The sequence below is a fragment of the Polaromonas sp. YR568 genome (assembly GCF_900116715.1).
Taxonomy (GTDB): domain Bacteria; phylum Pseudomonadota; class Gammaproteobacteria; order Burkholderiales; family Burkholderiaceae_C; genus Polaromonas.
Window position 1 is genome coordinate 56410 of the sequence record NZ_FPBM01000003.1, and the last position, 453104, is coordinate 509513.

Here is a 453104-nt window from a genome sequence, read left to right on the forward strand (position 1 = left end):
CATCACGCGGCCCTGGATAGGGTCGTTGATGAGTTCGCCCTTGCGGTCGTAATAGTGAAACAGCAGATCGCCAACCGCACCCATCTTGACGACGCGTCGGCGCAGTTCTTCGGGCATCACGGCATAACGGTAGGCCGTGCCTTCGGGCGAGACGTCACCCACGCTCACCAGCACGGCGTCCAGCGACTTGGCGTTGTCGAAGACATCGCCCAGGCCGCAATGGTCGATCAGGGTCTGCCGCGTCTGCGGCGAATCGACGACGGCGGGCGCCGTCATCAAATAACACTCGGCCTGGAACAGGCTGGAAAACCGCCAGGCGAACTCGGACGGGTTAAAGCGCCTGACCTTGGTGATGCCGCCCAATAGCGAAATCACGCCGAGGTCGGCGACCGGCGCCTCGCTCATGAAACGCAGTGACTCGTGCAGCGTGCGGCCCCAGCCCACGCCTATGCGCATGCCGGGGCTCAACAGGCCCGACATGTACTGGCCGGTGGCCGCCGCGATGGGCACTGTGGCATCGGATTCGGCATCAGACACCGGCACCACCACTGCCTCGCCGAGGCCAAAGAGTTTTTCGAGCTCGCGCTCCAGCGCGATGCACTCGGGCACGCCGGTTTCTATGCTGAACTTGATCTCATTGCGCTCGCGCAGGTCCGACAGCAGGCGCACCACGGTGACCCGGCCTATGCCCAGGCGCTGCGCGATCTCGTTTTGCGTCATTTCCTCGACGAAATACATCCAGGCCACACGCAGGCGCATACGCTTGTTGCGCTGGCTGGGCCCCGCGCCGGCGAGAGGCGCATCCAGTTCGGGGGCGGCCTGCGCCACGGCTGCGGCTTTGCCTTTGGCTGGGGTTTTCGCGGGTTTGGGCAAGGCGGCTCCTGATTCTGGGGAAGTGAGCGATTTGGGGTGCAAAATCAGGCTTTACGCCGCCCGCCTTGCCCTCCCCGTCCGGCTGTCATGCTAACGTAAACGATCGACAGGATTTTCATGACGCACAACATATTGCCCACCGCCCGCACGGCCCAGCCAACGCGCACCGCCGTGCAGCTGGCGCTCAAGGACGAGTTGCGCACTTTCGGCTTTAACCTGCAGCGCGGCGCGCACTGGCTGCTGCAGGACGTCGGCAGCAGCCTCGTCAAGCAGGTCGAGCCGCGCAACGAGGCCGGCACGCTGCACAAGCTGCACCACCTGATCGACTCGACGGCCCAGGCCACCTTCTCCACGCTGCAGGTCGCGCAGCAAGCCGCGGCCGTTGCCGTGCTGCCAGATGCCGCCTACCGCACCCTGCACTTCGAAGTGCTCCCCCTGGCCGACTACTTCGCGCAAAGCGAAGTGAAGAATCCCTCGCAGCTTTTCACCAATACCTTTTACTGGCTGCTGCGCCACGCACTGGCCGGCAAAGCCGGCACCGCGCTGATCGCGCGCCAGCAGGCCATCGACGAAGCCTTCTGGCAAGTGCTTGAGCAGCACGCAGGCCTGATCGCCCGCGCGCAGCAAACCGGCGCGGCGCCGCGCGACCACGCCGCGCTCTGCGCCGCCGTGCTGCGGGCGCTGGTCGCGGCGCGGCCGGTGCGCGACGCCAGCCTGCCGCCCTGGGCCAGCCAGCCGACGCAGCAACCGCTTGAACCGGTCACCGCGCTGCCCGAGCTCCTCGCGGTGATCGTCGCCGCCGGCCTGGCCAAAAGCGGCGACAATCCCAGCCCCGACATCGGCGAGCGACTGCGCCTGGCCGGGCAACTCGTCACCGCGCGCCTGCCGCTGCTGGAAGCCGCGCTGCAACAACCAGACGACCAGCACCTGACCGCCGAACTCGCCTTTTTATTCCGCCACGCTTGATGCCGCCAGAGTCCTTTCCTTCTTTTCTTGCCGACACACGCCGACACGCACAACACTGGCTGTTTGAGGCTGCCCTGCCCTTGTGGTGGGAGCGTGGTGCGGACCACGAAGGCGGCGGCTTCCATGAAAAGATAGGCCAGGACGGCCAGCCCATCGGCAAGCCGGTGCGCGTGCGCGTGCAGGCCCGGCAAACCTATGTCTATGCGCGCGCCGGCGCCCTCGGCTGGGCCGGCCCCTGGCAGGCCGCCATGCGGCACGGCCTGTCTTTCATGCTGTCGCGCTACCGCCGGCCTGACGGCCTGTTCCGCAGCACGCTGGACACCACCGACCAAACCATAGACCTCTACGACCAGGCCTTTGTGCTGTTTGCGCTGGCGCATGCCTATGAAGCCGAAGGCCGGCCGCAGGAATTGCTGGACATCGCGCAGGCGCTGCTGCGGCAGATCGAAGCCACGCTGGCGCATGACGAAGGCGGCTATTACGACGGTCTGCCGCATCAGCCCGTCCTCAAATCCAACCCGCTCATGCATTTGCTTGAAGCCTTGCTGGCCTGGGTGGCCAAGGGAGTTGAGGGCAATTTCCGCAGCGCGGCCCTGGCGCTGTGCGAGCTGGCCACCACGCGGCTGATCCATCCCGCCAGTGGCGCAGTGGGTGAACTCTTCACGGCCGGCTGGGCGCCGCTGGGTGCACCCAAAGAGCGGCTGTACGAGCCTGGCCACCAGTTTGAATGGGCTTACCTCCTGCTGCAAGCCGAAAGCCTGCTGGGCATCAACGCGCGCAGCCAGGCCATCGCGCTTGAGAACTTCGGGCGATCTTTCGGCATTGATGCCGCGCGGCAGGTTGCGCTCTTCGCCGTCAATGAAGCCGGCCAACCCACGGACCGCCGGGCGCGGCTGTGGGCGCAAACCGAAAGACTGCGCACCTCGCTGCTCTTCGCCACGCAAGGCCTGGGTGACGCGGCCCAAAGCCGTGCTGCCGTAGAGAACAGCTTTTCCGGCCTGACGCGTTTCCTGGCCACCGATGTGACTGGCCTCTGGCATGAATGGCAGCGCGAAGATGGCGGCTTTGACCTGGCGCCTTCACCGGCCTCCTCGCTTTACCACCTGATGACCGGCCTCGAAGGCCTGCTGGCCCTCGAGGCCTCCCCCGCGCCCGCGGCAACTCGCCCGGGTTCTGTAGAACGGACACTTACCGCATGAAGCATTTGTTGAATCTCCTGGCGGCCGTCGCCTTGCTGGTCTGGGGCACGCACCTGGTGCGCACCGGCATCCTGCGGGTGTTCGGCGCCAACCTTCGCCATGTGCTGGCTCGCAGCGTAGGCAACCGCTTTACCGCGGCACTCTCCGGCATTGGCGTCACTGCGCTCGTCCAGTCCAGCACCGCCACGGCGCTCATCACCTCCTCCTTTGTCGGCCAGGGCCTGATCAGCCTGCCCGCCGCGCTGGCCGTGATGCGCGGCGCGGACATAGGCACCGCGCTGATCGCCGTGGTTTTTTCGTTTGACCTGTCCTGGCTGTCGCCCCTACTGATTTTTGTCGGCGTAGTGATGTTCATCCCGCGCCAGGCCTCCACTTCCGGCCGCATAGGCCGCATCCTGATCGGCCTGGGCCTGATGCTGCTGGCGCTGCGGCTGGTCACGGTCTCCACCGAAGTGCTCACGCAATCGCCCGCCGTCAAGGCCTTGTTCACCTCTGTCGGCAGCGACCTGCTGCTCGAAATCACGCTGGGCATGGTGCTGGCGGTCATCTCCTATTCCAGCCTCGCCGTCGTCCTGCTCATCGCCACGCTGGCGGCATCCGGCGGAATTCCGCTCGACGTGGCCATGGGCCTTGTGCTGGGCGCCAATCTGGGCAGCGGCCTGCTGGCCGTGCTGACCACCGCCAAGTCTTCGATAGAAACCCGGCAGGTGCCCATAGGCACGCTGGCGTTCAAACTGCTCGGCGTGCTGGTGACTGCGCCCTTCGTGGGCTCGTGGCTGCTGCATGTGCGGCCGTTTCTCGGCGACCCGGCCAATGTGGTCGTGCTGTTTCACCTGAGCTTCAACGTCATAGTCGGCGTCGCCTTCATCGGCCTGACCAATCCCGTCGCCCGCCTGACGCAAAGACTCCTGCCGAAAGCCGAAAAGCCCGTCAGCGGCGAACGTCCCAACCACCTGGACCCGTCAGCTCTGTCCACGCCCTCGCTGGCCATCTCGAACGCCGCGCGTGAAGCACTGCACCAGGCCGACGTGGTCGAGAGCATGTTGCTGGGCGTGCTCGAAGTCATCCAGAAAAACGACCTCAAGCTCGCCGAAGAGCTGCGCAAGATGGACGATTCGGTCGACGAGCTGTATTCGTCGATCAAGTACTACCTGACCAAGATCTCGCGCGAAGCGCTGGCCGAGGAAGAAAGCCGCCGCTGGACCGACATCATCAGCTTCACCATCAACATGGAGCAGATCGGCGACATCATCGAGCGCGTGCTGATCGACATCGAGGACAAGAAGATCAAGCCGGGCCGCAATTTCTCGGAGGCCGGCATGGCCGAAATCGTGGAGCTGCACAACCGGCTGGTCGACAACCTGCGCCTGAGCATGAGCGTGTTCCTCAACGGCTCGGTGCGCGACGCGCAAAAACTGCTGGAAGAAAAAGCCCGTTTCCGCGACCTGGAACGCGCCTATGCCACCACCCATCTGGGACGGCTGTCGGCCAACACGGTGCAGAGCCTGGAAACAAGCTCACTGCACATCGACCTGATCAGTGATCTCAAGCGCATCAATTCGCACATCTGCTCGATTGCCTATCCGATTCTTGATTCGGCCGGTGCACTGGCCCCAAGCCGGCTGCGCGCCTCCGCGCTCACCGACTAAGGACGGGGACTACCCTCAGGCCGTCAGCCCCATGGCGTCGGCAAAAATCAGCGCGGCCTCGGTCGTGAACTCGCCGCGCTGCATGGCGTCGATCAAATCCGCGGCCTGCATCAAACGGAACTGCTCAACCTCGCCATCCTGGTTGTCGGGCGTCATGCCTTCAGGCACGGTGCACACATACCAGTCGATGTCTTCCACCACATAACCCGCGCCATTGCCGTCAGTGGCCGGCCGCCGCGTCGTCAGGCGCCCGCCGTAACGCATGCCCTGCAGTTCCGCCACATGCAGGCCGGCTTCTTCCCAGGTTTCGCGCACCAGCGCCGTTTCCACCGTATCCGCCGCCGACACCATGCCGCCCATCAGCGTGTCCCACAGCCCCGGGTCGTTGGATTTGTTGAAAGCGCGCTGCTGCACCCAAAAGCGGCCGTCAGGCGCCTGGCCCACCAGATGCACCGCCAGCGTGGTGATACCCAGCGGCCGCACGGCGGCGCGCTCCACCGTCCCCTTGCGGTGGCCGAACTGGTCAGGCACCGCGAGCTGCTCATTGCGCCACGCGCCCGCCAGCCCCGCTTCATGCAGCGCCACGGCAATCTGGTTCAGGCTGGTTGTCACATCACCCATCAGGCGCCAGCCCAGGCGTTCGGGGTGTTCTTCTTTCAGGAGAGGGTGGTGGGCGTCGGCTAGCGGCTGGAGGGCGATCTGGTGCAGAAAACCGGGTTCGACCGAACCTATGACGGATTCGCCGGCCCATAGCGGTACGCGCGGGCGTAGCGGCGGCACGATTGCTCCCGCGCGGAGGGTGCGTAGCCATTGGGGGTCGTAAGTGGGGTTTGGCATGGTTCTTGGGGCTGTTGGCGGCAGTTTACTTCGGGGGTCTCGTTGTGGGGGTGTTCTCTGCTGAGGGTTGCTGGCCGGGTCTTGCTTCCGGCGGCGCGCTCTCTGCTGAGGCTGCTGGCCGGGAGTGGCCCGGCGGCCAGTAACTTTCTTTTGCTTCGCCAAAAGAAAGTCACCAAAGAAAAGGCGACCCGCAGTCTGGGTCCCTCCGCTTCGCTGCGGGCAACCTGCGGTGCTCGAGCCAAGCGGGGTCAAAAACAACTCGCTGCGCTCAAACAAGTTTTTGCCCTGATCCGCTTGTCTCTGCGCTCCTCGGCCCAGCCAGGACGGGGCAATCGGGAGCGGGAACGGGGACAAATACCAAAGACAAATACCAACAAGGACTCGCCGTGGCGAGTCCTTGTTTCTTCAGGTATTCGGTATTGGTATTCGGCAGTTTGGTATTTGGCTGTTCGGTATTCCTGTTCCCACCCCCTTCTGTATGCGCCGAGGAGCGGAGGTCCAGACGGACAAGGGCAAAAACTTGTTTGAGCCGCAGGCGAGTTGTTTTTGACCCCGTCTGGACCGAGCACCGCAGGTTGCCCGCAGCGAAGCGGAGGGACGCAGACAGTAGGGTCGCCTTTCTTTTGCTTACTTTTCTTTGGCGAAGCAAAGAAAAGTGAGTCGCCGCCGGGCGACCCCGGCCAGCAGCTCTCAGCAGCGAGCACAAGAGGCCGGAGCAAGACCGAACCTCAATCAGGTCTTAAGAAACACCCCATCAAGCCTCTTATCCCACTTCGCCCCCGGCAACACATCCGCCAACTGCGAATCCCCAAACGCAAAAGCGCCTCTCAGCACCTGCGCCAGCACAGCGCGATAGTCATGATGCGCAGGAAGATCCCGCCCTTCATTAAGCTGCGAAAGACCACTCCACTGCCCATGCCAGCGCCCGCCGGCAACCCGGCTCCCCATCAGCCACATCGCATTGCCAAACCCATGATCCGTGCCGCGCGTGCCGTTCTCCGCGCTGGTGCGGCCGAACTCGCTCATCACCACGACCACATCGCCGAGCTCGGAAAAATCCTGGCGCAGCTGCGCAATGCCGCGCGCCAGGTTGCCCAGATTGTTGGCAAGCTGACCGGTCACAGCCCCCTGGTTGGCATGCGTGTCCCAGCCGCCAGCTGACAAAAAACCCAGGCGCAGTTTGCGGTCGTTGCGCATCAGGGTGCCCAGGTGCTGAGCATCGAGCTGCAGGCCCACCGGGTCGGCCGCGCCGTTGCTGGCTGCGAGCATTTGTGCTTTCAGGGCCTGGGCATTGGCGGGTGCGCCGTCGCGGTCCAGGCTTTTTTCGGCCATGCGCCTGGCGTCTTCCGCCATCTTTTCTGTCCTGGCGGTTCTTTGCTCGGTGAGTTCCTGAGCGCTCTGCATGCGGCTGCCGGCGCCTTGGCGGAAGGCTTCGCTGACCTTGTCGTCGCCGGCGTACAAGTCCATCAGCGCCTGGCGCGTCCTGTCGTTGGCGAGCACGCCGGTGCGCTCGGCGGACTGGCCGCGCGGGATCAGCCGCACAGCGGAGGCCTGGCCGGCCAGTATGGCGGGATTGGCTTCGCCGACGCCCAGCGCGACCGCGCTTGTTGATGCGGTCTTGCCAATACCTGCGGTGGTATTAAGCCAGCCCGGCGCGCTGCTGGTCTTGCCGCCTTGCGCAATTTCCATCTGGTACTGCGCGTCGAAGTGCGATCGGTTGGGCGCGGGCAGGCCGGCCGCCGGCACAAAGCCCAACACGCCTTGCTGCCACAGCGGCATCAGCGGAGCCAGCGCGGGATGCAGCGCAAACGTCCTGTCGAGCTTGAGAGCGGTTTGCGCCGTGCCGTCGGGCGCCGCGATCGCGATGTTGGGGCGAAGCGCGTAGTAGTCCTTGTCGGCATAGGGCACAAAGGCCGACAGGCCGTCATAAGCGCCGCGCAGGAAAACGACGATGAGGCGCCCCCCATCCAGGCCTGGGCGGCCTGCGGGCACAGCCTGCGCCCATACACCGGGCGCGGCCAGCGACAGGGCGGACAGCGCACCCAAGCCAAGCAGGCGCCGCCGTTGCGGCAAATTCAGCGATGAGAAATGGGATGAATCCATAGCAATCCTCGTACCGGTTTATTTGCGCATGAAGTCAGGGCTCGCCAACATCAAGCCCGCGCGCAGCTGCGCCGGCTCCTGCGCGATGCGCTCACGTGTCGCCACGCTGAAAAATGCATTGAGGTACGCCGGCTCGGCCATGCGCTGCGTCAGGCCCATGGCGTAGTCGGCGCGGCGCGTCAGCGCTTCGGGCGCCAGCCAGGTAGCGGCGTCGGTCTTGTAGCCGTCGGGCGTTTGCCAGCCGTGCATGGGCTGGCCGGCCTGCGCGAGAAAGCCCAGGGTCTGCACGATGTCGCGGCGCTCTTTCACGCCGCCGCTGGCCGTGAGCGCCGAGCAGGCGAAGTCCAGCGGGGTCTTGAACAGCTGGTTGTCTTTGGCCCAGAACTCCGGCGACTCGATCAGGGTGCGCATCACCGCCCGTATGTCACCCTGGGTGGAGGTGAAGGTGGCGGCCAGCCTGTCGATCAGCGCGGCCGGCGGTTTGTCGGCCACAAAAAAGCTGGCGAGCCGTGTGGACACGCGCCGCGCCGTCTCGGGCCGGCGCGCGAGGTAGCGTATAGCCTCTTCGCCCTCGGTCACGCTCTCATTGCCGAAGGTGCGGCCCAGCACGACCTTGCCCTCCTTGTCGTGCAGGCGCTCGGCAAAACGAAAGCCTTCGCCGTCCTTGAGGTTGACCGTCCAGCCGGTGAGGACGCGCGCCAGTTCGTGCACGTCTTTTTGGGTGTAGCCGCTGTTCACGCCCAGCGTGTGCAGCTCCATCAGCTCGCGCGCGTAGTTTTCATTAAGGCCGCGGCTGTTGCTTTGCGCCTGGTCCAGGTAGAACAGCATGGCCGGGTGCTTTGCGCTGGCCAGCAGCAGGTCTTCAAAGCGGCCCAGCGCGTTGGCGCGAATCACGTTGACCACATAGTGGCCGACAAAAGGGCGCACCGGGCCCTTGCCGACAAACACATTGAGGTGGTTGAACCAGAACTCGGTCATGCGCGCGAGCAGCGGGTTCTCCAGCGCCGGGTCGCTGCACGACATCAGCCGCCAGGCGGCCGCGTCCTGCGCCATGTCGCGGCTGAATTTCTCGCCGCCGGCAGCTGCGGCAGCCGGCGCGCCGGGTTTGGCCGTCTCGCGCATGGTCTTGCGCGATTCGCGTTCGGCCTGAAAGCCGCGCACGATGCTGCCCAGCGGTGCATTGATGCCGGCGAGTTCGGCGGGAAGTGCGGGAGGCCGCTTGCTGGCGGCATAGGCTACATCCAGCTGCTGCAACGCCCAGGCGCGGGGTGACGCCGCGGCGGCCTGCGCTGAATCCGGCGTGGGCGCATAGCCCAGGCGCGAGGTGGCTCGCCAGGTGGCGGCCAGATTGGCCGGGGGTTGTGCGGCATCGGTCTGGGCCTGTGCTGCCGGGCCGGCCAGGCACGCCACGAGGACGGATAAGCTCGGTAAGGCCGCCAGCCTGCGGGCCGTGGAGTTCACTGTGGGCATGGTTGTCTCCTAGCCCTTTGTAACGCATCCCTTGCGGCTTGCGTTGAATGCGGCCGGCAGCTTTACACAGCTTTAACGCCCCGGGGCAGCGCTCAAACCGTCAGAACGGTGCATCCGGTGGTCTTGCGCGCCTCCAGCGCGCGGTGCGCCTCGGCCACATCAGCCAGCGAAAAATGCTGGTCAATCGGGATGTAGAGCTTGCCGCTGGTGAGCATGCCGAACAGCTCGTCGGCCATTTCCTGGGTGGTCTCACGCGTGGCGATGTGGGTGAAAAGCGTCGGCCTTGACACATACAGCGAGCCCTTGGCGGCCAGCACCCCGATGTCCAGCGGCGGCGTTTTGCCCGAGGCATTGCCGAAATTGGCCAGCAGGCCGAAAGGCCGCAGGCAGTCCAATGACTTCATAAAGGTGTCTTTACCCACCGAGTCGTACACCACCTTGACGCCCTTGCCGCCGGTGATCTCTTTCACGCGGGCCACGAAGTCTTCTTTTGCGTAATTGATGGCGAAGGCCGCGCCCTGCGACAGGGCCAGCGCGCACTTTTCATCGGAGCCCGCCGTGCCTATGAGTTGCAGGCCCATGGCCTTGGCCCACTGGCAGGCGATCAGGCCCACGCCACCGGCCGCCGCATGAAACAGCACATGGTCACCGGGCTGCAGGCCGCCTTGCGGCTGCGTGCGGCGCAGCAGGTATTGCGCGGTCAGGCCCTTGAGCATCATGGCCGCGCCGGTCTCAAAGGAGATGACATCCGGCAGCTTGCACACGCTCTTGGCCGGCATTACGCGCAGCTCGCAATAACTGCCCGGAGGCTGGCTGGCGTAGGCGGCGCGGTCGCCCGGCTTCAGGTGCGTGACGCCCTCACCCACGGCTTCGATGACGCCCGATCCCTCCATGCCGAGCTGCAGCGGCATGGCAAACGGGTAGACGCCGCTGCGCTGGTAGATGTCGATGTAGTTCAGGCCTATGGCCTTGTGGCGGATGCGGATCTCACCGGGCCCCGGCTCGCCCACCGTCACGTCTACCAGCATGAGTTCTTCGGGGCCGCCGTGCTGGTTGATGCGGACGGCTTTGGAGGGGAAGGAGGCCATGAGTGTGTTCCTTGCAGGTTGGTGAGGGCTGTGAGTGCCCGACATGGTGCCATGAATCGCAATGGGCCGCAGGCGCTGAGGGTTGAAGCCTGCCGTGCCGCAGGAAAACGGCATCGCTTGGTAAAGTCACCGCCATGACCCAACGCCTCACGCCCGCCACCGCCTCGCTGCTGGTGATTCCGCCTATGCTCTGGGCCGGCAATGCCGTGGTCGGCCGCCTGGTCACCGGCCTGGTGCCGCCCATGACGCTCAATTTCATGCGCTGGGCGCTGGCCTTTGTGATTCTTCTGCCGCTGGCATGGCGCGTGTTGAAACCGGACAGCAGCCTGTGGCCGCTCTGGCGGCGCTTTGCGGTGCTGGGCCTGCTGGGCGTGGGCTGCTACAACGCGCTGCAATACCTGGCGCTGAAGACCTCGGCCCCGCTCAACGTCACGCTGGTGGCCTCCAGTGTGCCGATCTGGATGCTGATCGTGGGTGCGCTGTTTTTTGGCCAGCCCGTTTCGAAACGCCAGATCGCCGGCGCCGTGCTATCGATTGCCGGCGTGCTGGTGGTGCTGTCGCGCGGCCAGTGGGAGCTCTTGATGCAGGTGCACCTGGTGCCCGGCGATCTGTATGTGCTGCTGGCCACGCTGGCCTGGGCGTTTTACAGCTGGCTGCTCTCGCAACCCAAAGAGCCGAAAGAGATCCGCGGCGACTGGGCCGCCTTTTTGCTCGCGCAAATCGTGTTCGGCCTGGCCTGGTCGGGTGCGTTTGCCGCCGGTGAATGGACCTTGACGGACGCGCACATCAGCTGGGGCTGGCCGTTGGCAGCAGCCTTGCTATATGTGGCCGTCGGGCCCGCAGTGATCGCCTACCGCTGCTGGGGCATGGGCGTGCAACGCGTGGGGCCTGCGATTGCGGGCTTCTTTTCCAACCTCACGCCGCTGTTCGCCGCGCTGTTGTCGGCAGCCTTCCTCGGCGAGCTTCCGAACCTTTATCACGCGGTGGCCTTTGTGCTGATCGTGGGCGGCATCGTGGTGTCGTCACGGCGCTAAGGCAATCAACAACACCAACCGCATTGCGCGGCAATGGTTTGATTTTCACCACACCTTGCGAAAAACCATCGCATAAAACTTGCCAAGCTTGCACGGGCTCTTCAGAATCCGTTCCTTGCTTTGAGCCGCTGCGCAACGAATAACCTTGCGCAGTCAACCCTTGAAGCCACCAAGACCATGACTTTGTTCACTCACACCTGACGCACCGTCCACTGCCCCCGGCTGGATGTGGTGCCAACCATACCCAGCCCTGCGGGCAGTCGGTGCCGCGCCTTCACGTGTGAAGCGCGCTCCGCAAACCCCAGGCTGATTTTTTCGCCGGGGTTTTTGCTTTTTCGGAGCGTGCACATGAGTGCCAAAACTTTTTCCCGTGACTTTGCCGCCGGCAAGGTCAAGCATTTGCGGCGCATGAAGCAGCCGCTGGCTTTGACCGTGCAGCTGCCAGCCCCGCGCAACCCCGTGGTGCAGGCGCTAGCTCGCCGTGCCATCACGTCCGGCGCGGGCAAACATATTCGCAGCACCGGCGCCAACCGCCGTGCTGAAACCGTGGCCTTGCACAAGGCCCTCAAAAAATTGATTGATTGACTGACATGAAGAACGATATGACAACCGAGACGGCGGCCGCGACCCGCGTGCCGCCGGAGCTCATGCGCGAACGCAGCGCCCATCTGGCTGCGGTGGCTGCGGAGCTGAAGACCGAACTGTTCGGTATTGACGACATCATCGACCGGGTGATCGAGTCGATCCGCGCCTGGTATGTGCTGCCGCATATCATCCGCCGCCCGGTGATTGTGTGCCTGTGGGGCCTGACCGGCACCGGCAAGACCCAGCTCACGCGCAGCCTGGCGCAAAAGCTGGGCTTTTACGACCGCTTTGTCGAAGTGCAGATGGACGGCTTCAGCAACGGCAGCAGCTGGCGCAGCGCCGATTCCATCAGCGCCATGCTGGCAGAATCCGGCGTCGCCGAGAGCGAGCCCGGCATTCTGGTGCTGGACGAGTTTCAGCGCTTTCGCACCGTCGACGAAAAAGGCAAGGACTTCGCCGTCAAACGCTACCAGGACGTCTGGCAACTGCTGTCCGACGGGCGCCTGCCGCCGTCGCTGTCTTTCCTGCAGGAACTGGAGTCGTCTCTGGCGTATTCGCAATACGAGCATGAACGCGAACACCCGGATGAAGACAAACCTGCCGCGGACGCCACCCAGCCCAAAAAGCTGAAGTTCAAGCTCTCACCCTATCAGGCCCAGGAGTTCAAGCAAAGCCTCAAGCTCAAGGAGCCGCTGCAGGAAGTGATGACCTGGACGCCCCAGCAACTGCAGGAGCGCATGCTGGAGTTCAGGGCATCGACCGACTCGTGGGAGACGGATTACAGCCGCCTGCTCATCATCGTTTCGGGCAACCTGGATGAGATGTACGAAGGCACCGCCAGCCGTGTGGAAGACTGCGACACCGACGCCGACATCTTTCATGCCATGACGAAGAAGCTCTCCGTCATCGACGTCAAGAAGGCACTGGGAGAGCGCTTCAAGCCCGAGCAGATTGCACGGCTGGGCAACAACCATGTGATCTACCCGTCGCTAAGCCAGGCCACGTATGAGCGGCTGATCCGCAGCACCTGCGGCAAATATGCCGATGAAATGCTGGCGAGCGCCGGTCTGGACTTTGTGCTGCATGAGTCAGTGTACGAAGGCATTTATGCCAATGCGGTGTTTCCGGCCCAGGGCACACGCCCGCTGTTCTCGTCTATCCATGCCATCCTGAGTGCGCCGCTGGTCAATGCCGCGCTGTGGGCGATTGAGCGTGGCATGCCGGAAGGCACCACGCTGCACGTCAGGCTGGATGCGGCCACGCAATCGCTGCGCGTCAGTTGCGGTGTCGACGGTGAAGGCCCCGGCATCGCCTACCCGGTGCCGCTGGACCTCAACCAGCTCAAGCAGCGCGCCAGTCCGGACTTCCGGGCGCTGCTGGCCGTGCATGAAGCCGGCCACGGTCTGGTCTATGGCCGCCTGTTTGGCCATGCGCCGCAGGAGGTCAAGATCAATGTGGCGTCTTTCGAGGGCGGCTACAACAGCTATGTGCGTATGAAGGCCGAATCACGGCAAAGCTGCCTGGACCGCATCTGCGTGGGCCTGGCCGGCCGCGCCGCCGAGGCCCTGGTGTTCGGCGACGATGCCTGCACCACCGGCAGCGAAAGCGACTTCAAGAACGCCACGGCTCTCGCGGCGCGTTTTGTGCGCCACTTCGGCTTCGGCAACCGGCTCAGCCGCACTGACGTGGCCGATGAAACGGAGGAAAACCTCAACACCGACGTCGAGCCGACCAATGCCGAGATCGAAGCCCTGCTGGCAGAGGCCTATGCACGCGCGCAGGAGATCCTTAAAGCCGATTCGGCCCTGCTGCTGCGCATCGTCGACGAACTGCTGGCGGATGGCCAGGTGAGCAAGGAAAAAATGGCCGACCTGCTGGGGGTGACCATCGCGAAAGAAGAGCAAATGCTTGCGCCTTATGCGGAGCAGCTTCAGGTCTTTGGCCTGCAGCACGAGCTGATGCGGCGGGTTGGCAACGCGCCAGTGCCTTGCGAAGAGTCGCTGGTGTAAGCCGGGTCACCGATTGCTCAGGCAAAAAAATGCACGGAGAGCAGCCCAGCTGCTTTCCGTGCCCAATTTTCCACCAACGGAAAATCTTTTCAGGCGCTTTTCAGCCTCATGTCCGGCTCGTCAGGCTTTGCCCGGGTGCTCCTTCACGCGACTCACCAGCTGCGTGGGGTTGACGAAGCGCAGCGCGATCAGCAGCCACAGCACCGTGATCGCCATGTAAATCATCGCCATCGCGTCCACCGACTGCCCGGCGCGCACGCCGGCGGCAAACACCGCGTAATAGAGCGCCACCACCAGCGTCTGCGTATCCGGCCCGGCCACCAGAAAGGTCAGCTCGAACATCGCCACCGTACGCACCAGCACCAGCAGGCCCGCCGCCAGCACACCGGGCGCCAGCAACGGCACCAGGGTGTAGAGAAACATCTGCCGTGTGTTGGCGCCGAAAACGCGCGCGGCCGACTCGATGTTGGTGTCCACCTGTTCGATGAAAGGCGTCATCACCAGGATCACGAAGGGCAGCGCAGGAATCATGTTGGCGATGATCACGCCCGGCAGCGTGCCGGCCAGGTGCAGCTGGTACATCACCGTAGCCAGCGGAATACCGTAGGTAATCGGCGGCACCATCAGCGGCAGCAGAAAGAGCAGCGTGAGCAGCTTCTTGCCGCGAAAGTCTTTGCGCGCCAGCGTGTAGGCAGCAGGCACGCCAATCAGCAGCGACAAAAACACCACCGAGAACACCACCACCACGGTGACCACCAGCACATGGCCGAGCTGGAACTCCTTCCAGGCCGAGACATACCAGCTGAGGGTGTAGGCCTCAGGCAGCCAGGTGCCCAGCCAGCGCGTGGCGACCGAGTTGGTAGCGACGGCGAGGATCATCATGCCGACGTTGACCAGGAAGAAGGCGATCAGCCCCCAGACCAGCGCGCGCCAGGCGCGGTCGCGCAGCGGGTCTTTCTCATGCATCTGTGTGTGGGTCGCGCTCATCCCTTGCCTCCCGCCACCGGGCCGCGGTAGAAGAAGGACCGCAAACCCAGCGCCGCCACGACGATGGCCAGCTGGACCAGGCCCATGATCATGGCGACGGCCGAGGCCAGCGAATAGTCGTATTGCTCAAAGGCCGCCTCATACGCGGCAATCGCGATCACCCGCGTGGTGCCGGCCGGGGAACCCAGCAGCACGGCCGAAGGAAAGACCGAGAAGGCCTGCACAAAACACAGACAGAAAGCCATGACCAGCCCCGGCGTGAGCAGCGGCAGGTAGATGTGGCGAAAGCGGTTCCAGCCGTCGGCCCCCAGCGTGGCGGCGGCGCGCGGCAGGGCCGGGTCTATGCCGGTGATGTAGGAGAGGATCAGCAGATACGCAAACGGAAAGCCGGTGATGATCAGCGAGATCAGCACGCCCCAGTAGTTGTGCGTGAGGCGTATCGAGCCCTCATACAGATGCAGCCAGCGCAGCGACTGCGCCAGCCAGCCCTGCGGGCCGAAGTAGGTCAGCATGCCTTCGGCAATCAGCACCGTGCCCAGGGTCAGCGGCACCACCAGCAGGGTCGACAGCAAACGCTGGTAAGGGCCCTTGCTGCGCGTGGCGTAGGCAATGCCGAGCGCGCAGGCGATGTTGATGACAGTGGCCGGCAGCGCCAGCTGCATGGTGTTGCCGATCGTCTTCCAGAGGTCTTGTGTCTGGAAGAAATGGATGTAGTTCTCAAACACCCCGCCCTGCTGCGGCTGGAAAGACAGCAGCAGACCGTAAGCAAAGGGGTAGACAAAGAACATCACCATCAGCGCGGCGGCAGGCGCCACCAGCATGACGGCAGGGTCAAAGGGCGGGCGCCGTGCGGCGCCTTGTGGCGGCGGCAGGGTCATGGCGCTCATTTCAGGCTTCCTCTGCGTAGACCAGCACGCGCTCGGGCGGAGCCGACAGCATGACGTGGTCGCCCGGCGTGACGACGCGTGATGAACGGACGTAAAGCAAGTCATCAAATGCCGTCTTCACTTGCAGCAACCATTCGCGGCCACCGTATTCGGCGGTTTCGACCACACCGGCAAAAGCCTGCGGGCCGTCGCCGATGATCAGCTCGTCGGGCCGTATCGCTGCCATCGCCGGGCCGGCCTGCAGCGTGTGCATGGCGGTGCCGGCCAGGTTTACGCCATCGGGACCTTCCAGTGTGAGGCCTGCGCCATTGGCCTGGGCCACCCGCACCGGCAGCACATTGCGGTAACCCATAAAGCGCGCAATATCCAGCGTTGCCGGCCGCGCAAAGACTTCCTGCGGCGTGCCGATCTGCTGCACCACACCCAGCTTCATCACCACAATGCGGTCGGCCATGGCCAGGGCTTCGTCCTGGTCATGCGTCACGTAGACGGTGGAGCAACCCTGGGCGCGGTGGATGCGGCGTATCTCGGAACGCATTTCAATGCGCAGCTTGGCGTCCAGGTTGGACAAGGGCTCGTCCATCAGGATCAGCGGCGGCTCGATCACGATGGCACGCGCAATGGCCACGCGCTGCTGCTGTCCGCCCGAGAGTTGCCCGGGTAGCTTGCCGGCATGTGCCTGCAGCTGCACGGTGTCCAGCGCAGCGGCAACGCGCTGGTCGATCTCGGACGCGGGCACGCCGCGCATCTTCAGGCCAAAACCCACATTGCGGCTGACCGACAGATGCGGAAAGAGCGCGTAGTTCTGGAACACCATGCCGAAGCCGCGCTTCTCGGGCGGCAGGGTGTCTATGCGCCGCTCGTCCAGCCAGATGCTGCCGTCCGACAGCGGCATCAGGCCGGCCATGCAGTTAAGCGCGGTCGACTTGCCGCAACCCGAGGGGCCGAGCAGCGCGATGAATTCGCCGCGCTCTATGGTCAGCGAGAGTTTTTCGAGCGCGTGGGCGCCGCCGAAGCTGCGGCTCACGCCGTCCAGGCGCAACTGCCTGAACTCGTTTTTCGCCGCGGGCCGTCCCGCGGTGTTGGGCATCACCATGTCAAAACCTTTTACGCCCGCAGCGCGGGCTTGCTTGTTATTTAGAGCGCGCTTACTTGGCTTTGCCGGAGCCGATTTCCTGATCCCACTTCTTGAAAGCGGCTACAAGAGCCTTGTCTTCCAGCGGCTGGGCGTGCGGGTTTTTGGTGATCCAGTCGGCGTACTCAGCGCGGCCGAACTCCTTGATCACGTCCTGGCTTTTCTGCGGTGCGGCAGTCAACGGCACGTCTTTCACGGCGGGGCCGGGGTAGAAGTAGCCGGCGTCATAGGTCAGCGCCTGCTGCGCGGGTTGCAGCAAAAAGGCCATCAGCTGCAGCACCACGGCCTGGCGGTTGGCGGGCAGGCCTTTGGGCATGACCATGTAGTGCGCGTCATCGACCCAGGTGAAATTGTTGAAAGCCGCCACCTTGAACTGCTTGGGCACCACGCCCAATGCGCGCGGGTTGATGTCCCAGCCGGTCATGGTCACGGTCATGTCGCGCGAGCCTTCGCCGAGCTCTTTGAACACGGCGCCGGTGCCGGTGGGGTAGTACTCGATGCAGCTGTTGAGCTCTTTCAGGTAGGCCCAGGTTTTGTCCCAACCGGCAATCGGGTCCTTGGGGTTGCTGTCGCCCAGCATATAGGGCAGGCCCATCAGAAAGGTGCGACCCGGGCCGGAGTTGGCGGGGCGCGCATAGATCAGCTTGTTGGGGTTGGCCTTGCACCAGCTGAGCAACTCGGCGGGCGTTTTCGGCGGGGTCTTGACTTTGTCTGGGTTGTACTCGAGCAGCGGACCGGCCGGCGTGTAGGTCACCATGACGCCCTGGCCGCTCGACAGATCCTGCATCTTGCGCGCGGCCGGCAGGTAGTTGTCCATCAGGTTCGGGAACTTCGCCGCATGCGCCGGCAGCAGCGGCTCCCAGAGGCTGAGTGCGATGCCCGCGGCCAGCGCATCGGTGCCGGTGAGCACCAGGTCGATGTCGGTGCGGCCGGCGGCCTGCATGGCGCGTATCTTCCCAGGCAGCTCGGGCGACGGCGCCTTGGTGAAGGTGATGCGCGAAACCAGCGTGGGGTTCTTCGCGGCGAAGGACTCCAGCGCTTCCTGCGTGAGCGCCAGGTTGCCGGCCACGTCGACGACGTTGAGCGTCACGGGCTGCGCATGCGCCGCCCCCATGAACGCGGCCAGGAATCCCGCGGCGCAGAGGCCCCGAGCCAGACGGGACATCAAATGCTCGAACTTGATCATGATCTTGTCTCCTTCATTGTTGGTGTGAAAAGCGAAAAACGGAAAGCAAACGGTGAACTGTCAAACGTGAATCCGGGGCTGCTGCCAGCTCCTTAAAAACGCGGGCTGACGCCGGAAAAATCCGGCTGGTACTTGCGCATCTGCGCGAGGTCGTTGCGGTTGCGGATACCGCAATCGAGGTATTGCTGGTGCAAGACGGCCAACCGGGCCGGGTCGAGCGTGACGCCCAGGCCGGGCACCGTCGGCACCTTGACGGTGCCCTGGTCGAACTGGATGCGGCCGCCCTTGATGACTTCTTCTTCCTGCCACGGGTAGTGCGTGTCGCAGGCATAAGTCAGGTTGGGAATCGCGGCAGCGGCGTGCGTCATCGCCATCAGGCTGATGCCCAGATGCGAATTCGAATGCATGGACATGCCCATGCCGAAGACCTCGCACATGCGCGCCAGTGATGCTGTTGCGCGCAGGCCGCCCCAGTAGTGATGGTCCGACAGCAGAATTTTCACCGCCTTGAGCGACGCATTGCGGCGGAACTCGTCCATGGTGGTGACGACCATGTTGGTGGCCAGTGGGCTGCGGCAGTGCGCGGCAAGCTGGGCCATGCCTTCCAGGCCCGGTGTCGGGTCTTCGTAGTATTCGAGCAATTCATCCAGCTCGGGCGCGGCGTCTATGCTGGTCTGCAGTGACCAGTTGGCGTTCGGGTCCAGCCGCAGCGGATGATCAGGAAAGGCTTTGCGCAAAGCCTTGATGCCGGCGATTTCTTCAGCGGGCGTGAACACGCCGCCCTTGAGCTTGATGCTTTTGAAGCCGTATTGGCTCACCATGGCCTGGGCCTGTTTGACGAGCTGCTCGGGCGTCACCGCTTCGCCCCAGGCGTCGGGCGCATAGGGTTTTTCGGCGTGCTCGGCATATTTGTAGAACAGGTAGGCGCTGTAAGGCACGGCGTCGCGCACCGCGCCGCCCAGCAGATCGCAGATGGGCAGGCCCAGCACCTGGCCCTGCAAGTCGAGCATCGCCACTTCCAGTGCGCTGATGACTTTTTCGGCGTTTTTGGCGGTGTGGGAGCCGGGCGCGAGTTCAAACTGCACGCCGCCGCCCTGCCCCGGCTTGATGCTGGCACGTACGCGCTGCTCCATGGCATTGAGGTCAAAAGGCGAAAGGCCTGTGACCAGCGGGCGTGCCTGCTCCAACGCCACCAGCATGGGCGCGTCGCCATAGGTTTCGGCAATGCCCAGCCGGCCGTCGGAGGTCTCCAGCTCGATGATGCTGCGCAGGGCCCAGGGCTCATGGATGCCGCTGGCATTGAGCAGCGGTGCGTCGCGAAACGCGATGGGCGTGACGCGGGCGTGCGTGATGCGGATGTCGTTGTTTCTCATTGTCAGCTTGCCGTGGCTCCGGATTTTTTGACCAGTTCGGCCCAGCGGGTGATTTCGGTTTTCATATGGGCGGCCAGCTCACTGGGTGTGCTGGCGATGATTTCCATGCCGAGCTGGTCGTGCAGCTTGGCGATGACGTCGGGCATCTTCAAAATCTTGGTGATCTCGGCATTGAGGCGCTGCACGATGGGCGCCGGCGTGCCCTTGGGCGCGTAGACCGCCTGCCAGGAAGACATTTCGAACTTCGCGATGCCCGACTCCATCATGGTCGGCAGCTCAGGCGCAAGCGTGATGCGCTTGGCGGTGGTCACAGCCAGCAGCTTGAGCTTGCCGGCCTGCACCAGCGAGACGGCGGCGGTCATCTGGTCGAACATGAAAGGCACCTGCCCGGCCACCACATCCATCATCGCGGGCGGTGTGCCCTTGTAGGCCACGTGCGTGAGCGGCACGCCGATCAGCTCGGCAAACATTTCGCCGGCCAGGTGGGTGGATGTGCCCGCGCCCGAGGAGGCGAAGTAGCGCTTGGACGGGTCGCGCTTGAGCAGCGCCACCAGGTCGGCCACCGAATTGAGCCCCAGCGCCGGATTGACGACGAGCACATTGGGCAGCATGGCCACCAGCGAGACGGGCTCGAAATCCTTCACCGGGTCATAAGGCAGGTTTTTGTAGAGGCTGGCATTGATGGCGTGCGTGCTGATGGTGCCGCCGAACAGCGTGTAGCCGTCGGGCTTGGCTTTGGCCACATAGGTCGCGCCCACGGCGCCGGCCGCGCCGGGCTTGTTGTCGACGACAACCGGCTGGCCCAGCACATCCTGCAGTTTTTGCGACAGGGTGCGGCCAATGACGTCAGTGGAGCCGCCGGGTGTGAAGGGCACGATGTAGGCAATGGGCTTGGCGGGCCAGCCCGGCGTGGCGATGTCGGCCGCCAGCGCGCGCAGCGGTGCAGCGGCAAGCGCCGAGAGGCCCAGGCCGCCAAGGCCGCCCAGCGCTTTGCGGCGCGTGAAATACATGCTCATTCTTTTGTCTCCTGGCATTTGCCGTTTGTCCGTTTGGGTTTGTTGTTGCTTGTTGTCGTCTGCCGCGGCCTGCCCGTTGGGCCTGCTGCGGTTTTTGATCCGGCGCTTATGTTAGCGCTAACAAATGAGAATGTTAATGAGCAAAACCAGGCCCGTCAAGTCAGGCGCTGGCTCTTTCGATTATGGAAAACCCGAGGTCGCGCACCTTGGGGCCCGGGTCCAGGCCCTCGACGCGATCGAGGATAAAACGCGCCGCCTGACGGCCTATGGAGGTGCCGTCTATGCGCACCGTGCTGAGCGCGGGATGGGTGTGCGCCGCAAACGGCATGTCGCCAAAACCCATGACGGCCACATCCTTGGGAACGGTCATACCCATGGCCTGCATTTCGGTGATCACGCCCTGCGCAATCACGTCCGAGCCGCAGAACACCACGTCGGTTTCAGGCTGGTCCGCCCACAGCTGCGCAAAGCCCGAGCGCCCATTGGCCAGCGACGAGGGTGCGGGCACCATGCAGGCCGGGATGGCGGGCACGCCCAGCGCGGCAAAACGCTGCTCAAAGCCCGAGCGCCGCAGCATGGCGCGCTGGTCGTCGGCGGTGATGAGCGCCGGCCGGCGGTAGCCCTTGCGGTAGAGGTAGTCGGCCACTTCGGCGCCGGCTTTCTCCTGTGAAAACCCCACAATCATGTCGATGGGCGTGGGCGTGATGTCCCAGGTCTCGACGATGGGAATGCCCGAGGCCAGCAGGCGCTTTCGCCCTTCGGGTGAATGCATGATGCCGGTCAGGACAATGCCGTCGGGCCGCCGGCCCACGATGGCGTCGATGAGTGCGTCTTCGCGCGCGCCGCCATAGCCGCTCTGGCCCAAAATCAGCTGGCAGCCGGCCTCGGCCAATGCGTCGGTCAGCGCCTGTATGGTTTCCAGAAACACCGGGCCGGCAATGGTGGGCACCAGCGCCGCCACCAGGCGGCTGCGGTTGGAAGCCAGGCCGCCGGCGATGAGGTTGGGCACGTAGCCGCTGCGTGCAATTGCGCTGCGCACACGCTCCAGCGTTTCGGGCGAGACGGCTGCGGGCGTGTTGAGCGCACGAGATACCGTGATGGCAGAAACGCCAGCCAGGCTGGCCACATCGCTGAGCGTGATGCCGCCGGTTCCGGGGCGCGGGGCGCGCTTGGCTTTTCGCAGCGTCTCTGAGGGTGACTTCATGCTTGAATGTTAACGCTAACTTGTGGTTTAAAACACCTGTTCGGTACGCCGTTCAGCACGCTATTCAATCGGCGTTCAGGCCAAACTGCTGGATGAACGCCTCGCAAAACACGGGCGTTCCGCTCAGCGAGAGCGTCAATGTATGCCGCGGCTTGCCGGCCGGGCCGGCTTCCACGCTGATCTGGCGCGTGACTTCGTCATAGTGCACGGCCTCGGGCGCCGTTATCTCGCGCAGGCCGTGCAGGTCGTAATCCCAGTCAAAGCCTTCATCGAGCGGACCGCGCCGCCCGGGGAATTCGGCATGGGCCCACGTCAGCACCTTGGCGATCTCGGCGTGCACGGCCGGCGTCTGCTCCGGCCAGATGGAGGCCATCGCCTCCAGCGTGCCCGTGCCGTCGGTTCCTTCCGCGTAATCGAAATTGAGGTAGCGCAGGCTCAAGGGCAATGCGCTCAGTAGCTGCCCGGATAGGCCCCGCCGTCGGTCAGTACGTTTTGCCCTGTCATGTAGCCGGCCTGCATGCTGCACAGGAAAGCGCAGATGCCGCCAAACTCCTCGGGCGTGCCGAAGCGCTGCGCCGGAATGTTTTTGCGGCGCGCGTCCATGATGGCCTCGAGCGGCTGGCCGGTCTTTTGCGCCGCGCCGCTCATGGTGCCGCGCAGGCGGTCGGTGTCAAAGGCGCCGGGCAACAGGTTGTTGATGGTGACGCCCTGCGCCGCCAGCTTGCTGCGCGCCACGCCGGCCACAAAACCGGTGAGGCCGCTGCGCGCACCGTTGGAGAGGCCAAGGATGTCGATGGGCGCCTTGACGGCGCTGGAGGTGATGTTGACGATGCGCCCGAAGCCGCGCGCGGCCATGCCGTCGACAGTCGCCTTGATGAGCTCGATCGGGGTCAGCATGTTGGCGTCCACCGCCTTGATCCAGGCATCGCGGTCCCAGTCGCGGAAGTCGCCGGGCGGCGGGCCACCCGCATTGGTGACCACGATGTCGAAGTCCTTGCGCACCGCGAACACGGCGGCGCGGCCTTCCACGGTGGTGATGTCTGCCGCGATGAACTGCACGTTGGTGCCGGCAGGGAGGGCGCTGTCGGCCTCCAGTCTGGCGGCTGCGGCCTTCAGGGCTTCAGCGCCGCGCGCCACGATCAGCACATGAACGCCTTCGCGCACCAGCGCCTGCGCGCAACCCAGTCCCAGACCCTTGCTGGCGCCGCACACCAGCGCCCATTTGCCTGCAATACCCAAATCCATAATAATTCCTTGATGACAACCACGGGAGGAGAGCGGCTCATGATACTGAGTAAATCAAAATTTCAGGCGGGGATGGTTATCTCTGCCCTGCTGGTGTTCAGCGCCGTGGCGCAGGCCCAGCCGCAAGGCGAAGCCGCATTGATCAAACGCGAAGCTCAGCTGCGCGATGCGCCGGGCGATGCCTCGCGCAGCCTGGCACCGTTGCCGGTGCAAACACCGGTGACGCGGCTGGGCGACCGCCAGGGCGCGTGGATCAAGGTCCGCACGGCCGACGGTGCCACCGGCTGGGTGCACATGTTTGACATCACCTCCGCCAGCGCGCAAAGCTCCAGCACAGGCGCCGGTGCGCTGCGCAGCCTCTCCAGCTTTTTCAACAAGGGCAGCGCACAGGCGCCGGGCAGCACCGTCGCCACCTCCACCGTGGGCATACGCGGCCTGGGCGCCGAAGACCTCGCCAATGCGCAGCCCAATCTGGCCGCCGTGGCGCAAGCCGACGCCAACCGCGCCAATGCCGCGCAAGCCCGGCAGTTTGCCGGCAGCGCCTCGCTGAACAGCCGCCAGGTCGACCCTCTGCCCACGCCCGCACCACCGGCCGCGGCGCCCAGCGCTGCCACCGAGCAATACGGCCGCTGATAAAAGCAAGTACAAAAACACAAGACAAGAGGCACTGCCATGAATCTTCACGCCCTCCAAACGCTGGGAACGCCCGCACGCCAAGCGGTTTTTGCATTGGCTTTGCTGGCCGGCCTCAGCCCCCTCACCGCCCAGGCCCAGGACGCGGCCAAGGCGCTGGGCGGCCTGTTCCAGTCACTGATAAAGCCCAACCAGCCTGCGCAACCGGCACAACAACCCAATTCAGCCTCGGGCCTGGCAGGCGCGTTGCTGGGTGCGAGCCTGGCGCCTGCGGGCAGCCAGGCGGCGCAGGGCGGTGACCTGTTCCAGTTGCTGTCGCAATCGCTGGACCAGATCGATGAGCCGCGTGAAGTCCAGATCGGCCAGCAACTGGCCGCTGTGTTGCTGGGTAGCAAGCCGCTCTACCCCGACATGGCCATGCAGCGCTACGTCAACCAGCTGGGCCGCTGGATCAGCCTGCAATCGTCCCGCCCCGACCTGCCCTGGACCTTCGCCGTCCTCGACGACCCCGGCTTCAATGCTTTTGCCACGCCGGGCGGCTACGTGTTCGTCACCAAGGGCCTGATGGACCGCGTGGCGGACGAAGGCGAGCTGGCCGGCATCCTGGCGCATGAGATCACCCACGTCACGGCCAAGCACCACCTGATCGCCATGAACAAGGCAGCCCGTGCCGGCCTGCTGACGCAGGTGATCAGCTCACAGCTGAAGAATGACCTGGGCGGCATGGTGTCGTCGCAGCTGCTGGCGCTGGGCAAAAACATGTACACCAAGGGCCTGGACCAGCAAGACGAATTTGACGCCGACCGCACCGGCGTGGCCCTGGCTGCACGCGCGGGGTTTGACCCCTACGGCCTGGTCGCCGTGCTGCAGCAACTGCGCACCGCCGCGCCGGATGATGCGCTCTTTGCCCTGTCGCTGAGCACCCATCCCCCCGCCCAGACACGCCTGAACCAGCTCGAGCAAGCCATGGGCAACCGGCTGGACGCCTATGCGGGCCAGCCGTCCGTGACGGTGGCACAGCGCATGAGCGGGGCAAACCGCCGGCCGACGGCGCAGGCGCCTGCACGACCACCCGCCAAAAAGACGAACTGAGAAAGCAGGGAATCCGGCCCAGGTGGTGAATCCGCGTGAGGGCCGGTTCTGAGCTCGTATGGAGGCCAAAAGAGGCCTCATCCAGACAAGGCGCCCAACGGCACGGCGCCGCTTTGCGTCACGACGGCAGCGTTAACGTCCTTTGGTGAAAACGAAAATCCCGGCAATCACCAGCACCGTTCCGGCCGCCACCCAGGCCGTAAACGGCTCACCCAGAATCAGCACCCCCATCAAGATGGTCGACATCGGGCCCACCATGCCGGTCTGCGCGGCCATGCCGGCGCCTATGCGTTCAATCGCCATCATTACCATCAGCACCGGCACGGCCGTGCACAGCGTGGCATTGAGCAGCGACAGCCAGATCACCTCGGGCGCCACGGCAACGGCGGCGCTCATGGGCCGCAGCAGGACAAACTGCAGCAGGCAAAGCAGGCAGGCCACGGAGGTGGCCAGGCCCACCAGGCGCAGCGAGCCGAGCCGCCTGACCATCTCGCCGCTGTACACCAGGTAAAGCGCATAGCTGACGGCGCTGAGGAACACCAGCAGCGCGCCCCAGGCAGCGTCGGCGCCCTGCAGCGTGATCTCATGGCCGAACACCAGCACCACGCCGCAGTAGCTGATGGCCATGCCGATGATCTGCGGCGGGCTGACGCGGCGCTTGTACATCACCAGGCCCAGCAGCAACACCACGGTGGGGTTGAGGTAAAGAATCAGCCGCTCAAGGGATGCACTGATGAACGCCAGCCCCGCAAAGTCCAGGAAGCTGGAGAGGTAATAGCCGGTAAAGCCCAGCCAGAGCACGCCCAGCCAGTCCTTGCGGGTAAGCGGCGCCTTGCCGCGGCTGGCCCACCACGCCATCGCCGCGAAGATGGGCAGCGCAAACAGCATGCGGTACATGATCAGCGTGACAGCGTCGACGCCGTAGCGGTAAGCCAGCTTGACGATGATGGCCTTGCCGCTGAAAGCGATGGCGCCGAAGGTGGCTAGCAACAGGCCGGGCGCCAGGCTTTTGGTCGCCGCTTGTGCCGCTGCTTGCGCCCGTCCGTCCTGCCCTGAGGGGGCTGGTGGTTTGGGAGTATCGGTTTCGCCGGTCAAGGTGCTTGCTTAAAAACCCACGGCCTGGCCGTCGCGCCGCGCATCGCTGGCGGCCACGTAACCTTCGGTCTTGGGGTTGCCGGCGCGCCAGATGAACTGGCCGGCGCCGAAATCCTGGTAAGAGTCGTTGATCACCTCCATGCGGTGGCCGCGTTCGGCCAGGCCCTGCACGGTGCCCGCGTCCATGCCAGCTTCGACGTTGATCTCCATGCCCGCGTTGTAGCGCCAGCGCGGTGCGTCGCAGGCAACCTGCGGGCTTTGGCCGTAGTCCAGCATGCGCACCAGCGTTTGCATGTGGCCTTGCGGCTGCATGTTGGCGCCCATCACGCCATAGCTCATCACCGGCTGGCCGTCTTTGGTGAGGAAGGCCGGGATGATGGTGTGGAAAGGCCGCTTGCCCGGCGCGACCTGGTTGACGCCCGGCTGCAGGCTGAAGCCGTGGCCGCGGTTTTGCAGGCTGATGCCGAATTCTGGCTCGACACAGCCCGAGCCGAAGCCCATGTAATTGCTCTGGATAAAGCTCACCATCATGCCGTCTTCATCGGCCGCGGTGAGGTAAATCGTGCCGCCTTTGACGGGGTTGCCCGCGCCAAAGTCCTGTGCCTTTTTCATGTCTATCAGTTTGGCACGGGATGCGAGGTAGCTGTCATCGAGCATTTGCTCGGCCGTCACCTCCATTGACGAGGGCTCGGCCACGTACTTGTAAATATCGGCAAACGCCAGCTTCATGGCCTCAATCTGCAAATGCTGCGAGTCCACGCCGTCAACGGGCAAACCGGCCACATCAAATTTGTCGAGGATGCCCAGCGCGATCAGCGCGGCAATGCCTTGCCCGTTGGGCGGGATCTCATGCAGTGTGTAGCCCCGGTAATCCTTGGCGATGGGTTTGACCCACTCGGGCTGGTAGTTGGCGAAGTCTTTGGCGGTGATGCTGCCGCCGTTTTGTGCGGAGAACTTTTCAATCGCCTGGGCGATGGCGCCGCCGTAGTAAGCGTCGCCTTTTGTTTCAGCGATGGCGCGCAGCGCTCTGGCCGCGGCCTTGAACTGGAACAGCTCACCCACATTGGGCGCGCGGCCCCAGGGCAGGAAAGACTGCGCAAAGCCCGGCAGCGATTGCAGCTCTGCCGTGGCGGCCGCCCACTTTTGCTGAACCACGGGGGGCAACAGGTAGCCGCGCTCGGCGATCTCAATCGCCGGCTCCATCAGGTCGGCAAAAGGCAGCTTGCCAAAACGTTTGCTCAGCGCCACCCAGCTGGCGACCGCACCGGGCACCGTGACGGAATCCATCCCGCGCTTGGGCGGCGTCTGCGCATCGGCGCCGTATTTGCGGCTGAAATACTCGGGCGTCCAGCTTTGTGGCGCGCGGCCCGAGGCGTTGAGTCCATGCAGCTCCTTGCCGTCCCACAGGATGCAAAAGGCATCGCTACCCAGGCCGTTGCTGACGGGCTCGACGATGGTCATGGCCGCAGCGGCGGCAATCGCGGCATCCACCGCATTGCCGCCCTTGAGCATCATGCGCAGGCCGGCTTGTGCACCCAGCGGGTGCGAGGTCGACACCACATTGCGCGCAAACAGCGGCAGGCGGGTGGAGGTGTAGGGGTTGCTGTAATTGAAGTTCATGAAGTGAGTCACCTGTTAACAGTCAGGGAGATCAGGGAAAGCGGAGAAGACAAGCAGGAAGATACGCGAAGAGGCGCGCCCGCGCAGGCAGTGAAATCAGTGCAAATCGGCCGTTGGTGTTTGCTTGTCCAACCAGGTCACGCCGCGCGGCCATGACCATCGAAGGATATCAATCGGCGGTGATTTTCCGCTCTGCAATGATTTTCTTCCACTTGGCGGTGTCGGCCTTGACCATGGCCGCAAAGGCCGGCGGCGTGCTGCCCGTGGGCTCCGCGCCCAGCCGGGCGAAGCGGTCTTTCACGTCGGCATCGGCCAGGGCGGCATTGATTGCCTGGTTGACCTTGCCCACCAGCTCGGGCGGCATGCCCTTGGGGCCGTACACGCCGAACCAGGTGACCGACTCGAAGCCGGGCAAGACTTCCGACACGGTCGGCATGTCGGGCGCGAGCGCCGTGCGTTTGAGGGTGGTGACCGCCAGCGCGCGCAGCTTGCCGTCCTTCACATGCGGCATGCCGGTGACAAAGGAATCAAACAGCACGTCGATCTTGCCGCTGATCAGATCCGGCATGGCCAGCGCGGTACCGCGATAAGGAATGTGCAGGATGAAGGTTTCCGACTGCGCCTTGAAGTATTCACTCGTCAAATGAACGATGGTGCCGTTGCCGCTGGAGGCGTAGTTCAAGCGCCCCGGGTTCTTGCGCGCGTAATCAATGAACTCGCGCATGGTTTTGGAGGGCGACGAATTGGGCACCAGCACGATATTGGGCGAGCTCGCCACATAGGCAATCGGCGTGAAGTCGGTCTCAGCGTTGTACGGGATCTTCGGGTTGATGGCCGGGCCTATGCTGTGCGTGCTCGACGTGGCCAGCAGCAGCGTGTAGCCGTCTGCAGGTGACTTGGAGGCCGCATCGGCGCCAATGGTGCCGCCTGCGCCCGGACGGTTGTCGACCACCACCGTCTGGCCGATTTTCTCACCCAGCTTTTGCGACAGCGCGCGCGCCAGGATGTCGGTCGCACCGCCCGCCGGGAAGGGCACGATCATGCGGATGGGTTTGGAGGGGTAGCTCTGGGCCAGGGCAGGCCCTGCGAACACCAGAGAGAAAGCGGCGGCAAAAGACGCGGCCCAGGAAATCATATGTTTACGTTGCATTGGGTCATTGTGCAACGATTTTTGCGCGCGACTATGCGGCAAATAAGCAAAATAGGCCAAACAAAAGCCATGTAAAAGCCAAATAAAAAGGCACCCGAAGGTGCCTTTTTTATTTTGATTCACAGGGCGTCTTCGCACCTTTGTGAAATCTCTCGCGTCGTTTAATCCGCCTCGACGAAGGCCTCTTCCCGTTTGTTCTTGACCGCCGGCAACAGCACGATGACCAGCAACAGGAGAGCGGCGCCCAGCAGGCCTGCCGACAGCGGACGCGTGACAAACACGCTCCAGTCGCCACGCGACAGTAGCAGCGCACGGCGCAGGTTTTCCTCCATCATCGGGCCCAGGATGAAGCCCAGCAGCAGCGGAGCAGGCTCGGCGCCCAGCTTGATGAACAGGTAACCGATGCAGCCGAAAATCGCCACCATCCAGATGTCCCAGGTGTTGTTGTTGGTCGAGTACACGCCGATGGCGCAGAACAACACAATCGCGGGGAACAGCAGGCGGTAGGGAATCGTCAGCAGCTTGATCCAGATGCCGATCAGCGGCAGGTTCAGGATCACCAGCATCGCATTGCCGATCCACATCGAGGCGATCAGGCCCCAGAACAGTTCGGGGTTGCTGGTCATGACCTGCGGGCCGGGCTGGATGTTGTGGATGGTCATCGCTCCCACCATCAGCGCCATCACGGCGTTGGGGGGGATACCAAGTGTCAGCAGCGGAATGAAGGAGGTTTGCGAACCGGCGTTGTTGGCCGACTCAGGCGCCGCCACACCGCGGATATTGCCCTTGCCGAAAGGCACTTCGCCCGGCCGCATCTTGATTTTCTTTTCCAGTGCGTAAGCGGCAAAAGCAGCCAGAAGTGCGCCACCGCCCGGCAAAATGCCCAGCGCCGAACCCAGCAGGGTGCCGCGCAGCACGGCGGGCGTCATGTTCTTGAAGTCTTCCTTGGTGGGGAACAGGCCCGTCACCTTGGCCGTGAACACCTCGCGCTCATGCTCGGGTTGCGCCAGGTTGCTGATGATTTCACCGTAACCGAACACGCCCATGGCGATCACCACGAAGCCGATGCCGTCGGTCAGTTCAGGCACGTCGAAGCTGAAGCGTGCGACGCCGGAGTTCACGTCGGTGCCGACCAGGCCGAGCAGCAGGCCCAGCACAATCATGGCCACCGCCTTGAGCAGCGAACCCGAAGCCAGCACCACAGCGCCGATCAGGCCCAGCACCATCAGTGCGAAGTATTCGGCGGGGCCGAACTTGAAGGCCAGCTCGGTCAGAGGGGGAGCAAAGGCCGCCAGAATCAGCGTGCCGACGCAACCCGCGAAGAAAGAGCCAAGGCCCGCAGCGGCAAGCGCAGGGCCCGCTCGCCCCTTTCTCGCCATCTGGTAGCCGTCGATACAAGTGACCACCGATGAAGACTCACCCGGCAGGTTCACCAAAATGGCGGTGGTGGAGCCGCCGTACTGCGCGCCGTAGTAAATACCGGCCAGCATGATCAGCGCGGACACCGGCGGCAAGGCATAGGTGGCCGGCAGCAGCATGGCGATGGTGGCAACCGGGCCGATGCCGGGCAGCACACCGATCAGCGTGCCCAGCACGCAACCGATGAAGGCGTAAAGCAGGTTGATGGGCGTGAACGCAACGCCGAAACCCAGGGACAAGTTAGCAATGAGATCCATTTTTTATCCTTAGCCTGTGATGAATTCAGGCCAAACCGGGAATTGCAGTTTGAGCGCCACGACGAAGGCAAGGTAGCTGCCGATCGCCAGCACGGTGGCAAGAATGAAGGTGGTTTTGAACTTCCAGCCGGTTTCGGCCATGCTGGCGATGAAGGTCAGGGCGTAGATGGCGACGATCATGCCCATGGCCGGCAGCTTGATGCTGGGCAGGCCGGCCAGCAAAATGCCGAACACCACGTTGGCCAGGATGATGAAAAACAGGGGCTTCCAGGCCCATTTGCCGATTTTTCCGCCGCCTTCGGCTTCAACCACCAGCGAGGTGAAAGTGATGGCAGCCCCGATCAGGGCCAGCAAAATCCCCAGCATGAGCGGGAAGTAGCCGGGACCCATGCGGGCGCCCTCTCCCACGTTGTAGGTGGTGGCGCCCCATGCGAACGCCCCGCCGACGCCCATGAACATGAGGCCGGAGAAGAAGTCTTTTTGACTCTTGATATTCACGGCTTTGTCTCCTCTATACAAGTAAGAATGAATCGGTGGATTGTGCATTTATTCATGGGAATTCAGCATGTGGCTTTCACTTACCTTTCGTCAACTATTTTCTTACCCATCACTGACGGGAAGGCGAAGGCACCGTGAAGTTGGTAGAAACCCTTGGAGGGTTCAGGAAAGGGGCGGGGTAGATGCGAGTATTTCCTCTATCGTCGTCAGGCCTTCGGCCACTTTGAGCGCGCCCGCCAGCCGCAGTGGGCGCATACCCTCGCTGATCGACTGGCGGCGCAGTGCATCAATATTGGGCTCTTTGGAGACCTTTTCCTTGAAGCCCTCGGTCACCGTCAGCAACTCATAAAGACCCATGCGGCCACGGAAACCCGTCATGCGGCAGTCCACGCAGCCGACGGGTTTGTAGGGCCGGTAGCCCCCGTTGATCTGCCAGGGCTTGACCATTGCGGCCAGCGTTTCACGCTGCGCGGCCTCATCGGGCTCGCGGCAATTGCTGCACAGTGATCGCACCAGCCGCTGCGCCAGCACGCCCAGCACCGTGGCATTGATCAAATAAGAAGGCACGCCCAGCTCCATCAGGCGGGATACCGCCGAAGGCGCATCGTTGGTGTGCAGCGTGCTGAAGACCAGGTGGCCCGTGAGCGCAGCCTGCACGGCCATCTCGGCGGTCTGCAGGTCTCGGATTTCGCCCACCATGATGATGTCCGGGTCCTGCCGCATCAGCGCGCGCAGGCCTTCGGGGAAATCAAAGTCCAGGTGCGGCTGCACCTGCGTCTGGTTAAAGGCCGGCTCGATCATTTCGATCGGGTCTTCAATCGTGCTGACGTTGACTTCTTCCGTCGCCAGGCGCTTGAGGGTGGAATACAGCGTGGTGGTTTTGCCAGAGCCGGTCGGGCCGGTCACCAGCACAATGCCGTAAGGCCGCTTGACGAGTTGCTCCCAGCGGTCGGCGTCATGCTGTGAAAAGCCCAGCGCATCGAGATTTTTGACGGTGGTGTCCGGGTCAAAAATACGCATGACCATCTTCTCGCCGAAGGCCGTGGGCAAGGTCGACAGGCGCATTTCAATTTCGTCGCCGCGCGGGTTGCGGGTCTTGATACGGCCGTCCTGCGGGCGGCGTTTTTCCACCACGTCCATGCGGCCCAGCAGCTTGATGCGGGCCGTCATGGCGTTGTGCACGCCCATGGGTAACTGGTACACCGGGTGCAGCACGCCGTCGATGCGAAAGCGGATCACGCCCTGCTCGCGCCGGGGCTCCAGATGGATATCGCTGGCGCGCTGGTCAAAGGCGTACTGCCAGAGCCAGTCCACCACCTGCACCACGCCCTGGTCGTTGGCGTCCAGCTGTTTGTTGCTCTTGTTGAGCTCCACCAGTTGTTCAAAGCTCGCCGTCGTCGACCCGCTGCCTGACTTGACAGCTGCCTTGACGGATTTGGCCAGCGCAAAAAACTCGGCGGTGAACTTGGTGATCTCCAGCGGGCTGGCCACCACCAGGCGCACGCTGCGCTTGGCCTGCCGTTCGACTTCCTGCACCCAGTCGGTGATAAAGGGTTCGGAGGTGGCGATCACCACCTCGCTAGGCGTGACCTGCACCGGCAGCACCTTGTGCCGCTCGGCATACATGGCCGACATGGTGTCGGCAACCTTGCCCACATCGACCTTGAGCGGATCGATCCGCATATAGGCCAGGTTCGCGCGGCCGGCCAGCCACTGCGCCATGGTTTCGATGTCCAGTGGCTTGCCATCGGCCACGCGGGTCATGCCCACGCTGGCCAGACGGGTCAGCGGCGGCTGCGCGCTTTGCACCTGCGAGCAGCGCGCGATGGTGCGCTGCGCCTCGGCGGCGCTGATCACACCGTCTTCACTGAGCCACTCCACCAGCGTGCGCCAGTCCAGCGGGCCGACATGGCCTTTTTTCGGGTGCGGCTCGCGGTGGGGTTTGGGGTGGGTCACAGCGCTCATGGGTGGCACTGTACCCCATCCACCCTTAGCTTAGAACCCGTTCTTCGCCACCTTGCCGCCAAGCGTCGGCATCACACCACAGGCTTGAAAAGCCGCATCCATTTTTTGGCGGGCAGGTCCCAGCGCGATTCAATCACGCCGGCCTGCTGCAGGAGTTCGGCGCGTTCGGGCCGCGTGGGCTCGCGCTGGGCCAGCACCACGGTGTTGCCTTCGCGCGTCGGCGTGAAGGCCCACACCGCCTCGGGGCCAAAGGCCTCGGCGATTTTTGTCAGGGACTGCACATAACTCGAATCGCGGCCGAAGAGATTCACCGTCATCACCCCGTCTTCAGCCAGCAGGTCGCGGCAGTCCTCATAAAACTCCGCACTGTCCAGCACCGGCGCAGCCGCTTCGTGGTCGTACAGGTCGACGTGCAGCAAGTCCACCGTGCCCTGGTGCACCGCCTTTTTGATTTCAACGGCGGCATCGGCGTTGATCACATGCAGGCGCAAGTCGTCACGCGGCAGCTTGAACCAGAGCCGGCAGGCGCTAATCACCTGCGGGTTGATTTCAATCGCCGTGGTTTTCATGCGCAGCTTTTTGTAGCAAAACTTGGTAAGCGCCGCCGAGCCCAGGCCCAGTTGCATGGCGTGCTTCTTTGAGATGCCCGCCGCGTCCATAAACAGCAAGCCGGCCATCATGCGCTGCACATACTCCAGCTCGATGTCGTAGGGCGCATCGCGCAGCATGGAGCCCTGCACCCATTCGGTGCCTAAATGCAGAAAGCGCACATCGCCGTAGTCGGAGAAATTGACTTCCGGCAACTCGGCCACTTCTTTCGCGATCTCTTTCGCTGTTTCTTTTTTTTGCATCAAACCAGTCCATGTTTCTCAAAAACTTCCCGCCAGGCCGCGAGTTTGCGCTCAAAACTCCACGACGCATTGGCCGGGCTGGTTGACGGTAACTTGTAGACCGGCAAACCCAGCAGCAGCGTGTGCTTTGAATGTTTGAAGCTTTCCCCGCCGTTGTGCGCTATCGCCTCCAGCCTGGGGCAGGCTTGCTTCAAGCCTGCAAAATCATTCACCACCGCGTTGCGGATATTGCTGTCCAGGCTGCCTTCGCGCTCGCACGCGGCATACACGTCCCACACGCCCAGACCCCTGGCCAGCAACCACTCGCTGCGATCTTGATAGCTGCCTGCGCCCGTCTTCATTGGGCTGTCGGGCCACATCGCTTGCAAGATCTTCCAGAAGTGATTCTGCGGATGCCCGTAGTACTGCTGCGCCGCCAGCGAGGCCACACCGGGAAAGCTGCCCAGAATCAACAGCCGCGTGGCGCTGGAGACCAGGGGCGGCAAACCCGTCAACGCCGATGAGTTTGCCGTCACGGCACCAGGGCCTTCAACCCAGGCAGCGCGTGCAGCGCATTGGCCGTGGTGGCAGCGGCCAGCGCGTCCACCGTCATGCCGCGCAAGGCTGCCACCTGCTGTGCGATGCGCGGCAGCTCGCCGGGCTCATTGCGGCCTTGCGCCTGGCCGGCTTCGCGCTCGGCGGCGGTCTTGTAGATCCAGTGCGGCGGAATGTCGGGCGAATCCGTCTCCATCACCAGCGCGTCCAGCGGCAGCTCGGCCGCAAGGCGCCTGAGCTGCAGCGCCGGCTCAAACGTGACCGCGCCGCCAAAGCCCAGCTTGAAGCCGAGCTTGATGAATTCCATGGCCTGCTGATCGCTGCCATTGAAGGCGTGGCCAATGCCATGCCAGCCGCCTTCGGGCGCCAGCTCGCGCAGGTGTTTGAGCAGCTTGTCGGCCGAACGGCGCACATGCAGGATCACCGGCAGCCCGTGTTTGCGCGCCAGCTTGAGTTGTTCACGGTAAAAATATTCCTGGCGCTCGCGCATCGGGCTTTCAATCAACGCGGGCACAAAATAATCCAGCCCGATCTCGCCGACCGCCACCAGCCGCGGGTCAGACTTTCTGAGCGCCAGTTCTTCATCCAGGGCCTTCAGGTCAGCGTCTTGCGCCTGCGGCACGCACAGCGGGTGGATGCCCAGCGCATAGCTGTCTGAAAACCGGTGCGCCAGCACCCGCACCGCCTCGAAATTGAAGACCCCCACCGCCGGCAGCACGCAGTGCGCCACGCCGTTGGTCCGCGCCCGCGCACGCACGTCGGCCACATCGGCGGACAACTCTTCCGCGTCCAGGTGGCAATGCGTGTCTATCCAGAAAGTCATGCGATGAAGTTACCGGGTGTTATCGAGTGAAGCGACGGGAAAGAAGTCGAACAGAAAGGAAGAAGGAAGAGAGGGAAACCCCCTGTGCACCAGGCCGGGAGGGGCAAAAAACAAAACCGGCCAAGCCTGCTGAAGATGTTGACACAGAAATGAAATCGGGACACGCTATGCTTTTTTTGGGAAATGCTGTTTGCATTTTCGCCGCCCGTTTTCGTTTTCCCGTTTGACCCTGTTCGTTCTGGTTCGTTTTCAAACGAGCCTTCTTCTCGCCAATTCCCGTCAATCTCGTCAACCCGACAAAACAAGGAAAGCCAAATGAAATTATCCCGCCTGATGAGCCAGATTTTCGGCGCCGGTCTCGTTGCTGCAAGCCTTTCCGGCGCCGCCTGGGCGCAAGACAATAAGCTGCGCCTGATCACCTGGGCCGACTACGTGCCGGCCGATGTCGTGGCGCAGTTCAAGAAGGAAACCGGCATCGACGTCGAACTCACCCTCTCGAACAACGAAGAGATGATTTCCAAGCTGCGCGCCACCGGCGGCGCGGGTTTTGACCTGGCACAACCTTCGCAAGACCGCATCACCGGCCCGCAGCAGGAGTTCGGCATCTACAAGCCCATGGACCTGAGCAAGATCAAGTCCGAGCTCTTCATCCCCTCCATGCTGGACGCCACCAAAAAGAACACCACACTGGACGGCAAGGTCTACGGCCTGCCGCACATCTGGGGCACTGACGGCCTGGTCGTCAACACCAAGCTGGCCAAGATGGCCGATTACCCTGACCTCTGCAAGGCCGACGTGAAGGGCAAGACCGCCGTGCGCCTCAAGCGCCCCACGCTGCTGGCCTTTGCTTTCGCTTCCGGCAAAGATCCGTTTGCCCTCTACAAAGACCCGAAAGCCTATGGTGCGCTGATGGACGAAGTCGGCAAGACCATGATCGCCTGCAAGAGCAACATCAAGTTCTACTGGGATAACAAAGACCAGCTGCTCAACGGCATGCGCGCCGGTGAAGTGGTGGGCGCAATGATGTGGGACACCGGCGGCTGGAAGCTCAACGCCGAGAAACCTGAAATCCAGTTCATCGCCCCCAAATCGGGCGCACTCGGCTGGATAGACACTTTCGCCATTCCCGCCAAGGGCCGCAACGACGCCGCCGCTTACGCCTGGATCAACTTCAACATGCGCCCTGAAATCGCCGCCAAGGTCGCGGGTTCTGCCGGCAACTTCACTGCCTCCAAGGGCGCTGACCAGCTGGCTGACCCCAAGCTGAAGGCCCAGTTCGCCGCCAGCTTCCCTGAAGCTGCGTTGAAGAATGTGAAGTGGTATCCCGCAGTGCCAGCCGGCATCGAAGACATCGAAGGCCGCGTGCTCGACCGCGTCAAGGCCGCACAGTAAACGGCAACCGGCCCATCACCGGTGCACGCAGACCTTCAAGCCGAACACGTCGGTAAAACCTACGCCGGCCAGCCCGCGGTCAAGGACTTGTCCTTTTCCGTGGAGCGCGGCAGCTTCTTCTCCATCCTCGGCCCCTCGGGCTGCGGCAAGACGACGCTGCTGCGCATGATCGCCGGCTTTCTGTCGCCCGATGCGGGCCAGATCCACATAGGCGGCAAACCCATGAACGGCGTGCCGCCCAACCAGCGACCCGTCAACATGGTGTTCCAGCACCTGGCGCTGTTTCCCATGATGTCTGTCGGCGAAAACGTCGGCTACGGCCTGGCGCGGCGCGGCCTTTCGCGCGCCGACATCGCCACCAAGGTCGGCGCGATGCTCGAGCGGGTGAGCCTGCCGGGCATGCAGGACAAGCGCGTCGACCAGCTCTCGGGCGGCCAGCGCCAGCGCGTGGCCATCGCGCGCAGCCTGGTGCTGGAGCCTACCCTGCTGCTGCTCGACGAACCCCTGGGCGCGCTCGACCTGAAGCTGCGCGAGCACATGAAGGTCGAACTCAAGCAGTTGCAGGCGGCCTTCGGCACCACCTTTGTCTACATCACACACGACCAGTCTGAAGCGCTGGTGTTGTCTGACCATGTAGCGGTGATGAACGCCGGCAGCTTTGAGCAGGTCGGCACGCCGCAAGACCTTTATTACCAGCCGCAAACGCCTTTTGTGGCGGGCTTTGTGGGCGCCAACAACAAGCTGACGGGCACCACCGGTGTTGCCGCTGCGGAGGCCGGCGAAGTGGTTGCGCTCACCACCGGCCAGGGCCTGGCCATGCGCGCCCGCGCCGCCGGCCGCGTCCAGACCAACCAGGCGGTGCAGGCTTTTGTGCGGCCTGAGGCCATCAGCCTGGCGCGCGACGCCACCGAGCTGCCGGCCATGCACACCGTGTACGCCGGCCAGGTCGAAAGCCTGCTGTTTGACGGCGCCAACTCGGCCGTGCTGCTGCGCGAAAGCGCCAGCCGCACCGAGTTCCGCATCGCCCTGCCGCAGACCGGCCGCTTTGCCGACCTGCGCATCGGCGAAACCGTGGCCTTCAGTTTTGATCCGGAGCAGGCTGTCTGCTTCGGTGCGGTGTAGCGGCGCACCATGCAGGCTGCAGTCGCGCTACCCGCAACGGGCTCCGGCTCCACCTCGGCGCAGGCCCGGCTGATATTGCTTTTGCTGCTGGCGCCGGCCCTCATCTGGCTGGTCGGCCTGATCGTGCTGCCGCACATCGACCTGGCTGTGCTGTCGCTGCGCGAACGCATCGCGCCCCGGCAGTACGCGCCCAGCTTCGCGCAATACCGCACCTTTGTTGAGGAGCCGCTGTACTGGCACACCTTTGTGCGCACCGCCCTCATGTCCATCCTGGCCACCGGCATCACCTTGCTGTTGGCCTTTCCCATCGCGTGGACGATTGCCAAGCTGGTGCGCGGGCGGGCCAAGTCGCTGCTGCTGGTGATGTGCCTGATCCCGTTCTGGGTCAGCGAAACCGTGCGCACCCTGGGCTGGATGATTCTGCTGCGCGAATCCGGCGTGATGCCTGCGGTGCTGGTGCAACTGGGCATCACTGCCGCACCGGTCGAGCTGCTCTACCGCGACGCCACCATCCTGGTCGGCCTGGTCTATACCTCCATGCTGTTTATGGTGGTGCCGCTGATCAGCGCGCTCGAAAGCCTGGACGACACCCTGATAGAAGCCGCCTACGACCTGGGCGGCAACGGCCCGTCCATCCTGCGGCAAATCGTGATTCCGCACGCCGCGCCCGGCATCCTGGCCGGCTGCATCGTCGTCTTTATGCTGACGCTGGGCAACTACCTCACGCCCACTTTGCTGGGCGGCAAGAACTCGCTGTGGTTTACCGAGCAGATCTACACGCAGTTCATCACGCGCTTTAACTGGGAGCAAGGGGCAGCGTTTGGCTTCTTGCTGCTGGGTTTGTCGACCGCCATTGTGTGGATAGGCCTCAAACTAACTGGCCAGAAGTTCGGCGAAGTCATGAGGCGCTCATGAAGAAAGCAAGCGCATGATCGCCTCCCTGCCCCGCCCCGCCTGGCTGCGCGCCGGCACGGTGGTCTATGCCCTGGCCTTCTTCGCCTTCCTCTTCCTGCCGCTGGTGGTGGTGGCAGTGTTTGCCTTTAACGATGCGCCTTATCCCGCGCCGCCCTGGCGCGGCTTCACGCTGGACTGGTTCTTTGGCAGCAAGGGAGGGCGCACCGGCCTGTTTTCCGACGGGCCCATGCTGGCCAGCCTCTGGACCAGCGTGGTGGTGGCCGGCTGGGTCACCTTGCTGGCGGTGCTGGTCGGCACCACCAACGCCTTTTTGATTGAACGCGGCCGCTTCCCCGGCAAACAGGTGCTGTCCATGCTCATGCTGGCGCCGCTGGTGATTCCGGGTGTCATCCTGGGCATCTCCATCCTGGCCTTTGCCAGCCGGATGGCGCAGTTTGCCGACGACATGTGGGGGCTTGAGCTTGAGTTCCTGCGGCCCGGCCTGCCGCTGGTGGTGATAGGCCAGTTTTCTTATATCGTCTCCATTGCCACCCTCATCATCACCGCGCGCCTCAAACGTTTTGACATCACGCTGGAAGAAGCCGCCTACAACCTGGGCGCCTCGCGGGCGGCGGTCTTCACCACCATCACGTTGCCCTACCTGAAACCCGCGCTCGTAGGCGCGGGCGCCATCTCGTTTTTGATGTCGTTTGAGAACTTCAACACCACGCTGATGCTGGTCGGTTCGGACGCGCCGCTGACCGTGATGATGTACGGCCGCATGCGCGAGGGCGCCACGCCGGTGCTCAATGCCGTGAGCCTCTTCCTGATGCTGGCCTCGGCCGCATTGGCATTAACCCTGCTGCGCAAGCCCGCCGACGACGCCGGGCGCTGAGAATCCCGTGCAGGTTTTGCCCCCTCTCCCTCTGGGAGAGGGCGGGGGTGAGGGCCACGGCCCGTGCACGAAAAAGTGGCGTGGTTACCGCCGCTGGCCCTCACCCCAACCCTCTCCCAGCGGGAGAGGGAGTGAAAACCAGTACCGCTTTACAAACCGCTCCAGCCCGATACCCAAATCGCGTGCATGGAGTCAGAAATCGTGATACGGTGGCGCTGTATCAGCCCGGTTTTGACATTGACCTCACAGGTGAACGGATGCGCAGGCCAGCCCTCTACAGCAGTTCAAACCGTCCGGCGCAGGCCGCGGATGATTCCGGCGCGCAGCCGCCCGGCCAGGCCGCCGACACGGCGGACCCTTCTTCCGCACCTTCCCCCCCTTCTCGTTTCCCCCGCGCCGCCCGCCTGGCCAAACGCCTGGCCAAAAACCAGCTGTATTTGCTCTGGTCGGTCGTCGGCCTGCTGGCCCTGCTGCTGGCCATCAGCTTTTCGTCACCGCTGCGCAACCCCGCCCGCAAGCTGACGCAGGAAGACATCAACGCCGCCGTACTCAAAACGCTGGAAACGACGGTCCTGCCCTCACCCGGCACACGGGCTTACGACACCATCATCCCGTCTGTCGTGCGCATCACCGGGCTGGGCAAAGACAAGGACGGCAAGGATGACAACGAACGCACCAGCGTGGGTACCGGCGTGGTCATCGTCGACAAGGGCGTCATCCTGACCAACCTGCATGTGGTGCAGGGCGCTCAGACCATCAAGATCACCTTTGCCGACGGGCTGGAGTCCACCGCCAGCATCACCGGTGTGCAGCCTGAAAACGACCTGGCCGTGCTGCAGGCCCACAAGATTCCCGACGATCTGATCGCCGCCACCATGCGCTCCACCGCAGACCTGGCGCCCGGCGACCAGGTCATGGCCGTGGGTTACCCCTTCGGCATAGGCCCCTCGGCCTCCCAGGGCGTGATCTCCGGGCTCAAGCGCAACTTCCGCTCGCCCGAAGGCAAGCAGATGATGAGCAACCTGATCCAGTTCGACGCCGCCGCCAACCCCGGCAACTCGGGCGGCCCGCTGGTCACCATGGACGGCGAAGTGATAGGCATCGTGACCGCGATCTTCAACCCCAACCAGCAGCGCACCTTTGTCGGCATAGGTTTTGCGGTGCCGATTGAAAACGCTGCCTCGGCCGCCGGCATGCCGCCTTTCTGACACCACATCCCTTCCCAAGGAAATCGACGCATGGAACAGACCGCCTCCGCCCCCGTGAACACCAATGCCAACCAGGACACCGCGCAGCTCATGGAGCAGATCCTCTATGAGGTCAAACGTGTGGTGGTAGGGCAAGACCGCTTTCTGGAGCGCGTCATGGTCGCCATACTGGCGCAGGGCCATTTGCTGGTTGAAGGCGTGCCGGGTCTCGCCAAAACGCTGACCATCAAGACCCTGGCCAACACGGTGCAGGGCAACTTCAAGCGCATCCAGTTCACGCCCGACCTGGTGCCGGCCGACCTGGTGGGCACCCGCATCTACAACCAGAAGACCGGCGAATTCAGCACCTCGCTTGGCCCGGTCTTCACCAACCTGCTGCTGGCGGATGAAATCAACCGCGCACCGGCCAAGGTGCAGAGCGCGCTACTCGAAGTGATGCAGGAGCGCCAGGTGACGATTGCCGGCACCACGCACAAGGTGCCCGAGCCCTTCCTCGTCATGGCCACGCAGAACCCGATTGAAACCGAAGGCACCTACCCGCTGCCCGAAGCGCAGGTCGACCGCTTCATGATGAAAGTGCTGGTGGACTACCCCACCGACGAAGAAGAGTTCGTCATCGTGCAGCGCGTGACAGGCCCGGCCGTGGCCGTGAGCGCCGTGGCCACCACCGAGCAACTGGCCGCGTTGCAGGCCGAGTGCCGCCGCATTTATGTGGACCCGTCCCTTGTGCAGTACGCCGTGCGCCTGGTCTCGGCCACCCGCAACCCGACCAAACACGGGCTGAAAGACTTGCAGCGTTTCATCACCTTCGGCGCCAGCCCGCGCGCCACCATCAACCTGACCGAGGGCGCCCGCGCCCTGGCCTTGCTGCGCGGACGCAGCTATGCGCTGCCTGAAGACATGACGGACCTGGTGCCCGATGTGCTGCGCCACCGGCTGGTGCTGTCGTATGAAGCCCTGTCTGAAGGTCTCTCCGCGGATGGCCTGGTTGCGAAGATCATGGCCAAGATTCCGCCGCCCGCTAAACCACTCGAGCATGAAAAACTCGCCGCCTGAACCAGTCAAATCCGCAGCCGCCAGCGCAGAACAACTCCTGCGCCGGCTGGAGTGGACTGTCCTGCGCCGGCTCGACGGCTTGCTGCAGGGCGACTACCGCACGCTGCTGCGCGGCGCTGGCATGGATCTGGCCGACCTGCGCGAATACCAGCACCACGACGACGTGCGCCACATCGACTGGAACGTCACGGCGCGGCTGCAGCAGCCCCACGTGCGCGTCTTCACCGAAGACCGCGAAATGAGCGCCTGGTTTCTGCTCGACCTGAGCCCGTCTATGGACTTCGGCTCCAGCGAGCTGCGCAAGCGCAATGTCTCGGCAGAATTTGTCGCCGTGCTGGCGCGCATGCTGACTCGCCACGGCAACCGTGTGGGCGCCATGCTCTACGGCTCCGGAGTGGATGCCGTCATCCCGGCGCGCGGCGGCCGCCATCATGTGCTGCATTTGCTGCACACCCTGCAGGCCCGGCCCGAAACCAGCATCCTCGGCCCCACACGACTGCACGAGCTGCTCGAATCCGCCGCCAATCTGGTGCGCCGGCGTTCCACCGTGTTTGTGGTGTCCGACTTCATCACCGAGCCTGGCTGGGAAAAGCCCCTGGGCCAGCTCGCCCGCCGGCATGAAGTAGTGGCCGTGCGCCTGCTCGACCCACTGGAGCTGGACCTACCCGACCTCGGCCTCATCCCTATCCGCGACGCCGAAACCGGCGAGCAGTTGCTGGTCGACACGCACGACGCGGGCTTTCGCAAACGTTTTGCCCGCATCGCGGCCCAGCGCGAGTCCGAGCTGCGGCAGTCACTGGCGCGCGCCGGCGTCGACACGCTGGAGCTCTCGACCGACGACAATCTGGTCGACGCCATCATGCGCTTCACCGATCTGCGCAAGCGCCGCAGCCGCCTCTCCGGTGGAGCCGGCGCCTTGCCCTCCCACCTGAAGCACGCGGCCTGACGCTGCCAAGGACTTTTCACCATGAACTTCAGCTGGCTCACCACTCCGATGTCCAAACTGCCTTTGCCGACCTTTCTGTGGCCGGAATTTTTGTGGCTGCTGCTGGCCATTCCGCTGCTGGTGCTGATCTATATCTGGCTGCTGCGCCGCAAAAAGAAAAACGTGCTGCGCTACGCCAGCCTCTCCATCGTGCGCGAGGCCATGGGCCGCGGCCAGGGTTTCCGCCGGCATGTGCCGCCGCTGCTGTTTTTGCTGTCCATAGCCGCCATGCTGATAGCCGCCGCCCGCCCCTTTGCCGTGATCAGCCTGCCCTCGCAACGCGAGACCATCATCCTGGCGATGGATGTATCCGGCAGCATGCGCGCCAGCGACGTGCTGCCCAACCGCCTGGTCGCCGCGCAAAACGCCGCCAAGGCTTTTCTCGCCGATTTGCCGCGCAATGTGCGCGTGGGCATCGTCGCTTTTGCGGGCACTGCCTCCGTCGTGCAGCAGCCCACGCTGAGCCGCGAAGACCTGGTCGTCGCCATCGACAAATTCCAGCTGCAGCGCGGCACGGCGATTGGCAACGGCATTGTGGTTTCGCTGGCCGAACTCTTCCCCGACGCCGGCATTGACCTGGCCTCCATGCAATACGGCCGCGAAAAACCGCGCGGCACCTCCATCGACCAGGCCCTGAACCCCGACAAAGACGCCAAGAAAGAGTTCGTTCCCGTCGCCCCCGGCTCCTACACCTCGGGCGCCATCATCCTGCTGACCGACGGCCAGCGAACCACCGGCGTTGATTCGTTAGACGCCGCCAAAGCGGCCGCTGACCGCGGCGTGCGCGTCTACACCGTCGGCGTCGGCACGGTAGACGGCGAAACCATCGGCTTTGAAGGATGGTCCATGCGTGTCAAGCTTGACGAGGAAACCCTCAAAGGCATCGCCCGCACCACCCAGGCCGAGTACTTTTATGCCGGCACTGCAGCGGATTTGAAGAAGGTCTACGAAACGCTCAGCTCACGCCTGGCCATCGAGAAAAAAGAAACCGAAATCTCCGGCTTGCTTGCATTGGTTGCCGCAGCCTTCGCGCTGGTGTCGGCGAGCTTGTCGCTGCTGTGGTTTAACCGGATTCTTTGAAGCGCCTTCTTCGACGCTTTTTTCCGCGCCCTTGTCACGGGGCCTTGTCATCGGGCGTCTGCCCGCCAGTTTTTACCAAGGGAGTCTTATGAAAATCACGTTCGCCACCATCACCCTCGCCAGCCTGCTGGCGCTCAGTAGCGCCACTGCCGGCGCGGCAACGCCTTCGGCCGCCTGCGAGGCCAAGCGCGCCAGCATTGAAACCGAGATTACGCAGGCCAAGGCCAATGGCCATCCTGAGAAGGTGAAAGGGCTGGAGCGGGCGCTGAAAGCCAACAAGGCCGGTTGCACCGACGCTTCGCTGGCGGCCGCGCGTGACGCCGACATCCGCAAGGCCGAGCACAAAGTCAAGGCGCTGGAAAAAGACCTGGCCCGCGCCGAGAAAAAAGGCAAGGCAGACAAGATCGCTCGCCAGAAGGCCAAGCTCGAAGCCGCCAAAACTGAACTTGAAGCGGCGAAAAAACCCGTTTCCTGATGCCACGCTGCGGCCAGGCTTCCTCGGGCCCTGGCCCAAAAAGCCGCAAAATTGGGAGTCAAGTGGCTCCAAGCCAATGAGATAGAGCGGAATTAGCTACCCTTTTGATAGCAAATCAACTCCGTCATCGCCCCTCACTGCGGCGCGATTTGGCTTCTACGGTGCTTTCCTGCTTGTCCGGCACGGTGTACCTCCTTCATTTGCAGGATATTTTTGTAGGCCGCCGCCGAAGTAAGAAAAAGGTGTCTGCCGACACCGTGCCGCATGCCGGCTTTGAAGATGTATCGCATGAATACATCCATCCACATCCCCCTTGAGCTCGAGTCCACCCGCGACGAAACGCCGGCTGAATCGAGCACCCGCGAGCTGCTGCTCGGTTTGCTGCTGGGCGCAGGCGCGCTGGTGTCCGTGCACCTTGTGTGGCGCATCGTGCTGCTGGCCCTGCACTGGCTCGGCCTGCTGCCGTAGCGGGGCCTTGCCCGGCGTTCGCCCGGTGCCGGCCGGGCCGGCGGTTTGCGGCCTGCATGTTTTGCTTCAATGATGTATGATATGCATCATGCGAAACGCAGCATACACCAAAATCAATGCCAGAGCAGCCGCCAAAGAGGCCTCACACGAGCGCATCGTGTCCGTCGCCGCGCGGGCGATACGCCGCAGCGGCTACGACGGCACAGGTGTGGCCGACATCATGAAAGAAGCCGGCCTGACGCATGGCGCGTTTTACGCCCATTTCGCCTCGCGCGAGGCCATGCTGGCCGAGGCCGCGAGCCGGGCCTGCGCCGAGGCGTCTGCCGTCACGGCGGGCGTTGTGGCTCGCGCGCCCTCGGACCAGGTGCTGGAATCCATGCTCCGCGGTTACCTCTCGCGCGAGCACATTGAGCAGGTTGAGACCGGCTGCCCCCTGGTGGCGCTGGGCTCGGAAACGCCGCGCCAGGCGCCTGAAGTACGCCGGGCCACCACCCGGCACATCAAGGAAACCATTGACTTGGTCGCCCGCCAGTCGCCAGACTGGGGCCAGCCCGGCGCGCATGAAAAAGCGCTGGTGACGGTGGCCACCATGGTCGGTGCCTTGCTGCTGGCCCGCGCCGTCGACGAGCCCGCGCTGGCAGACAGCCTGTGCGAAGCGGCGGTCAAGCACCTGACGCCAGCGCCGGCGGCTCCCGCGTCTTCTACGGCCGCCTGAATTCATCGAAATACAAGCACCACTCTTGTTTTTTCCGTTCACCTCTACATATGACATACATCATACGAAATCAAAGAAAACGCAAAAATCATGAAACTGCCCGTTCCGCCTGAAATCCGCTGTTGACCCCCGTCAGCTCCATTCACCCATTTTCCCAAACCTGTTTATTTCTTCCCAACCTGGAGATCCTTATGAAAATCAAAAATGCTGTTGTCCTCGTCACCGGCGCCAATCGCGGCATCGGCCTGGCTTTTGCCCGTGAGCTGCTGGCCCGCGGCGCCAGCAAGGTCTACGCCGGCGCGCGCGACCCCGCCACCGTCAAGCTGCCCGGCGTGCAGGCCTTGAAGCTTGACGTCACCAAGCCCGAAGAAGTGGCCGCCGCCGCCAAGCTGGCGTCCGATGTCACCCTGGTCATCAACAACGCCGGCGTCGGCCAGCCCGGCGGCTTCCTCGCTGCCGACAGCGAAGCCGTCGCCCACCGCATGCTGGAGACCAATTTCTTCGGCGTGCTGCGCATGAGCAAGGCCTTCGCGCCCGTGCTCAAGGCCAACGGCGGCGGCGGTCTGCTCAATGTGCTGTCTATCGTTTCGTGGGTGAACGGCGGTGAACTGGCGGCCTACTCGGCCAGCAAGTCCGCAGCCTGGTCGCTGACCAATTCGCTGCGGCATGAACTTGCAAGCCAAAAGACGCAGGTGCTGGGCTTGCACATGGGCTATGTGGATACCGACTTGATCCGTGAGTTCGACGTGCAGAAGTCCAGCCCGGAAGACATCGTCAAGCGCGCGCTCGACGGCCTCGAAGCAGGTGCGGACGAAGTGCTGGGCGACGAACCTACCCAGCAAGTGAAGGCCGGGTTGACTGCCGCAAGGCCCAGCTACCTGCCGCAGTTGGCGTGAGCTTCAAGGGCTAGTACTGACCAGTCAAAACCAGCCAGTCAAGAAGGGAAGAAGGGCGGCCCGCGAAAGGGCCGCCCTTTTTTAATTCAGCTTACCGTTTCGGCTTGCTGATCTCATGCCCGATGACGCCGCCGGCTGCGGCGCCGCCAATGGTGCCCAGAGCGCTACCGCCCGTCAGGGCCGAGCCGGCTACGCCGCCCACACCTGCGCCGATCGCGGTGTTTCGTTCCTGCGTCGTCATGCCGCTACAACCGGCCAGGCCTGCAAAGCCCGCCACTACCACCGCATAAAGCGCGCTACGTTGGATGGTGATCATGTCAATCTCCTTAAGACAGTTGATGAAGGTGTGAAGAGCAAATGCCGCTGTATCACGCCATCCAACCCTTCTTCACGAGAATGAAATGCCACCGTTGGGAGATGAGTCCACTGTGGCGGCTTTTCATTGCTGGTGTCTTCATGCTAGGCCGCTGACTCTTCGCAGGTGTAGGACGATGGCCCGTATCGCTGAGTACTCAGTCCGATCCGCACCGCAGTGAACGCCGGATGCGAAACGCTTCTTTCCCCGGCCAGACACTCAGGAGTTTGAGTGCCTTGGTACAGTCCTCCTGTTCAAAGGGAGGAACACGAATGGAAACACCAATAGAAACGGCAACACTCAAACAAGTCAAAAAAGCCACCGTGCCAGACAACATTCGCAGCATGAGCGCGCACATCGGGCTCGGCGTTCTCTACGCTGTGATCGGTCTCGGGTTTATTGCTATTTTTGGCAGCAACTCAGCGTCCGTCATGGGGACGATTCTGTTCATCCTGATGCTCGGCATCGCCCATGGTGTGATCGCGTTTGGCGCCGCCCGCGCAGCGCCCTGGGCGCGAACGTCTTCCATGGTGATTGGCTGCTTGATGTTGCTCGGCTTTCCCATCGGAACAATCATCGGGGTCTACCTGCTCGTCAACCTCAAGTGGCCCCCACCGACCACGCAGTGACAAAAAAAACGGCCTCCAGGGGCCGTTTTTTATTTGCGGGCGAAGCGCCGCGCCCAGTCAGGGCAGCCGGAAGGCCGGTTCAGCCCTTGCGCGCAGCCTCAATCGTAGCGACGTCGATCTTCCGCATCGTCATCATCGCGTCGAACACGCGCTTGGCCACCTTGGGGTCGGGGTCCGCAATGCCATCAGTTAGCACACGCGGCGTGATCTGCCATGACACGCCCCATTTGTCTTTGCACCAGCCGCACTCGCTTTCCTGGCCGCCGTTGTTGACGATGGCGTTCCACAAGCGGTCGGTCTCGGCCTGGTCGTCCGTCGCGATCTGGAAAGAGAAGGCTTCGGTCTGCTTGAAGGCTGGGCCGCCGTTCAACCCCATGCAGGGAATACCTGCGACGGTGAACAAGACCGTCAGGACATCCCCTTGCTTGCCGGAAGGATAGTCACCCGGCGCATGGAATATCGCGCCGACCGAGCTGTCGGGAAACGTCTTGGCATAGAAGGTCGCGGCCTCAAGGGCGTCACGGTCGTACCACAGGCAAATTGTGTTCTTGCTGGTCATGTCATATCTCCTGAACGTTGGAAGCTTGCACCCGGCATCGCCGGACGCAAAAGCGCTTATCGTATTCACCAAAGCGGGGCTTGGGTGCCGAACTAACCCTCGGATGTGGACAGGTCTGCCGAACTTGAATGGGTTCGATCTTCCTTAAATTCCCCGTAGTCCATGTGATCCGCTGGACAAGAAAAATCGTAGGGCGCACTTCCGCGTTGGAGATGTAGGACAGCTTCCAGGATTGGTCGGCGCGAAGCCGACACCCGGGCTTCGGGTGCCGGCAACCCCGGCTTGTTTTATGACTTTCGCGAACGCAAGGCGTCCACACTCCAGGCGCCACCGCCGGCCACGGCAAGATAAAGAAAGACAAAGCAAAACAACACCGCCGACTCACCTCCATTAAGCATGGGGGCCAGGAAGAAGCCCTTGGACGCGTGGCCAATGAAATAAGCGCACGCCAGCAGGCCCGACAGCACAAAAGCCACAGGCTGCGTGAACAAGCCAATCAGCAACAGGGCGCCACCCGCCACCTCCAGCATGCCGGCGACACCGATCAGCGAGAAAAACTGCAGGTTGTCAAAGAACGCCACATGGGGAAACTTGAATAACTTTGCCGAGCCATGCTCCAGCAGCAAAAAAGCCGACACGATGCGCAGCACGGAAAGAACGCGTTCGTTCAGAAAGGAGTTATTGATCAGGTTCATAAGTGTTTGTAGATGTGTAGGTATGAAAAGTTAAAAAGAAATGGTCGAAATAAAAGTTTGAAATCGTCTTTGGCCCCGTATCCCATACGCCTCCCTGAAGGGGCCATAGCCCTCGCTCTGCAAGGGTTTCAGAGAGTTGGTCGCATTACAGCCCCGCCCTCCCTCTCATCACAAGCGACTTTTTTTGAACGATTTATCAGCGCCTCTTAACAGTCATCTTTCACCTATAAAACACATCTGGACCGGCCAGACCGCAAGCCACCAGACCCGTGTTGCAAACGAGTGCCAAAGCGCCTGTGCAGGCCGAGGGCATAATCGTTGTAACCATCAGTTGCGCCATTGACGCTGACGCTCCAGAGCTGTTCTGGCTGCTGGCCATTCAAGAGGTGCGCCCATGGAAGAACCTTTCGCAATCGACCTGGCCGGCATCCCGCCCGCCATCCAGCAGGTCATTGCCAATCATTTGCTGAGCGAGCGGCCTTCCCGGGCGCCGGACTACAAATCCGAGGTGGAAGCCACCTCCGAAGTCATCAAGGCGTTGAGGGAAACCCCTGGCTCCGTCCTGACCACCCTGTCGTATGCCGTCAAACGGCTCACCGGCGCCGATTCCGCCGGCGTAAGTTTGTCGGGGCGCGACGACGGTAACCGGATCCTGCTTTGGCAAGCAGCAGTGGGCCTCTTCGAAAAATACCTCGGCAGTGTCGTGCCTCACGCTGAGAGCCCCTGCGGCACGGTGCTGGAGACGGACAAGATCATCCTGATGGTGGACCCGGCGAAAGCGTATAAAACCGCCGCGCAGATTGACCCGCCCATGCGCGAAGTCTTGCTCGTGCCCTTTCACGTCGACGGACGTGTCGCGGGCACCGTCTGGCTGATTTCCCAAAGCGCCAAGACCTTCGACGCCGAAGACGCGCGGCTTGCCACCAATATCTCCGAACTCGCGGCACTGGCCTACCAGGTGCTGACCCGGCTCGGCGATATGGAGCTCCTGAGCCGCACGGTGCAGCTCGCTGCTGACAGCCATTTCATGCAACGCCCGCTGGCCACGTCGCGCCTGGCCTCCTGAGGGCCCGCGTCCGTTGCGCGAGCAAACCGTCACGCGCCAAGGCCAGTGCCGTACTTCCTGAGCCCCCATGGATAAAGCCTATTTCGCCTGGATCTTGCTGATAGCGGGCGGTGCGGTTGCAGGGCTCTTTGTCAGGCCCCGCACCCTGCTCATTTGCGCAGTCGCCGCCTTTGCCATTGCCGGCGCGGGGCTGGCAGTGGGGGCGATGCAGAACAATGAGAACCTCGTCGTGTTGTCGGGCTTAGCGCTCATGATGGTTCCGGTTGGTGGTGGGCTGATCGTGCTGGGTGCCGGGCTGACCGGCGAAGCGCGCAGGATCGTGGCCAAGCGAAAAAAGCAGCAGGAAAGTGAAGAGTAGATGTAAGGCCCAGCCGGCCTGCGGAGCCTAAGCGTCAAACTATGGGCGGCTTAAGCGCTTCATCGCCTGATCGGGTTGATACTCCAACTGACATGTTATTAACTCACCCCATGGAACCCCATCGCGTCAACATCATCAACACGTTGCAGTTGATTGCATCTGCGGCGGATCAACTTGACTACCAGCGGCAAGTACCAGCCGTCAACGTGGCGACAGAGCTGGTCAATCAATGGTTTGATGATTTTTACCATCCGGGCGATGCAAGGTTTGAGGCCGACTTTTCATCCGGCGAGCTCAAAGCCCTGGTTGAATTCAATGCGTTCTACGATGTGCGGGTATCGCAGCTTCCCGATGATCTTTCCGAGATGCTTGAATCGCCCGTGTGGCTCGAGGTCATGGCCGCGGCGGACAAGGCACTGGGGGCGAACAACTGGTACGCCGTGGATGCACGATAGAACCAGCCCCTATTTTCGACCAGTCAATAAAAACTCTGTTCCCCGTTATTCAGGTCAAACATGAAATTCCTTGCGCTGCTTTTGCTGATCTTTTCCGGTGTGTTCTACCTCTTTGGCTCTGAAGAAAAAGAGCGGATCGAAACCATGACCTCGGTTGCCAGCTCACCGGGCTTTGCTCCTGCCACCATGGACGGTATGAGCAAAATATCGAGCAAGCGCGGAGACTCATACCGGGTGCACTTCAAATATGTGGTGAACGGCGTGACGTATCGCACAAGCACTACTTCAACCAACGAAACCGGCGCCCTGCAATACGCTTCTCAACCCACTGTAGAAGTGGCTTACGACACGCGAAAACCATCAGTCGCCACGTTGCGGCGCTACTATGACTTGCGCGACAAACGCGAAACTGTGGGGCGCGCGCTGTTCGTGTCGGGCATTCTTTCGCTGGGCATCGCTTTGCCTATTGCCTTCGGCTTTGCCTGGCCCCTGGGGTGGCTGCGCCGCAAGAAGAAGGTATCCTGATCATGAAATACCGCCCATACGTGGCCTTTGCAGCCCTGCTGCTAGTTTGTTCCTCCGCCATTCACGCCACAGAGCCTGCCAGCGACGCAGTGAAGTATCTGCAAGATCGCATCTTGTGGGTTACGGCAAGCGATCTCCGGGATGGATTTTCTACGAAGTCTCTCGAGTCAAAACTCAACATCGCGTTTAGCAAGCCGGTGGAACTCAAGGGGCCTGACGGGACGATCAATTTTGCTAGTGTGGCGTCTGCTCCGCCATTTCTGGAGGCCGCGGGGGTCAAACTGATTCATACCCAAACACCAGCAGGCAAGCCACTCAGGTCGCTGCACATCATGTTCGGCAGCAAGGAGCCGTGCGTCCCTCTGCAGGCAGCTGTCTCGTCGCCGCGGTGCACATTCGCAAAGCCCTACATGGCAGCCGCCATCACCATGCCCGGAACTCCACAGACCTTCAGCCTGCAAGGAATGGTGTGCCCCAAAGAGGGAAACCGTGACGTTGTCGTCAGGCTGACCGCACCGGATCAAAAATGTATTCGCGTCGTCAGTCTGAGCGAGGACTAGCAAACACGACGGCCACGGCCTCAACTCCGCTGCGGCGCTGGTCTAAATCGCTGTCCGCAAAGCGGAGCGTCCACCCTGCGAGCCCGCACAAACGCAGTGCCGGCAACGCACAGCATGAAGGCCACCCCTCCATTCGAAGGAGAACCGTCATACACCTAAGACCCCCGACCAATTTCGGCGAAGCATTCTAGTAAAGCTCTCGGTTGTTGGCTCGCAGCATGAGAAATGCCTGACTGGCCGCATGTGTCGTCAAAAAACTTAGCACCCTATGCAATGATCGCCGCGCGCGCATTCTTCGCTGGTGCGCGCAGCAAACGCAGATGTCATACGTTTGATGTATCTGCCTGTAGCGATTTAATAATAAAGAGGGATTTGCATGAACAATTCTTACCGGGTGATCTGGAACCTGGCCCATCAATCGTGGATGGCAGTGCCCGAAACGGCGGCAGGCAGGGGCAAGAGCTCCGTCAAATTGCCCGGTCTGCAAGCGCCCTCTCATGCTCTCACATCATCACGGCGCTATCTGGCGGTCTGGCTTTCACCGTTGGCGGCGGCGCTGCTCGTCGTCTTTGCCGGCGGTGCGCTGCGCGAAGCGCGTGCGGCCACTTACACCGCGTCGACGCAGGCCGAGCTCATCACGGCCATCAACCAGGCCAATGCGGATGGTGACCCTTCGTCAACCATCAACCTGACCGGCAATCTGGCAATTGCCGCGCCTGGGCTCATCCCCGCAGTGACCAAGGCGCTGACGATTGCACCCGGCGCTTTCACGCTGTCGACCACCGGCACCGGCAACTTCAATACCTCGGCACTTCTGACCATCAATGGCAGGGTGACCAGCGCCGGCGCGTTCACCAAGGACGGCGCAGGCACCACCGTGCTGACCGGTACCGGCAGCACCGTCGCCAACAACATCAACGTCACGGCGGGCGCCTTGCGTGTGGAAGGCGGCGGCCAGATCACCTTCGGCGGCGCCGCCGGCGGGCTAACCCTGTTAGGCGACAACACGAGTGCAACCGTCACCGGCGCCGGCTCCCTGATGAACGCCATCACAGGAGCGACCTTAATTGGCTCAGTGGCGGGCAGCACCCTGAACATCGAGAACGGCGGCTTTTTCAACACCGCCGGCACCTTCAGCCTGGCGGGGGTGGCAGGCACCACAGGCACGCTCAACGTCACGGGCGCCAATTCACGGTTCACCATCACCAATCCCATTAACGTCGCCAGGGGACGTGCCTTTATCAACGTCACCAACGGCGGAAGAATACAAAGCGACAGCGCGACCCTGGGTGGCATCCCGGCGACTTCGCAGGGCGGAATAACCACGGTACTGATCTCCGGTGCGGGTTCGCGCTGGGACGTTACAGGCCTCTACGTCTTGCACGGCGGCAGCACGTCGATTCTGGACGGCGGGGTTCTGCGCGCCAACATCGTGAATATCGCGACGGCGGCCACATCAGCCTCCAGCGCGCTGGTGTCGGGTGCGGGTTCCCAGCTGATCGCCAACGTCACCCTGGCACTGGGAACGTCGGGCAACGGCGAGCTGACGATTGCCAACGGCGGCACAGTCACATCCACCACCGGCACGCTCAGCATCGCGGCCAATGCGGCCGGCAGGGGCACGCTCAGCATTGGCGGCGCCAGAGGCCAGGCGGCCACGGCAGCCGGTACGCTCAATGCAACGACGGTGCAGTTCGGCGCGGGCACAGGTATCGTCAACTTCAACCACACCGACGCGAGCTATACCTTCAACCCCGTCATCGCCGGCAACGGTTCGGTGGAGTTGAATGGCCCGGGCACCACGCTGTTTGGCGCGGTCAACACTTATACCGGCACCACCACCATCAACGGCGGCACCTTGCGGGCCAGCGGCCTGAACCGTCTTGCCGCGGCTTCCGCTCACATCGTAGGTGCAGGCGGCACGCTGGACCTGGCGGGCTTCAGCCACACGCTGCCATCACTGAACAACAGCGGCCTCGTGTCAACTGTTGGCGCCGCCCCCGGCACCAATTTGACGGTGACGGGCGCCTATGTAGGCACCGGCGGCACCGTGCGACTGGGTACGGCGCTGGGCGCGAGCAACAGCGTCAGCGACCGGCTGATCCTGAACGGTGCGGGCGCAAGCGCCACCGGCAACACCAATATCCAGATCATCAACCTCGGCGGCCTGGGCGCGCTCACCACCGGCAACGGCATTGAGGTGGTGACCGCGCAGGGCGGCGCCACCACGGCCGCCACCGCCTTCGCGCTGACCAATGGCCACGTGGACGCCGGCATTTACGAATACAACATCTTCCGGGGCACCGCCGACCAGAACTGGTACCTGCGCTCCGCAGTGGGCGCCATCCCGACCTACCGTGCCGAAGTGCCGATGGTGTCGGCCCTGCCCACACATATCCGCCTGGCCGATACCGCGATGCTGGGCAACCGCAGCATGCGCAGCGGCGACGCCGCAGCGGACCCCAGCGAGAAAGCCGCCATCGCGCGCCATGGCTGGGGCCGCGTGATCACGACCGACATCGACGTGACGCAGCAGGGCTTTGCCAGCCCAAAAAGCGCTGGCCGTTTATATGGCTTCCAGACGGGTACGGATTTGCTTGCCGATTCAAGCTGGCGTGCAGGTGTGTATGTAGGCGCGCTTGACGGCACTGTGGACGTCAGCGGTTTTGCGCGCGGCGTACAAGGCCCTGTAGGCGGCAACAAGCTGCGCGCCCGTTACCTGGGCGGCTACGCCACCTGGGATACAGGCACAGGCTTTTACGCTGATGCCGTGCTGCAGGCCGGCTACCAGGACTACACACTGCGACCCACAGGCAACGCAATTTCGGCGTCCAGGAGCGACAGCTTGCTCACGTCCGTGGAAATTGGCCAGGCCTTTGAAGTGGGCAGCGGCTGGAGCATCGAGCCGCAGCTGCAGCTGGTTCACCAGCACATCAAGCTCAACGACCTAGCCCTGCCCAACGCCGGCGTGCAGCAAGACAGCCCCGACAGCCTGACCACACGCATCGGCGTGCGTGTGAAAACCGAGATGACCACCAGCATGGGTGTGCTCAAACCCTATGGCCGGCTGAACTTTTACCGCGCCTCCAGCGGCCTGGACACCGCACGCTTCGGCAGTGGCGCTGCCATCACAGACATCACCACGCGCAACGGCGGCAGCTGGACGGAAGCAGCCGTGGGCATGACGCTGGCCATCGACAAGACCTGGAGCGTCTATGGCGAAGCCGGGCGCTACTTTGCCAATGGCGGCGATGTGAGCGTGCGCAGTGATGTAAGTGCATCGCTGGGGGTGATTGCGCGCTGGTAAGGAGGCTCCCCGGCCCCTGGAACCTTCTGGGGGCTTTGGCAGCTCTAGCCAAAGCCCAAAAAAAGGGGGGGAGAAAATTCTGTGAGCACTTCAAGCCGGATGTAGCGCCAGGCCTGGGCAAGACCGTTGTTTAATGTGGCGCAAGCGGTCACCCCTATTTGCAGGAGCCCGCAGCAATGATCGCCATCCGGCTTCGCGTGCGACACTCCGGCACATGAAATTATCCAGCGTACTTCTTAGGGAAAACAATAACCTTGACCTGTTTCGGTTGCTGGCTGCCGGGATGGTGATATACAGGCACGCCTATGGACTTGTGTCGCAGGGAGGACAGAAGGACCTTGTAGAGCGAATGCTGGTCTTTGATACGGCGGGTTCATTAGCCGTGAAGGTATTTTTCTTTTTAAGCGGACTGGTGGTGGCAAACAGCTTGCTCCAAAAGCGCGATCCAGTTGATTTCCTGGTAGCAAGGGCATTCCGGGTGTGGCCGGCCCTGATCTTTGTTGTACTTTCAACAATCCTGTTTATAGGGCCACTGGTCACCGATTTGTCACTCGGGGAATACTTCTCGAGTCCGCAGATTTATTTCTATTTTTTTGAAAATATCCGTCTTGATACGGTCTACGGATTACCGGGAGTGTTTGCCAATCTTCCACACCCTTTGGTTGTCAACGGTTCTTTGTGGACCTTGCAGTATGAGGTCGCGGCCTATTTAACTTTGCTAGCCCTCTTTATGCTGGGCGTTTTCAAATCCCGGTTGCTGGTTGTGCTCATTTTTCTTGTTGTGGCATTGGATCCACTTACGGGGAACAAGCTGCTTTTCACCTGGAGAGCCAGCAACCCGCACATTGACTTTCTGGCGCCGTGTTTTGGGATGGGGGTGCTGGCCGCAGTATTCAAGGAAGATATAGCCCTGACTTTCAGGGTAGTGGTGAGTCTTCTGGTTTTGTATCTGCTATTTCAAACCTCTATCCTCGGCCCCTACCTTTTTTATGCATTGATCTTCTCGTCAATGCTGTATTTGTCAGCTCAAAGCTGGATGATCAAATTCAAACCTGGTGCTGATGTTTCGTACGGCGTCTATCTCTGGGGATTCCCGATTCAGCAGACGATGATCTATTTCTTTCCGCACGAGGGGATTCTTTTCAATCTGATCTCTTCATTGGTGCTCGCACTTGGATTCGGCTGGTTGTCCTGGACGCTCGTTGAGAAGCGGGGCATTCTCTTCGGCCAGCGCTTGATCAGTTCGAATCTCTTCCGTGGCGGGATGGTCAAACCTTAGCGCCATTGGCCACTACGCTCGAAAAACGGATCATGCGCGTACGCAGTGATGTGAGCAGGCAAAGGGAGCAGGGACCTTGCGGTATACATTACCTTGCCCCTCACATAATGAGTCCAGAAATTCAATGAGCCGCATCGAGCAACCTCAACCCGCACCATCTTCAGAACAAGCCGGCCCGCGGCTTGAGACTGCCCGGCTGATACTGAGGAGCTGGCATCCATCAGACATCCCGGCGCTGCTTGAAGGACTGAATGACTTCAGCGTTGCAAAATGGCTTGCCTTTGTTCCGCACCCCTACACGCTTGAAGATGCCGGGCGATGGGTAGAACATTGCAAAAGCGCAGCTGGCAAACCGGGAAGCCCGGCCGGTTATGAATTCGCCATTGAACTGAAATCCGAACGCAAGGCCATCGGCGGTGTGAGCCTCAGGCAGATCAGCCCGGTTCACGGAACTGCCGGCGGAGGCATCTGGCTCAGCGCCAGGTACCACGGCCATGGGTATGGCAGTGAAGCCTTTGGCGAGAAGATCAGATTCGCCTTTGAAGACCTCCAGCTCAGGCGGCTGGATAACGGCTTTTTCAAAGGGAACGGCGCGTCTCTCGCGATGCAGCAACGGTTCGGCTACAAGGTCGAAGGCGAAAGGCGGCAAGCCTATCGCTGCGTGGCCGATGGGGAGCTGAAGGATGAAGTCCTTACCGGGCTTATCAAGGATGAGTGGAAAAAGGGATAACACCCAGTCCCTGCAAGTCCGACGGTCTCCTCAACGCCCCGACTTGCGAACCTGCACATCCGGCACGATGGTGTCAAAGAATGCCCGGATCATGCGCATCTCGCGGCGCTCGGCCAGACACACGACGTGGGCATAGGTATAGAGTTCGGCGTCACTGATCTGCACCATGTGCAGGCCCGGCCCAGGCACATATTCGACAGCCGACACAGCCGCAATGCCGATCCCCTGAATCACAGCCTCGCGGATCACTTCGCGGCTGGCGATCTCCATCACCACCTCGGGCTTGACCTTGGCCTTTTCCAGCGCTGAATCAAAGGCCTTGCGGGTGGTGGAACCCTGTTCGCGAAAGATCATGCGCTCGCCCTGCAACTCTGCCAGGCGTATGCTGCGCCGGCGCGCAAAGCGGTGGCTTGAGGGCGTGAAGATGACGATCGGATGCCTTGAAAACGGCACCGAGACAAAACGGTCGTCACGCACCAGCTGCGCCAACACGCCCACATCAGCGCTGTAGTCCAGCAGGCGGTCCAGCACGTCTTGTGAATTGCCGGTGGTGACCGACACCTTGATGCCGGGGAACTGCTGGTTGAAGTTCACCAGCACCTTGGTTACGTGGTAAGGGCCCACGGCCGCTACGCGCAGATGGCCCGAGCGCAACTCCCCCGCATCGTCCAGCAGCAGCACCGCGTCGGCCTCCAGGCTGAAGATGGGCTGGGCCAGCTGCATCAATTGTTCACCGAGCTCCGTCAGCTTGACGCTGCGGCCGCGCCGGTGAAACAGCTCGACGCCGTAACGCTCTTCCAGAAATTTGACCTGTGTCGTGATGGTGGGCTGGCTCACGTGAAGGTGCTCGGCGGCACCCGTGAAGCTGCCCATCCGGGCCACGGCATAAAAGGAACGCAGTTGTGTCAGGCGCATGGGTTAACCCTGTGGTCGTATAGATAAATTGTATAGAACACGGAAAAACTTTGAATTGGACGAATACATCGCTCCGATGATGTACTGGCGTCCAGAGCAGGAAACGTGTCATCAGAACGCGGCGCCGGCTCCCGATTCATTTTTGTCATCAGCGTTTCATACTGGTCGTGAAAACTCCTCACGGGCAGTTTCGCCCTGAAAAAAATGGAGATTTTTATGCACCACCTACATAACGGAGACAAACACATGATGAATCGCAGAAAGGTGTTGATCAGCACCGCGGCCGCTGTGGCCGGCACCGTGGCACTACCCGCGATCGCGCAGCAACAGGTCCTGACGGTGGGCCTGATTCCATCCGAAGATTCCCGCGCCATGATCGCCAACAGCCAGGCCATGATGGACATGCTGTCCAAAGCGCTGGGCATGCCGGTCAAACCCTTTGTGGCGGCCGACTATAACGGCGTGATCGAGGCGCTGCGCTCCAAACGTCTGGATGTGGCTTACCTGGGCCCCTTCTCATATGTGCTGGGCACGACCGTCGCCGAGATCGAGGCGTTTGCCGTGGCCGAGACCAAGAAGGCCGGGCGCACCTTCTATCACAGCCAGATCATTGCGCACAAAGACAGCGGCATCAAAACCGTGAACGACCTCAAGGGCAAGAACTTTGCGTTTGTGGACCCCAGCTCGACGTCCGGCCACCTGTTCCCCAAGGCAGGCCTGATGAAAATGGGCTTCAACCCTGAAAAGGATTTCGGCCGCGTCATCTTCTCCGGCTCGCACGATTCCAATGCGATTGCGGTGCAAAACAAAAAGGTAGACGCCGCCGCGATTGCCGACCGCATCCTGGACGCCGCCATTGCCAAGGGGCTTGCCAAGCGCGAAGACATCACGGTGGTCTGGCGTTCCGACCCCATCCCTGAATCCCCCACGGTGTGGCGCAAGGACTTGCCTGCGGATCTGAAAAAACGCGTGCAGGCCGCCTTCCTGGAGGTGAAAGACATTCCCTGGTCTGACCAGGGCGTGCTCAACGGCTTCAAGCCGACCACGGATGCGGACTACAACATCATCCGCGACACAGCCAAGCTGCTCAATCTTGACCTGAAGAAAATGAAATGATCAACATACGCAATCTCTCCAAGCGCTACGGCGACTTCGAAGCGCTGCACCACATCGACCTCTCCGTCAGCAAGGGGGAGTTCGTGGTCATCCTCGGCGCCTCGGGTGCGGGCAAGTCCACCTTGCTGCGCTGCATCAACCACCTGACCGAGCCGACCACCGGCGAGATCCAGGTGGACGGCGTGCAGTCGCGTGGCGACCGCGCGGGCCTGCGCCGCGTGCGGCGCGACGTGGCCATGATCTTTCAGCACTACAACGTGGTGCCCCGCCTCTCGGTGCTGAAGAACGTGCTGACCGGTCGCCTGTCGGCCATGCCGGCTGTGCTGTCGTGGTTCCAGATGTTTCCGCAGGAAGACATCAAGATTGCCCGCGAAAGCCTGCGCCGGGTGGGCCTGGAGGCCAAGGCCGATGTGCGCACCGACACGCTGTCGGGCGGGCAGAAGCAGCGTGTGGGCATTGCGCGCGCGCTGGCCCAGCGCCCCAAGGTGATTCTGGCGGACGAGCCGGTCGCCAGCCTGGACCCCAAGACCTCCCGCAGCGTACTCAGCTGCCTGCGCGAGGCCAGCCGCGAAAGCGGCATCACCGTGATCTGCAACCTGCACCAGGTCGACTACGCCCTGGAATTCGGCGAACGGATCATCGGCGTGGCGGGCGGCCGCATTGTGTTTGAGGGCCGGCCCGACGAGCTGACCGAAGAGGCCCTGCACCGCATCTACCCTGAAGGCGTTGACACGCCCGCGCAGGTCAAACAACCGGGCACTGCGCCTCACGCGGCGGTCACCGCAGCAGTAGCCACGGCCCGCCCCGCCCCGCCGCTGCTGCCTTCACAACAAGCTTTCACCCTGGAGAAATCATGATCAGCATCGGACGCTACAACTTGCTGGTGGGCGCCAGCGGCGGCAACGCCGGCTGGTGGAAATACCTGGTCGCCGCGGCCGGCGGTGTCGGCATCATCTGGTGGGCCGCCATCGGCAGCCAGGTGAGTGTCTCGGAGCTCGTCAAGGGCGCGCCGTGGATCGCCGACTTCCTAGGGCGGATGTTTCCGCCCAACTGGGAGTTCGCCAAAAAACTCGTGAACCCCGCCATCGAGACCGTGCAGATCGCCGTCTGGGGCACGCTGCTGGCCATCATCCTGGCGGTGCCGGTGTGCTTTCTGGCGGCGCGCAATATCTCGCCCAGCCTTGCGGTGTTCCATTTCACGCGCCAGCTGCTCAACATCATGCGCGGCATCAATGAGATCATCCTCGCGCTGATCTTTGTGGCGGCCGTCGGGCTGGGCCCCTTCCCGGGTGTGCTGGCGCTTGCGCTGCACGGCGCCGGCATGCTGGGCAAGTTTTTTGCCGAGTCGATCGAAGACATCGACCAGGGCCCTATCGAGGCGCTGCGCTCTACCGGCGCGGGGCCGATACAGACCATCATCTTCGGCGTGATACCGCAGGTCGTCACGGCCTGGATTGCGGTCATCCTCTACCGCTTTGAGACCAATCTGCGCCAGGCCACGGTGCTGGGCATGGTGGGCGCGGGCGGCATCGGCTTTGAACTGGTGGGCAGCATGAAGCTGTTCCAGTACCAGGACACGGCCACCTGCATTCTGGTGATCGTCGCCATGGTGATGACGGCCGACTATGTGTCCAGCAAGCTGCGCGCCTGGATCCAGCAAGGAGCACGCTAATGGACCGCAAACTGACCAGCGTGAACGCCAACGGCCGCAACTACAACATCCCGGCACGGCCGGTGGTGGTGGTCTGCGTCGATGGCTGCGAGCCGGACTACATCACCCAGGCCATCGAGGCCGGTATGGCGCCCTATATGAAGCGCATGCTGGAAAAAGGCACGTCACTGGTGGGTGACTGCGTGGTGCCCAGCTTCACCAACCCGAACAACCTCTCCATCGTGACGGGTGCGCCGCCCTCGGTGCACGGCATCTGCGGCAACTACTTCCTGGACCCGGCCACGGGCAAGGAAGTGATGATGAACGACGCCGCCTACCTGCGGGCCGGAACCATCCTGGCCGCACTGTCGGATGCCGGGCTCAAGGTGGCGGTGGTGACCGCCAAGGACAAGCTGCGCAGCCTGCTGGGCCACGGCATGACGGGCATCTGCTTTTCAGCAGAAAAGGCCGACAAGGCCACGCTGATGGACGGCGGTATTGAAGGCGTGCCGGCGCTGGTGGGCAAACCCGTGCCCTCGGTCTACAGCGCCGACCTGAGCGAGTTCGTGTTTGCGGCCGGCGTGAAGCTGCTGGAGACGGAACGGCCCGACGTGATGTACCTCTCGACCACCGACTATGTGCAGCACAAATGCGCGCCCGGCACAGACGGCGCCAATGATTTTTACGCGATGATGGACGACTACCTCGCGCAGCTTGACATGCTGGGCGCAGTGATTGCGCTCACTGCCGACCACGGCATGAGCCCCAAGACCGATGCCGCCGGCAATCCCCGCATTGTCTTTTTGCAGGAGGTGCTGGACACGCTGGCCGGCGCCGGCGAGGGCCGCGTGATCTTGCCGATTACCGACCCCTACGTGGTGCACCACGGCGCACTGGGTTCGTTTGCCACGGTGTACTTGAAGGACACCGCGTCAGCCCCCGCCATCACCGCCCAGCTGCGCGCCATCGACGGCATTGAAACGGTATTGACGCGTGGTGAGGCCGCCCAGCGTTTCGAGCTGCCGCCCGACCGCATCGGCGACCTGGTGGTGATCTCGGACCACCTGACCGTGCTGGGCACCCGCGCCTCCGAGCACGACCTGAGCGGCCTGACCGTGCCGCTGCGATCGCACGGCGGGTTGTCGGAGCAAAAGGTTCCGCTGCTCTTTAACTGCCGTCTGCAAAACCTGCCCGAGGGCCGCCGGTGGCGCAACTTCGACATCTTCGACCTGGCGCTGAACCACGCCCGCGTTACGACTTCCTAGAGAGAGATTCATGACCGTCAATTACCATAACCCCGTGCACAGCGTGTACGGGCCGGGGGCCCTGTTGTCTCTGCCTTCCTTGCTGGCCGGCCGCAAGGCAGTGCTGGTGACCTTTCCGGAGGCTCGCGACATCGGCCTGCTGGGCCGCCTGCAAGAAGTGCTGAAGGACCAGCTGGCCGGCGTGATCGACCAGGTGCGCCCCAACCCCGATGTGGTGGAGCTCGCCCCGATGTGGGAGCGCTTCTGGCGCGAACATGCCGACACGGAAGTCATCATCGCCGTCGGCGGCGGCAGCGCCATCGACACGGCCAAGGCGTTGATGGTGGGCAACAGCAACAACCGCTTTGACGAACTGCTCGCCGGCCTGGCGGGCGAGGCCGCATTTGCGCCCACGCGCTTCAAGACCCTGATTGCCGTTCCCACCACCGCCGGAACCGGCAGCGAGGTCACGCCCTGGGCCACCATCTGGGACAGGGAGCAGAAGAAAAAATACTCGCTCCACCTGCCGCAGACCTGGCCGGCCTTTGCCGTGATCGACCCCGAGCTGATGCTCTCGTTGCCGGCCGCGGTCACGCTGCAAAGCGGGCTGGATGCACTGTCGCACGCCCTCGAATCGATCTGGAACGTCAACGCCAACCCGGTCTCCGACACCTTTGCCGTGGCTGCCGTGCGCGACACGCTGGAGGTGCTGCCCAAACTCATGCAGCAGCCCACCAACCTGGCGCTGCGCGGCCGCATGGCACTGGCCGCGCTGAAAGCGGGCATGGCGTTTTCCAACACCAAGACGGCGCTGGCGCATTCGATTTCTTATGAGATGACTTTGCGCCACGGGCTTCCCCACGGCATTGCCTGCTCGTTCCCGCTGCCTATGGTGCTGGAGCTGGCGATAGGCCAGCGCGCCGACCGTGACCAGGTGCTGGAGCAGGCCCTGGGCGCACCGCTGGCCGACGCGCCGCGGCGCCTGTCGGCCTTTATCGAAAGCCTGGGCGTGAAAACCCGCTTTGCCGATTACGGCGTGGGCGAAGAAGAAGCCCGCAAGATGGTGCTGCATGCCCAGGGCGGCGCACGCGGCAAGAATTTCATTGGCACCCTGAACACGGGGATAGCCGCATGACCTCCATGTTCAACCTCAAAGCGCCTTTGCGTTCCGCGCTGCTGATCCTGGTGCTTGCGTTCGGCGTGGCCTCCTGTGGCACCGCTCCCCAGACGCAGCCGTCCAGGAACCTGGGCCACGTATTGCTTCTGGGCGACTCCATTACCCAGGCCGCCGTGGGCAACAAAGGCTATCGATACCCGCTCTGGAAGCATCTCGTCGACGGCGGCTATCAGTTCGATTTCATCGGGTCACTGACGCATAACTTCGATGCAAACAACACGGCAAGCACCACGTCAGTCTCGCCCTATCCGGATTACGCCGGCCGCAAATTTGACACCCGCAACGAAGGCCATTGGGGCTGGAAGACGACCGATATTTTGGGTAAGACCGCGCCAACACGCACACCCGGCACCGGCGCCGGCAAGCTACCCGACTGGCTGGCCGGCTACACGCCGGACACGGTGGTCATCTTGCTTGGAATCAACGACATACGCGTGGCGAGCGCACAGAGCGTTGCAGCCACAAAGGCCAACATGAAGATGATTCTTGATGCACTCAAAGCCGACAACCCGAAAGTCCTGATCTATCTCGCTTCGGTCCTTTCGACCAAGGCGGACTTCGCAGAGCCGCAAAAGATCAGGGAACTCAATGAAGCCTACAAGGAACTTGCCGGGCAGTACGCTGCTATCCGATACATCAACATCTACCCGAAATTCGACCCGGCGATCCACTCCTATGACGGTGTACACCCCAACTCCCAAGGGGAACAGGTTCTTGCCGACGCCATCTACGAGGCTATGAAGCGGTAGCAGAGAAATTCAGTCATCCCCAGCGCCCCAGCATTGAACTCCCTTCGGCGACATCAGCTCGCGGCAAAAAAACTTAATCGCCCCTCAACACGGAGATAGCAACATGACCACCAATCCATCCCTGAAAGACAGCCCCCTGTTTCGCGAAGAAGCCCTGCGCATAGGCGGCGAACGCCTGCTGCGCGAGCGCACCATCGCCATCCACAACCCCTTCAACCGCGAGCGCATAGGCACCGTGCCCATGGCCACCCTCGCCGACGTGCGGCAGGCTTATCGCATCGCGCAGGCTTACCGGCCGACGCTGTCGCGTTATGAGCGCTCCAACATCCTGAACCGCGCATCGGCGTTGTTGCGCGCCCGCGCCGACGAGGCTTCCACATTGATCACACTGGAATCGGGGCTGTGCAAGAAGGACTCGATGTATGAAATCGGCCGTGTGGCCGACGTGCTGGTCTTCGGCGCCAATGAGGCTTTGCGCGACGACGGGCAGGTGTTCTCTTGCGACCTGACACCGCACGGCAAAAAACGCAAAGTCATCACCACACGCGAACCGCTGCTGGGCGTGATCACCGCCATCACCCCCTTTAACCACCCGATGAACCAGGTGGCGCACAAGGTGGTTCCCAGCATTGCGACCAACAACCGCATGGTGCTCAAGCCGTCTGAGAAAGTGCCGCTGTCGGCCCTCTTCCTGGCCGACATCCTGTATGAGGCCGGCCTGCCGCCCGAGATGTTCCAGGTCGTCACCGGCGACCCGCGCGAGATTGCCGACGAAATGCTCACCAATGAGCATGTGGACCTGATCACCTTCACCGGCGGTGTCTCCATCGGCAAATACATCGCCGGCAAGGCCGGCTACCGCCGCATCGTGCTGGAGCTGGGCGGCAACGACCCGCTGATCGTGATGGACGACGCCGACCTCAACAAAGCGTCTGACCTGGCGGTGCAAGGCAGCTACAAAAACTCAGGCCAGCGCTGTACCGCCGTCAAACGCATGCTGGTGCATGAAAAAGTGGCCGCCGACTTTACCGACCTGGTGGTCGAGAAAACCCGCAACTGGCGCCACGGCAACCCGATGGATGCCGGCAACGACATTGGCACCGTGATCGACGAAGCGGCGGCAAGGTTGTTTGAAACCCGCGTGAACGAAGCCGTGGCTCAAGGCGCACGCCTGCTGGTGGGTAACCAGCGCGACGGCGCGTTGTACTCCCCCACCGTGCTCGACAAGGTGCGGCCCGAGATGACTCTGGTGCGCGAAGAGACCTTCGGCCCCGTCTCGCCCATCATCACCTTCAGCAACATCGACGAAGCCATCCAGATATCCAACGGCACCGCGTTTGGTTTGTCCTCAGGCATCTGCACCAACCGCATGGACGACGTGACGCGCTTCGCCAAAGAACTCGTGGTGGGCACGGTGAACCTGTGGGAGGTGCCCGGCTACCGCATCGAGCTGACGCCGTTTGGCGGCATCAAGGATTCAGGCCTGGGCTACAAGGAAGGCGTGCAGGAAGCCATGAAGTCCTTCTGCAACGGCAAGACATTTACCATGCCCTGGTAATCATCAGGTGCGCCGCCCGAACCGGTATTTCCAGGCGCGTCATGCTCCAAGGGGGAATGGCGCTGGCCATTCCGCTGCCAGGCCAGGCGGCAGAGCCCGCGGGGCTCACCCTTGGCCTCATCGCACCGACCTCTGAAGAACAGACGATCACCGGCTGGCGGCCTCTGGCCGATGCGCTGGGGCAAGAGCTCAGGATGCCCGTGAAGATGGTGGCCTCCAAGAACTATGCACAAATCTCCGACGCGCTGATGGAGGGCCGTGTACAGGTGGCCTGGCTCAACAACGTACTGGCGATCAACGCGGTGGAAAAAGACGAATCGCAGATCTTTGCGCAGATGGTTCGCCTGGACGGGCAGAACGGCTACAAATCTGTGCTGCTTGCCCGCAAGGACGGCCCGCTCCGCGCCCTGGAAGGCGTGCTCTCGAAACCGGGGGCCTACAGCCTCGGCCTTGCGGACAGGAAATCCACCTCGGGCTTTCTGGTGCCGAGCTACTACATCTTCTCAAAGAACAAGATAGACCCCGACAAACACTTTTCCCGCATCGTGCATGGCAGCCACCGCGACAACTTTCTGGCGGTAGCAGAAGGCAAAGTTGACCTGGCCATCAACAACACGGAAGACATGGCCCTGTTCCGTGCCGAGTTCCCCGAGAAGTATGCGGCGCTGCGCGTCATCTGGGAGTCGCCGCTGATTCCCGGCGACCCGCTCCTCATGCGCAAAGACCTGCCTGCAGTCACCAAAGAAAAGATCCGCAAATTCATCCTCGCCTATGGGCGTAACGACACGGAAAAGTCCACCCTCAAGGCGATCAAGATGCTTTCGGGCTTCAAGGCTTCATCCAATTACCAGCTGCGCCCCGTCGCAGACCTGGTTCTCTTTGAAAACCTCAGCAAGGCCATGGGCGCACAAAAGTCCGACCCCGAAAAGTTCGCCGCGACCATGGATGGCTTGCAAAAGCGGGCGGCTCGGCTGGATGCAGTGTTGAATGCGAGCCGGCTGGGGACGCCTTAGAGTCTGGTCTTCATGGCTGGTGTTTAGCTGAACAAGCGAGCGACTCTTAGCAAAGTGCTGTAAGTGGCCAGCCTGCCGGAGGAAGCGCCACCCACATTGCAACGCGGCGGCGACCCAGCGCGAGCGTAACTAGCCCGCATTCGAGCTATCGAGATTCACAGCTAGGCGCCACCAAACCAGTTCATAAACAGTCCATCCGCTCACTGCAGCAGCGTTGCGGAAACCACATTGAGGTTGTAACCGCAAAACGCTCCATCTATTCACTGGGCGCACAATAAGCTATGGCAATGACAATCGCACCAAATGGAATCGGTGGATACAGCATCACTCAAAAATTGGTGCGACCTGTGGTGTATCTGGATCATTGGGCCGTCCGCCTTTTTGCGGACGATGGTTCAATGCAAAAGCGATTCATTGAAGCCTTGCATCGATCACAAGGTACATGGCTGTTCTCCAACGCGAACATCATGGAGTTCATCGCCATGACCGATCTGCAACAAGCTGCGAGTGGTGAAAGGTTGCTACTTCGAGCGATGCCCGCGCTGTACGTCGCAGATACGACTCTCGATAAAGGCTTTCTTTTTGTTGAAGGAGTCGCTGAGCACCCTGATGCTCCGGATCAGCATTGGCTACTACATGATCTTGGTGCGCGAGCTGCTATTGTGGGAGGCACATGGAACACGCACAGGTTTCTTCAGGACGCTATTAACGCCAAAGAGCAACTATTACCGCTCTTCGTCGCCATGAAGGCCGGGGTATCGAAAGCGGTTATGGCCCTCACAAAGGATGAGAGGCGGCATCACAATGCGGTTCGATTCAGACCTGCGCCTGGAATGACCTTGCGCGATGCATTGAGCGCGGAGTTAATACGTGACCCTCACATTGACACTCGCTACGTCTTTGATGACAACGATGCAATGGACTTTATCCATGCGGTGCCCGCCGCCGTAGTGGCTGACTTGATATTGCTGGACGCTGGGTGGTGTCACAAGATTGAGAGGGCAACGAAGCGATTGCGGCGAGGTGGTGTAACGGGAAAGCTCGCCACTTGTTATTCAAAGAGGTCAATTGACGAATTCTTGGGTGCGCTGGAATCTTGGAAGATGCCATCTAGTGGGTGAGAGATTGAAAGGCAGTGCTTAATCAAAGGAGTAGGCGTGCTTCAAGCTTTTGTGGATGACTCGGGAAGTGCGGACGCATCGCGACTGTATTTGGCAGGGTATATACACCGCACAGAGACTTGGAGGGATTTCAGTGCAGACTGGCAGGAAGCGCTTAACGAAGCGCCTCACCTCAAGTCCTTGCACATGACTTCTTCTTTTCGCGGCTGGACGCATGACCAGCGGGAGGCGAAGTTGCTTCGGCTCGCAGCAGTTATCGGCAAGCACAAACCTCTCTCGTTGACCTGCTCGATCAACAAGAGCGACTATAAAGCGCTTGTAACCCCAAACGCGCCTTACGATCTGCGAGACCCGTACGGCGTTTGCTTTCAAGCATTCGTCGTTACGGCCGTACGATTGGCAAGTCACTTCAATATCAAGGAGCAGATAGATTTCGTTTTTGACTGCCAAGGCAGCTCTGGGAGCAATGCCGCTCTTTGGTATCCGCTAATAAAACAACTCCAAGAGACGTGGATCAAAGAAATGATGGGGGCAACCCCGATTTTTCGCTCTGACGACGATGTTCTGCCACTGCAAGCAGCAGACATGCTTGCTTGGCATAGGCGAATTCTTTTTGATCCACACTGCAACGCCTTCAATCGGAAGATTGCCAACGCAATCGTTTTCAATCATGCCGAGCTTGAGGTTCCCCTTGAGATGATGCAGTCATGGGGGAAAGCATTTGCAGCTACACCGGGAATCGAGCGGGTTAAATCCAAACGTGGGTCAGTCAAGCGTGACATTGCCAGGATCATCCAAGAGGTTCCAGAAGATCAATTAGTTCCGTACATGAATCGCATGCACGAGCGCGGTATGCGCACGCATCGACTAAAGAAATTCTTGAACAGGCTTGACCTCGAGAGTTCTAAGAAAGGGCTTCGAAAACTAGCTGCTCGACTGAGCCGGTTTCTTGGTTTTTAATAAAGGTAATAGCACCTTAACGACGCTCTAGTTTTTTCGCCCGTTGCTGCACTCAGCACCCAGGTCTTTGATAGTGAGTTTAGGGTTGCAGAGAGCCTGAACTCATTAGGCTGACCAGCGTCTGCCATCTCCAGGAATTGAGAATCGAGATGCTGATGGTGATTGTCATTTTCGATCAAAACGTTACATTCAATACATGCCTAAATATGCCCGTGATGTGAAGCTAAAGAACTTGTCGATTTCCATCGACAACCTGGAAGCACTTGGCCAGGCTGTGCAAGCGTGCGTGGCGAACTGCGCTCCTGACAGCTTGGGAACACCGAACCGCCTTTCATTCATTCTTCGAACGGAAACGCTTGGAGTTCGCTTAGATACTGTTGGTGAGTTTACTCAAGCCTTTTTAGCCGCTCCACGTGTTGACTGGATAACCGCAAACTTTGAAAGTGGGCTGCTGCAAGACACATATAAAAAGGAGGGAAGTTCGTTTGATGTGAGACTCGATAGGACAGATGCGAGCATGTGCTTCATCGCAGTGGCATCGGACAATGAGCAGTGGGCAGCCTCAACGTTCCTAATGATGCAAGAAGCGGTGAAGCCATTACGCAATCGGCACTATTTAATTCGGAACGCATTCACCCAGATGCTGATTCAAGTTGCCGGCGTAATTGCCGGCGTAGGGTTGAGCTTGTGGGGAGCCTTAAAGTTAGAACCTTGGCTAAAGTTGCCAAATGCGTTCGTTTTCGTTTTTGTAATATTTCTACTACTCTTCTCCAACATCTGGGGACCACTTAACCATCTGATACTTCGTTTGGTTGATCGAGGATTCCCGAACGTGCGATTTATCCAAAAGGGTAAGGAGCATTGGCATTGGGTCCCTCAAGCGCTGGTCGGGGGAACGATTGCTGCAATTCTCTGGGCCGCAGCGACTGCAGGTAGCTCAGTTGTCACCGAAGGCATCAAGTCCATTCTTAAAGGCGCTTGATTAGTTGGTCACAAAACTCTCTGCGCCCGCCACTCGCTCCACCGAGCAGCAATATCCGCAGCGATTTTCGCCGTCGGCTCGGTTGAATCAACAGTCATGTCGTAACGACAGAAGCCGTGCGTACGCAGATGAAACTCTGCTTCCCCCACATCCCGGTTGCCGCGGGCCAGCTCGCGGCGCTTGAGTTCTTCGACGGGTGCATGCACACCGACCCAAAACACGGCATGGCCGGCGAGCAGTTGTTGCAGTGTGTCTGCCCAGGACTGGGCCTCGACGATGTGTTCTACCAGGAGCTGGTTGCCCGCATCGGCAAAGGCCGCGATGGAACGGTGGAATCCGTCGAAGAAGCGCTCGCGCTCCCTGGGATTGCGCGCGCGGGGGCGAAAACCCGCCTCAGCCAGCTGGTCGGAAGCGTAGTAACAAAAGGGTTGGGGTAGCGCGGCGCGCAGTGCGTGTGCGATGGTGGTTTTGCCGGCGCTTGATGTGCCGTTTAAGAAGATGATGTCGCTCATCGCCTGGGTTCTCCGGAAGGGTGGAACGTCCGGCGCAGCGCTTGCCTTGCATAGGCAGAGAACTTGCGAGCAGCTACAAGAACTATTACCAGAAACCCCAACCACGCGAGTCCGATGTAAGGCCCTATCTGCTTCTGCCGTGCCGCACGACTGTCGTAGTCGTAATAGATATTCTTCGCAGAGCGAACGTCCCAGACTTCCGGATACTCTTGCATGAACAAGTCGAACTCACGTGCGGTTCGCACCTCAAGCTTTGTTCCGACCATCTTCTTGAAAATGTTGTGATCACCCACACAAGGTAAACGGAAAGAATGGTCACCGTCGGCATCACGCACTTTCACGACAAAGTCTCTGCCATTGCGGGACGTACCGGTGCAGTCACCTACTGCAATAGCCTCGCCTGAGATGAGCTGAAGGGAGTTGAAACTGGGCGTGGTTCGAAAGGCAGACCAAACGCCATGCGCGCCGAGCACTACGAAAAACGTGATGACTGCCGCTGCAGACACCATCTCGAACGCGAATAACCTGCGCATGCAACAAGAACTTCCAGTTCGTTCGAATTACACAGCGGTGAAGTTCTTCAACTCCACTCCGACAAACGCCCCGACACCAATCTGAAGCGCCGCCCGCAACGCGAGGCCAGCGTTTCATCGTGGGTGACCAGCACAAAGGCGGTGCCGAAGTCGCGTGCTAGTTGCAGCATGAGTTCAAACACACCGTCTGCCGTACTGCGATCCAGGTTACCGGTGGGCTCGTCTGCCAGCACGCAGGCTGGCTGGGTGACGAGCGCGCGTGCGATGGCCACGCGCTGGCGTTCGCCGCCTGAGAGTTCTGCGGGGCGGTGGTGGATGCGGTCTTTGAGGCCTACGGCGGCCAGCATTTTGGTGGCGATGCGGGCGCACTCCGCGGGGGATTCGCGGCGGATCCACAAAGGCATGGCTACGTTGTCGAGTGCGCTGAACTCAGGCAGCAGGTGGTGGAACTGGTAGACAAAACCCAGGTGCTGGTTGCGCAGCTCGCCTTGCTGTTGGGGCGACAGGGCCGAGAGGGTTTTGCCTTTCAGCTCGACCTGGCCGCTGGTGGGGGCGTCAAGCCCCCCCATCAAGTGCAGCAGCGTGCTTTTGCCGGAGCCTGAGGCGCCGACGATGGCCAGCGTTTCGCCGGCGTGCACTTGCAGGTCTACGCCGTGCAGCACGGTCAGGTCGATCATGCCTTCGTGGAAGCGTTTGGTGAGGCCGCTGGCTTTGAGGACGATTTCGCCGTTTGCGTTGGCGCTTTGCAGTGTTGCGGTCATGTCGTTTTTGAGTTCACTCATAGCGCAGGGCCTCCGCCGGGTTGACGCGGCTGGCGCGCCAGCTGGGGTAGATGGTGGCGAGGAAAGCCAGCACCAGCGAGATAACGGCAATCGGCATGATGTCGGCGTATTGCGGCTCGCTGGGCATGCGGCTGATGAGGTAAATGTCTTTGGGCAAGAAGCTGGCGTTGAGTGCGCGCTCAATGGCGGGCACGATGACGTCGATGTTGAAGGCGATGCCCAGGCCGAGGATCAAGCCTGAGAGCGTGCCGATGACACCGACCAGCGCGCCCTGCACCATGAAGATTTTCATGATGCTTTTGGGGCTGGCGCCCAGGGTGCGCAGGATGGCAATGTCGGCGCGCTTGTCGGTGACCGTCATCACCAGCGTGCTGACCAGGTTGAATGCGGCCACGGCGACGATGAGCGTGAGGATGATGAACATCATGCGTTTTTCAAGCTGCACGGCGGCAAACCAGGTTTTGTTCTGGCGCGTCCAGTCGCGAATGAGCAAGTCGCCGCTCAGGCTTCTGGAGAGTTCAAACGCCACTTCGCGCGCCTGGTGCAAGTCTTTGAGTTTGATGCGTATGCCGGTGGGGCCTTCGAGGCGGAAGATTTTGGCGGCATCGTCCTGGTGCATCATGATCAGGGCCGAGTCGTATTCGTAGTGGCCGGAGTCAAAGGTGCCGACCACCGTCATCTGCTTCAGGCGCGGCACCACGCCGGCCGGGGTGACCTGGCCGCTGGGTGCGATCAGGGTGACGGTGTCGCCCTCACGCACGCCCATGGCGCGGGCCAGCTCGCCGCCTAGCACCACGCCGAAGTTGCCGGGCACCAGCTTGGCCAGCGTCGGGCCGGATGTGACGGCGAGGTCGGTGACCTGGCCTTCGAGCGCCGGGTCTATGCCGCGCACCAGGGTGCCCTTCATGTCTTCACCGCGGGCCAGCAGGGCCTGGGCGGCGATAAAGGTGGCGGCGCCGGTGACTTGGGGGTTGGCCTTGATTTCGGCCAGCGTTTTGGCGGGGTCCGGCAGGGCCACGCCGCCGGGCGCGAAGACCTCGATGTGCGAGATGACGCCCAGCATGCGGTCGCGCACTTCCTTCTGGAAGCCGTTCATTACGCTCAGCACGATGATGAGCGCAGCCACACCCAGTGCAATGCCCAGCATGGACACGCCCGAAATAAAAGAGATAAAGCCGTTGCGCCGGGTGGCGCGGCCGGCGCGGGTGTAGCGCCAGCCCAAAATCAGCTCATAAGGAATTTGCATACTCAGCCTGGTAGTCGTTGCCGGCCGCTGGCGGCCAACTCAAACGGATTCTTGGAGGGTGCGGTTTGAACGCCAAATTTGAACGCCAATTGTGGCATCCCGGACAATAGCCCCATGTCAGCCAATTCCCCCACTCCTTTCAACGGCCCGCAGCTGCTGATTCCCTTTGCGGCCAGCAGCGCGGAGGCCTGGCTGCCGGCGATGAAGGCGCTGCCGGCCGGCAGCATGCGCAACCTGAACCAGTTGCTGAAAGGAATGAAGTCAGTGCGCACTGATGTGGCGGACGCCCACACGCTGTCGCCCCCGCACGAGCGCGCGCTGGCGCAGGCGCTGGGCGTCGCCAGCCCAGAGACGGCCGACGGGCTGATTCCGTGGGCGGCGCAGGATGCGGCGCAGCACCTGCCGGATACCGCGGCCGGCAAGGCCTGGGCCTGGATCACGCCCTGCCACTGGGCCATGGGCCGCGAACACGCCACGCTGACGGACCCGGCCGCGCTGAGCCTGACGGAGGACGAATCCCGCACCTTGCTGGCGGCCATGCAGCCCTACTTTGAGGACGACGGCATCACGATTCACTACCTGCCCGCGCTTGGGCCGTCGCGCTGGCTGGCTGAGGGCGAGGTGTTTCGCAGCCTGCCCACCGCCTCTCTAGATAGAGTGCTGGGCCGCAATGTGGACCCCTGGCTGCCCAAGCAGAGCAAGGATGAAGCTGGCGTCATAGCCCGCAAGATGAAGCTGCTGCAAAACGAAATGCAGATGCTGCTGTATACCCATGCGCTGAATGACGAGCGCGCGGCGCGGCGGCAGTTGCCGGTGAATTCTTTCTGGCTGAGCGGCACGGGCGCGCTGGCTTCTGCGGATTTTCTCCCTCTCCCCCTGGGAGAGGGCGGGGGTGAGGGCCTGCAGCCTCCAATCAATCCAGGACAAGTGCAAAGGCCGCCAGCCCTCACCCCAACCCTCTCCCAGGGGGAGAGGGAGCAAATTGCCGTGCCACGCAGCCTGGCGCAAGCCGTCTTCGCCGATGACTGGCAGGCCTATGCCCAGGCCTGGGCCGCACTGAATGCCGGCGAGATTGCACAACTGCTGGCGCGCCAGCGCGCAGGCGAGGCCGTGCGGCTGACGCTGTGCGGCGAGCGCGGTTTTCAAACCCTTGAAACGCACACCGCCGGCTTCATGGCCAAAATTGCAGGCCTTTTTGCGCCACAACCCGCATGGTTCGAGCGCAATCAGCTATAAAAAAGATAGTAACTATTTTTATGAAAATTCAGGTACGCGATGTTCCCCCGCGCAGCGTCTGGGCGCTGCAGCAGGCCGGCATTCACCCGCTGCTGGCGCAGCTGTATGCCGCGCGCGGCGTGCACACCGCCGATGAACTGGACGACGGGCTGGCGCGGCTGCTGCCACCCGCCTCGCTGCTGGGCGTGCAGCAGGCGGCGCAGCTGCTGGCTGACGCGATGGCCGCCGGCAAAAAGATTTGTGTGGTGGCCGACTATGACTGCGATGGCGCAACCGCCTGCGCGGTGGCGCTGCGCGGCCTGAAGCTGCTGGGTGCATCGTTCCCGGACTTAAAAGTCACCTACCTGGTGCCCGACCGCGTGACAGACGGCTACGGCCTGACGCCGCCGATTGCCGAGCGCGTCAAAGCCGGCGGCGCCGACGTGCTGGTGACGGTGGACAACGGCATTGCCAGCATAGACGGCGTGGCGCGTGCGCGCGCCCTGGGCATGCAGGTGCTGGTGACAGACCACCACCTGCCCGCGCTGAAAGACGGCGAAGTGGTGTTGCCCGAGGCGGACGTGATCGTCAACCCGAACCAGCCGGCCTGCACCTTTGAGAGCAAATCGATTGCCGGCGTGGGCGTGATGTTTTATGTGCTGCTGGCGTTGCGGGCTGAGCTGCGCACGCGCGGCGCGTTTGATGCGGCGAACCAGCCCAAGCTGGATACCTTGCTGCCGCTGGTCGCGCTGGGCACCGTGGCCGACGTGGTGAAGCTGGACGCCAACAACCGCCGCCTGGTGGCGCAGGGCCTCAAGCGCATACGCGCGGGCCATATGCCGGCGGGCGTGGCGGGTTTGTTCAAGGCGGCGGGCCGGCAGGCGCCTGCGGCCACCACCTTTGACTTTGCCTTCGCCCTGGGCCCGCGCATCAACGCCGCGGGGCGGCTGAGCGACATGACGTTGGGCATCGAATGCCTGCTGACGGACGACGCTGCACGCGCCGAAGAGCTGGCGCAGATGCTGGACGGCATCAACCGCGAGCGCCGCGACATCGAGGCCGGCATGCGCGAGCAGGCGCAGCTGGCGGCCGACGCGATGATTGACGACGATGAAGAGCCTCCCCCGGCGATCGCCATCTTTGACCCAGAGTTTCACGAAGGCGTGGTCGGCATCGTGGCCTCACGCATCAAAGACCGGCTGCACCGGCCGACCTTTGTGTTTGCCGCCAGCCAGGCTGACGGCAAAGAGCATGAGCTCAAGGGCTCGGGCCGGTCGATCCCCGGGTTTCATCTGCGCGACGCACTCGATTTGGTGACCAAGCGCCATCCCGGTGTGCTGCTGCGCTTTGGCGGCCACGCCATGGCGGCGGGCTGCACGATTGCCGAAGAGAATTTTGAGCTGTTTGAGCAGGCGCTGCAGCAGGTGGCGCACGAATGGCTGGACGCCGCCACGCTGACACGCCGCATGGACACCGACGGCCCACTGGCCCCTGAATACCGGCGCGCCGACCTGGTCGACACACTGCACAAGGAGGTCTGGGGCCAGGGCTTTGCCGCGCCTACCTTCAGTGAAGAGGTGGAAGTGGTGTCGCAGCGCCTGGTGGGTGAAAAACACCTGGCGCTCAAGCTCAAGCACCAGGGCCAGCCGGTGGACGGCATCTGGTTTGGCCATACCGAGGCCCTGCCGGCGCGGGTGAAGCTGGCCTTCCGGCTGGATGCGGACGAGTGGCAGGGGGTGAAACGGGTGCGTTTTCTGGTCGAGGGTGCGGAGCTCTGAAAAGCCCGGAAAGCCCGGAAAATCCGGCCAAAAATGCTGCCGGCCATGCATTTTCCGGAGCCAAATAGGGATTTTATCCAGCAAGCACGGGCGTAAGCAGCTCCCGAATTAATAGCAGAGCAATTTTTCCCGCTTGCCTGAAAACGGCATAAGAGCAGCACAAATCTTTATGCCAAATGAGAGCAATTCTCATTTAAGATGAGCTTTGCCCTCTTCTTTGCCCTCTTTTCTCTTTTTTCGTTCCAGCTTTCTGGAGCCACCCATGCAAGCCTGCCCATCACCGATTGCCCTGCCCGGCCTGGACCGTGAACACCGCGCGCTGCTCGCCCAATATGGCGAAATCCAGAAGCGCTGCAGCGCCGTGATTGCCGCGCAGGCCGCGGAAATCGCGCGCCTGCAAGCCCAGGCGATGCGGCTGCGCGCGGCGGCGATGGTCAGGGAAACGGCGCTGGCCTGGGAGCGTGAAGACCGGCTGGCGCTGGAAGCCGCCATCCCGGGCCTGCCGAAACGGCTGACGCTGGCGCGCCGGGTGGAATGGCTGGTGGGCCGCGTGCATGATTTGCAGGCCGCGATGCGCGAGCGGCTGGGGCGCAGCAAAACCACGGCGCCCCTCGCTCTCACAACCGCAGAAACGCTGTCAGCCGCCGTGACGGCGGCCGAGCTCACACCCGGCCTGCATGAAAAATCCGTGCTGTGCGTGGGCGAACAAGGCGACGGCACCACCGTGGCCCAGCGCGTGATTGAAATGGCGGGCGGCCACTTCATGCACCACGCGGGCGACGACCAGTTGGGCGAAGACGCCCTGGAAGCGAGCCTGATTGCCGCCGACCTGGTGATCTGCCAGACCGGCTGCGTCAGCCACGACGCCTACTGGCGTGTGCAGGACCACTGCCGGCGCACCGGCAAGCAGTGCGTGCTGGTTGGGCAGCCGCAGGCGATGCAGTTTGTACGGAGCCGGCAGGTGTTGGCCCCTGTGGCTGACTCTTGATCGCAGGCCGGCGGGGCCCCATCACTGCAGCTCAAACTCCCCGCCACGCTCAATTGCGCGCTGATAAGCGGGCCGGGCGTGGATGCGCGCAAGGAAGTCCATCAGCCTGGGCCGGCTCTCATTGAGCCCGCCGCGCGCGGCAGCGGCCTCGAGCGGAAAGCTCATCTGGATGTCGGCGCCGCTGAAGTCCGCACCGGCAAACCAGTCGCTCTGGCCCAGCGACATTTCCAGAAAGTCCAGGTGCTGGCGCAGTTGCGGCTCGATAAAGGTCTTCTTCACCTTGCCGGCAATGGCGCGGGCAATCGGCTTGGCAAAAAACGGCATGGGCGAGCTTTCGACCTTGTCAAAGACCAGCTTGAGCAGGAGCGGCGGCATGGCCGAGCCTTCGGCGTAATGCATCCAGTAGGTGTAGCGCAGGTGGGCCGGCGTGCCCACAGCGGGCGCCAGGCGGCCGGCGCCGTAGCGCGCGACCAGGTATTCAATGATGGCGCCCGACTCTGCCAATGTGAACTCGCCGTCGGTGATCACCGGCGATTTGCCCAGCGGGTGCACTGCGCGCAGCGAGGGCGGCGCCAGCATGGTTTTGGCATCGCGCTGGTAGCGCTGGATTTCGTAGGGCAGGCCAAGCTCCTCCATCAGCCAGAGGATGCGTTGCGAGCGGGAGTTGTTGAGGTGGTGCAGGGTGATCAAGGGCGGCTCCAAAAGGCTAAGCATCGAATAGTAGGTCATGGCCGGCCCTCTTAAGGACACCGCCGGGACAGGATATGTGAGTACGCACTGCAGCCGGCAGGCATAAAGCCTAAAATGGGTTCGTGACCCCGAAAAACATCCTGAATGCCGATTTGCACTGCCACTCTGTGGTGTCAGACGGCACGCTGACACCCGAGGCGCTGGCCGAACGGGCAAAGGCCAACGGGGTTGAACTGTGGGCACTGACCGACCACGACGAAATCGGCGGCCAGCACCGCGCCGCAGCGGCCGCCAAGGCCCAGGGCATGCACTACCTCACGGGCACCGAAGTCTCCGTCACCTTTGCCGGGCAAACCGTGCACATCGTGGGCCTGGGCTTTGACGCCGACAACCCCGACATGCAGCGAGGCCTGCGCAACACGCGCGGCGGCCGCGAGCAGCGCGCCATGGAAATGTCGGACTCGCTGGCCAAAGTCGGCATCAAGGGCGCGTACGAAGGCGCGCTCAAATTCGTCGGCAACCCTGAATTGATTTCGCGCACACACTTTGCCCGCTTTCTGGTCGAGACCGGCGTGTGCCGCGAAACGCCGGAAGTCTTTCGCAAATACCTGACCGAAGGCAAACCCGGCTATGTGCCGCACCGCTGGGCCAACCTGCGCGACGCGGTGACCTGGATCACCCAGGCCCAGGGCATCGCGGTCATCGCCCACCCGGGCCGCTACAAGTTCACCCCCAACGAGGAATACGCCTTGTTCACCGAGTTCAAGTCCCACGGCGGGCGCGCCGTGGAGGTTGTCACCGGCAGCCACACCCCGCAGGAATACATTAAGTACGCCGAAACGGCGAAAGAATTCGGCCTGGCCGCATCGCGCGGCAGCGACTTTCACAGCCCCGACGAAAGCCACACCGACCTGGGCACCCTGCCCTTTCTGCCCGGCGATTTGACGCCCGTGTGGGAACTGCTGGCGGACCGCATCCAGTGAAGGCCGCGTCGCTTAAAACCACGTCCCACGCTCCGACCGGCATTGCGCTTTTGGTGGCCGCCGTTGCCTGCTTTGCGGTGCTGGACACCACCACCAAGTTCATCTCGACCACCGTGCCGGTGCTGATGGCGCTGTGGTTCCGTTATGCCTTCCAGGCGATTGCCACCACATTGGCGGTGCTGCCCACGCGGGGCCTGGCGGTGCTGCGCACGGCCCACCCCAAATACCAGCTGCTGCGCGGCTTGCTGCTGCTGGGCACCAGCGTGTTTGCCTTCTTCAGCCTCAAGTACATGCCGGTGGGCGAGTTCACCGCCATCGTGATGATCACGCCGCTGGTGATCACGCTGCTGGCGTCGCTGTCGCTGGGCGAGCGGGTGTCGTGGGTGCGCTGGGCGCTGGTGGTGGGCGGCTTTACCGGCACGCTGATCATCATCCGGCCCAGCCGCGACGACTTCAACCTGACCATGCTGCTGCCGCTGGGCCTGGTGGTGTGCAATGCCTGGTTCCAGATTCTGACCAGCCGGCTGGCCCGCACCGAAGACCCGTTCACCATGCATTTCTACACCGGCTGGGTGGGCACGCTGGCCGCTTCGCTGGCCCTGCCCTTTGTCTGGGCCTCGCTGGAATCCTGGACGCTGTGGGCCGCCCTGGGCCTGATGGGCTTCATGGGCACGGTCGGCCATTTCATGATGATCCTGGCCTACGGCCGCGCGCCGGTGTCTACGCTCACGCCGTTTTTGTATGCGCAGATCGGCTTTGCCATGCTGGGCGGCTGGATTGTGTTTTCGCATGTGCCGGACCAGTTGTCGATGGTGGGCATGGTCATGATTGCCGTCTGCGGCGCGGCGGGCGCCTGGCTGGCTGTGCGTGAAAGCCGCGTGACCATTGAGCCCGTTGAATCCTGACCCCCTTGCCCGCATCTAAGCACCATGGCCCAGTTTTTTGAAGTCCACCCCGAAAACCCGCACACCCGCTTGCTGAAGCAGGCGGTGGCGCTGCTGGAGCGCGGCGGCATCGCGGCCGTGCCGACCGACTCAAGCTATGCACTGGTCTGCCACCTGGACGACAAGGCCGCGGCCGACAGCCTGCGCCGCATCCGCGGGGTGGACGACAAGCACCACCTGACGCTGCTGTGCCGCGACCTGAGCGAGCTGGCCAACTACGCGCGGGTCGACAACAAGCAGTTCCGCCTGCTGAAGGCCGCAACGCCCGGGCCCTATACCTTCATTCTTGAAGCCAGCAAGGAAGTGCCGCGCCGCGTGAGCCATCCGTCGCGCAAGACCATAGGCCTGCGCGTGCCAGAGCACAAGGTGCTGCAGGCGCTGCTGGAGCTGCACGGCGCGCCGCTGCTGGCCACCACGCTGATCCCACGCGACGGCACCGAGCCGCTGAACGACGCGCACGATATCCGTGAATTGCTGGAGCATGAACTGGCCGCCGTGATCGACGCCGGCGCCTGCCACCAGGAGCCGACCACGGTGATCGACCTGACGGCCATGGGCGAGGGCGGCGAGCCTGTCGTGGTGCGCCAGGGCCGGGGTGAGCTGGCCCTGCTGGGACTGTGAGCCGGAGCGCTCACGGGGCCTCTTGACAGGTCTGACACAATTCCCCTTATGGATATCGCCAACCTGATTCAAACCGTCGCCATTTATGCGCTGCCGGTGCTGTTTGCCATTACCGTGCACGAAGCGGCCCATGGCTACATCGCCCGCTATTTCGGTGACAACACCGCCTGGATGCTGGGCCGCGTGACACTTAACCCGGTCAAGCACATCGACCCCGTCGGCACCATCCTGATGCCGCTGCTGCTGTACTTCGCGACCTCGGGCACCTTTTTGTTCGGCTATGCCAAGCCGGTGCCGGTGCAGTTCGGCAACTTGCGCAACCCCAAGCGCGACATGATCTGGGTGGCGCTGGCCGGCCCGGGCGCCAACCTTGCGCAGGCCCTGCTCTGGGGCATCCTCTTTTACTTTCTCGCGGGTGCCGGAGTGACGGAGCCCTTCTTCATCAAGATGTGCCAGGCCGGCATTCTGGTGAACGTGGTGATGTTCGTCTTCAACCTGTTCCCCCTGCCGCCGCTGGACGGCGGCCGCGTGCTGGTCGGCCTGCTGCCCTACAAACAGGCTGTGCTGGTTTCACGCATTGAGCCCTGGGGCTTTTTCATCGTGATGGCGCTGGTGATTTCGGGCGTTATCAGCAACCTCTGGATGCGCCCCCTGATGGACGTGACCTATACCGTGATCCAAACCGTTTTAACGCCGCTGGCGATGCTGGTGAAATGATGACCCAAGACTCCAAACCTAGGGCTGCCGCAGGCGCCACCACCCGCTTCCTCACCGGCATCACCACCACCGGCACGCCCCACCTGGGCAACTATGTCGGCTCGATCCGGCCGTCGGTGCAGGCCAGCTTTCGCAGCGATGTGCGCAGCTTTTACTTCCTGGCCGACTACCACGCGCTGATCAAGTGCGATGAGCCGGCGCGCATCCAGCAGTCCACGCTGGAGATCGCCGCCAGCTGGCTGGCCGCCGGCCTGGACCCTGAGCGCGTGACCTTCTACCGCCAGTCCGACATCCCCGAGATTCCGGAGCTGACCTGGCTGCTGACCTGCGTGACGGGCAAGGGCGTGCTCAATCGCGCGCATGCCTACAAGGCCTCGGTCGACAAGAACGAGGCCGCCGGCAACGACCCGGATGCCGATGTCACGGCCGGCCTTTTTATGTACCCGGTGCTGATGGGCGCGGACATTTTGCTGTTCAAGACCCACAAGGTGCCGGTGGGGCGCGACCAGATCCAGCACCTGGAGATGGCGCGCGACATGGCCCAGCGCTACAACCACCTTTACGGCGAGCACCTGGTGCTGCCCGAGGCGGTGGTTGAAGAGTCCGTCGCCCTGCTGCCCGGCCTGGACGGCCGCAAGATGAGCAAGAGCTACGACAACACGATTCCGCTCTTCACACCGCGCGAGCAGATGCGCAAGCTGATCGCCGGCATCGTGACCGATTCGCGTGCGCCGGGCGAGCCCAAGGAAGTTGAGGGCTCGGCGCTGTTCCAGATCTACCAGGCCTTTGCCAGCGCCGACGAAACCGCCGCACTGCGCAAGGCCTACGCCGAAGGCATCGCCTGGGGCGACGCCAAACAACTGCTGTTTGAACGCATAGACCGTGAAGTCGCGCCCATGCGCGAGCGCTACCACGCCCTGATTGCCGACCCGGGCAAGATCGAAGACATCCTGCAGGCCGGCGCGCGCAAGGCCCGCGCGGAGGCCACGCCCTTTATGGCCGAGCTGCGGCATGCGGTGGGCCTGCGCAACCTGGCAAACCGCCCGGCGGCGGCCGGAAAAGCCAAGGCTACAAAAAGCGCCGCACCAGCCTTCAAGCAATACCGTGAAAAAGACGGCCGGTTCTACTTCAAGCTGCAAGACGCCGATGCCCGTGTGCTGCTGCAAAGCGAAGGATTCGATTCGCCGCGGGATGCGGCGCAGATGATTGCCGCATTGCAAAAAGACGGCCCCGTCGCGCTGGCCACATTGCAAACAAAGGTTCAAACTTTGCCGGGAATTGAGGCCGCGGAGGTGGCTGCAGCGCTTCAATTTTTCGCCGACACTACGTCCTGAGGGCTTGTTGTTTTTTTGGATCAGCGTTCTGAAAAAATACCGCAATCCAAAGTTTATTTATGCCCCAAAGTTGACATTGAGCAGTTATGCTCAATGGCTAATCGGAACAATACTTCAGACGTCAATTAATGAGTATTTTTGTAATAGATGACCATCCGTTGATGCGGGAAGCGGTGGTCATGTTGATTCGCCGCCTGAGCAGCAAAGCCACCGTGACCGAACTGGACCGGTTGGCCGCTGTCATGCCCGCCGTGGAGCTGCAAGGCGTACCCGAGCTGATCTGCCTGGACCTGAAACTGCCGGATACCAACGGTGTCTCGGGCGTGCGGGAACTCAAGCAGCAATTTCCCAACGTACCCCTGGTGGTGCTGTCTGCCGCACCGGCCCAGGACTACGAAGACCTCTCCATCGAGGCCGGCGCCGACGCCTATATCCAGAAGTCGGCAGGCGCGACCGAAATCTCCAACGTGCTGCGCGTCTTCCTCACGGAAGACCTGGACCAGGAACCCACCGCCCCGACCGAAAAGCTGTCCAAGCGGCAAAAACAGCTGCTGGTGATGCTGGACAAAGGCATGAGCAACCGCGACATCGCCGAAGAACTGCAAATCAGCGAGCACACCGTCAAAGTGCATTTGTGGCGCCTCTTCAGACGCCTGAACGTCAAAAGCCGCTCCCAGGCCAGCCACCTAGCCCGCACCCAGGGCCTGCTCTAACCCACAAAGACACGCCAAGGCGTGTTTTTGTTTTTTAGGGCACAAGGGTTCTGTATTCGGCTGTTTGGTATTCGGCTCCCTCTCCCCGCTCCCGTACCCGATTGCCCCTTCTGTCTGCGCCGAGGAGCGCAGGTCCAGACGGATAAGGGCAAAAACTTGTCTGAGCGAAGCGAGTTGTTTTTGACCCCGTCTGGACCGAGCACCGCAGGTTGCCCCGGAGCGAAGCGTAGGGGACGCAGACAGCAGGGTCGCCTTTTCTTTGCTTACTTTCTTTTGGCGAAGCAAAAGAAAGTGAGTCGCCGCCGGGCGACCCCGGCCAGCAGACCTCAGATAAGCGCAAGAGGCCGGAGCAAGACCCGGCCAAGCCTCAGGACTCCCTCAACTCAACCCAAAAAACACTACCCTTCCCACTACGAGAAGACATCCCCACCGGATGCCCCATAGCCTCACTAAGGCGGGAAACAATCGCCAACCCCAGCCCGAAGCCCTCTTCCGTGCCCTGCAGCGGCACCCGGTAAAACTCCTGAAAGATCACCTTCTGGTGCTCTTTCGCAATGCCCACGCCGGTGTCCCAGATCTCTATGCAGGGCACGCCGCCTCGCCTGCGCAAGGCGAGCAGGACGCCGCCCCGGAAGGTATTGCGCAGGGCGTTGGACAGCAGATTGCCCACCAGCCGCTGCAGCAGCACCGGGTCGGACCTGACCTTGCACGGCGCGGCGCGGGTGCGAAGCCGCAGGTTGCGCTCGCGTGCAAAGGGCGTGTACTGCGCTTCCAGATCCTGGATCAGCCCCACCAGGTCCACCTCTTGCAAATGGACCCGCAAGGTGTCGGACTCCAGCCCGGCCAGGTCAAACAGGGAGTTGAACAAGTCATTGACCGCTTTGGTGGATCGTACGATCTTGGGCGCGATCTGCTCCACAAACTCGGGCTCCGTCGCCAGCCAGTCGGCATACAGGCCCAGGGCGTGCACCGGCTGGCGCAGGTCGTGCGCGGCGCTGGCCACAAAACGGTTCTTGATTTCCACGGCCTCCAGGGCCGCGCGGTTGGTTTCGGTCAGGGACTTGATGAGTTCGGAATTGTCGAACTGCAGCTCAAGGTTGACGCGCTGCACCTCGTGAAAGCGCTGGCCGGAGATGAGGATAACGCTCCAGTAGATCAGCACCAGCGCGACCATGCCGTAGGTGTTGAAGGTGGAAGGCAACCCCCGCTCCAGGACCAGCTGGTAGACCAGCGCGGCGACGACGCTGATCCCGAGGCCGTTCACATAACCTTTGAAGCACGCAAGGGATGACGAAAACGTACCCACCGCAAAACCCGCCATGCCCACCAGCACGACCATGCAGAGGAACTGGTCGTAGACGGGCGCCTTGAGGAAATAGACGAACATCGACGAGCCCCAGACCACGGCGCTGACAGGCCACGTCCAGCTGTAGCGCGCCATGAAGGCGCGCAGCGGCGGCCCGCTCACACCCACCAGCGTGCGCTGGTAAATGCCGATGACGCGGTAGCGCGCAAGCGTCACGATCACCGCTGCTGCCGCCCACAGCCCCAGGCCCACCGGGTCGACATGCTGGTAAAGGATGAGCACCATGACCACGATCAGCACCAGCGCCGAATGCAGGGCGGGCCGGGCATAGCGCATGAAGGTGTGAGTCAGGCGCATCTCGACCCACTCCTCGCGCGACAGGTCTGGCACGCTAGGGGAAGGCCGGATCGCTGAGGGGAAAGCCATGGGGCCGAGTTTACGTCTCATCCCGCCTGGGGCAATCCCTGCCCGCCTGGGCGGGCACAGGCGGGTGTTGCGCAGGCGTGACGGCGCCGGGCGCCCCGGGGCCCGGCGATTGCGTACACTGGACGCGCTCCCCCGGAGGGTGGCGCCCAGGCTTGGCCAGACCCGCGGGTCATCGTGCAACCCGGGGCGTATGGGCATCAAAAAATGCAGGACCACACATGCAACGCAACGGACACGTTGAGACCGCCTCTGCAAACCCGGCGCCCGGGAACTGGCTGGCCCTGCCGGGGCTGAAAACCGCGCCCGCCCCCGCCCGGCTGGGCCTGACCGCCTTGCTGCTGGCCTGCGTGTATGCCCTGCTCTCCACACCGGCCGCCTACACCTCGCGCCCCGACACGCTGGCGGCCATCATCTGGCCGGCGCCCGCCGTGGCGGCCGCCCTGCTCTGGAACATGCCTTACCGCCAGTGGCCGGTCTTTCTGGTGGCGGTGTTTTTGGGCATGCTGTTTGTCGGCGACGCCGACCCGCTGTCGGTCGGCGCCGACGCGGCGTTCTCGCTGCTCAATGTGTTCGAGGTGGCGCTGTATGCCTTTTTGGGGCGCCGGCTGGTGTGCGACAACGGCAATATCGACACCACTGCCAGGCTGGCGCGCTTCATCGTCCTTTTGCCCCTGCTGGCCACCGCCCTGGTGGCCGCCCTGGGCGCCACCATCGGCGTGGTGACCAAACACACCAACTGGTTCGAGGAGTGGCGTGTCATGCTGGTGGGCAACGGCCTGGCCATCCTGGTGCTGCTGCCGGCCTTGCTGTCCTGGTGCTCCGGCCATGCCCAGGCGGCGCAATCCGCCGAAAAACCCGGCACCGCGCTGGCCGCGGCCGTGCTGTGCGCCGGCCTGCTGGCGGCCTCGGCGCTGATAGACCGCTTTCCGTCGGAAGTGCTGCGCGTGCTTTTATCGCTGGTGCTGGTGTGGGCGGCCATTCGCGGCGGGCTGCGGGCGGCGTCGCTGGGCATTCTGGCGGCGGCTGCCGTCGGTGTCGGCATGGCGATGGCTGGCTACGGGCCTTACAGTCCGGCCCGCGGCGAAGAAGGCACCTGGGAGCTGCAGGTGGACCTGGCGGGCCTGGCGGTGCTGTCCTTTTTTGTGGCCATCGCGGTGCACGAGCGGCAAAAACTCAACCTCCGGCTGGAGCGGGCGCGGCGCTTTGAAACCATGGGCTTTCTCACGGGCGGCATCGCGCACGACTTCAACAACATCCTGGGCGCCGTCGGCGGCTATGCCGAGCTGGCGGTTGAGCGCGAAAAAGCCGGCCTGCCGGTGCAGGCGGCGCTGGAGGAAGTGAGCGCCGCCGTCGGCCGCGGCAAAGACCTGACAGAGCAGATCCTGATCGCCGGGCGCCGCGGCGCGCGCACCCGCGAAGCCGCCGACCTGCGTGACCTGATTGCCGAAGCCGTGGCCACCGTCAGGCCCCTGCTTCCGCCGGGTGTCGAGCTGGCCGTGAAAGTGCCGGCAGCCCCCGTGCCGGTGCTGGCGCACCGCGGCCAGCTCACCCGCGCCATCATGAACCTGCTGCGCAACGCCTCACAGGCCGCGGCCGGCAAAGTCGAGCTGAGCCTGGGCGATGCCGATGTGCACGCTGCGGTCTATGCAAGAGAGGCCGACATCGTGGTGGGCGACGTGCTGAACGAAGATTGCGTCTGGCTGGACGTGATGGACGACGGTGCGGGCGTGCCGCCGCAGCATATCCACCAGCTGTTTGATCCCTTCTTTTCGTCCCGCACACAGCAAGGCGGCAGCAAAGGCCACGGAACGGGGCTGGGCCTGGCGATCGTCGCGGGCGTGGCGGCGGACCATGAAGGCGGCGTGGCGGTGTGGAGCGGCCACGGCCAGAAAACGCGCTTTGGCCTGACGCTGCCGCTTCTTCAGCCTGCGGAAGAAACGCCGGCAAAAGACCAGGCGGCACTGCAAACCACGCCTGGTACGCCATTAGGCAGCGGAGAAACCGCCGTGGTGATTGCCGAAGACCCCGAAGCCCGCGAACGCGCCGAAGACGCGCTGGCGCTGCTCGGTTTTGAGCCGGCGGGCTACGCGCCTTCCGGCATCACCGGCTTGCAGGAGCCGGGCAACCATACGGAGCTGCTGGTATGGATCGTCTCGCCCGGTGCGCCGGACAGCCTGCTGGCCGGCCTTCGCGAGCGTCTGCCCGGCCTGCCGCTGATCCGCTGCGTGACTGAGACTGAGCGCGATGGCGAGGCGCCGGGCATCACACAAGCCGCCGGCGTGGTTACCATAGCCGGGTCGGTTGACGGCCCGGCGTGGCGCCAGGCCGTCAAAATGGCCACCGGCCGGTCCGATTCCCCGCCAGTCCCGCATGAAGGCCCCAACGCGACCTAACACGCCATGACGCAGCCCAAACCCCAAGCCATCCTGGTCGTCGACGACGATGACGCCCTGCGCAAGCTGTTGATCGACTACCTGACGGGGCACGGCCTGAGCGTGTCCGGCGTCGGCACGGCGACCGAGGCCGTCAAGGCCGTGGCGAGCAATGCCTACAGCCTGGTTCTGCTTGACCTGAGCCTGCCCGATGGCGACGGCATAGACCTGGCCCGCAAGTGGCGCGCCGAGCAGCCGATTTCCATCATCTGCCTGACGGGCCGGCTCGAAGAGGCCGACAGGGTCATGGGCCTGGAGCTGGGTGCCGACGACTACATCACCAAACCGTTTTCATTGCGCGAAGTGCTGGCCCGCATACGCGCCGTGACACGCCGCGCCTCGGGCGCCGCCAGCAACCCCGACGCGCAGGCCCCCAGCCTGCCGCCCAACAGCAGCGTGCAGGTGCCGGTGACGCGCGGCAAGCACCCGCGCGCCTACCGCTTTGCCCTGTGGGCGCTGAACCTCAACACGCGCCGGCTCACATCACCCGAAGGCAAGCCGGTGTCGCTCACCAATGCCGAGTTCAACCTGCTGGCGGTGTTTCTGGGAACGCCCGGGCGCATCATCTCGCGTGAGCAATTGCTGGAGCGGACCCGCGCGTTTGACGACATCTACGACCGCGCGATCGATGTGCAGATCCTGCGCTTGCGCCGCAAGCTGGAAGCCGACGCCAAGAACCCCAAGCTGTTGTGTACCGAGCGCGGTGTGGGCTACTTTCTCAATGCCGAAGTGGAGGCGTTGTGGGAGTGAACATGCGCAAGCCGCTCCAGAATTAATAACAACGGTATTTGCACAGCTTCCCTGACTTTCCGGCATTTTCCGCACCCCGCACACCTTCACTGTTGACCCTATGACTACAGACCTGATTTCCGAACTCGGCAAGCAGCCCATTCCCGGGGCAGACCCCGTGGGCAGCGAGGTGCGCGAAGAGCCCGCGTTCGAGCTGCTGGAGGCCGAGCTTGCCAAGTTGTCGAGCGCGGTCAACAGCCCGACGATGGACTGGAACAAGGTCACGCAGCTTGCCGCCGAACTGCTGGGCACCAAAGGCAAGGACTTGCTGGTGGCGTGCTACCTGACGGCCGGCCTGCTGGAAACGCGGGGCCTCTACGGGCTGGCCGACGGCCTGAAGGTGGTGGGCGACCTGGTGCAGACCTACTGGGACACCCTGTACCCGCCGCTCAAGCGCATGCGGGGGCGCCGCAACGCCCTGCAGTGGCTGATAGACCGCGTCCAGCAGCGCGCCACCGAGACGGACTGGGCCTCGCTGCCGCCGCAGGAAGGCGATTTGGTGGCGCAGCTGAACGACCGCGTGCGCGCCATCGACGCCGTGGTGGCCGACAAAGACAGCGAAGCGCCTTCCGTGCGCACACTGCTCTCGCTGATCAACAGCCTGACGGTGGCCGAGGTGATCGTGGCCCCACCGGAACCGGAACCCGGCGCAGCCGCGCCGGCGCCTGCAGCGGGCGCAACAGGCGAGGCAGCCCCTCCACCCGCCACCTTGCTGCTGGACTCAGCCAGCAACGTCGAGCGCGCACTGGAAGACGCCTGCAGCCGCATGGGAAGCCTGGCCGAGTGGTTCCTGGCCAACGACAGCAGCAACCCACTGTCTTACCGGCTGAACCGCACGGCGGCCTGGTCGACGCTGGAGGCCCTGCCGCCGGCCGACGCGGGCCAGACCCGCCTTCCGCCGCCCATTTCACAAGTCACCGATGCCCTGGTGCGGCTGAAAGACAGCCAGGCGGACGCAGAGCTCGTGCAGTTTGCCGAAGCCCAGCTCGCCGTCTTTCCTTTCTGGCTGGACCTCAACGCCATCTGCGCCGCCGCATTGGGGCGCATGGGCAGCGGCTTTGCGTCCGCCCGCCAGGAGGTCTGCAATGAGACCTCGCGCCTGCTGGCGCGCCTGCCGGGCCTGGAACAACTGTCGTTTGCAGGCGGCATGCCCTTTGCCGACGGCGACACGCAAGACTGGCTCGCCACGCTGGGCATAGGCTCTTTCACCGGCTCCGGCAGGCCCGCCGCCTCCGGCCGCGAACGGGACGAAGTCACCGCCGCGATCCGCAATGCGCGCTCGCTGGCCGCCAACGACGACCTCGCAAGCGCAGCCGCCTGCCTGCAAGACCAGCTGGCCCTGCACCCGTCAGCCAGGGAGCAGCTCCTGCTGCAGATCCGCCTGTGCGAACTGCTGCTGGAGCACCGCCCAGGCGCCATGCTGAAAGCCTTTGCGCAAACCGTGGTCGAAAGCATTGACCGGCACGAACTCACGGTGTGGGACCCAGCCATGGCGCTGGACGGTCTGAAGGTGGCTTATGGGGTGATGACGCGCGACGAGGAAGACCGGAGCAAGGCGGACGCCCTGCTCGCGCGGATTGTCGGCCTGGATGCGGGTATGGCGGTCAAGCTGGTGACATGAGAAATTCAACACAGCCGGATCAGCTTGCTTATTCACGGAATAAACATTCCCTCGGAAATTTACTTCTTGAGTTTTTCTTCCACACGCGCAAGGAGCTCAACTTTTGTTTTGTAGCCAACATGTGGAATAAACCCGCCTTCCCCGGGATCAACTAGTTTCAGGATTTTTTTCGCCTCCGGAATATCTCCCGCTTCTATCAAGAGACTCGCCAAAATGATTGCGCTGCTACACAAGTAATAAGACTCGGAAAGCGTAAGGGAAAGTTGAATCTCATGTTCTAACGAGTGAATGGCTGGTTCTATTTTTTTCATTTCGGCTTGAAGCGATCCAAGCATATAAAAATCGCCCGGCGCCATTTCTGCTCGCGCTTCAATCTCAAGCCAACATTTCTCCGAGTCAACTGGCAAACTGCAATAGGAATAAATCAAGGCTGCTTTTCTAAGCTCGTCGACAGAAAAGCTCCTTTGCTTTGCTCTCGAAAGAATTTTCAGCGCAGCCGAACACCTCTTCACCTTTGAGAGTTTCAGTGAGTAGTTCAAGAGGCCTTGTGTTGAGCTAATTCTGATTGGCATCTCGTTATCTGCATCGTCAGTACTCGCCTCTCACAAGAGCGCGAGTCAAGAGTTGATAGAAAGATTGAGGCTGGATTGTTGAATTCCACATTGACTTGACCCGACTTTTCGCAGTCGCCCGGAGTCAGGCGCCGGGAAATTCAACAGCAAACCTATTGACTGCGGTTTTGTTTGGCCGCTTTGACTTTTTCTACCGCAGTCTTCAAGACTTCGTTGAGTCTGCTGTCAAACTCCGGATCCACCGGCCCGCGAGTGTTTTCCGGTAACTTCGATCTCAGATTTTCGTATTCGGCAAACCATTTCGACATCGCTGTTGAATTTCACGTCGATCTGACCCGACTTTTCGCAGTCGCTTGAGCCTATCAGAACCTCCGAAATGTGAGCCTTCAGTTCTTTATAAAAAGGACACCACTGATAGCTCAGCGCTCGATGAAAAGCCGGATCAAACAAGCACGAAATCTATATAGCCGTCAGCTCCATCACCTTTTTCAGGTTCTTTCGCGCCTTTGTGCCGATTTCATCTCGCCGTCCTTTGACCTGCAAGTAAACGCTTCCCGCTTCATCAAATCGCTTTTGATCAAACAGCGCGTTTCCGAGGTTAAGTAACACTGCAGCTTTATTACGTTCATTCATGGTTTGATCCAGTGCCAAGCGAAAGGCTCGCTCAGCCAGTTTGGGCCGCGCCAGTGCGTCATAACTATTTCCTAGCGCCCAAAGGGCCAGTGCGTCTTGCGAATTGACGCGACAGGCTTTTCGATACGCCTGCACCGCCTGCTTGAAATCTTCGAGTTTGAAATACGCGCCACCAACGCAGTACCAGGCATGATTCGCATCCCATGCAACTTCCTTACGGAGTCGACCCGTTTGGGAGTCAAGCAAGTGACGAAGAGCTTGCGTGGCTTTCCCGTCAGCCAGGAGCGAGTGAATTTTGTCGAACGCTTTTTCGTCAGTCACGGGCAATGAGATTGTTGAATTTCACGTCGATCTGATCCGACTTTTCGCAATCGCTTGACCTTATCAGTATCCTGAAATGCAGACCTTCAGTTCTGCGCAAAAGGACATTACCAATGGCTCAGCGCTCGACGGAAAAACGGATCAAACAAGCACAGAAATCCACATCGCACTACCCAACAGCAAGGCGAGGCCGTCTTTTAGCGCGCGGGAACGGCCGGCGCCGTCGTAGCTGCCGGCGTGGCCTGCAGTTGCGCCGCAGCCAGTTCCTTGAACATGGCCTGGGTGTCTTGCGGTTTGTGGGGCGTCATGCGCGTGTCCCAGCAGACACCGATCTGCTTGGGCACCGACACCTCAATCCCGGGCACGCTGGTGGCGTTGGAGAGTTTGGCCTGGATGCCGCGTTCTTCGCGTGCAAATTGCACGTCTTGCAGGCGCTGCTTTTCCGCCGTCTTTTCCTTCTCCTGGCGCTCCAGCAGCTCGAGCTGTTGCGCCGCTCTCAGGATGGCCTCATGGCCTTCAAAGTTGTAGCGCAGGCCGACCTGGCGCACGCCCAGGGCATCGAGCCGCGCGCGGGCCGACGGGAACTCGTCCACGTTGAACTGGCGCGCGCCGTCCCTGAAATCTTGCAGGAAACGCACGACACCGGTGGAGCCCGGGTACTTCTTGGTGAGCACTACGTCTTCGATCTTGATCTGCAGCGTGACCTCGCCGCACTGGCGGTCGCCCAGCGGGAAGCTGTCGGTGACGGGGAAGTTGTAGTTGTTGATGACGCGCGCGCCGGTAGCGCACTGCACCGCCAGCACGGTGACAAAAGGCTTGGCCTTGGCGCCGGGGTTGACGCTAGTGGGCTGCGCGGTGACGGTCAGTTGCAAAGCCTGGGCCTTGATGGCGTCGACCTTTTGTTTGATGTCGGCCAGCACACGCTCTACCTGGGCCAGCGCCTGCTGGGTCTGCAGTTGTTCCTTCTGGCTCGCCAGCTTGTCGGTCTGATCCTGCAGCTCGGCGCGCTGCTGCGTCACCAGCTGCTCGACGCGCTTGCCGGCTGCGTCGTTGAGCATGGGCAAGAACTGCCGCGTGAAGGGCACGCTGTAACCCAGCGTCTGCACGATCGCAAAGCGGTTGGCGTCACGCTGCAGGAAGGGCTTGGCCGGGCCGTCGGCAAAAGCCCAGACGGTGCCCTTGGCGCCGTATAGCTGGTCCACCATGGCGTTCATGTTGGGCGCGGTTTGCAGCGGCCAGTCGACCTTGGAAGCCCACTCGCCTTGCAGGCTGCAGGAAGCCTGCTCTTCGGTGTAGCCGAGCACAAAACGCAGCGGCCCGCCCATCAGCTGCCAGACGGCTTCGTCGTCGGGCGTCTGGTAACCCACCAGCCGCCGCAACTGCACCAGGCCGTCGGCCGCCGAATGCAGGACAGAAGCCTTGACGGCGGGGTCGGTGGAGAAGCTGTGAAAGTCCACCGCGGCCTGGTAGGCCTTGCCCGGCCCGGCCACCACGTCCGTGGCGACCGCGTTGAGGTCAGTGAAGAATTTTTGCAGGGTGGCGGCCGCGCCCAGGTTGTTCTTGATGGTGTCCTGGCCCTGCTTGGTGGCGCCCGAAAGAACTTCCTTCATCGCCTTGCCGCCTACATTGTTGATGGCGCCCACCACGTTGAGCGCCTCGCCGGCCGTGCCGGTCCTGACGGCCTGGCTGCGCAGGTCACCTAACTCGCGCGACAGGCGCAGCCAGCTGGGCAACTGCGCGGTGGGCTCGGCGGTGAACTCCTCGTTGATGCGGTCCATCACCCGGTAATAAGGGCTTCTTGCGCTGGTGATGAGGCCCATGGAGGCACGCCACTCGGCCTCACCGGACAAGGTGCGTTCGGTGCCTGAAAAACCGGCGGCGAATTTTTGCCAGCTCTGCAGGCGCTGCTCTTTGTACCAGGCCTCAAACTGGCTGCGCTGCGCCAGGAATTTGGGGCCGTCATCAATGCTTTTTTCCATCTCCCCGAGGAAGCTGTCGATCCCGGCCTTGCCGGCCAGGGTGAAAGCGGGGGTGACCACAGGCGGCGGCGTGCCGGTGGTTTGCGTGCGTGCGGCGCCACCCCAGAAGGTTTGCACGGTGACGGGTTTGACGAGAGGGTCGGTGTCGGGCAAGCCCGTCAGCCAGGTCAGCGCGCGGTCATGAAAGGCCAGGCGGTTGAGCATCTGCTGCTCAAAGCGCAGGCGCACCGGCACATAGGGGTCGGCCGGGGCCGACCAGGAGATGTTGGAGATATAGAGATCGTTCAGCCGGGTGTACAGCTCGGGCGTGTAGCGCGAAATATGCTGGCGCTGCGGCATGGCCAGCAGCGCGTCGCGATCTGCCCCGCGCTGGTGCGCCTGCAGGATGTTGATATAGCGAACCAGGTTGCGCACCGTGCGCGCGAATTCGTTGTTGGGATCGCTCTGCAAGATCCGCTCCGAATCCTCGGCATAGTTGGCGTCGGTGGTCGGCAGGATATAGCGGCGGAAGTTGTCGGTGTATGTGCTCTTGAGGCGGGCTTCCAGGTCGTCGATGTTGGTGCTTGTCACCATCCACTGGGTTTTCCAGTTGTCGTCGCGTTTCTCGACCAGGGAAATCGTCTCGCTCAGGCGTTCCAGCGTGGTGGCATCGGCCTCCAGCTGGCCTTCGAACTTGATGTTCAAACGGTTCTTTTCCTGCAGCAGGGAAAGCGTTTCCATGTTGTTAAGAAAACCCATCGTCATCACGATGGCGGCGGCCAGGGTCAGTAGCACCCACGAAAGCAGCCCGAGGTTTTGCGTCGCCGTGCGCCACGGATTACGCAGGGAAGCCGGCAGCGAGATGTTTTTGTCCTGCGGCAGGATGCGCCCGAAAAAGTCGTGCAGGAAAAGGCCCGCATTGGCGCTGGGGTGCGATGCCACGGGCGGCAACACCCGGCCCAGCAGGCTGGACACGGCGCCGCCCTGCTGCAAGCCGCTGCTGAAGAAAAGGCCCCGCAGGAACGGTGTTTCAAGGTAGGCGCTGTCGCCAAAGCAGGCGCGCAGAAAAACATCAAGCCCCGGTTTGAGCTGGTTCAGCTCATTGGGAAACAGCAGCAGCTCGGGCGAAACAGCATTGCCGCGCGCCACCAGCACGGTGCGCAAGACCTGGAGCCGTTCATGGATGTTGCTGAAGGCCTTGTCGAGGAACTGCCGGTCGCCGGGTTCGTTGGTGTCCGGCTCGGCCAGAAAGCCCATGGCCTGCTCCAGCGCGCTTTCGGTGAGCTGGCGGGCCCACTCTTCCATGCCGTAGAGGCGGTCGCACTGCGTGACCAGCACATACACCGGAAAGCGCTTGCCGAAAAGGCGGATCAATTGCTCGATGCGCTCGCGGATGACGCGGCCTTCTTCCATCAGGGCGTCTTTGTCGGGGGTTGCCAGGCGCTCGGTGCTGATGGCCAGCACCAGGCCGTTGAGCCCTTCCTTGCCGCGGTACTTGGCCAGCAGGTCCAGGCCCAGCTCCCACTCGGCGCGGTCCTGCTCGAGGTCGGCTGCTTCCACATAACGGCCGGCGCAATCGATGATCACGGCGCGGTCGAAGTACCACCAGTCGTAGTTGGCGGTCTGCTCGATGCGGGCGCTCTGACTGACCTTCTGGATCGACGACGACAGGCGCGTGCGCGTCAGCGCGGTGGTTTTACCCGTGCCGGAGCGGCCCACCACCATGTACCAAGGCAGCACATACAGCGGGTTGCCAAAACGTTTGAGGCTGGAGGCGCGCAGCGTGGCGGCGGCATTTTTCCAGTTGCGGATCAGCGTTGCCCGCGGGGAGGCCTGTTTGGCGGCCTTGTCCTGGTTGGCGGCCGACAGCTGGGCCATGCGGCTGCGCGATCGGAACACCTGCACCAGGCGGATGATGAAGCGCACCAGCAAGTAGAGGCCGAGCACGCCCAGGAAGATCACCACGGCGGCCCACAACGGCCATTCCATATAGAGGGCCAGGCCCCAGCTCAGCAGCGCCAGCACCACCAGCACCAGCAGCCACAAAAGGAATGTGCGCAAGGCCTTCATTTGATCTGCGCCATGATGGAGTTGACCGTCTGCCAGATGATCACGTGGTAGATGCCGTAGAGCACCACCAGCACGATCAGCGGTATCAGCAGCACGTTCAGGGTGAGGGAAGACATCTTCCAGCGCCAGCGGCCATCGGCCTGCTGGCCGCGGTCTTTGGAGCGCGCCACGGCATAGGCCTGTGGAAACATCACCTTGCCCGACTCACCAAAAATGCCGTCGCCCTCTTGCACCAGTTGGGAGAGACTCGCCTGCTTGATGTCGTCGAGCGCCTTGGGGTTGCGGTCCCGGCCATAACGGCCGACAAACCCCATGCTGAGGCAGAAGAAATACACCTCGCGGATCGCAAGCTGCTGCGCGCCCAGCGCTTCCAGGCGGGTGAAAAACTCCACACCCGCGCTGGAGGTATTGAAGTAGCGCTTTTGCAGCAGCTGGCGCTTCCATTCCTCGGCGCCCGGCCATGGGGCCGCCAGCAGGATTTCGTCGGCCCAGGCGGCCACGGCAAACAGCCCGCTCTGGATGTCGGACTCGGAGATGCCGCTTTCCTGGCCTTTGCGGCGGGCGTCGGCCAGCAATCCGTCAAGCTGCTCCTTGACCGATGCGGCGCTCCCGGAGGGTTGCTCCTGGAGATGGCGCACAAACGCCATGGAAGGGATAAAACAGTCAACGAGCCGCACGTTATCTCCGCAACACAACAATTTCGGCCTTCAGGTCGGCCGGGGCATCCATCCAGTACAGCGCAATGGTGCCTTCGCGCTCTACGACTTCCCATTGCTGGCTCATCTGCTCAATCCGGAAGTAGTAGGAGTATGACCGCCTGGGCAGGCCTTGCGGCGCCGCCACCATGTGAATCAGCTCCAGGCCCGGCAAGGCATGCGAAATCAGCCCGGGCATCTCGTCGACGGCAGCCAGCCGCGCGTCGCGCTGGACGGAGTCCACCACCCATTCCATGTCTTTTTCGGTGCGTATGACCAGGTAGAAGCGGTTTCTCTGGCCGAAGAAGTTGCGCGGCAGCTCCCCCACGTGGTAGTCGCCCCGGTGCTCGAGGATGGTGAGGAACTCGGGGCCGACGGTGATTTCATTGAGCAGGTGGCTCACCATGGTGCGCACGCGCTCGAAACACTTGCCGAGTTCGCTGTGGTCGTACGGGGGCAGCCCCGGGGTGCCGTCTTCCGCCTCGCCCAGCATGTTGAAGCGCTCCGAGAAAGAGCTCAGCTCGCCGATCAGCTGGCGCATGGCGCCGTAGGCCAGCCACGGGTGGACCTGGCGGGTTTCAGTCAGGTGAAACAGGTAGGGGCTGGCCCGGTTGAGCGAGCGCAGGGCCAGCAAAAACACCATGTAGCTCGCGTCGAATTCGGCCTTTTGCATTTCGCGCGGGCTTTTGTACTCTTGCAGTTGCCGGGCACGGCCGGTCAGCTCGTCGCGGATGTCTTTGACCAGCCGCAGCAGCACATTGGAGCCGGAAATCGCATAGCAAGGCGGGATAAAACTCTCGGACAGCTTGATGGCATCGCCGTCGCGCACCAGGCGTGCGATCGGGATCAGGCTGTAGTCCTGCAGCTTGTCGATCTCGCCCTCAAAGAACACCTTGACCACATGCAGCAGGGTGCGCACCTGGGCGGCCGGCCCTTCCGAGTAAAGATCCGCCACATCCGGCGGGTTGGCCAGCGTGGCGTAGCGAGTGGACACGCCGCCGGCTTCGGTCAGGTCGGCCGCGATGGTGACGTTGTTTTCGGTGGCGCTGAGCTTCTTCAGCCCCAGATAGACGGTGAAAGGCTTGTCGCCCTCCACCCAGTCCGCGTCGAAAGGGCGGGCCTTGATGACGGCGTTGCCCGGGTACTCGACATAGGTGCGGTCCTGAAACAGCAGGCGGGCGGTTTGCACCTCCACCGTGCGGTTGGCGGCGGCTGCGGCGACGATCTCCAGCTCGCCCACACCCCAGAAGTGCGGCAGGCCGGATTCCTGGATGGGCTTGTGCTGGAACTGGTTGTGCAGATCAGCCATCTGGAAATGCTGGGACTGCAGGAACATGCCCTGGTGCCAGTAAATGCCTTGTTTTTCATCCATGTGCTGCCTGCTGTCCTTATTTGTCCAGTTTTTTCACTGCACTGTTGACGTTCATCACATCGTTGAGCGTATCGGGTGTCAGCTTGATCTCCCGCCCCCCTCCATCGAGCGGAACCGCTTCGCTGGACTTCTTCTCCGTCGGGTCCCGGTTAAGCCGCTGTGCATTGACCAGCTCATCCGGACCCAGATTCAGGCGCACCGCCAGGGTGGCCGGCGCGGCTTTGTAGGTGGTGCTGACCATGCCCGAGCTCTCGACCGTGAGCGGCACTTCAAAGAGCCGCGCGCTCTTGGCCGCTTCTATCTGGTAATAACCGGCCGCAATGCCTACAAATTTGGCTTTTTGGGCCCGGTCCAGCTGCAGGATGGAGTGCTGGCCCGGCGTCACCACATAGCGCGCAAAGTGCACAAACCCCTCACCGCCCTTGCCGCTTTCCAGCGATTTTCCCACCAGCGCCGCGTCTGCTATCAATTTATAGAAGGCTGCGGAATCTTCCATCTGGTAAACACCGAGCACCAGCGTATGCGCCTCTCCCCCATATTGATTGAGCTTGGGATCGGCTTCGACCTCCACCAGGATGGCGTTGCGCGCGAAATCCCAGGCGATTTCTGCCACGGCTTCCTTGCGCGTGTTGCCGCCCATCAGGGAATTGGCCGTGGAACAACCCGCGAGCACCATCCCCAGCCCGGCGGCCGCCAGCCAGGCGCCCGCTTTCCACCTTGGACGCACCTCAAGAGACCTCTTTTCAACCAAGTTTTGCCTGCTCGTAATTAAAGGTAATTTTGGTGAAATCATTAGGGAATGATGATAATAAGCCATGCATATTGGAGCGGCAATTTACCCGGGGCTTATCGGCATCGCGTTGCTGCTGCCGGGCCTGTCCGCGCTGGGCCAGGGTTTGCCGCCCGCCACTGCCGCTACCACTACCACCGCTGACCCCGTGGCGGAGCTTGAGCTCCCGCCCCCGCCGGTCGTCGCGCCCGTGCTCTATGCCTACGCCACGCTGGCCAGCACCAGCAGCGTCGAATCCACCTGCTGGCAGGTGCTGATTCCCGAACGCGAATACCTGGTCCGCCAAAACAACGCCAAGCCCTGGCTGCTGCGCAATGCCGTGCCGCTGATAGGTGCGGCCATGGGCGGCATCACGGGCGGCTTCCTGCTCAAGCGCCATGCGACTGCCGCCGTCTACAAACGCTGGGCCGTGCCCGTCATCCTCGGCAGCGCCGGTGGCGGCTTTGTGCTCGGCCCCGGCGGTGTGACCGGCGCCGTCATAGGCGGCGCCATCGGCGACAAGCTGGGGAAACAGAAAATCGCCATCACCGTCGCCAGCATGGCGGGCGGCGCGCTGGCCGGCAAGGCGCTCTGGGAGATGGTGTTTCCACCCGCCGTGCCCCCGGAGCCCAGCGACGATCCCGAAGGTGACATCCCTGTCGAAGTCTTTCTGCGTGACAAAACCTGCGGCACTCGCCTGCAGACCGCGCACAGCCAGTCGGTCTACCGCGTCGGCTACCGCTTTAACGACGAAGAGCGCGTCGCCGAACTGCCCTACGACCCGGGCGAAGCCCTGCTGGTCAGCGCGGGCGGCGATATCACCGGCCCGGCCCGCAAGCGGCTGGACTGAACAGGGGAGTCCGGCAGGCTGCGTCAAGTCAGCCACACAATGTCGGCGGGCGCATCACTTTCTTCCGCGTACGGCATGAACAGGATCGCTTCAGGCGAGCCCTTCACACGCGCGAAATAGGATGCATCGGCACCCACCTCGTTGCGGACCGCCCAGGCCGTGAAATCGCGGCCGCCCACCTTGATCTGCATGCCCTCCTGGGCGAACTCCAGGCTGGTTTTGTCGGGCAGCGCGCCCTTGGGGCCCACCGCCTGAAAGTTGATCTGCACATCGGCGCCTGTCACACCAAACACCACGCCCGACCAGGCGCCGGCTACCGGGCCGATCTCAAACCACTGCCCCAGGCGCTCGTTGCCGAGGATGTCGAGCCGGAATTCGGCGGGCGCCGCCCTGGCCGGCACATTGGCCTTGGCCACGATTTTGGCGGGCCAGGTCGCCCCGGACTCCAGCAGCAGCTCAGCCTGCGCCAACAGCGGCGGCAGCGCGGCATCGGCGGGCGGCACTGAATTCCAGAGCGTCAGGATGGGGAAATTGCCGCCCCGCGCGCTGCGCAGGGCCGCGGCCATCAGCGACAGACCGTAGCGCACCGAGGGCTTTTTGATCTCGTCGCCATCGACCAGCACCAGCCAGGCGTCGGCCTTGGCCTCGACCAGAGCCTCTAGCGCCACGCGCCAGGCCAGTTTGTCGGGCTGGTCAGACCAGAAGTGGCCTTTGCATTGCAGGCCGTAGCGTTTGAGTACCGCGGTCACGGCGGCCACGCGGGGCTGGTCTTCCTTCAGGGCAGTGATCCAGACGGTTTTCATGCTTGTCCTTTGTTTTGCATTGCTTGGAGCGCTCAGCTCATGATCATGACTTTGGCCTGGCTGGGCGCGAGCACATTGCCCACCCCATTGCCATCATTCTGTTTGGTCGGGTCGCCCAGGCGGACTGCCGGGCTGCCTTCAAATTTCACCTTGGTGCTTCCCTGGATGAACTCAGTCGCGCCCATGATTTTTCCCGAAACGACACCACCCGCCGCGCCGGGCTGGTTGCCATTGCTGGTCGGGATTTTCGAGCCCTTGTTCAGTGCTGGCATGCCGGTCACCATGACCTTGAGCGTGGCCGGGTTGCCCATCATCGGCATGGCGATGTTGGGGTAAGGAACCGGAATCGGCCCTGCCGGCGGCGCCGGCGTCTTGCAGACGTCGGCAGGAGCCATGCACTGGCCGTTTTGTTTGGTGACTGCGAACATGGTGCTGCTTCCCTTCAGCCGAGGTCGATTTTTTCGCCGTCGATCTTGACCTGGCCTTCAGCGATCACGCTGGCGTGGCGTGAGGTCACATGAAAGCGGTCCTTCACCTGCATGCGCACACGGCCGGCCCGGGTTTCGTCCAGGTTCTCCACCGAACGGAAACAGTCCTGCGCTTTCTGGATCAATCGGCCCACCGTCGACTGCACGCTGAGCGCCAGCGAGGTGACCTTGCCGAAGCGCGCATTCACCTCCTGCGCGCTGGTCTGCAAATGCGTAAAGCTCATGTCACCGCTGACCGCGGTGATGCCGACCTTGGGTGCCTGCAAGGACAGCTCCTGGGCCGCCGCAAGTTCAATCCCGGCGGCGTCTATGCGCAGCCTGCCCTGCTCGGTGCACAGCGCTGCGCCACCTGGCAAGGTCACGGTCGATTTGTTCGCGTCGGCGCGCGTCAGCACCGCGAGGATAAAACTCGTCGCCGCCGTGGCGCCGCTGCAGACCAGCACCAGGTCGCCGTCGGCGGGCTCGACCAGGCAGCTGTCAGCCCGCAGCGCGCGCTCAACCGGGCCGTCGAGGAAAAACCATTTGTCGGCGCGGCCGGTGACCTGCGCGTATTCAAGGCCGGGTGCGGCAACGGCGCCGGGGCGGGAAAGCGGTACAAGAGAATTCAACATGGTCAGGTCTTTCAACAAATGGGTTTAGGCAGGCTTCAGGCAGGCTGCCAGTTTTCGGCGCGTTGCAGTGTTTCGTCAGTGAGTCTGGCGCCATCGCGCGAGTTGTTATCCCAGCGCGTGTCGCGGCGCCCTATCGCATGCAGGTTGGTGCCCTTAAAGCTGGCGAGCGAGCAATCAGCTTCCGACAGGTCGGCGTGCGAGAAATCGCAGTCGATCATCGCGGCGCCCTTCAAGCGCGTCTTGGGCAGCTTCGCCTTCGCAAAGACGCAGATGGACCAGCGCGAGGCCTCGACGTTTGCGCCAGCCAAATCCGCGCCGCTTGCATCGCTCATGCCGAACTGCGCTTCCGACAAGTCCGCCCCGGCCATTTGTGCGGCGATAAAGCAGGTGTAGTAACCAAAGACCTGCGCGAACTTCGCACCTTGCAGCTGGGCGCCCATGAAGCTGGTGCGGTCCAGCGTAAGGCCGCTGAAGTCCGCATTCTGCAGTTGTGCGTCAACAAAAGACGCCATGGTGATGTCGCAGCCCGCGAACTTCTGGCCCTGCAGGTTGCAGCCTTTGAGGTAGGTCTGCTGCATGACGGCCCCGGTGAACGAAACAGTGCGCAGGTCGGTCGCCGAGAGCATCAGCCGAGTCAGGTTGGCGCGGCTCATGTCGGTGTTGTCAAAGCGGCATTCGTGGCAGTCGGCGCGCAGCAAGGTCGCACCGCTCAAGCTCATGCCGGTGAAATTGCATTGGTTAAAGAAGGCGTGGCTGAAGTCCGCGCCGGCCGCAGCGGCCGAAGAAAAATCGCAGGCGAAGAATTCGGCGCCCTGCGCGCGCAGCGAAGCCAGCTTGGCGCCTGTGAAGCCGCATTGCTGGAATGCCGCGCCGCCAATGTCCGCGCCCGCAAACAGCGCGCCCGACAGGTCACAGCCAAGAAACCTCGCATTCAAAAGTTTGGCAGCACCGAAGTTGGCGCCGGCGAGTTTGACGTCCTGAAAGATGCAGTCAGAAAAATCCTTGCCGGACAGGTCGGCGCCCGACAGATCAACACCCGTCAACTGACGGGAGCTCTCGATCACTGCGAGGGCCTGCTGGAGGTTCATGCCGGTTTCGCTGCTCATGCTGGCGTGCGCCGGACCGGCAGCAAGGTGTTGTCGATCACCGAGCCTTCGGTGTTGGCGATGGTCGTTGTGGTGCCGTAGAAATCCGCACCGTAGAGGTTGGAGAACTTCAGCGCCGTGGTTTCCAGTTTGGCGGCGCGCAGCGAGCCCTGAAACAGGTTGACCCGCGTGAAATCGGCATTCGCCAGATCGGCCTTGTCGAACTTTGCGCCTTTGGCGGACGCCCCCGCGAACTGCGCGCCGGTGCCGGCAACGCGGCTGAAGTCGGCATCGTCCAGCACGGCCTTGTCGAACAGCGCCTTTTGAATACCCGCGCCCTCCCAGTTGGCGCGGCCCAGGTGCGCGCCGGTAAACCTGGCATCCGCAAACTGCGAGCCCTTGTCGGCGCGCGAGCCTTTGAGGTTCGCCTCGGCAAAATTCGCGCGCGCCGCCCGGGCGCCGTAGAACTCGGTTTTTTCGCAGCGCGTGCCCGTCAGCTGTGCATCTTCCAGGCAAGCCTGGCCGAAACTCGCACCCGCAAGATTGGCACGCGCAAAGTCCGCCCCCTTGAGGTCGCATTCGCTAAAGCTCGCACCGTCGGCGCGGCAATCGGCCGCGCTGAAGCCGGCCATCTTCGCGCCGTCAAAAACCGAGCGTGACAGGTTGGCGCCTGCCAGTTTGGCGCCGGCAAAATCCGCACCGCTGAAATCGCCCGCGCTGGCATCGCTGCCTTCCATGCGCGTACCGGCAAATTTTGCCGCGGCCGCGCTGGCGCCGGCCAGTGAGGCCTTGCCCAGGTCGGCGCCGCTGAAATCAACTCCGGCGAGCAAGCCGCGGCTGAAGCTCGAACCCGCGAGCTTGCTGTTGGCAAAGCTGGTTTTTTCAAGCACGGCTTCGGTGAAATTGGCGCCGGCCAGGTCCAGGCCAGAGAGGTCCAGGCCGCGCAAGTCCATTTTTTCAAAGCCGCGCCCCTGGGCGTGGCGCTCAACCACACCCTCACGGGTCAGGGGCCGCGGCGCGGCGACGGCCTGCGGCAGGGCGAAGTCGGGAGGCGGCACCGTTGGCGGCGCTGCTGCTGCGGCGGCGAGCGCCGGTGCTGCGGGCAGCCCCGCAAACAGCGTCGAGAGTTCAGGCTGCGGCGCCACCGACGAGACCACGTTCGCGAGCTCTGGGCGCGAAGCAACAAACTCCCGCAGGCTCGCTTCCGTCATGCCCTGTTTGGCCAGGGTCTGCCGCGTCTGCGCTTCCACCTGCTGCAGCAGGGACTGGAGTTCGGCCATGTTGGCAGGCGTTTCAACCATCGCCGGGGGCAAGAGCTTTTGCACGTCGACCTGCGTCATGCCGTTGCTGCGCAAGGTGTCGGCGGCCCGCTGCTCCAGTTGCTCAATCAGGCCTTCCAGCTCCACAACGGAAGCCGGCGACTCGGTGGCAGGCGGCACCAGCCGGTTCAGGTCGTTCTCCGTCAATCCGTTGCGCTTCATGATCTCAGCGGTTTTCGCCTGGAGATCCGCCTCCATGGTTTGCAGTTCCATCATGCCGGGGCTGGGGGGCTCTGGCACAGCGGCGGCAGCCGGTAGCGCGACGGCCGCAGCGGCAACGGCCGGTTTGGCTGGTGCGGCAGCCAGTGGCGGTGCACTTGCGGCTTCTGCTTCTGCCAGCGCCGCGGGAAGCTTGCTCTTGAAGAGTGCCTGGTAATGCTCGAAGGACAGAGGCGCGTCGGCCAGGTTCTCCCACTCCGCCATCATGTGCAGCACGTCGTCGGCCTCTTCATCCAGCGTGGTCTCTACCGCCCTGTACAGCACGATGCCGCATTCGAGCTCAGGAAACAGCCAGACGGTTTCGGCCCGCGCCTCGACTTCAGCAAACTCTTCGCGGCCGCCTCGCAGGCGGTTGACAAAGCAGCGCGCGCGCAGCTTGGGCAGCGCCGTCGAGATCAGCGGCTGCCCAAGGTGCATATGGCCGATGCTGATGGCTTCGTCGCCGCGAAAGAACCCCGCCATGCGCTGGTCCGGTGGTGCGGTCTGGAAAAATTCGGGCTGCGTGTCTTCGGGCAGATGCGGCCAGCTTCTTTTCACCCAGGCGTCGTCAAACTGGCCCAGCAAGCGCTGGCGCTGCGGCGAATCGACAGCCAATGCGCCGAAACCCGCGGGGGCGGGGGCATCGCCCTCATGGACTATCAAGGAGTTGGGCAGCTCGACATTGGGCAAGGGCCTGACAAGCGCACCGTCGGGCCCCGGCACTTCGGCAAAGCCTTTGCCCAGCGGGTTCACCGGGTGGCCCGGGCCGCCAAAGGCATTCGCGGCGCCCAGGGGCATGCGGGTAAAGGGCTTGGGGGCCGAGGTGCCCAGCAAAGTGAACTGCCGGTCGCCAAACACGTACAGGGTCTTTGCCACCGTGCCGACTTTGATGTTGACCGGCAGTTGTTCCACCGCACGCCCCTCCGGGCCATGGCAGGCGCCGTACACCAGAAACTCGGCGGTGGTCTTGGGCATGCCTTCGTCCAGCATCTGGTCGCTGCCCAGGGCTGCGGCCACGGCAGCCCAAAGCTCCGGCTCGGTGGCCAGCGCGTCGCGGCGGCTGCTGCCGTAATGAAACATGCCCATCAGCCCGAGCGAGAGCAGGTTCCTCCGGCCGAACCGGAGGTTGCGGTACAGCAGGGCGAGCGCGTCGGGCTTGAAAACTTTCATCGATCAACCCAGCTGGATGATGCTGCCGTCGGCCTTCAGCCCGGCGGGGCTGAAGTTCATCGATGAGGTGGTGCCGAACTTGAAGGCCAGGCCCGTGTCGTTGGCGCGCACGCCGGCGTTGCCGAACACCATTTCAGCCTTGGTCGCGTCGACCTCGAAACCGTTGTTCACGTTGCCGGCGGGCGCTGGTATCGCGGCCAGCTGGGCGACACGGTTTTGCGCCGCCAGCAAGTCTGCCTTGCGCGCCTGCAGGTTGTCGAAAAGCACACCACGCGCCTCATTTGAAAGGCGCTTGAAGCCGGGGACCCGATAGGCCGTCACTGCCGCCTGGTGGGCGGCAACGGCCGCCGCGAGTGCTGCCGTGGCGATGGGGTCCACCACCAGCGGCGGCGGCGCGCGGGTGAATCCCAGCGCGACCTTCTGGCTCACGATGCTGACCGCGTTCGGCTCCACCATCACTGCCGAATGGTTCGCCAGGAGTGTGACGCCGGTGTCATCCATGCCGATGCCGTTTCTTCCGCTGGGGATGGCGATGTTGACATCAGGCGAAGTCAGCTTGATGGCCGTGCCCGCATTCACGCTGGTGGTGCCCTTGGCGGCGCTGATGACGGACTTGTTCGCGTTGTCGGGAGGATCGGCGGCCACGTCCGCCGCGGGCAGCGTGCGCAGGCTGAAGCCCCCGGCCAGCTGCGTCATCTCGGTGAACGAATCCTGCGTCTCGGCCGTCAGCTTGGTCCCGCTTTTGCTCAGGTCCAGCTCGCCGACGTATTTGAGCTTGTCATAGTCCTCCGCATAAGCCTTGAGCAGCTTTCGCACCACGGTCAGGGCGGTCAGCGTCAGCGCCGTGTTGACGGCCGCAGCGCCTGCGGAGATTTTGGCGGCGGTATTCCAGTCGGCCAGCTTGCCGGTGAACTTGAGTTTTTGCTCTTTCTCCTGCGCAACCTGGTTGGGGTCTTTCCCTTCCGCTTCGTGGCCGCTGGAATGCGGCGCGGGGGCTGGTGCGGGCGCGGGCGCATGTTCCCCGTCCTTGGTTTTCATCAGCCAGGCCATAAAGCCCGCGGAAGCCGCAACATTCAAAGCCGTCACCGCCATGATGCCGCGGGTCGCGGTTTTGCGCAGAGCCTCGAAAGCCAGGTGCTGCGCGTGGTCGTCGGCAAAGCCGCCTTTGAGGTTGATGCCTTTGGCCGAGGTGTTGCTGTCGTGGTGCGATATCTTGTAGCTCTCTTCTTCTTCCACCACGTAAGCGCTGCCCTTGACCCACTTGACCTCGTCACTGTGCGAAAAGGCAAAAGCCCGGTTCACCTTGATCTCGTTGGCGAAGCCCGCTTCAATCTTGGTCTCGCCGCCCAGCTTGATTTCACTGGCCAGGCCCACCGAGAGTTCGTACTTGTTGCCGATGGTGACTTCCTGCTTGGCGCCGCCCGTGATAAAGGCCAGGCCACCTTCGTCCTTCTTGTCTTTGTCCTTGTCTTTATCCTTGTCTTTGTCCGAGTCGTCGTGCGTGGAGCCCATGCCAATGCTGCTATTACTGGTCGGGGAATGCAGCCAAAGCATCTGCTTGCTTTTCGCGTCACCCATGAAGATCTGGTTGCCGCCCTTGGTCGTGATCTTGTTTTCATGCGGGTTGTCGTGGTTCACGACGCTGGGGTTCTCTGAATTCGGCACCGCACCCAAAATCACCGGTTGATCCGGGTCGCCGTCCACAAAAGACAGCAAGACCTCGGCATTTTTCTGCAGCGGAAAATTCATGCCGTGGTCGCTGCCCGCATAGGGTGAAGCCATGCGCACTCGCGCCGAGCCTTTGCCGGCGTTCTTGTCGCTGTTGTCAAAGGGCAGTTGCACCTTGTACTGGCCCCAGGCATCCAGCTCCGCGTACTCGCCCAGACCCGCGCCGTCGATGATTGCGTTCATCGTGCCGATGACCTTGGGTTTTGCGGTGGTGCGCGCAGGGCGGAACTGGGTGGCGGCCGGGATGGCGCGAAAGCTCGCGCGGTAATTTGTCTCGCCCTGCGTTTCGCCACCCTCACCCGGCATGCCTTGCGTGCCGGTTAAAAGCGCCGCGGCCTGTGAGCCCTCGTGCTGCACTTCGGTAACGAGGTAGCGGCCATTGAAAGCCGAGCGGTAGTGGCGATCCATCTCCATGAAGTAGCCGCTGCGCAGGCCCACGGCCGTGGCCTCGCCACTGAAAACCCGCGCGCCGCACAGGATTTCTTCGGCGCGCAGTTTGGCGTAGCGTTTGCCCTCTTCTTCATCGCGGAAGTTTTCACCGTAGATGTTGATTTCGCCCATGCCGCCATCGGACACCGGCGCGGTGACCTTCAACTCGATATGGGCCTTGCGGTGGTTGAAGTCACGCAGCACGACCTGTTTGGGCAAGGGCTCCTGGCGGCAGACAAACTCCTGCACCGAATCGCCGGTGTTGCCGGTGTCCTGCTCATTGATGGGGCGGTACAGCACCTTGACGGCGGCAGCCGCATGCATGCTGCGGTTATCCACGATGGCCAGCTTGTCGTTGCGGCCCTCGTGCTCGAAGTAGAAGTACATGCCTTCCTTCTCCATCCAGCGCGAGAGGAAGTCGAGGTGGGTCTCCTGATACTGGCAGACATAGCTGCGCTTGCGGTAGCTGCCCGAGAGTTTGAATTCGAAGTCGGCGCTGCTGAGGCGGCTTTGCTCCAGCACATTCTTGACCGTCTCGGGGATGGGCTGGTCCTCCAGATACACCTCGGACACCTGATAAAGCGACAGTTGCCACAGGCGCGGCACCAGCACAGCCTGGTAGAACACATAACCGTCGCTCTTGTGCAGTTGCTCAAAGGCCGCAATCATGCCGTGGTAAGGCGTTGACGAAGCACCGCCAGGCGCAAAGATGCGCAGCTCAGCCGGGTTTTGCAAGACCTTGTCGAAGTCGATGTCCGGGTCATCGGAGACCAGGGTCAGCGTGAAGCGAAAGGGTTTGGAGATGGCCTCGAAACCACTCATCTTCACCACCGCGAACTTGTCGTCACCAAAAGCACGGGAGACGAATTCGAAGCGCTTGTTCGCCGCAAGTTGTTGTGCAGAGATAGCCATGGTATTTCCCGAAAGTTCTGGGCAATGAAAAAAGAGAGCTGGGCCTGGCGCCTTGGGTTTATGTCAAAAGCAGCACCCGGAACTGGGACGGCACCAGGCTGACGCCCGGGCAGTTCGTTGAGTTCTGCATGTTGATGCTGGTCAGGCGCGATGCGAACATGCAGCCCACCAGCACCTTGAAAGAACCCAGGAGGGGACGCTTGGGGCCCATGCACATGCCCGAAGCAACGCCGACACCCGTGTCGCCGGTGCTCATGGGCGACATGGTCATGAGGTTTTCCGCCGGCGCACCGCCGAACAAAACGTTGTAGACCGCAGGGATGCCCACCATATCCATGGCGGTGTTTGGAAAAGGAAGCGGCGTTGGAATCGGGCCGGCCGGCGAGGGAATCATGATGATGCAAACATCGGGAAACCCCAGGCTGATGCCGCCCATTTGTGTGTTGGCAAACATATGCTTCAGCCCATGTGAATTTGTTCGGCGTCGACCTTGACGAGCTCTTCGGCGGTCATCACGGTGTTTTTGGCGTGCAGCGAGAAGGTGTTCTTCGCCTCGTAGTACATCTGGGAGGCCTTGACCTGGTCGATCTCGTCGACGTGGCGGTAGGAGCGGCTCACGCGCTGGTAATAACGCTCCAGCACGGCGTCAAAGCTGCGGCCGACCAGCTTGATGCGGTCTATGCAGCCGCGCAGCAGGTCGCCAGTGAAGGACAGGCTGTTGACCAGCACCTCGCCCTGCACCGCGCTGACATTCAGCTGCGTTGCGAGCAAAGAGACGTCGGAGGCGGTTTCCATGCCGATGCCGTCGCGTGCGGTCAGGCGCAAGCGGCCGCCACCCGCGCGGATCTCCGTGTCGCCCGGCAACTCAAGCGTGGCCTGGTTGGCCTGGGACCTTTCCAGCACCGCCAGCACATAAGCGTCATCGTGGTCGGTGACCAGCAAGACCTTGTCGCCCGTCAGCGGCGTGAGCAGGCAACTGGCGGCGCGGCGCGCGCGCAGCACGGTTTCACCGGTGCGCACCGACAGGGCTTGCCCTGCGACCTGGGTCACTTCGCCGTACTGCTGTTGCAGCACCAGGGATTTTTCTCTGAGAGGGGTAGCGATCATTTTTTCACTCCTTGCACAAATACAAATGGTGTTGTCGGGGTTGGCCTGCGGCTCATGCCGTGGCGCCAAAATCTTCTGCCGCGGCGAGTTGGGCATCGGTGCCGCGGGCCAGTTCGCGATTGGCCCCCTGCCAGCGGGTTTTTTCTTCCTTGATGCGGTGCAGGTTCGCACCCGTCAGCGTGGTGTCCGACATGTCGGCCTCGCCCAGCTCGGCGTGCGAAAAATTGCTGTCCGTCAGGTTGGCGCCCCTGAACACCGCCGCCTTGCAGTTCGCCTTTGCGAACTGCGCCCGGGAGAGGTCACAACCTGACAGGTCGGCGCCCGACACATCGGCGGCCATGAAGATCGCCTGCTGCAAAAACGTCCCGGCCAGCGACGCACCGCAGAGTTTTGCCTCGGGAAACAAGGCGTTGGCGGCCTTTGATTTATCCAGCCGCGCACCTGAAAGGTTCGCACCCTTGAAGTTGCACTGGGTCAAGTCCGAACCCGACAGGTTGGCGCCGCTGAGGTCAGCTTCGGTGAACTGCGCGAGCGTCAGCACCAGGCCAGACAAATCCATGCCGGCCAAATTGGAGCGGAAAAATACCGGGTTAAAGCATTCGGCTTTGCCGAACTGCACGCCGGCCAGTTCAGATTCATAAAAATTGGTCTGCTTCAGCTTGGCGCCGGTGAACTGCGCTTTCTGCATCTGGTTTTTGTGAAGCAGCGCGCGGTCAAGATTGGCGCCGGAGAAGTCCGCGCCCTTCAGGTCGCAGGAGATCAGCGCGCCTATTGCCAGCTCGGTGTTCACCAGGCGTGCGCCGGCCATGGGGCACTCCACCAGCTTGACGGCCGACATTTGCGCGCCTTCCAGGTTGGCATTGGGCAACTGGCATTTGTTCAGCACGGTGCGGCACAGGCTCGCACCCGCAAAATTGGCACCCGAGAAGTCGCAGCGGTCCAGCACCGCTTCATCGAGCAAGGCGCCCGCCAGATTGGCGCCGCGAAACAGCGTTTCCTCTATCACCGCACCGCGCAGGTCAATACCGCTCAGGTCGGCGTTGGAATAGTCTTCGCCCTGGATGATGTCGCCGTCCAGCGCGCGTGCCATCAGGTCATCACGTGCCATGGCGGTCTTCCTTGAGCAGGGTGTTGTCCAAGTTCGCGCCGTCCATCAGGCTCAGCTCGTCGCGTTTGAGCTTGATCAGATCGGCCCTGAAGAAATTGCTCTTGCGCATGTCCGCGCCCGCGACATCGGCTTTTTGCAGGATCGCCTGGAAAAAATTGACGCGGTCCAGGCGGGCATTCGAGAAGTTGGCCTTCGCCGCGAGCAGGTTGCTGGCGTTGGCGCCGGTCAGCACGGCCAGCTTGAGGCTGGTGTCGCAAAAATCAGCGCTGTCCAGGGTGGCCCCGCTCAGGTCGGCCTTGTCCATCATCGCGCCGCGGAAGTTGGAGCGGCTCAGGTTCGCACCTTTAAAGACTGCGCCTTCCAGCCGGGTTCCCATCACCACACGCAGCCCCACCATGTTGGCGCCCGAAAAGTCCACACCGGCAGCGGATGCACCGAGCAGCGTCGCGCCTTCGAGGTTGGCGCCTTTGAAACAGGCGCCGTCGAGCTGGCTGTTCATGAACATCGCGCCCTTGAGGTTGGCACCCGAGAAATCAAGCCCGCGCAGGTTCATCCCGGGTTGCTCTTCCACCGGCGTGTCGGGCTGGACGTTGAACATGTCCATCAGGTGCGCACCCGGTGCCGAGATACGCAGCAGCCTGGCGCCACGCAATACGGCCGATGCCAGCTTGGCGCCGTCAAGCTTGGCGTCGCTGAGGTCTGCACCTGTGAGGTCGGCCTCGTCCAGCACCGCGCCGGTAAAGTTGGCGCCCTGCGCTTGCACACCGGTCATGACGGCTTTGCCGAGGTTGGCGTTCGAGAAATTGGCCTGTGCCAACTTGGCACCACCCAGCCTGGCATGCGCGAGCAAGGCGCCGGCCAGCTTGGCATTCGAGAGATCGGCGTTGGAGAGATTGACGTTTTCCATCAACGCGTCCGCAAAGTCGCGGTTTGACAGGTCCAGGCCATTGAGGTCGGCGCCGGTGAGGTCCTGGCCGGCAAACGAAGCGCCTTGCGCCAGGCCGGCCAGCACCTGCCCGCGCAAGGCCTGCGCCTGACCCCCCACGTCGGTAGGCGAAAAATGCTGAGCGCCTATGCGGTAGGTCTTCAGTGAAATGTCTTCCGCCTGCTGCAGGCGCTGCGCCATCTTGGGGTCGGCCAGCAGTTTGTCGAGTTCGGGGTTGGCCACGCCCATGGCCTTGTTGGCTGCGCTCACAGCCTGCAGCCTGCCCATGGCTTCAGCTGCCTTTACACGCGGTGCGGGCCCGCCCTTGGGCAGTTTTTCAAAGTCGATGCCCTGCTGCTTGCACAAGTCGCGCAGCATCTTGTCCATCTCAGCCTTCTGGGCGAGCGCGGCGGCGCGGGCGGCAGCCGTTTCTTTCTCCACCTCATCCAGAATCTGCGGCAACTGGTCGAGCCGCGTGGGGGCGGCCTTGGGCGGCAGGGTCTGCGCCAGCACTTTGTCGTAAGCGGTCAGGTCGGGCGGCGGCTGTTTGTTGATGCGGGCAATCTCCAGCAGCTGCGCACGCTGCGCGGCGGCTTCCTGCTTGCCACGCGCCAGTTCTTTTTCAGCTTTGCGCCGCTGGTTGCCTTCCAGGTGGCCCTTGAGCTGGGTCTTGCCATCGACCTCGGCAACCTCGGCCACCGGCGGCGCATCCTTCAGGCCAGGCGGCATCAACGGGTTATCGTCCATTGAGTAGGCCGCACCCTTGCGCTTGTCCAGGCGCTGCGCGAGCACTTCGCGGTAATGCGCAGTGGGTTTGGGCTGGCCCAGGTCTTCCAGGGCGGCGACGAGGTGCAGCACGCTGGTGGCGTCGTCGCTGGCGATAGGCACGGTGCCGCGGAAGATCAGCAGCATGTGCGAGGCGTTGGGAAAGAGCAGCAGTGTTTCCGCATGCATGGGCACGGCGCGGAACTCCTCGCCGGCCTGGGTCTTTTCCGTGATGAAGCAGCGTGCGGCAAAGGCCGGCAGCGTGGCGCGCTGCACCCGGTCGCGCGGGTGCATGCCGGAGACTTCGATGCTCTCGTCGCCGCGCAGGAACTCAGGCATCCACTGGTCGGGCTGCGCGGTGTTGAAGATGCTCCAGTCCATGTCGGCGGCATAACCTGGAAAGCGGGTCTTGCGCCAGGCCTCGTCATAGGTGCCGGCCTTGCTAAAGCGTTGCGGCCACATGAAGTCTATGGGCGCAAAACCAGCGGGCTCGGGCCGGTCTTCCACCGAGACGATGGGTTTTTTCGGATCGAAGATATTGGGCAGCGGATACGGCGCGTCCTCCTGCGCCGGCGGCATGCCCTTGCCCAACGGATTGCGCGGAAAATCCGTCCCGCCAAAGGCATTGGCGTAGCCCAGCTCAAGCTCAGTGAAAGGCAGTGGCTGCGAGATCTCCCATTGCTTTTTGTTCTGCACCCATTGCCGGTCGCCGACCACCATCAGGGACTTCTCATGCGCTCCGACCTTGACCTTCACCTCCATGGCCGGCACCTGTGTTCCGCCGGGGGCGTAGCACTTGCCCGCCACCACGAACTCCCCGCTTTGCTTGGGCATGGCGGCGTCCAGCATGGTGTCCTTGCCGAGCTGCTCGGCCGCGAACTTCCAGAGGGCGGGCTCCGTCACCAGCTGGCTGGGCTGTGAAAACGGCATGAGCACCATCCCGGTCACCGCGAGCACGTCGCGCTGGCCGTCTGAATACGCCTTGTACAGGACAGACAGGCGGATGGGCTTGATGACTTTCATGGATCAGACAACCGTGAACAGGCCGCACATGGTATTGGAGAGGCCGCCGGTCACGACGCTGCAGGCGGTGGCTGCAAAGGTGGTCGCGTTGTCGCTGGTCTTGAGCGTACCGGTCTCGTTTTTGAGGCCGGCCTGCAGGGTGATCTTGTTGACCAGCAGGATCTCGAGCAAGGTGGCGATGTTGATGTTGGTCACGAAGCCGTAGTTCATCGCCGTGTTGATGCCTACGTGCGCCTGCGCGCGCTGCCCCAGGAAGAACGCATTGTTGGCGCCCAGGCAGGCTGAACTCACCGTGCCCTTGTTGAAGGTCTGGGCGGCGCCAAACACGCTGGTCGTTACGTCGCCGTGTGTCGTGGTGGTCACGTTGCCGTAGTTGGTGGTCGTGGTGTTGCCGCGCACCGTCTTGGTCGTGTCGCCCTTGACTTCGGAGTCGTTGTTGCCGTTCACCACGGAGCTGGCCGCGCCCTTGGTCACCGCGCTGGAATCGCCATAGGTGATCTTGAAGGCGTTGCCTTTGGTGATCTTGTAGGCGTTGCCGCCAGCCGAGGTATATGTGCTGCCGTCGGTCTGCTGCTCGATGGCCGCGTTGTTGGCGATCACATTCAGGTCGTCGACGCTGGCCGCGGCGCTCAGGCTCTTGACGTTGGCCGTAGATACCGGCGCGCCCATGCGCATGTACGAAGAGGCATGCGGCGTCGACAGGTTCACGTGCTGGCTGCCTTCCTTGTCTTCCATCTCCAGGCGGTTGCCGCCGCCGGTGTGGATCACGTTCTGGCTGGGGTTCTCGTTGGCCACCAGGCTGGGGTTTTCCGAGTTGGGCACGGCGCTCAGGATGATGGGTTCGTCCGGGTCGCCGCCCGCAAAGGACAGCAGCACCTCGGCGTTCTTGTGCAACGGAAAGTTCATGCCGTGCTGGCTGCCCGCATAAGGCGAGGCCATGCGCACCCGGGCCGAACCCTTGTTGGCCGGCTTGTCGCTGCGGTCAAACGGCAGCTGCACCTTGTACTGGCCGTACTCGTCGAGCTCGGCGTACTGGCCGCTGCCTTCCGAATCAATCGTCGCGTTCATGGTGCCGGAGATGCGCGGCTTGACCGTCACGCGCTCTGGGCGGAACTGCACCGCCGAAGGAATCGCGCGGAAGTTGTTGTGGTAACTGGTTTCGCCGTCCTTGCCCACATACGGGCTCTTGATGCCGGCCAGCAGCACGCCGGCCTGCGAGCCCTCATGGTGAATTTCCGTGACCAGGTACTGGCCGTTGAACTGCGAACGGTAGTGATGGGCCAGCTCCATGAAATGGCCGCTGCGCAGGCCCACGGCCGTGGCTTCACCGAAGAACACCTCGCCCGAGCAGATTATTTCCTCGGCGCGCAGCTTGGCGTAGCGGTTGCCTTCGTCCTGGTTGCGGAAGTTCTCGCCGTAGATCATGACGTCGCCGATGCCGTCGTCCACCACCTGGTGCGACACCTTGAGCTCGACGTCGGCCTTGCGAAAGTTGAAGTCCTGCAGCACCACCTGGTGCGGCAGCGGTTTGCGGCGGCAGACAAAGCCCTGCACCGAGTCCGGCGCGCCGCCGGTGTCCAGTTCGTCGGAAGGCCGGTAATTGACCTTCACCGCCTGGGCCGGGTGCATGTTGCGGTCGTCCACCATCATGAGCTTGTCGACCGCGCCGTCGTGCTCGAAGAAGTAATACATGCCCTCTTTTTCCATCCAGCGCGAGAGGAAATCGAGGTGCGTCTCCTGGTACTGGCAGACAAAGCTGCGGCGGCGGTAGCTGCCGGAAAGCTTGAGCCCGTAGTCGGATGCGGTGAGGCGGCCGTCCTTGAGCACCGTTTCCAGGATGTCCGGAATGGTCTGCTCATTGAGGTAAACCTCGGAGATCCGGTACAGCGAGAGACGCCAGAGGCGGGGCACCAGCACCGCCTGGTAAAAGATGTAGCCGCCGGCCTGATGCAGTTGCTCGAACTCGGCCAGCACACCGTGGTAGGGCACCGTGGTTTTGCCGTCAGGCGAAAAGATGGTGAAGGTGACGCTGCTTTTGAGCATCTTCTTCATGTCGATGTCCGCATCGTCCGACACCAGCGTGAGCACAAAGCGGAAAGGTTTGGAAATGGCCTCATCGCCCCGCATGTTGACCACGGAAAATTTGGCGGCGTCGAATTCATCCGAGACAAACTCAAAGCGTTTATTGGCGCCTAGGCGGCTTGCTAATGAGGCCATTTGTTGATTCCCCTGTTCCTATTCCTGTGTCTATGGCTGCGTGTTCAGGCAGCCTTGTCCTGGAATTGCACGGCGAACTCGCCGTCAGCGCCGACTTCCAGGCTGACGCTGCCGGGCTGCTCGCCCGTGCTCATGCGCGACAAAATGCCTTGCGACATCAGCGGCATGATGCTGCTGCGCAAGATGAAGTCGACATTGCGCGCACCGGTTTCCACTTCGGTGCAACGCGCGGCGATCTGCTGCACCACAGCGTCGCTGTAAGTGAAGGCCATCTTGTTGTTGTGCGCCAGGCGCTGCACGATCTTGTTGAGCTTCAGGCGCACAATGCCGGCCAGCGCGTCTTGTGCCAGCGTGAAGTACGGGATCACCGTCATGCGCGCCAGCAGCGCGGGCTTGAAGTGGGCCGACAAAATGGGCCTGATGGCCGACAGCAGGGTGGCGGCATCGGGCTTGTCTTCGCCTGCGGTCATTTCAGTGATGACGTCCGTGGCGAGGTTGGAGGTCAGGAAGATGACGGTATTGGAAAAATCAATCTCCTTGCCTTCGCCGTCCGAGAGCATGCCTTTGTCAAACACCTGGTAGAACAGGTTGAGCACGTCGAGGTGGGCTTTTTCCACCTCATCGAGCAGCACCACCGAATAGGGGCGCTGGCGCACCGCCTCGGTCAGCACGCCGCCTTCGCCGTAACCCACGTAACCGGGTGGCGAGCCGATCAGGCGGCTGACGTTGTGCTTTTCCTGGAACTCGCTCATGTTGACGATGACGGTCGATTTTTCGTCGCCGAACAGAATGTCGGCCACCGACAGCGCCGTTTCGGTCTTGCCGACGCCCGAGGGGCCGGCCAGCAGGAACACGCCCAGCGGCTGCTGCGGGTCGCGCAGGCCCGACTTGGCCGTCTTGAGCACTTCGGTGATCTGGTGCATGGCGTGGTCCTGGCCGCGAATGCGCGCCGTCAGCACGGACTCCATGCGCATGACGCTTTCTGCCTGGTCGCGCAGCATCTTGCCGACCGGAATACCCGTCCAGTCCGACACCACTTTGGCCACCACGTCCGGATCCACGTCGATGCGCACCAGCGGGTTGGCGCCCTGGGCGGCTTCAAAGGCCTTGCCGGCCTCGGCTACCTTTTGCGAAAGCGCATCGAACTCGGCCGGCGTGGCGTCGGCAGCCTTGGCGGCCTGGCAGGCGGCGCGGGCGGCCAGCAGCGCATCGGCAGCGCTCTTTTGTTTGTCCCATTCGGCTTTGAGCACTGCGGCCTCAGCGGCCAGTGTGGAGACCAGGCCGGCAATGGCGCCCAGGCGTTCGGAATCGACCGGCTGGTGGTTGTCACGGTCGCGCTCCAGGCCGCGCTGCTCGCGCTCCAGCGCCTGCATCTGGCGTTCCTTGTCTTCCAGCACGTCGGGCTTGGCGCTTTGCAGCACTTTCACGCGCGCGCAGGCGGTGTCCAGCAAATCGACGGCCTTGTCGGGCAACTGACGGCCGGTGATGTAGCGGCTGGAGAGCTCGGCGGCCGCCACGATGGCGTCGTCGCGCATCACCACACGGTGCACGTCTTCGTATTTTTCTTTCAGGCCGCGCAGGATGATGACAGCCGTCGCCAGGTCAGGCTCATCCAGCTTGACCGGCTGGAAGCGGCGGGCCAGCGCCGGGTCTTTTTCAAAGTATTTTTTGTACTCAGCCCAGGTGGTGGCGGCGATGGTACGCAGTTCGCCGCGCGCCAGCGCCGGCTTCAGCAGATTGGCCGCGTCGGAAGTGCCGGCCTGGCCGCCCGCGCCTATCAGCGTGTGGGCTTCGTCGATGAACAGAATGATGGGCTTGGCCGAACCCTTGACTTCGGTGATCACGCCTTTGAGGCGATTTTCGAATTCGCCTTTGACACTGGCGCCGGCCTGCAGCAGGCCCATGTCCAGGCCCAGAATGGTCACGTCTTTCAGCGAGTCAGGCACATCGCCATCAACGATGCGCAGTGCCAGGCCTTCGACCACCGCGGTCTTGCCGACGCCGGGGTCGCCCACGCAGATGGGGTTGTTCTTGCGGCGCCGGGCCAGGATGTCCACCATCTGGCGGATTTCCTTGTCGCGGCCGAACACCGGGTCTATCTTGCCGTTGCGTGCCTTGTCGGTGAAGTTTTCGCAGAAGCGCGCAATCGCGCTGCCTTCACCGCCGCCGGCCGCCTGGCCGCCGCCCGCACCGCCGCCTTCGCCGGCGCCCGGGGTTTCTTCAATCGAGGCGCCGCAGGTGGCGCCGAAGCCGCTCAGCAGGCTTTCACGGTTGAGCGCACGCAGCGGCTCGGCGTAGTCGCCGGTGGCGTAGTAGCTGGCGCGCGCCAGGAAGGCCAGCAGGATCGCACCGGAACGGATGCGGGCCTCGCCCAAGTTGACCGAGGCAATCAGCCAGGCGTCCTGCATGAGCTCGAGCAGCAGCGGCGAGAACGCCGGCTTGCCGGCGTTGCCGGTGCGCATGTCTTCCAGGGCGCGGTCTATGCCGCGCTTGACGAGCGCCGCATCCACGCCGTTCTGGCGCAGCAGCAGCGCAACGTCGGCCTGGACGTTGTCAAAGAGCTTGGCCAGCAGGTGCTCGACCGTGATCTCGTAGTGGCTACGGGACACGCAAAGGCCGACGCCGTCCTCCAGGGCCTGTTTGGTAAAGGCATTCAGACGTCCGACCAGGGGTTTCAATTCGACCAGCAGCATGATTTTTTCTTTCTCTGTTTATGAAGAAGGGATGCCGAAACTAAAGCGTGAACTGCACTCGTGTGGGCTCGCGGACATGCTCCGGCGTCAGCCACGTGTCCAGGCCCAGGCGGGTCCAGTTGGTGGTGTCGGACTCCGGTGTGGCCTGGACGTCGCCGCCCAGCGCAAACAGGGTGCGCGCCGCCCGCGCCTCGTCATGCCGCAATTCCAGGATGACCGTGATCTCCAGCGGATCAATCAGGTAAAAGCGGGTGAGGAATTCAAGCCGCTTGTGCCCCGGCGTTCCGGGCAGCAGCTGGTGAAAAGAGTCTTCAGGCAAATCGCTGAGCGTGATGGTGATGCTGCCGCTGTAGTCGTCGACCTGGCTGCCCAGGTAGGTGTTCTCGCCCAGCTGGTTGGCCTGCAGGCCCAGGTGAAGCCGCTGGTCATCGGGGATGGGGACGTACTGAAGCGTGCAGCAGTCGACCCGAACCTTCGCGGGGTTGAACGCGTCGGCCAGCAACGTGTTGAGGCCCAGCGCCGAGCGTGGATGCAGGTTGAACAGCCCAGCGTAGCGAAGCAAACCGTCGCTGGCCGGCAGGTCGGCCCGCAGGTCGCTCGAATGAAGGCCGATGAAGGAATAGAGCTGGTCAAGAACGCCGGCGTCGCCGTCTTCGACCACACGGTCCTGCAGGCGGTGCTTCCTCCATGCATCGAACAGCAGGGGGTAGGTCGCGTGATGGATGACGTCCAGGAAATCGCGGGTGGCGTGGCGGCCTTCGCGCTCTTCTTCAAAAAGGTCTTCGGTGTAGTAGGTCGGCAGTGGTGAGGCCACGCCGTACAGGCCGAAGAAATTCGCCGTGATCCGGTAACCGCCATTGGGGAGCGGCTCAATGCTGTCGATGTCGTTTTCAGGAAAACCCAGGCTCAGCTTGGGGCGTATCCGCAAGCTGTCGGTTTTCATCCCGCGTGCTTTTCCAAACAACCGCAGCAAGCGGATGGCCTGGAAGTAGGAGTAGCGCTCGCCGTGGGCGAGCAGCTGCTCCTCTACAGCAGCGGCTGCTGACCCAATCTTGGCGGCCATTTGAAGACTGCTCCTGTGAAAGCGTCTTCAAGTTCGACGCGGGTGTATGAATTGATGCCGGCGTAGTCGCCGATAAAACGGTCAAGGACACAGCCAAACAGGTACATATCGCCAATGCTGGCGAAAAAATCAAGCCGGCATTTGATGCGGATCTGCTGGCCGCGCAGCAGGCTGCCGCGCCCCACCAGCCGGGTCTCGCGCGTTGCGGTGACCTGCTGGATGCTGTCGATGCGCCGGCGGTTGGCGGTTTCCTGGCCTTGCTCCTGCCGCTCCGAGAAAACGTACAGGCCCAGCAGCGCCCGCAGGTTTTCCGCATTGGCGATCGACAGGAAATTCAGCGACACATGCGAGACCAGGCGCCAGAGCAAGGCCTCACCTGACGGTGGGTTGAGCGGCGATGTCATGGGCCGGATGTTGCGAAAGTTCATCCGGTCGGGCGAGCTGCTGGTCGGACGGCTCAAGTCGCCGAGCTTCAGGCTTTCCGGCAACTGGCGGTTGGTGCAGGTGATCTGGACCGACAGGGTCTCTGGCAGGGGCAAATCGCCGGGAGGGTATGCCACCGACAGGAATACATCGCTGCCCCGCCCTACGGTGGCGGAACGCAAGGTGGTGCGGTAGCTCAGCGTGTTGCTTCCGTCGTGGCGCAACATGCCGAAGGGCACATAGGCACGCTCTTTGGAGGCGCCTTGCTGGTAGCCCACGACGCGGTCAACCGAATAGATCTGGTAATGCTGCCTGTTGGCCGCTTCCGGCATGAGGCGGTATTCGCTGGCGCGGTGCTCATGGTTGACGGGATCTGCCGCATGCTCAAAAAGATTGACTGCGGGCACGATGTTCATCATGAAGCTGTCGCTGCGTATCTCGGGCATCCAGTCGGGAAGCTGGTCCAGCACCAGCGAGACTTCAAACGAGGTGCCGGCGCCTTTTGCCAGGGCCTTGTCCAGGCCTTCAATATCGACAAACAGGAATTTCTCCGGCAGGACAAAAAACTCCTGCAGGGAACGGTAGCCCTGGAAGGCGTGGCTGGGGTAAGGCAGCAGTTCGCTTTCAAACCCGGAGTGCCGCACCGCTTTCGGGCCAAGCTCCACCGCCACGCCGCCGCTGCTTTTGACGCTGGCGGACTTGACATGGTTGGCCAGCAGCAGGAGCAGCTTGGATGCCTCGGTATAACCGCCGCCCAGAAACAGGCGGATCGTGGGGACCTTCCACTGCGCCACATCCAGCCCGCCTTGCAGCTCGAACTTCAGGACCAGTTTGGGCGCCTGGCCGGCGCCGCTGACCAGCCGCGCGTCCGCCAGGTTGAGCGGGTGGACCAGCAGCTCGGTGCAGGTGCGAAAGCGGCAAGGCGTTCCGTCCACAGGCACGGAGTCAATCTTGGAGCCCTCGGCAATCCGCACGGTTTCGGCCAGCATGCCTTTGGCGGCAAAGCTGACCAGCGTGCTGGCGGGAATGGGGCGCAGGTAGTGCGGAAAAAGAAGGTTGGCCAGCTCCTGGACCACCTCGGGGAATTCGTCGTCCAGCTTCTGGCGCGTAAGGCCTGTGAGGAAGGCCACGCCTTCGAGCAGGCGTTCCACATCGGGGTCGGCCGAGGCGCCCGAAAGCATGGGCGCCAGCGCGGGGTTGGCCCGCGAAAACTCGACAGCCAGTCCCTTGAGCTTGTTCAATTCATCTTCATAGTACCGATTGAACATTTGATCTTCTCTCGCTCAAGGAACAATTAAAGGGCCGTTAAAAATCAGTTGATGTTGACCTTGCCGCTTGCGCCAACCGTTGTAGAAAGTTGGAGCGGGATCTCCCGGTCATCCACCTCGAGCTTGCCCTCCAGGGCAAACCGGATGGACAGCACATCTGTCGATTCACGGCTCACCACCACGCGGGGCGATTTGATCCGTGGCTCGTACTTCATCACCATGCGGCGAATCTCTTCTTCAATATCACCCGTGGAACCCGCGGTGAGCCCGCCGGCGATATTGGTGAAGTCGGGCACGCCGAAGAGGGGATCAAGCTGCACGCTGCCTTGCCGGGTATTGAGGAGGCGGCGAAGGTGGTCGGTCACCGACCGGACAAGAATATCGACCTGCGTCTGGTTGGTGCGTTGTTCACCATCTTCCCAGGCCGCGATTCTTTCCAGCAGGCGCCGCTCCTTCACTGCTTCCTCTTCACTCAGCCAGGCTTGCTTGCCGCTTGCCCGGCATTACTTCGGAGCGAGCCAGGAGTCTTCAGCTTCGATGCCGTCCGGCTCGAACGTCCAGGTGATCTTCTCGTAGGTGAACGAGATGTCTTCCATGTGGCCCATCTGCTTGTTGTCAGGGTTCAGGCAGTTGGGCGTCCAGGAACGGGCGCTGGTCAGGATGGCCGAGGAGAGCTTGACGGTGTAGTACTTTTCTTCCGTGCCCTTTGGCGAGATGCGGTAGAACTCCAGGCTCACGCTCTTGAGCTGCTCGCCCGAGGTCAGGGCCTGGAACAGCTTGGGCGAAGCCTTGTCGATTTCCTTGGTCAGCGTCATGGGCTGGTGAACGCGCTTGCCGGTAGGCAGGCCGGTTTGCGGGCTCTTGGGGATCTCGATGACGTGGTCCACGGCTTGCACCAGGATCTTGCCTTCGTGGTTCTTGACCTTGACGGAGCCTTCGATCTTCCCTTGTTTTTCGCCTTCGACGATGAGGTAGCATGGCATTGGCATGATGAATTCCTTTAAGTTGGGTTTGTCATAAAAAACTATTTCAAATCCGGTCAAGGTCCCGTCAATCTCAATCGGCAGGGCTTTAACCTCCTCATCACCCTGCCCCTGGCTTTCCGGGGTGATCTGCACATCTCTTAAACATTTGCTCTGTGCATGTGTGTATTCTGAAAGTCCCCTGTTTCGGGTCCATGTCAGAAGCCAGGCGGCAAAGTTACAACCGAAATACAGGCGGTTTCCCTAGGGAAAAACCAGGAAGCACCGCCTGCCGGCGTCACTTTTTCTCGAGCTTGCCGACCAGTGAGAGGCTGAAGGAAGCGCCCATGTACTTGAAGTGCGGGCGAACCTTGAGGTCGACGCGGTACCAGCCTGGATCGCCTTCCACATCGGCGACGGTGATTTCCGCCTGGCGCAGGGGCCTGCGGCTGCGCACGCCTTCGCCCGGGTTGTCCATGTCGGCCACGTACTGGCGGATCCACATGTTCAACTCGCTTTCGAGGTCGGCGCGCTCTTTCCAGGTGCCGATGTTTTCGCGCTGGATCACCTTGATGTAGTGGGCCAGGCGGCTCACCACAAACATGTAAGGCAGCTGGGTGCTGAGCTTGTAGTTGAGCTCGGCTTCCTTGCCTTCCTTGCTGTTGCCGAAGAACTTGGGCTTTTGCGCAGAGTTGGCCGAGAAGAAGGCCGCGTTGTCGCTGTTCTTGCGCATGGTCAGGGCGATAAAGCCCTGCTCTGCCAGTTCAAACTCGCGGCGCTCGGAGATGAGCACTTCCGCGGGGATCTTGTTCTGCATCTCACCCATGGACTCATAGGTGTACACAGGCAGGTCCTCGACGGCGCCGCCGCCCTGGGGGCCGATGACGTTGGCGCACCAGCGGTAGTCGGCAAAGCTGCCGGTCAGCCGCGAGGCAAATGCGAAGGCCGCATTGCCCCACAGGAAGCTGTTGTTCCCGCCGGAGACGTCTTCCTTGTAGTTGAATTTTTTGGTCGGCACCGTGTCGGCGCTGTATGGCACGCGCAGCAGGAAGTGCGGCAGCGTCAGGCCCACATAGCGCGCGTCTTCGGTCTCGCGGAAGGAGTTCCACTTGACGAACTGCGGGCCCTCGAACACCGAAGCGAGGTCCTTGAGGTTGGGCAGTTGTTCATACGACTCGACGCCGAAGAACTCGGGCGCCGTGGCCGCGATGAAGGGCGCATGGCCCATGGCCGCCACGCTGGCGACGTACTGCAGCAGCTTGATGTCCTGGCCGCCGGGCCCGAACTCGTAGTTGCCGATCATGGCGCCGAAAGGCTGGCCGCCGAACTGGCCATATTCAGCCGTGTACAGGTTTTTGTAGAGGCCCGACTTGGTGATATCGGCCGCGTCCTGGAAGTCGTCCAGCAGCTTGCTCTTGCTCACGCTGAGCATCTGGATCTTGACGTTCTCGCGGAAGTTGGTGCGGTCCACCAGGAACTTCAGCGAGCGCCACGCGGACTCCAGCTTCTGGTAGTCGGGGTGGTGCAGGATGGAGTCGACCTGCGCGCAGAGCTTTTTGTCCAGGTCGGCGATCATGTCGTCGACCGTGGCCTGCGTGACGCGCTCTACCGAGCGCTGGGGTTCCAGCAGCTGCGAAACAAAAGCCTGGATGCCGTGGCGGGTGATGGAGTACGCGTCGTCGCCCTGCTTGATGCGCGCGGAATTGACCAGCTGGTCGAGCAGCGAGCCCCCGGCTTCTTCCGCCGCGCCAGGCGCCGCGTCTGCTTGTTTATTCGTTTCAGCCATGATTTCTCCTCTTGCTGCGGTTTTTTATTGATCTTTGACGCCGAGTTCAGCCATCAGCCGGGCGCGCACGCCTTCGTCCTGCACCAGCTCCTGGACCTTCTTGCGGAAGTCCGGAATATTGCCCAGCGGCCCCTTGAGCGCCTTCAGGGCATCGCGCAGCTCGATCATCTGCTTGAGTTCAGGCACCTTGTCGACGATGGCGTCCGGAGAGAAGTCATTGATCGAATCAAAGTTGATGTTCATCGCCAGCACCGCGTCCTTGTCGGCCTTGGGGTCCAGCTTGTTGGGCACCGCCATGCTCAGCGAGAGTTTTTGCGCCTTCAGGACTTCGTTGAAGTTGTCCTTGTCGATGTTGATCGGCTTCATCTCCTCGAGCGGCGTGTCGTCTTCACGCAAGGTGTAGTCCCCCATGACCAGCAGCTTGAGCGGCAGCTCAACTTCTGATTTGGCATCTCCCGTGGCGGGACGATAAACAATATTGACTCGCTCTTTTGGTGCTACTGACCCGTCGGTTGCCATGGTGAGTTCCTTGTTCAATAAGGTTGAGTAAATGCCACACGTAATACCGTGTAACAAAGTCGAAAACGATAGTACCCGATATCCCCTGATTTAAATAGCCATGTTTCAGTCGTAATAGAGGCGGGAAGAAGAGCCGTTTGAAGGGCTGCTTGAAGGGCCGCTTGGCGCGGAGAAAACGGGCCGCAATTTCCCACCTTGGTGCGCCCACTTGTCGCACAAATGTGCGACACGCTGACGACACCGGAGCAAACTTCCACGAGGGGGCATCAGTGTGCGGCGTACACCGCAGCGCAATCGATAGGTAACAACCCTAGGCCTAAAGACGGTGCCTAAAGACGGTGCCTTGAGACGCCGCCCTGACACGGCGCAAAGCAATGATGGAAATAATTGCCAATGCCGCGCCACGGCGAAGACCTGATGCCGCGCGCGGCGCAGCAGCTCAGCAACGCGCTGGGTAAGCTCAGTTGAAAGTCACGCCGGCCCAGCGCACCCGGCCGAGCACCGCGAAGTCGCGGTCGGCCGACTCATGGCCCTGGATGTCGAAAGGCTCATAGGCCGGGTTGTAGCTACTGACCCGCAGGATTTTTCCGGGCAGGCGCTGCAGCTTTTTCATCAGCAGTGCGCCGTCCAGCCGGATCAGGTGCACGCCCTCAGTCAGTGCATCACGGTCCCGCAAATCCGCCAGCACCGCATCCTTGGCATGCAGCCACGGCTCCATGGAGGCGCCCACGACGCTGAACATCGCCAGGTCGTCATGCGCAATGCCCAGGTCGTAGCGGATGAACTGCGCATCAAACGGCCGCATGGCCAGCACCGAGCCGGCGTCGTTGAAGGCCACTCCGTCGGCCTGCTCGCGCGGATCGAACAGCGGCACGTAAATCAGTTCGGCCACCTGCACCGCACGCACACCGAAAGGCACAGTCGCATGCTCCCTGGAGGCATCCCCGCCCTCACCGCCCAGCAGGCGGGCCGGAGTGGTGTTGTATTCCTTGGCCAGCACTTCCAGCTCAAACGCGTCCGGCAGGCTGTCGCCCCGCTCCATGTTCCAGATGGTGTTGCGGTGCACCCCGACCGTGGCCGCCACGTCATTGATTTCCCGGGCGCCGCGCGCCGCCTTGCAGCGCTGGCCAAACTGGCGCATGAAAACGGTTCTGGCTTCAGTCCGCACGGTTTTCAGGCCCGCCTTGTCCTCCGCCGCAGCGGCATGGTGGAGATACCAGGCCACGGGCTCTTGCGCCATGACCGGTGGCGTGCGCTCAAAAGGATAGGGCTGGACGCCCTGAATGTTGTCGCTGTTGCCGGGCGCCGGCAGCGTTGCCTCTTTTGTGTTCATGAACACTATTTTGTGTCAATGAACACAAAAATTCAAACACCGCTGCGTAGAAAGCGAGATTTAACAAAATTTAAGAGTTGTTGTTCAAATATTTCAGCATATCTAGCGACTTCTTAGGCGATATATGCTCAAAATAATATGCATGACCACAAATAAATCGACGCCTTCCCAAGAAGATATGCATCCGGCCGACGTGATCGCGGCCTTGCGCAAACGCGGCACCAGCCTTCGGAGAATCGCCATTGAAAACGGCTACAGCCACATACAGCGGGTGCTCACCAGCCCCTGGCTCGCGGCAGAGCAGCTGGTGGCGCGGGCGCTGGACAAACGGCCCCAGGACGTGTGGCCGTCGCGCTACGTGAACCCCGATGACCGGTGGCTGGCCTTCAAGCAGACCCGCCGCATCACGGTGACCAACCCATCGGCCCCGCCCGGCGACGACGGGTCACAAGCGCAGGCCGGTGGCCCGGACGCTTCCCCGCGCGCAACGCCCAGGCCGGCACAGCGACACCCGGAATAAGGCCCAGGCCTTACTCCGCGCGCAAGTCAAAACCCTTCCCCTGCGGCGCCAGCGCCGCACCTGCAACTTATTTCACAAGGACATCCACATGCTGCTTTCGAGCACCGGGATCAAACTTCGCATTTATTTGCGCACCTATGACGGCGAGGACATTTTGGTAGAGCTGGAACGCGACGACATCGAAAAAGCCGCCATGGCCAAAGCCCGGGTCAGCGAAGCAGACGTTCACCCCATCAAACTGCTGCGCTTTGAACTGGCCCAAACGCTGTCCGACCTGCACAGCGAGGTTCACCATGCCTTAATTACCCGGAAAACATCCGGAGTGTGAGCAGGCACTTACGCAGTCTGGGCACTGGCTTATAGTCAATCATCGCAAGAATGGAGGCAGGGCATGCATCACCGCACGAAATCTTTCGGGCCTTTTTTCAGGCCTTTTTTCAGAGCTTTTCTCAAGGGGGTTCTCAAGTTTTCCCTGCTGTTGTCCTTAGCCCTTGCACTGCCCGGCAAGGCGGCGTGGGCGGCCGACATTCACGTCATGACTTCGGGCGGCTTTACCGCCGCCTATAACCAGCTGGTGCCGGAGTTTGAGCGCGCCACCGGGCACAAGGTCATCACCGCCTACGGGGCCTCCATGGGCAATGCACCTGACGCGATTCCCAACCGGCTGGCACGCAAGGAGCGGGTCGATGTCGTGATCCTCGCGGCGCCGGCGCTTGAAGACCTCGTCAAACAGGGCAAGGTGGCGGCCGGCAGCCAGACCGACCTGGTGCGCTCGCTGATCGGCATGTCGGTGCGCTCGGGTGCGGCCAGGCCCGACATCGGCAGCGTCGATGCACTCAGGCGCACGCTGCTGAATGCCCAGTCCATCGCCTACTCGGCCAGCGCCAGCGGTGTCTATATTTCCACCGAGTTGTTTCAGCGCCTGGGGATTGCCGATCAGGTCTCGGGCAAGAGCAAACGAATCCTCAGCGAGCGGGTGGGAGCCGTGGTCGCACGCGGAGAAGCCGAGCTGGGCTTTCAGCAGGTCAGCGAGCTGCTTCCGGTTCCGGGTGTTGACTATGTGGGGCCCCTGCCTGCCGAGGTGCAGCGCGTGACCGTGTTTTCAGCAGGCATCGCAAGCGACGCGGCGGAGCCCGACGCCGCCAGGGCCTTGATCCGGTTTTTCACCTCTCCGGCGGCCGCACCCGCCATCACCCAAACCGGGCTTGAACCCCTAACGCGTCCCTAACCCGCCTCAGACGCCAGGCCGCATCAAGGGTAATAAAGCCGGTCCAGCCGCGAGGCCTCGATGTAGATCGACGGCAAGCTGATGCCGCGGGCGCGCAGCGCCGCCTCGCGCATGCCCACGCTGTAACGCGTGTTCTGGGTGGCCTGCGGCGGCGGGGCGGCCGGCCCGGCCTTCACCCAGGCCAGGGCGTCGGCGGCGGCAATTTCTCCCATGGCTTTGGCCGACGAGGCTACGCTGAGCCCGCCGCCGTGCTCCACATAATCAATGTCGGCGCCTATGGGCAGCGGCTTGGCATTGGTCTCAATCCATTTGATGACGTCTGGATAGGGCACCACCGCCCGCTCTGTGGGGCTGGCCGGTAGCCCGCCCGCGGATAGCAGCAGCACCGCATCGGCCTTGCCGTCCATGCCCTTGATGGCCGCCTGCCAGGCCGCAAAATCACCCAGGGTATGCACGCCCACCACGCTGTGCGGCGCCCAGTTAAAAGCCTCCACCTGCTTGACCTGCCCTTTGCCCGTGGGCCCGGCGTCGCCCAGAATCGCCAGCCGCACGGGCTGGCCCTTCTTGACGTACTGCAGCATGTCGCGGATGGCCGTCAGCGGCACCGTCTCGCCCACACCCGTCACATTGGCGGCGCCCACATAGCCATACGTTTTGGGTTCATGGTCGATGGCGGTGAATATCACCTTGGGGCGCTCCAGCCCGGCAAAGCGGCGCATCACATACTCCTGCGCCTCGTCGTCCACCGCAATCACCACATCGGGGTTGAACTGCTCTATCGTGCGCAGCCCCACCGTGGCCGCATCTTCGCGATGTTCTTCGTCGGGCATGCCGTCAATGCCCAGGTAATGCCAGCGCACAGACATGGGCTGGCGGTTCTTGTCCAGCGTCTGGTGTATGCCTTCATCCATCCGGATCACGGTGGAGGAATTGCGGTCAGAGCTGTGCAGCACCAGGATGCGCGGCTTGGCGAGGTTAAAAGCCCCCAGCAGCAGCAGCGCGACGACGAGCGCCGCGCCCGTCAGGACGGCAAGGGTTCCGCTTTTCATACCAGGCCCAACCATTCCCAATAAGGGATAGAAAGATAAGCGGCCAGCAGCCGCGACAAATTCATCCAGTGGTTATAGCGCAGGAAATCCGTGTGCTTGTAATAGCGGTCCAGCCCACTGCCCTGCACCTGCAGGTACTGCGAGCTCTGGTACGGCACGAACCAGATGTCGCTGAACATCGCCGTCAAAAACACCACCACCCAGGGGTTGATGAACTGCGCCTGCCCGATCGGAATCAGGATGACCGCCGCCACAACCATGCCGGCCGTGATCGGCAACACCAGGCGCAGCAAGAGCGTGACCACCAGCGCCACCGGGATGAACCAGATCATCCGGCCGTCGACAAAATCAAACAGGTTGCCCGCCGACTGCGCCAGCGCCGTGTCCAGCCCCAGGTAGGTGATGGCGCGGCTCAGGCCGTCCAGGCTGAGCAAAAAGAAAATCATCGGCCAGTCGATTTTTTGCTGGAAGTCTTTCTTGCTCAGCAAACCCATCACCAGCAGGCCCACCAGCAAAAACGCCGCCAGCCATGCGGGCGAAATCTGGTGCCAGCCCGCGGTGCCCGCCCCGATCAGGAAGAACAGAAAGCCCGTCAGCGCCGCTTTTTCAGGTTTGGTAACCGGCCCGAGCAGCGCCAGCTGCTTCTCAAGCCGCGCCTTGGGCAAGGCCGCCTGCACGCTGCGCCCAAAACACAGCCGCACCACCACCAGATGCGCAGCGGTCACCGTCAATGCCGCCACGCCGGCCGCCACAAACCAGAACAGCCCCTGGAACTGGTCCTGCAACTGCACGGGCAGCATGCCGAAGGCCGTCAGGTTGGACGACTTGCTGGTCAGCAGCATCGGCGAAAATAGCATGGCGCCCGAGAACGTGGCCGCCATCAGCGCGGTGGCCGACTTGCTTTGCGCCGGCAGATTCAGGCCGTCGATCATGTCGCGGTAAAACGGCAGCACCAGCGACAGGCGCGCATTGCCCGAGGGCATGATGGGCGACAGGATGTAGCCCGACAGCAGCAGCGCCGCCTGGTGCCAGAACGGCGTATCGGGCAGGCGTATCAGCAGCCACAGCATGAAGCGGTAGCTCAGGCCCGACGCGGAAATCACCGCCGCCAGCGCATACACCCCCACCAGCGTCGTGAGCGTGCGCGACGAGAACCCCGCCAGCGCAATCTCCGACGGCACCAGCCCGACGATCAGCACAGCGGTGATCGCCACCAGCGGCGGCACAAACTCGTCAGCCAGATTGAACAGCCACATCAGCACCGTGGCCGACAGAATGGCGAGGAACACCGCCGCCTCGACCACCAGGCCGTTCATGCTCGAGAGGAAATAGATTGCCGGCGGCACCAGCACCACGCCCAGCCAGCCCACCACTTCGCGGGTAGAGACTGGCTTGGCGGCCTTCTTCTTTTCTTTCTCGGCGCCGGTAGGCTTCAAAAAGGTTTCACCGCTCACATAACCCATCAGCGCCAGCAAAGCCTTGCTGCGCAGGGACGGCGTTTTGGCGGCCAGCTCGGCCAGGGCATCGCGGGGAATCTGCAGCGCCCTGACCGGCGTGGCGGCCGTGACGCTGCACAGGTAATTCGTGGTGTCGCTGGCGGCTTCTTCGCCGCAGCGCAGGCCTGTCAGCGCAACTTCACGCCCGCTGGGGGTGGTGAGCTGCAACTCGCCCGATTCAATCAGGTAGAGAAACTTGGCCGGCGTGTCTTTGGCATACAGCACATCGCCGGCGGCAAACTCCACCGTGTGCAGGTAGCCCAGCAGCCGCGCCACCTGGCTGCCGGAGAGATCGGCAAAGAGGGCATCGCGGCGCAAAAGCGCCACATTTTCAGAGTCTGATGTCACGGCATGGGGCATGAAATTCGCCATGGATGGGCCAGACAGCTTGATGAGGTTGGGCAGACATCAACACCGGCGCTTTTCATCCACTCTCCCTTGTTTTTACTTGCTATCTAATTTGTAGCTACTTACGCCCGTGCTATCTAGGCGAGAGCCATATTTGACCATCATTTAACACCGCTCCGGCCCAAAATGACAGCGCGGTAAACCAGTAGAGGCCCGGCGATGGCCACCGCATCTTCGCCACTTCATCGCTATTGCAAGCATGCTTTGGGCCACATCCATCTCGCCGCCCCGGCTAGTCGTCCCCGCCGCTGTCCAGGGCTGCTTTGTCGGATTGCCATAACTCGCCCGAATGAAAGCGCCGGCGGTACTCCGGTGGCGTCAGCTGAAGGCGCCGCCGGAAAGCGCGGCGCATGGCCTCGGGTGTCTCAAAGCCGCAATGGGCGGCGATCTCTTTCATGGACTGATCGGTCTTTTCCAGAATGCGGCGCGCCGCGTCGATGCGCGCGTCATTCAAAAAAGCCATGGGGCTCACACCGCACTCCCGCGCAAACACCCGCGACAGATTGCGCGCACTCATATGCACGCGGCTGGCAATCGAGTTCAGCGTATGCGGAAGCTGCAGGCTTTCAAGGATGTAGCGCTGCACCGTCTCCACATCGGTATCGCGCTCAGCCTGCATGTTCAGCAAGGGGCTGAACTGCGACTGCCCGCCCGAGCGGCGCAAATACACAATCAAAAACTTGGCCACGCCCAGCGCCAGCGGCCGGCCAAAGTCTTCCTCCACCATCACCAGCGATAAATCAATGCCCGCCGTGACACCGGCCGTGGTGTAGAGCTGCTTGTCCTTGATGTAGATCTGGTCCGACTGCACATGCGCGCGGGGAAACGATTTCGAAAGATGTGCCGCATCCATCCAGTGCGTGCTCACCGTCTTGCCATCCAGAAGCCCCGCAGCCCCCAACGCAAACACCCCATTGCAAATCGCAGCCAGCCGGCGGCAGCTGCGGCTCTGCGCCTTCAGCCACGCACTGAGCGCGACATCGTTCATCACCTCAAAGATGCCCAGCCCGCCAGGAACGATCACGGTGTCGAAATTGGGGCAAGGGTCAAAGATGGTCCGGTCAGGCACCACCGTCATGCCGCTGGAAGACGAGATGCTGCTGCGCGTCGAGCCGACCGTCATGATCTCGTACTGGCACTCCCCCTCACTGAGAATCTTGACCTCCGCAAACGCATCCCGCGGCCCGGCGATATCCAATAGCTGGAAGCCCGGAAAGAGCAGCATGCCCACGGAAACTTTTTTCATCGGGGGATGGTAGCAAACACCACCCGGCGGCTCAATCGCGCTGCTTCCAGGCCTGCGCCTTCATCACGCGGCGCTACCCGCTGTTGCCGCAGGGCCGGTGCCTGCGTTCTCCAGGCAACGGTTCAACTCATCGGCCGTCAGTGTTTCGCTGGACTGCAGCACATTCAGCAGCGCATCCAGAAAGCGCTCGTAGTAGTCCCACTGCGGCTGGCCCGGGCATCCGCCTTGCTCCCACTGGGCAATCGCCGTGATGAGGTTCTGGCGAAAGTCTTCCCACTCAAAGTAACCTTCTTTCGAAACCGCCAGCGCCAGGCCGTACACCTTGCGCTGCCAGTCTTGCGTGAAGAGCACCTTGCCCTGGCTGAACGGCGGCACGTCGGGCTGACCCAGCATCTGGGCGGCGGCATGGTCTTCAAACCGGGTGAACATCAGGCCGGCCTCTGCGCGCTTCGCGCCAGCGCCACGCCCATGAGTGACTCCGGCGTCACCAGCGCCACGAGCTCATCCTCGGTTAGGTCTTCGGTGCCCGCAGGCCTGTCAGGCACGACAAACCAGCGTATCTGCGCGCTGCTGTCCCACACCCTGACCTGCGTTTCGTCGGAAAGCGACACACCGAACTCGCGCAGCACGGCGCGCGGTTCGCGCACACCCCGGGCGCGAAAGACGGGGTCCTTGTACCAATAAGGAGGCAGGCCGAGAATCGGCCACGGGTAGCAGGAGCACAGCGTGCAGATCACCAGGTTGTGAACACCCGGCTCATTGGCCACCGCTTTCATATGCTCGCCCTCGGCGCCGTCCATGCCCTGCGGGAAATCCATCTCCGCGATGGCCGCCGGTGTGTCGTCGATCAGGCGCTGCTTGAAGGCCGGGTCACGCCACGCCCTGGCCACCAGCCGCGCACCATTAAAAGGCCCGGCGACCGACTCAAAATGCGACAGCACCGCATCCACCGAGTCGCTTCCGATCACGCCCTTCTCGATCAGCAGCGCCTCCAGCGCGCGGACTTTGGCGGCGCTTTTTTTCTCTCGCTCCCGGTCGTAGGCAAATAAATCACTCATGCGGCTTCTCCCTGGGCAACGCGTTCAACCGGGCCCACATAGGCCTCAAACAGGTCGGCATAAATTTCCAGATTGGGTTCGCACTTTCCGGCACCCCATATCTCATCACCCGCAAAAACCACCTGGTACACCGGCATGGCTTTGCCAATGCCGTCCGGCCCGGTGTTCACAAAATAGGCATAGGCCCCGGGATACACCAGGGTGACCGTGCCGACCTGGTTGCGCAGGTAACCCGGAAGGCGCGTGTGGTCCACCGCCTCCGGATCAGCCACCTTCACCTTCTGGCCCAACTGGTAGCGCGGCCGCGCCGGCAGCGGGCGCAGTGGTGAATCGCCTTCCTTCAAGTAGCGTGTGACCTGGGCCTTGAGTGCAAGGTTGGGTTTGTCGGGCAGCGCGGCCTCAGGCTGCCGGCTGTAAAAGCTTGATCGATCATCGAGTTCATCGGCCGTGACGTAGCCGCGGTCCACAAAAAACTGCGAGATGCCCATCAACCACTTCTCGTAATAGCGGTACTTGAAATACTCAAAGGGCTGCATGCCCTCGGCGCCGGTGCGCAAGGAGGCCCATGTCCAATCATCCTTAAAGGCCGTCGGCAGGCTTTGCACCGGGTAGCGCGGCAAGGCATCTTTCAGGTGGGCGCTTTCCGCCATCATCACGGTGTGGATGCCGAAGATCCGCTTCTCCCATGGCTGGACGAAGACGGCAGTCTCCACATTCACAGGGCCCAGGTTTTCCAGCCCGCCCAGATGGTGCTGCAGCTTCATGCCGGGCTCCCTGGCGGTGCTTCGTCACGCTGCACGGCCACGGCGCAGGCGCGGAACTGCTCTGACAATGCGCGGGCGTCCAGCGCTCGCCCAATAAACACCAGCTGTGTTTCGCGCCTTTCGCAGGGCAGCCAGCGCTTGCCGGGCGTGGTCTCCAGCAACATGTGCACGCCATGGAAGTGGTACCTGCGCGGCTCGCCGGCCAGGCTCAAGATGCCCTTCATGCGCAGCAGGTTCTTGCCGTCAGATTGAACCAGCCGATTCATCCAGGTGTTGAAGCGCGCGGCGTCCAGGCTGCCGGGGCTGGCCAGCGACCAGGCAGTGATGCTGCTGTCATGTTCATGGTCGTGCGCGCCCTCCACCAGCAAGTCCGGCTCAATGTCCAAAGCCTGGGCGATGGAGAAACGGCAAGTTCCGAACATCTGCACCTTCGATTCGCCGCGAAACGTGCGTTCGACCGTCGCCGTGGGGTTGATGGTGCGCAGTTCCCGCTCAATGCTTTCATAGGCCGCAGCCGGCAATGCCTCGCACTTGCTGACCAGCACCACATCGGCAAAGGCAATCTGCTCACGCGCCACAGGGTCATGCCAGACCTGCACGGCATGCTGGGCGTCCACCACGGTGACCACTGATTCAAGAAAGACTCGTTCCCGCAAGGCCGGGTCTGCCAGAAAGCTTTGCAACACCGGCGCCGGGTCGGCCAGGCCCGAGGTCTCGACGATCAAGCGCTCGAGCGGCGGCGAGGCGCTGTCGAGCAGGCGCAGAATGCTGCGCACCAAATCCACACGCACCGTGCAGCAGATGCAGCCGTTGTTGATCTCCACGATGGCGTCTTCGTCCGCATCGATTAAAGCGCCGTCGATGCCCAGCTCGCCGAACTCATTGACCACCACACCGAGGCGCAGGTGGCGGTTGTCGGATAGCAGGCAGTTGACAAGCGTGGTCTTGCCTGCGCCCAGAAAGCCGGTGATGACCGTGACCGGAATTTTCCCCATCAACATGTTGTGCTCCACAAGGACGCCCGCCACTGCAGCAGGCGCGCCCGCAGTATCGTGCGAGCTTTGTGCCCATGCGAGGGGCTTGTCTTGCATGGCGTGAGGGTTGGCGAGATGCCCGCCTGCTTTTGGCCGCAAGTGAACGCACACGCAAAAACGGACGCTTCCCCTGCCGGCCTGCCAGCGCCGAATTTGCTCGTATGGTGCATGTCTGCAGGCGAAGCACCAAAAGCAGGCGGCTGCCCTGTTCTGAAGCGTGGGCCGCGCTTTGCGTCGATAACTTCATCGATGGCGCAGGCAGCCAAGGTTCAACAGCAATGTCCGGTTTGACGCACGCAGACATAAATGGCCGCGGTGCACGCAGATGCGCGCCAACATGAATTGAAGTCCCGCCAATGCCGCCCAGCGGGCATGGAGATGGCTGACACCCGCCAGACAATGCATTCCCTCACCTCGTACCGGCGCCTGTGCGCCGGGGTGTGAGCGGCCTTTTCCGCAACCTGGAGTATTCAATGAACAAGCGCCCCCTGTTGTCCTCTTTGGCCTTGCTGGCAATGAACTGCCTGCTGGCCGCCGCGCCTGCGGCCTTGCATGCGCAGGCCCGTTATCCCGCCGGGCCCGTGACGCTGGTGGTGCCCTTCCCGGCAGGCGGGCCCACCGATGTGTATGCCCGCGTGATCGGCCAGAAGCTGTCGGCCAAACTGGGCCAGCCCTTCATCGTTGAAAACCGCGCCGGTGCGACAGGGCTGATCGGTGAAGTGTTTGTGCAAAAGGCCAAGCCCGACGGCTACACCCTGCTGCTGGCCAGCAACAGCAGCCATGTGCTCGCACCCTTGATGAAGACCAAACTGCCGTTTGATCCCGTCACCGACTTCGAGCCGCTGGGCATGCTGGGCAGCTACCCGCTCGCGCTGCTGGTCGGCCCCAAGGTGCCAGCCAACAACCTGGCGGAACTGATTGACCTGGCCAAGAAAAACCCGGGGCAGGTGAACATCGGCAGCATTGGCGAAGGCAGCGTCATTCACCTGGCCGGTGAAATCTTCAAGATCAAAACCGGTACCAAGATCCAGCACATCCCTTACCGCGGCACGCCGCCCCTCACCACCGCCTTGATGGCCGGCGAGATCGAGATGGAATTCAACAGCGTCTCCAGCGTCAAGACACTCGTTGACAGCGGCCGGGGCCGCGCCCTGGCCGTCACCGGCGACAAGCGCGCCGCCCTTTTGCCCGACGTGCCCAGCCTGGCCGAGTTGGGCATCGCGGGCGTCGACGTGCGCGTTTGGATAGGCGCGTTTGCCCCAAAAGGCACGCCCAAGCCGGTGCTCGCCGTGCTCGAGCGAGAGATCCACCGCCTGCTCACCGAAGACGCCGATGTCAAAAAAGCCTTTGCCGAAAGCGGCACCGACATCGTCGCCAGCAGTCCCGCCGTGTTTGCCGAAGCCATGCGCAAGGAGCGCAAGCTGTGGCAACCGCTGATCGAGTCGCTAAAGCTCGCCAAGGACTGAGCATGGGCACTGCGCTGCTGCATCCCGGCCTGAACGGCGCTTTTTTGACCGAAGGATTCGGCGACAGCCCGGCAGTGGTCGCGACCTCTTCCCGCCTGCAAGGCCTGAGCCTGGCCGCCAAAGATGTGTTTGATGTGGCTGGTTCACGCACAGGCGCCGGCAACCCTCTCTGGCTATCGCAGCAGACCGCAGCACGTACCACAGCACTGCCAATACGGTTGTTGTTGGAGGCCGGTGCGCAGTGGGTTGGGCGAACCGTGACGGACGAACTCGCGTACAGCGTGCTCGGCATCAACGCGCATTACGGCACGCCCGAGAATCCACGCAGCCCCGGCCGCATCCCCGGCGGCTCATCGTCCGGCTCTGCGGTGGCCGTGGCCGGCGGGCACGCCGACATCGCGATCGGGTCGGACTGCGGTGGCTCCATGCGCCTGCCCGCCAGTTTTTGCGGCGTGTGGGGCTTGCGGCCCACGCATGGCCGCATCGCAAAGAACGGCGGCTTCTCGCTGGCGCCCAGCTTCGACACCGTGGGCTGGTTCGCCAGGCGCGGTGAACACATGGCCGAAGTGTTCAGCCTGCTGGCTCATGCCGAGATGCCCGTACCCGCCCGCACATCCCTGATAGTGGTAGACGACGCACTGGCCTTGTGCGAGCCTGCGCTGCGCGGGCGGTTTCTGGCACTCATACAGCGGATTGAAAAGATCCGCCCCATCAAAAGCCTGCCCGTCGGCACCTTGCCGCTGGCCGCATGGCTTCAAGCCCACCGCACCTTGCAAGCCGCGGAAATCTGGCAACAACACGGCCCCTGGGTCAGCCAACACGGCGACACCCTGGGCGCCGACGTGCGCAGGCGTTTTGACATGGCCTCCCGCATTACCCCAGCACAAGTAACTGCGGCCCAGCAGGTGCGCGTGACGGCCAACGTGCAGATTACGTCGCTGCTCGGCAGCGAATGCGCCTGCTTTCTGTGGCCGACCGCCCCCTGCATTGCACCGCCGGTTACCTCCAGCCCAGAAGACTTCGAAGCCATGCGCGTCCGCGCGCAATCGCTGCTCGGCGTTGCCGGGCTCGCCGGCTTGCCCGAAATCAGCTTCCCCTGGACACAGTTCGACGGCGCGCCCGCAGGCCTGTCACTCATAGGCGCACGCGGCGCAGACGCCACCGTCATCGCCGGTGCCATGGCACTCGACGAACACCTCCAGACGCTTTAAGCTCTCATTCACACCTTGACATCACACAAAGGCCAGTCATGACAACCGCCCCTATTTCCGATGCCCTGCCCGTAAACCACGCCGCAGCCAGCCTCATGCGCCAACTGGCCGCAGCCGCCTTGCTCGGCATGGTAGTGCTTTACGGCGTGGCCTTTGCGGAAAGCCCGCTGGCGCATAACGCGGCGCACGATGTGCGGCACGTTACGGTCAAGCCTTGCCATTGAGGGGGTTGGCATGTGTTGTTTCAACGTCTGATCTGGTACGCCCTGGCCAACCCGTGTTCGGACATGGTGGAGTGACAAGCCCGCTTGCAGGCGGGCCTGCCCCCGAAAAGTCAGCTTGTCGCTTGTTGCGCTTTACTTGCCCTGGCCGCGGATGCGCATCAGCTCGTTCTGCGTCTCTATCCAGAGGTCCATGCCCACGCTGGTGCCGATCTGCGCGTAGACGCGGGTGAGCTTGTTGCGCATGCGGGAGGCTTCGCTCACGTTCAGCTCATTGATCTGCATGCCCTTGGCCTTGAGGTCGGCCAGCGCCTTGGAGGCCTCCTCGCGCGTGTCCTTGCGCTCGAAGTCGCGGCTGACTTTGGCCGCGTCCATCAGGACTTTCTGCTCGGCCTTGGACAGCTGGTCCCAGTACTTCTTGCTGACCATCACGATCCAGGGGCTGTAGACGTGGTTCGTCACTGTGAGGTACTTTTGCACCTCATAGAACTTGCTGGACAAAATCGTGTTGAACGGGTTCTCCTGGCCGTCCACCGTATTGGTTTCCAGCGCGCTGAACAGCTCGGAAAACGCCATGGGCACGGCATTGGCGCCCAGCATCTTGAAGCTGTCCAGGTAGATGTTGTTCTGCATCACGCGCAGCTTCACACCGTCCAGGTCCTCCATCTTGGCAACGGCGCGCTTGCTGTTGGTGAGGTTGCGAAAGCCGTTCTCCCAATAGACCAGGCCGACCAGGCCTTTTTCCTGCAGCTTGGCCTTGATCTTCTCGCCGATCGGGCCGTCCAGCAGGATGTCGGCCTCCTTCGCGTTGGAGATGAGAAAGGGCGTGTCCCACAGCGCCATCTCCTTGGTGATGCCGACCAGGGTGGCGGTGGAGCCCACCATCATCTCCTGCGCGCCGCCCATCAGGGCCTGCTGCATCTGCACGTCGGAGCCCAGGGCGGCGGCGCCGACGGCGCGGATCTTCATCTTGCCGCCGGAGCCCTTCTCGACCGCGTCGGCAAAGACCTTGGCGGCCCGGCCCTGGTTGCTCTGCTCGTTGAGGCCGTAGCCGAAGCGGATCAGGCGGGGTTTGATGTCCTGGGCCAGCGCGCCGAAGGAGGCGCAAAGGGCGGCCGCCGCGCAGGCGGCGGTGAAGGTGCGGCGAAGTGATGTCATGAAATGTCTCCTAACGTTTTATTGGATGGATGCACGGGGAAATACACGGGGGGAACTACACGGGGGAAAGTCAGCGCATCCACGCGACGGGCGCGGTGACGAGCTGGGGGAACACGACGAACAGCACCAGGATCAGCAGGTAGGTGACAAGGAAAGGGTTGACCCCCTTGATCACCTGGTGCATGGAAAGCCGGCCCACGCCGGCCACAACGTTGAGCACGGTGCCCACCGGCGGCGTGATCAGCCCGATCGCGCCGTTGAGCACGAACATCAGGCCGAAATACACCGGGTCGATGCCGGCCTTGACGGCGATGGGCAGCATCACCGGCGCGAAGATCAGGATGGTGGGCGTCAGGTCCAGCGCGGTGCCGATGACGACCAGCGCGACCATCATCACGGCCATCAGCAGGCGCGGGTTGTTGACCAGCGGGCCGAGCCAGGCGGTCAGCACACCGGGCAGGTCGGCCAGCGTGATCATGTAGCTGGCCACCTGCGCACCGGCGCACAGAAACATCACCACGGCGGTGGTGCGCGCGGCGCGCACCAGCACGCCTTCGATCTCGGCCAGCTTCATCTCACGGTGCACAAACAGCGCCACGGCCAGCGCGTAGAACGCCGCCACCACCGCCGCTTCGGTCGGGGTGAACACACCGCTCTTCATGCCGCCGATGATGATGAGCGGCATCAGCATGGCCCAGAAAGCGCGCGCCGTGGCCCGCAGCCGCCCGGCCATGGGAACCGGCTCACCCTTGGGCAGGTCCGTGGTGCGCAGCACCCAGCGCCAGGCCAGGATCAGGCCCACGCCCATGATGAGGCCCGGCACGATACCCGAGATGAACAGCGCCGAGATCGACGTATTGGTGGTGACGCCGTAGATCACAAACGGCATGGACGGCGGGATGATGGGCGCGATGATGCCGCCCGAAGCGATCAGCCCCGCCGAGGTGTGCATGGGGTAGCCCTGCTGCCGCATCATGGGCAGCAAGATGGTGGCCAGGGCAGCCGTATCGGCCAGGGCCGAGCCGCTCATGCTGGCCATCAGCACCGCCGCGCCAATGGCCACATAGCCGAGGCCGCCGCGAATGTGGCCGACCCAGGCCTGCGCCATCTCGATGATGCGCCGGCTGATGCCGCCGCTGTTCATCAGCTCGCCGGCGAGGATGAAGAAGGGCACGGCCAGCAAGGGGAAGCTGTCTACCCCGGCTACCAGGTTCTGGGCCAGCAGCTGCGTATCCCAAAAATCAAGCACCCAGGCCATGCCGGCGCCGGTCAGCACCAGGGCCAGCGCCATGTTCAGGCCTATGCCCATCAGCAGCAGCATGCCGCCGCAAAAGACGATGAAAGCGATTGCTTCGTTGCTCATTTTTCGTTTTTTCCTGTTCCGGTTTATTCGACGTCGCTCTCGTGGTCCAGCTGCAGCGGCGCGCGGCGCAGCAGCTCCAGCAGCGCCATCACACCGATCGCCACCGCGCAGAGAAGCACCGGCAGCGGCAGCAAGGCGCCGGAGTAGCCCATCACCACCGAGGGGCTGTCCAGCCCCACCACTACCTGCTGCCAGGCGCCCCAGGCGAGCAGGCCGCAGGCCAGCACCACCAGCGCACGGATCAGCACCGCCATGAAAGCCAGCGCGCGGGGCCGGCCCTTGAGCAGGCCAACCAGGCTGGTGAAAGCCATGTGCTCACCCGCCGGGTAAGCGGCGGTCGCGCCGATAAACACCATCCAGACGAACAGCAGGCGCGACAGCTCCTCGCTCGCGGCGATGCCGGCGCCAAAGCCGTAGCGCAGCACCACGTTGATAAAGACGGCCAGGGCCATCACACCCAGGCACGCGGCCATGGCGATGCGGGCCATCCGCAGGGCCGCTGAGGATGCGTTGAAAGTGCTCATTCGGTTTGTCCTTTTCCTTGTGTCTGTTGTGTTTGCTGTGTCTGTTGTGTTTGCGCTTGTGCTTGTGTGTGCTGTTGGGGGTGCAGCCAGTCGCAGACGCGGCGCTGCAGCTGCGCAATGGGCGCGGTGGCATCCACACGCAGCACGCCGGGCTCGCCCAGCGGCGGCTCCAGCGTGGTGAACTGGCTGTCCACCAGGGTTTGCGAAAAGAAGTGGGTCGCAGCGCGTGCGGCCACGCGGGCCCGCGCCTCTTCGCGCCCGATCTCCAGGTACACAAAGCGCAGGCCGTCAGTGCCCGCGCGCAGCTGGTCGCGGTAGGCGCGCTTGAGCGCCGAGCACGTCAACACCAGGCCCTGGGGATGGGTGCGCAACTGCTCGCCCAGCACCTCGAGCCAGCCTTTGCGGTCGGCATCCGTCAGGGCCACGCCGTTGCGCATCTTGTTCAGGCTGGCTTCGCCATGAAAGTCATCCCCCTCCACCACACCCAGGCCCTCGGCGCGCGCCACCGCGTGCCCCAGGCTGGACTTGCCGCAACCGGCCACGCCCATCATCACCAGAAAAATTCCCATTTGGATAGCGCTATCCCATGACTGTTAAAAAAATGGCTACACTGCGCTGGTGAAGTTACCAACGGTGAGCCGAATCCTCCCTGATGAATTGGCTGAGTAGCAATTCATTACGGATAGCGCTATCCTAGGCGACCACTAACCCGATTGAACTGGGACTTACCCTTATGTCAGCCTCCGTGACCAGCACCCGCTCCCGCGCCACCGGCCGCGTCACCCTGGCCGATGTGGCCCGCGCCGCCGGCGTCAGCCCCATCACCGTCTCGCGCGCGCTGCGCGGCGAGCGCGCGGTGGCCCCGTCCCTGGTCGTGCGCGTGCAGGCGGCCGCGGCCAAGCTCGGTTACGTGCCCGACCCCGCAGCCCGCGCGCTGGCCTCCAGCCACAGCAGCCATGTGGCCGTGCTCATTCCGATGCTGTCCAACGCGCTGTTTGTGGATGTGCTGGAAGCCGTGCAGCGCACGCTGCGGCCCGCCGGCTACCAGACGCTGATCGGCATCACCCACTACGACCCGGTGGAAGAAGAATCGCTGCTGCGCGAACACCTGCAGCACCGGCCCGCCGGCATGCTGGTGACCGGCTTTGAGCGCAGCGAGCCGACCCGCGCGCTCATCGCCGGCAGCGGCGTGCCCTGTGTGCACCTGATGGAAACCAGCCCCGCGCCCGACGTGTACAGCGTAGGCCTTTCACAAGCCCAGGCCGGCGCCGCCATGACGCGCCACCTGCTGCAACGCGGCCGCCAGCGCATCGCCTTCGCCGCCGCGCAGCTCGACCCGCGCACGCTGCAGCGCCTGGAAGGCTGGCGCTCCGCCCTGGCCGAGGCCGGCCTCTACGACCCGACACTGGAGTGGCTGAACCCCGCGCCCTCCTCGCTGGCGCTGGGCGGGCGCATGTTCGAACAGATCATCGGCCAGACCCCTGCCATCGACGCCATCTTTTTCTGCAACGACGACCTGGCCCAAGGCGCCCTGCTGGCCGCACTGCGCCTGGGTGTCGACGTGCCAGGCCGCATCGCGGTGGCCGGCTTCAACGACCTCACCGGCAGCGACCAGATGCAGCCGACCCTGACCACCGTACGCACCCCCCGCAACGAAATCGGCAACGCCGCAGCCACCATGCTGCTGGCGCTGATGCGCGGCCAGCCGCTGCCGACGGCCAGTGTGGATGTGGGCTATGAGCTGGTGATCAGGGCTAGTACTTGAGGGGTTCTGCGTGGGGCTTGCGGCTGACGGGCGAGTGAAAGGCCGTCCGCTTTGATGGGCCGGATTAACCCCTACGTCAACGAAAGCAGAAGCGGGGCAGGGCTCAGCTAGACTGCACGAAACAACTTTTACCTCCCCTGCAATGAAATACTTACGCTTTCTGACTTTAGGGCTAGCGATATCGGCGGTGACTGTTCTTAGCGGGTGTATGTCCATGCCCGACCCGAGGATCACCAGTCAATCAGGTATGGCAGAGCGTACGGCGGCCAAGCCCAATGTCTTGCTTGTGTTTCGGATCGCGTTGGAGAGAAGGCACTATCGAACTACAGAGCAAGCCGAGACCCTGTATCACCTTGCGGGGAAAGAGTTTGTAAAACGGGTAGAAGGGCTTGGAGGTCAAGCCTCTTACAAAATTATCAGTGATTCAAATGACCTGGAAATACCAGTTGGCTACACCCATGTGCTTGCGGAGAACATCAAGCAACTTTCCATGGACGGCAAAGGGTATCTCAAATATAGAGTTTGGGATGCCATCTTGTGGGTCACTCCTGAAAAGCGGCCTGCTAGAAAAGTGTTCACCCAAGTCTATGAATCCGACGGCATCGTTTGTTTTTCAATTAGTCAGTTCGCAAACAAGGCTGAGTGCCAGGTGAAATACATCGATCACCTTGTGGCTCAATTAGGTCCCGTTTTTCCTGCCAAATAATTGCTACCGATCGTCGCCTCCAGGGCGCACGATGTAGCGCGCTTGGGCATTCGATCACCAAGGAATAGTCTTGAATAAAAATTCATCCCTTCTGGAGCCGCTGTGTAGGTGGGCTGTTTTAATCTTGGCAGCCGCATCGCTGGTCGGCTGCGGCACTATGAGCGATCCGGTTCTTATCTCAGAGCGAGTGACGCCTGCACAAGCGGTGCCGACAAAGAAAATTATGCTCGTTATTGATATGCAGATGGAGTATGAGCCTGAAGGCACTCGACTGACTCCCGCCCGGCAAGCTCATGTCAAATCGTTTTCAGAACCTGCTGCTAAGGCGATAGTAGAGGCCGTCAAAAAGAGGGGATTCAATGCGGACTATGTGGTGGTGGAAGCTGCAGGGTCCCCCATAAAAATCGACGCTACCTACTCGCACCTCTGGACGCAAACCTTGACTGCGGCGATCAAGCGTACCGATGTAGCAGCGGCAGATTTAATTTAATTGAGCGCAAGTGGAGCGGCTATGTTCGACAGCTATCACAGACGAATCAGTTCGTCCCCGTTGTGATGTATCGAACCGAGTATCAGTCAGACGGTATTTTTTGTTTTTATCCCACGCTTGCCGTCACAAACAAAGAAGCCTGTCAGAACACGTATATAAATTTCCTGATCGCACAGTTGACTAAAGCTGGCGTCCAGCCGTAGCGTGCCGCTATTGGTGCTTGATTGATCGGCGCACTCCACCCGGCCAGCCATCCCTCTATTAAAGAACTGAGCAAGCGAGGATAGACGGGAGGCGCTGAATTTCGTAGACTGTCCCCGTTCAGGATATGCAGCCCCTGACCGTCCCAGGCTAAAAGGGCTTAAGCCACGCCTAGGCATCGCCGTTCGGAGTAATCCGCCGGTGCCCCATGATGTGCCTATATGTCATCGGGAATTTGCTTGTTAACCCAAGTGGATTTCCCTATGACTCAATCACACATTCAAAAACTCCGCCTCATTGCCTTCCACAGGCAGCACTGCCTATGCTTTTACTGTGGACTTCCCATTTGGGAAGAAGCAGTTGAACAGTTCGCCTCCGCACATGGCATTTCAAATGCCCAGGCAAACCTACTGAAATGCACTGCTGAGCATCTAATTGCCGAGAGGGATGGCGGGCAGGCCACGCCCGGCAACATCGTCGCGGCCTGCGCCTGGTGCAATCGCCGACGACACGCTGGCCGTCCGCATAAAGCACCGGACGCTCCAACTTATAGATGCCGTGTCGCCAAGCGCATGGCAATGGGTAAATGGCACCCTACGGGTTTAGCGGCGGTGTTCAAACGCAATGGGCATGCTTGCTATGCCCCAAAAATGCCTGAGTGTTAAGTCAATCTGAGTTCCCAGAAACGAAAAAGCCCCGGCAGGCGGGGCTTTCAAGGCATTTCTCAGATTCGTCGGGACTTGTCTGGATGCATGTTTGGCGGAGAGGGTGGGATTCGAACCCACGGTACCTTGCGGTACGCCTGATTTCGAGTCAGGTACATTCGGCCACTCTGCCACCTCTCCAGTGTGGAAAACGGATTCTAACAGTTGTGGGAGGCCTACTTTCCGGCCGGGGCCAGTACCTTGATACCGCCCATGTAGGGCTGCAGCGCTTCCGGCACTACGACTGAGCCGTCGGCCTGCTGGTAGTTCTCAAGTACGGCCACCAGGGTGCGGCCTACGGCCAGGCCTGAGCCGTTGAGGGTGTGGACGAATTCGTTCTTGCCCTGGGCGTTTTTGAAGCGGGCTTGCAGGCGGCGGGCCTGGAAGGCTTCGCAGTTGGAGACGGAGCTGATTTCGCGGTAGGTGTTCTGCGCGGGCAGCCAGACTTCCAGGTCATAGGTCTTTGTGGCGCCAAAGCCCATGTCGCCGGTGCACAGCAGCATGACGCGGTAAGGCAGGCCGAGCTTTTGCAGAATCGCTTCGGCGTGGCCGGTCATGGCTTCCAGGGCTTCGTAGCTTTTGTCGGGGTGGGTGATCTGCACCATCTCGACCTTGTCGAACTGGTGCTGGCGGATCATGCCGCGGGTGTCGCGGCCGTAGCTGCCGGCTTCTGAGCGGAAGCACGGCGTGTGTGCGGTGAGCTGCAGCGGCAAATCGGCTTCGGCCACAATTTCATCGCGCACGAAGTTGGTCAGTGACACTTCCGACGTGGGGATCAGGTACAGCGCCACGTTTTGGGCTTCTTCAGCGCCTTCCTGCCCGCCTTTTTTGACGGCGAATAGGTCTTCTTCAAACTTGGGCAGCTGGCCGGTGCCGCGCAGCGTGTCGCCGTTGACGATGTAGGGCGTGTAGCACTCGGTGTAGCCGTGCTCCTGCGTCTGCACGTCGAGCATGAATTGCGCAAGCGCGCGGTGCAGGCGCGCGATCTGGCCCTTCATCACGGTAAAGCGTGCGCCGGTGAGCTTGGTGCCCATCTCAAAGTCCAGGCCCAGGGGCTGGCCCACGTCGACGTGGTCTTTGACTTCAAAGGTGAGCGCAGCAGGCGAGCCGCCCAGGCCTTCAACCGGGCTCCATTTGCGCACTTCAACGTTGCCGGCCTCGCCCGCGCCCTGGGGCACGCTTTCGTGCGGCAGGTTGGGCACGGCCAGCAGCAGGCCCTGCATGTCGGCCTGGATTTGCTCCAGGCGAGCGGCGGACGATTCAAGCTCGGCTTTGGAGGCGCTCACCTGCGCCATCACGGCGCTGGCGTCTTCGCCTTTGGATTTGAGCTGGCCGATTTGTTTGGAGAGTGTGTTGCGCTGGTTCTGCAGCTCTTCGGTGCGGATCTGCAGGGCCTTGCGTTCGGCCTCCAGGCCCTGGAAGGCGGCCACGTCCAGAAAGGCTTGCGGGGTTTTGCGGGTTTCCAGGCGGGCGATGGCCGAGGGCAAATCTTTGCGGAGAAGGTTAATGTCTAGCATGGCTTGATTGTATTTTGTGAGGTCACGGGCTCAGTTCAGGCTGGCCGGGTCCAGATTGGCGCCGCAGATGATGAGGCAGACTTTTTCGTCGGCGCGCGGGATGTAGCGGCCGCTTTGCAGTGCGGCCAGCGGCAGGGCCGCGGCGGGCTCTACGGCCAGTTTGAGTTCTTTCCACAGCCATAGCTGTGCGGCGCGTATGGATTCGTCGGTCAGCAACAGCGCGTCGCGCACATGCGCCTGCGTGGCTTCCCAGGCCAGGCTGCCTATGCGTTTGGCGCCCAGCGAATCGGCGGCGATGCCGCTGACAGCCACATCGACCGGCTCGCCAGCCTCGCGGGCTTTGTACAGGGTGGGCGCCAGCTCGGGCTCCAGCGCCACGACTCTGGAGCGCCGCTCAAACCAGCCGGCGACGCCGCCAATCAGGCCGCCGCCGCCCACGCTGACGAGCACGGAGTCGGGCACGCCGCCCTGCTGTTCGATTTCTGCCGCCATGGTGCCGGCGCCGGCTAGCACTTCGGGCTGGTCATAGGCATGCGTCAGCAGCGCGCCGGTTTCCTGCTGGCGGGCGAGGCATGCCTTTAATGCATCGGCGTACGCCGCGCCCGTCACCACCACCTCGGCGCCCAGCGCAGCCAGCTTGGCGCGCTTGGCGGGTGTTGAGACTTCAGGCACAAACACTTCGCAGCGCACGCCCAGCTCACGCGCGGCAGCGGCGGTGGCAATGCCGGCGTTGCCGCCGGAGGCGACGATGACGCCGCTGGCCGGGATGGTATTGGAGAGCAGGCGGTTGAGCATGCCGCGCGCCTTGAAGCTGCCACCGGTTTGCAGGTGCTCGAGCTTGAGCCAGACTTCAGCGCAGTCCACGCCCAGCGCCTTGCCGGGCAGCTTCCACAGCGGCGTTGTGCGAATGAAGTGGCTGTAGCCCTTATCGAACGTGCGCAGGCAGCTCTCAATTTGATTGCGAGTGGTCATGGTCGAAACAACAGAAAGTCGGAAAAGAAAAGAGCCGGATCAAAGCTGGTGCAGCTGGCTGTCGTTCACTTCCAGCACATGGCCTTGCGCGTCCAGCTTCAGGCCTTTGGGCAGCGGGAACTTGATGGTTTCCTCGATGCCATCCATCTTGCGCACCGACACCGCGCCCAGCGCCTTGATGCGGTCTATCACCTGCTTGACGAGAATTTCAGGCGCCGACGCGCCGGCCGTCAGGCCCACGCGGCTCTTGCCTTCAAACCATTCTTCTTTCAGCTCGCTGGCGTCGTCGACCATATAGGCCTCGGTGCCCAGCTTGGCGGCCAGCTCGCGCAGGCGGTTGCTGTTGGAGCTGGTCGGGCTGCCGACCACGATGAGGATGTCGACCTGCGGGCTCAGCACCTTGACGGCGTCTTGCCGATTTTGCGTGGCGTAGCAGATGTCTTGCTGTTTGGGCTCGCGCACCTGCGGAAAGCGCTTTTTCACTGCCGCGCTGATCTCGGCCGCGTCGTCCACGCTCAGGGTGGTCTGCGTGACGACGGCCAGGCGCTCGGTCTGAAGGGGGCTGATGCGCCAGACGTCTTCCACGTCTTCGACCAGGTGGATGCCGCTGTCGAGCTGGCCCATGGTGCCTTCGACTTCGGGATGGCCCTTGTGGCCGATCATGATGAATTCGTAGCCCTCTTTATTGAGCTTGGCCACTTCGACGTGCACCTTGGTCACCAGCGGGCAGGTGGCATCAAAAATCTGGAAGCCGCGCCGCTCGGCCTCTTTCTGGATGGCCTGGCTCACGCCGTGGGCGCTGAAGACCAGCGTTGCACCCGGGGGCACGTCGTCCAGCTCTTCAATAAAGATCGCGCCTTTTTCTTTCAGGTCATTGACGACGTAGGTGTTGTGCACGATCTCGTGGCGCACATAAATCGGGCGGCCGAATTTCGTCAGGGCGCGCTCGACGATTTCGATCGCGCGGTCTACGCCGGCGCAGAAACCTCTGGGTTCCGCGAGAAGAATCTCCTGGGGAAGCACGGCCTTGTTCATAGAACCCCAATCACATGCACTTCAAACACCACAGGCTGGCCTGCCAGCGGGTGGTTGAAGTCAAACTGCACCGCATCGCCATCGGGCTTGATCTGCTGCACGGCCCCGGCGTACTGGCCCATGCCGTCGGGCGTGGGGAACTGCACCACATCGCCCACCTTGTACTGCTCGTCCGGGTCGCCCAGCTCATTAAGCAGCTTGCGCGCCACCCACTGCACCAGCTCGGGGTTGCGCTCGCCAAAGGCCTCGCCGGCCGGCAGCTCAAAGGTGGTGCGCGTGCCTTCGGCCAGGCCCAGCAGGCGTTGCTCGATGGCAGGCGACAGCTCGCCCGTGCCCAAGCTCAGCGTGGCGGGCTTGCCGTCAAAGGTGTTGATGATGTCGGCGCCCGGTTTGCCGCCCACGGCAGGGCCGGCCATGCGGTAGTGCAGCGTCAGGAAGGAGCCCTGCTCGACAAGCGGGGCGGCGGAGAGTTCCACGGTGGGCATAAGGCTTTCGGGGCCGGCCCCGGGGGCGGGCCGTGTTGGTCAACGGGTAAATCAACGAGTAGAGAGCCCCTATTGTAGAAAGTACGGCCTGGCCGGGCCAAAACAGGTCTTTTCGGGTCTTTCCCGGGTTTTCAAGCTCTGTGGCCGTCCCGTAGCCCTTCCGTAGCCCACCCTCCGCTACGCTGCGCCACCATGATCCTCAAAGACCTTCCCGAAGACACCCGCCCGCGCGAAAAACTGCTGGCCCACGGCCCCGCCTCCCTCACCAACGCCGAACTGCTGGCCGTGCTGCTGCGCACCGGCATGCCCGGCAAAAACGTGCTGCAGATGGGCCAGGAGCTGCTGGACACCTTCGGCGGCCTGGCCGGGCTGCTGCACGCCACGGCCGACGACCTGCGCCGCATCAACGGCCTGGGCGGCACCGCCAAGCGGGCGCAACTGGTCGCCGTGGTGGAACTGGCCCGCCGCGCGCTGGCCGAAAAGCTCAAGGAAAAAACCCTGTTCGACACCCCCCAGGCCGTGCGCGACTACCTGCAACTGCAGCTGGGCAACCGCCCGCATGAGGTTTTTGCGGTGCTGTTTCTCGACAGCCAGCACCGCCTGATCGCGCTGGAGGAGCTCTTTCGCGGCACCCTCAACCAGGCATCGGTTTACCCGCGCGAGGTCATCGTTCGCGCGCTGGCCCGCAACGCCGCCAGCGTGGTGCTGGCCCACAACCACCCCAGCGGCATCGCCCAACCCTCACGCGCCGACGAGGCGCTCACGCAGACGCTCAAGTCCGCCCTCGCGCTGGTGGACGTGCGCGTGCTGGACCATTTTGTGGTGACCAGCACCGAGGCGGTGTCGATGGCCGAGCTGGGTTTGCTTTAAAGGCCTTCCCCTTCACAGAAAGCCCGCGCCGGGAAGACTTGCCTATCATTGGCCTCATGAACACCAAGGCGGCAGGCAAAGCCAAACTCAAGGACCTCAAAGACCTCAAGGGCGTGAAGCAGGCGATCGAGGCCCGCGTCAAACTCGACAAGGAACAGGAAGCCGCGCGCATTGCAGCCGCCGCCAAAGCCAAGGCCGAGAAAGAACTGTTCTCGCGCGCCGTCGGCCCCGTCAAGGCCCTGCCCGCCAAACACCTGCCCGGCCACAAGGCTTCGCTGCCGCAGGTGCAAGCCGCGCCCATCCCGGTGCAGCAGCAGCGCGACGAACTCGCGGTAATGCGTGAAGCGATCTCCGACGAGTTCGATGCCGAAACGCTGCTGGACACTGACGAGGCGCTGAGCTTCCGGCGGCCGGGCATGGGGCCTGACGTGGTGCGCAAGCTGCGCCGCGGCGGCTGGAGCATCCAGGGCCAGCTCGACCTGCACGGCCTGCGCCGCGAAGACGCGCGCGAAGCGCTCACTCACTTCATCAAAGATGCACACAAGGTCGGCTGGCGCTGCGTGCGCGTGGTGCACGGCAAGGGCCTGGGCTCGCCGGGCAAAACGCCGGTGCTCAAGGGCAAGGTGCAGAGCTGGCTGATCCAGAAGCAGGAAGTGCTGGCTTTTGTGCAGGCGCGGCCGGCCGAGGGCGGCGCCGGGGCGCTGGTGGTGTTGCTGGCGCAGGGTTAGAGGGTGCCAGCGCCGCGGGCTTACTCGCCCCGGTTGCGCATCCAGTCCGCCGTCTGGAAGAAGGACGCATTGAGCCGCACGCGCAGGCCTTCGTCCACACCCGTCTCCCGCATGGCCTGGTCCATGCAGGCCAGCCACTGGTCGCGCTCGGCGATGCCGATGGAGCCGCCGCCGGTGGATTGCGGCATGTGGCGCATGCGCAGGCGCGGGTGGCCGAAGCGGTCGGTGTAGTACTGCGGGCCGCCCAGCCAGCCGCACAAAAACCAGAAGAGCCGCTGGCGGGCGTTCTCAAGCGTGCTGCCGTGGGCGGCGCGCAGGGCGGTGTACCCAGGCTCCAGGTCCATCAGGTCGTAAAAGCGCTCGACCAGGGCTTTGACGCGCTCTTCGCCGCCTATCCAGGCGTAGGGGGTTTCAAACGGCGGGTTTCCCGGGGGGCGTTCTTCGATCTGCATGGGCAGATTATCGAACGCAGGGGATTAAGGCCTGGCGGGAAGGGGTAATCGGGTTTCTTCTACGGGAGTGTTGCGGGCTGTGGTTTGAGCTGTGGCGGCGGCGCGGGCGGGGACGCGTTGCCCAGGCGCTGCCCGGTGGCTTCGGGCGCGGGCGCGGCAGCGCCATGGGTGAAGTGCCACTCACCGACCAGAATCTTGCCTTCAAAGTCGCGGTTCTGGCGCGAAAAGTTCGCGGTCTTGATGGCTTCGGCGTCCGACAGCGAGTGCACGCCCCGGATGCCGCCCTGCTCGGCCATCAGCAGGCCCCATTTGGTGGAGCCCGTCATCGGGTCGACAAAAATCTTCCTCAGGTGGCGCTGCACGACGGAGTGGCGCCTGTCCTGCAAAAGTTCGTCCAGGGTTTTCGGGTACTGCTTGGCCGCGCCCGGGGTTTTTTCGTAGTAGCTCTGGATGGCGCTGCGAAACTGCTCGCCGGCATAGAGCAGCTCGTTTTCTTTTTCGCGCTGGCTGGCGGTATGCCACACCGAGCCCACCGAGGCCAGCATGGCGCCCATCACGGCGATCAGCAGCAGGGCCCCCAGGTAGGTGAAGCCTGACTGAGCGTGCGCCCTGCCTCTCATCGCCTCACCATTCAGCATAGAGCGAGCCATCGCGCGCCTTCCCGGGGGCGCCGCTGTGGATGTTGTAGACAGCGCCGTTCTGCCGGTTCTCGGGCGGCACGATGATCCAGGTGGCGGTGCTGCCCGTTACCGGGTCTATGGGCACTTTGCGCAGGTATTTTTTGGTGACGAGGTCGTCCAGGGTCTCCGGGTAACGGCCGGTGTCGGCATGGAATTTGTCGAGCACGTCGCGCACGCTGAAGAGGTTTTCGCGCAGGACGGCTTCGTTGGCCTTGGCCACATTGCCCATGTAGCGCGGCACGGCAACGCTCAGCAGCACCGCGATGATGGCCATCACCACCAGCAGCTCTATCAGCGTGAAACCGCCGGCGCGGCTGTGGCGGCGCCTCCGGGCGCCGGCATGATCGGGTCGGGTCATTGCCATGCCGTCACCCCGTCACCATTGCCTGTAGGGCACACCATTGAGCCCCGAACCCGAACTCTTCACATAGACGTCATACACGTCGTCTCCCTCCACCGGGCTCTCGGCGCTGGAGGCATAACTGCGCAGGCCCCAGGTTTCTTCCGGCTTGAGCGATGCGTCGCGCACCAGAGGCTCGCGCGGGATGCGGCGCAGGAAATAAATCTTCATGCGCTTGGGGCTCTTGACGTCCTCCACACCCTCCACCAGCACGGCCAGCGTCTTCGGGTAGCCGGACTCCCCGACGTTGCGCGCGATCCGCCCTTCGTCCCCGGCCAGCTTGTAGGCGTCGATCGCATCGCGAATCTGCCGCAGCGAGCGGCGCAGGTCCTGCTCCTTGCTGCGCTGCACCGCGACTTCGGCCAGCGGCAGGGCCACCGACGCCAGCAGGGCCACGATGGCCACGGTGACGACCAGCTCCACCAGCGTGAAGCCGCGCTGCACTGCTACGGCCTGCCTTTGACGCTCCACTGCCATGGCCGTATCAGTTCCTCGAGATCGAAAACACATGCGGCTCGGGCAGCGCCATGGAGGTGCCCGATGCCGAGAGCAGCTTGAGCTCCGCCCTGGGCAAGGGCGCCAGCGCCTTGAAGGTGATGTTGACCAGCGTGCCCTCGCCTCTGGCGCCGTCCGAGTCCGGCGACGAGGTGTCGACCGTCACCTTGCCCGTCAGCGGGTCTACGCTGCTGGTGAAGTTGCCGTTGGCGCCGCCGCGCCTGAAGAAGTCGCCCTCGCGCACGTCGACCACCTCCAGGCTGCGCGGGTCATAGCCGAGCTGGAAGGGCAAGGCGCCGACGCTGCCCTCGGCCTTGACGCGCAGCGACGTCCGGAACAACTGCCCGGCCTTGACTTGCGCGGGGCTGTCCCAGGAAAACCGCGCACCCGATGCGCCTGCATTCGAGCTCATACCCGCACCGCCACCTCCACCCGTCGTGGCGGCAGTGCCGGCAGGCGCCGCCGCCATTCCCGCAGCCGCACCCTCGCCCGCCACGGCAACCACAGGCACCACACCGGACTTGCCGTTGCTGCCTTCCGGCATGGGCACCAGCGCCAGCGGGCGCGTGCGGAATGTCGCGTCGGTGCCGGACCAGAACTCCTCGGCAGCCGGGCGCTTGAGGTTGCGCACCAGGCGCGGCGTGATCGACAGCATGATCTCCGTCTTCTGACTTTCGTCGTTGTGGTTGGAAAAGAGCCGGCCCAGCACGGGCAGGTCGCCCAGCCCCGGTATCTTGCTGGCCGAGGCGCGCGCCTCGTCGCTGATCAGGCCCGCCAGTACCTGCGTTTCGCCGTCTTTAAGTCGCAGCACCGTGCTGACGTTGCGGGTGCCGATCTGGTAAGAGAGCGAGCCGCTGCTGCTGCGCAACTCGCGCACGATGGAGCTGACCTCCAGCGACACCTTGATCGCCACGTCGTCCAGCAGGTAGATGTTGGGCTCTACTTCGAGCTTGAGCCCGACGTCGACGTACTGCACGCTCTCCGAGACAAAACCGGTCGCGGTCGAGGTGGTGGTGATCACCGGCACCTTGTCGCCGATCAGGATCTTGGCTTTTTCGCGGTTGCGCGCGCGTATGCGGGGGTTGGCCAGCAGGTTGACGGTGCCGTCTTCTTTCTTGAGGTTGATCACCAGCGGTGAAATGGTCGCGCCCAGCCGGCTGGAGTTGAGGTTGCGCAAGTCCGCCAGGGTCAGCGGCCCGGTCGACGGGTTGGTCAGCGTGGTGCCGCCGGGGCCGACTATGGTCGAGTTGGTGGTGGAAGAAGGCAGCGGCGACAGCGTCAGCTGGTTCGGGTAGTTGATGCCCAGGTCCAGCAGGCGTGAGCGCTTGATCTCCAGCACCTCGACTTCCAGCATGACCTCGGGCTCGGACATGTCCTGCATGGTGATGAGTTTTTCAGCCAGGCGTATGACTTCGGGTGTATCGCGCATCACCATCAGGTTCAGGCGCTCGTCGACGTAGACGTCCTTGGTCTTGAGCATGGTCTTGATCATGTTCAGCGTCTGCTTGACGTCGGCGTTCTCCAGATAAAAACTCTTGACGATCAGGTCCTGGTACTCCTTGATCTTGGCCGGCGTGCTGGGGTAGATCAGCACGCTGTTGGCGTTGAGGACTTTCTTTTCCAGCTGGTTGGTGATGAGCAGCATGTCGACCGCGTCTTCGAGCGTGGACTTCTTCAGAAACAAGGTGGTCTTCTGGTCGGCCTTGATTTCACGGTCGAGGATGAAATTGATCTCGGTCGTGCGCGAAAGCGCCTCAAACACCATCTTGAGGTTGGCGTCGCGAAACTCCAGGCTCACCGGCTCCTTGAACGCCGCCTTCAGCGCCGGGCTCACCAGCACCTCTTTCGATTGCAGTTCGTTGACGCCGCGTTTGAGGTCGGCCAGCTCGCGGTTGTTGGCGAATTCGGGCGACACGGCCTGCAGCAGCATCTGCGCCTTTTCCGTTTCGCCCTTGCGGATGGCCTCTCTGGCCTGCGCCAGCACCTCGTTGTTACGGCCCAGCCGCGCCGCGGCGGCCACCCCCTGCTGGGCGCGTTCATTCGCCGGCTCCAGCCGCAGGATGCGCCGGTAAATCGCATCGGCGCTGTCGGGGCGCGAGGCGTCAAGCTCCACGCCGGCGTCGTTGAGCAGGCGGTTGATCGCCTCTTCGCGCCGGCTCAAGATCTGCGCCCGGTATGAGAGGTTTTTGGGATCGTCCCGCGCCAGTTGCTCGAGCTTGGCGATCGCGTCTTCATAACGCCCCGCCGCAAACAGGTCGGCCGGTTCGCGCGATGGAGGCTCGGTGGCGCAGGCGTTCAGCGCCGCCAGGAGAACCCCCAGCAAAAGCAGCAGGCCGGCCCTGCTGTACATGGATTTCGGGCGAGGTTGCATGGTCAGCTGTTTCCGAAGGTTAAGGTTTGCTTGATGGCCAGCGGCAGATAGGTCAGCACGATGTGTGCGGTATCAATGCTTTCCACGCGGTAGGTCTTGTCGATAACGTCGCCTTTTTTGACGCTGTAAGACTGCTCTCCCTGCATCAGGTGAATGGTGACCGGCCCCGTCTCGCCCTGCTGCATTTTTCCGATGTAGGTAAAGGGCAAAGGCGGCGCGCTGGGTGCGGCCGGCGGTGCCTCTGCGGCGGGTGGCGGGGGCGCCACCCAGCTGCGGCCGGCGAAGGCGTCCTGGTTCGGGCCGGCCGGCGCCCGGCGGGAGAGCCTGTCCAGCAACAGCACCGGCGTGCCATCCGCAGAAGCTTCGCGGCGGGACGCCTGAGGCGCACGCTCGGGCCTTGCCGCTGCGCTCACATCCGGCTCCGGCCCATCCCCCTCGCTCTCGCTCTGGCTGACCCACACGGTTGCAGCAAGCGTGATGCACAGCGCAAGGCCAAGCACCAGATGGCGGGGCGTGAGTGCCGTGCTCATGGCGCCTCCACCAGGAACAGGGTGAACTTGATCTGGGACTCCAGCGTGGTGTCGCCGGCCTTCTGGCGCTGGAAGGACACGCTGTCCAGCGACAGGTAGGGAATCTCGGTCAGCGCCTGCGACATGAATTTGCGAAGCTGCGAATAGTCGCCTTTGACTGGCAGCGCGATTTCGTACATCGACAATTTGCCGACCCTATCGCGCACCAAGCGGTAAGTCCCTTGGTCAAGCTGAACCTGATGGACGGCGGCCATGCCATGCAGTTTCGCCAGGTCATCCGGGGCCTGGCTGCTCTTGGGGAAGAAGCGGTAAAACTCCGCCAGCTGCCGCACCGGGTCGGAGGGCTTTTCGCGTGTGCCACCGGCGGCGGCTGTAGAGCGTGCGGCCTCGCGTGCGGCGATATCGCTTGCCAGTGCAGCAGAATCGGCAGCCACAGGCAACACCGCGACCGCATAAAACAGCAGCGAGGCAAGCAGGATGGCGGCACCAGCGGCACCGGGCAGGCCGACAGCGCGGTGCACTTCGCGCGCATGCCAGGCCAGGCGGGGCAGCATCTTGCCTTGCACGCTCATTTTGCGGACCCCAACGCCTTCTCGCGCCACACAGCCTGCACGGAAAAGCGCAGAGGCTTGTCCGGGTCTTGCTCTTGCACCTGATGGTTGATGATGTGGGTGTCGGACAGGATGGGCTCGCGCCCAAGCCGCTTCACGTAGGCCACCGCGCTGGGCATGTCTTTGGCTTCCGCCGCCAGGCTGACCATGCGTTTTTGCGCATCGGGCTGGATTGCCAGCAGAGCCACCGTCTCGTGGCTGGAACCTTCAACCGCCTCGAACAACGGGCCCCAGGGCAGGTCGAGTTGAAGAATGACTTCGTTGGCACGTTTGATCTCGGATTGCGCCTCCTGCAGGGCAGCGCCGCTCAAGGTGGTGTGGCCGGCCTGGTACTGCTGCGAACGCTCAAGCTGCCGGTGCCGCGCCTGCAGCGCTTGCTTCTGGTCTGCGTAGTGCACATAGAGGGCGGGCATTGCGGCAGCGACCAGCACCGCCAGCAGCAATATCGCCAGGCCGGCGCGTTTGGCCGCCACAGGCCTGGGGATGTAGTCAAGGTCCAGGGCGCGCATCAGGCGGCTCCGCTCATGGCCATTGAATACGCCGCATCACCCGCGGGCGAAAAACCCGCAAGCGGCGCAAGGTCCAGCGACTCAAAGGGCAGGCCTGCCGCCGTTGCCTCGCCAGGCGCATGCAGATAGATACGCGCGTCCGGCAAGCCGGCCAGCAAGAGCTCGCGCCTGAGCAGCGGCGCGAGCTCGTGCGAGAGTTCATTGCGCAGCGGCAGCGTCCGCACGGCGAACCAGCCATCCTCGCCGGCCATCAGCAGGCCGACCCTGCGCGGCTCGGCCACCACCAGGCAGGTGTTGGCTGCCGCCAGTTGCTTGCGGTACTGGTTGAACACCGACATCAGGTAAGGCTGAACAGAAAACGGCCGCACGCCCGCGCCGTGGCAGGCCTGCACGATGGCGTCAGGCAATGACATGTCTACCGCGCTGGCCAGCGATGGTTTTCCGTAGGCATCGTCACTGAGGCGCACCGCCCAGCCGCCGGCCGCGCTGCCAAACAACTTTTCAAAACTGATACGCGCCATAGCCTGCCGTTCTTCGGCGCCGGTGACCTGGTCCGACCAGGGCAGCAAGGCATAGCGCACAAAATGGTTGGACAACACGATGGTTGCATCGGCGCCCTTTGCCTCCAGTTCCCCCAGCCCTTCGGCGAGCGCGCGGACAGCGCCATGCCAGGGCTGCGTGTCTGACGGGTCGGGCTTACTGGCCCAGGCAAGCTTTTTCTCAATGGCCGGTTTGCGGCCGCGCGTCATCAGCACCGCGGCCACGGCGTCGGGTGCGAGCGAGATGCAGAGGCGCCTACGCCACAAAGGTGACACGGTTGATCTCCTGCAGTGAAGTTTCGCCGGCGCGGACCAGGTCCACCGCCGCGTCGCGAAGGTAGCGGGTGCCGTTGCGGCGGGCCGCGTCCTTGATTTTTCGTATCGGCTCCCTGGCGACGATGAGCTCGCGGATTTCGTCGTTCAGGTGCAGTATTTCGGCGATCGCCTTGCGGCCCTTGAACCCGCTGCCCCGGCACACGCCGCAGCCCAGGCCGTGCTTGAAGACAAAACCGCCCGCCTCCGCAGGGTCTATGCCGGAGTCCAGCAGCAACTGCGGCTCGGGCTGGTAGTCGGCGCTGCAGTGGGTGCAGATCACGCGCAGCAGCCGCTGCGCAACGATGCCGTTGAGCGCCGACACAAAGCTGTAGGGATCCACCCCCATGTGCATAAAACGCCCGATGACGTCGAACACATTGTTGGCATGCACGGTGGTGAACACCAGGTGGCCGGTGAGCGCGGACTGCACGGCGATCTGCGCAGTTTCGGAATCGCGGATTTCGCCGACGAGAATCTTGTCGGGGTCGTGGCGCAGGATGGATCGCAACCCCTTGGCAAAGGTCAGGCCCTTTTTTTCATTGACCGGAATCTGCAGCACGCCCGGCAATTGGTACTCGACCGGGTCTTCGATGGTGATGATCTTGTCGTGGCCGTGGTTGATCTCGGTGATGGCCGCGTAGAGCGTGGTGGTCTTGCCGCTGCCGGTGGGGCCCGTGACCAGCACCATGCCGTAAGGCTCATTCGACAGTTTGCGCATTACCGCCATGGAGCCGGCGTCAAAGCCCAGGTAGTCCAGGCGCAGGCCTTGCACCTGGTCGGCCAGCTGCTGCTTGTCGAGTATGCGCAGCACGGCGTCTTCACCAAAAATACTGGGCATGATGGACACGCGGAAATCGACTTCGCGGTCTTTGATGGACACCTTGAAGCGGCCATCTTGCGGAACGCGCTTTTCGGCGATGTCGAGTTCGGCCATGACCTTGATGCGCGAGATCACCTGCTCGGCAACCTCCAGCCCCGGCGTAGACCCCACCTTGGACAGCACGCCGTCGATGCGGTATTTGATGGACATGCCCGAGGGCGCCGTCTCCAGGTGGATGTCGCTGGCCTGCGACTTCAGTGCGTCGTAGAGCGTGGAGTTCACCAGCTTGACGACCGGGCTGGTGTCTTCACCGATCGACTTCAGCGACAGCCTTTCCAGCGAGGCGTCCAGCACAACGGATTCGGCGCCGCGGTCCAGCACACCGTCGATGGCGCGGGCGGTTTCTTCGTGCTGCGTCAGGTAGGCGGCAATGTGCGTGGCATGGACCAGGCAGCTTTCAAAAGGCCGGCGGATGAACTCTTCCGCCCATGGCGCGAGGGCGGCATTGAACGGATCGGCAAAGACCAGCAGCAGCGCGCCGTCCGCCTCGCGAAAAGCCAGGCACTCGCGCGCGATGGCGTCGTTAAAGGGCACGACATCAAACGCCGGCTGCAGGCGGTGCAGGCTTTGCATGTCTAGCACCGGGTAGCCCACGGTAATGCCGAGCCTGTGCATAAAGGTCTCGGCATCGGCGCCCAGGCGCTCCTCCAGCAGCCGGACCAGGCGCAGCGAGGTGCCCCTCACCTCGGCGCGCACCTCGGCGATGAGGGCCGCCGGAATCGCCTCGGCGCCAATATCAGGTTGCGACATATTCATTGGATATTGCCCGCCAGCTCAAAAATGGGGAGGTACATCAGCAGCACGATGAGGCCGATGACCAGTCCGATGAAGGTCATCAGCAGCGGCTCGAAGAGGCGCGTGAACCAGTCGACCCAGCGTGCCATGTCGTCGTCATAAAAGCTGGCGATGCGCTCGGTCATCTCGCCCAGCTTGCCGGTGCGCTCGCCCACGCGCAGCATGCGCAGGGCGACTTCGGTGGCCAGCCCCTGGCTGTGCATGGACTCGGACACCGACTGCCCTTCGCGGACTTTGCGGCAGGCGCCTTCCAGGTTGGCGCGCAGGCCGGGCTGCAGCAGGCCGGCCACCATCTCCAGCGCCGTTACCAGCGGAATGCCCCCGCGCAGCAGCATGCCCAGCGTGCGGTAAAACCGGGCCAGCTGGTACACCCGCATGCGCTCGCCGATGGCGGGAATCTTCCACATCGCCTGCATGACCCGCCTGCGCGTGGCGGGGCGCGTCGCCCAGAACACCGCGGCGCCCACGGCGAGGAAAAGCACCAGGCCGATGGCGGCGCCGTGGCCTTCAATCAGCCGGCCCCACTGCATCAACATGCGCGACATCCACGGCAGGTTGTCGCCCATGTCTTCATACACGCGGCTGAACTTGGGCACGACATAGGCCATCAGGAACACGATGACCAGGCTGCCCACGGCCATCAGCAGCACCGGGTAGATCGCGGCGCTGACGATGCGCTTGCGCACGATGTCGATCTGCTGCTGGTAGGCCAGGTAACGCACCAGCGCTTCGCTCAGGTCGCCGGTTTTTTCACTGGCCTGCACGGTGGCGACGTAGAGGGACGGAAAGACATCGGGGAACTGCTTCATCGCATGTGACAGCGGCTGCCCTTCCTGCAAGAGCCGGATCAACTGGCCGTAGACCTTGCGCGGGAGGTCGTGCTTTTCTTTTTCGGCGAGTGTCTCCAGGCTCTCCAGCAGGCTGAGCCCAGCGCCCAGCAGCGACAGTAGCTCCTGGCTGAACAGCGCCAGCGGAAAACGGTAGCGGCTGCGCAGGCCCCACGACACTTTGGCCCTGGATGAGATGACTTTGTAGCCCTGGCTCTCGGCCTTGCGCACGATCTCGTCCGGGCCTGTGGCGTCGTAGCTCAGCATCACCACGCCTTCCGGGTCGCGGTAGGCCTTTACCTGGTAGAGCACGGCAGCCCCTTCGCCTGTTGGAGACGTCCATCCGGAAAGCGCTTGGTCAGGGGCATCACCAGTTGCCGATATCCGCGCCGTCGCCGCTGCCGCCGGGCTGGCCGTCTTTTCCGTAAGACAGCAGATCGAACTCGCCTTTCTGGCCGGGCCGTCTGTAGACATAGGGCTTGCCCCATGGATCCATGGGCACGGCTTTCTTGAGGTAAGGCCCGCCCCATTTGGTTTCGCCGGAGGGGCTGGTCATCAAGGCGCCCAGGCCCTGTTCACTGGTCGGGTAGTGGCCGGTGTCCAGGCGGTACTGGTCGAGCGCTTTTTCAAAGGCATCGATCTGCGCGCGCGTGGTCTTGATTTCCGATTTGCCGATCTGGGCGAAATACCGCGGGCCGACGTAACCTGCGAGCAGGCCGATGATGACCATCACGACCAGCAACTCCAGCAAGGTGAACCCTGCTTCCTCTTTTCCGGGCACTGTGCGATGCATGGAGAAAATCCTCAAGGCGGGGAACATACGGTCATCGGATCGCGGACAAATTTTTCGCCTGACCAGGCAATGGCTCAATGAACTTCCACCCTGCGGATCACTGAGCCTGATCGAACTCAATATAACCTCGGCTTCGCTGGAAGCGCTGTTGTTTTTCACTCGGAAGACTAGCGTTTTCATCCTTGCATTTCGCATTTTCCAATCACCATTTCCGCATTCAATTTTTTCTCTGCGTGCTTGAATTCAGGCGCTGTTTTGCAGCACCAGAAACACTCACCCATAGCCAAGCCGGGCGACCGCAAAAAGCAGCCGCCCGGCTGGGGTGAGCGCAGTCAGTTACTTGACGATGACTACATACATATTGCTGTTTCCGTTGTTCAATGCGCCCATCGACACGGTCCCTATGGGCAGTGATTTTTTATAGAGGCTCACCGGGCGCGTGACGGTGGTGCTTTCACGCACGACCAGGTTGACGCCGGTGTCCACCCATGTCGCGTCCAGCCAGGCCGGGCGCGTGACGCGGTCGTCCAGGCCCACATACACATCGGATGCGGCAGTGAGGTTGAAGCTCACCAGCGGGCTGCCGGTGTAGGTCTTGGAGTCGTTGGCCGCCTGGAGCCAGGTGCCGCCCGCCACAATCGCCGGAACGGTGTCTATGGTGAAGGCACGGTCGCCATAGGCGATGTTGCCGGCCTGCAGGTTGGTCTGCACGGACCAGTCGACGGCATTGGCCGTGTCCAGCACTGAGAGGCTGGTCACCGCATTGCAGCCGGTCACCCGGGCGCCGGCCCAGTCGGCATGGTCTTTGGTGTTGCCGTCCGCGGCGTCGGTCACAACCAGCCGCAGCTCGTTCTTGCCCGCGACGCTGACATTGGCCAGCTTGCGAAGGTCGCTGCCGCGCACGATGCCGCTGTCGTAGACCTTCACGCCGTCCAGATAGACCTGGAAGATGACCGTGCCGGCGTCGCCCGCTTCGTCATCGATGCCGACGTCAGCAACGAAGTTGCCGCTGCAGGCGCCGCCCAGGTTGTAGCGCAATTCGGAAGGCGCATGCACGCCCAGGCCCTTGGCATAGGTGATGCCTGCCAGCGACATGGTGATGCCGTCCGCAGCGCCGGCTTCGCCATTGCTCTTGTCCTTCTCGTAAGGGCCCCAGCCGTTGACCGGCGTGCCTGTCGGCGTCATGTCGCTGAGCATCTTGCGCGGGTAGATGTCACGTATCGTGGTGTGCGTGAGGTTGCCCGAGTCCTTGACCGTCAGCGTGAAACGCAGCCAGGTGTTGCCGGCGTCCGCTTCAAAATCGGGCAGCACGAAGGAGCCGCTCTTGGCGCCGGTGGTGGCGGCCATGAAGGGGTGGCTGTGCGTGTCGTGGTGAAAGTCGACCTTCCAGGTGAAGGCGCTGGCCGGCAGCGAACCGTCCTCGGCGTCGGTTCCGGTGGCCGAGTAGACGATCTTGTCGCCGGTGGCGTAACCGCTGCCGGTGGTCGGGTTGTCTATGCGCCCCACCGGGAACTGGTTGGTCGTCACCGTCAGCACGGCGGCCGTCGACACCGTGGTGCCGGACGCATTGGTCACCGCCGCGGTGAAGGACACGCCGTTGTCAGCCGTGGCCACTGCCGGGATGGTGTAGCTGGCCGCGGTGGCGCCGGAAATATTGGCGCCGTTGCGCCGCCACTGGTAGCCGGTGGCGCCGGTGGCGACCACGCTGAAGGTCACCGGGCTGCCGACATAAATGGTCTGGCTTTGCGGATTGGTGGTGATCTGCGGCGCCTGGCTGCCGGTGTACTTGATCTTGCTGACCGTTCCCGCGCCTACGGTGGGGTTGCCGGTCTGCTGGTTGCGGGCCAGGTAGTAGAGGCTGCCGTCAGGCGCCAGGCCGATGTTGACCGGGTTGCCGATGCCCGTGGCAAAACCTGCGGGCGTGGCCGGGTTGGCCGGGTCCAGCACCTTGATGGTGCCGTTGCAGAAATCCGCGAACAAGTACTTGCCTGTGTAGGAGGCCGGGAACTGATTGGTCAGCGGGTTGTAGAAGGCGCCGCCGCTGATGGAGCAGCCGCCGCTGTGCGAATAGGCGTAGACCGGGTTGGTGAAACGCGCGTCGGTCGAGTTGCCTTCGGCGGCGGGCCAGCCGTAGTTGGCGCCTGCCAGGCCGCGGTTGATTTCTTCCCAGGTGCCCTGCCCCACGTCGTTGACATACATCAGGCCGGTGCCGGGCTGGATGTCAAAGGTAAAAGGGTTGCGAAAGCCGATGTTCCAGTTGGCGGTGTAGGCGCCGGCCGTCGTGTAGTAGGGGTTGTCGGTCGGAACGGTGCCGTCCTTGTTGATGCGCAGAATCTTGCCGAAGGGGTTGGAGAGCTTTTGCGCGTTCGAATTTTCAAAGGTCTGGACGTTGTCTTCATGGTTGCCCACGGCGACGTAGAGCTTGCCGTCCGCACCGAAGCGCAGCGCGCCGCCCATATGCCACTTGGTCGCAGCCGGTATGGTGGGGAGGTCACGAATGGTCGTCAGGCTGCCGGCCACCACGGTGTCGCTGCCTTCGGTGACACGCATGATGCGGTTGAAGCTGCTGGTGCCGTTGGTGATGGAGCAGTAGATGTAGACGTAGTGGTTGGTCGCGAAGGACGGATCGGTGACGATGCCCAGGCAGCCGCGTTCATTGGTCGAGTCCACGTTGGCGACGGTGGTGAAAGGGGTGGTCAGCATCACGTCGTTCTTGAGGATGCGGATCACGCCGTTTTGCTGCACAACCAGCACGCGGCCATCGGGCATGACGGTCATCGAGGTCGGGCTGGTGAGCCCGCTGGCCACCTGGGTGTCGGTGAAGCCCGCCGGAACGCCGGCGGCCTGCACGGGCGAGCACATGGCAAAGGAGGCAAAAACAGCGGCGGTCAATGCCGCCCTCCAGGGCACCAGTGCCGATACAAAGCCGCGAGGCCTTGCGGGTTTGGGATTTGCTGACATGAAAGTCTCCTGTTCTTTGTTTCGTTGTTTCGTTACTTCGTTGCGAAGAAATCAATTTCGAAAACAACTCCCCTGCCGCCCTGGTTCGCGGCATGTATGGGAGCCTGACTTCCCGGCGCACGCCCCTGCGTGACGCCTTATTCCGCCGCTATGGGCTTTGCGACTTTCCGTGCGGCGCGAAGTCGCGCGCCGCTGCCGCAAAAAACTGGCGCCCCTGCCGGCGGGCAAAGCCGCCTGGGTCTTGCCGGCTCGGGAATCCTGTGCGCAAGCGCATCACGCCGTGCCTCTTACTTGACGACGATGGTGTACATGCCGCCGCCTGTGCCCGAGGGGCCGAGGCTGACCGTGCCCGCCGCGAAGTTCTTGCGGTACAGCGTGAAGTTGATCGGCGTGCCTTCGTTGTTCACCAGCTTGACGGCTGTGTTGGTCCAGCCGGTCATCCAGGACTGCTGGCCGACGCGGTCGTCTATGGCCAGGTAGACATCGGCCGCCTGGTTGATCGTGAAGGTCACCACCGGGTTTGCCGTGAAGGCCTTGGAGTCGTTGGCCGTGCGTATCCATTGCGAGCCGGCCACCAGCGCGGGAACGGTGGTGAAGGTGAAGGTGCGGTCGCCGTACTGCTGGTTGCCCGCCTGCAGGTTGGTGCGCACCGACCAGTCCACCGCATTGGCCGTGTCTTTGACCGAGAAGTTGCTGATCACGGTGCTGGCAGGGACATCGCTGTCGTCGATCTGCTGCATGTAAGACACCAGCTGGTTCATCTCGGTGGCGGTGAGCGCGGCTACGTTGCCGTGCTTGCCGGTGGTCTTGGCGTTGTTCAGCACGTCCAGCAGCGTCGCGGCCGAGCCGTCGTGCAGGTAAGGTGCCGTGCTCCACACGCCTCTGAGCGTGGGGGTGTCAAAGCCGGTCAGCGTCGCGCCCATGCGTTTGCCGGACGAAGGCTTGATGGTGCCGACGTCGAACAGGGTGCCTGCCGCGCTGTTGGTGAAGTCAGCGCCGGAGTGGCAGCTGATGCACTGGGCCGTGCCCCTGAAGATCGCCTGGCCGGCGACGCCGTCGGCGGTGAGCGAGCCGTCCGGGTTGCGGAAGGGACTGCGCCCGACGGTGGACAGCGAGGTGACATAGGCCGCGAGCGCGTCCAGCTCGGGGCTGACGCCGGCCTTGTTGTCACCCAGCGGCGTGTTGCGCGTACCGGTGTTGAACGCCGCGTCGCTCATGAAGCCGGTGCCCAGGAAGCTGTTGCGGATGTCGTGCTCGAAATCCTGGATCTCGTTGAAGTTGCCTGTCCAGTGCACGCGGCCCTGGCCGGTGCCGCGGCGGCCGTTCAGCGAAATCGTCTTGCGCAGGCCTTCGCCGCGATCGGTGAAGTCCATGACACGACCGTCGGTGCTGCCGTCCTGGTGGCAGCTGGCGCAGCTGATGTACTTGTCGCGATTCATGCGGCGGTCGTCGGCGTTGTAGAAGATCTGCTTGCCTTGCAGCACGTTGGCGGGCAGGAGCTCGCTAGACACCGTGGCAATGTCGGCCAGCTTGGGCGCGCCGTTGGAGGTCGAGTTCAGGATGCCGCTGACGTCATACACCGAGACCGAGCGCGACATGAAGTTCTGCACAAACAGCCGCCCGCTTGGCGTGATCACCATGCCGCGCGGCGCACGGCCGACGTTGATGATGCCGGTGCTGATCTGCCGGGTGTAGGCGTCCAGCACCTCGATCTGGTTGGTGCCCTGCGTCGAGACGAAGGCGTAATCGCCGAGCGGACTGAAGAGCACGAGGTTGGCCATCTCGCGGTCGTTCAGGTCCAGGCGGGAGGCCAGCACTTCCGCGTTTGTCGTGAGGTCGATCTGCGACACGATGGTGCGCACGGTGCTCTCGAAGGTCAGCGGGTTACCGTCGCGGAAGGTGCCGCGCAGGGTGTTGTCCTTCTTGGACGGAATCCAGGCGCGTTTGCCGTCAGGCTGTATGGCCACCGAGTTCAGGTAGTTCGGCACACCGCGGCCCGATGCCTCGGTGTCCGGCCCGGGGTCCGTCGCCAGTGCGATGGTGCGGGTCACCGTGAAGGCTGAAGCGCTGACTTCCGTCACCTGGCCCTGGGTTGTTGGCGAGATGAAGCGGGTGACGAAGATGCGCGACGAGTCGCCGGTGATGGCGATGCCCCGTGGTGTGGGCCCCACAGAGACCGTGCCTTGCAAGGCGCCGGTGGTCGGGTTGAGCTTGACCAGGTTGCCGGTGCCCTGCAGGCTGACATAAGCAGCGCTACCGTTGCGGCTGAAAGCCACGCCGAAGGGACGCGAGCCGGCGGCCAGCGCGATGGTCTGCGCCACCGCGCCGGTGTCCGGGTTCAGGATGCTGATGGTGCCGGAGTTGGCATTGGCCACCCAGATGCGGCCGTCAGGCGCTTGCGCCAGGGTCTGCGGGTTCTCGCCGACCGGCACTTCCAGTGACTTGGTGTTGGCGGTCGAGCTGATCGCGGTGACGGTGTTGTTGTCCGAGTTCACCACCCAGATCCGGCTGCGCGACGAATCAAAGGCGATGGTGGAGGACGACGTGGGCGCAGAGGCCGTGGGCACCGTGTGGATGGTCTGGTTGGCCGAGCAGGTGCTGGTGACCGTGCCGCTGCGCACGCTCAGGATCACCGGGTAATGCCCCGGGTTCGCGTAGGTGTGGGTGGCGGTCGATGTTGACGAAAACGCCGTGGTCGTGCCGTCGCCGAAGTTCCACGAATACTGCAGGCTGCTGCCCGAGGTCGTGCCGGGATTGAAGGTGACGCTGGTGCTCACCGGCACGGCCGCGCGCGTGTTCAGGGTGCAGCTGGCGGCGGCCGAGCCGGCCGTGGTGAAGCTGGACGTGAAGGTGGTGGGCACGCCGTTGCCAGCGTCGTCTTTCATGCCGCCGGCTGAAATCACGACGTCATAGATGGTGCCCGCGACCAGCGGCGAATTCGGCGAGAAATTGACGATGCCGGACTGCGCGCTGTACTTGCCCGCCAGCGCCGAGCCGCCGCGGGGCCGTACGATGAAGGTGGTGTTGTTGACGGTGCGCAGGTCGACGTTGTCGGTGAGGGTGATGCCGATGCGGCTGGTCAGCGCCTGGTTGGTCGACGCGTTCTTCGGCGAAATCATATTGACCGAGGGGCCGGTCACATCGGGCCCGGTCTGGTGCGCCACGATGGCGCTGCCGTTGCCGTGGTCGTTGCCGATCAGCACCAGGTTGCCGAACACGGTGCCGAAGTCCTCGTCGCGGCTGGCGAGCCCCGAGGTGGCAGAGCCGGCAATCGCGCCGGTGGACAGGTTGACCTTGACGTATTTGGTGGAAAAGCCCGCATGCGCAAAACCATCCTGAATGGACACGTAACCGCCCTTGCCGCCGTTGTCGGGGGACTGCGCGGTCTGCGTAATGACGGCGGGGTTGCTGATGTCGTAGACGTGCAGGCGGTTGTCGGTGCCTGCCGTGATGAGACGCTCGCCGTTGACGATGCCGCTGTATTGGCCGGCGGCTGAACTGGTGGAAGCCAGCAGCTTGGGGTTCAGCGGGTCGCTGATGTCCATGGTCGCAATGCCCGACTGATCCATGCTGGTCATGACCAGCAGGTTGCCGACGGCAAATGTCGGGCCGACGCGGAAACCGCCCCAGGTGCTGGTCGGTATGGTCTTGACGTGGACCGGGTTAACCGGGTCTGCGGCGTTGATGATGTACAGGCCGTTGCCCGAACCGCCTATATACATATAAGGTGCCTGCCAGAACACCCACCAGTTGCCCAGCGCGTAGTCGGATTCGGCGATGCCCGGAAGCGTCATGTATTTCAGCAGCACCGGCGAAAGCGGATTGGTGAAATCCCAGAACTGCACGCCGTTGATGGCCTGCATCGCCGCGTGGCGCCCGGTGAAGCCGAAACCGTGCGGCTCGCGCAGGGTGGGAGCGTCTACCTTCTTGACCTCGACCGGCGCGCGCGGGTTGGAGATGTCCCAGAAAGCGAAACCGCCGCCGGACACACCCGAGTCCTTGCCGAAAGGCACAAAGAGGTAGCCGTCATACATCATGACGGTGCCCTCGCCCCGCTGGTTCGGGCACTGCTGCACACCGCCCGAGATGGTGCAATTGCTTTTGAGGATGGAAAGCGGCTTGAAGATCTGGTCCGTGGTGTAGGTCAGATTGCCAAGCCCCGGCCCCGCAGCGTAAGCCGCCGGCGGCAGCAGAAACGACAAGGCGAGGAGAATCATCGCCAGGGGCGACGTGCGTGCACTGCTCATGAATGTCTCCGTTATGGACACGGCATTAGTTATTTCGGGTTGTTCTGCAGCGGGACCGTGTCCCCCGCTACCCCTGTTTTCTATCGACTACTGAATCACCGAATGAAACGTGTTAGAATAATTATTCTATTTTTCACTTTCATTAGAATTTTCATTCTGACGTCGTTTATAGGGGTGTTTCAGAACGGTGTCAAGACTGTTTTCATTGAGTGGGGTTGGGGTTTTGTGGGTTTGGGTTGTGGTTATTTGGACGAATTGATGCCATTTCGGCCCAGCGGAGGCCTGCCCCTGAGAGGGGTGTTGGTGATTTGATGGGGGTGCTCTTTGCTGAGGCTTGCTGGCCGGGAGTGGCCCGGCGGCCAGTAACTTTCTTTTGCTTCGCCAAAAGAAAGTCACCAAAGAAAAGGCGACCCGCAGTCTGGGTCCCTACGCTTCGCTACGGGCAACCTGCGGTGCTCGAGTCAAGCGGGGTCAAAAACAACTCGCTTCGCTCAAACAAGTTTTTGCCCTGATCCGCTTGCCTCTGCGCTCCTCGGCCCAGCCAGGACGGGGCAATCGGGAGCGGGAACCGAATACCGAAATACCAAAGACAAATACCGACAAGGACTCGCCGTGGCGAGTCCTTGTTTCTTCAGGTATTCGGGGTTTTGTCTTCGGCTGTTGGCTGTTCGGTATTCCTTCCCCACCCCCTTCTGTCTGCGCCGAGGAGCGGAGGGCCAGACGGATCAGGGCAAAAACTTGTTTGAGCGCAGCGAGTTGTTTTTGACCCCGGCTGGACCGAGCACCGCAGGTTGCCCCGGAGCGAAGCGCAGGGGACGCAGACAGTAGGGTCGCCTTTTCTTTGCTTACTTTCTTTTGGCGAAGCAAAAGAAAGTGAGTCGCATACCGGGCGACCCCGGCCAGCCGCCCTCAGCGAAGAGAACGCCCATCAAATCAACCACAGCCCCGACCGGAGGGTCAAAGGCGTCCGTGTTACTGCGCCTTCCTAAGCGTCTCCACCACCGGTGTATTCAAAACAGACCGCAACCCCCACCACCCCGCCGCCAAAGCCAGCACCGCCCCGGCAAGGCTGCCAAAAAGCGGCACAGTCCAAGACCCAGTCCAGTTGAAGTCAAACACAAACCGCGCCAACCCCCACCCCACAGCCAGCGCAACAACGGACGCCAAAAAGCCAGCCAGCAACCCAACACCAGCCAACTCGGCCCGCTGCACCTGCCGCAGCAAGGAAGCCCGCGCCCCAACCGCCCGCATGATCGCGAACTCCTTGGCACGTTCTTCACGCGTGGCGGTGATGGCGGCAAACAGCACGACCAAACCGGCGGCCAAGGTAAAGCCGAACAAAAACTCGACAGCGCGTATCACCTGGTCCAACACCCGCTGCACCTGCGCCAGCGTGCTGCTCATGTCGACATTGGTGATGTTGGGAAAAGCCTTGACCAGACTGTTGTCAAAGCTCTGCGGGCGCGGCTGACCGGGCGTGGCTGCTGCGGGCTCGGGCGCGCGGAAGGCACTGATGAAGGACACCGGCACATCGGCAGGCAATTTGGCCACGGTGTACATCACAAAGAAGTTGACGCGCATCGAACCCCAGTCCACCTTGCGCAGGCTGGTGATTTTGGCTTCGCTGAGCTGGCCGCCTATGTCAAAGCGCAAGGTGTCGCCCAACTTCAGGCCCAGGGTTTTGGCCAGGCCGTCTTCGACGCTGACGGCATCTTTTTCGCCGGGAGTCCATTGCCCGCCGCTGACCTGGTTGTGGCCGGGCATGTCGGCGCTGTTGGACAGATTGAACTCACGGTCGACCAGGCGTTTGGCGCGGTCGTCTTCAAAGTCGTCGGGGGTGACGGGTTTGCCGTTTACCGCCACCAGGCGCCCACGGATCATGGGGTACCAGTCGAACTTTTTCACGCCGCCGTCGCGCAGTGCCTGCTGAAAGGCATCGCCCTGATCGGGCTGCACGTTGATGACAAAGCGGTTGGGCGCGTCGGGCGGCGTGGCTTTGCGCCAGCTGCTGATGAGGTCGGTGCGCAGCAGCACCAGCAGCATCAGCGCGAGCAAGCCCACGGCCAGTGCGCTGGTTTGCACCACGGCATATACCGGCCGCGCCGACAGCTGGCGTGTGGCCAGCACCAGCCAGCGCGGGGCGGTGGCTTCATTGACGCTGGCGCGCAGCAGCTTGACGGCGGCAAAACTGGCGGCGGCAAACACCAGCACCGCGCCGGCAAAACCGCCGACTGCTATCAGGCCCAGTTTCAAATCGCTGCTGGCGGCCACCAGCAAGGCCGCGAAGCCGAGCACACCCACGCCCAGCACCGCGAGCGAGGCGGGCTTGAGGTTGCCGACATCGCGGCGGATGACGCGCAGCGGCGGGACTTGCGCCAGCTGCAGCACAGGCGGCAGGCCAAAGGCCAGCAGCAAGGTGAGGCCCATGCCCATGCCAAAGGCGACGGGCCAGAAGGTGGCAGCGGGCAGCACGGTTTCGACCAGGCCGGCCAGCAGCAGCACAAAGCCGTAGTGCACCGCAAAGCCCAGCGCCACGCCGAGCGCGCTGGCAAAAAGGCCGGCCAGCACAAATTCAAACGCGTAGGCCAACGCGATGGTGCGCTGCGGCTGGCCGAGCACGCGCAGCATGGCGCAGTCGTCCAGGTGTTTGGTGGCAAAGCCGCGCGCCACGATGGCCACGGCCACGGCGCTCAGCAAGGCCGCAAGCAGCGCGACGAGGTTGAGGAATTTCTCGGCGCGGTCCAGCGTCTGGCGCATTTCGGGGCTGCCGGATTCCAGCGACTCCAGCCGCACGCCGCGTATGCCGGATTCGGCGCCGGGCTTTTTGATTTCGTCGGTGGCCCACTTCACATAGGCCTTGACGGCCTGGTCGTTTCCGGCAACGGCAAAGCGGTAGTTGGTGCGGCTGGCGGGCTGAATCAGGTTGGTGGCCTTCACGTCGGCGTCGTTGATCATGACGCGGGGCGAGAAGCTGATGAAGCCGGCGCCGCGGTCGGGCTCCTGCACGATAACGCGAGTGAGCTTGAAGCTGCTGTCACCCATGAGCAGCGTCTGGCCGAGTTTGAGGCCCAGCCCGTCGAGCAGCGAGGCGTCGGCCCAGGCGGTGCCGGGGGCTGGCACGTCGCGGGTGTCTGCGCCGGGGCCTTCCAGTGTGTCGGCCACTTTCAGGCTGCCGCGCAGCGGATAACCCTCAGGCACGGCCTTGAAGGCGACCAGCTTGCTGGCGCCGCCGTCTTCGTCGCGCGCGCGTCCCATGGTGGGAAAGGTGACGGTGGAGATGCCTTTGAGGCCCAGCGCCTGCGCCTTGGCGATAAAAGCCTCGGGCGTGACGCCGTCGCTGCGCACCACGGCATCGCCGCCCAGTAGCTGGCGTGCGTCGCGCTGCAGGCCGCCTTTGAGGCGGTCGGCAAAAAAGCCCACGGCCGTGAGCGCCGCAACGGCCAGGGTGACGGCCACGATGAGCAGGCGCAACTCGCCCGCGCGCAGGTCGCGCAGCATGGTTTTCCAGCCGAGCTTGATGAAAAGGGTGTTCATGAAGCGACCATAACGCAAAGTCCACATCCCCTGCGGGATGGCCGGGTTTATAGCCGGGTTATCGCGCCCCGGGCGGGGTCAGGGCCGGATGGCGCTGGCGGCGGGTGCGGGCGCCGGGGTAGCGGCGACGACGGGCAAGGCGTCCAGCCGCTTTTCAAGCGCGCGCAGCACCGGGCTGATACCTGCGCCGACCTGGATCTGCGGGTTGGAAAATCCGTCGTCCTTGCCGGCGTCGATCTCGCGCTGCTTGATGAGCGGCACGGCGCGGGCAAAAGCCTGCTCAAAGGAGTGCGTCTTGCGCAGCTGCTCGTCAAACATGGCGCGGCCAAAGAAGGTGAGCTCGGACAGGCGCCCGCAGCCGTAAGAGGTGTGGGTGGCGTCGGCCGCCGTCATGACCAGGGTGGTGTCGCCGGCCAGCGCGTCGACCCAGCCGCCCGAATAGCAGGCCGAGATGGCGATGACACGGTGGCGAATGCCGGCCTTGTCGAGCGCCTCACGCAACTCAGTAGGGCTGAGCGGCGGCACGCGCAGCGGCCAATGGGAGGCGGCAAGCTTGAAGTCGCTGGCGCCGTGCGAGGTCATGTAGACCACCAGCACGTCGTTGTTGCGGTCCATGCGCTGGGCAATCGCGTCAATGGCGCGCTGCAGATTCAGCGTGGTGGCCCAGGGGTGGGTTTGCGTGGTGGTGGCGTGATTGACCAGATGCACCACCCGGCCTTCGGCGTCAAAGCGCTCGGCGAGCACGCGGCTGACCATGCTGCTTTCGCGCAGGAACACGTCTTCCGCCGCGTAGGGCGCAAACACCAGGCCGTAGACATCGGTGACGCCGGGGCGCTCACGCGCGATGGCGGCCATCGTGCCTTCCCACAGCGCCTGCTGGGCTTCAAAGGTTTCCTGGCTCAGGGAAAGGCGTGGCCGGCTGTCTGCCGCGGCATCACGCTCATAGTCTTGCTGCCACGCGCGAGAGTCGAACTGCCAGGCGCCCAGGCCGGTGCAAGCCACCAGCGCGAGGGCAAATACCCCCGCGCGCGCGGTGAGCCCGGTAAAACGCACCACCAGCAAAATCGCCGCACCCAGCGACCAGCCGGTGAACACCGCATAAAGCACCCAATACAGCCAGGCCTCCTGGAACACCGGGCCCTTAAGCCAGCCGTGCGCGATGGAGGCCATCAGGCTTTGGTACACCAGCGTGTTGGGAAGGGACGCGATGACCCACAGCACAAATGCGGCGCCCACACCGACCGGGCGTTGGGGCTTTTCGCTTTCACTGCCCTGCTCAGCTATTTCCACCTTATCTGCCGTATCTGCCGGCAAGGCCCACCACGCCAGGCCAATGAAAAGCCCGGCCGACCACCAGGCCGACAGCCAGGCCTGAACGTCCAGACGCGCGGGGCCGGCAATCTCGATCCGGAACAGGGCGACCTCCATGGCCACCACCAGTGCGGTGAGGATGAGCGCCTGCAGCGGCGTCGGCGTGCGGCCGGCGACCCGGGGCATCAGGAAAACGCCAGCGCGCAGGCCTTCCACAAACCATTTGAGCAGGGAAAGACGGGGTGTGGACGCCGCAGCGCGCTCCTCTTCCATCACGGGGCCAGGCAAGGTAGGCTGGTCGTCGGCGCTGCTGATGCCGGTGTCGGTCATGGTGCGGTGGTGGATGAAGATGAGGAAGACACAGGCTTGGCACCGGCCAGCTCAGGCTGCAGCTTGAGGCGCTGCGGGTTGGCATAGCAGACAAAACGCTTGTTGGTGGCGCGGCCGATGGCGCACAGGCCCACCGTCTGCGCGACCTGGTGCCCCATCTGCGTGATGCCGCTGCGCGAGACCACGATGGGCACATTCATCTGGGCGGACTTGATGACCATTTCGCTGGTGAGGCGGCCGGTGGTGTAGAAAACCTTGCCCGCTTCAAGCACTGCCGGATTGTTCTGCATGGACATCCAGCCGGCGATAGTGTCGATGGCGTTGTGGCGGCCTACGTCCTCCACAAATAGCAGCATCTCTGGATCGCCCCCCGTCATCGCGAACAATGCACACGCATGCACAGAGCCTGCGGATTTGTACGTCGTTTCTTTCAGTCGTATGGTGTTGACCAGTGAGTACAGCTGGGCCTGCGTGATATGTGCGTCGGCGGACAGCACGATCTCATCGACCTCGTCCATCAGGCCGCCAAACACACTGCCCTGCCCGCAACCGGTGGTGACCACACGGCGCGAGGTTTTTTCTTCAATGTCTTCAATGCCGTGGCGCGTCTTGACGGCGGCCGCGCCCACATCCCAGTCGACGGTGATGGAGTCGATGTCGGCCACATCCTTGACGAGCCGCTGGTTGCGCAGGTAGCCCAGCACCAGCAATTCAGGGTTGGCGCCCAGCGTCATGAGCGTGACCAGCTCGCGCTTGTCGACATACACAGTCAGCGCGCGCTCAGCGGGGATGGCGATTTTCTGCGCTTCGCCGTATTCGTTGACGGCATCGACCTCGCAGGTCAGGGGCGCCTGGGCCGTGGTGAGGCGCGGGAGGCGGGAAAGAGTCGGTGGCTGGGCGGGCATGAGGGGGAGACTACAACAAAAAAGCCGGCCCCTTGCGGAGTCGGCTTTTCAGAAAGAAAAACGGGTCAGGATTTCTTGGCAGCAGGGTTGCCGACCGCATCGGGCTGCTTGGTGTTGGGCGGGCTGGTGGCGTTGCCCGCGGGCGAATGCGCGCCGGCGGCTTCCAGCGGCTTGGCTTCGGGCGGGGTGTAGGCAAAGGGGCCAGGGTCTGCGCAGGCTGGCGCGGGTGTGGGCGGCTTGGTTTCTTTACCCGTGGCCTTGGCGGATTTGTAATAGGCGGCCGCAACCTTGTCTTGCGATTTGCACAGCTGGTAGGCCTCAAGCTTGCCCGTCCAGGCGGCCTTGGCGGCAGTTTCGGCGGCCTTGGCCTTGGCTTCGTCGCTGAGGGCGGGGAGCTTGGCCAGCGCGGCGGCCGAGGCGACAGTCAACAAGCTCAGGATCAGGAGTTTCTTCATCGTGTGGTCCTCTTTATGCCTGCACTATCTGGGCGGGCGGATCAACAGGCTTGCTGCGCTGCGCCGGAATGTTGCCGGCCTTCACGTCGTCATACCAGTATTCGTGGTGCTCTTTGGCCCAGGTTTCATCGACATAGCCGGTGCGCATGGCCTTGTAGGCGCCCTGCATGCCGATGGTGCCGAGGTAAATATGGCCGAGGAACATGCACATCATCAGGACGGTGGCCACGGCATGCACCATGTGGGCGATCTGCATGGTGGAGCGCTCATAAATCAGGCCGGGCAGCAGCTTGTCGAGCACAAAACCCGAAGACACGACCACGATGCCGAGGAAGAACACGCCGCCCCAGAAGATGAGCTTTTCACCCGCGTTAAAGCGGTTGGAAGGCGGCTCACCGCCGGTGATCAGGCCGCCGCCTTTGGCCAGCCAGTGCAGGTCGCCCTTTTGCGGCCAGTTGTCGCGCAGGAAGGTAAAGAACACGATCACCAGCGACACCGCAAACAGTGGGCCGGCAAAGTTGTGCATGGTCTTGAGCACCCAGGTGAGCCAGCCGAAGAGCGCGCCGCCGATGATGGGCAGCAGGAAGAATTTGCCAAATGCCATGACCAGACCCGAGATTGCCAGGATGGAAAACGCAATCGCGTTGGACCAATGGGCGGCACGCTCAAACGGCGTGAAGCGCTCGATCTTGCGGCCGGTGTCAACACCGTGGGTGGTGATGGAGCCCTTGCTGAAATAAAAGATCGCGATAGCCAGCAGCACGATCACAAAGAGTGAGCCGCCGTAGGGAATGATCCAGTTGTTGCGCACCTGGCGCCAGGCTTCGCCGGCGTTGGTCAGGCGTGAGCCGGGGTACTGCACAAAGGGCTGAATCAGGTTGCCGGCTTCGGGTGCTTCGCTTTTGGGCAGGCTGCTGTATCCGGTCACGCCCTCGCCCACCTGGCGCCACATGGGCGCGTTGTTGCCGGGCTGCACCTTGGCGCGCTCACCGTTGGTCTGCTTGGCGTAGTTGGGGTCGGCGCTGGCTTCGGGTTTGACCTCAAAGATGTTCTGGCCCTGGATGCCGCCGGTGGCTGCAGCAGCAGGTACGGGCGCGGGCGCTTGCGCGGCGGCTGCCGGCTGGGCCGCAGGCGCCTGCGCGGCCGCAAGCCCTGTGACGCCTGCGAAAAGCGCTGCTGTCAAAAATGCCGCTGTTCGTGCACGAAACATAAAGCCTCCGGTCACTATTTCGAGTTACCGATCTTGTTGTACTCGTTCTGGCTGTTCTGCGCGCGGGCCTTGAGGCCCTGCTCCCAGCTGGTCTTGTCGCCGGCCTTCCAGCCGGGTGCGGCAAACTGGTTCTGCACGCCCTGGTAGGCGGCGCCGTCGGTTTTGACGCCGCTGCCCAGGGTTTGCGGTTTTTCACCGCAGGCCGACAGGGCAGACAGAGCCACCACGGAAAAAGTCAGTACAAAAAGGCGCTTCATGATTTGGCTCCTGCGGGCGGCTGGCCGGCTTGTTTGGAGCCGTAGGCCGTGCCCCAGCCCCAGACTTCGGCGCCCTTGCCGCGTTGCACCACGCGGGTACGGAAGATGTCGGCCACCACATCGCCGTCGCCGGCGATCAGGGCCTTGGTCGAGCACATCTCGGCGCAGGCCGGAAGCTTGCCTTCAGCCAGGCGGTTGCGGCCGTATTTTTCAAACTCGGCCTGGCTGCCGTTGACTTCAGGGCCGCCGGCGCAGAAGGTGCATTTGTCCATCTTGCCGCGCACACCAAAGGTGCCGGAAGCCGGGAACTGCGGCGCGCCAAACGGGCAGGCGTAGGAGCAGTAGCCGCAACCGATGCAGACGTCCTTGTCATGCAGCACCACGCCCTCTTCGGTGCGGTAAAAGCAATTGACGGGGCAGACGGCCATGCAAGGTGCGTCGCTGCAATGCATGCAGGCTACCGAGATGGATTTTTCGCCGGGCACACCGTCGTTGAGCGTGACCACACGGCGGCGGTTGACGCCCCACGGCACTTCGTTTTCGTTTTTACAGGCGGTGACGCAGCCGTTGCATTCGATGCAGCGTTCTGCGTCACAGACAAATTTCATTCTTGCCATGGTTATGCCCTTTCGACGTTGCAGATCGTCGTTTTTGTTTCTTGCATCATCGTCACGCTGTCATAGCCGTACGTTGTTGCCGTGTTGACCGCCTCGCCGCGCACCACAGGCGCAGCGCCGTTGGGGTAATAGGCCAGCATGTCGGCACCCTGCCAGCGGCCCGAGAAGTGGAACGGCATCCACACCGTATCGGGGCCGACGCGCTCGGTCACCATCGCCTGCACATTCAGGCGTGCGCCGGTCGGGCCGTTCAGCCAGACACGTTCACCGTTGCGTATGCCGCGGTCCGAAGCGGTCTTCGGATTGATCTCGACGAAGGCCTCTTGCTGCAATTCGGCCAGCCAGGGGTTGGAGCGGGTTTCTTCACCGCCGCCTTCGTATTCGACCAGCCGGCCGGAGGTCAGGATGAGCGGGTACTTTTCGCCGACCTTGTCCGCAATGTTTTTCTGCTGGATCGTTTTGTACAGGGTGGGCAGGCGCCAGAAGGCCTTCTTGTCGTCATGCGTGGGGTACTTGGCCATGAGGTCGGCCCGGGTGCCGTAGAGCGGCTCGCGGTGCTGCGGAATGGCGTCAGGGAAGTTCCACACCACGGCGCGTGCCTTGGCGTTGCCGAACACGTGGCAGCCGTGCAGCTTCATGGTGACGCGGATGATGCCGCCCGACGGATCGGTCTTCCAGTTTTTGCCTTCGGCGGCGGTTTTTTCAGCGTCGGTCAGGTCGTCCCACCAGCCCAGCTTCTTGAGCAGCAGGTGATCGAACTCGGGGTAGCCCGTCGTGATGTCGGAGCCCTTCGAATACGAGCCGTCTTCGGCCAGCAAGTTGACGCCGTCTTTTTCCACGCCGAAGTTGGCGCGGAAATTACCGCCGCCGTCCATCACGTGTTTGGAGGTGTCGTACAGATTGGGTGAGCCGGGGTGTTTAAGGTCCGGATTGCCCCAGCAAGGCCAGGGCAGGCCGAAGTAGTCGCCGGCCGTGTCGTAGCCGGTGAGCTTGTCCTTGCCGCCTTTGGACTTGAGGGTCTTGACGTCGAACAGGTGCATGTTGCGCATGTGGGCCTGCAGGCGCTCGGGGCTCTGGCCGGTATAGCCGATGGTCCAGACGCACTTGTTGATCTCGCGCAGGATGTCGTCCGGCACGGGTTCGTCCATGCCTTTGACCTTTTGCATCTTGTAGTTCTTCGACAGCTCCTTGGCAAAGCCGAGTTTTTCGGCGAACTGATGCATGATCATGTGGTCGGTGCGGCTCTCCCAGAGCGGCTCGATCACTTTTTCGCGCCACTGGAGCGACCGGTTGGAAGCCGTCACCGAGCCGCTGGTTTCAAACTGGGTGGCGGCCGGCAGCAAATACACCGCGCGCTTGGGGTTGAGGTCTTCGGCCTTGCCGGGCATGGCAGCCATGGCGGCGGTGGCCGACGGATACGGGTCCACCACCACCAGCAAGTCCAGCATGTCCATGGCCCGCTTCATCTCCAGGCCGCGGGTCTGCGAGTTGGGCGCATGGCCCCAGAAGAAGACGGCACGTAAGTTGGAGTCTTGGTCGATCAGCTCGTTTTTCTCCATCACGCCGTCTATCCAGCGCGAGACCGTGATGCCGGGCTTGCCCATCATCGCGGCCGATGCGTAGCGCCCCTTGATCCAGTCGAAGTCCACACCCCAGGTCTTGGCGAAGTGCTTCCAGGAGCCCTCTGCCAGGCCGTAGTAGCCGGGCAGAGAATCGGGGTTGGGGCCGACGTCGGTCGCGCCCTGCACGTTGTCATGGCCGCGGAAGATGTTGGCGCCGCCGCCGGAGACACCGATGTTGCCCAGCGCCAGCTGCAGGATGCAGGAGGCGCGTACCACGGCATTGCCGGTGGTGTGCTGCGTCTGGCCCATGCACCAGACGATGGTGCTGGGGCGGTTCTGGCTCATCATGGTGGCCACCTTGAGCACGGTGGCCTCGTCAACACCGCAAGCCTCCAGCACCTTGTCGGGTGTCCATTTGGCCATCACGTCGGCCTTGACCTTGTCCATGCCGTAGACACGGTCGTTGATGTATTTTTTGTCTTCCCAGCCGTTCTTGAAGATGTGATACAGCACACCAAAGAGGAAAGGAATGTCGGAGCCGGAGCGGATGCGGACGTACTCATCGGCCTTGGCCGCCGTGCGGGTAAAGCGCGGGTCGACCACGATCATCTTGCAGCCGGCCTCCTTGGAGTGCAGCATGTGCAGCAGGCTGACGGGGTGGGCTTCAGCGGCATTGGAGCCGATGTACAACGCGCACTTGCTGTTTTGCATGTCGTTGTACGAATTGGTCATGGCGCCGTAGCCCCAGGTGTTGGCGACACCGGCCACCGTGGTGGAGTGGCAGATACGGGCCTGGTGGTCGCAGTTGTTGCTGCCCCAGAAGCTCACGAACTTGCGCATCAGGTAAGCCTGCTCGTTGTTGTGCTTGGAGGAACCCACCCAGTACACCGAGTCCGGCCCGCTTTCCTTGCGCAGCTCCAGCAGCCTGGCGCTGATTTCATTGAGCGCGGTGTCCCAGCTGATGCGCTCGTACTTGCCGTTGACCAATTTCATCGGGTAGCGCAGGCGGTATTCGCCGTGACCGTGTTCGCGCAGCGCGGCGCCCTTGGCGCAGTGGGCGCCCAGGTTGATGGGGGAGTCGAACACCGGCTCCTGGCGCACCCAGACGCCGTTTTCAACAATGGCATCCACCGCGCAGCCCACCGAGCAGTGGGAACAGACGGTGCGCTTGACTTCGATCTTGCCGGTGCCGTCAGATGTGGCGCCGGGCGTGGCGGCTGCGGCTTTTTTGACCAGGGTCAGTTGTGTGGCGGCAAGGCCCACACCAACACCCAGGCCGGAGCGGCGCAGAAAGGCGCGGCGGTCCATGGTGGGCAGTGCGTTGGACAGGCCGCGCGACAGGCTTTGCACAAAACGCGCGGACCCGGTGCGGTGCACGGGATGGACATCGGAAGATTTTTTCGTGAGCAGCATGAAGCTCTCCGTAGAAGGTGAAATCGGGTCGGGCTCTAGATGAAGCCGGGCTACTTGCCTGGTTTAGAGGCGGGTGGTCTTGTAGTAGCGCTTGACGTGTTCCGAGAGGCTGTAACCGCCGCCTTTTTCAGGGGCCGGTTTGGGCTCTGCAAGCTCGGCTTGCTGCAGCGCCGGTGCGCCCGGCAGGGCCACAATGGCCGCGGCTGCCGCGCCGGTGGCGGCTGCGCCGAAAAAGAATCCCCTTCGTGAGGGTTTTGGCTGGCTGTCCTGCATGGTGATCTCCAAGGGAAGGCTTGCTGGTTATGTAACCGTTTGCATAGCACTGTACGACAGAGCGCCACGCACCACAATGGGTGGGGGCATTCATCGGCCCGGGCTAGGGAAAACGATAAGCGATCTTACGATGACGGCGGCGCGTTCTCGCGATTGGGCCCGCCCAATACTGTTTGAATTTGAGAAGAAATGTTTACTGCTGGTGACATATGGATTCAGGGATTCAGGCCAGCATGTCAAAACCTTGTGCCTCAACGCTGATGAAGGTCTGCGTGAAAGCCGCCAGCGCCGCATAAAACCGGGCCCTGGGGTGTGCGGTGATGACATCACACATCAGCGGCACCCAGGGCTGCACATGCCGGGCAAAAAATTCGCGCTGGCGCGTGAGGTTGGCCACCTCCACATCGTCACCGGCGATCAGATAACGCATGACTTCGCACAGGTAGGCCACATGGTCTTCGGTTTCGGGCATGGCCTCGTCGCGCGCCAGGCCCAGCGCGGCGATATCGGTGCGCAAGGCCGCCAGAGGCTTCTCGTTCAAAAAACCGGCCAGGTAGTGCGAACCAAAGAGGTACACCTCGGGCTTGCCGACGCCGCCGAACAGGGCGTCGTGCTCGCGGGTGACGTCGGCCAGGCTTTGCGCGCGGGCAACGGCGACGAGTTCGCTCCACGAGCTTTCAAGCAGGCCGCCGGCGGCCGGCGCTTCGGTGACGGCAATGCGCAGGTTTTCATACAGCTCTGCAGAGGGCGCCGCGTAGTAGAGCGCAGCCAGCAAGCCATAGACTTCGGCCCGCGCGGTTTCTTCGTCCAGCGTAGAGGTGGTGAGTTGGGCTTGGGTCATGGCGGCGTGTAGGGCTTCTTCAGCGGATGTCGGTGATCTTCAGTTCGTTGTCGGCGGAATAGATGTCGATGACGCGGCAGTCACCGCACATCTTGAGGCGGTCCGCGGCCGCACCCTGGAACATCGCATGCCCCGCGAGCTTGCCCAGCATGGACTCGATGGCCTTGAGTGTGCCGAAGGGTTTGCTGCAGCGTATGCACTGGTAAGGCTGGCTTTCGTTGAGCACGCGCGCCTCTTTGCGCTGCGGCGTGAGCAGCAGGCGCGGCTGCAGCGTGATCGCGTCTTCAGGGCAAGTGACGGCGCACAGGCCGCACTGCACACAGTTTTTCTCGATGAACTTGAGCTGCGGGCGATCAGGGTTGTCTTGCAGCGCGCTGGCGGGGCAGGCGCTAACGCAGCTCAGGCACAGGGTGCAGGTGTCGGCGTTGACGGTGAGGCTACCGAAGGGCGAGCCTTTGATGGGCAGCTCGATGGCTTCGGGCAAGGCGGCGGGCGCCTGGCTCATCAGGTGGTCCAGCGCCATGTCCAGCGTGCTGCGCTTTTCTTGCGCGACGGCAAAACGCGCCGCTGTGGCGGGCACCGCGGGCTTGCCGCGTGCGAGTAGCTGCAAGCTGGCGTCCAGCCCGGCGATGGCGTCAGCGCCCTCCCCGGCTTGCACCAGATGAAAGTGAGTGCCCGGGTAGCCCAGGCCATTGAGCAGGGTTTGCGCCACACGCATCTGCTCGGCCAGACCTTCAAGATAGGCAGGCGCTTCTTCACGCGTCACCAGCACCGCCACTTGCGATGCGCCAAAAGCAATGGCGCTGAGCCACAAGTCCAGGCCCACACTGGCGGTGTGCCACAGCGCCTGAGGGATCACATTGGCGGGTACGCCCCGCACGGTTTTTTGCAGCCGCGCGGCGCGGCCCAGGGCCTCGATGGCTTGCTGGCCGCTGTCTTGACTATGAAACAGCAGCACGGGCTGTGCGCCACCGGCTTTGGTATACGCCGACAGCAGTGTCTTGATGCGAACGCCCTGCTCACTGGCGCGCGGGTAAGCGTAAGTGAGCGCGCCCGTCGGGCACACCGTGGTGCAGGCGCCGCAGCCCACACAGAGGTTGGGATTGACGACGATTTGCTGCCGCTCTTTCTGGCTGCTGACGGCGCCGGCTGAGCAGATGTCTATGCAGGCATTGCAACCCACGGTTTCGTTGCGGCTGTGGGCGCAGAATTTTTGTTTGTAGGCAAAAAATTTGGGCTTTTCAAACTCACCCACCATGTCGCGCAGCTTGACTACCGTGGCCAGCAAGCCGGGCGAGGCCAGGCCGGCGGATGCATTCAGCGCAAAGTAGCCTTGCGGCGGCGCGTGCAACGCGACCAGGGGTGTGGCGCCCAGGTCCAGCACCAGGTCAAACGCCTCGGTGAGTTTTTGCGGCGCGCGGTTGAAGTCGATGGCGCCGGCCACCTTGCACACGGCCACGCAGTCGCGGTGCGATGTGCATTTGGCGGCATCGACCTGGTAGCTGAGGTCGATGGCGCCTTCGGGGCACACCGCGACGCAGGCATTGCAGCGCGTGCAAAGGTCCAGGTCGATGGCGTTGGTCTTGTCCCAGCTCGCCTCAAATGCGCCCAGCCAGCCTTTGAGCGTGAGCCGCTCGCCGCTGATGACGGGGTATTTGCGCTCTTGTGAGGGGAAGCCGCCCTGCGCCTGGGGCGAGACGCCTTGCGCGAAGATGGTCACGTCCAGCGTGTCGGCGACGAGTGCCGCGATCTGCTCAGCTTGGTCAAGCGCACCCACGATCAACAGTCGCCCCGCGCTTTTGTAAGTGACGGTGGCCACCGGCTCGGCGTCCGGCAGGTGCGCAGCAGCCAGCAGGGCGGCGATTTTGGGGGTGGCGCCGGCGGCGTCTTTACTCCAGCCACCGGTCTCGCGGATATTGACGAACTTCACCACCGAGGTGACGCCCTGGGTCTGCTCACCGACTTCGGCAAAGAGCCGCTTTTCCTGGGTGCAGGCTACGACGACATCGTCGCCGGATTGCGCGGCCTTCTGGAAGGCCCCCACCTCGCGGCGGCACAGCGCCGAATGCAGTGTCAGCGTTTCATTGAGTGCCGCGCCCAGCGCCTGGGGCTGGAGCGGCATGGTCTGGTTGCAGTCGCAAATCAGTGTGGGCATGGTCTTCTTGGCTGGCTCCGGCCGGGTCGGGCTGGGATTGGCTGGCAGGTAAAGCGCCTGGCGTTTGCGATGGGGCTATGTCCGGATTTTCATAGGACTGTGCCACGGTTTGGACTGTGGGGTTATTGGCGCTTTCCCGTGGCGGGTTGGCCGGGTCGTTTTGCTGGCCGGTGGTTTGCACCTGATCCCCACTTTTCTCTTTGTTCTCTTTGTTCTCTTTGTTCTCTTTGTTCTCTTTGTTCTCTTTGTTCTCTTTGTCCTCCTCATCATCAAAGAGCTTGAGAAACTTCGCGCTGGTCATCTGCCGCAGCATGGACTCGGGGATGGGGTCTGACTTGGAGTAGTCGTCGATGTAGGTGTCCAGCCCGTCCATCACATTGAAGTGCGGGTCGGTAAAGAGCTGCTTCATCGCGGCGTTGCGCACATCGGGTGTCACATCGCCGGCCATGAAGGGCTTGAAGTCAGAGTCTTTGGTGAGCAGCTTGGCGTCGGCCAGGGTGAGGGTCTTCTTTTCCGGCACTACCTGCGGCGGCCCCAGGGGTTCTTGCTGCGCCTGGCTTTGTGCAGCGGGCGCCTTGGCATCTGCTACGGGCGGCGCAACTGGAACCGGTTCTTCCAGCGCTTTGCCCTGCGCGATGTCGGTCTTGCGCCGGGACCATCGCCCCAGAAAACCTGCGGGCTCGTCAGCCATGCTGGCCTCCGCCGGTTTTCTTTTCGGTGCTGACCCGGGCAGGGTTGCCAAAGCGGTCTGTCAAAGGCTTGAAGCTTTGCGGGCGTTGCCGGCGTTTGACCTCCGGCACGTAATGCTGGCCGACAAACTCCTGGAGCCACTGCACGATTTGTGGCGGCGCGGGCACCTGCTCGACGGTTTCCTGCGCGTCCAGCCAGCGGCCGGCGTCGTGATAACTCAGGGTAACGATTTGCGGGATCGCGACGGGTTCTTCGGCCAGCAGGGCTTCCTCTTCCATGCGCCAGACCACCCAGAAGCAGGGCTGCGCGGTGCTGGCGTTGAGGTAATAGCCTTCGCCGTCGTCGGTAAAGAGCTCGACCTTGAAGCCGGGGTGCAGCCAGCGCTCTTCGCGATCATCTTTCAGCAGCAGGCGCGGCGCGGCGCCAAAGCCGGCTTCGTGCGGCACGATGTCGGCCAGCGACCAGCGCCAGGGCTGCCAGCGGTTGTCGATGCGCTCACGGCGCATGACAACGGCCACCACAGTGCAGGGGCGTTGCCGTGTGGCGTCTGTTTCAGGAGACTGCAGCAGGAAGTCCGACATGCCCGCAGTGTACGGCGGGCAAAAATAACCTTCTAAACCAGTAGGGACCGGTGTTCCAATGCGGCGCGGCGTACCACGTCGCTGATCCCGTCGCCGCCATTGCTCTCAATCAGTTCCAGCAGCGCCTTGCGCATACGCGGGTCCCAGAATTTCTTGAGGTGCATGGCCAGTTCCTGCAGGGCCTCCGCGCGGTCGGGCATGGTTTCAAAAAAAGCGCCGATCTGGTTGACCATGCGCACAAGGTTGTCGTTGTTCATAAGATGTACTCCAGGTTGACGCGCTCTTTGTGGCTGTACACGGAAAGGTCTTCCCCGCGCACAAAACCCAGAAGCGCCACGCCGGCGGTTTGCGCCACATCAATCGCCAGGCCGGTCACGCCCGACACAGCGGCCAGCAAGGTCACGCCGGCCATGGCGGTCTTGTGCACCATCTCATAGCTGGCGCGGCTGGTGACGACGATAAAGCCTTCATTGGCTTTCACACGGCGGCGCTGCAGCGCGCCAATCAGCTTGTCCAGCGCGTTGTGCCGGCCGACGTCTTCGCGCAGCACCACGATGTCGCCATCCGCATTGCACCAGGCGGCCGCGTGGGTGGCGCCGGTGGCGCTGAGCAGCAACTGCTGCTCACGCAGGTTGATCAGGGCGCGGGTGATGGCGCCCGCCTCAAACCCGGCGCCGCCTTGCAGGCGCGGCGGCAGGCGCACCGCATGCGCCAGGCTTTCGGTGCCGCACAGGCCGCAGCCGGTACGGCCCGTCATGCTGCGACGGCGATCTTTCAGGCGCGCAAAGCACGGCGCCGCGATGGTCAGGTGCAGTGTCTCGCCCTGCTCGCTGCTGCTCTGTTCAATGTCGTGAATCTGGGTGTAGTCGTCCACGATGCCTTCGGTGACGGAAAAGCCAAAGGCGAAGTCTTCCAGGTCGGAGGGGCTGGCCAGCATCACGGCATGCGAGATGCCGTTGTATTCCAGCGCCACAGGCACCTCTTCGGCCACCCAGTCCGAGCGGTCGAATGCCCGGCGCGCCCGCACCCCGGTGACGGGGGCTTCGCGGCAACCCTCAACCGCCTGCATGCGCTGCCTCGGCCGTGCCCGCCGGTTGTGACGCCGCATCCAGCAGCTGCAACTGCTCTTTGTTGAAGCGCGAGTAGGACTTTTGCCATTCCGACGGCTGCGCCACCGGCATGACCTGCACCGCCGTGACCTTGTACTCGGGGCAGTTGGTGGCCCAGTCGGAGCTGTCGGTGGTGATGACGTTGGCGCCCGACTCGGGGAAGTGGAAGGTGGTGTAGACCACACCCGGCTGCATGCGCTCAGTCACCACCGCGCGCAGCACGGTCTGGCCGGCGCGGCTTTCAATGCCCACCCAGTCATCATTCTTGATGCCACGGTCTTCCGCGTCGTGCGGATGGATCTCCAGCCGGTCTTCGCTGTGCCACTGGTTGTTGGCGGTGCGGCGGGTCTGCGCGCCGACGTTGTACTGCGACAGGATGCGGCCGGTGGTCAGCAGCAGCGGGAATTTGCGGGTGACTTTTTCGTCGGTGGCCACGTACTGGGTGATGATGAAGCGGCCCTTGCCGCGCACAAAACCGTCCTTGTGCATGAACTCGGTGCCGAGCTCCGCCGTGTCTTCGTTGCAAGGCCATTGCACGCTGCCGTGCTTTTCGATCTTGGCAAAGGTCACGCCGCGGAAGGTCGGCGTCAGCGCGGCGATCTCGGCCATGATGTCGCGCGGATGCACATACTTCATCGGGTAGCCCAGCGCATTGGCCAGCTTGACGGTGACTTCCCAGTCGGCCAGGCCGGCCTTGGGCGGCATGACCTTGCGCACGCGCGAAATGCGGCGCTCGGCATTGGTGAAGGTGCCGTCTTTTTCCAGGAAGGACGAGCCCGGCAGGAACACATGCGCGTACTTGGCGGTTTCGTTCAGGAAGATGTCCTGCACCACGATGCATTCCATCGACGTGAGGGCCTTGGCCACGTGCTGGGTGTCGGGGTCGGACTGCACGATGTCTTCGCCCTGGCAATACAGGCCCAGGAAGCTGCCGGCCACGGCGGCGTCAAACATGTTCGGGATGCGCAGGCCGGGCTCTTCATTCAGTGTCACGCCCCAGGCGGTTTCGAATTCGGCGCGCACCGTGCTGTCGGATACATGGCGGTAGCCCGGCAGCTCGTGCGGGAAGGAGCCCATGTCGCAGGCGCCCTGCACATTGTTCTGGCCGCGCAGTGGGTTCACGCCCACGCCTTCGCGGCCCACATTGCCGGTGGCCATGGCCAGGTTGGCAATGCCCATGACCATGGTCGAACCCTGCGCGTGTTCCGTCACGCCCAGGCCGTAGTAAATAGCAGCATTGCCGCCTGTGGCGTAGAGGCGTGCGGCGGCGCGAACGTCTGCCGCAGGCACGCCGGTGACGGCTTCCATGGCTTCGGGCGAATTGTCCGGGCGGGCCACAAACTCGCGCCATTCGCGGAAGGACTTTTCGTCGCAGCGCTCGGCGATGTAGTCGTCGGCCAGCAGGCCTTCCGTCACCACCACATGGGCCAGCGACGAAATCATGGCCACGTTGGTGCCAGGCCGCAGTTGCAGGTGGAACTCGGCCTCCACGTGCGGCGAGCGCACGATGTCGATCTGGCGCGGGTCGACCACGATCAGGCGGGCGCCTTCACGCAGGCGCTTTTTCATGCGCGAGGCAAACACCGGGTGGCCGTCGGTCGGGTTGGCACCGATGATCAGGATGACGTCGGCCTTCTCGACCGACTTGAAGGTCTGGGTGCCGGCCGATGTGCCATAGGTCTGGCTCAGGCCATAACCGGTGGGCGAGTGGCAGACGCGGGCGCAGGTGTCGACGTTGTTGTTGCCGAAAGCGGCGCGCACCAGCTTTTGCACCAGGTAGGTTTCTTCATTGGTGCAGCGCGACGAGGTGATGCCGCCAATCGAATCCTTGCCGTGTTTGGCCTGGATGCGGCGGAACTCGCTGGCGGCGTAGTTGATGGCTTCGTCCCAGCTGACTTCCTGCCATGGGTCGCTGATGTTCTTGCGGATCATGGGCTTGGTGATGCGGTCTTTGTGGGTGGCGTAGCCCCAGGCAAAACGGCCCTTGACGCAGGCATGGCCTTCGTTGGCCTTGCCGTCTTTCCACGGCACCATGCGCACCACTTCATTGCCCTTCATCTCGGCCTTGAAGGCGCAGCCCACGCCGCAGTAGGCGCAGGTGGTGATCTTGTTGTGCTCGGGCTGGCCCAGCATGATCACGGTTTTTTCCTGCAGCGTGGCGGTGGGGCAGGCTTCGACGCAGGCGCCGCAGCTCACGCATTCGGATTCCATGAAGGGTTGGTCTTGCCCCGGCGACACGCGCGACTCAAAGCCGCGGCCGCTGATGGTGAGCGCAAACGTACCCTGGGTTTCTTCGCAGGCGCGCACGCAGCGGTTGCACACGATGCACTTGGAGGCGTCGTAGCTGAAGTAGGGGTTGGAGTTGTCGATTGCAGGCTTGCTTTCGTTGCGGAAATGGTTCGCGCCTTCCATGCCATAACGCACTTCGCGCAGCCCGGTCACGCCGGCCATGTCCTGCAGTTCACAGTTGCCGTTGGCCGAGCAGGTCAGGCAGTCCAGCGGATGGTCGGAGATATAGAGCTCCATCACGCCCTTGCGCAGCTCTTGCAGGCGGGGCGACTGGGTGCGCACCTTCATGCCGGCTTCGGCCGGGGTGGTGCAGGAGGCCGGGAAGCCCTTGCGCCCGTCGATCTCAACCATGCACAGGCGGCAGGAGCCGAATGGCTCCAGGCTATCGGTGGCGCAGAGCTTGGGCACCTGGATGCCCGCATCGACCGCCGCGCGCATGAGCGAGGTGCCGGCCGGTACGGTGACACTTTCGCCGTCGATCTCCAGCGTGACTTCTTGCGTGGACTCGCGTTTGGGGGTGCCGTAATCGGTTTCTTTGAGGTGTTCGAGCATGAAAGTCTCCTGTCCGTCTTGTCTGGTCTTGTTGCGGGTGAGGCCGTGATACCGGGTTAAGCGGCCTTGCGGTCCGGCACGGTCATGCCGAAGTCCTGCGGGTAGTGGTCGAGTGCCGAAAGCACCGGGAAAGGCGTCATGCCGCCCATGGCGCACAGCGAGCCGTTCACCATGGTGTCGCAGAGGTCGCGCAGCAGCTTGATCTGCTGCGGGCGCTGCTCGCCCGGGCCGTTGGCGATGCGGTCTATGACTTCCACACCGCGTGTGGAGCCGATGCGGCAGGGCGTGCACTTGCCGCAGGACTCGATCGCGCAAAACTCCATGGCGTAGCGCGCAAGGCTGGCCATGTCGGCCGTGTCGTCATGCACCACGATGCCGCCGTGGCCCACCACCGCGCCCACGGCCGCATAGGCTTCGTAGTCGAGCGGTGTGTCCCACTGCGATTCAGGCACATAGGCGCCCAGCGGGCCACCGACCTGCACCGCCTTGATGGGCCGGCCCGAGGCCGAGCCGCCGCCGTAGTCGTACATCAGCTCGCGCAGGGTGACGCCGAAGGCTTTTTCAACCAGGCCGCCGAACTTGATGTTGCCGGCCAGTTGGATAGGCAGGGTGCCCCTGGAGCGGCCCACGCCGTAGTCTTTGTAAAACGTTGCGCCGCGCGACAGGATGATGGGCACCGAAGCGAAGGTGATGACGTTGTTAATCACGCTCGGCTTGCCGAACAGGCCCTGGATGGCGGGAATCGGCGGCTTGGCACGCACGATGCCGCGTTTGCCTTCCAGGCTTTCCAGCATGGCGGTTTCTTCACCGCACACATAGGCGCCGGCGGCCTTGCGCACATGCAGGTGAAAACTGTGGCCCGAGCCGAGAATGTTGTCGCCCAGGAAGCCGCCCGCTTCGGCCACCTTGATGGCCTCGCGCATGGTTTCCACCGCATGGGGGTATTCAGAGCGGATGTAGACATAACCCTGCGTCGCGCCGGTGGCGACCGCGGCAATCGTCATGCCTTCGATCAGCATGAAGGGGTCACCCTCCATGGTCATGCGGTCGGAGTAAGTGCCCGAGTCGCCCTCGTCAGCATTGCAAACCACATATTTCTGGCTGGCTTTGAGGCCTGCCACGGTTTTCCATTTGATGCCGGCCGGGAATGCCGCGCCGCCCCGCCCGCGCAGGCCGGAGTCCAGCACCTGCTGCACGATCTCTGTGGCCGGAAGCCCCAGGGCATGGCGCAAGCCGGCATAACCTTCATGCGCCTGGTAGTCCGCCAGAGACAGCGGGTCAGTCACGCCCATGCGCGCAAAGGTCAGGCGCTCCTGCCTTTTCAGGTACGGAATCTCTTCGGTCAGGCCCAGCTGCAACACATGCATGCCGCCCACCTGAAAGCCGGCGTCGAAAAGGCCGGCCACGTCTTCCACCTCCACCGGCCCATAGGCAATGCGGCCCGCGCCGGTCTGCACTTCGACCATGGGCTCCAGCCAGAACAAGCCGCGTGAGCCGTTGCGCACCAGTTCAATACCGATACCGCGCTTTGAAGCCTCGGCGGCGATGGCGGCCGCGACCTCGTCAGCGCCCGCGGCCAGTGCGGCGGAGTCGCGGGGAACGTAAATTTTGATGCTCATGCGGCGCTCCCGGCCCGCGCCAGCAGGCGGTCGAATTTTTCGACTCCGACGCGGGCGTGGACTTTTTCGTCCAGCGTCATCGCGGGGGATTGCGCACACAGGCCCAGGCAGTAGACCGGCTCGACCGTGAATGCGCCGTCTTTGGTGGTGCCGTGGCCGTCGCTGCCCAGCTTGCTGCAGGCGTGTGACCAGAGCTCGTCTGAACCCATGGCCTTGCAGCTCTCGGCGCGGCAGATCTGCACCACGTGCCGGCCCGGCGGCTCGGAGCGGAAGTAGTGGTAGTAGGTCACCACGCCATGCACTTCGGCCCTGGACAGGTTCAGGGCTTCGGCAATGGACGGAACGGCGGCGGGCGGGATGTAGCCGAGCGCGTCCTGAATGCCGTGCAGTATCGGCATCAAGGCGCCGGGCAGATGCCTGGTCGACGCAATGACGCGTTCGACGGCCTGGCTTGCAACTTCATTCATCGTGTGGGACCCCTATCTCTATCTATGCACAAAGTATGTGCAAGCGATAAGGTCACGTCCAATTGAATCGGGACACTGCCCCATTCAAGGATTGAATGTATGCAAAGGTTTGCCTAGGTCGAACGACTCTCCGGATGGGCGCTGTAATCGGCCGCATGGCGCAGCCAGGCCGGCTCGGCAGCCAGGGCCATGGCGGCCTCCAGCGTGCGGGAAGGCCGGTCGGTGGCCTGCATCATGAAGCCGACGGGTGTTTCCACGTCGGGTGTCAGGGGCAGGGCTTCGAGTTCACGGTAGCCCTGCACGGCGCAGACCAGGGCGCCGGCCAGCACGCTGCAGACCTCGCCGACGACTACGGTCAAGGCCAGCGTCAGCATGGAGTTGGTCTCCATCACCGGCTCAACTTTTACGCCGGCGGCGGCAAATGCGGCGTCTACCCGCGTACGGCTGTGCATATCGGGGGTGAGCAGGCACAGCGGCAGTTTGGCGGCGTCGGCCCAGGTCATGGGCTTGCCAAAGCGCAACACATCCGGGCTGGGCCTGGCGGCGCGGCGCACCAGGAAATAACGTTCTGTGTACTGCGGCAGCGTGGTCAGCCGTGTGTTGCGCGCGCTCAGCCGCTCGGTATAGCCCAACGCCATGTCCAGCGACAGGTTTTCCAGCCGGGTTTCGATGTCGTGCGAATTCAGGGACAGCACCACCGGCGTGATGCCAGGGTGCCGGGCGTGCAGCATGGCCGCAAAACGCGCGGCAATGGAGACCGCCGTGGGGACGACACCGATGGTCAGGTGCCCGCGCGGGCTCTCTACCGAGCTGTCGAGTTGCTGTTTGAGGATCTCGCGCTCATGCAGCATGCGCCGGGCGCTGGCAAGCACGCGCTCGCCCTCTTCCGTGAAGCCGACGAAACTGCGCCCGCGCACCACGATGGCGGCGCCGAACTCGTCCTCCAGCGCGCGCAGGGCGTTGGACAAGGCGGGCTGGGTGATGTTGCAGGCCTGCGCCGCGCGGCCGAAGTGCTTGTGCTCGTCAAGCGCGGCCAGGTAACGCAGTGAGGCCAGCAGATTCATGGGTTTGAAGACCTCAGGTGTTCTTCGAGATGGTGATGGTCGGGAACTTGGCTGAGAAGTCCTTGGCCTTCGCAGCCACAGTGACGGCCATCTTGCGCGCCACGGCCTTGTAGATGCCGGCGACTTCGCCGTCAGGGTCGGCCACCACGGTGGGGCGGCCGTTGTCGGCCTGCAGGCGGATCTGGATGTCCAGCGGCAGGGCGCCCAGGTAGTCCATCTTGTAGTCTTGCGCCATTTTTTTGCCGCCGCCTTCGCCGAAGATGTGCTCGGCATGGCCGCAGTTGCTGCAGATGTGCACCGCCATGTTTTCCACAATGCCCAGGATGGGCACGCCGACTTTCTCAAACATCTTGATGCCTTTTTTGGCGTCCAGCAGCGCGATGTCTTGCGGCGTGGTGACGATGACGGCGCCCGTCATGGGCACGCGCTGCGACAGCGTGAGCTGGATGTCGCCGGTGCCGGGCGGCATGTCGACGATCAGGTAGTCCAGGTCTTTCCAGTTGGTCTGGCGCAGCAACTGCTCCAGCGCCTGGGTGGCCATGGGGCCGCGCCAGATCATGGCTTCGTCCTGCGCGACCAGGAAACCGATGGACATGACCTGCAGGCCGTAGTTCTCCATCGGCTCCATGTTCTTGCCGTCCACGCTCTCGGGCCGGCCTTCGATGCCCATCATCATGGGCTGGCTGGGGCCGTAGATGTCGGCGTCGAGCAAGCCGACGCTGGCGCCCTCAGCAGCCAGAGCCAGCGCCAGGTTCACGGCGGTGGTGCTTTTGCCGACACCGCCCTTGCCCGAGGCCACGGCGATGATGTTTTTGACGTTGGGCAGCAGCTGCACGCCGCGCTGCACGCTGTGGCTGGCGATCTTGAAGCTGACGTTGACGGAGACATTGCCGACGCCCGGCACAGCCTTGACGGCGGCGATCAGGCTTTTGCGCAGGCCGGCGATCTGGCTTTTGGCGGGGTAGCCCAGCTCGACGTCAAACGAGACGTCGCTGCCGCTGATCTGCAGGTTTTTCAGGGCCTTGGTGCTGACGAAGTCTTTGCCGGTGTTGGGGTCCAGCACGGTTTGCACGGCGTTCAAGACGGCCTGTTGGTCCAGGGACATGGGGGAATACTCCGGTGAATCTCGTTGAATCTGACTGGTGGGGGTTGGCGTGAAGTCTAACGCCGCGCCGCCGGGCCTTGGGGTCATGGGGGCTTGCCGGGGCAGACGCTAGCCCGGGAGACTTAAAATCGCGGGTTACCCGTTCCCAAAGCCCTCAAGGCACAAAAGCACCCCTATGTCCCAGCGCCGCCTGTTTGTCACCACCGCCCTGCCCTATGCCAATGGCAATTTCCATATCGGCCACATCATGGAATACATCCAGGCCGACATCTGGGTGCGGTTTCAGCGCATGCAGGGCCATGCGGTGAACTTTGTGGGCGCCGACGACACCCACGGCGCGCCCATCATGATCGCGGCTGAAAAAGCCGGCAAGACGCCGCAGCAGTTCGTGGCCGACATCGCCGCGGGCCGCAAGCCCTACCTGGACGGCTTTCACATCAGCTTTGACAACTGGCATTCGACCGATGCGCCGGAAAACCACGAGCTGGCCAGGCAGATTTACCGCGACTTGCGCGACAACGCCCAAGGCTCGCTGATTGAGACCAAAACCATAGACCAGTTCTTTGACCCTGAAAAGAACATGTTCCTGCCGGACCGCTTTATCAAAGGCGAGTGCCCGAATTGCCATTCAAAAGACCAGTACGGCGACAACTGCGAAGTCTGCGGCGCGGTGTATGCGCCCACGGACCTGATCAATCCCTATTCGGCCCTGTCGGGCGCCAAGCCCGTGCTGAAAAGCTCGGAGCATTTTTTCTTCAAGCTGTCGGACGAGCGCAGCGTCAAGTTCCTGGAAGACTGGATTGACGGCAACAACGCCAAAGGCAAGCCGCGCCTGCAGCCGGAAGTGGCGAACAAGGTCAAGGAATGGTTTTCCGTGCGGACCAATGCCGACGGCACCCAGAGCGAAGGCCTGGGCGACTGGGACATCAGCCGCGACGCGCCCTACTTCGGCATCGAGATCCCCGATGCGCCGGGCAAATACTTTTATGTGTGGCTGGACGCGCCTGTCGGCTACCTGGCCTCGCTCAAGAACCTGCTGGGCAAACGCGGTGAAGACTACGACGCCTACATGGCCGACCCCGAGCTGGAGCAGATCCACTTCATCGGCAAAGACATCGTGACCTTCCACACGCTGTTCTGGCCGGCGATGCTGCACTTCAGCGGCCGCAAGACGCCGGACCACGTGTTTGTGCACGGCTTCCTCACCGTGAACAACGGCGAGAAGATGAGCAAAAGCCGCGGCACCGGGCTGGACCCGCTCAAGTACCTGAGCCTGGGCATGAACCCCGAATGGCTGCGCTACTACCTGGCCGCCAAGCTCAATGCGCGCAATGAAGACATCGACTTCAATGCGGACGACTTTATGGCGCGGGTCAATAGCGACCTGGTGGGCAAGTACATCAACATCGCCAGCCGCGCCGCGGGTTTTGTCGCCAAACGTTTTAGCGGCAAGCTGGGCGAGGTGTCGGCCGACGGCACGGCGCTGCTGAGCGCACTGCGCGCCGCGAAAGAAACCATTGAGCCGCTGTATGAAGGCCGCGAGCTTGCCAAGGCCCTGCGCGAGACCATGCTGCTGACCGACCGCGTGAATGCCTATGTGGACCAGAACAAACCCTGGGAGCTGGCCAAGCAGCAAGGCATGGACGCGCGCCTGCAGGATGTCTGCACCGTGTGTATCGAGGCCTTCCGCCTGCTCACGATTTATTTGAAGCCGGTGCTGCCGGCCCTGGCGGCGCAGGTGGAAGACTTCCTGAAGGTGGGCCCGCTGACTTTTGCCGACGCCGGCAAAAGCCTGGGCGCCGGCCACGTGATCGGCGACTACAAACACCTGATGCAGCGCGTCGACATCAAACAGCTTGAAGCCTTGTTTGAAGCTCCAGCCCAGGCGGAATCAGCGCAAGCCGCTCCTGAATCAGTAGCGGAGGCCGCCCTGCCCGGCGGCGAGGCGCTGGCGCCCGTCATCACGATTGACGACTTCGCCAAGGTCGATCTGCGCATTGCAAAAATCGTCAATTGCGAAGCAGTGGAAGGCTCAACCAAGCTGCTGCGCCTGACGCTGGATGCCGGCGAAGGCCGCATGCGCAATGTGTTCAGCGGCATTGCCTCGGCCTACAAGCCCGAAGACCTGGTCGGCAAGCTCACGGTGCTGGTGGCCAACCTGGCGCCGCGCAAGATGAAGTTCGGCATCAGCGAAGGCATGGTGCTGGCCGCGAGCCACGGAGATGAAAAAGCGCATCCAGGCATTTATGTGCTGGAGCCTTTGCCGGGTGCAACGCCCGGCATGCGCATTCACTAAGATTCACTAAGAAGGAGCAAAAGCCGCTCGCGGCCTAAACCTCGGCAGACTGCTCCTGGGCGGCGGCCGGTGCGTTGCGCGTATCGGCCCCGCTGGCGCCATTACTGCCATTACTGCCGTTAACGCCGTTGCTCCCCTGCGGGCCACTCACAAAACGCAGTGCAGTGCCCGAGCGGCCGGCCAGCTCGCCCAGCACGGCGCCCAGCGACTGGAGCAGTAGCGTGGCGTCGGCCAGCTGGAAGGGGGCTTCGGCGATCACCACCTTGAGCTGCAGCACGGTGTTGGGCGGCAAGGCCGGGCTTTCAGACAGCCCGCGTGCAATCAGGCGCTGGCCGATGTCGGTGAGTTGCTCGCGCGTGAGGTGCCCCTGCAGCACCAGCACAAAGTCCCCGTCGCGGTGCCGGGCCACGGTGTCGCCCTCTTGCGCCACGCTGGTGATGCAGGCGCCGGCCTGCACCACGGCGCTTTGTGCGGTTTCCATGCCGTAGTCCTGGCGAATCTCGATCGCGTTGCTGAGCCGCACGCGCACCACGGCGCCCGCGCCGGGGTCGCGCACCTGGCGCATCAGCAGGCTGTCCAGGCGCTGCAGCAGCACGCGGTGGTTGCCCACGCCCGTCAAGGGGTCCGCGCGGGTCAGGGCGCCGACCCGGGCCTGGTTGTCGCGCTTTTCGCGGCTGCGCAGGTACAGGGCCACCAGCAGCAGCGGAATCTCCAGCGCCGCGCCAATCTGGGCGCCGTACTGCGTGGCCACGCCCAGCGGCAGCAGGCCCTGCGTGCGCAGGATGGGGAAAATCGAGCCCACCGTCAGGCAGACCATGGCGGCCAGCACCCACGTCCCGACCATGGGGCGGCGCCAGACATACCAGCCGGCCACGCTGAGGTAGACCGCCATGCTGCCCACGTAATAAGGGGTGGCCAGGTTGAAGGAAGACTTGTTGCCAATGAACAGGAAGGCCGTCAGGATGCCCGCGCCTATCAGCGTCATCGCCAGCAGGCCGCGCGTCAGCCAGGGCGCGTCGCGATCCACCACCATTTGCCGTAAAAAAAGGTGCAGCAGCGCGGCGGTGGTCAGCGTCAGGGCAACCGGCGCGCTGTCGTTCCACCACGCGCTGCCGGGCCAGAGAAATTCGCCGCCCAGCCCGGTCAGCGCCAGCTGGCCGGCCGCCACCACCAGCACATAGAAGGCGAAAAATAGGTGGATGCTGTCGCGCCAGGACACGGCGTGCAGCGCGCTCATCATCGCGATCAGCAAAACCAGCCCGATGTACACCCCGAGCAGCAGGTGCGACTCCTTGGACTGTTCGTGAAAGCTCTGCCGGTCGGCCAGTTGCCAGGGCACGCTGATGGGGTAGTTGTGCGTCACCCGCAGGTAGGTAGGCCGGGTTTCACCGGGCTGCAGCAAGAGCTCGAAAGCCGGGGTCAGGTGGCGCACCGGCCACTGGGCCACGGCAAGCTGGTCGCCCGAACGCTCCAGTTGCCACTGGCCGGCGGCGGGGCGGTACAGGTCCACGCTGTCCATATTGGGGTGGGGAACGGTGAGCATGAGCGGTGTGGGCTCGCCGACCGCCGGCAAGGCAAGGCGGTACCAGATCGCGCTGCCGCCGCCCGTGGGCATGATGCGCTGCGGCAGGATGGGCTGGCCTTCACCGGCATCAAATTTGCTGCGCACCTGCTCAAACGTGAGGGAACCCGAAGCATCGACCAGCACGTCGCCTTCGCCCATGACGCCGCGCCCCGGCTTGAAAGAAACGACAGGGGCTGGCGCGGGCGTTGGGGCTGGGAGCTCGACTGGAAGCTCGGCCGGGATTTGCGGAGGCGGGGAAGCTGGTGTTTCCTGCGCCATCGCCATGCCGCAGGCCAGCAGCAAACCCGCCAGGCCGGCAACCAGGAATGACGGGCACCGCAAGAAGACAGCAAGCGAAAAAACAGAAAAGGCAGGCAATCACTTCCCCAGGAAAAGCACGTTTGGCACGGCTGAAAATCGTAACCACAAGGTGCCGAGGCCCACACTGACTAAACCGGCAAAACACCGGAAAAGTATCCCGTCAGTAATGCACCTCAAAAAGTAACTAATTAGACCTAACTCACGTCTTTAATGTAACGAATCATTACAAAACCAACAATGGAAAAAAGTCACGCAAAGGACTCATCACTAGAGGGCGGCCCGCGCCACAATCGAAGTCCCATGCACCTGCCGGCCTACCTCGCACCGTTTCGCCCGCGCCTCTTTTCAGCGCTGGCGGGCTACAGCCGGGAGCGGTTTTTCAAGGATGCGGGGGCAGGCGTCACGGTGGGTATTGTGGCCTTGCCGCTGGCCATGGCTTTTGCGATTGCCTCGGGGCTCAAGCCTGAGGCCGGCATCTGGACGGCCATCATCGCCGGCGCGCTGATCTCGGCGCTGGGCGGCTCGGCGGTGCAGATAGGCGGGCCGGCCGGCGCTTTTATCGTCATCGTCTACGGCATCCTGGAGCGCTACGGCCTGGCCAACCTGCTGATATCGACCGCCTGCGCCGGCGTGCTGCTCTTCCTTCTGGGCTTCTTCAAGATGGGCACGCTGGTGCGTTATGTGCCGGTGAGCATCGTGGTCGGGTTTACCAACGGCATCGCGGTGCTGATCGTGCTGTCGCAAATCAAGGACCTGCTCGGCCTGGTCGTGCCCAAGATGCCGGCGGACTTTTTCTCGCAGATCAAGGTCATCGCCGGCCATGCAGACAGCTTCAACCCTTTTGCGCTGGGGCTGGGCCTGGCCTGCCTGCTGGGCCTGTTTGTCTGGCCCAGGCTGTTTGACACGCAAACCCGCAGCGCGGGCGGCTTCACCACGCGACTGATCCGCATGATGCAGGCGGTCGAGGGCGTGCAGCTCAAGCGGGCCACGCGCATGGCTTCGCGCATGCCGGGGCCCATCGTGGCGCTGGTGACGCTCACGGCCTTCGCCTATTTCCTCAGCCTGCCGGTGGAAACCATAGGCACACGCTTTGGCGGCATCCCCCGGGCGCTGCCGGCGTTTGCGTTGCCTGACTTCTCGTGGGAAACGGTGCGCCTGCTGGTGGCGCCCACCATCACCATCGCGCTGCTGGGCGCAGTCGAGTCGCTGTTGTGCGCCCGTGTGGCCGACCAGATCTCGGGCCTGCCGCGCCACGACCCCAACCAGGAACTGATGGCCCAGGGCGCGGCCAACTTCGTCGTGCCCTTTTTCGGCGGCATGCCGGCCACCGGCACGATTGCCCGCACGGTGACCAATGTGCGTTCGGGCGCGAGCTCGCCGGTCTCGGGCCTGGTGCATGCGCTCACGCTCATCGTCATCGTGCTGGCAGCGGCGCCGCTGGCGGTGCATGTGCCGCTGGCGGCGCTCTCGGGCATCCTGCTGTATGTGGCCTGGAACATGGGCGAATGGCGCGAGTTTGCCAACCTGCGCCAGGCCAGCAGCCACTACCGGCTGATCATGCTGGGCACGTTTTTCCTCACAGTGGTTTTTGACCTGACGGTGGCTCTGCAGGTCGGGCTGATCCTGGCCTGCGTGCTGTTTGTGCGGCGCATGAGCAGCCTGTTCCAGGTGGTGGAGGTCTCGCGCAGCGCCGAGGCAGCGAGCTTTCAGCTGTATGGATCGCTCTTTTTCGGCGCGGTGGCCAAGCTGGACCCCATCCTCAACGTGGTGGAAAGCGCGCCGCAAGGGCTGGTGGTGCGGCTGGATGTGCAGTCGCTGCAGTCGCTGGACACCTCGGGCCTGGACGTGCTGGAGCAGTTGCACAAGGCCATCGTGCTGCGCGGCGGGCGGCTGGTGGTGGCGGGGCTGAACGCCCAGCCGCGGGCCGTCATGGAGCGGACGGGTTTCCTCGTCAAAATCGAGACACTATAAAAACAATAGCTGCCTGCGCCCATACTTATTGGGCAGCAAGCGCTTATTGCTCAAGTCAGGCGGCTTACGCTGCCACCCTGGCCTCAACCCGCAGCCGCGTGATGCAAGCGATTTGCGCCAGTGCTTCCTTGAGCTCGAGCTCGCTGCCTTGCGCCAGCCGGCTGCGCAGCCGCTCGAAGATTTCGGCCTTGCTGTAGCGCCGCACGGCAATGATGAAGGGAAACCCGTGGCGCTCGCGGTAACGGGCATTGAGTTCTCGCAGTTCGCCCATCTCATGCCGGCTCAGGGCGTCCAGCCCGGCGCTGGCCTGTTCGCCAACGGATTCGCGGGTCATGGTGCCGGCCTGCGCCTCCTTGCCGGCAAGTTCGGGGTGGCCGCACAGAAAGGCCAGCTGGGTGCCCCGCGGCGCGCTCTGCACCGCATCCATCATGGCCGCATGCAGGGCGTCCAGGCTGGCAAAGGGCTGCGCCGCCCACGCCGCTTCAGCCACCCAGGGAGAATTCTCGAACGTGCCGGCCAGCGCGGCGGCGAATTCCTCCCTGTCCATGGCGTTGAGGGTGTCGAGGTCCAGCGCGAATGTCGCTGCTTCAGTCATTGGGGGTCTCCGTTTTGGGGGGCTTACCGGGTTCAGCGGGCTTAGCGGGCGCTCGCCCTGGTCTTTTGCATGCGCGGGATGAAGCGCAGGATCAGCAGCGTCGCGCAGATCTCGAACGCCGCCACCACATACAGGCCGGCGGACAGCGAGCCGGTTGAGGTCTTGATAAGGCCCAGCATCCAGGGCGCGCCGAAGCCGGCCAGGTTGGCCACCGAGTTGATCAGCGCCACGCCGCCGGCCGCCGCCGCGCCCGACAGAAAGCGGTTGGGCATTTGCCAGAACACCGGAATGGCGCTCATCGTGCCGACAATGGCCAGCGTCAGCATTGCCAGGGTCAGCAGCGGGCTGGTCTTGAGCACCAGGGCAATCACCAGCAGCGAGGCAGACCCCAGCGCCGCCGCGATGCCGCAGTGGTAACGCGATTCCTGCTGCTTATCGGAATGGAATCCGTTGAGAATCATGCCCGCCGCGCCGCACAGGTAGGCGCCGGCCATGATCCAGCCAACCGCCAGAGGGCTGGTGAAGCCGACTTCCTTGACCAACGTCGGGCCGTAAAAGGTCAGCGAGGAGTTCGCCGCGACGATGCAGAAGTAGATCAGGATCATCAGCCAGATCTTCGAGTCCTTCAGCGAAGCCAGCATGCTGTGCTCACGGTGGCCCAAGGCCCTGGCGTCGCGCTCCAGGTCGGCCTGCACCAGATCGCGTTCATGCTGCGTCAGCCAGCCGGCTTGCCCGGGTTTGTCGGTCAGGTAGAACCAGGTCGCGAAGCCGGCAATCACCGACGGAACGCCTTCCAGCAGAAACACCCACTGCCAGCCCTGCCAGCCGTTGACGCCATTGAGCGAGGTCATGATGAAGCCGGCCAGCGGCCCGCCGATGACACCAGCCAGCGCCGAGGCCGACATGAACATGCCGAAAGCCTTGGCCCGGCGGTCGTTGGGAAACCAGAACGTCAGGTAAAGAATGACACCGGGGTAAAAGCCCGCCTCGAAGACGCCCAGCAGGAAACGCAAAAAGTAAAACATCTCCGGCGTCTTGACGAACATCATCGCGATGCTGGTCAGGCCCCAGCCTATGGTGATGCGCATGAGGGTTTTTTTCGCGCCTATCTTCTGCAGCAGCAGGTTGCTGGGCACCTCAAAAAAGAAGTAGCCGAGGAAGAAGATGCCCGCGCCCAGGCCGTAGACCGCCTCGCTCCATTTCAGATCGTCCAGCATGGTCAGCTTGACGAAACCGATGTTGACGCGGTCTATCCAGGCGAGGATCCACAGCACCATCAAAAACGGGATCAGCCGCAGAAAAATCTTCCTGTAAACATTGTCCAGCTCCGTCTTGGCGGGCGCTTGGGCAAGGGGTAGCGTGGCGCTTGCGGTACTCATGCTTGTCTCCTGTGTCGTTAGGGTAAACCGCAGATCAGTCGGGGGCCTGCGGCTTTCGCTTTGACGCGTCATTGGCGCGCCTTTCGGGGCATCGCCAGTCTAAGAACAAGCGGTGCGCGGCGCGCACGGGGACTGCTATAAGCGACATTGCAGAATCCGAATACTATGTACCCCTGCATATAACAAAACCACGCCATGAGCAGACCCGCCGATCCCGTCGACAGCTACCTGCTGCGCGTGCTGGTGACCCTGGTGACGGAGCGCAATGTCTCGCGTACCGCCATCCGGCTGAACCAGTCGCAGCCGGCGATCAGCATCGCGCTGAAACGGCTGCGCGAGATTTTTGACGACCCCCTGCTGGTGCGGGAAAAAGGCGGCATGGCGCCGACTGACCGGGCGCTGGCGCTGCGTGAGCATGCCCGCCGCGCGCTCGGTGAAATTGATGCGATGCGCGCCGACGCCAATCAGTTCGATCCGGCTTCCAGCACGCAAACCTTTCGTATCGGCTCACCGGATTTCATGGCGGCGCCTTTCCTGGCCGGCGCGGTCGAACGTTTCCGGCAGGAAGCGCCGCGTGCCCGGCTCATGGTGCAGCCGCTGGGCGCCGAGTACGACTATGAACGCGCGCTGGCGCAGGGCGACCTGGACGTGGTCATCGGCAACTGGCCCCAGCCCCCGCAGCAGTTGCACCTGTCGGTGCTGCTTGAGGATGACGTGGTCTGCCTGATGAGCAGCCATGACCGGCGGGCCGCCGCCGGCCTGACGCGCGAGCAGTACCTGGCGGCGCGCCATATCGTGCCCTTGCCGTACTCGCAGTCGCAGCGCGGTGTGGTCGAAACCCATCTCAGCAGCCTGCGCGTGGTGCGCGATGGCTGCGTCGTCGTGCCGTTTTTTGAGATGGCGCCCTACCTGCTGGTCAATACCGACCTGGTGTTCACCACATCGCGCCATTTCGCGACGCATTTTGCGCGCACGCTGCCGCTGACACTCTCCACACCGCCGTTTGATTTTCCGCGCATGCGCTTCTACCAGCTCTGGCATGAGCGCTCACAGCATTCGCCGCCGCACCGCTGGTTCAGAGACTTGCTGTCGCACGCCGCGCGCCGCGTGGCGCAGTCCATCCAGTGAACAGCGCCAAAACCAGCCCAACACGCTGTTTTTAGGCTGATTTCAGGCAGCTTTTGGGCTGTTCAGCGCGTCCCGCCGCTGGGGCTGATGCTTTCTTCGTCCACTGACGCCGTGCCTTTGACCTTCAGGTCGGCGTCAAACACCACCGTGAAGATGCGCGCCGTTGATGGCGGGTTCAGGTAGCGCCAGTCGTAATGGGTTTCCTGCTTGAGCGCATAGGGCGTGACTTTCATCGGCTTGCCCAGCATCTTGCGCACCTGCTCCATGCGCATGCCGGGCAGCACTTTCTCAAAATTCTGCGGCGTCAACACCTGCCTGAGCGCGCTCATCTTGCCGTCGGCGCCTATGGTGATCATGTAATTGACCTGGCCCTGCGGCTGGCGGTTGTATTCGAAGGTGCGGGCGCCGGGGGCGGCCGCTGCGCCCGGCAGGGGCGTTTCGGCCATGTCGGCGGCTTCCCAGATCTTTTCGGGTTCGCCGAAGCGGGCGCGTACATCGGCTTCGGTCGCCACGCCTTCTTCCAGCTCGGCGATGCGCTGCGGGTCGCAACCCACCAGGCCCAGGACAAATGAGAGCAGGCCCATACAGGCAATCGTCCTTATGGAGAAAAGTGGTGAAAAAAGCGGTGCGGAGCTTGGAAACAATGGGCGCAAGGCAGACCCCGGTAAAATCAGCCAACTATACGTTTCAGGCAGTTTAGACCCATGTCCCTCCTCAACTTCTTCCGCCGCTCCGACTACACCTCCGATACGACGCAGTTTATCGACCAGCTCAAGGCCAACAAGCCCACGCTGGAAGCCGAGCAGCGCGCCGGGCGCGCCCTGTTGTGGGACAAAAACCTGAACCGCGCCGAACAGGCCGAATATGGAGAGGCCCGCGTTGCCCAGCAGCCTTACGTGTACGGCACCGCTAGCCACCCCAACGGCAAATAAAGAGCCAAATCGGCCTTCCGCCCAGGCAGGACGCGCGTAAGCAGCTACTCTTTTCATAGCGAGCCGCCTAACACGCCTGCCAAGCTCCTTCGGCCCATTCCTCTTTTCATGTCCCAAACCTCCTTCCCCCCCGCACCCCAGGAACTGCCGCCGGCAGACGGCCAGGAGCTGTCGGCCGTGCTGAGCCCGGACATGCCGGCGGTGATCGACCAGGTCGCGCTGGCGCGCCTGTACGGCGAGCCGCTTTTTGCGATGCCGCACGACCTGTACATCCCGCCGGATGCGCTGCAGGTCTTCCTGGAGGCATTTGAGGGACCGCTGGACTTGCTGCTTTACCTGATCCGCAAGCAGAATTTCAACATCCTCGACATCCCGATGGCGGCGGTCACCCGCCAGTACCTCACCTATGTCGATGAAATCCGCAGCACCAACCTGGAGTTGGCGGCCGAATACCTGCTGATGGCGGCCATGCTGATCGAGATCAAGTCGCGCATGCTGCTGCCGCCGAAAAAGACGGCCGAGGGCCAGGAGCCCGAAGACCCGCGCGCCGAACTGGTGCGCCGCCTGCTCGAGTACGAGCAGATCAAGCTGGCCGCCCACAAGCTCAACGAAGTGCCGCAGTTCGGCCGCGACTTCCTGCGTGCGCAGGTCTACGTAGAGCAATCGCTGCAGCCGCGCTTTCCCGATGTCAACGTGGTCGACCTGCAGGACGCCTGGCGCGACATCGTCAAGCGGGCCCGCCTGGTGCAACACCACGTCATCAGCCGTGAAGAGCTCTCGGTGCGCGAACACATGAGCATCGTGCTGCGCACCCTGCAGGGCCGCAAGTTCCTCGAGTTCGAAGACCTTTTCGACGCCTCGCGCGGCATGCCGGTGCTGGTGGTGACTTTTATCGCGCTGCTGGAGCTCTCGAAAGAAGGCCTGCTGGAAGTGACGCAGGCCGAGGCCTTTGCGCCCATCTACGTGCGCCTCGCGTACACGCCTGCTTAGGCCCACCCCTTCTCCTCCATGACACGCTTGCCGGCCCCGCCGCAGCACGCCTTTGATGTCCTCATCATCGGCAGCGGCCTGGCGGGCCTGACGGCCGCGTTGCTGCTGGCGCCGTGCCGGCGCGTGGCGGTGGTGACCAAACGCGAACTCAACGACGGCTCCAGCGCCTGGGCGCAAGGCGGCATGGCGGCCGTGCTGGCAGAAGGCGACTCGGTGGAGCAGCACGTGAACGACACGCTGATTGCCGGTGCAGGCCTGTGCGATGTGCCCGCCACGCGCGCGGTGGTCGAAGGCGCGCCGGAGGCGATCACCTGGCTGCGCGAACTGGGTGTGGCCTTTTCAGAAGACAGTGATCACCCCGGTGAGCTGCACCTGACGCGCGAGGGCGGCCACAGCCAGCGCCGCATCGTGCACGCAGCCGACGCCACGGGCGCCGCCGTGCAGCGCACCTTGATCGAAAAAGTGCGCAGTACGCCCGGCATCACACTGTTTGAGCACCACATGCTGGTCGACGTGATCACCGACCGGCAGCTCCAACGCGCCGGCAAGCGTTGCCACGGCGCTTACGTACTCGACACCGCCAGCGGCGAGGTGCTGACCTTCAGCGCCGGCCACACGATATTGGCCACCGGCGGCGCGGGCAAGGTCTATCTCTATTCCACCAACCCCGACACCGCCACCGGCGACGGCATCGCCGCCGCCTGGCGCGCCGGTTGCAGCGTGGGCAATATGGAATTCATCCAGTTCCACCCGACCTGCCTCTACCACCCCGATGCCAAATCGTTTTTGATCAGCGAAGCCGTGCGCGGCGAAGGCGGCAAGCTGCTGTTGCCGGCCTCGGTGGGCGGTGGGCGCTTCATGCCCGCGCACGACGCGCGCGCCGAACTCGCGCCGCGCGACGTGGTGGCCCGCGCCATCGACTTCGAGATGAAAAAGCACGGCGTGGACTGCGTCTACCTGGACATCTCCCACCAGAGCCCGGCCTTTTTGCAAGAGCACTTTCCCAACATCCTCAAGCGCTGCGCCGAGCTGGGCATCGACATCACACGCCAGCCCATCCCGGTGGTGCCGGCAGCGCATTACACCTGCGGCGGCGTGATGACCGACCTGGCCGGGCGCACCGATGTGGCGGGCCTGTATGCCATCGGTGAGACCGCCTGCACCGGCCTGCACGGCGCCAACCGCCTGGCCAGCAATTCGCTGGTCGAATGTGTGGTGCTGGCGCGTGCGACGGCCCAGGCCATCGAGGCCGGCGCCCCCGCCGAAACACCGGCCTTGCCCGCCTGGGACGACAGCCAGGTCACCGATGCCGACGAAGCCGTGGTGATCTCGCACAACTGGGATGAGCTGCGCCGCTTTATGTGGAACTACGTGGGCATTGTGCGCACCAACAAACGGCTGGAGCGCGCAGCGCACCGCATCGCCTTGCTGGACGCGGAGATCCAGGAGTTTTATGCCCACTTCCGCGTTACCCGCGATTTGCTGGAGCTGCGCAACCTGGTGCAGGTGGCCGATTTGATCGTGCGCTCAGCGCATGGCCGGCATGAAAGCCGCGGCCTGCATTTCAGCCGCGACTATCCTGAGCTGGCTGCGTCTGCCGTGCCTACTGTGCTGGTGCCGCCTGCGGCCTAAGCCGGCAGTGGTGTTTCGCTTTTTCGCTGGCGCCACAGCATCAGATAGCCAGGCACAGTCTTGCTAACCTCCACGCGGATCTGCACTTCTTTCCTGCGCAGCATCTCGAAGCCGTGATTCGAAGCGATGCGGGTCAAATAGGCCAGGGAATGCGTGTAGCGGCCCGTGGTGTTCAGCCGAAAGTCGCGGGCATCCGGCAAGTCCGATCCATCCTTGCCTTCCTCGTTGGCGACGTCAAGAGACTCCACGGAAAACGCAAACAATCCCCCGGCGCGCAACAGTCTTTGCGCTTCGCCAAACAATCCGTCCAGCCTTCCGACATAGATAAAAACATCGGTGGAGATCACCACGTCATAGCGGGAGGCCGCCTCTTCTTGCATCATGGCAAGCATGTCCATGCGCTCAAGCCGGGAGTAGATGCCCCGCGCCTGGGCCTGCGCGAGCATGTTGCCGGAAAGGTCAACCCCCACCAGCTCTTTGGCATAAGGCGCAATGGCCAGGCCCGACAAGCCCGTGCCGCAACCCAGATCGAGCACAGACCACTGGCCCGCAGCCGGAGCGGACGCTTCACAGACAAGGTCAATCAGCTTTTTCGGCGCGTCATAACGCAGTGTTTGAACCAGATGCGCGTCAAAGGTAGGCGCATATTCGTCAAACAGTTGCTCAACATAGCCAGTGGGAGCACGCTCCGAGTTTTCCCCCGACAGGGCAGCTACCAGATGCGCCACCGGGCTGTCGGGTTGCAACTCGACGACTCGCCGGTAGCTGTTGATTGCCCCTTCTTTATCTCCACGCTCCAGGAGAATATTGCCAAGGAAGCGATGCGCCTCAACATGTTCAGGCTTGAGTTCAATGGCGCGCCGGTAGCATTCGATGGCTTTTTCGCCTTTGCCCGAAGCATTCATGGCGCCGCCTAGCGCGGCGTGGGCATCTGCATTTGTGGCATCTACCGAAATTGCCGTTTCATAACACTCGATGGCTTTTTTAAGGTGGTTCAGACGCCCGTGGGCGTCGCCCATGATCTTGTAAGACATCGACGCGGTAGGCTCCAGCGTCACTGCCTTGCTGTGGCAAATAATGGCGCCCAGAAAATCAGTTTCGTTGAACAGCAGGTTTCCCAGGGAAAAGTGAAATTCCGCCGACCGGGGAAAGGCAAAAATGGCTTTTTTGATGAGCGCCTTGGCATCCTCCAGCTTGCCCGACTGAAGCAAAAGACCAAAGAGATCACGATAGGCAAATTCAAAGTCCGGTTTGAGTTCCAGTGCTTTTGTGAAATGCCGGATGGCGTCAGGCAGGTCATCAAGCGCTTTTGACGCCGTGCCCAGCAAATAGTGAACATCGGCAAGGGCGGGATTTATCGACAAAGCCTGCTCGAGCGCAGGAATGGCCTCGCCGAATTTTTGCTGCTCAAGCAAAGCAAACCCCAGGCCCACATGGGCATCCACAAGGCCCGGATTGATAGCCACCGCTTCGCGGTAACAGGCCGCGGCCTTGTCAAAATCCCCCTGGTTCAGGTGTTGATCGCCCTGCTTTTTAAGCGCAAGGTCAGGGGCAAGGGCGGGCGCGCCCGATCCAAACAAGGTCTTCATTTTTTCCAGCACAACTTGCCTTTCAATCCGGTGTTCACACGAACGTGGCCTATTGTCTCCTTGTCCAGCCACATTTGCACTTGCAAGCCCGGATGAGGCCTAGGCAGGCCCAAAGTCCAGATCAGCAGGTATCCAGCCCCGCAGGCTGTTCACAAAGGCCAGCGCCCGCACGCGCGGCAGGTCTTGCACATGCACCACGGCCTCTTCCCGGATGCGGCCGTCCTGCAAGGCACGGGCGCGCCCCACGCCGGCCAGCAAGCCGCAGCGCAGCGGCGGCGTGACCCAACGGCCATCCAGCAAAAAAGCCACATTGCCGCGCGTGCATTCCGTAAGTTCGCCATCGGCGTTCCAGAGCAGCGTGTCGAATACATCGGGCAGCGTGGGCGTGAAGGCGTCGTAATGGGCACGCCTGGTGGTCTTGCAGCGAACGAATTCGCCATGCGCCTCGTCCAGCGCGCGCTGCGCCAGTTGCAGCCGCACGCGCGCAGGTGAGACCGCAAGCGCATAGGCCTCGGCACGTGCACGCCCCGTTGAATCCAGCAGCAAACGGACCCGCCACGCGCCTTGGGCATGCGCGTCGGCCACCGACTGCAATGCACCCTGCACATGCCGGGCATCCCACGCGTAGCCAAAGTGCTGTGCGGCTTGGGACATGCGCACCAGATGGGCATCGGCATCGCGCAATTCACCGTCCGCGAGTCCCAGAGTTTCCAGCAATTCGAACGGCGCACTGGCGCGCTGCACAAATGCCTGCTTCAGACCCCACTCGCGCCATTCGCCTTCGGCTGTGGCGCCGGAGGTGATCCCGCTGCCGATGCCGCAGCGCGCCGCATTGCCGCGCAGGGTCACCGTGCGGATCGGCACATTGAACGTGGCCGCGCCCCCGGGCCGCACCACACCGATCGCACCGCAGTACACACCGCGTGGGTCAGGCTCCAGCGTATGTATCGCCTGCATGGCGCGCACCTTGGGCGCACCGGTGATGGAGCCGCAAGGAAACAGCGCCGCAAAAACATCGGCCAGGCCGCAACCGGCGCGCGTGCGGGCTTCGACATCCGAGGTCATCTGCCACACCGCGGGCAGGGCCTCGGTGTGAAAGAGGCGCGGCACACGCACGCTGAAAGGCTCTGCAATGCGCGACAGGTCGTTGCGCAGCAGGTCCACAATCATCACGTTTTCGGCGCGCTCTTTGGGTGAGTTGCGCAGGGTTTCGGCTTGCGCCGCATCGTCTTGCGGGTTCGCGCCGCGGGGCGCCGTACCTTTCATGGGGCGTGCCAAAAGCAAGCCTTCACGCCAGTCAAAAAACAGCTCGGGCGACACCGACAGCAATTGTTCATTGCCTGTATCCAGAAAGGCCGCATAACCGCCGGGCTGTGCCCGCTGCAGCGCATGGAACAAAGCCAGGGCCGGGGCGCTGCCCGGCTCCCCTGCCAATACACCCTTCATCTGCGCCGTGAAGTTGGCCTGGTAGTACTCACCGTTCGCAATGGCGCGTTGCAGTTCGGCCAGCGCTGCATCAAACGCCGGGCGCGGCAACACGTCCTGCCACTGCACCTGCGGCGACGGCCCTTCCGCAGGCTGCGGCCAAGGCAAGGGTTTGTCATGCACCGCAAACCAGGCAAGCGGCCCTTCAGCCGGGTGCACGGTGAATGCGGCATCAAAAGCTGGTGCGGCCTCGTAGCGCAGATAACCCACGCACCAGGCACCTTGCCGCGCCGCGGCCTGCACGGCGTCGAGCACAGCGCGCACTTCTCCGAGCCGGTGTGCCGCCAGCACTTCACGCGGCGCACCAAAGGCATGGCGAAGGCGCGGCCCCTCCGCTTGGTGGGGGTCGGTGAAGTCGATGAGGGCTGAAACGGAGCCTGTCACGTCGCAGGCGCCCGTCAGGCGGCGCCTATGTGCGGCACCAGGCCCGTGACCGGCTGGCCCGCCTTCAGGGCCTCGGTGAAGGCCAGCATGCGGTCAATCGGCAAACGGGCGCGCAAGCCAAGCGCGGCATCGACATGGATCTCGTTGGCGCCCGTCTCCAGCACATGCGCCAGCCCTGCCAGCCCGTTCATGGCCATCCAGGGGCAGTGCGCGCAACTCTTGCAGGTGGCACTGTTGCCGGCGGTGGGCGCTTCGATAAACACCTTGCCGGGATTTAACGTGCGCAGCTTGTGCAGCATGCCGTTGTCAGTGGCGACGATGAACTCTTTCGCGTCCATCTCGCGTGCGGCTTTCAAGATGCCGGAGGTAGAGCCCACCGCATCGGCCATCGCCACCACATCGGCGGGCGACTCGGGGTGCACCAGCACGCGCGCGCCGGGGTGTTCTTTTTTCAGCGCCTGAAGTTCAAACGCCTTGAACTCGTCGTGCACGATGCAGGCGCCGTTCCAGAAGACCATGTCGGCGCCAGTCTCGCGCTGGATGTAGCCGCCCAGGTGGCGGTCAGGCGCCCAGAGGATTTTCTGGCCTTGCGCCTTGAGCGCGCGCACGATGTCGAGCGCGCAGCTGGAGGTAACCACCCAGTCGGCGCGTGCCTTCACGGCCGCGCTGGTGTTGGCATAGACCACCACCGTGCGGTCGGGGTGCGCATCGCAGAACGCGCTGAATTCATCCAGCGGGCAGCCCAGGTCCAGCGAGCAGGTCGCGTCCAGGTCGGGCATCAGCACGCGCTTTTCGGGCGAGAGGATTTTGGCCGTCTCGCCCATAAAGCGCACGCCGCAGACGACCACCGTTTTGGCCGCATGGTCGCGGCCAAAGCGTGCCATCTCCAGCGAGTCAGACACCATGCCGCCGGTTTCTTCGGCCAGGTCCTGCAGGTCGGGGTGCACGTAGTAGTGCGACACCATGACCGCGTTGCGCGCCTTGAGCAGCTCACGGATGCGGCTTTTCAGCGCCGCGCGCTCGGCCTGCGTGGGCTCGGCCGGCACACGGGCCCAGGCCTCGTGCGTGCTGCAGACGGTGGCCTCGCCCGCAATCATTGCGAGAGGTTGCTCGTATTCGACGCGGATGGTAGGCATCACGGCATTCATGGCTTAGACCCGCTTATTCAGCGGCATCAAATCGCATCGAAAAATCCACCGCCCGAACATCCTTGGTCAGCGTGCCGATGGAGATGCGGTCCACACCGGTTTCGGCCAGGGTGCGCAAGCCGTCCAGCGTCACGCCGCCGGAGATTTCGAGCACGGCACGGCCGGCGTTGATGCGCACCGCTTCTTTCAGGTCGGGCAGGCTCATGTTGTCCAGCAGCACCATGGTGGCGCCGGCGTCCAGCGCTTCCTTGAGCTCGCCCAGGTTCTCGACCTCGATCTGTACAAAGTCGGCCTGCGAGGCGACCTCTGCCGCGCGCGCCAGCACCTGGCGGATGCCGCCGGCCGCGGCGATATGGTTTTCTTTGATGAGCACGGCATCGTACAAACCCACGCGGTGGTTGGTGCCGCCGCCGGTGACAACGGCGTATTTTTGCGCCAGCCGCAGGCCCGGCAAGGTCTTGCGCGTGTCCACAATCACAGCACGTGTGCCTTTCACGATGTCGACATAGATCGCGGTTTTAGTCGCGACGGCGCTGAGCAGTTGTAAAAAATTCAGCGCCGTGCGTTCGGCCGACAGCAACGCCCGCGCCAGGCCGCGCACCTCAAACACCAATTGGTTGGCTTCGCAGCGTTCGCCATCTTTCACATGCCAGATCAGCTGGGCTCCGGGGTCCAGCTGCCGCATCGTGGCCTCTACCCAGGCGCTGCCGCACAGCACCGCGCTTTCCCGCGCTACCACCTGTGCCCGCGCCTGGCGGTCCGAGGCAATCAGCCCGGCCGTCAGGTCGCCCGCGCCCACGTCTTCCGCCAGCGCGCGCGCCGCATCCGCCTGGGCCAATGTCGCCACGGCCGCGGCAGAGAAATCAAATGACTTTTTCATAAGCAATCTAAGAAAGGAATTGCACGATACCGTGCACTAAACTATTAAATAGAGCCAAAAACTGTCGCAAATGTTACAGCGACTGGCCCGGCAGCCTTTTCACAGGGCTTGGCCCATCAAAATGGCGCTTTGCTTTCTCGCGTGATTTCTATCCTCACCCACCATGTTCAGAACCCTGCTCAAATCCAAAATCCACCGCGCGGCGGTGACGCACTGTGAACTCAATTACGAGGGCTCCTGCGCCATCGATGAAGACCTGCTGGACGCCGCCAACCTGGCCGAGAACGAACAGGTGCACATCTGGAACATCAACAACGGTGAGCGCTTCATCACCTATGCCATCCGCGCCGAACGCGGCAGCCGCATTATTTCAGTGAACGGCTCCGCGGCACGCCGCGCGGCCGTGGGCGACCTGGTGATCATCGCGGCCTTTGCGCAGGTGCATGAAGAGCACGTCGCGGGCTTCAGCCCCAAGCTGGTCTTCGTCAACCCCGACAACCGCATCAAGGAAGAGCGCTCCACCATACCGGTGCAGCAGCCCTGAGCCGTCACGGCCCCGCCGCAACGCGCGGGCTTTTTCCTCTCCCTCTCTCTCTTCACACAGGGCCTCATGGACAACGCTTCAATGACCCAGCGCAGCCTGCGCCACGTGTGGCACCCCTGCACCCAGATGAAACTGCACGAGGCGCACCCGCCCGTGCCCATCGCCCGGGCCGAAGGCGTGTGGCTGCATGACTTTGAAGGCCGGCGCTACCTGGACGGCATCAGTTCCTGGTGGGTCAACCTGTTTGGCCACGGCCACCCGCACATCAAGGCCGCGCTGCGCGACCAGTTGGATACGCTCGATCACGTCATGCTGGCCGGCTTCACGCACCAGCCGGTGGTCGAGCTCTCGGAACGGCTGGGCGCGCTGACCGGCCTGGGCCATGCGTTTTACGGCAGCGACGGCGCCAGCGCCACCGAGATCGCGCTGAAGATGAGCGCGCATTACTGGCGCAACAGCGGTAAGCCGGAAAAAAGCCGCTTTATCGGCCTGGCCGGCGGTTACCACGGCGAAACTGTGGGCGCGCTGGCCGTCACCGACATTGCGCTCTTCAGGGAAGCCTATGCGCCGCTGGTGCGGCTGGCCGCCACCGTGGCCAGCCCCGATGCACGCGGTGCGCAAGCCGGCGAGAGCGCAACGGATGTCGCCCACCGCGCCGCCGCCAGCCTGCAAGCCTGGCTGGAGCAACACCACACGCACACCGCCGCACTCATCGTCGAGCCCATGGTGCAGTGCGCCGCCGGCATGGCCATGTATGACGCGGCTTACCTGCGCGAAGCACGCGCACTGTGCGACCGCTACGAGGTGCACTTGATCGCCGATGAAATCGCCACCGGCTTTGGCCGCACCGGCACGATGTTTGCGCACCAGCAGGCGGGCATACGGCCTGACTTCATTTGTCTTTCCAAAGGGCTTACGGGCGGCACGCTGCCGCTGTCGGCCGTGCTCACGACTGACGCGGTGTACGACGCGTTTTACGACGACGATGTGGCGCGCGGATTTTTGCATTCACACTCTTACACCGGCAACCCGCTGGCCTGCCGCGCGGCGCTGGCCACGCTCGAACTGTTTGAGCAGACCGACGTACTGGCCAGCAACGCCGCATTGGCCCGCACACTGGACCAGGCGTTCGCGCCACTGACGCAGCACGCTGCCGTGCGCAACGCGCGCAGGCTGGGCATGATCTGGGCCTGGGACATTGACCCCACGGCCGCACCCCACTTTGCCCGCCGCTACACGGAACACGCCATGCACAACGGCGTACTGCTGCGCCCGATAGGCCAGACGGTCTACGCCATGCCGCCCTATGTGATGGACGAAGAAGCCGTGGACCACCTGGCGCGCGGCGCGCTGGCGGCACTGAACGCCACCCTGGCTGAACAAGGCAGCGCACATGGCTGAAGCGGCGCACAAAACCGTCTCGCTGTTCGTCACCGGCACCGACACCGGCGTGGGCAAAACGCTGGTCAGCGCCGCGCTGCTGCATGCATTGGCCAAACGGCATCTGCGTGTGGTGGGCATGAAACCTGTGGCGGCGGGCACGGAATCCATTGACGGCGTCGAGGCCAATGAAGATGTGCTCGCGCTGCGCGCCGCCTCTACCTGCCGCGTGCCGCCCGAGCTCGACAACCCGGTGCTGCTGCCCGACCCGGTGTCGCCGCACATCGCAGCGGCCCGCGCCGGTGTGCGCATTGACATCGCCCAGCTGGTGGCCTGCTACCGGCAGCTTGCACTGCTGGCCGACGCGGTGGTGGTGGAAGGCGCAGGCGGCTTTCATGTGCCGCTCTCGTCGCTGGAAACCGGCGCCGACCTGGCCGAAGCGCTGGACCTGCCGGTGGTGCTGGTCGTCGGCCTGCGGCTGGGTTGCCTGAACCATGCGCTACTCACCGCCGAGGCTATACGCTCGCGCGGCCTCACGCTGGCGGGCTGGGTCGCCAACCACATCGACCCGGACATGCTGGCGCAGGACGACAACATCGCCTTTCTGCAAAAGCAGTTGCAGGCGCCGCTGCTGGCCACCGTGCCCTGGCAGGCCGGTGTTGACGCCCGCAACATCACCATCCACCTTCCCGCCGAATGGCAATGAACATGACCTCCTCCTGGCTCGATGAATTCCCAGCGCGCGTGGCAGAGCTGGACCGCACCCACTTGCGCCGGCAGCGCCGCGTGGTGGTGCCTGAAAGCGGGGCGCGCCTCTCGATCGACGGGCGCAGCATGCTGGCTTTTTGCAGCAACGACTACCTGGGCCTGGCCACGCACCCCGCGCTGGTGCAAGCGGCCTGCGACGGCGCGCAGGCTTATGGTGTCGGATCGGGCGCGTCACCGCTGGTCAGCGGCCACAGCGCGGCCAACGAAGCGCTGGAGCGCGAACTGGCGGCCTTTGTGGGCCTGCCGCGTGCGCTGTATTTTTACGCCGGCTACGCCACCAATATCGGCATCGTGCCGGCGCTGGTGGGTGCGGGCGACGCGATTTTTTCGGACGCGCTCAACCATGCCTGCCTGATTGACGGTGCGCGCTTGTCGCGCGCCAAAATCCACCGCTACGCCCATGCCGACCTTGACGCATTGGACCGCGAACTCGCGCAAAGCGATGCGCCGCGCAAGCTGGTGCTCAGCGACGCGGTGTTCAGCATGGACGGTGACATCGCCGACATTACCGCGCTGGTGGCGCTATGCGAGCGGCACGACGCGCTGCTACTGCTCGATGACGCGCACGGCTTTGGCGTTTTGGGCCCGCAAGGGCGCGGCAGCCTGGCCGCGGCCGGCCTGCATGGCGCCAAGGCCTCGCGCCGCGTGCTCTACATGGCCACGCTGGGCAAGGCGGCCGGTGTGGCCGGTGCTTTTGTGGCGGGCGATGAAGCACTGGTCGAATGGCTGCTGCAAAAAACCCGCAGCTATATTTTTGCCACCGCGGCGCCCGCGCTGCTGGCCAGCGCGCTGCGTACCAGCCTTGAACTCATTGAGCAAGACGAATGGCGTCGCGCGCATTTGCAGAAACTGATTGCGCGGCTGCGCAGCGGGCTGACGGCGGGCCTCAAAGGCAGCCACTGGCAATTGCCGCCTTCGCAAACCGCTATCCAGCCGCTGCTGATAGGCCGCAACGACGAAGCCATGGCCGTGATGGAAGGCCTGCGCGCACGCGGCATCTGGGTGCCGGCGATTCGCCCGCCCACTGTGGCTGAAGGCACGGCACGGCTGCGCATTGCGCTGTCGGCTGCGCATACCGAAGCCGATATCGATTTGCTGGTTGAGGCCCTGTCTGCCTTAGCCCAACACGCACCAAAGCCAGAACTCGCGTCATCAATACCCGACTGAAACACGCCTCATGAAAACATTTCATGAAAACGCTTCAGCTAGACTCAAAAAAACCAGTTCCCGAAAGGAAAGAGACCATGTCCCACGTTGCAGAACAAACCATCACGCTCCACCGCCCTCGTCCTCAAGCTTCACAAGTCGAGCGGGCGGGTGAGCAGCGCTGGAGTGTGGACGCCATCGAGGCTTTGTTCAATCTGCCTTTTCCGGAACTGATGCACCGCGCGCAAACCGTGCACTGCGAAAACTTCGACCCCACGCATGTCGAGTTCGCCACGCTGCTGTCGGTCAAGACCGGCGGCTGCGCCGAAGACTGCGGCTACTGCCCACAGGCCGCGCGCTACGACACCGGCGTGGAAGCCAGCAAGCTGATGGAACCGGCCGAAGTGCTGGCCGCCGCCCAGCGCGCGCAGGCTGCGGGCGCCACGCGTTTTTGCATGGGCGCCGCCTGGCGCTCACCCAAAGACCGCGACATTGAAAAAGTCGCCGAGCTGGTGCGCACCGTGAAGGCGCTGGGCCTGGAAACCTGCGCCACGCTGGGCATGCTGGAAGACGGCCACGCGCAAACGCTGCAAAGCGCCGGCCTGGACTACTACAACCACAACCTGGACAGCGCGCCTGACTTTTACGGCGACATCATCACCACACGCGACTACCAGGACCGCCTCGATACGCTGGCGCGTGTGCGCAGCGCCGGCGTCAAGGTCTGCTGCGGCGGCATCGTCGGCATGGGCGAGACTCGCCGCCAGCGCGCCGGCCTGGTGGCCGAGCTCGCCAACCTCACGCCCTACCCCGAGTCGGTGCCTATCAACAACCTGGTGAAGGTGGAAGGCACGCCGCTGGCCAACCAGGCCGACCTGGACCCGTTTGAATTTGTGCGCACGATTGCCGTGGCGCGCATCACCATGCCGACGGCACGCGTGCGCCTGTCGGCCGGCCGCCAGCAAATGGGCGACGGCGTGCAGGCGCTGTGTTTTCTGGCCGGCGCCAATTCGATCTTTTACGGCGACAAGCTATTGACCACCGGCAACCCCGACACCGATGCCGATGTGAAGCTGCTCGAGCGCCTGGGCATGAGCCGGTCTGCACCCGAGGCACGTTAAGCCCTGTTTGGGTAGCCCCTGCCTTGTCTGGGCTCTCTAAAACATAGCCCAAAAAGCCCACTGAAGCTGGTTAGACTTTCGCTAAATTCCGGACCCGCCCATGACGACCCCTGCCAATACTTCCGTCACGCCTTACGGCACGCTGCCGCCGTCGTCTACGCCCTCCACGCCGCCGGCGCGCAAACCGGTGAGTCTGCCGCGCCTGCGCGAAATGCAGGCGCATGGCGAAAAAATCACCATGCTGACGGCCTATGACGCTACCTTTGCCGCCGTGGCCGATGCCGCCGGCGTCGAATGCATTCTGGTGGGCGACTCACTGGGCATGGTCTGCCAGGGCCTGACCAGCACCGTCGGCGTGACGCTGGAGACCATGCGCCACCACACCGAGTGCGTGGCCAACGGCCTGCGGCGTTCACAAGCCACGGCCTGGCTGATCGGCGATTTGCCGTTTGGCAGCTATCACGAGTCCAAAGAGCAGGCTTTGCGCAGCGCCACAGTGCTGATGCAGGCCGGCGCGCACATGGTCAAGCTCGAGGGCGGCGGCTGGACAGCCGAGACGGTGCGCTTTCTGGTGGAGCGCGGCATCCCTGTGTGCGCCCACCTGGGCCTGACGCCGCAGACTGTGCATGCGCTGGGCGGCTACCGCGTGCAGGGCAAGGGCGACGAAGCCGCTGCCACGATGACGCGTCACGCCCGCGAGTTGCAAGATGCCGGCGCCGCCATGCTGGTGCTGGAGATGGTGCCGGCGGCCCTGTCGGCCACGCTCACGCAGGAACTCACACATTGCGCCACCATCGGCATAGGCGCGGGTAACGGCACTGCCGGCCAGGTGCTGGTGCTGCACGACATGCTGGGCATGAACCTGGGCAAGATGCCGAAGTTTGTGCGCAACTTCATGGAAGGCCCGGACAACAAAACTGCCAGCGTGCGCGGCGCCATGGAAGCCTATGTGCGCGCCGTGAAAGACGGCAGCTTCCCGGTCAATACCACCCACGCGTGGTGAAGCGGGCCCACCACACCCGCGCCCCTTCAAGAGTCAGGAGACAAGATGCAGATCGTCCACACCATCCCGGAGCTGCGCGAGGCCCTCAGCCCGTTTAAACGCCCGTCTTTTGTGCCCACCATGGGCAACCTGCACGACGGCCACATCGCCCTCGTCAAGCAGGCCAAGCCGCTGGGCGACGTGAGTGTCTCCAGCATCTTCGTAAACCGCCTGCAGTTCGCGCCGCATGAAGACTTCGACAGCTACCCGCGCACGCTGGACGCCGACGCCGAACGATTGAAAGAAGCCGGCTGCAACGTGCTGTTTGCCCCGCTCGAAAAGCATCTCTACCCCGAGCCGCAAAGCTACAAGGTGCACCCGGCCACCGACTTGAGCGACATCCTTGAAGGCCACTTCAGGCCCGGCTTTTTTATCGGCGTGAGCACCGTGGTGCTCAAGCTCTTTTCCTGCGTGTTTGCCGGCATGCCCACGGGTGTGGCGGCTTTCGGCAAGAAGGACTACCAGCAGGTGATGGTGGTGCGCCGCATGGTGCAACAGTTCGCGCTGCCGATCGAGATCCTGGCCGGTGAAACCCAGCGCGCCGACGACGGCCTGGCACTGTCCTCACGCAACGGCTACCTCAATGCCACCCAGCGCGCCGAAGCGGTGGAGCTGTCCAAAGCCATACGCGCGCTGGGCGAAGCCGCTCGCGCCGGCGGCACGCCCGATTTGCCGGCCCTCGAAGCACAAGCGATGCAGGCGTTGGCCCGCCGCGGCTGGAAGCCCGACTACCTCACCGTGCGCCGCCGCGCCGACCTGCTGGTGCCACACGGCCCGCTGGCCGATGTGCCGCTGGTGGTGCTGGGCGCGGCCAAGCTGGGCAGCACGCGGCTGATCGACAATCTGGAAATTTGAGCGCGGGACCGGCCCGGAGCCGAATGAAGCCCATAACGGCTTGCTCCCTTTTCAGGAGCTGCTTACGTACGTTCTACGCGGCTTTCAGGCTAATTTGATCGTCAATTTATGCACCACATCAACCCTGTAGACCCTCAATCGGCCGCCGCGCTGATTGCTCAGTCAGACGCCTACATGGCAGCGCTTTACCCCGCGGAAAGCAACCACCTGGAAAGCCTCTCGGCGCTCAGCCAGCCCAATGTGCTGTTTGTGGGCGCCCATATTGACGGCGAGCTGGTGGCTTGCGGCGCCGTCAAAACACTGGACAACGACGGGCGTTACGGCGAGATCAAACGCGTCTTTGTGCTCGAACAGCACCGCGGCAAAGGCCTTTCCAAAGCCATCATGCAAACGCTGGAGGCGCACCTTCAGGCGACCGGCGTGCGCCTGGCGCGGCTGGAGACGGGCATTCACCAGCCCGAAGCGCTGGGCCTCTATGCGCGGCTGGGTTATGTACTGCGCGAGCCGTTTGGCGCGTATGCGCACGACCCCTTGAGCGTCTTTATGGAAAAGTCCCTGGCATGAGCGTCGTCTCCGTCCGCCTCGCCGGCCTGCCCGACCTGCCGGCCGTGGCCGCGCTGTTTGACGCCTACCGGCAGTTTTACGAGCAGCCGGCCGATGCGGCACTGGCGCTGCAGTTCATCGGCGAGCGCATGCGCAACCGGGAGTCGGTAATTCTGGTGGCGCAAGCCATGCAACAAGTGACAGGCGCTGAAGGCAGCCTGGTCGGTTTCTGCCAGCTATATCCCAGCTTCTGCTCGGTAATCGCCCAGCCCATCTGCACGCTCTACGACCTGTATGTCGCGCCCCAAGCCCGCAAAACCGGCGCCGGCCGTGCGCTGATGCTGGCGGCCCATGCGCACGCGCAGGCCAACGGGTTTGCGCGGCTGGACCTGAGCACCGCCAAAACCAACCATGCGGCGCAGGCGCTGTATGAGTCGCTGGGCTGGGTACGCGACGACGTCTTCCTGGTCTACAACAAGACGGCCTAGCCAACCCTGTTTCGCCAGCGCAGCCCTTGGGGTATAAAGTTTGCAGGCGGTTTTCTATCGCCACGCATGCAGGAGTCCACCATGGCCATTCCCCACGCCGCTTCCGGGCAACTCATTGACGTCCAGCCGCTGGCCGGCAAACTCTCCGAGGGCCGCACCGTCGCGCTGTTCAAAAGCGAGGAGCTCGAGGTCATGCGCCTCATCGTGCCGGCCGGCAAGACCGTGCCTTCGCACCAGGTCAAGGGCGAAATCACCGTGCAATGCCTGGAGGGCGAAGTAGCTTTCACCGCCAACGGGCAAACCCAGCCCATGAAAGCCGGCCAGCTGCTGTGGCTCGCCGGCGGCGTGCCGCACGGGCTCACCGCCGTGCAGGACGCTTCGCTGCTGGTGACGCTGCATTTGCGCAAGTAGCCGGCGCGCTACGCTGGCGTGATGCGAGGACTCAGGCGAGCTCAGCCGTCGGCCCGCGGCCCATCAGTGTCGCCACCGCCTCCACAGGGCGCAGCTTGCCGTCCAGCAAGGCCACCACGCTTTGCGCGATCGGCATCTCAACACCCAGCCCGGCGGCGCGCTGCACCACGGTGCGGGCGCAATACACACCTTCGGCCACATGGCCCAAAGAATCGACGGCCTGCGCCAGCGTTTTGCCTTCGGCCAGCAGCAGCCCCACCTTGCGGTTGCGGCTCAGATCGCCTGTGGCCGTCAGCACCAGGTCTCCCAGGCCCGACAGGCCTGTGAAGGTTTCGGCCTTGGCGCCTAGCGCCACGCCCAGGCGTGTCATTTCGGCCAGGCCGCGTGTGATGAGCGCCGCGCGGGCGTTCAGGCCCAGTTGCAGACCGTCGCACAGCCCGGTGGCAATCGCCAGCACGTTCTTGACGGCGCCGCCCACTTCCACGCCAACCACATCGTCATTGGCATAGACGCGCAGCGTGGGGCTGTGAAAGGCGGCGACAAGGGTGTCACGTACTTCGGCATGCTCGCTGGCGGCCACCAGCGCCGTCGGCTGGCCGCGGGCCACCTCCAGCGCGAAACTGGGGCCGCTGAGCACACCTGCTTTTAAATTGATAGCAGCTTGCGCCCGTATTTCGTGGACCATCAGGCCGAACGACGCGGAGGCGGCGTCCAGCGGCGCTTCAAAGCCCTTGCTCAGCCAGGCCACCGGCACGTTGACGTGCTGCAGGCTTTGCAGCATGGCGCGCGCCGCCGACACCGGTGTGGCCAGGATGATGAGGTCCTGCCCCGCGACTGCCTGCGCCAGCGGCACATCGCCGCCTTGCAGCAGCAGGCTGCCGGGCAAGACCACGCCGGGCAGGTAGCGGTGATTGGTGCGGCCGGCCTGCAGGTTTTTGACAAGGCCGGCATCGCGCGCCCACAGCGTGACCTGGTGGCGGGCCGCGCTGCTCACAGCCATGGCCGTGCCCCAGGCGCCTGCACCTATGACCAGTATTTTCATGCGCGCGTCATGAGGGAATCGCAAAGGAAGGCGGGCCGGGATGTGTACCCCGGCGCGCCATCATCAGACGATGATTTGCGGTGCGGCCGGCGCAGCGGCGGCGGCCTGTGCCTGCTGCTGCTCGTACATGGCCTGGAAGTTGATTTCCGCCATGTGCACGGGCGGGAAGCCGCCGCGCTGGATCACGTCGGCCACGTTGCCGCGCAGGTAGGGGTAAACGATCTGCGGGCAGGCGATGCCCAGGATGGCGCCCATCTGGTCAGCGGGGATGTTGCGGATTTCAAAGATGCCGGCCTGCTTGGCTTCCACCAGGAACACGGTCTTGTCGCCAATCTTGGTCTGCACGGTGGCCGTCACGGACACCTCGAACAGGCCTTCCGCCACCGGCGTGGCGTCCACACCCAGCTGGATGTCCACGGCAGGCTGCTCGGGGTTGAGCAGGATTTCGGGCGAATTGGGCTGCTCCAGCGACACGTCCTTGAGGTAGACGCGCTGGATCTGGAATACGGGGTCAAGATTGGCTTCAGCCATGGTGCTCTTTCGGATGCTGGGGAAAAGTTGGACAGAGGGTTAGATGCGCCGGCAAGCCGGTGACCAGCGGATGATTATAGGGAGCGGATATGAAGCCCCACGGTGAGACGGGCCCCCACGCTTTTCACTTCGTGTAATGCGCTGCCCCCCGAGGGGGCCGCCCGCCCTGCGGCCCGGCAAAGCCGGTTCCGCGGCTCATGCTGGCGAAGACAGGTGCCTGCGCCCAGATCTCAGGCGGGGGTATTCAATAGAGGCATCAGGCCGCCACGGCCGTCCAGAGCCATCAGGTCGTCGCAGCCACCGACGTGGGTTTCGCCGATAAAGATTTGCGGCACGGTGCGCCGGCCGGTGATTTCCATCATTTTCTGGCGTTCGCCGGGTTCCATGTCGACGCGGATTTCATCGAGTTCGGTGACGCCGCGCTGTTTGAGCAGTTGCTTGGCCTGGATGCAATAAGGGCAGGTGCCGGTGGTGTAGATCTTGACGGTTTGCATGGGGTTCTCCGGATCCGGCCGGGCATGGCAGCCCGGCACGGGAAGGCAGGTGACCTGGGGGCCAGCAGCTTTCATGCCTGCCGGGCCGGTCAGCGCCGTATTGAACAGACCTGGATCAGGCCTTCTCTAGAGGCAGGTTAGCCTCTTTCCAGGCTTTGAGCCCGCCGCCCAGCGATTGGGCCTGCTCGTAACCGAGCTTTTTGGCAACAGCGACGGCGCGGCCGGCGCGTGCACCGGTGGCGCACACCAAAATCAGGGGCAAAGCCTTGTTTTTGACGGTGGTGGGGAGTTTGCCTTCCAGCTCGCTGAAAGGCACGTTTTTGGCGCCCGTCACGTGGCCGGCGGCAAATTCGTCCGCTTCGCTGACATCGACCACCACGGCTTTTTCGCGGTTGATCAGTTGCACCGCGCCGCTGGCGGTGAGCGCGCCGGCGTTCATGGCGCCGGAAATCATGGGCCAAAGCAGCATGCCGCCCGAGGCGACTGCTATCGAAATCAGCATCCAGTTGTCGATCAGAAATTTCACGTTTTACCCTTTGTGTGTCTTGGAGCGCTTATTGAGCGAACCCATGATTTTAGAATGGAGGGCGAAAACGCCCAACCGGCGCCCCTCTCTATTCCCCTTTTTTTCACTCCCCACCCCTCCCACCATGTACAAACTCGTGCTCATCCGCCACGGCGAATCGACCTGGAACCTTGAAAACCGCTTCACCGGCTGGACGGACGTCGACCTCACGGAAACCGGCATCGCCCAGGCCAAAAACGCCGGGAAACTGCTCAAAAGCGAGGGTTATGACTTTGACGTGGCCTATACCAGCGTGCTCAAACGGGCGACCCGCACGCTCTGGCACACGCTGGACGAGATGGACCGCACCTGGCTGCCCGTGGTGCACAGCTGGCGGCTCAATGAGCGGCATTACGGCGGGCTGCAGGGCCTGAACAAGGCCGAAACCGCCAAAAAATACGGTGACGAGCAGGTGCTGGTCTGGCGCCGCAGCTACGACACCCCACCGCCGCCGCTGGACGCCGGCGACGAGCGCAGCGAACGCAGCGACCCGCGCTACGCTAAATTGGCGCCCGGGCAGGTGCCGCTGACCGAATGCCTCAAAGACACCGTGGACCGCGTCTTGCCCTTCTGGAACGAAGCCATGGCGCCCGCCATCAAGGCCGGCAAACGCATCGTCGTGGCGGCCCACGGCAATTCCATCCGCGCGCTGGTGAAATACCTGGACAACATCTCGGATGACGACATCGTCAGCCTCAATATTCCCAATGGCATTCCGCTGGTCTACGAGCTGGATGCCGACCTGAAACCGCTGCGCCACTACTACCTGGGCGACAGCGAAGCCGCCGCCAAGGCAGCGGCTGCCGTGGGGGCTCAGGGTAAAGCCTGAGGGAGCGCCACCGGGCGATCCGGCTGGCGGCGGGCGATTTCTGTAAAGGTGCTGTAAAAGCGGGTACTTTTGGCACTTTTGCTGCCAGGGAGCGCCGATTGGCGGAACTGTGGTGCCCGGCCTTTCTCCAAGGTGTATATTGCTTCACATAGGGGGAGCAGGGGTTCCCCAACAGGTTTACGAAGGTATTTTTATGGGTCAGAAGCTCAAGATAGCAGGCTGGATTTCAATCGGAGCTGTGGCAGGAGCGCTCACCACGGTGCAACTGCAAGCCGTGGCCCGCGCGGGCCTGGCGCCGTTGCCGCTGGAAGAGCTGCAACAGCTCGCCTCGGTGTTCGGCATGGTCAAGACAGACTATGTCGAGCCGGTGGACGAGAAAAAGCTGATCACCGACGCCATCTCCGGCATGGTGGCCAGCCTGGATCCGCACTCGGTTTACTTCGACAAGAAGTCCTACAAGGAATTCCGCGAAGGCACGACCGGCCGCTTTGTCGGCGTCGGCATCGAGATCAGCCAGGAAGACGGCCTCGTCAAGGTGGTCTCGCCGATTGAAGGCTCGCCCGCAGACCGTGCAGGCCTCAAGCCCAACGACCTGATCACCCGCATCGACGACACCGCCGTCAAAGGCCTCACGCTCAACGAAGCCGTCAAGAAAATGCGCGGCGAGCCCAAGACCAAGGTCTTGCTCACCATCTTCCGCAAGGACGAGAACCGCACATTCCCGGTCACCATCACGCGCGAAGAAATCCGCACGCAATCCGTCCGTAGCAAAGTGGTGGAGCCCGGCTACGCCTGGATTCGCCTGAGCCAGTTCCAGGAGCGCACCGTCGACGACTTCGTGACCAAGCTCGAGCAGATCTACAAGCAGGAACCCAACCTCAAGGGCCTGGTGCTCGACTTGCGCAATGACCCGGGCGGCCTGCTGGATGCGGCCGTCGCCGTGTCGGCCGCCTTCCTGCCGGAAAACGTCACCGTGGTGTCCACCAACGGCCAGCTGGCCGAAAGCAAGTTCACCTACAAGGCAGCCCCCGAGTTTTACCAGCGCCGCGGCGCGGACCCGCTCAAACGCCTGCCTGCGGCCATCAAGAATGTGCCGCTGGTCGTGCTGGTCAATGAAGGCTCGGCCTCGGCCAGCGAAATCGTGGCCGGTGCGCTGCAGGATTACAAACGCGCCACCATCATGGGCAACCAGACCTTCGGCAAGGGCTCGGTGCAGACCGTGCGGCCGCTGGGCCCCGATACCGGCCTGAAGCTCACCACGGCGCGTTACTACACCCCGAGCGGCAAATCCATCCAGGCGCGCGGCATCGTGCCCGATGTCATGGTGGACGAAACCGCCGAAGGCAGCCCGTTTGCCGCCCTGCGCACACGTGAAGCCGACCTGGAGAAACACCTCAACAGCGGCCAGGGCGCCGAAGTCAAAGACGCCAACCGTGAAAAGGCCCGCGAAGAAGCCCTGAAGCGCCTCGAGGAAGAGTCCAAGAAGACCCCCGAGCAACGCCGCCCGCCCGAACTGGGCAGCGACAAGGACTTCCAGCTGGCCCAAGCCATCAACAAGCTCAAGGGACGGCCCGTGCTGGTCAGCAAGACCGCCGTGGTTGAGACCAAGAACGAGAAAAAAGAAAACTAGGACGGCGATGGTGCCCAAGGCACCTGGGAGCAGCGCCCGCCTTGCGCGGCCGCCTGTTCCCACGCCCACCCCACCCCTCTTCTGTCCTGCCGGGCCTGAACGCTGACCGGCCTCCTCTTCATGAATGACGATCAGCTGCTTCGCTATTCCCGGCATATCCTGCTCGACGAAGTCGGCATCGAGGGTCAGGAAAAGCTGCTCAACTCACATGTGCTGATCATCGGTGCGGGCGGGCTCGGCTCACCCGTCGCGCTCTACCTCGGCAGCGCCGGTGTCGGCCACATCACCATCGCCGACCATGACCGGGTGGACACCACCAACCTGCAGCGGCAAATCGCCCACAACCTCGCACGCGTGAACGAGTTCAAGGCCGAATCCGCCCGGCAGGCCATCGCGGCGATCAACCCCGACGTCAAGGTCACCACGGTGACTGAACGCGCTGAAGGCGAGCTGCTGGACCGCCTGGTGCAAGGCGCCGACCTGGTGCTGGACTGCACCGACAACTTCGCCACCCGCCACGCCATCAACCGCGCCTGCGTGAAGCACCGCAAGCCGCTGGTGTCAGGCGCCGCCATCCGTTTTGACGGCCAGGTGGCCGTGTTTGACACAAGCGCAAGCGAGCAGGCGCCCTGTTATGCCTGTGTGTTTCCGGAATCAGAACTTCTGGAAGAAACACGCTGCGCCACCATGGGTGTTTTTGCGCCGCTGGTCGGCATCATCGGCAGCACGCAGGCGGCCGAAGCCCTCAAGCTGATTTGCGGCGTTGGCCAGCCCCTGACGGGGCGGCTGCTGATGCTGGAAGGCAAAAGCATGGAATGGAGCGAGATGAAGCTGATGCGCAACACCGCATGCACGGTGTGCGGCAGCGCCCATCGCTAGCGCCCTACTTCAGCGAGATGGCCGCGGCCGGAATGCGCGAACCCGCGCTGGAGCTCGTCGCCTTGGCCAGAATGGCCTTGCAGTTTTCGTCCTGGCCGGGCCCGGTTTCTATGGTGGCGGCCAGCGCCAATAGCGGATTGATCACGCCGAGCGCCAAAGCGATGCCGGCCCGGCCGGCCAGAGCGCCCTTGTCGGGCCCAGCGGAGGGCGCCGCAAACGTGCCGCCGATTTTCAACGGTGACCTGAAACTCAGAATGCTCTGATCCTTGGGCGCAGGGTCAAGAACCAGATCCAGCGTCTCGTCGGCCAGGTTGATGGTCCCGCGCCCGTTGATCACCGTGTCCGTGGTGTCCAGCACAATGGTTTTGGTCGTCATCAGGCCCTGCTTCACCTCGAAGGCCGCCGCCGCGCAGCGCAGCCGCACGTTGCGGTCGCCTCGCACCAGGAATTTGATGACCTCGCCGCCGTCCAGCCCCATGAATTCGAGCAGGATGTTGCTCATCTCGCCCTTGCCCATCAAGACGGCCACGTCGCCCGAAGAGGTGCCCAGCATCTGCGCCAGCGAATTGCCGCGCCCCTTGAGATCGAACTGGCCGCTGACCTTGCCCAGGCTGCTCTTGCTGGTTTCAACGGCGGGAAAGAGCTGGTTGAGCTGCAAGGCACGCACATCCAGCCGCGTGGTGAAGGCGGCAGGCACCAGGTTGGCATCGATGCGTATGCTGCCCGCCACGGTGCCGCCCGCAACGCCCATCGAGATTGGCTCCAGCTGCATCACACCGGCATTGATCTTCACGTGAACACTGCCCTTGTCCAGCGGCAGCACTTCCACATGGCGGATGTCGGCTGCGGAATACACCACGTCGGCATTCATGGCTTTGATACGGGTGACGTCCAGCGTCGCCACCGGCAGTACCTTGCGTGTGGCCGATGCGGTCTTCTTGAGGGGGACGGGTGCGGACTGGCTGGCGGTATTTGAAGTTGAAGCTGCCGCAGTACTTGTCTGCGTAGGCCCGACCGGAGGCGGCAGGCCGATCACCGGCGCCAGGTCGGCAAAATCCAGCAAGCGGGACTGCACCTTGCCGGTCAACAGGGGCACCGCGCCCGACTGGTCAAAGCTGAGGGCGCCGCTGAGGTCCGAGCTGCCCAGCGTTCCCTGTATCTGGCTGGCCGCCCACACCTTGCCGTGCTTGGCGAGTTTGCCGCGCAACTTGTAAGGCGGCGTCGATGGCAGCACAACGCCCAGCAGTTTGTACAGCTCTTCCAGGTTGCGGCCCTGCAGGTCGAAGGTGGCGTCGATGCCGGCAAGGTCGGCGAGATTGGCAATCGTCCCCTTGGCTTTGAGGCTGGTCTTCGCGGCCGTGGCGTTGACCTCGATCGGAAAAGGCGCTTCGCGGTCTTTGCTAAGTTGCAGCACACCGCCGGTGCGCCCGCTGGCGCTGAAGGCTTCGTTCTGCCATTTGCCGCTGGCCTTGTAGCTCAGGGGCAACTCGCCCGCGGCCTCCTGCGCGAGTGAGAACTGAACGTTGATGTTGGCGCCCTGGGCCTTGGCCTCGTAATCCAGCGTACCGCGGTCTATCAGCAAGGCGTCGATTCGCGGAACAGCGCCTTCATCGGAGGTGTCGCGCGACAGCGCCCAGGTGCGCCGGCCGTCAGGCTCTATCTGAAGCCCGATTTCCGGCTCGGTCAGTGCAATGCGGGGCAGCTCAATGCGCCCCACCAAAAGCGGGAAGAGCTTGATGTCAAATTCGGCGGCGCTCGCCTTGACGAGGTAAGGCTTGCGCGCCCACTCGGGATTGGCAAACTCGATGCCGTCCGCCCGCACGGTGACAGTCCGCCCCAGATTCACCGAGAGGTGGCGCGTGATTTCAAAACGCCTTCCAAGCTGGTCGGACACATAGCGGTTGATGGGGCCGCGCATGGCGTCCCAGGGGAAGAAGGCAATCACCAGCACCAGCACGAGCAGCAACGCAGCCACACCGGCAAGGATTCTCTTCAGAAGGACTGGCCGGGAGGAGGAGGTGTTCATGTGTTGGCGTTCTGGATGCTCCGCAAGCACCGGCGACGCGTTGGCACAACACAGGTGGCCCACGCATGCGCTTTAAATTGCAGAGCCTTCACTATCCGTCCAAACAGCCATTCAAGGCAGTCGGCAGGGGCCATGACATGCTGTGAGCATGTGCCTACAACACGACATTCGTGCGAATGTATGCACACATACCGTGCGCCGTAGGAAATATCCTACAAGGAGTGGACTTGGCCGCTGGCAGAATGGCCCTCAATGAAAAGATACATTAAGTGACAAGAGACGTTTGCGCTTTTGGGACTTTCGTAATATTTCGAGAACCACGCGGCCTCCCACCTGGACCTGAGCAGTGAGACTGAAAACGTACATCGTAGAAGACAATCCCACCATTCGCGAAAATCTGATCGGGACGCTTGAGGAATTGGCACGCATTGATGCCGTGGGAACCGCCGAAACCGAAAACGAAGGCAAAGCCTGGCTGACGGAGAACCGGGACAACTGGGATCTGGCGATTGTTGACCTGTTTTTAAAGCAGGGCAGCGGCCTCGGTGTGCTGGCTGCCTGCAGGGACCGCCCCTCGACGCAGAAGGTGGTGGTCTTGAGCAACTACGCCACAGCCGACATCCGGCAACGCTGCGCCCAGCTGGGCGTGGATGCCGTGTTTGATAAATCCAATGAGATTGACGCCCTGGTGGATTACTGCATCCAGCAGAGCGGCGCCGCCGTTTGAAATCAGTCGATCAACTTGTTCTTGAGCGCGTAGTAGGTCAGGTCGCTGTTGGACGAAAGACTCATCTTTTCCATCACGCGCGTGCGGTAGGTGCTCACCGTCTTCACGCTCAGCGAAAGCGCCTTGGCAATGTCACCCGCGGTTTCGCCCTTGGCCAGCTTCAGGAAGACCTGGAACTCCCGTTCGGACAACTGCTCGTGCGAAGCGACATCGTTGGGCCGGTTCAGCTGCTGGGCCAGCAGCTCGGCGACCGCCGGGGTGATGTAGCGTTTGCCCAGCGAGATCACGCGGATCGCGTCGACGATTTCGGACGGATCGCACTCCTTGTTGAGGTAACCGCTGGCGCCCTGGCGGATCAGGTTGACCGCGTAGTGCTCTTCAGGGTAACCGCTCAGGATGAGGATGCCGACATCGGGCGCCTTCGCGCGGATCATGGCAAGTGCATCGATGCCGCTTTGGCCGGGCATGGACAGGTCCATGACGAGGATGTCGAGCTCGACGTTGCGAACCAGGTCAATGGCTTCGCGGCCGCTGCCGGCCTCGCCGACCACACGCAAGTCCACCTGGTCGGAGAAAAACTGTTTGAGTCCCGAACGCACAATGGCGTGGTCGTCCACAATTCCGATTTTGATCATGTCGCTGTCTTTCTATAAAGCCTGCATAAGCGGAAAAAAGGCATGAGAAGCCGCGAAAAGAGATGCCCCTGTCGGGCAGCTGCTTTAATTTTCAGCACCCATTATTGTCGAATTCTTCATTGAAGTACCAGACGGAGTTTGCCGTGAAACGATTTGCGATACCCAAAATGGCCATCAGCCTGCCTTTGGCAGTGCTGGCCGCCGCATTCCTGATCTTCATCAATGAAGCGAGTTTTCGCAAGTCTACCGATGCGGCAGCGGCTATCCAGGAAGCCCAGCTGACGCGCGGCGCCATCAACAAACTGCTGCAGCACGTGCTGGATGCTGAGACCGGGCAGCGGGGCTACCTGCTGACAGGCGATGCGCGCTACCTGGAGCCGTACAACACCGCGCTGGCCGACATCGACCAGAACCTGGACATGCTGCGCCAGCTGTTCACCCCCTACCGGGAGCAACTCACCGAGTTCGGCCAGATGTCCAGGCACGTCTCGCGCAAGCTGGCTGAAATGGACCTCAGCGTGCGCATGCGAAAAGAAGGCAACGAAGACGCCTGGAAGTTTGTGCTGACCACCGACGTGGGGAAAGAGCACATGGACGCCATCCGTGAGCAGGCCGCCAAGCTCGCCGCAAGCAGCGTCAGCAAGATGGAGCAGGGGCAGCTCCAGATCAAAAACACCTTGCAGCTGTCCCGCATCGGCGTGGCCACCATGGCCCTGGCGGGCCTGCTGGCCTTTTACATGTACCTGCTGCAAACCAAGGCACTGCTGGCATCCGGGCGGCGCGAACAGGAGTCCTTGCAGCGCGAACGCGACTTTCTCGAGACGCAGGTGCGCGACCGGACCGCCAACCTGGCCGAGCTGGCCACCCACCTGCAAAACGTGCGCGAAGACGAACGCGGGCACCTGGCGCGCGAGCTGCACGATGAGCTGGGCGCCCTGCTGACGGCGGCGAAGCTGGACGTGGCGCGCCTCAAATCCCGCCTGGCCGGCAACCTGCCTGAAGCCGCCGAACGGCTGGCGCACCTGACCAACACGCTCAACAGCGGCATTGCCCTGAAGCGCCGCATCGTCGAAGACTTGCGGCCCTCATCGCTGTCGCACCTGGGCCTGGTGGCTTCGCTGGAAATCCTGGCGCATGAGTTCGAGGAGCGCTCCGGCATCGCTATCACCACTGACCTGGAGCCGGTCGAGCTGGGCGGCTCCGCGCAGCTGACCGTCTATCGCCTGGTGCAGGAGTCGCTCACCAACATGGGCAAGTACGCTGAAGCCAAACAGGCCGAGGTCAGCCTGCACAACTTCGACAGCTACATCACGGTCGAGGTCAAGGACAACGGCCGCGGCTTCAAGGTCGAAAGCGTAGGCCCGGGCAGCCATGGCCTGGCCGGCATGCGGCACCGCGTGGAGGCCGCCGGCGGGCGCCTTACCGTCACCAGCCATGAAGGCGAAGGCACGCGCATCTCCGCCGTGCTGCCCAAAGTGCTCTGAAGCGCTGCGCCGCAGGCGCCGCAAGTGCCGTACTCGCACACACCACAGGGCACACCGCTGGCCGCACCGCAGCACACGCTGCGTAACAAAATGTCGGCCCCCTCCTACAGGGCAGCGCCGCCAGAGCTGACAGTGGCACACGCTGGCAGCCGATGAGAGAAATTCGCACATCTCCTTAACCTAGCTGCAGGCGTTTCGAAAGAGAGACGCACCATCCACTGTCACAGCAAGGAGCCCGAGATGTTGCACTATTCCGTCGTTTTCCTGGTCATCGCCTTGATCGCCGCCGTGTTCGGCTTCGGCGGTATTGCAGCAGGCGCTGTCGAAATCGCCAAGATCCTCTTCTTCATCTTCGCCATCATGGCCATCGTGAGTTTTGTCGTCAGCCTGATCAGGAAGGGCTGACAGCACGGCGTTTGCACAACCCCCTGCCCTCACAGCGACAGCGCGGCCCCTTCTCCCCGGCCGCGCTTTTTATACCGCTCACTGAATCAGCCACTTCGTCCCTTTCACCCTTTTCATTCACTCCCTCTTCAAGGACTCAACATGAACACACAAACCGTCTCCAAGACCGCACGTCAGGCCTCCGACGAACTGCTCAACACCGCCGAGAAGGCCGTTGACACCACGCGCGGCTATGCCAACGATGCGCTCGACAAGGCCGAAAACAAGGTTCGCGAGCTGCGCGGCAGCGTCGACCCCGTTGTCGACATGCTGGCCTCCAAAGCCCAGCGCCTGGCCCGCCAGAGCCTGGACATCGCGTCGGAAGCCAAAGACCGTGCACAACAGTCGCTGTCCAACGCCGCCGGCGCCACCACGCGTTATGTCTCCGAGCAACCCCTGCGCTCTGTGCTGATCGCTGCGGCCGTGGGCGCAGGCATCGCACTGCTGGTGTCCTCGGCACGCCACCGCAACCAGAACCGCTATTGATTGACGGCCTGATCCATCACGCATCACGCATCAAGCGCACCCAGTTACCCGCTTTCCCCGCCACCTTCATCTTTATCCATGCTTCATCCCCTCTTCTCAACCATCGTGCAACGGCCAGACCTGGTGGTGGACCATCTGTCGGCCTATGCCGCGCTGTTCCACGACGAGGCCTCCAATGCGGGCGCTGAATTGCTGGCGCGCGCGGTGGCCTGGCTGATCGCGGTGTTGGCGGCGGTGGTGTTTCTGGGCCTGGCAGGAACGGCCGTGATGCTGGGTGCACTGCAGAACCAGTTTCACTGGGTGCTGGTGGGCGTGCCCGGCGTTGCGCTGGTGATTCTTGTCGTGGCCATCCTCAAGGCCAGAAAGCCTTTGGTGAATGAGCGCTTTCCCGAGCTGAAGGCGCAAATCGACAGCGACGCCCGCGCCCTGCGCATGGCCGCCTGAATGCCGGCCGGCACACGACTCACCTACCCAGACGCGCCATGAATTCCCTCACCGCCCCCACACCGCAAGAACGGCTGGCCAACAGCCGCAAGGCCATCGTCCGGCACATGAGCCGTGACGCCCAGCGGGATGACGACCAGGATGATGGCGCCGGCTCAGGGCACGGCGCAGAAGGCGAACAAGGCAATTCTGAAGGCGGCGCCTGGGGCATCCTCAAGCACGCACTGGGCGCCTGGTGGCATCACCACCCGGTGAGCGTGGCATTTGGCCTGGCCAAGCCGACGCTCAAACACTACGCCGAAGAAAAACCGCTGCAACTGCTCGGCATCGCCGCCGCCGCAGGCGCGGCCGCCGTGGTGCTGCGCCCATGGCGGCTGGTCTCCATAGGCAGCCTGTTGATTGCCACGCTCAAATCTTCCGAGTTGTCCGGCGCTTTACTTTCGATGTTGTCGAGTGCGCCACCTTCTTCCGAACAGAACCAGAGATCCAGATAAGCATTACCGCAGGCCGGTGGGCGTGGTGCCGCTCACCGACAGGCTTTTTTAACCACTGCACCAAAACCATTACATCAACTCAAGAGGAAAACAATATGAAATACGCTCGCGCAATTGCATTCGCAGCCCTGGCAGGCATCACCATCATCGGCAGCGGCTGCGCTGTCGGGCGTGGCCAGTCGACCGCCGGTGAATATGTCGATGACGCCGCCATCACCACCTCGGTGAAGGCCAAGTTCGTTGAAGACAAGACCGTAGGGGCGATGGCCATCAAGGTCGAAACCCTGAACGGCACGGTTCAGCTCTCCGGCTTTGCCAAATCCGCCGCTGAAAAAGCCCAGGCTGAAAACCTCGCCCGCAACACGAAGAACGTCAAGGCCGTGCGCAACGACATCATCGTTCGCCCATAAACGGTTTTTACCGTCTGGCCACTCACAAGTGGTGGCTGTAAAAGGCAGGCATGGAGTTGATCCATGGCCTGCCTTTTGTTCGCCGGTCTCAGACTGAATGAATACAAGAAGAAACGCCCCCGACTCCATTGGAATCGGGGGCGTTTAAGTTGGGACGCAGAAAAGTGGCGCGGCGCTTAGCTGGCCGCTTTCACCACCAGCTTGTTGTCGACGGAATTGACGCCCTTGACACCTTTGGCAAGGGTGGTGGCTTTGTCGCGGGCGGCCTCCGTGGGGGCCGAGCCGTTCAGGGTCACCGCGCCGTTGCGGGTGTCCACGTTGATCTTGAGCGCGCTCAGGTCCGCATCTTTGGCCAGGCCTGCGGTGACGGTCGTGGTGATGGTCAGGTCGTCGATTTTTTCACCGGCCTTGGCGGCCATGTCTTTGCCCGAAGCTTCAGCGCTTTGCGTGGCGTTTTTCATCGCGGTGCCGGCGCTGGCCATTTCGCTTTCGGCCTTGGCTTTGGCCTGGGCGGCGGCTTCTTCGGTCTTGGCGATGGCAGAGTCAAGCTGCTGGCCCGCGGTTTTGCCTTCGTCCTGTTTGCCGCAGGCGGACAAGCCCAGTGCCAGGGCGATGGCGGCAGCAAGCGCCAGAGGCCGGAAGGCCCGGCCGGCGGGCAGGAAGTGAATGGGAGTTGAGGTCATGAGAAGCTCCTTTGGCTTTGGATAAGTGTGCGAATACCCAGGGTGCCTGGGCGCACAAGGTGACGAAGATGACGAACCTGAAGCTCGTACCTGTTCACTTTATTAAAGGGGGCCCTGCCCGCCAATCGCCATCGGCTGAAATGCCCGTAGGACAAAAGACAGCGCTCGCCCGCCCCTGGGCCGCTTACTTTGGGTGGCAGGAGCCGTGCTGCTTTCGAAATTGCGCCGGATACACCGGCGCACCCTGCGCGGGTGAAAACAGCCCCAACCCCGCGGCCCTGGCGCGCCGCTGCTGCGCCGCGTAGGGCCCCGGGCTGGAACGGAAGCGGTAAGACCAGGCCAGGCCGCGCGCCACCATCCATTGGCCGGTGTCCTCGCCATTGAGTTCGATGCGGGCCAGCAGGCGGCCGTAATCGTCATGGCGTTTGCCGAGTACCTTCACGCGCTTGCCAAGCACCCGCCGCATCAGCGCGTCGCGGGAGGCCGGGCCAAAGGCCTGGCAGATTTCCGGCGCATCAATGCCATCGACCCGAATGCTGACCGGCTTGCCGCCGCCGGGCGGCCGCACGCGGACGGTGTCGCCGTCGACCACATAGGTCACCACGCCCGACCAGGTGGCTTTGGCGGGAGGCGCTGCCAAGGCCGAAGTGCACCCTGCCGCGAGCGCCCAAAACATCAAAACGGTCAATCCCAGGGTTCGCAGACGCAACATGATGAAAAAAAGCTATTGGGTTTGCAGCCAGCCAGGCCCGTACGGACTGGGCAGGGCAACATGGCAGGTAGCGAATATTACTGTATGAATAGACAGTTATTACCTGCGCAGACAGCATTACCCGTGTCGCGGGGCGCTGTGAGTCAACGTCAGGCGGTAACGATCCAGCCTTCCAGCGGATCCATCTCAACCGGCAGGCCGTAGCGCGGGGCGCCCTGCTGCAACGCCCAAGCCGCCTGCATGAGGCACAGCACGGCATCCAGGCTGTCGCCGCTGGCGTCGTCAGCAAGCAGGTCACGCTGCGCATGGCTGACCTTGAGGCGCAGCCCCAGCCGCGTCTGCCCGTTTTCCAGCGCAGTGATCAGGTCCTTGCGTGCGATCAGCCGTTCGGGCGTCTGCTTGGCCTTGTCGTCGCTTTTGTAAGAACGGCTGCCCAGCACCTCACGTGCGAGCAGGCCCGGATATCCCTCCAGCGCCACACGTTGGGTGTCGCCCTCATGCAGGCCGGGCAGGTGCACACCGGCCGCCAGCAGGCGAGGCACACCGGCATGCAGCATGTAGGCGACCGGCGGGTTGACCCATTTCATCGAGGGGCTGGAGCCGGCCGGCCCGTCGGCGGCGCGGTGGGCGAATTTGTTCCCGACTGGGCGGCCGTCGCAAAAAGCGGCAAAGGCGCTGCGGATGTCGGGGCGGCTCAGGGCTGCGTAGTGCTGCACCAGGTCGGGCCAATGGCCGGGCCAGCCGAGGTGCTCGACCAGCTCGCGCGGCAAGCCGAAAGGAAAGTCGAAGGCGCCCAGCCAGCTGCGTTCGACGCGCAGCCATTGCTCAAAGCCGTCCAGGGAATCAATGCGCTCCAGGCCTGCCAGCAGCACGCGCCCGCGCGCCGCTGAGCCGGTGGCCATCACGATGGGTTTACGGCGGCTGGGACTGCTGGAGAAATCGCAGCCGAGGAGAAGCTCCGGCGCCGGGGTCATGACGCGCTTGCCCCGTCGACAACAGAAAGGGTCAAACGCGCCCGCAGATGGACGCGGTGGCCATCAGATCTTCCAGCAGCGCGAACGAGACCTTGCCCGAGACCGAGTACGGGTCGAGCTCGGCTTTTTCGGAGTACTTGAGCAGGATGGAATGGTTGAGCTTGGACAGGTTGACCTGGCCCATGGTCCAGCCGCCAAAGCGCCGCTCGGAGATTTCCTCGAAGTGCAGCAGCACCACGTCCTTGTGGCGCGCGTCGTGCTGGATATGGCCGAAGAGCTCGCTGACCGCCATGCGGCCGCCTTCAATCGCCTGCAGGAAGATGCCGCCGCCATAGCAGAGGATGCCGGTGATGCCGGAGGACGGGTTGTGCTGGCGCGATTGCGAGAGGATGCCTTCGATGGCTTCGGGGCTGGTGTCGACCGCGCGGCTTGCATAAAGTAAACGTACCAACATCTTTAGCCCTTTTGCGGAATCAGTGCGAGGAATTCGCGGCGCAGTGTCGAGTCTTTCAGGAACACGCCGCGCATCACCGAGTTGATCATCTTGCTGTCCATGTCTTTCACACCGCGCCAGGCCATGCAGTAGTGGCTGGCTTCCATCACGATGGCCAGGCCGTCAGGCTGGGTTTTTTCCATGATGAGATCGGCCAGTTGCACCACCGCCTCTTCCTGGATCTGCGGGCGGCCCATGACCCATTCCGCCAGGCGCGCGTATTTGGACAGGCCAATCACATTGGTGTGCTCATTGGGCAGCACGCCGATCCAGATCTTGCCGATGACCGGGCAGAAATGATGTGAGCAGGCGCTGCGCACAGTGATGGGGCCGACGATCATCAGCTCATTGAGGTGCTCGGCGTTGGGAAACTCAGTGATGGTGGGCGCATGCACGTACCGGCCCTTGAACACCTCGTTGAGGTACATCTTGGCCACGCGGCGCGCGGTGTTGTGGGTGTTGTGATCAGTGGCCGTGTCGATCACCAGGCTGTCGAGCACGCCCTGCATCTTGCCGGTCACTTCGTCGAGCAGCTTTTCCAGCTCGCCCGGTTCGATGAACTTGGCGATGTTGTCGTTGGCGTTAAAACGTTTGCGTGCCTGGGCCAGGCGTTCGCGGATCTTGACGGAAACCGGTGTTCCCTCGTCGGTCGCGTCCTGCAGGGGCGTGTCTGATTTCATAAGCATGCCAGATATTACCAGCCTGACCTTAAACCGTCTTCTCCGGGGTCTGATGGGGTTTTACAGAGGTTTTGGCCTCCGGCCCTTTCTTTATGTGCGCAAGCAGCTATCAAATCTATAGCGATTTCCAGGCGCCTCAGTACCGCTGCCCCGCCACCAGCAGCGCCAGCCGCACCAGGGCATAGGCCACCCAGCCCTGCAGGCGCTGGAGGATGGGCCGGTGGCTATGGGCGGCAGGATCCATGCGCCGCCCCTGGCTCACCATGGCCTCGCGCAAAATGCCCGCCAGCCGACCGGCAAAAGCCTTATCTTCCACCACCACATTGGCCTCGCGCGCCAGCAGCAGGCTTAGCGGGTCCAGGTTGGAAGAGCCCACGGTGGCCCAATGTCCGTCGACCACCGCGACCTTGGCATGCAGAAAGCCGGCCTCGTACTCATGAATCTCCACGCCCGCTGCCAGCAACGCGCCATACACGGGCCGTGCGGCGTGGTATTGCATGAAATACTCGTAGCGCCCCTGCAGCAGCAAGGTCACGCGCACGCCTCGTTTGGCGGCTCCGATGAGGGCGCGCCGCAGCTTGCCGCCGGGAAGGAAGTAGGCGTTGGCAATGATGATTTCCTGGTGCGCCTTGCCGATGGCCTTGCGGTAGGCGCGCTCGATGCTGCTGCGATTGCGCAGGTTGTCGCGCAGGATCAGCGCCGCCTTGGGGCCGGCGGCGCCGGCGCCATTGGTCGCGGCCAGGGGCGTGGCGCCGGTGCGGCCGCCATAGCCCGCCGCCTTGAACTTCTCCCACGCGGCGGCCATGTGGCGCTGCCGCGCGCTGTAGCCGGCCTGTACGCGCCACCACAGCAGCGCCATGGCGTCGGCCGCCTCCACGGCCAGCGGGCCGGTCACCGTCACGGCAAAGTCGACGCGCGGCGCCTGCAGCTCGCCGTAGTTGGGGTCGTAAAAATCGTCGAGCACATTGATGCCGCCGCAAAACAGCGTGTGCTGGTCCACCACACAGAGCTTGCGGTGCAGCCTGCGCCAGCGTTCGGGCACCAGCAGGCCCAGGCCGGCCAGGCCCGTGCCCAGGGGTGAGTAGACGAACCAGTCGACTTTGGCGGCCTCGAATTGCTCGCGCCACTTTGCCGGCAAAGGGCTGGTGCCTATGCCGTCCACCAGCACCTGCACTGTTACGCCGCGCCCGGCGGCGCGCACCAAAGCCTCGGCCACCTCCGCACCGGCGCCGTGAAAGTCAAAAATATAGGTTTCCAGCTGAATCCAGGTGTGCGCCGCATCAAGCGCCTTGACGAGCGCCGGGAAAAAATCCCGCCCGCCCTGAAGCAACTGCAACGCACCGGACTTGTGGAGTGGAAACATGGCCGGTGGCTTTTTTCCTGGAAGTGGGGAGAGTTGGCGGGAAGGTCTATTCCATTTAAACCGACTGCCCGGTGTTTGCCAATCCAGTGAGACGCTAAACACACAAAGTGTTGCGCCTCTGCTCTGTGCCTGTGGCTCAGGTGACGAATCTTGGCAAGAGAAGAACCGCCTCGGCATTCGAGGGTGAAAAGCAGATATCGGCGGCCGCGTGGTACGGCAGCCATTGCGACGCGGTGTGTTCTCTGGGGTTGAGCTTCACGTCGCACACCTGGGGCAGGCAAAGGCTGAAGACGTGCTCGGTGTTGCGGGTGATGCCGGGCGCATAACGATGGCGCCAGACCGGGTAGATCTCGTAGACATTCGAGAGTCCCCAATCGAGGAACTGCCCGGGTGTCGCATCAATACCGGTTTCCTCCAGCACTTCGCGCACTGCCGTTTGCAGCAGGGGCTCGTCCGCTGTGTCTTTGGAGCCAGTGACGCTTTGCCAGAAACCGGGGTTATCGGCGCGCTCGATCAGCAGCACATCGAGCTGCGGTGTGTGGATGACGACCAGCACGGATTCGGGGATCTTGAAAGCTTTCAAGGTGTCCCCGTGGCTGGTGATTCCAGCGCCTGTTCAGGCGGGTTGCGGGTTGCGCAGGCGGATGTGCAGTTCGCGCAGCTGTTTCTCGTCGACCGGGCTTGGCGCATGCGTGAGCAAGTCCTGGGCGCGCTGCGTCTTGGGGAAAGCAATCACGTCGCGAATCGATTCGGCGCCCGTCATCATGGTGACGATGCGGTCCAGGCCAAAGGCCAGGCCGCCGTGCGGAGGCGCGCCGTATTGCAATGCGTCCAGCAGGAAGCCGAATTTTTGCTGGGCTTCTTCAGGCCCGATCTTCAGCGCGCTGAACACCTTGCTCTGCACTTCGGCGCGGTGGATACGAACCGAGCCGCCGCCCAGTTCCCAGCCGTTGAGCACCATGTCGTAAGCCTTGGCAATGCAGCGGCCCGGGTCGGTGTCCATCCAGTCTTCGTGCCCGTCCTTGGGCGCGGTGAAGGGGTGGTGCACGGCGCTCCAGCGCTGGCCGTCTTCGTCGAACTCGAACATCGGGAAGTCGACCACCCACAATGGCTTCCAGCCCTTGGTGAAGAGGCCGGTCTTCTTGCCGAAGTCGCTGTGGCCGATCTTCAGGCGCAATGCGCCAATGCTGTCGTTGACGATCTTGGCTTTGTCGGCGCCGAAGAAAATGATGTCGCCGTTTTGCGCGCCGGTGCGCTTGAGGATTTCAGCGATGGCCGCGTCGTGGATGTTCTTGACGATGGGGCTCTGCAGGCCGTCGCGGCCCTTGCTCACGTCGTTGACCTTGATCCAGGCCAGGCCCTTGGCGCCGTAGATCTTGACGAACTCGGTGTAGCCGTCGATCTCGCCGCGGCTCATCTCGGAGCCGCCGGGCACGCGCAGGGCGACCACACGGCCGCCAGCGGTGGTAGCCGGGGTGCTGAAGACCTTGAAGTCCACCGTCGCCATGACCTCGGTCAGCTCGGTGAACTCCAGATTCACGCGCAGGTCGGGCTTGTCGGAGCCGAAGCGGTGCATCGCGTCGGCATAGGCCATGACGGGGAACTCGCCCAGGTCGGTGTTCAGCACGGTCTTGAAGATGTTGCTGATCATGCCCTGGAACATGTCGCGGATATCCTGCTCGGCCATGAAGGACGTCTCGATATCGATCTGCGTGAATTCAGGTTGGCGGTCGGCGCGCAGGTCTTCGTCGCGGAAGCACTTGGTGATCTGGTAGTAGCGGTCAAAGCCGGCCACCATGAGCAACTGCTTGAACAGCTGCGGGCTTTGCGGCAGCGCGAAGAACATGCCTTCGTTGACGCGGCTGGGCACCAGGTAGTCGCGCGCGCCTTCGGGCGTGCTCTTGGTCAGCATCGGGGTTTCGATGTCGATGAAGCCGTTGGCGTCCAGGAACTTGCGCGTTTCCATCGCCACGCGGTAACGCAGCATCAGGTTGTTCTGCATGTAGGGGCGGCGCAGGTCCAGCACGCGGTGCGTGAGGCGCGTCGTCTCCGACAGGTTGTCGTCGTCGAGCTGGAACGGCGGCGTGACGCTGGGGTTGAGCACGATCAGCTCGTGGCACAGCACTTCGACCTTGCCGCTCTTGAGGTTGTCGTTGGTCGTGCCTTCAGGGCGGGCGCGCACCACGCCTTTGACCTGCACGCAGAATTCGTTGCGCACGCCTTCGGCGGTCTTGAACATGTCGGCGCGGTCCGGGTCGCAGACCACCTGCACATAACCTTCGCGATCGCGCAGGTCGATGAAGATGACGCCGCCGTGGTCGCGCCGGCGATTGACCCAGCCGCACAGGCTCACGGTTTGGCCCATGAGGGCCTCGGTCACCAGACCGCAATAGTTGGAACGCATTTGGGAAACGATGGCCATAAAAATACTCGGACTTTCAGCGCCTCACGCGCGGGGGGTTTGCAGTTTCGCTGTTTAAAGGGGTGGGGTCAGGGGCGGGGTGGCCGTTTTGGCGGGCACCACAACACCCATCGAAATCACATAGGTCAAGGCTTCATCGACACTCATCCGGAGTTCAATGCACTCGCTTTTCTTGAGCATGACGAAGTAGCCGCCGGTTGGGTTGGGCGTGGTCGGCACATAGACGCTCAGGTACTCACCTTGCAGATGGTTGACCACGTCGCCGCCGGGCGTGCCCGTCAGGAAGCCGATGGTCCAGACGCCTTCACGCGGCCATTGCACCAGCAGGGCCTTGCGAAAGGCGTTGCCGTTTTCCGCAAACACGGTGTCGGACACCTGCTTCACGCTCGAATAAATGGAGCGGACGATGGGAATGCGGCTCAGGAAAGAGTTGCCCCAGCGAACCAGTTTTTTGCCGAAGAAGTTGCTGGCGATGGCGCCCATCAGCATCACGATCAGCAGCGTGAGCAGCACGCCGAAGCCGGGGATATGAAAGCCCAGCAGCTTGTCGGGGTGCCAGGAGCCCGGCAGGATCAGCAGCGTCTGGTCCAGCGTGCCGACGATCCAGTCCAGCACCCACAGCGTGATCGCCAGGGGCACCAGCACCAGCAGTCCGGCCAGAAGCCATCGGCGAATGGAAGCCATCACGAGGAGGTCTTGGAAGAAGTGTCGCTGCCCGACGCCTTGGCAGGTGCGGCCGGCGCGGGGGCGGAAGCGGGGGCAGGAGAAGGGGCTGCCGCGGCCGTGCCGCTGTCGGCCGGCTTGCTGGCGCCCGATTCAGCGCCGTCGGTCTTGGGGGCGGGCACGCCTGTGCTGTTGCCGCCGCGAAAATCCGTCACATACCAGCCGGAACCCTTGAGCTGGAAGCCCGCGGCCGTGACCTGCTTTTTAAACGCGGGCTCGCCGCATTGCGGGCACACCGTGAGAGGCGCATCCGATATCTTTTGCAGAACGTCCTTGGCATGCCCGCAGGACTCGCATTTGTAGGCGTAGATTGGCATAGTGCTTAAGGGTGGGGCCGTCCCGAGACAATTTCGGGACATTCCCGGAAAAATCCCGGGGATATTTGCCTGGAAAAGGCTTCCAGATGCAAAGCCTTCAATTATAGGCCGTTGGGGGCCCTCCCCGGCGGCTTTAGAAGAGCCGGACCCGCAGCAGGATCTGCATCGCGATCAGGCCCAAAAGAAAGCCCAAACCGCCGTAAATCAGGCCCTGGAGCAGCTTGTTGGTGCGTTTTTGCTCGTGCAGCAGTTCCTCAAGCTCCCGGCGATTGATGCCGGGGGGCGATTTCAGGTACTGCGACAGCAAGCGCGGCAGGCCGGGCAGCAGTTTGGCATAGGCTGGGGCCTCGGCCTTGAGTTGGGCCATCAGCTTTTCGGGGCCCACCTGCTCCAGCATCCACTTTTCGAGGAAAGGCTTGGCGGTGCTCCAGAGGTCCAGGTCGGGGTCCAGCTCGCGGCCCAGGCCCTCGATGTTCAGCAGGGTTTTCTGCAGCAGCACCAGTTGGGGCTGGATTTCAACGTGGAAACGGCGCGAGGTCTGGAACAGGCGCATCAGCACCAGACCCAGGGAAATCTCCCTCAGAGGCCGGTCGAAATAGGGTTCGCAGCAGGCGCGGATAGCGGCTTCCAGCTCGTCGACCCGTGTTTCGGGCGGGACCCAACCGGATTCGAGGTGCAACTCGGCCACCCGCTTGTAGTCGCGCTGGAAGAAAGCGCTGAAGTTCTGCGCCAGGTATTCCTTGTCGACCTCGGTCAGGGTGCCCACGATCCCGAAATCCAGCGAGATGTAGCGGCCAAAAGTCTCCGGCGCCAGGCTGACCTGGATGTTGCCCGGGTGCATGTCGGCATGGAAGAAGCCGTCGCGGAACACCTGGGTGAAGAAGATGGTGACGCCATCGCGCGCCAGTTTCTTCATGTCGACACCGGCATCACGCAGGCGCTGCGCCTGGCTGATGGGAACGCCTTTCATGCGCTCCATCACCATGACGTCGGGCATGCAGAAGTCCCAGACCATCTCGGGAATCATCACCAGGTCGAGGTTTTGCATATTGCGGCGCAGCTGGGCAGCATTGGCCGCCTCGCGCAGCAGGTCCAGCTCGTCGTGCAGGTATTTGTCGAATTCGGCCACCACCTCACGGGGCTTGAGGCGCTTGCCGTCGGCCGAGGCGCCCTCGACCCAGCCGGCCATCATGTGCATCAGCGCCAGGTCTTTTTCGATGGCGGGCAGCATATTGGGCCGCAGCACCTTGACGGCGACTTCGCGGCCATTCGGCAAGGTGGCAAAGTGCACCTGGGCAATCGAGGCGCTGGCGACCGGCGTTTGCTCAAAGCTCGCAAAAATGCGATCCAGCGGCCGGCCGAAGGCTTTTTCGATGATGGCGACGGCGATTGCGGAATCAAATGGCGGCACGCGGTCCTGCAGGCGCGCCAGCTCGTCGGCGATATCGGGCGGCAGCAGGTCGCGCCGGGTCGACATCACCTGGCCGAACTTCACAAAAATCGGCCCCAGGCTTTCCAGCGCTTCACGCAGGCGTTCGCCGCGCGGCGCCTTCAGGTTGCGACCGACAGAAACGATGCGCGTCAGCAGGCGTATCCAGGGACGCTGGAAGCTGGAAAGCACCAGTTCGTCCAGTCCGAACCGCAGCACGGTCCAGACGATAAAAATGCCTCGAAAGAGTCGGGTCATGCAGGGGCCTTCGCAGGCGCGGCGCCCTCAGCTGTTGTCGCTGCGGGCGCCGGCGGGCTGGTCACCGCGGAGGACGAAGAGAAAGAAGAGGCCGAGGGCGCCAAGGGTGTCCGGGCCAGAAACTGCTTGAGCCCTTCAAACAGCTTGCGGCCAACGTCGGCCACCGCATGGGCGGGTGCGTCGCCGATCAGGCGGGAGAGATCTTCTTCCGCATCCCAGCGCAGGTTTTCGGCCAGCCAGCCGAGTTCGGCCGCCAGTTGCACGTCACCCTCGATCTTCACCGGTGGCGGCTTGCCTGCCAGGACGGACTGCAAGGCGACCAGTGGCGACTCGGTGGCTACGGCCAGCGAAAGGTCGGGCTTGGCGGAAGGCGATGCACGGTCTACCAGCCCAGCGGGCGTCACGACGAGGGCAATGGAGAAGAGCCCCCATTGGAGGTTCACGACGCGCCCTTTTTGCCGCAGCAGTCGGTCTTGCGCCTGCTTTTCCTGCATCAGCACATGGTTCAGGAACAGCACCAGCCGCTGCTGCCCCTCATCCACCACCCAGGCGGGCGGCTGAAAGCGGGTGGCAATGGATTCCAGGAACGCGAAGGGGGACGTGGTGGTATTCATACGTCTCCTGATTCTAGGCCCCCACAGTCGTTCACTGCGTGTAACTCCTTGCCCCCCAAGGGGGCCGCCCGCCTGCGGCCCGGCAAAGCCGGTTCCGCGGCTCATGCTGGGTTAAGAATTCAGGGCGTAACTAGCGGGAAGGGGAATTCACCAGTGGGGGCCGAGGGTCCGGCTTTGCCGGCCCCAGGCGCCGCCCCCTTTTAAGGGGGGAGCAGGCTACACGAAGTGAGCCTGAACGGGGGTGTTTATTGCAGTGCCTGTACGCCGGCCACCAGCCAGCCGCTGCCGCCGTTGCGGGGCTTGGTCATGTTCCAGACTTCGCGGAAGGGGCTGGCGCCTGCGGAGGCGTCTTCGCGGATCATGCCGGAGAACTCGACGCTGGCCATGTAGACGTCGCTCAGCTCTTCAATGCCGAGCAGCTGGGCGTTCAGCATCACGACTTCGGTCTTGTTGACCTGGCCGCCGGTGTGGGACTCGCGGTCCGCCAGCTGGGTCTTGATCTGCTCGAGCATGTCGTCGGTCATCATGGCGCGCAGGCTCTGGATGTCGGAGCGGTCCCAGGCGTCCTGCAGCGTCACGAAGTTGGCTTTGCTGGCCTTGAGGAAGCCTTCGGCGTCAAAGCCTGCCGGAACACCCCAAGACTGCGAACCCAGCAGGGCCGAGCCGATCATGGAGCCACCCGCAGGGGCGGCAGCATCGTATTTGTTGGAGTCAAACGCCATGCTGCTGCGCTCCCAGGGGCGCGCGGATGCATCGTTGCCGACGTTTTCAGGGCTGTAGTTCTTGGGGGTGGTCGCATTGCCCGCACCCTGAAAGGCAAAGGGTGTTTGCCCGGGCGCGGCGCCTTGCGCGCCAGGCGCGCCGCCCTTGAGCTTGCGCATGATGAAGCCGATCACCACCATGACCACCAGCGCCAGCAAGGCGAACATGATGATCTGGCCGAAAGCACCGCCCAGGCCCAGCGAAGAAGCCAGCCAGGCCAGGCCCAGGCCTGCGGCCAGGCCGCCCAGCATGGCGCCCCAGGGTTTCTTGGGCGCAACAGGCGCCGGCGTTGCTGCGGGCGCTGCCGGCTTGGCGGCGGAATTCGAATTGGCCGCGGAGTTGGCGCCGCCTGGCGCGGCCTCGCGTTGTGTGACGTTGGACGACTGTTTACCGAACGACTTGCCGCCACCCAGGCGCTTGGCCTCGGCCGACGTGCCTGCCAGGGCCATGGCTGTCACCAGCACAGCGGAAAGAATTGCGGACCAAATTTTCGTTTTCATATCGTCTCCTTAATCACACTCAACACTTCAATTGCTTAATTCAACAGTTAGTCGCTTCAACGCGTCAGCACTTGATTCCAACATGCAATGCCACTACGCCGCCGGTCATGTTGTGATAGTCCACATGACCGAAACCACCTTTTTGCATCAGGGCTTTAAGCTCGTCCTGGCCCGGATGCATGCGGATCGACTCCGCGAGGTATTGGTAGCTTGAGTCGTCATTGGCCACCAGCTTGCCCAGCCGGGGCAGTACCTTGAAGGAGTACCAGTCGTAAACCTTTTCCAGCGGCTTGGCCACTTTGGAGAACTCCAGCACCAGCAGCTTGCCGCCGGGCTTGAGCACGCGGTTCATTTCGCGCAGCGCGTCTTCCTTGTGCGTCATGTTGCGCAGGCCGAAGGCGACGGTCACGACGTCAAAGCTGGCATCGGGGAATGGCAGGTGTTCGGCGTCGCACACCAGGGTCGGCAGGCTGACGCCGGCATCCAGCAGGCGGTTGCGGCCTTCGCGCAGCATGGCTTCGTTGATGTCGGTGTGGACCACGCGCCCGGTGCTGCCCACCTTGGGGGCAAAGGCCAGCGCCAGGTCGCCGGTGCCGCCGGCGATGTCCAGCACCTGGTAGCCCTCTTTGACATTGGCCACCAGCACGGTGTAGGCCTTCCAGGCGCGGTGCAGGCCCATGGACATCAGGTCGTTCATCACGTCGTACTTGGGGGCGACGGAGTCGAACACCCCGCGCACGCGGCGTGCCTTGTCCTGCTCGTCGACGGATTCAAAACCGAAATGGGTGCTGCTCATGCATCAATGCTAGAGGGCAAAGACGCGATTGCTCTCGACAACCCTGAGCAGACACGGGGCATTGCGGGCTTATTGCCTGCTTTTATGCTGGAAAAACAACAGTGGCGCGATAAGGGTGAGAACGGCTTTTAACCGCGGGGAGCAAGGACTTCGCGCAGCTCGCCGAATCAGTGGTTGCCGCAGGCGTGGCCGCCGGGCGCCACCATGGGCGCGTCGCGGTCGACGCCGGCCGCCTGCAGGCGCCGCTGGTACTCGTCCCAGAGCTGGGCCTGGTCGGCGCCCAGCTTGTAGAGGTAGTCCCACGAGAAGATTCCGCTGTCGTGGCCATCGGAAAACACCGGTTTGACCGCGTAGTTGCCTATGGGCTCGAGCTCCACCACATTCACCTCGCGTTTGCCGGTTTGCAAAATTTCCTGGCCCGGGCCGTGGCCCTGCACCTCGGCAGACGGCGAGTAGATGCGCATGAGTTCAAACGGAATCCGGAACCCGGCGCCGTCGGAAAACGCGATTTCAAGGACGCGCGACTGGCTGTGGACCGTCAGCGCGGTGGGGGTGGGTGAACCGGGTTGAAGGCCTGCCATGGGGAATCGCTTTCAAAAAAAGGCTGAATGGATCAGCGCTTGAGGTTTTGGCAATAAGCCCGTTGACATCAAGACCGGAAGTTGCCTCAGACCAGCACCCGCTCGATGCCGCCATGGTTGGCCGCCTCGACATACGTTGGCAGCCACTCCTTGCCCAGGATCTGGTTGGCCATTTCCACGACGATGTAGTCCGCCTCGAGCAGGCCGTTTTGCAGGTCGTCGCCGTAGCGGGAGAGCCCTTGCAGGCAGCTCGGGCAGCTGGTCAGGATCTTGATGTTGCCGCTTTCGGCAACCGCGCCCGATGCCCGCAACACGGCCTCACCCTTGCGAAGTTCTTCTTCCTTGCGAAAGCGGATCTGCGTCGAGATATCGGGCCGGGTGACGCCCAAGGTGCCCGATTCACCGCAGCAGCGGTCGTTCTTGAGCACGTTGTCGCCCATCAGCGCCTTGACGGTCTTCATCGGCTCCTGCAGCTTCATCGGGCTGTGGCAGGGGTCGTGGTAAAGGTAGCCCGCACCCGGTTGGTCGGTGCGCAGGGTGATGCCTTTTTCGAGCAGGTATTCGTGGATGTCGATGATGCGGCAGCCCGGGAATATCTTGTCGAATTCGTAGCCCTGCAGCTGGTCGTAGCAGGTGCCGCAGCTCACCACCACCGTCTTGATGTCCAGGTAGTTCAGCGTGTTGGCCACGCGGTGGAACAGCACCCGGTTGTCGGTGATGATTTTCTCGGCCTTGTCGAACTGCCCGCTGCCGCGCTGCGGATAGCCGCAGCACAAATAGCCAGGCGGCAACACGGTCTGCACACCCGCATGCCAGAGCATGGCCTGCGTGGCCAGGCCCACCTGGCTGAACAGGCGCTCGGAGCCGCAGCCGGGGAAATAGAACACGGCCTCGGTTTCGGACGTAGTGCTCTTGGGGTTGCGGATGATGGGGACGTAGTCCTTGTCCTCGATGTCCAGCAGCGCACGCGCGGTCTTCTTGGGCAGGCCGCCCGGCATCTTCTTGTTGATGAAGTGAATGACCTGCTCTTTCACAGGCGCCCTGCCGACGGTGGCTGGCGGTAGCGCCGTCTGCTTGCGCGCCAGCCGGCGCATCAGGTCGTTGGCCAAGCGCTGGGCCTTGAAGCCCACATCCACCATGGCGCCGCGCATGAACTTGATGGTCTGGGGGCTGGTGGCGTTCAGGAAGATCATGGCCGCAGCATTGCCGGGCCGGAAGGACTTCTGCCCCATTTTGCGCAGCAGGTTGCGCATGTTCATCGAGACTTCGCCGAAGTCGATGTCCACCGGGCAAGGTGTGAGGCACTTGTGGCAGACCGTGCAGTGGTCGGCCACGTCTTCAAACTCTTCCCAGTGCTTGATGCTCACGCCGCGCCGGGTCTGCTCTTCGTAGAGGAATGCCTCCACCAGCAGCGAGGTGGCCAGGATCTTGTTACGCGGGCTGTACAGCAGGTTGGCACGCGGCACGTGGGTGGCGCACACCGGTTTGCATTTGCCGCAGCGCAGGCAGTCTTTCACGCTGTCGGCAATGGCGCCGATGTCGGACTGCTGCATGATCAGCGACTCGTGCCCCATCAGGCCGAAGCTGGGCGTGTAGGCGTTGGTCAAATCCGCCTGCAGACCGCGTCCTTCGTGCGTAAGGCGCTCCGGATTTCGGAGCAGTTTGCCCTTGTTGAAGCGCCCTTCCGGGTCGACCTTCTGCTTGTATTCGGTAAAGGGCCGCAGCTCTTCGTCGGTCAAAAACTCCAGCTTGGTGATGCCGATGCCGTGTTCGCCGGAGATCACGCCGTCCAGCGAGCGGGCCAGCACCATGATGCGGGCCACCGCCACATGCGCGGTTTGCAGCATCTCGTAGTCGTCGCTGTTGACGGGCAGGTTGGTGTGCACATTGCCGTCGCCGGCGTGCATGTGCAGCGCCGCCCAGACACGGCCCTTGAGCACGCGCTTGTGGATGGCATTGCACTCTTCCAGAATCGGCAAAAACGCGCCGCCCGAGAAAATCGCCTGGAGCCGGGCACGGATATCGGTTTTCCAGCTGGCGCGCAGCGAGTGGTCCTGCAGTTGCGGAAACAGCGTTGCCACACCCGACAGCCAGCCGACCCAGCGCGTGCGCACCTCGGCCACCAGCGCGAGCGCCTGGCCCACACGGTCTTCCAGCAGCTCGGCCGAAGGGATCTCATTGGCGTCGTCCGACTTGCCCAGAGGCAGGTTGCCTTTGAGGAAAAAAGCCTCCAGCTCGTCGCACAGCTTGATCTTGTTGGCCAGGCTGAGCTCGATGTTGATCTGCTCGATGCCGTCGGTGTACTCGGCCATGCGGGGCAGCGGAATCACCACGTCTTCATTGATCTTGAAGGCGTTGGTGTGTTTGGAAATCGCGGCGGTGCGTTTGCGGTCCAGCCAGAACTTCTTGCGGGCGTCCGGGCTGATGGCGATAAAGCCTTCGCCGTGGCGCGAGTTGGCAATGCGCACCACTTCCGACGTGGCACGCGCCACGGCATCGGCGTCGTCGCCGGCAATGTCGCCAAACAGCACCATCTTCGGCAGGCCGCCGTGCTTTTTCGACTTGGTCGCGTAGCCCACCGCCTTCAGGTAGCGGTCGTCCAGATGCTCCAGCCCCGCCAGGATGGCGCCGCCTCGCTTTTGCTCGGCGAACATGAAGTCCTTGATCTCGACGATGCTGGGCACCGCGTCCTTGGCATTGCCGAAGAACTCCAGGCAAACCGTGCGGGTGTGCGCCGGCATGCGGTGCACGATCCAGCGTGCGCTGGTGATCAGGCCGTCGCAGCCTTCTTTCTGGATGCCGGGCAAGCCGCTCAGGAACTTGTCGGTGACGTCTTTGCCCAGGCCTTCCTTGCGGAAAGTCTTGCCGGGAATATCCAGCCGCTCGGTGCGAATGGGCGTTTTGCCGTCGGCTTCGAAATACTGCAGCTCGAAGCTGGCCATCTCTGCGTCATGGATCTTGCCCAGGTTGTGGCCCACGCGCGTGACTTCCAGCCACTGCGCCTGGGGCGTGACCATGCGCCAGGAAGCGAGGTTGTCCAGCGCAGTGCCCCATAGCACGGCTTTTTTGCCGCCCGCATTCATCGCGATGTTGCCGCCTATGCAGGAGGCCTCGGCAGAGGTCGGGTCGACCGCGAAGACGAAACCGCCACGCTCGGCGGCATCGGCCACACGCTGGGTGACCACACCGGCTTCGGTCCACACGGTGGCGACGGGTTTTTCAACACCGGGCAGCGAGACCATTTCGACCTCGGTCATGGCCTCAAGTTTCTCGGTATTGATAACAGCCGACTTCCAGGTGAGCGGAATCGCCCCGCCGGTGTAGCCGGTGCCGCCGCCGCGCGGAACAATCGTCAGGCCCAGCTCGATGCAGGCCTTCACCAAACCGGCCATTTCAGCCTCGGTGTCGGGTGTGAGGACCACAAAGGGATATTCGACGCGCCAGTCGGTCGCATCGGTGACGTGCGACACCCTGGAGAGGCCGTCGAACTTGATGTTGTCCTTGAGGGTCAGCTTGCGCAATTTGCGCTCGGTCAGGCGGCGCAGGTCGTACATCTCGCTGAAGGAGGTGTAGAAACGGGCGACGGCGCCCCGGGCGGCATCGAGCAACTCGCCCACGATGGCGTCGCGCTGCTGGTCTGCATCCGGCGTGCGGCGTTTTTCCACCTCAGTCAGGCGGTGCTGCAAGGCATCAACCAGCAGCTTGCGCCGCTTGGGGTTGTCCAGCAGGTCGTCCTGCAAATAGGGGTTGCGCTGCACGACCCAGACATCGCCCAGCACTTCATACAGCATGCGCGCGGAGCGGCCGGTGCGGCGCTCGTCGCGCAGGCGGTTCAGCAGGTCCCAGGCCCGCTCGCCGAGCAGGCGGATGACCACTTCGCGGTCGGAAAACGAGGTGTAGTTGTACGGAATCTCGCGGATGCGGGCTTCGCCGGCCTTTGCGTCACCGGCAAAGACGTTGAGTTCTTGAAGTGTAGTAGGGGCGTTCATCGTGAAAAGCCAGCGGCTTCGGACCTGTGTCCAGCGCTGTTGCCCTATATTACCGCAGCGCACCATTTGGAGCGCCCCGGGGGCGTGAGTCGTAAGTGCCCTTATGGAAACCCCGCTTGTCGGCGGTGGCCCAAATCGCTTAAATCGGTCTGTCACAAACAGTTTTTAGACTGTCCCGTTTAACTTGACGCGCCACGAGCACGTCCAATTCCCAGGAGTTTTGATGAAAAACCGTCTTTCCGCGTTCGCTTTTGCGGCCCTCGGCCTGTGCGCGCCTTTGGCCAGCCAGGCCCAGACCGAGATCCAGTGGTGGCACTCCATGACGGCTGTCAACAGCGAATGGGTCAACGACCTGGCCAAGCAGTTCAACGAAAGCCAGAAGGACTACAAGATCGTCCCCGTCTACAAGGGCTCCTACGACGAATCCATGACCGCCGCCATCGCGGCCTTCCGCGCCGGCAACGCACCCCACGTCCTGCAGGTGTTTGAAGTCGGTACCGCCACGATGCAGGCCAGCAAGGGCGCGATCGTTCCGGTCGGCAAGGTCATGCAGGACGCCGGTGAAAAATTCGACCCGAAAGCCTACATCCCCGCGGTGGCCGGCTACTACACCGCACCGAACGGCCAGATGCTGAGCTTCCCGTTCAACAGCTCCACCACCGTCTTCTATTTCAACAAGGACGCGTTCAAGGCGGCCGGCCTGCCGACCGACAAGGCGCCCGTCACCTGGCCTGAAGTCGTCAACGCCGCCGCCAAACTGAAGGCCTCCGGCCACAAGTGCCCCTTCACGACGGCCTGGCAGAACTGGACGCAGGTAGAAAGCTTCTCGGCCTGGCACAACGTTGAATTCGCCACCAAGGCCAACGGCCTGCAAGGCATGGATGCGCGCCTGAAGGTGGATTCGCCGCTGCACGTGCGCCACATCGAAAACCTGGCCAACATGGCCAAGCAGGGCCTCTTTGTCTACAAAGGCCGCGGCAATGTGCCGGAAGCCAGCTTTGTGTCGGGCGAGTGCGCCATGATCAACACCTCGTCGGGCTTTTACGGCAACGTGGCCAAGAATGCCAAGTTCGCCTACGGCCTGGCTCCGCTGCCTTACTACCAGGATGTTCCCGGCGCACCGCAGAACACGGTGATCGGCGGCGCCAGCCTCTGGGTCATGTCGGGCAAAAAGCCGGAAGAATACAAGGGCGTGGCCAAGTTCTTCAGCTTCATCTCCACACCTGAAGTGCAGTCGGCCAGCCACAAGCGCACCGGCTACCTGCCTGTGACGATGGCCTCCTACGACCTGACCGAAAAATCCGGCTTCTACAAACAGAATCCGGGCACCGACGTCGCGGTCACGCAGATGATTCGCAAGGTCACCGACAAGAGCCGCGGCATCCGCCTGGGCAACTATGTCCAGATCCGTGCGATTGAGGACGAAGAACTCGAGCAGGTCTGGAACGGCAAGAAGTCGGCCAAGGAAGCCCTGGACGCCATCGTCAAGCGCGGCAACGAGCAGCTTGAGCGCTTCCAGAAAGCAAACAAGAACTGATCACGCAAGAGACAGAGCGAGCCCGCATGGCGGGCTAAACTCGGCCCGCCCCGCCCTTTCTCCTTCGCCGGGGAAGGCCGGGCGGGTTTTTAGGTTTTAGCACCCGCCAGTTTTTGGCCACTGAATTTGCCCCACTGAAGACCCTATGGAAAAACGCGTTGTCTTTCGATCCAGCTGGCTGCCCTGGCTGCTGCTGCTGCCGCAAATGGCGGTCATCCTGGTGTTCTTCTTCTGGCCGGCGGCGCAGGCCCTGCTGCAGTCGCTGCAGCAGCAAGACCCTTTCGGCACCTCCGTCGAATTTGTCGGCCTGGCCAACTTCAGGCAACTGCTGGAGGACCCGAGCTATGTGGAGTCCTTCAAGACGACCGCATTTTTCTCGGTGATGGTGGCGGGCATCGGCATCAGCCTGTCGCTGGTGCTGGCTGTGTTTGCCGATCGCATCGTGCGCGGCGGCATGTTCTACAAAACCATGCTGGTGCTGCCCTACGCCGTGGCGCCGGCTGTCGCGGCCGTGCTGTGGGTGTTCATGTTTTCGCCTTCGCTGGGCGTGGTGGCCTATGCGCTGGGCAAGATAGGCATCAACTGGAACCACCTGCTTGACTCAGGCCACGCCATGACGCTGATTGTGATGGCCTCGGTGTGGAAGCAGATTTCCTACAACTTCCTGTTCTTCCTGGCGGGCCTGCAGTCGATCCCCAAATCGCTGATCGAAGCCGCCGCGATTGACGGCGCAAGGCCATGGCGCCGGTTCTGGACCATCCAGTTCCCGCTGCTGTCGCCCACCACATTCTTCCTGCTGGTCATCAATGTGGTCTATGCCTTCTTCGATACCTTTGCCATCGTCGACGCCGCCACACAGGGCGGGCCCGGCAAGGACACGGCCATCCTGGTCTACAAGGTGTATTACGACGGCTTCAAGGCCATGGACCTGGGTGGCTCGGCTGCACAGTCGGCGGTGCTGATGGTGATCGTGGTGGCGCTGACCGTCATTCAATTTCGCTACGTCGAGAAGAAAGTCCAATACTGATGAAAACGAAAACTACGACGGGAGCCTTCCATGGTTGAGAAACGAGGAACCCACGGCATTCTTGCCCACGTGATCGTGATCCTGGGCGTCTTTATCGTCGCCTTCCCGCTTTACCTGGCCTTTGTGGCGTCTACCCACACCGCGCAGGAGATCGTGCAGGCCCCCATGCCCCTGCTGCCGGGCACCAACATGATCGACAGCTACAAGGCGGCGCTGTTTGGGCGCGAATCGGCGGCCGGCTCCAATGCACCCGTGGCGCACATGATGTGGGTCAGCTTCGTCACGGCGATGGTGATCGCCATCGGCAAGATCACCATCTCGCTGCTGTCGGCCTTTGCCATCGTGTACTTCCGCTTCCCGTTCAAGAAGACCTGCTTCTGGGCCATCTTCATCACGCTGATGCTGCCGGTGGAGGTGCGCATTTTGCCCACCTACAAGGTGCTGTCGGACCTGAACATGCTCAACACCTATGCGGGCCTGACGGTGCCGCTGATCGCCTCGGCGACGGCGACCTTTTTGTTCCGCCAGTTCTTTCTGACGGTGCCCGACGAGCTGACCGAAGCGTCACGCATGGACGGCGCCAGCCCCATGCGGTTTTTCTTTGACGTGCTGCTGCCGCTGTCCAAAACCTCGATTGCGGCGCTCTTTGTCATCCAGTTCATCTACGGCTGGAACCAGTACCTCTGGCCGCTGCTGGCCACCACCAGTGAAGACATGTACCCGGTGGTCGTGGGCATCAAACGCATGATCGCCGGCGGCGACGGCCAGAACGAATGGAATGTGGTCATGGCGACCGCGATTCTGGCCATGCTGCCGCCCGCCCTGGTGGTGGTGCTGATGCAGAAATGGTTCGTCAAGGGCCTGGTCGATACCGAGAAATGATCCTCCCCCGAAGCGCCTTCGGCGCCTCCCCCCAGAGGGCGCCACCAGCGGCCCGGCAAAGCCGGTTCTGCGGCGTCCGCTTGAATTAAATCCAACACAGGTTATCTCAATGGCTTCACTCCAATTCAACAATGTCATCAAGCGCTACGGCTCCGGCAAGGACGCGCTGCAGGTGCTGCACGGCGTGAACGCCGAAATCAACGACCACGAGTTCATCGTCATCGTCGGGCCCTCCGGTTGCGGCAAATCCACCCTGCTGCGCATGGTGGCCGGGCTGGAGGAAGTCAGCGACGGGCAGATCTCCATCGGCGGCAAGGTCGTCAATGAGCTGGAACCCTCCGAGCGCGACATTGCCATGGTGTTTCAGAACTATGCCCTTTACCCGCACATGAGCGTCTTCGACAACATGGCCTACGGCCTGAAGATCGCCAAGGTGCCCAAGGACGAGATCAAGACGCGCGTGGACAAGGCAGCGAAGATCCTGGAGCTGGGCCACCTGCTGGACCGCAAGCCCCGCGCGCTCTCGGGCGGGCAGCGCCAGCGCGTGGCCATGGGCCGCGCCATCGTGCGCCAGCCGCAGGTGTTTTTGTTTGACGAGCCGCTGTCCAACCTGGACGCCAAGCTGCGTGTGCAGACGCGCCTGGAGATCCAGAAGCTGCACCGCGAACTCGGCATCACCTCGCTTTTCGTGACCCACGACCAGGTCGAAGCCATGACGCTGGCGCAGCGCATGATGGTGATGAATGCCGGCCGCATGGAGCAGTTCGGCACGCCCGAAGAGGTCTATAACCGGCCCGCCACCACCTTTGTGGCGAGTTTTATGGGCTCGCCACCGATGAACCTGCTGAAGCAGGCGCCGAACGCCGACTTTGGTGGCAAGCCCGGCGCCATCCTCGGCATACGGCCCGAACACCTGACGGTGGGCGCCACCGGCTGGCCGGTGCAGGTCGAGACGATTGAGATGCTGGGCGCGGAGCGGCTGGTGTACTGCCGCATGGGCGGCGAAGCCATCATCGTACGCACCGACGAAAGCCTGTCGACGGCGCCCGAAATCGGCGCAACCATCCATGTCACGCCACGCGCCGATCGCCTGCACTGGTTTGACGCGGAAACAGGCAAACGTCTTTAAGTGCCCGGCCCTCCCCTCCATTGGCCCTGACAACCCATGACAAATCCCGTTACTGCCACCAATTGGCCCTACCCGCGCTGGGTGGCGCACCGCGGCGCCGGCAAGCTGGCGCCTGAAAACACCCTGGCCTCCTTCATGCTGGGCGCCAGCCACGGCTACCGCATGTTTGAGTGCGACGTGAAGCTCAGCGCCGATGGCATTCCCTTTTTGCTGCACGACGCCACGCTGGAGCGCACCAGCAACGGCAAAGGCGTGGCCGGCGAATTGAGCTGGGAGGCGCTGGCAAAGCTCGACGCGGGCGGCTGGCATTCGCCGGCTTTTGCCGCGGAAAGCCTGCCCAGCTTTGAGCGCATTGCGCGCTTTTGCCTGGACAAAGGCTACTTCCTGAACATCGAGATCAAGCCCACGCCGGGTGTAGAGACCCGCACCGGCACCGTGGTGGCCAACGAAGCGGCCCGGCTGTGGCAAGGTACGGCCATACCGCCGCTGCTCACCTCTTTTCAGCCTGCTTCGCTGGAAGCCGCCAAAAGCGCCCAGCCCCAGTTGCCGCGCGGCCTGCTGCTCGACGAACTTCATGCCAACTGGCTGGAAACAGCGGCGGGCCTGGGCTGCGTCGCCATCGTCTGCAACCACAAGCTCTGGAATGCGGATACGGTGGCCCAGGCCAAAAAAGCCGGGTTCAAACTGCTGAGTTACACGGTGAATGATGAGGTGAATGTCCAGCGGCTGCTGGCGCTCGGCACCGACGGGATCATCACGGACCGGGTCGATATCTTCAAACCCGATTAGGGCTTACCAGGGTTTCAGGCCCGCCAGGCGCCCAGCAAAACCCATTGGCAGACCGCAGCGCCCGCCACCATCGCGGCATAGGTCAGCATCTTCCCGTCATGGCCGAAGAACACCAGCCCGGCCGCCAGCACCACCACGTTCGCTACAAAAACAATAGCTGCTTGCGCATACCAGCTATAGGCTAAAGGCCTTTTTGAGCCGAAAAAACCGCCAAAAACCCGGCTGACAGCCACCAGCAGCAGCGCAAGGGCAGCGGCCGGCAGGACAAGATTGAGCAGGTGGTTGGCCAGCAGGTAGAAGGTCATGAAAAGGCCATGCGCGTGTGGGTGGTCAAAAGCTCGCCGGGCGCCAAAGGAGCCCCTGAAGAGCCCCAAAACAGGCCTCAAAAAGGGCTATGAGGGCGATTGTCAGGCCTTCTTACCGGCCCGGGCGCTTCAATTTTATAATCGGAGGATGTCAGTCTGGGCCCTTGGGCTAAACCATAACACCGCACCGCTCGATTTGCGCGGCCGGTTTGCCTACGCCCTGGACCAGGTCGAGCCCACTTTGCGTGCCCTGCGCGCGTCGCTGGCGCGCCAGCCCGAGGCCACGCTGCTGTCGACCTGCAACCGCACCGAAATCTACTGCGCCGGCGAAAAAACCGACCTGGACCACACGCTGGACTGGCTGGCGCACAGCGGCGGCGTCTCGCCTGCCCTGCTGCGCTCACATGCCTACACCTTGCAGGGCGACCAGGTGGCCCGCCACGCCTTCCGGGTGGCCAGCGGGCTGGATTCCATGGTGCTGGGCGAGCCGCAAATCCTGGGCCAGATGAAAGACGCCGTGCGTGCCGCCGAAGACGCCGGCGCGATGGGCACCACCTTGCACCAGCTCTTTCAGCGCTCTTTTGCCGTGGCCAAGGAAGTGCGCAGCAGCACCGAAATCGGCGCGCACAGCATCAGCATGGCGGCAGCCAGCGTGCGGCTGGCCGGCCAGCTGTTTGAAGATTTAAGCGACATCAAGGTGCTGTTTGTCGGCGCCGGCGAGATGATCGACCTGGCGGCTACCCACTTTGCCGCCAAAAACCCCAAGGCCATGGCGATTGCCAACCGCACCCTGGAGCGCGGCGAAAAACTGGCCGGCCGCTTCGGCGCCGAAGTGATGCGCCTGGCCGACCTGCCCAGCCGCCTGCATGAATTCGACGCGGTGATCAGTTGCACCGCCAGCACGCTGCCCATCATCGGCCTGGGCGCGGTTGAGCGTGCCGTCAAGCTGCGCAAACACCGCCCCATGTTCATGGTCGACCTGGCCGTGCCGCGCGACATCGAGCCCGAAGTCAAGGCCCTGCCCGATATCTACCTCTACACAGTCGACGATCTGGCCCACGTGGTGCAGACCGGCAAAGACAGCCGGCAGGCCGCCGTGGCGCAGGCCGAGGTCATCATCGACGCCGGCGTGCAGAACTTCATGCACTGGCTGGGCCAGCGCCGCAGCGTGCCGCTGATCCAGCAGCTCAATGCGCAGACCGACGAGTGGCGCGCCGTCGAAATCGTGCGGGCCAAGAAGCTGCTGGCCAAGGGTGAGCCCATCGACATCGTGCTGGACGCGCTGACCCGCGGCCTGACCCAGAAAATGCTGCACGGCACCCTGGCCGAATTGCATGCAGGCGACGCCAGCAGCCGCGAAGCCACGGCGCAAGCCGTTTCCCGGCTGTTTCTGCGCGGCCAGTTGCCCAAGATCCAGCCCGAAGACAAAGAGCGTTAGCGGCCGCCGCTGCGCCGTGGCTGCCTTTGCAGCCACCCCCGCTGACGTCTGGCAGCGCCTTCGCCGCCTCGCCGTCGCCTTGAATGCCTTTCGGCTCTTCCCTTTTTGCCTCCCCATTGCCATGAAACCCTTTCTCCGCCAAACCCTGGACCGCCAGCTTCTGCGCCTGCACGAGCTGGACGCCCTGCTGTCCGCCAGCGACGTGGTGAGCGACCTGGACCGCTTTCGCGCCCTGACCCGTGAGCATGCCGAGGCCAGCGTGATCGCCGAGCAGTACACGCGGCTCACCACCCGCGAAGCCGACCTGGCCGGTGCCGAGGGCATGCTGCTGGAAGCCAAAAACGACCCCGAAATGGCCGCCATGGCCGAAGAAGAGATCAGCGCGGCCAAAGCCGATATCGCGCAGATCGACGAAGCCCTGCAGCTGATGTTGATCCCCAAGGATCCGGACGATGCACGGGCGGCCTTTATCGAAATCCGCGCGGGCACGGGCGGCGACGAGTCGGCGCTGTTTGCCGGCGACCTGTGCCGCATGTACACCCGCTTTGCCGAGCGCAACCGCTGGCAGGTGGAGATCATCAGCGAGTCGCCCAGCGAGCTGGGCGGCTACAAGGAAGTGGTGCTGCGTATCGACGGGCCGCTGGATGTGATGGGTGTGGGCGTTTACGGCAAGCTGCGCTTCGAGTCGGGCGGCCACCGCGTGCAACGCGTGCCGGCTACTGAAACGCAGGGCCGCATCCACACCAGCGCCTGCACCGTGGCCGTGCTGCCCGAGCCGGACGAGACCGTCGCCATCCAGATCAACCCGGCCGACCTGCGGATCGACACCTACCGCGCCAGCGGCGCCGGCGGCCAGCACATCAACAAGACCGATTCGGCCGTGCGCATCACGCACTTGCCGACCGGCATCGTCGCCGAATGCCAGGAAGGCCGCAGCCAGCACAGCAACAAGGCCCAGGCGCTCAAGGTGCTGACCGCCCGTATCCACGAAAAAGACCGCTCCGAGCGCGCCGCCAAAGATGCCGCCATGCGCAAGGGCCTGATCGGCAGCGGCGACCGCAGCGACCGCATCCGCACCTACAACTTCCCGCAGGGGCGCCTGACCGACCACCGCATCAACCTGACGCTGTACAAGCTGCTGGCCATCATGGAAGGCGATATGGGCGATGTCGTAACAGCGCTGCAGGTGGCGCGCGGCGCGGAACTGCTGGCGGAGCTGGAGACCGCCAACAACGGGCTCTGAGCGTACTAATTTCGATGAACCCGTCCACGACTTCACCCAGCTGCGCGCAAGCCCTGGCGGCCGCCCAAACCCTGGGGCTGGACCGCCTGGACGCCCAGTTGCTGCTGCTGCATGCGCTCGGCAAGCCCGCTGATGCGCGCGCCTGGCTGCTGGCGCACGACACGGATGTGCTGCCGCCACAAACCGCCGAGGACTTTCGCGCCCTGAGCCTGCGCCGGGCCGCCGGCGAGCCGCTGGCCTATATCGTGGGCAGCAAGGAATTTTTCGGCCTGGCTTTGCAGGTGGACGCCCGCGTGCTGGTGCCGCGGCCCGACACCGAGACGCTGGTGAACTGGGCGCTGGAAGTGTTGCAAAGCCCCGGCATGCTGGCAGCGCCGGAGATTCTGGACCTGGGCACAGGCAGCGGCGCGATTGCGCTGGCCATCGCGCACAGCCTGAAAACGGCTGGCCGCCAAGGTCATGTCGTTGCCGTAGATGCCAGTGCGGGCGCCCTGGACGTAGCCCGGGACAACGCGGCCCGTTTGGGCCTTGACGTGGATTTCGTTCAAAGCCATTGGCTCCAGGAAGTTAGCGAACACTTTCACCTTATCGTCAGCAATCCGCCCTACATCGCGAGCGCAGATCCGCATCTGGACGCACTGACGCATGAGCCGCTGACCGCCTTGGCAGCCGGCCCGGATGGGCTGGACGACATCCGGGCAATCGTGCGGCAGGCACCCGCCAGCCTGCTGCCGGGCGGATGGCTGTTGCTGGAGCACGGCTACGACCAGGCGGTGGCAGTGCGCGAGTTGCTGGTCAGCGGAGGTTTTGAGCAGGTTCAAAGCCGGCAGGATCTGGCCGGCATTGAGCGCTGCTCGGGTGGCTTGTGGCCGGGCGGCTGACGCGGCAGGCCGGGAATCACGCGAAAAACCAAACGGCGGGATAATCAGCCCGTTGAATTCTGGTTTCCAGATTCCATTTAACTGAAATATGAAATGTCCCGGCTGAAAATTCTCAGCCCGGCATGGCCTTCCGGCCCACCCCAGGATTCCTAAAGGACTTCATCATGAGCAACACCGACCCTACCCAGCAACGCATCGCCGAAATCGTCAAATCCAGCGACGTTGTCCTCTTCATGAAGGGCACGGCCCAATTCCCCATGTGCGGCTTTTCAGGCCGCGCCATCCAGGTGCTCAAGGCCTGCGGTATCAACAAGCCCGCCACCGTGAACGTGCTGGAAGACGAGGAAATCCGCCACGGCATCAAGGAATTCAGCAACTGGCCGACGATTCCCCAGCTCTATGTGAAGGGCGAATTCATCGGCGGTTCGGACATCATGATGGAGATGTACCAAAGCGGTGAACTCCAGCAAGTGCTGGGCGCCACCGCCAGCTGAAGCCGCGCACCGGGCCCTGCCACAGTGCCGGTCAGCCCCGGAGCCGGTCAGTTCGTGTAGCCCGCGCAGGCGCCCGCGTTCACGCCGCCCTTGCATTCCCGCTTGAGCCGGGCGCTGCGCTGGGCGGGCGTTTCTTCGGAACCGCGGATGAATTTGACCTTGCCGCCGGTACCCGCAGCGCCGGCTTTTTCGGATTTGGCTTTGGTCTTTTTCGATTTTGGTTTGGCGGGTTTGTCGCTATCCGGCGCCGCTTGAGCCAAGGTACTGCCGCCCAGCAAAACGGCGGCCGCCAGCAGGGCCAGCACAGGCCCCTTGAAGAACTTTGCGTTCATTTTTGATCCTCCCTCTTCACTTTTCACTCATCACTCTCTTCACTCTCACATACGCCCTCGCGCCCTCACGCGATGACGCTCCCCAAGCCTGCCGGATGCGGGGACGCCGCTTGTCCGGCAAGCCAATTCTTATTGCAGTTTCGGATCTCCAAACACCTCATCGTCGGGCGGCGTATCGGCCGGCAGACGAAAGCCTTCACTGGCCCAGGCGCCCAGATCGATGTTCTTGCAGCGCTCGCTGCAGAAGGGGCGAAAGGGGTTGCTGGGTGCGTAAATGCTCTCGCCGCCGCAGCCGGGGCATACCACCAGCTTGACGGGAGAAGAGTCTTTTTTCATGACGGGCATGGCTTCAGGCGGTTCTGAATAAATCAACCAGGTCGGAAGGCGCGGTCAGGATCAGGAGCAGAGTGTCAGCTCGAACGCCGAATCCTCGGTGCTGGCGTGCAGCCGATCATCGCTTTCATGGCGCATGAGGCGCACCGAGACAATCAGCCGGTTGCCGCTGATTTCCGGAATCAGCCCCAGCGTGGGGTCAATCCGCAGGCGCAGCAGCTGAAAGGTGCGCCCCTGAGGCAGCGTCTGCTGGTATTGCCCGGCCGGCGCCACGACTTTTTGCGGCGCGCCGGAGTCGCGCAGCAAAGTCAGCAGCACACGAATCGACTCGGCCAGAGGCACCAGTGGGGTGATCCAGCGCTGCAGGTCCTGTTTGCGCGTCGCGGCATCCAGTTGCTGCCACGCAAAATACGCCGGCAAATCAAATTCACAGGTGCCCCCCGGAATACCGACGCGGCTGCGGATGCTCATCAGCCAATCGTTTTCTGTGAGCGACTGGCCGGCCTTGCCCGGCAGGCTGTTCAGGGCCGAAAAGCAGCCTTCGAGCTGGCCGGTGACCTCGTCAAGAACCGCCTCGGAAATGGCCGGGTTGCCGCGGTAGCCGTTGAGAACATGTTTTTGTTTCTCAAGATCCTTGAGCACGTCGGTTTTCAGGTCCGCCCGGGCGCCCACGTCCATGATCTCGAAAATGGTCGTGATGCCGTAATGATGATCAGTCGGCGTGTCGCGCTCCACCAGCTCGCCAAGGCGGCGAAACAGGTGCTCCAGTCGCAAATAGGTGCGTATGCGTTCGTTAAAGGGATACTCGTAAAGAATCACAGCGCTATTTTCGTCGGCTTCAATGGAGGTGTGTGTCTGTGCATCATAGCCCGAAGCGCCCGGCCAGCCGGCGGACTTCGGCATCAAGGGCGTCCAGGGAAACCCCATCGTTATAAAGGCAAATGTCTGCTGCCGCCACACGCTGGCTGCGACTGGCCTGTCCTGCCAGGATTTTCTCCACAACATCCCGGGGCCAGCCATTACGGGCCATGACACGGTCGATTTGGGTGGCTTCGCTGCAATCGACGACCAGCACCTGGTCCAGTTGCTGCCGCCAGCGCCCGGACTCCACGAGCAAAGGGATGTCAAAAACGACGCAGCGCTTGCCGGCGCCCGCGGCTTGTTCGTACTGCCGCAATGTTTCGAGACCCACCAAAGGGTGAACAATGGATTCCAGGCGGCGCCTGGCGCCCGGGTCATCAAACGCGAGCTGCCGCATACGCTCCCGGTCCATGGCGCCGTCGGCCGCGACGAGGTGTGAGCCGAATTGCGCAGCAATCTCCGGTATGGCGGCGCCACCAGCGGCGGTAACCGCCCGCGAAATCGCATCCGCATCCACCAGGGCCGCCCCACAAGCCACCAGCGTTCGGGCGACCGTGCTCTTTCCGCTCCCTATTCCGCCCGTCAGGCCGATACGCAAGGCCGTACCGCGCATGGCATCAGAGACCGGCAAACCGCAGAATCGACTGGGGCCCAAAAATCATGGCGGTAAAGCCTGCACCCGCCAGGAACGGACCAAATGGGACGTAGCCGCCCTCTCGCAGTTTGCTGGAGAACTTGAGCGCAATGCCAATCACGGCGCCTATCACCGACGCCATCAAAATGATGGGGACCAGCGCAGGCCACCCAAACCAGGCACCCAGCGCGGCGAACAATTTGAAGTCCCCGTAGCCCATACCCTCTTTGCCGGTCGCGAGCTTGAAAGCCCAGTACACCAGCCAGAGAGAGAGGTAGCCTGCAACCGCACCCCACAATGCCGTGGACAGATTGACCGCAGGGTTCCACTGCAACGCGGCGACGATCAGGCCGGCCCACAGCAAGGGCAAGGTGATGTCGTCCGGCAGCAAGGTCGTGTCCCAGTCAATCATGGCCAGCGCAAGCAGCGCCGCAGAAAAGCCGCACCATGCCAGCGCCGTCAGTGACCAACCCCAGCGCCATACGCAAAAAAAGAACAAAGCACCCGTGACGGCCTCTATGACGGGATAACGCAAGCCATAAGACGCGCCGCAAACCGAGCACTTGCCCTTGAGAAACAGGTAACTGGCGACTGGAATGTTTTCATACCAGGCAATGACATGACCGCAGCTGGAGCAGCGCGAACGCGGCACCAGTAAATTGAATTTTTCAGCGGGCTCCTGGGGAGTGTCCGTCAGTTCGGCGCATTCCTGCGCCCATTGGCGCTCCATCATCTTCGGCAGCCGGTAAATGACGACGTTCAGGAAGCTTCCGAACAACAGGCCAAAAAAACCGGCCAGCAACGCATCAAACGCCGGCCCGAAACCAGTCCCCATCAGACGACTTGACCCAGCTTGAAAATAGGCAAGTACATGGAGACCACAATCCCGCCGATCAGTGATCCCAGGATCACAATGATGATGGGCTCCATCAGGCTCGAAAGCCCGGCCACCATCTCATCGACCTCGGCCTCATAAAAGTCGGCAGCCTTGCCCAGCATGTGATCGATGGAGCCGGACTCCTCGCCGATGGCGCACATCTGAAGCACCATGGAAGGGAAGATGTTGGCATTGGTCATGGCAGCGGTCAGGCTGGTTCCGGTGGAAACCTCTTGCTGGATTTTTTCGGTGGCATCCGCAAACAGCGAGTTACCGGATGCACCGCCGACAGAGTCCAGCGCTTCGACAAGCGGCACACCGGCCGCGAACATGGTGGCCAGCGTACGCGTCCAGCGTGCAATACACGACTTCTCAATCAAGGCGCCAAACACGGGTATCTTGAGCAGGACCCGGTCCATGAACTTTTGCATTTTCTCGCTTCGCTTCCAGGCCTGGAAGAAGAAGTAGAGTCCGCCGCCGATACCGCCAAAAATCAACCACCAGTAGGCAACGAAAAATTCGCTGATCGCAATAACGACCAGCGTGGGGCCCGGCAAATCCGCGCCGAATGAAGAGAAAACCGTCTTGAACGCCGGAATCACAAAAATCATGATCACGGCAACCACCACAAATGCGACCACCATCACCGAAATGGGGTACATCAAAGCCGACTTGATCTTCGACTTGATCGCTTCGGTCTTTTCCATGTAAGTCGCAAGCCGGTCCAGCAGCGACTCCAGAATACCGGCCGCCTCACCGGCTTCGACGAGGTTGCAATACAGCGCATTGAAATACAGCGGGAACTTGCGGAAGGCTGCACTCAGGGAAGTACCGGTTTCCACGTCGGTACGCACATCATTGAGCAGTTTGGTCACGCTGGCATTGGGGTTGCCGCGGCCCACAATATCAAACGCCTGCAGAAGCGGCACACCGGCCTTCATCATCGTGGCCAGCTGGCGGGTAAAAATGGCAATGTCCTTGGGCTTGATGGACTTGCCGGCGCGCATCTTGCGCTTCTTGATCTTGGTGGGTAACACGCCCTGCCGGCGCAACGATGACTTGACCTGGTTCTCGCCGGCGGCCCGGATTTCACCGCGGACTTGCTTGCCGCCCCGGTCTTTGCCCTCCCACTCGAAAACAAATTCCTTGATGCCCTTGGATACTGCAGTTGCCATGATGCTTTCTCGTTGTATGGACAGCCTCAGCGCGCGCCGTCAGTCCGGTCGCGCCGCCATGTACCGGCTTCTGAATGCCTCGGTTTACACATTGGTGCAGCCCAGAATCTCTTCCAGCGAAGTCAGGCCGAGTTTAACTTTGGACAAACCCGACACCCGAAGGCTTTTCACGCCTTCGGCCTCCGCCTGGGCTGCAATTTCCAGGGCGCTACCGTCGCGAAGGACGATACGCTGAATCTCCTCGGAAATGGGCATGACCTGATAAACACCGACCCGGCCTTTGTAACCATTCGTACACATTGAGCAACCGACCGGCCGGTAAGGCGTCCACGAACCATCTACGTCTTCTTCCTTGAAGCCCGCGTCAAGCAGGGTCTCACGCGGGATGTCCGCTGGGGTTTTGCAGTTGACGCACAGGCGCCGCGCCAGTCGCTGGGCGGTGATCAGAATCACGCTGGAAGCGATATTAAAAGGCGCAATGCCCATGTTGCGCATACGCGTCAATGTGGTCGGCGCATCGTTGGTGTGCAGCGTCGACATGACCATATGCCCGGTTTGCGCGGCCTTGATCGCAATGTCGGCCGTTTCAAGGTCGCGAATCTCACCGACCATGATGATGTCGGGATCCTGCCGCAAAAACGCCTTGAGCGCGACCGAGAAGGTCATGCCGGCCTTGTCGTTCATGCTGACCTGGTTGACGCCCGGCAAGGTGATTTCGGCCGGGTCTTCCGCGGTAGCGATATTGACGCCCGGCTTGTTCAGAATATTCAGGCAGGTGTAAAGAGACACCGTTTTGCCCGAACCAGTCGGGCCGGTCACGAGCACCATGCCATAGGGTCGCTGGATGGCGTGCAGCAGGCGCTCTTTTTCAACGGCCTCGTAACCCAGCGCGTCAATACCGAGTTTGGCGCTGCTCGGGTCAAGAATACGGATAACGATTTTTTCGCCGTACATGGTCGGCAAGGTGCTCACCCGGAAATCGATGACCCGGTCCGGACCGATCTTGAGCTTCATCTTGCCGTCCTGCGGCACGCGCTTTTCCGAGATGTCCAGCTTTGAGATCACCTTGATGCGCGCTGCCAGCTTGTCTTTGATGGCGACGGGCGGCGACGCAATTTCCCGCAGCTCGCCGTCAACCCGGAAGCGGACGCGGTAGGTGTGCTCAAACGGTTCGAAATGCAGGTCCGACGCCCGCATGCTGAAGGCGTCAAGCAGCATTTTCTGCAGAAACTTGACGACCGGCGCGTCCTCAACCTCGGAAACGCTGGCTTCACTGTCTTCGGTCGTCTCGGTGCTGGCTTCGTCGAATTCGAAGTCGTCGCCGATGATGCTTTCCATGGCCTCCGCGGCCGTGGTGTTGGAAGCCTCCACCAGCTTGGACAGCTTGTCATATTCAGCAATGACCCAGTCCACCCCCATCTGGGTGGAAAACTTGATTTTTTCCGCCGCCTCCTGATCGGAGGGGTCTGCGGTCGCGGCGATCAGCCGGTTGTTGCGCTTGCTCAGGACAACGATGCGGTAAGTCGCGCAAATCTTGGCGTCGAGCAGGCCTTTGGGCAGGCGCTGCACATCGATGGCTTCCAGATCCAGCAAAGGGGCGGCAAAAGCCGTCGACATGGTGTGGGCCAAATCAAACGCAGACACCGCGCCGGAACCGGTCAATTCGGCAATAAAGCTGGTGCGGCTGCTTTGGGCCTTGCGGAAAATGTCCTCGGCGGCCTTCTGCTGCAATTTTCCGGCCATCACCAAAGCCCGGCCCAAGCCGGGTAGGGCCATGGACGGCGGTTGGTTAATAGCGGTATCGACAGCGGCCATGGTTCTCGGGGTTTAACTCAAATAGGTATCATCGCCTATAGATTCATAGGTGTAAATCGAAAACACCTGCGTCGCCCCTGGGGACGCTGGAACTGTGCGAAGAAACGCACATATCGGGCTGAAAACAGGCCAGCAGGACTGGTCGGGGTGAGAGGATTCGAACCTCCGGCCTCTACGTCCCGAACGTAGCGCTCTACCAGGCTAAGCTACACCCCGCCACCAGCAACCGGCTGTCAGGAACGCCTCTCCAGCAATTGGGAGGCCAGTTGCATCAAGGCATTACTGTAAATGTTTTGCGGCAGCAACTGCAAGGCGTTCAGTGCGCGCTGCGCTTCTACCGCCGCCGCATCCCGGGTCGCCTGCAGGGCCCCCGTATCGTGAACGATTGCAATGATGCGCGCCATCTGGTCGGTTCCGCCGGTTTCAATGGCCTGCTGGATGGTGGTGCGCTCTTCTTCGGTGCCCCGCTGCATGGCAATGATGAGCGGAAGGGTCGCCTTGCCCTCCCTAAGGTCGTCGCCCAGATTTTTCCCCATTTCCGACACGTCACCGTCGTAGTCCAGCACGTCATCGATCACCTGGAAGGCGGTGCCCAGCGCCTGGCCGTAATCCGCGCAACCTTGTTCGATCGCGGCCGGGGACTGCGCCAGCAACGCCGCCAGGCGGGCGCTCGCCTCAAACAACTTGGCCGTCTTCGACCGGATCACCCTGAGGTAGCCCTCTTCGGACAGGCCCGCGTCATGCATATTCATGAGCTGCAGCACCTCGCCCTCGGCAATCACGTTCGTTGCCTCGGCCAGGGTTTGCATGATGCGCATGTCCCCGGCCTCCACCATCATCTGGAAAGCGCGGGAATACAGAAAATCGCCCACCAGCACGCTGGCAGGGTTGCCAAAGGCCTCATTGGCGGTGGCACGCCCGCGGCGCAGGGTGGACTCGTCCACCACGTCGTCGTGCAAAAGGGTTGCGGTGTGGATGAACTCGACGACGGCTGCAAGGTTGTAGCGCTGCGCTTCCCTGTAGCCCAAAGCGCCGCACATCAGCAGCAGCAAGGCCGGCCGCAGACGCTTGCCGCCGGCCGCGACGATGTACCGGGAGACCTGGCTCACAAGCGGTACTTCGGACTTCAGGCGCAGCTCGATCACCGCGTCCATTCCCCGCATGTCGTCGGCAATCAGGGCGAGGGCTGCGGCGGTGCTTGAGGAATTGGCAGACAAAAGGCGGGTCCAGACGTAAGTTTGGGCAGATTATAGAAAGCACCCCGCCCGCCATGCCCGGCCCGGCCGGCTGATTTGGCCCGAAAAGGCCTCAAAACGGGGCTTCTGGCCAATTTGGGCCCGGCATGCTAGAATATTGGGCTCTGCGGAAATCCGTCTGCAGAACTCAAATTACGAGGTCTTACATGTACGCGGTCATAAAAACCGGTGGCAAACAATACAAGGTTGCTACTGGAGAAAAAATTAAAGTAGAACAGATTGCTGCGGACGTAGGCCAAGAGATCGTTATTGACCAGGTTTTGGCTGTCGGCACCGGCAGCTCGATCACGGTTGGTACGCCCTTGGTGTCCGGCGCCACTGTTACAGTCACTGTCCTTTCGCAAGGTAGGCACGACAAGGTTCGCATTTTCAAAATGCGCCGTCGCAAGCACTATCAAAAGCGCCAAGGCCACCGTCAAAACTACACGGAACTGCAAATCGGCGCTATCGCCGGCTGAGCAGGGACGTACCAGGAGTAACGAAAAATGGCACAGAAAAAAGGCGGCGGCTCTACGCGAAACGGGCGTGATTCACAGCCCAAAATGCTTGGCGTGAAGAAATTTGGCGGCGAAGTCATCAACGCAGGCAGCATCATCGTTCGCCAGCGCGGCACCAAGTTCCATCCAGGCGTCAATGTCGGCATCGGCAAGGACCACACCCTGTTTGCACTGGTTGACGGCTCGGTCTCGTTTTCGACCAAAGGCGCGCTGAACAAGCACACCGTGAATGTGACCCCGGCCTAAGCTGATCACTTCGGCAAGTCACTTCGACTGAAACGAAGCCCCGACCTGTCGGGGCTTTTTTATTTGTAAACTTGATCTCCGGCCTCTGCCGCACACGCTTTAACCGCAGCACTCCATCATGAAATTTGTTGACGAAGCCTTTATTGACATTGCCGCAGGCGATGGCGGGAGTGGCTGCGTCTCGTTCAGCCACGAAAAATACAAAGAGTTCGGCGGCCCCAATGGCGGCGACGGCGGGCGCGGCGGCCATGTGTATGCGGTGGCAGACATCAACCTGAACACCCTGGTGGATTTCCGCTTCTCGCGCCGCCATGAGGCCCGCAACGGCCAGCACGGTATGGGCTCGGACATGTTCGGCGCCAAGGGCGACGACATCATTCTCAAGATGCCGGTCGGCACCATCCTGACCGACGGCGAAACCGGGGAAGTGCTTTACGAGCTGCTGGTTCCCGGTGAACAGGTGCTGATCGCCAAAGGCGGTGACGGCGGCTTCGGCAACCTGCGCTTTAAAAGCTCCACCAACCGCGCGCCGCGCAGCAAGACACCCGGCTGGCCCGGCGAGCGCAAAAGCCTGAAGCTTGAGCTGAAAGTGCTGGCCGACGTCGGCCTGCTGGGCATGCCCAATGCCGGCAAATCCACTTTTATCTCGGCGGTGTCCAACGCCCGCCCCCGCATCGCTGACTATCCTTTCACCACACTGCACCCCAATCTGGGTGTGGTGCGCGTCGGCCCGGAGCAAAGCTTTGTGGTGGCCGACCTGCCGGGCCTGATCGAAGGCGCCTCTGAAGGCGCCGGCCTGGGCCACCTTTTCCTGCGGCATCTGCAGCGCACACGCCTGCTGCTGCACATTGTGGACCTGGCCCCTTTCGACGAGGGTGTGGACCCTGTCGCGCAAGCCAAGGCCATCGTGGGTGAACTCAAGAAATACGACGAGGCGCTCTACGAAAAACCGCGCTGGCTGGTGCTCAACAAGCTGGATATGGTGGACGCCGAAAAGCGCGCGGCCATCGTCAAGGATTTCGTCAAACGCTTCAAATTCAAGGGCCCGGTGTTCGAGATTTCGGCGCTGACGCGCGAAGGCTGCGAGCACCTGATCAAGACGATCTACCAGCACGTCAAGCAGGTTCAGAAAAGCGAGCAACCCGTGGAGGAAGTCGATCCGCGCTTCGCCCCGTTGCCCCCAGAGCCGCCCGAATCGTCCTGACGCCTTTGTTTTTGGCCAAATCCACGGGCAGGCGCACAGCGGCGCCTGCTATAGAAAAAATAGCTACTTACCCTCGTATTCATTGGGCTAGAGCCTGAAAAGTACCTCAACATGCAAGAAAAAACAGGCTCCCCCATCCTGCGCAACGCCAAACGCATTGTGGTCAAGGTGGGTTCCAGCCTGGTCACCAATGAAGGCCGCGGGCTCGATGCCGTGGCTATCGGTCAATGGTGCGAGCAGCTGGCCGCCCTCGTCAAGGACGGCCGGGAAGTCATCATGGTGAGCAGCGGCGCCATTGCCGAAGGCATGAAGCGCCTGAACTGGACCACGCGGCCCAAGGCCATTCACGAGTTGCAGGCCGCCGCTGCGGTGGGCCAAATGGGCCTGGTCCAGGTCTATGAAACCAAGCTGCGCGAGAACGGCATCGGCAGCGCCCAGGTCCTGCTGACGCACGCCGACCTGGCCGACCGCGAGCGCTACCTCAACGCGCGCTCCACCCTGTTGGCCCTGCTGCAACTCGGCGTGGTGCCCGTCATCAATGAGAACGACACGGTCGTCAACGACGAGATCAAATTCGGCGACAACGACACCCTGGGCGCGCTCGTCGCCAACCTGGTGGAGGCCGACGCGCTGGTCATTCTGACCGACCAGAAAGGCCTCTACACCGCCGACCCGCGCAAAGACCCAGCTGCGCAGTTTGTGCACGAGGCCAAAGCCGGCGACGCGGCCCTGGAGGCCATGGCAGGCGGCGCGGGCTCCAGCATCGGCAAGGGCGGCATGATCACCAAAATCCTGGCGGCCAAGCGCGCCGCGGGCTCGGGCGCCTCAACCGTCATCGCGTGGGGCCGCGAGCCGCAGGCGCTGATCCGGCTGACGCAAGGCGAGCCCATCGGCACGCTGCTGGTGGCACAGACCCAGAAAATGCAGGCCCGCAAGCAGTGGATGGCCGACCACCTGCAGATGCGCGGCGCGGTCACGGTGGACGCCGGCGCCGTGGGCAAGGTGCGGGACGAAGGCAAGAGCCTGCTGCCCATCGGCATGACGGCCGTTCAGGGCGAATTTTCCCGCGGCGACGTCATCGCCGTGCGGGGCCCTGAGGGCGTGGAAATCGCCCGCGGCCTGGCCAACTATTCGAGCGCGGAGGCCCGGCTGATTTGCCGCAAGGCGTCTTCGGAGTTCGAGAAACTGCTGGGCTACACGGGCGAGCCCGAGATGGTCCACCGCACCAACCTCGTACTGACCCGCTAGCGCCTGCACAAGCGCCCAGCCAGGCCGGCCGGCTTAGTTCTCGATCCTGAAATTCGGGTTTTTCAGCCGCCTGACCAGCACATTAACCGAAGTCGCGGGGGCCGCGCTGTCGCAGGCGCCGGCGCGGGCCAGGCGCAAGGGGTGTTTGGACGGCATGTTGTCAAACATGGAGCGCCATTGCGGATTGCTCACGTTGGTCCACTTTCCATCCGACGAATAGCGGGCGTAGGTCTTGAACTCGCCGGTCGAGCAGCGAATGCCTTCATACATGACATTGCTGGCGCCGCTGGCGTTGGAAGCCACCACGACATAGCGCACGATCCCGTCTTTCTCGGAGATGCTGATGGCTGCAGGGTCCACGCCGTAGGTCAGCTGGGAATTGGGCGAAACCTCGAACGTGATCAGCTTCTTGATGTCAAACGCCGGCGGCGGTGGCGTGTCGATTTCCTTCCAGTCGGCCGGGTCCTCGAGTGCGTAAGCCTGGGCCTGGGCCGGGCTCGAAGTGTAAAGAGCCGTCAGGAATAACGAGGCCAGCAAGGCCAGTTTGAGTTTCATGATTTTGGGGAAGTGGGATCCGCATCCAGGCTGGTTTGCGGATCAGGTTCAAAAGTGGCGCCCGGCGGCAATTCAAAAGAAGCGCCGGGCCTGATCTGGGCGTGAAGAGACTCGCCCGGGGCATGGATTCCGGCCACGCCGGGCTGTCCCGCGTGGTCGCGCTGGTGCAGGCCGCCGCGCAGGTAGCGGTTGCGATGGTCCGGCCGGGCGTCATTGCGGTTGTCCACACGCGGCACAAAGCGCGACAGCTCGGTCAACGCCATTTCATACACTCCGCGCTTGAACTCCACCACCACGTCCAGCGGCACCCAGTAGTCGTTCCAGCGCCAGGCATCGAACTCGGGGTGGTCGGTTGCGCGCAGGTTCAAGTCCCAGTCGTGGCCGACCAGTTGAAGGAGAAACCAGATCTGTTTCTGGCCTTTGTAATGTCCGCGCGCATCGCGGCGGATGAACCGGTCAGGCACCTCATAGCGCAACCAGTCTCGGGTTCGGGCCAGCACATTCACATGCTGCGGCAACAGCCCCACTTCTTCATGTAACTCGCGGTACATGGCCTGCTCGGGATTTTCGCCCCGATCAATGCCACCCTGCGGAAATTGCCACGAGTGGGTACGGATACGTTTGCCCCAAAATACCTGACTTCTCTGGTTGAGCAAGATGATGCCGACGTTGGGCCTAAAGCCGTCCCGGTCAAGCATAATCAAACCTCAAATTTTTTAAACTGAGTCCATTATGCACAGCGAAGGCCCGAGCGCCAAGCGCACAGCGGACTGCAGCACCCCCATTTGATTCGTTTTCCGTTCGTTTTTCGTTCCTTTTTTACCTCTTTTCCACCTTTTTTTCCGTCCCCGGAATTCCAGAAAACCGCCCATGAAAGCCTCCCAGTTCTTCATTTCCACCCTCAAGGAAGCGCCTGCCGACGCAGAAGTCGTGAGCCACCAGCTCATGATGCGGGCGGGCATGATCAAGAAACTGGGCGCCGGCGTTTACAACTACATGCCCATGGGCCTGCGCGTGATCCGCAAGGTCGAGGCCATCGTGCGCGAGGAAATGAACCGGGCCGGCGCCGTCGAGATGACCATGCCGGTGATCCAGCCGGCCGAGCTCTGGCAGGAAACCGGCCGCTTTGAAAAAATGGGCCCCGAGCTGCTGCGCATCAAGGACCGCCACGGCCGCGACTTTGTCGTGCAGCCGACCAGCGAAGAAGTTGTCACCGACGTGATGCGCCAGGACATCAAGAGCTACAAGCAGCTGCCCAAAAACCTGTACCAGATCCAGACAAAGTTTCGCGACGAACGCCGCCCCCGCTTCGGCCTGATGCGCGGGCGCGAGTTCATCATGAAGGACGCCTACAGCTTTGACCGCGACCAGGACAGCGCCAAGGTCAGCTACCAGGTCATGGCGGCCGCCTACCGCAAGATTTTCGACCGCTTCGGCCTCACTTACCGCGCGGTTGCGGCCGACAGCGGCGCCATAGGCGGCGACCTGAGCGAAGAGTTCCAGGTCATCGCCGCAACGGGCGAAGACGCCATCGTCTACTGCCCCGGCAGCGACTACGCCGCCAACATGGAAAAAGCCGAGGCGCTGGCGCCCCAGGGCGCGCGCAAGCCGGCCTCCAAGGCCATGGCCAAAACACCCACGCCCGGCAAGGCCACCTGCGCCGATGTGGCGGAGCTGCTGGGCGTTCCGCTGCAGACCACGGTCAAGTCGCTGGTGCTGGCCACCGACGAACTCGACGAGACGGGCAAGGTCGTCAAGTCGCAGGTCTGGCTGCTGCTGCTGCGCGGTGACCACGACATGAACGAGATCAAGGTCGGCAAGGTCGAGGGCTTGGCCAACTTCCGGTTTGCGACTCTGCCCGAAATTGAAGACCACTTCGGCTGCAAGCCGGGTTACCTCGGCCCGCTGAACCTGAAAAAACCCGTCAAGCTGGTGGCCGACCGCGAAGTCGCCGCGCTGGCCGACTGGATCTGCGGCGCCAACGAAGTCGACTTTCACCTTACCGGCGTCAACTGGGGCCGTGACCTGCCAGAGCCAACGCTGGTGGCCGACATCCGTAACGTGGTGGCGGGCGACCCCTCACCCGACGGCAAAGGCGCGCTGGTCATTGAACGCGGCATCGAAGTCGGCCATGTGTTCTACCTCGGCACCAAATACAGCAAGGCGATGAACGCCACCTTCCTCGGTGAAAACGGCAAGCCGCAATTCCTGGAAATGGGCTGCTACGGCATCGGCATCACACGCCTGCCGGCCGCCGCCATTGAGCAAAACCACGACGAGCGCGGCATCATCTGGCCCGACGCCATCGCGCCGTTCACCGTGGTGCTCTGCCCCATCAGCCCTGACCGCTTCCCCGAAGTCGAGGCGGCCGCCAACAAGCTCTACGCCGAGCTGCTCGCCGCCGGCGTTGACGTGATCCTGGATGACCGCGGCGAGCGTCCCGGCGCGATGTTTGCCGACTGGGAACTGATCGGCGTGCCGCACCGCGTCACCATCGGCGACCGCGGGCTGAAAGAAGGGCAGCTGGAATACCAGCACCGCCGCGACGCGACCTCCAGCAAGATCGATGCGGCCGGCGCCTTCGACTTCCTCAAGGGAAAGCTGGCGCTTTGACCACAGCGGGCGTTTTGGCATTCGCATGGCTTTCGCAGACTCCGTGACGGCAGCAGGGCAGCTCTCCAGAAGAAAGTGTCTGCTGGCCTTGCCACTCGTGGGCGGCCAGCTACTGCTGCCCGGGCTGGCCCAGGCCGGCGCGCAGATCGAAGAACCGCTGATCGACTCGGTGCGCACCGCGCTGAGCTCGGCCGTCGCCAACCAGGCGCCGCCCATTCCCGAGTTCAGGGATACCGAAAGCCGGCTCACCTACTTGCGCTGGCTGGGCGCCATGAGCGACCGCCTCAAGAAGAAAAAACCCGAGTGGCAGATCCGCAAGGAGTTTTTGCAGACCGTCTGGTATGAAAGCAAGCGCGCCGGGCTGGACACCACGCTGGTGCTGGGCCTGATCCAGGTCGAGAGCAACTTCCGCAAATTCGCAGTCAGCAACGTCGGCGCGCGCGGCTACATGCAGGTAATGCCCTTCTGGACACGCGTGATCGGCGACGGCGACCCCGGCAAGCTGTTTCACATGCAGACCAACCTGCGCTTTGGCTGCGTGATCCTGCGCCACTACCTGGACAGGGAGCGCGGTGACCTGTTCATGGGCCTGGGCCGCTACAACGGCTCGCGCGGAAAGTCGCCCTATCCCGACGCCGTGCTGGGGGCAAGCAAAAACTGGGTATTTGCGGGCTGAAGCGGTAAAGAAGCGGCCGCTCAGCAGGTCGTGCCCGCAAAGCCACGCTCTTCGGCAAACCAGGCCAGTACCGGCACCGTGCCCGGCAAGACCGGCTGCACGCTGACCGGCAGCGACTGCCAGGCAAAAGATTGGCCTTCGTGCATTTGCAGCTCGCCGGTCCACTCAAACACCTTGCAGAAATTCAGACGCACCAGCGCGTGAGGGTAGTCGACCATCTCGACCTTCCAGGGATGTGCGGCCGCGATGGTCACGCCGATTTCTTCTTGCAGCTCGCGGCGCAGCGCGGCTTCCACGCTTTCGCCCTGCTCGAGCTTGCCGCCCGGAAACTCCCAGTAGCCTTCGTAGACCTTGCCGGACGGGCGCGATGTGAGCAGGAACTCACCGTTGGGCCGGATCAGCACGCCAACCGCGACATCGACCACCTTGCGGTCCGCGCCGCCCTCGCGCGGGCGCTCACCGTCGGCGACCAGCACGCTCATGTCGAATGGTCTGGGGCTTGGTCAGAGGGAGCCGCAGCTGCAGCGCCCGGCCGCTCGTAAGCCGCGATGGCCGGCGCCGCCACGGGACGGCTGGCACTGTCGCGGCCGGCGTAGTCGCGGGCAAACTGGTAGGCCACGCGGCCGCTGCGCGAGCCGCGCTCCAGCGCCCAGACCAGGGAGGCCGGTTTTGCCGCCGCGATCGCGTCCGGGCCCACGCCGAAAGACGACAGCCACTGCGCGACGATGGTCAGGTATTCGTCCTGGGTGAAGGGGTAGAAACTGACCCAGAGGCCGAAGCGCTCGGACAGCGAAATCTTTTCTTCCACGACTTCACCGGGGTGCACCTCGCCGTCGTCGCTGCGCGTGTAGGTGAGGTTTTCCGTCATGTACTCGGGCAGCAGGTGGCGCCGGTTGCTGGTCGCGTAGATCAGCACATTGGGCGTGGCCGCTGCGATGGAACCATCCAGGATGGATTTGAGCGCCTTGTAGCCCGGCTCGCCTTCTTCAAAACTCAGGTCGTCGCAGAAGACGATGAATTTTTCGGGCAGGCCGGACACCACGTCGACGATGTCCGGCAGGTCGGTCAGGTCGGCCTTGTCGACCTCGATCAGCCGCAGCCCGCGCGAAGAATAGGCGTTCAGGCAGGCCTTGATCAGCGAAGACTTGCCGGTGCCGCGCGCGCCTGTCAGCAGCACGTTGTTGGCAGGCTTGCCCAGCACAAACTGCTCGGTGTTGCGCTTGATCTTTTCCTTCTGGTCCTCGATTTCCTTGAGGTCGCCCAGGCTCATGTTGCCGATGTGCCGCACCGGCTCCAGCGAGCCGTGGCCGGAGCTGCGCTTGCGATAACGGTAGGCGACGGAGGCGCTCCAGTCCGGTGCGCTCAGGGGCTGCGGCAGCACGGATTCGATCCGCGCCATCAGGGACTCGACGCGGGTGATCAGGCGTTCAAACTGCTCGTTCATTTTTTCTGCGCCGCTTAACTGCGGTAATCGGCGTTGATCTTGACGTAGTCGTAGGAGAAATCACAGGTCCAGACGGTGTCGGACACCGCGCCGCGGCCCAGCACCACACGCACCGTGATTTCGCTTTGCTTCATCACGCGCTGGCCGTCGGCCTCGACATAGCCCGGGTGCCGGCCGCCGTTTTTGGCCACCAGCACGTCGTCCAGGTACAAGTCGATTTTGGTCTGGTCCAGATCGTCAATGCCGGCATAACCCACGGCGGCCAGGATGCGGCCAAGGTTGGGGTCGCTGGCGAAGAACGCGGTTTTCACCAGTGGCGAATGGGCAATGGCATAGGCCACTTTGCGGCATTCTTCGCCGGTCTTGCCGCCTTCAACCTGGATGGTCATGAATTTGGTCGCGCCTTCGCCGTCGCGCACGATGGCCTGCGCCAGCTTCTTCGCGATGTCGAGCATGGCGGCGCGCAGGGCCTGGCCGTCGGCGCTGTCCAGCGAGGTCACGGGTGCGTGTTTGGCCTTGTTGCTGGCGACCACCACAAAGGAGTCGTTGGTCGAGGTGTCACCGTCCACCGTCACGCGGTTAAAGGATCCTTCGGCCAGCTCTTTGGCCAGTTGCGCCATAAGCGGCTGGGCCACGCAGGCATCCGTCGCCATAAAGCCCAGCATGGTGGCCATGTTGGGCCGGATCATGCCCGCGCCCTTGCTGATGCCGGTGATCGTGACTTCCGCGCCTCCAAGCTTGATGCGCTTGGAAAAAGCCTTGGCCACCGTGTCGGTGGTCATGATGGCTTCAGCCGCGTTGCCCCAGTTGTCTTCCTTCGCGGCATTCAGTGCGGCCGGCAGGCCTGCCGCGATGCGGTCGTTGGGCAGCGGCTCCATGATGACGCCGGTGGAAAACGGCAGGACCTGCTCGGGCGCGAGGTCCAGCAGGCGGGCCAGCGCGATGCAGGTGGCGTGCGCGCGGCTCAGGCCGTCGTCACCGGTGCCGGCATTGGCATTGCCGGTGTTGATCACCATGGCGCGAATGCCTGCTGTCTTGCCGTCGTTTTTGGCCAGGTGCTCGCGGCAAATCTGCACGGGCGCCGCGCAAAAGCGGTTTTGCGTGAAAACCGCGCCTACCGACGCGCCTTCATCGAGCAACAGCACGGAAAGATCCTTGCGGTTGGCTTTGCGGATACCCGCTTCGGTGATGCCCCAGTGCACGCCGGGTACAGGGTAAAGGTCCGCGGCGGGTGTGGCGACCAGATTGACGGGCATGTGGTGACTCCGGAAAACCAGTGTGGATGGAGATGCGTTCGGCTCGGGGCCGGCGCTCAGTTCAGCAGGCCGTGGCAGTTCTTGTATTTTTTACCCGAACCGCAAGGGCAGGGGTCGTTGCGGCCCACGCGGGGCACGTCGCCCACCGGCACGGCAGGAGCGCGGCGCTGGGACTCTTCGTCGACAGTCGTTTCCACTTCGCCGGTTTCCGTCGGCGCGGTGTAGGTGACGTTGGTGATGTTCTCGGCGCGGCTTTCCATTTCTTCGGCCGCTTGCTCCAGCTGTTCACCCGACTGGATCTTGACCGTCATCAGCACCTTGGTGACTTCGTTTTTCACGCTGTCGAGCAACTGGCCAAAAAGTTCAAACGCTTCGCGCTTGTATTCCTGCTTGGGTTGCTTTTGCGCATAGCCACGCAGGTGAATGCCCTGGCGCAGGTAGTCCAGCGCGCTCAGGTGTTCGCGCCAGTGGCTGTCGATGCTTTGCAGCAAGACCACGCGCTCGAACTGCGTGAAGTTTTCTTCGCCGATTTTTTCGACCTTGTCGGCAAAGGCGGCGTTGGCGGCAGCGATGACCTTTTCGACCACTTCGTCGTCGGTGATGGCCGTGGCGGCATCAAGCTCCGCGCGCAGGGGGAACTCAATCTGCCATTCGTCGCGCAGCACGTTCTCCAGGCCCGCCACATCCCATTGCTCTTCGACGCTTTCGACCGGCACGTATTGGCGTGCGAGGTCTGTGAAGCAGCCTTCGCGCAGCGAGGCGATCTGCGCCTGCAGGCTGCCGGCGTCCATAATGTCGTTGCGCTGCTGGTAGATGACCTTGCGCTGATCGTTGGAGACGTCGTCGTACTCCAGCAGTTGTTTGCGGATGTCGAAGTTGCGGGCCTCGACCTTGCGCTGGGCGGATTCGATGCTGCGGGTCACAATGCCCGCCTCGATCGCCTCGCCATCGGGCATCTTGAGCCGCTCCATGATGGACTTGACGCGGTCGCCCGCGAAAATGCGCATCAGCGGATCGTCCAGGCTCAGGTAAAAGCGCGATGAGCCGGGGTCGCCCTGGCGGCCCGAGCGGCCGCGCAACTGGTTGTCGATGCGGCGTGATTCATGGCGCTCGGTCGCGATGATGCGCAAGCCGCCCAAGCTCGTGACCTGCTCGTGCTCTTCTTTCCAGACGGCGCGCAGGCGGGTGATTTCGGCTTCCTTGGCGGCGGCGTCCAGCGCCTCGTCCGCCTCAACAGCCTCGATCAGTTTTTCCACATTGCCACCCAGCACGATGTCGGTGCCGCGGCCCGCCATGTTGGTGGCGATGGTGATCATCTTCGGCCGGCCGGCCTGCGCCACGATGTCGGCTTCGCGGGCATGCTGCTTGGCGTTGAGCACCTGGTGCGGCAGGTTTTCCTTGATCAGCAGCTGGTCGATGATTTCGGAATTTTCAATCGAGGTGGTACCGACCAGCACGGGCTGGCCGCGCACATAGCATTCGCGGATGTCCCAGATGGCGGCTTCGTATTTCTCGCGCGTGGTTTTGTAGACGCGGTCCAGCTGGTCGTCGCGGCGGCTCACGCGGTTGGGCGGTATGACCGTGGTTTCGAGGCCGTAGATTTCCTGGAACTCGTAGGCTTCGGTATCGGCGGTGCCGGTCATGCCGGCCAGCTTGCCGTACAGGCGGAAATAGTTCTGGAAGGTGATGGACGCCAGGGTCTGGTTTTCAGCCTGGATCTGCACGCCTTCCTTGGCTTCGACGGCCTGGTGCAGGCCATCACTCCAGCGCCGCCCCGACATGAGGCGGCCTGTGAATTCGTCGACGATCACGACTTCGCCTTCTTGCACCACATAGTGCTGGTCGCGGTGGTACAGCAGGTTGGCGCGCAGGGCCGCATACAGGTGGTGCATCAGCGAAATATTCGCCGGGTCGTACAGTGTGGCGCCTTCGGCGATCAGGCCCAGGTTGAACAGCAGGCGCTCGGCGCTCTCGTGGCCTTGCTCGGTCAGGAAAACCTGGTGGCTTTTCTCGTCGATGGTGAAGTCACCGGGCTTGGTGACGCCCTCGCCGGTGCGCGGGTCGGCTTCACCTTCCTGGCGCGTCAGCATGGGGACGATCTTGTTCATCGCCAGGTACATCTCGGTGTGGTCTTCAGCCTGGCCGCTGATGATGAGGGGCGTGCGCGCCTCGTCGATCAGGATGGAGTCCACTTCGTCGACGATGGCGTAGTTCAGGCCACGTTGCACGCGGTCCGCCACTTCGTAGACCATGTTGTCGCGCAGGTAGTCGAAGCCGTACTCGTTGTTGGTGCCGTAGGTGATGTCGGAGCCGTAAGCAGCCTGCTTTTCCTCGCGCGACATGTTGGGCAGGTTGATGCCGACCGTCAGGCCCAGGAAGTTGTAGAGTTTGCCCATCCAGCGCGCGTCGCGGCTGGCAAGGTAGTCATTGACCGTCACCACATGCACGCCCTTGCCGGTCAGCGCATTGAGGTAGACCGGCAGCGTGGCGGTCAGGGTCTTGCCCTCACCGGTGCGCATTTCGGAAATCTTGCCGTTGTGCAGCGACATGCCGCCCAACATCTGGACGTCGAAGTGACGCATCTTCATGACGCGCTTGCTGCCCTCGCGCACCACGGCAAAGGCTTCGGGAAGGATGCTGTCCAGTTCTTCGCCCGCGGCTACGCGGTTCTTGAATTCCTGGGTTTTGGCGCGGAGCTGGTCATCGTCCAGCTTCTCGTACTCGGTTTCCAGCGCATTGATGCGTTCTACGGTTTTGCGGTAGGTTTTGAGCAGCCGGTCGTTGCGGCTGCCGAAAATTTTGGTCAGGATGTTGGAAGCCATAAATGCGAGGCCGCCTTGACCGCTCCCCTTGAGCTGGCAATGCGGCCGAAATCCCTTATTGAGTACGGAACCTAGGTGTGGGCGCTGTCAGCGAGTTCAACTGTGCGCAAACCTCTGATTTTAACTCTGCCGGGGGGCAATCGAACGGCCGCCCCGAAACGCCGGATGGGTAAAGAAAGGAAAAGCCGCGCATTGCATCAGGCCTGCGCCGGCCGGCAAAGGGCAAATAGGCCTAATGGGGGCGCGGCAGCTGGGGCAGACCGGGAACGGCCGGCTGCGGCGGGGCCGCTGCCACCGCCGGTTTCGGCAGATTGCGCCCGGCTGTCAGGAATTTCTGCGGATCCTGGAAGACGCCTTGAACCAGCACTTCGAAATGCAGGTGCGGGCCGGTAGAGCGGCCGGTGGTGCCCACCTCGGCGATCTTCTGGCCGCGCTTGACCAAGTCGCCCTTTTTCACCAGCACGCGTGAAGCGTGGGCATAGCGCGTGACGAGCTCGTTGCCATGGTCGATTTCCACCATGTTTCCATAGGCCTGGTGGTATTCCTGTGTCACCACCACACCGCCCGCGGCGGCAAGAATGGGGGTGCCCGGCTCGGAAGGGAAGTCGAGCCCGGTATGCAGGGCCGAGCGGCCGTTCATGGGGTCGATGCGCCAGCCGAAGGCCGAACCCAGATTGCCGCCGGCGACAGGTTCCTGGGTGGGGACCATCATCTTCTTGATCTTCTGGTCGAAAAGCCGGGATTCCATGACGGTCATCAGGTCGACCCGCTGGTCGGTGAGTTTGTCCAGATCGGCCAGGGTGGCCTGGAGTTCTTCCATGGTGAGGGACGGGCCCGCCACCAGCGCCCCGCCCCGGCCGGGCGTGACCTTGATCTCATTCGGGTTGACGCCCGCCAGGCCGGAGACGCGTTCGCCGAGGGCCTCGAGCTGCATCATCTTGGCCTGCATTTCCCCCACCCGCTTGGCCATGACATCGAGGTTTTCGCGCATGAAGCGGTCGCGCTGGTCAAATTCGTCCTTGACCATGAGTTTGACCAGAGCCCCGACGACCGGCCAGCCTTCGCGCGCGCCTTTGAGGAACACCCAGTGATAAAGGCCGGCAGCCACCAGCATGAGTGCCAATGCGGCGACAAAGCCCGCAAGAACCAGTTTTGTGCCGCTTAAATAGATGGCCCGGCTTTTCGCCAGCCACGCATCCGTGATAATCAAATGCACTTGTCCACCTCTTTAAAAGCTTGGGCGCACCATGTCCGCGCACCGCACATCATGACCACCGACCGGCGCCTTCCACAGGCGCTTTCTGTATACCAGGCTGCGGGAAATTCCCCCTCCCTGGCGCGGCTGACAGAGCTCGTCCAGGAATCCAGCGACAGGCTCAAGGCCATTGAATCGCTGTTGCCTGAAGCCTTGCGCCCTGCTGTCCAGGCCGGCCCCATTGACGGCGACACCTGGTGCCTGCTGGTGAGCGGCAATGCGGCCGCTGCCAAAATCCGGCAGTTACTCCCTCTTATCCAGGCCCGCCTTCTCGGCAAAGGTTGGAAGGTTACCTCAATTCGCCTGAAGATACTAATAGTCAGAAAGTAGTAGCCGCGACAGGCTTGTAAAAGCCCTCATTCGCCTGCAACAACGTATCTGCCTCATTACCCGCTACAAAATTGGTAGCGTATGGTACCCATATGGCATGGGAAAGGCAAGAATCGGATAAATGGTGCCGCTTGTCGGAATCGAACTGACGACCTACCGCTTACAAGGCGGTTGCTCTACCAACTGAGCTAAAGCGGCACGGGAAAGCTATTTTACTTGACCCGTTTCAGGGAAGGCCGTGTACGCGGCGGCTTGGGAGGCTCCGGCGGGTCCGTGCCCTCGCCGCCCTCACCCGGTGCGCTGTCGGGCACCAGTTGCATGATCTTGCCCTCGAGGCCTTCCGCCGGATTGTGCGGATGCGCCGGCGCGGCTGCCGGGGAAACTGAAGCGCCTGCTGGGGCGGAACCGCCATCACTGCCGGCTTCAGCGCCCGGAGCCGCGCCCGTAGCGGGCGTCCCCATGGGAAAAGCCATACCCTGCCCGTTTTCGCGGGCGTAAATGGCAATCACATGGCTGATCGGAACCATGATTTCCCGGGCGCTGCCGGCAAAACGCGCCTTGAACTCGATGAAATCATTGCCCAGTTTGAGCGACGAGGTCGCGTCAAAACTGATGTTGAGCACGATTTCATTGTTCTTCACGTACTCACGCGGCACCTGCACGGTGTCGTCCACCGACACGGCCACGTAAGGCGTGAAGCCGTTGTCGGTGCACCAGTCGTACAGGGCCCGTATCAGGTAGGGCCGCGTTGACGTGGAGTCCAGTGCGTTCATGAATTCAGCCAAGCTGCTTGTCCAGGAAATCGGATTCGGTGATTACTTGCGCATCACTTTCTCGGAAGGCGTCAGCGCTTCGATATAGGCTGGGCGCGAAAAAATGCGCTCTGCATACTTGAGCAGCGGTGCGGCATTCTTCGACAGGTCGATGTCGTAGTAGTCGAGGCGCCACAGCAGCGGAGCAATCGCCACGTCCAGCATGGAGAAGTTGTCGCCCAGCATGAACTTGTTCTTCAGGAAGATGGGGGCGAGTTGCGTCAGGCGGTCGCGAATGTGCGAACGGGCTTTTTCAAGCGCCTTCTCGTTGCCCTTGGAAGCGCGCGATTCCAGCGTGCTCACGTGAACGAACAGCTCTTTTTCGAAGTTCAGCAAAAAGAGGCGAACGCGTGCGCGGTCGACCGGGTCGCCAGGCATGAGTTGCGGATGCGGGAAACGCTCGTCGATGTACTCGTTGATGATGTTCGACTCGTACAGGATCAGGTCGCGCTCAACCAGGATGGGCACCTGGCCGTACGGATTCATCACATTGATGTCTTCGGGCTTGTTGTACAGGTCGACGTCGCGGATTTCGAAGTCCATGCCTTTTTCAAACAGCACAAAACGGCAGCGGTGCGAGAAGGGGCAGGTTGTGCCTGAATAAAGGACCATCATGGTGCGGAACTCCTAAATGCAAAGGAGTGGATACATATAAAAAGCATCCACTCCAGAAGGTGCCGGGAACCAGGTCCCGGCGAAAAAATTACTTGACGTCTTTCCAGAACGCCGCATTCAGGCGCCAGGCGACGAAGGTCAAGCCGAGAAGGAAAATCAGCACCCAGACACCCACACGAATACGGGTGTTTTGCGCGGGCTCAGCCATCCACTGCAGGTAACCCACGAGGTCGCCCATGGCCTGGTCGTACTGCAAGGGTGTCATGGTGCCAGGCGTGACCTGCTTCCAGCCCTTGAAGATGGACACTTTGTGGCCGTGCTCTTCTTTTTCGTCAAACACCGGTGTGCGAACACCTTGCAGTTCCCACAGCACATGCGGCATCGCCACGCTTGGGAAAGCCAGGTTGTTCCAGCCCGTGGCCTTGGTGTCGTCCGGGTAATAGGTGCGCAGGTAGGTGTAGAGGTAGTCGGCGCCCGTGCCGTTATGGCCGGCGCGCGAACGCGCGATCACGGTCAGGTCGGGCGGGTTGCCGCCGAACCAGTCTTTCGCCTGCTTGGGATCAATCGCGGCCTTCATGGTGTCGCCCACTTTTTCAGTGGTGAACAACAGGTTGTCCTTGATTTCCTGGTCAGTCAGGCCGATGTCTTTCAGGCGGTTAAAGCGCATGAAAGCCGCCGAGTGGCAGTTCAGGCAGTAATTGACGAACAGCTTGGCGCCGTTTTGCAGGGAGCCGAGGTCGTTGGTGTTGTTGGGCGCTTTGTCCCAGGCAATGCCGCCTTCGGAGGCGTGTGCACCGGCAACCAGGCCAAAAGCCGCGATCAGGGAAAAAATCAGTTTTTTCATTGTTGTTATCTCCTGCTTAGTGACCGTGGAAAACGATACGGTCCGGCGGCGTCTTGGCAGTCCCCTGACGGCTCCACCACGGCATCAAAAGGAAGAAACCAAAATAGAACAGGGTACCGAGCTGGGACACACGCTCACCGATGGCCGACGGGGGCTGGACGCCCAGGTAGCCGAGCACCAGGAAATTGACGACAAAAATGCCGTACATGTATTTGTGCCAGTCAGGGCGATAGCGGATGGACTTGACGGGGCTGTGGTCCAGCCAGGGCAGGAAGAACAGGATGATGACCGCACCACCCATCACGACCACGCCCCAGAACTTGGCGTCAATACCCTTGATCATCATGCCCCAGAGTTCACCCAGGAAAGGCACGCCGGCCAGCGGTGCGGCCAGCGCATCCAGGCCCTTGGCGATGCCGGCGCCGGCGGCTGGAACAACCAGGCCGATCCAGTTGGCGATGGAAGGCAGCAGGCCCAGCAGCAGAGCAGCGCCGACGGCGATGACCAGCACGGCAGGCTTGAAGATGCCGGAGAGTTTGCGGGCGGCAAGCACTGCGGCGACGATGGCGATGATGCCCAGGGCACCGGCCATTTCACCGGTGATGGCGCGCAGCATCGAGTAGTAAGGCGTGAAATACCAGACCGGGGCGATGTGCGCCGGCGTCTTCAGCGGATCGGCCGGGATGAAGTTGTTGTATTCGAGGAAGTAGCCGCCGAACTCGGGCGCGAAGAAGATGATCGCCGTGAAGATCATCAGGAACATGCTCACGCCGAAAATGTCGTGCACCGTGTAATACGGGTGGAAAGGAATGCCGTCCACCGGGTGGCCTGCGGCGTCCTTGGGGGCGTTCGGGCCCTTGATTTCAACGCCGTCGGGGTTGTTCGAACCCACTTCATGCAGCGCGATGATGTGCGCGGCCACCAGGCCCAGCAGCACCAGCGGCACGGCGATCACGTGGAAGGCGAAGAAGCGGTTCAGCGTGGCGTCGCCCACCACATAGTCACCGCGGATCAGCAGTGCCAGGTCGGGGCCGATGAAAGGAATCGCGGCAAAGAGGTTGACGATCACCTGGGCGCCCCAGTAGCTCATTTGGCCCCATGGCAGCAGGTAGCCCATGAAGGCTTCGGCCATCAGGCACAGGAAAATCGCGCAACCGAAGATCCAGACCAGCTCACGTGGCTTGCGGTAGCTGCCGTAGAGCAGGCCGCGGAACATGTGCAGGTAGACCACCACAAAGAAGGCGGAAGCGCCGGTGGAGTGCATGTAGCGGATCAGCCAGCCCCAGGGCACGTCGCGCATGATGTATTCGACGGAGCCGAAGGCCAGTGCGGCATCGGGCTTGTAGTTCATCGTCAGGAAGATGCCGGTCACGATCTGGATGACGAGCACCAGCATGGCGAGCGAGCCGAAGATGTACCAGAAGTTGAAGTTCTTCGGTGCGTAGTACTCGCTCATGTGCTCTTTGTAGAGCTTGCTGGCGGGGAAGCGGTTGTCGATCCAGTTCATCGCCTTGACGGCGATCGGGGCATCGGGGGAGATTTCTTTGAATTCAGCCATAACTGATCCTGGTTCGGTGGGGTTCTTTGGCAAGCGTCAGGCGCTGGCTACAAGGTCTTTTGAAGGTGCCGGGTTAAAGGCGCCTTCAGGCCTTTTTGTCTTCACCGATCAGCAAACGGGTGTCTGACAGGTACATATGGGGCGGCACTTCGAGGTTGTCCGGTGCGGGCTTGTTCTTGTAGACGCGGCCGGCCATGTCGAAGGTCGAGCCGTGGCAGGGGCAGAGGAAGCCGCCCGCCCAGTCGTCTGGCAGCGAAGGCTGCGCGCCGGGCTGGAACTTGTCGGAAGGCGAGCAGCCCAGGTGCGAGCAGATACCGACCACCACCAGCGTTTCGGGCTTGATGGAGCGGTTTTCGTTGCGGGCGTAAACAGGGGTCAGTTCGTCGGGCTTGCGCTCAGACTTCGGGTCGGCCAGCAGGGCATCGACCTTGGGCAGCTCGGCGAGCTGCGCGGGCGTGCGCTTGACGATCCAGACGGGCTTGCCGCGCCATTCGACGGTGATCTTTTCGCCGGGCTTGACGTCGGAAATATCGACTTCGACAGCGGCGCCGGCGGCCTTGGCTTTTTCGGAGGGCTGGAACGTGCTGACAAAGGGAACGGCGGTGGCTGCAACGCCTGCGCCGCCAACGACGCAGGTGGTGACGAGCCAGTTTCTTTTATCTTTATCGACGGGGGCGCCGTGGGGCGTACCGTTCGCGCTTGCTTCGCTTGCTTGGGTCATGAGAGTCCTTCAAGAACTGGCTTGAAATAGGCTTAGTGGGGTCAACCCGCAATTGTAGCGGAGCGCGATGTCGTTTTTCAAGGCAAAGGCCGGGGTTCGGGTGCATCCGGCCCGCCTCGCGGCAGCCGGAGCGCCTGTTTTTTAAGCACCACCTGATTTGCACATACTTTGTTTCAAGCAAAAGCTTGCGTGACGCTTTCACAAACAGACCGAGCGCTGATAATGTTTTTTCCTGGTGGCGCAACAACAACGCACCGGCACCAGCACAACACTTACCAACAAGAGGAGAAACACATGGCAATGATGCAGGAATTCAAGGAATTTGCCGTCAAGGGCAACGTCATCGACCTAGCGGTCGGCGTGATCATCGGCGCGGCTTTCGGCAAGATTGTGGATTCGGTCGTCAGCGACCTGATTCTTCCGCTGGTCGGCGCGCTCTTCGGCAAGCTGGATTTTTCCAACCTGTTCATCGTGCTGGGCACGGTGCCGGCCGGCACGGCCACCACGCTGGATGCCCTGAAGAAAGCCGGTGTGCCGGTCTTTGCGTACGGCAATTTCATTACCGTCGCGGTCAACTTCGTCATCCTGGCCTTCATCATTTTCCTGATGGTCAAGCAGATCAACCGCCTCAAGCGCGACCAGCCTGCGCCCGCACCCGCCGCGACACCTGAAGACATCGTGCTGCTGCGCGAAATCCGCGACAGCCTCAAAAAGGGCTAATCTGAATTTTCAGGCGGCGGCCAGCTGACGCGCCGCGCGCACTGCCGCCAGCAGGCTGGACGCATCCGCTACGCCGCGCCCCGCAATGTCAAACGCCGTGCCGTGGTCCGGGCTGGTGCGCACCAGCGGCAGCCCCAGCGTGACGTTCACGCCCTGCTCCACCCCCAGGTATTTGACGGGAATCAGCCCCTGGTCGTGGTACATCGCCACCACCACATCAAACTCGCCGGGCCTGCCGGCCGCCTGGCGCGCCCGCATGAACACCGTGTCAGGCGCGAAGGGGCCACTCACATCCAGGCCCTCGGCGCGCGCCGCCGCGATGGCCGGCGCAATGATGGCCTGCTCTTCGCTGCCGAACAGCCCGCCCTCTCCGGCATGCGGGTTGAGCCCCGCCACCCCGATGCGGAGCGCACGCCCCAAGCCAGCGCCGACGGCCTTGTGCGTGATGCGCAAGGTCTGCAGCACGTTGTCAAAGGTGACCGCATCAATAGCTTGCCTGAGCGACATGTGAATGCTCACCAACACCGTCCTGAGCTCGTCATTGGCCAGCATCATGCGCACCGGCACATCGCTCACGGGTTTGCCCAGAAAGGCGGCGGCTTCGGCCTGCAGCATTTCGGTGTGGCCCGGAAATACCGCCGCCCAGCCCCCGGCGGCGGCCAGCGCTTCTTTGTGAATAGGCGCGGTGACCAGCGCAGCCGCCTCGCCAGCCAGCACGTTGCGGGCCGCCCAGACAATGCAGTCGGCTGCGGCCTGGCCGGCCAAACCACTCACCAGCCCATAAGGGACGGGCGTAACCAGCTCACATTTCTGTAGCACGGCAACACAGCGCGGCGGCACACCCGCCAGGTCGTCAAGGCTGCCCAGTTGCGCCACAGGCAAGGCCAGCGGGGACGCCACCAGCGCCGTAGCGCGCCGCAGCGTGGCCACATCACCCACCACGGCGCAACCGGCCATCTCGGCGGGCGCATCGCGAAAGGCTTTGGCGATGATTTCAGGGCCGATGCCGGCTGCATCGCCCATGGTGATGAGCAGGGGTTTATTCATGAAAGCGCGCAATTTGCCCGATGCAATTCGCGGCCAGACAGCCCATAATCGCGAAAAAACGGACGGCCTGCCGGCCATCAGATGCCGCAGGCGGTGAAACGGACACAGGGAGTTCGAGCAGATGCATTCTTGGGCTATTTTGGCGCAAACCCTGCCGCAGTGGCCGGCCGGCCGCCGCACAGGCCCCTGAAGCGCCATGGACGCCGTGGCCCGCCCCCTGCTCTCCAGCGCCGAAATGATGCTGTGGAGCGCCGCAGCCGGCGCGATCGGCCTGGTCGTCTTGCTGGCTTTGGCCGACACCCTCTACAGCCGCACCCGCGCCGCGTCACAGACATTGGCCTACCTGGCGCTGTGCTGGCTGGTCGTGATGCTGCTGAGCGGGCTGCCCGCCGCCATCTGGCCGGGACTGAAGGCGCCGCTGGGCGTTGCGCAAATCCTTTGCGGCCCCCTGTGCGCCGCCATGGGCAGCTTCGGCGCCAGCCAATGGTTGTCAGCCCACCAGCGCGACCGCCTGATGAAGACGAGCCTGCTCACCATCACCTTGCTATGCCTCGCAGGCGGGCCGCTGTGCCTGCTGCTGGCGCCGGCATGGCGCCTGCCGGCCTCGGGCGCTTTGGCCATCGCCAACCTGTCGGTGGTGCTCTGGCTGTCGGTGCGCGCCACGCAGCTGGGCGACAAGCTGGCCTGGGGCCTGGCGGCCGGTTGCCTCTTCACCCTGCCCGCCCAGATCGGCCTTTACAGCCTGGCGCTCAATGCCAGCCGCCCCTCGGTGGCCCTGCAGGCCGGCGTGGTGATGACGGCCTTGCTCAGCCTGGTCATCACGGCGGCCATGCTCTGGCTGCGCAACCGGCAAACCCGTCAGCTTTCGCAGGGCGACGTCTCGCGGCGCGACCCGATCACCCAGCTCTACAGCGGCGTGATGATGGTGCAAAAAATCATCCGGGCGCAGCGCCGGCGCCAGCGCACCCGGCGCGACGGCGCCCTGATGGCGGTGATGCTGTTCGAGCCCGAACGCCTCTTGCCGCAGATCGGCCAGGCGGGCCTGAACGACCTCTACTACCAATTGGCGCGGCGCATGCAGCGCCACACGGGCGCCGTCAACCCGGCCGGGCGTTACTACGACCGCTGCTTTGTGGTGCTGCTGGAGACCATGCATTCGCCGCGCTGGATACGCACGCTGGGCCTGCGTGTGGCGTCCAGCCTGCGCCGGCCCATGGAGGTGCCCTCTTTAAGCGGCGCCCGCATCCGGATCACGCCCGACATCGCCGTCGGCATTGTTCACCTGTCGGCGGCCGACAAGGATGTGGACCAGTTGCTGCACGAAGCCCAGTCGGTGGCCGAGGCTGCGCGCAATATGCGTTCCCGCGCGGCGCTGCTTGATCCGGAAACCCATGCCGCCGTGCCGGTGGAGCATGCCGAGCTGGGCTCCAGCTGGCGCGCGCTGCGAAATGCGGCGAAGGCCGCGAAGCCAGGTTCGTCTTCAGGATCGTCCCGCAGCAAGGCAAGCGCCAAGCTGCCTCGGGCCGGGCGGCACCGCCACAAACCGGCTTAAGCAACCGCCCCGTACCGCCGCGTCAGGCCGGGTTGTCGATGTCGATAAATTCGTGGGCCAGGCCCAGTTGCCCCGCGACGTGCGCCGCCACGGCCGGCGCGCCGTAGCGCTCTGACGCGTGATGCCCGCAGGCGATGAAGGCCACGCCCATCTCGCGGGCGTAGTGCGCCTGGGGCTCCGAGATTTCGCCGGTGATGAAGGCGTCGGCGCCCGCCGCGATCGCGGCCTCAAAGTAGCCTTGCGCGCCGCCGGTGCACCATGCTATGTTTTTGATAGCTGCCTGCGCCGGTCCTGCCTGGGTGACTGGCCGGTCAAGCACTTTTCCGACATGCGCAGCCAGCGCCGCGGCATCGGCAAACTGGCCGCCATCGGCGAGCGCGCCGACAAAACCCAGGTCCTGCTCGCCAAAACGGCCGCTCACTGCCAGGCCCAGTTGCACACCCAGTTGCGCGTTGTTGCCGAGCTCGGGGTGCGCGTCCAGCGGCAGGTGGTAGGCATAGAGGTTGATGTCATGCGCCAGCAGCAGGGCGAGACGCTGCTTCATCCAGCCGGTGACGCGGCCGTCCTGCCCGCGCCAGAAGAGGCCGTGGTGCACAAAGATCGCGTCAGCTCGCGCCGCGATGGCCGCCTCGATCAGCGCCCGGCTGGCGGTGACGCCCGAGACAATCTTGCCGACCTCGGCCTTGCCCTCGACCTGCAGGCCGTTGGGGCCGTAGTCCTTGAAACGCGCGGGCTGCAAAAGCGTGTCAAAGGCCTGCAGCAAGTCCTGTCGTGTGGTGCTCATGCCGCGATTGTCTCAGGGCGCTCAGCTTTTCTCGAGCCCCAGCAAGGCGTCCTTGAGCATGAAGTCGGCGGGCACGGAACCCAGCCAGATGCCCAGCACCATGCGGAAAAACTCCGCATCGCCGACCGGCGCGCCTTGCGGCTGCTCGGCGATGAAAAAGCTGGTGCCTTTGCCCGGCACAAACTCCATGGCAAACGAATCGCCGGGCATCAGCTTGCTGCGGCCCGAAAAGATGTCGATCAGGCGGTTGCTGGACACCGAATGGCGGCTGACGGCATCGCGGCTGGAGTTGTCGGCCATGCCGCGCAGAAAGAGCCTGCCCAGGTCGGTGCCGGAGACCTCGCGCAGCGCCACAAAAGCCAGGCGGATGGGCGTGCCCAGCTTCATCGCCTCATCGGCCGATGTGACCTTGCGGCTCGTGTACATGGCCATGTCGTAGACCTTAAAAATGGCCTTGAAACGGGTGCCGGCGCCGTTGAGCTGCAGCGTGGTGCCTTGCGCTACAAGGCTGGCCGGGAATTTTGTTGTCGTTGGCGCCGCCAGAACGGGCATCGCCAGCCCCGCAGAGCCGGCCGCCATGGCGGCCGCGCCGCGCGCGAGCCAGGCCCGCCGTGAATACTGATGCATCAATGTCTCCTCGTTATGGTTGTTGACCACGGGGCGGCTGCTCCTGCCGGCCCGCGCGCAGCTTTTTAGCTGCCCAAAACATGGTACCGGAGCAAACCGGCGCGCTTCCTTACAGCCGCCGGGGGCCCGAAGCGATAAACTTCATCACCCGGCGGCGCGCATCTTTACAGCCCGCGCCCCCCCGGGATTCACCCTGTTTTTTCGCATCCCGCGCGGCACAACGCCACCCACCGCTTCATGAAACGCACCTGGCTTCTTTTCTCGCAAACCGTCACTGTCCTGCTGGCAGCCTATTTTGTCGTCGCCACGCTCAAGCCCGAGTGGCTGGACCGCGGCAGGCTGCAGCAGGGGCTGTCGGTGATTGAAGCGCCGGCCGGCAGCGCACCCCGCAGTGCCGGTGCGGGCGCCGGTTTTGCCTCGGCCGCCAAGGTTGCATCCGCGGCCGTCGTCAGCATCAACACCAGCAAGGCTGCGGCCAGAAACCCGCATGCCGAAGACCCGTGGTTCAAGTTTTTCTTCGGTGACCAGAGCCCCAACGAGCCACAGGGCGGCCTGGGCAGCGGCGTCATCATCAGCGCCACCGGCTACATCCTGACCAACAACCATGTGGTCGAAGGCGCCGACGAGATCGAGGTCATCCTCAACGACACGCGCAAGGCCAAGGCGCAAGTCATAGGCACCGACCCGGACACCGACCTGGCCATCCTCAAGATCGACCTGGACAAGCTGCCTGTCATCGTGCTGGGCAACTCCGACGCGCTGCAGGTGGGTGACCCGGTGATGGCCATCGGCAACCCTTTCGGCGTCGGCCAGACCGTGACCGGCGGCATCGTGAGCGCGCTGGGGCGCAACCAGCTGGGCATCAACACTTTTGAGAACTTCATCCAGACCGACGCGGCCATCAACCCGGGCAATTCCGGCGGCGCGCTGGTCGACGTGAACGGCCACCTGATGGGCATCAACACCGCGATTTACTCGCGCTCGGGCGGCTCCATGGGCATCGGCTTTGCGATCCCGGTTTCAACCGCCAAGCAGGTGCTCGAAGGCATCGTGAAAGACGGCCAGGTCACGCGCGGCTGGATAGGTGTTGAGCCGCAGGACCTGAACCCCGAGCTGGCCGAGACTTTTGGCCTGAAGCCCGCGGCGGCCAAGGATGGCGGCGTCATCATCACCGGCGTGCTGCAAAACGGCCCGGCCGCGCAGGCCGGCATCCAGCCCGGCGACGTGATCACGGCCGTCGACGGTAAAAGCGTGCGCAATGTGAGCCAGTTGCTGACAGCCGTGGCGGCCCTCAAGCCCGGCACACCCGCACCGCTGACGGTGCTGCGCAAGGACAAGGAAACCGAGATTGCGGTGACGCCGGGCAAACGCCAGCGGCCCAAGGTGCAGCAGCGCTAGGCGGTTTTTGGCCGGGTCAAGCCTGATCTGGCCAGGCCTTGCTGCGGAACTTGCTATTTATTTGGTAGCTTCTTGCGCCCGTCTTTATTGGGCTGCAGCCCGATTTCCCTCAGAAAACGAGGCACGGGCGCCCTGATGGCGCCGCAGTTCAGATCACTCAGGGCTGGGCAGCTTCGGCCTCAGCGCCGTCTTCAGGCTTTTTGGTGTTCTTGACGAACACCTGCGCGGCAATGATGCCGACCTCATACAGGCCGCCGACCACGCCCAGCAGCATGATCATCGAGCCAGCGTCCGGCGGCGTCACCAACGCGGTGCCGACGGCTGCCGCCACCCAGAAGTAGCCGCGGTATTCGCGCAGCTGGGCCACGGTAATCACACCCATGCGCACCAGCAAAATCACCGCGATCGGCACCTCAAAGGCCAGCCCGAAGGCCAGGAACATGCCGAGCACGAAGTTGAGGTACTCCTCGATGTCAGGCGCGGCAGTGATCGACTTGGGCGCAAAGCTCTGGATGAAATGAAACACCTGGCCGAACACCACGAAATAACAGAAAGCCACGCCGACAAAAAACAGCAAGGTGCTGGAGACCACCAGCGGCATCACCAGTTTTTTCTCGTGCGAATAAAGGCCGGGCGCCACAAAAGCCCACACCTGGTAAAGCACGACCGGCAACGCAATCATGAAGGCGGCCATGAACAAAATCTTGATCGGCACCACAAAGGGCGAAATCACGTTGGTGGCAATCAGCGTGGCGCCCTTGGGCAGCGCGGCGACCAGCGGCGCGGCCAGGATGTCATAGAGAGCGCCCGGGCCGGGGAAGATCGCGAGCACGGCGGCGGCGATGCCGATGGCGATCACCGCCTTGATCATCCGGTCGCGCAGCTCCATCAGGTGCTGCACAAAGGGCTGCTCGGTGCCCGCGAGTTCGTCGGGCTTGTCGGTGTTGGGGTCGCTCATGGGGAGGGTGTGCGCTGGATGGGTTGCGCCGGTATGCGCGCCTGGCAGGAAAGATCAGTGGGGCGGCTCAAAGCGGGCGGCCCGGCTGCGGGCGGAACCGCGCCACACGGGCCGCGCCGGACTGCGCCCGGGTGCGCACGCCCGAACGGGCCTTGTACCACTGGGGCGTCGCGCCCTGCTTGAGGCGCCACTTCTTTTTCGGGTGCTTGTATTCGGGGAAGATTTCCATGCCGGGCAAAGCGCCAGAAGGCGAATCGCCGGTGGCTTCGGCCCATGATTTTTCAAAATCACTGGCGTTGGTCTGGATGGAGTTCTCCACGTCGCGGGCCGCGCCCTCGACGGTGTCCTTCATCTTCTTGAGCTCGTCCAGCTCCATGGAGCGGTTAACTTCGTTCTTGACGTCGGCCACGTAACGCTGGGCCTTGCCCAGCAAGGTGCCTACGGTGCGCGCCACGCGCGGCAGCTTCTCCGGGCCGATGACGATCAGCGCGACCGCGCCTATCAGCGCTATTTTGGAGATGCCGAGATCAATCACGAGGTGTCAGGCCGGGATCAGGACTTTTGACGCGCTTCGACGTCGATGGTGGTTTTGTCGGCGGCCTGGGCGTTGGTGACGCTGGCAGGCGGCACTGGCACGTCGGCGGGGGCCTGGCCACCGTCTTTCATGCCGTCTTTAAAGCCCTTGACGGCACTGCCGAGGTCGCTGCCCATGTTCTTGAGCTTTTTGGTGCCGAAAACCATCACCACGATCAACAGCACGATCAGCCAGTGCCAAATGGAAAATGAACCCATGATTTGCTCCTAATCTGGAAATTGCGGGGTATCAGTGCAGATAAATGCCAAAACTTGCGGAATTGCCGGTTTGCACGCAATGCGTTGATTCTAAAGGCCCGGCCTGTCAGGACCCTGAGTACACACATTGCCCTACCGGGTTAGTGTGCCTGCGGGCGCCGGGGGTTCCGTTGGGCTTTGTAACGCTCTTAGCCTTTCAGCCAGGGGCGGGGCCCGCCGATCACGTGGAAATGCAAATGGTGCACCTCTTGCCCGCCTTCCGCGCCGGTATTGGTCACGATGCGGTAGCCGCCTTCCGGGTACGGATTGCAGCCCTGCTCCATCGCCAGTTTGGGGGCCAGCGCCATCAGGCGGCCCAGCATGGCGGTGTGTTCAGGCCCCACCTGCGCCATCGACGGGATGTGCTCCCTGGGGATGATCAGGAAATGGACAGGCGCCCAGGGGTTGATGTCGTGGAAGGCGAAGAACTCATCGTCCTCATACACCTTGCGGCTGGGAATGGCGCCGGCGGCGATCTTGCAGAAAATGCAGTTGTCTGGGTGGCTCATGCGTGATCCAGTCTGAAAGAGGTATTAAGTCGGGCGATGGCTGTTAAAACGCATCCAGCCGCGCACGCAGCGGTACAGGTACCACAGCCACACAATGCCGTAAGCCACAAAGCCCGGCAGCACAAACAGCAGCCACAGCGGCGACAGCAGCACCAGCCAGCCCAGCGTCCACCAGAAGGTGCGGATCATGTAGTTGTGGTGGTCGATGTAAAGCGCGTCGGACTCGTCAGCGCGGCGGATGTAGTTGATGATCACGGCGATCACCGCGAACACACCGCCGCTGAACCAGGCCAGCGTATGCAGTGCGTAGAGCACATGCATGACGGTGCGGTCGTTGGGGCTTTTGCCTTCGAATTCGGCCAGGTCGGTTTCCATCAGGTCAGCTTCCTCAGGTCAAGTCAAATGAATGGGCGGGGTCAGGCTTACGGCCTATGGCTTTTCGGACGCATCGCGGTGCTGCGCCTTGCGCAAAGCTTTTTCCTCGATGCCGCTGGTGCCTTCGCGGCGCTCCAGTTCGGCAATCACATCGAGGGGGCTCAGGCCGTAATGCGCCAGCGCAATCAGGCTGTGAAACCACAGGTCGGCTACCTCGCCGACCAGCTTGCCTTTGAGCTCCACCGTGGGCCCGCCGCGGTCGATGTCTTTGGCCGCCATCACGGTTTCAGTGGCTTCCTCGCCGATTTTTTTCAGGAAGGCGTCGGGGCCTTTGTGCAGCAGGCGCGCCACATAGCTGGTGTCCGGGTCGCCGCCATTGGCCGCCTTGCGGCTTTCAATGATCTGCGCCAGGCGCTGGAGGGAGTCATTCGTGGTCATGTTTGCCGGGGGTCTGTTTGTACATGGTTGTCGGGTCTTTGAGCACGGGCTCGGTGACTACCCACTGGCCGTCTTTATACACACTGAAAAAACAGCTGTGACGGCCCGTGTGGCAGGCGATGCCCGGCGTGTGGCCCAGTTGCGTCACCTTGAGCAAGACTACGTCGTTGTCGCAATCCAGGCGAATCTCATGCACCGTTTGCTGATTGCCGGACTCTTCGCCCTTGTGCCACAGGCGCCCGCGCGAGCGGCTGAAATACACGGCCTGGCCGAGTTCGGCGGTTTTTTGCAGCGCCTCGCGGTTCATCCAGGCGAACATGAGCACATCGCCGCTGGAGGCTTCTTGTGCAATGACGGGGATCAGGCCCTTGTCGTCCCAGCTGACTTCATCTAACCAGTTTTTAGTCATGAGGCAATTGTCACGGATTTGGAATGACGCGCCAAAGCAAGGATATCGCGGGACCGGCTTTGCCGGACCGCAGATATCGCCCCAGCAGGGGGGAAGGCGTAGCGCAGCGAAGCCGGCGGGGGTTACGTCATTCGAACGGGGATGCCCCGTTCGGCCATATGCTGCTTGGCCTGCTGCACCGTGTATTCGCCGTAATGAAAGATGCTGGCGGCCAGCACCGCGTCGGCGCCGCCGGTTTGTATCCCGTCGGCCAGGTGTTCCAGGTTGCCGACGCCGCCCGAGGCGATCACCGGCACGCTGATGGCGTCGCTCACCGCGCGGGTCAGCGCCAGGTCAAAGCCCGACTTGGTGCCGTCGCGGTCCATGCTGGTCAGCAAAATCTCGCCCGCGCCGCGCCGCGCCATGTCGGTGGCCCAGGCTACGGCGTCCAGGCCAGTGTTCTTGCGCCCGCCGTGACTGTACACATCCCAACCCGGGCCGACCGGTTCACCGGCGGGTGTCAGGCGTTTTTCGTCTTCGGCGCTGCGGCGCTTGGCGTCAATCGCCACCACGATGCACTGCGAGCCGTATTTGGCGGATGCGTCGGCGATCACCTGCGGGTTGGCAATGGCGGCCGAGTTGAAGCTGGTCTTGTCGGCGCCGGAATTGAGAAGGCGGCGCACGTCCTCAACAGTGCGCACACCACCGCCCACCGTGAGGGGAATGAATACCTGCGATGCCACGGCTTCAATGATGGGCAGGATCAGGTCGCGGCCGTCGCTGGTCGCGGTGATATCGAGGAAAGTGAGCTCGTCAGCGCCCTGCTCGTTATAGCGCGCGGCGATTTCCACCGGGTCGCCCGCATCGCGTAGCTGGGTGAAGTTGACGCCCTTGACGACGCGGCCGCCGGTCACGTCGAGGCAGGGAATGATTCGTTTGGCAAGCATGAATAGGCTAACGGTAGGTTGCGTTGAAAGGCCGGTATTCAGGGTATTGGGCCAGAAAAGCACGGGCTTTGACCGGAAAACTGGCGACAGTCGCTACAGCCCGGCCTCTCACGTCCTTCCTTTGCTGAACGGTCAGTTTCGCCCCGGCCCCCCGGTCAACATCACCGGCACAGGCAGCCTGGTTCCGAGTAACGGGTGAGGATGGAATCTGCGCGGCGGATCGCACGCGCAAAGATGGGACATAGAGGACTTCCGGTGGCTGGTTGACCTGCAAACCGGAGCCGGTGCTGCAAAACACGTACGCGTAGAAGGCTTTGTCTGCAGGCGGAATGGCCGCGCCAAACCCATCCTCGTCCATCGACTCTTCAAGAAGGATGGCGAGCGCGAAGGCGGAACCCGCTATGACCGCGGCACGAAGCGTGGCGTGAGCTTCCCGATAATTCTGCGCACTCGCCAGCTCGACGCCACAAGCCTCCAACGCAGGCAGGTAGGTGGATTTCGCAGCATCACAAACCGGCGGAACAGTACGTTCCTGACTCAGCAAATAGGCTTTGCGGGGATCGCTGTCAGGCATTTTCCCCAAGCACTCGATCAATTGTTGTTTCTGTGTCTCGCTGCGAGGCGAGATGGCGCCGGTTGCATCAGCAGGCCCGGTACTAACGGCGTAACAGCTCTCAAAGGACTGAAGTAACTCGGCAGGTTGCGCCATGACGACGCCGGTTGTCGCGGTCAGCGTGAGCACCAGCCCTGCGGCTATGTGCATAAACATACGCATGCCTTATCCGTTCAGTTCATCGGCTCTCGCCTGGGCCTTCTCGAAGTCGAGGTCGCCGCTGTAAATCGAGCGCCCGCAGATCACGCCTTCGACGCCCTCTTCCTCGACTTCGCAGAGCTTTTCGATATCGGCCATGTTCGAGAGGCCGCCCGAGGCGATCACGGGAATGGTCAGTGCCTGGGCGAGCTTGACGGTGGCGTCGATGTTGATGCCGGTCAGCATGCCGTCGCGGCCGATGTCGGTGTAGATGATGGATTCGACGCCGTAGTCCTGGAACTTCTTGCCGAGGTCGATCACTTCGTGGCCGGTCATCTTGCTCCAGCCGTCGGTGGCGACCTTGCCGTCTTTGGCGTCCAGGCCGACGATGATGTGGCCGCCAAACGCGGTGCAGGCGTCTTGCAGGAAGCCGGGGTTCTTCACGGCCGCGGTGCCGATGATGACGTAGCGCAGGCCGGCATCGAGGTAGCGCTCTATGGTGTCCAGGTCGCGGATGCCGCCGCCCAGTTGCACGTCGATCTCGCTGCCGACTTCGGCCAGGATCTGCTTGATGGCCTGCTCGTTGCGGGGTTTGCCCGCGAAAGCGCCGTTCAAGTCCACCAGGTGCAGGCGCCGCGCGCCCTTGTCGACCCAGCTGCGCGCCATGGCGGCCGGGTCTTCGCTGAAGATGGTGGATTGATCCATGTCGCCCTGTTTGAGGCGGACGCAGTGACCGTCTTTCAGGTCAATCGCGGGGATGAGTAGCATGTGGCGGTAAAAAAGACGGTAAAAAAAGAATGCGGGTGGTCAGGGTAACAAAAAGTCCGGCGTCCCGGTACCGGGTCTGACCCAAGTCGGCTGCGGGTGTACCAAGAACCTGTTCTAAGGATTCCAGTGCAGGAAGTTGCGGTACAGGGCCAGCCCGTGGTCGGCGCTTTTCTCGGGGTGGAACTGGGTGGCAAAAATATTATCGCGTGCAATGGCCGCCGTAAAGCGCGCGCCGTAGTCGGTCTCGCCCGCGATGTGGTGCGCATCCGACGGCCGGGCGTAAAAGCTGTGCACGAAGTAAAAGTAGGAACCATCGGGTACGCCCGCCCACACCGGGTGCGCTTTGCCGGCGCCCGCCCCGTTTTGGTGAACCTGGTTCCAGCCCATCTGCGGCACCTTGTAGCGGCTTCCGTCAGGCTGCGTTTGGCCGGCGAGTTCGAATTTGATGACCTGGCCGGGGATCAGGTTCAGGCCGGCTGTTCCGGCGCCGCCGTCGCCCGGCACGCCCTCGTCGCTGTGCGTGAGCAACATTTGCATGCCTACGCAGACACCGAACAGCGGCTTGTGCGCTGCGGCGTGCAACACCGACTCCAGCATGCCGGAGTCGGCCAGCTCGCGCATGCAGTCGGCAATCGCGCCCTGGCCGGGCAGCACGATGCGCTCGGCATTCATCACGTCTTCGGCTTTGGAGGTGACCATCACCTCAAAGCCGCTGCCGGCGGCCACATGCCGCACCGCCTGTGAGACGGAGTGCAGGTTGCCCATGCCGTAGTCGACCACGGCGACAGTTTTGGGTTTTGCCATCAGGGTTTCAGAGTTGGAGGGGCGGCAGGGGCATGGCTTACAGCGAGCCCTTGGTCGAGGGAATCACGCCGGCAGCGCGCGGATCAATCTCCAGCGCCATGCGCAGCGCGCGGGCAAAAGCCTTGAACACGGTTTCAGCCTGGTGGTGGGCGTTTTCGCCTTTGAGGTTGTCGATGTGCAGCGTGACGAAGGCGTGATTGACGAAGCCCTGAAAGAATTCGTAGGCCAGCTGGCTGTCGAAGGTGCCAATCATGCCGCTCTTGAAGGGCACGTGCATCTCCAGGCCCGGGCGACCCGAAAAATCGACCACCACGCGCGACAGCGCCTCGTCGAGCGGCACATAAGCGTGGCCGTAGCGGCGCAGGCCTTTTTTGTCGCCCACGGCCTTGGCCACGGCCTGGCCCAGCGTGATGCCCACGTCTTCCACCGTGTGGTGGCCGTCGATGTGCAAATCGCCTTTGGCCTGGATGTCGAGGTCGATCAGGCCGTGACGGGCGATCTGGTCCAGCATGTGGTCGAAAAAGCCTATGCCCGTGGACAGGTTTGCTTTGCCGGTGCCGTCCAGGTTGAGCTTGACGGTGATCTGGGTTTCGGCGGTGTTGCGCGAAACCTCGGCGGTTCTTGGTGCAGAAGGAGCAAGTGTGGGGGTGGTCATAGGGATTCTTTAAGCGCCGCCAGCATTTGGGTGTTCTCGTCCGCGGTGCCGACCGTCAGGCGCAAACAATTGGCCAGCAATGGATGCATTTTAGAAACGTTTTTAATCAGGACCTTGCGCGAGCGCATACCCTCAAAGGTTTTGGCGGCATCGGGCACGCGCACCAGGATCATGTTGGCGTCGCTTTTCCAGGCTTTCACGCCGGGCATGGCCTGCAGCGCGTCAAAAATCCGTTTGCGCTGGGCCAGGATGTCTTGCGCCTGTGCGGCAAATACCTCCTGGTAGGCCAGCGCAAACAGCGCGCACTCATAGTTGAGCACGCTGATGTTGTAAGGCGGGCGCACCTTGTCGATCTCGGCGATCAGCGCTTTGGGGCCCATCATGTAGCCCAGCCGCACGCCGGCCAGGCCGAATTTGCTCATGGTGCGCATCAGCAGCACATGCTTGTGCCGGGCGATGCGGTTGATATAACTTTCGCTGGAGAAGGGCTGGTAGGCCTCGTCCATGATCACCAGGCCACCTTGCTCGCCCACGGCCTCAATGATTTTTTCGATCACCGCGGCGTCCCACAGGTTGGCCGTGGGGTTGTTCGGGTAAGCCAGGTAAATCAGCGAAGGCTTGTGCTCTTTGATGGCGGCCAGCATGGCGGCTTCGTCCAGCTCAAAGTCGGCTGTCAGCGGCACGCCGATGAATTTCAGGCCTTGCAACTGCGCGCTCATGGCGTACATCACAAAGCCGGGCAGCGGCGCCAATATCGAGCCGCCCTCCACGTCGCAAGCCATGGCCAGCAGCGAAATCAGCTCGTCTGAGCCATTGCCCAGCATGATGTCAAAGCCCTCGGGCATGCCCGCATGGGCGGCCAGCGCGCGGCGCAGGTCGTTAACGCGCCCGTCCGGGTAGCGATTCAGCGCCACCGCGCCCAGCCGCTCACCCAGCTTGGCCTGCAGCTTGGCCGGCAGGCGGTGCGGGTTCTCCATCGCGTCGAGCTTGACCATGCCGGCCGACTCCTGAACGGCGTAGGCGTGCATGGACTGCACGTCCTGGCGGATCAGTTGTTTGAACTTGGGGTCTAGCAAAGGAGTAGAAGAAGGTGCGGTCATAGGGCTTGCTCCAGCACTTCAATGCCGGTTTTAAAAGGATTGATCACCTGGACACCACCGTAGTGCTGTTCGTGCGCCAGGTCTTCGCTCAGCAGGTAGCGGCAACCCAGGTGCTGGGCGGCCGCTACAACCAGGCTGTCGCGGTAATGCAGGCCGTAGCGGCTTTCCACCGCCCAGGCGGATTCAACCGTCGCATGGTCGGTCTGCCAGGGCTGCCAGAGCTCATAACGGCGCACTTCGGCGCGGGCATCGCCGGCAGGCATGGGCGGGTTGATCTTGCGGGTAGCCAGCAGATAGAACTCATTGAGCACCTGCGTGCTGATGCGGCCCATGCCGCGCTGCCATAGCACCGTCAGCCAGGCCAAGGCGGCCTTTTGCTTGGCCGGGTCGGCCCCGTCTTCACTGTAAATAAGGATGTTGGCGTCGACAAAGACGCCGTTCGTGGTGGTGCTGCTCATGCGCCGCGCTCGTCAAGGTCGATACGGGTGGGATAAGGCTGCCCATCGGACACCCAAAGCCGCGCCTTGTTTTGCCAGTCGTGCATGGCGCGCTGGTAGGCGTCGGTGCGCTGCATCTTTTCGGTCAGCATCTCGCCCACCAGGCGCGACACGCTGGTATTGCGCTTGGCCGCTTCCACCCGCACCCATTCGAGGGCGGCGTCGTCCACGGTGATGGTGACGTTCTTCATGGGTCGAAGTTTACACGAAATTCGTGTAACACGAAGTTCGTGTTGTTTATTCGCTCTTTTTTGAGGAATGATCCGCAACCCAATGTGGCCGCAAGAGAGCAAAGCACCCCATCAAGCCTATAAAAATCCAGCTCAGCGCTGTTGCAAAAACCAATATGGCTGAGTCCGACCAGAACACGTAGAAAGATGGCATTCCTCTACCTCCAGGCCAGTAAAAGACTTTGTCTGTCCAAAAGGCTGCTGCCCCTGCATAAATCATCCCTCCGAAAAACACCATCCCGAAGACCGACCTGCCAAAGGACTTCGTAGCCTCCCAGGGATTTTCATGAGTGTGCCCAGCCGTGGCTCTTGTGGGCGAAGAAGTTTGCCGAGGCGCTCGCAAGACTGCAAACAATAAAAGCAACCAACTCAGCAGCAATACATAACCCGTGAGTTCATTCAGCAGGGAAGCCTTGCCGGGCTTGTACGAAAAAAATCCGACGACAAGAAAAACAAAAATGGCGACAGACAACGCCACCCAAAAATGACTCGTCGATGTACGAGGTGGCGCGCCCAGGTCAGTTCTTTTTTTTTCATCAACGCCAGCCAGTTTCGGGCCGTGTTTACACACTTGGGCTGACTTGTGCCCTATTTCAGGCGCATCTCGGCCGCGCGCGCATGCGCCTGCAGGCCTTCGCCGTAAGCCAGCTCGGCGGCGATCTTGCCCAGCACCTGGGCGCCGGCTTCGCTCACTTCGATCAGGCTGGAGCGTTTCTGGAAGTCGTAGACGCCCAGTGGTGAGCTGAAGCGCGCCGTGCCGCTGGTGGGCAGCACGTGGTTGGGGCCGGCGCAGTAGTCACCCAAAGATTCGCTGGTGTAGGCGCCCAGGAAGATGGCGCCGGCATGCTTGAGCAGCGGTTCCCACTTGTGCGGGTCGCGGCTGGAGACTTCCAGGTGTTCAGGGGCGATGCGGTTGCTGATTTCGCAGGCCTCTTCCATGCTGCGGGTGTGGATGAGTGCGCCGCGGCCGGTGAGGGACTTGGCGATGATCTCGGCGCGCGGCATTTCGGGCAGCAGGCGGTCGATGGCAGCCTGTACTTCGTCGATATACGCGGCGTTGGGGCACAGCAGGATGCTTTGTGCGAGTTCGTCATGCTCGGCCTGGCTGAACAAGTCCATGGCCACCCAGTCGGCGGGCGTGCTGCCGTCGGCCAGCACCAGGATTTCAGACGGGCCGGCAATCATGTCGATGCCCACGGTGCCGAACACACGCTTTTTCGCGCTGGCCACATAGGCGTTGCCGGGGCCGGTGATTTTGTCGACCTTGGGCACGGTCTGCGTGCCGTAGGCCAGCGCGGCCACGGCTTGCGCGCCGCCAATGGTGAAAGCGCGGGTGACGCCGGCCACGTAGGCGGCAGCCAGCACCAGGGCATTCTTTTCGCCCTTGGGCGTGGGCACGACCATGATGATTTCGCCGACCCCGGCCACGTGGGCGGGGATCGCATTCATCAGCACCGATGAGGGGTAGGCCGCCTTGCCGCCGGGCACATAGATGCCGACGCGGTCCAGCGGCGTGACCTTCTGGCCCAGCAGGGTGCCGTCTTCGTCGCGGTAGCTCCAGCTTTCGCCGCTGGCCTTCCTCTGGGCCTCGTGATAGCTGCGCACACGTCGCGCGGCGGCTTCAAGCGCATTGCGCTGGGCGGCCGGGATGGCGTCGAAGGCAGCTTTCAGCTCGGCCTGCGTGAGTTCGAGCTGGCCCATGGAAGAGGCGTCCAGCCCGTCAAAGCGCGCGGTGTATTCCAGCACCGCCGCATCGCCGCGCTGCTGCACATCGGCCAGGATATCGGCCACGCGCTGCTCGATGGCCGCGTCGGTGTCGGCTGACCAATGCAGCCGCGCCTTGAATTCAGCATGAAAAGTTGCTGTAGACGTTGAAAGACGCGCGGGAGCAGCTACTAATTTCATAGCGTCAGGATTTTCGGGAGGATGACGATGTGGCGGCCGTCAGGTCGTCAATCAACTTGCGGATAGGCGCCTGCTTGAGCTTCAGCGCGGTCTGGTTGACCACCAGATGCGAGCTGATGTCCATGATGCGCTCGACCTCGATCAGGTGGTTGGCCTTGAGCGTGCTGCCGGTCGACACCAGGTCGACGATTGCGTCGGCCAGGCCGGTAAGCGGCGCCAGCTCCATGCTGCCGTAGAGCTTGATCAGATCCACGTGCACGCCCTTGGTGGCGAAGAAGTCGCGGGCGATCGCCACGTACTTGGTGGCCACTTTCAGGCGCGAGCCCTGGCGCACGGCGGCGGCATAGTCAAAGCCTTCGCGCACCGCCACGCTGATGCGGCATTTGGCGATCTGCAAATCCAGCGGCTGATACAGGCCCTGGCTGCCGGATTCAAGCAAAGTGTCTTTGCCGACAACACCGAGATCCGCACCGCCGTATTGCACATAGGTCGGCACGTCGGTAGCGCGCACCAGTACCACGCGCAGGCCGGGCTGGTTGGTGTCCAGGATCAGCTTGCGGGACTTTTCCGGGTCATCGAGGACTTCAATGCCGGCGCTTCGCAGCAGCGGCAGGATGTCGTCGAAGATGCGGCCCTTGGATAAGGCTAAGGTGATCATGCTTTGACTCGCTCGATATCAGCGCCGATTCCGCGCAGCTTGGCTTCCATCTGGTCGTAGCCGCGGTCCAGGTGGTAGATGCGGTCCACCAGCGTCTCGCCTTCGGCCACCAGGCCGGCGATCACCAGGCTGGCGGAGGCGCGCAAATCGGTGGCCATCACGGTGGCGCCCGACAGCTTTTCAACGCCCTCCATCACGGCAATCTTGCCGTCGATCTGAATCTTCGCGCCCAGGCGCACCATCTCGTTGACGTGCATGAAACGGTTTTCAAAAATCGTCTCGGTCACCGTGCTGCTGCCCTGCGCAATGGCGTTCAGCGCCATGAACTGCGCCTGCATGTCGGTCGGAAAACCAGGGTACTCGGTGGTGCGGAAGGACTGAGCCTTCATGCGGCCGCTGGCCTGAATGCGAATGGAACCCTCGCTCGCCGTCACGGTCGCACCGGCTTCACGCAGCTTGTCGATCACGGCGTCGAGGTGGTCGGCGCGGCCGTGCTTCAGCACAACATCGCCACCGGCAGCCGCCACCGCGCACAAAAAGGTGCCGGTCTCAATACGGTCGGCTACCACCTGGTGGGTGCAACCGTGCAGGCGATCCACACCCTGGATGCGGATGCGGCGCGTGCCGTGGCCTTCAATCTTGGCGCCCATCTTGATGAGCATCTCGGCCAGGTCGCCGATCTCGGGCTCCTGCGCGGCGTTTTCCAGAATCGTCTCGCCCTCGGCCAGGCTGGCGGCCATGAGGAAGTTTTCCGTGCCGGTCACCGTCACCATGTCGGTGGTGATGCTGGCGCCTTTGAGACGCTTCTGGCCGGCCGGCAGCTTGGCGATCATGTAGCCGTGCTCGACCACGATCTCGGCGCCCATGGCCTGCAGACCTTTGATGTGCTGGTCGACTGGGCGCGAGCCGATGGCGCAACCACCCGGCAGCGACACCGTGGCCTCGCCAAAGCGCGCCAGCAGCGGGCCCAGGGCCAGCACGGAGGCGCGCATGGTCTTGACGAGTTCGTAAGGCGCTTCGGGCGAGCTCAGAGGGCCGGCATTGATCACCACAGTGCTGGGCGCCGCCTCGCTGCGATCGGCCTCCACGCCCATGTTGCGGATCAGCTTGAGCATGGTGGAGACGTCCTGCAGGCGCGGCACGTTCTGCAGCGTGACTGTGTCGGCCGTGAGCAGCGCGGCGCACAGCTCCGGAAGCGCGGCGTTCTTGGCGCCAGAGATTTCGACCGTGCCGGCCAGCGACTTACCGCCCTTGATGAGTAATTTGTCCATGTCGTTCTTTTAGTTCGCGTTGGCGTTATTGCTGGCCCATTCGGCCGGTGTATAGGTTTTCATCGAGAGCGCATGCACCTCGTCGGTCTGCATACGGCCGCCCAAGGTGGCGTACACCTTCTGGTGGCGCTGGATCAGGCGCTGACCCTCGAAAGCGCTGGACACCACGGTGGCGTACCAGTGACGGCCGTCGCCCGACAGCTCGATGTGCTCACAGGGCAGGCCTGCGGCGATGATGGATTGGAGTTCTTCGCTGGTCATGTTTAGTGTCGTATTTTGTAGCCGGTGCGCAGCATGTTGACGGCAATCGCGCTGACAGTCAGCAAGGCTGCCGTGACGATGCCCAGGCTCAACCAGGGGGAAACGTCGCTGACGCCGAAAAATCCATAACGGAAACCGTCGATCATGTAGAAAAACGGGTTGAGGTGGCTGACTTTCTGCCAGAAAGGCGGCAGCGAGTGAATCGAATAAAACACGCCGCTCAGGAAGGTCATCGGCATGATGACAAAGTTCTGGAAGGCCGCCATCTGGTCGAATTTTTCAGACCAGAGCCCGGCGATCACGCCCAGCGCGCCCAGCATGGCCGCGCCCAGCACGGCAAACAGCACGATCCACAACGGCGCCACAAAAGAGGGCTGGCCAAAAAACACGGTGACGGCAAACACGCCCGCCCCCACCAGGAGGCCACGCGCCACCGACGAGCCGACATACGCAAAGAACCAGTGCCAGTGCGACAGCGGCGTGAGCAGCACAAACACCAGGCTGCCCATGATCTTGCTCTGGATCAGCGAGGAAGAGCTGTTGGCGAACGCGTTTTGCAGCACACTCATCATCACCAGGCCCGGCACCAGGAAGGCGGTGTAGCTGACCTGGTTGTAAACCTTCACCTGGTCTTGCAGCACATGGCCGAAGATCAGCATGTAGAGCACGGCGGTCAGCACGGGCGCGCCCACGGTCTGAAAACCGACCTTCCAGAAGCGCAGGGACTCTTTGTAGAGCAGTGTTTGCCAGCCGTTCATGTTGCTACTTTCGCGAGGTCCACCGTCACAGCCGGAGCCTCAATGGCTGGTTTCTTGTTCATGACGTCCAGGAAGACGTCTTCCAGATCGGCTTTGCGGATTTCAACGTCTTCGGCAACCAGCCCCGCCTCGCGGATGGCTGCGAGGTATTGCTCGATGTCGTTGGCGTTGTGCGCCGGGAACTGCACGATGCGGCCCGTAATGCGGGCTTGCGCCGCCAGGTGCGTAGGCAATTCACTGTCGATTTTGAAGCGCAACACATTGGAGGACGCGGCCTTGAGCAGCTCCGAAGTCTGCGCCAGCGCCACCACCCGCCCCTGCTTGAGCATGGCGATGCGGCTGCACAACGCCTCGGCTTCTTCAAGGTAATGCGTGGTGAGCAGCACCGTACTGCCCTGCTTGTTGAGTTTGGCGATGAATTGCCACAGGGTCTGGCGCAGCTCCACATCGACGCCGGCGGTGGGTTCGTCCAGCACGATGACCTGCGGCTTGTGCACCAGCGCCTGCGCGACCAGCACGCGGCGTTTCATGCCGCCCGAGAGCTGGCGCATGTTGGCATTGGCCTTGTCGGCCAGGCCCAGGCTGACCAGCAATTCGTCGATCCAGTCGTCGTTGTGCTTGATGCCGAAATAACCGGACTGGATGCGCAGCGCCTCGCGCACGGTGAAAAAGGGGTCAAAGACCAGTTCCTGCGGCACCACGCCGAGCTTGCGCCGGGCGTTGGCGTAGTCGGTCAATACATCGCTGCCGTGGACCTTGACGGTGCCGCTGCTGGCGCGCGACAAGCCGGCCAGGATGCTGATGAGGGAGGTTTTTCCAGCGCCGTTGGGGCCTAGCAGTCCAAAAAATTCGCCCTGCTGGATATCAAAACTGACATCGTCAAGCGCTTTGACAATGGGCCCCGTCTGATTTCGCGTGGAGGAGTAGGTTTTGGAGACGGACTGGAATGAGATCGCTGGCATGAGCCCGTCATTTTAAGGGCGGATGCTGTTTTATCGGGCCTGGCGGCCAAATGCCCTGCGCCGGGACTCGCGGCCTCAGGCTGCCGGGGCGGCAGCGGCGGGTATCAGTTCCGCCACGCCATACAGGCCTGCCAGCTGGCGCAGGCGGGCCGGCAGGCCGGCAACCGAAAACGTCTTGCCGGCGGCCAGCGCTTCACGCCGGCACTCCAGCAGCACCGCCAGGGCAGAGGAGTCAAACTCCTTCAGCGCACCCGCATCGGCCACCACGCCGGCCGGCTGGGACAGCACGGCCTGCTTGAGGCCGCGGGCGAACCCGGCAGCCTCGGCATGCGTGAGAACGGGAGGAAGCGTCAGCACCGGTGGCAACCCTGCTCAGGGCTTCTTGGCGGCAGCCGCGCCGGCGCCGGCACCCGTATTGGACTGATTGCGCTGCACCAGCGATGCGATCAGGCCGTCAACGCCCTTGGCGTTGATTTCCTGGGCGAACTGGGTGCGGTAGGTTTCCACCAGCCACACGCCCAGCACGTTCAGGTCATAAATCTTCCAGCCGGTGGCGGTTTTTTCCATGCGGTAATCGAGCTGGACGGGGTCGCCCCGGCCCAGGACTTCGGTGCGAACCACGACTTCGGTGTCAGCCGGCTCTGCACGCAGCGGCTTCACATTGACGCTCTGGTCGCTGACTTGCGCCAGCGCACCGGAATAGGTGCGGATCAGCAGGGTCTTGAATTCGTCCTGCAGCTTCTTTTGCTGCTCGGGTGTGGCCTGGCGCCAGTTACGGCCCACGGCAGCGGCCGTCATGCGCGTGAAGTTCACGTTGGGCATGATTTTGCTGTCGACGAGCGCCAGCACCTTGGTCAGGTCACCGGCTTTCACGGCCTTGTCGGTCTTGATGTTGTCCAGCACTTCGGCCGACACACGTTTGATCAGGGCGTCAGGAGCCTCGACCTGTTGGGCGCGGACGAAAGGAGCGGCGCCCATCAGAGCCAGGCTAAGGGTGGCGGTCAACAAATGGCCAAGCGTTCTACGTTTCATGATGTTCCTTCTAGAGCGAAACATACGGCTGCCGGGATCGCGGCACTCCGGTCAGATACCTGGAGTGTTAATGCGCCTGAAAACCGATGGTTCTGGGGAGATTTTGCGGGATTGTGTCCGGGCTGGCGATGAAGTTATGCGGCAGTCTTGTAAATATTGTTGGAACAGTGCTTAACAAGGCCTTATTAGGGCCCCGTTCAAGCCTGTTTCATCTTTTTACTTGGCAGCCGGCGCGGCAGGGGCGGTCTGAGCGCCTTCAGGCAGGTCAAAACGCTCTTCTTTTTCGGCGGAAGCGTTGCCGATCAGGCTGTTGCGGCGCTGCTGGTAAATCTCGCGGGTAAAGCTGTATTTATCAAGCGCGGCCTGATCCAGCACATTGCCTGCGCCCAGCAGGTTGGCGCGCACATTGACAACGCGCAGCGTCGTCAGGGAGTTGCGGGCGCGGACGTTGCTGGCCTGGGTGACCAGATCGAGCTGGGAGTCCACCACCAGGCCCGCCGTATCGCGCACCGAGGAGGGGCCAAGCAAAGGCAGCACGAGGTAAGGGCCGGAGCCCACGCCCCAAACGCCCAGGGTCTGCCCGAAGTCTTCCGTGTGTTTCGGGATCTTCATTTCAGAGGCCACATCAAAAATGCCGCCCAGGCCCCAGAGGGTGTTGGTGGTGACGCGCGCCAGGCTGTCGGCAGCCGCTTCGCCCTTGCCTTGCAGCACGTTGTTGACGATGGACCAGACGTCCGAAATATTGCCGAAAAAGCTGGTGACGCCGGTGCGCACCGGCTGCGGCGTGACATCGCGGTAGGCCGTGGCCACCGGTTTGAGGACAGCCTTGTCCAGGCCCTCATTGAAATTGAACATGGTCCGGTTGAACGGCTCCAGCGGGTCGGCCGGATTGGCGCCTGGCCCGGTGGCACATCCCTGCAGCAGCGCCAAGGCCAAAACAGCGCCGGCCCACCCTGTAGATTTCTTCATCGTGTTGTTGTTTGTCATTTTTTTTCTGTCGTCGCTGGTGGCGGTGCAGACCCTGATCCGGAACTGCTGTCCGCCGCTTTACTGTATAAAAACTGGCTGATCAGATTCTCAAGCACCACGGCCGACTGCGTGTTTTTGATCACGTCGCCCGCGGCAAAATTCTTCTCGTCTCCACCGGCCTCCACGCCGATGTATTGCTCACCCAACAGGCCGCTGGTCAAAATTTTCAGCGAACTGTCTTTTGGAAAGACATAACGGCTTTCCATGGCCAGATTGACGCTGGCCTGGTAGGACTTGTCGTCGAAAGTGATATTTTCAACCCGTCCGACCACCACACCCGCACTTTTTACCGCGGCGCGCGGCTTCAGGCCGCCAATATTGTCGAACTTCGCCGTGATCTTGTAAGAACTGTCGAAATTCAGTGAAAGAAGGTTGGCGGACTTCAGCGCCAGAAACAGGATGGCCGCGCCCCCAATCAGGACAAACAGGCCAACCCAGAGATCATTTTTGGAGCGTTGCATGGTTCTTCTTTCAGTGGCCCTGGAGGGCTGCCCTGCACCATTCACTCAAGGCGAGCACTGGAACGGTGGATTTTCTCATGGGCGGATTAAAAATGTTTTAGGGTGGTTAAAGGCTGAACATGGACGCGGTCAGCAGGAAATCGAGCCCCAGCACGGCCAGCGAGGCGACAACCACCGTGCGGGTCGTGGCACGCGAGACGCCCTCTGGCGTGGGCTGCGCCTCAAAACCCTGGTGCAGAGCCACAAAAGTGACGGTTACGCCAAAGACAAAACTCTTGATAATGCCGTTGCCCACGTCGCGCCAGACGTCCACGCCGGACTGCATCTGGCTCCAGAAGGAGCCCGCATCAATGCCGATCATGACCACACCGACCAGCCAGCCGCCTATGATGCCCACGGCGCTGAAGACGGCGGCCAGCAGGGGCATGGCGATGATGCCGCCCCAGAAACGCGGCGCCAGAATGCGCCGAACCGGGTCCACCGCCATCATTTCCATGGCCGAAAGCTGCTCGCCGGCCTTCATCAGGCCGATTTCGGCCGTGAGCGCGGTGCCAGCGCGGCCGGCAAACAGCAGCGCAGTGACCACAGGCCCCAGCTCGCGCACCAGGCTGAGCGCCACCAGCAGGCCCAGCGCCTCGGCCGAGCCGTAGCGCTGCAGCGTGTAGTAGCCCTGCAGGCCCAGAACAAAGCCGACAAACAGGCCCGACACGGCAATGATGGCCAGCGAGTAATTGCCCAAAAAGAAGATCTGGTCGCGCACCAGGCCAAAGCGGGCCAGCGCGGGGCCGGTCAGGGCCACCAGCCGCGACATCAGGCGGGCGGCATAGCCCAGTTCGGCCAATTGGCCGCGCACGGCAAAGCCCAGGCTGGAAATCAGGGTGACGGGGTTGTAGCGGCTCATGCGCGCTCCCCTTTTTTGACGGCCGCGTTGCCGAAATCAGCCTCCACGCCGGGCCCGGGGTAATGGAATTTCACGGGGCCTTCGCTTTCGGCGTTAACGAACTGGTGCACCAGCGGGTCGGTCGAACGCCTGACCTCATCGGGCGTGCCCTGGGCGGCGATGCTGCCGTTGGCCAGGATGATGACTTTGTCGGCGATGCGGAAGGTTTCTTCCAGGTCGTGCGAAACGATGATGCTGGTGATGCCTAGCGTGTCGTTGAGCTGGCGTATGAGCTGCGCGGCGGTGCCGAGCGAGATAGGGTCCAGCCCGGAAAACGGCTCGTCGTACATGATGAGTTCGGGGTCCAGGACGATGGCCCGCGCCAGCGCCACGCGGCGGGCCATGCCGCCGGAAATCTCGCTGGGCATCAGGTCGCGTGCACCGCGCAGGCCCACGGCGTTGAGCTTCATCAGCACGATGTCGCGGATCAGGCTGTCCTGCAGCGCGGTGTGCTCGCGCAGCGGGAAGGCGACGTTGTCAAACACGCTCAGGTCGGTAAACAGCGCGCCAAACTGGAACAGCATGCCCATGCGCCGGCGGGCGGCATACAGCTCGGCCTGCACCAGCTTGCCGACGTCCTGCCCGTCAAACGTGACGGTGCCGCTGGTGGCTTTTTGCTGGCCGCCTATGAGGCGCAGCACGGTGGTTTTGCCGCCACCCGACGCGCCCATGAGCGCCGTGACCTTGCCGCGAGGCACAGACAGCGTGACCCGGTCCAGGATGACGCGGTCGCCCGCGGAGCCTGGGTAGGAGAAGGTCACATCCTTGAATTCAACCAGTGATGAAGCTGAGGTGTCGGCCATTGGAAAGAGGAAAAGCCAACGGTCGCGTCGGCGGTGCTAGGGGAATGCCCTAATGATACGGGGTTTGGCCCGCCCCTTCCCGGTAAGTAATACCAGCCTGTAATACCGTAGGGCCGTACCGGAACCGGGCAGCACCCGCCCAGCTTCCCATCTACAGCGGGGTCAGCCCCAATCGCCGCAGCGGGCGATTATTGGGGCCGGGCGGCGGTTAGCGAGGCAGGTCGCTGTAGCCCATCAAGAATTCGTCAACGGCGCGCGCGGCCTGGCGGCCTTCACGAATCGCCCAGACGACCAGACTCTGGCCGCGGCGGATGTCGCCGGCGGCAAATACCTTGGGCACGTTAGTGGCGTAGCCGCCGGTGAAGTCGGTGCCGGCCTTGGCATTGCCGCGGTTGTCTTTTTCGACGCCGAAGGCGTCCAGCACGGAGGCCACAGGCGAGACAAAGCCCATGGCCAGCAGCACCAGGTCGGCCTTGAGGGTTTGCTCGGAGCCGGGCACTTCCACCATCTTGCCGTCTTTCCATTCGACACGAACGGTCTTCAGACCCGTGACTTTGCCCTTTTCGCCGATCAGCTCTTTGGTGGAGATGGCGAATTCGCGCTCGCAGCCTTCTTCGTGGCTGGAAGACGTACGCAACTTGATCGGCCAGTAAGGCCAGGTCATGGGGCGGTTTTCTTCTTCGGGCGGCTGGGGCATCAGCTCAAACTGGGTGACGCTGACGGCGCCGTGGCGGTTGCTGGTGCCTACGCAGTCGGAGCCCGTATCGCCGCCGCCGATCACGATGACGTGCTTGCCGTCGGCGCGCAGCTGGCCTTTGACCTTGTCACCGGCGTTGACCTTGTTTTGCTGGGGCAGGAATTCCATGGCGAAATGCACACCGTCCAGGTCGCGGCCTGGCACGGGCAGGTCGCGCGATTGTTCGGCGCCGCCGGTCAGGATCACGGCGTCGAAGTCTTTTTGCAGTTGCTCAGGGGTGATGCTTTCCTTGGCCCAGTTGGTGACCTTGGAGTCTTTCGGCAAACTGCCCACCATCACGCCGGTGCGGAAGTTGACGCCCTCGGCCTTCATTTGCTCGACGCGGCGGTCGATGTGGACTTTTTCCATCTTGAAGTCGGGGATGCCGTAGCGCAGCAGGCCGCCGACGCGGTCGTTCTTTTCAAACAGGGTGACGTCATGGCCGGTGCGAGCGAGTTGCTGCGCGGCCGCCATGCCGGCGGGGCCGGAGCCGACGACGGCCACTTTCTTGCCGGTTTTGTGCTTGGGCATCACGGGCTTGACCCAGCCTTCGGACCAGGCGCGGTCGATGATGGCGTGCTCAATCGACTTGATGCCGACGGCGTCGTCGTTCACGTTCAGCGTGCAGGCGGCTTCGCAGGGCGCCGGGCAGATGCGGCCGGTGAACTCCGGGAAGTTGTTGGTGCTGTGCAGCGTGTCGATGGCGTTTTTCCAGTCGGCACGGAACACCATGTCGTTGAAGTCCGGAATGATGTTGTTGACCGGGCAGCCGCTGTTGCAAAACGGCGTGCCGCAGTCCATGCAGCGCGCGGCCTGCTTGTTGGCCTGCGCGTCGTCCAGCCCGATGACAAATTCGCGGTAGTTCTTCAGGCGCTCCGGCACGGGCTTGTAGCCCTCCTCGATGCGCTCGTATTCCATGAAGCCGGTGATTTTTCCCATGATGAAGTCCTGTGCAATTCTCTTAAGCGTTTTGTGCTTTCCGCCCGCACACAACGGGCGTTAGCGGCTATAAATTCGATAGCAATGCGTTAGTCGGCGCAGCCGGCTTATTTAGCCGCCACCGCTTCCTGGTTGGTAGCGACCTGGGCTTTTGTGGTCTCGGTCGCGGCTTCCAGGCGGCGTTCCTTGCGCTCGATCAGCGCCCGCTTGTACTCATTCGGGAAGACCTTCACAAACTTCAAACGTGACTCGCTCCAGTTGTCGAGCAGCGCGCGCGCGCGCTTGCTGCCGGTCCAGCGGTTGTGGTCTTGCAGCAGGCGCTTGAGCAGTTCCTCATCGCTTTCGCCCGCATGCCAGTCGGCCTTGTCATGGGTGTGTTGTTCGGCGGTGGTCACCACGCGGTCCATAGACACCATGGAGGTGTTGCAGCGCGTGGCAAACAAACCGTCTTCGTCGTACACATAGGCCACGCCGCCGCTCATGCCGGCGGCGAAGTTGCGGCCGGTCTTGCCCAGCACCGCGACGGTGCCGCCCGTCATGTACTCACAGCCGTGGTCGCCCGTGCCTTCAACGACCGCCGTGGCGCCCGAGAGGCGCACGGCAAAACGTTCGCCGGCCACGCCGCTGAAGAAGGCTTCGCCGGTGGTCGCACCGTAGAGCACGGTGTTGCCGACGATGGTGTTCTTCACCGCGTCGCCGCGGAAGTCGATGCTGGGGCGCACGACGATGCGGCCGCCCGACAGGCCCTTGCCGGTGTAGTCGTTGGCGTCGCCGATCAGGTACATGGTGATGCCCTTGGCCAGGAAGGCGCCGAAGGACTGGCCGCCCGTGCCTTCAAGCTGGATGCGCAGCGTGTCGTCGGGCAGGCCTTGTGGGTGGTGGCGTGTCAGCTCGCCCGACAGCATGGCGCCTACGGTGCGGTTGACGTTGCGCGCCACTTCGATGAACTGGACTTTTTCGCCCTTTTCGATCGCGGCTTTGGATTTTTCGATCAGGCGCACGTCCAACGCTTTTTCAAGCGCGTGGTCTTGCTCCATCACATGCAGGCGCGGCACATCGGCAGGCACATTCGGCTGGTAGAACAGGCGGCCGAAATCCAGGCCGCTGGCCTTCCAGTGTTCAATGCCTTTTTGTGTGTCGAGCAAGTCGGCGCGGCCGATCAGGTCGTCAAACTTGCGCACGCCGAGTTGCGCCATGAGCTGGCGCGCCTCTTCGGCGACGAAGAAGAAATAGTTGACGACATGCTCAGGCTTGCCGCTGAATTTCTGGCGCAGCACAGGGTCTTGTGTGGCGACACCGACCGGGCAGGTGTTGAGGTGGCACTTGCGCATCATGATGCAGCCTTCCACCACCAGCGGTGCGGTGGCGAAGCCGAACTCGTCAGCGCCCAGCAGCGCGCCGATGATGACGTCGCGGCCGGTTTTCATCTGGCCGTCGGCCTGCACACGGATGCGGCCGCGCAGGCGGTTGAGCACCAGGGTTTGCTGGGTTTCGGCGAGACCAATTTCCCAGGGCGAGCCGGCGTGCTTGATGGACGACCAGGGCGAAGCGCCCGTGCCGCCGTCATGGCCGGCAATCACCACATGGTCGGACTTGGCCTTGGCCACGCCCGCGGCAATGGTGCCGACGCCGACTTCACTCACCAGCTTGACGCTGATGCTGGCGCGCGGGTTGACGTTCTTCAGGTCGTGGATCAGTTGGGCCAGATCTTCGATCGAGTAGATGTCGTGGTGCGGCGGTGGCGAAATCAAACCGACGCCGGGCACCGAGTAGCGCAGCTGGCCGATGTATTCGCTGACCTTGCCGCCGGGCAGCTGGCCGCCTTCGCCGGGCTTGGCGCCCTGCGCCATCTTGATCTGGATCTGGTCGGCCGACACCAGGTATTCGGCCGTGACGCCGAAGCGGCCCGATGCGACCTGCTTGATGCGCGAACGCAGCGAGTCGCCGTCTTGCAGCGGCAAATCAACCTCGACCTGTTTCGGGCCGATCACACTTTTCAGCGTCTCGCCCTTTTTGATCGGGATGCCTTTGAGTTCTTGACGGTAACGGTTCGGGTCTTCACCGCCCTCGCCCGTGTTGCTCTTGCCGCCAATGCGGTTCATGGCCACAGCCAAGGTGGCGTGGGCTTCGGTGCTGATGGAGCCCAGCGACATGGCGCCGGTGGCAAAACGCTTGACGATCTCTTTGGCCGGCTCGACTTCGTCGATCGGGATGGCCTTGGATGGATCAATCTTGAACTCGAACAGGCCGCGCAGCGTCATGTGACGGCGGTTCTGGTCGTTGATCAGCTGGGCGTATTCCTTATAGGTGTTCCAGTTGTTGGAACGCGTGGAATGCTGCAGCTTGGCAATCGCATCGGGCGTCCACATGTGGTCTTCGCCGCGCACGCGCCAGGCGTATTCACCGCCGGCGTCCAGCATGTTGGCCAGCACCGGGTCGTCGCTGAAAGCCGCGCGGTGCATGCGCAGCGCTTCTTCGGCGATCTCGAACACGCCCATGCCTTCAACCTGGCTGGCCGTGCCGGTGAAGAACTTGGCCACGGTGCCCTTGTTCAGGCCGATGGCCTCGAACAGCTGCGCGCCGCAGTAGCTCATATAGGTAGACACGCCCATCTTGGACATGATCTTGGACAGGCCCTTGCCGATGGCCTTGGTGTAGTTGTAGACCGCCTTGTCGGTGCTGAGGTCGCCCGGCAGGCCTTTGGACAGCTCAGCCAGCGTTTCCATGGCGAGGTAGGGGTGCACGGCTTCAGCGCCGTAGCCTGCCAGCACGGCGAAGTGATGCACTTCGCGGGCCGAGCCGGTTTCCACCACCAGGCCGGCGGTGGTGCGCAGGCCTTCTTTCACCAGGTGCTGGTGGATGGCCGACAGGGCCAGCAGGGCCGGAATGGCAACCTGCGTGGCGCTGATGCCGCGGTCGCTGACGATCAGGATGTTTTTGCCGTCCTTGATCGCATCAACCGCCTCGGCGCACAGCGAAGCCAGCTTGGCCTCGACACCTTCGTGGCCCCAGGCCAGCGGATAGGTGATGTCAAGCGTGTAGCTCTTGAACTTGCCCTGCGTGTGCGCTTCGATGTCGCGCAGCTTTTGCATGTCGGCCACGTTGAGCACGGGCTGGCTGACTTCCAGCCGCATGGGTGGGTTGACCTGGTTGATGTCCAGCAGGTTGGGCTTGGGGCCGATAAAGGACACCAGCGACATCACGATGGCTTCGCGGATCGGGTCGATGGGCGGGTTGGTCACCTGCGCGAACAACTGCTTGAAGTAGTTGTAGAGCGGCTTGTTCTTGTTGGACAGCACGGCCAGTGGGCTGTCGTTGCCCATGGAGCCGGTAGCTTCTTCGCCGTTGGCGGCCATGGGGGACATCAGGAATTTGATGTCTTCCTGCGTATAGCCGAAGGCCTGCTGGCGATCGAGCAGTGCAATGTTCGATGCTGCGGGCACGGTGGCTGGAGCGGCCTTGGCCGCTTTGCCGGCCACGTCGTCCAGCTTGATGCGCAGGTTTTCAATCCACTGCTTGTAGGGCTTGCTGTGCGCCAGCGTGGCCTTGATTTCCTCGTCGTCGACCATGCGGCCTTGTTCCAGGTCGATCAGGAACATCTTGCCGGGCTGAAGGCGCCATTTGCGCACGATCTTGTGCTCGGGAATCGGCAGCACGCCCGATTCAGAGGCCATGATGACCAGGTCGTCGTCGGTCACGCAGTAGCGCGAGGGGCGCAGGCCGTTGCGGTCCAGCGTGGCGCCGATCTGGCGGCCGTCGGTGAAGACGATGGAGGCTGGGCCGTCCCAGGGCTCGAGCATGGCGGCGTGGTATTCATAGAAGGCCTTGCGGCGCTCGTCCATGGTGGTGTGCTGTTCCCAGGGCTCGGGGATCATCATCATCACGGCCTGGCTGATGGGGTAGCCGGCCATGGTCAGCAGTTCCAGGCAGTTGTCGAAGGTGGCGGTGTCGGACTGGCTGGCAAAGCTGATGGGATACAGCTTTTGCAGGTCGGCGCCCAGCACCGGCGATGACATCACGCCTTCGCGTGCCTTCATCCAGTTGTAGTTGCCCTTGACGGTGTTGATCTCGCCGTTGTGCGCGACATAGCGGTAAGGGTGGGCCAGCGGCCACTCGGGGAAGGTATTGGTCGAGAAACGCTGATGCACCAGACCAAGCGCCGAGACGCAGCGTGGGTCGGTCAGATCGCGGTAGTAGGTGCCAACCTGGTCGGCCAGCAGCAGGCCTTTGTAGACCACCGTGCGGCTGGACATGCTGGGCACGTAATATTCTTTGCTGTGCGTCAGGCGCAGGTTCTGGATGGCGGCGCTGGCGGTTTTGCGGATGACGTACAGCTTGCGCTCCAGCGCGTCCTGCACGATCACGTCGTTGCCGCGGCCGATGAAGATCTGGCGCAGGATGGGTTCTTTTTCGCGCACGGTGGGCGACATGGGCATGTCGCGGTTGACCGGCACATCGCGCCAGCCCAGCAGCACCTGGCCTTCGGCCTTGACGGCACGCTCGAGCGCCTGCTCGCAAGCCAGGCGGGAGGCGTGCTCTTTGGGCAGGAAGACCATGCCGACACCGTATTCGCCGGGCGGCGGCAACTGCACGCCCTGGCCGGCCATTTCTTCACGGTACAGCGCGTCCGGCAGCTGAATCAGGATACCGGCGCCGTCGCCCATCAATTTGTCAGCGCCCACTGCGCCCCGGTGGTCGAGATTTTCGAGGATCTTCAGGCCTTGCTGAACGATGGCGTGGCTTTTGTGGCCCTTGATGTGCGCCACAAAACCGACGCCGCAGGCATCGTGTTCGTTTGCACCGGAGTACAAACCGTTTTCTTCAAAATGCTTGATTTCAGCAGCCGTGGTCATGGCGGTTCCTCGTCAGTTGGGGATGAGGGCGGTGCCAAGCGGCCCCTAAAAGGCCTGGCAACGCTTCCATCCGCAAGGTTCATAATTTTTCGCAGGGAATGGGAGCATATTGCATTGCAACAACAATGCCAAGCGTTTTAAATGGGGTCAGATTCTAATTAAATGCCGATTAATTTAATCAACTTTAAAATGGGGACACATTAAATTTGATAGCAAAGTTTCCATATTTGATACGGTCTAAGCTCCGCTTTCGTCCTCCCGTTTGATTCGAACAGGCCGCCCGGGCTGATTTTTGGTGACGCGGCGCTCCGTCCGCTTTTGCAGCTCCGCGACAAAACCCTCACCGCCCAAAGCCCAGCCGCTCAGCGCGGATCGGGTCAGCTGGTCCTGCTGCTCCAGCGTGATGCCGGCGCGCACCAGTTCGGCGTAGGCCGCCTCACGGGCAAAGGGCGTGTTACCCAGCGCCCAGACCAGCGGGTGCGGCGTCAGCAGGCTGTCGACCCGCAGGCCGGCGTAGTGGCCGTAGCTGGACCAGGGGTAGTCTTTGGCCTCCGCCACCAGGCCCTCGCGGACTGGGTTGAGATCCAGGTAAGCCATGCACGGCAACAGGTGAGGCTCAGCCTCGATCACGGTGGCGCGGTAGCGCCCTTCCCACAAAGTGCCGGAGCGGCCCTGGCTGTCGTTGAAGTAGCGCACGTAGCGCCGCCCGGCGGCTTGCATCATTTGCGGCAGGCCTTCTGCCGTGGAAGGTGTTGCGAGCAGGTGGAAGTGGTTGCCCATCAGCACATAGGCATGCAGGGCAACGCCGAATTTGCGGGCGCTTTCGTCCAGCAGTCCCAGAAACATCTGGTGGTCGGCGGCCGAAGAAAAGACGGTTTGCCGGTTATTGCCCCGCTGGATGATGTGATGCGGGTAGCCGGGAAGCGTCAGACGGGGAAGACGGGCCATGGAATGCAATACCGGAAGTTTGCATCATGATATTTGAATCTGACCCCAATTTCTCAACCCACAGCGCAGCGAGTTGAGCGAAGCGGAGCGCGGTCAAGCGCTCTGGCACAACGGCTCAGCAACGCTTAGCGAACGACTTTGCCGTCGGGTGTGATGGTGACCAGGTCAATCGCACGCACCGATTCGTACTTCTTGGGGCGCAGGTTGATGCGAAAGCCGCCGACGTCGTAGTCCGTCATGGTCTCGAAGGCCTTTTGCAGGCCCGCCCGGTCGGGCTTGCCGCTGCCGGCCGAACTGCGGCGCACGCCTTCGGCAAAGGTCTTGGCGGCGATGTAGCCCTCAACGCTTTCGTAGCTGGGTGTCTGGTCGGTCTGGTTCAGCACGTCCAGGTATTCCTTGATGATGGGTGTGCCGGTGCTGCGCGGCGAAGGCACCACCTGCGAGATCACGACCCCGCCGATTTCTTTGCCCAGTGCACTGAACAGTGGATCAATCCCGACTACGGACAGGTTGAGGAACTGGCCACCGAAACCGGCCTGGCGCATCTTGCGGATAAAGGCGGCCGACGAATTGAACAGACTCACCTGAATCACGGCCTGGGGCTGGGTCTTCATGATCTGCGCCACGGCCGCATCGACCTTGTCGCTGTTGACGGGTGACAGCGCGCTGCCGACGATGGCCGGGCGCTTGAGGTCGATCAGCGCCTGGTTGACGGCGGCCAGGCCGCCCTTGCCCATGGCGTCGTCTTCGGCAAACACGGCGATGCGGTCCTGGTTCAGCGTGGCGCAGTGGCGGGCAATCTTGTAGGCCTCATCTGCCAGCGCGGGACGCACGTGGAACACATTGGTGAGGGCGGGATCATGCAGGGCATCGGATGCGGCAAAAGGCGCGAAGAACAAAGTGCCGGACGCTTTTGCCGCGGCGAAGGCGGCATCGCAGCTGGCGGTGCCGGTGAACCCGAAGAGCGCGTCAACACCTTCATCGATCAACAGCTTGGCATTGGCGGCAGCCTTGGCCGGCGTGTAGCCGTCATCAAGCGCCTTGACTTCGATCTTGTAGCCGCCCGCGCCGTTTTTGGCATTGATGGCGTCAAAGTAAATTTTTGCGCCGTTCAGGTAGGCCAGGCCAATCTGGTCTGCGGCTCCCGTCAGCGGCACGGATTGGCCGAGAAGGATTTTTTTGCCGCCCTTGCTGCTTTGCGCCCACAGCGCGGGGCTTGCGACAGCGACACCTGCGGAAACACCACCAAGAACCAATTGACGCCGATTGAAGCCCATGACAACACCTTTAGAGATACGAGTAGCCAAAGCAGGTTTGATGCCCGCAAGGCAGCATGCGCTCACTGTTCCAGAAAAATGTGACGAATTGTGCGCAGACACAGAGCGTAATCCGTGCCGCATGGAAAAAACAGCAGGGGAAATGCCAACACGTCATAAGCCTATGCCCCCGGATGTAGCCTTTTGACTGCGTTTTTTTATGTGCTGTTGCCGCTTGCACGCCGGGCAGACAAACGGTGCAGCGACACCGCCAGCAACAGGCCAAGGCCGGAGCTCACTGCGGTGACCCAACCCGTCCATTGCCAGCCCCCGGCCAACGCGGCAACCCAGGCCACCAGCGGAGGGCCGGCGAATTGGCCGAGCGCCGACCATTGCTGAATCCAGCCGACGGTGGTGGACACGGTGTCGCTGCCGGGCGCGAGCCGGATGGCCAGGCTGAACAGCGTGGCGGGAATCAGGCCGCCCACCATGGAGAACGCCAGCACGGCCGCATATTGCAGCGCCGGCGGAACATGCGCTGCGAAAGCCAGCAAGGTTCCGCCAGCCATCACCATAAAACCCGTACCCAGTAGCACAAGCGGCGCGACACCGCGGCCCAGCAGCCGCCCCGCCGTCACATTGCCCACGATATTGACGGCGGCCGCAAGCGCGGTGAGCACCGAGACCCAATGGCCACCCACTCCCGCTTGCGCGTAGATCGACGGCAGGAAACCGACCACGGCAAGCCATTGCCCCGAATACATGGCGAAGGTCACTGCCATCAGCCAGGCTGCAGGTGAGCGCAAGGTGGCGGCAATGAGTTCGCCGCTGGAAGGCTTCACCGCCGCACCGCTCGAGGGCGGCAAGCCGGGCGCTCTTTCGTCTGCAGGCACCTGCCACACAACCAGCATTGCCAGTACCCCTGCCAGTGCGGCCAGCAGCCACCACAAAATTCGCCAGCCCCAGTCAGGCGCAACCCAGCCGATGACCTGAGGCCCTGCCAGCAAGGCCAGTGCGGCGCCCAGAGGCATGTAGGCGCCCCAGACCCCCATCATGCGGCTGAGCCGCTCGGGCGGAACCAGTTGACGCACCAGGGCCGGCGCCGGCAAGACAACCCACAAAAATCCCAGCCCCTCCAGCACACGCGATGCCAGCAGCCACTCAACGCCGGGAGCGGCGCCTCCAAGCGCGCTGGCGACGGCCATTACCAGCAGGCCACACACCATGCTGCGCCTGAGGCCCGCACGCTGCACAGCCAGACCGGTGACGAGCCCCAGGGTCATGCCGGCGAGCTGTACCAGCGACAGCAGGAAGCCGGCTTGCAGCAGCGTCACACCCAGCACCTGGCCGAGTACAGGCAAGGCAGGCGGCAGCTTGCCCACATGCAGCGCGGCCACCACGCCGGCGGCCATCACGTACCAGGCAGCGCGGGGATGGGAAGTGGAATGGAGCGTCAAGCCGGACCCGCCGGGCAGGCATCAACAGACAAAAAGAAAATCACGCGGGGAACGCGGCGCGCCCTTTGAGGCGCTCGTGTTCTTTGGTGGCGAAGCGGTCCGTCATGCCGGCAATGTAGTCGGCCACCACCCGCTCGGGCTTGGCGCCCACGGCATGCGGTGCATCGACGCCGTCAAAACGGTCGATGTGCGCCTGCGGCATCTGGGTCGGATCGGCCATATAGGCATCGAACAGATCACGCACCACCTGCTTGGCGGCCTGCGTGGTTTCCACCACCTTCGGGTGGCGGTAAAGGTTTTTCAACAAGAAACGTTTGAGCGAAGCCGACTGCTGCGCCATCTCGTCCGTAAAGCAAACCAGCGGCGGATGGCGGCGGACGTCGTCCACGCCGGCCGGCGCGGCCTTGTGAATGGCCGCCGACGTCGCATCCATCACGTTGTAGACCTGCGCGCTGAGCATGCGCCGTATGGTCTCAAACAACAGCCGCCGCCCCTGCAGGCCGCGATGGGCCAGCCGGGACTCGCGGCAGTACTGGGCGAACAGCTCCACGTCTTCAAGCTGCTCCAGGCTGAGTAGGCCCGACCGCACGCCGTCGTCGATGTCATGCGCGTTGTAGGCGATTTCGTCGGCAAGGTTGGCGAGCTGCGCCTCCAGGCCGGGTTGTTGCCAGTGCGGGCCGTCACCGGCCTGCTCGACAAACCTGCGGGCCACGCCGCAGGGTTCGCGGGCCTCGATATGGCGTGCGTTGCGCCGGGAGCAGTGCTTCAGGATGCCCTCACGCGTCTCGAAGCTGAGGTTCAGGCCGTTATAGGCGGGGTAGCGCTCTTCCAGCGCGTCCACGACACGCAGGCTTTGCAGGTTGTGCTCGAAGCCCGCGCTCTCGGGGTTGTAGTCCTTCAGGCAGGCATTGAGGGCATCCTGCCCGGCATGGCCGAAGGGTGTGTGGCCCAGGTCGTGCGCCAGCGCGATGGCCTCCACCAGGTCTTCGTTGAGTTTCAAGGTGCGGGCAATGGAACGCCCGAGCTGCGCAACCTCCAGCGAGTGCGTCAGGCGCGTGCGGAACAAATCACCTTCGTGGTTCAGGAAAACCTGCGTTTTATAAACCAGGCGCCGAAAGGCCGTGGAGTGCACGATGCGGTCGCGATCACGCTGGAACTCGGACCGGGTGGGTGCGGGCAGCTCGGAAAAACGGCGGCCGCGCGACAACGCGGGATCACAGGCATAGGGCTGCAGAGTCATAATTCAGGCGTCAAAGTGGCTTTGAGTCCAATGAAATCGGGCGTAAGCAGCTACCAAATTCATAGCAACCTTATTGCGTCGGTTTTGGCGTCATCTTGACCTCGGCGCGGGCTTACGCGCAGCAAAGGTCAATCACACTGCGCACGAGAGCATCGGGCGCACTGCGAACAACCGCTTTTCCCGGTCCATCGATCACTACAAAGCGGATCTCGCCCGCTTCGGATTTTTTGTCGATGCGCATCAACTCCAGGTAGCGTCCGGCGTTGTCGCCGCCCGGCAGAATAGGCGCCCTGACAGGCAGGCCGGCCCGCAAAACAAGCCGCGTCAGGCGTTCGACAAAAAACCGGTCAACCAGCCCCAGGCGCTCCGACAGATGCGCGGCCATCACCATGCCGCAGCCCACACCTTCACCGTGCAACCATTCCCCATAGCCCAGGCCCGATTCAATCGCGTGGCCAAAGGTGTGGCCGAAATTCAGAATGGCCCGCAAGCCCGACTCGCGCTCGTCCTGGCTCACGATCCAGGCTTTGATCTCGCAGCTGCGGCGGATGGCGTGGGCCATGGCCGCGGGCTCCCTGGCCAGCAGGTCGTCCAGGTTGGCCTCGAGCCATTCCAGGAACGCCATATCGGCAATGGGTCCGTATTTGATGATCTCTGCCAGGCCCGCGCTCAGTTCGCGCGAGGGCAGCGTCGCCAGGACATCCAGGTCGCACACCACCTGCAAGGGCTGGTAGAACGCGCCTATCATGTTTTTGCCCAGCGGATGGTTAATCGCCGTCTTGCCGCCTACCGACGAGTCCACCTGGGCCAGCAGCGTCGTGGGCACCTGCACAAAGGGTACGCCGCGCATATAGCTGGCGGCGGCAAAGCCGGTCATGTCACCCACCACGCCGCCGCCCAAAGCAAACAGCACCGTCTTGCGGTCGCAGCCGTTTTCCAGCAAGGCGTCAAAAATCAGCTGCAAGGTTGGCCAGTCCTTGTGGACTTCACCGTCGGGCAGGCTCACCTGCAGCACCTTGCTGTAACGCTGGCGCAAAGCTTCGGCGAGCTGCGCCGCATACAAAGGCGCCACCGTGGTGTTTGACACCACCAATGCCGTCGCCGCTTTGGGAATATCCTGGTAGGTCAGGCTGCTGCCAAGAAGCCCGCTGCCTATGACGATGGGGTAGCTGCGTTCACCCAGGTCAATCTGTATCTGCGCTGCCGCAGGAGAGGAATTTGCTTGCATGAGGGAAGTGTAGAGGCTACGGCCCGCCCCCAGAAAGCGGGCGGAGGTTTTAGTCTTTGCCGGAGGTCAGGAATTGGGGCCTGATGCCGCGGGCGAAGTCACCACGCCGGCAAGCTCCAGCTGCATGAGGATCATGTTGACCAGCGTCGATACGGAAGGCCGGCCTGTCTCAATCACAAAGTGGGCGGTTTCCCTGTAAAGGGGATCGCGGGCGGCGTAGAGATCCCGGAGCCGGGCCAGCGGATCGGCGACTTGCAGCAAGGGTCGGTTCTGGTCATGCCGCAAGCGGCGGAATACTTCTTCGGGGATGGAGTGCAGGTAAACCACCTGCGACCGCACACGAAGATGCTCCCGGTTGGCCGGGCGCAGCACCGTCCCGCCGCCGCTGGAGAGCACGCAGGACGGCCCCAGCGTCAACTCGTCAATGACAAGCTGCTCGATATCGCGGAATGCGTTTTCGCCTTCCCGCTCAAAAAACTCGCGAATGGAGCATCCGATGCGCTGCTCTATCACCTGGTCCGAATCAATGAACCGCAAACCCATCCTTCGGGCAAGATGCCTGCCGACAGTGGATTTGCCCGAACCGGGCAAGCCCACACAGGCGATTCTCAAAGGATGTGCGTTCAATGGGATCTGGGGAGACTGTCTGGTCTGCCTCGAAGGTACAAGAAAACGAAAAGAAACCGGTTCCACAAATGCGACAGGCCCCAAAGGGCCCGTCACTACCTGCCTCTTCGGCCAAGCCGGGCCCGCCTCACGGGGGGCCCCGGCCTTGCCGGCTTAACGCAGTGCCGATCCGGTGGTCAGCATTCTGGGGGTGATAAACACCAGCAGTTCGGATTTGGTGGCAGAACGGGTTTTCTGCTTGAAGAGGTTACCGACACCGGGCAGGTCACCCAGGAACGGAACCTTGGTTTCGCTGTCGCGGTCGTTCTGTTCAAAGATCCCGCCGATCACAACCGTTCCGCCGTTTTCAACCAGAACCTGGGTCTGGATGTGCTTGGTGTCAATCGCAAAACCGTTGGACGTTTCACGGCCCACGCTGTCCTTGTTCACATCCACCTGGAGAATGATGCTGCCCTCCGGGGTGATTTGCGGAGTGACTTCAAGCTTCAGGTTGGCTTTGCGGAACGCGATGGCAGTGGCGCCGCTGGAGGTCGCCTGCTGGTACGGGAGTTCCGTACCCTGCTCGATCAACGCCTTGACCTGGTCGGCCGTGATGATGCGCGGGCTGGACACCACTTTGGTCTTGCCGTCCGCCTCGGACGCCGAGATTTCAAGATTCAACAAACGGGTCATGGACGAGTTGAAAAGTGACAAGGCAAAGGTAGACGCAGCGAAACCGTTTTGCCCCACCGCCGGCAAGTTCAGGAAGTCACCGGCATTGGTACCTATATTGAGACCGAGATTCGCCGTTTGACCTGCACCCACATTGGGCGCTATGTAGGTATTGCCGACCATGATGTTGTTGGTGGTGTTAAACGGACGGCCGCCCAGTCTCACGCCCAGGGATTTGCCGAACGAATCCGAAGCTTCCACAATCCGCGCTTCAATCAGCACCTGGCGCACGGGAATATCGAGTTTGGCAATCAGGGCCTGAACCTGCTCGAGCTTGGAGGGAATATCCGTCACGAACAACTGGTTGGTGCGCGTCTCGGAAATGACGCTGCCGCGGTTTGACAGTATTTTGGTGGCGCCTGCGCCGCTACCCAGCAATCCTGCCGCAATATCGCTCGCCTTTGCATAGTTGAGCTTGAAATCCTGTGTGCGCACCGATTCCAGGCTCTGGATGGAGTTTTTCGACTCCAGCTCCAGCTTGTCCTTGGCCGCCAATTCATCCTTGGGCGCGATCACAAGAACGTTGCCATTCTTGCGCATGCCCAAGCCCTTGGATTGCAGAATGATATCCAGCGCCTGATCCCATGGAACATCCTTGAGCCTCAAGGTAACGCTGCCCGTCACGGAATCCGAAGTCACGATATTGAAATTCGTGAAATCTGCGATGACCTGCAAAAGCGAGCGGATTTCAATGTTCTGGAAATTCAGCGACAGCTTCTCACCGGCATAACCAGGCCCTTGGGTCAGCTTGGTGGGGTCGGCTTTTTGCTGGCGCACTTCCAGGACAAACTGGTTGTCACTCTGGTAAGCACTGTGTTCCCAGGCGCCCTTTGGCTCCACCACCATGCGCACCTTGTCGCCGGCCTGAAATGTGGTGACGGTTTGTACAGGGGTGCCGAAGTCGGCGACATCCAGACGACGGCGCAAACCTTCAGGCAATGCGGTTTTCAGGAACTCGACCACGAGGGTCTGCCCTTGCTGGCGAATGTCAACGCCAACATCGCTATTGGAGAGCCCCACCACAATACGGCCGCTGCTATCGTTGCCGCGGCGGAAATCGATATCTTTCAGCGGCAGAACATCGCGGTTCCGGCTTTCGGCGAATACCTGAACGGGTGCTGGCGCCGACGCGGCTGCCGCGGAAGCATCCAGAATAATCAGCAGAGATTTACCTTGTATTTCAGCCTTGTAATTTGATGGCGCCTTCAGGTTGAGAACGACCCGGGTCCGCTCTCCGGCTTGAACGACATTGGCCGAGCGCAGGTTCCCAAGATTGAGATCCACCGCGGAGCGCCCCATGGAGTTGCTGACGCCGGGGAAATCCAGCGCAATCCGCGCCGGCGCCTGAATACTGAAACCCGTGGGGACGGCCGCAAGCGGCTCCGCCAGTTCGATCCGGATGATCTCGGTGCCGCCCTGGACGGAGCCCGACACGGACTGAATCGAATTTTCAGCCTGTGCGGCTATCGGCAGCGATGCCACCAGCAAAGCCATGCTGAATGAAGCGCCACGCAGTACACGTTCAAGCAAACGCTTCAGGCCGCCTCCCGTACCCTCTGCCTCTAATGCCCATAGTTGCTTGTTCATCTTGATCCCTCTAAAAGCTGTAATGTCGCGGTCCGCTCAATCCATTCGCCCGCAGCGTCCTGCACGATTTCACGCAGGGAAAGGCTTGTTTCATCTACTTTCGTAATGCGGCCATAGTTCTGCCCAAGATAGTTGCCGGCCCGAACCTGGTACACGAGGTTATCCACCCTGACCAATGCAACGGGTTGCCCTGTCTTGATCAGGCTGCCCACCATGACCGTCGCGTCCAGCGGATAGGCTTCCAGAGGCTCCTTGCGCCGGCTCAATTCCGGTGCGATCAAAGCCGCGTTCGACGTTGCCTGGTTCGAGTCGCGCTTGAGCGCCTGGGTCAGCTTCTGGTTGCTGAAGGGCTCTATGGAACCTTCCTGGTTATAGGACTGCGGTGAAAATTTGGTCGGTTCAGGCAAAGGATCCACTCTGGGCCGGGTCGCATTGCGCTGCTCCGTCATCCATTGCTGCAGCTCTTCCTGCTCAGACGAGCCGCAACCGGCCATTCCAAGCAATATGAGCAGAAAACCACCTGCCAATGCATACCTTTTGAATTTCATTTTTTGGCTCCCGGAGCGCTCTTGCGCTGAAGTGCCACTTCATCGGGATCAAGGTAGCGGAACGTCTTCGCCGTCGTATCCATCGTCAGATTGCCATCTTTGCCTGGTGCCAGGGAGAAATTATTCAAAGTCACGATGCGGGAAAGATTCGCGATGTCCGCAGCGAACGCCCCGATATCGTGATACCGCCCCGTCACTCGCACGGCAATTGGCAACTCCGCGTAATACTCTTTCACGCTGACCTGGCCCGGCCGGAACAGCTCAAATTGCAAGCTGCGCCCCAGACCCGCCTGGTTGATGTCGGAAAGCAGCGCATCCATTTCGGCCTTGCCCGGCAGCTGCTTTTCCAGCTGGGTGACGTACTGCTGAACCTGCTCCCGTTGCTTTTTCAGCGCGTCAAGATTGACTGCCTGCACAAGCTTCTTTTTGTAGTCCTCTTTGAGCTGAACTTCTTTTGCCTGCTCTGCCGTCAACTCTTCATCCGAAGAGCTCAGCCAGACAAACCAGAGAGCAGCGACCACAGCAATCGTCACGGCAACGCACAACAGATATCTGGGTAGTGCCGGCCAAGACGGCGGGTCATTGGGGTTAAGCCCCGTGAATTGGGACTTCAGGCTGGCCTGAAGCGCCGCAACATCGATGGAGGGTTTGGGAATTTTTGCCATGTGTCAGTCTCGTTCAACCCGTTCAGGTCTTGGCAGGAGCAGCGGAGGCCGCAGCGGCTGCAGGCTTGGCGGCCGCCCCCGGCACTGCGGGCGTGGCGCCTGCTGCAGCAGAACTGGCAGCTTTCACATCCGTGGCCCGCTTCAGGCCAACCCGCATGGAGAAATTGGACACACGGCGCTGATCGCGCGGTGTCAGGGCCAGGGTGCTGGCCGTGATCTCAATCAGTTCAGGCCGGGTCAACCAGGGGCTGTTATTGGCCAGATTACGCAGCAGCTCGGAAACCCGTTCGTTGGACTGGGCAACGCCCACCAGCAGCACCGACTGATTTTCCTGCCGCATGGTATTGATATACACACCGTCAGGAAGCTGCTTGACCAGCTCACTCAAGAGATACACAGGCATGTTGCGGTTGCCTTGCAGATCTTCCACCGCGTTCTGGCGGGCCCTGAGAGCGGCGATTTCTGCCTGCAAGGTCGCAATATCCTTGATCTGGCCTTCCAGCCGGGTGATTTCCGACTTCAGGAAGTTGTTCTTGTCTCGTTGGGTTTCAATTTGGGCGAGGTACCAAGAGTAGACCGCGCCACAAATCAGGCCGCCTATCAACGCGGCAACACCCAGGGCTGCGAAAAAGACTTCGCGCCGGCGCTTGCGCGCAGCTTCGCGGTGCGGGAGCAGATTGACCAGAATCACTGCAGGAACCTCCGCAATGCCAGACCGCAAGAGGTCAGGTAAGACGATGCCTCACGGCGCATTTTCTTTTCCCGCACGCTGTCTCCAAGCTCCATTCCTTCAAACGGATTGGCCAGAAGACAGGCAAACGAGGTCTGTTGCGTGACGGAGTCTGTCAGGCCGGGCAAGGCGGAGGAACCACCGGCCAGCATGACGTAGTCCACCTTGTTATGGGGCGTACTCGTGAAGAAGAACTGAAGCGCGCGGCCGATTTCTTGCGCCATGCTTTCCACAAACGGCTTCAGAACCCCGGAGGCATAGTCTTCCGGCAATTCGCCGCTGCGTTTTTTGCTTTCCGCTTCTTCCGGGGAAAAGCCGTACTGGCGAACAATCAGCTGCGTGAGTTGCGCGCCGCCAAATGCCTGGTCACGCTCGTACAGCACATCGTCATTCTTGATCACCTGCATGCTGGTGGTCAGGGCGCCCACCTCAAACAGGGCGACCATGGTGTCGACGCCCTTGTTAGGCAGGTTTTCGATCAGGCGGGCCGTCGCAAGGCGCGAGGCGTAGGACTCCACGTCCACCACAATGGGCTTAAGGCCGGCAGCTTCGGCCAGACCTTCCCGGTCCTGCACTTTTTCCTTGCGGGAGGCGGCGATCAGCACTTCGACGTCGCCATTGGACGTCGGGCTCGGCCCCACCACGCAGAAGTCAAGGCTGACTTCGTCCAGGGAGAAGGGAATGTACTGGTTGGCTTCCGATTCGACCTGGAGTTCCAGTTCGGCATCGGTCATGCCACCGGGCAGGATGATTTTTTTGGTGATGACCGCCGATGCGGGCAGCGCCATGGCCACGTTTTTGGTGCGTGTGCCGCTTTTTTTCACCAGGCGGCGCACAGCTTCTGCGACTTCGTCGAATTTCTCGACGTTGCCGTCCGTGATCCAGCCACGCTCCAGGGGCTCGATCGCACAGCGATCTAGCACCAGGTTGCCGGCCTTGTCACGGCTCAACTCCACCAGCTTGACGCTGGACGAACTGATATCCAAACCCAGCAAAGCGGGTTGTTGGCGGTTGAATAACGATCCCAGAGAGATCAAGGCAGTCCCCAAATGACGGCTAATATGTAGCCCTGCATACTTAAGAAATCACTTGAATAGTAGCAGTAAGCTCTTTGTGCAGTAAGGATTTTTCCTGTTTTGGACATCCGGAACGTTGTCAAAAGCAGACGGTCGTACCGGACCATGAGTTGGCAAGGTTCCCCAAAACGATGTCTGCAAACGTAAAAGTATGGCGCTTGCCCTGACACCCCGCACAACCCGCTTTCCGGGATTTTTATAATAGTGACGCGACTTTACGATTGCCTACATGCCCTCCAAGCCCACGTTTCCCGATTCAAACCCCGGCCCGGCTCAACCAGGTCCAACCAAATCCTGGCTGCCCGGCTGGCTGATCAAGCTCTTTTTGTGGAGCGGAGGCCTCTTGCTGGCCGGCGCTGTTGCGATTTTGCTGTTTGTCGCCGTCGCCCTGTCGGTCGCCTACCCCAACCTGCCGGACATTTCGGACCTGTCGGACTACCGGCCCAAGCTTCCGCTGCGCGTTTATTCGGCTGACGGCGTGGTGATCGGGGAATTCGGCGAAGAGCGGCGGAGCCTCACCCCCATCAAAGACATCCCCCAGGTCATGAAGGATGCCGTGCTGGCCATTGAGGACGCGCGCTTCTTCCAGCATGGCGGAGTGGACTACCTGGGCGTGATCCGCGCCGGTTTTGCCAACGTGGGCCGCGCCAAGAGCCAGGGCGCCTCCACCATCACCATGCAGGTGGCCCGCAATGTCTATCTGTCGGCCGAAAAAAGCTACACCCGCAAGATTTATGAAATCCTGCTGACCTTCAAGCTAGAGCACCTGCTGACCAAGGACCAGATTCTTGAGATCTATATGAACCAGATTTTCCTGGGCAACCGGGCCTACGGGTTCGCGGCAGCCTCGGAGGCCTACTTCGGCAAACCGCTCAAGAACATCTCCATCGCCGAGGCTGCCATGCTCGCCGGCCTGCCCAAAGCGCCTTCGGCCTACAACCCCATCATCAACCCCAAGCGTGCCCGTGCCCGCCAGCTCTACATCATTGAGCGCATGGAGGAAAACGGCTTTATCACGGCCGAACAGGCCAAGTCGGCCAAGGAAGAAGAGCTCAAGGTCAAAACCGGGCCTGACGCCGGCCGGGTGCATGCCGAATATGTGGCCGAAACCGTGCGCCAGCTGGTCTATAACCAGTATGGAGACGAAACCTACACCCGCGGCCTGAACGTCTACACCACCCTGCGCGCCACCGACCAGACGGTCGCCTACAAGGCGCTGCGCAAGGGCATCATGGATTACGAGCGCCGCCAGATTTACCGCGGCCCCGAGAAGTTCATCGACCTGCCGGTCAACCCGCAGGAGACCGAAGACGCGATTGACGACGCGCTGACCGACAACCCCGATAACGGCGACGTGATGTCGGCCGTGGTGCTGGAGGCCAACCCCAAGCGCATTCTGGCGATGCGCCAGAACAGCGAAACCGTTGAAATCACCGGCGACGGCCTGAAGCCCGCCCAATCGGGCCTGGCCGACAAAGCCGGCCCCAATATCAAGATCCGCCGCGGCGCCCTGATTCGCGTCGCAAAAACGCCGAAGAACACCTGGGAGATCACCCAGTTGCCTGAAGTGGAAGGCGCTTTTGTGGCGCTGGACCCGCGCGACGGCTCCATCCGCGCGCTGGTGGGCGGCTTTGATTTCGAAAAGAACAAGTTCAACCACGTGACCCAGGCCTGGCGCCAGCCGGGCTCCAGCTTCAAGCCCTTTATCTACTCGGCAGCCCTTGAAAAAGGTTTCACCCCGGCCACCGTCGTCAATGATGCCCCGCTGTTCTTTGATGCCGGCGTGACCGGCGGCCAGCCCTGGGAGCCAAAAAACTACGACGGGACCTTCGACGGCCCCATGAGCCTGCGGACCGGATTGAAGAAATCCAAGAACATGATTTCCATCCGCATCCTGCAATCCATAGGCGCGCCTTACGCGCAAGACTGGATCACGCACTTCGGCTTTGAAGCGGAAAAACACCCGGCGTATCTCACCATGGCGCTGGGCGCCGGCTCAGTGACGCCCATGCAGATGGCCACGGCTTACTCCGTCTTCGCCAATGGCGGCTACCGCGTCAACCCCTACCTGATCACCAAAATCACCGACCAGCGCGGCAAGGTCCTGCTGGAAAGCAATCCGCCCAAGCTCGACGAATCCATGCGGGGCATTGACGCACGCAATGCCTTCATCATGGACAGCCTGCTGCAGGAAGTCGCCCGGTCGGGCACAGCCGCCAGGGCGCAGGCCACACTCAAGCGCCCTGACCTTTTCGGCAAAACCGGTACGACCAACGACTCCATCGACACCTGGTTTGTGGGCTTCCAGCCGACACTGACGGCGGCCGTCTGGATGGGCTACGACACCCCCAAGAAACTGGGCGACCGCGAAACCGGCGGCGGATTGAGCCTGCCGATCTGGATCAACTTTATGGAATACGCCCTCAAAGGCGTGCCGGTGACCGAATACCCGGCGCCCGAAGGCGTTGTGAATGTGGGCGGCGAGTGGTACTACAGCGAATACGCCCGGGGCTCCGGCGTCAGCACCGTGGGCATTCAGCAGGATCCGGCCGCGGCCAATGCAGGCCAGCCCGCCAATCCGGCAACGCCTGGCGGGGCGATTCAGGTGCTGCCGCCCTCCGACGAGAAAAAGCGCATCCTGGACCTGTTCAAGAACTGACGAGAATCCGTACCGGCAAACAAAAAGGGCTCAGATGGAGCCCTTTTTTCATCCCGCCCTGGAAACCCGGCGCTTCAAGCCGCCGCCTTGAACACCAGCGGCTGGCCCGCCTGCTCACTGGCGTAGCGCGACAAGTTGGCAAAAAACTCGCTGGAATCCTTGGTGTCGGCCCAGTGCCCGCCGCTGAACTTGTAGTGAAAGCCGCCGGCCTTGGCCGCCATCCAGATTTCCTGCAGCGGCTTTTGCAGGTTGATGATGATCTGGCTGCGATTTGAGAAAGTCAGCGTGATCATGCCGCCGGTCCGCTGGTTGTCGATGTCCGCGTCGGTTTCATCATTGATCCGGTCGCACGCCGTCTCTACTGCCTTGAGTGCGCTCTCGGCCAGATCCTGGTATTCAAGGTCCGTCATTACAATCCCATCATGGTTTCTTCAGCTCAAATTCTAGGTCGCGTCCGTAATCCGGCCTCCCGGCATGGCCTTGCTGCGGTTGTGGTCGGCGCCGCCTTGCTGGCCGGTTGCGGGCAAAAAGGCCCGCTTTATCTGCCGCTTCCACCTAAAGTTCCCGGCGTGACGACTTCCGCCCCAGCCGCCCCATCCACCACCCTTCCCGAAGCGCCACCTGCGGCAGTGACGCCAGCCCTGCCGGCTTCTGCCGCCCGTTAACCCTGCCTGCAAGGCTCTGGCACGCCGGCACTGAGAAGGTTCAGGCCATTTCCCGCCTGAACCTTCAAATCCAAGGCCAAGGCAGAAAGTCACCTTGAATCGGTCATGGCGCGCACGCCACGCGCTCTTTAAGATACCTCGAACAATCCGCACGGTTGAAAGCCTCCACTACCCATGACTCGTCCAACTCTTCCCGGCCATCCGCATTTTGCTTACCGCGAGGGCGAGCTGTTCGTAGAAAACGTGCGCTTGCGCGACCTCGCCGCCGCGCACGGCACGCCTCTTTTTGTTTACTCCAAGGCGGCCATGCTGTCGGCGCTCGCCGCCTACCAGCGCGGCTTTGCGGGGCGCCATGCGCAAATCTGCTATGCCATGAAGGCCAACTCCTCGCTGGGCGTGCTGCAGGTGTTTGCCCGTGCCGGCTGCGGTTTTGACATCGTCTCGGGCGGTGAACTGAGCCGCGTACTGGCCGCGGGCGGCGAGGCCGGCAAGATCATCTTCTCGGGCGTGGGTAAAACGCGCGCCGAAATGCGGCAAGCCCTCACGGCCGGCATTGGCTGCTTCAACGTCGAGAGCGAAGCCGAGCTCGACGTGCTGTCTGAAGTGGCGCTGGCCATGAAACTGCGCGCGCCCGTCAGCATCCGCGTCAATCCCAATGTGGACCCCAAGACGCACCCTTATATTTCCACGGGCCTTAAAGACAACAAGTTCGGCGTGGCGCATGAACACGCCTTGCGCATCTACCGGCATGCGGCGTCGCTCAAGGGCCTGCAGGTCGTGGGCATCGACTGCCACATCGGCTCGCAGATCACCGACACCACGCCCTACCTCGACGCCATGGACCGGGTGCTCGACCTGGTGGCGGCCATTGAGGGCGCGGGCATTCCGCTGGAACACATCGATTTCGGCGGCGGCCTGGGCATCAACTACAACAACGACACGCCGCCCGAGGCCGACGCACTGTGGCACCAGCTGCTTGCCCGCCTCGATGCACGCGGCTACGGCGGCAAGAAGCTGATGATCGAGCCCGGCCGCTCACTGGTGGGCAATGCCGGCGTGTGCCTCACGGAGGTGCTGTATGTGAAGCCCGGCGAGCACAAGAATTTTTGCATCATCGACGCGGCCATGAACGACCTGCCCCGCCCCGCCATGTACCAGGCGTTTCACGCCATCGTGCCGCTGTCGGCGCCCGGCAACGACACGGCGGCGGTGACTTACGACGTGGTCGGCCCGGTCTGCGAAAGCGGCGACTGGATTGGCCGCGACCGCTCCCTGGCGGTGGCGGCAGGCGACCAGCTGGCGGTGATGTCGGCAGGCGCTTATTGCATGAGCATGGCCAGCAACTACAACACCCGCGCCCGCGCGGCCGAACTGCTGGTGGATGGCGACAAAGTGCACCTGATCCGCCAGAGGGAAACCGTGGACGACCAGATGCGCCAGGAACTGCTGGTCAAGGGCTGAGGCAAGAGCCTCGCTGGCCGGCTGCTGCAGTCAGGACAGCTTGCCGCGCACGCCGTAAGCCGGCTGCAGTTTTCTTTTCTTGATGAACTGCTGCACACGCCAGCCCAGCAGCACCGCAATGATGCCGGCGTAGACAAACACTTCCGCAAAGTTGTTTTTGCCGGCACGCATCCAGAAGAAGTGCAGCAGCCCCAGGCCGGCGATCAGATAGACCAGCTTGTGCAGCCACTGCCAGCGCTTGGCGCCCATGGCCTTGATGGCGGCATTGAACGAGGTGGCCGCCAAAGGCGTCAGCAGCACAAATGCTGAAAAACCCACCAGGATGAACGGCCGCTTGGCGATGTCTTTGGCGATATCGGCAAAGTCAAAGCCCATGTCAAACCAGCTGTAGCTCAGCAGGTGCACAACCACGTAAAAATACGTGAACAGCCCCAGCATGCGGCGAAAACGCGCCAGCGCCGGCGTGCCGCTGATAACCCGCAGCGGCGTGACCGCCAGAACGATGCAGATAAAGCGCAGCGTCCAGTCGCCAGTGGCGCGTATCAGCGCTTCGGCCGGGTTGGCGCCCAGCTGGTTGGTGAAGGCGCCGTAGAAAAGCCAGGCAAACGGCAGAAGGCACAGCACAAACACCAGCGGCTTGGCCACCGGATGCAGCAACCACTTTTGCCGCGCTGCCATGAACGCCGCCATCAGAAGTTCTTCTTGAGATCCATGCCAGCGTAGAGCTGGCCCACCTGCGCTTCGTAGCCGTTGAACATCAGCGTTTTTCGCTTCTTGGCAAACAGGCCGTCTTCACCGATGCGGCGTTCGGTTTCCTGGCTCCATCGCGGGTGGTCCACGTTGGGGTTCACATTTGAATAAAAGCCATATTCCTGCGCAGCGGCCTTGTTCCAGGCGGTGCGCGGCTCCTTGTCGGTGAAGCGGATCTTGACGATGCTCTTGCCGCTTTTGAAGCCGTACTTCCAGGGCAGCACCATGCGCACCGGCGCGCCGTTCTGGTTGGGCAGCACTTCGCCGTACATGCCGAAGGCCAGCAGGGCCAGCGGATGCATGGCTTCGTCCATGCGCAGGGCTTCCACATAAGGCCAGTCCAGAATGCGCGTACCCACGAAAGGCATGGTTTTGGGGTCTGCCAGGGTGATGAACTCAACATATTTGGCGTTGCCCAGCGGCTCGACTTTCTTGATCAGCTCGGACAGCGAATAACCGACCCAGGGAATCACCATGGACCAGCCTTCCACGCAGCGCAGGCGGTAAATACGCTCTTCCTGCGGGGCCAGCTTGATCAGGTCTTCCAGTGTGAAAGTCTTGGGCTGCTTGACCAGGCCCTCAACGGCCACCGACCAGGGCTTGGTGACCAGTGTGTGGGCGTTCTTGGCCGGCTCGGCCTTGTCGACGCCGAACTCGTAGTAGTTGTTGTAGGTGGTGACGTCTTTGTAGTCGGTGATCTTTTCCATGGTCACCGCGCCGGCCACCGCCGACTTGCCGCCGGCCATTGCTGCCAGCTTGCCGGGCTTTTGCACCGTTTGCGCCATCGCCTGCCGCCCGGCCCAGCTGGCCATGGCGGCGCCCGCTGCACCTGTGGCCATGAGTTTGATCAGGTCGCGGCGGCCGTGATAAATGCCCTGCGGCGTAATTTCACTGGGAACGGGGTGGTTAAAGCCGCTGGCGTGGGTCTTGATGAGCATGAAGGCGTCCTTGAAAATCCGTTATGGCTTAGTCTGAATACGCAGCAAGTTCTTACAGGGATTCAGCCTGGGGCTTCTACAAAGACTCGCCGCTGGCTACAAGGTTCCGTAGCTGTGCAGTCCTGACAGGAACATATTGACGCCCAGGAAGGCAAATGAAGTGACTGCCAGACCCACCAGCGCCCACCAGGCGGCAACCGTGCCGCGCAGGCCCTTCATCAGCCGCATGTGCAGCCAGGCGGCGTAATTGAGCCAGACGATCAGCGCCCAGGTTTCCTTCGGGTCCCAGCTCCAGTAACCACCCCATGCCTCGGCGGCCCACAGGGCGCCCAGCACCGTGGCGATGGTGAAGAAAGCAAAACCGACGGCGATGGCCTTGTACATCACGTCGTCCAGCACTTCAAAGCTGGGCAGGCGCGCGGCGATGCGCTTGCGGCCCAGCAAGATGCCGGCGGCGATCAGCCCCGACACGGCGAGATAACCCACCCAGTAGTAGCTGCCGCCGACTTCGGCCGGCGACTTGCTGCGAAACACAATGGGCACAAAGCACAGCACCACGCCCAGCAGCCACAGCGGCGTGAGCCGGTGCCAGCGCGTTTCGTCGGCCTGCTGCTTGATCAGGTAAGACAGCGACACCATGGCGGCGAGCGAGAACATGCCGTAGCCGATAAAGTTGGCCGGCACATGCAGCTTCATCCACCAGCTCTTGAGCGCAGGCACCAGCGGCTGGATTTCGTGCGCCTCGCGCACCACCGTGTACCAGAGCAAAAAGCCGACCGCGGCGCTGACCACCAGCATCACAAAAGCGCCCAGCGCGCGGGTGTTGTACTGCGATTCAAAATAAAGGTAGAACGCCGCCGTCATCCAGCAAAACAGCACGAACACTTCGTACAGGTTGCTGACCGGGATGTGGCCCACATCGGCGCCAATCAGGTAGCTTTCATACCAGCGCACCAGCGTGCCGATCAGCGCCATGCCGATGGCGACCCAGGCGATTTTGGAACCCAGCGATTCCAGTGTGCTGCTCTGGCTCCTGGCGAACATGCCCAGCCAGTAAAAAATCGTGCTCATGAAAAAGAGCACGCTCATCCACAAAATGGCCGACTGGCTGGAGAGGAAGTACTTGAGCCAGAACACCTGCTCGGAACGCGCCAGGCTGCCGGCGCCGTCCACCTGGTAAGAGGCGATGGCCAGCAGCGCGAAGGCGCTCACCACCACCATCAGCACACGCAGCGGCCGCCAGAACCAGCCCATGGCGATGGCCGATGGAATGGCCGCGAGCAGGATGCCTTTTTCATAGACGTCCATGAATGCGCCGTAGCGGAAGAAGGCATACAAAAAGCCGCCGGCCACCAAGGCCGCAAAAACCCAGTCCAGCACATTGCGGCGGGCGAAGTAGCCTTCGTTCAGGCTGAGCGTGGTGTCGCCGCCGGCTTTGAGCGTGGTGGTGTTGACGGCAGTCGTGTTGATCGTGGAGGTATTCATAAAGGCGCCTGCAACAGTTTTGTTTTCAACATCTCGAACTCTTTGTCCCCGTCCATGGTCTTGCGGTTGGTCGACAAAGCCATGGTGGCCTGGCTGCTCCCAGCAGATTCTGTCACTGAAGCGCCCTCAACGGGAGCCCCCTGTGCCAAAGATCGCGGCGCCAGCCAGACCCAGACGCGGCGCTCGCGCACATACAGCATGGCGAACACGCCCAGGATCAGGAAAGCGCAACCCAGGTAGACGATAGTTTTGCCCGGCGCGCGCGCCACCTGGAACACGCTGGCCTGCACCTGCGTGAAATCTTTCAGCTCAAAGGCCATGGGAGCCGGGTAGAAATGAGCGTCCGACAGGCTCAGCACCATTTGCGACATAAAGCCCAGCGTCTTGTCGTCCTGGCCCAGCGGCTTGAGGCCGGCCTGCTCGCGCGTCATCTGGGCCAGCTCAAACAGCACGCCGTTAAGGATGCGCACCAGCACTTCGCCGGCGCGGCTGCGTTCGGCCTCGGGTACGTTGGCTTCCATGAAGTCGGAAATGGCCTGCAGGCCGGCGGTGGACTTCACGCCGCCCGGCGTGGCGTCGGCAGCGCTGCCGGCAAACAAGGCCAGCGCGCGCGAGGCCGAGGCCGCCAGTTGCTGCGCCAGCTCGGGCCGGTCCCGGCCTATGGCCAGGCTGGCATAACGCCTGACGGCCAGCTCGCGCTGCGCCGGATTGGCCAGCGCCGCACGCAAACGCAAAAAGGTTTCCATGCTGCCTTCCGGGTCCACCGGAATGCGCAGGTACTGAAAGGGCGCCGATGGTGTCTCGCGCACGCCCAGGAGGTAGACCGCCGGGGTGTTTTCGTTCTGGTCGGTTTTGACCGGCAGCATGTAATTGTGAAACTCGCGGGCCTGCCCGGCCGAGTCGCGCAGCTTGTAGCTCACGCTGGGGCCGACGTTGCGCAACTCCTTTTGTGTCACCGTCTTGTTGGCCGCCCCCAGCCGCGTGTCGATGGCCTGGTGCAGGTCAACCTTGCGCACGTCGGCGCCGGAGTCCATGCTGCCGCCGGTGGCGAAATTCTCGACATTGATGACGCGCAGCGCGGTGTACTCGAGTGTGAGTTTTTCAGCGCCTTCGCCCTGCCCGTTGGTCAGCTGGCTTGTGCCGCCTATGGTGCCCTGGATCTCAAACGGCTTGCTGGCCGCGGCCATCGGAATCGCCTTGAGCGTGACGCTGGAGCCGCCGTCGTCAAAGCTGGACTGGTAAATCTCGATGCCGCGGTGGTTGGCCGGGTGGTTGACTTCGACACGGGCCGGGATTTGTTCGCCGGTTTCCTTGTCGTGAATGATGATGTCGCTGGCAAAGAGCTTGGGCATGCCGGTGGAGTAGTACTCCACGATGAATTTCTTGAGCTCGATGGAAAACGGCAGCTCTTGCAGCAGCACGCCGCCGGGCTGGTTCAGGATGGCCGTGCCCGACTGCGTGCCTTCGGCGACCAGCAAGTTGGCGCGAAAGGTCGGGTTGCTGTCGCTCAGGCGGTGCTGCGCCGGCACATCGGCAATCAGCCCGCCGCCGGTATAGGTGGATTTGCCATGCAGCCACATCTGCGCGCGCACAATCATGTCGCCGTCAAGCAGGCCGCCAATGCACACCAGCACGATGGCGCTGTGCGCCGCGATATAGCCCAGCTTGTTGGCCGCACCCTTTTTGGCGGCCACCATCCAGCCATTGCCACCGGGCGTCTGGCGCTGCTGCAGTTTGACCTTCCAGCCGCTTTGCACCAGCGTCTGGCCGATGCGGCGGGCAGCAATTTCGGGGGATTCGGGCAGCGCGGCTTCGGCGCGATGGCCGAAGGCCTTGAGGCTTTGCTCGCGGACGTTTTCCTTGAGCTGGTTCAGGTCCGCGAAGATTTTGGGGGCATTGCGCGCGATGCACAGCGAGGTCGAGACAACCAGGAAAGCCAGGATCAGCAAGAACCACCAGGCGCTGTACACCGTGTTGAGGCTGAGCAGGCTGAACACCTGCGCCCAGAACGGGCCGAACTGGTTCACGTAGTTGACCAGCGGCTCCGCCTGCTTGAGCACCGTTCCGATGATGGAGGCGATGCAGATCACCGTCAGCAGCGAAATCGAAAACCGCATGGACGACAGCAGCTCCACCGACGCCCGCAGACTGCGGGAGCCCCAATTGACTTTCATACCCTGGGTGGAAACTGTCATGCTTGAAATGGAACCTGAGGCTGGCTTACCCCGGGAGGGGCAAAGAGAAAGCGGGAAAGACGGAAAAAAGAAAAAGGCGGGCTTTCATCAGAAAGACCCGCCTTGGTGTGATTGGTTTTGGAGGCTTGGGTTCAATACTGCAGGCGTTCTGCGTGTACTTTCAGCAAAAAAGCCTGCCTCCCGGCAAGCCCCTTGTCTAGCGAAGGCCGGCAATGTAGTCGGCCAGCGCACGGATTTCGCGGTCATTGAGCTTGGCGGCGACCTGGTTCATGGGCAGGCTGTTCTTGCGTGTGCCGTCGCGGAAAGCCGTCAGCTGGGCCACGGTGTATTGGGCATGCTGGCCGCTCAGGCGGGGGTATTGCGAAGGAATGCCGGCGCCAGTCGGGCTGTGGCAGCCTGCGCAGGCGGCGATCTGGCGGTCCTGCACGCCGCCGCGGTAGATGCGCTCACCCAGGGCGACCAGTTCCTTGTCTTTGGCAAAACCGGTTTTGGCCTTGTTGGCCGTCACCCAGTAGGAGATGTTTTTCATGTCGTCGTCGGAGAGCGTCGAGGCGAAGCCCTGCATGACGGCGCTTTTGCGCTTGCCGGATTTGAACTCCTGCAATTGCTTGACCAGGTATTCAGGGTGCTGCTGCGCCAGCTTGGGGTTTTCAGGCGTGCCGGAATTTCCGTCGGCGCCGTGGCAGGCTGCGCACACAGCGGCGAAGCTGCTACCGCCCTTGACGAGGTCGGGCTTGGCAACCTTGGCCGGCGCTGCCGCGGCGGGGGCGGATGCGGCACCGTGCGCGGGTGCGGCTTCGCCGGCGGCAAACGACGACATGGCAGGCACGGCCAGCAGGGCGGCCAAGAGGGAAGTAACGAACAGCTTCATATCGGGGGTTTTAATTGGTTGGCGCACAAAACTTATAACTTTCTGATTTTACAATGGCTTCAGGCCATCCCCGATTATTCGGGTCTTGCCGCGGCAGCAGGCCACTGGCGCCCTCACTGATTCGCGCACTGATTCGCTCCCAAGCCACGCCCGTGGGGCCCCGTGGGGCATTTGCTCCCTTTCACGCACTTCTTGCCGGCCCTGCATTCGCGCGCATGCCGGTGGCGTACAACCGACTTTCAGGGACCGCCCGACCAATGACCTCAGCCTCCAAACCCAAACCTCCTGCCGCCGCCACTGCACCCGGCGCACCCGATTCCAAGATCGCCATGGGCTGGCTGCACACGGCCAAATTCCTGACCACAGCCCCTGAACTCCAGCATCTGCCCCGCATCGACGTCCCGGAAATCGCTTTTGTGGGCCGCTCCAACGCAGGCAAATCCACCTGCATCAACACCCTGACGCAGCAGCACCGGCTGGCTTTTGCCTCCAAAACGCCGGGCCGCACGCAAAGCATCAACCTCTTCAGCCTGGGCAAGCAGGGCGTGACGGATGCTGTACTGGCCGATTTGCCGGGCTATGGCTATGCAGCTGTGCCCAAGGAAGCCAAGTACCGCTGGCAGAAGGTGATGGGCAACTATTTGCAGACCCGCGACAACCTCAAGGCGGTGGTGCTGCTGTGCGACCCGCGCCTGGGACTCACCGAACTCGACGAAATCCTGCTGGACGTGATCCGGCCGCGGGTGGAAGAGGGCCTTAAATTTCTGGTGCTGCTGACCAAGTCCGACAAGCTCAACAAGACCGAGGCGGCCAAGGCGCTGTCCATTGTGCGACTGCAAGCCGGGGGCGGAGACGTCAAACTGTTTTCTTCGCTGAAGCGCCGCGGCGTTGAGGAAGTTGCCCAACATTTGTGGGACTGGGCGCATCCGGCGGAAAAGCCGGCCAAACCCGCAAAACTCACCAAGGCCGCGCCTGAAGAGCCGCCTGAAATCAACGACTGAGGGCTGGCGGCGCTTTCAGCCTCAACCAGAAAGCGTAGCCATGATTGAAACCAGTTTGCAGGCCCTGCCGCACGGCATCACCCTGTCGTGCCGCAGCAGCGGCGCCAAAGGCCGGCCGGTGCTGATGTTTCTGCACGGCTTTCCGGAAGCCGCTTTTGTGTGGGACGGCCTGCTCGAACATTTCGCCAGGCCCGAGAACGGCGGCTACCGCTGCGTGGCGCCCAATCTGCGCGGCTTTGAGCAGTCCAGCGCACCCGCCGAAGCCGCGGCCTACCGGCCCAAACACCTGGTGCAGGACATCGCCGCACTGATTGCGCTGGAGGGCGGCCACCTCGAATGCCTCATCGCGCACGACTGGGGCGGCGCCGTGGCCTGGAACCTGGCTGCCGGCCAGCCCGCGCTGATGAACAAGCTGGCGATCATCAATTCGCCACACCCCGGCACCTTTTTGCGCGAGCTGCAACATTCGCCCGAGCAGCAGGCCGCCAGCGCCTACATGAACTTTTTGATCCGCCCCGACGCCGAAGCCCTGCTGGCCGAAGACGACTTCCGGCGCCTCTGGGAGTTTTTTACCAAGATGGGTGCTGCCGACGGCCCGCACGCCTGGCTGACGGATTCCGTGCGGGAGCAATACCGCGGCATCTGGCGGCAAGGCCTCACGGGCCCCTGCAACTACTACCGTGCCTCTCCGCTGCGCCCTCCCCGGCCCGGCCCGCCGCACAACGACCCGGCCGCGGCGGCCGTGACGATCCCGCGCGAGATGCTGGAAGTCCATCTGCCCACACTGGTGCTGTGGGCCATGGACGACATTGCGCTGCCGGCGTCCCTGCTGGATGGACTGGATGATTACGTGCCGCGCATGGACTTGCGGCGCATTGAAGGCGCCACCCACTGGCTGGTGCATGAACAACCCGCCCTGGTGGCGTCGCATTTGCAGCAGTTTCTGGCCAAACCAGCCTGAAACAAGCCAAAGCCGGGCAACGGGATTGCTATCAATAAAGTAGCTGCTTACACCCGTCTTTAATGGGCCAGAGGCCTAATCAGGCAAGAAAAGCTTGAAATAATCGCTGCTTCGATCCGGGCAATCCGGCTCAATACAGCGACGGCTCGCCCTCGGGCCGCGTCTTGAAGCGTTTGTGCACCCAGTAGTACTGCGCGGGCATGGTGTCGATATAGCCCTGCAAGCGCTCGTTCATGAGCGCGGTGTCGACCACCGGGTCTTCGGTCGGAAAGTCCGCCCATGCCGGGAGCACCTGCACCTCGTAACCCGTGGGCGTGATGCGCGGCACCAGCGGCAACACCTTGGCGCGGCCCAGCTTTGCAAAGCGCGAGAGCGAAGGCACTGTCGCAGTCTGCAAGCCATAGAAAGGCACGAAAACCGAATCGTCGGGACCGAAATCCATGTCGGGCAGCAAATACAGCGGCTGACCCTCGCGCAGCGCCGCCACGATGGGCTTGACGCCGGCGGCCCGGCCAAAAAGGCGCAGGTTGCCAAAGCGGCGGCGGCCGCGCAGTATCCAGCGGTCCACCAGCTTGTTGGACTGGTCGGTGTAGATGGTGGTCGAGGGCCGGGGCATCTGCAGCGCCACGCCCGCCCATGCCGCATCCAGGCCGAAGAAGTGCGGCAGAAAAATCACCGTCGGGTCCGTGCCCTCGAGCTCCTCCACCGCACCGGTCACCCGCACGCGCCGCTGCACCCAGGCCTTGGGCGCATGCCAGAGCCAGGCGCGGTCCAGCCAGGCCTGGGCGAAATAGACGAAGGTCTGCAGCGTGAGCTTGCGCCGCTCATCCGCCGAAAGCTGCGGAAAACAGAGCGCGAAGTTGGTGTTCACCACACGCCGGCGCGAGCCCACTACCCCATACAAGACCCAGCCGAGCACCACGCCCAGGCCGCGCGTCAGGGGCAGCGGCACCAAGGCCAGCACCTGCATGAAGGCAATGCCGCCGCGGGTCACAAGCCGGCTGGCCATCTGGCGAAAAGTCTTCAAAGGGGTGCTTCCTTGCGTGGTGTCTTGTAGCGGGCGTAGCCCCACAGGTATTGGCCCGGCTGGCTCAGCACGATGGCTTCAATCGCCCGGTTGATCTGCGTCACGCCCTGCAGCAGGTCGGCGCGGGGCCTGCCCGAGTCCGAAGGCTCCAGGCCCTCCACAGGCGGCCAGATCTTCAGAAAATAGCCCCGCCCGTGCGGCAGGCGCTCGCAGCTCACCGGCAGCAGCACCGCGCCGCTTTGCAGCGCCAGCCGCGCCGCCAATGTCATGGTGTAGGCCGGCTTGCCGAAAAATGGCGCCCACACGCCCAACCCGTCAGGCGGCACCTGGTCAGTCAGCAGCGCCACCGCCTGGTTGGCTTTGAGGGTTTTGTGCATCAGGCGGATGCCGCTCAGCGACGCCGGCACGACGGTGAGTTGGGCGCGGTCGCGGGCAAGGCGCTCCAGCCGGGCCAGCCAGGCCTTGCGCGCGGGCCGGTAGATGGCGGTGATGGGCCCGTACAGCTCGGCCAGGGCCTGGGGGCCCAGCTCAAAACTGCCGCAGTGAGGGCCAAAGAAAATCACGCCGCGGCCCTGCGCAAAGGCGCTCTCGGCATGGGCCTGGCCTTCCACCCTCACATTGCCCAGGCAGGATTCATCTGCCGGCCGCATCCACAGCTTGGGCAGCTCGGCAATAAATCGCCCGGCTTCGGCAATGGCCGGGCGGGCCACCTCAAACGGCAGCCCGGCCTGCGCCACATGCGCCTTGAACTGTGCGCGGTAGCGCGGGCTCAAAGCCCAGACCAGCCAGCCCAGCGCGCCGCCCGCCGCATGCAGGGCGGCCAGCGGCCAGAGGGACAAAAATCGGAACAACCAGAGCATCAGCGAAATCAAAGGGGTATTGAGGGGCCAATCCGGCCCCAAAGAGGCCGTCTTATAATGAGCGCTGTCGCCGAGTTCCTGAACAACTTGCAGGGCGACATTAAACCAAACTGCTAAAGCGTTCGCCGAAGCATTCCAGCCGGCAACGCGCCGACAAACTTCATGGAGTGTACGCAATGGCGAACGATTTTCTCTTTACATCCGAATCCGTCTCTGAAGGCCATCCCGACAAGGTCGCCGACCAGATTTCCGACGCGATTCTCGATGCGATCTTCAAGCAGGACCCGCGCAGCCGCGTCGCCGCCGAAACCCTGACCAACACCGGCCTGGTCGTGCTGGCCGGCGAGATCACCACCAACGCGCATGTCGACTACATCCAGGTCGCGCGCGACACCATCAAGCGCATCGGCTACGACAACACCGAGTACGGCATCGACTACAAGGGCTGCGCCGTCATGGTCTGCTATGACAAGCAGTCCAACGACATCGCCCAGGGCGTGGACCACGCCTCCGACGACCACCTGAACATCGGCGCCGGCGACCAGGGCCTGATGTTCGGCTACGCCTGCGACGAAACGCCCGAGCTGATGCCCGCGCCCATCTATTACGCGCACCGCCTCGTTGAGCGCCAGGCCCAGCTGCGCAAGGACGGCCGCCTGCCTTTCCTGCGCCCCGACGCCAAGAGCCAGGTGACCATGCGCTACGTGGACGGCAAGCCCCACAGCATCGACACCGTGGTGCTGTCGACCCAGCACAGCCCCGACCAGAGCGAAACCGCCCACAAGATGAAGGCCTCGTTCACCGAAGCCATCATTGAAGAAATCATCAAGCCCGTGCTGCCCAAAGAGTGGCTCAAGGACACCAAGTACCTGATCAACCCGACCGGCCGCTTCGTCATCGGCGGTCCGCAAGGCGATTGCGGCCTGACCGGCCGCAAGATCATCGTCGACACCTACGGCGGCGCCTGCCCGCACGGCGGCGGCGCCTTCAGCGGCAAGGACCCCAGCAAGGTGGACCGTTCCGCAGCCTACGCCGCCCGCTATGTGGCCAAGAACATCGTGGCCGCGGGCCTGGCCCGCCAGTGCCAGATCCAGGTGGCATACGCCATCGGCGTGGCCCGCCCCATGAACGTCACGGTGTACACCGAAGGCACGGGCGTGCTGTCCGACGAGAAACTCTCGGCACTGGTCAACGAACACTTCGACCTGCGCCCCAAGGGCATCATCCAGATGCTGGACCTGCTGCGCCCCATCTACGAAAAGACGGCAGCCTACGGCCACTTCGGCCGCGATGAGCCGGAGTTCACCTGGGAGAAGACAGACAAGGCTGCCACGCTCCGCGCGGCTGCAGGCCTGTAAGGCCGCGAGCAAAGCTCGCTTGTCTGACTTTCAGCGCAGGCTAACTTCGCACCGCGAAGTTAAGGGCCGAAAGGCCCGGTGCCGAAGCTAGACGACGACTCCCCCAAGCGCAGCGTCCTACGCCACAGCCCGCCAAACACCTGCAACACAAAGCCACCTTTGGGTGGCTTTTTTCATGCGTGTTTCAGAAGGTGGCAACTACAATTTTGGGCAGGCTCCCCACCGGGCGGCGGCGCCCCTTTCGCCAACTTTCACGAAAGCTCCCATGCCACGCACTCCTCCCAAAATGGCTGTCAATCTGGCCTGTGCATTGTTTGCCGTGCTCGCCATGATCGGCATCAGCGAGCTGTCGTATGACAAATCCGTGGACGCGATGGACGACATCGCCGAGGCCCACCTGGCGCGCAGCCACGTGCAGCGGCTGCTGCGCGATGTGCTGGACGCCGAAAGCGGCCAGCGGGGCTATCTGCTGTCGGACAACACGGCCTACCTGGAGCCGTACAAGGCGGCTGTTGCCGATATCGGCCAGACACAGGACCAGTTGCGCGATCTGTACATCGTCCGGCCTGAGCAGGTGGGCACCCTGGCAAAGCTGGGGCGTACCGTGCAGCGCAAGCTCGCGGAAATGGATCTGTCCATCCGCATGAAAAATGAAGGCAAGGAAGACGCCTGGCGCTTTGTACTGACCACCGAAGTGGGCAAGGAACAGATGGACGCCATACGCACCGTTGCCGGCGAACTGGTCGAAAACAGCAACCAGCAAACCGCCCACGGCTACGCGGAAGTCCGCCGCTCACTGCTGCTGTCACGCATCGGTATCACGCTGGTGGCAGCCGTGGCGTTTCTGGCCTTCTGGCTGTACCTGCGCCAGACCGCCGCGCTGGGCCAGGCGGGCCAGCGCCAGCAACTGGCTTTGCAGGCCGAGCGCGACTTGCTGGACGCCCAAGTCAGGGACCGCACCGCGCGCCTGACGGAGCTTGCCACCCACCTGCAGCAGATCCGGGAAGAAGAGCGCGCCCACCTGGCGCGCGAGCTGCACGACGAACTGGGCTCGCTGCTCACCGCCGCCAAGCTCGACGTGGCCCGCATCAAGGCAAAACTGGCGGGCGATACAGGCGACCTGCCCTCGCGCATCGAGCACCTGATCAACACGCTGAACAGCGGCATCGCGCTGAAGCGGCGCATCATTGAGGACCTCCGCCCCTCAACCCTCTCCAACCTCGGGCTGGTGCCCACCCTGGAGATACTGACAGGCGAGTTTGGCCAGCGTTCGGGCCTGGAGATCACGGCGAACCTGGAGCCCGCCGAACTGGACGAAACCATTCAGCTGACGATTTACCGGATGATCCAGGAGGCCTTGACCAACATCGCCAAATACGCCGAAGCACGCAACGTGGAGATCAACCTGCTGGGCTACAAGGACCACGTCACCGTGTCGGTACGCGACGACGGCAAGGGCTTTGACCCGCAGGCGGTGGAGCTGTCGGCGCACGGCCTGCAAGGCATGCGCCATCGGGTGGAGGCAGCCGGCGGCCGCCTGGACATCAATACGGCCAGCGGCACCACCATCACGGCCACATTGCCCTTGACCGTGCTTCGCAAGGCGGCGCCGCAGCCCTGACCCGGGCTTGCGCCCGAGACGCGCCGTGCTGGCTCAGCCGCGTGCCTCAGCCGCGTGTGTAAGGGCTCTTCCCGACGTGTGGGGTATTGCCCAGCTCTTCAGAAGGCGCGTTGTCGGCCTTGGGCTGGGCAATGGTCTTGTTCGTTCCCTCTTTGCCGTATTTTTCGGAAGATTCCCCGGAAAATGCCGTCTCTGATGGAGGGGCCGGCGCTTTCTTGCGGCCACTCCCATCATTCCCGCTATTTCCATTGCCCTTAAGGTCAAGACGTTTTTTTGCGCTCATTTGTGTGTCCCCGGCGCCTTCAACCATCAGGTGACGAAGCTGCTGCCGCCCGGGGCGGCAAATGCAGGCAGCGAATCCCGCGAAGCACCCGGTGCGCGGGGGCCCTCGTCAACCACGATAAAAGGCCAGACACCACGAGACTTTGCTGTTTCCACAACAGGCTCGCGCACAGGGCGCGAGGATCGAATATCTTGCAGGTGCGGGGGAAAGCTGTCTAAAAACATGGCGGCGCCGAATTTGAGTGACCGGGTTTTGACTGTAGGGTTGCGCCCAGACGCCAGGCGTCAGCCGGATAGGAAAGGCGTGTAGGACAAGCCCGAATCAGACCGGTATTTCCCGGATTTCCGCGCTTTTTGCCTGTCAGGCGGCAAGGCAGGCCATCAGGCTCTCGTAATCCACGGGCTTGACCAGGTGGTGGTTGAACCCCGCCAGGCTGGCGAGGGTTTTGTCCGTCGTCTGGCCCCAGCCCGTGAGGGCGATGAGCACCATCTTTTCACTGGCCGGCTGCTGCCGGATGAGGCGCGCTGCGTCGTATCCGTTCATGCCGGGCATCCCGATATCCATGACGACGACATCCGGCCTGTGGGCCATGGCGGCGGCAACTGCCGCCACGCCGTCGTACGCCGTCGTCACGGCAAACCCGTCCATGCCCAGCAAAGCCCCCAGCGTATTGGCCGCATCCACGTTGTCGTCCACCACCAGGATTTTTTTGGCATTGACAGTGGGCGCCGGGCCGCCCGCCTGCACAGGCGGCGCCAGTTGCCCATCCTTCAGGACTACCGGTAGCGCCAGGACAAACTCGCTCCCATGGCCCAGGCCTTCGCTGCTGGCATGAAGCGTGCCGCCGTGCATCTCGGCAAACTGCCTGGCCAGGCTGAGGCCAATCCCCAGGCCGGTCGGCGCCTCGCCAGGCACAGGCGTCTGGGCAAACAGATCAAAAATCTTCGCCAGCGAAGACGGTTCCAGCCCGATGCCGTTATCGGCCACACGGAAAGTCACCATCGGCCCCATGACTTCCGCGCTCAGCACGATATGCCCTCCCGGGGGCGTGAACTTGGCGGCATTGACCAGCAGATTGGCCACGCTTTGCACCAGGCGTGCGTGATCGGCATCGAGCAGGTAGGGCGCGTCCGGCTCATGCACATCCAGCCGGTGCTGCTTGCTCTCCATGGCGGAGCCTGAAATCTCCACGGCGTGGTTGACCACCGATTGCAGCGTGATCTGCCCCTTTTTGAGGGTGACTTTGCCGCTGGTAATGCGCGCTACGTCCAGCAAGTCGTCCACCAGCCGCGTCAGGTGGGCCACCTGGCGATCCACCACATTGCGCACCTGGGTGATCTGGTCGGCATCCGGGTAAAGGTGCTTGAGGATGCCCATGGACGTGCGGATAGGCGCCAGCGGGTTGCGCAGCTCATGCGCCAGCGTGGCGAGGAATTCATCTTTGCGCTTGTCGGCATCGCGAACCTGGTATTGCCTCTCGCGCGCCCGCACGGCCGAGCGGGTGGCGGTGATCAGCGCAATGGTGCGCACCGGCCGCTCCACCAGCGTCACATTGCCCAGGTGCTCAACCGCCCGCTGCACATCCAGCGAATCGGCGCCGCTGCGCGTCAGCAGCAGGATGGGGATGTCCGACCAGGTGGGTTGGGAGGCCACGTATTCGGCCAGCGGCCGCATGTCCTTGCCGCTGACCACCTCTTCCACCAGCAGCAGGGCGCCGGCGCCCAGCGGCAATTGCCTCATGAGTTCGTCGCTGTCAGCGCACACAATGCTGTGGATGCCCACCGACTGCAGCACTTTGGCAGTCAGCGCCCCATCACGCCCAGTGGGCGCGCAAATGACGATTCGCCGCTCCACCTATTTCGCTCCGCGGGAGGCGCTCAGTTCGGGGTCACTGCCGATATAGACGGGCACGCCTGTCAGGATGCCGCGGAAGCCGCGCAGCGGCGCGCCCACGTGAATGCCCTTGCGGGACATCGAAAACTCTCGAATGGTGCGCTCATGCAGGCTGCCGCGCTTTTTAAACACCGACACCGCCTGCTTGACCTCGCCGTCGTGCTCGAAGTAGCGCAGCATGAGCACGTTGTCAGCCAGGTAGCTGGCATCCACCGAGGTGGACATGTTGCCGCCCAGCATGCCCTGCTGGACGCCCACCAGGATGGTCACCACACCGCGCTGGCCAAGGTAGGTAAGCAACTCGTGCAAGTGGGTTGCCAGAAAGCGCTCATCCGGCATGGCGTTGAGGTAGCCGTTGATGCTGTCGATGACGATGACCTTGCAGCCCCGGTCGGCCGCCCGACACACCACGGAGGCAAATTCCCCGGGCGACAACTCGGCCGGGTCAATCTGCTGGATGCTCAGCACGCCGGTTTCATAGGGTTCGCGGATTTTCATGCCCAGGCCGTCCGCGCGGTTCAGCAAATTGTTGGCGGCCTCTTCAAACAAAAACATCGCGCTGGACTGCCCGCGCTCTGCGGCGGCGGTGACGAACTGGGCGGCCAGCGAGGACTTGCCGGTGCCCGGAGGTCCGGCAATCAGCGTGCTGGTGCCCTCTTCCAGGCCGCCGCCCAGCAGCGTGTCGAGTTCGCCGAGGCCGCTTTTGAGTTGCACCCGTTTACCCATCACCCGCGACTCGGCCGCCACCAGGCGCGGGTACACGCACAGGCCGCCGTACTGGATGTCGTAGTCGTGCATGCCGCCGCGAAAGGCGATACCGCGGTACTTCACCACGCGCACACGCCGCCGCTCGGCGCCGTAGTCCTTCACGGACTGGTCCAGCGTGATCACACCATGGGCAATCGAGCGCACCTGAAGGTCGATGCCGGCGGCCGTGCGGTCGTCCAGCAGCATCACGGTGCAAGAGCGGCTGGCGAAGAACTGCTTGAGCGCCAGCACCTGGCGGCGATAGCGCAGCGGCGTGTCGGCCAGCAGTTGCAGCTCCGACAGGGAGTCAATCACCACCCGGGTGGGTTTGTGCTTTTCGATCACCGACAGGATCATTTGTGTGGTGGTGCCCATTTCCACTTCCGACGGGTGGAACATGGTGTATTCCGCCTCGGGCATCAGCAGGTTTTCAGAAGGAAGCACTTCATGGATGTGAATCCCCTCCATCTCCCAGCCGTGGGATTTGGCGACGCCGGTCAGCTCAGCGGCCGTTTCGGCCAGCGTGATGTAGACGACGGACTCGCCTTGCCTGGCCCCTTCCAGCAGAAACTGCAGGCCGGTGGTGGTCTTGCCGGTGCCCGGCTCACCTTCGATCAGGTAGATGCGGTCCTTGATGAGGCCGCCGCCCAGGATGTTGTCCAGGCCTGAAATACCGGTTGAAAGAAAAAGGAGCTCGGTTGTTGTCTTGGAGGTCATGGTTACAGGGATGCGGTTGTGAGCCAACATGGCCGGGAAAGAACAACCCGCAACACCCCGTTAAAGAACGAAGCGGCTTGTAACACCTGGATAAATAGTAGCCAGCGCGCCCCAAATTTCCTGGTTTGCGACGCCTGCGTTGTGCGTAGGACAAGACGCCGTCTGGAAGTCCACAAGCGGTGGGGCCGGCCCCCAGATCCCTTCAAAACAGCCGGGAAAAGCACCAAAACAGGGGTTTCAGCCAGGCCACCTTGAAAACAGGCCTGATTGCCTCTATGATTAGCACTCGATGGTATTGAGTGCTAACAAGCCTTCATCAATCCACCAAAGTTAACAAGCACCCACTTTTACGCGGGTGCTTTTTGATTCCCAAAACCCAGTGTTCTCAAACAAGGAGCTCTCATGAAACTTCGTCCTTTGCACGACCGCGTGATCGTCAAACGCGTGGAAAACGAAACCAAAACCGCTTCCGGCATCGTCATTCCTGACAGCGCCGCCGAAAAGCCTGATCAAGGCGAAGTGCTGGCCGTTGGCCCCGGCAAGAAGAACGACAAGGGCGAACTCAGCCCCGTGGGCGTGAAAGTGGGCGACCGCGTGCTGTTCGGCAAATACAGCGGCCAGACCGTCAAGGTCGACGGCGACGAACTGCTCGTCATGAAAGAAGAAGACCTGTTTGCCGTGGTCGAGAAGTAATTCTTCACCGCCTCAAACCCCTCATTAACTGAATCTGGAGAATTAAACATGGCAGCAAAAGACGTCATTTTCGGCGGCGAAGCCCGCGCACGCATGGTCGAGGGTGTGAACATCCTGGCCAACGCCGTCAAGGTAACCCTGGGCCCCAAAGGCCGTAACGTGGTTCTGGAGCGCTCGTTCGGCGCCCCCACGGTGACCAAGGACGGTGTGTCCGTCGCCAAGGAAATCGAACTGAAGGACAAGCTGCAGAACATGGGCGCGCAGATGGTCAAGGAAGTCGCTTCCAAGACCTCCGACAACGCCGGCGACGGCACCACCACCGCCACCGTTCTGGCTCAAGCCATCGTCCGTGAAGGCATGAAGTACGTGGCCGCCGGCATGAACCCGATGGACCTGAAGCGCGGTATCGACAAGGCCGTGCTGGCCCTGACCGAAGAGCTGAAGAAGGCTTCCAAGCCCACCACCACGTCCAAGGAAATCGCCCAGGTCGGCTCGATCTCGGCCAACTCCGACGAATCCATCGGCAAGATCATTGCCGACGCGATGGACAAGGTTGGTAAAGAAGGCGTGATCACCGTGGAAGACGGCAAGTCCCTGCAAAACGAACTCGACGTCGTTGAAGGCATGCAGTTCGACCGCGGCTACCTCTCCCCTTACTTCATCAACAACCCTGAAAAGCAGTCCGCACTGCTGGACAACCCCTTTGTTCTGCTCTACGACAAGAAGATCAGCAACATCCGTGACCTGCTGCCTACCCTGGAGCAAGTCGCCAAGGCCGGCCGTCCGCTGCTGATCATTGCCGAAGAAGTCGAAGGCGAAGCCCTGGCAACTCTGGTGGTGAACACCCTGCGCGGCATCCTGAAGGTTGTGGCTGTGAAGGCTCCTGGCTTCGGCGACCGCCGCAAGGCCATGCTGGAAGACATCGCCACCCTGACCGGCGGCAAGGTCATCGCTGAAGAAGTCGGCATGTCGCTCGAAAAAGTGACGCTGGCCGACCTCGGCCAGGCCAAGCGTATCGAAGTGGGCAAGGAAAACACCATCATCATCGACGGCTCCGGCGCCGCTGCCGACATCGAAGCCCGCGTCAAGCAAGTGCGCGTGCAGATCGAAGAAGCAACCAGCGACTACGACCGTGAAAAACTGCAAGAGCGCGTGGCCAAGCTGGCCGGCGGTGTTGCCGTGATCAAGGTTGGCGCTGCCACCGAAGTCGAAATGAAGGAAAAGAAAGCCCGCGTGGAAGACGCACTGCACGCCACCCGCGCTGCCGTGGAAGAAGGCATTGTGGCCGGCGGCGGCGTCGCCCTGCTGCGCGCCAAGCAGGCTGCCGGCACCATCAAGGGTGACAACCCTGACCAGGATGCCGGTATCAAGCTGGTGCTGCGCGCCATTGAAGCCCCCCTGCGCGAAATCGTTTACAACGCAGGCGGCGAAGCCTCTGTGGTGGTCAACGCGGTTCTCGGCGGCAAGGGCAACTACGGCTTCAATGCAGCCAACGACACCTACGGCGACATGATCGAAATGGGTATCCTGGATCCCACGAAGGTCACCCGCACCGCACTGCAGAACGCAGCCTCCGTCGCATCCCTGATGCTGACGACCGAAGCCATGATTGCTGAAGCTCCGAAGGACGAAGCAGCTGGCGGCGGCGGCATGCCAGGCGGCATGGGTGGTATGGGCGGCATGGGCGACATGGGCATGTAATCAGCCCCTGGCGCAGCCCGGAACTCCGGGCTCCCAACAAAAACCCCGCAAGGCGCAAGCCCTGCGGGGTTTTATTTTTAGGCCGGGGGCATTGCGGCGGGCGTCAGATTCCGAAGTCCAGAAAGTCGCGTTGATGGACCAGGCCGCGTGCAAGTTGCCTGATGAGCTCCACCATCATTTCGTCTTCAGTTTTCGGCAAAGGCCCGGAAGAAGCGGGCGCGAAAAATTCGATCATGCCGTCGATGTCCAGGTCGCCCGCGAAATACAGGCGGCGGACCATGCTGCACAGCGCAAACGGCAGAAAATCCTGCTGCCGTCCATCGATGGTGGTGGCCGTCAGGCCGTCCAGGCGCGGCGTGGCCAGGAAAGGAACCACCACACGCGCGTCCAGCGCTTTGCTTTCGATCAGGTTGCGAAAAAGAATGTCCAGCGTGCCCGGCGGCCCCCTGTCCAGCGTCTGCTGCAGTATGGGGCCGAGTTTTTCTTTTCCCCGGGGTGTCACGAGGTAGGCTGACGCGCCCCAGCAATAGGCGCCGGATGCTTCCCCAAGGCCAACCTGCGGAGCGTGGCGCTGCTGCGATTCAGGATTGCCGGCGGAACGCGGATTCGGCATTCCGCGCTTGACCTCCCAATAACGCAGAAGCAGATCGTTGAAATTGATATACAGCTGACAGTCAAAAAAAACCAGGTCGAGTTCTGCGAGGATTTTCAGATTCTCCGGCGACAACATACCGGCAAGGCTGTCGCTGACCTGCATGTCGTCTTCAAAGATCAGGGTAACGCTGTCGGGAGGCGTCTGCGTGATGAGCATCTGGTGCGACAGAAATGCGCCATAGGCCGCCATGGGAATCTTGCAAGCGGGTGGCTGGCTGAGCGTGCGCGCATCCACCGCCGCAAAGCGCTCCACAAAACCAAGTTTGCGGGCGTCCAGCTCGGCGCGCATCTGTTTGGCACGTTCAGGGCTTCTGTCCAGGTTGATGAAGAAGCCGTTGAGCGTATGCATACTGAAAAAGTATACCGGCCTGGAGGGGGCGGTCGAATCGCAGGGAGTGCATGTGCCCACCTTGCGCCCCTGCGCGCGTTCGAGACGCCATAAAAAAACCCGCAAAGCGCGAGCCATGCGGGGTCTTTCGAAGCGGCTTGAATTAAGCGGCAGGCGCCTTGTCGTGCTGGTTGCTGCCTTCGGCCGAGGGCTGCGCCCACCAGTAAATCAGCACCAGCAGGCCAATCACCGTGATCACAATAAGTTGCCACCAGCCGCTCTTGCCGATGTCGTGGAGGCGGCGGGCGCCAACTGCCAGCGCGGGCAACAGCAGGGCCAGGCTGACCAGCGAGCTGACCATGTCGCCCAGGAAGGACGCCACGATGGACACCAGGATCTGGAACAGAAAGAACCACCAGAACTCAGGGCGGGCGGCACGACCGGAAAAATCTGCGTATTTGCCCAGGCAAACAGAAATGGCTTGGCCGAAATTCATATTTTCTCCTCCTCAGGATTCAGACGGGGCGGATTCCCCGCGCCATGATAATGCGTCGGCCCTACCGGGGCTACCGCAGCCACCAGACGTGCGCCCGCCCGGTCACGTCAAAAGCAATAGAAAAGCGTTACTTTTCAAGGCCAGACCTAGCCTAAAAAACCACACCATGACACGTTTGCGACGCAAGGCCACCGCAGCCGCGGCCCTTGTCGCTAATATGAAACTCCCTCGACCCTCCGGATGGTTCAGTCCCTGAAAGCACCGGCGCCCCCCGTTGCAGATCCGGCCGCGACGACCCAGCGGTGCGACGGCAAGCCGGCTTCGTTATCGTCCGCCATGACAAATTCAAAACAACTCTATGTTGCGGCCGCACTTCTTGCCCTGACCGCCCAGGCGCTTGCGCAACAGGCAGGCACCTGGTCCATCGCGGCCGGCGTCACACGCATTGCGCCGTCGGTGGACAGCGGCAGCCTTTCATCCCCCACGGGTGTGGGCGTGATACAGGATGCCAAAGTGGATGTCGCCAGCGACACCCGGCTGACGGCCGCCGTGGGCTACATGCTCACGGACCATATCAATTTGCACCTGCCGCTGGGCCTGGGCTTCCGGCACGACGTCTTCGGTGCGGGCATTCTGGCCGGTGTGGGCAAGGTGGCAGACACCCGGGCCCTGCCGATCACGCTGGTGGCCCAATACCGCTTCATGGAGGCGGGCGCCAAATTTCGGCCCTATCTGGGCGCGGGCCTGACTTATGTGCGGTTCTACAAGGAGCGCGGCAGCACCATGCTGACTGCGCTCACCAATCCAGGCGGCCCACCCACCGGCGTGTCCTTTCAGTCCAAGCTGACGCCCACTTTGCAAGTGGGTGCCGTGCTGAACCTGAATGCGAAATGGTTTCTGGAAGGCAGCTATGCCAAGACATTTTTGAAAACCCGCGGCACGCTGAGCACCGGCCAGACGATAGACGTGGGGCTGGACCCCGACTGTTTCACCCTGCAACTGGGATACAGGTTTTGATGAGCACTGCAGGTGGTACTACTTGTGTGCAACAGCCGAAGCTGGCACTAACTTGAGCGGCCCGTAGAAGGCCTGCAGCTGGCCTTCGTTCTTTTCACCTTCGGTAAAGACCGCGAAGCTCAGCAAGGCGCCCGGATCTTCGCCAAAAGCCTGGCGGTAGTCGGCGCGGATATCGCGCTCATAACTGCGCCATTCGTTGTAACCGTGGTCGCCCGAGTCGACAACGATCTTGCGGATGCGGTCGGTGCGGTCGTTGACGACGACCTCACCGGGCTGGTTGACCCGCGACCATGAATAAACCAGTGTTGCGAACGGCATTTCTTCGCCGGTGAGCAAGCGGCTCAGCTCCGACAGCATGGCATTTTTCATCGACAGCCGCGAACGGTCGCCTTCGAACGCAAGCACCACCCGCACCGGCACATCATCGAGTTGCGGCAGCGCGAGATTGGCGCCCACGCTTGGGTTAGGAACATTCCAGGAAAAGCGCACCAGACCCAGCTGATCCGGCTCGATACGGTGGCGATGGCGCAGGATGCTGCCGGAAGCCTCGGCCTTCGCGAGCACCGCATCACGGCCTTCGTGGCGCACATAGCTGTAGTTGGCCGGCTGCTTGCCCGGCACACGGAATATCTCCCACTTGAGGTCGTCGGGCTGGAGTGCTCCGGCTTTGGGCGGCGCCGACATCTCGGCCCAGGCGGTGCCGGTCACGCCTTCCGCCACACCCAGCGTGCCGCCCTGGCTGGACGGCTCTTCGGTGTCGGCATCGTCATCAACAGGTGGGCGGGTTGCGCAACCTGTGACCAGCATCAGCGCAAGAAGCCCTGCGGCGAGCGTCGAAAAACGAGGAAAAACTCGGTAAGGCGGTGCGGGTGAAGACATGATGCGAAGTCGTCGAAGAATCGGTCAGGCGGCAAGTTGATCACGGAAGCGCGCGGCCCCGCAATGGAAAAACGCACAGTTTTGCGCTAATTAGCCGGTAATTTTGCGCAGCAAGCCGGCCGTCGAGCCGTCGAGGCCGGAGGCGTCTTTGCTTTGCAGGCGCGGCTCAATGTCTTTGGCCAGCACCTTGCCGAGCTCCACGCCCCACTGGTCAAAACTGTTGATGCCCCAGATCGCGCCGCTCACAAACACGCGGTGTTCTTGCAATGCAATCAGCGCCCCCAGGCTGGCGGGTGTGAGTTGCTCCAGCAACAAGAAGGTGCTGGGCCGGTTGCCGGTGAAATGTTTGTGGCCACCCACATCTTCCTTACCCCTCATGAGAGCTTGTGCCTGAGCCAACGCGTTGGCCAGCAGCTTGTCATGGTGGTCCGGCAGCGTGTGCCCGGCCTTTTTGACGGCGACAAACTCCACGGGCACCACTGATGTGCCTTGATGCAGCATCTGGAAGTAAGCGTGCTGGCCGTTGGTGCCGGGCTCACCCCACAGCACGGGCGACGTGTCATAGGGCAAAGGCCGGCCCTGGGCATCGACGCGCTTGCCGTTGCTTTCCATTTCAAGCTGCTGCAGGTAAGCGGGCAAGCGCCGCAGCGCGCTGCTGTAAGGCGCGATGCTGCGGCTGGTAAAGCCGTAGAAGTTGCGGTACCAGACATCAAGCAGGCCCAGGCGCACCGGCAGGTTGTGCGCCAGCGGGGCCGTGCGGAAATGCTCGTCCATGGCGTGGGCGCCCGCCAGCAGTTCACGAAAAGCGTGGGCGCCTATGGCAATGGCCAGCGGCAGGCCGATGGCCGACCAGAGCGAATAGCGCCCACCCACCCAGTCCCAGAAACCGAAGGTCGTCTTGATACCAAATTCGTTGGCGGCGGCCACATTGGTGGTCAGCGCGGCAAAATGCCGGCCCACATCCGTGCCGCCTTCTGCCTCAAACCAGCGGCGCGCCGAATGCGCGTTGGTCATGGTCTCGGTGGTGGTGAAGGTCTTGGAGGCAATCAGGAACAGCGTGCCCTTCGGTTTGAGTCCCTTGAGCACGCCGGCCAACTCGCTGCCGTCGACATTGGAGACAAAGTGAATGCGCTTGCCGGTGGTGGCGAATTCATCCAGCGCCAGCACCGCCATCTGTGGCCCCAAGTCGGAGCCGCCTATGCCGATGTTGACGATGTCGGTGATGGCCGCGTCGGCGCGCACCTGCTCGGCGTAGGCCAGCATGGCGTCCAGGGTTTCGTGCACCCGAACCAAATCGCCCGCTATCTTTTCAGTAGCTGTTTGCGCTTGTCCCTTCTGGGCTGCAGCCGGATTTCGCAGTAGCCAATGCATCACGGCACGGTCTTCGGTGCCGTTGATATGCTCGCCGGCAAACATGGCGTCGCGGTGCTGCTCAAGCCGGCACTGCACGGCCAGGTCCAGCAGCAGCGCCTGGCTGGTAGTGTCGATCAGGTTTTTCGACAGGTCGGCAAAGACGTGGGGCGCGTCCTGGCTGAAGCTGGCGAAGCGGCCAGGGTCTGCGGCAAACGCCTCGCGCAGGTCAAAGGTTTTGCCATGGGTATTGAAGCAGCTCTGCAGCGCCGCCCAGGCCGGGGTTTCGTCGCAACGCAATCGGGTCATGGCGGTTGAAACCTCAGGCTGCCAGCATGAGTTGCTCAAGCTTCACCGCATCGGCCGCGAAAGCGCGAATGCCCTCAGCCAGCTTTTCAGTGGCCATGGCGTCTTCGTTGAGCGCATAACGGAAACCCGCTTCATCGAAGTTGACTGCGGGCAAATCCAGCGCGGCTGCGGCCTTGGCGTCAAGCGCACGCGACAGTGGTGCATCGGAAGCGTCCAGCTGCGCCAGCAGCTCGGGGCTGATGGTCAGCAAATCACAGCCGGCCAGCGCGGTGATCTGGCCCACATTGCGAAAGCTCGCACCCATCACTTCGGTGGCGATGCCGAAGTGTTTGTAATGGTTGTAGATCTCGCGCACCGACTTCACGCCGGGGTCGTTGGCGCCGGCCATGGCGGCTTCGTCCCAGGCCGCGCCGGCTGATTTTTTGTACCAGTCGTAGATGCGGCCCACAAAAGGCGAGATCAGCTGCACCTTGGCCTGGCCACACGCCACGGCCTGCGCGAACGAGAACAGCAAAGTGAGATTGGTGTGGATGCCGCGCAGCTCGAGCTTTTCGGCCGCCTGAATGCCTTCCCAGGTGGCAGCGACCTTGATCAGCACGCGGTCGATGTGGATGCCTTCGGCCTGGTAGAGCTCGACGATGCGTTCGCCGCGCGTGTAGGTGGCATTGGCGTCAAAGCTCAGGCGGGCGTCGACTTCAGTCGACACGCGGCCCGGGATGATGGACAGGATTTCGCAGCCGAAGCGCACCAGCAGGCGGTCCATGATTTCGTCGAGCTGCCGGCCCTTGAAGCGGGCGACCGTGTCTTTCAGCAGCGGCTGGTAGTCGGGCTTTTGCACCGCCTTGAGGATCAGCGACGGGTTGGTCGTGGCGTCCTGCGGCTTGAACTGCCCCAGTTGCTTGAAGTCGCCGGTGTCGGCGACCACGGTGGTGAACTGCTTCAGGGCGTCAAGTTGAGTCATGGCGGATGTAAAGACGTGGAGTTGGAACGCGGAGTTGTCAGGATGAAACACCTTGGGGCGCCCTGGATGCCTGCATCTCCCGGGCCGGGTATCGAGTTACCATTATGCCCATAGAATATGAAACTTAATTACCAAGACATTTTTTTACCATGAGTTTTGACCTCATCCTGTTTGGCGGTACCGGCGACCTGGTGTGGCGCAAGATCATGCCGGCCCTGTTCCAGGCCTTTCGCCATGGCTCGCTGCCGGCCGGCGGGCGCATCGTGGGCGTGGCGCGCGACGATTTGTCTGACGATCAGTACCGCGCGCTCATCAAGTCCCGGTTTGACAACGTCGAGCTGGCCAAGCGGCCGAGCGAAGAGGAGTTCTCGCGCTTTGCGGCCATGCTGGGCTACCTGCGCATGGATTTGTCCAACCCGGCCGACTACGCGGGCCTGGCCGCCAGGCTGCAGCAGCGGCCCGCCGACGTGGTAGTGATGTATGTAGCGACGGCGCCCAGCCTCTTCACCGTCGTGTGCGAGCAGATCGCCGCCGCCGGCCTCAACGGCCCGCAAACGCGCGTGGTGCTGGAAAAGCCGCTGGGCCACGACCTGGCCTCCAACCGCGCCATCAACAAAACGGTGCGCAGCGTGCTCAGCGAGCAGCAGATCTTTCGCATCGACCACTACCTGGGCAAGCCTTCGGTGCAAAACCTGTTTGCGCTGCGCTTCGGCAATTCGCTGTTTGAGCCGCTGTGGCGCCGCGAAACCATCGCGAATATCCAGATCACCATCGCCGAAGACCTGGGCGTGGAAAAACGCGGTGCGTTTTACGACAACACCGGCGCGCTACGCGACATGGTGCAAAACCACGCCCTGCAGCTGCTGTGCGCCATCGGCATGGAGCCGCCCATCAACTCGCATGCCGACGCCATCCGCGACGAAAAGCTCAAGGTGCTGCGCTCACTGAAAGCCTGGACGCCGGAAACGCTGAGCCAGCATGTGGTGCGCGGCCAGTACGCGGCCGGCAACATCGACGGCGAGGCCGTGCCCGCCTACCGCGACGAAAAAGGCGTGAACCCGGAAAGCACGACGGAGACCTTTGTGGCGCTGCGCACCGAGATCGCCAACTGGCGCTGGGCCGGCGTGCCGTTTTACATCCGCACCGGCAAGCGCCTGGCCGGCCGCGACGCGCATATCGAGGTCAACTTCCGCCCCGCGCCGCATGCGATTTTCAAGACATCGCTGGCCGGCTCCAATGTGGCCAACCGGCTGGTGATCAATCTGCAGCCCAAGGACGGCCTGGAGCTGCACCTGCTGGCACAAGGCGCCGACCAGCGCACGGGCGGCCGCAACACGCCTTCGCTGGCGCCCGTGCAGCTGGACCTGGACTTCGACAAACGCTTTGGCTCTGAGCGTGTGGGCGCTTATGAGCGGCTGCTGCTGGATGTGATTGATGGGCGGCTGAATCTTTTTGTGCGCAGCGACGAGCAGGAAGAGGCCTGGCGCTGGGTTGAACCCATTCTGGACAGCTGGAGCAGCCAGGCCAGCGCGCCGCGGCCGTATGCCGCCGGGACGTGGGGGCCAAGTGCTGCCAGCGCGATGATCGCAAGAGACGGCTACTGCTGGTCAGAAGAATGTTAGCCCCCACGCTTTTCGCTACGCGTAATGCGCTGCCCCCCGAGGGGGCCGCTGCGCCTGCGGTCTGGCAAAGCCAGTCCCGCGGCCCCTGCTGGTTGGGAGAAACGCCAGGCGCTACAGGAGACATGTCCAATGCTTGACCGAATCAAGGCTTCCCTCCCCTCTCTTGCCCCCGCCGAACAACGTGTCGGCCGCCTGGTGCTGTCCGATCCGCGCTCATTTGCGAATTTGCCGATCACGGAACTGGCAAGCCGCTCACATGTGAGCAAGCCGACTGTGGTGCGGTTTTGCCGCAGCATGGGCTATGACGGCCTGTCGGACTTCAAACTCAAGCTGGCGGGCAGTGTGAGTGAGGGCGTACCTTTCATCCATCGCAGCGTGGACGCCGATGACAAAACCGGCGACGTGATGGTCAAGGTGATCGACAACACGGTGGCGGCGTTTTTGAAGTACCGCAACGATGCGAGTTCGGTGGCTGTCGAGCGGGCCGCCGATGCGCTGCTGCACACCTACAACACCGGCAAGCGCATTGAGTTTTTCGGCGTGGGCAATTCGGGCATCGTGGCGCAGGACGCACAGCACAAGTTCTTCCGGCTGGGCATTACCAGCATTGCCTACAGCGACGGCCACATGCAGGTCATGAGCGCGTCGCTGCTGGGGCCGGGTGACTGCGTCGTGGTGATTTCCAATTCGGGCCGCACACGCGACCTGATGGACGCCTGCGACATCGCCCGCAAAAACGGCGCGACCACCATCGTGATCACCGTCACCGGCTCGCCGCTGGCCGCGGCCGGCAACATCCACCTGGCGGCCGACCACCCCGAGGGCTATGACCGCTACAGCCCCATGGTGTCGCGCCTGATGCATTTGATGATCATCGACATCCTGGCGACCTGTGTGGCGCTGCGCATCGGCAGCAAGCTGCAGCCGCTGCTCAAGGAAATGAAAAACAACCTGCGCAACAAGCGCTATGCCTGAAGTGGCGGCCGCCCCTTTGCGCGGGGCGCCCATTTCTTAACAGCACATCGGGCTGCAGCGCAATGAAGACGGGCGCAAGCAGCTACCAAATCAATAGCAAAGCTATTTTCACGCCAGAGGCAGCGAACGCTCCACAATACCCGCGAACAGTGCCGAGCCCAGCGGCAACACGCTGTCGTTGAAGTCATAGCAGCTGTTGTGCAGGAAACGGCTGCCCACACCACCGACAGTGCCGCCCTTGCCGTCGGGCAATTGCTCACCCTGGCCCAGGCGAAGGTAGGCGCCGGGTTTGACCCTGAGCATGAAGGAGAAGTCCTCCGAGCCCATGCTGGGTTCGAGGTTGCGCACCACGTTTTCCGCGCCTACCAGCTGGTCGGCCACCGCGGTGGCCAGCGTGTACTCGGCCGGTGAATTGATGGTGGCGGGGTAGATGCGTTCGTACTTCACGGTGGCCGTGGCGCCAAAACCCTGGGCAACTGCGGAGCACAACTCCTTCAGCCGCCGCTCGACGAGGTCCTGCACTTCGGGCTTGAAGGTACGCACGGTGCCCACCAGCATGGCGGTTTCGGGTACCACGCTCATGGCGCCCAGCTCGCCCGCCCGGACGGCGCAGATGCTGATCACGGCGTTGTCCATGGCCTTCACGTTGCGCGACACGATGCTTTGCACAGCGGTGATGATGTGAGCGGCCACCAGCACCGGATCCACCGTCAGGTAGGCATGCGCGCCATGGCCGCCCTTGCCAGTGATCTCGATGGTGATGCGGTCGGCCGCGGCCATCATGGGGCCGGGGTTGATGCCTATGGTGCCGGGCCGCATGGCGGGCCAGTTGTGCATGGCGTATATGGCCTCTACCGGAAAGCGCTCAAACAGCCCATCCTTGATCATCGCGTCGGCGCCGCCGCGGCCTTCTTCCGCCGGCTGAAACACCAGCACGGCATCGCCGGCAAAGTTGCGCGTCTCGGCCAGGTAGCGCGCTGCGCCTACCAGCATGGTGGTGTGGCCGTCGTGGCCGCAGCCGTGCATCAGCCCGGCCTTGGAGGACTTCCAGCCGAATTCGTTGTGCTCGGTCATGGGCAATGCATCCATGTCGGCCCTCAAGCCCACCATCGGCCTCACGCCTGAGCTGCCCATGGGTTTGCCGGGCTGCTGGCCCTTGATGACCGCGACCACGCCGGTCTTGCCAACACCGGTGTGCACCTCATCAACACCACAGAGCTTGAGCGCATGCACAACGCGGCTGGAGGTGTAGACCTCTTCAAAACCGAGTTCGGGGTGGGCGTGCAGGTCACGCCGGAAGGCGGTCAGCTCGGGGTGGAATTGCGCGATTTGCGCAAAGGCGCGGCCGGAGGCACGCAGCGGAGCCGGGTGACCAGCGCCACTGGCATTTTCTGCTTCGGCAAGTTCGGTAGATGAAGCGCCCGGAAGGCTCGAAAGGCTGGAGGTGGTGGCCGGAGCACGCATGTCAATAAAGTCCTGAGTTCAACTGATTCAGCTCAACCAAATACTAGTCCTGAAGGAATAGGGGAGCAAATTCAGGGGTCTGCAAGGCCTGCACCGAGACTGCCGTCTGGGTCTGGCTTGCGATCATCGGGTGCGGTTTTTTGATGAAGGTGACCGGGCCATACCAGGCCTTGGCCTGCTGCCGCGTGTTATCGGAGTCCGTCATGATGGCAATGCCGACGAGCGCACCCGGCGCCTCGCCGAATGCTTTTTCATAGTCGGCTCGGACATCGCGTTCGTAGTCCAGCCAGCGGCCAAGTCGCGCGGGCCCGGACTCAAGGACCAGCTTGCGGATGCGGTCAGTGCGGGGGTTGATGATCACGCTCTCAGGGACGCTGTGTGTGCCCCACACATACATGAGGGTCGCATAGGGCAAGGGCTCGCCCGTCAATGCCAGCGCCAGCTCGGACAGCATGGCATTCTTGGCAGAGAACTTCGAGCGGTCGCCCTCAAAGGCCAACACCACGCGTACTGGCGAATCGTCGCTGTCGCGCTGGGTCATGTCGGCGCCGGAAATCATCTTCGGCACTTTCCAGGAGAAGCTGAGCCTGTCGAGGCCCGCCGGCTCAATGCGAAGGGTTTGCCGCAGCATGCTGGCTGAACTGTCGGATTCGCTGAGGACGGCATCGCGTCCGTCAAGCCGCACAGCGCGGTAACGCGTGGATTTTTTACCCGGAAATGCGCAGTGCAGCCATTTGACAGCTTCTGCAGCTTCGCTTCCGGTTGAGTTCGGGTTTGGGTTGACAGGCGCAGCGGAGGCCCAGTTCACATCCTGGCCGTCCGTGCGTTCAGTCGTCTCCATGCCCGCACACCCTACAAACAGCGGCAGGCAGCAAACGGTCATCAGGGGACGCAAGGCATTCAGGGAAAAACAAAAAAAAGGCAGTTTCATCAGAAAGGCGTGGACTCGCGAGGAAGGAAAAGATGGGCGGCGGCTTTGGACACCTGAAACAATTGGCTGACACAAGGCAAGGCGCTATACAACTCAACGCATCGCGCGCCAAAAGGTTTCAGAAACCCGCTCGATCTTTGCCATAAAAAAAGCCACCCCGGGTTTCCCCGAGGCGGCTTTTGGATTCTCATAAGAAACTGGCGTTAGGCCAGCTTCAAATTAGAACGTGTGGCGAATACCAGCTGCGTACGTGGTGGTACGGGTGATGTTGCTCAGAGGAGCGAGAGCCATGGTGTTGCTAGCAACATTCTCATAGTTCTTCGTGCTCACAGCACCAACGTACAGGGTCGAACGCTTGCTCAGAGAGTACAGAGCCTGGACGCCCCAGCCAGTGCTGGAACCCAGATCGTCACCCTTGGAGCGTGCATAGCCAGCGCTCAGGGTCGTAGCGCCGAGAGGCACTGCAACGCTCAAGCTGTACTCTTTTTGTGCGCCCAGTTCGTGAGCAGCGGTAGGAACACCGTTTGCGCCGAAGGTGGTGATGACGTCCTTGAACTTGGCGCGGTTGGCACCGAAGCCGACTTTGGCAACGCCGAAGTCATAAGAAACGTTCAGCAGCGTGTTGACCAGAGCAGGCTTGGTCGTGGCGGTGCGTGCAGCGCCTTCAGATTGGTAGCCGCCGGAGATCAGCAGAGGACCATTTGCGTAACGCAGGTTAGCGGAAACCGTGTTGCTTGCGCTCACAGCTGCGGTCTTGTCTTCGCCGAAGGCGTACATGAACGAGCCGGTGAAGCCACCGAAGTTAGGCGAAACGTACTTGATGCTGTTGTTGAAACGGGTGTTGAAACCAACCCAGGTCACGTGAGCGCCAGAGCCGTTGCCGTTGTGGTTCAGCAGAACAGCGTTACCAGCCAGCGTGCCGATAGCAGCAGCTTGAGCGGTGGAGAAGCCGTTGTTGGTGTTCGAAGGATCGAACAGGGTAGCAGCCATCATGGCGTGGTCAGCAGACACGTCATCATAGGAGCTGGAGTTACGGCCGATGGTCACAGCGCCGAAGCCGCTGGAGATACCCACGTTGGCGCGACGGCCAAACAGCAGGCCGCCTTGAGCGGAAGAACCAGCGTCAAGGTTGATACCGCTTTCGAGGTTACCGATGACAGCCATGCCGCCGCCGATGTCTTCGCTGAAGCGAATGCCCCAACGCGAACCGTTCAGGCCGCCGGAGTCAATTTTGGCTTGGGAGAGGCCAGAGATCGTAGCGCCGGTGACCTGGTTGGTCTTGTAGCTACCGATGTTGGCGTCGAGCAGACCGTAGATGGTCACGGTCGACTGAGCTTGTGCTGCACCAGCCATCGCGCCGAGTGCGGCCAAAGCGATAAGGGTCTTTTTCATTGAGAGTTTCTCCAAGGTTAAACATAGGGCTCCGGCACGGGGACCACTTCGGACTTGCATCTTCGTGGTTCCACCAGAGACCCGGGCCAACCCCCTTTCGGGAAGTTGGGTCTATTGCACCAGACCCGACCGCGTTTCGCAAAGAAATCCTCCTAAAAACGCCCCATCCGTTGCACGCGTGCCACAACTCCTGGCAGGCAGTGGAAAAGAAACAACGCCCATCAAAATCCAGGACTTATTGCCCCGAAAAACCCCTTTTTCAGATCTGCTTTAGGTCGATTCCATGAAAAAAGCCGCCCGGGTTTCCCCGAGGCGGCTTTTGGATTCTGATAAGAAACTGGCGTCAGGCCAGCTTCAAATTAGAACGTGTGGCGAATACCAGCACCGTAGGTGGTGGTCTTGCGATCGGTCGCAGCGCCGGTTTCCTTGCCGGTTTGAACGCCAGCGTACAGGTTCGAACGCTTGGACAGCGCGTACAGAGCAGCCACACCGTAGCCGGTGCGCTTCAGGTCAGGCGCGCCTGCCAGCAGGGTGCTCTTGGAGCGGGCATAACCGCCGGACAGCGTCAGCGCGCTGCTCACAGGGAAGTCCAGACCGATCTGGTATTCCTTCGTCTTGTCTGCAGCCACACCGGTGATTGGGGTGACGCCATTCTTCACGTTGCCGTAGGCACCGAGCAGCTTGACCACGCCGAAATCATAGGAGCCGTTCAACTGCGTGTACTTGATGGCAGTTGCAGCGCTGGTGGCTTTTTCGCTTTGGTAAGCCAGCGAAGCGCCGATAGGACCTGCTGCGTAAGCCACGTTAAAGCTGATGATCTTGCCGGCGCCGACAGCGGCGGTTTTGTTTTCACCGAAGCTGTACATACCGGCAGCAGAGAAGCCGCTCAGGTTGGGGGTCTCGTAATAGATCGAGTTACCAGGACGGTCCTGGTAGTTGTTGCTGGCCCACACGCTGGTGGAAGGTGCAAAAATCAGCGAGTCGAAGTTGGCGGAGCCGGAACCCTTGACCATGTCATAAGGGGTCCACATCTTGCCGAGCTTCAGTTCACCGAAGCCGCCCGAAACGCCAAGCCATGACTGGCGGCCGAACACTGCCGTGGAAACCGCGGCGGTGTAGGGGTTGGTGTAGTTGTTGGCAGCGCCGGTGCTGGGGTCAAAGCCGGCTTCCAGCACGAAGTTGGCTTTCAAGCCGCCGCCGAGGTCTTCAGAACCCTTCAGGCCGAAACGGCTGGTCTGCAGACCACCACCGCTACCGGAGAAAGGGTGTGGAACGTTCACGCCGGTGCGGCTGATGTTGTTGTCCTTCACGGTACCAACCCATGCGTCCACAAGGCCGTAAATGGTCACGGTGGATTGCGCAGAGGCAACGCCGGAAACGGCCAATACGGCCAGAGCAACTAGGCTTTTCTTCATCATTAGGAATCTCCAAAAAGGTGGGAAAACAAGCACATTACGAAACACTTTTTAAAGGGCTCTCCGGTCAACCCTGATTCGATTTAACCAAACCGTCACAAATTAGACCTCACCCTTGACGCTTCATTAGCAACTTTCATACCCAAGTGTTGGCGCCCAACGACACATCCCGCTTATTGGGCCTTGCCAGCCTTGCGAACACTCATTAGGTGCATTCAAAACACACCCAAATGGCGCATTTTTCGCGCACATGCATCATCTTGGTGAATACGTTTTTATCCATACGCGCACACGCAACGCCGATGCGAACCCTCGGACCGCAGCACGAGCCAAATCTGCGCTTCTGAAGAATCCGTTGCGTTGTGGTCCGCAGGATGTGGCTCGCTTACCACGCGAGATAAAAAATAGAGCTGAAGCCCTAAGAGGCGCTCACGCACCAGCAAAGCGCTTTAAGTCGACTGCCCCATTGAAGCGCAGGCGTCATTGCCCCAGAGGGCGCAGAGAGGGAAGAGGCCGATTTATCCCGAATTTTTCGAGGGCTCGCCTCGAGACAAAAACCTCGGGTTTTCCCCTGTCGCGAAAGTGATACCCCCCGTATTCACACTCTTTACGCCTGGCAACATCACCATTAATCTTCCCTTCACAGAGATGGCCTGCAGGGTAATGACAGGCGTCCAGATGTCCTGTTTATCCAACAGCTTCCCTTTATCAATTTCAATGACAACTCCTGGAGACTCCATGAAAAAACTGACCCTCGTTGCAACTGCGATCATGGGACTTTTGTCCACCTCGGCTGCCATGGCACAAAGCACCGTGACCGTCTACGGCATTCTTGATGCAGGTTTCAACCACGTGAGTGGTCTGCGCCAAGGTTCCGTGAGCACGATCGCCAGCGGCATCATGGAAGGTTCGCGCTTCGGCCTGCGCGGCTCCGAAGACATCGGTGGCGGCTACAAAGCCATCTTCACCCTTGAAAACCGTCTCGAACTGGACACCGGCGCCGTCTCGAACCGCCCGAACTCCGGCACCCAGATGCCTGACCGCGTGGCGACCTCGGTGGCTGCCGGCGTTGCGGGCCTTCCCATTCCGGTGGCAACCCGCGATGCACTGATCACCGGCGTCAATAACACGCTCGCCACCGGCGCATTCGGCGTGAACCTGACCAACAACCTGTTTGACCGCCAGGCCTATGTCGGTCTGGTGACTCCCGTCGGCGCCATCACGCTTGGCCGTCAATACACGCCCGGCTACCTGGTCGCCGCACAGTTTGACGCTTCGCAGACCCAGTCCAGCCTGGCCGCCGGTCAGGTCGCCAGCCTGCCTGCTGCATTCGACATTCGCCTGAGCAACACGATTCAGTACGCGATCCAGACCAGCGGCGTCACGGCCTTGCTGATGTACGGCGCGGGTGAAGTCGCAGGCAACAGCTCCGCAGGCCGCTTCTGGGGTGGCATGGTCACTTACAAGGGCGACGGTTTCTCGCTGGGCTATGGCCACAACGGCAAGAACAATGAGCTCGGCCAGAAATCTCTGACCAACGACCTCATTGGCGGCACGGTCGATATCGGCCCCGGCACCTTGTACGGTCAGTACGCCACGATCAAGGACGACAATCCAAGCGGCATTTCCACGATTGGCTCTTCCGTCCAGACCACCACCGGCAGCGCAGTTATCGGTGCAGCATTCCAGAATGCCTACAACGCGGCCTTCCGTCAGGACGCCAGGCTGGCGCACATCGGCTACAGGCTCACCACCGGCCCACACACCTGGGTCGTCGCCTACAACCGCCTGGACGACAAGCGCGCTGTGAACGCCGATACCAATTCCTACGGCTTCACCTACACCTACGCACTGTCCAAGCGCACCAACCTGAACGCTGTTTTGACCCGCTTCGACAACAAGGGCCAAGGCCAGGTTGCTCCCGGCGGCAATGGCTTCCTGGGCGGCGTGACGTCGGCAGCCGGTGTTGGCTCCACCAACATCGCCCTCGGTATCCGTCACACGTTCTAAATCAGGGCATCGCCTGGATTCAACCCCGGGCCTGTTTTGCAAAAGCCCCCTTGCGGGGGCTTTTTTTATGGGCGTTCCCATGCGGCAAGTCCGGCGCTAACATGGCGTCATGACCACTGCACTGGATACCGCACTGAACGCCGCCGACGGCGCCTTGCGCACGCTCTTTGCCACCCCGCACGCCAGCCGGCCCTGCCCGACTGTCCCCAGTGAGAAAACCGAACTCGCCCTGCAAGACAAGGCGCTGTCGGGCGCACTGATGCGGGTCAATCATGTCGGGGAAGTCTGCGCGCAGGCCTTGTACGCAGCGCAGGCGCTGGGCACCCGTGACCCAGCCTTGCGCGAGCACTTCCTGGAAGCCAGCCGCGAAGAGGGCGACCACCTGGCCTGGACCAAAAACCGGCTGGACGAGCTTGGCGCACGCCCTTCCCTGCTCAACCCGCTCTGGTATGCCGGCGCCTTTGGCCTGGGCCTGGTGGCCAGCCGGCTGGGCGACCGCCTGAGCCTGGGCTTTGTGGTGGAGACGGAGCGCCAGGTCGAGGCGCATCTGGCCAGCCACCTGGAGCGCCTTCCCCTGGGTGACCATGAGTCGCGCGCCATCGTGGCCCAGATGAAAGACGACGAAGCCCTGCATGCGCGTGAAGCCGAGCAGGCCGGCGCCCTGCAGTTGCCCGAGCCCGTCAAAGCGCTCATGCGGTCGGCGGCTCGCGTCATGACGACGACGGCGCACTACATCTGAATCTGGTCCCGGCGCCTTTTCAAGGCCCCGCTTCAGCCCATTAAGCAGCCGCTATTGATTTAGCAGCTGCTTACGCTCTATTTCATTGGCCTGCGGGCCAAAAACACCCTCAAACCTCGATAACTTCAAAGGTCGTGGTGATCTCTGCCGTCTTGGCCAGCATGATGGTGGCCGAGCAATACTTGTCGTGGCTCATGTTGATGGCGCGCTCGACAACACCGACAGCCAGGCCGCGCCCCGTCACCACAAAATGCATGTGAATCTTGGTGAACACCTTGGGGTCCGTCGGCGCCCTTTCGGCGTTCAGCTTCACCGAACAGGTCCGCACATCCTGGCGGCCACGCTTGAGGATCAGCACCACGTCATACGCGGTGCAGCCGCCTGCCCCCGCCAGCACGGTTTCCATGGGCCGGGGCGCCAGGTTGGCGCCGCCGTTTTCGGGTTTGTCGGCGTCAGGCGCGCCATCCATCATCAGCGTGTGGCCGCTGCCCGTCTCGGCGAGAAAACTCATGCTGGAAGGAGACCCTGTCGTGGCACCGTTGCCCGTCCAGCTCACCGTGCATTCCATAACTTCCGCTCCTTATGCATAAAATTAATAACTAAAACCGTGAAAAATGTCGAATTTGCGCCACAGAATATTGTGCAGCGCAACATCACCACGCTATACTGAAATCATCGCATCATTACTGATTGCCTTCGAATCACAAGGTATTCAAGGACTCAAAGCAAAGTATTGATTGCACCGGTTGTCTCCTCCACCTCCTCTAAGGGTGGATTTACAGGCCCAGACTGCAAAGTCTGGGCCTTTTTTCTTGCCCGTCCCGATTTCCTGATTTTCGCGGCAGGCTTGCGCCGCACCCAGAGGGCTTCTACGGTGAATACCGGCAGATTCCGGCACCTTCGTGCGTTTTCCGTGCCCCACTATGATGTCAGGCTGCGAGAAAACCATGCCCACCCCCACCAAAACCGCCACACACCGCCCCAAAACCGCCGGCAAACCGCTGCAGCCCGCTGACTACCTGAAGAAGATTTTGACCGCGCGTGTCTACGACGTGGCAGTTGAATCCAACCTCGAGCCCGCCAAAAACTTGGGCCTGCGCCTGAAAAACACCGTGCTGCTCAAGCGCGAAGACCAGCAGCCGGTGTTCAGCTTCAAGCTGCGCGGCGCCTACAACAAGATGGCCCACCTGAGCCCAGCCCAGCTCAAGAAAGGCGTGATCTGCGCCTCGGCCGGCAACCATGCGCAAGGCGTCGCCCTCAGCGCGCAAAAGCTGGGCACACGCGCCGTCATCGTCATGCCCACCACCACGCCGCAGCTCAAGGTCGACGCAGTCCGTGCCTGGGGCGGCGAGGTCGTACTCCACGGTGACAGCTATTCAGACGCCTACGGCCATGCCGTGGTGCTGGAGAAAAAACAGGGCCTGACCTTTGTGCACCCGTTCGACGACCCCGATGTCATCGCCGGCCAGGGCACGATTGCGATGGAAATCCTCATGCAGCTGCAAAGCCTGGGCTCCAGCCGGCTCGATGCGGTGTTTGTGGCCATAGGCGGCGGCGGCTTGATCTCCGGCGTGGCCAACTACATCAAGGCCGTGCGGCCCGAGATCAAGGTCATCGGCGTGCAGATGAACGACTCCGACGCCATGATGCAGTCGGTCACCGCGAAAAAACGCGTGACCCTGAGCGACGTCGGCCTTTTTGCCGACGGCACCGCCGTCAAGCTGGTGGGCGAAGAAACCTTCCGCATCAGCCGCGAGCTGGTCGATGAATTCATCACCGTCGACACCGATGCGGTCTGCGCCGCCATCAAGGATATTTTTGTCGACACGCGCAGCATCGTCGAGCCCTCCGGCGCAATGGCCGTGGCCGCCATCAAGCAATACGTGGCCGAGCACAAAACCAAAGGCGAAACCTACGCCGCGATTTTGTGCGGCGCCAACATGAACTTCGACCGCCTGCGCTTTGTCGCCGAGCGCGCCGAGGTCGGTGAAGAGCGCGAAGCCCTGTTCGCCGTGACGATTCCCGAAGAGCGCGGCAGCTTCCGGCGTTTTTGCGAAGTGATTGGCGACCTGCCCGGCGGCACGCGCAGCGTGACCGAGTTCAACTACCGCATCAACGATGACGCCAAAGCCCATGTCTTTGTGGGCCTGACTACCTCCACCAAAGGCGAGAGCAGCAAGATCGCCGCGAATTTCTCGCGCCACGGTTTCAAGGCGCTGGACCTCACGCATGACGAGCTCGCCAAGGAGCACATCCGCCACATGGTGGGCGGGCACAGCGCGCTGTCCAAAGACGAGCGCCTCTTGCGCTTCATCTTCCCCGAGCGCCCCGGCGCGCTGATGAAGTTCCTCTCCAGCATGCGGCCGGGCTGGAATATCAGCCTCTTTCACTACCGCAACCAGGGCGCCGACTACGGCCGCATCCTGGTGGGCCTGCAGGTGCCCAAGGCCGACAACAAGGCCTTCAAGGACTTTCTCGACACGCTCGGCTACCCTCACGTCGAGGAAACTGCCAACCCGGTCTACCGGCTGTTTCTGCAAAGCTAACTGCAAAGTTAACGCCAAAGCTGAGCCGCCACACACGCCATGAGCCCACAGGCCGCAGCCCCGACTACACCCGCTCTGGCCAACACCTCGGTGTGCCCCCGCTGCGGCGCCGGCCTGCGCTGCGGCATGGTGGCGGGCGACGCCGAATGCTGGTGCGTCAAGCTGCCGCACATCATGCCCTTGCCCTCCGAACGAACCCCGCAAGCGGAAGGCAGCGCGCTGTCATGCTTCTGCCCCGCCTGCCTCAAGCAAATCACCGATGAACGCTCCCGACTTTCCGCCCGCTCGCCTGCCGGTGATTGAACCGACTGCCAACCTCCCGCTGGAGGCGAAGCTGCGGCACAAGATAGACCACAAGACCAAGCCCCTGGGTGCGCTCGGCCGCCTGGAAAGCCTGGCGCTGCAACTGGGCCTGATCCAGCAGAACGAAACCATCGCGCTGCGCGAGCCGCAAATGGTGGTGTTCGCAGCCGACCACGGCATTGCCGCCGAAGGCGTATCGGCCTTTCCGCAGGCCGTCACCGTGCAGATGGTGGGCAATATGCTGGCCGGCGGCGCGGCCATCAATGTGTTCGCGCGCCAGCACGGCTTTGCGCTGCAAGTCGTAGACGCCGGCGTGGCTGCCGACCTTGGGCCGCATCCGCAACTGCTGCAGCGCAAGATTGCCCACGGCACCCGCAATATTCGCCATGAACCCGCCATGACACCCAAGCAGGCGCAGGCCGCATTGCAGGCTGGCATGGACATCGTGAAGAACCTGCCCGGCAACGTAGTGGCCTTCGGCGAAATGGGCATCGCCAACACCTCCGCCGCAGCCCTGTTGTTTGCGCGCCTGGCCGGTGTCGGCATAGACGACGCCACCGGCCGCGGCACCGGCCTGGATGACACGCAACTCGCCCACAAGCGCCAGGTGCTGGCGGCCGCGCTGGCCCGCCATGCCGGCGCGACGCAGCCCCTGGATGTGCTGGCCGCCCTGGGCGGTTTTGAAATCGCCATGATGGCCGGCGCCATGCTGCAGGCCGCGAGTGAGCGCCGCGTGGTGCTGGTCGACGGCTTTATCGCCGGTGCGGCCGCGCTGGTGGCGCGCGCACTGTCACCGGCCGTCCACGACTACCTGGTGTTTTGCCACCAGGGCGACGAACACGGCCATCGCCTGCTGCTGGCCCACCTCAAGGCACAGCCGCTGCTGGCGCTGGATCTTCGCCTGGGCGAAGGCACGGGCGCGCTGCTGGCCTGGCCGTTGCTGCAATCGGCCGCCGGCTTCCTCCATGAGATGGCCAGTTTCGAATCCGCCGGCGTGAGCAACAAGGAAGGCACGTAAATCGCGTGACAGCCGCATGACCTCCATCACCCAGTTTGTCCGCGAGTACCTGCTCGCCGTCCAGTTCTTCACCCGCATCCCCGTCACGGGGCGGCTGGCCGAATGGGTGGGTTACAGCCCCGAGTTGCAGCGCGCCAGCGCCGGCCACTTCCCGGGGGTGGGCATCCTGGCCGGCGCCGTGGCCGCCGCCGTTTATGCGCTGGTTCAGGCCATGCTGCCCGACACCGCTTTCACACCCCTGGTGGCCGCGGCCTTTTCTACCGCCGCCACCGTGCTGCTGACGGGCGGTTTTCATGAAGACGGCCTGGCCGACGTGGCCGACGGACTGGGCGGCAGCTACGACAAGGACCACGCGCTGCAGATCATGAAAGACTCGCGTGTGGGCGCTTTCGGCGCCATGGCGCTGGTGCTGGCCGTGCTGTGCAAGGTCTCGCTGCTGGCCATCCTCGGCTCGGTCGAGGGCCTGCCCACCGGCTGGGGCGAATGGGAAGAAGCGCCTTTTGCCGCCTGGTATGTTTGCGCCGCGATGATGACCGGCCATGTCGTCTCACGTGGGCTGCCGCTGCTGCTGATTTACCTGCTGCCGCATGTGGGCGACACCGCCGTGTCCAAATCCAAGCCGCTGGCCGACCAGATCGCGCCGGGCAGCCTGCTGGTCGGGCTGGCCTGGTGCCTGGGTGTGCTGGCTCTGGCCACTCTGGCGCTCGACGCGCTGAACCTCGTCGTGGCCTGCAGTTTTGCCGTGCTCGCCCTGTTGTGGATGGGCCGGCTTTTCAAGCGGCGCCTGCAAGGATTTACCGGTGACTGCCTGGGCGCCACGCAGCAGGTCTGCGAAATCGCCTTTTATCTCGGCCTGGCCACCAGCCTGTAACCATCACTGGCGCTGCTGCAGCAGCACGTCCAGCACATGCTGCGTCGCCCGTTCCACCGGGCCCGCCCGGTGCGCAATGCCCAGTGAGCGCCACAGCACGGGGCGCAAGGGCAGCATGCGGATACGCGGATCAAGCGGCGTGGTGGACGATGCCTCGTGCGGCAGCAGCGTGGCGCCGTAGCCGGCAGCCACCAGGCTCTTGATGGCGTCGTTGTAGTTGAGCTGGATGCGCGCCTCGGGGTGTTCCCCCGCCAGCGCGAACCACTCGGCGCTCAGCCGCGACAGGCTGGTGCCCACATCGTTGAGGATCAGGGCTTGGGCCGCCAGCCACTTCGGCGTCACGCGCCGGGGTACAGCCCAGGACGACGGCACAAAGGCCATCACCGGATCCCGCCGCCAGGGCTGCACCTTCACCCCTCGCAGCGCCGCCTGCGGCAGCGCCACCAGGCCCACGTCGAGCGAGCCATTCGCCAGGCGCGCCATGGTGTCCTGCGAAGTGAGCACCGCCACCTGCACGTCGATGCCGGGATGATTCCGGCCCAGCACCTCCAGGGCCTGCGGCAGCAGGTGGGCAATCGCGCCCGTGGAGGCGCCCAGCCGCACACGGCCCGCCAGCCCCTGCACCTGCCGGTGCACGACATCCATTGCTTCGTCCGCATCGGCCAGCAGGCGCCGTGCCCGCTCGATCAGCGCCTCGCCCACGCCCGAGGGGTGTACTTCACCGCGCTTGCGCACCAGCAGGGGAGCGCCACACAGCGCCTCCAGGTCGGCTATGTGCAGGCTCACGGTGGGCGCCGCCAGGTGCAGCACGCGCGCGGCTTCGGCGAACGAGCCCCGTTGTGCGATGGTGACCAGCGTGCGCAGGCGGTCCAGGTTGAGTTCGCGCATGACGTTCAGTAAATCTGATGTTGGTGTTTGTGAAATTCAACTTTTCAAATTCTACGGTGTCCCGCAAGATTCGTCCTCCTTCTTTCTCTGGCTTGAGCCATTCATCCCTCCTGGAGCACCGCATGAGCGCACCCCTTGTTTTCATCGACGGCGATCAGGGCACCACCGGCCTGCAGATCCACGAGCGCCTGCAGGGCCGCAGCGACCTGCGCCTGCTCACGCTGCCCGGGCAGGACCGCAAGGACCCGGCGCGCCGCGCGGAGGCCATCAATGCCTGCGACATCGCCCTGCTGTGCCTTCCCGACGGGCCTGCGCGCGAAGCGGCAGCCTCCATCGTGAACCCGGCCGTGCGCGTGATCGATGCCAGCTCCGCGCACCGCACCCATCCGCAGTGGGTCTACGGGTTCCCGGAGATGGGCACGGAGCAGTCCCGGCGCATCGCCCATGCCCGGCGCGTCAGCAACCCCGGCTGCTACCCCACGGGCGCCATCGCCCTGCTGCGGCCGCTGGTGCAGGCCGGCCTCGTGCCCGCCGGCCATCCAGTGGCGATCCATGCGGTGTCGGGCTACTCCGGCGGCGGCCGCGAGCGGGTGGATGCGTATGAAGGTGCAGGTGCATCGCATGCAGCCGCATTCCAGGTGTACGGCCTGGGCCTGGCCCACAAGCACGTGCCCGAGATCGAGGAACACGCAGGCCTGACACAGCGGCCTTTCTTCCTGCCGGCTTACGGCTCGTTCCGCCAGGGCATCGTGCTCACGATCCCCTTGCTGCTGCGGCAGTTGCCGGCGGGCGTCACGGCCGATCAGCTGCACGCCTGCCTGCAACAGCACTACGAAGGCGCCGCGCACGTGGAGGTGATGGCGCAAAAGGACGTCCAGGCCACGCAGCACCTGGACCCGCAGGCGCTCAACGGCACCAACCGGCTGCGGCTGGCCGTGTTCGCCAACCCGCAGCATGGGCAGGTGCTTCTGACCGCCGTGTTCGACAACCTGGGCAAAGGCGCCTCGGGTGCGGCAGTGCAAAACCTTGACCTGATGCTGCAGTGCGCGGCTTAGTGACTTAGTGGCTCGCCAGTATGGCAAGTCCGGCAAGGGATGCCCGCGGGTGGCGGGTATCCCCAGCAGCTCAGGAGGCGCCCCCGTAGTGGGGCAGGGGCTGCCGGTGCCGCTCTAGAATAGGCCACGAGGCATGGCGAGCCTGTATCGCACGGCACGCACTCCCCCACATTCCAGCCACCACCCCTTTCCATGATCACCGCGTCACTTCCATCCGCCGCTGCCACGGCCCCCCTGCGGGAGCCGCAGATCACCTGCACCGGCCTGCGGGTGCTACTCGATCAAGGCAGCTAGCAAGCCATGAAGCTATGGCTGGCCCGCCACGCAACGCCGCTGGTTGATGCCGGCATCTGCTACGGCAGGCGGGATGTGGCGGCCGACGCCGCGGCGACCGCCGAATGCGCGCAGGTGCTGGCGCAACTGCTTCCAGCCGGCATCCGGGTCAGTCATTCCCCGCTGGGTCGGTGCGCGCAACTGGCGCAAGCCTTGTCCGAACGGCGGCCCGACCTGGCCTGCACCAGCGACCCGCGGCTGCAGGAGATGGACTTCGGCGCCTGGGAAGGCCGCGCCTGGCAGGACATTGGCCCGGCCGAGCTGCAAGCCTGGACCGACGGCTTCGCGCACCATACCGTGGGCGGCACCGGCGAAAGCACCATGCAGGTCATGGCGCGCGTGGCCTCGGCCTTTGACGAACTACAGGGCCCGGGCGACGCGCTGTGGATCACGCACGCCGGTGTCATACGCGCTGCGGAACTGATTGCACGCGGCCAGCGTCAGATCACCAGTGCAAACCAGTGGCCGATTAACGCCCCAGCCTACGGACAATGGTGCACACTGGAACTGGCATGAACACCCCCGTTGCTTATTCAAAATCCACCTGACAACAACAGCAAGGCATCAAATAATGGCAGCAACTCTGGATGGTCAGCTCGTGGTGGCGATCTCGTCACGCGCGCTGTTTGACTTTGAAGAAGAAAACCAGGTCTTTGAATCCGGCATGACCGCCGCGCCCGCGCCCGGCGCCAAAAAAGACGCGGCCTACATGAAGCTGCAGCTCGAGCGCCTGGACGTACCGGCCAAACCCGGCGTGGCGTTCTCACTCGTCAAAAAACTGCTGGCTTTCAACGAAGCCCCCGAAAGCGCCGGCGAAGCCGCCAGCCCCGCCGCACCCGCACAGCGCGTCGAAGTCGTGATCCTTTCGCGCAATGACCCGGTCTCTGGGATGCGCGTCTTCCGCTCGGCCCAGCACTACGGCCTGAAGATAGAGCGCGGCACCTTTAACCGCGGCGAGGCGCCCTGGCGTTACCTCAAGCCGCTGCATGCCAATTTGTTCTTGTCGGCCCACCTGAGCGACGTGCGCGACGCCCTGCTGGCAGGCGTGCCGGCCGCACAGGTCTACCCGCACTCGGTGCGCGCCAGCGATGCGCACCCCAACGAAGTGCGCATCGCATTCGACGGCGACGCGGTGCTGTTCTCCGACGAGGCCGAGCGTGTCTTTCAGGCCCAGGGGCTCTCCGCCTTCCAGCAGCACGAGCGCGACAAAGCCACGCAGCCGCTGCTGGCCGGCCCCTTCAAGCCCCTGCTGGAAGCCTTGCACCGCCTGCAGCAGGTGGGCACCTCCAACATGCGCATACGCACGGCGCTTGTCACCGCACGCAGCGCGCCGGCGCATGAACGAGCCATCCGCACGCTGATGGACTGGAACATTGAAGTCGACGAAGCCATGTTTCTGGGGGGTCTCGCCAAAGGCGAGTTCCTGCGCGAGTTCGAACCCGACTTCTTCTTTGACGACCAGACCGGCCACGTCCATTCCGCCGCTCAGCATGTGCCTTCGGGCCATGTGGCCAGTGGTGTTTCGAATCAACTGTCTTGAGCCGCGAAAGGGCCTTCATGAATCCGTCCCGCCTTTTTGCCAAATTCAACAATTTCTGGCGTTTTGCGGGCCGCATCGTTGCACTCGCCGCGCCCTATTTCCGGTCCGAAGAAAAATGGAAAGCCCGCCTGCTGCTGGTGGCCATCGTGCTGCTCAATCTCGGCACGGTTTACATGGCGGTGCAGTTCAACGACTGGTACCGCGTGTTTTACGACGCACTTGAAAAACGCGACCAGGTCGTCTTCTGGCAGCAGATGGGCCGGTTCAGCTATCTGGCCTTCGGCGCGATCATCATCGCCGTCTACAAGTTCTACCTGACCCAGTTGCTGCAAATGCGCTGGCGCGCCTGGATGACACGCGACTACCTGCGCCGCTGGCTGTCGCACCATGCCTTCTACAAGATGGAGCTGGCGCGCTACTCCGCCGCCACAGACATCAACGCCAGCCCCGACAACCCGGACCAGCGTATCCAGGAAGACGTGCAGTCTTTCACCACCTCCACGATCTCCTTGAGCATGGGCGTGCTCAATGCAGTCGTGACGCTGGTCAGCTTTGTCGGCCTCCTCTGGGTTCAGTCGGGTCCGCTGGCCTTCAACCTGGGCGGCAGCACCTACACCATCCCGGGTTATATGGTCTGGGTCGCGGTGGCCTACTGCCTGGTCGGCAGCGTGCTGGCACATTACATCGGCCGGCCGCTGATCAAACTCAATTTCATGCAGCAGCGCTACGAGGCCAATTTTCGCCATCACATGGTGCGGGTGCGTGAATACAGCGAATCCATTGCGCTGGATCATGGCGAGTCGGTGGAACGCAACCAGCTCGACGGCCGCTTCACGACAGTGCTGGCGAACTACCTGAACCTGATACGCGCCAACAAAAAACTCATCTGGTTCCAGAGCTTCTTCGGCCAGGCCGCCCTGATCTTTCCCTTCCTCGTTGCGGCGCCCCGTTTCTTCAGCGGCGCCATTCAACTGGGTCAGCTCCTGCAGATTTCCCAGACCTTCGGCAAGGTTCAGGATTCGCTCAGTTGGTTCGTCGACAACTACGACAACCTCGCCAGCTGGCGCGCGACCACAGATCGCCTGACCAGTTTTGAAGACAGCATGTCGACGCAGGAGAAAGACAACACCAGCCTGGCCACCAGCGAGGCCGCATCGCTCACAACCGGCGACCTCCAGCTGGCCCTGCCGACAGGCGCGGTTCTGCTCAAAGGCCTGGAGCTGCATGCCGGCGCCGGCGACTTCATCCTGCTCAAAGGCCCCTCCGGCAGCGGCAAGTCAACGCTGTTCCGCGCGCTGGCGGGCATCTGGCCGTTTGCCAGCGGCCGTGTCGCCCGTCCCGCCAATGCCATGTTTATCCCGCAGCGCCCCTATTTCCCGAACGGCTCCCTGCGTGATGCGCTGGCTTACCCGGAACCGGCCGCCAACTACAGCGACGACACGCTGAAGCAGGCCCTGCACGATGCCCTGCTGCCAGGCCTGGCGTCAAGGCTGGATGAAGAAGATGCCTGGGCCCAGAAGCTTTCAGGCGGCGAACAGCAGCGCCTGTCCATCGCCCGGGTATTGCTGAAGAAGCCCCAGTGGATTTTTGCGGACGAAGCCACCAGCGCGCTGGATGAGGCGGCGGAAAAAACGCTGTACGAACGGCTGCAGGCGCTCGTCAAAACATCGCAGGGCGCAATGCTCTCCATCGCCCACCGCCCCACCGTGACGGCCTTTCACCAGAAATTGTGGGAGTTCGAAAAACAACCCGAGGGCTCGCCGGCCCTGTACCGGCTGCAGGAGCGCCCCGCACAGGAAGCCCGCTGAATGCCCGAAGAAGCCAGCCCGTCCCCGCCACCGCCCAGCGCGGCCGACCTCGCCGCCTGGGCGCCTATCAGGCGGCCGGTGTTCCGCATGCTCTGGAGCACCTGGCTGGTCGCCAACATCTGCATGTGGATGAACGACGTGGCGGCGGCGTGGATGATGACCTCCATGACCACCTCGCCGCTCTGGGTCGCGCTGGTGCAGACAGCCTCGACTCTGCCGGTGTTTTTGCTGGGCCTGCCCAGCGGCGCGCTGGCCGACATCCTGGACCGCCGGCGCTACTTCATCATGACGCAGTTCTGGGTGGCCGGCGTGGCCACGCTGCTGTGCATTGCCGTGATCGCCGACGTCATGACGCCCGCGCTGCTGCTGGCGCTCACCTTCGCCAACGGCGTGGGCCTGGCGATGCGCTGGCCGGTGTTCTCGGCCATCGTGCCCGAGCTGGTGCCGCGCGTGCAGTTGCCGGCGGCGCTGGCGCTCAATGGCGTGTCGATGAACGCCTCGCGCATCGTCGGCCCGCTGGTGGCCGGCGCGCTGATCGCCGGCGCCGGCACTGAATACGTCTTCGTGCTCAACGCAGTGCTGTCGGTCATTTCCGGCTTTGTCATCATGCGCTGGCGGCGCGATCACGCCCCCAGCCCGCTGGGCCGCGAGCGCCTGATCAGCGCCATGCGTGTGGGCCTGCAGTACGTCAGCCAGTCGGCGCGCCTGCGTGCGGTGCTGCTGCGCATTTCCATCTTCTTTTTTCATTCCACCGCCCTGCTGGCCATGCTGCCGCTGGTGGCGCGCGGTCTGCATGGCGGCGGCGGTGACGCCGGCACCTTCACCCTGCTGCTGGCCTCCATGGGCGCGGGCGCTATCGTCGCGGCGCTGAACCTGCCGCGCCTGCGCCAGATGATGCCGCGCGACGTGCTGGTGATGCGCGCCACGCTGCTGCAATCGGCGTCCACCGCCGTCATGGCCTTTGCGCCCAATGTGTATGTGGCCGTGCCGGCCATGGTGCTCAATGGCATGGCATGGATCACCTGCGCCAATTCACTCAGCGTGTCGGCACAACTGGCGCTACCCGACTGGGTGCGGGCACGCGGCATGTCGATGTACCAGATGGCCATCATGGGCGCCAGCGCCGCAGGCGCCGCGATCTGGGGCCATGCGGCCACCTTGACCAGCGTGCCGACCGGCCTGTTGATGGCCGCCGGCAGCGGTGCGGTGGTCATGCTGGTGGCGCAATACTTTGTGTCAGATCTCAGCATCGAGGAAGACCTGACGCCCTCGCGCCAGTTCAAGGCGCCAGTGACCGACGAACCACCCGGCATCGGCCGCGTGGTGGTGACCATCCACTACCAGATCGACCCGGCCCGCGCAGACGGTTTCCGCGCCGTGATGCAGGAAAGCCGCCGCAGCCGCCTGCGCCAGGGTGCGCTCGAATGGGAATTGCTGCGCGACGTCAACAAACCCGGCCACTATGTCGAGCAGATCATTGATGAGTCATGGACAGAACACCTGCGCCGCTTTGACCGCGTAACGGCCAGCGATGTGGCGTTGCGTGAGCGCAAGCTGGCGTTTCACATCGGCGACGAGCCACCGGTGGTGACTCGTAGCGTAGTGGACAGTTTGACGCGGGCTTAGCCCGCTGCGTACCGGTCGTATCCCCGGGCCCGCAACTCACATGCCGGGCAAGTCCCGCAGCCATAACCCCAGGCATGTCGGTGCACACGATCACCCAGGTAACAGGTATGCGTATGCTCCACGATCAGGTTCACCAGCGCCTCGCCGCCATTGGACTTACCGGACTTCTCACCAATGTCATGCGCCAGCCGCCAGGTGTCGGCCTTGTCTATCCACATCAGCGGCGTCTCGATCAGGAAACGCTTGTCCATGCCCAGCGACAGCGCCAGCTGCATGGCCTTCATGGTGTCGTCGCGGCAATCCGGGTAGCCCGAGAAATCGGTTTCACATACGCCAGTCACCAGCACCTGCAAGTCGCGCCGATAAGCCAAAGCAGCGGCCAGCGTGAGGAAAAGCAGGTTGCGCCCCGGCACAAAAGTATTCGGCAGCCCTGAGCTTTCCATCTTGAAAGCCACGTCGCGCGTGAGCGAGGTGTCGCTGACCTGGCCCAGCACCGCCAGGTCCAGCAAATGGTCTTCACCGATCTTGTGGGCCCACTGCGGAAACTGCGCCTTGATTTCGCGCAGCACGTTCAGCCGCGCATCCAGCTCGACCTTGTGCCGCTGGCCGTAGTCAAAGGCCACGGTCTCGACGCGTTCGTATTTGGACAGCGCCAGCGCCAGGCAGGTGGTGGAGTCCTGGCCGCCGGAAAATAAAACAAGTGCGGAAGTGTGCATGGTCTAAACCTTCAACATGCCTTAAAGCAGTCCACGCTTGGCCAGGCTTTTCATCAGCGCCGAGATACCAAAGGTCCAGGGCGCGGCCTTGTCGGATGTCGTCACGCTATTGACCAGGCTGCCCAGCTGCGGCGTGGCCACCGTCACGATATCGCCCACCACATGGGTAAAGCCCTGGCCGGGGCCGTGGCGGTCTTGTGTGGGCGCAAACATGGTGCCCAAAAACAGCATGAAGCCGTCGGGGTACTGGTGGTTAGCGCCTATGGCCTGGGCCACCAGGTCCAGCGGGTCGCGGCTGATCTTGCTCAGCGAGCTGCCGCCCTTCATCACAAAACCCTCGGGGCCCGTTACGGTAATGCTCAGGTCGCTTTTGCGCACATCGTCGATGGTGAAGTGTTCATCGAGCAGGCGGATAAAGGGGCCGATGGCGCAAGAAGCATTGTTGTCTTTGGCCTTGCCCAGCAGCAGCGCGCTGCGCCCTTCAAAGTCGCGCAGGTTCACATCGTTGCCCAGCGCAGCGCCCACCGTCTCGCCGCGCGAGTTCACGGCCAGCACGATTTCGGGCTCGGGGTTGTTCCAGTGGCTGTGCGGGTGTATGCCGACTTCGGCGCCGGTGCCGACCGCGCTCATGGGCTGGCTCTTGGTAAAAATTTCCGCGTCGGGGCCAATGCCCACTTCCAGGTATTGCGACCACATGTCTTTGGCGATCAGCACGTCTTTGAGTTTGGCGGCTTCGGGCGAGCCCGGTTTAACGCTGCCGAGGTTCTCGCCGATCACGGCGACCACCGCCTTGCGCACGTCCTCGGCCTTGCTGGCGTCGCCGCCGGCCTGCTCTTCAATCACACGCTCCAGCATGGACTCCACAAAAGTCACGCCGGACGCTTTCAGCGCCTGCAAATCGCAGGGCGCCAGCAACCATGGCAGCGCCGGCTTGTGCGCGCCCGCTTCGGAATTGGCCAGCACCTCGGCCGTGCCCGCCAGGCGCGGCAGCGAAGGCGCGGCGGCACGAACCACCTTGGCCACGCCGGGCAATTCGAGCAACTGGCTGGCGGTGGGCGCCACCGCCGACAGGTCAAACACGCCCTCGGGCTTGACCAGCGCCAGCACAGGGCCAGTGCCCTCCACCCACACCCGGCCTATCAGCAAGGCGTTGGCGGCATCAACAGGCAAGGCGGAAGCAAGGCTCAGTGAGTTTTTCATGTGATGGAATGTGGTGAAAGAGCGCCCGCCAAGGGAGCAGAACGCACAAAATCGGGTGGAAGCCGCCAATACTACAGGGAGTGCAGAAATGCGGCCAAACCCATCGTCCGCAGCCACCCACCTACCCTTCACCACAGAATTTTTCACCATGCCCACTAGCCAGGAACAGCACATACAAGCAGCTACTGAACTCATCGCCAGGCGAAAGTCCGGCCAACAGGGCCCGCGCCTGCCCGAAGCCCTGAGGCCGCTGGACCTGGAAGCCGGCTGGCAGGTGCAGCAGGAAGTCACCCGCCAGTTGGCCCAGCCCGTGGGCGGCTGGAAGGCCTCCGTGCCCCGTACCGGCAAGCTGCCGGCCGCGCCCATCTACCTGCCCACCCTCAGCCGCGAGGCGGTCTGCGCGGTGGCCTTTCCCGCCGGCGCCGATACGGTGAAGGTCGAGCCCGAGCTGGCGTTTGTGCTGGCCAGGGATTTGCCCCCGCGCGACCAGCCGTACAGCGAAGCCGAGGTGGATGCAGCCGTGGGCGCCGTCCACGCCGCGCTGGAGATCTGCGCCAGCCGCTACACCGACCACAGCGGCCTGCCCTTTGCCGAGCTGCTGGCCGACGGTATCGTCAACAACGGCCTGTGGCTGGGGCCTGAACTGGGCGCGGCGGATGTAGCGGCGTTTGCGCTGAGCTGGCAAGTCGAGGGAAGCGACCTGCAAACGGCCGACGCACGCCACCCCGACGGCCACCCGCGCGCGCCGCTCTACTGGCTGGCCAACTTTCTTCGCGAACGCGGCATGGGCCTGAAGGCCGGGCAGGCGGTCATCACGGGCTCTTACGCCGGCTTGCTGACACTGCCCATGGGAAAGCGCACCCGGTTTGACTACGCGGGCCTGGCCCGGTTTGAGGTCGAATTCCGCAGCCAATAACCGTCAAGGCGGCTATATAGGACAGCATTGGTCCGGAAGCGGCCGGCGGCTTCAGTCCGGCTTGCTAAGCTGTGCGGCTCATCCATTTTTCAGCCTCCCCAATCCAGCCACAACAACGGAGCCGCCATGCAAACCCTTCACCACCAGCAGTTCGCCCAACTCCACCAGGCGCCGCACGGCATCCTGCTGCTGCCCAATGCCTGGGACGCCGCCAGCGCGAAGATTTTTGAAGCCTCCGGCGCCCCTGCCGTGGCCACCAGCAGCGCCTCGCTTGCCTGGGCCTGTGGTTATGCAGACGGCGGCGCCTTGCCGCCCGACGAGCTGCTGGACGCCGTCGCCCGCATCACCCGCGTTTTAAAAGTGCCGCTGACGGTCGACATGGAAGACGGCTACAGCGACAGCCCCGCCGAAGTGGGCCGCCTGGCCGCCGAGCTGGCCGCCGTGGGCGCCGCAGGCATCAACCTGGAAGACGGCAGCGCCGCTCCGGCCCTGCTGGCCGACAAGATCAAGGCCATACGCAGCGCACTCAAAAGCACACCGCTGTTTATCAATGCCCGCACCGACGTCTACCTGCGCAAGCTCAAAGTCGAGGGCACGCCCGCCCAGGCCAGCATTGCCCGCCTCAAGCTCTACCAGCAGGCCGGTGCGGACGGCGCCTTTGTGCCCGGCCTCACGGCTTTGCCTGAGGTCACCGAAATCAGCGCCGGCATGACGATGCCGCTGAACGTGATGGCCATGCCCGGGCTGCCGGCCATCGCCGCGCTGCAAGCGGCCGGCGCGCGCCGGGTCAGCGTAGGCCCCGCGCCTTTCCAGGTGGCCTATGGACATGCCCGGACCAGTATCGAGGCCTTGCTCAAGCAAGACCTGTCACCACTGCTGGGGGCCAAGCTGGACTATTCGGCGATGAACACCCTGCTGAGCGCGCCACGGTAAAACACAGCCCTCCGCAGTTACCCTGCCGTCGCCTGAATCTCCCGGGATTCAGGCGATTTTTCGTTTTATTTGCGTGTTTTTGGAGGATGGCGTCACAAACGCCAATGCTGGATCGTCAATACAGTGTGACACCCAGTTTTTCAACACTCTTTAAAGGAAACACCATGACTGCTACCGCTAGCTCCGCCAACACCGCCCCCGTCCGCATCGACCTCGCCATCCCCGAGGTCTTCCCCGCGCTGCTCAAAGTCAGCGAAACCATCGCGGCCCAGGGCCTGGACAAAAAACTTCAGCACCTGATTCACCTGCGCGCCTCACAAATCAACGGCTGCGCCTTCTGCGTGAAGATGCACCTGCGTGAAGCCCGTGAAGACGGCGAAACGCAAGACAGGCTGGACCGCATCGTCGTCTGGGCCCACGTCAGCGACTTCACCGAAGCCGAAAAAGCCGCTCTGGCCTGGACCGAAGCGCTGACCACGCTCGACCACAAGACCGATTACGCCAGCCTGCGCGGCCGTCTGCGTGCCTCGTTCACCGACAAGGAAATCGGCGCGCTGACCGCTAACGTCGGCCAGATCAACCTCTGGAACCGCATCCAGGTCTCGGCACACTAAGTCAGGTTAGGCGTACACACCATGACCACCATCGACCCCACCGCCGCATTTGAAGAAAGGCGCAGGCATTTGTTCGGCCTGGCCTACCGCATCCTCGGCTCGCGGGCCGATGCTGAAGACGCCGTGCAAGACGTCTTTATCAAATGGCTGGCCGCCGACCACGCAAGCATCGCCACACCCGCCGCCTGGCTCACCGCCATCTGCACGCGGCATTGCATAGACATGCTGCGCGACGCGCAGCGCAGCCGGGTCGACTATGTCGGCACCTGGCTGCCCGAACCGATTCACACACAGACAGAAGACACGCCCGAAACACATGCGCTGCTGGCCTCATCGCTGAGCATGGCCTTCCTGCTACTGCTCGAACGCCTCACGCCCAAAGAGCGCGCGGCCTACCTGTTGCACGAAATCTTTGAAACGCCCTACGCCGAAGTGGCCGAAATGCTGGACATGGAAGAGGCCGCCTGCCGCAAGCTGGTCTCGCGCGCCAGCACCAACATTGCCCAGGGCAAGGTGCGGCACGTGACGGCGCCCAAGGTGCAGGACGACCTGCTCATCGCCTTTCGCGAAGCCATCACCGCCGGCAGCACCGAGGCGCTGGCCAGCCTGCTCTCAGACGACATCGCCGTGTGCGCCGACAGCGGTGGCAAGGTGGCGTCCTTCGAAGGTGTGGTGCAGGGCAAGGGCAGTGTGCTCACCCTCATCGCCACCCAGCTGGCCCAATACTGGGCCGCCTACGAATGGCTACCCTGCGAGATCAACGGTGGCCGCGCCATCCAGCTGCGCACGAGCACCGGCGAGATCGCCGCGGCCATCACCTTTGCCTACAACGACGCAGGCAAGGCCACCAACATCTACGTCATGCGCAACCCCGACAAGCTCGACGGGCTGGCCTTTGGCCCGGAGGCACTGGCATGAACACCTCTTCACGCAACACTTCAAACAGCACGCCCACCGGCTGGGCAGCGCTGCTGACCGGTGTCAACGCCATCCGCACGCTGGCCCTGGTCGGCGGCGTGGCCCTGCATGCCATCAACCTCTACATCGGCACCACCATCCTGCCGTCGGTCGTGCGCGACATCGGCGGGCTGGAGTACTACGCCTGGAACACCGCGCTCTTTGTGGTCGCGTCCATCATCAGCGCCGCCATCGCCACACAGGTGCTGGGCAAACTCGGGCCGCGCTTTGCCTATGTGCTGGGCGCCGCAATCTTTGCCACGGGCTCGCTGGCCTGCGCGCTGGCGCCTTCCATGCCCGTCATGCTGGCCGGGCGCGTAGTGCAGGGCTTTGGCGGCGGCCTGCTGCTGGCCCTGCCCTACGCCATGATCCGCCTGCTGTATGACGAGGCCTTGTGGTCCCGCGCCATCGGCCTGCTGTCGGGCATGTGGGGCGTGGCCACGCTGGTTGGGCCTGCCATAGGCGGTGTGTTCGCCCAGATGGACGCCTGGCGCTGGGCCTTTGGCGCGCTGATTCCGGCAGCGGCGCTGTTCACGGTGCTGGCTGTGTGTGTGATTCCGCGTCGCAACACCGTGCAGAGTCAATCTTCACCGGTGGCGTGGGCGCAGCGGTGGCACTCAGCGCCTTGCTGGTCATCATCGACAAGCGCGCCGCCAACCGCTTGCTGCCCCGCGATGCCTTTCGCCCCGGCGCCATGGGTGCGCTCTACCTGGCGATGGGCCTGCTGGGGATGACGGTCACATCCACCGAGATTTTTTCGCCGCTGTTCTTTCAGGTCCTGCATGCGCAGACACCCCTGGTATCCGGCTACCTCGCCGCCATCATGTCGGCAGGCTGGACGCTGGGCTCACTCATCAGCTCCAGCGCGGGCGGCAACCGGGCCAGGCTGGCCATTCGCATTGCACCGGTACTGGCACTCTCAGGCCTGGTCGGTATGGCGTTTCTGATGCCCGCACCCAGCAACGGCGGCTGGCAAGTGCTGGCGCCGATCTGCATCGCCATGGTGGCCGTGGGCTTTGCCGTCGGCATCGCCTGGCCGCACCTGAGCACCCGCGTGCTGCAGATTGCGCCAGCGGGTGAAGAAGACCTGGCGGCCTCGTCCATCATGACGGTAGAGCTGTTTGCCACTGCCATGGGCGCCGCACTGGCCGGCATGCTGGCCAACCTCGGCGGCCTGACCAGCCCCGGCGGCGTACCCGGAACTTCGGGTGCAGCGCAATGGCTGTTCGCCGTGTTCGCCATAGCGCCCGCGCTGTGCCTGCTGACCTCGCGGCAAACCGCAAAGTCAGACGCCCCCGCCATCAGGCAGACGGCCAGCAACGCCGCATAAAACGTAAGGCGTGAAAAAGCCGGCGCACCCGCAAAGGGTGCACCGGCTTGAATCGACGTCTGGCTTACTTGCGCGAACGAAGCGCGTCCACGCTCCAGGCGCCGCCGCCGGCTGCGGCGAAAAACAAAAAGACAAAGCAGAACAGCACAGCCGACTCGCCGCCGTTCAGCATAGGGGAGAGGAAAAAGCCTTTGGACGCATGGCCGATGAAATAGGCAAATGCCAGCAGGCCCGACAGCACAAAAGCCACAGGGCGGGTGAACAAACCAATCAACAGCAACGCGCCGCCAAAGAGTTCCAGAATGCCGGCCGCGCCCAGCATGGACATCACCTGCAGGTTGTCGAAATAGGCCACATGGGGAAAGCCCAGCAGCTTGGCCATGCCATGCTGAATAAGCAAATAAGCAGAAACAATGCGAAGCACCGACAGTGCGCGTGAAGTCAATTGAGCATTCTGGGCAAAAGCCATGAGGTTCCCTCCGTTAAAAGGGTGTCTGAGAGGCTTGCCCTGAAAAAGTTCAGCGCGGCGGCGCAAGTTTCTGCCGGGGCTTGCCCGCGCCAAGTGCGGGGCCCGTACCGGCCGCCGCGCTGGCCGCGCTTTTTTCGGCCAGCAGCTGCACAAGGTGCTGCCGGATCACCGAGGTGATGTGCTCGCGCTTGCCCTGCTCCAGCATGCCGATGAGCCGTGTCGCGGGCCGCCCCGGCAGCGGCAGCACACGCAGCAAGGCATCGTTGGCCCAGTCGGCGTTCTTCACATGCGGCACGATGGTCACGCCGACGTTCTGGCGCACCAGGTCGATGATGGCCGAGAGCGAGCTGAGCTCCAGGAAGTCCTGCGGGGCCAGGCCCAGCTTGCGCAAGGTCTGCTCAATGCGCATGCCGCTGGGCGTGCGCCTGTCAAAGCGCAAAAAAGGTTGTTCGCGCAGCAGCTTTTTAAAGTCGCTGCCGGGCGGCGCGATGCGAGAGCTCGCCACCACCGTCAGCGGCTCCGTGTAAAGCGGCGTCCAGCGCATGCCCTTGCGCTCCCGCGGCGAATCGTCGACAAAAATCGCCGCGTCGAGCGCACCGCTCTTGACGCTGGTAGCCAGCCCGCTGGACTCCTGCATCACCAGCCGCACATTGAGGCGTGGGTACAGCGGCTTCATCCGGACCACTGTGTTGGACAGCAAGCCCATAGCCGTGACGATGGAGCCAACCGTCACCGTGCCGGCAATCTCGCCCTCGCCGTCCAGGCCTTCGCGCATCTGGTCGTAGTAGCCGACGATTTTTTCGGCATGCGCGACCAGCGCCCGCCCTGCGTCCGACAACACCACGCCGCGCCCCGAGCGCTCGAACAGTGAGCTCTTGAGCTCGTTCTCCAGCGCGCGCATCTGCAGCCCGACGGCCGCCTGCGTCAGCGCTACGCGGTCAGCCGCCGCGGCAAACGAGCCGCCTTCCGCGACCACCAGAAATGTCTTGAGAAACCGTATGGTGCTCATGCCTGCGTCCGCTTTGGTTCAGCTCTCGTTCAGCTCGATTCAAAAGAATAACTTTAGCATCTCCAAACATAATATAGATATATTTTTTAAACCGCTTGGAGAACAATCCGCTTTAACAGGGCTTGAACGGCGCTATAGCAGGGTTGTGTGACGGGCGCATGTCTCCTGTCATCGCGACACATCGCCCTTGTAGCGCGGCAATCAACAGGCCGCTTTTGAATACTTTTTTGCAGGTGACGATGTATGTCTGAAGTGCTCTCAGCAAATGCCGCAGCGGCTCCGGCCCCGTCTTTCGGCGACCAGCGCGCCGCGGCGATTTACGACCTGGGCCACAGCACGATCTTTGCGTCGCGCACCGACCCGCGCTTTTCCTACTGCACCTATGCCCCGCCGCACCTGCATGAGTCCAAGCAGCCCATGAAGCTGGTGGTCGTCGTGCATGGCACCGGCCGCGCCTTTACCGAATACCGCGACGCCTTTGCCGCCTTCGCCAAATGGAACGACTGCATCGTGCTGTGCCCGCTGTTCCCGGCCGGCCCGCAGGGCGACGGCAACCGCGACGGCTTCAAGCACCTGCGCGAAGCCGACATCCGCTACGACCAGATACTGCTGAGCATGGTCGACGAAGTGGCCGTGAAGTTCGGCTGCGATTTCTCCCAGTTCGCGCTCTTTGGGTATTCGGGCGGTGGCCAGTTTGTTAACCGCTTCGGCCTGCTGCACCCCGAGCGCCTCTGGGCCCTCTCTATCGGCGCGCCGGGCTCGGTGACTTTGATCGACAGCCAGCAGGACTGGTGGGTCGGCGTGCGCGACTTTGAAAAGCGCTTCGGCAAACCGCTGAACCTGGCCGCCCTCAAGGCCCTGCCGGTGCACATGGTGGTTGGCAAGGCCGATATGGAAACCTGGGAAATCACCCACCGCGAGGGCGGCAAATTCTTCATGGCCGGCGCGAATGACGCAGGGCGCACGCGGCCCGAGCGGCTTGAAACCCTGCGCCAGTCTTTCGAGAAGGCCGGCGTCAACGTCACCCTCGACCTGGTCGACAACGTTCCGCACGATGGCCTGGCCTGCGTCGACACGGTGCAGGACTTCCTTGCCAGCGTGCTGCGCACCCTCCGCAAAAAAGCGCCGGGCCGGGCACAGTGAAGTGAAATGATGTCACGCCAACCCCAGACCTGAAGACCGACCATGCTACGTTTTGCACTGGCCCGCCTGGTGATGGCGATACCGACCCTGCTGATTGTGGCGGTGGCGGTTTTCGTGCTGATCCGGCTCATCCCCGGCGACCCGGCGCAATTGCTGCTGGGCGACCTGGCCGATCCCATACGCCTCGCAGACCTGCGCGCCCAGCTCGGCCTCGATAAAAGCTGGCCGGTGCAGTTCGGCATCTGGAGCAGCCATGTGCTGGGCGGCGACCTCGGCGTCTCCATCACTACCGGCGAGCCGGTGCTGCAACTGGTCATGAGCCGCTTCCTCGTCAGCGCGCAGATCGTGCTGGTGGCCGTGTTCTTCGCCACACTGGTCGCCGTGCCCGCCGGCATGATCGCCGCCTGGAAGCAAAACCGCCTGCCCGACCTGATGCTGGTCGGCACGGCCACGCTGCTGGTGTCCATCCCGACCTTCTGGCTGGGCCTGTTGCTGCTGCTCTTCTTTGGCCTCAAGCTCGAATGGCTACCCGTGGTCGGTTATGTCTCGGTCATGAACGACTGGAAGTCCGGCCTGTTGTATCTCTTGATGCCCATCCTCACGCTCTTCCTGCATGAGATCGGTGTGCTGATCCGCATGGCCAGGGCCAGCACGCTGGAAGTGCTGCGGCTGGACTACATCACCCACGCACGCGCCAAGGGCCTGTCTGAGCGTGCCGTGCTGATTCATCACGCCTTCCGCAACTCCTTCGGCCCGACCTGGACGTTGATTGGCCTGGTGCTGGGCAATCTGCTGGGCGGCGTGGCGGTGGTAGAAACCGTCTTCACCATCCCCGGCCTGGGCCGCCTGTTGGTCGATGCGATTTTTGCGCGCGACTATCCGGTGATCCAGGGCTGCCTGTTGCTGGTGGCCGTGATCTATGTCGTGACCAATCTGGTGATTGACCTCTGCTATCCGATCTTCGACCCCCGGGTGCTTGCAGAATGAAAAAATTCCTCACCCCCCAGGCGCTGATCGGCCTGTTCATCGTGGGCCTGATCCTCGCAGCGGCGCTGCTGACCTTCGTCTGGACACCGCACGACCCGCTCAAGATCAACTTCATGGCGCGCCTCAAACCGCCCAGCGCCACTTACTGGCTGGGCACCGACGAGTTCGGCCGCGACGAGCTCTCGCGCCTCATGGCCGGTGCGTCCAACAGCGTGTGGATCAGCTTTCTCACCGTGCTGTTCTCCATCACCATAGGCACGGCCATCGGCGTGCTGACCGGTTTTGTGCGCGGCTGGACAGACCGCATCATCATGGCCTTCATCAACGCCCTGCTGGCCTTCCCCGGCCTGCTGCTGGCACTGGCGCTGCTGGCGGTCTTTGGCGCCAACAAGTACGGCATCATCCTGGCGCTGGGCCTGGCCTACACGCCCTCGGTTACCCGCATCGTGCGTGGCACGGTGATGTCGCTGCGTGAAAAGGAATTCATCGAATCCTCGCGCGTGCTGGGCAACTCCGAGCTCTACACCATGTTCCGCCACGTGCTGCCGAACTGCGTGGCGCCGCTCACGGTGCTGGCCACCTCGATGTTCGGCTGGGTCATTCTGGCGGAGAGCTCGCTGTCCTTCCTGGGCCTGGGCGTGCCGCCGCCCGCACCCACCTGGGGCAATATGCTGGCCGCGGCCCGGCCCTTTATGGCGCAGGCGACTTATCTTTCCATCTTCCCGGGCCTGTGCATTGCACTCACGCTGCTGGGCATCAACTTCCTGGGTGACGCGGTGCGCGACCTGCTGGATCCGCGCATGAGGGGCGTCGAATGACACATCTGGTCGACGTCTCGGCCTTAAGCCTTTCCATCGGCAAAGGCGGCCGCGAAATTGTGCGCAATGTCTCCTTCACCGTCGCGCCCGGCGAAATCGTCGGCATCGTCGGTGAATCCGGCAGCGGCAAAACCCAGGCGGCCCGCGCCATCATGGGCCTTACGCCACCGCCGCTGGTGCGCAGCGCCGGCCGCATTCTGTTTGAAGGCGAAGACATGGCGGCGGCCAGCGACGCGCGTTTGCGCCAGCTGCGCGGCGCGCGCATCGGCATGGTCTTCCAGGAGCCCATGACCTCGCTCAACCCGTCGATGACAATCGGCCGCCAGCTTGACGAAGGCCTGGCGCTGCACCGGCCTGAGCTTTCACCCGCCGCGCGCCGCGACAAAGCCCTGGCCATGCTCGCGCGCGTCGGCATCACCGACCCGCAGGCTGCATTGGCTGCGTGGCCGCATGAATTCTCGGGCGGCATGCGCCAGCGCATGATGCTGGCCTCCGTCATGCTGCTGGAGCCCGCGCTGCTGATCGCCGACGAGCCGACCACCGCGCTGGACGCGCTGGTGCAGCGCGACGTGCTTGAGCTGATGGTCGGCCTCACGCGTGAACACAACACCGCCGTGCTGCTGATCAGCCACGACCTGCCCATGGTGGCGCGCTACACCCAGCGCATGATCGTCATGCAGCAAGGCGAAGTCGTCGAGGCCGGCGACACCGCGTCTTTGCTGGCTGGCCCCAAACAGGACTACACCCGCAAGCTGCTGGAGGCCATTCCGCGCCGGCAGGCTGCGCGCACCATTGCCGACGACCAGCCCGTCATCGAAGTGCGCAACCTGGTCTTCGACTACCCCGGCAAGCGCCGCCTCTTTGCCAAGTCGGCCGCCAAACGTGTGCTGCACGGCATCGACCTGGTGGTGCGTCCGCGCGAAATCGTTGCGGTCGTGGGCGGCTCCGGTTCGGGCAAAACCACGCTGGGCCGCGCGATTGCGGGCCTGATCAAGCCGACAGAAGGCGACATCCGCTTCCGCGGTCGCTCGATTGCGCGCAGCGATGCGGGCTGGCTGGACTACCGCCTCAATTGCCAGATGGTGTTCCAGGACCCGTATTCCTCCCTCAACCCGCGCATGAGCATCGGCCAGCTGGTCGGCGAAGGGCTGCGGCTGGTGCCCGGCCTGTCTTCCGCCGACCGGCAAGCCCGCGTGGCCAAGATGCTCGACGAGGTCGGGCTGCAGCCCCAGCATGCGCAGCGCTATGCGCATGAACTCTCGGGCGGCCAGCGCCAGCGCGTGGCCATTGCTCGTGCGCTGATACGCCAGCCGGCTTTTGTGATTGCCGACGAGCCCGTCTCCGCACTTGACGTGACTGTGCGCGCCCAGGTGCTGGCGCTGCTGGCCGAGCTGCAGGAGCGCCATGGCTTTGCCTGCCTCTTTATCAGCCACGACCTCGGCGTGGTCGAGCAGGTGGCCGACCGCGTCATCGTAATGCAGGCCGGCCAGATCATCGAGCAAGGCAGCCGCGACGAAGTCTTCGATAACCCGCAGCATGCCTACACCCGCAAGCTGCTCTCGGCCATCCCCGCGCTCACACCCACCGGCCAGGGCGGCATGCAGCTGAAGTGGCGCTTTGACGAACCCGATGCGGCTGCGGGCGGTTTTCAGCCCGCTTCCGCTGTTTAATTTTTCCGACTGATTCTTAAGGAGCCTCCCATGCTTTCGATGCGACTGAAATTTTTGAGCGCCGCCGTGCTGGCGGCATGCGGTGCGGCCCAGGCGCAGACACCGCAAATCGTGGTCGCGCAGCCGGCCGACATCCGCTCGACCAACCCCGGCGTGAACCGCGACAACACCACCGACGGCGTGGTGCTCAACATCGTCGAAGGCCTGGTGGCGTACCACGAGAACGGCACCGTCGGCCCGCTGCTGGCGCGCTCCATCGTTGTCAGCCCCGACGGCCTGACCTATATCTTCAAGCTGCGCACCAACGTGAAGTTTCACAACGGCGAGCCCATGACCTCGGCCGACGTGCTGTGGAGCTGGAAGCGCTACACCGACCCCAAGACCGACTGGCGCTGCCTCAGCGAATTTGACGGCCGCTCCGGCGTCAAGGTGACCTCCGTGACAGCACCTGATGCGCAGACCGTGGTCATGCAGCTGGACAAACCCTCGGCCGTCTTCCTCGACAACCTGGCCCGCACCGACTGCGGCATGACGGCCGTGCTGAACAAAAAATCCGTCAAGGAAGACGGTAGCTGGGACAAGCCCATAGGCACCGGCCCCTTCAAGTTTGAAGAGTGGAAGCGCGGCGAATACGTCACGCTCAGCGCCTTTGCCGACTACCAGTCGCCCCCCGGCACCAAGCCTGACGGCTACCTCGGTGTGAAGAAGCCACTGGTCGAGCAGGTCAAGTTCCTGACCGTGCCCGACATGTCGACCTCCAAGGCTGGCCTGCAGTCCGGTGCCATCGATGCCGGCCAGATCACCTCCTCCGATGTGCAGGAGCTCAAGGCCAACAAAAACCTCAACGTGGTCGCCGCCGTGGATGCAGGCAAGAACACGCTGCTGATGCAGACCAACGACCCGCTGCTCAAAGACGAGCGCATCCGCCAGGCGATTGCACTGTCGCTGGACATGAACCAGCTCGTCGCGGCCTCGTCCGAAGGCCTGGCCCGCGTCAACAACTCGGCCATCCAGGACACCTCGGCCTTCTACACCGCAGCCCAGAAAAAAGGCTACCGCTACGACCCGGCCAAGGCCAAGCAGTTGCTGAAAGAAGCCGGCTACAAGGGCCAGCCCATCGTGATCCAGGCCAACAAGCGCGCCCACGTGCCCAGCTTCTCGGTCGCCGTGATGAGCCAGGCCATGATGCAGGCCGTCGGCATCAACGCGCAGATCGAAGTGCTGGAATGGGCGACGCAGCTGGACCGCTACAACAGCGGCAACTACCAGATGAGCTCCTTCACCTACTCGTCGCGCCTGGACCCGGCCCTGAGCTATGAGCAGTTCTCGGGCGTCAAAGCCAAACAGCCGCGCAAAGTGTGGGACGACCCGGCCGCGCAAAAGCTGATCGACCAGAGCTTCACTGAAGCCGACCCGAAGAAACGCCAAGCCTTGTTTGACCAGTTGCACGCCATGATGATCGCCAAGACGCCGCTGGTCATCCTCTACAACGTGACCGACTCCTGGGCGGTGCGCAAGCGCGTGTCCGGCTTCACGGTGTGGGAAGGCAAGCCCATGCTCTGGAACACCAAGCTGGCCGCCAAGTAAGCCTTACAGCGCCAGCCTCACTCACTTTCAATCGCCTTGATGCGCAGGCTGCGCACAAGGCGCGGACAGCCACGCCTTGCGGCGGCCGTCATCTCTCTTCCTGAAACGTCTTCCGGTAGCACAGCACATGGCAAACATCGAACAGTTCCCCTTTATCTCCGTCTCCGGCAGCCCGCGCGAACGCGGCCTGCAGTACGGCCGCCAGGCCGCCGGCCGGGTGCGCGGCAGCGCGCAGCTGTATGGGCAAACGCTGGTCAACCTGGGCTACGGCGACCAGGCCCGCGCGCGGCTGATTGACCACTTCGCCAAAGAGATCGGCGACTTCGCGCCCCACTACATCGACGAGATGCGCGGCATCGCCGAAGGCTCGGGCGTGGACTTCCAGGACATCGTGATGATCAACGCCCGCACCGAAGTGCTGGCCAAGGCCCGCGCCGACAAGCTGAAGGCCGCCGACCAAGAGCCCGGCGACGGCTGCACCGGCGCCATCATCCTGCGCGAGCGCTCCGCCAACGGCAACCTGCTGCACGGTCAAAACTGGGACTGGCGCGCCGAGTGCGTAGACACCTCCGTCGTGCTGCGCGTACGCAATGACAACGGCCCCGACTTTTTAACCTTTGTCGAAGCCGGCGGCCTGGCCCGCAGCGGCTTCAACAGCGCGGGCGTCTCCATCACCGCCAACTATCTCGAGTCAGACCGCGACTTCAAACAGCTAGGGGTTCCGCTCTCACTCATCCGCCGCAAGGTGCTGGAGCAAGAGATTTTTTCCCTCGCCATGAAAGCCGTCGCAGCCACACCCAAGTCCTGCTCCAACAACATCATGCTGGGCATGTCGCAAGGCTTCGGCATCGACTTTGAATGCACCACCAACGAGTCCTTCCCCATCTACCCCGGCGAAGACAATCTCATCGTGCACGCCAACCACTGGATGAGCCCCGTCGCCCTCAGCAAACTGGTTGACCTCGGCATCTCCCAATCCCCCGACAGCCACTACCGCGACTGGCGCGTACGCAAGCTGCTGAACCAGCAAGACAAACTGGGCCGCCAGGATTTGAAGAACGCATTCTTCGACGACTTCGGTCTCCCCTACTCCGTCTGCCGCCCACCCCGTATCGGGAGCCACGACAACCTTTCGGCTACCGTCGCCATGGTCATCATGGAACCGGCAGTGGGCGAAATGGAAGTCGCACCCCTGCCGGCGCTGAACAAGGTGTTTACCTGCTATAGCTTGACGCAGGAGCCGCGGATTGTTGCGTAAGGACTAAGTCCTATCCTTCCACCGCCGCATCTCCCAAGACGGCAGCCCCCGCACATCGCCAGACAGCACGCTCTGGAATTCCGTCAGGCCGGGTTTTTCGCCGAGCCGGTCGTAGGCCTGCTTGACCAGCGGCGCGGTGCGCTCAAACACGCTTTTGATCTGCGCCCAGCTCACCGGCTGGGGAATGATTTTGGCGCCCGCCATCATCTTTCCGGTGGCGAGCAGCGACAAGGCGTCGCCTTCTGTGGACCAGGACCAGCCGCGGCGGAACACGACCTCGTCGCGGACTACCTTGGCGCCGTCGGCGGGCGCGAGGCCCCAGTAGGACTTGACCAGTTGCGACACCGCTGCCGGGTCGGCCTCGCTGAGCACGCTCACGGCCTCTTGTTGCGCGAGCAGAAAGGCCAGCACCAGGTTGGGGTGCTCTTCGACGATCTTGTTGCGCACCACGCGGAAGGAGCGATGCAGGTAGTAGCCGTCTGGGTAAAAGGGCGAGTGCTTGACTGAAGGCAGCAGCAGGCCGGCGCCTTTGCCTGCGGGGCCGTCGTAATGGGCCTCGGTGTAGCCGTAGGAATTCATGATGGCGACGGTGCCCGCGCCCTGCGCTCTCAAAAAGGCCGGGTAGATGGCCAGGGTGGCGTCGACGCCGCTGGGCACTTGTGCGGCTTCGGGCAGTGTGGCCAGGTGCACCATGCGGATGTCGTGGGCGGCCGGGTCGGGGTTGCCCAGCTCGTAGCGCAGGATTTGCGTGAAGACGTTGTAGGGGTCGGCGCCCATCAGGGTGCCCACCGTTTTGCCTTTGAGGTCTTGCACATTGCGGATGGGCGAATCCTTGCGGGTGCAGAGCAGAAAGCGCAGGCGCCCCTCCGCGACGGAGACCAGGCTGAAGGGCTGCCCCGCCACCAGGGCGCGCAGCGTGGGCGTGTTGCCCCACATGGCCATATCGAGCTCGTTCTTGGCCATGGCTTCGACTTGCGGGGCGGCGGCGGGATAGGCCCGGTAGTCCACGGTGAGGTCGTAGCCGAACTGGGCGGCATGCTTTTCAAACAGCTTTTTGCCTATCATGTACTGGGTGGTCGGCGAGTTGCCGGCGGCCATGGGCACCCAGCCGTAGGAGAGCGTGATGGGCGTCAATGGCTTGCCTGCCTGCGCACGAGCAATACAGGCGCCACCTAGCGCACCGCCTGCAAGGACGGTGGCCTCGTGCAGCCAGTGCCTGCGCGTCAACATTGATCTTGCGGTCATGGAAATCTCCTTTCTGCCAGGGGGATGGGCCGGGCCACTACTAACTACAAGCCCGCCGGCGCACTCACCGTACTCGCCGTGCCCACACCTCCCGGTCGCGAAGTCTGGGCGTGCTCCAGCCGCTCGACCAGTTCATAAACTTCCTGCGGCTCTGCGTTGGGGCTCAGTGGCACGGTGGCGGCCAGCTCGAAGCGGAAATGCCGCCCCGCCGCAATTGCCACCGCGCGGCTGGCGGCAATGCTGATGCCCAGGGCATGCGCCTGCCGCGCCAGCGCGCGCGCCTGGTCCAGCGGTGTGCCCACGGCGGTAAAGGTCAGGTGGTCCCAGGTGCCGAAGTTACCGACCATGGCGCTGCCCAGGTCCAGGCCGAAATGCGGCGGCGCCACCATGGCGCCGCGCCCGCTTGCCAGAGCCTGCATGGCCTCCAGTGCGCGCAGCGCCACATCGCATGCATGCCCTGCGGGGTTCGAAAGGTTGAGCGGGGTGTTCCACAAGGCCACCGCCGTGCAGCTCTCATAGCGGTCCATCATGCCTTTGCCTTGCGCCACTTCAACAGCCAGTATCTGCAGGTACTGGTCGGCATGCGGCGACCAGGTCACGGCCGTGGCCTGCTGCTCGTCCAGCGCGGCGCACAGCACGGCAAGCTCGCGCTTTTCCGCGCCTAGCTGCGGCGTCAGGCGGTTGGCGATGAAGTGCTGTACCAGCGGCCGCGGCACGTAACGTGAGAAACCTTGCAGGGCAATCCGCGCCAGTGCCAGCGACTCTTGCAGGCGGCGCACTTCGGCGATGCCGCTGTCTTGCGGGATATCGCTGTCGAACTCGAACTGGCGGATGTGCGTGGCCGCGCGCACGAGTTTCTTCAGCGGTTTGGCCAGCAGGTTGGCCATCCAGAAGAGCATGGGCATCAGCATCAGCAAGCCCAGAACGCCTACCCCCAGCAGCATCCAGCGCATTCGCCTGACCTCCGCCAGCAACAGGTTCTGGTCAGACACCAGCGCCACATAAGCCCTGCGGCTGAAGACACCGTCCATGGGCATCACCACCGCCGCAAAGCGCTGGCCTGCTGCACCCACCACCGAATGAATCGGCGGGTCTTCCAGCGACACGCCAGCCGTCAGCGGCTGCAGTGCGGAATACAGCGGGTCGTTCAACGACGCCAGGCTGACAGGCCTGCCGGTGGACAGCAGGCGGTGCAGTTTGTCTGCCTGCGACCAGCCCCAGACACGACCCTGCTCATCAAAGAGCACCAGCTCGGCGTGGCTTTCTTCACCCCGCGCGCGCAAGAAGTCTGATAGACCCGCCACGGTGAACATCGCCGCCGCCACACCGCCCTTGGCGCCGCTCAACGGGCGCGACAGCGCCATGCCGAACTCCGCCGGCAGCTGTAAGACAAAAGGGTCGGTGGCCTGAAAGGTGCCCAGGTTCAGCTCGTTCGCGCCCTCATACCAGGGGCTGCTACGCGGGTCGTAGCGGTTGGCCCAGGGGCGGCGCTCGCTGGCGATGGCAATCATCTGCTGGTCGTAAAACACCCATTCCTCGACGCGCTTTTCATGTGCGTCGACACGGATGATCTGCTGCGCGTAGCGCGCCTCCGGCAGCGACTTGGCCCAGGCCCTGTCGCGCGCGGTGCGTAGCGCCATGCTCTGCTGGTAACTGCCGTCGGGGTAACCGAAGACCAGCGAGCCGATCTGCGGGTAACGGTGCTGCATCGACATCTGCATGCGCAATAAGGAGATGTCGTTGTCGCCTTCGAGCCCGGCGCGCGGGTCGCTGGCGGTGGCCTCCAGCCAGGCGCGGGCCGGCTCCTGAAAGCGCAGCAACTGCTCTTGCGTGCGGCGGCCCAGTTGCTCAAGCTCGCGCTGCGCGCCGTCAAACACAATGCGGCTTGCCGCCAACTCCGCCAGCGACATCAACGCGATGACCAGGACTGTGACCAACGCAGCGTAGGTCCAGAACAGGTGGGCGCGAATCGACCTTGCACGAAAGGGCAGCGTCTTCAAGCAGTCTCCCTGCAGTTGTTCTTTTCACTGCAAGATACCCTTCGCCCCCGCCTTTGACAAGCTGACTATCACCCGCTTCCCGCCGATACACCGCATCTTTTCAGCGGCGAAAAAAGCTTTGTGCTGAATGCGGCAGAACAGGTTGAGCTTTTCGTTCTAGTAATTTCTGCGCACGATTCACCTGCAGATAAAAACCGAATACAAAAGTGAACCCGCCGCCGTTACAACTATTTTTATGAACGGCCGCCCACCGCACCGCGCAGGCACCGGGCCAGTTCATCCACCACCGGCAATGCGTGCCGCTTGCCGCGATGAAGCAGCCCTATCTCGCGGTAGAAAGTGTCATCTCCGAGCGAAATAGCCCGGACTGAAGGCGGCATCGGCAGGTAAGCCTCCACCATGGGCACCAGCGCCACGCCCAGGCCTTCAGAGACCATATTCATCAGGCCCGCGATCTCGTCAAGCTCAACCGCCTCCTGCACGGTGATACGCGCATCGCGCAGAAAGCGCGACACCTGGCGCCCGCCGAAGGAGGTGCGCTCATAACGCAGGAATGGATTGGACGCCAGGATCTTGCGCCAGTCGCGCCCCTTGACGCTTTCAGGCGCCAGCAGAACGAAAGGCTCGGACACCAAGGCCTGCCAGGCCATCTCGGGCAGGATGCCAAAGGGCGGCCGGATCATGATGGCCGCATCGATCTCGCCCGCATCGAGCTGGTCCATCAGGCGCATGGAAACACCCGGCACGATGTTCACGCGCAGTCTGGGGTGCTTGCGGCGCATGGCCGCCAGCGCCTTGGGCAGCAAGGCCGACTGCGCCGAGGCGATGGCGCCTATGCGCAGCGTGCCGGCCACGTCTTCGTCAGCAGGTGGCTCGCCCAACTTGGCGTACAACGCCACGATTTCTTCGGCCCGCTCCAGGGTCTGGCTGCCGTGGGCATTGAGCACCGCGGTGCGCCGCGTGCGGTCAAACAGAGCAAAGCCCAGCGAGTCCTCCAGCCGCTTGATCTGGCTGCTCACGGCGGACTGGGTCAGGCCAATCCGCTCGCCGGCTGCGGCAAAGCTGCCGTCACGCACCACGGCAATAAAGGTTTTCAGTTCGGTGATCACGGTGGGGCCATCCTCTAATCATCAATATTATTGATACTCAGATTCAATATATATCGTTTTTCAGAATCTCTGAAAAAGCCTAGAGTACGGGTTTCTTCCCTTCTCCTCAGACATTCACCCACGAGACCCCGATGAGCACCACTGCCACCACCCCACAAGCCACCATGCCCCCGTTTCACCTCGCCTTCCCGGTCCACGACCTCGCAGCAGCCCGCAAGTTCTACGGCGAGCTGCTCGGATGTTCGGAAGGCCGCAGTTCGCCGGAATGGGTGGACTTCAACTTCTACGGCCACCAGATCGTCGCCCACCTTGCGCCCGACGAGTGCGGCCACAAAGAGACCAGCGCCGTCGACGGCCACAACGTGCCGGTGCGCCACTTCGGCGCCATCCTGTCGCTGCAGCAGTGGGACACGCTGGCCGCCCGCCTGAAAGCCGGCGGAACGAAATTTGTGATCGAACCCTATGTGCGCTTCAAGGGCGAGCCCGGCGAACAGGCCACGATGTTCTTCCTTGACCCCTCCGGCAACGCCATCGAGTTCAAGGCTTTTGCGTCGCTTGACAATCTGTTCGCCAAGTAAGCCACCTGCCGCGGCCTACGCGGCCCACCGCCCCCAGGCGCTTCGATGAGTTCGGAGCGCCTGGGGGGGGCCATCCCGCACGCTATTAAATCAGTAGCTGCTTACGCCCAAGTCTATTGGGCTGCGGGTCAACTCCCCCCTGAATTTTGCTGAAAACCGGCTCCGGGTTCGCTCACCCCTGGATGCAAGGAAAGCGTTGCATCGCACCGCCATCATCCAGCGCAATCACTTCCGCAGCGGCCTTGCGCCAGGCCGCCACCCGGGCGCAAAGCACTGTGTGATTAATGTCACAGAAATGATGAGCATACTTACTATTTCACCCTGATTTAGGCTGGTTGAACTATATTTATTGCAAACAAAATATTACAAACACGAGATATTTCTATCGAAACTGTACTTAAAAAGTAATCTTTTATGATCATTGGCGTAGAGGGCTTGTCTGCTGCCGAAGTGGGTTTGCTAAGGACGATTCTGAAGCTCAGCACCCAGTTGGTGACCAACTGGAGCCTGAGTGAAGAAGGCCCGTGCGACGTGTTGCTCACGGCGTCCGCCCTCGAGCCCGAGCGGGTCCACGCCGGCCCGCCGGCCCAGATCGTGGTGCCTGTCGTGCGGCGCGGTGAGGGCAACGGCCGCGAATGCCTTGAGCGGCCTTTCAGGGCGGAAGATTTTGTGGCCCTGCTTGGGCGCGTGGGGCCGGCATTGAGAGTCAACACCCCTGCGCCGCAGCCGCACCGTAGCGAGGCGGCCTCCGCATCAGCCACCGCACCGGCCGACAGGCGCGGCCGCCTCAAGCGCTGGCCGCCCTCCTATTTAGTGGGCTCCAGCCGTGAACGGATTCAACTGGCGACGCTACTGTCGCGGCGGTCCCGCTCGGCGCGTGAACTGAGCCTGGTGGCCGGTTACCCCGAGCCGGCATGCAACGCCTTCATGCTCGAGCTTGAAAAGCATGACCTGCTGAACTGGGAAATATCCGAACAGCCCGAACACTCCCTGCCGGCGCCGCCTGCCATGCGCGCCACCTCGGCCTCCGCAGGTGCAGGCCAGGGCGCACCGGGTCTGCTCAGCAGCATCCGCCGCCGCCTGGGCTTGCGCTGGAACAGCCGGAGCGCCGGATGAAGGAATACAAAATCGTTTTCACCGGCACCATGGGTGCGGGAAAAACCACCGCGATCGCGGCCATCAGCGAAACACCACCCGTCGTCACCGATGTGGCCAACAACGACAGCTCGCTGGCCAAAGCCAAAACAACGGTGGGGCTGGATTTCGGGCAGCTGACGCTGGATACCGGCGACAGGTTGCGCCTTTTCGGAACGCCCGGCCAGGCGCGCTTTGATTTCATGTGGCGCATCCTGGCGCAAAACGCGCTGGGCATCATCATCCTGGTCGACAACTCCAGGCCCGACCCGCTGGCCGACCTGGACGCCTACCTCCAGGGCTTTGCCGACGTGCTGGCGCATACGCCCTGCACCGTCGGCGTCGGGCGTATGGACTCACACGCAGAGCCCGGCCTGGACGCCTATTCGGTCCGGCTGGAACAACACGGGCTGGTGCTGCCGGTGCTGGCCGTCGACGTGCGCCAGCGCGAAGACGTGGCGCTGCTGATCGACACCTTGCTGTCGCAGATGGAATCCTCCATGACAGGGAATGAAACAACATGACGATGGTGAACGAAACGGTCCGCAACGCGGCCCAGGACCACGCACGCAGGATGCTTGAAGAAGTGAGCGGTGTGGTGGCGGTGGTGGTGGCCACCACCGACGGCTTTGACATCGCCAGCGCCGTGACGCGCGAGATCGACCCGGTGCGGGTAGCCGCGCTGGCAAGCTCGATCTCGGCCATCGGCGCCGTGGTCTCGCAGGAGGCCCGACTGGGCCGCAGCCGCAGCGTCACCATCAACACGGATGCGGGCTTTGCATTTCTCAGCGCGGTCAACCGCGCGGATGTGGACCTGGTTGTGAACGTCATCGCCAACGAGCACGCCATCCTCGGGCAGGTAGCCTACCGTTCGGGCGAAGTGGCCAGGGCGCTGGAGGCCGCGTGAACACCCAGCACATTTCAACGGTGCTGGCGGACATGGCCCTGACGCCGGGCGTGAAAGCCTGCGCGCTGGTGGATTCGGCCACCGGCATGGTGTATCTCTCCGCCGGCCAGCACCCGCAGATCGACGCCATCGCCGAAGCGGCGAGCGACTACTGGCGCCTGCATGAGCGCAGCGGCAGCCCTTTCGCCAAGCTCGGGCCGCTTCAGGCGATCTCGATGATCCACCGGGACGGCGTCCTGAGCCTGATGCCGTGCGGCAAGGGCATTGTGATGGCCACGCTGTCGGCGCGCATGGCGCTGGACACGGCGGACTGGTTCCGCCAGGTCGGCGAACTCGGCCGGTTGATAGGACAGGGATGAATTCAACGGGCACGGCAGGGGTGGCGCGCATGCCTCTTCCGTACCCTTTAACAGACCATGCGCGCTAGGACTTACTCAAAAATGGCAACCATCAAGCAATCTCTCGACGAACTGTTGACCCTGGACGGAGCGCAATGCGCCGCGGTCGTCGACTCCTCCAGCGGCATGATGCTGGGCTCCGCCGGCACCGGCGTGGACCTGGAAGTGGCCGCCGCAGGCAACACCGAAGTCATGCGCGCCAAGCTCAAGACCATGCGCTCGCTGGGCCTGAACGACGTGATCGAAGACATCCTCATCACGCTGGGCAAGCAATACCACCTGATCCGCCCGCTCTCGCGCAAGGAAGGCGTGTTCATCTATTACGTGCTGGACAAGGCCAAGTCCAACCTGGCCATCGCCCGGCGCAAGATGCAGGACATCGAAAAAGACCTGAGCTTCTAAGGACTCGCCGGCGGCCTGAAGGCAGCGCTTGCACCGCGAGCGATGCTTTTTGGCCCTATCAGTTAGTCACCAAAAACGTATTGCCCGTTTCCTCCTGACAGGCGCCACGGCTGCTGGTGTCTGGCTGACACGCCTAGCGGGTGAACTTCCCGTCCCGCCCCAGGATCATCATGTCGACGGAGCGGCCCGAGCTGTGCTGGGTTGGTGACAGCTCGACGACAAAGCCGCCCAGGTCCACCTTGCCCATGGATTCGAGGCCGCGCACCAGGCTCTCACGTGTGGGCTTGTTGCCGGCGCGCTTCAGGCCTTCGACCAGAAATTTGGCGGAAACAAAACCCTCCATCTGGCTGAAGGTGAAATCCTGAATGCCGGCCTTGCGGGCCAGGGCCTGGAATTCCCGCGACACGGCGATGCCCTGGTTCCACGGTGAGGGCACGACCTGCGACACGACAATGCCACGGGCCCGCTCGCCCAGCGCCGCCACCAGCTGCGCGTTGCTGATCACCGAGAGCATGTAGAAGGTGGAGCGGTGGCCGGCCTTCAGGTAGGCGTCGACAAAATCAATGCTGGGCTTGCCCGCGCTGACGACGATGATGGCTTGCGGGCTGACCTTGGCGATGGTGTCGACCGCCAGGTCTATCTTCGACCTGTCGACCTCCACCGGTGCTTTGGCCACCAGCGAGACGCCACTGGCGGCGGCGGCTTTCTCGACCGATGCCAGGCCGTCCGTGCCGAAGGGGTTGTTGAGGTAGGCCACGGCCACCTTGGTCACGCCGATGGTGGCGAGCTGCTTGACCATGGTCTCCAGCTCGGCGCTGTAACCGGCCTTGATGTTGAAGACATAGGGGCTGAATTTTTTGCGCAGGGCATCCGACCCGGTGAAGGGCGTGATGAAGGGCACGCCGGCTTCTTCGGCGATGGGCACCGCCGCCAGCGCCGGCGGCGTGCCGGCGTACTGGAACAGGGCCAGCACTTTTTCCTGTTCGATGAGCGTGCGGGTGTTCTCGGCCGCCTTCTTCGGGTCGTAGGCATCGTCCAGGGCGATGACCTTGATCTTGCGGCCGCGTATACCGCCGGCCGCGTTGACCTGGTCAAAGTAAAGGCTCGCGCCCTGGCGCACTTCGCTGGACAAGGCGGCCAGCGGCCCGGTGAGCTGGCATGACTGCCCGATCAGGATTTCCGTGTCCGTCGCGCCGGGGCCGGTTTGGGCCGATGCCAGCGAAATGCCGAAGCACAAAAACAAGGACGGGAACAGGCGGGCAAAGGGGCACCCCACCTTCTTGAAGTATGTATGCATGATGTCTCCTCTATCGTTATCGAAATCCGGCCCGGTGGTCCGGGCTCTTTGCGCCGCGCGCAGCAGCTGTGCGCGCTCTGACGGTCTCCCTCGAATCAAGGCGCGGGCAGCGCCACCAAAGGCTTGCCCTTCATCTGGTAAGAGCGGCCGCGGAAAATCGCCACGCGCTCATCCTTCTGGTTGCGGATGTCCACGTCATACACACCGGTGCGGCCGCTGCGGCTGACCTCCGCCGCGCGTGCGGTGAGCACTTCACCGCCATAGACGGGCGCGACGAAGTCGATGCTCAGCGATGAAGCCACGGTCATCTCGTTGTAGGAGTTGCAGGCAAAGGCAAAGGCCGAATCAGCCAGCACGGTGATGTAGCCGCCGTGGCAGGTGTCCAGGCCGTTGAGCATGTCGTCGCGCACGGTCATCTCAAGGTGCGCGGAGCCAGGGCTGATGTGGGTGATGCGCATGCCCAGGCCGCGCGAGGCGCGGTCCCGGGCCATCATGCCGGTGGCCACGGCTTCGGCGATTTGTTGCGGCGTCATGGCCTGGGGCGTGAGGGAGGTTGCTGTCATGTGGTCGTTTTCTTTCTACGGGTGTCCTGGGCTACATGCCTAAATAAGCCTGCCGGATCCGGTCGTCCCTGAGCAGTTCCGCTCCAGGGCCGGACATCACGATGCGGCCCAGCTCCATCACATAACCCTGGTCGGCAATAGAGAGCGCGGCGCGGGCGTTTTGCTCCACCACCAGAATCGTGATGCCCTGCTCGCGCAGCTTCTGGATCAGCTGGAAGATCTCGCGCACCATCAGCGGCGCCAGCCCCATGCTGGGCTCGTCGAGCAGCAACAGCTTGGGTGAAGCCATCAGTGCGCGCGCCATGGCCAGCATCTGCTGCTGCCCGCCAGACAGCGTGCCTGCGGGCAAGCCGCGCTTGTCTTTGAGGATGGGGAAGAGCTCGTACATCGAAACCAGGCTTTCGGCCATTTCAGCCCGGCTTCGGGTGAAGGCGCCCAGTTTCAGGTTGTCCTCCACCGTCATGGGTGCGAACACCTGTCGGCCTTCAGGCACCTGGTTGATGCCCATGCGCACGCGCTGGCTGGCGCCCATGCGGCTGATGTCTTGCTGCATGAAGCCGATGTCGCCACCGCTCACGGGCTGAACGCCAGAGATGGCGCGCAGCAGTGTTGTCTTGCCCGCACCGTTGGCGCCGACCAGTGCGACCAGCTGGCCTGCGCCCACAGACAGGTTCACACCATGCAAGGCCTGGATGCGGCCGTAGTGGCTGGTCAGCGACTTGACCGACAGCAGGGACTCCGCTTGCAGCGCTTGCTGCGTGGGCAGTTGGGTGAGGGTTGCAGTCATTATGCGAATGCCTTCTTCGGTTCGGCCTGCGTGTGTGCCGGCTCCTCTACCTCGGCGCCCAGGTAGGCGGCGATCACCTCGGGGTTGGAGCGCATTTCTTCCGGTGTGCCTTCAGCGAGTTTTTTGCCGTAGTTCAACACCGTGATGGTGTTGGAGATGCGCATCACCAGCGGCATGTCATGCTCAACCAGCAAGACCGTCAAGCCCTGGTCGGCCAGGCGCCGTATCAGTTGCCCCACTTCGGCGGTTTCAGTCGGGTTCAGCCCGGCGGCGGGTTCGTCCATCAGCACCATGCGGGGGCGTGTCATAAGGGCGCGCGCAATCTCCAGCCGCTTGAGCGCGCCATAAGGCATCTGGCTCGCATGCGCGTCCGCAAACGCTGCAATGCCCACTTGCGCCATGGCCTCCAGCGCCTCGGTGCGGCAGGCCTTGTCAGCCACGCGCAGGCCGGGCAAAGACAGCAGCCCGGCCAGCAAGCCGGTGTTTTGCCGCAGGTGCGCGCCCACCATGACGTTCTCCACCGCACTCATGTTCATGCACACCTGAAGATTCTGGAAGGTGCGTGCCATGCCGCGCCCCGGCAGCTTTTGCGGTGCGAGGCCGGTGATGTCTTTCGTCTCGAATGCCACCTGGCCCGAGGTTGGCGTGTACATGCCGGTGATGAGGTTAATCAGTGTGGTCTTGCCGGCGCCGTTGGGGCCTATCAGCGAATGGACAGTGCCCTGTTGCACCTCAAAGCTCATGTCCTGCACCGCATGCAGGCCGCCGAATACCTTGTTCAGCGATTTGACTTCCAGCAAATTCATGCGGCACCCCGGCGCAGCCTGGCGCGCAAAGTCGGCACCACACCCTTGGGCAGGAAGATCATGCTGGTCATCAGCACCAGCCCAAAGGCCACGGTCTCCCAGCCTTCGAGCGTCGAGAGAAATTGCGGCAGCAGCGTCAGCAACACGGCCCCCACGATGGAGCCGAACACGGACGCCATGCCGCCCAGCACCACCATGGTCACCAGCTCGATGGAATGGTGAAAGCCGGCAATGCCGGGTGTGATGAAGCCGACATAGTGAGCGCTCAGGCTGCCCATGACGCTGGCGATCACGGCGGACAGCACAAACACGCGTATCTTCATCGCCGTCACGTCCACACCGACGGCAAAGGCTGCGATCTCGGAGCCATGAATGGCCTGCAGCGCGCGGCCTCCGGGGGCATTGATCAGGTTGATCGCCGTCCACGCCATGAGCAGCAGCGCCAGGGCGCACACTGCATACCAGCTCTTTTCGCCGCTCACCTCCCAGCCGAACAGAACGAGCGCAGGCACGGCCATGCCGTCAGGCCCGCCGGTAAAAGCCGATTCATTGGTGAGCACGATCATGATGATGATGCCCAGCCCCAAAGTCGCCATGGCCAGGTAGTGGCCTTTGAGGCGCAGCACAGGCCGGGCCACCAGCAAGGCCAGAAGCGCCGTCGCGCCGGCGGCAGCCACCAGGGCCAGCGCGGAAGGCCAGCCGTAGCGCGACGTGAGAATGGCCGAGGCATAAGCGCCCAGGCCAAAAAAGCCCGCATGACCCAGGCTGATCTGCCCGGTGTAGCCGATCAGCAGGTTCAGGCCGATGGCGACCACGGCGTTGATGGCGATGCGGATGGCGACGTCGTAATAAAAGGTGTTGGGCAACACCAGTGGCAGGCACAGCAGCACAGCCGCCAGCGCGAGCAGGCCCAGGGTGGAAGAAGAGAGTTTGTTCATGCGATGCTTTTCAGTTCGGCTTCAAATCGGCTTCAAATCGGGTTCAAACCCGGTCCGTCGTCTTGGCGCCAAACAATCCGCTGGGCATAAAAAACAGCACCAGCAAAATCAGCACAAAAGGCATGGCGTCTTTGTAGGCAGACGAGATGTAGCCGGCCGTCATGGCCTCCAGAATGCCCAGCAGCAGGCCGCCCACCACCGCGCCCATGCCGCTGCCCAGCCCGCCCAGCGTGGCAGCGACAAAGCCTTTGAGGCCCAGCATGATGCCGACGTCATACGAGGTGTAGGTGATGGGGGCCAGCAGAATTCCGCCCACCGCACCCAGCGCGCCCGACAGCACAAAAGACAGCAGCAGAACCGATTTGGTGTTGATGCCCACCAGCTCGGCCGCCAGTGTGTTGTGCGAAGTGGCAAGCATGGCCTTGCCCAAACGGGTGTAGCCAAAAAACCAGCCCAGGGCCGCAACCACCACCGTCGCCACACCCATCACCCACAGGCTTTGCGGCAGCAAGGTGGCGCCGGCGATGACAAAAGGCTTTTCGCCCGAGAAAGCGCCCAGCGCATGCGTGCCCTTGCCCAGAAAGACCTGCACCAGGCCCCGCACTACCAGCGAGGCACCTATGGTGATGATGATGAGCGGCACCACGTCCGCCTTGCCTGCGGGCTCGATGGCGAATTTCTCGATCAGCGCAGCGACGGCGCCCGCCACCGCAATCGCCAGCACGATGGCCACCGACAGCGGAATCCCCAGGCCCGTCAGCGCCACCGCCGACATGCCGCCCAGCATGATGAACTCGCCCTGCGCGAAGTTGATCACCCGGCTGGCGTTGTAAATGATGGCAAAGCCCAGCGCCGCCAGCGCATAGGTCGCGCCGACGGTGAGGCCCGAGAACAGGAACTGGAGAAATTCAGCAAGCATGGCGGGCTTACTTCAGCAGCGACCAGCCGCCGTTTTTGACTTCCACCATCCGGAAGGCGCTCAGGTCCAGGCCCATGTGGTCGGTGGCCGACATGTTGAACTGGCCGGTCGTGCCCATAAAGCCGCGTGTTTTCTCAATCGCGTTGCGCAGCGCTTCCTTGTTGGTGCCGCCCGTGGTCTTGACGGCATGCAGGCCCAGCATCAGCGCATCCAGCGCGTAGCCGCCGAAAGTGGAGGGCTCGTCCTTGTACTGCTTCCAGTAGGTTGCGGCATAGCTGGTGACCAGCGGGCGCTGCGGGTCATTGGCGGCCAGCGAATTGGCCACCAGCAGCGCTGGCGAAGGCATGCGCACACCTTCGGCCGCCGGGCCGGCAAGCTTGAGGAATTCATTGGAGGCCACGCCGTGCGACTGGTACAGCGGCAGTTTCATACCCAGCTGGGCGGCGTTTTTGGTGACGACCGCGGGCCCCTGCCCCAGGCCGAAGACCAGCAAGGCCTGGATGCCGGGGACGCCGCGGATTTTGGTTAGCTGCGCGGTGGTGTCGGTGTCTTTGGGGCCGTAGGTTTCATCGGCCACCAGCGTGATGCCGTACTTTTGCGCGACGAGTTTGGTTTCTTTCGCGCCGGACTGGCCAAAGCCGCTGGTCTCGCTCAGCAGGCCGACTTTGGCGAAGCCGCGCTTTTTCATGTCTTCAAAGACTTTCTCGGCGGCCATGCGGTCGGTGTGGGGTGTCTTGAAGATCCATTTCTTGACCGGCTCCACCACCACCACGGCGCCCGACAGCGAGATCAGCGGAATGCCGGCTTTCTCCACCAGCGGAGCCATCGCCATGGTGGCGCCGGTGGTGGTTCCCGCGATCAGGAAGTCCACCTTGTCGTCGTCGATCAGGCGCTTGGCAAAGCCGTTGGCCTTGCCGGCTTCCGATGCGTCGTCGTAATGCACCATCTCAAGCTTGCGGCCCAACACGCCGCCCTCCTGGTTGATTTGCGCGATGTAGGTCTGCAGCGTCTTGAGCTGAGGGTCGCCCAGGTAGCCCGCCGGGCCGGTGGTGGACAACACCGCGCCGATGCGTATGGGTTCCTTGTTCTGTGCGAAGGCAGGCAGGGCCAGTGCGGCCGTCCACACGGCGGCCAGTGCAATCAGGGTACGTTTGTTCATGTTTGTCTCCTCAGGTTTTAAAAATGACGAAGCGAAAAAGGGGCGCATGGGTGACTAGTTCTTCGGGCGCTTGTCGATGACGCGGCGCGACTTGCCGGTCTGCGTGCGTTCGATGGCGTCGGGCGGAAGCACCGTGACCCGCGTGCTGATGCCCACCATGGTCTTGATGCGCTGCTGCAGCCAGCGGCTGATGTCGGCCACATCGCTGGCGGGCATGGCGGCTTCCGCGGGCTGCAGCTCCGTCAGCACTTCAACTTCGTCCAGATTGCCGTCGCGGGTGACCACCACCTGGTAGAGCGGCGACAGCTTGCCGTGCTTCAACACCAGCTCTTCAATCTGTGTGGGGAACACGTTCACACCGCGGATGATCAGCATGTCGTCCGAGCGGCCCACGATCTTGCCCATGCGGCGGAAGGCGCGCGAGGTAGGCGGCAGCAGGCGCGTGAGGTCGCGCGTGCGGTAGCGGATCACGGGGAAGGCCTCTTTGGTGAGCGAGGTGAACACCAGTTCGCCCTCTTCGCCATCGGGCAGCAGCTCGCCGGTTTCAGGGTGGATGATTTCGGGATAGAAGTGGTCTTCCCAGATCACCGGGCCGTCTTTGGACTCTATGCATTCACTGGCCACGCCCGGGCCCATCACTTCAGACAGGCCGTAGATGTCGACGGCATCGATGCCAGCGTTGGTCTCGATCTCGCGGCGCATGGCTTCCGTCCACGGCTCCGCACCAAAGATGCCGATCTTCAGCGAGGTGCTGCGCGGGTCCACGCCCTGGCGCACAAACTCCTCCACGATGACCTGCATGTAAGAAGGCGTCACCATGATGATGCGGGGCTTGAAGTCCTGGATCAGCTGCACCTGCTTTTCGGTTTGCCCGCCCGACATCGGGATCACGGTGCAGCCCAGGCGCTCGGCGCCGTAATGCGCACCCAGCCCGCCGGTGAAAAGGCCGTAGCCGTAAGCGACATGAAGGATGTCCCCGGCGCGGCCGCCCGCAGCACGGATGGAACGGGCTACCAGGTCGGCCCAGTGGCTGATGTCGTTGGCGGTGTAGCCCACCACCGTGGGCTTGCCGGTGGTGCCCGACGAGGCATGGATGCGCGAGATCTGCGACTGCGGCACGGCAAACATGCCGAAGGGGTAGTTGTCGCGCAGGTCCTTTTTGGTGGTGAAGGGAAACTTCGCCAGGTCCTTGAGTTCTTTCAGGTCATCGGGGTGCACGCCCCTGGCGTCAAAGGCCTTGCGGTAGTGCGGCACGTTCTGGTAGACGTGGTTCAGCGTGGCCTTGAGCCGCTGGAGCTGCAGCGCGGTGATCTCGTCACGGCTGGCGCGCTCAATCGGGTCAAGCAGTTCGGTGGGCGTGGTGTGGGCGGGCATCGCGGGTCTCCGTTGTATTTATGTGTTCCGTCTGGGCGGCTTCAGCGCCCGGAAAATTCAGGCGCTCGTTTTTCGGTGAAGGCGCTCACGCCTTCGGCATAGTCCTGGCTGTAACCCAGCTCGCGCTGCGCGTCGCGCTCCAGGTCTAGCTGCTGGTCCAGCGTGTGGGTGGCGGCAGCGTCTATCGCCTGCTTGGTACGGACCAGGCCTCGCGTGGGGCCGGTGGCCAGTTTGCGGGCGACGGCGTTCACTTCCGCTTCAAAGTCGGCAGCAGGCACGCACTTCCAGATCAGCCCCCAGTCAGCCGCCTGCTGCGCGCTCAAGGCATCGCCCAGCAAGGCCAGGCCCAGGGCGCGCGCGCGGCCCACCAGGTGCGGCAAGGCCCAGGTTCCACCGGCATCGGGCACCAGGCCCAGCTTGCAGAAAGGCTGCACAAAATTGGCTGTCTGCACGGCAATCACGATGTCGCAGGCCAGCGCGATGTTGGCACCCGCACCGGCGGCCACACCGTTGACCGCACAGACCACGGGCTTGGGCATGGCGCGCAGGCGTCGCACCAGCGGGGCGTAATACTTTTCAATCGACTCGCCCAGGTCGGGCCTGGCGCCCCCTGACCCGGCTGAAACGGCACGGTCGCCCAGATCCTGGCCGGCGCAAAACCCGCGGCCCGCGCCGGTGAGCACCAGGGCGCGCACCTGCGAGTCTGCCGCGGCGGCGTCCAGCGCGTGCTGCACTTCCAGGTGCATGGCGACGGTGAAGCTGTTGAGCTTGTCGGGGCGATTGAACGTCAGGCGCGCCAGCCCATCATCAACGCCGTAAATGATGTTCTGGTAGGTCATGCGAGGTTCCGTCACGTTGACGCGTCAGATATGAAAGCGCCGCTGCACGACACGAAAGCGGTTGGCCACAAAGGCCGAGTCGGTGTAGGAAGCGTTGGCCGAAGGGTTGCCGCCCGTGCCGTGGTAGTCCGAAAAGCCCGCCGACTGGTTGACGAAGATATTGCTCGTCAGATTGATCGACAGCGCGACCTTGCTGCGCCAGGTGGCCTGCACCATGGCGTCAAGCACCTCGGGGCGTGTGGAGTAGATGCCCGCCGTCAGCGCGCCGTGGTCCTGCACGATGCGCTCGGACAGCGCGATGGCCGACTTCGCGTCGGCGGCCCGCACCACAAAACTGATCGGGCCGAAGCGCTCTTCCATGTAGGCTTTTTCGTCGCTGGCATCGCACTTGAGCAAGGTGGGTGTGTGCACCTCGGCGTTGGGGAACTCGGGGTTGCTGAGTTTGCGGGAAGGCAGCACCACATCGGCGTACTGCGGTGATTCGGCGATGCGTCTGACCGTGTCTTCCGACTGGATCGCACCCAGGACGGCGTTGGCGATCTTGGGGTCGGCCACAAAGTCGGCAATCGCCGTGCCCAGGTCGGCGGCCACTTCGTCAAAACTCTTGTGGCCTTCGTCGGTATCGATGCCACCGGCGGGAACAATGATGGCCTGCGTGGTGGTGCACATCTGGCCGGAGTACAGCGACAGGGTAAAGGCCAGGTTCTTCAGCATGGCGCGGTAAGCGTCTGTCGATTCGATCACCACGTTGTTCACACCCGCCAGCTCGGCGTAGACCTGCGCCTGTTTGCAGTTCTCCATCAGCCAGGCACCGAAATGGTTGCTGCCGGTGAAGTCGACCGACTTCACATCGGCGTGCGTGGCGAGGATCTGCGTCGCGCTGCGCTCCGGCGTTACGGCCAGGGTGATGATGTTGGGGTCCATGCCGTTTTCAGCCAGCACCTGACGGATCACCGCCACCGTGATGGCGGCCGGCAGGATGGCGTTGCCGTGCGGCTTGACGATGACCGGGTTGCCGGTGGCCAGCGAGGCAAACACGCCGGGGTAAGTGTTCCAGGTCGGGAAGGTGCCGCAGCCGATCACCAGCGCAACGCCGCGCCCCACCACTTCAAAATGTTTTTGCATGCGCAGCGGTGCGTTTTTGCCTTGCGGCTTTTCCCACACCACCTCACGCGGAATGGCAGCCTGCTCGCGCCATGCGGCCGCCACCGCTTCCAGGCCGCGGTCCTGGGCATGCGGGCCACCCGCCTGGAAGGCCATCATCCAGCCCTGGCCGGTGGTCATCATGACGGCGTGGCTGATCTCAAAGCTGCGCTTGTTCAGGCGCTCGAGTGCTTCCATCAGGATGCCGGTGCGCCCGTCGGCGCCCAGCCGGCCCCAGGCGGGCATGGCCGCCAGCGCCGCGTCGACCAAAGCCTGCGGGTCGCAGACCGGATAGCTCACATTCAACGAGACGCCATAGGGTGAACGCTCGCCGCCGTACACGCCGGTCTGCCCCGGCTGGTTCAGCTCAAACACCTTGCCCAGCAGCGCATCAAAAGCCTGCTTGCCGGCCTCGGCGGCGGTTTCACCATAGACCTTGGGGCTGGGTTGCTCGCTGTAGGGGCTCCAATAACTGCGCGTCGCAAGGGCTTGCACGGCCTGGTCGAGCAGGGGCCGGTGTTTTTCAAACAGGGATTGGCTCATGGATAGTCTTCGGGAAGTTGGTGATGGTTGATCGGTTCAGATGTGTGCGTGGTCTTCGTCAAAGTCGATCACCAGCTTGTCGGTGACGGGGTAGCTCTGGCAGCACAGCACAAAGCCGCGCGCGACTTCGTAGTCTTCGAGTGCGAAGTTGATGTCCATGTCGACCTCGCCCTGGACCACTTTGGCGCGGCAGGTCGAGCAGACACCGCCCTTGCAGGAATAAGGCATCTCCAGCCCGGCCTTGAGTCCCGCATCAACCACGTTGTCCTGGTTTTTCTTCATGACAAAGCTGCGCCGCGTGCCGTCGAGCACGATCTCGACTTCACACGTGTCGTGGCCCTGGACAGGTGCGCGCGGGGCACGCTCCTTGCCGGTGTGGGTGTTGGTGCCGAAGAGCTCGACCTTGATGCGCGACTTGTCCAGGCCTTTGTCTTGCAGCGCTTTGGATGCCGCCAGCATCATGTCTTCGGGGCCGCAGATAAAGGCGGTGTCGATGCTCGCCGGGTCTATCCAGTGGGTGAGCAGCTGGCTGCATTTTTCGTAATCGATGCGGCCGCTGAACAGCGGGATCTCCTGCGACTCGCGGCTCATGATCCAGACCAGGTTGAAGCGGCCCAGGTAGCGGTCTTTGAGGTCTTCCAGCTCTTCCTTGAACATGACGCCGCTGGACGAACGGTTGCCGTAGACCAGCGTCACGCTGGTGTGCGGCTCGGCCAGCAGCGTGGTCTTGATGATGGACAGCACCGGCGTAATGCCGCTGCCCGAGGCAAAGGCCACGATATGGCGCGCCGATTGCGGCGCCAGGGGGATATGGAAGTGACCTTGCGGCGGCATCACGTCGATGCTCGTTCCGGGCAGCAGGTTCTCTGCGGCCCAGTTGGAGAAAGCACCGCCGGCGACACGCTTGATGGCCACGCGCAGGCGCTTGTCTTGCACAGCCGAGCAGATGGAGTAGGAGCGGCGCAGCTCCTGCCCGTCGATGGCGGTGCGCAGCGTCAGGTACTGGCCCTGCGTATAGGCAAACGCCTCGTGCAGATGCTCCGGCACGGCGAAGCAGACAGCCACGGCGTCCCGCGTGACGGGCTGGACCTCGCTGATGCTGAGTGAATGAAATTGGGGTGTGGCCACGGTGTAGTCAGTGCGGTTTGAAATAGTCGAAGGGCTCCAGGCAGTCGCTGCACTGGTAAAGCGCCTTGCAGGCGGTGGAGCCGAACTGGGACAGCAGGCGCGTCTTGCGCGATGCGCACCTTGGGCACGGCACGGTGCTGCGGTGTGGCATGAGCGCGGTGATGTCGATGACCTGGCTATTGGCGCCGCCGGGCGCGCGAAGGACCGGTGGCGCAATGCCGTAACCGCGCAGGGCCTCGCGGCCCTTGGGTGTCATCCAGTCGGTCGTCCAGGCGGGTGACAACTGGGTTCGCACCTGCACCTCGCCCACGCCATGGGCTTGCAGCGCCTCACGGATCGAGTCGGCAATCACTTCTGTCGCGGGGCAGCCGGAATAGGTGGGCGTCACGGTCACGACCCAACCCAGGGTTTCGGCCTGCTGCTGCACGTCGCGCACGATGCCGAGGTCCACCACCGACACCACGGGCACTTCCGGGTCCATCACCTCGCCCAGCCACTCCAGCACCATTTCGCGCGTGGCGTGCGGGGCGGCGACGTTCAGCAGCGCGGCGCTCACCACTGGGCTCCGGGGTAGGCGCGCTGCACAAATTGCAGCGAAGTCAGCAAGTGGCCCAGGTGTTCGGAATGCCTGCCCTGCTTGCCGCCGCGCTGGTGGCCGGTGTAGGCCGGCATGGCCAGTGTGGCGCGGTTCAGCACCGCCTCGACGCTGGCATGCCAGGGCGCGCTCAGGCTGGACGCCACAGGGGCAATGCCTTCAGCCGCGCATTGCGCATCGACCGCATCAGATTCAAACCATTCGTTGGTATAGGGCCAGAGCTTGTTCACCGCTTCCTGCATCCGGTCGTGGCTCAGCTCGGTGCCGTCGCCCAGGGCGATCATCAAGCCGGCGCTACGTTCGACGTGGTAGCGCACTTCTTTCACGGCCTTCTGCGCGATCTCGGCGATGCGCGGGTCGCTGGATTGGCACAGCCCCGCCAGCAGGTGCTGGTGCCAGGCGTCAAACAGGAACTGGCGCGCCACGGTGTTGCCGTAGTGGCCGTTGGGTTGCTCGACCAGCAGCAGGTTGCGAAAGTCGGGGCCGTCGCGGCCATAGGCCAGCGCATCTTCGTCGCGGCCCAGCCCCTCGACTTCACCTGCATACGTCAGCCACAGCCGGGCCTGCCCCAGCAAGTCCAGCGCCACATTGGTCAGCGCCAGGTCTTCTTCCAGGGCCGGGCCATGGCCGCACCACGCCGCCAGCTGCTGCGATAGCACCAGGCAGTTGTCGCCCAGGCGAAGCAGGTATTGAAACTTGGAGTCCATGCGCACCGGCCTCAGATGTGCTTCACGCCGTCGGGCGTCGGGTAGAAGGTCGGGTGGCGGTAGGTCTTGGTTTGCGCCGGGTCAAACAAGGCTTCTTTGTCGCCCGGGCTGCTGGCAATGATGTCGGCCGCGCGCACCACCCAGATGCTCACGCCTTCGTTGCGCCGGGTGTAGACGTCCCTCGCGTGCTGTACCGCACTGGCGCCGTCCACTGCATGGAGGCTGCCCACATGCTTGTGCGCCAGGCCGTGCTGGCTGCGGATAAAGATTTCCCACAGCGGCCACTCGTTTCGCACGGTCTGCACGGGCTGTGCTGGCTTTGCAGTCGATTCGTTGTTCTGGGCCATCTCAGGCAGCCTCTTGATGTTGGGCGGTTTCGTGTTTGGCTGCATGCGCGCTCATCGCTTCGCGAAACCAGGCGCCGTCGTTCCACGCCTTGTTGCGCGCGGCGAGCCGTTCTTCATTGCAGGGGCCTTTGCCTTTAACGACGGCAAAAAACTCTTCCCAGTCGATTTCGCTGTAGTCATAGTGGCCGCGCTCCTCGTTCCACTTCAGGTTTTCGTCTGGCAGCTCCAGCCCCAGGAATTCGATTTGCGGCACCGTCTGGTCGATAAATCTCTGGCGCAGCTCGTCATTGCTGTTTTGCTTGATCTTCCAGGCCATGGACTGCGCGCTGTTGGCGGACTGCTCGTCGGCCGGGCCGTGCATGGCCAGAGAGGGCTCCCACCAGCGGTTGAGCGCATCCTGCGCCATGGCTTTTTGCTCGGGTGTGCCCCGGCACAGCGTGAGCATGATGTCAAAACCCTGGCGCTGGTGAAACGATTCTTCCTTGCAGACCCGCACCATGGCGCGCGCATAAGGGCCGTAAGAGCAACGGCACAGCGGTATCTGGTTCACGATGGCCGAGCCGTCGACCAACCAGCCGATGGCGCCGATGTCGGCCCAGGTGAGCGTGGGGTAGTTGAAGATGCTGGAGTACTTGGCCTTGCCCGAGAGCAGGTCGAGGTAAGTCTGGTCGCGCGTCACGCCCAGCGTTTCGACCGCGCTATATAAATAGAGCCCGTGGCCGGCTTCGTCCTGCACCTTGGCCATGAGGATGGCCTTGCGCTTGAGTGTGGGCGCGCGGGTGATCCAGTTGGACTCGGGCAGCATGCCCACATATTCAGAGTGCGCGTGCTGCGATATCTGGCGCACCAGGGTTTTGCGGTAGGCCTCGGGCATCCAGTCCTTGGCTTCCGTCTTGATGCCCGCATTGATTCTTTCCTGGAATGCGCGCTCTTGCGGCTCCATCTCGTCCAGGGTCTTGACGGCTTTTGCGCCCGTATCCACCAGTTGTGCGTACATGCCAAGCTCCGTTTGTCTTGAAATTCGTCGTGAGTTCGTGAGGTTTGATGGGCGGATGTTAGTGATACAGAATGACTCATACAATCGGATTTTGTGTATCACTTCTGTTCGGGTAAACCATGCGCCGCAGAATTTCAAACGACCAGATTTCAGCCAAAATCGCCCGCGTGCGACGCGGCCTGGTGCTGCGCGCCAATTCGCTCCTCATCACGATCTACGGTGACGCCATCGCGCCGCGCAACCAGTCGGTCTGGCTGGGCAGCCTGATCACCTTGATGGAGCCTTTCGGCCTGTCGTCCAGGCTGGTGCGCACCAGCGCGTTCCGGCTGACCGCGGACGACTGGTTCACCGCTACGCGCCTGGGCCGGCGCAGCTTTTATGGCCTGTCTGACACGGGGCAGCAGCGGGTTCAGCACGCCGACAGGCGCATTTACGAATTTGACCTGCCGGCCTGGGACGGTCACTGGACGCTGGCGCTGCTGGACCTGAAGATGCGCGCCAGCGCACGGCAGCATTTGCGGCGCGAGCTGCTGTGGGAGGGCTTCGGGCAGGTCTTGCCCAATCTGTATGCGCACCCGCATGCCGACCCGCTGTCGCTCCAGGAAATCCTCAAGGCGGCCAAGGCCGAAGACCAGGTTGCCGTGCTGCAGGCGTCCAGCATTGAAGGCTATTCACGCAAGCCCCTGCAGGCCATCATGCGCGACACCTTCAAGCTGATGGAGGTGGAGCTGGCCTGGAAGCAGTTCATCGCACGGTTTGCGCCGGTGGTGGAAGACCTTCCGGACCTGAGCCAGGCCGAGGCTTTTTTTGTACGCACCCTGCTCATTCATGAATACCGCCGGGTGCTGCTGCGCGACCCTAACTTGCCTGAGGCCTTGCTGCCTGCGGACTGGCCCGGCATACAGGCGAAGGCTTTGTGCGAAACGCTTTACCGCGGTTTGCTGGGCAGCAGCGAAAGTTTTCTGCATGCGCTGGTGGAAACCTCCGACGGCGCACTCATGACAACGCCGGCATCGATTGCGCGAAGGCTGGCTTGAACCCGGCCCAAAGCGCAAGACATGGGGGTATTGATAATCCCCAGGCGACTCCCCAACCTTGAAGGCCGCATGAAATACCGCCCCAGCTCTCTTTTTGCCAATGCCGTCTTCGTTTTGTCTGTGGCATTGCTGGTGGCCCTGGGCGCGTGGTACCTGGCCGAGGATGCGCAGCCCTCTTCCGCCAGCTTGCACCTGACGCAAGCCGAGTGGCAGGTGTCGAATGCGCCGGAATACAGCGCGCCGCCGCTCACGGTGGACAGCAAAACCCTGGCGGGCAGCTGGCAGCAAGCCGGGCTGCCGCAGGCCTTGCCGGCCGCAGGCGATGCCGCCGGGGCCATCCAGACCACCTGGGTCAGGCTGTCCACACAGGGGCAGCCCCAGGCCTCCGGGCCGCTGGCGCTTTATGGCGCCCGCATCAAGGTTGAAGGCACGGTCGCGGTGTATGCCAATGGCCGGCTGGTGCACCGGGTGCAGCCGCAAGGCCAGTTGTGGAACAGCCTGTTCACCCCGTTCTGGCTGGTGCTGGACAAGCGCGCCGACGACGCGCCTCTGACCGAGATACTCCTGCGCCTCGAACACTCGCCCTCGACCCGCGTGGGTGTGTCGTCGCTATGGCTGGGCCCGCCCGAGGCCTTGCGCGGGCGCTACTACGCGCGCCAGTGGCTGCAACGCGAACTGCCCGCCACGCTGAGCGCCGCCTTTCTGGTGGTCGGCATCTTTGCGCTGTTTGTGTGGATCAAGCGCCGCCAGGAAACCGACTACCTGCTGTTTTTCAATCTCGCCGCTGTCTCGTTTGCAGGGCATCTGCACTACTACGTGGGCCTACCCATCATCGTGGACTGGTTTGCCTGGCTGACCAGCAACGCCCTGTTCTGGCTGGTGACGGTGCTTCACTTGTTCCTTCGCCAGTTGCACGGCCGCCCGCTTACCTGGCTGACGCGCGCTGTGGTCGGTGTGACGGTGCTGGTCAGCGTGCTGACGCTGCCCGCGCTGGCGGTGTTACCAGTGTTCCCGAGCACCTCTGCCCTGGTTCCGATGATGTATGCGGTGGTCGTGTTGATGGCCGCAACCGTCTGCCTGGTGGGCGGCGTCAGCGCCTGGCGCCGCTCCAGCGAAGGGCGCATGCTGGCCCTGGGGCTGGGCGTATGCACCTTGCTGGGCGTGCCCGACTGGCTGCTGCACAACAACGTCATCAGCCCCGAAGGCTGGTTTCTGGGGGCCTATACCAACGCCGTGACCTTCGCCATGTTCGGCTCGCTGATGTACTACCGGTATGTCAGCGCCATCGGCAAGGTCGAGCAGCTCAACGCCAGCCTGTCGCAACTCAACGCCGGCCTCGAGCTGCGTTTGAAGGCGCGCGAAACTGAACTGGAGATCAGTTACCAGCGGCTGCGCGAGGCCGAGACGCGGCAGACCATCAGCGACGAGCGCCAGCGCCTGATGCAGGACATGCACGACGGCCTGGGCTCTTATCTCATCAGCGCCATCCGATCCGTGGAGCGTGGCGATATGAGCGACCTGAAGGTTTCGCAAATCCTCAAGGACTGCCTGGACGACCTGAAGCTGACCATCGACTCGATGGAGCCGGTCGAAGCCGACCTGCTGCTTTTGCTGGCCACACTGCGCTTTCGGCTGGAGCCGCGGCTGGAAGGCACAGGCGTCGCCCTGCTGTGGGAAGTGAAGGAGTTGCCCACACTGGCATGGCTGGACCCGTCCAGTGCGCTGCACATTCTGCGCATCGTGCAAGAGACCATCGCCAACATCCTGCGCCACACCCGCGCCAGCGAAATCCGCGTCAGCACCGCACTGGCCAGCACCGGTGTGCAGGTGACGATTGAAGACAACGGCCAAGGGTTTGATGTCGACAAGGCTCTAGGCGCCGCCGCAGGGCGCGGCCTGCATAACCAGCAGCGCCGCGCACAGGCCGTGGACGGCAACGTGAGCTGGAAGTCGGGGCCTGCGGGCACGCAATTCATGCTGTGGCTGCCGCTAAAGCGCGTAGGCCAGCCATTTCCAGCGGGCTGAGCGCGCCAGCTGACCCGCTTTGCGCACCTGGGCGCACCCTCACCGGGTCGCAGCTTCGCCCCGCCGCTGCATTCCTTTCAGACACACCGGCAGCCCCTCAACCCGCACTTGAAGAGCGCTGTCTTTTTCAGGGCGCTCCACCCTTGCCTGCGGCAGGGCCCAACCCTGTCCCGGTCTCCTCAGAATAGAGGACGCAAGCCTCTGGGAAAGTGAGTATTGTCAAAAACAGAGCGGCACCGCACAACAAAAAGGGAATCGCGCAGCCGAACGCTGAGCGTCCCGCGAGCGGCAGTACAGATAAAAAAAACAGAAGGAGGAATCCATGGCCAGGATAAAAACAGGCACGTCCAGTAGCGACATCGACGGCGACACCGTCGACTCGCATTCCCATTCAGAATTCGGTCCGAAAACCACTGCGCCGGCGCGGCAGGGTTCTCAGCCTCATCTGCGCAAAGCTTTTACGGGAGCTCTTCTCCTGACGTTGGCGCTTGCGTCTGGATGCGCCAACAACTATCTCTACAGCTCAACGCGTGACAAACAGGGCGCGGCGGCCCAAACCGCATGGAAGGCTGTGGACCTCAAACCCCTCTTTGCGAAGGAACGCGCGAATCAGGTCAGGCTGCTGAAAGAAGAACAAGCCAACCAGGATGCGCTGGGTACCACAGAGCGGGACCTTCGGCTCCGGATTATTGCCAGCCACACGCCCTTGACGGACTCGCTTGAGAAACCCATACGCAAGGCGCTCATAGCGTCTATGGGCAGCGATAGCGATCCACCAGAAGTAGCGAGTTGGCAAGATCTTCAAGGGGAGGCGAACGACGCAGCCCTGAATAATGAACAGATAAATGCTTATGCGTTTGTAGTCATGGGTCTTGAGCCTCCAAGCTGTGAAGAGCTTATTGATGACAAAAAAGACCCCATTGAAAACAAAACGCCAGACTACATCACGGAGTGGAAGAAGGGGGCGATTGACAAGGACAAGACTCAAGCTGACTTCGCGGTGAGCCGATACAGGGATGCATGCAAGCCTCAGAAGGAATTCGAAAAGAAACTGAACAAAGCCGGAGATACTTTTAAGAACGGCCGTGTTCACCTTGCCTGGACAACGCACGAGCGTGATCGCAAGAAACTGGATGAGATGAAAATCACGGCCAGAAATGCCCAGAACGCCTATAAGTCAGCGAAAAAGGCCTATGTCGATGCCGTCGACGCCGCCGAAGGAGCAAAGAACGAGAAAGATAAAACGTCGGCTCAAGAAGGTGTGGATAAAGCCAAAGCTCTGCTGGTCGCAGCCGTCGACAAGCTCGACCACTTGCCCGACCCCATATCCCGCCTGTTCCTCAGCAAAGAAAAGGTCGCCTCCCTTCAGGAGTTCATCGCCAGCCTGACGGACTCGACGGAGACACCTACGACCAAGGCAAAAGGGAAAATCGCCGCAGCTGCTGTGCTTTTTCCGAAAATCATCGATGACGCCAATGCAGCCCTGGCCGCAGCCAGGAAGCCGATGCAAACACCACTGCTCATAGCGCGTGACGGTTTCGAGCTAAAGGCAAAGGCGGCGGCAAAGGATCTGGCGGCCCAAGAAGCGGTCGTCAAGTTATCGCGTGCCATCTTCGATACCGAACTGGCCCGAATGGAGGCGCTTCGCGCCGCCAACGCGCAGCTCCACGACACCACCAAAGTACCCGCCGCCGCACTGAAACTCCATCTCACGGCAGCTGAGACGAAGTACCCCTCGGCCGCGGAGACCATTGAGTTTTCCGTCCTGAAATACCTGGACGCCGTAGGCGCCCTGGATGCCCGCAAGCTCAAGCTCGAATACGCCCGCTGGGACGCATTCTCGGAGCGCAAGGTGGCTTATGCGGAGGATGCCGCGGCGCAATGGCAATCACTGATCAACACCACGGTTGCGCAGCTAGCCGCTTATCACGAAGAGGGTTGGACCACCGAGAAATCACTGGCTCCAATTAACTCGGCCTTGTTGCTCTTGATCGGATTAAGGGGAAATTGATGAAAGCTTTACTCGCCGTTTTGGTTGCCAGCTCAATCCTGATGGGCTGCGCAACCGACCCCCATGTGCTCGAAGAGGCCAACCTTACCGTCGGCATGATGGGCGAACTCAAAGGTGAAATTGACAACTACCGGAAGGTACAACAGCTGGAAGACAAGTACCGCAATGACTTTATTGCCGGTCAACGCAGCCGGATTTCAACCTTTAGCGAAAACCTCAAAGAGTTCACTCCGAAACTGGTCGCACCCGCCGTCAAAAACCAGGCCGAAGCGTACAAGCGCCTGCGAGAGGTTTCTGAAATTCGCGCAGCCCGCATCGCCACCGGCCCTGTGGAAGTTGAGCTCAAGCTGGTGGAGCCCTTGCCCGACGTAGGCCCTCAACTGAGCGCAGCACAGGTGGCGACCTCACCACTTGCTTCAGAGCTCGGCCGAAAAGAGCGGCTTGAAAACATCCGGAAGTTTGCAAAAGATGTCCACGATGGCATCAAAGACAACCTCAAGAAGATTGAAGACGCGAACGGCAGCGTGACGGCCGCCAAGCCACCAGTCCAGACACAAGTCAAAACACAGTAAACAAAGGAGTCAAAAAATGGCCACAAATGCTGCTGTTCCCAATCTTCCCGATGTCAGCCAACTTGATTTTGGCCCTGCTGCTCAGAATTTCGATGACATGGGCAACGAAGAATTCAAGCGATTTCTCGAAGTCTGGTTTACCCAGGGGGGCGCATTGACCAGCACGATCAGCCTGGCGCTGAAGATGCAGAACATTACGGCGGGCGCTGAAGCCGCAGCGTGGGCGGCAGAGGGCATCGCGGCAGACAAGCAAGTTGGCAGGCTTCGCCGGATGATGGATGAATTTCGCGCCAACCAATCCACCATCAAAGCCCCCACCGCGGCAACCGTTCAGAAGGTAAAAGACCTGGCCCAGATTGTCGGGAACCTGCAGGCAGCGCAGCTCCAGGCCCAGGCGATTGCAGCCGCGGTAGCGTCAGTATTTATCGCCAGCAACAAGGTATTCAGCTCTGCCGCGCCGCCTCCGGCTTGAGGCGAACGGTCAGATTGCGCCGCGGTTCACCAAGCGGCCAATCACCTGCGCCGGCTGGCCTTATTCGGGCAACTCAGCTTCAAAACGCTTCAGCTCTTCTTCGATAGTTCCGCGGCTGTCGAAGTCTTTCTGCGCCTGGCCGTACCAATACTCGGCATTGCCCAGGTCGCCTTCCTCAATGTGCAGGATGCCGTGCAGCCAGGCGCCCAGCTGCGATTCATCGCTCTGCACCACAACATGTGCTTCATTCCAGCGCCCCGCGCGCATGTGGTCCAGGGCTTGGCGAAGATCGGCCATCGGCAGTTCCTTGAATTGGGTTGGATGACTGGAATGTATCGCTTGCGCGCCATTCCTGCTCCGCTACCGGCAAAGTTCTGCCGAAACAGGGCTATGCCTCCCCAAACCTCTAGATAAGCTGCAAAACCTGCGGCAGCGGGCGCCGCGGTTTTTGCGGCCAGTTTTCCGGCATGGCCACACCCACCGCGACCAGCAGGGCGGGGACTTCATCCACCGCCAGCTTGAACTCGCGCGCCACGGCTTCAGCGTCAAAACCGATCATGGGCGCTGAGCCCAGCTTCATGGCCTGCGCGGCATACATCAAGGTGCCGGCGCCCAGCGCTGCGGAGCGGATTGCCTCATCGCGCTGCCGCTGCGGTTGCCCCGCATACAGGCTGGCGGCAGCCCCTTGCCAGCCGGGCACCATGGCCGCGGGCATGAAACCGGCATCCACTGACGGTGCGAGCCTGTCCGGCAATGTCTCGGCGTTGGGCAGCTGGCCGCACACAATAAAAGTGACCGCGGCCTCCGTGACTTTGGCCTGGTCCCACGCAAGCTTTCGCAGCCGCGCCTTGGCGTCGGCCGTGCGCACGGCGATAAATCGCCAGTTCTGCAGATTGAAAGAGGTCGGCGCCTTGGTGGCCAGGCGAATGAGCTCCTGGATTTGCGCGTCGTCGAGGGTTTGCGATGCGTCGAACAGATTGGTGGTGCGGCGCTCTTCGATGGCCTGGATGAAGGGATGCGTCATGGATATTTCCTTTTTTTGGACAAAAGAATCCCCGCCTTGCCTGGTGCGGCAAGGTTCAAGGATGAATGGGTGAACGGGTGAATGCGGCCAGTTGCCGCAGTGGGTGGACTAAGGGCTAGACCACGGTGTCGACGACACCGCCGTCGACCCGAAGCGCCGCGCCCGTCGTGGCGGACGCCTGCTCGGAACTGACATAGAGAATCATGTTGGCCACCTCTTCAACCCGGGCCGCGCGCCGGATGATGGAAGAGCTTCTGTGGGTGTTGACGAAATCGGCGGCGACCTTTTCAAGACTCTCGCCGGTGCGCTCCACATCGGCCTTGAGCATTTCGGCCACGCCCTCGGAAAGGGTGGGCCCCGGTAGCACGGCATTGACCGTCACGCCCGTTCCGGCCAGGCGCTTGGCCAGCCCGCGTGACACCGCCAGTTGCGCGGTTTTTGTGAAGCCGTAATGGATCATGTCCGAAGGGATGTTGACGCCCGACTCCGACGAGATAAAAACAATGCGCCCCCATCCGCGCCGCACCATGCCCGGCCCGTAGGCCCTGGACAGTTGCACGCCCGACATGACGTTGACCTCAAAGAATCGCCGCCATTCGCTATTGGGCGTTTCAAAAAAGTCCTGCGGCCCGAATATGCCCAGGTTGTTGATCAGGATGTCGAAGTCCGGGTATTGCGCAACCAGCCGTGCGCAGGTGGCTTCATCGCTCAGGTCGCCGGCAAAGCCCTCGACCTTGCCCGGCGCGCCGCCCAGTTGCGCGATGGCGGCGGCCAGGCTTTTTTCGCTGCGCCCGTTGATGACGACATGCGCGCCCGCCGCCAGAAAACCCTTGGCGGCGGCAAAGCCGATACCGCTGCTTGAACCGGTGATAAGAACCCGGCGCCCTGTGAAGTCAATGATCATGGTGAAAGCTCCTTGTGCATGTCCCTGTGATGGCCTCTACTGTGAATCATTTGCCGTTCATTGATAATCGCCTCGATATCAAATTCACTGTTCGATAAATTCGAAAGCTGAGGCCAGTCACATGGACCGCATCGACGCGTTGAGGATGTTCATCGAAACCGCGGAAGCCGGCAGCTTCTCGGCCGTGGCGCGGCAACGCGCGATTGCCACCTCCACCGTCACGCTGGCGATCAACCAGCTCGAAGAAGAGTTCGGCGCGCGGCTGTTGGTTCGCTCCACCCGCCGCCTGGTCTTCACGCATGAAGGCGAAAAGCTGCTGGGCGATGCGCGCCGCCTGGTGTCCGACTGGGACGTGGCGATGTCAGGGCAGAGGCTGGAAGGGCCCCTGACCGGGCCCATCCGCGTCACCGCCTCGCATGACTTTGGCCGCTCAAGGCTGCGGCCCTGCCTGGATGCGTTTCAGGCCAGCCACCCCGGCATTCATATCAGCCTGATGCTCAACGACAGCAACCTGGACCTGATGGACGAGCAGATCGACCTGGCGCTTCGCAACGGTCCCCTGCCCGACTCCAGTTTGCGCGCCCGCCTGCTGCTGCGAAACGAGCGGCTGGTGTGCGCATCGCCCGCCTACTGGGGCCGCGCCGGCAAGCCCGCACACCCCAAAGACCTGGCCGGCCACAACTGCCTGGTACTGGCGCGGCCCGGCGCGCCGCTGGTGGCATGGCCGTTTCGCGAGGGCTCAAAGCCCTTCAGCGTCAAGGTCTCCGGCGACCGGCAGGTGGACGACGGCAGCATCCTGCGTGACTGGGCACTGGCAGGAGTCGGCGTGGCCTTCAAGAACCGCCTGGACATCCAGCATGAGCTGCAGGCCGGCACGCTGGAGACGGCGCTCGACGACTATGTTGTCGGGCCCACCGATCTTTATGCGGTGCACCCCGGCGGCGCGCCCAGCCGGCGCGTGCTGGCTTTGGTGGATTTTCTGGCGCAATCGCTGGCGGAGCCCGGCGAAAGAAACGCCGTCAAAATTTAATGCGCCCAGGGCGGCACCTGCAACGCCGCCACCAGAAAGTCCACCAGCCGCCGCACTTTCAAGGGCAGCTGTTTGCGTGTGGGGTAGACGGCAAAGATGCCCAGCTCGACCGCACGAAACTCCGGCATAAGTTCCACCAGCGCGCCGCTGCGCAGGTCTTCATGAACAAGGAAATCCGGCTGCAGGATGACGCCCTGGTGCGCCAGTGCCGCAGCCCGGCAGGTATCGCCGTTGTTGGCGTGGATACGTGAGCGTGTGTTCACCGTCACTTCCCCTTTGGGCCCTTGAAAGCTCCACACATCGCCCGTCGCCCAGTAGCTGTACGACACCACCTCGTGCGAAGCGAGCTCGTGCGGATGCACGGGCGTGCCGTGCTGCGCCAGGTAAGCCGGTGAAGCGCAGAGCACCATGCGCGTGCGGGCCAGCGGGCGGCTCACCAGGCTGGAGTCGGCGAGCCGCGCAATACGCACCACCAGGTCATAGCCCTCCTCGACCAGGTCGACCACGCGGTCCGACAGCACGATCTCCAGGCTGACCTGTGGGTTCTCCGCCGCGAAGCGCCCCCACAGCGCGGCCAGGTGCAGCACGCCAAAGGTCTGCGGTGCGCCTATGCGCAAGCGGCCCTGTGCCTCGACAGCGCTGGAGCCCACTTCAGCTTCGGCCTCCTGAACCGCGAGCAACACCTCTTTGCAGCGCTGGTAGTAAGTCTGGCCTTCGCTCGTCAGCGAGAGGCGGCGCGTCGTGCGCTGCAACAGGCGCGTGCCCAGGTGCGACTCCAGCTCGTTCACATGGCGCGACACCGCGGGTTTTGACAGCCCGGTCGTGTCGATGGCGCCGACAAAGCTGCCGGCCTCAACGACCGCCGCAAAGGTTTTCATGGCTTGAAGAATGTCCATAGTCTCGAATTTCAAAACAATATATGCAGCATAAGGCTGTTTATCTCCAAATTGTTCCCCAATAAAGTTCTTCTACGCCAGCAAACCTGCCGGCGATACCGCGCCAATCCAATCCATCCCAATCCACACGGAGAGAACCATGAACAGGAAACTGACCCAAGTCGCCGCCGCCCTTGCACTGGCAGGCGCCGCCACGCTGGCCGCCGCGCAAACCCGCCCGGCCGACATCGTGAGCCCCATCACCGACAAGCCGCTGTCCGCCAAGACCAGCGCCGCAGACGCTCGCAAGGCCGGCCGCGCGGCCTATGAAAAGCCCACGCCCGACAACAGCATCATGCTGTTCATCGACCACCAGGTCGGCCTGATGGCGAGCACCCGCGACTTCGCCCAGGCGGCAGGCTACAAGGCCAACGTGGTGTCGCTGGCGCAAATGGCCAAGGCGCTGAAAATCCCGGTGCTGCTGTCGTCTTCGAATGCGCAGTGGCAAAACGGCGATCTGCTGCCGGAGCTCAAGGACACCTTCAAGGACCAACCCATCTATCGCCGCACCGGCATCATCAATGCCTACGAGGACCCGTCCTTTCGCAAGGCGCTGGAAGAGCTGGTGGCCAAAACCGGCCGCAAGCACATCATCATCTCCGGCGTCACGCTGGGCACCTGCGTCACGCTGCCGACGCTGTCCATGATCAATGACGGCTACGTGGTGCACCCGGTGGTGGACGCCTCGGGCGCCTGGAGCAAATACGAAGCCGACGCCGCGATGCAGCGCATGAGCACCGCGGGCGCGCAGCTCAACACCGTCTTCGCGCTCGGCGCTGAATTGCAGGCCGACTGGAAACTGCCGTCTGCCAACGACATGCTCGCACCCTTCGTCAACGGCCTGCCCGAGTACGGCTGGATCGTGCAGCAGTTCTGGAACAACGCCGATGCGGCCAACCGCCCGGTCAAAGACCCGTTCGGCCTCGTCAAGTAAACAAGCCCCCGCCCCATGCGCTCCCTTGGCGCGTGGGGCGGGCGCTGCCAAGGAGTATTTCCATGAAGATTCCCGCCCTGTTTGTTTCACACGGCGCACCCATGTTTGCGCTGGAGCCCGGCCAGGCCGGCCCTTTGCTGCACGCCATCGGCAAGCGCCTGCTGGCGCTGCCCGGGCTGCGCGCCATTCTCGTGATCTCGCCGCACTGGCGCACACGCGGACTGCGCGTCGGTGCGAGTGCGCGGCCGGAGACCGTTCACGACTTCGGCGGCTTTCCGGCGCCGCTCTATGCGCTGCAATACCCTGCTCCAGGCGCACCCGAAATTTCCGGCGAGGTAGCAACCTTGCTGGCCCGCGCCGGGCTTCCTGCCCAACTGATGGACGAGCAGGGGTTGGACCACGGCGCCTGGGTGCCGCTGCTGCACCTGCTGCCCGGCGCGCCGCTGCCGGTGTTCCAGCTCTCGCTGCCGATCGAGCTGCGCGCCACCGATGCGCTGGCGCTGGGCCGCGCGCTGGCGCCCTTGCGTGAGCAGGGCGTGCTCATCCTGGCCTCGGGCGGCCTGACCCACAACCTGTATGAGTTCCGCCAATCGGAGACAGAGACGCCCGAAAGCTATGTGCATGAATTTGTGCAATGGGCGCGCCGCGCCGCGCTGGCGCATGACGAGGCGGCGCTCGTCGACTTTCGCGGTGCACCGCACAGCCGGCGCGCCCACCCCTCGGACGAGCACTACCTGCCACTGCTGGTGGCTGCCGGCGCCAGCAGCGCGGGCGAGCCGGTTGAGGTCATGGAAGGCGGCGTGACTTATGGCGTGCTGTCGATGGAAGGTTATGTGTTTGGCGACCTGCCGGCCGCGCCTGCCCTTGCCTGAACTCATTCTGAATCCGCTGCATATATAGAGAGAAAGAGAAAACCATGCCCTCCCCTTTCATCATCGTCCAGCAGCCGCAAGGCCCGGCATCGCAACTCGTGCTGCTGATGCACGGCGTCGGCTCGGTGCCCGAGTCCATGCTGGGCGTTGCGCACTGGTTCGCCAGCCGCGACAGCCACGCCATGGTGGTCAGCATTGCGTCGCCCGATCCGTCCGACATCTCGACTGGGCTGCAATGGTTCTCGGTGCGCGGGGTGACTGAAGACAACCGCCAGGCGCGCGTGGATGCGGCGATGCCAAGCTTCGTGGCGACCGTGCAGCACTGGCAGCGCGTGTCAGGCGCCGACGCAGCGCACACACTCATCGCCGGCTTTTCCCAAGGCGCGATCATGGCGCTCGAATCCACCAAGCTCGCGGCCCCACCCGCGCTGAGCATCGTTGCCATCGCAGGGCGCTTCGCTACCTTGCCGGGCCATCAGTCCAATGCAGTGATCCACCTGCTGCATGGCAACGCCGACCCGGTGATGCCCGCCGCGCTGGCGCAGGCCGCGCAGACTCGGCTTGAGCAGTTGGGCACGCGCGTCACACTGGATGTGGTGCAGGGCGTGGGCCACGAGCCGCATCCGGCGCTCATGGAGCGCCTTGCCGCGCGGTTTTGATTTTTCAGCGCGCCTCTGCCGCCATTTCGAGATCGATCTTCGACACATCCATGGTGGTGAGCACGGTCTCGCGATCCACGGCCAGTTGCTCATCGCTCAGAAAGGCCGTCCCCTGCACCGGAAAGAACTGCAAGGACTTCAGCCCCACGCAGCCCAGGGCAGCGGTCAGATAAGGCGTCAGGAAGTCAGGCTGGTTGGCGCGAGCACCGGTGAAGGATCCGCCGGAGGCGATGCCGACATACACCGGCTTGTCTTGCAGCAGGCCGATCTTCTCGCCTGTGGCCGACATCCCGATCGTGCGGCCTACCCGCAGGATCTGGTCTATCCAGGCCTTGAGCACGGAGGGCACGGTGAAGTTGTTCATCGGTGTGCCGATGACCAGCACGTCGGCGGCTTCCACTTCACGGATCAAGGCTTCCGACAGGCGCAGGGCCCCTTTCGCTTCTCCGGCAGCCAATGTCGCCGGCGAAGACAGCGCCCAGGCATAGTCGGCCTCGGGATGGGCGATGGGCTCGCGGCCCAGGTCACGGTGGGTGACCTGGGCATCGGGGTCCACGGCAAGAAGCCGCTCAACGATGGCAGTCGAGACTTTCCGGCTCTGTGACTCAGCCCGGGGGCTGCAGTCGATACGCAGAATTTTCATGTGAGCTTCTCCAGTCCCTTACTGACGCATCCCGATGGCCAGGCGGTTAAAGCCGCTCATCAAAGCAATGGCAAAGCACAGGTCGGATATTTCGACATCGCTGAAATGCGCCTTGAGCGGTTCGTAATCTTCGTCAGGCGCATGCGTCTTGTCGATATGGGTCAGCGATTCCGTCCATGCCAGGGCGGCGCGCTCGCGCTCGCTGAAATGGTCACTGACGCGCCAGCCGGCCAGGCTGTCGAGCTTGGCCTCGGCCATGCCGCCGGCGCGCAGTGCCTTGGCGTGCATTTCCAGGCAAAAAGCGCAGCCGTTGATCTGCGACATGCGCAGCCAGGCCAGCTCGATCAGCGGCTTGCCGAGGGGGCTGCTCTCCAGCGCTTTTTTGGTGGCGCCAAAGCCTTGGTAGGCAGCGGGAGACAGGGTGTGATAAGGCAAACGTTTGGGCATACTCATAAAAATCTCCAATCAAATTCAGCAATAAATAAAAGGTGAGGCGCGGCTCAGGCGGTGGCCTGCAGCGCCTGGCGGAAATGCATTCCCACGGCCAGCAGGCCCTGGCGGAAATAAAAGCGCTGGCCCAGCGCATTCGCCAGCCCCGTGTCGAGAACAAAGTTGGCGCAGCCTTGCTGCCGCGCCTCTTCACGCACCGCATCAATCAAGGCAGCGCCCAGGCCGCAGCGGCGGGCCTCGGCAGTTGCCACCAGGTCATCGACATACAGGAAACGCCCGTAAATCAGGTTCTCCTGGATGCGATAGCCGGCCAGGCCTTTAACCTGGTCGCCCTGCCAGCCGGCCAGCAGCCGGTAGCCCTGGGCAGCCTGGCGGCGCACCTGTGCGGCAAATGCGGCCGCATCGGCCAGATGGGGGCGCAGCTCATGCATGACGCTGAAACACGCCTGACAGTCCTCATCGCTGTCGATCAGGCGCAATTGAAATTGGCTCATGTGATTCCTGTCTAACTTTCCTGTCTAACTTTCTTCTCGAACAGGCTCCACTGTAGGAAAATAATGTCCTATGGCATAGGTCCAAGAAATGATTAAATTCATGGGACATCCAGGACACAGGAGGCCTCACCGATGGACTTGCAACAGCTGAAACCAAGCCGGGAGCAGGACGCAGCGATCTACCTGCAGCTGTACCGCCGTTTCCGCGAGTCGATTGCCAGCGGCAAGCTGCGCCCCGGCGATCGTGTGCCCTCGGTGCGCAGCCTCGCCAGCGAGCTGAACCTGGCGCGAGGAACGGTTGAAAAGGCTTACCAGATCCTGGTGAGCGAGGGCTATTTCGTGGCGAACGGCGCCGCGGGAACCGTCGTATCCCCCCGGCTGGGAAACCTGGCTGAAGCCGGCCGCGCCAAGGTAGCCGCGCCACCTGCCGGCGCAGCAACCCGCGAGCTGGACGAGGCGGGCAAGGTCTTGCCGTTTCAAATGGGCTTTCCTGCGCTGGATGCGTTTCCGCGCAAGGTCTGGGCACGCCTGGCCGGCCGCAGCCTGCGCACGCTGGAGATCGCGACGATGAGCTATCCGGACCCATCGGGATACGGGCCCCTGCGCCGCGCCATTGCGACCTACCTGGGCATCTCCCGCGGTATCACCTGCTCGCACGAGCAGGTGTTTGTCACCGCAGGCTATCGGGGCGCGCTGGAGCTCGTGCGCCACACGCTGCTGCAAGCCGGCGACCTGGGCTGGTACGAAGACCCGGGCTACATCCTGGCCCGGCAGTTCCTCGAACATTCAGGCCTGCGCCTGGAGCCCGTGCCCGTCGACGACGAAGGCCTGAACGTAGGCATAGGCCAGCAACGCGCCGCCAATGCCCGCTTCGTGGTGGTGACGCCCACGCACCAAAGCCCCATGGGCTCGGCGCTGTCGCTGCCGCGGCGGCTGGAGCTGCTGGACTGGGCGCGGCGCAGCCAGGCGTGGATCATCGAAGACGACTACGACAGTGAGTTCCGCTACCACGGCCGGCCCCTGCCCGCGCTGAAAAGCCTGGACCGTGATGGGCGGGTGATGTACACCGGCACCTTCAGCAAGGTGCTCTTCCCCGGTTTGCGGCTGGCCTACCTGGTCGTGCCCGCATCGCAGGTCGGCAAGTTCAGGGACACGGTGAATTACCTTCCCGGCCCCGGCTCCATCCTGCCCCAGGCCATGGTCGCCGCCTTTATGGAACAGGGCCACTTTGCGCGGCACCTGAGCAAGATGCGAGCAGTCTACGCAGAGCGGCGCGCCTGGCTGGTCGATGCGCTGGCGACGACGCTCGGCGAGCAACTGAGCGTTCAGCCGCAAGCCGGCGGCATCCAGGTGCTGACCTACCTGAACACCCGCCAGAGCGACAAAGCCCTGACCACCGCCGCGGAAGCCAAAGGCCTCGCGGTGCAGGCGTTGAGCGACTGGCGGATGCGCAAGTCATCGCAGGGCGGCTTGCTCATGGGCTTCGCCAACTTTGCGACGCCCGAAGAAGCCGCGGCGGCAGTCAGGCGGTTGAAGGTGGTGATGGCGAACCCTTAAGGCCAGTTACCAGCTGGCGACGTCGGCGATCGCTTGCGCAAAAGCCTGCGGCGCCTCCTGGGGCAGGTTGTGGCCGATGCCGCCGGTGAGGGTGCGGTGCTCATACTTGCCGGTGAACTTTTTGGCGTAAGCCGCAGGCGGCAGATGCGGCGCGCCGTTCGCGTCGCCCTCCAGCGTGATGGTCGGCACCGAAATATTCGGCGCCACGCTCAGCTTGCGCTCGAGCTCGTCGTACCTGGCTTCGCCCGGCGCGAGCGCGAGCCGCCAGCGGTAGTTGTGAATGGTGATGGCCGCATGGTCGGGGTTGTCCAGCGCGGCAGCGGAGCGTTTGAAAGTGGCGTCGTCAAAGTTCCACTTCGGCGAAGCCGTCTGCCAGATGAGCCGCGCAAAGTCGTCGCGGTATTTCTCGTAGCCAAGGCGTCCGCGCTCCGTCGTCAGGTAGAACTGATACCACCACTGAACTTCCGCCGCCGGTGGCAGGGGATCCAGCGCGGTCTTCAGGTTGGACAGCAGGTAGCCGCTCACCGACACCAGCGCCTGGCAGCGCTCGGGCCACAGCATCGCCAGAATGCATGCCGTGCGCGCGCCCCAATCGCAGCCGCCGATCACGGCCTTGTCGATTTTGAGTGCGTCCATCAGGGCAATGATGTCCAGCGCCACCGCCGATTGCTGCGCATTGCGCACCGTGTCGGCGAAGAGAAAGCGCGTCGTGCCGTAACCGCGTAGATAGGGCACGATGACCCGGTAGCCGGCCGACGCCAGCAAGGGCGCCACATCCACATAGGTGTGAATGTCATACGGCCAGCCGTGGATCAGCAAGACAACCGGGCCGTCCGCAGGGCCTGCTTCGGCGTATCCCACACTGAGCACGCCCGCGTTGACTTGCTTCAAAGGGCCGAAGGATGTGTGCGTTCCAGGCTGGGTGGCAGGGATGCTCTTCACTGACCCTGCAGCTTGCGCCTGCGCAGAGAGCAAAAAGCCCGACTGCGCCGCGATGGCGCCAAGCACGGTGGAGCTGACGAAATGGCGGCGGCCAAGGCTGATGTGATGTGTCATGACGGTTCTTTCGTTGAAATGGTTGAGCCGGAGAGTCGGAGAGCCTGATGTATGGCTCTCCGGCACCACGGCCAGTAGACGAAAGAAACGTATCAGCGCTGTGTCGCGGCGGGTGCTGTTTGGTGTGTACGTGTCACTGCCGCCGCTGCGGATACGTAGCGACACAAAACACCCACGCCCGCCCCGCGCAAGGCAGCGTTAACAGGCCCTAGGCCTCCACGCGCACCACCACCTTGCCGCTGTGGCGGCCCTGCAGCAGGTCCGACAGCGCGGCGGGCGCATTCTGAAGGCCGTCCACCAGGTGCTCCCGCGCCTTGACCTGCCCGCTGTTGACCCATTCATCCATTTCACGGCGGAACGCGTCAAAGCGCTCGCCATAGTGGTCAAGAATGATGAAGCCCTGCACCCGCACCCGCTTCTGCAGGATTGCGGCCAGGAACTGCGGCAGCTGGTTGGCGCCGGGTGAGCCTGCCGTGTCGTTGTAGTGCGCGACAAAGCCGCACACCGGCATGCGGGCGCCGATATTGAACAGCGGCAGGACGGCCGACAAAACATCACCGCCGACGTTTTCAAAGTACACGTCGATGCCCGCCGGGCACGCGGCCGCAAGCTGCGCCGCGAACGAGGGCTCGTGTCTGTCGACGCAGGCGTCAAAGCCCAGTTCGTCGACAGCTTGCCTGCACTTGGCAGCGCCGCCGGCGATGCCCACCACGCGGGCGCCTTTGAGTTTTGCGATCTGGCCGACCATGGCGCCCACAGCGCCAGTGGCCGCGGCGACCACCACCGTTTCACCCGCCTTGGGCTGGCCGATGTCCAGCAGGCCGACATGCGCTGTGAAGCCCGGCATGCCGAGCGCGCCCAGTGCCAGTGAGGGCTGGGGCATGTCGCCAAGGGCCTGCAGGTCGCTCCCATCGCTCACCGCGTAGTCCTGCCAGCCCGTGTTGGCAAGCACCAGGTCACCCGCGCGCCAGGCAGGGTACCTTGAGTCGACGACACGGCTGACGGCGCCGCCCGGCATGGCGCCGCCCAGCGGAACGGGTGGTGCGTAACCGGGCCCGATTTCATCCATCAGGTTGCGCATATACGGGTCCAGCGACAGATAAAGCGTTTGCAGCAGCACCTGGCCTTCACCCGCGCGAGGTGCGGGCTCCGTCACAAGCTTGAAGTCCGACGCAACAGGCAGGCCGCGCGGGTGCGCCGCCAAGGTGATGCGCCGGTTAAGGGTTGGGTCTTGTTCTGAATTTTTCATGGTTGTCCTTATGTCTCGCTCAAGCAGGCCTGGGCCCACGCCGCCAGGCCAGCAAACCGCCCAGCGCGACAGCCACCAGGGCAAATGCAGGAGCGCCCAAGGCGCCAGTCCGGTCCACCATGAGGCCGCCTGCGATGGCGCCCGTGGCAATGGCGATCTGGAACGCGGCCACCAGCAAGCCGCCCGCGGCCTCTGCCTGGTCGGGTGCGGCACGGACTATCCAGGTCTGGAAGCCGACCGGAAACGCGCCGAACGCAAATCCCCACAGCGTCACGGCCACAGCGGCGACCACAAAAGAGCCGCCGCCCACAAGCAGCGCAGCCGCCAGCACGGCAATCATTACGCTGCCGGCGACGATCGCATGCCGTTCACTGCGCCCGGCCAGCCAGCCCCCCGCGAAGTTGCCGAAGAAACCGCCGATGCCGTAACCCAGCAGCACAGCAGAAATCGATGCCACAGACAGTTTCGTCACATCTTCAAGCACGGGCCTGATATAGGTGAAGCCCGCGAAGTGGCCGGAGATCACCAGCAGCACCGCCAGCAGCGCAATGCGCACCGGCCCCCGTGTGAGCAGATCTCGCAGTCCCTTCAGGCTGGCCTGGTCGCGTGGCGGCAAGGCCGGCAACGCGACCAGCTGCACGACGAAAGCGACCAGGCCGACGACGCCAGCCGCCACAAAAGCGCTGCGCCATCCCCACAGGTCACCCATCCACGCGCCTATGGGCGCCGCACAGACAGTGGCAACGGACACGCCGGTCAACACCAGCGACATCGCGCGCGGAAAAAGCCGTTCGGGCACCAGGCGCATGGCCAGTGCCGCCGCCATCGACCAGAAGCCACCCAGCGCGATGCCGAGCACCACGCGCGCGACCAGCAATACCGAGAGCGATGCGGCTGTCGCAGCCAGCAGATTGGAGACAAACAACAAGGCGGTGAGCGCCAGCAGCACCCGCTTGCGGTCAAAGCGCGCCGTCAGCAGCGGGATGGTGGGCGCGGCCACCGCACCGACCAGCGCCGTGGCCGTGACGGCCTGGCCCGCAGCGCCCGCCGTGACATGAAGATCGGCCGCCATGGCGGTCAGCAGGCTGGCCGGCAAAAATTCGGCTGTGACCAGGCCAAACACACCGAGTGAAAGAGACGCGACCGCCGGCCAGAGCGCAGCGGTCTCGCCGGACGGACCGTTGGCGGGCGTTACGCCGGCGGCCAGCGGATCGAGGCAGGCAGAAGAGGAAGTAGATGACATGGAATGTGAAGCCTTGTTGAGGACAGGGTTGCCAGCTTAGGCCTAGCATCGACAGCTTTCCATGGCGAAAGAGCCGAAATGCTTGACGATTCCTCCAGAACTTTCATGCCCGTCGTTCAGCCCCCTCAGGCAGCAGGAGGCCTTCCCGCCGCAGGGCCCGACCCGCTGACCAAAATCCTGCTGGGCCTGCGCCTGGACGGCATCGAGTACGGCCGCTGCCTGCTGCATGCGCCCTGGGCGATTTCCTTTGCGGCGCAACCCACCGCACGTTTTCATTTTTTTGCCAGCGGCGATGGCTGGATGCGCACACCGCAGTCCGGGTGGATGGAACTGAAAGCCGGTGACGCCGTGCTGCTGCCGCGCGGCACGGCCCACACCCTGGCCAGCTCACCTGAAGTGCCGCCGGTAGAGCTCGCGACCTTTGACCGCGAGCGCGTCGCCGACGACATCTACCTGTTGAGGGACGGTACTCAGGCAGGGCAAGCACCCTCCCACGTCATGTTCTGCGGCAGCATGAAGTTCAATCTCGATCCCCTGCACCCCTTGCTGACCATGATGCCGGAGGTGATACGCGCCGGCGACCTGGCCCAGCGCGACCCGGGCGTGCCCCTGCTGCTGGATGCGATGGAGCGTGAAGCCTCGCTCAACCGCATAGGCGCCTGCGGCATCCTGGCCCGCATGGCCGATGTGCTCGCCGCGAGCATCATCCGCGCCTGGGTGGAATGCGCCTGCAGCGATTCGACAGGCTGGATCACCGCGCTGCGCTCGCCCGGCGTCGGCAAGGTGCTGGCCGCCATTCACGCATCGCCCGAGCAGGACTGGAGCGTGCCGGAGTTGGCCAACATCATGGGTGCATCGCGATCAAGTTTTGCCCAGGCATTCAAGGAATCGGTAGGCGAAAGCCCGGCCAAGTACGTGGCCCGCATTCGCATGTTCCAGGCCCGCAGCTGGATTGCGCAAGACGGCATGCGCGTGACTACCGCCGCCGACCGGCTGGGCTTTGACTCAGAGGCTTCGTTCAGCCGGGCGTTCAAACGTGTCATCGGCCACCCGCCCAGCAAGGCACGCAGTGCCATGTGAGCAAGGCTTGTTAGTGCGCTGAAACCCGATCCGCCTGGCGAAGCGATTCGGTCAGGTACTCGCCAAAGGCCCGCGCAGAAGGCTTGGCGGCCCGCCCGGCCGGAAACACGGCGTGAAGTTCAACCGAGTCCATCGTCCAGTCGGCCAGCACCTGCACCAGTGCGCCGCTTGCCAGTTCGCTGCCGCATCCCCACAGTGATGTCGATGCGATACCCAATCCGGAAGACGCCGCGGCAATAGCCCCTTCATTGGTGGAACTCGTGAGCCGGCCGTCAATCCGGATGGATGTGGCTCGCCCGTCCTTGCGAAAAGTCCAGGCCCGACCGGAGCCCACCGGCCCGGCTATCACCGAATGATTCGCAAGCTGGGCGGGAGCATCTGGAACGCCATGACTGCGCAGGTAAGACGGTGAGGCCACCAGCAAATTGCCGATCGCGCCCAGCCGGCGCGCCATGGCAGTTGAATTCGCCAGCGTGCCAAAGCGCAGCGCCACATCGACGCCTTCGCTCACCAGTTCCTGACGCTGGTCATTCATGAGCAACTCAATGCGTAGCGCCGGATGCGCGTCCATAAATGCGGGCAGCCGTGGAATCAGCTCACGCACGGCAAAGCTCGATGACACACCGACGCGCAGCACACCCGTCAGTTCGCCCGTGCCCCGGGCGGCTTGGTCGGCCTCTTCCAGCGCGGCAAGTATCAGCTCGACCCGGGCCAGATAGTCGGTTCCCGCCTCCGTCAGCGTGACGGCTCGCGTGGTGCGCGTCAGCAGCGCCACGCCCAGTTCCTTCTCCAGCATGGAGACGATGCGCGACGCGGAAGGCTGCGTGAGGCCAAGCTCACGCCCGGCACGCGAGAAGCTCCCGGTCTGGGCGACACGGCAGAAAAGGCGCAGGGAAAGGATACGGTCACTCATTTGATTTGCAAATATATCTTATCCGCGAAGAGGCTCTAGTGCCGTATTGGCAAATAAACGATATTTCACTTCACCACGGTTTGATGCGGGCCGCCAGTCTCAGTCTGGCTACCCCCGCCGGCAACACATCGACGTCAGGCCGTGTACTTCGAGCAATAGAAACTTCAGGAAAGAAAGCAATCAGCACCATGAGCAAGTTAACTGGAAAAATCGCCGTCGTCACTGGCGGCAGCAGCGGCATCGGCCTGGCAACCGCCAAACGGTTTGTGGCCGAAGGCGCCAAGGTGGCCATTACCGGCCGCAACCAGAAGGCCCTGGACGAGGCAACCCGCGAACTGGGCCCGTCGGCCATTGGCGTTCAGGGCGATGTCTCAAGCGTTCAGGACCTTGACCGCATCTTCAAGACCGTAGGCGCCCAACTCGGCAAAGTCGATGCGCTGGTGATCAACGCAGGGGTCTACGTTCTGGGGCCGGTGGCGGAGTTCACCGAAGCGCAGTTTGACAAGGTAAGCGACATCAACTTCAAGGGCGCTTTCTTCAGCGTTCAAAAAGCCTTGCCGGTTCTCAAGGACGGCGCCTCCATCGTTCTGATCTCTTCGACCGTCAATGGCAAGGGCATTCCCAACCATGCAGCCTATTCGGCCACCAAAGCAGCCGTTCGCTCCCTGGCGCGCAGCTTCTCGGCGGATCTGTTGAGCCGGAACATCCGGGTCAACTCATTGGCCCCCGGGCCGGTCGATACGCCCGTCTTCACCACCGTGACAAGCAACGCGGATGAAGCCAAAGCCATGGCCGCCGCCATGGGCGACTTCGCGCCGGTTAAAAGGCTGGGCAGGCCGGAAGAGATTGCAGCCGCTGCGCTGTTCCTCGTATCCGACGAGTCCGCCTTCATGCTGGGAACGGAAATCCTGGTGGACGGTGGCGTGAGAGATCTTTGATTTAGATCTCTGGTGGTGGATGCACCACCAGGCTTCGCGCGCTATACAGCCCTTAGCGCCGGCAGCACACTGTTCGCAAACATCCGCATTTGTTTCAGCGCCTGCGCGTTATCAAGCAAGCCATTGCCGTTAAAAACGCAGCGCAGGTGGCCAATGCCTGTGCTTTCGCGCAGCGCCATGATCTGGGCGTGGCAGGCGTCGGGCGTGCCGGCGATGAACTGCTCGCTCAGCATGCGGCCGGTGTCTGGCGGCGGCACCTCGTGGGCAGGCACGCCGCGCCGGCCGGCGAAATAAATGCGGCGGGCATGCAGCCGCGGCCACAGATCCTGCAGTTGCCCCTCAACCTCGGCCTGCGTCGCACCTATGCACACGTAGCGTGCCAGGGAGCTGCGGGCGCGCAGACTGGTGCGCAATTGGCCGGACACGGCGCCAGCCTGCGCGTCGAGTTCGGCGAGTTGTTTGATCTCGGGCGGCTCCAGGCTTAGCAGCAGCGGCAGCGCGTGGCGTACGGCCAGGCCTATGGTCTCGGGGGTGGAGCCGGCGATGTAGAGCGGCGGGTGTTCGCCGACCAGCAGCACCTCAAGCCCCGCCTCGAAGCAGGCGCGGGTGGCATCTGCAGGAATTCCAAGCGCCTGCAGGGTGGCGGGGTCGGTGCCGCGGCCCAGGCCGGCATCGAAGCGCTTGCCGCTTTGCCAGGCCAGCTGTTGCAACTCTTCGGCCAGCAGCTGAGGCTGGTGCAGCGGCAGCACCAGCACCGCCGTACCCACGCGCAGCCGTTCAGTGCGGGCCAGCAGGGCCGAGGCGAGCAGCAAAGGCGAGGGATAGGGCCGGGCATCTGCCGTGAGGCGGAATTCACTGAACCACACACCGTCAAAGCCCAGGCGGTCTGCCTCTTCAAACAGCGCGAAGAACGCGCGTGTATCGCCGTGGGTGGCATCGCGCGTCCAGCCCGCCAGGTCTATGCGCATCGCCGGCAGGCGCTGCGGGGGCAGCGACGCTGTCATGCGTTCATCTCAGGGTCTGCTTGCCGGGCAGCGGCAAATAGGCCAGGTCTGCCGCGACCTCGCCGCGCAGCAAGTGCGACTCGATGATGCGGTTAACGCCGGCTTCGTCCACCCCGCCGTACCACGTGCCTTCGGGAAACACCTGCACCACCGGCGCGAGGTTGCACGGCCCGAGGCAGCTGGTGCGGGCGCTCATCATGCCCTCGCCGGCGTTACGCAGGTCCAGCCGCTTTTGCTCATTGCGCAGATGGCCCCATGTCTGCGCTGCGCCTGCGTGGTTGCAGGGCCCGCCCTGACAGACGAGGACGCGGCGCTTTTGCGGCGGGATCACCGAGCCGCCCGGGCTGGCTGCGGCAGGGGCGCCGATCCGGGCCGCGGGCTGGCCGAGCAGGCTTTGCACCAGGGTGTCGATGGCCAGGGTGTCGCCGGGCGGGATGCAAAGGCTCACCTCGAGGCGCTGCTCGGCATCGCGCTGCCAGCGCTGCACCGCACCGCTGATCCAGCTGCGGTAGCCCGGCTCCATCGGCACCAGCAGGGGCACGATGACGATCTCGCCAGGCACACGGCCACCCATTGCATCGCCGGAGGCCAATGCGTCCATCGCTTCGCGCAGGCTGGGGCTGCCCTGCTCGCTGAAGGCATGCACAACTGCTGCAAAGCTGCTTGCCATGGCGGCCTGGGTGCGTTGGGCCAGTTCTTCCATTTCGCGCACGGCCGCGGCCGTGATGGACGCCCTGGACAAAAGAATGGCGGCGCGCAGTGGTGAGCCGCCGTGTGAGTCATCTCGTGAGTCGTCGGTATTCATGATGAGACGCTTTCAGTGGAGCTCGCTTCAACCGGAATCACATAGGGCAACCCGCCGTCGCTGCCGATGCGCGCGCCCACGCCAAAAAGCGCCTGCACATTCGCCGGCGTGAGCACCTCATTAGGTGTGCCCGCATCCAGCAGGCGGCCGGCTTGCAGCATCAGCAGCCGGTCGCAAAAGCGTGCGGCCAGGGCCAGGTCGTGAATCGCGATGACCGCGCCCGCGCCGCGCTGGCGCGACAGATCGCGCACAGTCTGCAGCGTGGCGAGCTGGTGGCGCAGGTCCAGGTCGCTGGTGGGCTCGTCCAGAAGCAGCAGGCGGCCTTGCTGCGCCAGGGCGCGGGCCAGCAGCACACGCTGGCGTTCGCCGCCGCTGAGGTCGCTGAAGTGGCGCAGCGCCAGTGGCTCCAGCGCGAGCCGCTCGATGGCGGCCAGGGCAATGGCCTCGTCTTGCTGCGGCGAGCTGCGGCCGCGGTGCGGCAGCCTGCCGAGCAGCACCATGTCGAGCACACGCAGCGACATGCTGGGGCCGGTGTGCTGCGGCACATAGGCGATGGTGCGGGCCAGCTCCTGGCGCGCGTAGCCGGCCAGCGCACGGCCATCGAGCAGCAGGCTGCCGCCGCTGAGCGGCCGCAAACCGGCAACGCACTTGAGCAGCGAGCTCTTGCCCGAACCGTTGGGGCCGACCAGGCCCAGCACCTCACCGGGCTTCAGCGCCAGGTCGATGCCCCGGAGCACTTCGGGCGAGGCGCGCCCGCCGTAGCGGCTGCGCAGGCCGCCGGCCTCGATCAAGGGAAAAGCCGCCGCCGTGCCACTCATGACGACATCTCGTTGCGCCGCGTCAGCAGCAGGTGCAGAAAGAGCGGCACGCCCAGGAAGGCCACGACGATGCCGACGGGCACCACCACCGGCGCAAACAGCAGGCGCCCGGCCATATCCGCCAGCAGCACCAGCAGTGCGCCCACCACCGCGGCAAAAGGCAGCAGGGCCCGGTGGTCGCCACCTATCAGCAGGCGCGCGATGTGCGGCGCGACCAGCCCTACAAAACCGATCACACCGGTAAAGCTCACGATGGCCGCGCTGCTCAGCACCGCAGCCAGCGTGATGGCGACGCGGGCGCGGGCGACCGCCACACCCAGCGAAGCAGCCACGTCGTCGCCTCCGGCGCTGAATGCATTGAGCGCACCCGCATGAGCCAGCATCACCGGTGCGCACACCAGGCAGATACCGCCGGCCACCGAGACCTCGTGCCAGGTGCGGCCGTTGAGCGAGCCGAAGGTCCAGTGCACGATGGCCGCCAGCTGCTGCTCACTGGCAAAGAATTGCAGCGCCGCGGTGAGCGCGCCAAAGAGATAGGTAAACGCCACGCCCGCCAGCACCAGCACCATGGCATTGACGCCGCGCAGCGAAGCCAGGCCCAGCACGCCGGCCGCGCACACCATGGCCGAGGCAAAGGCCAGCGCCACCGTCCACCAGGCGCCGGTGGCGGGCAGGCTGTTCCAGCCCAGCAGGATGGCGATGGAGGCGCCGAAGGCCGCAGCCGGCGAAATGCCCAGCGTGTAGGGGCTGACCAGCGGGTTGCGTGTGATGCCCTGCATGGAGACACCGGCCATAGCCAGCCCGGCGCCGCAAATCAAAGCCATGACGGTGCGCGGCAGGCGCAGTTGCATCAGCACGTTGCGCTGCGGGCCGTCGATGGCCCAGACGTCAAGACCCGGCAGCAGCGACAGCAGCTGGCGCAGCACCGTGCCCACGGGCAGCGACTGCACGCCCAGGCTGAGCGAAGCGAGCACGGCCAGGGCCAGGGCGCACAAGGCCAGCACCGCAATGCGCAGCCGGCTGGCACGCAGGCGGCCCATGGCCTGCCGCAGCGCCGCGATGGCCGGCGATGCTGCGGCCGGGACCGTGACCGTGTCGGCCATGCTGCTCATGCCTGGCCCTTCACGCTGGCCAGTGAATACCAGTAGCCGCGTTGCGCCGCCACACCCTGGAAGTCTTTCAACCACGTGCCCATGACGGCCTGCGGATCAATGCCGGCCATGCGCTCGGGATGCAGCCACTGCGCGATCTGCAGCGCGCCGGTGATCTTGGAGCAGCCCGAGGCGAGGTAGTAGCTGAGGTGGTAAATCTGGCCGCGCCGCAGGGCCGGCGTGCCCTGCAGGCCGGGCCGCGCGGCCAGCTTGCCAAGCAGGTCGGCCGAGAAGGCGCGCGGGTGCGGCAGGTACTGGCCGGGCTGCAGCTTGATGACGGCATCGGGCCGGCGCGCCTGCACTTCTTCGGGGTCGACCTCAAAGTTCTGCACGTTGCCGCGCGGCGAGATACCGCCGGCAAGCTGGATGTCGCCGAAGACATTGACGCCGCCGCCGGTCTCAATCATGTCGTGCCAACCTGAGCCCTGCAGCACGGTCTTGTAGTTGCCGACTTCCTCGAAGTACACACGTTTGGGCGTGACGCCCTGCAGCCGGCTGCGCAAGGTGTCGCGCCAGTGGCGGTAAAAGGCGTTGAGGCGCGCGGCCCGCTCAGGCTGGTAAAAAAGCCGGCCGAGCAGTGTGACGTTCCACTCATGCTTGAGCAAGTCCCACCCTGTGACGATGATGACCGGAATGCCGAAAGGCTTGAGCACCTCCGCGGCTTTTTTCCAGTCGCTGTTGCGCGGCATGAAAACGGCGTCGGCCTGCATGCCGACAATGGCCTCGTAATTGAGGCTGGACTGGCCGCTGCCCGCCAGCATGCCGGGGGTGACGCCGGGCCAGTAGTCGGGGTACTTGCTGCCGTCGAAGTCCACGCCCACAACCGCCGGCATGGCGCCGATGGCGCGGATGAACTCCGTTGTGTAACGGTTAAAAACCACCACACGTTTGAGCGGCAGCGTGACTTCCACACTGCGGCCCAGATCGTCTGTGATGACCGTAGCCGCCCCGCCCTGGGCCAACGCGGGGCCAGCCAGCCAGGCGGCGCCCGCCGACCCCAGCGCCCGTAGCAGCGCCCGCCGGCCGCCGGAGCCGGCGTTCCGGTCAGAACGCATAGATGCCGGTGAGCCACACCGTGCGCGGCCGGCCCAAAATCCACTGCACGTCCGAGCCCTGCGTGGCATAACTCTTGTTCAGGAGGTTGTCTACGCGCAGGTCCAGCGTCACACCTTTTACCGCGCGCCAGTTGATGCCGGCGTTGACGACGGTGTACGACGGCAAGGAATCGGTGTTGGTGTTGTTCACAAAGCGCCGGCCGACATATTGCAGGGCGGTGCGTGCGGTCCAGTCGGGCGCGAAATCCCAAAAGACACTGAGGTTGGCGCTGCGCTTGGGCACCGTCATCGGCACCTTGCCGGCGAGCTGCTGCGTACCGGCGCCGACCTGGGCCCTGAAGTCGTCGAACTTCGGATCCAGCACCGTGCCGTTGACCTCCACGCGCCAGGCATTGAGGCGGATAGAGGCTGAGGCCTCAATGCCGCGCGAGGACTGCTGGCCGACCTGCTCCTGGATGGTCGGGTTGGCCAGGTTGGCGGTCAGCAGGTCTTTCTTGACGAGATGGTAGGCCGCAAGCGTCCAGTCGAAGCGCCCGCCCCAAAGACTTTGTTTCAGGCCGACTTCGACCTGCTTGCCCTTGGACAACCCGAAGCCCTGCTGGTTGGCGCCTATGCTGGCCAGCGACGTGACCGGGTCTTGCGCCGTGGCAACCTGGCCGTACAGCGCGAGTTCGGGCACTGGGTTAAAGACCACGCCCAGGCTGCCGCTGGTGCCGCTGACCTTATCGTTGGTGGTGATGCGCGTCTGGCGGTCTTCGCGTTCGGTGCGGTAAGTGTCGCTGCGCAAGCCGGCAACCACCGACCAGCGCTCGCTCAGCGACAGGTGGTTCTCGAAAAAGACACCGACGCGGTTGAGCGCCAGGTAATACATGGGGATCGATTCACCCTGCCAGGCCGCGCGGTACAGCCCCGGCACAGGGTTGAGCGCGCTGACGGTGGAGGTGCCGCCGCGGTTGTTGTCGTAGCGGTCGTAGAAGCTGCGCTCAACCTGGAAGCCGGCGAGGAACTCGTTCTTCATGCCGCCGATCTGGCCCTTGAACTTGGCGTAGGTGTTCACGCCCTGCTGGGTCTGCACCGAGTAAGAGATGTCGCGGTAGCTGGTGCGGCGCACCGAGGCTGTGGCCGGCACGTAGGTAAACACGGTGGCGTCGCGGTAGCGGCGGTTGTGCGTCAGGCTGTAGAGCGTGTTGTGCACGGTGACGTCGGCCGAAGGCTTCCACTCGGTGTCCAGCGTGACCCACTTGTCCTGGAAGAAGAGGTCGCTGTCGGCGATGTTGTAGTTTTTGGTCTCGGTGCCAGGCACGGGCGCACCGTTGAAGACCGGCGTGCCGAGGTAGTGCATCGGTTTCTGGCGCCCGTAGTCGGCGGCCAGGATGAAATTGAGCTGCGGCGACAGGTCGTAGCGCAAGGAGGCCGACGCGGCCAGCGTGTCGGACTGTCCGCGGTCTACCCAGTTGTCGGAGCTGCGGTGGCTCAGGTCGACGCGGTAAGAAAAGCCGTTGCCCAGCGGGCCGGTGCTGCTGATGGCTTCATGCCAGGAGTTGTCGGAGCCTATGCCCAGGCCGATCTCGTGCGACGACTGCGTCGGGTTAGGCCGCTTGCTGACCACATTGACCGCGCCGCCTATGGAGCCGGCGCCGTAAAGTACCGAGGCCGGCCCATAAAGCGCCTCGATGCGCTCGACGTTCCACGGGTCAAAGGGAAAGCTCACCACGCCGCCGGCGTTGGAGAGCTCCAGGCCGTTGTAGAGCTGCTTGACGGAGTTGACGCCGGTGAACCCACGCGCGCTGAGCACGTTGCCGCCGTTGCCGGGGCTGTTGGCCGAACTCATGCCGGGGGCCAGCGTCTTCGCATCGATGACCGAGGTGGTGCCTAGCGCGCGGATCAGCTCACCCGGCACGATGGCGACGCTGGCCGGTGTTTCGAACGGCGTGAGCTCAAGCCGGCTTCCGGCCGTGGACGGCAGCACCAGCGGCGTGGCGACGCCGCGGCCTTCGGTGATGGTGACCGGGGCCAGCGTTGGGGAGGCAGCGCTGTTGGCCGTCTGGGTTTGGGTCTGGGCGTGGACAAGGGCGCAGGGGTAAGCCGCTGCGATGGCGAACGGAAGCGCGGCAATGCGCGCACGAAGTACGGATTTCACGTGAAGGGTCAATCGCAAAAAATAACCCTGGCCGGCATCCCCGCCGGCGTCTGGGTGACACGAACGCGCCGTCTGCCTGGCAGGCATGCGGCGCGCTCACTTCGTTGGCCGGTATCCGGGCTGGCGGCACTGCATCTCTCGCCTTCCCAGGCGCTTGTTCAAGGCGCCCAGTGGCTGTATTGAGAGATGTTGAAGACACATCGGCAATGCCGGTGTGCTTCGTCCGTTTGACCGTTGCGGGGGCAGCGCAGGCGGGACAAGACGGCGGGCCGGTGCTGCATAACAGCGGCCGGTTGCCAGGGTGTCCTCCTGCTTCCCGTTGAACTGCGGCGTGTGAACCACGCCGCGAGCACCAACGCCGGGATTGTAAGACGAAGTGTTTCGGGCGGCGGAAAGGGTGCCTGGCCGCAGCCGGCTGGCGCCGCTACGCCATGCGCGTGTCGCGCGCTTCGCAGGATGGCGGGCGGGAGGTGTGCGGATGAGAGATCCGCGGAAGGGAGCTTGGTGACGAGCCCGTTTGACCAGGGGATCTCAACGGCGAGTCAACGGCAAGTCAACGGCAAGTTAATGGCAAGTCAATGGCAAGCCTCACTGCAAGTCCTCATGTTGAAACGACTGAGGAGCGCAACGCCGCATCAACCTTGCACCGGCCTCAACGCCAGCAGCTTTCGGCCGAGGTCCCGCCGGTGTTGCCGGTGACCGTGCGCCGGTCAACCTGGTTGATTTGCAAAGTGCCGCATTTATCGCGGGCCATGGGGCCCCCTGCGCGGGGCACGGCCTGCAGCACAAAGCCTGTTTGTGTGAGCGAGACAGGCGCAAAGCCGATATCGTAAGTTTGCGTGCCGGCCGCGGCGCCCTTGGGAGACACTTGCAGGGGCGCCGGCAACGCAACAGCCACGGGCGTTGCGGCGTTGGTCATGTTGTACCGGTCGTTTTGCGAATAAAACCGCTGCATGTACTGAGCCGCGTCCAGCAGTTGCGCGCGTGCCTCAGCCCGCCTGGATTTGTTCACCGAATCACGGTAGCTTGGGTAGGCAATGGCTGCCAGTATCGCCAGTATCGCCACGACAACCATCAGCTCAATCAAGGTAAATCCACATTGGCGCATCCTCCCCTCCTCCTTCATCATTTTCAAAAGCAAAACGCCTCCTTCAATTGGGCTGTGCAATCACCTGGCGCCAGTAGCGCTTTGCAACACGGCCGAATGGACTTTGTTCAATCCCCTTGCCACTCGCATCCAGGCTGGTGACCCCACCCTTCGTATTTCTGACCCAGGTCAAAGGGCCGTTATTGCTCGTCGAAGCGGCTACGGCCGTCAGCACGTCAGCTGAGGTGATGACGGTGTCGCCATTGGTGTCAAAAGTGGGCTGCTCAATCGCCTTCATGAAGGGGGCTAGCGACATTTCGTGGCGCAGCAGGCTGGGCGCAGCGCAGGTGGGCAGGCTTGGCGTGACTGTCTGCATCGATACACGGCCATTGGTCATTTCAGGCGCGTTCACCAGCCGCTGCCCCTGGCTCATGGTGAGCGGGAGACGCCAGCCGCGCTTGGTGTGGTAATCCACCGGCGTGACCGTCAAGCCGTAAAAAGTTCCTGTCGTGCCGGGCAGGGGCAGCGGCGTAAACGCCTGCGCCACCATGGTCGACGCGTCAGTGACACGATCTGTCGCAGTCGTGGACGCGGCACCCAGCAGCACCTTGTCCCACACGCCGTACAAGGCTCGCTGTCGGGTCTCTGCGGCATCGCCGGTTTCATGCAGTTTTCCGGTGCCAAACAGTATCATCACGCCCCCCGCTGGATGAAGCGCATAGGCAGGCGCCGCTGTAATGGGCTCGGGGGCCGCCGTGGCATACAGAGGGTTGCGCGCACTGCCCGTAGTGCCAAAAGCGACCGCCCAGTCCGATTGACGGTCAGAAGAAAAGTCGAACTTCCACAGGTTACCCAAGAGGTCGCCGGCGTAGGCGGCCACAATCCGGGCATTTGCATCGCGCACCACACGCACGCCCCCCAGGCCGTTGGGGCTGGATGCGGAACCTGCGCCCGTGTCCAGCTTTTTGATCAGCGCGCCTGTCAGGGCATTGATGACGAATAGCTGGGCCTTTTTGCCGGCGCTTTCATAGCCATTTCCCACAATGACCACCCAGCTGCCATCCCGCATGACGCCGTGCTGGGCTGCATGCAGCACGTACCCCAGTTCGGCATAGTCCGGGTCAGCACTGGAGATATTCCACAAGATGTCAGATGCCCCAGGCGCGGACTGGGCGCTTGTCAGTGCCGCGGGCGCGTTGGTGGCCGTGCCCGGGTAGTTGACCACCGGAACATTGATGGCAAACAGGCTTTTGGCACCGGCGCCGGTGCCCCCCAGCACCAGGTTGCGCCATTTGGACGCGGTAGTGTCGTACACGTCGGCCTCGGTCAAGGGGCCATCCACAAAATACTGGTGCCTGTAAACCGGCGACGCCAGGTTTTTAAGGTTACCCAATACAGGATCGGGTACAAAGGCGAAGGTCTCGGCGCCATTGGCGTCACTGAAGGCATGGAGCATGCCGTCGTTGGCCCCCACAAAGAGCTGGGCCTGGCGCAACTTCTTGGCGGTCAGAAACCGGCGGTAAGTGCTTTGCCCCGCAACATTGGGCGGCAGAAAATCGTATTGCCCGTCCACCTGGTCCTTGACGAGCACCGGCGTCGAATTGACGATGTCACCCAATACGGAGGCGCGCGGCCTGTAGGTGCCCGCCTCATTCGTGCGGTCACCACGCAGGTAATTGAGCAAGTCAACGCCGCCGGAAGCGGAACCAAAAACTCTGACCCGCATGGGATCCGGCAAATCAGCCCATGCAAAGGCAATGCCTTTGGCGCCCGCTGCCGCCTTGTTATAGGTGAATATGTTTCGCGACCCGTGGGCCGGCATATTGGCAGCCGCCGTCCAGGCAACATTCTGGTCTGCGCCGGTTGACGACATATTGATCGCCTTGAGATCACCACTCCAGCGCAGCGACGAAAACTCCGGCACATACTTTCTCGTGACGGAAGAGGGCGTCAGGGTTCTGCTGGAAACGGCAACGCCTGCCTCATTGCCATTCATGGCGGCAATGTCATTAATAATATTTTGAAGAGCGAGTGAGTACTCGGTGGTGTTGCTGGCGCTCAGATACCTGCCACGACTGTTCACGGCCGCATGCCACAGGTCATCGATGTTCTCTTTTCGATCGGCGTCAGGCTGTGGCCAACTCTTCGAGCCACTGGTCAGTGCAGGCAGATCTGTTTTGGGATTGAGGATGCCCGCCAGGCCAAAGGCAACGGTGTAGTTGACCATGTGCTGCCAAAAAGCCGGGTTCTCGTCAGAGGCCTTGACCTCGTTTGCCAGACCGGGATGCAGATCCCGATTCCAGTAATACATGGCCACATCAGCCAGCGTGTCCGCATGTCCGTCCCTGTAAGGCCCACTCGGTAAATAGGTATAACGCTGGGATCTTGGGCCGGTAATAACAGGACCCGCCGTGTTGTCGACATTCTCGCGAGCCGCCGGGGTCGAAGCCGGATCCTCATTCCACATACCGTCCGTCATCATTATGTGGAAAGATCGCCTGCAAGCCAGTTGAGGCGCTGTGTTGTTGCTGCCAGGCTCGCTTCCCCAGGGGCCTTTGTTATCCGTGTACGAGTAATACCGGCCCACCGCATCCATGGCACGGCGCAAGGGGGTTCCCTCTGACGGTTTCTGCTGAAACAGCCATGTATAGAAGCTGCCTTTATTCCCTGCCGCCGTATCCACAAAAGGCCGGACACCTTTTTCGATGGTGTCCACGGACAAGCCGTCAATATCGGACGACTCCATTTTGCTAAGGCGTCCATACCCAACCCTGTAGGTAGCTGGGATGACGGAAAACGCTTCCGCCGTACCCGCAATGGCCACACGCATTCTGGAGCGATGGTACGAATACCAGTTGGAAAAGTTCTGCAACTCCTCGGCGTAGGTGCACACGCCCGCCGATGTTGTGCAATCCACTCTGGCGGCCGCTTTCGGGTAAACGCCGCCTGGCTGGATTAGTACCTGGGTGTAGCTGCTGACAGCCTTGATATCAGAGCCTGTCAGATTGAAGTATTGAGCTACATAAACATTCTGGCTGTCCTCCGGGCAAGAGGACGTTGTGGGGCTTACACACCAGCGCGCACGGATCGGCCGCGAGACCGCCAGGTTTTGCACATCTGCCGAGCCAGGAATTTCGGGAAAATCTCGCGCTGCGGTGCCGGCATATGCCGGGTACCTGGAACCGTCAGACTTGAGCCAGGGTAGATAGCGAACGGCAGGGTTGTAATAAAGTGGGTTCACTGCGGCTGATCGCACCGTTCGGTTAAAAATACTCGGACTGCCTTTGTCGTAAGTGATCAACTTTCTCAATGTCGAGTAACCGCCAACCGGGTTCACCGGTGCGTTGTTGCTGAGAGGCGTGATGCTAAAACCGAAGCCTCCAGTGCACTCATCAGGCACACACTCCAAATTCATTGACCCTGAGTCATCCAGGGTAAACATGATATTTGGCGGAACTACGCCAGCCGTGACCTGAACAGGCGCCTGCAGCATTTGGGCCGCGGCCTCACCGGCCAAGAGCAAAGCAGGCATCGCCATCAGCAAAACATGAGAAATCTTTGTTGCCATCACAACTCTTTTCAGGGACGCAGAACAGACTGGAGCCAGACTTCACTACCGGCAACGGCATTGCCATTGGCGTTAGCCAGATAGTCGGGGCTGTAACCCACGGCAGTGATCAGGTAAGGGTCACTCAAGGTGGCGTCACCGTCGGGCCTGCGCAAGCGGTATTGCTCAATCATGCAGCGCGGGCGCGGCAGGGGGCGCATGCTGGCGGTGGTGATGTAGTCGGCAGGTATCAGCGTGACTTTCGCGGCGCCGGCATACCAGTTGGCGCGTGTTTTCCACTGCGTTGGCATATCGCCGCCGGCCAATCCTTCCGACGCATCATTTTTGACAACGCTTGCCGAGCCCAGCATGGCCTGCCCCGTGCGCACAGCGTCCTCGCACAAGCGCATGGCCGTCTCTGCCGACTGCATGGCCACCGCATTGGTATGGATGTTTTTGGAGACCTGCTCTCCTGTCACGGCGTCACGCACGGTATACAGCGCCACCACCGACAGCACGCTGAGAAAAATAAGCACCATGGCCAGAACCACACCCGCCTGCCGTGCCGTGTGACTTCTTCGATGCGGAAGATGCGGGTACTTCATGCTCAAGATGAACTCGCAAAGTCAGCACGGTTGCGCAGCGCAAAGACCGATGTGAATGAGCGGCGAACCAGCCCATTGGCGGAAGCCACGGAATTTCCGGCGCAATCAATGTAGTTGCCTGCGCCCTTCTGGTCGCGGCCTTCACTGCGCATCACAATGCACAGCTTGACATTGACCACACGTGACCAGCGCGATTCAACACTGCCGGCCAATGCGTCCAGTTGCGTCTGGGTTACATAACGCACCACGTTTCCGCTGAGGCCGTCATCAGCGATGCCATAGCGGATGACCATTTGCTCCACGAACTGCATGAGCGGCTGCCGGACAAACGGGGCCGCACCACCAGACCCTGCACAAAAGAGCTCAGGCGTGCCACTGCTCGGGTCGATGGCAACAGAAAACCGGGATTCGACGAGCTTGTAGTTGCTTGCGTCATAGCTTGAAACCGTATTGGCCGTGATGCCGCTGGTCAGGCAATCGCTGGGATTGCCTCCCACCGCCAGGGTGTTGACATCATCACCTTCAAAACGCACAACGAATGCCGCCTGCCCCGAGCCGGCATTCGGATTGCACGTTAGATCGTCAAACTTCGCATTGGCTGCGCTGCTGAAACCAAAATCACAGCCGCGGATGCCGGCGCCGGTGAAATGCCTGTCTGGATTGGTCACTTTGACGCCATTCACCAGTGCACCTCCGGGCGAAAAAATCGCGCGAGGCGGGCTGTAGCCGGCCATGCGGAGGTTATTGCCCAGTATGGCCATCACCATGGCGGCATCTTCACTGATGCGATTGGTGGAAGACGATTGGCGGCTGGTAGACATCGTGGCCAGGTACACCACGGAAATAGCCCCAACAACCACCAGCCCAATGACCATGCTGATCAGCAACTCGAGCAAGGTGCGGCCGCGCTGATTCACAGGCTCACCCGAAAATACATGCAGCGCGGCCTGGCGGCGGCCGCCGGCAGGCCCGCCAATGCAGGCGCCGGGCATCGATCTCCGCCGCTGGCGGATACAGACAGGCTGCTGGCGTTAAAACTTAGATCGGGTTCGTTCCAGATCACCCAGATGTCTGTCGCCAGCTTGTTGGTGGCGTCGCCGGTGACATAAGCGCCGTCGCCAGGCAATCTGCGCCGCAACGCATTGGTCCACTCGGCAACGTCAATCGCGGCCAGTTCTGCCGCCGTGCAATTTGTGGGCATTGCGCAAGGGGGTACGGCTACCGCACCCGATGCGCCTGAATAGGCCGTGACCTGGTTGTAGTTTCCGGCGCGAAATCCGGCGACATTGCCGCGGGCTCTTTCTCCGTACTCTTGTGCCAGTTGCGACCCGATGGTTTGAAACTGGGACAGTTTGGAATTCAGCAGCGCCGCGGCCGTCGCGCCGCTTAACGCCAGAAGCGCAAACGACATGACCAGCATGGCGATCAACACTTCGAGCAGGGATGAGCCTTTTTGAAAGTTGCTTTTCATCCCACACGCCGCAAGCCGGATACATGAACTCAGGGGGTGCATAGATCAACCGGGTTGTTAATCAGCCGGGTCCGTCCGGACATCGTGACGCAGACACGGCGTTGCTGGTTGGAGGAAAGTGACTGGGAATTGAAAGTGAACTGCGAAGCGCCTGACCGCATCAGGCCGGTAGGCAGGAACACCAGCTTTCGGAAGACGTTTTGCTCGATGCCACCGGTGTCGGTGACAGTGCCCTGCACACGCAGCAACACGTCGCTGGCAGTTGAACCAGAGTTCATCTGGCTATTGCCATCGCGGTCAACGAACACAATCCAGCCGGACTCCCAACCTGTTCCGCTGCCGGCACAGGTGGGCTGATTGCTGGCTGCCGCATCAACGCTGCGGCAGATCACCACCGGTGTACCCCGCTTGATGGCTTCTGAGCGCGCAAGGTTGATGGCGCTTATAAAACTGTTCAGCTGACCGGCCACCGCATTGCGCTCCAGGAAATTGCGCATCATGGGAAGTCCAATGCTGAGCAATATGGCGCCGACTGTGACGGTCACCATCAACTCGATCATGGTGAAACCACGCGAAAACGACAACCTGGACATGCAGCTAGCTATGAATTAGGAAAACACTGACGTGGAGATCTCAGAACCGGCGACGAAAAGTTTCGTGCGATCTGCGAAATGCATGAGACTGACTTTGGTGTGCGGCCCATGCATCGCTTAAGTTGATCGCGCGAGTTACTAATTACCCGGCGCCAATTCTCTCGTCCAATTCACAAGCGAATTGTCAACAATAGTCAAGTCCGCGAGACTGGTGGAGATCGGAATCACCCATCTCCACAACACACCGCGGCTAAACGTCAGCCATTGTTGGACGTTGCG

430 protein-coding genes, 3 tRNA genes, 1 pseudogene and 1 riboswitch (1 of these 435 running past the window's edge) are annotated in these 453104 nt (G+C 62.9%); of the genes and pseudogenes, 162 read left to right on the forward strand and 272 right to left on the reverse strand.

The features are described 5' to 3' along the window. Nucleotides 1-873, reverse strand: partial view of a sugar-binding transcriptional regulator gene (locus BM408_RS07740; RefSeq protein WP_254774737.1) — the 5' portion only. The gene continues 162 nt to the left of window position 1, outside the view; only the first 873 of its 1035 coding nucleotides appear in the window; the start codon lies at nt 871-873; its stop codon lies off the left edge, out of view. Between the two features lie 117 nt (nt 874-990). Here BM408_RS07740 and BM408_RS07745 point away from each other — a divergent pair, with 117 nt between their 5' ends. From BM408_RS07745 to BM408_RS07755, 3 genes are read left to right on the forward strand one after another with little or no spacing between them, the layout of a single operon-like run. Continuing rightward, nucleotides 991-1839 carry a hypothetical protein gene (locus tag BM408_RS07745; protein WP_092128676.1) on the forward strand — a complete coding sequence of 283 codons (849 nt, stop codon included), beginning with the start codon at nt 991-993 and terminating at the stop codon, nt 1837-1839. Continuing rightward, nucleotides 1839-3038 carry an AGE family epimerase/isomerase gene (locus BM408_RS07750; protein ID WP_092128678.1) on the forward strand — a complete coding sequence of 400 codons (1200 nt, stop codon included), beginning with the start codon at nt 1839-1841 and terminating at the stop codon, nt 3036-3038. Before BM408_RS07745 ends, BM408_RS07750 begins: the two co-directional genes overlap by 1 nt. Then, nucleotides 3035-4687 carry a Na/Pi cotransporter family protein gene (locus BM408_RS07755; protein WP_092128680.1) on the forward strand — a complete coding sequence of 551 codons (1653 nt, stop codon included), beginning with the start codon at nt 3035-3037 and terminating at the stop codon, nt 4685-4687. The genes BM408_RS07750 and BM408_RS07755 overlap by 4 nt, the downstream gene beginning before the upstream one ends. Nucleotides 4688-4702: 15 nt before the next feature. Here BM408_RS07755 and BM408_RS07760 read toward each other — a convergent pair whose 3' ends face one another. From BM408_RS07760 to BM408_RS07780, 4 genes are all read right to left on the reverse strand, one after another. Continuing rightward, nucleotides 4703-5524, reverse strand: coding sequence for an NUDIX hydrolase (locus BM408_RS07760; protein ID WP_092128682.1), 822 nt, complete (start codon nt 5522-5524; stop codon nt 4703-4705). A gap of 732 nt (nt 5525-6256) precedes the next feature. Next, nucleotides 6257-7627, reverse strand: a complete 1371-nt coding sequence (locus BM408_RS07770) for a DUF1501 domain-containing protein (protein ID WP_092128684.1) — start codon at nt 7625-7627, stop codon at nt 6257-6259. A gap of 18 nt (nt 7628-7645) precedes the next feature. Next, nucleotides 7646-9097, reverse strand: coding sequence for a DUF1800 domain-containing protein (locus tag BM408_RS07775; RefSeq protein ID WP_092128685.1), 1452 nt, complete (start codon nt 9095-9097; stop codon nt 7646-7648). A gap of 92 nt (nt 9098-9189) precedes the next feature. Next, the gene (locus BM408_RS07780) at nt 9190-10185 is read right to left on the reverse strand and encodes a quinone oxidoreductase family protein (protein WP_092128687.1); all 996 of its coding nucleotides are present in this window, start codon (nt 10183-10185) and stop codon (nt 9190-9192) included. A 134-nt stretch (nt 10186-10319) separates the two neighbouring features. Between BM408_RS07780 and BM408_RS07785 the strand changes: the two genes are divergently transcribed. The 3 genes from BM408_RS07785 (at nt 10320) to BM408_RS07795 (ending at nt 13813) form a co-directional block, all read left to right on the forward strand. Further along, nucleotides 10320-11219, forward strand: a complete 900-nt coding sequence (locus BM408_RS07785) for a DMT family transporter (RefSeq protein WP_092128689.1) — start codon at nt 10320-10322, stop codon at nt 11217-11219. A gap of 348 nt (nt 11220-11567) precedes the next feature. Beyond that, nucleotides 11568-11804, forward strand: coding sequence for a hypothetical protein (locus BM408_RS07790; RefSeq protein WP_092128691.1), 237 nt, complete (start codon nt 11568-11570; stop codon nt 11802-11804). A 17-nt stretch (nt 11805-11821) separates the two neighbouring features. Continuing rightward, entirely contained in the window at nt 11822-13813 is a 1992-nt protein-coding gene (locus BM408_RS07795) for an AAA family ATPase (protein ID WP_254774738.1), read from the forward strand. Between the two features lie 120 nt (nt 13814-13933). Here the strand turns inward: BM408_RS07795 and BM408_RS07800 are convergent, their stop codons facing one another. From BM408_RS07800 to BM408_RS07840, 9 genes are all read right to left on the reverse strand, one after another. Then, on the reverse strand, nt 13934-14800 hold the full coding sequence (locus tag BM408_RS07800; RefSeq protein WP_254774739.1) for an ABC transporter permease: 867 nt from the start codon (nt 14798-14800) through the stop codon (nt 13934-13936). Then, nucleotides 14797-15687 carry an ABC transporter permease gene (locus tag BM408_RS07805; protein ID WP_371326997.1) on the reverse strand — a complete coding sequence of 297 codons (891 nt, stop codon included), beginning with the start codon at nt 15685-15687 and terminating at the stop codon, nt 14797-14799. Before BM408_RS07805 ends, BM408_RS07800 begins: the two co-directional genes overlap by 4 nt. Nucleotide 15688: 1 nt before the next feature. Further along, complete coding sequence (locus BM408_RS07810; protein ID WP_092128695.1) at nt 15689-16783, reverse strand: ABC transporter ATP-binding protein; 1095 nt, start codon at nt 16781-16783, stop codon at nt 15689-15691. A gap of 52 nt (nt 16784-16835) precedes the next feature. Next, the gene (locus tag BM408_RS07815; protein WP_092129474.1) at nt 16836-17987 is read right to left on the reverse strand and encodes an extracellular solute-binding protein; all 1152 of its coding nucleotides are present in this window, start codon (nt 17985-17987) and stop codon (nt 16836-16838) included. A gap of 113 nt (nt 17988-18100) precedes the next feature. Further along, nucleotides 18101-19381, reverse strand: a complete 1281-nt coding sequence (locus BM408_RS07820; protein WP_092128698.1) for a glucarate dehydratase family protein — start codon at nt 19379-19381, stop codon at nt 18101-18103. Between the two features lie 2 nt (nt 19382-19383). Then, complete coding sequence (locus tag BM408_RS07825) at nt 19384-20397, reverse strand: Bug family tripartite tricarboxylate transporter substrate binding protein (RefSeq protein ID WP_092128700.1); 1014 nt, start codon at nt 20395-20397, stop codon at nt 19384-19386. A gap of 160 nt (nt 20398-20557) precedes the next feature. Then, nucleotides 20558-21601 carry a LacI family DNA-binding transcriptional regulator gene (locus BM408_RS07830; RefSeq protein WP_092128702.1) on the reverse strand — a complete coding sequence of 348 codons (1044 nt, stop codon included), beginning with the start codon at nt 21599-21601 and terminating at the stop codon, nt 20558-20560. A 64-nt stretch (nt 21602-21665) separates the two neighbouring features. Further along, the gene (locus tag BM408_RS07835; protein WP_092128704.1) at nt 21666-22040 is read right to left on the reverse strand and encodes a hypothetical protein; all 375 of its coding nucleotides are present in this window, start codon (nt 22038-22040) and stop codon (nt 21666-21668) included. Between the two features lie 11 nt (nt 22041-22051). Next, nucleotides 22052-22846 (reverse strand): SDR family oxidoreductase, encoded by a 795-nt coding sequence (locus BM408_RS07840; RefSeq protein ID WP_092128706.1) that lies wholly within the window; start codon nt 22844-22846, stop codon nt 22052-22054. 72 nt (nt 22847-22918) lie between these two features. Between BM408_RS07840 and BM408_RS07845 the strand changes: the two genes are divergently transcribed. Then, entirely contained in the window at nt 22919-23479 is a 561-nt protein-coding gene (locus tag BM408_RS07845; RefSeq protein WP_175541721.1) for an SH3 domain-containing protein, read from the forward strand. 39 nt (nt 23480-23518) lie between these two features. Further along, nucleotides 23519-24571 carry a M48 family metalloprotease gene (locus tag BM408_RS07850; protein ID WP_092128708.1) on the forward strand — a complete coding sequence of 351 codons (1053 nt, stop codon included), beginning with the start codon at nt 23519-23521 and terminating at the stop codon, nt 24569-24571. 132 nt (nt 24572-24703) lie between these two features. Here BM408_RS07850 and BM408_RS07855 read toward each other — a convergent pair whose 3' ends face one another. The 9 genes from BM408_RS07855 to BM408_RS07895 form a co-directional block, all read right to left on the reverse strand. Continuing rightward, a complete protein-coding gene (locus BM408_RS07855; protein ID WP_371326998.1) occupies nt 24704-25666 on the reverse strand; it encodes a DMT family transporter in 963 nt (320 codons plus the stop codon). A gap of 9 nt (nt 25667-25675) precedes the next feature. Beyond that, nucleotides 25676-27286 (reverse strand): gamma-glutamyltransferase family protein, encoded by a 1611-nt coding sequence (locus BM408_RS07860; RefSeq protein ID WP_092128709.1) that lies wholly within the window; start codon nt 27284-27286, stop codon nt 25676-25678. Between the two features lie 169 nt (nt 27287-27455). Further along, nucleotides 27456-28436 (reverse strand): Bug family tripartite tricarboxylate transporter substrate binding protein, encoded by a 981-nt coding sequence (locus tag BM408_RS07865; protein ID WP_092128711.1) that lies wholly within the window; start codon nt 28434-28436, stop codon nt 27456-27458. Nucleotides 28437-28597: 161 nt separating this feature from the next. Beyond that, nucleotides 28598-30112 (reverse strand): tripartite tricarboxylate transporter permease, encoded by a 1515-nt coding sequence (locus BM408_RS07870; RefSeq protein WP_092128713.1) that lies wholly within the window; start codon nt 30110-30112, stop codon nt 28598-28600. A gap of 9 nt (nt 30113-30121) precedes the next feature. Continuing rightward, a complete protein-coding gene (locus BM408_RS07875; RefSeq protein WP_092128715.1) occupies nt 30122-30610 on the reverse strand; it encodes a tripartite tricarboxylate transporter TctB family protein in 489 nt (162 codons plus the stop codon). 162 nt (nt 30611-30772) lie between these two features. Then, nucleotides 30773-32575: a type IV pilus assembly ATPase TfpB gene (locus tag BM408_RS07880; protein ID WP_092128717.1), complete on the reverse strand. Its 1803-nt coding sequence runs from the start codon at nt 32573-32575 to the stop codon at nt 30773-30775. A 71-nt stretch (nt 32576-32646) separates the two neighbouring features. Next, nucleotides 32647-33426 carry a spermine/spermidine synthase domain-containing protein gene (locus BM408_RS07885; protein WP_092128719.1) on the reverse strand — a complete coding sequence of 260 codons (780 nt, stop codon included), beginning with the start codon at nt 33424-33426 and terminating at the stop codon, nt 32647-32649. Next, nucleotides 33426-33941 carry a DNA-deoxyinosine glycosylase gene (locus BM408_RS07890; RefSeq protein ID WP_092128721.1) on the reverse strand — a complete coding sequence of 172 codons (516 nt, stop codon included), beginning with the start codon at nt 33939-33941 and terminating at the stop codon, nt 33426-33428. The genes BM408_RS07885 and BM408_RS07890 overlap by 1 nt, the downstream gene beginning before the upstream one ends. After that, nucleotides 33938-34783, reverse strand: a complete 846-nt coding sequence (locus BM408_RS07895; RefSeq protein ID WP_092128723.1) for a TatD family hydrolase — start codon at nt 34781-34783, stop codon at nt 33938-33940. Before BM408_RS07895 ends, BM408_RS07890 begins: the two co-directional genes overlap by 4 nt. Before the next feature lie 315 nt (nt 34784-35098). Here BM408_RS07895 and BM408_RS07900 point away from each other — a divergent pair, with 315 nt between their 5' ends. From BM408_RS07900 to BM408_RS07955, 12 genes are all read left to right on the forward strand, one after another. Continuing rightward, nucleotides 35099-36175 (forward strand): extracellular solute-binding protein, encoded by a 1077-nt coding sequence (locus tag BM408_RS07900; protein ID WP_092128726.1) that lies wholly within the window; start codon nt 35099-35101, stop codon nt 36173-36175. 21 nt (nt 36176-36196) lie between these two features. Further along, nucleotides 36197-37297 carry an ABC transporter ATP-binding protein gene (locus BM408_RS07905; protein WP_092128729.1) on the forward strand — a complete coding sequence of 367 codons (1101 nt, stop codon included), beginning with the start codon at nt 36197-36199 and terminating at the stop codon, nt 37295-37297. A gap of 9 nt (nt 37298-37306) precedes the next feature. After that, nucleotides 37307-38212 carry an ABC transporter permease gene (locus tag BM408_RS07910; protein ID WP_092128732.1) on the forward strand — a complete coding sequence of 302 codons (906 nt, stop codon included), beginning with the start codon at nt 37307-37309 and terminating at the stop codon, nt 38210-38212. Between the two features lie 13 nt (nt 38213-38225). Then, nucleotides 38226-39086: an ABC transporter permease gene (locus BM408_RS07915; protein WP_092128734.1), complete on the forward strand. Its 861-nt coding sequence runs from the start codon at nt 38226-38228 to the stop codon at nt 39084-39086. 257 nt (nt 39087-39343) lie between these two features. Then, entirely contained in the window at nt 39344-40294 is a 951-nt protein-coding gene (locus BM408_RS07920) for a S1C family serine protease (protein WP_092129482.1), read from the forward strand. Between the two features lie 30 nt (nt 40295-40324). Beyond that, nucleotides 40325-41350 carry an AAA family ATPase gene (locus tag BM408_RS07925; RefSeq protein WP_092128737.1) on the forward strand — a complete coding sequence of 342 codons (1026 nt, stop codon included), beginning with the start codon at nt 40325-40327 and terminating at the stop codon, nt 41348-41350. Next, entirely contained in the window at nt 41331-42296 is a 966-nt protein-coding gene (locus tag BM408_RS07930) for a DUF58 domain-containing protein (RefSeq protein WP_092128739.1), read from the forward strand. Before BM408_RS07925 ends, BM408_RS07930 begins: the two co-directional genes overlap by 20 nt. 21 nt (nt 42297-42317) lie before the next feature. Then, nucleotides 42318-43415: a VWA domain-containing protein gene (locus BM408_RS07935; protein ID WP_175541722.1), complete on the forward strand. Its 1098-nt coding sequence runs from the start codon at nt 42318-42320 to the stop codon at nt 43413-43415. Nucleotides 43416-43503: 88 nt separating this feature from the next. Continuing rightward, complete coding sequence (locus tag BM408_RS07940) at nt 43504-43890, forward strand: DUF1090 domain-containing protein (RefSeq protein WP_092128741.1); 387 nt, start codon at nt 43504-43506, stop codon at nt 43888-43890. Between the two features lie 288 nt (nt 43891-44178). After that, entirely contained in the window at nt 44179-44358 is a 180-nt protein-coding gene (locus BM408_RS07945) for a hypothetical protein (RefSeq protein WP_139237318.1), read from the forward strand. 76 nt (nt 44359-44434) lie between these two features. Then, nucleotides 44435-45073: a TetR/AcrR family transcriptional regulator gene (locus tag BM408_RS07950; protein WP_092128745.1), complete on the forward strand. Its 639-nt coding sequence runs from the start codon at nt 44435-44437 to the stop codon at nt 45071-45073. Nucleotides 45074-45264: 191 nt separating this feature from the next. Then, nucleotides 45265-45969 carry an SDR family oxidoreductase gene (locus tag BM408_RS07955; RefSeq protein WP_092128748.1) on the forward strand — a complete coding sequence of 235 codons (705 nt, stop codon included), beginning with the start codon at nt 45265-45267 and terminating at the stop codon, nt 45967-45969. A gap of 91 nt (nt 45970-46060) precedes the next feature. On the opposite strand, the gene BM408_RS07960 is transcribed toward BM408_RS07955, so the two are convergent. Then, nucleotides 46061-46285, reverse strand: coding sequence for a glycine zipper 2TM domain-containing protein (locus BM408_RS07960; protein WP_092128750.1), 225 nt, complete (start codon nt 46283-46285; stop codon nt 46061-46063). Nucleotides 46286-46596: 311 nt separating this feature from the next. Here BM408_RS07960 and BM408_RS07965 point away from each other — a divergent pair, with 311 nt between their 5' ends. Beyond that, nucleotides 46597-46953: a hypothetical protein gene (locus tag BM408_RS07965; protein ID WP_092128753.1), complete on the forward strand. Its 357-nt coding sequence runs from the start codon at nt 46597-46599 to the stop codon at nt 46951-46953. 79 nt (nt 46954-47032) lie between these two features. Here BM408_RS07965 and BM408_RS07970 read toward each other — a convergent pair whose 3' ends face one another. Together BM408_RS07970 and BM408_RS07975 are read right to left on the reverse strand one after the other, a co-directional pair. Beyond that, nucleotides 47033-47512, reverse strand: coding sequence for a VOC family protein (locus tag BM408_RS07970; RefSeq protein WP_092128755.1), 480 nt, complete (start codon nt 47510-47512; stop codon nt 47033-47035). A gap of 287 nt (nt 47513-47799) precedes the next feature. After that, entirely contained in the window at nt 47800-48207 is a 408-nt protein-coding gene (locus BM408_RS07975; protein WP_092128757.1) for a DoxX family protein, read from the reverse strand. Nucleotides 48208-48601: 394 nt separating this feature from the next. On the opposite strand from BM408_RS07975, the gene BM408_RS07980 reads away from it, so the two are divergent. From BM408_RS07980 to BM408_RS08015, 8 genes are all read left to right on the forward strand, one after another. Beyond that, the gene (locus BM408_RS07980; protein WP_092128759.1) at nt 48602-49273 is read left to right on the forward strand and encodes a GAF domain-containing protein; all 672 of its coding nucleotides are present in this window, start codon (nt 48602-48604) and stop codon (nt 49271-49273) included. A 67-nt stretch (nt 49274-49340) separates the two neighbouring features. Beyond that, on the forward strand, nt 49341-49631 hold the full coding sequence (locus BM408_RS07985; RefSeq protein ID WP_092128761.1) for a hypothetical protein: 291 nt from the start codon (nt 49341-49343) through the stop codon (nt 49629-49631). Between the two features lie 110 nt (nt 49632-49741). Next, on the forward strand, nt 49742-50086 hold the full coding sequence (locus BM408_RS07990; RefSeq protein WP_092128763.1) for a hypothetical protein: 345 nt from the start codon (nt 49742-49744) through the stop codon (nt 50084-50086). Nucleotides 50087-50146: 60 nt separating this feature from the next. Further along, entirely contained in the window at nt 50147-50611 is a 465-nt protein-coding gene (locus BM408_RS07995; RefSeq protein ID WP_092128765.1) for a DUF3592 domain-containing protein, read from the forward strand. A 2-nt stretch (nt 50612-50613) separates the two neighbouring features. Next, the gene (locus BM408_RS08000; RefSeq protein WP_092128767.1) at nt 50614-51171 is read left to right on the forward strand and encodes a hypothetical protein; all 558 of its coding nucleotides are present in this window, start codon (nt 50614-50616) and stop codon (nt 51169-51171) included. Nucleotides 51172-51547: 376 nt separating this feature from the next. Next, on the forward strand, nt 51548-54478 hold the full coding sequence (locus BM408_RS08005) for an autotransporter outer membrane beta-barrel domain-containing protein (protein ID WP_092128769.1): 2931 nt from the start codon (nt 51548-51550) through the stop codon (nt 54476-54478). A gap of 214 nt (nt 54479-54692) precedes the next feature. Further along, the gene (locus BM408_RS08010; protein ID WP_175541723.1) at nt 54693-55757 is read left to right on the forward strand and encodes an acyltransferase family protein; all 1065 of its coding nucleotides are present in this window, start codon (nt 54693-54695) and stop codon (nt 55755-55757) included. A gap of 124 nt (nt 55758-55881) precedes the next feature. Next, the gene (locus BM408_RS08015; RefSeq protein ID WP_092128773.1) at nt 55882-56487 is read left to right on the forward strand and encodes a GNAT family N-acetyltransferase; all 606 of its coding nucleotides are present in this window, start codon (nt 55882-55884) and stop codon (nt 56485-56487) included. A 30-nt stretch (nt 56488-56517) separates the two neighbouring features. On the opposite strand, the gene BM408_RS08020 is transcribed toward BM408_RS08015, so the two are convergent. Continuing rightward, nucleotides 56518-57402, reverse strand: coding sequence for a LysR substrate-binding domain-containing protein (locus BM408_RS08020; RefSeq protein ID WP_092128775.1), 885 nt, complete (start codon nt 57400-57402; stop codon nt 56518-56520). A 249-nt stretch (nt 57403-57651) separates the two neighbouring features. Here BM408_RS08020 and phnD (BM408_RS08025) point away from each other — a divergent pair, with 249 nt between their 5' ends. The 11 genes from phnD (BM408_RS08025) (at nt 57652) to BM408_RS22695 (ending at nt 68973) form a co-directional block, all read left to right on the forward strand. Continuing rightward, nucleotides 57652-58518 carry a phosphonate ABC transporter substrate-binding protein gene (gene phnD, locus BM408_RS08025; RefSeq protein WP_092129485.1) on the forward strand — a complete coding sequence of 289 codons (867 nt, stop codon included), beginning with the start codon at nt 57652-57654 and terminating at the stop codon, nt 58516-58518. Then, nucleotides 58515-59375: a phosphonate ABC transporter ATP-binding protein gene (gene phnC / locus BM408_RS08030; protein ID WP_092128776.1), complete on the forward strand. Its 861-nt coding sequence runs from the start codon at nt 58515-58517 to the stop codon at nt 59373-59375. The genes phnD (BM408_RS08025) and phnC overlap by 4 nt, the downstream gene beginning before the upstream one ends. Then, the gene (phnE, locus tag BM408_RS08035) at nt 59372-60190 is read left to right on the forward strand and encodes a phosphonate ABC transporter, permease protein PhnE (protein ID WP_092128778.1); all 819 of its coding nucleotides are present in this window, start codon (nt 59372-59374) and stop codon (nt 60188-60190) included. Before phnC ends, phnE begins: the two co-directional genes overlap by 4 nt. Continuing rightward, nucleotides 60190-61434: a phosphonoacetate hydrolase gene (phnA, locus tag BM408_RS08040; protein WP_092128780.1), complete on the forward strand. Its 1245-nt coding sequence runs from the start codon at nt 60190-60192 to the stop codon at nt 61432-61434. Before phnE ends, phnA begins: the two co-directional genes overlap by 1 nt. A gap of 10 nt (nt 61435-61444) precedes the next feature. Continuing rightward, a complete protein-coding gene (psrA, locus tag BM408_RS08045; protein ID WP_092128782.1) occupies nt 61445-62548 on the forward strand; it encodes an iron-containing alcohol dehydrogenase PsrA in 1104 nt (367 codons plus the stop codon). After that, nucleotides 62545-63339 (forward strand): SGNH/GDSL hydrolase family protein, encoded by a 795-nt coding sequence (locus BM408_RS08050; RefSeq protein ID WP_092128784.1) that lies wholly within the window; start codon nt 62545-62547, stop codon nt 63337-63339. The genes psrA and BM408_RS08050 overlap by 4 nt, the downstream gene beginning before the upstream one ends. Before the next feature lie 103 nt (nt 63340-63442). After that, nucleotides 63443-64897 carry a phosphonoacetaldehyde dehydrogenase gene (phnY, locus tag BM408_RS08055; protein WP_092128786.1) on the forward strand — a complete coding sequence of 485 codons (1455 nt, stop codon included), beginning with the start codon at nt 63443-63445 and terminating at the stop codon, nt 64895-64897. Between the two features lie 41 nt (nt 64898-64938). Then, a complete protein-coding gene (gene phnD / locus BM408_RS08060; protein ID WP_092128788.1) occupies nt 64939-65910 on the forward strand; it encodes a phosphate/phosphite/phosphonate ABC transporter substrate-binding protein in 972 nt (323 codons plus the stop codon). Nucleotides 65911-66191: 281 nt separating this feature from the next. Next, nucleotides 66192-67031: a hypothetical protein gene (locus tag BM408_RS08065; protein ID WP_175541724.1), complete on the forward strand. Its 840-nt coding sequence runs from the start codon at nt 66192-66194 to the stop codon at nt 67029-67031. A 36-nt stretch (nt 67032-67067) separates the two neighbouring features. Next, complete coding sequence (locus BM408_RS08070; protein WP_175541725.1) at nt 67068-67991, forward strand: DUF3800 domain-containing protein; 924 nt, start codon at nt 67068-67070, stop codon at nt 67989-67991. Nucleotides 67992-68187: 196 nt separating this feature from the next. Beyond that, nucleotides 68188-68973, forward strand: a complete 786-nt coding sequence (locus BM408_RS22695; protein WP_139237319.1) for a hypothetical protein — start codon at nt 68188-68190, stop codon at nt 68971-68973. A gap of 8 nt (nt 68974-68981) precedes the next feature. Here BM408_RS22695 and BM408_RS08080 read toward each other — a convergent pair whose 3' ends face one another. Genes BM408_RS08080 through BM408_RS08095 form a run of 4 tightly spaced genes read right to left on the reverse strand, consistent with a single transcriptional unit; the run spans nt 68982 to nt 72046 of the window. After that, nucleotides 68982-69485: a chloramphenicol phosphotransferase CPT family protein gene (locus BM408_RS08080; protein ID WP_092128796.1), complete on the reverse strand. Its 504-nt coding sequence runs from the start codon at nt 69483-69485 to the stop codon at nt 68982-68984. Continuing rightward, a complete protein-coding gene (locus BM408_RS08085) occupies nt 69482-70018 on the reverse strand; it encodes a hypothetical protein (RefSeq protein ID WP_092128798.1) in 537 nt (178 codons plus the stop codon). Before BM408_RS08085 ends, BM408_RS08080 begins: the two co-directional genes overlap by 4 nt. A 47-nt stretch (nt 70019-70065) precedes the next feature. Further along, nucleotides 70066-70800 (reverse strand): lipoprotein-releasing ABC transporter ATP-binding protein LolD, encoded by a 735-nt coding sequence (lolD, locus tag BM408_RS08090; RefSeq protein ID WP_175541726.1) that lies wholly within the window; start codon nt 70798-70800, stop codon nt 70066-70068. After that, on the reverse strand, nt 70793-72046 hold the full coding sequence (locus BM408_RS08095; RefSeq protein WP_092128800.1) for a lipoprotein-releasing ABC transporter permease subunit: 1254 nt from the start codon (nt 72044-72046) through the stop codon (nt 70793-70795). Before BM408_RS08095 ends, lolD begins: the two co-directional genes overlap by 8 nt. A 114-nt stretch (nt 72047-72160) precedes the next feature. Between BM408_RS08095 and BM408_RS08100 the strand changes: the two genes are divergently transcribed. The 3 genes from BM408_RS08100 to BM408_RS08110 all read left to right on the forward strand — a co-directional run bounded on the left by BM408_RS08100 (nt 72161) and on the right by BM408_RS08110 (nt 76027). Beyond that, a complete protein-coding gene (locus BM408_RS08100) occupies nt 72161-73282 on the forward strand; it encodes a hypothetical protein (protein ID WP_092128802.1) in 1122 nt (373 codons plus the stop codon). A 20-nt stretch (nt 73283-73302) separates the two neighbouring features. Then, nucleotides 73303-75039, forward strand: coding sequence for a single-stranded-DNA-specific exonuclease RecJ (gene recJ / locus BM408_RS08105; RefSeq protein ID WP_092128804.1), 1737 nt, complete (start codon nt 73303-73305; stop codon nt 75037-75039). A 409-nt stretch (nt 75040-75448) separates the two neighbouring features. After that, nucleotides 75449-76027 (forward strand): DUF2325 domain-containing protein, encoded by a 579-nt coding sequence (locus BM408_RS08110; protein ID WP_092129489.1) that lies wholly within the window; start codon nt 75449-75451, stop codon nt 76025-76027. A 21-nt stretch (nt 76028-76048) separates the two neighbouring features. Here the strand turns inward: BM408_RS08110 and BM408_RS08115 are convergent, their stop codons facing one another. Continuing rightward, complete coding sequence (locus BM408_RS08115; RefSeq protein ID WP_092129491.1) at nt 76049-76717, reverse strand: glutathione S-transferase; 669 nt, start codon at nt 76715-76717, stop codon at nt 76049-76051. A 122-nt stretch (nt 76718-76839) separates the two neighbouring features. Between BM408_RS08115 and BM408_RS08120 the strand changes: the two genes are divergently transcribed. The 6 genes from BM408_RS08120 to BM408_RS08145 all read left to right on the forward strand — a co-directional run bounded on the left by BM408_RS08120 (nt 76840) and on the right by BM408_RS08145 (nt 82029). Then, the gene (locus BM408_RS08120; RefSeq protein WP_092128806.1) at nt 76840-77700 is read left to right on the forward strand and encodes a 3',5'-nucleoside bisphosphate phosphatase; all 861 of its coding nucleotides are present in this window, start codon (nt 76840-76842) and stop codon (nt 77698-77700) included. Next, on the forward strand, nt 77697-78605 hold the full coding sequence (locus tag BM408_RS08125; RefSeq protein ID WP_175541727.1) for a DMT family transporter: 909 nt from the start codon (nt 77697-77699) through the stop codon (nt 78603-78605). The genes BM408_RS08120 and BM408_RS08125 overlap by 4 nt, the downstream gene beginning before the upstream one ends. A 24-nt stretch (nt 78606-78629) precedes the next feature. After that, the gene (locus BM408_RS08130; protein WP_092128810.1) at nt 78630-79265 is read left to right on the forward strand and encodes an L-threonylcarbamoyladenylate synthase; all 636 of its coding nucleotides are present in this window, start codon (nt 78630-78632) and stop codon (nt 79263-79265) included. Between the two features lie 48 nt (nt 79266-79313). Next, entirely contained in the window at nt 79314-79982 is a 669-nt protein-coding gene (locus BM408_RS08135; RefSeq protein WP_092128812.1) for a site-2 protease family protein, read from the forward strand. After that, complete coding sequence (locus BM408_RS08140; RefSeq protein WP_254774740.1) at nt 79979-81316, forward strand: tryptophan--tRNA ligase; 1338 nt, start codon at nt 79979-79981, stop codon at nt 81314-81316. The genes BM408_RS08135 and BM408_RS08140 overlap by 4 nt, the downstream gene beginning before the upstream one ends. Nucleotides 81317-81444: 128 nt before the next feature. Continuing rightward, the gene (locus BM408_RS08145; RefSeq protein ID WP_092128814.1) at nt 81445-82029 is read left to right on the forward strand and encodes a LuxR C-terminal-related transcriptional regulator; all 585 of its coding nucleotides are present in this window, start codon (nt 81445-81447) and stop codon (nt 82027-82029) included. Between the two features lie 367 nt (nt 82030-82396). Here BM408_RS08145 and BM408_RS08150 read toward each other — a convergent pair whose 3' ends face one another. Continuing rightward, entirely contained in the window at nt 82397-83761 is a 1365-nt protein-coding gene (locus BM408_RS08150; protein ID WP_092128817.1) for a sensor histidine kinase, read from the reverse strand. A gap of 218 nt (nt 83762-83979) precedes the next feature. Here BM408_RS08150 and BM408_RS08155 point away from each other — a divergent pair, with 218 nt between their 5' ends. The 3 genes from BM408_RS08155 (at nt 83980) to tssA (ending at nt 88603) form a co-directional block, all read left to right on the forward strand. Continuing rightward, on the forward strand, nt 83980-86154 hold the full coding sequence (locus BM408_RS08155) for an MASE1 domain-containing protein (RefSeq protein ID WP_092128819.1): 2175 nt from the start codon (nt 83980-83982) through the stop codon (nt 86152-86154). 6 nt (nt 86155-86160) lie between these two features. Beyond that, on the forward strand, nt 86161-86943 hold the full coding sequence (locus tag BM408_RS08160) for a response regulator (RefSeq protein WP_092128821.1): 783 nt from the start codon (nt 86161-86163) through the stop codon (nt 86941-86943). 100 nt (nt 86944-87043) lie between these two features. Beyond that, a complete protein-coding gene (gene tssA / locus BM408_RS08165) occupies nt 87044-88603 on the forward strand; it encodes a type VI secretion system protein TssA (RefSeq protein WP_092128823.1) in 1560 nt (519 codons plus the stop codon). Between the two features lie 59 nt (nt 88604-88662). Here tssA and BM408_RS22700 read toward each other — a convergent pair whose 3' ends face one another. From BM408_RS22700 to tssJ, 6 genes are all read right to left on the reverse strand, one after another. After that, nucleotides 88663-89142 (reverse strand): hypothetical protein, encoded by a 480-nt coding sequence (locus tag BM408_RS22700; RefSeq protein WP_139237320.1) that lies wholly within the window; start codon nt 89140-89142, stop codon nt 88663-88665. A 492-nt stretch (nt 89143-89634) separates the two neighbouring features. Beyond that, nucleotides 89635-90129 (reverse strand): tetratricopeptide repeat protein, encoded by a 495-nt coding sequence (locus tag BM408_RS08175; protein WP_139237321.1) that lies wholly within the window; start codon nt 90127-90129, stop codon nt 89635-89637. 197 nt (nt 90130-90326) lie between these two features. After that, a complete protein-coding gene (locus BM408_RS08180; RefSeq protein ID WP_175541728.1) occupies nt 90327-94148 on the reverse strand; it encodes a type VI secretion protein IcmF/TssM N-terminal domain-containing protein in 3822 nt (1273 codons plus the stop codon). Nucleotides 94149-94153: 5 nt separating this feature from the next. Further along, nucleotides 94154-94834 carry a DotU family type IV/VI secretion system protein gene (locus BM408_RS08185; protein WP_092128831.1) on the reverse strand — a complete coding sequence of 227 codons (681 nt, stop codon included), beginning with the start codon at nt 94832-94834 and terminating at the stop codon, nt 94154-94156. A gap of 1 nt (nt 94835) precedes the next feature. Then, entirely contained in the window at nt 94836-96224 is a 1389-nt protein-coding gene (gene tssK, locus BM408_RS08190) for a type VI secretion system baseplate subunit TssK (RefSeq protein ID WP_092128833.1), read from the reverse strand. Between the two features lie 16 nt (nt 96225-96240). Beyond that, nucleotides 96241-97017: a type VI secretion system lipoprotein TssJ gene (gene tssJ, locus BM408_RS08195; protein WP_175541729.1), complete on the reverse strand. Its 777-nt coding sequence runs from the start codon at nt 97015-97017 to the stop codon at nt 96241-96243. Between the two features lie 22 nt (nt 97018-97039). On the opposite strand from tssJ, the gene BM408_RS08200 reads away from it, so the two are divergent. Next, nucleotides 97040-97843 carry a hypothetical protein gene (locus tag BM408_RS08200; protein ID WP_092128837.1) on the forward strand — a complete coding sequence of 268 codons (804 nt, stop codon included), beginning with the start codon at nt 97040-97042 and terminating at the stop codon, nt 97841-97843. 23 nt (nt 97844-97866) lie between these two features. On the opposite strand, the gene BM408_RS08205 is transcribed toward BM408_RS08200, so the two are convergent. The 19 genes from BM408_RS08205 to BM408_RS08295 form a co-directional block, all read right to left on the reverse strand. After that, the gene (locus BM408_RS08205; RefSeq protein WP_092128839.1) at nt 97867-98646 is read right to left on the reverse strand and encodes a hypothetical protein; all 780 of its coding nucleotides are present in this window, start codon (nt 98644-98646) and stop codon (nt 97867-97869) included. A gap of 32 nt (nt 98647-98678) precedes the next feature. After that, nucleotides 98679-99074, reverse strand: coding sequence for a DUF4150 domain-containing protein (locus BM408_RS08210; RefSeq protein WP_092128841.1), 396 nt, complete (start codon nt 99072-99074; stop codon nt 98679-98681). Nucleotides 99075-99088: 14 nt separating this feature from the next. Beyond that, nucleotides 99089-99745, reverse strand: coding sequence for a DUF3540 domain-containing protein (locus tag BM408_RS08215; RefSeq protein WP_092129495.1), 657 nt, complete (start codon nt 99743-99745; stop codon nt 99089-99091). A 35-nt stretch (nt 99746-99780) separates the two neighbouring features. Beyond that, nucleotides 99781-100851, reverse strand: a complete 1071-nt coding sequence (locus BM408_RS08220; protein WP_092128843.1) for a pentapeptide repeat-containing protein — start codon at nt 100849-100851, stop codon at nt 99781-99783. After that, the gene (locus BM408_RS08225; protein ID WP_092128845.1) at nt 100848-103517 is read right to left on the reverse strand and encodes a DUF2169 domain-containing protein; all 2670 of its coding nucleotides are present in this window, start codon (nt 103515-103517) and stop codon (nt 100848-100850) included. Before BM408_RS08225 ends, BM408_RS08220 begins: the two co-directional genes overlap by 4 nt. A 3-nt stretch (nt 103518-103520) precedes the next feature. Continuing rightward, nucleotides 103521-106586, reverse strand: coding sequence for a type VI secretion system Vgr family protein (locus tag BM408_RS08230; RefSeq protein ID WP_092128848.1), 3066 nt, complete (start codon nt 106584-106586; stop codon nt 103521-103523). A gap of 58 nt (nt 106587-106644) precedes the next feature. Beyond that, a complete protein-coding gene (locus BM408_RS08235; protein ID WP_092128851.1) occupies nt 106645-107040 on the reverse strand; it encodes a DUF4150 domain-containing protein in 396 nt (131 codons plus the stop codon). Between the two features lie 5 nt (nt 107041-107045). After that, nucleotides 107046-107693 (reverse strand): DUF3540 domain-containing protein, encoded by a 648-nt coding sequence (locus BM408_RS08240; RefSeq protein ID WP_175541730.1) that lies wholly within the window; start codon nt 107691-107693, stop codon nt 107046-107048. A gap of 52 nt (nt 107694-107745) precedes the next feature. Next, the gene (locus BM408_RS08245; RefSeq protein WP_092128855.1) at nt 107746-108801 is read right to left on the reverse strand and encodes a pentapeptide repeat-containing protein; all 1056 of its coding nucleotides are present in this window, start codon (nt 108799-108801) and stop codon (nt 107746-107748) included. Further along, nucleotides 108791-111514, reverse strand: a complete 2724-nt coding sequence (locus BM408_RS08250) for a DUF2169 family type VI secretion system accessory protein (protein WP_092128857.1) — start codon at nt 111512-111514, stop codon at nt 108791-108793. The genes BM408_RS08245 and BM408_RS08250 overlap by 11 nt, the downstream gene beginning before the upstream one ends. Before the next feature lie 3 nt (nt 111515-111517). Beyond that, the gene (locus BM408_RS08255) at nt 111518-113731 is read right to left on the reverse strand and encodes a type VI secretion system Vgr family protein (RefSeq protein ID WP_092128859.1); all 2214 of its coding nucleotides are present in this window, start codon (nt 113729-113731) and stop codon (nt 111518-111520) included. A 44-nt stretch (nt 113732-113775) separates the two neighbouring features. Beyond that, nucleotides 113776-116424, reverse strand: coding sequence for a type VI secretion system ATPase TssH (gene tssH / locus BM408_RS08260; protein WP_092128861.1), 2649 nt, complete (start codon nt 116422-116424; stop codon nt 113776-113778). A 40-nt stretch (nt 116425-116464) separates the two neighbouring features. Next, nucleotides 116465-117487 (reverse strand): type VI secretion system baseplate subunit TssG, encoded by a 1023-nt coding sequence (gene tssG, locus BM408_RS08265; RefSeq protein ID WP_092128863.1) that lies wholly within the window; start codon nt 117485-117487, stop codon nt 116465-116467. Then, complete coding sequence (gene tssF / locus BM408_RS08270; protein WP_092128865.1) at nt 117451-119178, reverse strand: type VI secretion system baseplate subunit TssF; 1728 nt, start codon at nt 119176-119178, stop codon at nt 117451-117453. The genes tssG and tssF overlap by 37 nt, the downstream gene beginning before the upstream one ends. Nucleotides 119179-119222: 44 nt before the next feature. Continuing rightward, entirely contained in the window at nt 119223-119636 is a 414-nt protein-coding gene (gene tssE, locus BM408_RS08275) for a type VI secretion system baseplate subunit TssE (protein WP_092128867.1), read from the reverse strand. Nucleotides 119637-119681: 45 nt separating this feature from the next. Further along, entirely contained in the window at nt 119682-120167 is a 486-nt protein-coding gene (locus BM408_RS08280; RefSeq protein ID WP_092129497.1) for an Hcp family type VI secretion system effector, read from the reverse strand. Nucleotides 120168-120438: 271 nt separating this feature from the next. Continuing rightward, complete coding sequence (gene tssC, locus BM408_RS08285) at nt 120439-121926, reverse strand: type VI secretion system contractile sheath large subunit (RefSeq protein ID WP_092128869.1); 1488 nt, start codon at nt 121924-121926, stop codon at nt 120439-120441. A 24-nt stretch (nt 121927-121950) separates the two neighbouring features. Next, nucleotides 121951-122445: a type VI secretion system contractile sheath small subunit gene (gene tssB / locus BM408_RS08290; protein ID WP_092128871.1), complete on the reverse strand. Its 495-nt coding sequence runs from the start codon at nt 122443-122445 to the stop codon at nt 121951-121953. Between the two features lie 460 nt (nt 122446-122905). Beyond that, on the reverse strand, nt 122906-123778 hold the full coding sequence (locus BM408_RS08295; protein WP_092128873.1) for an XRE family transcriptional regulator: 873 nt from the start codon (nt 123776-123778) through the stop codon (nt 122906-122908). A 142-nt stretch (nt 123779-123920) separates the two neighbouring features. Between BM408_RS08295 and BM408_RS08300 the strand changes: the two genes are divergently transcribed. From BM408_RS08300 to BM408_RS08310, 3 genes are all read left to right on the forward strand, one after another. After that, entirely contained in the window at nt 123921-124298 is a 378-nt protein-coding gene (locus BM408_RS08300) for a helix-turn-helix domain-containing protein (RefSeq protein WP_254774741.1), read from the forward strand. Between the two features lie 88 nt (nt 124299-124386). Next, on the forward strand, nt 124387-124626 hold the full coding sequence (locus tag BM408_RS08305) for a hypothetical protein (protein WP_092128875.1): 240 nt from the start codon (nt 124387-124389) through the stop codon (nt 124624-124626). Between the two features lie 63 nt (nt 124627-124689). Continuing rightward, on the forward strand, nt 124690-125526 hold the full coding sequence (locus BM408_RS08310) for a substrate-binding domain-containing protein (protein WP_092128877.1): 837 nt from the start codon (nt 124690-124692) through the stop codon (nt 125524-125526). A gap of 23 nt (nt 125527-125549) precedes the next feature. Here BM408_RS08310 and BM408_RS08315 read toward each other — a convergent pair whose 3' ends face one another. The 7 genes from BM408_RS08315 to BM408_RS08345 all read right to left on the reverse strand — a co-directional run bounded on the left by BM408_RS08315 (nt 125550) and on the right by BM408_RS08345 (nt 132638). Next, entirely contained in the window at nt 125550-126575 is a 1026-nt protein-coding gene (locus tag BM408_RS08315; protein WP_092128879.1) for an ABC transporter substrate-binding protein, read from the reverse strand. After that, nucleotides 126572-128419 (reverse strand): SLC13 family permease, encoded by a 1848-nt coding sequence (locus BM408_RS08320; protein ID WP_175541731.1) that lies wholly within the window; start codon nt 128417-128419, stop codon nt 126572-126574. The genes BM408_RS08315 and BM408_RS08320 overlap by 4 nt, the downstream gene beginning before the upstream one ends. A 292-nt stretch (nt 128420-128711) precedes the next feature. Further along, entirely contained in the window at nt 128712-129725 is a 1014-nt protein-coding gene (locus tag BM408_RS08325; RefSeq protein WP_092128883.1) for a GlxA family transcriptional regulator, read from the reverse strand. 63 nt (nt 129726-129788) lie between these two features. Continuing rightward, complete coding sequence (locus tag BM408_RS08330; RefSeq protein WP_092128885.1) at nt 129789-130154, reverse strand: nitrile hydratase accessory protein; 366 nt, start codon at nt 130152-130154, stop codon at nt 129789-129791. After that, nucleotides 130154-130783, reverse strand: coding sequence for a nitrile hydratase subunit alpha (gene nthA / locus BM408_RS08335; RefSeq protein ID WP_092128887.1), 630 nt, complete (start codon nt 130781-130783; stop codon nt 130154-130156). Before nthA ends, BM408_RS08330 begins: the two co-directional genes overlap by 1 nt. Further along, entirely contained in the window at nt 130780-131547 is a 768-nt protein-coding gene (nthB, locus tag BM408_RS08340; protein ID WP_092128889.1) for a nitrile hydratase subunit beta, read from the reverse strand. Before nthB ends, nthA begins: the two co-directional genes overlap by 4 nt. Further along, entirely contained in the window at nt 131544-132638 is a 1095-nt protein-coding gene (locus BM408_RS08345) for a CobW family GTP-binding protein (protein WP_254774742.1), read from the reverse strand. Before BM408_RS08345 ends, nthB begins: the two co-directional genes overlap by 4 nt. Nucleotides 132639-133054: 416 nt before the next feature. Here BM408_RS08345 and BM408_RS08350 point away from each other — a divergent pair, with 416 nt between their 5' ends. Genes BM408_RS08350 through BM408_RS08360 form a run of 3 tightly spaced genes read left to right on the forward strand, consistent with a single transcriptional unit; the run spans nt 133055 to nt 135482 of the window. Next, nucleotides 133055-134047 (forward strand): Bug family tripartite tricarboxylate transporter substrate binding protein, encoded by a 993-nt coding sequence (locus tag BM408_RS08350; RefSeq protein ID WP_092128891.1) that lies wholly within the window; start codon nt 133055-133057, stop codon nt 134045-134047. Between the two features lie 2 nt (nt 134048-134049). Continuing rightward, nucleotides 134050-135258, forward strand: a complete 1209-nt coding sequence (locus BM408_RS08355) for an amidase (protein ID WP_092128893.1) — start codon at nt 134050-134052, stop codon at nt 135256-135258. 38 nt (nt 135259-135296) lie between these two features. Continuing rightward, nucleotides 135297-135482: a CbtB domain-containing protein gene (locus BM408_RS08360; protein ID WP_092128895.1), complete on the forward strand. Its 186-nt coding sequence runs from the start codon at nt 135297-135299 to the stop codon at nt 135480-135482. A gap of 132 nt (nt 135483-135614) precedes the next feature. On the opposite strand, the gene BM408_RS08365 is transcribed toward BM408_RS08360, so the two are convergent. The 4 genes from BM408_RS08365 to BM408_RS08380 form a co-directional block, all read right to left on the reverse strand. Continuing rightward, entirely contained in the window at nt 135615-136637 is a 1023-nt protein-coding gene (locus BM408_RS08365) for a TRAP transporter substrate-binding protein (protein WP_092128898.1), read from the reverse strand. A gap of 70 nt (nt 136638-136707) precedes the next feature. Further along, nucleotides 136708-138000, reverse strand: coding sequence for a TRAP transporter large permease (locus BM408_RS08370; RefSeq protein ID WP_092128900.1), 1293 nt, complete (start codon nt 137998-138000; stop codon nt 136708-136710). Nucleotides 138001-138023: 23 nt separating this feature from the next. Beyond that, entirely contained in the window at nt 138024-138524 is a 501-nt protein-coding gene (locus BM408_RS08375; RefSeq protein WP_092128902.1) for a TRAP transporter small permease subunit, read from the reverse strand. Next, nucleotides 138521-139093, reverse strand: coding sequence for a gluconokinase (locus BM408_RS08380; RefSeq protein WP_254774743.1), 573 nt, complete (start codon nt 139091-139093; stop codon nt 138521-138523). The genes BM408_RS08375 and BM408_RS08380 overlap by 4 nt, the downstream gene beginning before the upstream one ends. A gap of 164 nt (nt 139094-139257) precedes the next feature. Here BM408_RS08380 and BM408_RS08385 point away from each other — a divergent pair, with 164 nt between their 5' ends. The 4 genes from BM408_RS08385 to BM408_RS23250 all read left to right on the forward strand — a co-directional run bounded on the left by BM408_RS08385 (nt 139258) and on the right by BM408_RS23250 (nt 142351). After that, on the forward strand, nt 139258-140289 hold the full coding sequence (locus tag BM408_RS08385) for an HTH-type transcriptional regulator GntR (RefSeq protein WP_092128904.1): 1032 nt from the start codon (nt 139258-139260) through the stop codon (nt 140287-140289). Between the two features lie 142 nt (nt 140290-140431). Next, entirely contained in the window at nt 140432-140995 is a 564-nt protein-coding gene (locus tag BM408_RS08390) for a hypothetical protein (RefSeq protein ID WP_092128906.1), read from the forward strand. 70 nt (nt 140996-141065) lie between these two features. Beyond that, nucleotides 141066-141485, forward strand: a complete 420-nt coding sequence (locus BM408_RS22705) for a hypothetical protein (RefSeq protein WP_139237322.1) — start codon at nt 141066-141068, stop codon at nt 141483-141485. Nucleotides 141486-141949: 464 nt separating this feature from the next. Further along, a complete protein-coding gene (locus BM408_RS23250; protein ID WP_175541732.1) occupies nt 141950-142351 on the forward strand; it encodes an HNH endonuclease in 402 nt (133 codons plus the stop codon). 92 nt (nt 142352-142443) lie between these two features. Here the strand turns inward: BM408_RS23250 and BM408_RS08405 are convergent. The 5 genes from BM408_RS08405 to BM408_RS08425 all read right to left on the reverse strand — a co-directional run bounded on the left by BM408_RS08405 (nt 142444) and on the right by BM408_RS08425 (nt 146399). Next, nucleotides 142444-142531: transfer RNA gene (locus BM408_RS08405), tRNA-Ser, on the reverse strand. A 35-nt stretch (nt 142532-142566) separates the two neighbouring features. After that, nucleotides 142567-143907, reverse strand: coding sequence for a serine--tRNA ligase (serS, locus tag BM408_RS08410; RefSeq protein WP_092128912.1), 1341 nt, complete (start codon nt 143905-143907; stop codon nt 142567-142569). 30 nt (nt 143908-143937) lie between these two features. After that, nucleotides 143938-144879: a threonine/serine dehydratase gene (locus BM408_RS08415; protein ID WP_092128914.1), complete on the reverse strand. Its 942-nt coding sequence runs from the start codon at nt 144877-144879 to the stop codon at nt 143938-143940. 39 nt (nt 144880-144918) lie between these two features. Then, nucleotides 144919-145914, reverse strand: a complete 996-nt coding sequence (ispH, locus tag BM408_RS08420) for a 4-hydroxy-3-methylbut-2-enyl diphosphate reductase (protein ID WP_092128916.1) — start codon at nt 145912-145914, stop codon at nt 144919-144921. Then, nucleotides 145911-146399, reverse strand: coding sequence for an FKBP-type peptidyl-prolyl cis-trans isomerase (locus tag BM408_RS08425; RefSeq protein ID WP_092128918.1), 489 nt, complete (start codon nt 146397-146399; stop codon nt 145911-145913). Before BM408_RS08425 ends, ispH begins: the two co-directional genes overlap by 4 nt. A gap of 192 nt (nt 146400-146591) precedes the next feature. Here BM408_RS08425 and radC point away from each other — a divergent pair, with 192 nt between their 5' ends. Both radC and BM408_RS08435 read left to right on the forward strand, forming a co-directional pair. Then, nucleotides 146592-147269 carry a RadC family protein gene (gene radC, locus BM408_RS08430; protein WP_092128919.1) on the forward strand — a complete coding sequence of 226 codons (678 nt, stop codon included), beginning with the start codon at nt 146592-146594 and terminating at the stop codon, nt 147267-147269. A 56-nt stretch (nt 147270-147325) separates the two neighbouring features. Further along, entirely contained in the window at nt 147326-147997 is a 672-nt protein-coding gene (locus BM408_RS08435) for a Smr/MutS family protein (RefSeq protein WP_092128921.1), read from the forward strand. A 20-nt stretch (nt 147998-148017) separates the two neighbouring features. Here BM408_RS08435 and BM408_RS08440 read toward each other — a convergent pair whose 3' ends face one another. The 34 genes from BM408_RS08440 to apbC form a co-directional block, all read right to left on the reverse strand. Next, nucleotides 148018-148449 (reverse strand): group II truncated hemoglobin, encoded by a 432-nt coding sequence (locus tag BM408_RS08440; RefSeq protein WP_092128923.1) that lies wholly within the window; start codon nt 148447-148449, stop codon nt 148018-148020. Nucleotides 148450-148508: 59 nt separating this feature from the next. Continuing rightward, on the reverse strand, nt 148509-149099 hold the full coding sequence (locus BM408_RS08445; RefSeq protein ID WP_139237323.1) for a type II secretion system protein: 591 nt from the start codon (nt 149097-149099) through the stop codon (nt 148509-148511). Continuing rightward, on the reverse strand, nt 149074-149487 hold the full coding sequence (locus tag BM408_RS08450; RefSeq protein WP_092128928.1) for a type IV pilin protein: 414 nt from the start codon (nt 149485-149487) through the stop codon (nt 149074-149076). Before BM408_RS08450 ends, BM408_RS08445 begins: the two co-directional genes overlap by 26 nt. Nucleotides 149488-149505: 18 nt before the next feature. Continuing rightward, complete coding sequence (locus BM408_RS08455) at nt 149506-150006, reverse strand: type II secretion system protein (RefSeq protein WP_092128930.1); 501 nt, start codon at nt 150004-150006, stop codon at nt 149506-149508. 7 nt (nt 150007-150013) lie between these two features. Beyond that, complete coding sequence (locus BM408_RS08460; RefSeq protein ID WP_092128932.1) at nt 150014-152395, reverse strand: cohesin domain-containing protein; 2382 nt, start codon at nt 152393-152395, stop codon at nt 150014-150016. 2 nt (nt 152396-152397) lie between these two features. Next, the gene (locus tag BM408_RS08465) at nt 152398-152925 is read right to left on the reverse strand and encodes a hypothetical protein (protein WP_092128933.1); all 528 of its coding nucleotides are present in this window, start codon (nt 152923-152925) and stop codon (nt 152398-152400) included. Beyond that, nucleotides 152922-153497, reverse strand: a complete 576-nt coding sequence (locus tag BM408_RS08470; protein ID WP_092128935.1) for a hypothetical protein — start codon at nt 153495-153497, stop codon at nt 152922-152924. Before BM408_RS08470 ends, BM408_RS08465 begins: the two co-directional genes overlap by 4 nt. After that, nucleotides 153494-154045, reverse strand: a complete 552-nt coding sequence (locus BM408_RS08475; protein WP_092128937.1) for a hypothetical protein — start codon at nt 154043-154045, stop codon at nt 153494-153496. The genes BM408_RS08470 and BM408_RS08475 overlap by 4 nt, the downstream gene beginning before the upstream one ends. Next, a complete protein-coding gene (locus BM408_RS08480; protein ID WP_139237324.1) occupies nt 154045-154860 on the reverse strand; it encodes a hypothetical protein in 816 nt (271 codons plus the stop codon). The genes BM408_RS08475 and BM408_RS08480 overlap by 1 nt, the downstream gene beginning before the upstream one ends. Next, nucleotides 154841-156529, reverse strand: coding sequence for a GspE/PulE family protein (locus BM408_RS08485; RefSeq protein WP_092128941.1), 1689 nt, complete (start codon nt 156527-156529; stop codon nt 154841-154843). Before BM408_RS08485 ends, BM408_RS08480 begins: the two co-directional genes overlap by 20 nt. A 2-nt stretch (nt 156530-156531) precedes the next feature. Further along, the gene (locus BM408_RS08490; RefSeq protein ID WP_092128943.1) at nt 156532-157713 is read right to left on the reverse strand and encodes a type II secretion system F family protein; all 1182 of its coding nucleotides are present in this window, start codon (nt 157711-157713) and stop codon (nt 156532-156534) included. Nucleotides 157714-157768: 55 nt separating this feature from the next. Further along, on the reverse strand, nt 157769-158194 hold the full coding sequence (gspG, locus tag BM408_RS08495; RefSeq protein WP_092129505.1) for a type II secretion system major pseudopilin GspG: 426 nt from the start codon (nt 158192-158194) through the stop codon (nt 157769-157771). Between the two features lie 336 nt (nt 158195-158530). After that, entirely contained in the window at nt 158531-161155 is a 2625-nt protein-coding gene (locus tag BM408_RS08500) for a PQQ-dependent sugar dehydrogenase (protein ID WP_092128945.1), read from the reverse strand. A gap of 287 nt (nt 161156-161442) precedes the next feature. Then, nucleotides 161443-165402: an Ig-like domain-containing protein gene (locus tag BM408_RS08505; RefSeq protein ID WP_092128947.1), complete on the reverse strand. Its 3960-nt coding sequence runs from the start codon at nt 165400-165402 to the stop codon at nt 161443-161445. A gap of 972 nt (nt 165403-166374) precedes the next feature. Further along, on the reverse strand, nt 166375-168936 hold the full coding sequence (locus BM408_RS08515) for an ABC transporter permease (RefSeq protein WP_092128951.1): 2562 nt from the start codon (nt 168934-168936) through the stop codon (nt 166375-166377). Between the two features lie 78 nt (nt 168937-169014). Further along, complete coding sequence (locus tag BM408_RS08520) at nt 169015-170577, reverse strand: C13 family peptidase (RefSeq protein ID WP_092128953.1); 1563 nt, start codon at nt 170575-170577, stop codon at nt 169015-169017. Continuing rightward, the gene (locus BM408_RS08525) at nt 170574-171482 is read right to left on the reverse strand and encodes a formate dehydrogenase accessory sulfurtransferase FdhD (RefSeq protein WP_092128955.1); all 909 of its coding nucleotides are present in this window, start codon (nt 171480-171482) and stop codon (nt 170574-170576) included. The genes BM408_RS08520 and BM408_RS08525 overlap by 4 nt, the downstream gene beginning before the upstream one ends. Nucleotides 171483-171547: 65 nt before the next feature. Further along, nucleotides 171548-171937, reverse strand: a complete 390-nt coding sequence (locus BM408_RS08530) for a hypothetical protein (protein WP_092128957.1) — start codon at nt 171935-171937, stop codon at nt 171548-171550. 13 nt (nt 171938-171950) lie between these two features. Beyond that, the gene (locus BM408_RS08535; RefSeq protein WP_092128959.1) at nt 171951-173147 is read right to left on the reverse strand and encodes a formate dehydrogenase subunit gamma; all 1197 of its coding nucleotides are present in this window, start codon (nt 173145-173147) and stop codon (nt 171951-171953) included. A gap of 14 nt (nt 173148-173161) precedes the next feature. Next, nucleotides 173162-173404, reverse strand: coding sequence for a hypothetical protein (locus tag BM408_RS08540; RefSeq protein ID WP_092128961.1), 243 nt, complete (start codon nt 173402-173404; stop codon nt 173162-173164). After that, nucleotides 173401-174021, reverse strand: a complete 621-nt coding sequence (gene fdh3B / locus BM408_RS08545) for a formate dehydrogenase FDH3 subunit beta (protein WP_092128963.1) — start codon at nt 174019-174021, stop codon at nt 173401-173403. Before fdh3B ends, BM408_RS08540 begins: the two co-directional genes overlap by 4 nt. A 2-nt stretch (nt 174022-174023) precedes the next feature. Continuing rightward, a complete protein-coding gene (locus BM408_RS08550) occupies nt 174024-176996 on the reverse strand; it encodes a formate dehydrogenase subunit alpha (protein ID WP_092128965.1) in 2973 nt (990 codons plus the stop codon). 63 nt (nt 176997-177059) lie between these two features. Next, nucleotides 177060-177269, reverse strand: coding sequence for a formate dehydrogenase (locus BM408_RS08555; RefSeq protein ID WP_092129507.1), 210 nt, complete (start codon nt 177267-177269; stop codon nt 177060-177062). Nucleotides 177270-177492: 223 nt separating this feature from the next. Next, on the reverse strand, nt 177493-178110 hold the full coding sequence (locus BM408_RS08560) for a TorD/DmsD family molecular chaperone (RefSeq protein ID WP_092128967.1): 618 nt from the start codon (nt 178108-178110) through the stop codon (nt 177493-177495). A 19-nt stretch (nt 178111-178129) separates the two neighbouring features. Further along, complete coding sequence (locus BM408_RS08565; protein ID WP_175541733.1) at nt 178130-180265, reverse strand: 4Fe-4S dicluster domain-containing protein; 2136 nt, start codon at nt 180263-180265, stop codon at nt 178130-178132. Next, entirely contained in the window at nt 180192-180956 is a 765-nt protein-coding gene (locus tag BM408_RS08570; RefSeq protein WP_092128969.1) for a DUF3306 domain-containing protein, read from the reverse strand. The genes BM408_RS08565 and BM408_RS08570 overlap by 74 nt, the downstream gene beginning before the upstream one ends. Continuing rightward, nucleotides 180949-181461 (reverse strand): DUF3305 domain-containing protein, encoded by a 513-nt coding sequence (locus BM408_RS08575; RefSeq protein ID WP_254774761.1) that lies wholly within the window; start codon nt 181459-181461, stop codon nt 180949-180951. The genes BM408_RS08570 and BM408_RS08575 overlap by 8 nt, the downstream gene beginning before the upstream one ends. 107 nt (nt 181462-181568) lie before the next feature. Next, on the reverse strand, nt 181569-181793 hold the full coding sequence (locus tag BM408_RS08580) for a formate dehydrogenase subunit delta (RefSeq protein WP_092128975.1): 225 nt from the start codon (nt 181791-181793) through the stop codon (nt 181569-181571). Then, the gene (gene fdhD / locus BM408_RS08585) at nt 181790-182605 is read right to left on the reverse strand and encodes a formate dehydrogenase accessory sulfurtransferase FdhD (RefSeq protein WP_254774745.1); all 816 of its coding nucleotides are present in this window, start codon (nt 182603-182605) and stop codon (nt 181790-181792) included. Before fdhD ends, BM408_RS08580 begins: the two co-directional genes overlap by 4 nt. Beyond that, on the reverse strand, nt 182592-185486 hold the full coding sequence (fdhF, locus tag BM408_RS08590) for a formate dehydrogenase subunit alpha (protein WP_092128980.1): 2895 nt from the start codon (nt 185484-185486) through the stop codon (nt 182592-182594). Before fdhF ends, fdhD begins: the two co-directional genes overlap by 14 nt. 56 nt (nt 185487-185542) lie before the next feature. After that, a complete protein-coding gene (locus BM408_RS08595; RefSeq protein ID WP_092128982.1) occupies nt 185543-187105 on the reverse strand; it encodes a formate dehydrogenase beta subunit in 1563 nt (520 codons plus the stop codon). Continuing rightward, nucleotides 187102-187572, reverse strand: a complete 471-nt coding sequence (locus BM408_RS08600; RefSeq protein WP_092128984.1) for a formate dehydrogenase subunit gamma — start codon at nt 187570-187572, stop codon at nt 187102-187104. The genes BM408_RS08595 and BM408_RS08600 overlap by 4 nt, the downstream gene beginning before the upstream one ends. Nucleotides 187573-187685: 113 nt before the next feature. Further along, nucleotides 187686-188636 carry a LysR substrate-binding domain-containing protein gene (locus BM408_RS08605; RefSeq protein ID WP_092128986.1) on the reverse strand — a complete coding sequence of 317 codons (951 nt, stop codon included), beginning with the start codon at nt 188634-188636 and terminating at the stop codon, nt 187686-187688. Nucleotides 188637-188649: 13 nt separating this feature from the next. Beyond that, complete coding sequence (apbC, locus tag BM408_RS08610) at nt 188650-189741, reverse strand: iron-sulfur cluster carrier protein ApbC (protein WP_092128988.1); 1092 nt, start codon at nt 189739-189741, stop codon at nt 188650-188652. A 175-nt stretch (nt 189742-189916) separates the two neighbouring features. On the opposite strand from apbC, the gene metG reads away from it, so the two are divergent. Continuing rightward, on the forward strand, nt 189917-192037 hold the full coding sequence (gene metG, locus BM408_RS08615; RefSeq protein WP_092128990.1) for a methionine--tRNA ligase: 2121 nt from the start codon (nt 189917-189919) through the stop codon (nt 192035-192037). A 34-nt stretch (nt 192038-192071) separates the two neighbouring features. Here metG and BM408_RS08620 read toward each other — a convergent pair whose 3' ends face one another. Continuing rightward, nucleotides 192072-193943, reverse strand: coding sequence for a sensor domain-containing diguanylate cyclase (locus BM408_RS08620; RefSeq protein ID WP_254774746.1), 1872 nt, complete (start codon nt 193941-193943; stop codon nt 192072-192074). Between the two features lie 279 nt (nt 193944-194222). Between BM408_RS08620 and BM408_RS08625 the strand changes: the two genes are divergently transcribed. Continuing rightward, complete coding sequence (locus BM408_RS08625) at nt 194223-195893, forward strand: SulP family inorganic anion transporter (RefSeq protein WP_092128992.1); 1671 nt, start codon at nt 194223-194225, stop codon at nt 195891-195893. 64 nt (nt 195894-195957) lie between these two features. Here the strand turns inward: BM408_RS08625 and uraD are convergent, their stop codons facing one another. Both uraD and BM408_RS08635 read right to left on the reverse strand, forming a co-directional pair. Continuing rightward, nucleotides 195958-196488 (reverse strand): 2-oxo-4-hydroxy-4-carboxy-5-ureidoimidazoline decarboxylase, encoded by a 531-nt coding sequence (gene uraD / locus BM408_RS08630; RefSeq protein WP_092128994.1) that lies wholly within the window; start codon nt 196486-196488, stop codon nt 195958-195960. Nucleotides 196489-196529: 41 nt separating this feature from the next. After that, nucleotides 196530-197867, reverse strand: coding sequence for an MFS transporter (locus tag BM408_RS08635; protein ID WP_092128996.1), 1338 nt, complete (start codon nt 197865-197867; stop codon nt 196530-196532). Nucleotides 197868-198062: 195 nt separating this feature from the next. On the opposite strand from BM408_RS08635, the gene BM408_RS08640 reads away from it, so the two are divergent. Then, nucleotides 198063-198995 carry a LysR family transcriptional regulator gene (locus BM408_RS08640; protein ID WP_092128998.1) on the forward strand — a complete coding sequence of 311 codons (933 nt, stop codon included), beginning with the start codon at nt 198063-198065 and terminating at the stop codon, nt 198993-198995. A 62-nt stretch (nt 198996-199057) separates the two neighbouring features. On the opposite strand, the gene bamE is transcribed toward BM408_RS08640, so the two are convergent. Continuing rightward, nucleotides 199058-199579 carry an outer membrane protein assembly factor BamE domain-containing protein gene (bamE, locus tag BM408_RS08645; RefSeq protein WP_092129000.1) on the reverse strand — a complete coding sequence of 174 codons (522 nt, stop codon included), beginning with the start codon at nt 199577-199579 and terminating at the stop codon, nt 199058-199060. Between the two features lie 120 nt (nt 199580-199699). Here bamE and BM408_RS08650 point away from each other — a divergent pair, with 120 nt between their 5' ends. The 3 genes from BM408_RS08650 (at nt 199700) to nadB (ending at nt 202549) form a co-directional block, all read left to right on the forward strand. Next, nucleotides 199700-199927, forward strand: a complete 228-nt coding sequence (locus tag BM408_RS08650) for a DUF3460 family protein (protein ID WP_092129002.1) — start codon at nt 199700-199702, stop codon at nt 199925-199927. A gap of 108 nt (nt 199928-200035) precedes the next feature. Continuing rightward, nucleotides 200036-200917: a segregation and condensation protein A gene (locus tag BM408_RS08655; protein WP_092129004.1), complete on the forward strand. Its 882-nt coding sequence runs from the start codon at nt 200036-200038 to the stop codon at nt 200915-200917. An 18-nt stretch (nt 200918-200935) separates the two neighbouring features. After that, on the forward strand, nt 200936-202549 hold the full coding sequence (nadB, locus tag BM408_RS08660) for an L-aspartate oxidase (protein ID WP_092129006.1): 1614 nt from the start codon (nt 200936-200938) through the stop codon (nt 202547-202549). Here the strand turns inward: nadB and BM408_RS08665 are convergent. From BM408_RS08665 to nadC, 4 genes are all read right to left on the reverse strand, one after another. After that, a complete protein-coding gene (locus tag BM408_RS08665; RefSeq protein WP_175541734.1) occupies nt 202546-204138 on the reverse strand; it encodes a tetratricopeptide repeat protein in 1593 nt (530 codons plus the stop codon). The genes nadB and BM408_RS08665 overlap by 4 nt on opposite strands. A gap of 99 nt (nt 204139-204237) precedes the next feature. Then, nucleotides 204238-206007, reverse strand: coding sequence for an aminodeoxychorismate synthase component I (pabB, locus tag BM408_RS08670; RefSeq protein ID WP_092129010.1), 1770 nt, complete (start codon nt 206005-206007; stop codon nt 204238-204240). A 14-nt stretch (nt 206008-206021) separates the two neighbouring features. After that, entirely contained in the window at nt 206022-207155 is a 1134-nt protein-coding gene (gene nadA, locus BM408_RS08675) for a quinolinate synthase NadA (protein ID WP_092129012.1), read from the reverse strand. 13 nt (nt 207156-207168) lie between these two features. After that, nucleotides 207169-208035, reverse strand: coding sequence for a carboxylating nicotinate-nucleotide diphosphorylase (nadC, locus tag BM408_RS08680; RefSeq protein ID WP_092129014.1), 867 nt, complete (start codon nt 208033-208035; stop codon nt 207169-207171). Between the two features lie 163 nt (nt 208036-208198). Between nadC and panD the strand changes: the two genes are divergently transcribed. From panD to BM408_RS08730, 10 genes are all read left to right on the forward strand, one after another. Further along, nucleotides 208199-208579, forward strand: a complete 381-nt coding sequence (gene panD / locus BM408_RS08685) for an aspartate 1-decarboxylase (protein ID WP_007867856.1) — start codon at nt 208199-208201, stop codon at nt 208577-208579. A gap of 66 nt (nt 208580-208645) precedes the next feature. Next, nucleotides 208646-209980, forward strand: a complete 1335-nt coding sequence (locus BM408_RS08690) for an adenosylmethionine--8-amino-7-oxononanoate transaminase (protein WP_092129016.1) — start codon at nt 208646-208648, stop codon at nt 209978-209980. After that, complete coding sequence (gene bioD / locus BM408_RS08695) at nt 209973-210665, forward strand: dethiobiotin synthase (RefSeq protein WP_092129018.1); 693 nt, start codon at nt 209973-209975, stop codon at nt 210663-210665. Before BM408_RS08690 ends, bioD begins: the two co-directional genes overlap by 8 nt. Before the next feature lie 2 nt (nt 210666-210667). Continuing rightward, nucleotides 210668-211894 (forward strand): 8-amino-7-oxononanoate synthase, encoded by a 1227-nt coding sequence (bioF, locus tag BM408_RS08700; RefSeq protein WP_092129020.1) that lies wholly within the window; start codon nt 210668-210670, stop codon nt 211892-211894. A gap of 77 nt (nt 211895-211971) precedes the next feature. Then, complete coding sequence (bioB, locus tag BM408_RS08705; RefSeq protein WP_254774747.1) at nt 211972-212994, forward strand: biotin synthase BioB; 1023 nt, start codon at nt 211972-211974, stop codon at nt 212992-212994. A 100-nt stretch (nt 212995-213094) separates the two neighbouring features. Then, on the forward strand, nt 213095-213997 hold the full coding sequence (gene panB / locus BM408_RS08710; protein WP_092129022.1) for a 3-methyl-2-oxobutanoate hydroxymethyltransferase: 903 nt from the start codon (nt 213095-213097) through the stop codon (nt 213995-213997). Nucleotides 213998-214042: 45 nt separating this feature from the next. Beyond that, nucleotides 214043-214891 carry a pantoate--beta-alanine ligase gene (gene panC / locus BM408_RS08715; protein WP_092129024.1) on the forward strand — a complete coding sequence of 283 codons (849 nt, stop codon included), beginning with the start codon at nt 214043-214045 and terminating at the stop codon, nt 214889-214891. A gap of 108 nt (nt 214892-214999) precedes the next feature. Continuing rightward, nucleotides 215000-215455, forward strand: a complete 456-nt coding sequence (locus tag BM408_RS08720) for a GNAT family N-acetyltransferase (protein WP_092129026.1) — start codon at nt 215000-215002, stop codon at nt 215453-215455. After that, nucleotides 215452-215922: a GNAT family N-acetyltransferase gene (locus tag BM408_RS08725; RefSeq protein ID WP_092129028.1), complete on the forward strand. Its 471-nt coding sequence runs from the start codon at nt 215452-215454 to the stop codon at nt 215920-215922. Before BM408_RS08720 ends, BM408_RS08725 begins: the two co-directional genes overlap by 4 nt. A gap of 81 nt (nt 215923-216003) precedes the next feature. After that, nucleotides 216004-216333 (forward strand): cupin domain-containing protein, encoded by a 330-nt coding sequence (locus tag BM408_RS08730; RefSeq protein WP_092129515.1) that lies wholly within the window; start codon nt 216004-216006, stop codon nt 216331-216333. Between the two features lie 31 nt (nt 216334-216364). Here BM408_RS08730 and BM408_RS08735 read toward each other — a convergent pair whose 3' ends face one another. The 4 genes from BM408_RS08735 to BM408_RS08750 form a co-directional block, all read right to left on the reverse strand. Further along, entirely contained in the window at nt 216365-217375 is a 1011-nt protein-coding gene (locus BM408_RS08735; protein ID WP_092129030.1) for an NAD(P)H-dependent glycerol-3-phosphate dehydrogenase, read from the reverse strand. Between the two features lie 63 nt (nt 217376-217438). Next, nucleotides 217439-217906, reverse strand: a complete 468-nt coding sequence (gene secB / locus BM408_RS08740; RefSeq protein WP_092129032.1) for a protein-export chaperone SecB — start codon at nt 217904-217906, stop codon at nt 217439-217441. 230 nt (nt 217907-218136) lie between these two features. Beyond that, the gene (gene grxC, locus BM408_RS08745; protein ID WP_092129034.1) at nt 218137-218400 is read right to left on the reverse strand and encodes a glutaredoxin 3; all 264 of its coding nucleotides are present in this window, start codon (nt 218398-218400) and stop codon (nt 218137-218139) included. Nucleotides 218401-218515: 115 nt separating this feature from the next. Further along, nucleotides 218516-218926, reverse strand: coding sequence for a rhodanese-like domain-containing protein (locus BM408_RS08750; RefSeq protein WP_092129036.1), 411 nt, complete (start codon nt 218924-218926; stop codon nt 218516-218518). Between the two features lie 124 nt (nt 218927-219050). Between BM408_RS08750 and gpmA the strand changes: the two genes are divergently transcribed. The 3 genes from gpmA (at nt 219051) to BM408_RS08765 (ending at nt 222303) form a co-directional block, all read left to right on the forward strand. Next, entirely contained in the window at nt 219051-219794 is a 744-nt protein-coding gene (gpmA, locus tag BM408_RS08755) for a 2,3-diphosphoglycerate-dependent phosphoglycerate mutase (RefSeq protein ID WP_092129038.1), read from the forward strand. A 193-nt stretch (nt 219795-219987) separates the two neighbouring features. After that, on the forward strand, nt 219988-221424 hold the full coding sequence (locus tag BM408_RS08760) for a S41 family peptidase (RefSeq protein WP_092129040.1): 1437 nt from the start codon (nt 219988-219990) through the stop codon (nt 221422-221424). 120 nt (nt 221425-221544) lie between these two features. Then, nucleotides 221545-222303 (forward strand): HesA/MoeB/ThiF family protein, encoded by a 759-nt coding sequence (locus BM408_RS08765; RefSeq protein ID WP_092129042.1) that lies wholly within the window; start codon nt 221545-221547, stop codon nt 222301-222303. A gap of 4 nt (nt 222304-222307) precedes the next feature. On the opposite strand, the gene BM408_RS08770 is transcribed toward BM408_RS08765, so the two are convergent. Beyond that, on the reverse strand, nt 222308-224329 hold the full coding sequence (locus tag BM408_RS08770; protein WP_092129044.1) for an AsmA family protein: 2022 nt from the start codon (nt 224327-224329) through the stop codon (nt 222308-222310). A gap of 346 nt (nt 224330-224675) precedes the next feature. On the opposite strand from BM408_RS08770, the gene BM408_RS08775 reads away from it, so the two are divergent. Continuing rightward, complete coding sequence (locus tag BM408_RS08775) at nt 224676-225056, forward strand: response regulator (protein WP_092129046.1); 381 nt, start codon at nt 224676-224678, stop codon at nt 225054-225056. A gap of 2 nt (nt 225057-225058) precedes the next feature. On the opposite strand, the gene BM408_RS08780 is transcribed toward BM408_RS08775, so the two are convergent. Continuing rightward, the gene (locus BM408_RS08780; RefSeq protein ID WP_007867910.1) at nt 225059-225691 is read right to left on the reverse strand and encodes a response regulator; all 633 of its coding nucleotides are present in this window, start codon (nt 225689-225691) and stop codon (nt 225059-225061) included. 143 nt (nt 225692-225834) lie between these two features. On the opposite strand from BM408_RS08780, the gene BM408_RS08785 reads away from it, so the two are divergent. The 6 genes from BM408_RS08785 (at nt 225835) to BM408_RS08810 (ending at nt 229453) form a co-directional block, all read left to right on the forward strand. Further along, nucleotides 225835-227175, forward strand: coding sequence for a sensor histidine kinase (locus tag BM408_RS08785; protein WP_254774748.1), 1341 nt, complete (start codon nt 225835-225837; stop codon nt 227173-227175). A 240-nt stretch (nt 227176-227415) separates the two neighbouring features. Next, complete coding sequence (locus tag BM408_RS08790; RefSeq protein WP_092129048.1) at nt 227416-227580, forward strand: DUF1328 domain-containing protein; 165 nt, start codon at nt 227416-227418, stop codon at nt 227578-227580. Nucleotides 227581-227721: 141 nt separating this feature from the next. Beyond that, a complete protein-coding gene (locus BM408_RS08795) occupies nt 227722-228105 on the forward strand; it encodes a hypothetical protein (RefSeq protein WP_092129050.1) in 384 nt (127 codons plus the stop codon). A gap of 78 nt (nt 228106-228183) precedes the next feature. Then, on the forward strand, nt 228184-228549 hold the full coding sequence (locus tag BM408_RS08800; protein ID WP_092129052.1) for a hypothetical protein: 366 nt from the start codon (nt 228184-228186) through the stop codon (nt 228547-228549). A gap of 38 nt (nt 228550-228587) precedes the next feature. Continuing rightward, complete coding sequence (locus BM408_RS08805) at nt 228588-229043, forward strand: hypothetical protein (protein ID WP_092129054.1); 456 nt, start codon at nt 228588-228590, stop codon at nt 229041-229043. A gap of 95 nt (nt 229044-229138) precedes the next feature. Then, the gene (locus BM408_RS08810; RefSeq protein WP_092129056.1) at nt 229139-229453 is read left to right on the forward strand and encodes a BON domain-containing protein; all 315 of its coding nucleotides are present in this window, start codon (nt 229139-229141) and stop codon (nt 229451-229453) included. A gap of 176 nt (nt 229454-229629) precedes the next feature. Here BM408_RS08810 and BM408_RS08815 read toward each other — a convergent pair whose 3' ends face one another. The 16 genes from BM408_RS08815 to BM408_RS08890 form a co-directional block, all read right to left on the reverse strand. Continuing rightward, a complete protein-coding gene (locus BM408_RS08815; protein ID WP_092129058.1) occupies nt 229630-230136 on the reverse strand; it encodes a BON domain-containing protein in 507 nt (168 codons plus the stop codon). A gap of 184 nt (nt 230137-230320) precedes the next feature. Beyond that, on the reverse strand, nt 230321-230776 hold the full coding sequence (locus BM408_RS08820; RefSeq protein ID WP_254774749.1) for a thermonuclease family protein: 456 nt from the start codon (nt 230774-230776) through the stop codon (nt 230321-230323). Nucleotides 230777-230997: 221 nt separating this feature from the next. Next, a complete protein-coding gene (locus BM408_RS08825) occupies nt 230998-231822 on the reverse strand; it encodes a DUF429 domain-containing protein (RefSeq protein ID WP_092129063.1) in 825 nt (274 codons plus the stop codon). A gap of 31 nt (nt 231823-231853) precedes the next feature. After that, nucleotides 231854-232276: a BLUF domain-containing protein gene (locus BM408_RS08830; RefSeq protein ID WP_092129065.1), complete on the reverse strand. Its 423-nt coding sequence runs from the start codon at nt 232274-232276 to the stop codon at nt 231854-231856. A gap of 2 nt (nt 232277-232278) precedes the next feature. Then, a complete protein-coding gene (gene folE, locus BM408_RS08835; RefSeq protein ID WP_092129068.1) occupies nt 232279-233001 on the reverse strand; it encodes a GTP cyclohydrolase I in 723 nt (240 codons plus the stop codon). A 130-nt stretch (nt 233002-233131) separates the two neighbouring features. Further along, complete coding sequence (gene clsB, locus BM408_RS08840) at nt 233132-234358, reverse strand: cardiolipin synthase ClsB (RefSeq protein ID WP_092129070.1); 1227 nt, start codon at nt 234356-234358, stop codon at nt 233132-233134. A 136-nt stretch (nt 234359-234494) separates the two neighbouring features. After that, complete coding sequence (gene nudB, locus BM408_RS08845; RefSeq protein WP_092129072.1) at nt 234495-234941, reverse strand: dihydroneopterin triphosphate diphosphatase; 447 nt, start codon at nt 234939-234941, stop codon at nt 234495-234497. A 33-nt stretch (nt 234942-234974) separates the two neighbouring features. Further along, nucleotides 234975-236780 (reverse strand): aspartate--tRNA ligase, encoded by a 1806-nt coding sequence (gene aspS / locus BM408_RS08850; protein ID WP_092129075.1) that lies wholly within the window; start codon nt 236778-236780, stop codon nt 234975-234977. Nucleotides 236781-236834: 54 nt separating this feature from the next. After that, nucleotides 236835-237464, reverse strand: coding sequence for a DUF502 domain-containing protein (locus BM408_RS08855; protein WP_092129077.1), 630 nt, complete (start codon nt 237462-237464; stop codon nt 236835-236837). After that, on the reverse strand, nt 237464-237820 hold the full coding sequence (locus BM408_RS08860) for an FmdB family zinc ribbon protein (protein ID WP_092129079.1): 357 nt from the start codon (nt 237818-237820) through the stop codon (nt 237464-237466). Before BM408_RS08860 ends, BM408_RS08855 begins: the two co-directional genes overlap by 1 nt. A gap of 133 nt (nt 237821-237953) precedes the next feature. Further along, on the reverse strand, nt 237954-239507 hold the full coding sequence (ubiB, locus tag BM408_RS08865) for a ubiquinone biosynthesis regulatory protein kinase UbiB (RefSeq protein WP_092129081.1): 1554 nt from the start codon (nt 239505-239507) through the stop codon (nt 237954-237956). Beyond that, nucleotides 239504-240121: a hypothetical protein gene (locus tag BM408_RS08870; RefSeq protein WP_092129083.1), complete on the reverse strand. Its 618-nt coding sequence runs from the start codon at nt 240119-240121 to the stop codon at nt 239504-239506. Before BM408_RS08870 ends, ubiB begins: the two co-directional genes overlap by 4 nt. Before the next feature lie 245 nt (nt 240122-240366). Next, nucleotides 240367-241383 carry a Tim44 domain-containing protein gene (locus BM408_RS08875; RefSeq protein WP_092129085.1) on the reverse strand — a complete coding sequence of 339 codons (1017 nt, stop codon included), beginning with the start codon at nt 241381-241383 and terminating at the stop codon, nt 240367-240369. A 64-nt stretch (nt 241384-241447) separates the two neighbouring features. Next, a complete protein-coding gene (ubiE, locus tag BM408_RS08880; protein ID WP_092129087.1) occupies nt 241448-242179 on the reverse strand; it encodes a bifunctional demethylmenaquinone methyltransferase/2-methoxy-6-polyprenyl-1,4-benzoquinol methylase UbiE in 732 nt (243 codons plus the stop codon). Nucleotides 242180-242346: 167 nt separating this feature from the next. Continuing rightward, nucleotides 242347-242760 carry a gamma-butyrobetaine hydroxylase family protein gene (locus BM408_RS08885; RefSeq protein WP_092129089.1) on the reverse strand — a complete coding sequence of 138 codons (414 nt, stop codon included), beginning with the start codon at nt 242758-242760 and terminating at the stop codon, nt 242347-242349. 86 nt (nt 242761-242846) lie between these two features. Continuing rightward, complete coding sequence (locus tag BM408_RS08890; protein WP_175541735.1) at nt 242847-246749, reverse strand: DUF3683 domain-containing protein; 3903 nt, start codon at nt 246747-246749, stop codon at nt 242847-242849. A gap of 223 nt (nt 246750-246972) precedes the next feature. Here BM408_RS08890 and ugpB point away from each other — a divergent pair, with 223 nt between their 5' ends. The 5 genes from ugpB to ugpQ all read left to right on the forward strand — a co-directional run bounded on the left by ugpB (nt 246973) and on the right by ugpQ (nt 252113). Next, entirely contained in the window at nt 246973-248286 is a 1314-nt protein-coding gene (gene ugpB / locus BM408_RS08895) for a sn-glycerol-3-phosphate ABC transporter substrate-binding protein UgpB (protein ID WP_092129091.1), read from the forward strand. A 145-nt stretch (nt 248287-248431) separates the two neighbouring features. Further along, nucleotides 248432-249313: a sn-glycerol-3-phosphate ABC transporter permease UgpA gene (gene ugpA, locus BM408_RS08900; protein WP_092129093.1), complete on the forward strand. Its 882-nt coding sequence runs from the start codon at nt 248432-248434 to the stop codon at nt 249311-249313. Nucleotides 249314-249343: 30 nt separating this feature from the next. Then, nucleotides 249344-250195: a sn-glycerol-3-phosphate ABC transporter permease UgpE gene (gene ugpE / locus BM408_RS08905; protein WP_092129095.1), complete on the forward strand. Its 852-nt coding sequence runs from the start codon at nt 249344-249346 to the stop codon at nt 250193-250195. A gap of 109 nt (nt 250196-250304) precedes the next feature. Then, nucleotides 250305-251324: a sn-glycerol-3-phosphate import ATP-binding protein UgpC gene (locus BM408_RS08910; RefSeq protein ID WP_092129097.1), complete on the forward strand. Its 1020-nt coding sequence runs from the start codon at nt 250305-250307 to the stop codon at nt 251322-251324. A gap of 36 nt (nt 251325-251360) precedes the next feature. Beyond that, nucleotides 251361-252113 (forward strand): glycerophosphodiester phosphodiesterase, encoded by a 753-nt coding sequence (ugpQ, locus tag BM408_RS08915; protein WP_092129099.1) that lies wholly within the window; start codon nt 251361-251363, stop codon nt 252111-252113. A 14-nt stretch (nt 252114-252127) separates the two neighbouring features. On the opposite strand, the gene BM408_RS08920 is transcribed toward ugpQ, so the two are convergent. Next, nucleotides 252128-252418 (reverse strand): hypothetical protein, encoded by a 291-nt coding sequence (locus BM408_RS08920; protein WP_092129101.1) that lies wholly within the window; start codon nt 252416-252418, stop codon nt 252128-252130. 148 nt (nt 252419-252566) lie between these two features. Between BM408_RS08920 and hemA the strand changes: the two genes are divergently transcribed. From hemA to grxD, 4 genes are all read left to right on the forward strand, one after another. Beyond that, nucleotides 252567-253856, forward strand: a complete 1290-nt coding sequence (hemA, locus tag BM408_RS08925; protein WP_092129103.1) for a glutamyl-tRNA reductase — start codon at nt 252567-252569, stop codon at nt 253854-253856. Between the two features lie 121 nt (nt 253857-253977). Next, nucleotides 253978-255099: a peptide chain release factor 1 gene (gene prfA / locus BM408_RS08930; RefSeq protein WP_092129520.1), complete on the forward strand. Its 1122-nt coding sequence runs from the start codon at nt 253978-253980 to the stop codon at nt 255097-255099. A 14-nt stretch (nt 255100-255113) separates the two neighbouring features. After that, nucleotides 255114-255980: a peptide chain release factor N(5)-glutamine methyltransferase gene (prmC, locus tag BM408_RS08935; protein ID WP_092129104.1), complete on the forward strand. Its 867-nt coding sequence runs from the start codon at nt 255114-255116 to the stop codon at nt 255978-255980. A gap of 164 nt (nt 255981-256144) precedes the next feature. Continuing rightward, on the forward strand, nt 256145-256474 hold the full coding sequence (grxD, locus tag BM408_RS08940) for a Grx4 family monothiol glutaredoxin (RefSeq protein WP_092129106.1): 330 nt from the start codon (nt 256145-256147) through the stop codon (nt 256472-256474). Nucleotides 256475-256521: 47 nt separating this feature from the next. On the opposite strand, the gene BM408_RS08945 is transcribed toward grxD, so the two are convergent. The 9 genes from BM408_RS08945 to BM408_RS08985 form a co-directional block, all read right to left on the reverse strand. Then, nucleotides 256522-256806, reverse strand: a complete 285-nt coding sequence (locus tag BM408_RS08945; RefSeq protein ID WP_092129108.1) for a hypothetical protein — start codon at nt 256804-256806, stop codon at nt 256522-256524. A 129-nt stretch (nt 256807-256935) separates the two neighbouring features. Continuing rightward, nucleotides 256936-257142, reverse strand: a complete 207-nt coding sequence (locus BM408_RS08950) for a DNA gyrase inhibitor YacG (RefSeq protein WP_092129522.1) — start codon at nt 257140-257142, stop codon at nt 256936-256938. A 60-nt stretch (nt 257143-257202) separates the two neighbouring features. Next, nucleotides 257203-257958: a cell division protein ZapD gene (zapD, locus tag BM408_RS08955; RefSeq protein ID WP_092129524.1), complete on the reverse strand. Its 756-nt coding sequence runs from the start codon at nt 257956-257958 to the stop codon at nt 257203-257205. A gap of 43 nt (nt 257959-258001) precedes the next feature. Next, entirely contained in the window at nt 258002-258613 is a 612-nt protein-coding gene (gene coaE, locus BM408_RS08960) for a dephospho-CoA kinase (RefSeq protein ID WP_092129526.1), read from the reverse strand. A 4-nt stretch (nt 258614-258617) separates the two neighbouring features. Continuing rightward, nucleotides 258618-259469, reverse strand: coding sequence for a prepilin peptidase (locus BM408_RS08965; RefSeq protein ID WP_092129110.1), 852 nt, complete (start codon nt 259467-259469; stop codon nt 258618-258620). After that, nucleotides 259469-260686 carry a type II secretion system F family protein gene (locus tag BM408_RS08970; RefSeq protein ID WP_092129112.1) on the reverse strand — a complete coding sequence of 406 codons (1218 nt, stop codon included), beginning with the start codon at nt 260684-260686 and terminating at the stop codon, nt 259469-259471. The genes BM408_RS08965 and BM408_RS08970 overlap by 1 nt, the downstream gene beginning before the upstream one ends. Before the next feature lie 84 nt (nt 260687-260770). Further along, entirely contained in the window at nt 260771-262501 is a 1731-nt protein-coding gene (pilB, locus tag BM408_RS08975) for a type IV-A pilus assembly ATPase PilB (RefSeq protein WP_092129114.1), read from the reverse strand. 139 nt (nt 262502-262640) lie between these two features. Beyond that, nucleotides 262641-262717, reverse strand: a tRNA-Pro gene (locus BM408_RS08980). 17 nt (nt 262718-262734) lie between these two features. Then, nucleotides 262735-263718, reverse strand: a complete 984-nt coding sequence (locus tag BM408_RS08985; RefSeq protein ID WP_092129116.1) for a polyprenyl synthetase family protein — start codon at nt 263716-263718, stop codon at nt 262735-262737. Nucleotides 263719-263903: 185 nt separating this feature from the next. Between BM408_RS08985 and rplU the strand changes: the two genes are divergently transcribed. The 4 genes from rplU (at nt 263904) to proB (ending at nt 266952) form a co-directional block, all read left to right on the forward strand. Then, nucleotides 263904-264215, forward strand: coding sequence for a 50S ribosomal protein L21 (gene rplU / locus BM408_RS08990; RefSeq protein ID WP_007868028.1), 312 nt, complete (start codon nt 263904-263906; stop codon nt 264213-264215). Nucleotides 264216-264242: 27 nt separating this feature from the next. Continuing rightward, nucleotides 264243-264500, forward strand: a complete 258-nt coding sequence (rpmA, locus tag BM408_RS08995) for a 50S ribosomal protein L27 (RefSeq protein ID WP_092129118.1) — start codon at nt 264243-264245, stop codon at nt 264498-264500. 118 nt (nt 264501-264618) lie between these two features. Next, a complete protein-coding gene (cgtA, locus tag BM408_RS09000; RefSeq protein WP_092129120.1) occupies nt 264619-265704 on the forward strand; it encodes an Obg family GTPase CgtA in 1086 nt (361 codons plus the stop codon). A gap of 111 nt (nt 265705-265815) precedes the next feature. Beyond that, nucleotides 265816-266952: a glutamate 5-kinase gene (gene proB / locus BM408_RS09005; RefSeq protein ID WP_092129122.1), complete on the forward strand. Its 1137-nt coding sequence runs from the start codon at nt 265816-265818 to the stop codon at nt 266950-266952. 33 nt (nt 266953-266985) lie between these two features. Here proB and BM408_RS09010 read toward each other — a convergent pair whose 3' ends face one another. Together BM408_RS09010 and BM408_RS09015 are read right to left on the reverse strand one after the other, a co-directional pair. Beyond that, nucleotides 266986-267507: a CNP1-like family protein gene (locus BM408_RS09010; protein WP_092129124.1), complete on the reverse strand. Its 522-nt coding sequence runs from the start codon at nt 267505-267507 to the stop codon at nt 266986-266988. Continuing rightward, nucleotides 267504-268205 (reverse strand): RNA pyrophosphohydrolase, encoded by a 702-nt coding sequence (locus BM408_RS09015; RefSeq protein WP_092129126.1) that lies wholly within the window; start codon nt 268203-268205, stop codon nt 267504-267506. The genes BM408_RS09010 and BM408_RS09015 overlap by 4 nt, the downstream gene beginning before the upstream one ends. Nucleotides 268206-268377: 172 nt before the next feature. Here BM408_RS09015 and BM408_RS09020 point away from each other — a divergent pair, with 172 nt between their 5' ends. Both BM408_RS09020 and BM408_RS09025 read left to right on the forward strand, forming a co-directional pair. Continuing rightward, nucleotides 268378-270120 (forward strand): proline--tRNA ligase, encoded by a 1743-nt coding sequence (locus BM408_RS09020; RefSeq protein WP_092129128.1) that lies wholly within the window; start codon nt 268378-268380, stop codon nt 270118-270120. A 25-nt stretch (nt 270121-270145) separates the two neighbouring features. Beyond that, the gene (locus BM408_RS09025; protein WP_092129528.1) at nt 270146-270796 is read left to right on the forward strand and encodes a lytic transglycosylase domain-containing protein; all 651 of its coding nucleotides are present in this window, start codon (nt 270146-270148) and stop codon (nt 270794-270796) included. A 20-nt stretch (nt 270797-270816) separates the two neighbouring features. Here the strand turns inward: BM408_RS09025 and BM408_RS09030 are convergent, their stop codons facing one another. The 5 genes from BM408_RS09030 to BM408_RS09050 form a co-directional block, all read right to left on the reverse strand. Beyond that, nucleotides 270817-271278 (reverse strand): NUDIX domain-containing protein, encoded by a 462-nt coding sequence (locus BM408_RS09030; protein WP_092129130.1) that lies wholly within the window; start codon nt 271276-271278, stop codon nt 270817-270819. Then, nucleotides 271275-272240: an ATP-binding protein gene (locus BM408_RS09035; RefSeq protein ID WP_092129132.1), complete on the reverse strand. Its 966-nt coding sequence runs from the start codon at nt 272238-272240 to the stop codon at nt 271275-271277. Before BM408_RS09035 ends, BM408_RS09030 begins: the two co-directional genes overlap by 4 nt. 14 nt (nt 272241-272254) lie before the next feature. Beyond that, nucleotides 272255-273496 carry a bifunctional glutamate N-acetyltransferase/amino-acid acetyltransferase ArgJ gene (gene argJ, locus BM408_RS09040; RefSeq protein ID WP_092129134.1) on the reverse strand — a complete coding sequence of 414 codons (1242 nt, stop codon included), beginning with the start codon at nt 273494-273496 and terminating at the stop codon, nt 272255-272257. A 56-nt stretch (nt 273497-273552) separates the two neighbouring features. Then, on the reverse strand, nt 273553-276318 hold the full coding sequence (secA, locus tag BM408_RS09045) for a preprotein translocase subunit SecA (RefSeq protein WP_092129136.1): 2766 nt from the start codon (nt 276316-276318) through the stop codon (nt 273553-273555). A gap of 232 nt (nt 276319-276550) precedes the next feature. Beyond that, nucleotides 276551-277534, reverse strand: coding sequence for a M23 family metallopeptidase (locus BM408_RS09050; protein ID WP_092129138.1), 984 nt, complete (start codon nt 277532-277534; stop codon nt 276551-276553). A 51-nt stretch (nt 277535-277585) separates the two neighbouring features. Here BM408_RS09050 and BM408_RS09055 point away from each other — a divergent pair, with 51 nt between their 5' ends. After that, entirely contained in the window at nt 277586-277903 is a 318-nt protein-coding gene (locus BM408_RS09055; protein ID WP_092129530.1) for a hypothetical protein, read from the forward strand. Nucleotides 277904-278025: 122 nt separating this feature from the next. Here the strand turns inward: BM408_RS09055 and BM408_RS09060 are convergent. From BM408_RS09060 to petA, 6 genes are all read right to left on the reverse strand, one after another. Continuing rightward, nucleotides 278026-278101 (reverse strand) — tRNA-Thr (locus BM408_RS09060). A gap of 14 nt (nt 278102-278115) precedes the next feature. Beyond that, nucleotides 278116-278676: a ClpXP protease specificity-enhancing factor gene (locus BM408_RS09065; protein WP_092129140.1), complete on the reverse strand. Its 561-nt coding sequence runs from the start codon at nt 278674-278676 to the stop codon at nt 278116-278118. 42 nt (nt 278677-278718) lie between these two features. Then, nucleotides 278719-279330 (reverse strand): glutathione S-transferase N-terminal domain-containing protein, encoded by a 612-nt coding sequence (locus BM408_RS09070; RefSeq protein WP_007868077.1) that lies wholly within the window; start codon nt 279328-279330, stop codon nt 278719-278721. An 88-nt stretch (nt 279331-279418) separates the two neighbouring features. Then, complete coding sequence (locus BM408_RS09075) at nt 279419-280174, reverse strand: cytochrome c1 (protein WP_092129142.1); 756 nt, start codon at nt 280172-280174, stop codon at nt 279419-279421. A gap of 16 nt (nt 280175-280190) precedes the next feature. Continuing rightward, the gene (locus tag BM408_RS09080; protein ID WP_092129144.1) at nt 280191-281732 is read right to left on the reverse strand and encodes a cytochrome b; all 1542 of its coding nucleotides are present in this window, start codon (nt 281730-281732) and stop codon (nt 280191-280193) included. Between the two features lie 85 nt (nt 281733-281817). After that, a complete protein-coding gene (gene petA, locus BM408_RS09085; RefSeq protein ID WP_092129146.1) occupies nt 281818-282453 on the reverse strand; it encodes a ubiquinol-cytochrome c reductase iron-sulfur subunit in 636 nt (211 codons plus the stop codon). 294 nt (nt 282454-282747) lie between these two features. On the opposite strand from petA, the gene mscL reads away from it, so the two are divergent. Beyond that, on the forward strand, nt 282748-283173 hold the full coding sequence (gene mscL, locus BM408_RS09090) for a large conductance mechanosensitive channel protein MscL (RefSeq protein ID WP_092129148.1): 426 nt from the start codon (nt 282748-282750) through the stop codon (nt 283171-283173). Between the two features lie 9 nt (nt 283174-283182). Here the strand turns inward: mscL and pdxA are convergent, their stop codons facing one another. Next, nucleotides 283183-284220 (reverse strand): 4-hydroxythreonine-4-phosphate dehydrogenase PdxA, encoded by a 1038-nt coding sequence (gene pdxA, locus BM408_RS09095; RefSeq protein WP_092129150.1) that lies wholly within the window; start codon nt 284218-284220, stop codon nt 283183-283185. A 196-nt stretch (nt 284221-284416) separates the two neighbouring features. Between pdxA and BM408_RS09100 the strand changes: the two genes are divergently transcribed. Beyond that, on the forward strand, nt 284417-285772 hold the full coding sequence (locus BM408_RS09100) for a diguanylate cyclase domain-containing protein (RefSeq protein ID WP_092129152.1): 1356 nt from the start codon (nt 284417-284419) through the stop codon (nt 285770-285772). A gap of 22 nt (nt 285773-285794) precedes the next feature. Here BM408_RS09100 and BM408_RS09105 read toward each other — a convergent pair whose 3' ends face one another. Beyond that, nucleotides 285795-286556: a Nif3-like dinuclear metal center hexameric protein gene (locus BM408_RS09105; RefSeq protein ID WP_092129154.1), complete on the reverse strand. Its 762-nt coding sequence runs from the start codon at nt 286554-286556 to the stop codon at nt 285795-285797. 21 nt (nt 286557-286577) lie between these two features. Next, on the reverse strand, nt 286578-287183 hold the full coding sequence (locus BM408_RS09110; RefSeq protein WP_092129532.1) for a chalcone isomerase family protein: 606 nt from the start codon (nt 287181-287183) through the stop codon (nt 286578-286580). Between the two features lie 237 nt (nt 287184-287420). Here BM408_RS09110 and BM408_RS09115 point away from each other — a divergent pair, with 237 nt between their 5' ends. Then, nucleotides 287421-288581: a S1C family serine protease gene (locus BM408_RS09115; RefSeq protein WP_092129156.1), complete on the forward strand. Its 1161-nt coding sequence runs from the start codon at nt 287421-287423 to the stop codon at nt 288579-288581. 157 nt (nt 288582-288738) lie between these two features. Here the strand turns inward: BM408_RS09115 and tatC are convergent, their stop codons facing one another. The 41 genes from tatC to BM408_RS09315 all read right to left on the reverse strand — a co-directional run bounded on the left by tatC (nt 288739) and on the right by BM408_RS09315 (nt 326474). Further along, entirely contained in the window at nt 288739-289539 is an 801-nt protein-coding gene (tatC, locus tag BM408_RS09120) for a twin-arginine translocase subunit TatC (protein WP_092129158.1), read from the reverse strand. Between the two features lie 67 nt (nt 289540-289606). Continuing rightward, nucleotides 289607-290074, reverse strand: a complete 468-nt coding sequence (gene tatB, locus BM408_RS09125; protein WP_092129160.1) for a Sec-independent protein translocase protein TatB — start codon at nt 290072-290074, stop codon at nt 289607-289609. Nucleotides 290075-290091: 17 nt separating this feature from the next. Further along, nucleotides 290092-290331 (reverse strand): Sec-independent protein translocase subunit TatA, encoded by a 240-nt coding sequence (gene tatA / locus BM408_RS09130; RefSeq protein WP_092129162.1) that lies wholly within the window; start codon nt 290329-290331, stop codon nt 290092-290094. Nucleotides 290332-290519: 188 nt separating this feature from the next. Continuing rightward, nucleotides 290520-290879 carry a histidine triad nucleotide-binding protein gene (locus tag BM408_RS09135; protein WP_092129164.1) on the reverse strand — a complete coding sequence of 120 codons (360 nt, stop codon included), beginning with the start codon at nt 290877-290879 and terminating at the stop codon, nt 290520-290522. A 24-nt stretch (nt 290880-290903) separates the two neighbouring features. Further along, the gene (locus tag BM408_RS09140; RefSeq protein WP_092129166.1) at nt 290904-291254 is read right to left on the reverse strand and encodes a DUF4870 family protein; all 351 of its coding nucleotides are present in this window, start codon (nt 291252-291254) and stop codon (nt 290904-290906) included. 54 nt (nt 291255-291308) lie between these two features. After that, nucleotides 291309-291692: a phosphoribosyl-ATP diphosphatase gene (locus BM408_RS09145; protein WP_092129168.1), complete on the reverse strand. Its 384-nt coding sequence runs from the start codon at nt 291690-291692 to the stop codon at nt 291309-291311. After that, the gene (gene hisI, locus BM408_RS09150; RefSeq protein ID WP_092129170.1) at nt 291679-292101 is read right to left on the reverse strand and encodes a phosphoribosyl-AMP cyclohydrolase; all 423 of its coding nucleotides are present in this window, start codon (nt 292099-292101) and stop codon (nt 291679-291681) included. The genes BM408_RS09145 and hisI overlap by 14 nt, the downstream gene beginning before the upstream one ends. Before the next feature lie 122 nt (nt 292102-292223). After that, complete coding sequence (gene hisF / locus BM408_RS09155; protein ID WP_092129172.1) at nt 292224-293027, reverse strand: imidazole glycerol phosphate synthase subunit HisF; 804 nt, start codon at nt 293025-293027, stop codon at nt 292224-292226. A gap of 7 nt (nt 293028-293034) precedes the next feature. Beyond that, entirely contained in the window at nt 293035-293796 is a 762-nt protein-coding gene (locus BM408_RS09160; RefSeq protein ID WP_092129174.1) for a hypothetical protein, read from the reverse strand. 9 nt (nt 293797-293805) lie between these two features. Continuing rightward, a complete protein-coding gene (gene hisA / locus BM408_RS09165; RefSeq protein WP_092129176.1) occupies nt 293806-294546 on the reverse strand; it encodes a 1-(5-phosphoribosyl)-5-[(5-phosphoribosylamino)methylideneamino]imidazole-4-carboxamide isomerase in 741 nt (246 codons plus the stop codon). Between the two features lie 114 nt (nt 294547-294660). Then, complete coding sequence (gene hisH, locus BM408_RS09170; protein ID WP_371326999.1) at nt 294661-295350, reverse strand: imidazole glycerol phosphate synthase subunit HisH; 690 nt, start codon at nt 295348-295350, stop codon at nt 294661-294663. Nucleotides 295351-295387: 37 nt separating this feature from the next. Continuing rightward, a complete protein-coding gene (gene hisB, locus BM408_RS09175) occupies nt 295388-296005 on the reverse strand; it encodes an imidazoleglycerol-phosphate dehydratase HisB (protein WP_092129181.1) in 618 nt (205 codons plus the stop codon). Continuing rightward, on the reverse strand, nt 296002-297105 hold the full coding sequence (gene hisC / locus BM408_RS09180) for a histidinol-phosphate transaminase (RefSeq protein ID WP_092129183.1): 1104 nt from the start codon (nt 297103-297105) through the stop codon (nt 296002-296004). The genes hisB and hisC overlap by 4 nt, the downstream gene beginning before the upstream one ends. After that, a complete protein-coding gene (locus BM408_RS09185; RefSeq protein ID WP_092129185.1) occupies nt 297102-297563 on the reverse strand; it encodes a PIN domain-containing protein in 462 nt (153 codons plus the stop codon). The genes hisC and BM408_RS09185 overlap by 4 nt, the downstream gene beginning before the upstream one ends. Beyond that, nucleotides 297560-297793 (reverse strand): CopG family transcriptional regulator, encoded by a 234-nt coding sequence (locus tag BM408_RS09190; protein ID WP_092129187.1) that lies wholly within the window; start codon nt 297791-297793, stop codon nt 297560-297562. The genes BM408_RS09185 and BM408_RS09190 overlap by 4 nt, the downstream gene beginning before the upstream one ends. A 46-nt stretch (nt 297794-297839) precedes the next feature. Next, nucleotides 297840-298403 carry a hypothetical protein gene (locus BM408_RS22710; protein WP_139237325.1) on the reverse strand — a complete coding sequence of 188 codons (564 nt, stop codon included), beginning with the start codon at nt 298401-298403 and terminating at the stop codon, nt 297840-297842. A gap of 17 nt (nt 298404-298420) precedes the next feature. Continuing rightward, entirely contained in the window at nt 298421-299737 is a 1317-nt protein-coding gene (gene hisD / locus BM408_RS09195; protein WP_092129189.1) for a histidinol dehydrogenase, read from the reverse strand. Between the two features lie 4 nt (nt 299738-299741). Next, entirely contained in the window at nt 299742-300395 is a 654-nt protein-coding gene (gene hisG / locus BM408_RS09200; protein WP_092129191.1) for an ATP phosphoribosyltransferase, read from the reverse strand. Next, nucleotides 300392-301666 carry a UDP-N-acetylglucosamine 1-carboxyvinyltransferase gene (gene murA, locus BM408_RS09205; protein ID WP_092129193.1) on the reverse strand — a complete coding sequence of 425 codons (1275 nt, stop codon included), beginning with the start codon at nt 301664-301666 and terminating at the stop codon, nt 300392-300394. The genes hisG and murA overlap by 4 nt, the downstream gene beginning before the upstream one ends. Before the next feature lie 9 nt (nt 301667-301675). After that, nucleotides 301676-301927 carry a BolA family protein gene (locus tag BM408_RS09210; protein WP_092129195.1) on the reverse strand — a complete coding sequence of 84 codons (252 nt, stop codon included), beginning with the start codon at nt 301925-301927 and terminating at the stop codon, nt 301676-301678. 2 nt (nt 301928-301929) lie between these two features. Beyond that, the gene (locus BM408_RS09215; protein ID WP_092129197.1) at nt 301930-302685 is read right to left on the reverse strand and encodes an ABC transporter permease; all 756 of its coding nucleotides are present in this window, start codon (nt 302683-302685) and stop codon (nt 301930-301932) included. Then, nucleotides 302682-303647, reverse strand: coding sequence for an ABC transporter ATP-binding protein (locus BM408_RS09220; RefSeq protein WP_092129199.1), 966 nt, complete (start codon nt 303645-303647; stop codon nt 302682-302684). The genes BM408_RS09215 and BM408_RS09220 overlap by 4 nt, the downstream gene beginning before the upstream one ends. Before the next feature lie 75 nt (nt 303648-303722). Next, nucleotides 303723-304004, reverse strand: coding sequence for an STAS domain-containing protein (locus BM408_RS09225; protein ID WP_092129534.1), 282 nt, complete (start codon nt 304002-304004; stop codon nt 303723-303725). 15 nt (nt 304005-304019) lie between these two features. Beyond that, complete coding sequence (locus BM408_RS09230) at nt 304020-304679, reverse strand: MlaC/ttg2D family ABC transporter substrate-binding protein (protein WP_092129201.1); 660 nt, start codon at nt 304677-304679, stop codon at nt 304020-304022. 216 nt (nt 304680-304895) lie between these two features. Continuing rightward, nucleotides 304896-305648 (reverse strand): MlaA family lipoprotein, encoded by a 753-nt coding sequence (locus BM408_RS09235; RefSeq protein ID WP_254774750.1) that lies wholly within the window; start codon nt 305646-305648, stop codon nt 304896-304898. Between the two features lie 14 nt (nt 305649-305662). Continuing rightward, the gene (gene mlaD / locus BM408_RS09240; RefSeq protein WP_092129205.1) at nt 305663-306169 is read right to left on the reverse strand and encodes an outer membrane lipid asymmetry maintenance protein MlaD; all 507 of its coding nucleotides are present in this window, start codon (nt 306167-306169) and stop codon (nt 305663-305665) included. Nucleotides 306170-306275: 106 nt separating this feature from the next. Further along, nucleotides 306276-307070, reverse strand: a complete 795-nt coding sequence (gene mlaE, locus BM408_RS09245) for a lipid asymmetry maintenance ABC transporter permease subunit MlaE (RefSeq protein ID WP_092129207.1) — start codon at nt 307068-307070, stop codon at nt 306276-306278. Continuing rightward, nucleotides 307067-307912: an ABC transporter ATP-binding protein gene (locus BM408_RS09250; RefSeq protein WP_092129209.1), complete on the reverse strand. Its 846-nt coding sequence runs from the start codon at nt 307910-307912 to the stop codon at nt 307067-307069. The genes mlaE and BM408_RS09250 overlap by 4 nt, the downstream gene beginning before the upstream one ends. 208 nt (nt 307913-308120) lie before the next feature. Continuing rightward, nucleotides 308121-309587, reverse strand: a complete 1467-nt coding sequence (locus BM408_RS09255) for a glutamate synthase subunit beta (RefSeq protein ID WP_092129211.1) — start codon at nt 309585-309587, stop codon at nt 308121-308123. Between the two features lie 107 nt (nt 309588-309694). Next, nucleotides 309695-314440 carry a glutamate synthase-related protein gene (locus tag BM408_RS09260; RefSeq protein WP_092129213.1) on the reverse strand — a complete coding sequence of 1582 codons (4746 nt, stop codon included), beginning with the start codon at nt 314438-314440 and terminating at the stop codon, nt 309695-309697. A 237-nt stretch (nt 314441-314677) separates the two neighbouring features. After that, nucleotides 314678-315388: a transposase gene (locus tag BM408_RS09265; RefSeq protein WP_092129215.1), complete on the reverse strand. Its 711-nt coding sequence runs from the start codon at nt 315386-315388 to the stop codon at nt 314678-314680. A 125-nt stretch (nt 315389-315513) separates the two neighbouring features. Next, nucleotides 315514-316665 (reverse strand): ABC transporter substrate-binding protein, encoded by a 1152-nt coding sequence (locus BM408_RS09270; RefSeq protein WP_092129216.1) that lies wholly within the window; start codon nt 316663-316665, stop codon nt 315514-315516. A 197-nt stretch (nt 316666-316862) separates the two neighbouring features. Then, complete coding sequence (locus BM408_RS09275; protein WP_092129218.1) at nt 316863-318056, reverse strand: MFS transporter; 1194 nt, start codon at nt 318054-318056, stop codon at nt 316863-316865. Nucleotides 318057-318141: 85 nt separating this feature from the next. Next, nucleotides 318142-319341 (reverse strand): deoxyguanosinetriphosphate triphosphohydrolase, encoded by a 1200-nt coding sequence (locus tag BM408_RS09280; protein ID WP_092129220.1) that lies wholly within the window; start codon nt 319339-319341, stop codon nt 318142-318144. A gap of 112 nt (nt 319342-319453) precedes the next feature. Next, the gene (gene aroB, locus BM408_RS09285) at nt 319454-320569 is read right to left on the reverse strand and encodes a 3-dehydroquinate synthase (protein ID WP_092129222.1); all 1116 of its coding nucleotides are present in this window, start codon (nt 320567-320569) and stop codon (nt 319454-319456) included. 66 nt (nt 320570-320635) lie between these two features. Next, entirely contained in the window at nt 320636-321181 is a 546-nt protein-coding gene (locus BM408_RS09290; RefSeq protein ID WP_092129224.1) for a shikimate kinase, read from the reverse strand. Nucleotides 321182-321349: 168 nt separating this feature from the next. Next, a complete protein-coding gene (gene pilQ / locus BM408_RS09295; RefSeq protein WP_092129226.1) occupies nt 321350-323494 on the reverse strand; it encodes a type IV pilus secretin PilQ in 2145 nt (714 codons plus the stop codon). Beyond that, complete coding sequence (locus BM408_RS09300) at nt 323491-324042, reverse strand: pilus assembly protein PilP (protein WP_092129228.1); 552 nt, start codon at nt 324040-324042, stop codon at nt 323491-323493. The genes pilQ and BM408_RS09300 overlap by 4 nt, the downstream gene beginning before the upstream one ends. Next, nucleotides 324039-324707: a type IV pilus inner membrane component PilO gene (locus tag BM408_RS09305; protein ID WP_092129230.1), complete on the reverse strand. Its 669-nt coding sequence runs from the start codon at nt 324705-324707 to the stop codon at nt 324039-324041. The genes BM408_RS09300 and BM408_RS09305 overlap by 4 nt, the downstream gene beginning before the upstream one ends. Nucleotides 324708-324729: 22 nt before the next feature. After that, nucleotides 324730-325398 (reverse strand): PilN domain-containing protein, encoded by a 669-nt coding sequence (locus BM408_RS09310; protein ID WP_092129232.1) that lies wholly within the window; start codon nt 325396-325398, stop codon nt 324730-324732. Beyond that, a complete protein-coding gene (locus BM408_RS09315) occupies nt 325395-326474 on the reverse strand; it encodes a pilus assembly protein PilM (protein ID WP_092129234.1) in 1080 nt (359 codons plus the stop codon). The genes BM408_RS09310 and BM408_RS09315 overlap by 4 nt, the downstream gene beginning before the upstream one ends. Before the next feature lie 268 nt (nt 326475-326742). Here BM408_RS09315 and BM408_RS09320 point away from each other — a divergent pair, with 268 nt between their 5' ends. Further along, nucleotides 326743-329172, forward strand: coding sequence for a penicillin-binding protein 1A (locus BM408_RS09320; protein WP_175541736.1), 2430 nt, complete (start codon nt 326743-326745; stop codon nt 329170-329172). Nucleotides 329173-329246: 74 nt separating this feature from the next. Here the strand turns inward: BM408_RS09320 and cyaY are convergent, their stop codons facing one another. Further along, complete coding sequence (cyaY, locus tag BM408_RS09325; protein ID WP_092129236.1) at nt 329247-329582, reverse strand: iron donor protein CyaY; 336 nt, start codon at nt 329580-329582, stop codon at nt 329247-329249. Between the two features lie 12 nt (nt 329583-329594). Between cyaY and BM408_RS09330 the strand changes: the two genes are divergently transcribed. Together BM408_RS09330 and lysA are read left to right on the forward strand one after the other, a co-directional pair. Further along, the gene (locus BM408_RS09330) at nt 329595-329837 is read left to right on the forward strand and encodes an LPS translocon maturation chaperone LptM (RefSeq protein ID WP_092129238.1); all 243 of its coding nucleotides are present in this window, start codon (nt 329595-329597) and stop codon (nt 329835-329837) included. A gap of 174 nt (nt 329838-330011) precedes the next feature. After that, nucleotides 330012-331298, forward strand: a complete 1287-nt coding sequence (gene lysA, locus BM408_RS09335; RefSeq protein ID WP_092129241.1) for a diaminopimelate decarboxylase — start codon at nt 330012-330014, stop codon at nt 331296-331298. Between the two features lie 30 nt (nt 331299-331328). Here the strand turns inward: lysA and BM408_RS09340 are convergent, their stop codons facing one another. From BM408_RS09340 to BM408_RS09360, 5 genes are all read right to left on the reverse strand, one after another. After that, on the reverse strand, nt 331329-331988 hold the full coding sequence (locus BM408_RS09340; RefSeq protein WP_092129244.1) for a protein-methionine-sulfoxide reductase heme-binding subunit MsrQ: 660 nt from the start codon (nt 331986-331988) through the stop codon (nt 331329-331331). Next, on the reverse strand, nt 331988-332986 hold the full coding sequence (gene msrP, locus BM408_RS09345) for a protein-methionine-sulfoxide reductase catalytic subunit MsrP (protein ID WP_092129246.1): 999 nt from the start codon (nt 332984-332986) through the stop codon (nt 331988-331990). The genes BM408_RS09340 and msrP overlap by 1 nt, the downstream gene beginning before the upstream one ends. A 96-nt stretch (nt 332987-333082) precedes the next feature. Then, nucleotides 333083-334471: a c-type cytochrome biogenesis protein CcsB gene (ccsB, locus tag BM408_RS09350; RefSeq protein ID WP_175541737.1), complete on the reverse strand. Its 1389-nt coding sequence runs from the start codon at nt 334469-334471 to the stop codon at nt 333083-333085. After that, on the reverse strand, nt 334468-336666 hold the full coding sequence (locus BM408_RS09355; protein ID WP_092129248.1) for a cytochrome c biogenesis protein ResB: 2199 nt from the start codon (nt 336664-336666) through the stop codon (nt 334468-334470). The genes ccsB and BM408_RS09355 overlap by 4 nt, the downstream gene beginning before the upstream one ends. Before the next feature lie 196 nt (nt 336667-336862). After that, nucleotides 336863-337537: a c-type cytochrome gene (locus BM408_RS09360; protein WP_092129250.1), complete on the reverse strand. Its 675-nt coding sequence runs from the start codon at nt 337535-337537 to the stop codon at nt 336863-336865. Between the two features lie 257 nt (nt 337538-337794). On the opposite strand from BM408_RS09360, the gene yihA reads away from it, so the two are divergent. Further along, nucleotides 337795-338538, forward strand: a complete 744-nt coding sequence (gene yihA, locus BM408_RS09365; RefSeq protein WP_092129252.1) for a ribosome biogenesis GTP-binding protein YihA/YsxC — start codon at nt 337795-337797, stop codon at nt 338536-338538. A gap of 40 nt (nt 338539-338578) precedes the next feature. After that, complete coding sequence (locus tag BM408_RS09370) at nt 338579-339499, forward strand: alpha/beta fold hydrolase (RefSeq protein WP_092129254.1); 921 nt, start codon at nt 338579-338581, stop codon at nt 339497-339499. Nucleotides 339500-339629: 130 nt separating this feature from the next. Here the strand turns inward: BM408_RS09370 and BM408_RS09375 are convergent, their stop codons facing one another. Together BM408_RS09375 and BM408_RS09380 are read right to left on the reverse strand one after the other, a co-directional pair. Beyond that, on the reverse strand, nt 339630-340526 hold the full coding sequence (locus BM408_RS09375) for a lysophospholipid acyltransferase family protein (RefSeq protein WP_254774751.1): 897 nt from the start codon (nt 340524-340526) through the stop codon (nt 339630-339632). Beyond that, nucleotides 340523-341386, reverse strand: a complete 864-nt coding sequence (locus BM408_RS09380; protein WP_092129542.1) for a lysophospholipid acyltransferase family protein — start codon at nt 341384-341386, stop codon at nt 340523-340525. Before BM408_RS09380 ends, BM408_RS09375 begins: the two co-directional genes overlap by 4 nt. Before the next feature lie 176 nt (nt 341387-341562). Between BM408_RS09380 and metK the strand changes: the two genes are divergently transcribed. Together metK and BM408_RS09390 are read left to right on the forward strand one after the other, a co-directional pair. Beyond that, complete coding sequence (gene metK / locus BM408_RS09385; protein ID WP_092129256.1) at nt 341563-342744, forward strand: methionine adenosyltransferase; 1182 nt, start codon at nt 341563-341565, stop codon at nt 342742-342744. Nucleotides 342745-343009: 265 nt separating this feature from the next. Then, nucleotides 343010-344365 (forward strand): sensor histidine kinase, encoded by a 1356-nt coding sequence (locus BM408_RS09390; protein ID WP_254774752.1) that lies wholly within the window; start codon nt 343010-343012, stop codon nt 344363-344365. Nucleotides 344366-344411: 46 nt separating this feature from the next. Here the strand turns inward: BM408_RS09390 and BM408_RS22715 are convergent, their stop codons facing one another. From BM408_RS22715 to BM408_RS09400, 3 genes are all read right to left on the reverse strand, one after another. Next, nucleotides 344412-344648 carry a hypothetical protein gene (locus BM408_RS22715; protein WP_139237326.1) on the reverse strand — a complete coding sequence of 79 codons (237 nt, stop codon included), beginning with the start codon at nt 344646-344648 and terminating at the stop codon, nt 344412-344414. Nucleotides 344649-345008: 360 nt separating this feature from the next. Then, entirely contained in the window at nt 345009-346502 is a 1494-nt protein-coding gene (locus tag BM408_RS09395) for a hybrid sensor histidine kinase/response regulator (protein ID WP_092129260.1), read from the reverse strand. Next, nucleotides 346503-348005: an ATPase domain-containing protein gene (locus BM408_RS09400; RefSeq protein WP_092129262.1), complete on the reverse strand. Its 1503-nt coding sequence runs from the start codon at nt 348003-348005 to the stop codon at nt 346503-346505. It abuts the gene before it with no gap. 402 nt (nt 348006-348407) lie between these two features. Here BM408_RS09400 and BM408_RS09405 point away from each other — a divergent pair, with 402 nt between their 5' ends. Both BM408_RS09405 and groL read left to right on the forward strand, forming a co-directional pair. Further along, nucleotides 348408-348698 (forward strand): co-chaperone GroES, encoded by a 291-nt coding sequence (locus BM408_RS09405; RefSeq protein ID WP_007872916.1) that lies wholly within the window; start codon nt 348408-348410, stop codon nt 348696-348698. Between the two features lie 48 nt (nt 348699-348746). After that, nucleotides 348747-350399, forward strand: coding sequence for a chaperonin GroEL (groL, locus tag BM408_RS09410; RefSeq protein WP_092129264.1), 1653 nt, complete (start codon nt 348747-348749; stop codon nt 350397-350399). Between the two features lie 103 nt (nt 350400-350502). On the opposite strand, the gene BM408_RS09415 is transcribed toward groL, so the two are convergent. Together BM408_RS09415 and BM408_RS09420 are read right to left on the reverse strand one after the other, a co-directional pair. Beyond that, entirely contained in the window at nt 350503-351402 is a 900-nt protein-coding gene (locus tag BM408_RS09415; RefSeq protein ID WP_092129266.1) for a glycosyltransferase family 25 protein, read from the reverse strand. A gap of 142 nt (nt 351403-351544) precedes the next feature. Then, a complete protein-coding gene (locus BM408_RS09420) occupies nt 351545-351877 on the reverse strand; it encodes a DUF805 domain-containing protein (protein WP_092129268.1) in 333 nt (110 codons plus the stop codon). A gap of 336 nt (nt 351878-352213) precedes the next feature. On the opposite strand from BM408_RS09420, the gene BM408_RS09425 reads away from it, so the two are divergent. Further along, nucleotides 352214-352894, forward strand: coding sequence for an OmpW/AlkL family protein (locus BM408_RS09425; protein WP_092129270.1), 681 nt, complete (start codon nt 352214-352216; stop codon nt 352892-352894). A gap of 18 nt (nt 352895-352912) precedes the next feature. On the opposite strand, the gene BM408_RS09430 is transcribed toward BM408_RS09425, so the two are convergent. From BM408_RS09430 to tal, 3 genes are all read right to left on the reverse strand, one after another. Next, nucleotides 352913-353773, reverse strand: coding sequence for a DUF3047 domain-containing protein (locus tag BM408_RS09430; RefSeq protein WP_092129272.1), 861 nt, complete (start codon nt 353771-353773; stop codon nt 352913-352915). Nucleotides 353774-353863: 90 nt separating this feature from the next. Continuing rightward, entirely contained in the window at nt 353864-355432 is a 1569-nt protein-coding gene (pgi, locus tag BM408_RS09435; protein WP_092129273.1) for a glucose-6-phosphate isomerase, read from the reverse strand. A gap of 13 nt (nt 355433-355445) precedes the next feature. Beyond that, nucleotides 355446-356393 carry a transaldolase gene (gene tal, locus BM408_RS09440; protein ID WP_092129275.1) on the reverse strand — a complete coding sequence of 316 codons (948 nt, stop codon included), beginning with the start codon at nt 356391-356393 and terminating at the stop codon, nt 355446-355448. A 149-nt stretch (nt 356394-356542) separates the two neighbouring features. On the opposite strand from tal, the gene zwf reads away from it, so the two are divergent. Then, the gene (gene zwf / locus BM408_RS09445) at nt 356543-358015 is read left to right on the forward strand and encodes a glucose-6-phosphate dehydrogenase (protein ID WP_092129277.1); all 1473 of its coding nucleotides are present in this window, start codon (nt 356543-356545) and stop codon (nt 358013-358015) included. A gap of 129 nt (nt 358016-358144) precedes the next feature. After that, on the forward strand, nt 358145-358990 hold the full coding sequence (locus BM408_RS09450) for a MurR/RpiR family transcriptional regulator (protein WP_092129279.1): 846 nt from the start codon (nt 358145-358147) through the stop codon (nt 358988-358990). Between the two features lie 108 nt (nt 358991-359098). On the opposite strand, the gene BM408_RS09455 is transcribed toward BM408_RS09450, so the two are convergent. The 4 genes from BM408_RS09455 to BM408_RS09470 form a co-directional block, all read right to left on the reverse strand. After that, nucleotides 359099-360454, reverse strand: coding sequence for a M20 aminoacylase family protein (locus BM408_RS09455; protein WP_254774753.1), 1356 nt, complete (start codon nt 360452-360454; stop codon nt 359099-359101). Nucleotides 360455-360497: 43 nt separating this feature from the next. Further along, nucleotides 360498-361295 (reverse strand): DUF3047 domain-containing protein, encoded by a 798-nt coding sequence (locus BM408_RS09460; protein ID WP_175541738.1) that lies wholly within the window; start codon nt 361293-361295, stop codon nt 360498-360500. A gap of 309 nt (nt 361296-361604) precedes the next feature. Then, the gene (locus tag BM408_RS09465) at nt 361605-362777 is read right to left on the reverse strand and encodes a porin (RefSeq protein WP_092129283.1); all 1173 of its coding nucleotides are present in this window, start codon (nt 362775-362777) and stop codon (nt 361605-361607) included. Nucleotides 362778-363136: 359 nt separating this feature from the next. Next, a complete protein-coding gene (locus BM408_RS09470; protein ID WP_254774754.1) occupies nt 363137-364192 on the reverse strand; it encodes a porin in 1056 nt (351 codons plus the stop codon). A gap of 738 nt (nt 364193-364930) precedes the next feature. Between BM408_RS09470 and BM408_RS09480 the strand changes: the two genes are divergently transcribed. Then, nucleotides 364931-366202, forward strand: a complete 1272-nt coding sequence (locus tag BM408_RS09480; protein ID WP_092129288.1) for a porin — start codon at nt 364931-364933, stop codon at nt 366200-366202. A gap of 109 nt (nt 366203-366311) precedes the next feature. Further along, nucleotides 366312-366941, forward strand: a complete 630-nt coding sequence (coq7, locus tag BM408_RS09485; RefSeq protein ID WP_092129290.1) for a 2-polyprenyl-3-methyl-6-methoxy-1,4-benzoquinone monooxygenase — start codon at nt 366312-366314, stop codon at nt 366939-366941. Nucleotides 366942-367050: 109 nt separating this feature from the next. Here the strand turns inward: coq7 and BM408_RS09490 are convergent, their stop codons facing one another. Further along, on the reverse strand, nt 367051-367509 hold the full coding sequence (locus tag BM408_RS09490) for an OsmC family protein (protein WP_092129291.1): 459 nt from the start codon (nt 367507-367509) through the stop codon (nt 367051-367053). 379 nt (nt 367510-367888) lie between these two features. Here BM408_RS09490 and ilvA point away from each other — a divergent pair, with 379 nt between their 5' ends. Genes ilvA through BM408_RS09510 form a run of 4 tightly spaced genes read left to right on the forward strand, consistent with a single transcriptional unit; the run spans nt 367889 to nt 371679 of the window. Then, entirely contained in the window at nt 367889-369487 is a 1599-nt protein-coding gene (ilvA, locus tag BM408_RS09495; RefSeq protein WP_175541739.1) for a threonine ammonia-lyase, biosynthetic, read from the forward strand. A 39-nt stretch (nt 369488-369526) separates the two neighbouring features. Further along, a complete protein-coding gene (locus tag BM408_RS09500) occupies nt 369527-369790 on the forward strand; it encodes a cysteine-rich CWC family protein (RefSeq protein ID WP_092129293.1) in 264 nt (87 codons plus the stop codon). Beyond that, the gene (cobT, locus tag BM408_RS09505; protein WP_092129294.1) at nt 369747-370808 is read left to right on the forward strand and encodes a nicotinate-nucleotide--dimethylbenzimidazole phosphoribosyltransferase; all 1062 of its coding nucleotides are present in this window, start codon (nt 369747-369749) and stop codon (nt 370806-370808) included. Before BM408_RS09500 ends, cobT begins: the two co-directional genes overlap by 44 nt. 16 nt (nt 370809-370824) lie before the next feature. Next, entirely contained in the window at nt 370825-371679 is an 855-nt protein-coding gene (locus BM408_RS09510) for an adenosylcobinamide-GDP ribazoletransferase (protein WP_092129296.1), read from the forward strand. Between the two features lie 3 nt (nt 371680-371682). Here BM408_RS09510 and BM408_RS09515 read toward each other — a convergent pair whose 3' ends face one another. Beyond that, nucleotides 371683-372567, reverse strand: a complete 885-nt coding sequence (locus BM408_RS09515; protein ID WP_092129298.1) for a LysR family transcriptional regulator — start codon at nt 372565-372567, stop codon at nt 371683-371685. 122 nt (nt 372568-372689) lie between these two features. Here BM408_RS09515 and argC point away from each other — a divergent pair, with 122 nt between their 5' ends. The 5 genes from argC (at nt 372690) to BM408_RS09540 (ending at nt 378929) form a co-directional block, all read left to right on the forward strand. Beyond that, nucleotides 372690-373622 carry an N-acetyl-gamma-glutamyl-phosphate reductase gene (argC, locus tag BM408_RS09520; RefSeq protein WP_092129300.1) on the forward strand — a complete coding sequence of 311 codons (933 nt, stop codon included), beginning with the start codon at nt 372690-372692 and terminating at the stop codon, nt 373620-373622. A 300-nt stretch (nt 373623-373922) separates the two neighbouring features. Then, nucleotides 373923-374471 carry a histidine phosphatase family protein gene (locus BM408_RS09525; protein WP_092129302.1) on the forward strand — a complete coding sequence of 183 codons (549 nt, stop codon included), beginning with the start codon at nt 373923-373925 and terminating at the stop codon, nt 374469-374471. Nucleotides 374472-374526: 55 nt separating this feature from the next. Beyond that, nucleotides 374527-375495 carry a 5'-nucleotidase gene (locus BM408_RS09530; RefSeq protein ID WP_092129304.1) on the forward strand — a complete coding sequence of 323 codons (969 nt, stop codon included), beginning with the start codon at nt 374527-374529 and terminating at the stop codon, nt 375493-375495. Nucleotides 375496-375512: 17 nt separating this feature from the next. Continuing rightward, nucleotides 375513-377303 carry an ABC transporter ATP-binding protein/permease gene (locus tag BM408_RS09535; RefSeq protein ID WP_092129548.1) on the forward strand — a complete coding sequence of 597 codons (1791 nt, stop codon included), beginning with the start codon at nt 375513-375515 and terminating at the stop codon, nt 377301-377303. After that, nucleotides 377304-378929, forward strand: a complete 1626-nt coding sequence (locus tag BM408_RS09540; RefSeq protein WP_092129306.1) for an MFS transporter — start codon at nt 377304-377306, stop codon at nt 378927-378929. It begins immediately after the preceding gene. Here BM408_RS09540 and queC read toward each other — a convergent pair. Together queC and BM408_RS09550 are read right to left on the reverse strand one after the other, a co-directional pair. Next, complete coding sequence (gene queC / locus BM408_RS09545; RefSeq protein WP_092129308.1) at nt 378926-379645, reverse strand: 7-cyano-7-deazaguanine synthase QueC; 720 nt, start codon at nt 379643-379645, stop codon at nt 378926-378928. The two genes, BM408_RS09540 and queC, sit on opposite strands and share 4 nt — an antisense overlap. A gap of 21 nt (nt 379646-379666) precedes the next feature. Further along, nucleotides 379667-380845, reverse strand: a complete 1179-nt coding sequence (locus BM408_RS09550) for a fumarylacetoacetate hydrolase family protein (RefSeq protein ID WP_092129310.1) — start codon at nt 380843-380845, stop codon at nt 379667-379669. 148 nt (nt 380846-380993) lie between these two features. Between BM408_RS09550 and BM408_RS09555 the strand changes: the two genes are divergently transcribed. The 5 genes and pseudogenes from BM408_RS09555 (at nt 380994) to BM408_RS09575 (ending at nt 385595) form a co-directional block, all read left to right on the forward strand. After that, the gene (locus tag BM408_RS09555) at nt 380994-381761 is read left to right on the forward strand and encodes a fumarylacetoacetate hydrolase family protein (protein ID WP_139237327.1); all 768 of its coding nucleotides are present in this window, start codon (nt 380994-380996) and stop codon (nt 381759-381761) included. A gap of 126 nt (nt 381762-381887) precedes the next feature. After that, nucleotides 381888-382694, forward strand: a complete 807-nt coding sequence (locus BM408_RS09560) for an isocitrate lyase/PEP mutase family protein (protein WP_092129312.1) — start codon at nt 381888-381890, stop codon at nt 382692-382694. A 164-nt stretch (nt 382695-382858) separates the two neighbouring features. After that, nucleotides 382859-383308 carry a carboxymuconolactone decarboxylase family protein gene (locus tag BM408_RS09565; RefSeq protein ID WP_092129314.1) on the forward strand — a complete coding sequence of 150 codons (450 nt, stop codon included), beginning with the start codon at nt 382859-382861 and terminating at the stop codon, nt 383306-383308. A gap of 21 nt (nt 383309-383329) precedes the next feature. Then, nucleotides 383330-384226, forward strand: coding sequence for an RNA polymerase sigma factor SigJ (sigJ, locus tag BM408_RS09570; protein ID WP_092129316.1), 897 nt, complete (start codon nt 383330-383332; stop codon nt 384224-384226). Next, nucleotides 384223-385595 (forward strand): annotated as a pseudogene (locus BM408_RS09575) (MFS transporter). The gene sigJ and the pseudogene BM408_RS09575 overlap by 4 nt, the downstream one beginning before the upstream one ends. A 64-nt stretch (nt 385596-385659) precedes the next feature. On the opposite strand, the gene BM408_RS09580 reads toward BM408_RS09575, so the two are convergent. Continuing rightward, the gene (locus BM408_RS09580) at nt 385660-386064 is read right to left on the reverse strand and encodes a DoxX family protein (RefSeq protein WP_092129318.1); all 405 of its coding nucleotides are present in this window, start codon (nt 386062-386064) and stop codon (nt 385660-385662) included. A gap of 49 nt (nt 386065-386113) precedes the next feature. Continuing rightward, on the reverse strand, nt 386114-387073 hold the full coding sequence (locus BM408_RS09585) for a LysR family transcriptional regulator (RefSeq protein WP_092129320.1): 960 nt from the start codon (nt 387071-387073) through the stop codon (nt 386114-386116). A 243-nt stretch (nt 387074-387316) separates the two neighbouring features. Here BM408_RS09585 and BM408_RS09590 point away from each other — a divergent pair, with 243 nt between their 5' ends. The 6 genes from BM408_RS09590 to BM408_RS09615 all read left to right on the forward strand — a co-directional run bounded on the left by BM408_RS09590 (nt 387317) and on the right by BM408_RS09615 (nt 394536). Further along, a complete protein-coding gene (locus BM408_RS09590; RefSeq protein ID WP_092129322.1) occupies nt 387317-388216 on the forward strand; it encodes an alpha/beta hydrolase family protein in 900 nt (299 codons plus the stop codon). 42 nt (nt 388217-388258) lie between these two features. Next, a complete protein-coding gene (locus BM408_RS09595) occupies nt 388259-389203 on the forward strand; it encodes an ABC transporter permease (RefSeq protein ID WP_092129324.1) in 945 nt (314 codons plus the stop codon). After that, complete coding sequence (locus tag BM408_RS09600; RefSeq protein ID WP_092129326.1) at nt 389200-390021, forward strand: ABC transporter permease; 822 nt, start codon at nt 389200-389202, stop codon at nt 390019-390021. Before BM408_RS09595 ends, BM408_RS09600 begins: the two co-directional genes overlap by 4 nt. After that, a complete protein-coding gene (locus BM408_RS09605; RefSeq protein WP_092129328.1) occupies nt 390018-391691 on the forward strand; it encodes an ABC transporter ATP-binding protein in 1674 nt (557 codons plus the stop codon). The genes BM408_RS09600 and BM408_RS09605 overlap by 4 nt, the downstream gene beginning before the upstream one ends. 30 nt (nt 391692-391721) lie before the next feature. Next, nucleotides 391722-393278 carry an ABC transporter substrate-binding protein gene (locus BM408_RS09610; RefSeq protein WP_092129330.1) on the forward strand — a complete coding sequence of 519 codons (1557 nt, stop codon included), beginning with the start codon at nt 391722-391724 and terminating at the stop codon, nt 393276-393278. 127 nt (nt 393279-393405) lie between these two features. After that, on the forward strand, nt 393406-394536 hold the full coding sequence (locus tag BM408_RS09615; RefSeq protein WP_092129332.1) for a C45 family autoproteolytic acyltransferase/hydolase: 1131 nt from the start codon (nt 393406-393408) through the stop codon (nt 394534-394536). Between the two features lie 3 nt (nt 394537-394539). On the opposite strand, the gene BM408_RS09620 is transcribed toward BM408_RS09615, so the two are convergent. The 3 genes from BM408_RS09620 to BM408_RS09630 form a co-directional block, all read right to left on the reverse strand. Beyond that, nucleotides 394540-395781 (reverse strand): ABC transporter substrate-binding protein, encoded by a 1242-nt coding sequence (locus BM408_RS09620; RefSeq protein ID WP_092129334.1) that lies wholly within the window; start codon nt 395779-395781, stop codon nt 394540-394542. Nucleotides 395782-395825: 44 nt separating this feature from the next. After that, a complete protein-coding gene (locus tag BM408_RS09625; protein ID WP_092129336.1) occupies nt 395826-397781 on the reverse strand; it encodes a cache domain-containing protein in 1956 nt (651 codons plus the stop codon). A 233-nt stretch (nt 397782-398014) separates the two neighbouring features. Continuing rightward, on the reverse strand, nt 398015-398890 hold the full coding sequence (locus BM408_RS09630) for a LysR family transcriptional regulator (RefSeq protein ID WP_092129338.1): 876 nt from the start codon (nt 398888-398890) through the stop codon (nt 398015-398017). Between the two features lie 131 nt (nt 398891-399021). Between BM408_RS09630 and BM408_RS09635 the strand changes: the two genes are divergently transcribed. The 6 genes from BM408_RS09635 to BM408_RS09660 all read left to right on the forward strand — a co-directional run bounded on the left by BM408_RS09635 (nt 399022) and on the right by BM408_RS09660 (nt 402309). Beyond that, complete coding sequence (locus BM408_RS09635) at nt 399022-399468, forward strand: VOC family protein (RefSeq protein ID WP_175541740.1); 447 nt, start codon at nt 399022-399024, stop codon at nt 399466-399468. A gap of 414 nt (nt 399469-399882) precedes the next feature. Then, nucleotides 399883-400584 (forward strand): hypothetical protein, encoded by a 702-nt coding sequence (locus BM408_RS09640; RefSeq protein WP_092129340.1) that lies wholly within the window; start codon nt 399883-399885, stop codon nt 400582-400584. Next, on the forward strand, nt 400581-401126 hold the full coding sequence (locus BM408_RS09645; RefSeq protein WP_092129342.1) for a GTP-binding protein: 546 nt from the start codon (nt 400581-400583) through the stop codon (nt 401124-401126). Before BM408_RS09640 ends, BM408_RS09645 begins: the two co-directional genes overlap by 4 nt. Continuing rightward, nucleotides 401123-401509 (forward strand): roadblock/LC7 domain-containing protein, encoded by a 387-nt coding sequence (locus tag BM408_RS09650; protein ID WP_092129344.1) that lies wholly within the window; start codon nt 401123-401125, stop codon nt 401507-401509. The genes BM408_RS09645 and BM408_RS09650 overlap by 4 nt, the downstream gene beginning before the upstream one ends. Then, a complete protein-coding gene (locus tag BM408_RS09655) occupies nt 401506-401868 on the forward strand; it encodes a roadblock/LC7 domain-containing protein (RefSeq protein ID WP_092129346.1) in 363 nt (120 codons plus the stop codon). The genes BM408_RS09650 and BM408_RS09655 overlap by 4 nt, the downstream gene beginning before the upstream one ends. 81 nt (nt 401869-401949) lie before the next feature. Then, nucleotides 401950-402309 (forward strand): hypothetical protein, encoded by a 360-nt coding sequence (locus BM408_RS09660; RefSeq protein WP_092129348.1) that lies wholly within the window; start codon nt 401950-401952, stop codon nt 402307-402309. Nucleotides 402310-402442: 133 nt separating this feature from the next. On the opposite strand, the gene BM408_RS09665 is transcribed toward BM408_RS09660, so the two are convergent. From BM408_RS09665 to paaA, 15 genes are all read right to left on the reverse strand, one after another. Beyond that, on the reverse strand, nt 402443-403606 hold the full coding sequence (locus BM408_RS09665) for an ABC transporter substrate-binding protein (RefSeq protein WP_092129350.1): 1164 nt from the start codon (nt 403604-403606) through the stop codon (nt 402443-402445). 95 nt (nt 403607-403701) lie between these two features. After that, the gene (gene paaI / locus BM408_RS09670) at nt 403702-404169 is read right to left on the reverse strand and encodes a hydroxyphenylacetyl-CoA thioesterase PaaI (protein WP_254774755.1); all 468 of its coding nucleotides are present in this window, start codon (nt 404167-404169) and stop codon (nt 403702-403704) included. A 31-nt stretch (nt 404170-404200) separates the two neighbouring features. Then, a complete protein-coding gene (locus BM408_RS09675) occupies nt 404201-404956 on the reverse strand; it encodes an ABC transporter ATP-binding protein (RefSeq protein WP_092129352.1) in 756 nt (251 codons plus the stop codon). Then, nucleotides 404956-405762, reverse strand: a complete 807-nt coding sequence (locus BM408_RS09680; protein WP_175541741.1) for an ABC transporter ATP-binding protein — start codon at nt 405760-405762, stop codon at nt 404956-404958. Before BM408_RS09680 ends, BM408_RS09675 begins: the two co-directional genes overlap by 1 nt. After that, nucleotides 405759-406700 carry a branched-chain amino acid ABC transporter permease gene (locus BM408_RS09685; RefSeq protein WP_092129354.1) on the reverse strand — a complete coding sequence of 314 codons (942 nt, stop codon included), beginning with the start codon at nt 406698-406700 and terminating at the stop codon, nt 405759-405761. Before BM408_RS09685 ends, BM408_RS09680 begins: the two co-directional genes overlap by 4 nt. A gap of 43 nt (nt 406701-406743) precedes the next feature. Beyond that, the gene (locus BM408_RS09690) at nt 406744-407619 is read right to left on the reverse strand and encodes a branched-chain amino acid ABC transporter permease (protein ID WP_092129356.1); all 876 of its coding nucleotides are present in this window, start codon (nt 407617-407619) and stop codon (nt 406744-406746) included. 7 nt (nt 407620-407626) lie between these two features. Beyond that, a complete protein-coding gene (locus BM408_RS09695; RefSeq protein ID WP_092129359.1) occupies nt 407627-408778 on the reverse strand; it encodes an ABC transporter substrate-binding protein in 1152 nt (383 codons plus the stop codon). Between the two features lie 54 nt (nt 408779-408832). Next, entirely contained in the window at nt 408833-410152 is a 1320-nt protein-coding gene (gene paaK, locus BM408_RS09700; RefSeq protein WP_092129361.1) for a phenylacetate--CoA ligase PaaK, read from the reverse strand. Between the two features lie 41 nt (nt 410153-410193). Then, the gene (gene paaG, locus BM408_RS09705) at nt 410194-410991 is read right to left on the reverse strand and encodes a 2-(1,2-epoxy-1,2-dihydrophenyl)acetyl-CoA isomerase PaaG (RefSeq protein ID WP_092129363.1); all 798 of its coding nucleotides are present in this window, start codon (nt 410989-410991) and stop codon (nt 410194-410196) included. A gap of 24 nt (nt 410992-411015) precedes the next feature. After that, nucleotides 411016-412677: a phenylacetic acid degradation protein PaaN gene (gene paaN, locus BM408_RS09710; protein ID WP_092129365.1), complete on the reverse strand. Its 1662-nt coding sequence runs from the start codon at nt 412675-412677 to the stop codon at nt 411016-411018. Nucleotides 412678-412713: 36 nt separating this feature from the next. Then, a complete protein-coding gene (paaE, locus tag BM408_RS09715) occupies nt 412714-413805 on the reverse strand; it encodes a 1,2-phenylacetyl-CoA epoxidase subunit PaaE (protein WP_092129367.1) in 1092 nt (363 codons plus the stop codon). Nucleotides 413806-413812: 7 nt separating this feature from the next. Next, nucleotides 413813-414313: a 1,2-phenylacetyl-CoA epoxidase subunit PaaD gene (gene paaD / locus BM408_RS09720; protein WP_092129556.1), complete on the reverse strand. Its 501-nt coding sequence runs from the start codon at nt 414311-414313 to the stop codon at nt 413813-413815. 44 nt (nt 414314-414357) lie between these two features. After that, nucleotides 414358-415107, reverse strand: coding sequence for a 1,2-phenylacetyl-CoA epoxidase subunit PaaC (paaC, locus tag BM408_RS09725; protein WP_092129369.1), 750 nt, complete (start codon nt 415105-415107; stop codon nt 414358-414360). Between the two features lie 11 nt (nt 415108-415118). Continuing rightward, complete coding sequence (gene paaB / locus BM408_RS09730; RefSeq protein ID WP_092129558.1) at nt 415119-415403, reverse strand: 1,2-phenylacetyl-CoA epoxidase subunit PaaB; 285 nt, start codon at nt 415401-415403, stop codon at nt 415119-415121. Nucleotides 415404-415455: 52 nt separating this feature from the next. Beyond that, a complete protein-coding gene (gene paaA / locus BM408_RS09735) occupies nt 415456-416451 on the reverse strand; it encodes a 1,2-phenylacetyl-CoA epoxidase subunit PaaA (protein ID WP_092129371.1) in 996 nt (331 codons plus the stop codon). A gap of 119 nt (nt 416452-416570) precedes the next feature. Between paaA and paaX the strand changes: the two genes are divergently transcribed. The 5 genes from paaX to BM408_RS09760 all read left to right on the forward strand — a co-directional run bounded on the left by paaX (nt 416571) and on the right by BM408_RS09760 (nt 422568). After that, a complete protein-coding gene (paaX, locus tag BM408_RS09740) occupies nt 416571-417488 on the forward strand; it encodes a phenylacetic acid degradation operon negative regulatory protein PaaX (protein ID WP_092129373.1) in 918 nt (305 codons plus the stop codon). Between the two features lie 69 nt (nt 417489-417557). Beyond that, nucleotides 417558-419513: a sensor histidine kinase gene (locus tag BM408_RS09745; protein WP_092129375.1), complete on the forward strand. Its 1956-nt coding sequence runs from the start codon at nt 417558-417560 to the stop codon at nt 419511-419513. Nucleotides 419514-419835: 322 nt separating this feature from the next. Further along, nucleotides 419836-421524 (forward strand): hypothetical protein, encoded by a 1689-nt coding sequence (locus BM408_RS09750; protein ID WP_092129377.1) that lies wholly within the window; start codon nt 419836-419838, stop codon nt 421522-421524. Beyond that, nucleotides 421524-422096, forward strand: coding sequence for a hypothetical protein (locus BM408_RS09755; protein ID WP_092129379.1), 573 nt, complete (start codon nt 421524-421526; stop codon nt 422094-422096). Before BM408_RS09750 ends, BM408_RS09755 begins: the two co-directional genes overlap by 1 nt. A gap of 16 nt (nt 422097-422112) precedes the next feature. Continuing rightward, entirely contained in the window at nt 422113-422568 is a 456-nt protein-coding gene (locus BM408_RS09760; RefSeq protein WP_092129381.1) for a hypothetical protein, read from the forward strand. A gap of 60 nt (nt 422569-422628) precedes the next feature. On the opposite strand, the gene BM408_RS09765 is transcribed toward BM408_RS09760, so the two are convergent. From BM408_RS09765 to BM408_RS09775, 3 genes are all read right to left on the reverse strand, one after another. Next, the gene (locus BM408_RS09765; protein WP_092129384.1) at nt 422629-422865 is read right to left on the reverse strand and encodes a hypothetical protein; all 237 of its coding nucleotides are present in this window, start codon (nt 422863-422865) and stop codon (nt 422629-422631) included. 109 nt (nt 422866-422974) lie between these two features. After that, nucleotides 422975-423592 carry a nitroreductase family protein gene (locus tag BM408_RS09770; protein WP_092129386.1) on the reverse strand — a complete coding sequence of 206 codons (618 nt, stop codon included), beginning with the start codon at nt 423590-423592 and terminating at the stop codon, nt 422975-422977. A gap of 115 nt (nt 423593-423707) precedes the next feature. Then, nucleotides 423708-424496 carry an SDR family NAD(P)-dependent oxidoreductase gene (locus tag BM408_RS09775; protein ID WP_092129388.1) on the reverse strand — a complete coding sequence of 263 codons (789 nt, stop codon included), beginning with the start codon at nt 424494-424496 and terminating at the stop codon, nt 423708-423710. Between the two features lie 121 nt (nt 424497-424617). Here BM408_RS09775 and BM408_RS09780 point away from each other — a divergent pair, with 121 nt between their 5' ends. Beyond that, entirely contained in the window at nt 424618-425526 is a 909-nt protein-coding gene (locus tag BM408_RS09780; protein ID WP_092129390.1) for a LysR family transcriptional regulator, read from the forward strand. On the opposite strand, the gene BM408_RS09785 is transcribed toward BM408_RS09780, so the two are convergent. Next, nucleotides 425523-426422: a LysR family transcriptional regulator gene (locus BM408_RS09785; protein WP_092129392.1), complete on the reverse strand. Its 900-nt coding sequence runs from the start codon at nt 426420-426422 to the stop codon at nt 425523-425525. The genes BM408_RS09780 and BM408_RS09785 overlap by 4 nt on opposite strands. A gap of 139 nt (nt 426423-426561) precedes the next feature. Here BM408_RS09785 and BM408_RS09790 point away from each other — a divergent pair, with 139 nt between their 5' ends. From BM408_RS09790 to ypfH, 3 genes are all read left to right on the forward strand, one after another. Further along, nucleotides 426562-427395: an isochorismatase family protein gene (locus BM408_RS09790; RefSeq protein ID WP_092129394.1), complete on the forward strand. Its 834-nt coding sequence runs from the start codon at nt 426562-426564 to the stop codon at nt 427393-427395. A 62-nt stretch (nt 427396-427457) separates the two neighbouring features. Beyond that, nucleotides 427458-428267 carry a dioxygenase family protein gene (locus BM408_RS09795; RefSeq protein WP_092129396.1) on the forward strand — a complete coding sequence of 270 codons (810 nt, stop codon included), beginning with the start codon at nt 427458-427460 and terminating at the stop codon, nt 428265-428267. Between the two features lie 44 nt (nt 428268-428311). Beyond that, nucleotides 428312-428926, forward strand: a complete 615-nt coding sequence (gene ypfH / locus BM408_RS09800) for an esterase (RefSeq protein ID WP_092129398.1) — start codon at nt 428312-428314, stop codon at nt 428924-428926. Nucleotides 428927-428930: 4 nt separating this feature from the next. On the opposite strand, the gene BM408_RS09805 is transcribed toward ypfH, so the two are convergent. The 3 genes from BM408_RS09805 to BM408_RS09815 are packed head-to-tail and all read right to left on the reverse strand — an operon-like array spanning nt 428931 to nt 430513. Then, a complete protein-coding gene (locus tag BM408_RS09805; RefSeq protein WP_092129400.1) occupies nt 428931-429569 on the reverse strand; it encodes an FMN-dependent NADH-azoreductase in 639 nt (212 codons plus the stop codon). 18 nt (nt 429570-429587) lie between these two features. Beyond that, entirely contained in the window at nt 429588-430022 is a 435-nt protein-coding gene (locus BM408_RS09810; protein ID WP_092129560.1) for a carboxymuconolactone decarboxylase family protein, read from the reverse strand. A 47-nt stretch (nt 430023-430069) separates the two neighbouring features. Next, on the reverse strand, nt 430070-430513 hold the full coding sequence (locus BM408_RS09815; protein WP_092129402.1) for a GNAT family N-acetyltransferase: 444 nt from the start codon (nt 430511-430513) through the stop codon (nt 430070-430072). Between the two features lie 132 nt (nt 430514-430645). Between BM408_RS09815 and BM408_RS09820 the strand changes: the two genes are divergently transcribed. After that, entirely contained in the window at nt 430646-432070 is a 1425-nt protein-coding gene (locus tag BM408_RS09820; RefSeq protein WP_092129404.1) for a MocR-like pyridoxine biosynthesis transcription factor PdxR, read from the forward strand. Between the two features lie 6 nt (nt 432071-432076). On the opposite strand, the gene BM408_RS09825 is transcribed toward BM408_RS09820, so the two are convergent. The 3 genes from BM408_RS09825 to BM408_RS09835 all read right to left on the reverse strand — a co-directional run bounded on the left by BM408_RS09825 (nt 432077) and on the right by BM408_RS09835 (nt 435618). Beyond that, entirely contained in the window at nt 432077-433126 is a 1050-nt protein-coding gene (locus BM408_RS09825; protein ID WP_092129406.1) for an alpha/beta fold hydrolase, read from the reverse strand. Between the two features lie 208 nt (nt 433127-433334). Further along, nucleotides 433335-434375: an NADP-dependent oxidoreductase gene (locus tag BM408_RS09830; protein ID WP_092129408.1), complete on the reverse strand. Its 1041-nt coding sequence runs from the start codon at nt 434373-434375 to the stop codon at nt 433335-433337. Nucleotides 434376-434394: 19 nt separating this feature from the next. After that, nucleotides 434395-435618 carry an MFS transporter gene (locus BM408_RS09835; RefSeq protein WP_092129411.1) on the reverse strand — a complete coding sequence of 408 codons (1224 nt, stop codon included), beginning with the start codon at nt 435616-435618 and terminating at the stop codon, nt 434395-434397. Between the two features lie 78 nt (nt 435619-435696). Between BM408_RS09835 and BM408_RS09840 the strand changes: the two genes are divergently transcribed. Further along, nucleotides 435697-436698 (forward strand): AraC family transcriptional regulator, encoded by a 1002-nt coding sequence (locus BM408_RS09840; protein WP_092129414.1) that lies wholly within the window; start codon nt 435697-435699, stop codon nt 436696-436698. Nucleotides 436699-436708: 10 nt separating this feature from the next. On the opposite strand, the gene BM408_RS09845 is transcribed toward BM408_RS09840, so the two are convergent. Further along, nucleotides 436709-437611 carry a LysR family transcriptional regulator gene (locus BM408_RS09845; RefSeq protein ID WP_092129416.1) on the reverse strand — a complete coding sequence of 301 codons (903 nt, stop codon included), beginning with the start codon at nt 437609-437611 and terminating at the stop codon, nt 436709-436711. Nucleotides 437612-437799: 188 nt separating this feature from the next. Here BM408_RS09845 and BM408_RS09850 point away from each other — a divergent pair, with 188 nt between their 5' ends. Continuing rightward, nucleotides 437800-438549 carry a glucose 1-dehydrogenase gene (locus BM408_RS09850; RefSeq protein WP_092129418.1) on the forward strand — a complete coding sequence of 250 codons (750 nt, stop codon included), beginning with the start codon at nt 437800-437802 and terminating at the stop codon, nt 438547-438549. A gap of 41 nt (nt 438550-438590) precedes the next feature. Here the strand turns inward: BM408_RS09850 and BM408_RS09855 are convergent, their stop codons facing one another. The 12 genes from BM408_RS09855 to BM408_RS09910 form a co-directional block, all read right to left on the reverse strand. Then, the gene (locus BM408_RS09855) at nt 438591-439553 is read right to left on the reverse strand and encodes an LLM class flavin-dependent oxidoreductase (RefSeq protein ID WP_254774756.1); all 963 of its coding nucleotides are present in this window, start codon (nt 439551-439553) and stop codon (nt 438591-438593) included. Between the two features lie 4 nt (nt 439554-439557). Beyond that, nucleotides 439558-440358: a (2Fe-2S) ferredoxin domain-containing protein gene (locus BM408_RS09860; RefSeq protein WP_092129420.1), complete on the reverse strand. Its 801-nt coding sequence runs from the start codon at nt 440356-440358 to the stop codon at nt 439558-439560. After that, complete coding sequence (locus BM408_RS09865; RefSeq protein WP_092129422.1) at nt 440355-441176, reverse strand: ABC transporter ATP-binding protein; 822 nt, start codon at nt 441174-441176, stop codon at nt 440355-440357. The genes BM408_RS09860 and BM408_RS09865 overlap by 4 nt, the downstream gene beginning before the upstream one ends. Beyond that, the gene (locus BM408_RS09870) at nt 441173-442288 is read right to left on the reverse strand and encodes a FecCD family ABC transporter permease (RefSeq protein ID WP_254774757.1); all 1116 of its coding nucleotides are present in this window, start codon (nt 442286-442288) and stop codon (nt 441173-441175) included. The genes BM408_RS09865 and BM408_RS09870 overlap by 4 nt, the downstream gene beginning before the upstream one ends. Beyond that, nucleotides 442285-443382 (reverse strand): ABC transporter substrate-binding protein, encoded by a 1098-nt coding sequence (locus BM408_RS09875; protein ID WP_092129424.1) that lies wholly within the window; start codon nt 443380-443382, stop codon nt 442285-442287. Before BM408_RS09875 ends, BM408_RS09870 begins: the two co-directional genes overlap by 4 nt. Then, nucleotides 443372-445522, reverse strand: coding sequence for a TonB-dependent receptor (locus tag BM408_RS09880; protein WP_175541742.1), 2151 nt, complete (start codon nt 445520-445522; stop codon nt 443372-443374). Before BM408_RS09880 ends, BM408_RS09875 begins: the two co-directional genes overlap by 11 nt. An 88-nt stretch (nt 445523-445610) precedes the next feature. After that, nucleotides 445611-445894, reverse strand: a riboswitch (cobalamin riboswitch). A 280-nt stretch (nt 445895-446174) separates the two neighbouring features. Next, complete coding sequence (locus BM408_RS09885) at nt 446175-446651, reverse strand: type IV pilin protein (RefSeq protein WP_371327001.1); 477 nt, start codon at nt 446649-446651, stop codon at nt 446175-446177. Between the two features lie 22 nt (nt 446652-446673). Next, the gene (locus BM408_RS09890; protein WP_092129428.1) at nt 446674-450177 is read right to left on the reverse strand and encodes a pilus assembly protein; all 3504 of its coding nucleotides are present in this window, start codon (nt 450175-450177) and stop codon (nt 446674-446676) included. Between the two features lie 11 nt (nt 450178-450188). Continuing rightward, entirely contained in the window at nt 450189-450695 is a 507-nt protein-coding gene (locus tag BM408_RS09895; protein ID WP_092129430.1) for a pilus assembly PilX family protein, read from the reverse strand. 68 nt (nt 450696-450763) lie between these two features. After that, nucleotides 450764-451753, reverse strand: coding sequence for a PilW family protein (locus tag BM408_RS09900; protein ID WP_092129432.1), 990 nt, complete (start codon nt 451751-451753; stop codon nt 450764-450766). Beyond that, complete coding sequence (gene pilV, locus BM408_RS09905) at nt 451675-452232, reverse strand: type IV pilus modification protein PilV (RefSeq protein WP_175541745.1); 558 nt, start codon at nt 452230-452232, stop codon at nt 451675-451677. The genes BM408_RS09900 and pilV overlap by 79 nt, the downstream gene beginning before the upstream one ends. Nucleotides 452233-452261: 29 nt before the next feature. After that, nucleotides 452262-452780 (reverse strand): GspH/FimT family pseudopilin, encoded by a 519-nt coding sequence (locus BM408_RS09910; RefSeq protein WP_371327002.1) that lies wholly within the window; start codon nt 452778-452780, stop codon nt 452262-452264. Between the last annotated feature and the right edge of the window lie 324 nt (nt 452781-453104).

Excerpts from the sequence above, each read along its gene's own strand:
- BM408_RS07745 (WP_092128676.1), top strand. The coding sequence starts at position 991 with ATGACGCACAACATATTGCCCACCGCCCGCACGGCCCAGCCAACGCGC.
- BM408_RS07750 (WP_092128678.1), top strand. The coding sequence starts at position 1,839 with ATGCCGCCAGAGTCCTTTCCTTCTTTTCTTGCCGACACACGCCGACAC.
- BM408_RS07755 (WP_092128680.1), top strand. The coding sequence starts at position 3,035 with ATGAAGCATTTGTTGAATCTCCTGGCGGCCGTCGCCTTGCTGGTCTGG.
- BM408_RS07760 (WP_092128682.1), bottom strand. The coding sequence starts at position 5,524 with ATGCCAAACCCCACTTACGACCCCCAATGGCTACGCACCCTCCGCGCG.
- BM408_RS07770 (WP_092128684.1), bottom strand. The coding sequence starts at position 7,627 with ATGGATTCATCCCATTTCTCATCGCTGAATTTGCCGCAACGGCGGCGC.
- BM408_RS07775 (WP_092128685.1), bottom strand. The coding sequence starts at position 9,097 with ATGCCCACAGTGAACTCCACGGCCCGCAGGCTGGCGGCCTTACCGAGC.
- BM408_RS07780 (WP_092128687.1), bottom strand. The coding sequence starts at position 10,185 with ATGGCCTCCTTCCCCTCCAAAGCCGTCCGCATCAACCAGCACGGCGGC.
- BM408_RS07785 (WP_092128689.1), top strand. The coding sequence starts at position 10,320 with ATGACCCAACGCCTCACGCCCGCCACCGCCTCGCTGCTGGTGATTCCG.
- BM408_RS07790 (WP_092128691.1), top strand. The coding sequence starts at position 11,568 with ATGAGTGCCAAAACTTTTTCCCGTGACTTTGCCGCCGGCAAGGTCAAG.
- BM408_RS07795 (WP_254774738.1), top strand. The coding sequence starts at position 11,822 with ATGACAACCGAGACGGCGGCCGCGACCCGCGTGCCGCCGGAGCTCATG.
- BM408_RS07800 (WP_254774739.1), bottom strand. The coding sequence starts at position 14,800 with ATGAGCGCGACCCACACACAGATGCATGAGAAAGACCCGCTGCGCGAC.
- BM408_RS07805 (WP_371326997.1), bottom strand. The coding sequence starts at position 15,687 with ATGAGCGCCATGACCCTGCCGCCGCCACAAGGCGCCGCACGGCGCCCG.
- BM408_RS07810 (WP_092128695.1), bottom strand. The coding sequence starts at position 16,783 with ATGGTGATGCCCAACACCGCGGGACGGCCCGCGGCGAAAAACGAGTTC.
- BM408_RS07815 (WP_092129474.1), bottom strand. The coding sequence starts at position 17,987 with ATGTCCCGTCTGGCTCGGGGCCTCTGCGCCGCGGGATTCCTGGCCGCG.
- BM408_RS07820 (WP_092128698.1), bottom strand. The coding sequence starts at position 19,381 with ATGAGAAACAACGACATCCGCATCACGCACGCCCGCGTCACGCCCATC.
- BM408_RS07825 (WP_092128700.1), bottom strand. The coding sequence starts at position 20,397 with ATGAGCATGTATTTCACGCGCCGCAAAGCGCTGGGCGGCCTTGGCGGC.
- BM408_RS07830 (WP_092128702.1), bottom strand. The coding sequence starts at position 21,601 with ATGAAGTCACCCTCAGAGACGCTGCGAAAAGCCAAGCGCGCCCCGCGC.
- BM408_RS07840 (WP_092128706.1), bottom strand. The coding sequence starts at position 22,846 with ATGGATTTGGGTATTGCAGGCAAATGGGCGCTGGTGTGCGGCGCCAGC.
- BM408_RS07845 (WP_175541721.1), top strand. The coding sequence starts at position 22,919 with ATGGTTATCTCTGCCCTGCTGGTGTTCAGCGCCGTGGCGCAGGCCCAG.
- BM408_RS07850 (WP_092128708.1), top strand. The coding sequence starts at position 23,519 with ATGAATCTTCACGCCCTCCAAACGCTGGGAACGCCCGCACGCCAAGCG.
- BM408_RS07860 (WP_092128709.1), bottom strand. The coding sequence starts at position 27,286 with ATGAACTTCAATTACAGCAACCCCTACACCTCCACCCGCCTGCCGCTG.
- BM408_RS07865 (WP_092128711.1), bottom strand. The coding sequence starts at position 28,436 with ATGCAACGTAAACATATGATTTCCTGGGCCGCGTCTTTTGCCGCCGCT.
- BM408_RS07870 (WP_092128713.1), bottom strand. The coding sequence starts at position 30,112 with ATGGATCTCATTGCTAACTTGTCCCTGGGTTTCGGCGTTGCGTTCACG.
- BM408_RS07880 (WP_092128717.1), bottom strand. The coding sequence starts at position 32,575 with ATGAGCGCTGTGACCCACCCCAAACCCCACCGCGAGCCGCACCCGAAA.
- BM408_RS07885 (WP_092128719.1), bottom strand. The coding sequence starts at position 33,426 with ATGCAAAAAAAAGAAACAGCGAAAGAGATCGCGAAAGAAGTGGCCGAG.
- BM408_RS07895 (WP_092128723.1), bottom strand. The coding sequence starts at position 34,783 with ATGACTTTCTGGATAGACACGCATTGCCACCTGGACGCGGAAGAGTTG.
- BM408_RS07900 (WP_092128726.1), top strand. The coding sequence starts at position 35,099 with ATGAAATTATCCCGCCTGATGAGCCAGATTTTCGGCGCCGGTCTCGTT.
- BM408_RS07910 (WP_092128732.1), top strand. The coding sequence starts at position 37,307 with ATGCAGGCTGCAGTCGCGCTACCCGCAACGGGCTCCGGCTCCACCTCG.
- BM408_RS07915 (WP_092128734.1), top strand. The coding sequence starts at position 38,226 with ATGATCGCCTCCCTGCCCCGCCCCGCCTGGCTGCGCGCCGGCACGGTG.
- BM408_RS07920 (WP_092129482.1), top strand. The coding sequence starts at position 39,344 with ATGCGCAGGCCAGCCCTCTACAGCAGTTCAAACCGTCCGGCGCAGGCC.
- BM408_RS07925 (WP_092128737.1), top strand. The coding sequence starts at position 40,325 with ATGGAACAGACCGCCTCCGCCCCCGTGAACACCAATGCCAACCAGGAC.
- BM408_RS07930 (WP_092128739.1), top strand. The coding sequence starts at position 41,331 with ATGAAAAACTCGCCGCCTGAACCAGTCAAATCCGCAGCCGCCAGCGCA.
- BM408_RS07935 (WP_175541722.1), top strand. The coding sequence starts at position 42,318 with ATGAACTTCAGCTGGCTCACCACTCCGATGTCCAAACTGCCTTTGCCG.
- BM408_RS07940 (WP_092128741.1), top strand. The coding sequence starts at position 43,504 with ATGAAAATCACGTTCGCCACCATCACCCTCGCCAGCCTGCTGGCGCTC.
- BM408_RS07945 (WP_139237318.1), top strand. The coding sequence starts at position 44,179 with ATGAATACATCCATCCACATCCCCCTTGAGCTCGAGTCCACCCGCGAC.
- BM408_RS07950 (WP_092128745.1), top strand. The coding sequence starts at position 44,435 with ATGATATGCATCATGCGAAACGCAGCATACACCAAAATCAATGCCAGA.
- BM408_RS07955 (WP_092128748.1), top strand. The coding sequence starts at position 45,265 with ATGAAAATCAAAAATGCTGTTGTCCTCGTCACCGGCGCCAATCGCGGC.
- BM408_RS07960 (WP_092128750.1), bottom strand. The coding sequence starts at position 46,285 with ATGATCACCATCCAACGTAGCGCGCTTTATGCGGTGGTAGTGGCGGGC.
- BM408_RS07965 (WP_092128753.1), top strand. The coding sequence starts at position 46,597 with ATGGAAACACCAATAGAAACGGCAACACTCAAACAAGTCAAAAAAGCC.
- BM408_RS07970 (WP_092128755.1), bottom strand. The coding sequence starts at position 47,512 with ATGACCAGCAAGAACACAATTTGCCTGTGGTACGACCGTGACGCCCTT.
- BM408_RS07975 (WP_092128757.1), bottom strand. The coding sequence starts at position 48,207 with ATGAACCTGATCAATAACTCCTTTCTGAACGAACGCGTTCTTTCCGTG.
- BM408_RS07980 (WP_092128759.1), top strand. The coding sequence starts at position 48,602 with ATGGAAGAACCTTTCGCAATCGACCTGGCCGGCATCCCGCCCGCCATC.
- BM408_RS07985 (WP_092128761.1), top strand. The coding sequence starts at position 49,341 with ATGGATAAAGCCTATTTCGCCTGGATCTTGCTGATAGCGGGCGGTGCG.
- BM408_RS07990 (WP_092128763.1), top strand. The coding sequence starts at position 49,742 with ATGGAACCCCATCGCGTCAACATCATCAACACGTTGCAGTTGATTGCA.
- BM408_RS07995 (WP_092128765.1), top strand. The coding sequence starts at position 50,147 with ATGAAATTCCTTGCGCTGCTTTTGCTGATCTTTTCCGGTGTGTTCTAC.
- BM408_RS08000 (WP_092128767.1), top strand. The coding sequence starts at position 50,614 with ATGAAATACCGCCCATACGTGGCCTTTGCAGCCCTGCTGCTAGTTTGT.
- BM408_RS08005 (WP_092128769.1), top strand. The coding sequence starts at position 51,548 with ATGAACAATTCTTACCGGGTGATCTGGAACCTGGCCCATCAATCGTGG.
- BM408_RS08010 (WP_175541723.1), top strand. The coding sequence starts at position 54,693 with ATGAAATTATCCAGCGTACTTCTTAGGGAAAACAATAACCTTGACCTG.
- BM408_RS08015 (WP_092128773.1), top strand. The coding sequence starts at position 55,882 with ATGAGCCGCATCGAGCAACCTCAACCCGCACCATCTTCAGAACAAGCC.
- BM408_RS08020 (WP_092128775.1), bottom strand. The coding sequence starts at position 57,402 with ATGCGCCTGACACAACTGCGTTCCTTTTATGCCGTGGCCCGGATGGGC.
- phnD (WP_092129485.1), top strand. The coding sequence starts at position 57,652 with ATGAATCGCAGAAAGGTGTTGATCAGCACCGCGGCCGCTGTGGCCGGC.
- phnC (WP_092128776.1), top strand. The coding sequence starts at position 58,515 with ATGATCAACATACGCAATCTCTCCAAGCGCTACGGCGACTTCGAAGCG.
- phnE (WP_092128778.1), top strand. The coding sequence starts at position 59,372 with ATGATCAGCATCGGACGCTACAACTTGCTGGTGGGCGCCAGCGGCGGC.
- phnA (WP_092128780.1), top strand. The coding sequence starts at position 60,190 with ATGGACCGCAAACTGACCAGCGTGAACGCCAACGGCCGCAACTACAAC.
- psrA (WP_092128782.1), top strand. The coding sequence starts at position 61,445 with ATGACCGTCAATTACCATAACCCCGTGCACAGCGTGTACGGGCCGGGG.
- BM408_RS08050 (WP_092128784.1), top strand. The coding sequence starts at position 62,545 with ATGACCTCCATGTTCAACCTCAAAGCGCCTTTGCGTTCCGCGCTGCTG.
- phnY (WP_092128786.1), top strand. The coding sequence starts at position 63,443 with ATGACCACCAATCCATCCCTGAAAGACAGCCCCCTGTTTCGCGAAGAA.
- phnD (WP_092128788.1), top strand. The coding sequence starts at position 64,939 with ATGCTCCAAGGGGGAATGGCGCTGGCCATTCCGCTGCCAGGCCAGGCG.
- BM408_RS08065 (WP_175541724.1), top strand. The coding sequence starts at position 66,192 with ATGGCAATGACAATCGCACCAAATGGAATCGGTGGATACAGCATCACT.
- BM408_RS22695 (WP_139237319.1), top strand. The coding sequence starts at position 68,188 with ATGCCTAAATATGCCCGTGATGTGAAGCTAAAGAACTTGTCGATTTCC.
- BM408_RS08080 (WP_092128796.1), bottom strand. The coding sequence starts at position 69,485 with ATGAGCGACATCATCTTCTTAAACGGCACATCAAGCGCCGGCAAAACC.
- BM408_RS08085 (WP_092128798.1), bottom strand. The coding sequence starts at position 70,018 with ATGCGCAGGTTATTCGCGTTCGAGATGGTGTCTGCAGCGGCAGTCATC.
- lolD (WP_175541726.1), bottom strand. The coding sequence starts at position 70,800 with ATGAGTGAACTCAAAAACGACATGACCGCAACACTGCAAAGCGCCAAC.
- BM408_RS08095 (WP_092128800.1), bottom strand. The coding sequence starts at position 72,046 with ATGCAAATTCCTTATGAGCTGATTTTGGGCTGGCGCTACACCCGCGCC.
- BM408_RS08100 (WP_092128802.1), top strand. The coding sequence starts at position 72,161 with ATGTCAGCCAATTCCCCCACTCCTTTCAACGGCCCGCAGCTGCTGATT.
- recJ (WP_092128804.1), top strand. The coding sequence starts at position 73,303 with ATGAAAATTCAGGTACGCGATGTTCCCCCGCGCAGCGTCTGGGCGCTG.
- BM408_RS08110 (WP_092129489.1), top strand. The coding sequence starts at position 75,449 with ATGCGGCTGCGCGCGGCGGCGATGGTCAGGGAAACGGCGCTGGCCTGG.
- BM408_RS08130 (WP_092128810.1), top strand. The coding sequence starts at position 78,630 with ATGGCCCAGTTTTTTGAAGTCCACCCCGAAAACCCGCACACCCGCTTG.
- BM408_RS08135 (WP_092128812.1), top strand. The coding sequence starts at position 79,314 with ATGGATATCGCCAACCTGATTCAAACCGTCGCCATTTATGCGCTGCCG.
- BM408_RS08140 (WP_254774740.1), top strand. The coding sequence starts at position 79,979 with ATGATGACCCAAGACTCCAAACCTAGGGCTGCCGCAGGCGCCACCACC.
- BM408_RS08145 (WP_092128814.1), top strand. The coding sequence starts at position 81,445 with ATGAGTATTTTTGTAATAGATGACCATCCGTTGATGCGGGAAGCGGTG.
- BM408_RS08150 (WP_092128817.1), bottom strand. The coding sequence starts at position 83,761 with ATGGCTTTCCCCTCAGCGATCCGGCCTTCCCCTAGCGTGCCAGACCTG.
- BM408_RS08155 (WP_092128819.1), top strand. The coding sequence starts at position 83,980 with ATGCAACGCAACGGACACGTTGAGACCGCCTCTGCAAACCCGGCGCCC.
- BM408_RS08160 (WP_092128821.1), top strand. The coding sequence starts at position 86,161 with ATGACGCAGCCCAAACCCCAAGCCATCCTGGTCGTCGACGACGATGAC.
- tssA (WP_092128823.1), top strand. The coding sequence starts at position 87,044 with ATGACTACAGACCTGATTTCCGAACTCGGCAAGCAGCCCATTCCCGGG.
- tssK (WP_092128833.1), bottom strand. The coding sequence starts at position 96,224 with ATGGATGAAAAACAAGGCATTTACTGGCACCAGGGCATGTTCCTGCAG.
- tssJ (WP_175541729.1), bottom strand. The coding sequence starts at position 97,017 with ATGATTTCACCAAAATTACCTTTAATTACGAGCAGGCAAAACTTGGTT.
- BM408_RS08200 (WP_092128837.1), top strand. The coding sequence starts at position 97,040 with ATGCATATTGGAGCGGCAATTTACCCGGGGCTTATCGGCATCGCGTTG.
- BM408_RS08205 (WP_092128839.1), bottom strand. The coding sequence starts at position 98,646 with ATGAAAACCGTCTGGATCACTGCCCTGAAGGAAGACCAGCCCCGCGTG.
- BM408_RS08210 (WP_092128841.1), bottom strand. The coding sequence starts at position 99,074 with ATGTTCGCAGTCACCAAACAAAACGGCCAGTGCATGGCTCCTGCCGAC.
- BM408_RS08215 (WP_092129495.1), bottom strand. The coding sequence starts at position 99,745 with ATGTTGAATTCTCTTGTACCGCTTTCCCGCCCCGGCGCCGTTGCCGCA.
- BM408_RS08220 (WP_092128843.1), bottom strand. The coding sequence starts at position 100,851 with ATGAGCAGCGAAACCGGCATGAACCTCCAGCAGGCCCTCGCAGTGATC.
- BM408_RS08225 (WP_092128845.1), bottom strand. The coding sequence starts at position 103,517 with ATGAAAGTTTTCAAGCCCGACGCGCTCGCCCTGCTGTACCGCAACCTC.
- BM408_RS08230 (WP_092128848.1), bottom strand. The coding sequence starts at position 106,586 with ATGGCTATCTCTGCACAACAACTTGCGGCGAACAAGCGCTTCGAATTC.
- BM408_RS08235 (WP_092128851.1), bottom strand. The coding sequence starts at position 107,040 with ATGTTTGCCAACACACAAATGGGCGGCATCAGCCTGGGGTTTCCCGAT.
- BM408_RS08240 (WP_175541730.1), bottom strand. The coding sequence starts at position 107,693 with ATGATCGCTACCCCTCTCAGAGAAAAATCCCTGGTGCTGCAACAGCAG.
- BM408_RS08245 (WP_092128855.1), bottom strand. The coding sequence starts at position 108,801 with ATGGCACGTGATGACCTGATGGCACGCGCGCTGGACGGCGACATCATC.
- BM408_RS08250 (WP_092128857.1), bottom strand. The coding sequence starts at position 111,514 with ATGAAAGTCATCAAGCCCATCCGCCTGTCTGTCCTGTACAAGGCGTAT.
- BM408_RS08255 (WP_092128859.1), bottom strand. The coding sequence starts at position 113,731 with ATGGCCTCATTAGCAAGCCGCCTAGGCGCCAATAAACGCTTTGAGTTT.
- tssH (WP_092128861.1), bottom strand. The coding sequence starts at position 116,424 with ATGCTGCTGGTCGAATTGAAACCCCTGGTCGGACGTCTGAATGCCTTT.
- tssG (WP_092128863.1), bottom strand. The coding sequence starts at position 117,487 with ATGGCCGCCAAGATTGGGTCAGCAGCCGCTGCTGTAGAGGAGCAGCTG.
- tssF (WP_092128865.1), bottom strand. The coding sequence starts at position 119,178 with ATGTTCAATCGGTACTATGAAGATGAATTGAACAAGCTCAAGGGACTG.
- BM408_RS08280 (WP_092129497.1), bottom strand. The coding sequence starts at position 120,167 with ATGCCAATGCCATGCTACCTCATCGTCGAAGGCGAAAAACAAGGGAAG.
- tssC (WP_092128869.1), bottom strand. The coding sequence starts at position 121,926 with ATGGCTGAAACGAATAAACAAGCAGACGCGGCGCCTGGCGCGGCGGAA.
- tssB (WP_092128871.1), bottom strand. The coding sequence starts at position 122,445 with ATGGCAACCGACGGGTCAGTAGCACCAAAAGAGCGAGTCAATATTGTT.
- BM408_RS08295 (WP_092128873.1), bottom strand. The coding sequence starts at position 123,778 with ATGAACACAAAAGAGGCAACGCTGCCGGCGCCCGGCAACAGCGACAAC.
- BM408_RS08300 (WP_254774741.1), top strand. The coding sequence starts at position 123,921 with ATGACCACAAATAAATCGACGCCTTCCCAAGAAGATATGCATCCGGCC.
- BM408_RS08305 (WP_092128875.1), top strand. The coding sequence starts at position 124,387 with ATGCTGCTTTCGAGCACCGGGATCAAACTTCGCATTTATTTGCGCACC.
- BM408_RS08310 (WP_092128877.1), top strand. The coding sequence starts at position 124,690 with ATGCATCACCGCACGAAATCTTTCGGGCCTTTTTTCAGGCCTTTTTTC.
- BM408_RS08315 (WP_092128879.1), bottom strand. The coding sequence starts at position 126,575 with ATGAAAAGCGGAACCCTTGCCGTCCTGACGGGCGCGGCGCTCGTCGTC.
- BM408_RS08325 (WP_092128883.1), bottom strand. The coding sequence starts at position 129,725 with ATGAAAAAAGTTTCCGTGGGCATGCTGCTCTTTCCGGGCTTCCAGCTA.
- BM408_RS08330 (WP_092128885.1), bottom strand. The coding sequence starts at position 130,154 with ATGTTCACCCGGTTTGAAGACCATGCCGCCGCCCAGATGCTGGGTCAG.
- nthA (WP_092128887.1), bottom strand. The coding sequence starts at position 130,783 with ATGAGTGATTTATTTGCCTACGACCGGGAGCGAGAGAAAAAAAGCGCC.
- nthB (WP_092128889.1), bottom strand. The coding sequence starts at position 131,547 with ATGAAGCTGCAGCACCATCTGGGCGGGCTGGAAAACCTGGGCCCTGTG.
- BM408_RS08345 (WP_254774742.1), bottom strand. The coding sequence starts at position 132,638 with ATGCAAGACAAGCCCCTCGCATGGGCACAAAGCTCGCACGATACTGCG.
- BM408_RS08350 (WP_092128891.1), top strand. The coding sequence starts at position 133,055 with ATGAACAAGCGCCCCCTGTTGTCCTCTTTGGCCTTGCTGGCAATGAAC.
- BM408_RS08355 (WP_092128893.1), top strand. The coding sequence starts at position 134,050 with ATGGGCACTGCGCTGCTGCATCCCGGCCTGAACGGCGCTTTTTTGACC.
- BM408_RS08360 (WP_092128895.1), top strand. The coding sequence starts at position 135,297 with ATGACAACCGCCCCTATTTCCGATGCCCTGCCCGTAAACCACGCCGCA.
- BM408_RS08365 (WP_092128898.1), bottom strand. The coding sequence starts at position 136,637 with ATGACATCACTTCGCCGCACCTTCACCGCCGCCTGCGCGGCGGCCGCC.
- BM408_RS08370 (WP_092128900.1), bottom strand. The coding sequence starts at position 138,000 with ATGAGCAACGAAGCAATCGCTTTCATCGTCTTTTGCGGCGGCATGCTG.
- BM408_RS08375 (WP_092128902.1), bottom strand. The coding sequence starts at position 138,524 with ATGAGCACTTTCAACGCATCCTCAGCGGCCCTGCGGATGGCCCGCATC.
- BM408_RS08380 (WP_254774743.1), bottom strand. The coding sequence starts at position 139,093 with ATGGGAATTTTTCTGGTGATGATGGGCGTGGCCGGTTGCGGCAAGTCC.
- BM408_RS08385 (WP_092128904.1), top strand. The coding sequence starts at position 139,258 with ATGTCAGCCTCCGTGACCAGCACCCGCTCCCGCGCCACCGGCCGCGTC.
- BM408_RS08390 (WP_092128906.1), top strand. The coding sequence starts at position 140,432 with ATGAAATACTTACGCTTTCTGACTTTAGGGCTAGCGATATCGGCGGTG.
- BM408_RS23250 (WP_175541732.1), top strand. The coding sequence starts at position 141,950 with ATGACTCAATCACACATTCAAAAACTCCGCCTCATTGCCTTCCACAGG.
- serS (WP_092128912.1), bottom strand. The coding sequence starts at position 143,907 with ATGCTAGACATTAACCTTCTCCGCAAAGATTTGCCCTCGGCCATCGCC.
- BM408_RS08415 (WP_092128914.1), bottom strand. The coding sequence starts at position 144,879 with ATGACCACTCGCAATCAAATTGAGAGCTGCCTGCGCACGTTCGATAAG.
- ispH (WP_092128916.1), bottom strand. The coding sequence starts at position 145,914 with ATGAACAAGGCCGTGCTTCCCCAGGAGATTCTTCTCGCGGAACCCAGA.
- BM408_RS08425 (WP_092128918.1), bottom strand. The coding sequence starts at position 146,399 with ATGCCCACCGTGGAACTCTCCGCCGCCCCGCTTGTCGAGCAGGGCTCC.
- radC (WP_092128919.1), top strand. The coding sequence starts at position 146,592 with ATGATCCTCAAAGACCTTCCCGAAGACACCCGCCCGCGCGAAAAACTG.
- BM408_RS08435 (WP_092128921.1), top strand. The coding sequence starts at position 147,326 with ATGAACACCAAGGCGGCAGGCAAAGCCAAACTCAAGGACCTCAAAGAC.
- BM408_RS08440 (WP_092128923.1), bottom strand. The coding sequence starts at position 148,449 with ATGCAGATCGAAGAACGCCCCCCGGGAAACCCGCCGTTTGAAACCCCC.
- BM408_RS08445 (WP_139237323.1), bottom strand. The coding sequence starts at position 149,099 with ATGGCTCGCTCTATGCTGAATGGTGAGGCGATGAGAGGCAGGGCGCAC.
- BM408_RS08450 (WP_092128928.1), bottom strand. The coding sequence starts at position 149,487 with ATGACCCGACCCGATCATGCCGGCGCCCGGAGGCGCCGCCACAGCCGC.
- BM408_RS08455 (WP_092128930.1), bottom strand. The coding sequence starts at position 150,006 with ATGGCAGTGGAGCGTCAAAGGCAGGCCGTAGCAGTGCAGCGCGGCTTC.
- BM408_RS08460 (WP_092128932.1), bottom strand. The coding sequence starts at position 152,395 with ATGCAACCTCGCCCGAAATCCATGTACAGCAGGGCCGGCCTGCTGCTT.
- BM408_RS08465 (WP_092128933.1), bottom strand. The coding sequence starts at position 152,925 with ATGAGCACGGCACTCACGCCCCGCCATCTGGTGCTTGGCCTTGCGCTG.
- BM408_RS08470 (WP_092128935.1), bottom strand. The coding sequence starts at position 153,497 with ATGAGCGTGCAAGGCAAGATGCTGCCCCGCCTGGCCTGGCATGCGCGC.
- BM408_RS08475 (WP_092128937.1), bottom strand. The coding sequence starts at position 154,045 with ATGCGCGCCCTGGACCTTGACTACATCCCCAGGCCTGTGGCGGCCAAA.
- BM408_RS08485 (WP_092128941.1), bottom strand. The coding sequence starts at position 156,529 with ATGTCGCAACCTGATATTGGCGCCGAGGCGATTCCGGCGGCCCTCATC.
- gspG (WP_092129505.1), bottom strand. The coding sequence starts at position 158,194 with ATGCATCGCACAGTGCCCGGAAAAGAGGAAGCAGGGTTCACCTTGCTG.
- BM408_RS08500 (WP_092128945.1), bottom strand. The coding sequence starts at position 161,155 with ATGTCAGCAAATCCCAAACCCGCAAGGCCTCGCGGCTTTGTATCGGCA.
- BM408_RS08505 (WP_092128947.1), bottom strand. The coding sequence starts at position 165,402 with ATGAGCAGTGCACGCACGTCGCCCCTGGCGATGATTCTCCTCGCCTTG.
- BM408_RS08515 (WP_092128951.1), bottom strand. The coding sequence starts at position 168,936 with ATGAACACCCTTTTCATCAAGCTCGGCTGGAAAACCATGCTGCGCGAC.
- BM408_RS08520 (WP_092128953.1), bottom strand. The coding sequence starts at position 170,577 with ATGACCGACACCGGCATCAGCAGCGCCGACGACCAGCCTACCTTGCCT.
- BM408_RS08525 (WP_092128955.1), bottom strand. The coding sequence starts at position 171,482 with ATGCCCGCCCAGCCACCGACTCTTTCCCGCCTCCCGCGCCTCACCACG.
- BM408_RS08530 (WP_092128957.1), bottom strand. The coding sequence starts at position 171,937 with ATGAAGAAACTCCTGATCCTGAGCTTGTTGACTGTCGCCTCGGCCGCC.
- BM408_RS08535 (WP_092128959.1), bottom strand. The coding sequence starts at position 173,147 with ATGTTTCGTGCACGAACAGCGGCATTTTTGACAGCAGCGCTTTTCGCA.
- BM408_RS08540 (WP_092128961.1), bottom strand. The coding sequence starts at position 173,404 with ATGAAGCGCCTTTTTGTACTGACTTTTTCCGTGGTGGCTCTGTCTGCC.
- fdh3B (WP_092128963.1), bottom strand. The coding sequence starts at position 174,021 with ATGGCAAGAATGAAATTTGTCTGTGACGCAGAACGCTGCATCGAATGC.
- BM408_RS08550 (WP_092128965.1), bottom strand. The coding sequence starts at position 176,996 with ATGCTGCTCACGAAAAAATCTTCCGATGTCCATCCCGTGCACCGCACC.
- BM408_RS08555 (WP_092129507.1), bottom strand. The coding sequence starts at position 177,269 with ATGCAGGACAGCCAGCCAAAACCCTCACGAAGGGGATTCTTTTTCGGC.
- BM408_RS08560 (WP_092128967.1), bottom strand. The coding sequence starts at position 178,110 with ATGACCCAAGCCCAACTCACCACCTCTACGCTGGACGAAGAAACCGCG.
- BM408_RS08565 (WP_175541733.1), bottom strand. The coding sequence starts at position 180,265 with ATGCCCACACTGATTTGCGACTGCAACCAGACCATGCCGCTCCAGCCC.
- BM408_RS08570 (WP_092128969.1), bottom strand. The coding sequence starts at position 180,956 with ATGGCTGACGAGCCCGCAGGTTTTCTGGGGCGATGGTCCCGGCGCAAG.
- BM408_RS08575 (WP_254774761.1), bottom strand. The coding sequence starts at position 181,461 with ATGCGCCGTGAGCGCATCGACAACCGCTGGCAGCCCTGGCGCTGGTCG.
- BM408_RS08580 (WP_092128975.1), bottom strand. The coding sequence starts at position 181,793 with ATGAACAACGACAACCTTGTGCGCATGGTCAACCAGATCGGCGCTTTT.
- fdhD (WP_254774745.1), bottom strand. The coding sequence starts at position 182,605 with ATGCAGGCGGTTGAGGGTTGCCGCGAAGCCCCCGTCACCGGGGTGCGG.
- fdhF (WP_092128980.1), bottom strand. The coding sequence starts at position 185,486 with ATGCTCGAACACCTCAAAGAAACCGATTACGGCACCCCCAAACGCGAG.
- BM408_RS08595 (WP_092128982.1), bottom strand. The coding sequence starts at position 187,105 with ATGAGCATCAAAATTTACGTTCCCCGCGACTCCGCCGCACTGGCCGCG.
- BM408_RS08600 (WP_092128984.1), bottom strand. The coding sequence starts at position 187,572 with ATGAATGAAGTTGCAAGCCAGGCCGTCGAACGCGTCATTGCGTCGACC.
- BM408_RS08605 (WP_092128986.1), bottom strand. The coding sequence starts at position 188,636 with ATGAATCTGCTGGCCTCACTGCGTTACCTGGCCGCGCTTGACGAGCAC.
- apbC (WP_092128988.1), bottom strand. The coding sequence starts at position 189,741 with ATGTCCCTGGACCAACAGGCCGTCTTGAACGCCGTGCAAACCGTGCTG.
- metG (WP_092128990.1), top strand. The coding sequence starts at position 189,917 with ATGTCCCAGCGCCGCCTGTTTGTCACCACCGCCCTGCCCTATGCCAAT.
- BM408_RS08625 (WP_092128992.1), top strand. The coding sequence starts at position 194,223 with ATGCACCTGCCGGCCTACCTCGCACCGTTTCGCCCGCGCCTCTTTTCA.
- uraD (WP_092128994.1), bottom strand. The coding sequence starts at position 196,488 with ATGACTGAAGCAGCGACATTCGCGCTGGACCTCGACACCCTCAACGCC.
- BM408_RS08635 (WP_092128996.1), bottom strand. The coding sequence starts at position 197,867 with ATGAGTACCGCAAGCGCCACGCTACCCCTTGCCCAAGCGCCCGCCAAG.
- BM408_RS08640 (WP_092128998.1), top strand. The coding sequence starts at position 198,063 with ATGAGCAGACCCGCCGATCCCGTCGACAGCTACCTGCTGCGCGTGCTG.
- bamE (WP_092129000.1), bottom strand. The coding sequence starts at position 199,579 with ATGGGCCTGCTCTCATTTGTCCTGGGCCTGGTGGGTTGCGACCCGCAG.
- BM408_RS08650 (WP_092129002.1), top strand. The coding sequence starts at position 199,700 with ATGTCCCTCCTCAACTTCTTCCGCCGCTCCGACTACACCTCCGATACG.
- BM408_RS08655 (WP_092129004.1), top strand. The coding sequence starts at position 200,036 with ATGTCCCAAACCTCCTTCCCCCCCGCACCCCAGGAACTGCCGCCGGCA.
- nadB (WP_092129006.1), top strand. The coding sequence starts at position 200,936 with ATGACACGCTTGCCGGCCCCGCCGCAGCACGCCTTTGATGTCCTCATC.
- BM408_RS08665 (WP_175541734.1), bottom strand. The coding sequence starts at position 204,138 with ATGAAGACCTTGTTTGGATCGGGCGCGCCCGCCCTTGCCCCTGACCTT.
- nadA (WP_092129012.1), bottom strand. The coding sequence starts at position 207,155 with ATGAATGCCGTGATGCCTACCATCCGCGTCGAATACGAGCAACCTCTC.
- nadC (WP_092129014.1), bottom strand. The coding sequence starts at position 208,035 with ATGAAAAAGTCATTTGATTTCTCTGCCGCGGCCGTGGCGACATTGGCC.
- panD (WP_007867856.1), top strand. The coding sequence starts at position 208,199 with ATGTTCAGAACCCTGCTCAAATCCAAAATCCACCGCGCGGCGGTGACG.
- BM408_RS08690 (WP_092129016.1), top strand. The coding sequence starts at position 208,646 with ATGGACAACGCTTCAATGACCCAGCGCAGCCTGCGCCACGTGTGGCAC.
- bioD (WP_092129018.1), top strand. The coding sequence starts at position 209,973 with ATGGCTGAAGCGGCGCACAAAACCGTCTCGCTGTTCGTCACCGGCACC.
- bioF (WP_092129020.1), top strand. The coding sequence starts at position 210,668 with ATGACCTCCTCCTGGCTCGATGAATTCCCAGCGCGCGTGGCAGAGCTG.
- bioB (WP_254774747.1), top strand. The coding sequence starts at position 211,972 with ATGTCCCACGTTGCAGAACAAACCATCACGCTCCACCGCCCTCGTCCT.
- panB (WP_092129022.1), top strand. The coding sequence starts at position 213,095 with ATGACGACCCCTGCCAATACTTCCGTCACGCCTTACGGCACGCTGCCG.
- panC (WP_092129024.1), top strand. The coding sequence starts at position 214,043 with ATGCAGATCGTCCACACCATCCCGGAGCTGCGCGAGGCCCTCAGCCCG.
- BM408_RS08720 (WP_092129026.1), top strand. The coding sequence starts at position 215,000 with ATGCACCACATCAACCCTGTAGACCCTCAATCGGCCGCCGCGCTGATT.
- BM408_RS08725 (WP_092129028.1), top strand. The coding sequence starts at position 215,452 with ATGAGCGTCGTCTCCGTCCGCCTCGCCGGCCTGCCCGACCTGCCGGCC.
- BM408_RS08730 (WP_092129515.1), top strand. The coding sequence starts at position 216,004 with ATGGCCATTCCCCACGCCGCTTCCGGGCAACTCATTGACGTCCAGCCG.
- BM408_RS08735 (WP_092129030.1), bottom strand. The coding sequence starts at position 217,375 with ATGAAAATACTGGTCATAGGTGCAGGCGCCTGGGGCACGGCCATGGCT.
- secB (WP_092129032.1), bottom strand. The coding sequence starts at position 217,906 with ATGGCTGAAGCCAATCTTGACCCCGTATTCCAGATCCAGCGCGTCTAC.
- grxC (WP_092129034.1), bottom strand. The coding sequence starts at position 218,400 with ATGCAAACCGTCAAGATCTACACCACCGGCACCTGCCCTTATTGCATC.
- gpmA (WP_092129038.1), top strand. The coding sequence starts at position 219,051 with ATGTACAAACTCGTGCTCATCCGCCACGGCGAATCGACCTGGAACCTT.
- BM408_RS08760 (WP_092129040.1), top strand. The coding sequence starts at position 219,988 with ATGGGTCAGAAGCTCAAGATAGCAGGCTGGATTTCAATCGGAGCTGTG.
- BM408_RS08765 (WP_092129042.1), top strand. The coding sequence starts at position 221,545 with ATGAATGACGATCAGCTGCTTCGCTATTCCCGGCATATCCTGCTCGAC.
- BM408_RS08770 (WP_092129044.1), bottom strand. The coding sequence starts at position 224,329 with ATGAACACCTCCTCCTCCCGGCCAGTCCTTCTGAAGAGAATCCTTGCC.
- BM408_RS08780 (WP_007867910.1), bottom strand. The coding sequence starts at position 225,691 with ATGATCAAAATCGGAATTGTGGACGACCACGCCATTGTGCGTTCGGGA.
- BM408_RS08790 (WP_092129048.1), top strand. The coding sequence starts at position 227,416 with ATGTTGCACTATTCCGTCGTTTTCCTGGTCATCGCCTTGATCGCCGCC.
- BM408_RS08795 (WP_092129050.1), top strand. The coding sequence starts at position 227,722 with ATGAACACACAAACCGTCTCCAAGACCGCACGTCAGGCCTCCGACGAA.
- BM408_RS08800 (WP_092129052.1), top strand. The coding sequence starts at position 228,184 with ATGCTTCATCCCCTCTTCTCAACCATCGTGCAACGGCCAGACCTGGTG.
- BM408_RS08805 (WP_092129054.1), top strand. The coding sequence starts at position 228,588 with ATGAATTCCCTCACCGCCCCCACACCGCAAGAACGGCTGGCCAACAGC.
- BM408_RS08810 (WP_092129056.1), top strand. The coding sequence starts at position 229,139 with ATGAAATACGCTCGCGCAATTGCATTCGCAGCCCTGGCAGGCATCACC.
- BM408_RS08815 (WP_092129058.1), bottom strand. The coding sequence starts at position 230,136 with ATGACCTCAACTCCCATTCACTTCCTGCCCGCCGGCCGGGCCTTCCGG.
- BM408_RS08825 (WP_092129063.1), bottom strand. The coding sequence starts at position 231,822 with ATGACCCCGGCGCCGGAGCTTCTCCTCGGCTGCGATTTCTCCAGCAGT.
- BM408_RS08830 (WP_092129065.1), bottom strand. The coding sequence starts at position 232,276 with ATGTTGGTACGTTTACTTTATGCAAGCCGCGCGGTCGACACCAGCCCC.
- folE (WP_092129068.1), bottom strand. The coding sequence starts at position 233,001 with ATGCTTATGAAATCAGACACGCCCCTGCAGGACGCGACCGACGAGGGA.
- clsB (WP_092129070.1), bottom strand. The coding sequence starts at position 234,358 with ATGTTTCCACTCCACAAGTCCGGTGCGTTGCAGTTGCTTCAGGGCGGG.
- aspS (WP_092129075.1), bottom strand. The coding sequence starts at position 236,780 with ATGGCCATCGTTTCCCAAATGCGTTCCAACTATTGCGGTCTGGTGACC.
- BM408_RS08855 (WP_092129077.1), bottom strand. The coding sequence starts at position 237,464 with ATGGCTTCCATTCGCCGATGGCTTCTGGCCGGACTGCTGGTGCTGGTG.
- BM408_RS08860 (WP_092129079.1), bottom strand. The coding sequence starts at position 237,820 with ATGCCAATCTACGCCTACAAATGCGAGTCCTGCGGGCATGCCAAGGAC.
- ubiB (WP_092129081.1), bottom strand. The coding sequence starts at position 239,507 with ATGACCCGACTCTTTCGAGGCATTTTTATCGTCTGGACCGTGCTGCGG.
- BM408_RS08870 (WP_092129083.1), bottom strand. The coding sequence starts at position 240,121 with ATGAATACCACCACGTCCCCCTTCGCGTTCCTGGAATCCATTGCCACC.
- BM408_RS08875 (WP_092129085.1), bottom strand. The coding sequence starts at position 241,383 with ATGAAAACGAAAATTTGGTCCGCAATTCTTTCCGCTGTGCTGGTGACA.
- ubiE (WP_092129087.1), bottom strand. The coding sequence starts at position 242,179 with ATGAGCAGCACCCATTTCGGTTTTGAATCCGTCGACGAGCAGGACAAG.
- BM408_RS08885 (WP_092129089.1), bottom strand. The coding sequence starts at position 242,760 with ATGGCAGGCCTTCAACCCGGTTCACCCACCCCCACCGCGCTGACGGTC.
- BM408_RS08890 (WP_175541735.1), bottom strand. The coding sequence starts at position 246,749 with ATGAACGCCCCTACTACACTTCAAGAACTCAACGTCTTTGCCGGTGAC.
- ugpB (WP_092129091.1), top strand. The coding sequence starts at position 246,973 with ATGAAAAACCGTCTTTCCGCGTTCGCTTTTGCGGCCCTCGGCCTGTGC.
- ugpA (WP_092129093.1), top strand. The coding sequence starts at position 248,432 with ATGGAAAAACGCGTTGTCTTTCGATCCAGCTGGCTGCCCTGGCTGCTG.
- ugpE (WP_092129095.1), top strand. The coding sequence starts at position 249,344 with ATGGTTGAGAAACGAGGAACCCACGGCATTCTTGCCCACGTGATCGTG.
- BM408_RS08910 (WP_092129097.1), top strand. The coding sequence starts at position 250,305 with ATGGCTTCACTCCAATTCAACAATGTCATCAAGCGCTACGGCTCCGGC.
- ugpQ (WP_092129099.1), top strand. The coding sequence starts at position 251,361 with ATGACAAATCCCGTTACTGCCACCAATTGGCCCTACCCGCGCTGGGTG.
- BM408_RS08920 (WP_092129101.1), bottom strand. The coding sequence starts at position 252,418 with ATGACCTTCTACCTGCTGGCCAACCACCTGCTCAATCTTGTCCTGCCG.
- hemA (WP_092129103.1), top strand. The coding sequence starts at position 252,567 with ATGTCAGTCTGGGCCCTTGGGCTAAACCATAACACCGCACCGCTCGAT.
- prfA (WP_092129520.1), top strand. The coding sequence starts at position 253,978 with ATGAAACCCTTTCTCCGCCAAACCCTGGACCGCCAGCTTCTGCGCCTG.
- prmC (WP_092129104.1), top strand. The coding sequence starts at position 255,114 with ATGAACCCGTCCACGACTTCACCCAGCTGCGCGCAAGCCCTGGCGGCC.
- grxD (WP_092129106.1), top strand. The coding sequence starts at position 256,145 with ATGAGCAACACCGACCCTACCCAGCAACGCATCGCCGAAATCGTCAAA.
- BM408_RS08945 (WP_092129108.1), bottom strand. The coding sequence starts at position 256,806 with ATGAACGCAAAGTTCTTCAAGGGGCCTGTGCTGGCCCTGCTGGCGGCC.
- BM408_RS08950 (WP_092129522.1), bottom strand. The coding sequence starts at position 257,142 with ATGAAAAAAGACTCTTCTCCCGTCAAGCTGGTGGTATGCCCCGGCTGC.
- coaE (WP_092129526.1), bottom strand. The coding sequence starts at position 258,613 with ATGCGCGGTACGGCCTTGCGTATCGGCCTGACGGGCGGAATAGGGAGC.
- BM408_RS08965 (WP_092129110.1), bottom strand. The coding sequence starts at position 259,469 with ATGGGGACTGGTTTCGGGCCGGCGTTTGATGCGTTGCTGGCCGGTTTT.
- BM408_RS08970 (WP_092129112.1), bottom strand. The coding sequence starts at position 260,686 with ATGGCAACTGCAGTATCCAAGGGCATCAAGGAATTTGTTTTCGAGTGG.
- pilB (WP_092129114.1), bottom strand. The coding sequence starts at position 262,501 with ATGGCCGCTGTCGATACCGCTATTAACCAACCGCCGTCCATGGCCCTA.
- rplU (WP_007868028.1), top strand. The coding sequence starts at position 263,904 with ATGTACGCGGTCATAAAAACCGGTGGCAAACAATACAAGGTTGCTACT.
- rpmA (WP_092129118.1), top strand. The coding sequence starts at position 264,243 with ATGGCACAGAAAAAAGGCGGCGGCTCTACGCGAAACGGGCGTGATTCA.
- cgtA (WP_092129120.1), top strand. The coding sequence starts at position 264,619 with ATGAAATTTGTTGACGAAGCCTTTATTGACATTGCCGCAGGCGATGGC.
- proB (WP_092129122.1), top strand. The coding sequence starts at position 265,816 with ATGCAAGAAAAAACAGGCTCCCCCATCCTGCGCAACGCCAAACGCATT.
- BM408_RS09010 (WP_092129124.1), bottom strand. The coding sequence starts at position 267,507 with ATGAAACTCAAACTGGCCTTGCTGGCCTCGTTATTCCTGACGGCTCTT.
- BM408_RS09015 (WP_092129126.1), bottom strand. The coding sequence starts at position 268,205 with ATGCTTGACCGGGACGGCTTTAGGCCCAACGTCGGCATCATCTTGCTC.
- BM408_RS09020 (WP_092129128.1), top strand. The coding sequence starts at position 268,378 with ATGAAAGCCTCCCAGTTCTTCATTTCCACCCTCAAGGAAGCGCCTGCC.
- BM408_RS09025 (WP_092129528.1), top strand. The coding sequence starts at position 270,146 with ATGGCTTTCGCAGACTCCGTGACGGCAGCAGGGCAGCTCTCCAGAAGA.
- BM408_RS09030 (WP_092129130.1), bottom strand. The coding sequence starts at position 271,278 with ATGAGCGTGCTGGTCGCCGACGGTGAGCGCCCGCGCGAGGGCGGCGCG.
- BM408_RS09035 (WP_092129132.1), bottom strand. The coding sequence starts at position 272,240 with ATGAACGAGCAGTTTGAACGCCTGATCACCCGCGTCGAGTCCCTGATG.
- argJ (WP_092129134.1), bottom strand. The coding sequence starts at position 273,496 with ATGCCCGTCAATCTGGTCGCCACACCCGCCGCGGACCTTTACCCTGTA.
- secA (WP_092129136.1), bottom strand. The coding sequence starts at position 276,318 with ATGGCTTCCAACATCCTGACCAAAATTTTCGGCAGCCGCAACGACCGG.
- BM408_RS09055 (WP_092129530.1), top strand. The coding sequence starts at position 277,586 with ATGACCACCGACCGGCGCCTTCCACAGGCGCTTTCTGTATACCAGGCT.
- BM408_RS09065 (WP_092129140.1), bottom strand. The coding sequence starts at position 278,676 with ATGAACGCACTGGACTCCACGTCAACGCGGCCCTACCTGATACGGGCC.
- BM408_RS09070 (WP_007868077.1), bottom strand. The coding sequence starts at position 279,330 with ATGATGGTCCTTTATTCAGGCACAACCTGCCCCTTCTCGCACCGCTGC.
- BM408_RS09075 (WP_092129142.1), bottom strand. The coding sequence starts at position 280,174 with ATGAAAAAACTGATTTTTTCCCTGATCGCGGCTTTTGGCCTGGTTGCC.
- BM408_RS09080 (WP_092129144.1), bottom strand. The coding sequence starts at position 281,732 with ATGGCTGAATTCAAAGAAATCTCCCCCGATGCCCCGATCGCCGTCAAG.
- petA (WP_092129146.1), bottom strand. The coding sequence starts at position 282,453 with ATGACCCAAGCAAGCGAAGCAAGCGCGAACGGTACGCCCCACGGCGCC.
- mscL (WP_092129148.1), top strand. The coding sequence starts at position 282,748 with ATGGCAATGATGCAGGAATTCAAGGAATTTGCCGTCAAGGGCAACGTC.
- pdxA (WP_092129150.1), bottom strand. The coding sequence starts at position 284,220 with ATGAATAAACCCCTGCTCATCACCATGGGCGATGCAGCCGGCATCGGC.
- BM408_RS09100 (WP_092129152.1), top strand. The coding sequence starts at position 284,417 with ATGGACGCCGTGGCCCGCCCCCTGCTCTCCAGCGCCGAAATGATGCTG.
- BM408_RS09105 (WP_092129154.1), bottom strand. The coding sequence starts at position 286,556 with ATGAGCACCACACGACAGGACTTGCTGCAGGCCTTTGACACGCTTTTG.
- BM408_RS09110 (WP_092129532.1), bottom strand. The coding sequence starts at position 287,183 with ATGCATCAGTATTCACGGCGGGCCTGGCTCGCGCGCGGCGCGGCCGCC.
- BM408_RS09115 (WP_092129156.1), top strand. The coding sequence starts at position 287,421 with ATGAAACGCACCTGGCTTCTTTTCTCGCAAACCGTCACTGTCCTGCTG.
- tatC (WP_092129158.1), bottom strand. The coding sequence starts at position 289,539 with ATGAGCGACCCCAACACCGACAAGCCCGACGAACTCGCGGGCACCGAG.
- tatA (WP_092129162.1), bottom strand. The coding sequence starts at position 290,331 with ATGGGTTCATTTTCCATTTGGCACTGGCTGATCGTGCTGTTGATCGTG.
- BM408_RS09135 (WP_092129164.1), bottom strand. The coding sequence starts at position 290,879 with ATGAGCCACCCAGACAACTGCATTTTCTGCAAGATCGCCGCCGGCGCC.
- BM408_RS09140 (WP_092129166.1), bottom strand. The coding sequence starts at position 291,254 with ATGGAAACCGACCTGGCCGAATTCGAAGGCAAAAGCCCCAACGACCGC.
- BM408_RS09145 (WP_092129168.1), bottom strand. The coding sequence starts at position 291,692 with ATGACCACGAATGACTCCCTCCAGCGCCTGGCGCAGATCATTGAAAGC.
- hisI (WP_092129170.1), bottom strand. The coding sequence starts at position 292,101 with ATGACTAAAAACTGGTTAGATGAAGTCAGCTGGGACGACAAGGGCCTG.
- hisF (WP_092129172.1), bottom strand. The coding sequence starts at position 293,027 with ATGCTTGCCAAACGAATCATTCCCTGCCTCGACGTGACCGGCGGCCGC.
- BM408_RS09160 (WP_092129174.1), bottom strand. The coding sequence starts at position 293,796 with ATGTTTATGCACATAGCCGCAGGGCTGGTGCTCACGCTGACCGCGACA.
- hisA (WP_092129176.1), bottom strand. The coding sequence starts at position 294,546 with ATGCTACTCATCCCCGCGATTGACCTGAAAGACGGTCACTGCGTCCGC.
- hisH (WP_371326999.1), bottom strand. The coding sequence starts at position 295,350 with ATGGCAAAACCCAAAACTGTCGCCGTGGTCGACTACGGCATGGGCAAC.
- hisB (WP_092129181.1), bottom strand. The coding sequence starts at position 296,005 with ATGACCACCCCCACACTTGCTCCTTCTGCACCAAGAACCGCCGAGGTT.
- hisC (WP_092129183.1), bottom strand. The coding sequence starts at position 297,105 with ATGACCGCACCTTCTTCTACTCCTTTGCTAGACCCCAAGTTCAAACAA.
- BM408_RS09185 (WP_092129185.1), bottom strand. The coding sequence starts at position 297,563 with ATGAGCAGCACCACCACGAACGGCGTCTTTGTCGACGCCAACATCCTT.
- BM408_RS09190 (WP_092129187.1), bottom strand. The coding sequence starts at position 297,793 with ATGAAGAACGTCACCATCACCGTGGACGACGCCGCCCTCGAATGGGTG.
- hisD (WP_092129189.1), bottom strand. The coding sequence starts at position 299,737 with ATGAAATTAGTAGCTGCTCCCGCGCGTCTTTCAACGTCTACAGCAACT.
- hisG (WP_092129191.1), bottom strand. The coding sequence starts at position 300,395 with ATGATCACCTTAGCCTTATCCAAGGGCCGCATCTTCGACGACATCCTG.
- murA (WP_092129193.1), bottom strand. The coding sequence starts at position 301,666 with ATGGACAAATTACTCATCAAGGGCGGTAAGTCGCTGGCCGGCACGGTC.
- BM408_RS09210 (WP_092129195.1), bottom strand. The coding sequence starts at position 301,927 with ATGACCAGCGAAGAACTCCAATCCATCATCGCCGCAGGCCTGCCCTGT.
- BM408_RS09215 (WP_092129197.1), bottom strand. The coding sequence starts at position 302,685 with ATGAACGGCTGGCAAACACTGCTCTACAAAGAGTCCCTGCGCTTCTGG.
- BM408_RS09220 (WP_092129199.1), bottom strand. The coding sequence starts at position 303,647 with ATGCCAGCGATCTCATTCCAGTCCGTCTCCAAAACCTACTCCTCCACG.
- BM408_RS09230 (WP_092129201.1), bottom strand. The coding sequence starts at position 304,679 with ATGAAACGTAGAACGCTTGGCCATTTGTTGACCGCCACCCTTAGCCTG.
- BM408_RS09235 (WP_254774750.1), bottom strand. The coding sequence starts at position 305,648 with ATGAAGAAATCTACAGGGTGGGCCGGCGCTGTTTTGGCCTTGGCGCTG.
- mlaD (WP_092129205.1), bottom strand. The coding sequence starts at position 306,169 with ATGCAACGCTCCAAAAATGATCTCTGGGTTGGCCTGTTTGTCCTGATT.
- mlaE (WP_092129207.1), bottom strand. The coding sequence starts at position 307,070 with ATGAGCCGCTACAACCCCGTCACCCTGATTTCCAGCCTGGGCTTTGCC.
- BM408_RS09250 (WP_092129209.1), bottom strand. The coding sequence starts at position 307,912 with ATGGCCGACACCTCAGCTTCATCACTGGTTGAATTCAAGGATGTGACC.
- BM408_RS09255 (WP_092129211.1), bottom strand. The coding sequence starts at position 309,587 with ATGGGAAAAATCACCGGCTTCATGGAATACGAGCGCATCGAGGAGGGC.
- BM408_RS09260 (WP_092129213.1), bottom strand. The coding sequence starts at position 314,440 with ATGACCACGGCTGCTGAAATCAAGCATTTTGAAGAAAACGGTTTGTAC.
- BM408_RS09265 (WP_092129215.1), bottom strand. The coding sequence starts at position 315,388 with ATGGCCCGTCTTCCCCGTCTGACGCTTCCCGGCTACCCGCATCACATC.
- BM408_RS09270 (WP_092129216.1), bottom strand. The coding sequence starts at position 316,665 with ATGGGCTTCAATCGGCGTCAATTGGTTCTTGGTGGTGTTTCCGCAGGT.
- BM408_RS09275 (WP_092129218.1), bottom strand. The coding sequence starts at position 318,056 with ATGGCCGCCGGCGTGGTGGCCGCGCTGCATGTGGGCAAGCTGCCGCCT.
- BM408_RS09280 (WP_092129220.1), bottom strand. The coding sequence starts at position 319,341 with ATGACTCTGCAGCCCTATGCCTGTGATCCCGCGTTGTCGCGCGGCCGC.
- aroB (WP_092129222.1), bottom strand. The coding sequence starts at position 320,569 with ATGCAAGCAAATTCCTCTCCTGCGGCAGCGCAGATACAGATTGACCTG.
- pilQ (WP_092129226.1), bottom strand. The coding sequence starts at position 323,494 with ATGAACAAGCAACTATGGGCATTAGAGGCAGAGGGTACGGGAGGCGGC.
- BM408_RS09300 (WP_092129228.1), bottom strand. The coding sequence starts at position 324,042 with ATGAAATTCAAAAGGTATGCATTGGCAGGTGGTTTTCTGCTCATATTG.
- BM408_RS09305 (WP_092129230.1), bottom strand. The coding sequence starts at position 324,707 with ATGGCAAAAATTCCCAAACCCTCCATCGATGTTGCGGCGCTTCAGGCC.
- BM408_RS09320 (WP_175541736.1), top strand. The coding sequence starts at position 326,743 with ATGCCCTCCAAGCCCACGTTTCCCGATTCAAACCCCGGCCCGGCTCAA.
- cyaY (WP_092129236.1), bottom strand. The coding sequence starts at position 329,582 with ATGACGGACCTTGAATACCAGGATCTGGCCGAGAGCGCACTCAAGGCA.
- BM408_RS09330 (WP_092129238.1), top strand. The coding sequence starts at position 329,595 with ATGGTTTCTTCAGCTCAAATTCTAGGTCGCGTCCGTAATCCGGCCTCC.
- lysA (WP_092129241.1), top strand. The coding sequence starts at position 330,012 with ATGACTCGTCCAACTCTTCCCGGCCATCCGCATTTTGCTTACCGCGAG.
- BM408_RS09340 (WP_092129244.1), bottom strand. The coding sequence starts at position 331,988 with ATGGCGGCGTTCATGGCAGCGCGGCAAAAGTGGTTGCTGCATCCGGTG.
- msrP (WP_092129246.1), bottom strand. The coding sequence starts at position 332,986 with ATGCTCATCAAGACCCACGCCAGCGGCTTTAACCACCCCGTTCCCAGT.
- ccsB (WP_175541737.1), bottom strand. The coding sequence starts at position 334,471 with ATGAATACCTCCACGATCAACACGACTGCCGTCAACACCACCACGCTC.
- BM408_RS09355 (WP_092129248.1), bottom strand. The coding sequence starts at position 336,666 with ATGACAGTTTCCACCCAGGGTATGAAAGTCAATTGGGGCTCCCGCAGT.
- BM408_RS09360 (WP_092129250.1), bottom strand. The coding sequence starts at position 337,537 with ATGAAGCTGTTCGTTACTTCCCTCTTGGCCGCCCTGCTGGCCGTGCCT.
- yihA (WP_092129252.1), top strand. The coding sequence starts at position 337,795 with ATGACCTCAGCCTCCAAACCCAAACCTCCTGCCGCCGCCACTGCACCC.
- BM408_RS09370 (WP_092129254.1), top strand. The coding sequence starts at position 338,579 with ATGATTGAAACCAGTTTGCAGGCCCTGCCGCACGGCATCACCCTGTCG.
- BM408_RS09380 (WP_092129542.1), bottom strand. The coding sequence starts at position 341,386 with ATGCTCTGGTTGTTCCGATTTTTGTCCCTCTGGCCGCTGGCCGCCCTG.
- metK (WP_092129256.1), top strand. The coding sequence starts at position 341,563 with ATGGCGAACGATTTTCTCTTTACATCCGAATCCGTCTCTGAAGGCCAT.
- BM408_RS09390 (WP_254774752.1), top strand. The coding sequence starts at position 343,010 with ATGCCACGCACTCCTCCCAAAATGGCTGTCAATCTGGCCTGTGCATTG.
- BM408_RS22715 (WP_139237326.1), bottom strand. The coding sequence starts at position 344,648 with ATGAGCGCAAAAAAACGTCTTGACCTTAAGGGCAATGGAAATAGCGGG.
- BM408_RS09400 (WP_092129262.1), bottom strand. The coding sequence starts at position 348,005 with ATGACCTCCAAGACAACAACCGAGCTCCTTTTTCTTTCAACCGGTATT.
- BM408_RS09405 (WP_007872916.1), top strand. The coding sequence starts at position 348,408 with ATGAAACTTCGTCCTTTGCACGACCGCGTGATCGTCAAACGCGTGGAA.
- groL (WP_092129264.1), top strand. The coding sequence starts at position 348,747 with ATGGCAGCAAAAGACGTCATTTTCGGCGGCGAAGCCCGCGCACGCATG.
- BM408_RS09415 (WP_092129266.1), bottom strand. The coding sequence starts at position 351,402 with ATGCATACGCTCAACGGCTTCTTCATCAACCTGGACAGAAGCCCTGAA.
- BM408_RS09420 (WP_092129268.1), bottom strand. The coding sequence starts at position 351,877 with ATGAATTTCGGCCAAGCCATTTCTGTTTGCCTGGGCAAATACGCAGAT.
- BM408_RS09425 (WP_092129270.1), top strand. The coding sequence starts at position 352,214 with ATGACAAATTCAAAACAACTCTATGTTGCGGCCGCACTTCTTGCCCTG.
- BM408_RS09430 (WP_092129272.1), bottom strand. The coding sequence starts at position 353,773 with ATGTCTTCACCCGCACCGCCTTACCGAGTTTTTCCTCGTTTTTCGACG.
- pgi (WP_092129273.1), bottom strand. The coding sequence starts at position 355,432 with ATGACCCGATTGCGTTGCGACGAAACCCCGGCCTGGGCGGCGCTGCAG.
- tal (WP_092129275.1), bottom strand. The coding sequence starts at position 356,393 with ATGACTCAACTTGACGCCCTGAAGCAGTTCACCACCGTGGTCGCCGAC.
- zwf (WP_092129277.1), top strand. The coding sequence starts at position 356,543 with ATGAGTTTTGACCTCATCCTGTTTGGCGGTACCGGCGACCTGGTGTGG.
- BM408_RS09450 (WP_092129279.1), top strand. The coding sequence starts at position 358,145 with ATGCTTGACCGAATCAAGGCTTCCCTCCCCTCTCTTGCCCCCGCCGAA.
- BM408_RS09455 (WP_254774753.1), bottom strand. The coding sequence starts at position 360,454 with ATGCGTGCTCCGGCCACCACCTCCAGCCTTTCGAGCCTTCCGGGCGCT.
- BM408_RS09460 (WP_175541738.1), bottom strand. The coding sequence starts at position 361,295 with ATGGAGACGACTGAACGCACGGACGGCCAGGATGTGAACTGGGCCTCC.
- BM408_RS09465 (WP_092129283.1), bottom strand. The coding sequence starts at position 362,777 with ATGAAAAAGACCCTTATCGCTTTGGCCGCACTCGGCGCGATGGCTGGT.
- BM408_RS09470 (WP_254774754.1), bottom strand. The coding sequence starts at position 364,192 with ATGAAGAAAAGCCTAGTTGCTCTGGCCGTATTGGCCGTTTCCGGCGTT.
- BM408_RS09480 (WP_092129288.1), top strand. The coding sequence starts at position 364,931 with ATGAAAAAACTGACCCTCGTTGCAACTGCGATCATGGGACTTTTGTCC.
- coq7 (WP_092129290.1), top strand. The coding sequence starts at position 366,312 with ATGACCACTGCACTGGATACCGCACTGAACGCCGCCGACGGCGCCTTG.
- BM408_RS09490 (WP_092129291.1), bottom strand. The coding sequence starts at position 367,509 with ATGGAATGCACGGTGAGCTGGACGGGCAACGGTGCCACGACAGGGTCT.
- ilvA (WP_175541739.1), top strand. The coding sequence starts at position 367,889 with ATGCCCACCCCCACCAAAACCGCCACACACCGCCCCAAAACCGCCGGC.
- BM408_RS09500 (WP_092129293.1), top strand. The coding sequence starts at position 369,527 with ATGAGCCCACAGGCCGCAGCCCCGACTACACCCGCTCTGGCCAACACC.
- cobT (WP_092129294.1), top strand. The coding sequence starts at position 369,747 with ATGAACGCTCCCGACTTTCCGCCCGCTCGCCTGCCGGTGATTGAACCG.
- BM408_RS09510 (WP_092129296.1), top strand. The coding sequence starts at position 370,825 with ATGACCTCCATCACCCAGTTTGTCCGCGAGTACCTGCTCGCCGTCCAG.
- BM408_RS09515 (WP_092129298.1), bottom strand. The coding sequence starts at position 372,567 with ATGCGCGAACTCAACCTGGACCGCCTGCGCACGCTGGTCACCATCGCA.
- argC (WP_092129300.1), top strand. The coding sequence starts at position 372,690 with ATGAGCGCACCCCTTGTTTTCATCGACGGCGATCAGGGCACCACCGGC.
- BM408_RS09525 (WP_092129302.1), top strand. The coding sequence starts at position 373,923 with ATGAAGCTATGGCTGGCCCGCCACGCAACGCCGCTGGTTGATGCCGGC.
- BM408_RS09530 (WP_092129304.1), top strand. The coding sequence starts at position 374,527 with ATGGCAGCAACTCTGGATGGTCAGCTCGTGGTGGCGATCTCGTCACGC.
- BM408_RS09535 (WP_092129548.1), top strand. The coding sequence starts at position 375,513 with ATGAATCCGTCCCGCCTTTTTGCCAAATTCAACAATTTCTGGCGTTTT.
- BM408_RS09540 (WP_092129306.1), top strand. The coding sequence starts at position 377,304 with ATGCCCGAAGAAGCCAGCCCGTCCCCGCCACCGCCCAGCGCGGCCGAC.
- queC (WP_092129308.1), bottom strand. The coding sequence starts at position 379,645 with ATGCACACTTCCGCACTTGTTTTATTTTCCGGCGGCCAGGACTCCACC.
- BM408_RS09550 (WP_092129310.1), bottom strand. The coding sequence starts at position 380,845 with ATGAAAAACTCACTGAGCCTTGCTTCCGCCTTGCCTGTTGATGCCGCC.
- BM408_RS09555 (WP_139237327.1), top strand. The coding sequence starts at position 380,994 with ATGCCCACTAGCCAGGAACAGCACATACAAGCAGCTACTGAACTCATC.
- BM408_RS09560 (WP_092129312.1), top strand. The coding sequence starts at position 381,888 with ATGCAAACCCTTCACCACCAGCAGTTCGCCCAACTCCACCAGGCGCCG.
- BM408_RS09565 (WP_092129314.1), top strand. The coding sequence starts at position 382,859 with ATGACTGCTACCGCTAGCTCCGCCAACACCGCCCCCGTCCGCATCGAC.
- sigJ (WP_092129316.1), top strand. The coding sequence starts at position 383,330 with ATGACCACCATCGACCCCACCGCCGCATTTGAAGAAAGGCGCAGGCAT.
- BM408_RS09580 (WP_092129318.1), bottom strand. The coding sequence starts at position 386,064 with ATGGCTTTTGCCCAGAATGCTCAATTGACTTCACGCGCACTGTCGGTG.
- BM408_RS09585 (WP_092129320.1), bottom strand. The coding sequence starts at position 387,073 with ATGAGCACCATACGGTTTCTCAAGACATTTCTGGTGGTCGCGGAAGGC.
- BM408_RS09590 (WP_092129322.1), top strand. The coding sequence starts at position 387,317 with ATGTCTGAAGTGCTCTCAGCAAATGCCGCAGCGGCTCCGGCCCCGTCT.
- BM408_RS09595 (WP_092129324.1), top strand. The coding sequence starts at position 388,259 with ATGCTACGTTTTGCACTGGCCCGCCTGGTGATGGCGATACCGACCCTG.
- BM408_RS09600 (WP_092129326.1), top strand. The coding sequence starts at position 389,200 with ATGAAAAAATTCCTCACCCCCCAGGCGCTGATCGGCCTGTTCATCGTG.
- BM408_RS09605 (WP_092129328.1), top strand. The coding sequence starts at position 390,018 with ATGACACATCTGGTCGACGTCTCGGCCTTAAGCCTTTCCATCGGCAAA.
- BM408_RS09610 (WP_092129330.1), top strand. The coding sequence starts at position 391,722 with ATGCTTTCGATGCGACTGAAATTTTTGAGCGCCGCCGTGCTGGCGGCA.
- BM408_RS09615 (WP_092129332.1), top strand. The coding sequence starts at position 393,406 with ATGGCAAACATCGAACAGTTCCCCTTTATCTCCGTCTCCGGCAGCCCG.
- BM408_RS09620 (WP_092129334.1), bottom strand. The coding sequence starts at position 395,781 with ATGACCGCAAGATCAATGTTGACGCGCAGGCACTGGCTGCACGAGGCC.
- BM408_RS09635 (WP_175541740.1), top strand. The coding sequence starts at position 399,022 with ATGAGCACCACTGCCACCACCCCACAAGCCACCATGCCCCCGTTTCAC.
- BM408_RS09640 (WP_092129340.1), top strand. The coding sequence starts at position 399,883 with ATGATCATTGGCGTAGAGGGCTTGTCTGCTGCCGAAGTGGGTTTGCTA.
- BM408_RS09645 (WP_092129342.1), top strand. The coding sequence starts at position 400,581 with ATGAAGGAATACAAAATCGTTTTCACCGGCACCATGGGTGCGGGAAAA.
- BM408_RS09650 (WP_092129344.1), top strand. The coding sequence starts at position 401,123 with ATGACGATGGTGAACGAAACGGTCCGCAACGCGGCCCAGGACCACGCA.
- BM408_RS09660 (WP_092129348.1), top strand. The coding sequence starts at position 401,950 with ATGGCAACCATCAAGCAATCTCTCGACGAACTGTTGACCCTGGACGGA.
- BM408_RS09665 (WP_092129350.1), bottom strand. The coding sequence starts at position 403,606 with ATGCATACATACTTCAAGAAGGTGGGGTGCCCCTTTGCCCGCCTGTTC.
- paaI (WP_254774755.1), bottom strand. The coding sequence starts at position 404,169 with ATGACAGCAACCTCCCTCACGCCCCAGGCCATGACGCCGCAACAAATC.
- BM408_RS09675 (WP_092129352.1), bottom strand. The coding sequence starts at position 404,956 with ATGACTGCAACCCTCACCCAACTGCCCACGCAGCAAGCGCTGCAAGCG.
- BM408_RS09680 (WP_175541741.1), bottom strand. The coding sequence starts at position 405,762 with ATGAATTTGCTGGAAGTCAAATCGCTGAACAAGGTATTCGGCGGCCTG.
- BM408_RS09685 (WP_092129354.1), bottom strand. The coding sequence starts at position 406,700 with ATGAACAAACTCTCTTCTTCCACCCTGGGCCTGCTCGCGCTGGCGGCT.
- BM408_RS09690 (WP_092129356.1), bottom strand. The coding sequence starts at position 407,619 with ATGCTTGCTGAATTTCTCCAGTTCCTGTTCTCGGGCCTCACCGTCGGC.
- BM408_RS09695 (WP_092129359.1), bottom strand. The coding sequence starts at position 408,778 with ATGAACAAACGTACCCTGATTGCACTGGCCGCCGTGTGGACGGCCGCA.
- paaK (WP_092129361.1), bottom strand. The coding sequence starts at position 410,152 with ATGCCCGCCCACACCACGCCCACCGAACTGCTTGACCCGATTGAGCGC.
- paaG (WP_092129363.1), bottom strand. The coding sequence starts at position 410,991 with ATGACCTACCAGAACATCATTTACGGCGTTGATGATGGGCTGGCGCGC.
- paaN (WP_092129365.1), bottom strand. The coding sequence starts at position 412,677 with ATGAGCCAATCCCTGTTTGAAAAACACCGGCCCCTGCTCGACCAGGCC.
- paaD (WP_092129556.1), bottom strand. The coding sequence starts at position 414,313 with ATGGTGCTGGAGTGGCTGGGCGAGGTGATGGACCCGGAAGTGCCCGTG.
- paaC (WP_092129369.1), bottom strand. The coding sequence starts at position 415,107 with ATGGACTCCAAGTTTCAATACCTGCTTCGCCTGGGCGACAACTGCCTG.
- paaA (WP_092129371.1), bottom strand. The coding sequence starts at position 416,451 with ATGTACGCACAACTGGTGGATACGGGCGCAAAAGCCGTCAAGACCCTG.
- paaX (WP_092129373.1), top strand. The coding sequence starts at position 416,571 with ATGCGCCGCAGAATTTCAAACGACCAGATTTCAGCCAAAATCGCCCGC.
- BM408_RS09745 (WP_092129375.1), top strand. The coding sequence starts at position 417,558 with ATGAAATACCGCCCCAGCTCTCTTTTTGCCAATGCCGTCTTCGTTTTG.
- BM408_RS09750 (WP_092129377.1), top strand. The coding sequence starts at position 419,836 with ATGGCCAGGATAAAAACAGGCACGTCCAGTAGCGACATCGACGGCGAC.
- BM408_RS09755 (WP_092129379.1), top strand. The coding sequence starts at position 421,524 with ATGAAAGCTTTACTCGCCGTTTTGGTTGCCAGCTCAATCCTGATGGGC.
- BM408_RS09760 (WP_092129381.1), top strand. The coding sequence starts at position 422,113 with ATGGCCACAAATGCTGCTGTTCCCAATCTTCCCGATGTCAGCCAACTT.
- BM408_RS09765 (WP_092129384.1), bottom strand. The coding sequence starts at position 422,865 with ATGGCCGATCTTCGCCAAGCCCTGGACCACATGCGCGCGGGGCGCTGG.
- BM408_RS09770 (WP_092129386.1), bottom strand. The coding sequence starts at position 423,592 with ATGACGCATCCCTTCATCCAGGCCATCGAAGAGCGCCGCACCACCAAT.
- BM408_RS09775 (WP_092129388.1), bottom strand. The coding sequence starts at position 424,496 with ATGATCATTGACTTCACAGGGCGCCGGGTTCTTATCACCGGTTCAAGC.
- BM408_RS09780 (WP_092129390.1), top strand. The coding sequence starts at position 424,618 with ATGGACCGCATCGACGCGTTGAGGATGTTCATCGAAACCGCGGAAGCC.
- BM408_RS09785 (WP_092129392.1), bottom strand. The coding sequence starts at position 426,422 with ATGGACATTCTTCAAGCCATGAAAACCTTTGCGGCGGTCGTTGAGGCC.
- BM408_RS09790 (WP_092129394.1), top strand. The coding sequence starts at position 426,562 with ATGAACAGGAAACTGACCCAAGTCGCCGCCGCCCTTGCACTGGCAGGC.
- BM408_RS09795 (WP_092129396.1), top strand. The coding sequence starts at position 427,458 with ATGAAGATTCCCGCCCTGTTTGTTTCACACGGCGCACCCATGTTTGCG.
- ypfH (WP_092129398.1), top strand. The coding sequence starts at position 428,312 with ATGCCCTCCCCTTTCATCATCGTCCAGCAGCCGCAAGGCCCGGCATCG.
- BM408_RS09805 (WP_092129400.1), bottom strand. The coding sequence starts at position 429,569 with ATGAAAATTCTGCGTATCGACTGCAGCCCCCGGGCTGAGTCACAGAGC.
- BM408_RS09810 (WP_092129560.1), bottom strand. The coding sequence starts at position 430,022 with ATGAGTATGCCCAAACGTTTGCCTTATCACACCCTGTCTCCCGCTGCC.
- BM408_RS09815 (WP_092129402.1), bottom strand. The coding sequence starts at position 430,513 with ATGAGCCAATTTCAATTGCGCCTGATCGACAGCGATGAGGACTGTCAG.
- BM408_RS09820 (WP_092129404.1), top strand. The coding sequence starts at position 430,646 with ATGGACTTGCAACAGCTGAAACCAAGCCGGGAGCAGGACGCAGCGATC.
- BM408_RS09825 (WP_092129406.1), bottom strand. The coding sequence starts at position 433,126 with ATGACACATCACATCAGCCTTGGCCGCCGCCATTTCGTCAGCTCCACC.
- BM408_RS09830 (WP_092129408.1), bottom strand. The coding sequence starts at position 434,375 with ATGAAAAATTCAGAACAAGACCCAACCCTTAACCGGCGCATCACCTTG.
- BM408_RS09835 (WP_092129411.1), bottom strand. The coding sequence starts at position 435,618 with ATGTCATCTACTTCCTCTTCTGCCTGCCTCGATCCGCTGGCCGCCGGC.
- BM408_RS09840 (WP_092129414.1), top strand. The coding sequence starts at position 435,697 with ATGCTTGACGATTCCTCCAGAACTTTCATGCCCGTCGTTCAGCCCCCT.
- BM408_RS09845 (WP_092129416.1), bottom strand. The coding sequence starts at position 437,611 with ATGAGTGACCGTATCCTTTCCCTGCGCCTTTTCTGCCGTGTCGCCCAG.
- BM408_RS09850 (WP_092129418.1), top strand. The coding sequence starts at position 437,800 with ATGAGCAAGTTAACTGGAAAAATCGCCGTCGTCACTGGCGGCAGCAGC.
- BM408_RS09855 (WP_254774756.1), bottom strand. The coding sequence starts at position 439,553 with ATGACAGCGTCGCTGCCCCCGCAGCGCCTGCCGGCGATGCGCATAGAC.
- BM408_RS09860 (WP_092129420.1), bottom strand. The coding sequence starts at position 440,358 with ATGAATACCGACGACTCACGAGATGACTCACACGGCGGCTCACCACTG.
- BM408_RS09865 (WP_092129422.1), bottom strand. The coding sequence starts at position 441,176 with ATGAGTGGCACGGCGGCGGCTTTTCCCTTGATCGAGGCCGGCGGCCTG.
- BM408_RS09870 (WP_254774757.1), bottom strand. The coding sequence starts at position 442,288 with ATGAGCAGCATGGCCGACACGGTCACGGTCCCGGCCGCAGCATCGCCG.
- BM408_RS09875 (WP_092129424.1), bottom strand. The coding sequence starts at position 443,382 with ATGCGTTCTGACCGGAACGCCGGCTCCGGCGGCCGGCGGGCGCTGCTA.
- BM408_RS09885 (WP_371327001.1), bottom strand. The coding sequence starts at position 446,651 with ATGATGAAGGAGGAGGGGAGGATGCGCCAATGTGGATTTACCTTGATT.
- BM408_RS09890 (WP_092129428.1), bottom strand. The coding sequence starts at position 450,177 with ATGGCAACAAAGATTTCTCATGTTTTGCTGATGGCGATGCCTGCTTTG.
- BM408_RS09895 (WP_092129430.1), bottom strand. The coding sequence starts at position 450,695 with ATGGTGCTTATTTTTCTCAGCGTGCTGTCGGTGGTGGCGCTGTATACC.
- BM408_RS09900 (WP_092129432.1), bottom strand. The coding sequence starts at position 451,753 with ATGCCCGGCGCCTGCATTGGCGGGCCTGCCGGCGGCCGCCGCCAGGCC.
- pilV (WP_175541745.1), bottom strand. The coding sequence starts at position 452,232 with ATGAAAAGCAACTTTCAAAAAGGCTCATCCCTGCTCGAAGTGTTGATC.
- BM408_RS09910 (WP_371327002.1), bottom strand. The coding sequence starts at position 452,780 with ATGGTGACCGTCACAGTCGGCGCCATATTGCTCAGCATTGGACTTCCC.